Origin of the sequence: Streptomyces capillispiralis, from assembly GCF_007829875.1 — a bacterium.
Taxonomy (GTDB): Bacteria; Actinomycetota; Actinomycetes; order Streptomycetales; family Streptomycetaceae; genus Streptomyces; species Streptomyces capillispiralis.
Map to the genome: position 1 here is coordinate 3,176,564 of NZ_VIWV01000001.1, position 453,862 is coordinate 3,630,425.

Sequence of the window (453,862 nt, forward strand, 5' to 3'; positions counted from 1 at the left end):
GCGGCCGGGTCCGCCGTCCCGCCCTGGAACTCCCGGTGCACGTACTACTCCGGCACCCGGATCACCGTCTACGGCGACAACGGCCAGCGCGTGGTCCAGGTGCAGTGCCTGCTCACCGAGCGGGGCTACAGCGTGGGACGGGCGGGCGTCGACGGCGCGTTCGGCAAGGACACCGCGGCCGCGGTCCGGCGGTTCCAGCGCGACAAGGGACTGGACGCCGACGGCCACGTGGGCCCTCAGACCTGGGCGGCGCTGCGCGGCCGGGCGTGATCACGGCGGCTCCGGCCCGGCAATGACGGGGCGTCAGAGTTGCCGAAAATACGCAGTGATCTTCACCCCGGGAAGTGAAAGGGTGTTCGAGGCGGCAGTCGCCGCCCTCCGTGAAAACCCTTACCCACGAGGCAGGTTCACGTATGAGACTGACCCGCGGTGCACTGCTGGTCGCCACCACGGCGCTGACGCCGGCCCTCCTGCTCACCACCCCCGCCCTCGCGGCGGGCGCGGCCCCGTCGTCCGTGGCCGTGACGGCGGCAGCGGCGAGCACGGACGAGCCGGGCACACCGGTGGAGGAGATGTCGGAGGAGGAGCTGCGTCTCGCCCTCGCCCGCATCCTGGCCGACCCGGACTCCGGCAAGCGCGTCACCCGGGAGGCCAACGAGGCCCTCGACGGCACGGTGGAGGACATGCGCGCCTGGCTCGAAACCGGCTATCGCCTGGCGCAGTTCGAGGACGACCGCGTCGCCATCACCACGATCCTCGCCAAGCCCTACGCCGGCAAGCGCGTCCAGCGGGAGATCAACGCGATCCTCGACGCCCCCACCCCCGAGAACACCCGCGCCTGGCTCGAAACCGGCTACCGCCTCGCGCAGTTCGAGGACGACCGCGTCGCCATCACCACGATCCTCGCCAAGCCCTACGCCGGCAAGCGCGTCCAGCGGGAGATCAACGCGATCCTCGACGCCCCCACCCCCGAGAACACCCGCGCCTGGCTCGAAACCGGCTACCGCCTCGCGCAGGCGGAGGACGACCGCGTCGCCGTCGCCACCCTCCTCGCCGACCCGACCATCAGCGACGCGCTCCGTGCGGCGGCCGAGGAGGTCATGGACGGTACGCCCGAGGAGTTGCGGTACTTCCTGGAGGTCGGCCGGTACGAGGTGGACAAGTAGCGGGTTCCGTCCGCCCGTCCACGAGGACGGGCGGACGGGCCGTCAGTGGAAGAAGTGGCGCGTGCCCGTGAAGTACATCGTCACGCCCGCCTTCTTCGCGGCCTCGACGACCAGCTCGTCGCGGACCGAACCGCCGGGCTGGACCACGGCCTTCACACCGGCGCCGGTGAGGATCTCCAGGCCGTCGGGGAAGGGGAAGAACGCGTCGGAGGCGGCGTAGGAACCGGCCGCGCGCTCGGCGCCCGCCCGCTCCACGGCCAGCTTCGCCGAGTCCACGCGGTTGACCTGGCCCATGCCGACGCCGACGGAGGCGCCGTCCTTGGCGAGCAGGATCGCGTTGGACTTCACCGCGCGGCAGGCCCGCCAGGCGAAGGCCAGCTCCGCCAGCTCCGCCTCGGGAAGGGCCTCGCCGGTGGCGAGGGTCCAGGTGGCCGGGTCGTCGCCGTCGGCCTGGAGGCGGTCGGCGACCTGGAGCAGGGCACCGCCGTCGATCGGCTTGACCTCGACCGGGTGGTCGGGGCGGCCCGGGGCGCGCAGTACGCGGATGTTCTTCTTCTTGGCGAGGGCCTCCAGCGCGCCGTCCTCGTAGTCCGGCGCGACGATGACCTCGGTGAAGATCTCCGCGACCTGCTCGGCCATCTCCTTGGACACCGGGCGGTTCACGGCGATCACGCCGCCGAACGCGGACAGCGGGTCGCAGGCGTGCGCCTTGCGGTGCGCCTCGGCGACGTCCGCGCCGATCGCGATGCCGCAGGGGTTGGCGTGCTTGATGATCGCCACGCACGGCTCGTCGTGGTCGTACGCGGCACGGCGCGCGGCGTCCGTGTCCGTGTAGTTGTTGTACGACATCTCCTTGCCGTGCAGCTGCTCGGCCTCGGCCAGACCGCCCGTGCCCGCGGTGTAGAGGGCGGCGGGCTGGTGCGGGTTCTCGCCGTAGCGCAGGGTGTGGGCGCGCTCCAGGCTGGTGGCGAGGAACTCGGGGAACCGGGCGTCCTCGGCGGGCGCGTAGACGGTGGCGAACCAGGTCGAGACGGCGATGTCGTACTCGGCCGTGTGCCGGAAGGCCTCCGCGGCGAGCCGCTTGCGGGTGGCGAGGTCGAAGCCGCCGTCCCGGACCGCGGTGAGGACGTCCGCGTACCGCGCCGGGCTGGTGACGACGGCGACCGACGGGTGGTTCTTCGCGGCGGCGCGCACCATGGACGGGCCGCCGATGTCGATCTGCTCCACGCACTCGTCGGGCGTCGCGCCGGAGGCGACGGTCTCGCGGAACGGGTAGAGGTTGACGACCACGAGGTCGAACGGCTCCACGCCCAGCTCGGCGAGCTGGTCGCGGTGGGTCTCCAGGCGCAGGTCGGCGAGGATGCCGGCGTGGACCTTGGGGTGCAGGGTCTTGACGCGGCCGTCCAGGCACTCGGGGAAGCCGGTCAGCTCCTCGACCTTGGTGACGGGGACGCCCGCGGCGGCGATCCTCGCGGCGGTGGACCCGGTGGAGACGAGCTCCACGCCGGCCTCGTGCAGGCCGCGCGCGAGGTCCTCGAGGCCGGTCTTGTCGTAGACGCTGACGAGCGCCCGTCGGATGGCCCGCTTGTTGCTCTCGGCGGTCACTGGATAACTACCTTTCGTCCCTCAATGCGATAGCCGTTGCGGGCGAGCCGCCCCACGACCTCGACGAGCAGCCTTCGCTCGACTTCCTTGATGCGCTCGTGCAGAGCGCTCTCGTCGTCCTCGTCCCGGATCTCCACCACGCCCTGCGCGATGATCGGCCCGGTGTCGACGCCGTCGTCGACGAAGTGGACGGTGCAGCCGGTGACCTTGGCGCCGTACGCGAGCGCGTCCCGTACGCCGTGGGCTCCCGGGAAACTGGGCAGCAGCGCGGGGTGGGTGTTGACGAACCGGCCGCCGAAGCGCGCGAGGAACTCCTTCCCCACGATCTTCATGAACCCGGCGGACACCACCAGGTCCGGTGCGTGGGCGGCGACGGCCTCGGCGAGCGCCGCGTCCCACTCCTCCCGGGTCGCGTGGTCCCTGACCTTGCAGACGAAGGTCGGCAGCCCGGCGCGCTCGGCGCGGGCCAGCCCCTCGATGCCCTCGCGGTCGGCGCCGACGGCCACGATCTCGGCCCCGTACGCCTCGGCGCCGGTGGCGGCGATCTCGTCGAGGAGCGCCTGCAGATTGGTGCCGGATCCGGAGACCAGCACGACGAGACGCCTGGCGCGCTCGGCCACGGGCTTGGCGGCCACGGTGGGGCCCTTTCTCGGGGAGCGTCCGTGCGGTCGGCGGCACAGCGCTTTGTACATTCATACGAATGCTTCGCGTCCCTGGATACGGGGAAGCCTACGAAGCGGCCGACCGTCAGCAACGATACCGGCACACCGGGCGGCCCCCACGGGACGGGGGGATGGCTGGAAGGTAGCGTCTGGGAAGAGCCGGTCCGGGAAGGCCGGGTTCCAGGGACGCCGGGGGCGCGCGGGAACGCGAGCCGTGCACCGGGCGTTCACAGGATGACGGACCCGGGCCGGAGGGCCGACAGGAACACGCCGGCTCAGCAGCTCAGTCGTATGTCGAAACGTCGTGCCGGGCGGTCGCGCCGGACCACGCCGTGCTTCATTAAGGGGAAGACGCTCACTTGATGCCGGACCGCAGCCTGCGACTCCTCACATTCCCCCAGCAGTCGGCCCAGGGAGGGGAGCGGGGCGCCGTGCTGCTGCGGGAGCACCCCGCCTCGCCGCCCGACGCCCCCCGCAGCGGGGGCAGCGGCGACGGCGGGGACACCGGCTCCCGGGACGCCGAGGGGGCGCGGGGCCCGGAGGGCTCTCAGGGCTCTCAGGGCTCTCAGGGCTCTCAGGAAGACAACCCGTTCGCTCCGCCGCCGGAGGGGACTCCCGACCGGCCCTGGCAGCCCAGGCACCCGTCCGGCGGGGACGGCGGCGGCCGCACCCCCTGGGGCCGGAACTGGAGCGACCGGCAGCCCGGCCGCTCCCCCGGCGGCTTCGGCGAGCGCCCGCGCGGCCCGGAGGGGCCGGGGGGCGGACCCCAGGGCCCCGGGCCGCGCTGGGACCCGACGGACCCGGCCCAGCGCCGCGCGCGCTTCGCCCTGCTGTCCGGCATGTGGGCCTTCTTCTTCGCCCTCTTCAGCTGGCCCTACGTGGCCCTGCTGCTGGGCGCGCTGGCCCTGTACTGGGGCGTCAGCGCCCTGCGCGCCAAGCCCCGCACACCGGACCCGGACTCCCCGGCGCCGGAGCAGACGGCCCGGCCGCAGACCACCGCCGCGGTGAGCGGCCTGGTCACGGCGTCCCTGGCCCTCGCCCTGGTCGCCGCGACCTTCGCGGCCCAGCTGGTCTACAACGACTACTACACCTGCACCAACGACGCCCTCACGCAGGAGGCCCGCCAGTCCTGCACCGACCTCCTCCCGGAGGAACTGCGCGGCCTGCTGGGCACCGCCGACTGACGCCGGGCCCCGGGGCCCGGCACCCGCCCTCACGGAGCGGGATCGCGCCATGGCGCGTCCGGCCGGGGTCCGGCCGGTGTTCCGGGGGTGCCGGACGGGGGCCTGGTGTCCCCGGGTCCGGCGCTCCAGTACGGGGTGTCGAGGTCGGGGAGCAGGTAGGGCTCGTCCGGGTCGTGGTGCTGGACCGGGGAGACGGGCCGGTCCGATCCGCCGCCGTGGCTCCTGCGGCCTCCGTGGGGCGATTCCTCACTGTCGACCGTTTCCGGGTGGCGGGACGGCCAATGGCGCCCGGGCCGTCCGCTTCCGAGGGCGTCGGCCCGGTCCCGGTACCAGGAGAACCAGTGACGCGCGAGCCGTCGGCTGCCGGGGTCATCGGTGCGCGGATCCCGGTCGGGGCCGCCGAGCCCCGGGGTGCGTCCGCACGGCGCGTCGGCGGGCGGGCGGCGGTGCCAGGCCCGTAGCGCCAGTGCCGTGGCGACCGCGATCGGTGCGAGCCACGCCGGCGTCGCCGCCCCCACCTGCCACCACACCGGGCCGAACCGGGAGAGCGCCGCCACCCCCAGCGGGCCGCCCGCGAGCGCGGCGAGGGCGGCGAGCAGGGCCGCACAGAGCACGGCCGCCAGCGCTGCCGCGGCGACGGTCCGGCCGCGCGTCCAGACGACCGCGGGCGCGCCCGCGGTGGCCCTCCGGCCCACGCACCACCCGACCACCGCCCCGGCCGCCACCGGCACCACCGCGGCCGCCCAGTTCACCGGCGTCCCCGCCCCCGCGTCCGGCACCGCGGCGAGCAGCGGGAACGGCGGCAGCAGCGGGGCCGGCGCGGAGGAGAGCGGGGTCACCGGAGCACCGGCACCGAGCAGGAAGCCGGGGCCCAGCGCGTAGGCCGCCGCCCACACCGCGGCGTTCGGCACCAGCGTGACGCAGAGCAGCAGCACGGCCAGCCATCCCGACCAGCCCTCCGTCAGACGCGGGAACGCCGCCCGGGCCTCCCCGCCGTGCCAGGCCAGTGACACCGCCAGCAGCACCGCGCCGCCCCCGGTCAGCACCGCCGCCCCGGCCGCCGCGGCCCGTGCCGCCGCCCCGGGGCGGCCGTCCGGTCCGAGGACGAGATGGCGCGCGCCCCTGGGCAGCACCGCCGCCAGCACCCGTTCCAGCGGGCCGCTCGGACGGCCGTACGCCGTCCACACCCCCGCGCCCGTGGCCGCCACGGCGACCAGGGGGACGCTCAGGCCGGTCCAGGTCCACGCCGGCCGCAGCACGCCGCCGGCGGCGTACAGCGCGGTGGGGGCGGCGACGGCGAGGTAGCCGAGGACGACGCCCGCCCAGGCCGTGCGGCCGGGAACGAGCGGGGCCTCGTCGTCCGCGTCCCCGTCCGCGGCGTCCCGGGCGGCCCGGCGCAGCAGCCACACCGGCAGTACGAGCAGCAGCAGCGGCGGGACGCCCAGGGGCGCGGGGAGACCGGAGAGGGTGTCGGTGCGGACCAGTTCGGCGCCGTGCGCCAGCAGCCACAGCGCCGCCGCGACGTGCAGCGCGCCGCCGGGTCCGCTGTCGGGGTAGGGGGAGCTGATCCAGAGCAGGGTCACGAGCACGGTGAACGCCGAGAGCCCCAGTCCGGCCGCGAGGGCGCCACCGAGGAGGGCGGAGGCCAGCCCGGGCGAGCGGTCGCGCAGCCGGGTGCGCAGGGCGGCCGTCGTGGTACGGCGAGCGGTCATCTGGGTCACGTCCGCCATGCTCCCAACGACACGCGCTTCACGGGCGTAACGGGCGAAGCACCGCTGTGTCGCTCAATATACGTTTATGTACTTTTTCGTGCGGAGGGGTGTCCGGTGACGCGGAGCCCTGCCACCCCACTCCCCCCGCCCGGGGAACGCCGACGCCTGCGTGAAGCGGGCGCGCTGACGCGGGATCAGCTCGCCGAGCGGGTCGGCGTCCGGCCCGCGACGGTGCGCGCGTGGGAGTCCGGCCGCAGCACGCCACGCGGCCGCAGCGGGGAGGCGTACGCGCGGCTGCTGGCCGGTCTCGCCGGGACGGAGGGAGGGACGGGCGAGGACGGAGCACGGGCTTCCGCGCCGGAACACCCGGAACACCCGGAGCACCCGGAGCACTCGGGGCACCCGGGGCACTCGGGGCACCCGGGACACCATGACCGGCGGGATCGTCAGAAAGCGGGGGCGATGGCGATGGCGATGGTGACGGTGCGTCCGGAACGGCGCGGTGGTGGTACGGCCGGTCCCGAGCCCTCCGCCTTCGTACAGGCGCCGCCGCCGTCGGCCCTGCCCTCCGACGCCCCGGACGCCGCCGCGGACCTGACGCCCGCTCAGGCCTTCGACGCCCTGTACTCCTTCTGCGCCCCCGCACTCGTCCGGCAGGCGTACCTGCTCACCGGCCGCCGCGACCTCGCCCGCGAGTCCGTGGAGCGGGCCTTCCAGCTGGCCTGGGACCGCTGGCCCGAGGTGGCCCGCGACCCCGACCCGGCCGGCTGGGTGCGCGCGGCGGCGTACGAGTGGGCGCTCTCCCCGTGGCACCGCTTCCTCCGCCGCCACCGGCAGCCCGAGCCCCCGCCGCCCGACGAGGACGACCGGGCGCTCCTCGACGTCCTGCTGCACCTGCCCCCGCCATACCGCCGCACGCTCGTGCTGTACGACGGTGTCGGGCTCGGTCTGCCCGAGACGGCGGCGGAGACGGAGGCCACCACCCGGGCGACGGCGGGCCGGCTGCTGCACGCGCGCGAGACCGTCGCCGCCCGGCTGCCGGACCTGTCCGATCCGCGGGAACTGCACCAGCGGCTGGCCGAGCTGGCCTCCACCGGGCGGCTGCGGTCGGCCGCCCCGCCGGCGGTGCGCGGCGGCAGCGAGCGCCGGGCCCGCTTCTGGACCCGCGCCGCCATCGCCTTCACCGTCGCCCTGATCGGCGCCACGACGCTCACCCTGCGCACCGCCCCCACCCGTTACGAGCCGCCGGTGCCGCCGGGCGAGACGGTGCAGGGCGTTCCGCCGCCGGTGGCACCCGGTCCCTTGTCGGAGGAGGAGCGGGAGCTGCGGGCCCGGCTGCGGGAGGAGTTCCCGGGCGGGCCGGAGCGGCTGACGCCACAGGCGCGTTGAACGACGGTGGGCCCGTCCCCCGAGGGGAACGGGCCCAGCCGTGCCGTGCTGTGTTGTGCTGTGTGCCGGTGACTCAGCCGGCGAGGATCGCGCGCGCCAGCTTCGCCGTCTCGGTCGGCGTCTTGCCGACCTTGACGCCGGCGGCCTCGAGGGCCTCCTTCTTGGCGGCGGCCGTGCCGGAGGAACCGGAGACGATGGCGCCGGCGTGGCCCATGGTCTTGCCCTCGGGCGCGGTGAAGCCCGCGACGTAGCCGACGACCGGCTTCTTCACGTTCTCCTTGATGAAGGCCGCGGCCCGCTCCTCGGCGTCGCCGCCGATCTCACCGATCATCACGATCAGGTCGGTGTCGGGGTCGGCCTCGAACGCGGCGAGCGCGTCGATGTGCGTGGTGCCGATGACCGGGTCGCCACCGATGCCGACGGCGGAGGAGAAGCCGATGTCCCGCAGCTCGTACATCATCTGGTACGTCAGCGTGCCGGACTTCGAGACCAGGCCGATGCGGCCGGGCTTGGTGATGTCGCCCGGGATGATGCCGGCGTTCGACTGACCGGGGGTGATCAGACCCGGGCAGTTCGGGCCGATGATCCGGGTCTTGTTGCCCTTCTCCACGGCGTACGCGTAGAACGCGGCGGAGTCGTGCACCGCGATGCCCTCGGTGATGACGACCGCGAGCGGGATCTCGGCGTCGATCGCCTCGACCACGGCGGCCTTGGCGAAGGCCGGCGGGACGAAGAGGACGGACACGTTGGCGCCGGTCTTCTCCATCGCCTCGGCGACCGTGCCGAAGACCGGGATCTCGTTGCCGTCGATGTCGACGGACGTGCCCGCCTTGCGCGGGTTCACGCCACCGACGATGTTCGTGCCGTCGGCCAGCATGAGCTTGGTGTGCTTCATGCCCGTGGCACCGGTCATGCCCTGGACGATGACCTTGCTGTCCTTGTTGAGGAAGATAGCCATGGCTGTGTAGTCCCTCGTCCCTTACTTCGCAGCAGCCGCGAGCTCGGCGGCCTTGTCGGCCGCGCCGTCCATGGTGTCCACGCGCTGGACCAGCGGGTGGTTGGCGTCGGAGAGGATCTTGCGACCCAGCTCGGCGTTGTTGCCGTCGAGACGGACGACCAGCGGCTTGGTGACTTCCTCACCGCGGTCCGCGAGCAGCTGCAGCGCCTGCACGATGCCGTTGGCGACCTCGTCGCAGGCGGTGATGCCGCCGAAGACGTTGACGAAGACGGACTTGACGTCCGGGTCGCCGAGGATGATCTCCAGGCCGTTCGCCATGACGGCGGCGGAGGCGCCGCCACCGATGTCGAGGAAGTTGGCGGGCTTGACGCCGCCGTGGGCCTCACCGGCGTAGGCGACGACGTCCAGGGTGCTCATGACGAGACCCGCGCCGTTGCCGATGATGCCGACCTCGCCGTCGAGCTTGACGTAGTTGAGGTTCTTCTCCTTGGCGGCGGCCTCGAGAGGGTTGGCCGACGCCTTGTCCTGGAGGGCCTCGTGCTCCGGCTGGCGGAACTCGGCATTCTCGTCCAGGGAGACCTTGCCGTCCAGGGCGATGACGTCACCGGAGGCGACCTTGGCCAGCGGGTTGACCTCGACGAGGAGCGCGTCCTCGGCGACGAAGGTCTTCCACAGGGTGACCAGGATGTCGGCGACCTTGTCGGCGACCTCGGCCGGGAAGTTCGCGGCCTCGACGATCTCGCGGGCCTTGGCGGGGGTCACCCCCTCGTTGGCGTCGATCGGGGTCTTGGCGACGGCCTCGGGGCGGGTGGCCGCCACCTCCTCGATCTCCATGCCGCCCTCGACGGAGGCGATGGAGAGGAAGGTGCGGTTGGCACGGTCGAGGAGGAAGGAGACGTAGTACTCCTCCAGGATCTCCGGGGCCGTCTCGGCGATCATCACCTTGTGGACCGTGTGGCCCTTGATGTCCATGCCGAGGATGTCCGTCGCGCGGGCGACGGCCTCGTCCGGGGTCGCGGCGAGCTTGACGCCGCCGGCCTTGCCGCGGCCGCCGACCTTCACCTGGGCCTTGACGACGGACTTGCCACCGAGCCGCTCGGTGGCTGCGCGGGCCGCCTCAGGCGTGTCGATGACTTCACCGGCCAGCACCGGTACATCGTGCTTGGCGAAGAGGTCCCTCGCCTGGTACTCGAACAGGTCCACGCGCTTCCGTCCCTATCAGTGATCTCGCGGTTCGTTGGATGCGTGGGCGTGCCGCGAAGGGCAACGTGACGTCCGCTGTGTCACAAGGGAGGCGCACACGGTGTCCGAGCGCGCGGCATGTCCGTCTCGCAGGTTATCGCCGCATGGGTGACCTCTCTAAATCGCGGGTCACACGTGAGCGGTGATACCTGTCACATGATGCCGCCATCCCTGGCACGGGGTGCCGGACGTGAGGGGCCTCACCGGGCTGGGGTTGACCCGGTGAGGCCCTTTCGTACCACCCGGAGGGGGCTGAACGCCCTGCTCTCCGCGGTGCGGGTGCGGCGGCCCCCTCCCCGATGGGGGCCGCGGTACCCCTCCCCGGGAATGCCGGCCGGACGAGCCGACGGCTTTCGGCCGTCCGTGGCCCGAGGCCCCGGGGAGTCGTTGTTACCCACGAGTGTTACTCGTGAGTCATGTTCGGGGTGTCATCTTCGCTCTTCGGCCGACCCGCCGAGAACGGCCGACCTGCCGAGGACGGCCGACCCGCCGGGGACGGCCGACCCGCCGAGGGCCGCCGGTCGCGGACCGGTCAGACGCTGTACGTGCCGCCCTGGTGGTACTGGCCCTGCGCGTAGCCCGGGGTGACCGACTCGGCGACGCCCTCGGTGCCGGTGACCGCGTGCCCGGCGAGCAGGTCGGCCTCGCCCCGGACGGTGCCCGACAGGTCCTGCGCGAAGGGGGCGGTCTGCCCGCCCACCCCGTACGCGAACGGAGCGGCCTGCGCCGCGACCCCGCCCGCGAAGGGCTGGGCCTCGGCGGCGACGCCGTACGCCAGCGTGGAGGCGCTGCCGCCGATGCCGTCGGCGACGTGACCGGCGGTCCCGGTGGCGGTGTCCACGACGGGCCGGACGGTGCCGGTGACCCCGGCCGCGAACGGCGGCACCTCACCGGCGACGCCCTGCACGAACGGGTCCACCTGCCCGGCGGTGCCGTACGCCGGCGGCGGCACCTCCGCGACGACGCCGCCCGCGAAGCGACGCACCTCGCCGGTGACGCCGTGGGCGAGCCCGTCCGCGTCCTCGGCGGCCTGCCCGGCGACGGGCAGCACACCGTCCACCGCCGTGTGCACCACCGGCGGCAGCACCGCGCCGGTGGCGTCGGCGGCGGCCCACCGGGCCTGGCCGGTGGCGTACGCCGTCAGGTCGGCGGCGGCCGTACCGGCCGTGTACCGGGCGTCGGCGACGGCGCCGTGGGCGAGGGGCGCCGCGTCGGCGACCGCGCCGCCGGCCACGGCCCGCACGTCGGTGACGGCACCGGTGGCCACCGACGGCACGTCCCGCGCCACGTCGTCCGCGACCGGACGGACGTCGCCGACGACGCCGTACGCCAACCCGGTCGCGGCGTCGACCGCGTGCCCGGCCGTCCGTCCGGCGCCGGTGACCGCGTACCCGGCGACCGGGGCCGCCCCGTACGCGGTGTGCGCGGCGGCGGACGCCGCTCCGGCGCCCGCGTCACCGGCGACCGGCACGACACCGGCGGCGGTGTGCCCGACGAGGGGCGCGACTCCGGCCACGGCCTGTCCGGCGGCCGGCACGGCCCACGCGACGGCCGCCCCGGCGACCGGCGGCACGACAGCGCGCGCGGTCTCGTCGGCGACGGCGGAGACGGCGCCGGTGACGTGGCCCGGAACGCCGGACACCGTGCCGTACGCGGCGTCCGCGACGACGCCGGCCTCACCCACGACGGCGGTGGCAGTGCCGGTGACGTGACCCGGGACGCCGGACACCGTGCCGTAGGCGGCGTCGGTGGCGGCCGTGGCCTCGGTCCGGGCTATGCCGGTGACGTGGCCGGCGGCCGTCGTGGCGGTGCCGGGGAGCGTCCAGGCGGTGGCGCGGGTGGCGTCGGCGACGGCTCCCGCCTCGCTCACCACCGTGCCGGTGACGCCGCCCGCGGTGGCCGTGACGGTGCCGGGGACACCGGAGACGGTGGCGTGCGCCGCGTCGGCGACGGCCGTCGCCTCTCCCTCGGCGGTGCCCGTGGCACGGGCCGCGGCGGCGGAGGCGGTGCCGGTGACCCGGGTGGGCACGCCCCGGACGGCGGCACGGACGGCGTCGGTGACGCCGCCGGTCCCGCCCTCCGCGGTGCCGGTGGCGTCGGCCGCGCGGTGCTCCAGGCCGTCGGCGGTGTCCTGGACGGCGGCGAGGGCGTGGCGCTCCAGCTCGGGCGCGAAGGCGGCGAGGGGGCCGAAGAGGTAGTCGACGGTGTCGTGCTCGGTGATGGCGGCGGCCAGGTCGGACACGGCCGCACCGGCGGTCGCGTCGGCCTCACCGGCCGCGTCCCCGGCCTCGCGCTGCGCCTCCTGCGCGGCACGCGCGGCCTTGGCGCCCTGGAAGGCGGCGGCGCCCTTGAGTTCGGAGGCGCGCGGGGCGGTGGCGTCGGACGCCGTCGCCCGGACGGTGGCCCCGGCCTCGGTGACCGTGTCGCCCGCCGTGCCGGTCGTGCCGGCCACCGTCCCGGTGACCGACTCGACGACCGTGCCGAGCATGTCGGTGATGCCGCCGGCGTCGGCGGAGTCCACGGCGTCGGTGGTGTCCGTGGCGTCGACGCCGATGCCGATGTCGGCGCTCGCGTCCGGAGCCGAGACGGACAGCACGGGCAGTTCGTCCGCGCTGGCGGCGGCCGAGCTGAGGGCCCAGGCCCCGGTGACACCGGCGGCGATGACGATGGAACGTCGGATGTTCTTGTTCATCTGTGCGTCAGATCCCTGGATCTTGAGGTTCCGAGAGCCCGGTCGCATGGGCGCGGGGTCGGAAACTGGGGCATGTCCGGCCGCCGGGAGAGGTCCACAGGGGGTGCTCCGGCGGCTTCCGTACGGGACACAGGGGGTGTCCGGACGGGCGGGCGGGCTGTGCCCTCGCGCGACAGGGTCGCGGCGAGGGAGGACATGCCCCTACGCGGGTGAGACCGGGACGTCCCGGTAGCGGTCCCGCGTCCCCGTGGCCTCGACGTGCGCGAGGGCGCCGGGCACGAGCCGCGGCGGGGGCCGGTGGAAGGCGGTGACGGCGCACGGGTCAGCGTGCCGCGACGAACCGTTGTCGGCGGCCGAACGCTGTCCCGCCGTGCCGTCCGGGCGGTCGGCGGGAGCGTGCGGTGCGGGGGCAGGCTGAGCGGGAGCCGCCTCGGCAGCGGCCCGGCGCTCGTGGTCGCCGTGGGGCGCAGCGCCCACGCCGGTGAACTGCGGGCCTTCGGCGACGCGGCCGGCCGGTCGGTCCGGGGCCGGCACATCGGCCGGCGGGGGCGTCGCGGCGCCCGGGTGCGGGCCGGGCGTGTACGGCTCGGGAAGGGGGTGCGCCGGTACGGCCGGCAGCCCCGGGACCTCCGGCAGCGGGGCGGGCTGCTCCAGGCCGGGCAGTACGGGCAGACCAGGAACATCGGGCAGACCGGGCACGCCGGGCACGCCAGGCACACGGGGAAGGTCCCCCGGTGTGCCGGCCAGGCCGCCGCCCGTCACCGCGTCGGCCACTTCCCCGACCGTCGTCCCCGCGACCCGCTCCCCGACGGACCGGACCACGGACCCGCCCAGCGCACCGGCCGAACCGACCGCATCGAACGGACCGCCGGCACCACCCGCACCGCCGGCACCACCCGCACCGCCCGAATGGAACGGCCCGTACGAGGCAGTCGCACCGGCCCCTTCGGCCGCTCCGGCCCCTTCGGCCGCTCCGGCCCCTTCCGCCTCGACGGCGTCGGCCAAGTCGGCCACGGCGTCCGTGCTGCCCGCGTCCGTCCCGCCCGCGTCGGCCGGGTCCGGGGACGACGTCCCACGGGCGTCACCGCCCCGCTCGCGTGCCGTCGGCTCGGTCCGGGTGTCCGGGTCGGCCCGCGACACCCGCCCGTCGGAGGACGGACCGCGGGAGAGGGAGACGGACGACGTCTCCTCCGCCGGGGCGCCGTCCGCCGCCTGCGCGCGCTCCCCGCACAGCACGCCGAGCACGAACACGCCGCCCACCAGCAGGGCGACCTGGAGCGCACGCCGCCCGGCCACCGTGCGCATCGCGCGCACAGCGGCACCGGACAGGACGGCTGACCAGGTCAAGGCGGGCGGTTCCTCCCGGGACGGCGGGACGAGGGGGACGCGGCGTGCGTCGGGCGGGGGCCTGGGACGCCTCATGCGTCGTATTCGAACGGCGCCGATCCTCGCACGCGACTCCCGAGGTCGCGCAAGCCCGCCGCCACCGATGGGCAGTCATGTCCGTGTTTGACGGCCCAAGTCGGACGGTGCCGAGCCGGCACCTCGTCACCGCCCCCGACCGGTCCGACGCGCGCTCACACCACGTCGGGTATCGGCAGTGGCCGCTTCTCGATCGCCGCCGCCATCACCTCCGGGAACAGATCGGGGGTGCAGGCGAACGCCGGTGTCCCCAGCGCGGCGAGCGCCGCCGCGTGCTCCCTGTCGTAAGCGGGCGTGCCCTCGTCGGACAGCGCGAGCAGGGTCACGAACCGCACCCCCGACGCCTTCATCGCCGCCACCCGCTTGAGCATCTCGTCGCGTATCCCGCCTTCGTAGAGGTCGCTGATCAGCACGACGACCGTCTCGGCGGGCCGGGTGATCCTCGACTGGCAGTACGCCAGCGCCCGGTTGATGTCCGTGCCGCCGCCGAGCCGGGCGCCGAAGAGCACGTCGACGGGGTCGTCCAGCCGGTCGGTGAGGTCGGCGACCGCCGTGTCGAACACGACGAGCCGCGTGCTGACCGACCGCATGGACGCGAGCACCGCCCCGAACACCGACGCGTACACGACGGACGCGGCCATCGACCCGGACTGGTCGACGCACAGGACGATCTCCTTCTTCACCGACCGCGCGGCACGCCCGTGGCCGACGAGCCGTTCGGGCACGACCGTCCGGTGCTCCGGGAGGTAGTGCTTGAGGTTGGCCGCGATGGTGCGGTTCCAGTCGATGTCGTGGTGGCGGGGCCTGCTGACGCGGGCGCTGCGGTCGAGGGCGCCGGTGAGGGTGGCGCGGGTGCGGGCGGCGAGCCGCTTCTCCAGGTCCGCCACCACCTTGCGCACCACCGCCCGCGCCGTCTCCTTCGTCGTCTCCGGCATCGCCTGGTGGAGCGACAGGAGCGTGCCGACGAGGTGGACATCGGCCTCGACCGCCTCCAGCATCTCCGGTTCCAGCAGGAGCGTGGCGAGCCCGAGCCGGTCGATCGCGTCGCGCTGCATGACCTGGACGACGGTGGAGGGGAAGTAGGTCCGGATGTCCCCGAGCCAGCGCGCCACCGACGGCGCCGACGCCCCGAGCCCCGCCGCACGGTCCCGGCCCGCCGACGGCTTGTCCCCCGTGCCGTAGAGCGCGGTGAGCGCCCCGTCCATCGCGGCGTCCTGCCCGGTCAGCGCGCTGCCGGTCCCGTCGGCCGCGTCACCGCCGCCGAGCACCAGACGCCATCTGCGCAGCCGCTCCCGCGCCGGGTCCGCCGTCGCCTCCACCCCGCGCGCCTCCCCCTGGTGTCCTGTGTCCCTCATCCCGCCACCCCCGCCGGAACGGCCGCCGCCGCGTCGGCCCCGTCCGTCCCCAGCAGCAACCGCACGACCGGCAGCACGGCGTCCGCGCGCGCGGAGTCGAGGCCGGGCCCGAAGCCGGGGGCACCGGCACCGGCGGTCACCGCGCTCCCGCGGGACCCCGGCCCGCGCCGGACCAGCTCGCCGAGGGTGCGCCGCACCCCTGGCTCGTACGCCGAGAACGTCCGCCGCAGCAGCGGCAGTACGTCCGTGAACGCCTGTGCGGGTACGCCCGTCAGCCAGGCGTCGACCAGCCCGAGCAGCCGCTCGTCGTGGACCAGGAGCAGTCCGCCGCCGGGCCCTCCGCCGACGAAGCCCTCGATCCACGCGGCCGCGTCGGCCGGCGGTGTGCCCGGCGACAGCACGAGCCCCATGAGCCGCGCCGCCTCGTCCCGCGCCAGCTCCCCGTCGTCCAGCAGCAGCCGCACGGACCGCCCCCGTATGACGCCGGGCACGGTGTCCCGCGCGGACAGCGTGCGCAGCACCGACTGCCAGCGGGCGCGCAGTTCCCCGTGGCCCGGTGCGGGGGCGTCGCCGAGGAGGCCCACCGCGCCGTGCACCGCGTCGACGTGCCGGCGCATCTCCTCGGCGGCGTCCGCGTCCAGGCCCGCGCAGGCCGGGGGCAGTCCGACGAAGACCCGCTCGGCGAGGCCGGCGGCGACCTCGGCCAGCGCCGCGGTGCCGGTGCCGCGCACATCGCCGTAGCGCAGCGCGCGGACCAGGGCGGGCAGGGCCCGGGCGAGACGGCCGACGTCCGTGTCGAGGGCGGCGCGGTCGGCGAGGACCCGCATCACCTCGGGCAGGGCGTCGGACAGTCCGGCCAGCAGGCAGTGCTCGGCGAGCCCGGTGACGTCGGCGAGGTCCCGCGCGGCGACGGCGTCGGCCTCGGCCCGGGCCGTCGCGGCGGCCCCCACGGTCGTCCCCCACACCCCGGCCTCGACGACCCGTACGGACAGCTCGGGCTCCCAGCGCAGCCGCCAGGTCTCCCGGAAGGTCCCGGTGCTGCCGCGCGAGGCCGTCGGCTCGCCCCAGCCGATGCCGAGCAGCCGCAGCCGGTGCAGCAGTCTGCCGCGCTCCGCGTCGGTCTCCTTGCGCAGGTCGAGCTCCAGCTCCCGCTCCGCGGCCTCCGGTCTGAGCCGCAGCCGGCGCTGGATCCGCGCGAGGTCCCGCTGCAACGGCACGGCGGGAGCCGCGGCCGGCACCTCCCCCAGCACCTCGCCGACGACCAGCCGGTCGTGCACCAGCGCCAGCGGTATGTCGGAGCCCTCGCACATCACCGCGCGTACCGCGTCGGTGGTCTCGCTCAGCCCGGGCAGCGGGCGTCCGCGCAGCGCGGCGAGCGTCTCCGCCAGCCGAACGGCCTCGATGACGTGCGCGGACGACACGGTCCGGTCCTCGGCCCGCAGCAGCCCCGCCACCTTGGTCAGCCACCGCTCGACCGGCCGGTCCGGGGCGCCGAACAGGTGCCCGTACCAGCCCGGGGAGTCGATGCCCGCGCCGTAGCCGCTCATCCGGGAGAGCCTTCTGTTGGTCCAGGGCACCCAGGTCATGTCCGCCCTCACCTTGGGCAGCCCCTTCAGCAGGGCCCGGTCGGCGGCGACGGGGGCCCCGTGCCGCAGCGCCGGCACGTGCCAGGCCCCGCACACCACGGCCACGCCGTGCTCGGACTCCCGCTGCGCCGCCCGGATCCGCAGCCGCATGTGCGCCTCGCGCACGAGGTCCCACCGGTGTTCCCCGCCCGCGCTCCCCTCGCGCAGCGCGGTCATGGCCTCCTCCAGCGCGGTGAACGGCGCGAGCGCGTCGCCGCTCCCCGCGCCCCGGTGTTCGACGACGTCCTCCCACCACCGCTCGGCGTCGTCGTACCCGGCCGCCGCGGCGAGCGCCCCCAGCGGGTCGCCCCGCACCTCCGCGCCCGTCGCGGGCCCCCTCCCGCCGCCCTCCCCCGCCGCCTTTCCTCCCTCGCTCTCCTCGCTTGCCTCGCTCGCCTCGCGCCCTTCGTCCCTGTCCCGGGCCAGCGTGTGCGCGGCGGGCAGGTCGATGAAGCGGGCCGGGACCTTGTGCTCCAGCGCCCAGCGGAGCGCGACCCACTCCGGGGAGAACCCGGCCAGCGGCCAGAAGGCGGAGCGGCCGGGCTCGTCCACGGCGTGGGCGAGCAGGGCGACCGGCGGCCGCATGTCCTCCTCGGCGGCGAGCGGGATCAGCGCGTCCGCCTCCGGCGGGCCCTCGATCAGCACGACGTCCGGCCGCGTCCGCTCCAGGGCGGCCCGCACCGCCCGCGCCGACCCGGGCCCGTGGTGCCGCACGCCGAGCAGCAGCGGCCCCGCCGCGCCGCTCCCCCGGCCGCTCACGCCGTGACCTCCCTGCACGCCCGGTAGAAGTCCGTCCAGCCGTCGCGCTCGCGGACGACGGTCTCCAGGTACTCCTGCCAGATCACCCGGTCCGCCGCCGGGTCGCGGACGACCGCGCCGAGGAGGCCCGCGGCGACGTCCCCGGCCCGCAGCACGCCGTCGCCGAAGTGGGCGGCCAGCGCCAGCCCGTTGGTGACGACGGAGATCGCCTCGGCCGTCGACAGCGTGCCGCTGGGCGACTTGAGCTTCGTACGGCCGTCGGCCGTGACCCCGTCGCGCAGTTCCCGGAAGACGGTGACGACGCGGCGGATCTCGTCGACGCCGTCGGGCACGGCCGGCAGGTCCAGGGAGCGGCCGATCTGGCCGACCCGGCGCGAGACGATCTCGACCTCCGCCTCCGGTGTCTCCGGCAGCGGCAGCACCACGGTGTTGAAGCGGCGGCGCAGGGCGCTGGACAGCTCGTTGACCCCCCGGTCGCGGTCGTTGGCCGTGGCGATCAGGTTGAAGCCGCGGACCGCCTGCACCTCCTCGCCCAGCTCCGGTATCGGCAGCGTCTTCTCCGACAGGATCGTGATCAGCGAGTCCTGGACATCGGCCGGGATGCGGGTCAGCTCCTCGACGCGGGCGGTCGCGCCCTCGGCCATGGCCCGCATCACCGGGCTGGGGACGAGAGCGTCGCGGCTGGGACCGTGGGCGAGCAGCCGGGCGTAGTTCCACCCGTAGCGGATGGCCTCCTCCGGGGTGCCGGCCGTGCCCTGCACCAGCAGGGTGGAGTCACCGCTGACCGCCGCGGCCAGGTGCTCGGAGACCCAGGTCTTCGCGGTGCCGGGCACGCCGAGGAGGAGCAGGGCGCGGTCGGTGGCGAGGGTGGTCACGGCGACCTCGACGATGCGGCGCGGGCCGACGTACTTCGGCGTGATCACCGTGCCGTCGGGGAGGGTGCCGCCGAGCAGATAGGTGGCGACGGCCCACGGCGACAGCCGCCAGCGGGCGGGACGCGGGCGGTCGTCCCGCGCGGCCAGCGCGGCGAGTTCGGCGGCGAAGGCGTCCTCGGCGTGCGGACGCAGGATCCCGGTGTCCCCCGCCGGCTCGGTGGCGGGCACGGAGCCGTTCCGGCTCGGGTCGACGGATGACGGTTCGACAGGCACGGACATGGCTGAGTCCCCCTCCAGCTCGGCCGGTTCGGATCTGCCACCAACCGTGCACCACGCCACTGACAATCGCTCTGACCTGCACGAACGCCGGGGTCAGGGTGATTGTCAGTGGCGGGATCTAGTTTCGGTGGCATGACTCAGCAGGGGGTGCGCCGGACTGCGGAGCAGGTGCTGGCCCTGGCGCCCGACTCCGCGTCCCGCGCTGCGGGAAGCAGGCTCGGCGCGGCCGGTCCGTGGTCGGGGACGGGCCGTTCCGGCGAGGGGGCGGTGTGGGGGCTGTGCGAGGGCAGCGGGAGCGATCCGTACCGGACGGTCGTCGATGTCGCGGACGCCTCCGGCCCGGCGTACCGGTGCAGTTGCCCGAGCCGTTCGGTCCCGTGCGAGCACGCGATCGGGCTGCTGCTGCTCTGGGCGAGCGGGGACGCGGGGGTGCCGCGGGGACGGGCGCCGGAGTGGGCCGAGGGGTGGGTCGCCGGCCGGCGCGCGCGCCCGGAGCGGCAGCCCGCCGCGGACGCCCCGGGCGCGCCGCCGGGGCCCGCCGATCCGGAGGCGGCGCGGCGCCGGGCGGAGCGCCGGGCCGAGCGGGTCACCGCGGGCGCGGCCGAACTGGAGCAGCGGCTGACGGATCTGCTCCGCGGCGGCCTGGCGTCGGCCGAGCAGTCCGGGCCCGGCCTGTGGGAGGAGACCGCGGCCCGCATGGTCGACGCGCAGGCACAGGGACTGGCCGCCCGGGTGCGGGAGGTGGGGGCGCTGCCTGGCAGCGGTCCGGACTGGCCGGTGCGGCTGCTGGAGGAGTGCGCGCTGCTCCATCTCCTCGGCCGGGGCTGGCTGCGCCGTGAGCGGCTGCCGGAGGGTCTCGCCGCGACGGTCCGCTCCCGTGTCGGGCTGCCCATGCCGGCGGACGGCCCGCCGGTGCGCGACGACTGGCTGGTCCTCGCCCAGTACGACACGGCGGACAGCCGTCTGACGACCCGCCGGATCTGGCTGTACGGCACGGAGTCGGACCGTACGGCGCTGCTCCTCTCCTACGGTGCGGCGGGCCGCGCCCCCGAGCTCGCGCTGCCGGTGGGGCTGGCCCTGGACGCCGAGCTGTCCGCGTATCCGGGTGCGGGCCGGGCGCGCGCGGCCCTGGGCGACCGGTTCGCGCCGGCCGCGCCGACGGCGGTGCGGCCGGCGGGGACGACGACGGCCCGGGCGCTCGCCCGCTACGGCGACGCGCTGCGCGACGACCCCTGGCTGGAGTCGGTCCCGGTGACGCTGGACCGGGTGATACCCGTGCCGGACGGTGACGGCTGGCAGCTGGCCGATGCCGGCGAGGACACCGCCCTGCCGCTCACCCCGGCGGCGCGGGCCCGCCCCGGCCTGTGGCGCCTGGTCGCCCTGTCGGGCGGCGCTCCGGTCCGTGTCTTCGGTGAGTGCGGCCACCGGGGATTCACTCCGTTGGCGGCATGGCCGGAGGGGCCCGGGGAGGTGGTGCCGCTGTGCTGAGCGGGGCGCCCGTTCCCGTTCCCGTCCGCCCCAGGAATCATTCCGGCCTCACTGGACACTCGGCGCACGTGAGGCTTCGACCGCTTCGGGACGCCCGTCGGAAAGGAAGCTCATGAGCAGGACCACCGCGGACGCGGACCCGTCCCTCCCGGACACCTGGGAGGAGCTGGTGACCACGGCCCTGCTGGGCACGGACCGGCGTACACCGGCAGGTGCCGCGCCGGGGCCCCGGGCACCGCTGGCCCTGCTGGACGCGGCGGCCCTGGCGACCGTACGGCGACGGGCCGGGCTGCGGCCGGCCCCGGCCGCGCCGCGTCCGGAACGGGCTCCCGAGGATCCGCGCCCTCCGCTGCCGCCCGCCGCCGCCCGCCGGCTCGCGATGCTCCTCGCCGACCGCCCCGGCACCCCGGGCGGGGGCCGCCGGGGCGCGGCACCGGATCTCATGGAGCTGCTGCCCCAGTGGCTGGCGGCGGCGAACGCCCGCGGTTTCGCGGCGCCCCCCGCCGCGCTCCCCGCCCTCCTCGACGCCGCACGGGGCCGGACGGACCTGCGCCCGGCGGCACTGCGCTTCGCGGGCCCGCGCGCCCTGTGGCTGGCCCGGCTCAACCCGGACTGGCGGTTCGCGCTGCGCTCCACGGGCGGTGGCCCGTCCGCTCCCGGCCCGCACGACAAGGACGGCATACGGCGGCTGTGGCGGGAAGGGCTCTTCGCCGAGCGGGTCGCCCTCCTCGCCGCCCTGCGCTCCCGCGAGCCGGCCGCCGCCCGCGACCTCCTCGCGGCGACCTGGGCGACGGAGCGCGCGGAGGACCGGCTGATGTTCCTGGACTCGCTGCGCACCCGTCTCTCTCCGGACGACGAGCCCTTCCTGGAGCAGGCCCTGGCCGACCGCAGCCGCAACGTACGGGCGACGGCGGCCGAGTTGCTGTCGTCCCTGCCCGGCTCGGCGCTGGCCGAGCGGATGGCGGTCAGAGCCGGCGCCTGTGTGGCCGTGGACCATACGGGGGACGTACCGACGATCGCCGTCGAGGCACCGCACGAGTGCGACGCGGGCATGGAGCGCGACGGCGTGGTGGCCAAGGCCCCCGCGGGCCGGGGCGAACGGTCCTGGTGGCTCGGCCAGTTGGTGGAGGCGGCCCCGCTCGACAGCTGGCCGCGGCGGCTCGGCGGGCGTACGCCCGAGGAGATCGTCGCCCTGCCGGTGGCGGACGACTGGCAGGCCGAACTGCACGCGGCGTGGTGCCGTGCGGCCGTACGGCAGCGGAACGCCGCGTGGTCCCGGGCGCTGCTCGGGGAGCCCTCCGCTCCGGAGGCGGGCGGCCCGGGAGCGGTGTCCCTGGCCGAACGGGCCCAGCTGCTCGGCACGCTGGAGGCCGGCGAACGGGCGCGGTGGGTGGCGGGGTTCATCGAGACGCACGGTCTGTCCGAGGCGTTCCAGCTGCTCGGGGTGTGCGCCGTGCCCTGGGCCGCGCCGGTCGGACGGGCGGTGGTCGACGCGCTCAACATCGCGCGGGACGCAGGGAGTTATCCATGGAGTTTCAGCGGAGTCATGGGCCTGGCGGAACGCTGCCTCGACCCGTCCGAGTCCGGCCGCCTCGACGCGCTGCTGGCGATACCGGACGAACCGGAGAACGCGTCACCGGGAGCAGGCGGCTACTGGTCGGAAGCCTTCCAACGCCTGGTCACCACCCTGCGCCTACGAGCGGCCATGCTCACGGAACTGACCCCGCCCAGCCCCTGACCACCACGCCCCCGACGACCGGGGCCGGAACGGGGCACGCTGCCCCACCGACGACCGGTGCCGGGCACACCGCCCCACCGATCACCGGGACCGGCACCAGCGCCCGCCCCCGGCAGGACGCACCGGCCACCGCCCGCCGGAGCCCTCCGGCCGCGCCAAGGAGCCCACGGGCCGCCGCGCGTCCACGATGCCCCGCGGCCCGCCGCCCGATGATCGGGGACCCCGGCCGGGCAGCACGCCACCCGGCGGGCGGGAAACCGGCGGAGGCACGGCCGCCCGAAGACGTCCGTACCCGCCGCGCCCAGCGCCCGCCCGAGCCCGGAGAGACAGCCTCCCCCGCAGCGCGGAACGGCCCGCTACGCCTGCGCCGGCTGGCGTACGTTCGCCCGGACCCAGTCGACGATCGACGCCGTGGTCGCACCGGGCGTGAAGATCTCCGCGACGCCCTTCTCCTTCAGCGGGGCGATGTCCGCCTCGGGGATGATCCCGCCGCCGAACACCAGGATGTCCGCCGCGTCCCGCTGCTCCAGCAGCTCGATCACCGCCGCGAAGAGCGTGTTGTGCGCACCGGACAGGATGGAGAGCCCGATCGCGTCGGCGTCCTCCTGGATCGCGGTGTCGACGATCTGCTCGGGGGTCTGGTGGAGCCCGGTGTAGATCACCTCCATACCGGCGTCGCGCAGCGCCCGCGCGATCACCTTGGCCCCGCGATCGTGGCCGTCGAGCCCCGGCTTGGCCACCACCACGCGGATCGGACCGGCTGCCACACCCATCACTGCCTCCATGAAGCGACTACATCCATCCGTAGCGACAAGTACCGCACACATCCGCCACGCCGTACACCGCGTACGGGAACCCGGGCCCGAACCGGCCGGGGAAGTGAACGAACGTTATCTCCAGCATCCCGCACGCGGCCGTTTCGCGGTGCGCGGGGAGGGGCAAATCACACGGTGGGACACGTTCATCGCGCAGCGTTCCCGGGCCCCGAGGCCCGTACCCCGTCCGGCCGTGCGGCACTCGGGCTTCGGTGGGACCATGCGCACAAGGGATTCGCACCGAGGCCGCCGTACCACCGCGCCCCCTCCAACCCTCGCTCGCGCGCACCGTCGACCGCCCTCGCAGCGCTTTCCCACGAGGGCACCCGGGGGACGAGGCCGTCCTCCCGCGTGCCGACAGGAGGTCGGCCATGAAGGTCACCCAGGCAGCTCTCCCCTTCCTGCCGCTCTGCCGTCGCCTCGTGCCGCCCCGGCTGGCCGATCTCTCCCTGGCCCTGCTGAAGGCGACCGCTCTGGAGCTGGCGATCCTCGCGGGCCACCTCCTGCTCTATCCGGCCGGCATCATCCAGGAGCGCCGGGGTGCGCCCCCCGCGCTGCCCGCGCCCGACGGCACCGCTCAGCTGCCGGCACGGGCCAAGCCGCCGGTCGTGCTGCTGCACGGCTTCATCGACAACCGCTCGGTCTTCGTCCTGCTGCGCCGCAGCCTGGCCCAGCACGGCCGGCAGCAGATCGAGTCGCTCAACTACTCGCCCCTGACCTGCGACGTCCGCATCGCGGCCGAGCTGCTCGGCCGCCACATAGAGCAGGTGTGCGAGCGGACGGGCAGCCGTCAGGTGGACGTGGTCGGGCACAGCCTCGGGGGGCTGATCGCGCGGTACTACGTGCAGCGGCTGGGCGGTGACACCCGCGTACGGACGCTCGTCACGCTGGGCACGCCGCACTCCGGCACCCGCGTCGCGCCGCTGGCCAACGCGCACCCCATCGTGCGCCAGATGCGCCCCGGCTCACCGGTGCTCGAGGAGCTCGCCCTGCCCGCCCCCGGCTGCCGTACGCACTTCGTGGCCTTCTGGAGCGATCTCGACCACATCATGGACCCGCTGGAGGCGGCGTGCATCGAGCACCCCGACCTGTCGGTGGAGAACGTGCGGGTGAGCGGCGTCGGCCATCTCGCCCTGCCGGTGCACCCGGCCGTGGCGACCGGCATACGCCAGGCCCTGGACGCGGCGCGTCCCGGCGAGCCGTCCACCGGCCACGGCGGGGGCCTGACGGTGGCGTGAGGCGGACGCGGGGGCGGCCCGCGCGACACGCCCGGACCGCCGGCGCCGTGACAGGAGCACTCCCGCGCGTCCGTCCGAACAACAGCGGTCCCTCACAGCCGACTTACGGCCGTCATCCCGCCCGACACCTCGAACACGCTTCGAACAAAGAGCCAAGACCGCGCCCGTCGTCCGCCAAAAGACGACCGAATGCCCGTTTCCTTCGCGCGCGAAACCTGCGGAAGATTGTCGTGCCCGCGTACCGCCGGGTACAGTCGCCGCACTGCTCTGGCAGCCCCTGTTGTCGAGGCGAAAGAGAAGTTGGTGAACGACCGTCACCCGTCGGGGACCATGGCCCCGGCCCCGGCTTCCGATGCCTCTTCGGCGCCCTACGCGTCGTACGGCGCCCAGGAAGCCCAGTACGGCGACCTCACCACGTACGGCGGCTACGACGCCACCGGTTTTGACGCCACCCACTTCGGCACCGGCGGTCACGCCACCGGCACCTTCGCCACCGATCCCCTCTTCGGTGACCTCCCGGGCAGCGGCCAGGACACCGGCGCGTACGACACCGGACACTGGAACGCCGGGGGTCACGACACCGGCCACTACGACACCTACGCGGCCCAGCACCCCACCGCGTACGACACCGGCGGCTACGACACGACCGCCTGGACCACCGGCGACCAGCCGATGACGGTGATCCCGCCGCAGGCCGGCTCGCCGGAGACCAGCGGCCAGTTGGACGCGGGTGCCTGGATCCAGCCCGACCAGGCCGGGAACCCCGCCGACCAGACCCAGCAGTGGGACTGGGGCACGCAGACCTTCGACAGCGGCGTCTACGACGCCACGCAGTGGAACACCGACGGCGGCGACACCGCCGCCCCGGCGCCCGCACCCGACGCGTACGAGCCGCAGGCCGGCTCCTTCGACCGGTCCGCCTACACGGACCCCGCCCAGGGCACCTACGAGGACCCCGCCCAGGGCCCGTTCGAGGACACCCAGGGCACCTACGCCGACGCGGCGGAGCACGCCTACGACGAACCCGCCGCCGACGACGACGAGCCGGCGCACGGCGAGCCCGCCGACACCGGTGAGCTGCCCGCGGTGCACCTGCTCGACGGGCAGGAGGAGACCGTCCCCGCCCCGTCGTCCCGCGCCGCCTCACGTGCCGGGTCCCGGTCCCGCCGCCGTACGCCCCCCAAGCGCTCCGCGCTGCTGACCGTGGCCGTGCCCTCGGCGTGCGTGATGGGCGTCGCCGGTATCGCCGCGGCGTCGGTCGGCGACCTGGGTGACGACGGCGGCCAGGACACGGCGACCACCGCGGCGGACGCCCAGCCGGTGCAGCCGTCCACCGCCAACATCAAGCTGGACACCCAGCTGGAGAGCCTCGCCGCCGGCGCCGACGACTTCGCCGACCGGGCCAGCCGTACCCAGGAGCGCATCGACCTCAAGGCCCAGCAGGAGGCCGAGCGCAGGCGGGCAGCTGAGGAGGCGGCCCGCAAGGAGCGGCTGCGTCCGAAGTTCGCGCTCCCCGTCGCCCAGCACGGCCTCAGCGCCTACTACGGCCAGTCCGGCATCAACTGGATGTCCGTCCACTCCGGCATCGACTTCCCCGTGTCGTACGGCGCCACGGTGATGGCCGCGACCGACGGCACGGTGCGCACGCAGTACAACTCCGCTTACGGCAACATGATGATCGTGACCGCGATGGACGGCACCGAGACGTGGTACTGCCACCTCTCCAGCTACCAGGTGCCCTCCGGTACGACCGTCAAGGCGGGCGACGCGATCGCGTTCTCCGGGAACTCCGGCAACTCCACCGGCCCGCACCTGCACTTCGAGGTCCGCCCGGGTGGCGGCTCGGCGATCGACCCGCTCGCCTGGCTGCGCAGCCACGGCCTCGACCCGTCGTAGAACCCGGCAAGCCGGGGACCGGGCAGGCCCTGCCCCCTATCGCCCCGCCTCGCCGCCTGCCCGTCGGAGAGTCCCGTCGTGGCCCCCGGCCCGCCGGATCGTGCCCCCGACGGGCCTCAGCCGGCCCTCCGGGGCGCCGCTACAGCTTCTCCACCGGCGCGTACCGCAGCAGCAGACGCTTGGGCTTGGTGTCCCCGAAGTCGATCGTCGCCTCCGCGTTGGCACCCGTCCCCTTGACCCCGACGACGGTGCCGAGGCCGAACTGGTCGTGCGTGACCCGGTCGCCGATGGCCAGCGACACCACCGGCTGGTCCCCCGCCGACGTACGGCGGGTGGCGAAGCCGGAGGCACCCGAGGCCGACGAGCGGGAACGGGACGACGACAGCGTCGCCGCCACGCCCGACGCCGGTCCGGAGGGCACGGGCGCGCTCGCCCCCGTCCGCTTCCACTCCAGGTGGGCGGCCGGGATCTCCTCCAGGAAGCGCGAGGGCGGGTTGTAGGACGGCTGGCCCCAGGCGCTGCGCAGCGTGGACCGGGTGAGGTACAGCCGCTCCCGGGCGCGGGTGATGCCGACGTAGGCCAGGCGCCGCTCCTCCTCCAGCTCCTTGGTCTGGCCGAGGGCGCGCATGTGCGGGAAGACGCCGTCCTCCATGCCGGTGAGGAAGACGACCGGGAACTCCAGGCCCTTGGCGGTGTGCAGGGTCATCAGGGTGATGACGCCGGAGCCGTCCTCGTCCTCGTCGGGGATCTGGTCGGAGTCCGCGACCAGGGCGACCTGCTCCAGGAAGTCGGACAGCCCCACGGACTCGCCCTCGCCGCGCTCCTGCTCGAACTCCAGGGCGACGGCCGCGAGTTCTTGGAGGTTCTCGATGCGGGTCTCGTCCTGCGGGTCGGTGGAGGCCTGCAACTCGGCCAGGTAGCCGGTGCGTTCGAAGATCGCCTCCAGGACGGTCGCCGGGCCCGCGCCGGACTCGACGATCGTGCGCAGCTCCTCCATCAGCGTGTTGAACCGCTTCACGGCGTTCGCCGACCGCGCGGCCATGCCGTACGCCTCGTCGACGCGCCTGAGCGCCTGGGGGAAGCTGATCTTCTCGCGCTGCGCGAGGGCGTCGATCATGGCCTCCGCGCGGTCGCCGATGCCCCGCTTGGGCACGTTGAGGATGCGGCGCAGCGGCACCGAGTCCTCGGGGTTGGCGAGCACCCGCAGGTAGGCCAGGACGTCCCGGACCTCCTTGCGCTCGTAGAAGCGGACGCCGCCGACGACCTTGTAGGGCAGGCCGACCCGGATGAAGATCTCCTCGAAGACACGGGACTGGGCGTTGGTGCGGTAGAAGACGGCGACGTCGCCGGCCTTCGTCTCGCCCGCGTCGACCAGGCGGTCTATCTCGTCGGCGACGAACTGCGCCTCGTCGTGCTCGGTGTCCGCGACGTATCCGGTGATCCGCGCGCCGGTGCCGGCGTTGGTCCACAGGTTCTTCGGGCGGCGCGACTCGTTGCGCTCGATGACGGCGTTGGCGGCGCTCAGGATGGTCTGCGTGGAGCGGTAGTTCTGCTCCAGCAGGATCGTCGTCGCGTTCGGGTAGTCCTCCTCGAACTGGAGGATGTTGCGGATCGTCGCGCCGCGGAAGGCGTAGATCGACTGGTCGGCGTCGCCCACCACGCACAGCTCGGCGGGCGGGACCTCGGCCTCCGGCGGTACGTCGACGGGGTGCTCGCCGGTGCCGACCAGCTCCCTGACCAGGGCGTACTGGGCGTGGTTGGTGTCCTGGTACTCGTCGACGAGGACGTGGCGGAAGCGGCGGCGGTAGTGCTCGGCGACGTCCGGGAAGGCGCGGAGCAGGTTGACCGTCGTCATGATCAGGTCGTCGAAGTCCAGTGCGTTGGCCTCGCGCAGCCGCGACTGGTACAGGGCGTAGGCCTGGGCGAGGGTCTTCTCGAAGCCGTCGGCGGCCTGGGCGGCGAAGTCCTCCTCGTCGATCAGCTCGTTCTTCAGGTTGCTGATCTTGGCGCTGAAGGACTTCGGCGGGAAGCGCTTGGGGTCGAGGTCCAGGTCGCGGCAGACCAGGGCCATCAGACGCTTGGAGTCGGCGGCGTCGTAGATCGAGAACGACGACGTGAAGCCGAGCTTCTTGCTCTCGCGGCGCAGGATGCGCACGCACGCGCTGTGGAAGGTCATCACCCACATCGCGTTGGCGCGCGGGCCGACGAGGTGCTCGACGCGCTCCTTCATCTCACCGGCGGCCTTGTTGGTGAAGGTGATCGCGAGGATCTGGCCGGGGTGGACACTCCGCGCGGCGAGCAGGTGGGCGATGCGGTGGGTGAGCACGCGCGTCTTGCCGGAGCCGGCGCCGGCCACGATGAGCAGCGGGGAGCCGGAGTGCACGACGGCGGCGCGCTGGTTGTCGTTCAGCCCCTCCAGCAGCGCGGCGGCGTCGATCACCGGGCGCGGGGCACCGTCGCGGTAGTAGCCTCCCCCGCTCCCGGCTTCGCCCGAGCCGGGGGACCCCCATCGGTCCGGCGGCACGTCGAACTTCCCGCCGAACAGATCGTCCGGCAGGTGCTCCGGCACATGATCGTCCTCGGGCGGTGGCGGGGGCTCGTCCACGGGGCCCCGCTGGGCCTGGAGGTCCGCCAGGAAGCTGTCGTCAAAGAGGCTGCTCATCGCTCTCCGAGTCTAGGGCGCCCCACCGACAACGCGGGCCCGCCCCGGGAACATCCCCGGATTCCGGCCGCCTCCGCACCCGCCCCGACCGCCGCACACCCTCCACTACCGCCGCCTCACCCTGCGTGACCCCATCTCCAAGGTCACGAAAATGTATCGGGCATATCACCCACCAACCTTCACAGGGACCACACCAGTTGGCTACGGTGCGGGCGGGCCGCTCGACCTCCACCGGCGAACCTCGCCGGGCCGCGCGGCCTCCGCCGAGTCCGTCACTGCCCCCGTGGCAGCCGGAGCCGGGGACCCACCGAACCCCTGGGGTGAATCGGCCCACTCCCTCGCGGAGCGGCCGTAGGGCAACCCTTCCGAGCACCCGCCCGAACCCTCCCCCAGTGCCTGAACGGCCGGGGAGGGACCCCACCGCCCACCCGGCAGGCGAAGCAGTGGAAGGAGCCGCCCCCCTTGGCGTCGCACCGCAAGTCGCGCACTCCCGGCCCGCGCGTGGCAGGCATACGGACCCCGGCCCTGGCCACGGCCGCGCTGACCTCCGTGGCCCTGCTGTCCCAGACCGCCAACGCCGCCCCCTCGGACGACGGCAAGCCGAGTCTGGAGGAGGTCGAGAAGAAGGTCGACGACCTCTACCGCCAGGCGGAGTCGGCGACCGAGAAGTACAACGCGGCCAAGGAGAGGACCGCGAAGCAGCGCAAGCGCGTCGACACCCTCCTCGACGACGTGGCCAAGCGCACCCAGCGGCTCAACGAGGCGCGGGAGGAACTGGGTTCCTTCGCCGCCGCCCAGTACCGGACCGGCGCCGGCATCCCCGACACGGCGACCTTCCTGCTCGCGGACTCCCCGCAGGACATCTTCGACCAGAGCCAGCTGATGGACCGGATGACCGGCCGCCAGAAGGAAGCGGTCGACGACTACGTCACCCAGCAGTCCGAGACGATGCGGAAGCGCCAGGAGGCCACCCGGAGCCTCGAGACGCTCACCGAGTCCCAGGGCGACCTGAAGACCGCCAAGGCCACCGTCCAGAAGAAGCTCACCGACGCGCGCGAGCTGATGTCGAGGCTGACCGCCGAGGAGAAGGCGCGGCTCGCGGCGATCGAGAAGGAGAAGCAGCAGGAGGCCGCCCGCAAGGCCGCCGAGCTCGCCCGGCAGCAGGCGGAGCGGCAGCAGGCCCAGGAGGAGGCCGCACGGCAGGAGAGCGGCACCGCTGAGGGCTCCGGCTCCTCCGGGTCCTCCGGGTCCTCCGGGTCGGCGACCACGCCCCCGGCCGACTCCTCGTACGCCACCAAGGCGGAGAAGGCCCTCGCCTTCGCCCGCGCCCAGATCGGCAAGCCGTACGTCTGGGGCGCCACCGGCCCCGACTCCTACGACTGCTCAGGGCTCACCCAGGGCGCCTGGAAGGCCGCCGGCGTCACCATCCCGCGCACCACCTACGACCAGGTCGACGCGGGCACCACGGTCCCCGTCTCCCAGGCCCAGCCCGGTGACCTGGTCTTCTTCTACGACGACATCACCCATGTGGGCATCTACATCGGCAACGGGATGATGATCCACGCCCCGAAGCCCGGCACGTACGTCCGCGAGGAGTCGATCTTCTACGACGGCGAGTCCTCGATCCACAGCGTGGTCCGCCCGGCCTGACCCCGCCCGGCCTCCGGAGACGGAGACCAGGACGGGGACGTATACGGGGACGGGGTCAGGTCCACAGCACCGCGATGAAGACGTTCGCCGTGGTCAGCAGGCCGACCAGGCCGAACAGGCCCTTGTCCGCCTTCTCCTCGTCCCGCTTCACGTAGACCAGGCCGAGGATCACGATCAGCAGGGCCAGCTTCACGCCGATCTTGATGTTGTCGACGGGCTGGTCGTCGGCCTGGTTGAGACCGACCAGGATCACGCCGGTGACCAGCATCGTCAGCGCGCCGTGCAGCATCGCGGGGCTGAAGCGGGCGGTGCCCTCACCCATCGCCTTCATCTGGGTGAGGAAACCGCCGAGCAGCGAGGCGATGCCGATGATGTGCAGACCGACGAAGAGGTGGATGAGTACGTCCATGAGGCCGGAGCCTAGCCACGCCCGTCCCGTAGCACTCCGCCGCCCTCGCCCTTCCCTCCTTCACCACTTCGGTCACCGCACGGCAGGAAGGTGACGGAGCGGGAACGCGATCACGGTCACTTACGGTCACCTGCCGGTCCGCTCGCACCAGTTCCGCACAACCCGTTACCGGGGCCGCGCGGCCGGACCTAGCGTCCTCCACCAGGTGACCGGCTCTCCATGCCGCCCGGGCCAGGGGCGGCGGCCGGACACCACCGCCGGGAAGGGTCCGGCGGCGGACGGCTCCCTGTGCTCCCCCGCCGCCGGACCGCCGGCGGCGGCCCGCTCCCGGGCGGGCGTCGGAAAGGACGGGAGTCCAGGTGGCAGCGCACCGCAGGTCCCGACAGCGCTGGGCGGGCGGCACCAAGGCCCGTACGGCCGCCACCGTCGCCCTCGCCGGCGCGGCCGCCGCGACCGGCCTCGACGGGTCGGGACACGCCGCACCGCAGCCGGCACCGGACCAGGTCAGAGCCGATGTCGCCAGGCTCTACCGGGAGGCGGAGGCCGCCACCGAGAAGTACAACGGCGCCAAGGAGAAGGCCGAGTCGGCGCGGCAGCGGCTGCGCGCCCTCCAGGACGAGCGGGCGCGCCGCGAGGAGCGGCTCAACTCCGCGCGCGCCGAACTGGGTTCGGTCGCGGCCGCGCAGTACCGCGGTGGCGGCCTGGACCCCGCCCTGCAACTCGTCCTGTCCGAGGACCCGGACGGCTACCTGGAGGGCGCCGCCGTCGCCGAACGGGTGGGCAGCCGCCAGCGGGCGGCGGTGGGCCGCGTACGCGCACAGCTCCGGGAGATCGAGCGGTTGCGGGGAGCCGCGCGCATCGAGGTGAACTCCCTGACGTCCCGCCGGGCCGAACTGAAACGGCACGAGGAGACGATCACCGGCAGGCTGAGCACCGCCCGCCGGCTGCTGTCCCGGCTGCCGTCCGGGCACCGCGCGGGGCTCGCCGACAGCACCGACCGCGCCGCACGCTCGTCGACGGGCTCCCGGGACGGCCTGACGGCGCCCGGATCCGTCACCTCCCTCGCCCCCGGCCCCCGCGCGGCGCGGGCCGTCTCCTACGCCTACCAGAAGCTAGGCAGCCCCTACGTCTGGGGCGCGACCGGCCCCGACGCGTTCGACTGCTCGGGCCTCGTCCAGGCCGCGTACCGCTCCGCCGGGGTGTCCCTGCCCCGCACGACCTACGCACAGATCGGCGCCGGCCGCCGCGTCCCGCGCTCCGAACTGCTCCCCGGCGACCTGGTCTTCTTCTACTCCGGCATCAGTCACGTCGGCATCTACGTCGGCGGCGGCCGGATGATCCACGCCCCGAACCCCTCGGCACCGGTGCGCCTGGCACCCCTCGACGAGATGCCGTTCGCGGGCGCCACGCGGGTGGGCTGAGGGACCGACCGCGCGGGCCCCGGCTCACACCAGCCGGCGTGCCGTCGCCCAGCGGGTGAGTTCGTGGCGGTTGGACAGCTGGAGCTTGCGCAGCACCGCCGAGACATGGGACTCGACCGTCTTGACGGAGATGAACAGCTGCTTGGCGATCTCCTTGTACGCGTATCCCCGGGCGATCAGCCGCAGTACCTCCCGCTCGCGCTGGGTGAGGCGGTCCATGTCCTCGTCGACCGGCGGGGCGTCGGTCGAGGCGAAGGCGTCCAAGACGAAGCCGGCCAGGCGGGGCGAGAAGACCGCGTCCCCCTCCTGGACCCGGAAGATCGAGTCGACCAGGTCGGTGCCGGTGATGGTCTTGGTCACATAGCCGCGGGCACCGCCCCGGATCACACCGATCACGTCCTCCGCCGCGTCCGACACGGACAGGGCCAGGAAGCGCACCGGCCGCTCGGCGTCGCCCATCAACGGGGCGCAGCGGCGCAGCACTTCGACGCCACCGCCGCCGGGCAGGTGCACGTCGAGCAGGACCACCTCGGGGCGGGTCGCGGTGATGACCGTGACCGCCTGGTCGACGTCGGCGGCCTCACCGACCACCTCGACCCCCGTCTGCTCGGTCTGCCCGATCTCGGCCTGGACGCCCGTGCGGAACATGCGGTGGTCGTCGACGAGGACGACACGCACACGGCGCCGGCCCTCACCGTCCGGCTCCGCGGACGCGGCTCCCCGTGCCGGTCCCGTCGTTCCGTTCGCCTCGGTCGGCTCGCTCATGACGTCTTCTCCGCCCTCTCCATCTCCAACTCGACCTCCGTGCCGCCGTCGGGCACCGCGCGCAGCCGCGCCGTGCCGCCGTTGCGCTCCATCCGGCCGATGATCGATTCCCTGACGCCCATGCGGTCGGCGGGTATCGCGTCGAGGTCGAAGCCGGGGCCGCGGTCGCGGACGGACACGAAGACCGTCCTCCCCTCGACTTCGGCGTAGACCTGCACCGCGCCTCCCTCGCCACCGTACTTGGCGGCGTTGACCATCGCTTCACGCGCGGCCTGCATCTGTGCGCCGATCCCCTCGTCGAGGGGGCAGTCACCCACGACGACGACCTCGATGGGGACGCCGTGCTTGTCCTCCACCTCGGCGGCGTTGCGCTTCACGGCCTCGGCGAGGGTGGTGGGCTCGTCGTCCTCGTCCTTCCCGTTGCCCTCCGGTTTGTAGAGCCAGGCGCGCAGGTCGCGCTCCTGGGCGCGGGCGAGGCGGCGCACCTCTCCCGCGTTGTCCGCGTTGCGCTGGATCAGGGTGAGGGTGTGCAGCACCGAGTCGTGGACGTGGGCGGCGACCTCCGCGCGCTCCTGGGCGCGGATGCGCATCAGGCGCTCCTCGGAGAGGTCCTGTGTCATGCGCACGAGGTAGGGGCCGGCGAGGAGCGTTATGCCGACGAGGACCGCGAGGGCGGCCTGGAGCACCGAACCGAGGTGGCTGCCCGATCCGCGCAGGACGAAGATGCCGGAGGCGCCCGCCGTCACCAGCAGCACACCGGCCACGGCCCGCAGCAGCGTGACCGTGCGGCGGCGCCGGCCGACCTCCATCCACCGGGCCCGGCGGGCGTTGTCCGCCTGCCGCCAGACCAGGGCGACACCCGCACCGACCAGCACGGTCGGCCAGAGGTAGGCCCTGGCCCCGTTGCTCAGGTTGACATTGCCCACGAAGATCATGGCGACGACGACCATGAGGAGCAGGGCGACGATCTGGCCCTTGTCCGGTCTCCGGGTGACGAGTCTGCGCCGCCCGTCCGGCGAGGACTCGGTCGTCACGAGCGAGGGCGGCTTCTGGGCGTCCACGCCGCCGACGCCCAGCGGTACGAAGAACCAGAACGCGGCGTACAGCAGCGCGCCGAGACCGTCGGCCATGAACAGGCCGACGAAGACCAGACGCACCCAGATCACGGGCAGCCCGAGATGCCCCGCGAGCCCCCGCGCCACGCCACCGAGCCAGCGTCCGTCACTGCTGCGGTAGAGCTTGCGCGGCGGCCGCGGCCCGGCGACTGGCGCTGCTGCGGCTTCCGACATGCCAACGATGGTCACACGACCGGGATGCCGGAGCATCAGGGTCTGTCCCCGAGACTCCCCTGATCTCCCGCCCCCGGGCCCGTCGAACGTTCCCCCCGCCCGGCTCAGGGGCCGATATCAGGGTCCGGCCAGGGTCGTACCGACTGCCGTCGCGGCGGCTCGCCCGTCACCATGGACTCATGACCGATCACCAGCACGCCGCGACGGGTCCGGACCCCGGCTCGGGCCCGCGCGCCTCCGGGGGCACCGGGCCGCGGGATGCCGCGCCCGCCGCGGACTCGGCGCGCGCGCACGGGCAGGCGGGCGCGCGGAAGGAGGGGGGAGCGGCCGCCCCGCCGCCGGAGCCGGCCGGCGAGACCGGTCCGACGGACGCCGACCGCTTCCGGCGCGACCGCCGGCACAAGATGCTTGGCGGGGTGTGCGCCGGGCTGGGCCGGCAGTGCGACATGGACCCGGTGATCTTCCGGATCACGCTCGCGGTGCTGTCCGCCACCGGCGGCATCGGCCTCATCTTCTACGGTTTCGCCTGGCTCTTCGTCCCGTACGACGACGAGGAGGAGAACGAGATCCGCAGGCTGCTCACCGGCCGGGTCGACGGTCACACCCTGACGGCCGTGCTGTTCGCGCTGGTCGGCTGCGGCGTCTTCCTCACCATGCTGAGCAACGACGGCGTGCTGAGCTTCGCCGTCATACTGTCCCTGCTGCTCGCCGGCGCCGGGTACTGGTCGCGGCGGCGCGGCGCCCCCAGCCCCGACCACATCGCCGCCCAGGCCGTGGCCGACGCACCGCCGGAGCCCCAGGCTCCGCCGGTTCCCGCCTCCTTCTCGTCGTGGTGGCGCGAGCCCATCGTGAAGGACGGCACGCACATCGGCGGCACGGGCTATCTGTGGGGCCCCCGGGACTCCGGCGACCCGGACATCGCCGCCGCCGTGAACATCAGCCTCGGCACCCGCGGCCACCCCTACGCGCCACCGCCCCGCCCGCCGAAGCCGCGCGGCCCCCGCCGGATCGGCGGCCGGATCTTCCTGCTGGCCCTGCTCGCGGGCGGTCTCGGCACCGGGCTGACCTGGGAGGAGCACCCTCTCGGCACCAGCCTGCAGACCGGTCTCGCCTGCGCGCTCGCCGTGTTCGGCATCGGCGTGGCCGTCTCCGCGTTCCTCGGCCGCACGGGGGCCGGTTCGATCGTCCTGGCGGTCATCACGGCGGGCCTGCTCGCCGGCTCGGCCGCCGTGCCGAAGGACATCGGCACCGACTGGAAGCGCACGACCTGGGAGCCCGCCTCGGTCGCGCAGATACGCCCGGCCTACGAGCTGGGCACGGGCAACGGCGTGCTGGACCTGTCCGCGATACGCGTCCCCGGGGACGGGACCGTCGCGACGCGGGCCGACGTGGGCCTGGGCCGCATCCATGTGATCGTGCCCAGGGACGTGACCGTGAAGCTGAGCATCGACGTGGGAGTGGGTGACATCCAGTTGCCGGGCGACGGGCAGAAGGACGTGGACGTGGCACCGGGCAAGCACGAGGAGCTGACCCTGGAACCGCCCGCCGGCGCCGAGGAGGCGGGCACGCTCGACCTCGAACTCCAGGTCGGCGCGGGACAGGCGGAGGTGAGCCGTGCCACGTCATGAGTTCCAGCCCGGCAGGCTGGTCGCCGGCGCCTTCCTCACCCTCACCGCGGTGATCTACGCGGGCGACGCGGGCGGCGCCTGGGAGACCCCGTGGTTCGTGGTGATCCCGGTCGTCACGGGCGGCCTCTGCCTGGCCGGCGCGGTGGGCACCCTGACCGGCCTCCTGCGCCGTCGCCGGACGAGACCCCGGGGAACCGGAGCGGACGCCCCGTCCTGACAACGGCTACCGGTACGCGCCCGTCCGCCGCCGCCGCGCCCGGAGGGCGGCGTCCACGGACAACAGCGGAGCCCCGGCCAGCACCAGCGGGATCCAGCCCATGAGGTACGGGAGGTCATTGCCGTAGTAGTACGGATCGGCGGCCCAGCTCACGGTCAGCCACAGGCTGAGCGAGATCAACGCGCCGCCCAGGGCGGCCAGCCGGGTGAGCAGGCCGAGCAGGGTGCCGATCCCGACGGCCAACTCACCGAGGGCGATGGCGTATCCGAACCCGACCGGGCTCTCCAACGCCATGTCGACCAGCGCGGGAAGGGCGGAGGAGTCGCGGACGCCCCGCATCATGTCACCGATCGACCCGGCCCCGGCGTCCTTCATGAACGCGCTGTCCGTGAGCTTGTCGAGACCCGCGTAGACGAAGGTGACCCCGAGGAAGATCCGCAGGGGCACCAGGGCGTAGCGGGTGGCGGTGTCCCGCCAGCCTCTGTCGCCGTCGGGGTGTGGGGAGTACGTGTCCGCGCGCATACCGTGAGTCATCGCTGCCTGCCGCCTCTCACCGCCGTACCGAGCCCTCCTCGACAGACCATACGTACGACGATCGTCCTCGGCTCAACCCTGGACGGGGGCTTTTTCTTCGAGGACTCGCCTCCTCGCGCACGACGGTGCGGGCCGGGGGGTGTCACGCAGCCCGGCGCTCACGGGGAGCCGCCGCGCCCACCCTCCCCACTCTCGGCTCCGCTCAAGCGGAGGACACCCATCACCCCCGGCGCCGCGACGGCCCGCGGTGAACGACGGCGCGACCGCCCGCGGCAGCGCTGATGCGCCGCGTGCGGCGAGGAGGGGACGGGGCGGGGGTGCCCACCCGCAGCGGCCGGCACGTCCGCACCCCGAGCCCTCTCAACCGACCGATTCCGCGCCGGACCGAGGACGGACACCCCCGACCGGCCCCGACCCACCCCCCACCCGTGGGCGCCGCGCTACTCCATCACATCGATGGCATACCGATTCGTCTCCACCCCCGCCGCGGTGACCACCTGCACCTCCACCCGTCCCGGCTCCACCTCCGCCGGCACGGGCACCGTCAGCAGAGCATCCGTCGGGTTGTCGAACCCGCCCGCCACCGGCACCAAGGGCACATGCACATGCACCGCCCCCACCCGCACGACCATCCGCGACAACCGGTCCGCCCCCTGCGCCCCGACCGGCACGAACCCGGCCCCGCGGATCTCGATGTCGTCGCCGGTCCGGATGGGCGCGTCCAGATCACCGGCCTCCCGCGCCCGCACCACCGACAGAATGACCGGACGCCCGCCCTCCGCGTACTTCCCCGCGAGATACGTCGCCGCCGACACCAGCACCACCACCGCCAGCCCCCACGGCAGATCGGGCAACTGGTCCGGCCTCCGGGCCAACCGCACCGCCGCGAACACCAGGGCGACGCCGCTGATCACGACGTACTGGATGTCGGCGAAGCTCCCCCGCCCCGCGTCGTCGGTCAGCAGGTCCGCCGCCCTGGGCCGGTGGGCCCGTACCTTCTGCAGCCGCTGCCCCTGCACCCGCAGCCCGACCACCCGCCGCACCAGCACGGCGATCCCGCACACGACGGCCAGCACCGTCACCACACCGGCGCCGCGGCCCAGTTCGAGCCCCGCGATCAGCGCGTCACGCTCGCGGTGCCCGGAGGCGTCCGCCAGCTGCCCCACCAGCACGAGCACCGCGAACGCCAGGAACAGCACCCAGGAGGCGGCCACCGCGCGGGACGTGGAGAGGCGGTTGTCCTCCCCGATCACCGGCGCCAGCGCACCCCCGCGCGCCCGGTGGAACCACGACGCGGCCGTCAGCGCGCCGGCCACGACCAACGCGGCCAGCAACCCGGCGGAGCGCGCCGCGGTCCACCCCGCGCCGATCGCCGTGAGCGCCTGCCCGAGGAGCAGCAGCACGACACCCGCCCACACCACGACCGCGGTCCGCCGCCACAGCCGCACCAGCCATGCGGCGCCCTCGGCCCGGCCCCGTTCGGCGACGGCCTCCGCGGCCTGCGTCAGTTCCTCGGACACCCACTGCCGGGAGGCGGAGGCCGAGTGGGCCACGGCGGCCGGCACCCCGTGCCCGGCCGCGTACTCGTCCCGCTTCAGCAGGAACGCCGCGACCGCGCGCCGATGCCCCTCACGCACCCCGTGCGGACAGTCCCCGCAGGTACAGCCGCCCTCGTGCGGGCCCGCAACCGCGCCGCCCTGCCTCGCCTCCTGCACCGCCACGCCCGAAGCCCGCCTTCCGAACCATCACAAACCCACGACCACTGCCACCGACCACCACGCAACTCCCGCGTGACGAAAGCGAATTGTGCCCTACCCCACGCCCCCGCCGACCGGCAGGCCCAGCCAGAACGAGTGAATTCCCGGGCACCGAGTTGACCCGCCCCCGTTCCGCTCATCCCGGGTCGGCCCGCACGAGCGACCTGGCGGATCTAGCTCAGCAGATCCGGTTCGCTCCGGCTGATGTCCTGCCACATCGGCTGGTAGTTGATCCACGCCACCAGGTCCCCGCCCAGCTGCTCCCGCGTGGCCACCGCCTGCCGGTGTCCGATGAGGACGGGCCGGCCCGCCGCCCGCGCGGTGAGCTGCACCTGGCAGGACCGCTCCATCGTGACGAACCACCAGGCCGCCGCGTCCACGGAGTCCCCCACGGTCAGCAGCCCGTGGTTGCGCAGCACCAGCGCCTTGTGGGAACCGAGCGCGGCCGCGATGCGCCGCCCCTCCGCGGCGTCGACGGTGACGCCGCTGTAGGCGTCGTAGAGGGCGTGGTCCTCGTAGAACGCGCAGCTCTCCTGGGTGATCGGGTCCAGCAGGTCGCCTAGGGCCGCGAGGGCGCGGCCGTGCACCGAGTGGCAGTGGGCGACGGCGACCACGTCCGGCCGGGCCGCGTGCACCTGGGCGTGCATGGTGAACGCGGCCTGGTTGACGTGGTGGCCGCCCTCGACGACCTGGCCGTCCGCGTTGGCGAGCACGAGGTCGCTCACGGTGACGTGCCGGAAGGGCATCCCGAACGGGTTGACCCAGAAGCAGTCGGAGAACTCCGGGTCGCGTGCGGTGATGTGCCCCGAGACACCGTCCTCGAAGCCGAGCCGCCCGAAGAGCCGCAACGCGCCCGCGAGGCGCTCCTTGCGGTGCCGGCGCTCCTCCTCGACCGAATCGTGCAGGGGCGGCATGGCGAAGCGCAGTCTGTCGGTGGGCAGCGGCAGGGGCGGCGTGGGCCCGTGCATAAGTCCTCCCGCGGGGGGTGTGCATACGGGGCGGAAGTTACCGGCGGGCCGCCCTGGGCGACAGCTCGCTTCCGTAAAGATGAGAACCGCTCTCGTCCACCGCCCGGAGGACATCGCGGATACCCGACACGAGCTGTCCGGTATCGGCGCCACACTCGGCCCATGAACACGAACTGGGAGGCCTTCACCGCGGCCGCACCCGATCTCGCGAAGACCGCCGAGGAGCGCTTCGCGGCGTACACCCACCACGTCCTCGCGACGCTGCGCAAGGACGGCTCACCGCGCACCACCGGCCTGGAGGTGCGGTTCCTGAACGGCGAGCTGTGGCTGGGCATGATGCCGAACTCGCTCAAGGCGCTCGACCTGCGCCGCGACCCGCGCTTCGCGCTCCAGGCGAACCCCGGCGAGGGGACGGGCATGGGCGGCGGCGACATCCGGATCAGCGGCCGGGCGATCGAGGTCGAGGACGCGGGGACCCGGGCGAAGTACGCCGAAGAGGTGGAACCGCCGGAGCCGTTCCACCTCTTCCGCACCGAGCTGACGGAGGTCGTGCGGACCTACGTCGAGGACGACACGTACCTCGTCGTCCAGGTCTGGAAGCCCGGAGAGCCGGTGCGCACCCTCAGACGGACCTGACCCGCCGGGGTCACTCCCACTCGATGGTGCCCGGCGGCTTGGAGGTCACGTCGAGGACGACGCGGTTGACGTCGCGCACCTCGTTGGTGATGCGGGTGGAGATCTTCGCGAGGACGTCGTACGGCAGCCGCGACCAGTCGGCGGTCATGGCGTCCTCGCTGGAGACCGGACGCAGCACGATCGGGTGACCGTAGGTGCGGCCGTCGCCCTGGACGCCGACCGAGCGGACGTCCGCGAGCAGGACCACCGGGCACTGCCAGATGTCCCGGTCGAGACCGGCCGCGGTCAGCTCCTCACGGGCGATGGCGTCCGCCTCGCGGAGCAGGTCGAGCCGCTCCTTGGTCACCTCGCCGACGATGCGGATGCCGAGGCCCGGGCCGGGGAACGGCTGGCGCTGGACGATCTCGTCCGGCAGGCCGAGCTCCTGGCCGACCATCCGGACCTCGTCCTTGAACAGCTTGCGCAGCGGCTCGATCAGCTGGAACTCGAGGTCCTCGGGGAGCCCGCCGACGTTGTGGTGGGACTTGATGTTGGCGGTGCCGGTGCCGCCGCCGGACTCGACGACGTCCGGGTACAGGGTGCCCTGCACCAGGAACTCCACCGCCGGACCCTCGTCGGCGATGATCTCGGCCTGGGCCTGCTCGAAGACCCGGATGAACTCGCGGCCGATGATCTTCCGCTTCTCCTCGGGGTCCGAGACGCCCTTGAGCGCGGTCAGGAACCGCTCCTCCGCGTCCACGACCTTCAGCTGCACGCCGGTCGCGGCCACGAAGTCCTTCTCGACCTGCTCGGTCTCGCCCTTGCGCATCAGGCCGTGGTCGACGTACACGCAGGTCAGCTGGGAGCCGATGGCCTTCTGGACGAGGGCGGCGGCGACGGCGGAGTCCACGCCGCCGGACAGGCCGCAGATGGCGCGCTTGTCGCCGACCAGCTCGCGGATCGCCTCGACCTGCTCCTCGATCACGTTGCCCGTGGTCCAGTCCGGGGTGAGGCCCGCGCCCCGGTACAGGAAGTGCTCCAGCACCTGCTGCCCGTGCGTGGAGTGCATCACCTCGGGGTGGTACTGGACGCCGTAGAGCTTCTTCTCGTCGTTCTCGAACGCGGCGACCGGGACGACATCCGTGGAGGCGGTGACGGTGAAGCCCTCGGGGGCGGCGGAGCAGGCGTCGCCGTGCGACATCCAGACCGCCTGCTCGTCCGGGGTGCCCTCGAAGAGGGTGGAGGACGCGCGGGAGACGTGCAGGTCCGTACGGCCGTACTCACGGGCGCCGGTGTTGTCCACCTGGCCGCCCAGGCTCTGCGCCATGAGCTGGAAGCCGTAGCACATGCCGAAGACGGGGACGCCGGCCTCGAAGAGCTCGCGGTCGAGGCGGGGGGCGCCCTCCTCGTACACGGACGAGGGGCCGCCGGAGAGGATGATCGCCGCGGGGTTCTTGGCGAGGATCTCCGGGACCGGCATGGTGCTGGGCACGATCTCGCTGTAGACCCGCGCCTCGCGGACGCGACGGGCGATGAGCTGGGCGTACTGCGCGCCGAAGTCGACGACCAGGACGGTGTCGGGCGCGTTGGCAGCGGGGGACGCTGATGACACGAGGTGCCTTCCGGCGGTGGGGCGGGGGTCTTGTGCCTCCCGATTCTACCGAGACGGCGACGGCACACGTCCCGGACCGGGACGAGGTCCGCACGAAGGCCCGCGCGGGGGTACGCGCGGGGGGACGCGCGAGGAACGCACGACGGACGTGCGGGGACGTCCTTCCCGGAGCCTCGTCTCACCATGCGATCCGTCTTGGACGGCGGCGGACGGCGGGGCATACTGGGCCCATGCTCACGCACCCGGCCTTCCTCTTTACCTATGGCAACCGGCCCACCGGCTGCCATGGTCGTGCTGCTTGAGCAACTGACGAGCGACTTCCCAGGCGCCCCGGGCCGACAAGGTCCGGGGCGCCTGGCGTTTTCCTCCGGATCCTGCCGCTCCGGGGCACCGCACCCACCACCACGAGGAGCCCCGACATGACCGCCACCACCACGGAGTCGACCGAGCGGACCGGCGCCCGCACCGCCGAGGCCGCCGAGCTGATCACCGGTGCCCGCGAGCGGATCGACGCGCTCGACGACCGGATCATCGGTCTGGTGCAGGAACGGATGGCCGTGTCGGCCGTCATCCAGAAGGAACGGATCGCCTCCGGCGGCCGCCGCGTGAACCTCTCCCGCGAGATGGAGGTCCTCGCCCACTTCAGGGACGCGCTGGGCAAGCCCGGCACCGCGCTCGCCATGACCCTGCTGGAGCTGTGCCGCGGGAAGATCTGAACCCGCGTTCGCGGCACTGACGTACGCATCGCCCTCACCCGTACGGCGCGTGACCGGCGCGGCGGACGCTTCGTTGGTACCGGTGTCCGTGCCAGCCAGGGGCGGCCCGAGAGAACCACGCGTGGCTCGCCGGAGCGATGAGACGTACGGATCACGCCGTACGTCGTGGGACCTCGCTCCGGACCAGTGACCGGACGGCAGGGGACAGCAGCCCGGTCACCGAGAGAACGGCCGGTCCCGGGGACGCCCGGGACCGGCCGCCCAAAGACCCCACAGGACCGGCCGGACCACAGGGACCGGCGGCGCGGCCCCCGGCGCCGCTCCCCCGGCACCGACGCCGCCCTGACGTCGGTGCCGACGAGAGGAAGGGCCCCGCGGCTCCGCCCCGCGGGGCCCTTCGCACACCGTCGTCCACCCGCCGTCCCGCAGCCCTCACGCGCGGGAGGCCTCACCTACGGCGCACGCCTCACCTGCGGCGCACGCCTCACCTGCGGCGCACGCCTTACGTGCGGGTCACGACGCCGCACTCGTCGTCGCCCTCGGCTCCCGTCAGCTCCCTGCTGCGGTCGTAGGGATCGCGCGCCTGGCCGGACGGCTCGGGGCCGGTCCGCCGGTCGGCGAAGAACCGCGGGCGGATCACGCCGTCGCCCTCCCGGCAGTCGTCGTTGGCGATCTCGCTGTCGGTGGCGACGACCCAGATGTGCCCCTCCTCGAAGCGGAACCGGGCCGGACCCATGGCCTCGACCTCGATCGACCGGCGAACGATGGCGCGGGTCACCTCGTCACCGGCGTCACCGCCGCCCGCGCGGGCTACCGGGTACACGAAGGTGTAGTCGGCCTTGATCACGGCCTTCCCGGCGGAGCCGCGCCGGGCCTCGACCGTCATGTGACCGCGCACGCGCACGTCGCCCACGAGTTCGACCTCCTCGGGGTCGAAACGGGTGAAGGTCCACACCGGGTCGTTCTTCTCCGTGGGCTCGCGCAGCCCGGCACGCAGGTCGGCGAGGTAGTCCGCCTGCGCGGGGTCCACGAGGTCCAGCGCCTTCCGCGGCCGGGCGCCCTCCAGCACCCCGCGATCGAGGTTCGAGGCGACCAGGAACTCCTTCGTCCCCTTCAGCGCCGCCTCGATCCGGGCGGCCGGGACACCGTTGACGGCCTTCGCCCCGGGCAGCCGGATGGCGTCCGCTCCCGCTTCCCACCGCGCGGCCGGGGACCCGGCGAACGGCTCCCCGCGGGTGGGGACACCGGCGGGGGCGGCGGGCGGCGCGGCGCTGGGGCGGGCGGTCTCGGGGGCCTGCGGCGCGGCGGACGACGCCTGCGCCCCGTCCGACGGTCCGGACCCCTCGCCGAACCCGCCGGGCAGCCAGGACAGCGCGGCGGACGGGTTGACGGCCACCACGGCCAGCGCCGCCGCCAGCACCACGCCCACCGCGCTCAGGACCCGGCGCCGGCGCGCACCACGGCCGCTGTCGTCCTGCCGGGCCGGACCGGTGCGCCATCCCTCGGGCCGGGCGGGGGGTGCGGGAGCCCGCTTCCCGCCACGACGCCACTTCCCGCCACCGCGCGCCCCGGCCGCCCGCGCCTCGTCCATGGCCCGCAACCGCTCGGTCACCATGCGCGCCCGGGCGGACGGCTCCTTGGGGGCGGAGGCCCGGATGGCGCGCTCGCTGTCGTGGACGAACCTCTCCCACACGTCGTCCGGGAAGGACGACCGCTCCGGGGACGGCTGCTCCGGGGACGACCGCGCCGGGGACGGATCCGGCGCGGACCCCGGTCTCGGCCGAGGTGGGGAATCGGGCTCTTCGGACGGCTGCTCGGCCACGGTGTCGCGGGTTCCCTCTCGCGTCGGGGCGGATGTCGGCGGCTGAGCGTACGTCAGGGATCTTCGTCCCGCGCACGTGATCCAGCTCACATAAGAATTCCGTGAAGGCCGGGACAACCATTCACCGGCCTCGTGGATCAAACCACCAGAACCACGGGCCACACCCGCGCCCCACACGCGGAGGCCTCTCCGCACTCGTGCCGCGACCACGCGGCACACCGGACTACCCGAGGTCTTCATGAAGCTTCGCCGTGCCCTGGCCACCGCGGCCGCGACGGCCGTCATAGCGCCGCTCGCCCTGCTCTCGGCCCCCGCGGCGTTCGCGACCGGCGAGGAGACGCCGGACGCGTCGACGAGCAGCCCGGCGGCCGAGCAGAGCACCCCGGCCGAGAACACGAGCTCCCCCACGGCCGACGCGAGCTCCCCCAGCGACGCCACCAGCGCGCCGGAGGACGAGCAGAGCAGCCCCGCCACCGGCACGAGCGCGCCGGGCGACGACGCCAGCTCCCCCGGCACCGCCCCGAGCACCCCCGCCGGCAACGCGAGCTCGCCGGCCGCCTCCCCGTCGCCGAGCGCCAGTGAGAGCGCCCCGGCGGAGGAGGACCCCGAGCTCTGCGTCGACGAGGAGGGCAACAGCACCGCCGGACTCAGCGCCGAACTGCGCAGCGGTCTGTCGGGTCTGCCCGAGACGATCGTCGCCGGCAGCGGCTGGAAGGCGTTCTCGTTCAACGTGTCCAACCGCGGCGACGAGGAGATCAAGGACATCAAGCCGCTGATCGGCGTCGCGGCCGTCGGCTGGAACGAGAAGGACTACTCCGGCCGGATCACGGTCCAGGTCTTCGACAAGGCCACCGGACAGTGGACCACGCTCGCCGACACCGCGGGTGAGGGCGGCACGTTCGCGGCGTTCTCGCTCGGTGCCGGCCAGTCGGTCTCGTACCAGCTGCGGCTGAGCGTCGACGGCAAGGTGCCCGACGCCCTCGGCATCACCGGCGGTCTCGCCGAGTACGCGGACGCCGAGGGCTGCTGGCTGGCCGACGACCCCAACGGCTGGATCTACTTCTTCGACATCCTCGCGGCCGGCTCCGAGGCGGGCAAGCCGAACGACGCCAAGCCGCAGACCGGTGGCATGGCCGAGCTCGACGACGTGAGCGACGTCAAGGTCACCGGCAGCCTCGCCGAGACGGGTTCCAGCTCCGCGCTCCCGATGATCGGGCTGGTCGGCGGTGCCGCCGTCGTGGCCGGTGCGGGTGCGGTGTTCGTGGTGCGCCGGCGCAAGGCCGGTGTGCAGGCGTAAGCACGCCGGTCCGCGCGGCGCGCGGCACCACCCAGGACAAGGGAAGAGGACCTGAGCTCGGAGGGGGGCACAGGTCCTCTTCCCTTGTCCGGACGGCTCGCGGGGCTACTTCTTCGGCGGCACCGCCGGGATCCCCAGGAACGGCAGCTTCAGCGCGCCGAACGCGTCCGCCGGTACCGCCGGGGACTTCGGCTCGACCGGCTTCAGCCGCCGGTAGGCATCCCCCTGCCGCGGGCGGGGATCGGCCTCGCCCTTGTTGGGCCAGTACGACATCGCCCGCTCCGCCTGTGCCGTGATGGTCAGCGAGGGATTGACGCCCAGGTTCGCCGAGACCGCCGCTCCGTCCACGACCGAGATGCCGGGGTGGCCGTAGAGGCGGTGGTACGGGTCGATCACGCCGGTGTCGCGGGAGCCGCCGATCGGGCAGCCGCCCAGGAAGTGGGCGGTCAGCGGCATCCCCGTCAGCTCACCGACGTTGGAGCCGGCGAAGCCGTTGATCTCGGCCGCCAGCGCCGACGCGCCGTCCGTGGCCGCCTTGATCTGCTTGGGGTTGGGCGCGCCGTGCCCCTGCCGGGCGGTGAGCAGTCCGCGGCCGGCCCCGGACGGCTTGAGGTACGTCGTCAGGGAGTTGTCCAGCGACTGCATCACCAGGCCGATGATGGTCCGCTCCGACCAGCGCCGGTTGGACAGCGACCGCAGCATCAGCCAGGGGTGCCGCGCCGCGTTGCCCAACCAGCCCAGCACCCGGGCCGTGCCCGAGCCGCCGCCCGCGTACGGCACCTGGAGGATGGACAGCCCGCCCATCGAGTTGGATCCCCTGCCGTAGCGGACCGGTTCGATGTGGGTGTTCTCGTCGGGGTGGATCGACGACGTGATGGCCACGCCGCGCGTGAAGTCGGCCTTCGGGGCGCCGGTGGCCCTGCGGTAGCGGCGGTCGTCGGTCTGGGCGCCGACGAGGGCCTCGGAGTTGGTGCGGGTCAGCTCGCCGAGCCTGTCGGAGAGGTGCGGCAACTGGCCGCCGGCCCGCATCCGGTGCAGCAGTGTCTGGGTGCCGTAGGTGCCGGCGGCCAGCACCACCCGGCGGGCGCGCAGGGTACGTCCCTTGCCCTTGCGGCGGTTGTCGGTGGGGAGCGTGGCGACGGCGTACCCGCCCCGCGAGTCCTCCGTCACCGACACCACCGTCGTCATGGGGTGCACGACCGCGCCCGCCTTCTCGGCGAGGTGGAGGTAGTTCTCGTTGAGGGTGTTCTTCGCCCCGTGCCGGCAGCCGGTCATGCACTCGCCGCACTCGGCACAGGCCCGGCGCGCGGGTCCCGCCCCGCCGAAGTACGGGTCGGGGACCTCCTGTCCCGGTGCCGCCCGCACCGCCCCGTCGGCGTCCTCGCCGTCGCCGAAGAAGACGCCGACCGGCGCCAGATGGAAGGTGTCGCCGACGCCCATCCGCTCGGCCACCGCCTTCAGGTGCACGTCCGACGGCGTCATCGTCGGGTTGAGCCGCACCCCGAGCATCCGCCGCGCCTGGTCGTAGTACGGCGCCAGCTCCTCCTGCCAGTCGGTGATGTGCCCCCACTGCGGGTCCTCGAAGAACGGCCGGGGCGGTACGTAGAGGGTGTTGGCGTAGTTGAGGGAGCCGCCGCCGACGCCCGCGCCCGCCAGCACCATGACGTTGCCGAGCAGATGGATGCGCTGGATGCCGTACATGCCGAGCCGGGGCGCCCACAGGTAGTTCTTCAGGTCCCAGGAGTTCTTCGGCAGCGACGCGCGGGTGAAGCGCCGGCCGGCCTCCAGGACGCCGACGCGGTAGCCCTTCTCGGTCAGCCGGAGCGCCGAGACCGAGCCGCCGAAGCCCGAGCCGACGACGATGACGTCGTAGTCGTACGCGGAATCGTCGTACGCGGAGTCGTCGTCGGGCTCGCGCGCCGCGTCCGGCTCCCGTACGGAGTCCGGGTCCTGCGCGGCGTCCGGCTCTGGCGCGGAGTTCTCCTGTGACACGTGCTCTCCTCGTTGAAAGCGGTGGTACCGGTACGGGGCGCCCGCGTCTCAGCGGAAGCGGAACGCCTTCATCAGGCGCAGGCTGCGGCTCATGAACGCCGCGTACTTCTCGTCGTCCATGCCGAGCGAGGGGGCCATCGGCAGCAGCCGCTGGTGGGCGACGGTCTGGGCCTCGGTGTACTTGAGGATGCCCTCGGAGCCGTGCCGGCGGCCGAGCCCGGAGTCCTTCATGCCGCCCATCGGCGACTGGACGCTGCCGTACGCGGGCGCGTACCCCTCGTTGATGTTCACCGTGCCGGTGCGCAGCCGCGCCGCGACCGCGCGGCCGCGCCGGGCGTCCTTCGTCCAGACCGAGGAGTTCAGCCCGTACGGCGTGGAGTTGGCGCGCTCGACCGCCTCGTCGTCGGAGGAGAAGCGGTAGACGGAGACGACCGGGCCGAAGGTCTCCTCCGCGCAGACGCTCATCGGGGCCTCGACCCCGTCGAGGATGGTCGGCTCGTAGAAGTAGGGGCCGATGTCGGGGCGGGCCGTGCCGCCCGCGAGCACCTTGGCGCCCTTGGCGATGGCGTCGTCGACGTGCCGGGTGACGGCGTCCAGCTGGCGCTGCCCGACCAGGGAGCCCATGTCGGCACCGTAGGCGAGGGACGTGCCGAGGCGGAGCGCCCTGGTGCGGGCGGCGAAGCGCTCCAGGAAGGCGTCCGCGACCGACTCGTGGACGTAGAGCCGCTCGATGGAGATGCACAGCTGGCCGGCGGAGGAGAAGCAGGCGCGGACGGCACCGGCGGCGGCCTTGTCGAGGTCGGCGTCCTCCAGCACCAGCATGGCGTTCTTGCCGCCGAGTTCCAGGGAGACGCCGACCAGGCGGGCGGCGGCACCCTGGGCGACCTCGCGGCCGGTGCGCGTGGAGCCGGTGAAGGAGACGTAGTCGGCGTGCCTGACGACCTCGGGGCCGATCACCGGGCCCTCGCCGAGGACGACCTGGAAGACGTCGGCGGGCAGCCCGGCCTCGACGAGGAGGTCGCGGGCCCACAGCGCGGTCAGGCAGGTCTCCGTGTCGGGCTTCATCACGACCGCGTTGCCCGCGACGAACGCCGGGAGCGCGTCGCCGACGGAGAGTTCGAGGGGGTAGTTCCACGGGGCGATCTGGCCGACCACACCGCGCGGGTGGCGCAGTTCGGTGACCTTCGTCAGGGCCGGCACGGCGCCCGCGTGCCGCTTGGGCCGCAGATGGGCGGCGGCCCGGCGGCCGTAGTGGCGGGCGGCGACGGCGACGGCCTGCACCTCCTCGTGGGCGTGCAGCCGGGCCTTGCCGGTCTCCAGCTGGATCAGGTCCAGCACCTCGGCCTGGCGCTCCAGCACCAGGTCGTGGAAGCGGAGCAGGACGGCGGCGCGCCGCCGTACCGGTATCTGCGCCCACACGGCCTGCGCGGCACGGGCCGCCTCGAAGGCCCGCGCCACGTCCTCGGGCGTCGACTCGGGCAGGTCGGCCAGCTTCTCGCCGGTGAACGGCGTGTGGTTGGCGGTCCGGCCGGACCCGGCCACGCCCTTGGTGAGCTGCGCGACCAGCTCCGGCGTGACCACGTCGGCAGCGGTGCGGGCGCCCTCCGGGGCGGGGGCGAGGGGGTTGGTGCCGGTGGTTTCCCGGGTCTGCGCGTCCGTCATGAGGCGCAGAGTATGACGGGGCGGCCACTTTGTGTACCCGTCGGTAACAGATTCACCCACGGCTCACACAACGCCAGTGAACGCTGGCAACAAACCCCCTGATCAGGGCGTTGGCGACGGCATCGGCCCGTTCAACGTTCGTGGACGTCCCACGAGTCGACGACCGTACGGGCGATCTCCCTGCCGTCCTCGGCGAAGTGGCCCTTGCCCGGGTACACGACCCAGAGCCGGTACATGTCGCCGCCCTTGCTCCGGTAGTACACGACCTGCGCCTCGCGCACCGTCACCGGATCGGTGGTCGTCGTGTAGACGATGGTGTTGGTGGCCGCCTCACGGTCCCGGTACGTGGTCTCGCGCGGCTTGCCCCGCGGGGCCGGCGTGTCGGCGATGCCCCAGCTGTACTCGCCGTCCCTGAGCTCCTCCCAGTGGGCGAACGCGCGCTCCGTCGCCGAGGCCTCGATCTCGCCGTCCTCGTCCTCGGACCTGAGGTCGCGGTCGACCTCGACGCGCACCAGCCCGCTCGGATCGGTGAAGGAGGCGATGGTCCCGTCCGAGTCCTCGGCCTGCTCGTCCTTCACGAAGCCCTCCGGCACCGCGAGGGCGGCCCCCACCCGGTCCCCCAGGTCGTGCCGCTTCCAGCCGTCCGGCAGCGGCCCCGCGAACGGGTCCGCGATCACCAGGTAGGCCGCCACCGCGCCCGCGACCACGGCCGCCGCCAGTCCGGTCAGCGTCCCGCGGCCGATCCGGATGCCCTTGCCGCCCCCGCCGCCCGCGGCCGGGGCGGGGAGCGGGCCGGCCTGCGTGGGCTGCGGGGCGGGCGGGTGCGCGGCCGCCTCCAGGGCGGCGCGGACCTGGGCGGCGTTCGGACGGTGCGCCGGGTCCTTCTGCAGCAGACCGGTGATGACCTCGGCCAGCGGTCCCCGCGCGGAGGCGGGCGGGGCCGGCGCGGCGTTGAGGACGGACTGCAGGGTGGCGGGCGTGTTGCTGCGGCGGAACGGCGACACGCCCTCCGTCGCCGCGTACAGCACCACACCGAGCGACCAGAGGTCGGAGGCGGGGCCGGGGCGCTGGCCCAGCACCCGCTCCGGGGCGATGTACTCGGGCGAACCGACGAAGCCGCTGGTGTCGGTCAGGTCGGTGTCGCCCTCGATGCGGGCGATGCCGAAGTCGGTGAGCACGACCCGCTCGTGCCGGCCGAGCAGCACGTTGTCCGGCTTCACGTCCCGGTGCAGGACGCCCGCCGCGTGGGCGGCCTCCAGCGCGCCGAGCACTTCCAGGCCGACCCGGGCCGCCTCGCGCGCGGGGAGCGTGCCCTCCTCCTGCAACACGGCACCGAGCGAACGTCCCTGGACCAGCTCCATCACGATCCACGGCCGGCCGTCCACCACCGCGACGTCATGGACGTTGACCACCGCGGGGTGGTCGAGGCGGGCGGCGGCGCGGGCCTCACGGCGCATGCGCTCGAACACGTTGGACCGTTCGCGTTCGGGAAGGTGGTCCGGGATGCGGGGCTCCTTGACGGCGACCTCGCGGTCCACCGTCTCGTCCTTGGCCCGCCAGACCGTGCCCATGCCGCCGTGCCCGAGCCTGGCGAGCAGCCGGTAACGCCCGGCGATCAGCCGACCGACACCGGGGTCGGTCGCGGCGCCGGCCACGTTCCCGGCCAGGGGCTGGGGTGCGGGTACGGACTCGGGTGCGGGTGCGGGTGCAGGTGCCTGGCTGCGTGCCGCGTTCCGGTCCTGATGCTGCGGCTGCGGCTGCGGCTGCGGTGGGACCGCCCGGGTGGGTGCCGCGTACGGGTTGCCGGGATGCGGGACGGCCGCGGGAGGACGCGGATGCGGCGGTTGCAGTCCAAAACTGGTGGGCTCATCGGCCCCGTGCTGGGCTCCCCCGTTGCTGCTCATGGCTTATCCCTATCGCGCCGGGCCCCCGCGCATCCACCGCGTATCCCCACCGGTCACAGACCCGTGACCCACGCCGGAACCTATCTCCCGGTTAGGGGGTTTTGCGGCGCGGGTGACGGGCCGTCCGCCGGGGAGCCCGTCGTCGTGGAGCCCGTCGTCGCGGGGGTCGTCGTCGCGGGCGGGGTCGACGCGGGAGTGGTGGCCGTGGAGCTCGCCGCCGACGGGAGCGGCCGCCGCGGGGTGGTGGCCGTCGCGGGGGGCACGGGTGCCCCCGGCCCGGCGGGCGGTTCGCTCACGGGGGTCCCGGGCACCGTGCTCGTCGGCGTACCGCCTCCGTCTCCGTCCCGGTCCTGCATGAGCAGGGCCCCCGCGGATACGCCCGCTCCCGCCATCGCGGCGACCGCCAGCGCGGCCACGAGCGCGCCCCGGGTGGGCGGCCGGCGGACCGGACGCTCCCCGGCGGGAACCGACAGGCCCCCGTCCGCTTCCTCACGCCGTGCCGGGGGACGGCGACGGGCCTGGTGGTCCCGGTCCTGCGGTAACAGCTCCAAGGGCGCGGACTCCGGGGTGCGGCCCGTCTCGCGGAACGCGCGCAGCATCCGTTCGGCCCGGTCCGCGTCCAGACGGCGGTCGGGGTCCCGCTCCAGCAGACCGCGCACCACCGGAAGGATCGGCCCGGCCTGCGCGGGCGGGCGGATCTCGTCGACCACGACGGCGTGCAGGACCCCGCCGAGGGAGTCGCGTCGGAACGGCGACTCGCCGCTGAGCGCCGTGCACAGCAACGCGCCCAGCGACCACAGGTCGGACTCCGGTCCGGTCCTCGCGCCGGACATCCGCTCGGGCGCGGTGTACTCGGGTGAGCCGACGAAGGAGCCGGTCTCGGTGAGCGTGGTGGACCCGGCGACCTGGGCGATGCCGAAGTCGGTGAGGACGACCCGGTCGGTGCCGTTCTCCAGCAGGACGTTGGCGGGTTTGAGGTCGCGGTGCAGCACACCGGCCGTGTGGGCGGCGCGCAGCGCGCCGAGCAGGTCGATGCCGATCCGCGCGGCCTCCGCGGCGTCGACCGGGCCCTGCTCGGCGATCCGGTCGGCGAGCGAGGGGCCCTCGATCAGTTCCAGGACGATGTAGGGGCGTTCCTCGTCCTCGACGACGTCGTGGACGACGATGATGTGCGGATGGCTCAACTGCGCCAGGGCGCGGGCCTCGCGCAGGGTGCGGCCCCGCTGGCGCCGGGCCTCGGCGGCGGAGAGCGTCTCGTCGAAGGGGAGTTCCTTGACGGCGACGCCCCGGCCGAGCAGTTGGTCGGTGGCCCGCCAGACCACGCCCATGCCGCCACGCCCGAGCCTCGCCTCCAGCAGGTAACGGCCCGCGATGACGCGGGCGTTGTGACGTGCGGCTCCGTTCTCGGGCTCCCCCTCGGTCACCATGGGCCCATCATGCCCCACCGGATGTGTCCGCTCCGGTACGGCGATTCGGCCAAGCGGCGCACGTCCCGGCACGCCGGGCACGTCAGGGCTCGCGCCACCCCTGCAGAACCGTCTCGAACTGTTCGCGGGTCGTCGCCCAGTCGGCGGCCGGCGCGGACATGTAGATCGCGTACTCGACCCCGTCACGCGAGAGGTACATCTGGTCGATCGCCCGGCGCGGGCCCGGGAAGTCCGTGTCCTTGGCCAGCGCCGTCCAGCTGTACTCCAGCCGGGCGCTCTCGCGGTCGCGGTAGACGCGGCGCTCCAGGCTCAGTTGCCGGTAGTCGACCAGACGCTGCCCTATCTGCTGGTCCAGATCCCTCAGGTGCTCGTACGGGTCGTCGAAGTCGGGCGAGTCGTCGGCGGCGATGCGGATGAAGTGCCTGCCACCGTCGGGCGTGTAGTCGACCTGCCGGGTCGCCTCGTCGAAGACGACCCGCTTCCAGTCCTCGCCGGGGACGACGACCGAGAACCCGTAGGGGTCGGTACGGCGCACCCAGCCCTCGGGCAGACCCCCGGCCGGGTCGGTCCGGCCCGTCTCGGTGGCACCGTACGTGGGCGTCGGGGAGGGGTCGGCGGTGGTGCCGCCCCGGCCCCCCTGCTGGAGCACCACCGCGGTGCCTCCGCCGATGAGCGCGGCCAGGACCACGACCAGGGCGATCATCCGCCCGCGCACCCTCCGGCGTGGCGCGACCGCGGCGGGCCCGTACGGCGTCTGGACGGCCGTGGGGCCGTTGCTGTGCTGCTGGTGGTGGTGCGGGACGGCCGCCGGGACGGGCTGCGGCCGGGTCTCGTGCGGCAGCGGCACGTGCGCGTCGACGGCCCGGGTCGGCACGTACTCCTGCGCCGCGGGCGGACGGCGTCCCTCCGCCGCCTCGGCGAGCATCTGCTCGGCCCGGGCCGCGTCGGGCCGCGTGGCCGGATCCTTGTGCAGGAGTGCGCTGATGACGGGGGCGAGCGGGCCGGCCCGGCGCGGCTCGTCGGCCTGCTCCTCGACGACCGCCTGCATGGTGGTCAGCGGCGAGGTGCGGCGGAACGGGGACCTGCCCTCCACCGCCGTGTACAGCGTCGCCCCGAGCGCCCACAGGTCGGAGGCGGGGCCCGGGTCGTGGCCGCGGACCCGCTCGGGCGCGAGGTAGTCGACCGAGCCGACGACCTCTCCGGTACGGGTGATGGCCGTGTCGCCGTCGATCTGCGCGATGCCGAAGTCGGTGAGCAGCACCCGGCCGTCCCGGCCGAGGAGGACGTTGCCGGGCTTGACGTCCCGGTGCAGCACTCCGGCGGCGTGGGCGGCGCGCAGCGCGCGCAGCACCCACAGGCCGATGCGTGCGGCCTCGCGGGGCTCGACGCGCTCCTCGTCCCTGACCGCGTCGGCCAGCGAACGGCCCTCGACGAGTTCCATCACGATCCAGGGCCGGCCGTCGTGCTCCAGCACGTCGTGCACCGTGACGACCGCGGAGTGGTTGATCCGCGCGGCCGCCCGCGCCTCGGCGCGGGTGCGCGCCAGCAGCATGGTTCGTTCGCTGTCGGAGACGTAGAGCGCCGCGGTCAGTTCCTTGATGGCGACGGCCCGGTGCAGCACCTCATCGTGTGCACGCCACACTCGGCCCATGCCCCCGCTGCCGATGGACTCGCCGAGCCGGTAGCGGCCCGCGACGAGCGAGCCCTGCATCTGATTCACGTTGCCCCGCAATGGTCTTGACAGGGCCAGGGTAAGTATCCCGGCCCTTCCTGGGAACCGACGGAGTGCCATGGAGACCGCACTGTGATGGTTGTCGCTGTGGGGAACGGGAGGCAACCAAAACGCCTGCGTCTGCGTGGCGTCCGCGGTCCGGCCGGTGCCGCGCGCCCCTCCGGCGGGGTGCGCGCCCCGGCCGCCCGGCGGTGGCGCGGGCTCGGTTCAGCCGGTGAACCGGTAGGTGGCCGCCGCCTGTTCGTACAGCCGGGTCACCTCGTCCCGCTCGGCCTCCGGTCCGCGTACCTGCACCACGTGGTAGCGGCCGTCGATCAGCGCCGCCAGGTTGCGCACGTACAGCTCGCCCGCGTCGCCGGTCCAGGTGAACTGGCCCTCGGCCATGGTCCGTCCGCCCACCTCGATGGTCTTCAGTCCGGTGGAGGTGGCCCAGCTGGAGTCGCGGTAGGGCTGGAGTTCGCGCTCGTCGTCCCGCTGGTAGGCCATGGGGTCACTGCCGTACCGCTGCGCGCTGTCCCGGCCCGGGACCACGATCAGCTCGAACCGGCCGCTGCTGTAGACGACCTGGGCGCTGCCGTTCTTCGGGGTGCGCTGCCAGCCCTCGGCGACGGCGATCCGGAAGCCCTCGGGATCCTTGCGCAGGGTGAAGCCCTCGACGACCTCGGGGCCGTCGGTCTGCGTCTCGGTCGACGCGGCCGACCCGTCGGGGCTGTCCTTCGGGTCCGGCGCGTTCTGCCCGGTGTCCGGCTCGTCGCCGGCGTCCGGCGCGTCCGGTGCCTCGCCGACCTCACCGGCGGCTCCGGTCCGGTCGGTCGCACCGCCCGCCCCCGCCGTCTCCTCACCGGCCTTCGGCAGGAACAGCACGGCGTACGCCACGGCCGCCGCCATGGCGAGCAGCACCAGCAGGAGCAGGGTGCGCCCGAGCCGGCGCGGGGAACCGGCCTCTTGGCGGGCCCGCTTGTGCCGTCCGTGGTGGGCGGGGAGCCCGGCCCGCCGCCTGCGCACCAGCTCGCCCCGGCGCCGTACGATCGGCAGCCGACTCGCGTCGACGGGCGGCGCCGCTATCACGTGTACGCCGGCCTCCGGCTCCGGCGCCGACCGCACCAGTGACCGCAGCCACCCCCGCAGCTCCTCGAAGTCCGGGCGCTCGGTGGGGTCCTGACGCAGCAGCGACTCCACGACCGGCCGCAGCGGCCCGCACTCCTCGGCGAACGCGGGCGGCTCGGCGCACACCATCTGCACCAGCTCGGCCGTCGACTCCTCCGGGTACGGCGCGTGTCCCTGGACGGCCCGGAACAGCAGCGCGCCCAGGGCCCAGAGGTCGGTGGCGGGTCCGATCGGCGCGGCCAGCTGCCAGTTCTCGTGCACGGGTCCGGCCTGCTCCGGCGCCCACCGCTCGGTGACGGGGCCGACGACGGCCACCCGTGCCTGCCGCGCCCGCTCGGCGGCCAGGGCCGTGGTCGGGCCCCGGCGCGCGGGGGCGTGCGCCACCAGGTCGTCCCAGCGCGCCGCCGGGGCGGCCCCACCGGGGCCCTCGGACGGATCGGGTGCGCCGGATCCCGCGGGGGCGGTACGTCCACTGCCGCCCGGTGCGCTCCCGGCGCCGTACCGGCCGGTGGCGCCCACGCCGTAGGGGTCGGCTATCTGTCCCGGCGGGACCGCGCCGGCCGCCGCGCCCCCGCCTTCGGGGGCGGGCCGGGCGGCGGGCAGGGCGGCACGGCCGCCCTGCTGGGCCTCCTGCACCCGGGCGGCGGCACGGGCGCCCGCCCGGTACGCGGCGATCGCCCCCGCGCGGGCCGCCCGCACGTCGCCCGCGCTGTCGAGGGCGCGCGGAGCCGCCGCCGGGGACAGGCCGCCGGGCGTGTCACCCCCGCCGCCGGGCAGCCGGCCGGCCCGCGCCTCGATGGCGGCCCGGCGCGCGGCGTCGGGGTCGGAGGCGGAGTCGGGCCTGGGGGCGAGGTCGGGCGTGGGGGCGGGGTCGGCGGCGGTGAACCCCGGCGGCCAGGACGGGCCGGGGCCGGGGCCGGGGCCGGGAGGCAGCGTCCCGGCGGGCCCGGCGGCCCGGCCCGGCAGCTCGGCCGCCCCCGCCGGCCGGCCCGGCTCCTCGTCCGGAACCGGCACCGGGTCGTAACCGCACAGTGCCTCCTCCGCCGCGCCGACCGCGAGGCCGGTGAGCATCACCCGGCCGTCGTCGCAGACGAGCACCGTGCGGGCGGTGATGTTGCGGTGGACCCAGCCGTGGGAGTGCAGCACCCGCAGGGCCGTCAGGACGTCGGCGGCGACCTCCGCCGCCCGGTACGGGGAGAGCGGCTTCTCGGCGAGCAGGGCGGACAGCGGGCGCGCGGGCACGAGTTCACTGACTATCCACAGCGAACCGCCCTCCGCGAACACGTCGAAGACCTGGTCCAGCCGCGCGTGGTCGGGAATGGCGGCCGCGGCCTGCGCGGCCTCGACCGCGCGCCGTACGACCGGGTCGGTGGGGCGCCGGGTGCCGGGGCGTGCGGAGGCGGGCCCGAAGCCGGACCGCCGTGCGCTTGCGTCGCGGGCGGTGAAGCCGTCGGGCAGCCCCTCGGCGTCGAGCACTTCGGCCTCGACGACCTCCGGGAGGGGAACCTGCCTGACCAGGACCTCCTGCCCGCTGTAGGTGTCGAAGGCGCGGGTCTCGGTCAGTTCGTACTCGTCGGAGGGCGGCAGGGGCAGGCGGTAGCGGTCGACGAGAACCCGTCCCGCATAGTCGTCCACGTTGCCTCCCCCGGCTCTACGGTCGGTCCGTTCCGTTCGCCCAGCGGCCCGCCGTGCCTGCTGCGCACGGTCCGCAAGCACTCACGATACGTGCCGGAGGCAACCCGCAGAGCGGGGATGCCACATCTCCCTCCCCATTCCGCGGGCCGCTCATGCTCACGCCTTCGGCTCGAACGTCTCCGTCAGCGTCCGCCAGGTGTTCTCGCGCTGTTCACTGCCCCACTGGGCGGCCTTGGCCGTGTACATCAGCCCGTACCCGAGCCGGTCGTTGACGACGGCACCCCGGTCGACGGAGCGGTACTTGGTCCCGTCCTCCACGTAGGTGAACTCCCAGTCGGCCGTGTTCCACCCCCGGTACTCCACCGCCTCGATGCGGATCCGCTGGTACTGGGCGCGCACCATGGCGCGCTCCTGGTTCTTCCAGTCCGCGACCGGGTCGTCCTTCGGGGTGGTCGTCCAGCCGATGAGCAGCTTCTGCCCGTCGGGCCCGGTGAACCGGTCCCCCGCGGCCCCTGTCGACCGGAACTTCCAGCCCTTGGGCAGTCCGATCGAGTACCCCTGGCTCCCCTTGTACGTCTGCTGTACCGGGGCGCCGTCGTCCTCGGCCGAGCCGTCGGACGCACCGGCCCCGTCGTCCGGGCCGGCCGACGCGGAACTCGCGTCCGAGCCCGCGCCCGCGCCCGCGCCCGAGCCCGCCGATTCGGTGGCCGCACCGTCGGTGCGGGTGCCGTCGGTGCGGGTGCCGTCGCTCTCGTCGTTCTTGGTGTCGGCGCTCGGGTCCGGCCGGCCGGCGGCGGTCCGGTCGCCACCGCTGCCCTTGGCCCCCTTCTCGCCCTCGTCGTCGCCGAGCGTGAAGGCCAGCACGACACCGAGCACGGCGAGCACCACGACCACCGCGATCACGACCAGCGTCCGCCGCGGCACCACGTCGGTGAGCGGCGCCCGCGGCGCGGGACGCGGCGGCAGATCGGGCGGGGTCATCACCGGCCACCCCGAACTGCGCCCGCCGGAGGCCGACGCGGAGGCGGAGGCGGACGCCGTGCCCGGGCGTGCCTCGGTGGCGCCCGACGCCGTCCGCGAGGTCCCGGCCTGCGTCCCGGAGCCCGAAGGAGCGGTGCCGCCCGCCGACTTGGTGCGGGCCGTGGCGGCGGCACCGGCCGAGCCGGCGGCCACCGCCGCCTTCCGCACGGAACGCAGCGCGCCGCGCAGCTTCTCCCCGGCCTCGTCGGCCCGCCCGCCACGCTCCGAGGGCTGCTCGGGAAACGGCACGACCTTGGTCGCGTCCGCCGGTTCGTGGCCCGCGTCCTTGCGCTCGGGCGCCCTGAGGACGGCGTTCAGCATGGCCCGGGCGCCGGCGTCGTCGAGCCGCTGGGCGGGGTCCTTGGTGAGCAGCCCGTAGATGACGTCCCTGAGCGGTCCCGCGTTCTTCGGCTCCTCGAGCGGCTCCGTCATCACGGCGGTGAGCGTCGCGATCGCGGAGCCCTTGTCGTACGGCGGTGTGCCCTCCACCGCCGCGTACAACAGACCGCCGAGCGACCACAGGTCGGCCGCCGGTCCCGGCTTGTGCCCGCGGGCCCGCTCCGGGGAGATGTAGGAGGGGGCGCCGACCAGCATGCCGGTCGAGGTGATGGACGGGTCGCCCTCGACCTGCGCGATGCCGAAGTCGGTGAGCACGACCCGGCCGTCCTCGGCGATCAGCACGTTCGACGGCTTCACGTCACGGTGCAGGATGCCTTCCCGGTGGGCGGAGCGCAGCACGTCGAGGACGGCGAGCCCGACCTCGGCGGCACGCCGCGGCTCCAGCAGACCGTCCTCCCGGATGACCTCGGCGAGCGACTTGCCCTCGACGAGCTCCATGACGATCCAGGGCCGGTCGTCCTCCTGCACCACGTCGAAGACGGTCACGGCGCTGTTGTTGCGGATCCGCGCGATCGCCTTGGCCTCGCGCAGCGTCCGCGTGATCAGCCGCCGCTTCTCCTCCTCGTCGATGCTGGACGGGAAGCGGAGCTCCTTGACGGCGACGGTCCGCCCCAGGGTCTCGTCCTCGGCGCGCCACACCGTCCCCATGCCGCCGCGGCCGAGCACGTCTCCCAGCCGGTAACGCCCGGCGAGGAGACGTGCGCTCATGTTCTGACGGGATGTCCCCGCCCGCTCCGCCTCCGACATGCGTCCCCTCATGCAACCCGCCCTGACAGAGCCTTCATTGTCTCTCACCCGACAAGTGCTCGACGCCCAGGGTGCCTCAGGCCGTGCCCGGGGCCCGGCGCGCGCGGATCCCGGGTCGAGGACACGCCGCCCCGCCCTGCATGATGTGCCTCCTACCGAGGGAGGAGCCGCGATGACGCCACTTCGGACACTCCTGGCAATTCCCGTGTCCCTGGCGCTGCTGGGCCTGGCCCCGACCGCCTCCCCGGTGCCGGCCGCCCCGTCCGCGGACGCCCTCCTCCCGCTGCTGGTCACGCGGGGCGGTGCCCCCGCCGCGGCCCTGCTGGCCCAGGAGGAGACCGGCCGGCGCTATGCCCAGGCCGGGCCGGGCATCGGCCGGGCCGACCACTTCCGGGCGGGCAGCATCACGAAGACGTTCATCGCCACGGTCGTCCTGCAACTGGCCGACGAGGGGCGCCTGTCACTCGCCGACACCGTGGAGGCACACCTGCCCGGTCTGGTGCGGGGAGCCGGACTCGACGGCCGCGCGCTGACCGTGCGGTCCCTGCTCACCCACACCAGCGGCCTGCGCGACTTCTCCGCGGACACGCGAGGCTCCGTCCCGGTCACGCCCCTTCAGGCCGTACGCATCGCACTCACCCACCCCCCGGCCGATCGCGGCCGCTTCTCCTACTCGAACACCAACTACGTCCTGCTCGGCCTGATCGTCGAACAGGTCACCGGTCGCTCGTACGCCGACGAGGCCGAGCGCCGCATCATCACCGCGCTGCGTCTGACGGGTACCTCCTTTCCCGGCTCCCGCACCTCCCTGCCCGGACCGCACGGCCGCGCCTACGCCGCCGACGGAACCGACGTCACCCGACTCGACCCGCGGGTGGCCGGCGCCGCGGGCGAGTTGGTGACCACGCTCGCCGACCTGAACCGCTTCTACGCGGCACTGCTCGGCGGTGAACTGCTGCCCCCGCACCGGCTGCGCGAGATGCTCGACACCCGCACCGCACACGGCTCGTACGGCATGGGCCTGTTTCCTGTGACGCTTCCGTGCGGCACCACGGTGTGGGGGCACAACGGACGCATCTCCGGCAGCTACGTGCGCACCGCGGCCACGGTCGACGGCCGGCGTGTCCTCACCTTCCGGGTGAACACGGACGCGATAGCGGATCCCGGCCTCGAACCCGCGGTGCTCGCGGCCGAGTTCTGCCCTCGCACTACGTAGAACGGCCGGGTTCCGAACGGAGATCCCGTCTTCCGCCACCCGTCGAGTGATTCGGGCGGCGGCGGGACACCGCGGGCAGCCACCGGCAACCACCGGCCCCCGCTGAGCGCCGCTGGTGCCAGTGACCGTCGCCGGCCACTGGCACCAGTCGAAGACCACGACCGCGAAGGCCACCGATCGCGAAGGCCGCCGACCGCGAAGGCCACCAATCGCGAAGGCCGCCGACCGCGAAGGCCGCCGGCCGAGTGAGGTCCGGCTACAACGGCACGATGTCCGGTGCCCCCAGCCGGGCCGCGTCCGCCGTCAGGTCGTCGGGCTGCCGCTGCGACTCCCGTTCGGCCTCCACCCGCTTCTCGTAGTGCTGCACCTCGCGCTCGATCTGGTCCTGGTCCCAGCCCAGCACCGGCGCCATCAGCTCGGCGGCCTCCCGCGCGCTGCGCGTACCCCGGTCGAACGTCTCGATGGAGATGCGGGTGCGCCGGGTCAGCACGTCGTCCAGATGCCGTGCCCCCTCGTGCGAGGCGGCGTAGGTGATCTCGGCGCGCAGGTAGTCGTCGGCCCCCTGCAACGGCTCGCCCAGCGACGGGTCGGCGGCTATGAGGTCCAGGACCTCCTCCGCCATCGTGCCGTACCGGTGCAGCAGGTGCTCCACGCGGACCGTGTGCAGTCCGGTGCGGGCGGCTGTCCGCGCCCGCCCGTTCCACAGGGCCCGGTAGCCCTCGGCGCCCACCAGCGGGGTGTCCTCGGTGACGCAGTCGGCGACGCGCAGGTCGAGTCCGTGCACCGCCGCGTCCACCGCGTCCTTGGCCATCACCCGGTACGTCGTGTACTTGCCGCCCGCCACCACGACGAGCCCGGGCACGGGATGCGCCACGGTGTGCTCGCGGGACAGCTTGCTCGTGGCGTCCGACTCGCCGGCGAGCAGCGGCCGCAGGCCGGCGTACACGCCCTCGACGTCGTCCCGCGTCAGCGGCACCGCGAGCACCGAGTTCACGTGTTCGAGCAGGTAGTCGATGTCCGCGCTGGACGCGGCGGGGTGCGCCTTGTCGAGGTCCCAGTCGGTGTCGGTGGTGCCGACGATCCAGTGCCGCCCCCAGGGGATGACGAACAGCACGGACTTCTCGGTGCGCAGGATCAGTCCGGTCGTGGAGTGGATGCGGTCCTTCGGGACGACGAGGTGGATGCCCTTCGAGGCCCGCACGTGGAACTGGCCCCGCTCGCCGACCATCGCCTGGGTGTCGTCGGTCCACACACCGGTGGCGTTGACGACCTGCTGGGCGCGCACCTCGTACTCGCCGCCGCCCTCGACGTCCTGCACCCGGGCGCCGACCACGCGTTCGCCCTCGCGCAGGAAACCCGTGACGCGCGCGCGGTTGGCGACTTTCGCGCCGTACGCCGCGGCCGTGCGCACGAGGGTGGCGACGAACCGGGCGTCGTCCATCTGGGCGTCGTAGTACTGCAGCGCGCCGACCAGTGCGTCCTTCTTCAGGCAGGGGGCCACGCGCAGGGCGTGACGGCGGCTCAGGTGACGGTGCGCGGGCAGGCCCCGTCCGTGCCCGCGGGCCATCGCCATGGTGTCGTAGAGCGCGACGCCCGCTCCGGCGTACAGCCGCTCCCAGCCCTGGTGCTGCAACGGGTAGAGGAACGGCACCGGGCGCACCAGGTGCGGGGCGAGTTTCTCCAGCAGCAGGCCGCGCTCCTTCAACGCCTCCCGGACGAGCGCGAAGTCGAGCATCTCCAGATAGCGCAGGCCGCCGTGGATCAGCTTGCTGGACCGGCTGGACGTGCCGGACGCCCAGTCACGCGCCTCGACCAGGCCGGTGGACAGGCCGCGTGTCGCGGCGTCGAGCGCCGTGCCCGCGCCGACCACTCCGCCTCCCACCACCAGCACGTCCAGTTCGTGCTCCGCCATGGATGCGAGTGATTCGGCGCGCTGCGCCGGCCCGAGTGTCGCTGTCCTCACCGCTGCCTCCCGCTCATCGGTCGCGTCGGCCGCACCCGTGGGGCGAAGCCCGGTTCCCCACCCTCATGCCCAAATTCTGACCGCCTTGCCCGACATCAGCCACCACTCGCTCCCGCCCTGTGGACAACACCCTCGGGACGACTCACCGAAAATCAGCCGATCAATCCCGCATATCGGTCATATTTACTCCTAGTCTGACATTGCGCTCGCCTGTCCAGTCCACAGCGCTTGCGCACCTGTAGCACTCCGGTTAATGGGAAGGACGGCCCACGCCATGCCCGCAGATCTCGCCGTCATCGGACTCGGCCCGTACGGACTGCCCCTGGCCCAGGCCGCCGTCGCCGCCGGTATCCCCACCATCGGCTACCGGACCGGCCCCGAGGCGGGCTCCCTCAGCGCCGCCGAGCAGCGCCGCATGCTCGCCCAGGGCTTCCGCACGACCGCCAACCCCACCGAACTCGGCCGGGTGCGCACCGCCGTCATCTGCGCCCCGACCCCGCGCGGCGCCGACGGCGGACTGGACCTGGGCCAGGTGGAGGCGGCCGCCCGCACCCTCGCCGCGCGGCTGCGCCCGCACACCACGGTGATCCTCGAGTCCCCGGCACCCCCCGGGACGACGGAGGGGCCCCTGCTGCGCCTGCTGGAGGCGGGATCAGGTCTCCGCGCGGGGCGCGATTTCCACCTCGCCTACTCCCCCAGCCGCGTCGACCCCGGCAACCGTGACTTCACCCCGGCCAACACCCCGAAGGTCATCGGCGGTCTCACGCCCGCCTGCACCGAGTCGGCGGCGGCCTTCTACGGGCGCCTCACCGACAAGGTGGTCCGCGCGCGGGGACCTCGTGAGGCGGAGACCGTGCAGCTCCTGGAGGCCAACTTCCGGCACGTCAACATCGCCCTCGTCAACGAGATGGCGACCCTCTGCCACGACCTGGGCATCGATCTGTGGGACGTCATCCGCTGCGCGGAGACCAAGCCCTTCGGCTTCCAGGCGTTCCGCCCCGGCCCCGGCGTCGGCGGCCACTCCGCCCCCCAGGACCTGACCGCCCACGCGGGCCGCACCCTGCGCATGGCGGAACTCGCCCAACAGGTCAACGGCCGGATGCCGCACTACGTCGTCCAGCGCGCCGCGGCCCTCCTCAACGAGCACGGCAAGTCGGCGCGCGGCGCACGCGTGCTCCTCCTCGGCGTCACCTACAAGGCCGACCTGGCCGACGAGCAGGGCAGCCCCGCGCACGAGGTGGCGGTCCGGCTGATGGAGCTGGGCGCGTCCGTCAGCTACCACGACCCGCACGTCCCGTCCTGGAACGTCCTCGACCGCCCCGTCCCCCGCGCGGACTCCCTCTACGAGGCCGCCGCCGACGCCGACCTGACGATCCTGCTCCAGCAGCACCGCACGTACGACCTCCAGGGCCTCTCGGTCAAGGCCCAGCTCCTGCTGGACACGCGGGGGGCGACTCCTACGGGGGCGGCGCACCGGTTGTGAAAGGGGCGCGCGCAGGACCGTCGTGCCACGGGGGTTGGTGGTGGGAGGGGGACCGCGCCGGTACGGTGGAGGACGAGGAGCCCACCGCAGGGGGTACTGCGGCAGGCTCCAGGATGATGCACGGGCGTCCGCCCCTAGTTCTTCTCGGGGCGGCCGCTCACCACCCGAAAGGGAGGAGCCCACCGCAGGGGCTGCTGCGGCAGGCTCCAGGATGATGCACGGGTGTCCGCCCCTAGTTCTTTTGGGGGCGGCCGCTCACCATCCGAAAATCCGCAAGATCCACCTCCTCCGGCACTGCACCGTCCACAGACGGATGCGATCCCAGCGGGTGGGCCTGCGGTGACGGCCCATGGGCGCCCCCTTCCACGACACCGCCCAGTGACCCGGTGGGTGGTCCGTCGGAATCGGGCCGGGCCCCGAGGGCGGGGTCCGGACCGTGTCCTTGGAAGGGGGCTCCCAGAAGAACTGGGCGCCGTCCAGGACACTAGCGGCCTCACACGGGTGGACCAGCGCGGATCAGGCCCCAGGGCAACCGCGCGCCCCCCGGCTGCCACGCGCGCCCCCGCGGACACGCGGACACGCGGACACGCGGACACGCGGACACGCGGACACGCGGACACGCGGACACGCGGACACGCGGACACGCGGACACGTGGACACGTGGAAGGGGCCGGTCACCAGGTGACCGGCCCCTTCGGTGCCGTATCGGAGTCGGGGGTCCGCCCGGGACCTACCGCCGGTGCTGCGAGTCCGCGACCGTCACCTCGACGCGCTGGAACTCCTTGAGCTCGCTGTAGCCGGTGGTGGCCATCGCGCGGCGCAGGGCGCCGAAGAGGTTCATCGAACCGTCGGGGGTGTGGGACGGGCCGGTGAGGATCTCCTCCAGCGTGCCCACCGTGCCGAGGTCGACCTTCTGGCCGCGCGGCAGCTCCTCGTTGACGGCTTCCATGCCCCAGTGGTTGCCCCGGCCCGGACCGTCGGTCGCGCGGGCCAGCGGGGAGCCCATCATCACGGAGTCCGCGCCGCAGGCGATCGCCTTGGGCAGGTCGCCGGACCAGCCGACCCCGCCGTCCGCGATGACGTGCACGTACCGGCCGCCGGACTCGTCCATGTAGTCGCGGCGGGCGGCGGCCACGTCGGCGACCGCGGTGGCCATCGGGACCTGGATGCCGAGCACGTTGCGCGTGGTGTGCGCGGCGCCGCCGCCGAAGCCGACCAGCACGCCGGCCGCGCCGGTGCGCATGAGGTGCAGGGCGGCGGTGTAGGTGGCGCAGCCGCCGACGATCACCGGGACGTCGAGCTCGTAGATGAACTGCTTCAGGTTCAGCGGCTCGTGCGCGCCGGAGACGTGCTCCGCGGAGACCGTCGTACCGCGGATGACGAAGATGTCCACGCCCGCGTCCACGACGGCCTTGGAGAACTGGGCGGTGCGCTGCGGGGAGAGCGCGGCGGCGGTGACCACGCCCGAGTCGCGCACCTCCTTGATGCGCTGCCCGATCAGCTCCTCCTTGATGGGAGCGGCGTAGATCTCCTGGAGGCGGCGGGTGGCCGCCTCGGCGGGCAGGCCGACGATCTCGTCCAGCAGCGGCTGCGGGTCCTCGTAGCGGGTCCACAGACCCTCGAGGTTCAGCACGCCGAGGCCGCCGAGCTCACCGATGCGGATCGCCGTGGCCGGGGAGACGACCGAGTCCATGGGGGCGGCCAGGAACGGCAGCTCGAAGCGGTAGGCGTCGATCTGCCAGGCGATCGAGACCTCCTTCGGGTCCCGCGTACGGCGGCTGGGGACGACGGCGATGTCGTCGAAGGCGTACGCCCGGCGGCCGCGCTTGCCGCGCCCGATCTCGATCTCAGTCACGTCTGTGGCCTTTCCCTGATGCGTTGCAGCGCCTTCCAGTATCCCCGACGGACACGCCGAGGGCGGTCCCGGAGGTGTCCGGGACCGCCCAGGAAGGCTCTTACGGCTACTTGCGGCTGTAGTTCGGTGCCTCGACCGTCATCTGGATGTCGTGCGGGTGGCTCTCCTTGAGGCCCGCCGAGGTGATCCGTACGAAGCGCCCGTTGTCCTGGAGCTGGGGCACGGTCTGGCCGCCGACGTAGAACATCGACTGGCGCAGGCCGCCGACCAGCTGGTGGACGACCGAGGAGAGCGGGCCCCGGTAGGGCACCTGGCCCTCGATGCCCTCGGGGACGAGCTGCTCGTCGGAGGCGACGCCCTCCTGGAAGTAGCGGTCCTTGGAGAACGACTTGCGGTCGCCGCGGGTCTGCATGGCGCCGAGCGAGCCCATGCCGCGGTACGACTTGAACTGCTTGCCGTTGATGAACATCAGCTCGCCCGGCGACTCCTCGCAGCCCGCGAGCAGCGAGCCCAGCATCACCGTGTCCGCGCCGGCGACGAGGGCCTTGGCGATGTCACCGGAGTACTGCAGTCCGCCGTCGCCGATGACCGGGACACCGGCCGCCTTGGCGGCGAGCGCGGCCTCGTAGATGGCGGTGACCTGCGGGACGCCGACACCGGCGACGACACGCGTGGTGCAGATGGAGCCGGGTCCGACGCCGACCTTGATGCCGTCGCAGCCCGCGTCGACGAGGGCCTGGGCGCCGTCGCGCGTGGCGACGTTGCCGCCGATGACGTCGACGCCGGAGGAGTTCGACTTGATCTTGGCGACCATGTCGCCGACCAGCCGGGAGTGGCCGTGCGCGGTGTCGACGACGATGAAGTCGACGCCCGCCTCGATCAGCGCCTGGGCGCGCTCGAAGGCGTCACCGGCGACACCGACCGCCGCGCCGACCAGCAGCCGTCCCTCGGCGTCCTTGGCGGCGTTCGGGTACTTCTCGGCCTTCACGAAGTCCTTGACCGTGATCAGGCCCTTGAGGACACCGCCGTCGTCGACCAGCGGAAGCTTCTCGATCTTGTGCCGGCGCAGCAGCTCCATGGCCTCGGCGCCGGAGATGCCGACCTTGCCGGTGACCAGCGGCATCGGCGTCATGACCTCGCGCACCTGACGGGTGCGGTCGGTCTCGAAGGCCATGTCGCGGTTGGTGACGATGCCGAGCAGCTTCTTGTTGCCGTCGGTGACCGGGACGCCGCTGATGCGGAACTTGGCGCACAGGGCGTCTGCCTCGGCGAGCGTGGCGTCCGGGTGGATGGTGATGGGGTCCGTGACCATGCCGGACTCGGAGCGCTTCACCAGGTCGACCTGGTTGGCCTGGTCCTCGATGGACAGGTTGCGGTGCAGGACGCCGACGCCGCCCTGGCGGGCCATCGCGATCGCCATGCGCGACTCGGTGACCTTGTCCATGGCGGCGGACAGCAGCGGGATGTTGACCCGCACGTTCTTGGAGACGTACGAGGCGGTGTCGATCTCGTCGGGTGCCATGTCCGACGGGCCCGGCAGCAGCAGCACGTCGTCGTAGGTCAGCCCGAGTGTCGCGAATTTACCGGGCACTCCGTCGACGTTGGCAGTCATGACACCTTCCCCAAATGGCCTTGATCGGTGCGGATGTCCATGCTAACGGGAAGCGCGGGTGTCTCATTCCACGGTTGCGCACGGCTCCGGGCTTCGTATGTTCGTACGGAGACGCCTGGGCGTCCGTTCATCCGCCGAAGGGGCGGCGCGGCGGCGGGCGTTACTGCTCCGCCAGGGCGCGCAGCCGGCTCAGCGCACGGTGCTGCGCCACCCGGACGGCGCCGGGTGACATTCCCAACATCTGTCCAGTCTCCTCCGCGGTGAGCCCCACGGCGATGCGCAGCAGGATCAGCTCGCGCTGGTTCTCGGGCAGGTTGGCGAGGAGTTTCTTGGCCCATTCGGCGTCGCTGCTGAGCAGGGCGCGCTCCTCCGGGCCGAGGGAGTCGTCGGGGCGCTCGGGCATCTCGTCGGAGGGCACGGCGGTGGATCCGGGGTGGCGCATGGCCGCGCGCTGCAGGTCGGCGACCTTGTGGGAGGCGATGGCGAAGATGAACGCCTCGAAGGGCCGGCCGGTGTCCTTGTAGCGGGGCAGGGCGAGGAGCACCGCGACGCAGACTTCCTGGGCGAGGTCCTCGACGAAGTGCCGGGCGTCGCCGGGGAGCCGGGACAGGCGGGTGCGGCAGTAGCGCAGGGCGAGGGGGTGGACGTGGGCGAGCAGATCGTGCGTGGCCTGCTCGTCTCCGTCGACGGCGCGATGGACGAGCGCACCGATCGCCCCTTGGGCAGTGCCCGCCTCGTCGTCGCGCATCGGTCCATGGTGCCTTGCGGACGACGGGTCCGCGGCACCGTGTCCCTGGTTGTGCACTGAAGCGTTATGAGCAGGTGCGCCGGAACTCATCCCCTGCGCCCTCCCCTTCCGCTCGACCGACTCGTCCCCGAGGAACTCCACACCCTCAAGGATGCGGCATCCTCGGCGAAACGAGCAGCGGGTACCTGACAGCGGCCTTCGCTGCCCTGGTGGGCGGGGGTTTCCGGGTCCGTCGCGCGGCGGATTCGGCCGGCCCCGGGGCCTGTCGTGGGGCCCGGTCCGAGGCCGTGCGGTGAGGTGCGTACCCGACGCCGCACGCCTGGCGCCCCTCGCGCGCCCGTCGTGCCGCGGGACGCCCCTCGCGCCCCTCGCGCGCCTGTCGTGCCTGTCGTGCCTGTCGTGCCTGTCGTGCCTGTCGTGCCTGTCGTGCCGTCGGGCGCCGGTGCCCACTCCGGCCGGGCGCATGCCCCACCCGGCCGACGATCCGTTGCGGGTCGAGTGCACGCCCCACCAGCCCGGCGACCCCTCAGCGGCCCGGCGCACGCGCTGCCGAGCCAGGGGTGATGCCGTAACCGGAGACCCGGACGAATCCGGCCCGCGGCGCGGTACGCACGCGGCTGGGCCCCGTGCCGGGACGGCCCCGGTGGGGGCCTTCGCGTGCCGCCGCCCGTGGGCCGACCTCGCCAGGGCGGGCCCCCGCTCGCCGGCCGCCGCTCGATGATGCCGCGCGCCGGGGCGGTCCGGCCGGACGACGGACGGGCGCGGGGCCTCTCGTCCGGATCAGGCCGGATGCGCGGATCCCGGCTCCGTACCCGGCCCCCGCCCCGCCGAGCGTGTCGGCGTCTCGCGGGGTTCGGTGACGGATCCGGGCGCTGCGCCCGATCCGGCGTGATCCACACGCAAGGCCCTAGCGCACGAGGCCCCACCGGAAGCCCAGCGCCACCGCGTGGGCCCGGTCCGACGCGCCGAGCTTCTTGAAGAGCCGCCGGGCGTGCGTCTTGACGGTGTCCTCGGAGAGGAACAGCTCGCGCCCGATCTCGGCGTTGGAACGGCCGTGGCTCATGCCTTCGAGGACCTGGATCTCACGCGCGGTGAGCGTGGGCGCGGCGCCCATCTCCGCCGAGCGCAGCCGGCGCGGGGCGAGCCGCCAGGTCGGGTCGGCGAGCGCCTGTGTGACCGTGGCCCGCAGCTCCGCGCGGGAGGCGTCCTTGTGCAGGTAGCCACGGGCACCGGCGGCCACCGCGAGGGCCACCCCGTCGAGGTCCTCGGCGACGGTGAGCATGATGATGCGCGCACCGGGGTCGGCGGACAGCAGCCGCCGCACCGTCTCGACGCCGCCCAGACCGGGCATGCGTACGTCCATCAGAATCAGGTCCGAGCGGTCGGCACCCCAGCGGCGGAGGACTTCCTCGCCGTTGGCAGCCGTCGTCACGCGCTCGACGCCGGGCACGGTCGCGACCGCGCGGCGGAGCGCCTCTCGGGCAAGCGGGGAGTCGTCGCAGACGAGGACGGAAGTCATGGCCGCCCTCCGCAGCTGATGCGCGTCACCTTGAGCCTCCAGGCTGGTACGAAATCGTCACCTGTGCGGTCGACCGTCTCGGACGCCCGCCCGAGCGCTTGTTCCTTCAACCGCCTCGCACTCTCAACGACGGTCACTCGAAAGAGTTACGGGGCCGTCTGCCATCTTCGGCACTCTACGTGAGGAGACGGACACGGTGCAGACATGCGCGACGGGCCCCCGAACTTTCATCACAACCCGTGCCCCATTCAGCCCCTTTTCTTCCCCTTTGTTGGTGTCCGGGGCTAGATTCGCAATGAGTCATATTTTCATCTCCTTGGATCGTAGTTGTACGGTCGTGGACACCGGATCCGCCCAGAACGGCTACAAGGGGTCACGCAATGGCAGATTTCTCCCGCCTTCCCGGACCGAACGCGGACCTGTGGGACTGGCAGCTCCTGGCTGCCTGCCGCGGGGTGGACAGCTCGCTCTTCTTCCACCCCGAGGGCGAGCGTGGTGCGGCTCGGAGCGCTCGCGAGAACTCGGCCAAAGAGGTCTGCATGAGGTGCCCGGTACGCGCCGAGTGCGCCGCGCACGCGCTGGCGGTACGTGAGCCGTACGGCGTGTGGGGCGGGCTGACCGAGGACGAGCGCGAAGAGCTGATGGGGCGGGCGCGCAACCGGCTGGTGTCGGCATCGGCCGCCGCCGGGCACGCCGCTTCGAACAACTGAAGGAACGTTTCTTCAGGAGGTAAGGACAGAACAAGGGCACGTACGCGTGCCCTTGCCGCCGCCGACCGTCATACGTGCGGTTCAGCGGGCGGTGACCGTCGCCAGCTTCTCCAGCGTCGCGGTGACCGCCGGCACCTGGGCGAGGTCCGGGAGCGTGAGCGCGACGATCTCCCGCCGCACCGCGGGCTCCAGCACCACGGTGCGCACACCCCGGGGGCGTACGGACTCGATGGCCAGCTGGGGCAGGACCGCGACCCCGAGTCCTGCGCCGACCAGCCCGGCCACCGCCGGATAGTCGTCGGTCGCGAAGTCGATGCGCGGGGTGAAACCGGCCGCCTCGCACACCTCGACCAGCTGGCCCCGGCAGCGCGGACAGCCGGCGATCCAGGGTTCGTCGGCGAAATCACCGATGGCGACGGACTCCGCGCGGGCGAGCCGGTGCCGCTCCGGTACGAGCCCCACGAGCCGGTCCGTCAGCAGCGGCCGTACGACGAGGTCGTCCCATTCCTCGGCGCCCGCCGCCCCCTCGTACCGGAAGGCGAGGGCCACGTCGCAGTCGCCCTCGCGCAGCATCTCCACGGAGCGGGGCGGTTCGGCCTCCTCCAGGGAGACCCTGGTGCCCGGGTGGGCGTCGCGCAGGGCGGCGAGGGCGGTCGGGACGAGCGTGGAGCTGCCGCTGGGGAAGGAGACGAGGCGGACCCGGCCCGCGCGCAGCCCGGCGATGGCGGCGACCTCCTCCTCGGCGGCGGTGAGCCCGGCGATGATCCCGGCGGCGTGCCTCACCAGCGCCTCTCCGGCCTGCGTCAGACGCATCTCGCGGCCGCTGCGGATGAGCAGGGGGGTGCCGACGGACGCCTCCAGCGCCTTCATCTGCTGGCTCACCGCGGGCTGGGTGCAGCCCAGCTCCCGGGCCGCAGCGGAGAAGGAACCGGTGGTGGCCACGGCGCGCAGCACGCGGAGATGACGAGCTTCGATCACACCCCAAGGATAAGTCGTCCTTTGGTGCGAAGGCGAATAATGCGTCGACGCTTTGATCTCCATCGCCTACCGTGCGACGCATGAAGCTTCTGTCTGTGAACCTGGGGCGGCCCGAGGTGGTGCCGTACACGGACCACCGTGACGGGGTGACCGGCATCGACAAGCGGCCCGTGGACGGGCCGGTGCGGGTGGCGGCGCCGGGCCCGAAGGGGTTCGGTGCGAGCGGTCTGGACGGGGACGCCGTGTGCGAGACCCGGCACCACGGCGGGAACGACCAGGCGGTGTACGCCGTCGCCCGCGAGGACCTCGACGCGTGGGAGCGCACGCTGGGGCGCACGCTGGCGAACGGCTCGTTCGGCGAGAACCTCACCACGGAGGGGATCGACGTGTCCGGCGCCCTGATCGGTGAGCGCTGGGCCGTCGGGCCCGAGGTGCTGCTGGAGATCACCTCCGGGCGTATCCCCTGCCGCACCTTCCAGGGCCACATGGGTGAGAAGGGCTGGGTGAAGCGGTTCACGGAGCGGGGTGCGCCGGGTGCGTATCTGCGGGTGATCCGGCCCGGTGAGATCCGCGCGGGTGACGCGGTCCGGGTCGTGCACCGGCCGGACCACGAGGTGACGGTCGCCCTGCAGTTCCGCGCGGTGACGACCGAGCGGACGCTGCTGCCCCGGCTGCTGGAGGCGGGCGAGGCGCTGCATCCGGAGGCGGTGGCGACGGCACGGACGTACGTGGAGAAGTACGGTGCGGGCTCGCCGGCCTGACGGCCCTGGACGTGAGCGGATGCTTCGGCTCCGGGTAACTACTCTTGCGCCATGACAACGGCTCTGATTACGGGATCGACGGCTGGGATCGGTGCCGCGTTCGCGCGGCGGCTGGCGGCCGACGGACACGACCTGGTGCTGGTGGCCCGCGACACCGGCCGGCTGCGCGAACAGGCCACCGAGCTGCACGACCGCCACGGCATCGAGGCGGAGGTGCTGACCGCCGACCTGGCGGACGACAAGGGCATCGAGTCGGTGGCCGAACGGCTCGGTGACCGCAGGAACCCCGTCGATCTGCTGGTCAACAACGCCGGTTTCGGCAACAAGGGCCGTTATCTCGCCGTCCCCATGGCCGACGAGCTGAGGATGCTCAAGGTGCACTGCGAGGCGGTGCTCCGGCTGACGTCGGCGGCGGCGGAGGCGATGCGGGAGCGCGGCCGCGGCGGTGTCGTCAACGTCGCCTCGGTGGCGGCGTTCGTGCCGCGCGGTACGTACGGGGCGTCCAAGGCGTGGGTCGTGCAGTTCACGCAGGGCGCGGCCCGGGACCTCGCGGACAGCGGCGTACGGCTGATGGCGCTGTGCCCCGGTTTCGTGCGCACCGAGTTCCACGACCGGGCCGGTATGGGGACGGACAACATCCCGGACTGGATGTGGCTGGACGCGGACAAGGTCGCCGCGGCGGCGCTCGCGGACCTGGCCCGGGGCAAGTCGCTGTCGATCCCCGACCCGCGGTACAAGGCGCTGATGGGGGCGGCGAAGCTGGTCCCGCGCGGGCTGCTGGGCGGCATCTCCTCCCGGACGGGACGCAAGTACGGGCCCCAGTGACGGCCCGGCGCCGGCCCCCTCCACAGCGGGCCGGGGTCCGCGCCCCGGAGCAGAATGGGTGCTGACAGGACCCGGACCAGGAGGGCCGGAGGTGGCGTCATGACCTTCGTACAGCTCATCGACTGCAGGACCAGCCGGTTCGAGGAGATGGATCGGCTCATGGACCGGTGGGTCGAGCAGACCAAGGGGAAGCGGACGGCGACGCACGCGGTGGTCGGCAAGGACCGCTCGGACGCCTCGCACGTCGTCGAGATCGTGGAGTTCCCCTCGTACGAGGAGGCGATGCGCAACTCGCAGCTGCCGGAGACCGACCGGATCTTCCGGGAGATGGTGGCGCTCTGCGACGAGATGCCCACGTTCACCGATCTGGAGGTGACGCGGGACGCCCAGCTGAACACGGACGCCGCGCGGCGGTTCTTCGAGGTGCTGGCCACCGAGGACGACCTGTCACCGATGACGGGCCTGGTCGAGGAGCACTACCACGACCACGACCCGGCCAACGAGCAGGACGTCATCGGCCTGGACCACCTGCGGCGCGAGATGGACGTGTGGCGCGGCGGCTTCGACTTCTCGGTCCGCGTCGAGGACCAGATCGCCCAGGGGGACCGGGTGTGCACGCGGTGGAGCTGGGAGGGGACCCACAAGGGCGACTTCCTCGGCATCCCGCCGACGGGGAAGAAGGTCTCCACCACGGGTACGACCATCTTCCGCTTCGGCTCCAACGGCAAGATCGTCGAGGGCTGGTGGCAGTACGACCGGCTGGGGCTGATGTCCCAACTGGGGGCGCTGGAGCCGACGGAACTGTGAACGGTGCGCGAGAAGGGTGAAGGGCTGCGGGGAGCACGCAGCGCTCCCCGGGGCCCCTCGGTCGCCGTCAGACGCAAGGCGCGAGCGTCCAACGGCTGAGCGTGGAGCTGTCCTCGTCGTACGTCAGCCAGGTCCCGTCGCCGAGCGGGCGCACATAGCTGTCGACGGGACCCTGCGGATAGGCGACCACCCCGCGTATCCGCAGGGTGCGGGCGTCGAGCAGCCAGTGGCGGGCCTGCTCCGGCTCCTCGTCGGAGTCGACCGTCGAGGCGATGACGGTGGCGGCGTCGACGAATCCGCAGCCGTAGTCCCAGTAGGTCTCGTCGTCCTCGTCGTCCTCGTCGGCGGCGGACTCGGGTTCCTGCTCGGCGGTCACCGTGCCGTCCAGGGCGTGCAGTCGCAGGTCCGCCCCGTAGTGCTCGACCGTCAGGAAGCCCGGGTGTCCCGCGTGGACGTCCATCAGAATGCGGTCCAGGCCCTCGTTCAGGTCCCAGCTCGTCAGCTTCTCGCCGTCCCAGCGCGCCCAGTACAGCAGGATGCCGTCCTGGCCCATGCCGATACTCAGGCCCATGTGGACCCCGTCGGGGTGGGAGAGGTGGTTCGAACCGGCCGCCGCGCTGTCCAGCGGCAGGCTCGCCAGCTCCCGTCCGTCCCGGGCGTCCAGGACGACCCAGCGCTCCTCCCAGCCACCCGGCTCCGGCTCGGCCACGACATGCGCCCAGACCAGCCGGCCGTCGTCCGAGACCCGGCAGGAGCCGTGCTCCAGACCACGGCACACCTCCTGCTCGTCCCCCGTGTGCGGGTGACCGAGCTCGGGGCCCCAGCAGCCGTGCCGGTACTCCCACAGCGTCTCCCCGCCCCGGCCCATGGCCCGGACCGCGCGCTGCCCCGAGAACACCGCGAACGTGCCGTCGGGGCTCACCGAGTGGACGCCGTGGTCCCACCGGGGCCAGGGAAGGGGGAAGACGCTCGTCGGTGCGCGCTCCCCCGCGAACAGCTCTCGAAGATCATGAACCTCCAGCTCGTGCCCGTTGCGGAGCAGGGCACGGCACGAGCCGTCCCTACGGCTCTCCAGCGCGAATCCGTTGACCAGTGCGCCTCCACCCGGCAGCCTCACCGAGTCGCGCAGTTGTGCGGTGATCGACATGGCCCGAACGTAACGGACCCCACTGACAGGACGGATCGCCCACGATGTACACGAACTCGTTCACGTGCAGGACGATCGCCAGGACCCTCGGCAAGGCACGATTCCGTCGAACTGATCGGCCGAGCTGGCCGCCAACGCCGTGACCCACGGCCGCGTTCCCGGGCCGGGACGCCGAACTGCGGTTCAGGCGGGAGGACTGCGGGCGCGTCCGCATCGAGGTCAGCGACGCGCGGGGCGAGCGACTGCCCGAGGCGCGGGACGCCGGAAGCGGGGAGGACGGCGGGCGGGGGCTCCTCCTCGTCGCCGCCCTGGCCGAGGAGTGGGGAACGACCCCGCGCCCCGGCGCACCCGGCAAGACGGTGCGGGCCGTGGTGCCCGCCGCGCCGGTCCGCGGGTGAGCCGGGGAAGGACCTGGTCCGTCAGTAGTGGTACCGGGCCTTGCATCCGGCGATGGCACGGCCGTCACCCGCCGGGGCGACAGTGACGTGCGCCGGTGGACCTGGGCCGGGCATCGGGCGAACGCCGCCCTCGCCGCTTCCCTCCCCTCCGTCGTCCCGCGGCACCGGCTCCTCGACGACATCACCCGGCGGTCGTGGCGGGCGGCGGTGGCGGACGCCGGGACGGGGCTGACCCTGCCCGAGGTGGACCCGAACGCCGGGTACCGGCGGCTCCAGCGGTCGGCCGCCCCTGGGACCAGGTGCGGGGCGGCGACGCACCGCCCAGGTCGGCCCCCGTGACTGCCGCCGCCCCGCCGGGTAACGTCCCTGTGCGCCCCTTGAGGCGCCAACTCACTGGCGTGCAGGTTCAGTTCCCGATTCGGAGACGTCATGCCGCTGTCGGAAGGTCAAGCCGTGTACACCGTCGACGTGCCGCTGGGGAGCGGCGGCGAGATCGTGCGAGTGCAGGTGAACGACGCCGGGGAGGACATCGTGCGCGTCGGACGTGGCAGTCGTACCGTCGCCCGGGCCGAGCAGTCCCTGGAACAGATGCTGGACGTCGTACGGCCGGTCGCGGACGCCTTCGTCGGCCGCTGCCGTGGCATGCTCCAGCCGCCGGACGAGGCGACCCTCGCATTCGGCATGTCCCTCTCCGCCGACGCGAAGGTCCTCGTCGCGGGCTCCTCCGCGGAGGCCAACTTCTCCGTCAGCCTCACCTGGCACAGCAGCCCCGCCGGTACGGACGCGGTGCCGGAAGCCGCACCCGGCCCGGAGTCCGCGGGCCGAGGCCCTGAGGTCGGCCCCGCCTCCGAGGGCTGAGTCCCGCGGGGCAGGCCGGGGCCCGCTGTCGCACTGCAGGCACCCTCCAGCTCTCCCCACCGACCGAGGAGGTCCTCGTGCACGACCAGGACGATTCCGGCCGCATTCCGCCCGGAGCCGGGCACGGCGAACCCGAGGACGCCGACACCGTCCTGGCCGCCGGGACGGTCCGGCTCTGGGACGGGGACGGTGGCTCCGCCGGTACCGGATTCCTCCTCGGCGACGGGCTCGTCCTCACCTGCGCCCATGTGGTGTGCGACGCGCTCGGCAGACCCCGCGACACCGAAGTGCTCGCGGGGACCCGTGTCACCGTCGACATGCCGCTCCTAGCCGGTCCGGGAGTTCCGGGGCACGGCCTCGAAGCGGAGGTGGCGCACTGGGTGCCCATCCGGGAGGACCGCAGCGGGGATGTGGCCGTGCTGCGACTGCTCGGTCCGGCACCGGGGGCGCGGCCACTGCCGACCAGCCTGTCCCGGCGTCTGTGGGAGCACGGGTCCCGCCTCGTCGGCTTCACCGGCCGCTCCGACCGGCCCGTGTGGCAGCGGGGCAGTCTCCTCGGCCCAGCCGGGAAGGGCTGGGTGCAGCTGTCCCGGGCCGACGGGCAGACGGTCCGTGTCACCGGCGGTTTCAGCGGCAGCCCGGTCTGGGACAACGCCCTCGGCGCCGTCGTCGGCATGATCGTGGCCGCGGAGCCGGTACGGGACGACCAGCAGGCGTACATGCTGCACCTCGGGGCCCTCGCCGACGAGATCCCCGCCCTTGCCGAGGCGCTCCTGGCCCCGACGCCCTTCCGCGGCCTGGAACCCTTCCGCGAGGAGGACGCGGAGGTCTTCTTCGGCCGCGAGGAGGACACGGAGACCGTGGTCACCGCACTGCGCGGTGACCGTGCGTCGGTGACGTTGTGTGGACCCTCGGGGTGCGGCAAGTCCTCCCTCGCCCTCGCCGGGGTGGCGCCCGTCATGCGCCGTGCCGGCCACGAGGTGGTGGTCGTCCAGTGCGGCCGCACCTCCCGTCCGGTGGAAGCCCTGGCGGTCGAACTCCTCGAACTGGCCCGTCAGGAACGGTTCGGGCCGCCGCGCGTCATCAGCGTGGAGCGGGTCGTCACCTGGCTGACCGGGGCGGGCCTCGCGGACACCGTCCACCGGCTCACCGGCAGCGCCACCACCGACCTCCTCGTCGTACTGGACCAGGCCGAGGCACTCCTCGACCTGCCCGAGGGGGACCTCACGGCCCTCCTGTCGGTGCTCTTCCCCGCCCGGCGCACCCCCGGGATGCGGGTGCTGCTCACCCTGCGGGCCGACTTCGTCGACGCCGCCCTCAGTCACGAGCGCCTCGGGCCGGTGCTGAAGCGGGGAGCCGTCCTGCCGCTGACCCCGATGACCCGGGAGCAGCTCCACGACGTCATCACCCGCCCCGTGGACCGCGTCCCCGGTGTCTCCTATGAACCAGGGCTGGCGCGCCGCATCCTCGAGGACGCCGGCAGTGAGCCCGGCGCCCTCCCCCTCCTCGGCTTCGTCCTCCGGCACCTGTGGGAGGAACAGTCGGGCGGCCGCCTGAGGGTCGAGGCGTACGAGAGGGCCGGCGGCGTTTCCGGCGCACTGCGCAGACACGCGGAGGAGGCCTGGCGGAAGTACGTCCCGTCCGCGGCCGAGACCGGCTCCCCGGACTCCACGGACACTTCGGAGAGCCCTGATCCCGGCGCAACCGACACGGACGCGCGGCGGCTCCTCGCCGGACTGGTACGAGTGGTGCCGGGCAGCGGCGCCCCCGCACTGCGGCGGGTACTGACCCGGGCCGAGGCCGGCGAGCAGCGCTGGCGCCTGGCCGTACTGTTCGCCGGGAAGGACGAGCGCCTGCTGGTCCTCCACGGCGGGGCGGGAGTGCCGGAGAGCGTGGAGCTCGCCCACGAAGCCCTCATCACGGTATGGCCGACGCTGGCCGAAGTGGTGCGCGAGGACCGGGACTTCCTCGCCGCACGCGCGGAGTTGCAGCACGACCGGGAACGCTGGGAGAACGCGGGACGTACCGACGAGCTCCTGCCGCGGGGTGCACAACTCGTCTCCCTCGAGAGCCGACTCGCCGGGCGCACCGACGAACTGACGGCGGCCGAGAACGGCTTTCTCGGCCTCGCCGACGATCAGCGACGCGCAATACAGCACGCGATACAACAGCAGCAGCGTGCCCGGCAGCGGCGCATCCGGCAGGCTTGGACGGCCGGCGGCCTCGCTTTCGCGCTCATCGCCGCCCTGACCGTGTTCTTCGTACAGGAGTCCCGGGTGAGCGAGAGGCGGGCGGCGGAAGGCCGGTCCAGGACGCTGGCCGTGCAGGCGGACGAGCTGGCCGACACCAATCCCGCCCAGGCCGCCCTGGCCGCGATCGCGGGCTACGACATCTCCCCGACCCAGGAAGCCCGCAACGCGTTGCTGCGCCGGTACGCCGCGCTCAAGGAAAAGGCGTGGATCCTGTCGGGCGTCGAGGGAAAGATCGACGGCGTCGCCATGAGCGCGGACGGCGCGGTGACCCTGGCGACCTCCGACACCCGGCGCGCGACCCTGTTCCTGCGTACGAAGCGGGGCGAGGTGCGTCAGGTCAACCTCCGCCTCCGTCCCAATGTCCTGGAACCTACGGTCAGTCTGGACGGGCGGCGCATCGCGTATGTGCGCGACGAGGACCGGGCTGTTGTCTGGCACGATGTCACGCCCACGGCGAAGTACCCGGTGGGGCCCGCACATCTGCTCAAAGGTCCGCCGGTGAAGGCCAAGTCGGATGATTGGGGCAACCTGCGTAAGCTGATCGACTTCTCGCGTACTTCCCGTTACCTCGTCGAGGCAGCGGCCGATTCCGCGACGTTCCCCGTACGTGTCTGGGATCTGGAGACGGGGCGCCGACACGACCTGCCGAAGATCATTCCCGGGATCAAGTCCATCTGGTTCGGCCCTGACGACGTCACGTTGATGGCAATGGGGACCACCTCGTCCTACACCGAGATGATGGACGCGGTCGACATCCGGACCGGTACGCGGCGACGCCTGGTCACGGATGGCAAAGAGAGCGGTGTGTCGAGTGACGGAACCGTGGCCATCACCTGCCATGAAGGGGACAGCGAGTCCTCGACCAACGCCCTGTACCAGACGATACGAGTGGCGGACCGGCGAGTCCTGCGCAGTTACCGAGCCGATTACACCTCGTGCGGACCTACGATCCTTGACGCCAAGGGCGACCGGTTTGCGCTGACTGGCCTCAGAGACACCTGGGAAATCGTCAACGCCAACGGCGACGATCGACCACGAGAATTCGTACCTCCTTCTGGCGTATCCAGCTTCGACATCACTCCGGGACTACCCTTGCTCGGCTCCGAACGGGAGCCTGTCCTGGCCTTCAAGGACGACAGTTCAATCTCCGGACGAACTCTGGTGAGCGCCGAGGGAGAAACCGCATACGGCGTGCCGAGACTGCTCGGTGACGGACGCGCGATGGTGGTCCGCCTCGGAGAGAAAGGCGACTCCCTTCACGTCATGGAGACCGAGGGCGACAACCGCGACCTGGCCAAGGTGTCCGTGAAAGCCGAAACACCGCCGGCCAAGGAGCAGGTCATCGCGATCGACCGCGTCGAGACACTGATGGCGGACGTGTCGGACAAGAATCGGGTGACGGTCCGCCGGCTGCCGTCCCTGAGCCGCGTATCGGAGTTCAGGACAGCCGTCGAGCCGCCCGTCGTCGACCAGGACCCCCACGACCTCTTCACTCCGCCCGGTGACGTAGGCGAACTGGAACCCGTGGACCTCGTATTCCTGCCCGGTGACCGGCTCGTGACGGTCGTCGGGTCCCGCGTCGAACAGTGGGACGCCCGCGAGGGACGTCGTCTGTCCTCGATCGATCTGAAGGACCTCCGGCTCACTTCCCGGAGCCGACCGGACTACTACGTGACTGCCCACCGCGACCCGGACCTCCTGGCCGTCAGCGTGGACGGCGAACCGGACCTGCACGCCGTCGATCTGCGAACAGGCCGGGAGAGGAAAGAGTTCCGCATCCAATTCGCCGACGACTTCCTCACCGCGTACTTCCTCAAGGACACGCGCTACATGGCCGTACTGACCTCGGGACGCATCCTGGAGTTGTGGTCCGTCGAACCGGGCCAACCACCCCGTCGAGTGGCGGCCTTTCCCAAGCCGCTGCGGCCCGGCGAGTGGGCGACGGGCAACCCCAGTGGCGCCCACTACTTCCTGGCCGCCGACAGTTCCGTGACCTTCCTGAAAGCGGACGATCCGTCGTACCGGGAGACCTACGAGTTCGCCGAGAGCCAGCGCGTCGTCTCCGCCACCAGGGACGGCACAGCCGTGTTCGGCTCCCCCGCCCCGGAGTCCTCATTCGACGCGTTCGGGAAGTCTCCCCTCTCGCTGACCCGGCTGGACCCCGTCCTGTGGAAGCGGCACCTGTGCAAGGTGATCGGCCGTGGCCTCACCGACGAGGAACGCCGGGGCCTGCCCGGCTCTCTGCCGGACACTGTCTGCGCCACCTGATCCACGGAGGTCCGGCGGCTGGAGTCCTAGTCGCCTCCGCCGCCTCCGCCGCCTCCCCCGTCACCGCCGCCGTCTCCCCCGCTCCCGCCGCCGTCCCCGCCGTCGCCGCCGTCGCTGCCCCAGCCGTCGCCGCCGCCGGATTCGTTGTCGTCGCGGCCGGTGCCGAGGTTGCTGAACCAGGGGAGGTCCCACACCGCGTCGCCCTCCTCCCGGCGCGAGCGGCGCACGGAGCGGAACCTGGCCAGGCCCGTCGTGTCCCCGAGGCCGAAGGACACGGCGACCGCGTGGGCCATGACCGCGTCCAGGGGGTCGGGGCTCTCGTGGTGGACGTCGCACAGCGGCAGGAGCACGGTGCCGGGTGCGGGGACGGATCCGCGTGCCGGGCGGGCCAGCACCGCGACGCCCCGCCCGTCGCGCAGCAGCCGTGAGCTGACCGAGGTCTCGCGCCGCAGCGTCCAGTGCCGGTCGGGCAGGTGGATCTCGACGCTGCGCTTGGACTTGCGGAACCGCTTGCGCAGGTCGAGGCGGGCCGGGACGTCACCGACGGTCATGACCAGGCCGCCGTCCGGGGCCTCGGTCTCGCCGAGGAAGCCGTTCGGGGCCCTGAGCCGTACGACGGGTGCGTGCGGGCCCCAGACGTCGACGCGTACCAGGCGCCGGTCCACGGCGACGGCCACCGGTCCCGCGGGACCCTGGGCGTGGCGCCGGGCGATCCACAGCGGTACGCCCTCCGCCCGCGCCCGCGCGGCGAGAGCGGCCACCTGCTCGGGTCCGCCGCAGCAACGGACCGCCAGCTCGCCCAGCGCGTGGGCGAACTCGGCGGCCCGGCGCACCTTCAGGGGCGTGGTGGTGCCGGTGACGCGGGTGACCGGGACGGCGCCGGGGCCCTGCGGCAGCGCGTGCAGGGGGCGTTCGCTGCCGCCTCCGCCGAGCCAGCGGCCCCGCAGGAACGCTTCGGCCATGGCGCCGAGGTTCAGCTCGGCCAGCGGTGTCGTCCTGCCGCCTCTGCGCAGCCGGTCCCCGGTGAGTTCCACGGTCCGCGCCAAGGGGTTCCGGGAGTGTTCCCCGTAGAGCACCTGGCTCGTCGTCATCCCCACCTCCGACTGGCTTCGCTCGCTCCGACGTCCTCTGTGGGTAGGTCGCCGTGGCCGGGTCCGCCGGTTCCGTGATCCGGGGCCGTGTTCCGGCACGCCGAAGGCCCGGCACCCCCTTTTGTGCCTTTCGGGGGGCCGGGCCTTCGGGCCGCTGGAAGCGGGTCGCTCAGTGGGCGTGGCCGTGGCCGTGGCCCGCGGCCGCGGCCGGCTCCTCCTCTTCCTTCTTCTCGACGACCAGGGTCTCGGTCGTCAGGAGGAGGGAGGCGATGGAGGCGGCGTTCTCCAGGGCGGAGCGGGTCACCTTGACCGGGTCGATGACGCCGGCCTTGACCAGGTCGCCGTACTCGCCGGTGGCGGCGTTGAAGCCCTGGCCCTTGTCGAGCTCGGCGACCTTGGAGGTGATGACGTAACCCTCCAGGCCGGCGTTCTCGGCGATCCAGCGCAGCGGCTCGACGACCGCGCGGCGGACCACGGCGACACCGGTGGCCTCGTCGCCGGTCTTGCCGAGGCCGCCCTCGAGCACCTTGGCGGCGTGGACCAGCGCGGAGCCACCACCGGAGACGATGCCCTCCTCGACCGCGGCGCGGGTCGCGGAGATGGCGTCCTCCAGACGGTGCTTCTTCTCCTTCAGCTCCACCTCGGTGGCGGCGCCGACCTTGATCACGCACACGCCGCCGGCCAGCTTCGCGAGGCGCTCCTGGAGCTTCTCGCGGTCCCAGTCGGAGTCGGTGGTCTCGATCTCGGCCTTGATCTGGCCGACGCGACCCTCGACGTCCTCCTTCTTGCCGCCGCCGTCGACGATCGTGGTGTCGTCCTTGGTGACGGTGACGCGGCGGGCGGAGCCCAGCACGTCCAGGCCGACCTGGTCGAGCTTGAGGCCGACCTCCTCGGAGACGACCGTGGCGCCGGTGAGGACGGCCATGTCCTGCAGCATCGCCTTGCGGCGGTCGCCGAAGCCGGGGGCCTTCACCGCGACGGCGTTGAAGGTGCCGCGGATCTTGTTGACGACCAGGGTCGACAGGGCCTCGCCCTCGACGTCCTCGGCGATGATCAGCAGCGGCTTGGAGGAGTTGGCCTGGATGACCTTCTCCAGCAGCGGCAGCAGGTCGGCGATCGCGGAGATCTTGCCCTGCGTGATCAGGATGTACGGGTCGTCGAGGACGGCCTCCATGCGCTCCTGGTCCGTCACGAAGTACGGCGACAGGTAGCCCTTGTCGAAGGCCATGCCCTCGGTGAAGTCCAGCTCCAGGCCGAAGGTGTTGGACTCCTCGACGGTGATGACACCGTCCTTGCCGACCTTGTCCATCGCCTCGGCGATGAGCTCGCCGACCTGCTGGTCCTGGGCGGACAGCGCGGCGACGGCGGCGATGTCGGACTTCTCGTCGATCGGGCGGGCCGAGGCGAGCAGGTCCTCGGAGACCGCGGCGACGGCGGCGTCGATGCCCTTCTTCAGGGCGGCCGGGGAGGCACCGGCGGCGACGTTCTTCAGGCCCTCGCGGACCAGCGCCTGGGCCAGGACGGTGGCGGTGGTGGTGCCGTCACCCGCGATGTCGTTGGTCTTGGTCGCCACCTCCTTCACCAGCTGGGCACCGAGGTTCTCGTACGGGTCCTCGATCTCGACCTCGCGGGCGATCGTGACACCGTCGTTGGTGATGGTGGGAGCGCCGAACTTCTTGTCGATGACGACGTTGCGGCCCTTGGGGCCGATCGTCACCTTGACCGTGTCGGCAAGCTTGTTGACGCCGCGCTCGAGGGCGCGACGGGCGTCCTCGTCGAACTTCAGGATCTTCGCCATGGCAGCGGGAGCCCTCTTTCGAGATCTGGGTGAAATCACTGCGCCCCGGGCGCCCGGCTCCTTGTCGGATGCTGGGGCCAGGGGCGCAGTTCGAGCGGAAGCGCGCCGAAGGTTCGGGCGCTTCGTGTGCTTCGCTTCTGGGTGACTTACTTCTCGACGATCGCGAGCACGTCGCGGGCCGAGAGGACGAGGTACTCCTCGCCGTTGTACTTCACCTCGGTGCCGCCGTACTTGCTGTACAGAACGACGTCGCCGACCTTCACGTCGAGTTCGACGCGCTTGCCGTCCTCGAAGCGGCCCGGACCGATGGCCAGGACGACGCCCTCCTGGGGCTTCTCCTTGGCGGTGTCCGGAATGACCAGGCCCGAAGCCGTGGTCTGCTCGGCGTCGAGCGGCTGGACCACGATGCGGTCCTCGAGCGGCTTGATGGCAACCTTGGAGCTGGCGGTCGTCACGATCCGACCTCCCCCTTCGGAGATCTCACGGGGTTAACTGTCTGAGGTGGCGACCAGGTGGATCCGTCGTCGCGGGTGCCGGACCTGCCCGTCGCGTGTGTTGGCACTCTCCAGGGGGGAGTGCCAGACCTGAGACTATGACCGGGATTAGCACTCGGTCAAGCGGAGTGCCAATTGCCTGCGGCGCGTCGTGGGGGTGGGGGGCTTTTCGGCACGGGGTTGTGCGGCCGGCGGTGGTGCGGTGACCGTCACCGGGGGCTGCCGCCCCCGGGCCCCCGATCCGGCCCTGAACGGGCCTCGTCCTCAATCGCCGGACGGGCTGAGAGTGAGCGGTGCTCGCCGGGAACCGTCGGCGGGCTGAGGGGTGAGCGGTGCTCGCCGGGAGTCGTTGGGGGCGGGGTGGTTCGTCCTGTGTAGTCCTCCAGGCGGCCCACCTCCAGACCTCGCTCCTCCAGCTCCCCCAGCACCCGTGTCGTCCGTTCCGCCAACGACAGGGCCGGCGCCTCGCCCGACGGTACGGAGACGATGTCGCCGGGGGTCAGGTGGTGGGGGCCGCGGGTGTAGGTGAGGTGGCCGTCGGGCTCCAGGGTCACCCTCCACAGCACCACCGCCGCGATGCCGCAGTCGGCGGCGGCGCGCAGGGTCGTGGTGTCGTACGCGCCGTAGGGCGGGCGGAAGAGCTGGGGGCGGATGCCGAAGCGGGACTTCAGCTTGCGCTGCTGGCCGCAGATCTCGGCGCGCTGGCCGGCGTAGGGCAGGCCGCGCAGGGCGGGATGGTCGAGGGTGTGGTTCTGCAGCGTGGCGCCGACCGAGCGCAGCCGGGCGAAGTGGGCGTAGCCGGGACCCACCACGCTGTCCGTGAGGAACATGGTGACGGGGAGGCGGCGTTCGCGGACCAGGTCGATGAAGCGGGGGTCGCGTTCGGCGCCGTCGTCGTAGGTGAGGAAGACGACCCTGTCGTCGGTCGGGACGTGGTCGACGACCGGCGGGAGGGCGCCGGTCCGCGGCGCCGGTCCGGCCCCGGGCGGCCGGCTCGCCTCGCTCCCCGCTCCGGCCGGCGCCGTACCGCACCCGGCGAGCGCGGTCAGCGAGGCCAGTGCGGCCAGCGCGGTGGCGGTCGCCAGGACGCGCGCCCTCCCCGGGTTCGCCAGGACGCGCGCCCTCCCCGGGGACGCGGCGCGCCTCACAGGTAGTCCTCCAGCCGCCCCACCGCGTAGCCCTCGGCCGTGACCTTGTTCAGGAAGCGGCGGACCATGTCCGGCATCGTGCCCTTCCAGTCCTCGCGCCCCCGGAAGTGGCTGAGGACGATGTCGCCGGGGTGCAGCGAGCGGTCCCACTCGCGGTACTCCCAGTGGTCGGCGAAGACCTCCGCGTTCCACAGCGGGACGTGCGTGATGCCGCAGGCCTTGGCGGCGCGCAGGGTGGCCTTGTCGTAGTTGCCGTAGGGCGGGCGGAAGAGGGCGGGGCGCTCGCCGTAGCGCTCCTCGATGACCTTCTGCATGCCGCAGATCTCGCGCTTCTGGCGGGCGTGGGAGAGGGCCGGCAGGTAGGGGTGGCGGAGGGTGTGGTTGTGCAGGCCGACGCCCGCGTCCCGCATCCTCTCGAAGTAGCCGTAGTCCTCCTTGGCGAGGTAGTCGCTGAGGAAGACGGTGTACGGGATCCTCAGCTCGTTCGTCATCCGCAGGAACGCCGGGTCCTTCTCGGCGCCGTCGTCGATGGTGAGGAAGACGACCCTGTCCTTCGTGGGGACGGTGGTGAAGACCGGGGGGAGGTCCAGCCGCCGGTGGCCGTCGACCTCGAAGCCGTCGCGGGTGGTGATCGCCGGCTTCTTCGCCGGGGGCGGCGGGGCGGTCAGGGGCACTCGTTGCAGCCCCCAGCGCCGCGCGGCGGCGGTTCGCGCGGCGTGCGCGGCGCGCAGTTTGGTGGCGTAGGCGTCGAGCGCTCGGGCGGGGGGCGCTTCGAGGGGCTGCTGGCCGCCCGCCGGTTCCACCTCGGTGCCGCCCCGGCCGCAGCCCGGCGCGAGGGCGGCGAGAGCGAGTACCACGAGGCCGGTCCTCAGGCCGCCCGGCGACCACCCCTTGCCCCGCGATTTGTCATTTTGTCCTACTGCTCTCATGGGGCCGGATCCTCGCAGTCCGCCGCCGGGATCCCGGCCCGACACTGCGGCCGGAGGCGTACGGTCCACCGACTGGCCCACAATGAGCCGGTGAACGACCTCGCCCCGCTCCTCACCCCCGAAGGCCGCGCCCTCCTCGACGAGGTGCGCGACACCGACCCGGCGCACGAACTCGCCGTCGCGACCCGGCTGCGCCGTGAGCATCCCGCCGCGCTGGTGTCGGCGGCGCTCGGCCAGGCCCGGCTGCGGCAGCGGGCGGTGGCGAAGTTCGGGGCGGAGGACGCCCGGCGGATGTTCTTCACGCCCAACGGGGTGGAGCAGTCGACCCGGGCGAGCGTGGCGGCGTACCGGGCACGGCGGTTCGCGGACCTCGGCGTGACGTCCGTGGCCGACCTGTGCTGCGGGATCGGCGGGGACGCGATCGCGTTGGCCCGCGCCGGGATCCGGGTCCTGGCGGTGGACCGCGACCCGCTCACCGCCGCGGCGGCCCGGGCCAACGCCGAGGCGCTCGGGCTCGCGGAGCTGATCGAGGTGCGGGAGGCGGACGTCACCGAGGTGGACACCGCCGGGTACGACGCCGTCTTCGTCGACCCGGCCCGGCGCGGCGGCCGGGGCCGGATCTTCGACCCCGAGGCGTACTCGCCCCCGCTGTCCTGGGCGGTCGGGGCGGCCCGCGCCGCCTCCCGCGCCGCCGCGCTGAAGGTCGCGCCGGGCATCCCGCACGAGGCCGTCCCCGACGACGCGCGGGCCGAGTGGATCTCGGACGGCGGGGACGTGAAGGAGGCCGTGCTGTGGTTCGGCGCGGACGGCGGGACCGGGGCGGCGGCGGTCCGGGCGACCCTCCTGCCCGGCCCGCGCACCCTCGTCTCCCGCGGCCTGCCCGACCCCGCGGTCCGTCCGCCCGGCCGGTACCTGTACGAACCCGACGGCGCCGTCATCCGGGCGCACCTGGTCGCCGAGGTGGCCGACCAGCTCGACGGCGGGCTCGTCGACGCGACGATCGCCTACGTCACCGCGGACGCCCACCGCCCCACGCCCTACGCCACCGCCTACGAGCTCACCGACCACCTCCCGTTCAACGTCAAGAAGCTGAAGGCGCTGCTGCGCGAGCGCGGGGTCGGCACCCTGACCGTCAAGAAGCGCGGCTCGGCGGTCGAACCCGAGGAACTGCGCCGCAAGGTGCTGCCCAAGCCGCACGGCTCGGCGTCGGTCACGGTGTTCCTGACCCGCGTCGACGGCGCCCCGGCCATGCTGCTGGGGCACCCGGCGCACTGATCAGGCGCCGGCCTCCGCCGCCCGGCGCAGCAGCAGCTCCCGCTCGCGCGCGTTCCGCGCCAGCGACGCCGCCCGGGCGAACTCCGCCCGCGCCTCCCCCGTACGGCCGAGGCGGGCCAGCAGGTCGCCGCGGACGCTCGGCAGCAGGTGGTAGTCCCGCAGCGCCGATACGTCCGTCAGGGCGTCGACGAGGGGCAGCGCGGCGGCGGGGCCCTCGGCCATGGAGACGGCGACCGCGCGGTTGAGTTCGACGACCGGGGAGGGGGCCCGGGCGGCGAGGAGCGCGTACAGGGTGGCGATGCGGGGCCAGTCGGTCTCCTCGTAGCGGTGGGCGTGCGCGTGGCAGGCGGCGATGGCCGCCTGGAGGGCGTACGGGCCCGGGGCGCCGGCGGCGGTGGCCTCGGCGCGGGTGAGGGCTGCGACGCCGCGCGCCATGAGCAGGCGGTTCCAGCGGGCGCGGTGCTGGTCCTTCAGCAGCACCGGCTCGCCGTTCGGACCGGTGCGGGCGGCGGCGCGGGAGGCCTGGAACTCCAGCAGCGCGGTCAGTCCGTGCACCTCGGGCTCCTTGGGCAGCAGCCCGGACAGCACCCGGGCCAGCCGCAGCGCGTCCTCGCACAGCGCCGGGCGCAGCCAGTCGTCGCCGGCCGTGGCGGCGTACCCCTCGTTGAAGATCAGGTAGATCACGTCGAGGACCGAGCCGAGGCGGGCCTCGCGGTCGGGGCCGTACGGCACCTCGAAGGCGACGTTCCGCGTCGCCAGGGTGCGCTTCGCGCGCACGATGCGCTGGGCCACCGTCGGTTCCGGGACGAGGAAGGCGCGGGCGATCTCGGCCGTGGTCAGGCCGCCGAGCAGCCGCAGGGTGAGGGCGGTGCGGGCCTCGGCGGACAGGACCGGGTGGCAGGCGGTGAAGACGAGCCGGAGCAGGTCGTCGTCGATGTCGTCCGGGTCCGCGGGCTCGTCCGGCGCAGCCGTCACGGCCGGCCGCTCCCGCCCGATCTCGGCCAGCTTGCGGGCGTAGTTCTCCCGGCGGCGGACCAGGTCGACGGCACGGTTGCGGGCGGTGGCCATGAGCCAGGCGCCCGGATTGTCGGGCACCCCGTCCCTCGGCCACTGTTCCAGCGCGGCGACCAGCGCGTCCTGCGCGAGCTCCTCGGCGATGCCGACGTCCCGGACGACGCGGGTGACGCCGGCGATCACCCGGGGGGACTCCATGCGGAAGACGGTCTCGACGGTCCGTACCGCTGCGACGGTCTGTGCGGACTCCACGGCTTGCGCGGACTCCACGGTCTGTGCGGACTCCACGGTCTGTGCGGACTCGGCTTCCTGTGCCGGCTCGGCGGGCGGTGTCCCGTCCACGGCCTGCGCCGGCTCGGCGGGCCGTGGGTTTCCGTTTCGGTCCGTGGCGTGGGGGCCGGCGGTGGGCTGCGGTGTCACAGCCCACCATCAGACACCCGTACGGCGGCTGAGCCAAGGAAGGCCCTCGCGGGGGCCCGGTCCGCTCAGGCCTCCTCGACCTGGCGCACCTCGCAGGTCACCGTCCAGTGCGGCTCGTGCACCTTCAGGAACCGCTTGGTCCACTCGATCGCCTCGGCCTTGTCCTTGGCCTGTACGAGCGCGTAACCGCCGATGACCTCCTTGGTCTCGGTGAACGGCCCGTCGGTCACGGACAACCGGCCGCCCTCGTAGTGCACCCGGGTGCCCTGGGCGGTCGGGGTCAGTCCGGCGGTGTCCAGCAGGACCCCGGCCTTCGTCATCTCCTCGATCAGCTCGCCCATGCGCTGCATCAGCTCGGGGCTCGGCCCTTCGGCGGGGGCGTTGTTCTCGTCGATCCGGATCAGGGAGAGAAAGCGCGGCATGGTCACTCCTCGGGTCGTGCGGACCGGGTCCTTCCCGGCCTCTCACCCCTGCGTCGAACGGGAGACACCGGGATCGACACCCGGACCGGAAGTTTTTTCCGCACCGCCTCCCGCCGGGCGCTCCCGCCCGCCGGCCTCACTTCAGGGAGGCCCACAGCTCGCCCGCGTCCGGCTCGTCCGCCACCACCCGGTTGGGGTCCCAGGGAGCGGGCAGCACCGGCATGGTCAGGGTCGTGACGGCTCCGGACGACAGCCCCCGCAGGCTCTGCCCGAGGTCCATCAGCTCACCGAGCGAGTCCAGGCCGGTGTCGGTCGTCAGGCTGTCGGTGACGGCGTCGGCGACCTCGTACAGCTCGGTGGGGCTGGTCAGCAGGTCCTGGTCCGCGATCTGCTCCAGCAGCGCCTTCACCAACTGGTGCTGGAGCTCTATGCGGCCGAGGTCGCTGCCGTCGCCGATGTCGTACCGGGTGCGGGCCAGGGCGAGGGCGTCCGTGCCGTCGAGGTGGTGGGTCCCGGCCTCCAGCGTGAGGTGGCTGCGGTCGTCGTCGATGTCCTCGTCCGTGGTGACGGTGACCCCGCCGAGCGCGTCGACCAGGCGGGCGAAGCCGGCGAAGTCGATCTCGATGTAGTGGTCCATGCGGACGTCCGTGAGCGACTCGACGGTCTTCACCGCGCACACCGGCCCGCCCACCTCGTACGCGCTGTTGAACATCGCCCCGGACACCGGCCGTGTCGAGCCCCCGTCGGGCAGCGGGCAGGCGGGCCGGTCGACAAGGGTGTCGCGCGGGATGCTGACCACCGTCGCGGCGGTCCGGCCGGCGTCGAGACGGACGACCATCGCCGTGTCGGAGCGGGCGCCGCCGCTGTCGCCACCGCCGAGCGCCTGGTTCTCCGCGCCGCTGCGCGAGTCCGAGCCGAGCACCAGGATGTTCAGGGCCCCGGCCGGCAGCGGCGGGGCGGTGGCGGACGCGTCCGGGGACGGGACGGCCGCGGCCCTGGCGGGCCGGTCGTCGCCCAGGGCGCTGTTGATGTCGACGCTCGTGATGTTGTCGTTGAGCTGCCAGTACGCCCAGCCGGCCGCACCGGCGCCCAGCACCAGCAGGCCCGCCAGCGTGAGCCCGGTGAGCTTCAGCGCCCGCGCCCGCCGGCCCGGCCGTATGCCCCCGCCCTCGGCCTCTTCCCCGGCTTCCCCGGCTTCCCCGTCGTCCCCGGCCCCGCCGCTCCCCTGGTGTCCCGTCACGGACAGGAACATAAGTCCGAATTATGACGAGCGGCGACTACCGGACAGTTTTCTTGGGAAATTCTAAGACTTCCGGCCGGCCGAAACTTTCGGACCGGTACGCCGGTTCACGCCCCCGCCGGTGCCGCCGTACTGCTGCGCACCACCAGGCTCGTCGCCAGTTCGACCCGGGTCGCCGCCTGGGAGTCCTCGTCCTTGCCGAGGTCGAGGACGAGTTTGGCCGCCGCCTCCGCCATCTCCGTCAGCGGCTGCCGTACGGTCGTCAGCGGCGGCCCCACCCAGCGGGCCACCGGCAGGTCGTCGAAGCCGACGACGCTCAGGTCCTCCGGGATCCGCAGCCCCAGTTCGCGGGCGGCCTCGTACAGTCCGAGCGCCTGGAGGTCGTTGCCGGCGAAGACGGCGGTGGGGCGGTCCTCGCGGCGCAGCAGGGCGAGGCCCTGCCGGTAGCCGGCCTCGTGGTGGAAGTCGCCGGTCATGATCAGCCCGGGGTCGACCGGCAGGCCCGCGGTCTCCAGGGCGGCCCGGTAGCCGTCGACGCGGGCGCGGCTGCACATCATCCGGGTGGGACCGCTGATCGCTCCGATCCGCGTGTGCCCCAGCTCGACCAGGTGCCGGGTCGCGGCCAGCCCGCCCTGCCAGTTGGTCGCGCCGATGGACGGCACGTCGGTGCCCGGGTCGCCGGCCGGGTCCATCACCACGAACGGGATGGAGCGGCTGGTCAGCAGGGCCCGCCCGGACTCGTCCAGGCCGGACAGGACGAGGATCACGCCGTGCGGCCGGCGTGCGGCGACCTGGTCGGCCCAGGTGCGTCCGGGGGTGAGCCGTCCGGCGCTCTCGGAGAGCACGACGCTCAGTCCTGCGTCCCGCGCGACGTTCTCCACGCCCCGGATGACCTCCATCGCCCAGGCGCTCTCCAGCTCGTGGAAGACCAGGTCGATCAGGGGCGAGCGGGCGGCCTCCGCGCGGCGGCGCCGGTAACCGTGGGAGCGCAGCAGCCCCTCGACCCGGCTGCGGGTGGCGGGAGCGACGTCGGCACGGCCGTTCAGCACCTTCGAAACAGTCGGTGCGGAGACGCCGGCCTCACGGGCGATCTCGGCAAGCGTAGCGGTCTGCGCGGTCCGCCCTGCCGTCGGGGTCTTTGCGGTTTCGGCGGGAGTCATGCCCGCGATCGTATCCCCGCACTCCCGCCGGAGGGACCCCCCTGCCCACCCCGGCATCGTCACAACATTCGACCGACGGACCGAAACCTTCGCCCGTGCGGCTCCTGCCCACCAACCCCCCGGCGTTCACCGACCGTTCAGTCCGGCGGGTTGGCCGGGCCGGAAACGTCGGAACTACCGTGGGCCGGAGGGGGTGGCCCCCTGGGGCGCGGTGACGGGGGACGCGATGGACAGACTGCTGCACCACGAACTGCGGGCCGTGTTCGCGGCGCTCGCCGTGGCCGCCGTCTGCGGTGTGGGGCGGGGCCTGGTCCACGGATTCTCGGTGCCGTCCGACGCGGGGGACCTGACGACGTTGTTCGTCACCCTGTGCATGGCCTCCGCGCTGTGGACCCTCCTCGGCGCGACCCGGCTCAAGTGGGTGAGCGAGGTACGGGACTTCGAGCGTGCGGTTCCCGTCGAGGACATCGGCGTGGTGCCGCCCGCCGGCCGCTCGCTGCGCGGCGACTGGTTCCGCCCCGGGTTCTTCGCCGGGTACCTCGCGTTCACCCTGCCCCTCGCCCTGCTCTGGGAGGCGGCGGTGTTCCTCGCACCGCTGTGGTCGGCCCTGAACTGGCTGGGCAAGGCCGCGCTGATCAGCCACTGGGAGCACCGGCACGGGCTGCTGCTGTGGCGGGGCCACGTCGGGGGCGAGCCGTGGAGGCTCTCGGTCAGCCGCCGGGCACCGGCTCCCGCCGACACCGGCGAACCGCCCGCCTGAACGCTCCCCCCTGAGCGTGGAGTCAGCGCCCCCCGAGCGACTCGAACCGCCACCGGTGCACCGCGCGGCTGACCAACTCGGCGTCCGGCTCCGGCAGTTCCGGCAGGTCGGCGTCGTAGGGGGCGGCCCACCAGGTGATGACCAGGACCCTGTCCTGCGGGGCGCGGAAGGTCTCGCGGCGCAGGGGGCTCACGGGCAGCTCCCGGACCCGTTCCTCGGTCCAGGCCAGCAGTTCGGCGCCCCGGCCGGGGACCGCACGGGCCTCCCACATCAGCGCGACCGTCATGAGTACAGGTTCTCCCCGGCACTCTCGTGCACGTGGTCGTGGGTGTGGGCGGTGCCCGGCACGTGCGGGTCGGTCACCGGGAGCGAGGAGTCCGCCGACAGGTCCCAGTCGGAGGCCGGGCGGTTCCGGGCGACCATCTCCGCGCCGAGCGCGGCCACCATCGCACCGTTGTCCGTGCACAGCTTGGGGCGCGGCACCCGCAGCCGGATGCCGGCCGCCTCGCAGCGCTCCTGGGCCAGCGCCCGCAGCCGGGAGTTGGCGGCCACACCACCGCCGATCATCAGGTGGTCGACGCCCTCGTCCTTGCACGCCCGCACGGCCTTGCGGGTGAGCACGTCGACGACCGCCTCCTGGAAGGAGGCCGCCACGTCCCGCACCGGCACCTCCTCGCCCGCCGCCCGCTTCGCCTCGATCCACCGGGCCACGGCCGTCTTCAGCCCGGAGAAGGAGAAGTCGTACGCCGGGTCGCGCGGGCCGGTCAGCCCGCGCGGGAAGGCGATCGCGCCGGGGTCGCCCTCGCGCGCGTACCGGTCGATCACCGGGCCGCCGGGGAAGCCCAGGTTCAGCACGCGGGCGATCTTGTCGAAGGCCTCGCCCGCCGCGTCGTCGATGGTGGCGCCCATGGGCCGCACGTCGGAGGTGATGTCGCTGGACAGCAGCAGCGAGGAGTGCCCGCCGGACACCAGCAGCGCCATCGTCGGCTCGGGCAGCGCGCCGTGCTCCAGCTGGTCGACGCAGATGTGCGAGGCGAGGTGGTTGACCCCGTAGAGCGGCTTGCCGAGGGCGTAGGCGTACGCCTTCGCCGCCGACACGCCGACCAGCAGCGCGCCGGCGAGTCCGGGACCGGCGGTGACGGCGATGCCGTCCAGGTCCCGGGCGCTCACCCCCGCCTCCTTCAGCGCGCGGTCGATCGTCGGCACCATCGCCTCCAGGTGCGCCCGGGAGGCGACCTCGGGGACGACGCCGCCGAAGCGGGCGTGCTCGTCGACGCTGGAGGCGACGGCGTCCGCCAGCAGGGTGGTGCCGCGGACGATGCCGACGCCGGTCTCGTCGCAGGAGGTCTCGATCCCCAGTACCAGGGGTTCGTCAGCCATGGATCTCGGTTCCTTGTACGCCGTTCCCCTGCCCGGTGACGGGATGCGCGGGGTTCACAGTGGTGGACGGATCGGTCAGTCGCATCACCAGCGCGTCCACGTTGCCCGGCTGGTAGTAGCCGCGCCGGACGCCGATGATCTCGAAGCCGAAGCGCTCGTAGAGCTTCTGGGCGCGGACGTTGTCCACCCGGCACTCCAGCATCACTTCGGCGCATTCGAAGGTGGTCGCCGCCCGCAGCAGCTCGGTCAGCAGCCGGGTGCCGAGGCCGGTGCCCCAGTGGTCCCGGGTGACGGCGATGGTCTGGACGTCGGCGACCGGGCCGCCGTCGCCCTCGGCGTCCACGCCGGCGGCGGCCAGGCCCGCGTAGCCGACGATGCGGTCATCCTCCTCGGCGACGACGTAGCGGCGGGTCGCGCCGGGACCGCGCGAGTGGGCCAGCTCGGACCAGAACATCCCCCGCGACCAGGCGTCCTCGGGGAACAGGTCCCGCTCCAGCTCCAGTACGGAGTCGATGTCCCACCAGCGCATCTCGCGCAGCACGGCAGTGTCGGTTCCCGTCACTTGGGGGTGACCACCTTGTAGTTCTTGGGGACCTGGGCGTCGGGCCGGCGCAGGTACAGCGGCCGGGGCGCGGGCAGTTCCTCGCCGGCCGCCAGCCGCTCCGCGGCCAGCCGGGCCAGGGCGGCGGCGGACACGTGCTCCGGTTCGTGCGCCCGGGGGAAGGTGTCCGGGTACAGCAGCGCGCCGGCGCCGACCGCGGGCAGTCCTTCCACCTGGTCCGTGATGTCGGCGGGCCGGTCCACGGCGGGCTCGGTGAGGCGGGTGCGGGAGTCGGCGTAGCGCGCCCAGTAGACCTCCTTGCGGCGGGCGTCGGTCGCCACCACGAAGGGGCCCCGTAGGTCGGCCCCGTAGGCGAGGCCGTCCAGCGTGCACACACCGTGCACGGGGACGCCGAGCGCGAGCCCGAAGGTGTCCGCGGTCATCAGGCCGACGCGCAGCCCGGTGTAGGGGCCGGGACCGGTGCCGACCACGATGCCGGTGACGGCGTCCAGCTTCCGGCCTGCCTCGGTGAGCACCCGGTCGATCGCCGGGAGCAGCAGCTCGCCGTGCCGGCGGGCGTCCACCTGGCTCGACGAGGCGATGACGTCGTCGCCGTCGTGCAGGGCGACGGTGACGGCGGGGGTGGCGGTATCCAGAGCGAGCAAGAGCACGCAAACAGCCTACGGCTCCCGCGCCCCGGCCACGGCCGCACCGGCCGGGCGGTCACGTACTGCTACGGTCACGACGGCGTACGTACACAACAGGGCATATCCGTCCGGTACGGGACAGAGGTGACGGCGATGGCAGGCACCAGCGCGGCGATGGTGGCGGGGCTGACGACGGCGGCCCTCGTGACGGTCGGCTTCCTCGGCCACCGGGCGGCCGAGCAGGTCCCGGCCGAACTGCGCCGTCCGGAGGCCGGCGCGGCACCGGCCGTCCGCGAGGCGCCCCGCGACGGGAACCGCCCCACCGCCCTGCCCGCCCGGTCGGGCCGGGGCACCCGGGTCGTGTACTCCCTGGACGACGACCGGGTGTGGCTGGTGGAGGCCGACGGCACGGTGCGGCGCACCTTCGGGGTCAGCCCCAGCACGGTGGACCCGGCCCCGGGCACCTACCGGGTCACGTCCCGCTCGGGGTCGGTCACGGGGTCGGACGGTGTCCCGGTCGAGCACGTGGTGCGCTTCGCCTCCGTCGACGGCACGGTGATCGGGTTCAGCGCGGCGGTCGACGGATCGGCGCCGGAACTCGACCCCGGGGAGCGGACGGGCGGCATCCGGGAGACCCGCGCGGACGGCGCGGCGATGTGGAGGTTCGCGACGATCGGCCGGAAGGTCGTCGTCATCCGGTGACCGCCGGCGGGCCCGGGACCCCGCACGCGGCGGGAACGCGAGGCGGGGCCCGTACGTTCCGACAAGACGTCGGCAAAAGGTTGCGTTCGCCCTCGCGGGCGTGGTCACATGGTATCCAGTTCGTAGTTAGGTCTACCTAACTACACCCGCCCCCGCCCTCCAGGAGGCGTCTATGCCGGCCACCCCGAGCGCCCGCCGGACCGCGGCGCAGCAGCCGCAGCCGCTTTCCGGGGTGCCGATGCGCGACCTGCTGGCCTCCTGCGCCGCGGCCGCCGCGGTCTCCACCCCGCCCCGCGCCCCCGAGCCCCGCCCCGCCGGGCCCGCGCAGGACCACCACGAGGCCGTGCGGGACCACGGGACCGCGGAGGACCACCACCGCGAGGCGGCGTAGGCCCGGACCGCACCGACCGCACCGACCGCCCCGACCGGCGAGACCGCTCGAAGCCGCTCGGGCCCGCCCCTGAGACCGGGCGGAGCCGCCCCCGCGCAGCCGCTCAGGCCGACAGCACGGTCAGGTCGGTCCCCGTCCAGCGCTCGCCCAGCCCGGTCACGGTCAGGTGGCGCACCTCGTCCGTGGTGTCGCCGACCGCCCGGTGGATGACGAGGTGGAGGCGGTCGTCGGTCAGCTCCTCGACCTTGCCCTCGCCCCACTCCACGACGATCACCGACTCCGGCAGCGAGACGTCGAGATCGAGGTCCTCCATCTCGTCCAGCCCGCCGGACAGGCGGTACGCGTCGACGTGGACCAGCGGCGGACCGTCCCCCAGGGACGGGTGCACCCGGGCGATCACGAACGTCGGGGAGGTGACCGCGCCCCGGACGCCCAGCCCCTCGCCGAGCCCCCGGGTCAGCGTCGTCTTGCCCGCGCCCAGCTCACCCGAGAGCAGGACCAGGTCCCCCGCACGCAGCAGCTTGGCGAGCCTGCGCCCCAGTTCGCGCATCTGCTCGGGGGACGTGACGGTCAGCTCGACGGTGCTGGCGGACGGTTCAGCCGGGTTGTGCGGTGCTGCTGCTTCCATAGCCATCCACGGTAGCCCCTGCCGGCACCGCGCCCGCGCGGGTGAGCAGGTCGGCGAGGCGGTCGGTGACCACCTCCGGGTGCTCCAGCATCACCAGGTGCCCGGCGTCGGGGACCAGCACCAGCTCCGCCTCCGGCAGCAGGTCGGCGACGGCCTCGCTGTGCTCGCTCGGGGTGACCAGGTCCTGCACCCCGGCCAGCACCAGCACCGGCAGGCCGGCGAAGTGGGCGAGCGCCTCGGTCTTGTCGTGGTCGCTGAACGCCGGGTAGTACTCGGCGACCACGTCGATCGGCGTGCCCTCGATCATCCGCTCGGCGAACCGGGCGACGGCCGGGTCCACGTCCCGCGACGCGAACGAGTACCGCTTGATGACCCCGGCGAACAGGTCAGCGGTGGCCCGGCGCCCCCTCTCCACCAGCTCGGCCCGCTGCCCGAGCGCCTTCAGCACCCCGGGCAGCACCCGCCGCACCGCGTTGACGCCGGCCACCGGCAGTCCGAAGTTGACCTCGCCGAGGCGCCCCGACGACGTCCCGACCAGGGCGACCCCGACGACCCGTTCGCGGATCAGCTCCGGGAACTGGTCGGCGAGGGCCATCACCGTCATCCCGCCCATGGAGTGGCCGACCAGCACGATCGGCCCCTCGGGCGCCGCCGCGTCGACGACGGCCTTCAGGTCGCGGCCCAGCTGCTCGATGGTGACCGGTTCGCCCCGCTCCACCTGCGCCGCGCCCCGCGCCGAACGTCCGTGGCTGCGCTGGTCCCAGTACACGGTCCGCACCACGCCCCGCAGCGCGGCCCGCTGGAAGTGCCAGGAGTCCTGGCTGAGGCAGTAACCGTGGCTGAAGACGACGGTGACGGGGGCGGGGGAACGGCGGCCGAACAGCCTGCGGCGCCGCGCGGGGGTCGCGGCCGGATCGGGGTCGACGTCGTCGACCTCGTAGTACAGCTCGGTGCCGTCATCGGCGTACGCCTTGCCGGGTGTGCCGCGCAGGGCGCCGTACGGGCCCGCGGAGTCGAGGGCGAGCCGGGCCTTCCTGCGCATGCCCCGGCCGACCGTCATCCGCTCTATCGCGACGCCCGCGGCGGCTCCGGTGGCGAGCACGCCTATCGCGAGGCCCGCGACGCCGGTGGCGCGGCGCCAGCCGCCGGGCGCGCCGGGCGCTCCGGCGGCGGAGGCGACGGCCGCCGTGGCGGCGGCCGTGACGGCCTCCGCGCTGCTCTCGCTCACGTACCGCTCCTCTTCACCGGACCGCTCGTCGGGTCCGTGTCCGCTCGGGTCTTCCCCAGGGGGGCTTTCTCCACCGGGTGTTACCCGTCCTGTCCCTCGTTCACGTAGACGCGCGGCACGCGTGTTCCGATCCGGGTCACGATCTCGTACGCGATGGTTCCGGCCGCCTGCGCCCAGTCCTCGGCGGTGGGCTCGCCCCGGTCGCCGGGTCCGAAGAGGACCGCCTCGGCACCCGGCCCCGGCTCGTCGCCGCCCAGGTCGACGACGAACTGGTCCATCGCGATCCGCCCGGCGACCGTGCGCCACTTGCCCTCGACCAGCACCGGGCCGGTGGAGGAGGCGTGGCGCGGGATGCCATCCGCGTACCCGAGCGGGACCAGGCCCAGCGTGGTGGCGCCCGGGGTGACGTAGTGGTGGCCGTAGCTGACGCCGTGGCCGCCCGGGACGTGCTTCACCAGGGCCAGCGCGGCGGACAGGGTCATCACCGGGCGCAGTCCGAGGTCGGCGGGGGTGCCGATCTCGGGACTGGGTGAGACGCCGTACATCGCGATGCCGGGGCGGACGAGGTCGAAGTGGCTCTCGGGGAGCGTGAGGGTGGCGGGCGAGTTGGCGATGTGCCGCACCTCGGGGTCGATCCCCTGCCGCTCCGCGTACGCCGCCATCTCCCGGAAGCGGGTCAGCTGGGCGGCGACGGAAGGGTGGCCTGGCTCGTCGGCGCAGGCGAAGTGGGACCAGAGTCCGGTGACCCGCAGCAGGCCCTCGGCCTCGGCGCGCAGCGCCCCCGCGACCAGCTCCGCCCAGTCGTCGCCGGGCTGGCAGCCGCCGCGCCCGAGCCCGGTGTCGGCCTTGAGCTGCACCCGCGCGGGCCGGCCGGCGAGCCGGGCGGCCTCGGTGACCTCGCGCAACGCCCACATGCCGCTCAGGGACACGTCGAGGTCGGCCTCGACCGCCTCCCGCCAGGGCCCGCCCGGTGTCCACAGCCAGCACATGATCCGTACGCCGGCCGGTACCCCGGCGCCGGGCGCGCGCAGCGCGAGCGCCTCCTGCGGGGTGGCGGTGCCCAGCCAGGTCGCGCCGGCCTCGACGGCGGCCCGGGCACACGCGACGGCGCCGTGCCCGTAGCCGTCGGCCTTGACGACGGCCATGAGGGCGGCGCCGGGTGCCCGCTCGCGCAGGGCCCGCACATTGGCCCGCACGGCGGCCAGGTCGATCTCGGCACGGGCCCGCAGCTCCGCGCCCCCCGGGGCAACTGTCTCGTTCATCCCGCCCAGTGTCTCAGAGCGGCATTCCGCTGCCGCTCGGCCGGGGCGGGGCATGCGGCCCGCCGCTTCCGGGGGCGCCGCCGCGCCCACCCTCCCCATCGCCCCGGCGCCGCGACTGCCCGCGGTGAACGACGGCGCGACCGCCCGCGGCAGCGCTGATGCGCCGCGCACGGCGCGGAGGGGACGGGGCGGGGGTGTCCGCCCGCAGCGGCCGGCGCGTCCGCACCCCGAGCCCTCTCAACCGACCGATTCCGCGCCGGACCGAGGACGGACCCCCCCGCCCGTGGGCGCCGCAGGCACCGGCACCGCACCCGGCCTCACGCCGACCCCCGCACCACACTCCGCCAGGCCCCCGCAACCCCCTCCGCCACATCGTGCGCCCCCATCGGCGCCCCGTCCGCCGCGAACCGCCCCGCCAGCCCGTGCAGATACGCCCCCGCACTCGCCGCGTCCACGGCCGACAGCCCCGCCGCCAGCAACGACCCCGCCAGCCCCGACAGCACATCCCCGCTCCCCGCCGTGGCCAGCCACGACGTCCCCGTGGGGTTCACCCGCACCGCCCCACCGCCCGAGGACGCGACCAGCGTCGTCGACCCCTTCAGCAGCACCGTCGCCCCGTACCTCCCCGCCAGCTCCCGCACCGCGGCCAGCCGCCCGCCCTCGACCTCCTCCCGCGCGACGCCGAGCAGCGCGGCCGCCTCCCCGGCGTGCGGGGTCATCAGGGTCGGCGCACGCCGTCCCCGTACCGCCGACGCCTCCGCCAGCCGCAGCCCGTCCGCGTCGACCAGCACCGGTACGTCCGCCGCCAGCACCTCAGCGACCGTCGCCGCGTCGTCCCCGGCCCCCGGTCCGACCACCCACGCCTGCACCCGCCCCGCGTGCTTCGGCCCCCGGTCCGACACCAGCGTCTCGGGGTAGCGGGCGATGACGGCCTGCCCGGCGGGCCCGACGTACCGCACCGCCCCGGCGCCGCCCCGCAGCGCCCCCGCCACCGCCAGCACCGCCGCCCCGGGATAGCGCGCGGACCCGGCCGCGATGCCGACGACGCCCCGCCGGTACTTGTCGCTCTCCGCGGCCGGCACCGGCAGCAGCCGGGCCACGTCCGCGTGCTGCAGCGCCTCCAGTTCCGGCCCGTCCGGCAGTTCGAGACCGATGTCGACCAGCCGCACCGACCCCGCGTACTCCCGCGCCGGATCGATCAGCAGTCCGGGCTTGTGCGTGCCGAAGGTGACGGTGAGATCGGCCCGGACCGCCGCCCCCCGCACCTCCCCGGTGTCGGCGTCGACCCCGCTCGGCAGATCGACGGCGACCACCGCGGCCCGCGCCCGCGCCGCGGCGTCGGCCAGCGGTACCGCCTCCGGCCGCAGCCCGCCCTTGCCGCCGATCCCGACGATGCCGTCCACGACGAGGTCGGCCCGCCCGATCAGCTCCTCGGCCCCGTCCGTCCCCACGGTCCGCCCGCCCGCCCGGCGCAGCGCCGCGAGCCCTCCGGCGTGGGCGCGCTCCGGCGCGAGCAGCACCGCGCTCACACCGGCGCCCCGCCGGGCCAGCCGCGCGCCGGCGTACAGGGCGTCGCCGCCGTTGTCCCCGCTGCCGACCAGCAGGACGATCCTGCTGCCGTACACCCGCCCCAGCACGTCCGCGCAGGCCGCGGCGAGTCCGGCGGCGGCGCGCTGCATCAGCGTCCCCTCCGGCAGCCGTGCCATCAGTTCCCGTTCCGCCGCCCTGACCGTCTCCACGCTGTACGCAGTACGCATGCGTCCGAGTGTCCCGCACCCGCCGCTCCCACTCCCGCACCGGCGAAGCCCGTCCGCTTGACGCGCTGCCACGCCCTTGCCACACTCTCGGCCCCCCACAGGATGAATCGATTCAGTCGAATCGGTTCGACAACAGGAGCAGAGGACCCATGGGACGCAGAGCCGCACTTCTCGCAGCAGCCGGCGCCACCGCACTCCTCACCGCCGTCGGCACCATGACGGCCCCGGCCACCGCCGCCCCCTCCCCCACGACCACCACCGAGGCTCCCGCCCGGGCCGCCGCCTGCGGCGACGGCTCCTACCAGGCCGAGGCCGTGCTGAACGGCAGCACCTGGACCGCACGGCGCGGCAGCGGCACGGTCTACACGGGCACCGACATGCGCGCGGCCGTACAGGCGGCGATCGGCAGCCTGACGTCCGGCCGCACCAGCAAGGAACGGGTCGTGGTCCGCGGCTCGGGCTCCATCTCCGCCGGTTCCCGCATCTCCCTGCCGAGCTACACGGCCCTCGACGTCTGCGGCACCATCAACGTCACCGGCAGCGGCTCGGGCGACCAGGCCCCGGTCTACTCCCGCGGCACCCGCGACATCGAGGTGCAGCACCTCAACGTCACCGGCGCCCCGCTGTACGGCATCTTCCTGCGCAACGTGCAGAACGTGGTTCTCGGCCAGATCGACATGCGCCTCTCGCGCGGCCTCGGCGTCCGCATCGACAACCGCGGCGACACCAGCCAGTGGACGCGCAACGTGCGCATCGACAACGTGTACGTCTCCGGCGCGTCCAGCCACGCCGTGGAGACCTACGGCGTCGACGGCCTCACCGTCGGCACGGTGACGGCCCGCAACGTCGGCGAGTCGGGCCTGCTGCTGAACCAGACGATCAACGCCACCGTCTCCAGGGTGGACGCGGAGAACGCGGGCACCGGCACCGGGTACGCCGCCTTCCGCATGGCCAACCGCAACGGCCGTATCGGCAGCTCCTACTCCACCAACATCCGGGTCGGCGAGGTCGTCGCGCGCGGCGGCGGACGAGGCGTGTTCTGCGTGTCGGAGAGCGGTGGGGCGACCATCGACAGGATCACGCTGTCGAACACGGGCAACAACGCGATCCTCATCGAGAACTGCTACAACGTGAACCTCGCCGCCCAGAGCGGCACGGTCACCGGCGGCGGCGAGATCCGCCTGGCGGCCCGCTCGGAGTTCCCCAACAACAAGGACATCACCGTCCAGAACCTCACGGTGACGGACTCCTCGATCCGGGAGAGCCCCTGCGGAGAGAACACCACGTTCCGCAACAACCGGCTGGTGAACAGCAGCCAGTCGATCTGCTGACGGAAAGGCGCGGGGTGCGGCGGCCCCCTGGCCACCGCACCCCGTACGTCCGTCGTCCGTCTCAGTTCGTGGTGAGCATCCCCGCCCGCAGCCGCTTCAGGGTGCGGGACAGCAGCCGCGACACGTGCATCTGGGAGCAGCCCAGCCGCTCGCCGATCTCCGCCTGCGTCAGCTCCTCGACGAACCGCCAGTGCACGATCTTGCGCTCGCGCTCGTCGAGGTCGGCGATCATCGGCGCCAACGCGTGGAAGTCCTCGACCAGTTCGAGCGCGGCGTCCTCGGTCCCGATGAAGTCCGCGAGCACGCTCTCGCCGTCCGGCTCGCTGCCGATGGCGGCGTCCAGCGAGGCGGAGTTGTAGCCGTTGGAGGCGATCCGCGCCTCGTTGACCTCCTGCTCGGTCAGGCTCATCAACTGCGCCAGCTCGGCGGTCGTGGGCGTACGGCCCAGCCGGCTGCGCAGTTCCTCGGTGGCGCGGGCGAGCTGCACCCGGGCCTCCTGGAGCCGGCGCGGGACGTGCACGGACCAGGAGGTGTCCCGGAAGAACCGCTTGATCTCGCCGACGATGTAGGGGATCGCGAAGGAGGTGAACTCCACCTCGCGGGACAGCTCGAACCGGTCGATGGCCTTGATCAGACCGATCATGCCGACCTGGACGATGTCCTCCATCTCCTCCGGCCCGCGGCTGCGGAACCGGCCGGCCGCGTAGCGGACCAGGGACATGTTCATCTCGATCAGCGTGTTGCGCGCGTACTGGTACTCGTGCGTGCCCTCCTCCAGCTCCGTCAGGCGCCGGAAGAACTGCTTGGACAACTCGCGGGCGTCCTGCGGCGCGACCTGGCCGGGCTCGGCGACCTCCGGCAGCTCGGTCACACCCTGAGCTCGGTCGGTCCGTGCCATCGTCGACGTCACTGTTCGCCCTCCCTGTTCGATCGGCCCGGCTACGGGCACCGGTTCCACGCGTCTACCCCGGTCCACGCGATACACGCACTCTCTTTTCACACATTCATCGACGGCGGCGCCGCAGCAGCCGCACGAGAGCGAAGACGACGGTGAGCACGGCGGCGACAACGAGGAAGGCGTCACCCCAGAGGGGCAGGTCGACCCCGGCCCCGGGGAAGGCCAGCGACGGCACCGCCCTCACCCCTCCGCGATCACGACCGCCGAGGCCACCCCGGCGTCATGGCTGAGCGACACGTGCCAGGACCGCACGCCCAGCTCCGCCGCCCGGGCCGCCACCGTCCCCTTCACCCGCAGCCGCGGCTGCCCGCTGTCCTCGCACCACACCTCGGCGTCGGTCCAGTACAGCCCCGCCGGCGCCCCGAGCGCCTTGGCCAGCGCCTCCTTGGCGGCGAACCGCGCGGCGAGCGAGGCGACGCCCCTGCGCCCCCCGCTGGGCAGCAGCAGCTCGCTCTCCAGGAACAGCCGCTGTGCCAGCCCGGGCGTCCGCTCCAGGGACGCGGCGAACCGCTCGATCTCGGCGACGTCGATCCCGACTCCGATGATGCTCATGCGGGCACCTTATTGCGGTGGGGCGGGTGGAGTGAGCACCTGCTTCCACGTGGCCGTCGGGCCGCCCGCTTCTTTGTCAGTGCCCGAACGCCACCTACCGGAACTCACTGATCGACTACGCCTGCGCAGGACCCAAGCGGCCTCGAAGACTCATGGCCAAGGTCCACCGCATCCGCGAGAACTGAAAGGTGTGAGCAATCAACGGGCACCTGTCACCAGAAGGCTCAAATGAGCAGAGCAATGGCAGTGGCCCTCAACGTGCTCACACTTCCGCGATGGGTGCGCTGGCCCACCGGCAGCCGGCCGCTGAACCGGCCCGGCGTGCGGGCGGGACGCGACCGCGCCCGTCCTCCCCGGCCCACCCCGCAACCCACCCATGACCGCAAGCGTGCCTGGCCCCCGCCTCTCTCCGGGCCGCTCGCTCGCTTCTCCCCCGTTCTGACGCGGCTCGCGGAAGCACGACACTGACAAAGAAGCGAGTGGCCCAACGGCCACTGACAAACCCCGTCAGGCCGCACCCAGCTCGCACCACACGAACTTCCCCTTGTTGCCGTCCCGGGACAGCGGCTGCCACCCCCACAGATCGGAGCACGCCCGCACCAGCGCCAGTCCGCGCCCGTCCTCCAGCCCCAGGTCCGCGGACCGCTCGAAGGGCAGCGGCACGTCGGGCGGCGCGGGGTCGGTGTCCCACGCCCCGATCCGCAGCACGTCGGCCGCCCAGTGCACCCGCAGGGCCGCCGGCCCCTTGGTGTGCCGTACGGCATTGGCGACCAACTCCGCCGCGAGCAACTCGGCGACGTCGACCAGCCCGATCAGCCCGTGCATCGTGAGGATGAGACGGAGGGTGCGGCGGCTCACCGTGACCGCACGGGGGTCGTTGGGGATGGAGAGGGAGTACTCCCAGGACTCGCTTCCGGACATGCGTGAACTCCGTTGAGATGAGGAAGAGTTTCGGCTCGCGGGCGGTGGCTCTGCCGCAACCGTCATGACAGGACGGAGCGGTGCGCTTCCGCTGCGCTTACTTGATGTCACTGACGGTAGGCCTTGGTTTTAAGACCGAGCAAGTCATTCCCTTAATCTGAACCTGAAAGAGTCGCCGCGACAGGCGCGTTGAACCGAGGGGCAACCGGATGGGAACCAGGCGCGAGCCAACGGCACGGCAAAGGCGACTGGGAGTCGAGCTGCGCAGACTTCGCGAGGCGGCGGGATTCAGCGCACGCGAAGCAGCGGCGCTGCTCGGCGTGAACTCCGTGCAGATCAGCCAGATCGAGTCGGGCATCGCAGGAGTGAGCGAGGAGCGCCTGCGCCGACTCGCCTCCCACTACGCCTGCACGGACCGGGAGTTCATCGACGCGCTGGTGGCGATGGCCACCGACCGAACGCGCGGCTGGTGGGAGGAGTACCGGTGGCAACTGCCCACCTCGTTCCTCGACCTCGCCGAACTCGACCACCACGCCACGTTCCGCCACGAGGTCGCGATCCTGTACGTGCCGGGCCCGCTGCAGACCGAGGACTACGCTCGAGCCGTCTTCTCCGCCAGAGTGCCGGAACTGACCGCTGACGAGCTGGAAATGCGCGTACGACACCGGATGGCACGCAAGCGGACCGACTTCCCGTACACACTGGTGATCCACGAAGCGGCCCTACGCATCAGGGTCGGCGACCGCGCGACGTCCCGCGCTCAGCTCATCGCGCTTCTGAACTCGTCTGAAGCGGACGACATCACCGTGCGCGTCATCCCCTTCGACCTGGATAACTTCGGCCTGGCCGCAGGCACCATGACCTACATGGGCGGTCCCGTTGCCAGACTGGACACCGTCGTACGCGACGCACCGCATGGCTCGGCCTTTGTCGACGCCGAGGCACAGCTCGGCGCCTATCGAATGCGTTTCCGTAAAATTGAAGCCGCGTCACTGGAACCGGAACGCTCGCGTGACTTCATCAACCGTCTGACCAAAGAGCTGTGAGGCACTCGATGAACAACTGGCGCAAGTCGTCCTACTCAGGCCCCGACGACGGCAACGACTGCGTCGAGATCGCGAACACTCCCACCCACGTGGGCGTCCGCGACTCAAAGGCCCCGGCCAAAGCCACCCTCACCTTCCCGGCCGGAGCCTTCGCCATCTTCCTGGACGGCGTGAAGACCTACTCCACCGTCACCGACTTCGCCAGGTTCCGGGGCTGATCCACCTCGTTCCCCCGCGCCGTCGCCAGCTCGCAGGCGAAGACCTGGAGCGGCACCGTCGCCACCAGCGGCTGGAGCAGCGTCGGGGTTGCCGGGATGCGGATCAGGTGGTCGGCGTACTCGGCGACCACCTCGTCCCCCTCCTCCGCGATGACAATCGTCCGCGCACCCCGCGCCCGGATCTCCTGGATGTTGGAGACGATCTTGTCGTGGAGGACGGACCGCCCGCGCGGCGACGGGACGACCACGACCACCGGCAGGTCGTCCTCGACCAGCGCGATCGGCCCGTGCTTCAGCTCGCCCGCCGCGAAGCCCTCCGCGTGCATGTAGGCCAGCTCCTTCAGCTTCAGCGCGCCCTCCAGCGCGACCGGGTAGCCGACGTGCCGCCCCAGGAACAGCACCGTGTTCTTCCCGGCCAGCGACCGCGCCAGCTCCCGTACCGGCTCCATCGTGCCGAGGACCCGCTCCACCGCACCGCCGATCGACGACAGGTCGCGGACCACCGCGCGGATCTCGTCGGCCCACTTGGTGCCCCGCACCTGGCCCAGGTACAGCGCGACCAGGTAGCAGGCGACCAGCTGGGTCAGGAACGCCTTCGTCGAGGCGACGGCGACCTCCGGCCCGGCGTGCGTGTAGAGCACCGCGTCCGACTCGCGCGGGATCGTGGAGCCATTGGTGTTGCAGATCGCCAGGACGTGCGCGCCCTGCTCGCGGGCGTGCCGCAGGGCCATCAGGGTGTCCATGGTCTCGCCGGACTGGGAGATGGCGATGACGAGGGTCTGCTGGTCGAGGATGGGGTCCCGGTAGCGGAACTCGCTGGCCAGTTCCACCTCGCACGGGATGCGCGTCCAGTGCTCGATGGCGTACTTGGCGATCAGCCCGGCGTGGAAGGCCGTACCGCAGGCGACGATGACGACCTTGTCGACCTCGCGCAGCACCCCCGCCGGGATGCGGACCTCGTCCAGGGTGAGGGAGCCCGCCCCGTCGATGCGTCCGAGCAGCGTGTCGGCGACCGCCTTCGGCTGCTCGGCGATCTCCTTGAGCATGAAGGAGGCGTAGCCGCCCTTCTCGGCGGCGGAGGCGTCCCAGTCGACGTGGTACTCGCGGACGTCGGCCGGGCTGCCGTCGAAGTCGGTGACCGTCACCGCGTCCCGGCGCAGTTCGACCACCTGGTCCTGGCCCAGTTCAATGGCGTCGCGGGTGTGCGCGATGAACGCGGCGACGTCCGAGGCGAGGAAGGTCTCGCCGTCCCCGACGCCCACCACCAGCGGGGAGTTGCGGCGCGCGCCGACCACCACGTCCGGCTCGTCCGCGTGCACGGCGACCAGGGTGAACGCGCCCTCCAGGCGCCGGCACACCAGCCGCATCGCCTCGGCGAGGTCCGCGCAGGCGGAGTACTCCTCGGCGAGCAGGTGGGCGACGACCTCGGTGTCGGTCTCGGAGACCAGGTCGTGGCCGCGCTCGGCCAACTCGGCGCGCAGGGCGGCGAAGTTCTCGATGATGCCGTTGTGGACGACGGCGACCCGGCCCGCGTTGTCGATGTGCGGATGGGCGTTGGCGTCGGTCGGACCGCCGTGGGTGGCCCAGCGGGTGTGGCCGATGCCGGTGGTGCCCGCCGGCAGCGGCCGGTCCGCCAGTTCCTTCTCCAGGTTGACCAGCTTCCCGGCCTTCTTCGCCGTGGCCAGTCCGCCGTCGGCCGGCACGGCGACGCCCGCCGAGTCGTAGCCCCGGTACTCCAGTCGCTTCAGTCCGGCCGTCACGACGTCCAGCGCCGACTGCGGCCCCACATATCCCACGATTCCGCACATGACCGGCAGCCTACGATCCGTCAGCGGCCGAAAACGCCCGCCGCGTGCCCGGAATCGGAAATTCCCACCGGTGCGCGACCGTGTCGGGGCACCGGTGGGAACGGAGAACGCGGAGTGCGTCAGGCGAGCTTGCCGACCTGGGCGTCGACGACCTCGGCCGGGACCTCGAAGTCCTCACCGGTGGCCACGGCCGCCAGGTTGACGGCGCTGAAGGAGACCAGGGTGGCGCCCTTGCGGACGACGACGATCTTGCTCGGGGCCTTGACGTTCTCGTCGGCGGCGACGGTCAGGGTGATGGCGGACGCCTCGTCCCCGCCCTCGGGCGCGGCGGTCGTGGCGACCTCGACGACCTCGGCCTTCTCGCCGGACACGGTGGCGGTGAAGCCGCCCGCGCACTTCTCGGCGGCGGCGGTCAGGCCCTTCATCGCCTCTTCGGCGCCCCCGCCCTCGTAGGAGGCGAGGTTGATCAGCATCTTGTCCACGTCGAGGCCGGCCAGGAGCGCCTCTTCGGGGCTGGTGCCCTCGGCGGGCTTCACGGGCTCACCCGTCCAGGACCGCTTCACGGTCGCGGCCGGCTCGGCCTGGGCCACGCCGGCCTGGGCGTGGGCCAGCGGCAGGCAGGCCGCGTCGTCCGTCTTGACCTGGTCCTTGGCGATGTCGTCCGTCGCGGCGACCTTGGTGGCGACCTTGCCGCTCTTGACGTCCGCCTGGGCGAGCGCGACCTTCTCCAGCTCGGCGGCGGTGAGCGCCTTGCCGGCCGGCGCGGCGGAGGCGGAGGCGGTCGAGTCGGCCTTGCCCTTGCTGTCGCCGGCCTTGTCCTCGTCGCCGGAGCCGCCGCAGGCGGTGGCGAGCAGGGCGAGCGCGGCGGCGGAGGCGGCGAGGGCGGTGCGGCGGACGGCGCTGGTTCTCACGTAGGGAACTCTTTCTTCGAAGGTGCGGAGGACTCCGCAACACATAGCGCGCACTTTAAGACACAGCAGACTCACAAACGATCATCGAGCGATCACCCGGTATGCGACCGTGACACCGATGTGATCTGCGCCGGGGACACCGACCGGGGCGGCGCGTGATGCGCGCGGGGCACGGACCGCGGCGGCCGCCGAGCGTGACACAGCCCACCTGCCGCTCCGTTCGAACTCCGTTAACAATGGACTGTGATCTCTCCGGTCTCCTCGATGCCCCGGAGCGCCCACCGGCAGCGGCCGGAGGCGACTCCCTACGTCGACCTCACCCGTGCCGAGTGGAGCGCGCTGCGCGACAAGACGCCGCTGCCGCTCTCGGCGGCGGAGGTCGAGCAGCTGCGCGGTCTCGGCGATGTCATCGACCTCGACGAGGTGCGCGACATCTACCTCCCGCTGTCCCGGCTGCTCAATCTCTACGTCGGCGCCACCGACGGGCTCCGGGGAGCGCTGAACACCTTCCTCGGTGAACAGGGCTCCCAGTCCGGCACGCCGTTCGTCATAGGGGTCGCCGGCTCCGTGGCGGTCGGCAAGTCCACGGTGGCCCGTCTGCTGCGGGCCCTGCTGTCGCGCTGGCCCGAGCACCCGCGCGTGGAGCTGGTGACGACGGACGGCTTCCTGCTGCCGACCCGGGAACTCCAGGCGCGCGGCCTGATGTCGCGGAAAGGTTTCCCCGAGTCGTACGACCGCCGTGCGCTGACCCGTTTCGTCGCCGACATCAAGGCGGGGAAGGGCGAGGTCTCCGCCCCGGTCTACTCCCACCTGATCTACGACATCGTCCCCGGTGAGCAGCTCACCGTGCGCCGCCCGGACATCCTGATCGTCGAGGGGCTCAACGTCCTCCAGCCCGCCCTGCCCGGCAAGGACGGCCGCACCCGCGTCGGCCTCGCCGACTACTTCGACTTCAGCGTGTACGTGGACGCCCGCACCGAGGACATCGAGCACTGGTACCTCAACCGCTTCAAGCGGCTGCGGGAGACCGCGTTCCAGGACCCGTCGTCGTACTTCCGCAAGTACACGCAGGTCTCCGAGGAGGAGGCCCTCGACTACGCCCGCACGATGTGGCGCACCATCAACAAGCCCAATCTGGTGGAGAACATCGCCCCGACCCGGGGCCGGGCCACGCTGGTCGTGCGCAAGGGCCCGGACCACAAGGTCCAGCGGCTCAGCCTCCGCAAACTCTGACCGCTACGCTGCCGCCATGCTGCATCTGCGTCTGATCACGCCGCCCGAGAAGACCGACGACGTGGTCCGGCTGATCGACGGGACGGTCGGCACCACGCACCTGTGCGTGCTGCCGGGCGCCGCCCGCAACCCCGCCGGGGACGTCGTGATGTGCGACGTGGCCCGGGAGGCGGGGGACGAGCTGCTCAGCGGGTTGCAGCGGCTGGGGCTGGACACGAGCGGCTCCATCGCGGTGGAGAACATCGACCTGTCGCTGTCGAAGCGGGCCGAGGAGGCGGAGCACGAGGCGCCGGGCGAGAGCGCGGACGCGGTGCTGTGGGAGCACCTGACCGGGGCCACCCACGAGGAGTCGACCCTCTCGGTCACCTATCTCGCGTTCATCACGCTGGCCACCATGATCGCGGCCTGCGGTGTGGTGCTGGACAACGCGATCCTGATCGTGGGCGCGATGGCGGTGGGCCCGGAGTTCGGCCCGCTGGCCGGTTTCTGCACGGCGGTGGTGCAGCGCCGGCCGCGCCTCGCGCTGCGCTCGGTGACCGCCCTGCTGGTGGGCTTCGCGGTGGCGATGGCGGTGACGGTGGGGTTCAGCCTCTTCATGGACTCGGTCGGGCTGTTCACCAAGGAGCAGTTGGAGGCCGAGCGGCCGCAGACCGGCTTCGTCTACGCCCCCGACTGGTTCTCCTTCGTGGTGGCGGTCCTGGCCGGCGCGGCCGGCACGCTCTCGCTGACGTCCGCCAAGTCCGGCGCCCTGGTCGGTGTCGCCATCTCGGTGACCACGATCCCGGCCGCCGCCAACGCCGCCGTCGCGCTGAGCTACGGCGACACGGTCCAGACCTGGGGCTCCACCGAGCAGCTCCTGCTCAACCTCCTCGGCATCACCCTGGCGGGCACCCTCACCCTGCTGGCGCAGAAGTACTTCTGGGCCGGGCAGCACCGGCGGCTGCGCAGGCGGGCGCAGGCCTGACGAACCCCGAACGGCCGTTGCCCAGTACCAGCCAACTTCGATCGACACCTGACCACTTCGATCACCACGTGAACACCGGACATCCACAAGCGCCCCTTGTGGCGCGGAGAAACGGAGAACGAGAACAGCTACCGGCCGGTAGTGGAGATCTCGCCAACCGTCGTCCGGCAACGGAACGGTCTCCTCTTCCCCGTATCCGGGCTTCTGCCTAGTGTTACGTCCCGCGCAGCCGGACCTGACCAGTCCGTCCCGCGCACATCCATCAGCGACCGGGGGAACAGCGCCGCCACGGGAAGGGGCGCGTCGCATGCCACACCATCTGCCATCCGTGCATCTCGTACTGGACGGACTTCGCCGTTCCTGACGCCGTGGGAGCCGAGGCGTCCTCACCGACTCCTCGCGCTCACCGGCGCCCTCCCGGTCGTCTCCCTCCAGTGCAGAAGGGGATGCACGCTTGCGTTCCAGACCACCGTGGTCCGTCGGGCACGGACCACGTCGACCCGGATTCCTTGCCGGAGTCCTTCCTCTCTCCCTCGGCCTCGCGGTCGTCGCGGGTCTCGCCGCCCATCCACAGGCGACCGACCCGATCTCCGCGGACGACGCCGTTCCCGCGAGCAGCTCTCCCGACTGGAACGCGGTCACGGCCGCCGAGCAGCTGCGGGAGGACCAGTGCCTGATGTCGGACGTGCTGCGGCTGGGCGGGCCGGCCATGACCGCCGTCGCGCGGGACGGCCTCAACCAGCCGCCGGACAAGCTGCGTGAGCTGGCCAACCGCGACTACTGGGAGGACACGCCCCTCGCCACCGCGTACACCAAGGACCGGGACGCCGCTTCCCAGGAGCTGGACGCGCTCAACAGCCGCCGGGACGCCTGGGCAGTGCCCCTCGACGGGCTGGAGACGCCCGGCGGCTTCACCGTCACCGGGTTCCACTGGCCGCCCGGATCGCCCGGTGACGACGAGGAGGACTTCTACTCCCAGACCGGCCTGACCCAGTGGGTCGCCGACCGGTTCTGGAAGAGCGAGGACGACTTCTACGAGGACCCCACCCCCCTGGCCGACGAACAGACCGTCAAGGCCGTCACCGACCTCGGTACTCCGCTTTACAGCGAGAAGCCCTACGACCCGTCCCTGCCCACTGACGAGCGGGAACGGCAGTACTACGAAGAGCGGGCGTTCGCGGACCTGACGGACGGATTCCCTCCCGCGAGCGCGGACGACGCCCGTCTCTTCCTGTCCTACGGTGGTTTTCCCCGTACCGCTCCCCAGCCGGGCACGGCGGAGTACCGCATCGCGGTGGAGGACCTGAAGGCCCGGTTCGCGTCCTGCGCCTGGCGGGACCCGATCGACCCCAGCGAGGTGCTGGGCGGGATCGCCGGCACCGCCGCCACCGAGTGGCAGGAGGAGGTCGCCGCCCAGGCCGGACAGCGCGACCTGATCCTCGACGCCAGCGATGACGCCACCAAGGCGCTCGCCGCCGGCGCGAAGTCGCTCGGGGAGATGCTCGGCAACTCGTGGGTCGCCGACCACCTCGTCCAGTGGCAGGACTACTGGTCCGCCGGCGGGATGGGCTGGATCGGTGACAGCCACGTGACGATCGAGGTGCCCGGCGCGAAGGGCAGCTGCCTGGACGTCGCCGGCGGCAAGACCGCCAACGGCACGCCTGTGCAGATCTACACCTGCAATGACGGCGCGTCCCAGCAGTGGACGCTCGAAGGCAGCGAGAACGACCTCCACCTCCGCAACGTCGGCTCGCAGAAATGCCTGGACGTGGCCGGGAACGCCTCGGCGAACGGCACGAAGATCCAGATCTCGGACTGCTACAAGTCCAAGGGCCAGTCGTGGAAGGGCGACGTCCGTGCCACCGCGCCCCTGAAGAGCGTGACCACCGGCAAGTGCCTGGACCTGAGCGCGTTCACCAAGAGCACGGACGCGCGGCTGTGGGACTGCAAGGACGCCGGTTCGCAGAAGTTCCTGATCAAGCCGTCCGGCCACCAGGGCACCGACAGCCTGTCCTACCCGGACAAGGCGCAGTTCGACAAGGCGAAGAAGGGCGTCGCCGCCGCGCAGGCGAAGGCAGCGAGGGAACTCGCCCTCCTCAAGGCGCGGGCCGCCGCGGTCCAGAAGGCCGTGGCCACCACCGACGCCGCCGAGAAGGCCGCCTACGCCATCGCCGACGAGCGCGGCGCGCCGCGTGGCCGCGGGCTGCTGGTCGGTCAGCAGAAGGCGCAGGTCACCAAGGGCGCCGCGGCGGCGCTGCAGGCGATGGTGAAGGCCGGCGAGACGGCCGAGGCCGCCACCCGCGCGTCCGCCGGCGACAGCGCGACCATCGCCCAGCGGGCGCTGGCGCAGGCCGCCCAGTCCAAGGCGGAGTTCCGCAGGGAGGCCGCCCACGCCGCCGAACTGCAGGCGAAGGCCTCCGCCGACGCGGCCAAGCTGCACCGGGACAACGCCAAGAAGGACAAGGAGACCGCCGAGGCCAAGCTCACCGAGGCCCTGAAGGCCGAGGGCGAGGCCAAGACGGCCGCCGCCGAGGCCCGCGCCGAGCGCCTGGCCGCCGAGGCCGAGGAGAAGACGGCCGAGGCGGAGAAGAAGAAGGCCGCCGCCAAGCAGGCCGAGGCGGCCGAGCACCGGAAGACCGCCGAGACCGAGGCGACGAAGGCCAAGGACGCCAAGGACAAGGCCGAAGCGGCCGAGGGTACGGCGTCCGACAAGCGCGATGCTGCGGTCAAGGCCCGGGACAAGGCCCGCGACCTGCGGGACGACGCCTGGGACGCCGAGCAGAAGGCCGACGCCGCACGCGCCAAGGCCGACGCGAAGGAGGCGTACGCCCAGGCGCACGAGTCCGACAGCAACGCCCAGGAGGCGAGGGCCGCGGCCGACGCGGCCGCCGGGCACGCCGACGACGCCGAGGCCGCCGCGACGAAGGCCCGCACCGCGGCCGACGCCGCGACGCAGGCGGCCGCCGACGCGGACGCCGCCGCGACCCGCGCCGAGGCCGCCGCCAAGAGGGCCCGCGCGCACGCGGACGGCGCCCAGGCAGCGAAGCTGAAGGCCGACGCCGCGGTGAGGACCGCGACCAGTGCCGCGGCGGACGCCATCCAGGCGGCGAAGCACGCCGCGTCCGAGGCGAAGGCCGCCGTCGAACTGGCCGACGAGGCGGAGAAGGAGGCCAAGACCGCCAGGACCCACGCGAACGAGGCGAGCAAGGAGGCCGCCAAGGCCCTCGTCGCGTCGGCGAAGGCGGCGGGTTTCGCCCACGTCACCGCCCAGGCCGCGGCCGACGCCGGCAACGCCGCCGCCCAGGTCGCCAAGCCCGCCAACGACGCGATCCAGCTCGGCTCCCCCTACGTCGACACCGACTCGGCCGCCGGCCTCGTCGTGCTGACCGGGCAGGCGTCGAAGTCGATCGCCGAGCAGCAGAAGGCCGTCGCCGAGGCCCACGCCAAGAACGCGCAGGCCGAGGCCTCCGCCGCGAAGAACCTCGCCGACCAGGCGAAGGGCGACGCGAAGCAGGCCTACGTCCACGCCGCGAACGCCGCAGGTCACGCCGCCGACGCCCGCACCTACGCCAAGGAGGCCCTCGGCTACGCCGCCGACGCCGCCACCGCCGCGTCCAAGGCCGCCGCCTCACTGGCCCGCACGGTCGAGTACGACCGCCAGGCCACCGAGGACGCGGAGGCCGCCGACAAGGCGGCGGGCCGCGCCGAGAGCCACGCCGCCGACGCCCGCGACTCCGCCGACGAGGCCGCCCTCGACGCGGAAGCCGCCCGCACGGCCGCCTCGGAGGCCGAGGAGGCCGCCAGGGACGCCAGGGCGGCGGCCAACCGCGCGGACGTGGCCGCCACCGAGGCGGAGGAGGCCGCGAAGGACGCCCTGAAGTACGCGGAGGAGGCCCAGGAGGCGGCGGAGTCCGCCGAACGCAAGCAGGCCAACCAGCAGGTCTCGTCGGGCGCCGGCACGGGCATCGGCGGCGTCTTCTACGTGGCCGACGAGGACACCGTCAAGGTCACCGACGCCCAGCAGAAGAACGACTGCGTCATCGAGATCGGCTTCGAGGGCTGCACGGTCACGTTCGCGGTGACCTTCGAGGTGAAGGTCGACTTCTACCTCTGCACCAACCCGGACGTGCCCGCCACGGCCACCGGCTGTCCGGCCGGGGACACGCTGTACCTCGGCACCCAGCCGTTCGACGGGCTGAAGAAGGACGTCACCCAGTACTTCAGCAAGCTCGACCTGATCAAGCAGACCGTCGTCTACCAGATCCTGAAGGCCGCCCTGGTCCAGGACTTCGTGGACTGCTGGCACGGCAGCGTCGGCGGCTGCGCCTGGGCGGCGAGCAACTTCATCCCGGGCAAGGCGTTCGCGAAGATCGGCGACGCGCTCCACGCGCTCAACGCCGCAATGCACACGGGCGTCGGCGTCACCGACGCCCTCAAGGCGCTGAAGGCCTTGGACGGCATCGACCCCGCGACCGTCGCCAAGATCGAGGGGGCGGTCAACGCCTACGAGGATGTGATCACCGCCTGCCGGGTCAACAGTTTCCCGGGCGCCACCCGGGTGCTGATGGCGGACGGCTCCCGTAAGGCGATCCGGGACGTACGGGTGGGTGACCTGCTGCTCGCCGGCGACCCGCTGACCGGGCGGTCGGACGTACAGCCGGTGACCGACACCTTCCGGCATCCGACGACGCGTCTGATCGACATCGCCCTCACGGACGGGGCCCTCACCAGCACCGCCGGCCACCGGTTCTGGGTGGAGGGCAAGGGCTGGACCCTGGTCTCCGACCTCCGGACGGGCGACCGGCTCCGCACCCCGGACGACACCCTTCACGCGGTGACGGGCCTCAGGGACCGCAGCGGGCTGGCGTCACGCGAGGTCTTCGACCTGACGGTCGACGCGCTGCACACCTTCTACGTCACCACCGAAGGCACCCGGCCGCAGGACGTCCTCGTCCACAACTGCACCGACATCGTCGGTGACGAGGGCATCGAGGGCGCCCACACCCTGAGGGACCACGTGAACAAGACCGACGCGCAGATGAGGGAGAAGGCGCTGGCCTCGACCCGGGGCATCGCGACGCGGTGGCTCGACGAGGCCACCGCCGCACGCGCCGTCGACAAGGCCATGAGGGAGTGGATCGCACAGCCGCGCAACGCCGCCAAACTGGAGACCTGGAGGAACAAGCAGGCCCAGCGCATCGGGAAGGGAATCGGTTTCGACCCGCGGAAGGATCTGCTCACGTTCACCTGGACGCTCGGTGATGAGGGATCCTTGGGCTTCAAGTGGGTGAGGAGCGGCGACGACGCGGCCAAGTCCGCCGCCGGCAACACGGTGTCGATCAGCCTGAAGTACGTGGGCAAGCAGCACAAACCGTCCAAGTACGTGGTCTACACCGCCTACCTGGAAGGCTGACCCATGACCGACGGAACCGGGAAAGGACCGGGCGCCCTGAGCGAGTACCTGGAAGACGCCTTCGTGGAGGACATCGGACTCAGCTGGGTGACCTCCAAGTGGAACGTCCCCGACGAGCTCTCCCCGGAGGACGCCGAGCGCTTCCTGCCCGACGGCGGGCCGTCGGCGTGGTGGCTCACGCTCCCCGCATCCGCGGTGGAGAACTTCGACCGGTCCAGAGCCGTACGACTGGGGCGGGACATCCGCACTCTGGTCGAGTCGCCGCTGCCGGACGGAACCATCCGCACGGTGTGGCTCGGCGCCACGCACGGCACCTCCGACCCGGAGGCGTACGGCTTCGGCGCCCGCGCCTGGCTGCGAGCGCTGGAGGACGCCTGGCTCATCCGGGTCCGTGAGGAGGATCCCGCCTTCACGCCTCCGCCGGCACAGCCGGTGCTGGAAGAGGGGGCGCGGCAGGCCGTCCTCGGGGTGATCCGCCCGGTCGCGGGGGACCTGGACCGTGCGGCCTCGGACCCCGGCTACGGGCTCCCTGTGCGCGGCCTCGTCCCCGCGCTGCGGCAGGTCGTCACCGAGGCCTGTGCCGACCTGGGCTACCGGCTGTTCCTGCGTGCCCTGAAGGCGTACTTCGTGGAGATCGACACGTCGAGCCACGACGCCTTCGTCGCTCTCGGGCAGCGGTTCGGCTATCCGGAGTACCTGGTGGAGGACAACCTCAACCACCGGCACTGATCCGACACGGCGGACGGCGGGGGCACCTGATGGTGTCCCCGCCGTCCGCCGTTTCGGGAGCGCGCCGGTACTACCCCAGCGCCGACTTCACCGCGTCCGCCAGCCGGCCCGCCACCGAGCGGGCCTGGTCGATGTCGGCGGCCTCGACCATGACGCGGACCAGCGGTTCGGTGCCGGAGGGGCGGAGGAGGACGCGGCCGGTCTCGCCCAGTTCCCGCTCGGCCTCGGTGACGGCCGCCGCGAGTTCCCCGGAGGTCTTCACGCGGGACCTGTCCACGTCGGGGACGTTGATGAGGACCTGCGGGAGGCGCTCCATCACCGACGCCAGCTCCCGCAGCGGACGCCCGGTCCGGGCGACCCGTGCCGCGAGCAGCAGGCCGGTGAGCGTGCCGTCGCCGGTCGTCGCGTGGTCGAGGACGATGACGTGGCCGGACTGCTCGCCGCCGAGGGCGTAGTCCTTCTCCTTCATCTCCTCCAGGACGTACCGGTCGCCGACCGCGGTCTGCACGAGCCGGATGCCCTCGCGCTCCATGGCGAGCTTGAAACCGAGGTTGGACATCACGGTCGCGACGACGGTGTCGGAGCGCAGTGCGGAACGCTCCCGCATCGCCAGCGCGAGCACGGCGAGGATCTGGTCGCCGTCGACCTCCGCACCGGTGTGGTCCACGGCCAGGCAGCGGTCCGCGTCGCCGTCGTGCGCGATGCCCAGGTCGGCCCCGTGCTCGACGACCGCGGCCTTCAGCAGGTCCAGGTGGGTCGAGCCGCAGCCGTCGTTGATGTTGAGCCCGTCCGGCTCGGCGCCGATGGTGACGACCTCGGCCCCGGCCCGGGTGAACGCCTCCGGCGAGACCTTGGCGGCGGCGCCGTGCGCCTCGTCGAGGACGATCCGCAGACCGTCCAGCCGGTTCGGCAGGGCGTCGACGAGATGGGCGACGTAGGTGTCCAGGCCCTCTTCGTGGTCGCGCACGCGGCCGACGCCGGCGCCGGTCGGGCGGTCCCAGGGGGCGCCGGTGCGGTGCTCCTCGTACACGGACTCGATCCGGTCCTCCAGCTCGTCGGCGAGCTTGTGCCCGCCGCGGGCGAAGAACTTGATGCCGTTGTCCGGCATGGCGTTGTGGCTGGCGGAGAGCATGACGCCGAGGTCGGCGCCGAGCGCGCCGGTGAGGTGCGCCACCGCGGGCGTCGGCAGCACGCCGACCCGCAGGACGTCCACGCCCGCGCTGGCGAGCCCGGCCACCACGGCGGCCTCCAGGAACTCCCCGGACGCACGCGGGTCACGTCCGACCACGGCGGTGGGCCGGTGTCCTTCGAACGTGCCCGCCTCGGCCAGTACGTGCGCGGCGGCGACGGACAGGCCGAGCGCCATCTCCGCCGTCAGGTCCGCGTTGGCGACACCGCGCACGCCGTCCGTGCCGAAGAGTCGTCCCACTTGTCCTCCTGAGGAAGCGTCAGTATGGATGCCGTATCGGGGCCTGCCACGGTGGTGCCGGGGCGTCGGCCCCGCCCGCGCGGCCGGCGGTCGCGCCGCCGACGCGACGGGTGAGGTGTCCGGCGGTCGCGATGCGGGTGCGGCTCCGCGTCTCCGGGCCCCTGATGCCCGACCATCCGATCACATTAGCCTTTGAGCGCCTTGTGCCGTTATACGCCCACGGCTGTGAATAAACGAACGCCCCGGCAGCACTGTGGCGTGCCGCCGGGGCGTTCGGAGTACGCGCGAGCGTCCGGTGATTAGCGCTTGCTGTACTGCGGGGCCTTGCGGGCCTTCTTCAGACCGGCCTTCTTGCGCTCGACCGCACGGTCGTCGCGCTTGAGGAAGCCGGCCTTCTTCAGCGGGCCGCGGTTGTTGTCGACGTCCGCCTCGTTCAGCGCACGGGCGACACCGAGACGGAGCGCACCGGCCTGACCGGAGACACCGCCACCCGCGATGCGGGCGATGACGTCGTAACGGCCCTCGAGCTCGAGCACCTTGAAGGGCTCGTTGACTTCCTGCTGGTGCACCTTGTTCGGGAAGTAGTCCTCGAGGGTGCGACCGTTGATCTTCCACTTGCCGGAGCCCGGAACGATCCGGACGCGGGCGATGGCGTTCTTGCGACGGCCCAGGCCGGCGGCCGGCTGGGGCTCGCCGAAGCGGGAGGCCATGGACTCCGAGGTGTACTCACCCTCGACGGGGACCTCGGACTCGGTGGTGTAGCTGTCGATGTCAAGCTCTTCGAGCGGCTGCTCGGCAGTGGTCTCGGCCACGATTCTCCTCAGATTCTGTTCAGTCTTAGGGGTGGCCGGACTTACTGCGCGACCTGGGTGATCTCGAACGGCACCGGCTGCTGGGCAGCGTGCGGGTGCTGGTCGCCCGAGTAGACCTTCAGCTTCGAGAGCATCTGACGGCCCAGGGTGTTCTTGGGGAGCATGCCCTTGACGGCCTTCTCGATGGCCTTCTCGGGGTTCTTCGCCAGCAGCTCGTCGTAGCGGACGGAGCGCAGACCACCCGGGTAACCCGAGTGGCGGTACGCCATCTTCTGGGTCCGCTTGTTGCCGGAGAGGTGCACCTTGTCGGCGTTGATGATGATGACGAAGTCACCGGTGTCGACGTGGGGCGCGTAGATCGGCTTGTGCTTGCCGCGCAGGATGGAGGCCGCAGTGGAGGCCAGACGGCCCAGGACGACGTCCTGAGCGTCGATGACGTGCCACTGGCGCGTCACATCGCCGGGCTTGGGGCTGTACGTACGCACGGTTCGTAGCCTTCGCTTCTTCAGTGAATGGTCCTGACAAGGTCACCGAAGACGATCACGACAGCCCTGACCGCACAGCGGTGACGCAAACCGCGTGCTGGTCGCTGGTCATCGGCCCGGTGGACCGGTGTAAGGGCCCCTCACGTGAGAATGAGTAAGCCACTACACACAACGAACATGCAGGATACCCACGCTCGGCCGGACGGGTCAAAACGAGACCGCCGTCGGTGGGCTACGCCGATTCTACGGCCGCGCGCGCCCTCCCGGGCGTTCCCTCCGGCTCCCCGGCCCCTCGCGTCCCCCGCGTCCCCCGGACGCAGTGGTGCGCGACCGTCACGGCCAGCGCACACAGCGTGAACGCGTCCCGGAAGGCGCGGCGCCGCGCCGGCTCCAGCCACGGCCAGGCCACCCCCGGCAACTGCGGCACCAGGGCGAGCCAGAACCAGGGCCGCCGGGCCACCGCCCCGGCGTGCGGCAGACCGGCGAGCAGCAGCGGCAGGACGACGAGGAGGTAGTGGTTGTAGGAGGGCCGCGAGACCAGGAACGCCGCCAGCATCAGCCCCGCGGCGGTCTCCGCCAGCCGCTGCGGCACCGGCCCGGGTCCGTGCCACCGCCGGTACGCGCACACCACTCCCGCGGCCGCCGCGAGCAGGCCGAGCAGCGCGGCCGGGGCCCCGGGCACGCCCAGCCGGGGCAGCACCGCCGCCGGGGACGCCTCGTAGAGCCGTACGAAGGCGTCGTCGCCGTGCAGCAGGAAGGGCAGGGTGCGGGTGAAGAACCCCGTCGGGTCGGGCAGCAGCAGCGCCGCCCCGGCCGAGGCCGCCGACGGCACCGCGACCAGCACGGCCAGCGCCCGCCAGCGGCGCGCGAAACAGAACAGCAGCGCCATCGGCGCGAGCAGCGGCTTGAGCGCGACGGCCACCCCCACGACCAGGCCCGCCGCCACCCACCGGCCCCGGCTCGCCAGCAGCAGGCACAGCGGCAGCGCCAGCACGGCCGTCACCGTCCAGTTGCCCAGCCGCACCAGCTGCCCGAACGGCGCGAAGCCGGCCGCCAGGCCCAGCAGCCCGAGCGCGGCGAGCCGGCTGCCCAGCGGCACCCGGTGCAGCCGCAGGGCGCAGGCCCAGCCGAGCGCGAGGGCGAGCGTCACCGCGGGCGGCACCAGGATGTCGAGCACGGAGCGCGGCAGCAGCGCCTGCGGTACGGCGGCCACGACCGCGCTCGGGAAATAGAGGAAGTGCGGATCGTCATACGGCGAACCGCCGGCCAGCCAGGTCCGCGCGGCGTCCACGACGATCGCGTTGTCCATGCCTCCGCCCGAGGTCACCAGCACCGTATGGACCGTCAGCGCCCCCAGCAGGGCCGCGAGTCCGGCCCACAGGTGCCCGCCCGCGGGTCGCACCAACCACCCGGAGATGTCGCTTTTGCCCGTCGTCATGCGCGCAACGCTAGGGCCTGCGGGCAGCGTTGGGACGGACCAGCACACCCCTTGCCCCGTCTAAGATGCGCCCCATGAGCTTTGGGCAGGGGGGACCTCAGCAGCAGTGGGATCCCTGGAAACCGAATTCCCAGCAGCCGTGGAACAGCGGTGACGCCGGCCAGTCGCCCGACTGGGCCGCGCTCGCCGACGCGTCCGAGGCGCGCGCCAAGCGGCGCCGGCTGCTGTTCATCGGCGGCGGCGCACTCGCCACCGTCGCGATAGGAGCGGCCGTGGCGGTGGCGGTCGTCTCGGCGAACGGGGGCGACGAGGCCTCGCCGGGCACCTCCTCCCAGCTGCCGGGCACCGCCGACATACCGAGCGCCTCGGGCACGGTCCCGTCGTTCGCCCCGACCAGCGCCCCGCCGCCGCTGGACCCGAAGGACTTCGTCTCCAGCGCGAAGAAGGACAAGGCGCCGCTGAGCCCGGACATCCTCTTCCCGGGCACCCAGCTGACCATGGGCGAGACGGTGTACAAGAAGGGCCCGACGGCCGACACCGGGAACTGCGCCTCGGCCGCGAAGGCCACGCTCCCCAAGGTCCTCACGGACAACGACTGCACCCGGCTGATCCGCGTCACCTACACCAAGGACGACATGGCGGTGACGGTCGGCGTGGCCGTCTTCGACACCGAGGCGCAGGCGGTCAGGGCCAAGCAGCAGGCCGACAAGAAGAGCATCGTCAAGTCGCTCTCGGGCGGCGGGGTCAAGGACTTCTGCGTCGGCGCGGTCTGCCGTTCGACCACCAACTCCTACGGCCGCTACGCCTACTTCACCCTCGCCGGCTTCACCGACGGCAAGGACGTGACCCCCAAGGACACCCCCGTGTTCTCCACCGGTGACGACCTCCAGGAGTTCACGTTCCGTCAGATCCGCCGCCGGGGCGAGGCCCAGGCGTCGGCGGCGGCGGACGAGTAGCGCCGCCGCGGGACCTCGGCGGCGGACGCCCGGCACCGCACACGGCCCGGCACCGCCGCCGGGCCGCGCTCAGCCGGTCACAGGCGCTTGGCGCTGCGCAGCGTCTTGGCGTAGTAGCCGTTGCCGTCCAGGCGGGAGACGCCGCCGATGTCGCCGATGGTGGGTCCGTTGACCTCCTCACGGCTGGACACGAAGATCAGGTGGCCCTCGGTGTCGTAGCCGAGCACCATGCCGACGTGGTCCAGCCGCTCCTTGGTGCGCGTGTCGAGCTTGAAGAAGACGAGGTCGCCGGGCTGGAGCTGGTCGATGGCGGACGGCCGGTCCTCCGGTGACACCCCGGCCAGCGGGAGCACGTCGACGCCCTCGTCGGAGCGGGCCATGCCGTTGGCGGTGCGCGGGAGGCCGTCGCCGGAGCCGGTGTCGGCGGACATCAGCGGGTAGCGGGCGCGGTAGCCGAGCACCATGCGGATGAAGCCGGAGCAGTCCAGCGCCTTGGCGCGCATGGCCTCCGGGGTGCCGACCGCGCCGTCCCGGAACGGGTACTGGACGCCGAGGTAGTCGTAGAAGTCGGACTGCTCCAGGCGCAGGTCGCCGCCCTCGGCGCCGGCGGTGTTCAGCGGCCCGAAGTCGGCGTCACCGGCGTAGACGGTGCCCTGCTCGTCCTTCTTCTGCGGGGCGCCCGCGACGTACTGGAAGGCGAAGGCGAACAGGTCGTCCTCCTTGCTGCCCCGGTACTCGGCGTACCACTCCTCGAACCACTTCTCCTTCTCGGCGCCCTTCTTCCAGGGCTCGGGCATGAGGCGGACCCAGTCGGTGGTGGAGACCTTGGAGGAGGTCGAGGTCGGCTCCTCGAAGGTGCGCGCCGGTCCGGTCAGGGTGGCGGTGCGCGACCCGTCGGTGAGGACGGCCTGGATCCGGCCGTCCCCGTCGCGCAGCACGGACCGGGCGGGGTTCTCCAGCCGGGACCAGCGCTCCTCGCCCCGGGCCTCGGCGGTCGCGCCGCCGGAGCCCTCGGCCCCGTCCAGGACGCCGACGTTCCTGACCTCGGCGATGCCCGGCGCCTCCTGCTTGCGCAGTTCCAGGGTGAGGTAGCCGGAGGTCGCGACGAGCGCCAGCACCACGAGGCCCGAGACGACCGGTCGCGCCTTCTTCTTCGCTTTCCCTGCCACCGTTTACTCCTCGGTTGTCATTCGGTTCTCAGTGGTCCGAGCGGTTCTCGGACGGGTGGTCCGAGCGGTACTCAGACGGTGGGCATGACGCCGAGCAGCAGGCCGGCGGCGACGACGATGTAGGCCATGAGGGAGACGGTGCCCGTGGCCAGCAGGGTGGCGCCCTTGGGCTGGCGCACCATCTGGTAGGCGACCAGGCCGGGCACGATGAAGCCGAGGGTCTGGTTGCCGTACAGCAGCGGGAACTCGATCGAGAGCACGATCATCACCGTGGCCTGGAGCAGCACGCCCAGCAGCACCACCGCGGCGAACAGCCGCTTGCCGTAGAGGATCACCAGCCGCTGCATGATCCTGGTGCCCGCGTAGGTCAGCGCGGTGACGCCCACCATCATGGCCGCGCGCTGGAGGTCCTCGATGAGGGTCAGCGCGATCCAGCCCGGGGTGATCATGCCGCCGGGCGACAGGTTGGTGGTGAGGTAGCACAGCAGCGAGAAGAACAGGCCTATGGCGATGCCCAGGGCGGCCATCTCGGGGGTCAGTGCGGCGGTGGTCAACGGGGTCTCCGGGCAGGTGAACAGGGGTGGGCGAGGCGGGCGTCCCGCGGGGGGTCAGCGGCGCGGGGTCGGTCCGCCGCCCTCGGCGGTCGGATACCGGGTTCCGTCGTTCGGCACGTCGTGCGGTTCGGCGAAGAACGGGTCGTCGTAGTACGGGTACGGCGCGTGGACCGGGACCTGCTCGGGCTGCCCGTACGGCTGCCCGTACCGCTGCTCCTGCTGCCCGTACTGCTGCTGGGGCTGCTGGGGCTGCTGGGGCTGCTGGGGCCGGGTGTACGGCCCGGTCTGCTGGGCCGGGAACCCGATCACCGGGATCTCCTGGGTCTGCGAGGCCTGGTAGCGCTCCTCGTACGCCGTCGGGTAGGACGCGTACGGGTCGAGGCGCTGGCCCAGGACCGGGGCCGCGGCGGACGGGGCCGGCGCGCTCTCGCCGGTGTCGCTGTCGTCCGCCGGGAGTTCGGCCAGGTACTCCAGGAGTTCCTCGCCCTGGCCGTGGATGTTGCCGATGGCGACCAGGGAGGAGCCGTCGGACATGCGGCCGAGCAGGGCCGGCATGAACTCGTCGGCGGCGCGCCGCTCACCGCCCAGGTCGACCGCCCGGTCGCGCCACTCGGCGGGGATGGCGTCGATGGCGCTCTTGGCCGGGTGCCCGATGACGAAGACGTTGTCCGGTTGCAGGTCGGGGATGATCTCGCCCATCTGCCCGTTGCGCTCCACCCGGTCCGGACGGCAGTTGATCACGACGTTGAGCGGCCGGCGGATGGCGCCGAGGTCGAGCAGCTGGTTGATGTTCATCAGCGTCGACTCGGGGTCGTTGGCCGCGAACACGTTGGCGAAGGCCAGCCGCTTGCCCTCGGGGGTGGCGTAGCGCTCCACGGAGAGCACGCCCGGGTCCGGCGGGGCGTCGTACATGCCCTGGAGGGCGACCTTCCGCTCCACTCCGAGCAGCTCCGCGACGACCAGGGCGATGGCCACGTTCTCCTTGAACGTGAACCAGCTGAAGCCGCGCAGCTCCTCGTCGGTGACCATCTCGGGGTCGGCGTAGACCAGTTGGCAGTTCCGGGCGTCCGCCTCCTCCTGGAGGATGTGGAAGCGCTCCTTCTCCGCGGTGACGCAGATGCCGTCCTCGGGCATCGACCGGCACAGCGAGCGGGCCACGTCGTCCAGGGTGGGGCCCATCTCGGCGAGGTGGTCCTCGCGGACGTTGCACAGCACGCCGATCGTGGAGCGGATCAGCTTGCTCTGGTTGACCTCCTGGAGGGCCGGCATGACCGCCATGCACTCGATGACGAGGGCGTCGGGGCGGTAGGTGGCGGCCCGGCGGACGATGCCGATCTGCTCGACGACGTTGGCGATGCCGAACTTGCGGTAGACCGGCTCCTCGGTGGCGTCGGGGTGGATGAAGCGCGCGGCCGTGCCGGTCGTCTTGGCCACGGTGACCAGGTCACCGCCGCGCAGGGCGCCCGCGCAGAGCCGGGTGATGGAGGACTTGCCGCGGATGCCGTTGACGAGCACGCGGGAGGGGATGGAGTGCAGCGAGGCGTAGTGCCTGCGCTGTTCCACGATGCCCGCGACGAGCAGGAACAGGCTTCCGGCCAGCAGGACGAAGTACAGGTAGAGCACGGCGGGTCACCTTCCTCCGGTGCCGAGCCGCGGCTCGGTGGACCGGCGTGCCTGGTTCTGGCGGCGGGCCTGCAACTGCTGGCGGATCAGTTCGAGGCTGCGGACCACGGCCCCGACCTCGTCCTGGTAGCGGGGGAAGTGCACGGTCTTGAGGTCTCCGTCGGCGAGCTTCTCGGCGCCGGCGGCCAGCGCCCGCAGCGGACGCGCGACGACCAGGTACACCCAGCCGAGGCAGACGACGATCGCGGCGAGACCGAGCAGGCCGGCGAGCACGCTGCGGTCCTCGCGTTCGTAGGCGGCGATCTGGAAGTGCTGGGCGTTCTGCCAGCTGACGACGGTCCAGCCGAGGTCGGAGGCGACGCCGCCGCCGGAGAAGGGGGCCGCGGCGGCGACGGTGACGCTGCCGCCGTCGCGGATGAGCAGGCCGTTCTCGACCGGTCCGGCGCCGACCGGCACGTTGCCCGCGCGGACCAGGTCGGGCAGGGCGTCGTTCGGCAGGTCCTCGAAGGCGAGGAAGCCGTCGGCGGCGGCGAGGGTGTCGGCGTCGGCGTTCACCACCCGGACCTCGCCGAGGCCGGGCCGCTTCAGCAGCGAGTTCAGGAACTCCACGCGCACCTCGCCGACGAGCGTGGTGCCCTTGTGCCCGGGCACCGGCGCGCCGGCCTGGATCACGGGCTTGCGCTCGCCCTTGCCCGAGACGCGGACCAGGGGCAGGTCCTTGTCGTCGCTCCAGGCGTGCGGGTCGCCGCCGGCCCGGGCGACGACCTCGCCGCCGCCGTCGACGACGTACAGCGCCTGGTAGCGGGTGTGCTCGCGCAGGGCGTCCGCCAGCAGCTCGCCGGCGGTGCCGGGGTCGTCGGCGTCGATCAGGCGGGAGGTGGAGACGAGGTCGGCCTGGGCCTCGTTCAGGGCCCGGCGGACCCGGTCGGCGACCAGGTCGGTGCGGTCGCGCTGGTCGTTGACCATGGTGGCGGGCACGCTGACCGAGCCGTCGGTGCGGTTGAGCAGCAGACCGACGGGCACGCACCACAGCAGCAGCAGGACGGCGGTCACCGCGAGCGGCACCCGGACGCCGAGGCGGACCCTGCCGCTCGGGGTGCCGGGTCCCTCGCCGGCGCCGTTGAGCTGGGTGCGCAGGCGTTCCAGGGCGGCGCCGATCCGGGCGGCCTCGCCCCAGCGGGGTACCTCGACGGGCCGGGTGAGGTCGCCCCGGGCGAGCCGGCGGGACTCCAGGAAGAGCCGCAGCAGCGGCCGCTGCACGGCAGCCCACAGCACGGCCGCGGCCAGCAGGCCGAGCACGACCAGCGCTCCGGCCGCGACCAGTCCGTACAGTTCCCGGCCGGTCTCGGCGGCGCCCTGCTGCTGGACCACGGGGAGCATGGCCACCACGGTCAGCCCGAGGCCCGCGGCGACGCTGTCCTTCTCCTCGGGGTCGGAGGAGGCGAGCGAGGCGTAGCCGGCGGTGGTGACCCGGCCGTTGAAGTCGTCGCCCAGCAGGGTCCCGCTGACGCCGGGGTAGCCGCGGGAGCCGGGCTCCCTGGCGCTGACGGGGTGCTCCTCGGTCCGGGTGGCGGCCTGGTCGGAGAGGCGGGTCATCTGCTTCTGCAGGAACGCGAGCTCCTCGCGCTGCTTGTCCGAGTTGAGCGCCTCGGACTCCTCGAATCCGGCAGTGGCGAGGACTTCGCCGTCCCGTGCCACCACCGACATCGTGCGGAACGGTCCCATGGTGACGGCGGGCACCGTCAGGCTGTTGGAGGCGACGAGCAGTTGCTGCGGTCCGTCCTTCCCGCCCAGTACCGCCATCGTCATCAAGCGAACGTCGCCCGTCTCCAGCCGCACCATGCGGGGGAAGAGTGCCTGCTCACCGGTGAGGACGTCCTTGTCGAGCCAGGCGAGAGGAATCCTTTCGCCACGCGCGGCGAGCACATCCCCACTCGCCAGGTCCAACACCGTGGTGCCGGTCCACTTCTGGTACGTCTTGCCCAGGTCGGACAGAACGTCCTCCGGCTCGACCCGCTCTCCCTTGTTCAGTGCCGCCGCGGTGCGCTGCAGATCCGTGATCCGCTCGTCGATCGAGGCGCGGAGCGCGATGGCCCCGTCCTCCGCGAAGTGCTGCTGCGAGGACAGCACCGCCTTGGGCACGACGGCATCGCCGCCTGGGCCGAGCACCTTCGCCGTCAGACCGGCCAGCGCCACGATCAGCAGGCACAGCACCGCGATCGGGGGACGGATGCCGCCCAGGAGCGGCATGTCCGCACGCCTGCGGCTGCGTCGCCGCCCCTTCCGCCCGGAGTACGCGGCACGACTCGATGTCACCGGTCTTCTTCCTTGGTCGCTGCGGGGGTATCCAGCGTTCGCTGGACGCGCCGCTAGCGCGGACGTGCGACGCCGTCACTCAAAAGACTGATAAGCGCTGACAAAGTTGCCTTGCGAGCGCTGAGCGTTCTGTGTTGCTCGTCACTTCTCCAGAGGCAGTGACGCGAGACCGTCGCCCCCAGGAGCGCCGCGGTTGTAAAGGAACCCGCTGGTGCGGTCTGCCGCGAGCCGGTATCGGGCGAGCCGCTCCTCGGAGAGATCGCCGGGCTCGCTCAGCACGCTCTGCACGTCACTCACCCGGTGGTCTTCGACCGCCCCGTCCGGCAGCTTCTCTCCCGGCTGGACCTCGGGCGGGATGTCCACCAGCGTGGTGCGGTAGCGGGCGCTGACGTCCCAGCCGTCCGCCGTCTCCCGGAACTCGAACCAGCCGATGGCCCCCTCCTCGGTGATCCCGCTCGGAGAGGAATGCCGGGCCACCTGGTTGCCGAGGCTGTAGGCGACCCAGGTCCCGTTCACCTTCTGGATCGGCTGAACGACGTGGGAGTGGTGACCGATCACGAGGTCGATCCCTGTCTCCTCGCTGATCCACTGCGCCAACTCCAGTTGCGACGTGCTCGGCTCGTTGTAGTACTCGGCGCCCCAGTGAACGGACAGGATGACGGCCTCGGCGCCCTTCTCCCGGGCGCGCTTCTCGGCCTGCCGGATGTCCGACGAGTCGGTCTGGTTGAGTACCCAGCGCTTCTCCTTGGGCGTGGGATGGACGAAGGACTCCCAGGAGTACGACAGATGCGCGACCTTGACGCCGTTGACGTCCAGGATGTTGATCTTCTTCGCTTCCTCGGGCGTCCGCGCCGAGCCGGTGTGTCCGAGGCCCACCTCGTCCATGACCTTCAGCGTGTTCCGCACGCCCTTCATGCCGTGGTCGTAAGTGTGGTTGGAGGCCGTGGAGCAGGTGTCGTACCCGACCTCCTTGACCGCCGTGAGAATCTGCGGGGGCACCAGGAACTCCGGGTACCCCTCGAAGGGCCCTTCGGGCTTGCCGACGGGGGTCTCCATGTGGCAGATCGCCAGGTCGGCCTTGCTGATGACGGGCTTCACGCCGGCCAGCAGCGGTCCGAAGTCCAGCCCCGCCTCGCCCTTGCCGGTCTTCTCGGCGTCCTTGGCCGCCTGCTCGACCAGCTCGGGGTGGATGAGGATGTCACCGGCGGCGGCCACGGTGAACGAGCGGCCGCCCGGCTTCGCCTGCGGCTCCGCGGCCTCCGAGCCGCACCCGGCGGCGAGGGACACGGACGCCGCCAGAATCGCCACGGTACGACCCATACGGAGAGACTTACGGAATGTCACCGAGTTATGTTCACACGCCCCACACGGGTAACTCCCGCATTACCATCACAAGACAGTCACGCTTTGCACGCTTTCTGGGTCTGATGGGTGTAATTCTCGCGCTGACGGGCTGTCAGTCGGTCTCCGAACCCACCGGGCAGGACACCGGGCCCACCGCCCGGGAACTGGTCGACCTGCGCGGCCGCGTCCTGTCGTACACGAAGGACCTGAGCCCCGACGGCCCCTACACACCCCCCGACGAGGACCAGCGCGCCCAGCTGGCCCGGGGCGTCGGACGGCTGCTGGAGGGCGACGCGCGCGAGGCCGAACGGCTGCTCGCCCCCATCGGCCTCGGCGTCACCCGGCTCACCGACACCGAGTCCGGCCGGCGCTACGACGAGGTCGCCGCGACCGGCTCGGGCGAGAGCGCGCGCTGGGGCCGGCTGTACGTCACCGCGGACTCCCGCCCCCGCTGGACCGTCCAGGTGCCGCACCCCGTGGCCGACCGGAGGACCGAGGCGCTCGGCGTGCGCCTGCTGGAGGACACCCCCGGCGGAGCCCTGGTCCTGGCCGGAGCGCACCGCCGGGCCGGACGCGGGGGCGCCGCCGATGTCGCCCACCGCGAGGACAGCGCCTTCCACACCGTCGTCACCACGCTGCAGGGGCGCGGCGTGCCCGGCATCCAGCTGCACGGCTTCGCCGAGTCCACCACGGACCGCTACGACGCCGTGCTGTCGACCGGCGCGGCGCAGAGCGCGCCCGGCGAGGTGTCCGCACTGGCCGACCGCATGGAGGCGGACGGGCTGCGGGTCTGCCGCGGCTGGTCGGCGCGCTGCCCGCTGGAGGGCACGACGAACGTCCAGGGCCGGGCGGCCCTGCGGCAGCACGCGACCTTCGTCCATCTGGAGCTCGCCCGCGACGCCCGGGGCGAGGGACGCGACGCCGACGAGGCCGCGGCCGCCGTGGCCGGCCTGCTCACCGACTGGTCGCGGGACTGAGCGGGCCCGCTTCGGGGCCCGTCCGGTTCAGCAGCAGCCGGACACCGGCAGGGACCGCTTGTTGCGGGCCTCCTTGCTGCGGGCCGCGAGCAGTTCGTCCGCGGGGTAGCCGACCTCCTCCAGCGTCAGCCCGTGCGGACGCACGACGTGCACCGCCGAGTCCCGCACGCCCGCCGCGAGGACCGTGCCGGGCCAGTCCGGCGGGCGGTGGCCGTCGCCGACGAACAGCAGCGCGCCGATCAGCGAGCGCACCATGTTGTGGCAGAAGGCGTCCGCCCGGACGGTCGCCGTGATGATCCCGTCCTCGCCCCGCACCAGGCTCAGCTCCTGCAGCGTGCGGATCGTCGTCGCGCCCTCCCGCCGCTTGCAGTACGCGGCGAAGTCGTGCTCGCCGAGCAGCCGCCGGGCCGCCTCGTTCATGGCGTCGACGTCCAGCGGCCAGTCGTGCCACAGCACGTGCCCGCGCAGCAGCGGGTCCACCCCGCCCGGGTTGTCGGTGACGCGGTAGGCGTACCGCCGCCAGATCGCGGAGAACCGGGCGTTGAAACCGGCGGGCGCCTCCCTGAGCGCCCACACCCGTACGTCCCTCGGCAGCCGTCCGGCGAGCCGCTTGAGCAGCTTGGTGTGGTGCTCGGCCCAGACCTCCCGCGGCAGATCGACGTGCGCGACCTGCCCCCGGGCGTGCACCCCGGCGTCGGTCCGCCCGGCCACGGTCAGCTCGTACGTCGTCGTCCCGGACCGCGTCACGGTCCGCAGCGCGTCCTCGATCTCCCCCTGCACGGTCCGCCGCCCGCCGGCCTGCTTGGCCCAGCCCGAGAAGGCGGTCCCGTCGTACGACAGATCCAGCCGCACCCGCACGAACCCGGGCTGCACTTCGTCACTCACGTACAGATCCTCTCAGCCACACGAAAGCGGGCCCGCTCCTCGAAAGGAACGGGCCCGCAACGCCCTACAGGGGCGCGGGGAACCGCGCGACCAGCCACGACGGCGACGCGGCCGCCCCCGCACAGCCCCCGGCGGAACGCTTACGCGTCCTTCGACTCCTCGGCCGGAGCCTCGACGGCCTCGTCGGACTTGGCCTCGACGGCCTCGTCCTTCTTGAGGGCGTCTTCCTTGACCGCACGCTTGGTGGCGGCCTCGGCCTCGCCGGTCGCCTCCTGCGCCACGGTCAGCGCCTCGACCAGCTCGATGACGGCCATGGGCGCGTTGTCGCCACGGCGGTTACCGATCTTGGTGATGCGGGTGTAGCCACCGGGACGGTTCTCGTACCGCGGGCCGATCTCGGTGAAGAGCGTGTGGACGATGCTCTTGTCCGTGATCACCTGGAGCACCTGACGGCGGTTGTGAAGGTCGCCCTTCTTCGCCTTGGTGACCAGACGCTCGGCGTACGGACGCAGCTTGCGCGCCTTCGCCTCGGTGGTGGTGATGCGGCCGTGCTCGAACAGCGACTTCGCGAGGTTCGCGAGAAGCAGCTTCTCGTGCGCGGCGCTGCCGCCCAGACGGGCACCCTTGGTGGGCCTCGGCATGATGTTTCTCCTAGGTGTCTGCCCCGGCCGTGTCAGGTACCGGGGTCAGTATCCGAGCAGGCGGCCGCCTGTCGGAGATCCAGGCCCCCGAAGGGGCCTGGAAGGGGCGCGGGGAACTGCGCGACCAGCCACGACCGGCCCGCAGACGCAGTACGGCCTCCCCGCGGAGCGCTCAGTACTGCTCGGTCTCCACGAAGCCCGCGTCCGCGTCGTCGTCCGCGCCGAACGCGTCCGCCGCGGCGGTCGGGTCGAACCCGGGAGGCGAGTCCTTCAGCGCGAGGCCCATGCCGGCCAGCTTGGCCTTGACCTCGTCGATGGACTTCGCACCGAAGTTGCGGATGTCCAGCAGGTCCGCCTCGGAGCGGGCGACGAGCTCACCCACCGAGTGGATGCCCTCACGCTTGAGGCAGTTGTACGACCGAACGGTGAGCTCCAGCTCCTCGATCGGCAGCGCCAGGTCGGCGGCGAGGGCGGCGTCCGTGGGGGACGGGCCCATGTCGATGCCCTCGGCGTCGATGTTCAGCTCGCGGGCGAGACCGAACAGCTCGACCAGGGTCTTGCCCGCGGAGGCCATGGCGTCACGCGGACGCATCGCCTGCTTGGTCTCGACGTCGACGATCAGCTTGTCGAAGTCGGTGCGCTGCTCGACACGGGTCGCCTCGACCTTGTAGGTGACCTTGAGAACCGGCGAGTAGATCGAGTCGACCGGGATACGGCCGATCTCCTGGCCCACCTGCTTGTTCTGCACGGCGGAGACGTAACCGCGGCCGCGCTCGACCGTCAGCTCCATCTCCAGCTTGCCCTTGCCGTTGAGCGTGGCGAGGACGAGGTCGGGGTTGTGCACCTCGACACCGGCCGGGGGCGCGATGTCGGCGGCGGTGACCAGACCCGGGCCCTGCTTGCGCAGGTACATCACGACCGGCTCGTCGTGCTCCGAGGAGACGACCAGCTGCTTGATGTTGAGGATCAGGTCGGTGACGTCCTCCTTGACGCCCGGCACGGTGGTGAACTCGTGCAGGACGCCGTCGATGCGGATGCTGGTGACAGCGGCACCGGGGATCGACGACAGGAGGGTGCGGCGGAGGGAGTTGCCGAGGGTGTAGCCGAAGCCCGGCTCCAGCGGCTCGATCACGAACCGGGAGCGGAATTCGTCGACGACCTCTTCGGTCAACGAGGGACGCTGAGCGATCAGCATGTGTGGATCAGATCCTTCTTTCGTGGACGCCCGCTATTTGACGCCCGACGGAAACCGCACCTGGTGAAAAGTGCGGGTACTGCAAGGGTACGGGCGGTACGGCCCTGACGAGCCGTACCGCCCGGAACCTCGCGCCGAACGAAGCGGCCGTGCGTCAGACGCGGCGGCGCTTCGGCGGACGGCAGCCGTTGTGCGGGGTCGGGGTGACGTCCTGGATGGAGCCGACCTCGAGGCCCGTGGCCTGCAGGGAGCGGATCGCGGTCTCACGACCGGAACCCGGGCCCTTCACGAACACGTCGACCTTGCGCATGCCGTGCTCCTGGGCGCGGCGGGCAGCCGACTCGGCGGCCATCTGCGCGGCGAACGGCGTGGACTTCCGGGAGCCCTTGAAGCCGACGTGGCCGGCGGAGGCCCAGGAGATCACGTTGCCGGACGGGTCCGTGATGGAGACGATCGTGTTGTTGAACGTGCTCTTGATGTGCGCGTGGCCGTGAGCGACGTTCTTCTTTTCCTTGCGGCGCACCTTCTTGGCAGCGCCCTGACGACCCTTGGGGGGCATCTATAACTCCTACGGGAGGTGGTCGGTCCTACAGCGAAGACCGCTGGACGGCGAGTCCGCTGCGGACTACTTCTTGCCCGGCTTCTTCTTGCCGGCGATGGCGCGACGCGGGCCCTTGCGGGTACGCGCGTTGGTGCTGGTGCGCTGACCGCGGACGGGCAGGCCGCGGCGGTGACGCAGACCCTGGTAGGTGCCGATCTCGACCTTGCGGCGGATGTCGGCCTGGATCTCGCGACGGAGGTCACCCTCGGTCTTGATGTTGTTGTCGACGTACTCGCGGATCGCGACGAGCTGCTCCTCGGAGAGGTCGCGGACGCGAGTGTTCGGGTCGACGCCGGTGGCGGCCAGCGTCTGCTGCGAAAGAGTCCGGCCGATACCGAACACGTAGGTGAGGGCGATCTCCACGCGCTTTTCGCGCGGGATGTCAACACCGGAAACGCGTGCCATTCAATGGCTCCAGTTTGATCTTCGGAGGTCTTCCACAGAACCGGATCCCAGCCGCCGGCCTCTTCCCGCTGTCACGAGGTGCAGCCGAAGATTTGGTACGACCTGGGTCCCCGGCCTCCGGACCGGGGGTGTCGAGCCGTGCGGCTCGGGTCCTGCGTATGAACGTGTGTTGCTCGCGTCGCGCGAAGTTCTGCGGAAGTCGCAGAGGGTCGATCGTGCTGCGGTCAGCCCTGGCGCTGCTTGTGGCGCGGGTTCTCGCAGATGATCATGACCCGGCCGTGACGGCGGATCACCCTGCACTTGTCGCAGATCTTCTTGACGCTCGGCTTGACCTTCATGGGATGTGAGGTTCTCCGGGTCAGTGCCATCACCCCGGCGGACCGGGGCGCGGGCAAGATCTACTTGTACCGGTAGACGATCCGGCCACGCGTCAGGTCGTACGGAGACAGCTCCACCACGACCCGGTCGTCAGGGAGGATGCGGATGTAGTGCATGCGCATCTTGCCGCTGATGTGTGCCAGAACCTGGTGGCCGTTCTGGAGCTCGACCTTGAACATGGCGTTCGGAAGAGACTCGACGACAGTGCCCTCGATCTCGATGGCACCTTGCTTCTTGGCCACGCTTCGCCCTTCGAATCGACTACCTTGATCGACTCCTGCGTGCACCGTGTGAGTACATGCAGACATGCGGGTGCACAAGAGCCGACGAGTCAGTCTACGTCAGCGCACCCGGAAAGACGAATCGGGGAAGTCTGCCCCGCGGGGCAGATCCCTAACCGAGCGGATCCGGCGCAGCCGTGATCCCCAGCTCCGCCAGCTTCGCCTTCCCGCCGTCGGGCGCCGTCAGGACCAGCGGACCCTGCTCGGTCAGGGCGACGGAGTGCTCCCAGTGGGAGGACCAGGTGCCGTCGGTGGTGATGACCGTCCAGTCGTCGGAGAGCACCTCGGTCCTCGGCGTGCCCAGGGAGACCATCGGCTCGATGGCCAGGCAGAAGCCCGGGACCAGCTTGGGGCCCTTGCCCCGACGGCGGTCGACGTAGTTCAGCAGGTGCGGGTCCATGTGCATCTCGCTGCCGATGCCGTGGCCGCCGTAGTCCTCGATGATCCCGTACTTGCCGCCGCCCGGCTTCGGCTGGCGGCGGATGTACGTCTCGATGGCGCGGGAGACGTCCACGAGCCGGTTGCCCTGCTTCATGGCCGCGATGCCGGCCCACATCGACTCCTCGGTCACCCGGGAGAGCTCGACCAGCTCCGGGGAGTGACCGGACCCCACGAACGCGGTGTAGGCGGCGTCGCCGTGCCAGCCGTCGATGATCGCGCCGCAGTCGATGGAGATGATGTCGCCGTCCTTCAGGACGACGTCGTCGGAGGGGATGCCGTGGACGACGACCTCGTTGACCGAGGTGCAGATCGTCGCGGGGAAACCGCCGTACCCAAGGAAGTTCGGCTTGGCGTTGTGCTCCGCGAGCACCTTGCGGGCGACCTGGTCCAGATCCTTCGTCGAGGCGCCGGGGACGGCGGCCTCACGGGTGGCCGCGTGAATGGCGGCGACGACCAGCCCCGCCTCACGCATCTTGGCGATCTGCTCGGGGCTCTTGATCTGCACCATGGGGACGACGGCCTTCCTGGACCAGAGGGGGTACGAACTCTTCCAACGATACGGGGCAGCGCACCCCGCCCACGCCGCAGCCGCGGCCCCTGGCAGGGAACCGCGGCTGCTACCGGCGTACGGAACTACTGACCGCTCTTCAGCGCCTCCAGCGCGCGACCGGTGACCTCGTCGACCGCTCCCATCGCGGAGATGGTCACGACCAGCCCCTGCGCCCGGTAGTAGCCGATGATCGGCTCGGTCTGCGTGTGGTAGACCTCCAGCCGGGTGCGCACGGTCTCCTCGGAGTCGTCGTCGCGCTGGTACAGCTCGCCACCGCAGACGTCGCAGACGCCGTCCTGCTTCGGCGGGCTGTACGTGGCGTGGAAGACGTGCGCGGAGTCCTTGCGGCAGATGCGCCGGCCGGCGATCCGCTTGACCACCTCGTCCTCGGGGGCCTCCAGGTCGAGGACCGCGTCCAGCTTGATGCCCTCGGTCGTCAGCAGCTCGTCCAGCGCCTCGGCCTGCGACACGTTGCGCGGGAAACCGTCGAGCAGGAAGCCGCCCTCGGCGTCGGGCTGCTCCATGCGGTCCTTGGCCATGGCGATGGTGACCTCGTCCGGTACGAGGTTGCCCGCGTCCATGTAGGACTTGGCGAGCTTCCCGAGCTCGGTCTGCCGGCTGATGTTGGCGCGGAACAGGTCGCCCGTGGAGATGTGCGGGATGCGCAGCTTCTCGGCAAGGCGGGTGGCCTGCGTGCCCTTCCCAGCACCCGGCGGCCCGACGAGGACGATTCGCATCAGCGGAGGAACCCTTCGTAATTGCGCTGCTGGAGCTGGCTCTCGATCTGCTTCACCGTCTCAAGGCCCACACCCACGATGATCAGGATGCTGGTGCCGCCGAAGGGGAAGTTCTGGTTTGCCCCGAAACCAACCAACGCCATCGTCGGCACGAGAGCGATCAGACCCAAGTACAGCGAACCCGGCCAGGTGATCCGGTTGAGCACGTAGCTCAGGTACTCAGCGGTCGGTCGGCCAGCCCGGATGCCCGGGATGAAGCCACCATACTTCTTCATGTTGTCGGCGACTTCCTCGGGGTTGAAGGAGATCGCCACGTAGAAGAACGCGAAGAAAACGATGAGCAAGAAGTACAGGCTGACGTAAATCGGGTGGTCGCCCTTGACCAGGTGCGCCTCGATCCAGGTCTTCCAGCCCGAGGTGCCGCTGGAGAACTGCGCGATCAGGGCCGGGATGTAGAGCAGCGACGAGGCGAAGATGACGGGGATCACACCCGCCTGGTTCACCTTGAGCGGGATGTACGTGGACGTACCGCCGTAGGACCGGCGGCCGATCATGCGCTTCGCGTACTGGACGGGGATCCGGCGCTGGGCCTGCTCGACGAAGACGACGAGGCCGACCATGACCAGACCCACGGCGATGACGGTGCCGAACTCGATCCAGCCGTCCGCGAGGCTGCCCTGCTCCTTGATGGCCCACAGGGCGGAGGGGAAGGTCGCGGCGATCGAGATGAACATCAGGATGGACATGCCGTTGCCGATGCCGCGGTCGGTGATGAGCTCACCGAGCCACATGACGACGGCCGTACCGGCGGTCATGGTGATGACCATGGTGATGGTCACGAAGATCGACTGGTCCGGAACGATCTGGCTGGCGACCGGGCAGCCCTGGAACAGGGCGCCACTGCGGGCGGTGGCCACCAGGCCGGTGCCCTGAAGGATGGCCAGCGCGACCGTCAGGTAACGGGTGTACTGCGTGATCTTCGCCGTACCGGCCTGGCCCTCCTTCTTCAGGGCTTCCAGGCGCGGGATCACCACGGTCAGCAGCTGCAGAATGATGCTCGCCGTGATGTACGGCATGATGCCCAGCGCGAAGACCGTGATCTGGAGCAGCGCGCCGCCACTGAACATGTTCACCAGGCCGAACAGGCCCTGGTTCGCCTGGGCGGCGTCGATACAGGTCTGGACGTTCCGGTAGTCGACACCAGGAATCGGGATGTGCGTACCGACCCGGTACACCACGATGATGCCGAGCGTGAAGAGCAGCTTCTTGCGCAGGTCGGGCGTCTTGAACGCCCGGGCGAACGCGGTGAGCACGGTGCCTCCTGCGACCCCCCGCGCAACTGCGTCAAGGGTGACGGTCTTGAGATTCCGACTAAGGACGATTACGTAACGGTCAACTGCCGCCCTGAGTGCCCCGTATGAGGCGCCCGAGGTCAATGGGCAGCGCAGGCCACCTTACCGGCGACCATGCCGCCCTAGGAACGACCAACCGGGGATACCCCAAATGTGGAGTATCCCCGGTCGGGATCGTTCTACGTCATTGAGACACCTGACGGGGTCAGACGAGCTCGGTGACGGTACCGCCGGCGGCGGTGATCTTCTCCTTGGCGGAGCCGGAGACGGCGTCGACCGTCACCTGCAGCGCCACGGAGATCTCGCCCTGGCCCAGGACCTTGACGAGGCTGTTCTTGCGCACGGCACCCTTGGCGACCAGGTCCTCGACCGTGACCTCTCCACCCTCGGGGTAGAGGGAGGCGAGCTTGTCCAGGTTGACGACCTGGAACTCGGTCTTGAACGGGTTCTTGAAGCCCTTCAGCTTCGGGAGGCGCATGTGGAGCGGCATCTGGCCACCCTCGAAGCGCTCCGGAACCTGGTAACGGGCCTTGGTGCCCTTCGTACCACGACCGGCCGTCTTACCCTTCGACGCCTCACCACGACCGACACGGGTCTTGGCGGTCTTGGCGCCGGGGGCGGGACGGAGGTTGTGGATCTTGAGCGGGTTGTTCTCCGCCATGATCAGTCGACCTCCTCGACCGTCACGAGGTGGCGGACGGTGTGCACCATGCCGCGGAACTCGGGACGATCCTCCTTGACGACCACGTCGTTGACCCTCTTCAGGCCAAGCGAACGCAGGGTGTCGCGGTGGTTCTGCTTGCTGCCGATGTAGGACTTGACCTGCGTAATCTTGAGCTGCGCCATGATTACGCACCCGCCCCGGCACGTGCACGGAGCAGAGCCGCGGGGGCGACGTCCTCGAGCGGCAGACCACGGCGGGCCGCGATCTCCTCGGGACGCTGCAGGCCCTTCAGGGCCGCCACGGTCGCGTGCACGATGTTGATGGCGTTGTCGGAGCCGAGCGACTTCGACAGCACGTCGTGGATACCGGCGCACTCGAGCACGGCGCGCACCGGACCACCGGCGATCACACCGGTACCGGGCGACGCGGGCTTGAGCAGCACGACGCCGGCAGCCTTCTCACCCTGGATGGGGTGCGGGATGGTGCCCTGGATGCGGGGGACCTTGAAGAAGTGCTTCTTGGCCTCCTCAACACCCTTGGCGATGGCGGCCGGCACCTCCTTGGCCTTGCCGTATCCGACACCCACGGTGCCGTCACCGTCGCCCACCACGACCAGCGCGGTGAAGCTGAAGCGACGACCACCCTTCACAACCTTGGCGACGCGGTTGATCGCGACGACGCGCTCAACGTACGCGGTCTTCTCGGCGGCAGCTGCGCCGCCGTCACGGCCCTTCCGGTCCCGCCGCTCGCCGCCACCGGCACCGCCACCGCGGCGCTGGGGTCCAGCCATTGGAATTACCTCTCTCTGTTTCCGCTAGCTACGGAACCGGCTCAGAACTTCAGTCCGGCTTCGCGGGCGGCGTCCGCCAGAGCGGCGATGCGCCCGGCGTACTGGTTGCCACCACGGTCGAACACGACGGCCTCGACACCAGCGGCCTTGGCACGCTCGGCGACCAGGGCGCCGACCTGCTTGGCCTGTGCCGACTTGTCGCCCTCGCCACCGCGGACCGACGCGTCCAGGGTGGACGCAGACGCCAGGGTGTGGCCCTTCAGGTCGTCGATCACCTGCGCCACGATGTGGCGGTTGGAGCGGGTCACGACCAGACGGGGACGCTCCGCCGTACCGTTGATCCGCTTGCGGATCCGGATGTGACGGCGCTTGATCGCGGCGCGCTTGTAGGCGTCGCCCTTGAGGATCTTCTGCCCGTATGCCATGGCTTACTTACCCGCCTTTCCGACCTTGCGGCGGATGACTTCGCCCTCGTACTTGACGCCCTTGGCCTTGTACGGGTCGGGCTTGCGCAGCTTGCGGATGTTGGCCGCAACCTCGCCGACCTTCTGCTTGTCGATGCCCTCGACCGAGAAGCGGGTGGGGGCCTCGACCTTGAAGGTGATGCCCTCGGGCGCCTCGACCAGGATCGGGTGGCTGTAACCGAGGGAGAACTCCAGGTTCGAACCCTTGGCGACAACGCGGTAACCGACACCGCTGATCTCGAGCTTCTTCACGTAACCCTGGGTCACGCCGGTGATCATGTTCGCCACCAGCGTGCGGGACAGGCCGTGCAGGGCCTTGTTCTGACGCTCGTCGTTGGGGCGGGTGACGTTCAGCACGCCGTCCTCACCCTTGGCGATCTCGATCGGCGCCACGACGGTGTGGGTCAGCGTGCCCTTGGGGCCCTTGACCGAAACCGTACGGCCGTCGATGGTGACGTCCACGCCGGCGGGAACCGCGATGGGGAGCTTGCCGATGCGCGACATAGCTGTTTCCTCCGTTCCCTTCCGCTACCAGACGTAGGCGAGGACTTCCCCACCCACGCCCTTCTTGCCGGCCTGCTTGTCGGTGAGGAGCCCGTGCGACGTGGAGATGATCGCCACGCCCAGGCCGCCGAGCACCTTCGGCAGGTTGGTGGACTTCGCGTAAACCCGGAGACCGGGCTTGGAGATCCGCTTGATGCCCGCGATGGAGCGCTCACGGTTGGGGCCGAACTTCAGCTCCAGGACGAGGTTCTTGCCGACCTCGGCGTCCTCGACCTTCCAGCCCGTGATGAAGCCCTCCTGCTGGAGGATCTCCGCGATGTGAGACTTGATCTTGGACGCCGGCATCGTCACGGAGTCGTGGTACGCCGAGTTCGCGTTCCGCAGACGCGTAAGCATGTCTGCGATCGGATCAGTCATGGTCATGAATTGGCCTTCGGCCTCTCTCGCCGGGGTTTCCTGGTGCGCCATCCCTCTCCCCGATCCGAGACGGGACGGGTGCGGCGCGGTGGACCTACGGCGTAGTAAGTCGTACGGGCGGCAGACGCCCAACCCCGCAAGCCTACGGCATGCGGAGGTGGGCCCCTGCCGGACCCAGATGCTTACCGAGAGCCTGGTTGAACCGGAATTACCGGATTACCAGGAGCTCTTGGTCACGCCCGGCAGCTCGCCACGGTGAGCCATCTCACGAAGGCACACGCGGCACAGGCCGAACTTGCGGTACACGGAGTGCGGGCGGCCGCAGCGCTGGCAGCGGGTGTAGCCACGCACACCGAACTTGGGCTTGCGAGCAGCCTTCGCGATGAGAGCCTTCTTCGCCATCTCGCTCACGCCTCCTTGAACGGGAAGCCGAGGTGACGGAGAAGGGCGCGGCCCTCTTCGTCGTTGGTCGCCGTGGTGACCACGGTGATGTCCATACCCCGGACACGGTCGATCTTGTCCTGGTCGATCTCGTGGAACATGACCTGCTCCGTGAGACCGAAGGTGTAGTTGCCACGGCCGTCGAACTGCTTGGGGGACAGGCCGCGGAAGTCGCGGATGCGCGGGAGCGCCAGCGACAGGGTGCGGTCCAGGAACTCCCACATGCGGTCGCCACGGAGCGTGACGTGGGCACCGATCGGCTGTCCCTCACGCAGCTTGAACTGCGCGATGGACTTGCGGGCCTTGGTGACGGCCGGCTTCTGACCGGTGATCGTGGTGAGGTCGCGGATGGCGCCCTCGATCAGCTTGGAGTCGCGGGCGGCGTCGCCCACACCCATGTTGACCACGATCTTGACGAGGCCGGGAACCTGCATGACGTTCTCGTAGGAGAACTGCTCACGCAGCTTGCCCGCGATCTCCTCGCGGTACTTCGTCTTCAGACGCGGAGTGGTGGTGGTCGTCATCAGATGTCCTCACCCGTCCGCTTGGCAACGCGGATCTTGTTGCCCTCGTCGTCGAAGCGGTAACCGACGCGCGTGACGACCTTGTTGCCGTCCTTCTCCACGACCAGCTGGACGTTGGAGACGTGGATCGGGGCCTCGGTGGTCACGATGCCGCCGGCCTGCGAACCGCGAGCGGTCGGACCGGCCTTGGTGTGCTTCTTGACCCGGTTGACACCCTCGACCAGGACACGGTCCTCGCGGGGGAAGGCCGCGATGACCTTGCCCTGCTTGCCCTTGTCCTTACCGGTGATGACCTGGACCAGGTCGCCCTTCTTGATCTTCATGCTCACAGCACCTCCGGCGCGAGGGAGATGATCTTCATGAACTTCTTCTCGCGCAGCTCACGGCCCACGGGGCCGAAGATACGGGTGCCACGAGGGTCGCCGTCGTTCTTCAGAATGACGGCGGCGTTCTCGTCGAAGCGGATGTACGAGCCGTCCGGACGGCGGCGCTCCTTGACGGTGCGAACGATGACCGCCTTGACGACGTCACCCTTCTTCACGTTGCCACCGGGGATCGCGTCCTTGACGGTGGCGACGATGACGTCACCGATGCCCGCGTAGCGGCGACCGGAGCCACCGAGCACACGGATGCAAAGGATTTCCTTCGCACCAGTGTTGTCGGCGACGCGCAGTCGCGACTCCTGCTGGATCACGTCTATCTCCTGTTTGTCTGCCGGTTCCCCGGGGGCCGCTCATGCGCTTGAGCGAACGGCCCCCGGAGCCTGGCGGAACTGCCCTGCGAGGAATGCCTCGCAGGAACGTACTTGCGGAATTCCCTTGCGGGAACTGCCTACTTGGCCTTCTCGAGGATCTCGACGACGCGCCAGTGCTTCGTGGCGGACAGCGGCCGGGTCTCCATCAGGAGGACGCGGTCGCCGATGCCGGCGGCGTTCTGCTCGTCGTGGGCCTTGAGCTTGCTCGTGCTGCGGATGACCTTGCCGTACAGCGCGTGCTTCTTGCGGTCCTCGACGGCGACGACGACGGTCTTGTCCATCTTGTCGCTGACGACGATGCCCTCACGGGTCTTGCGGTCGCCCCGAGCCTCAGTGTTCGTCTCAGTCACGTTGTTCTCGCTCATCAGGCGCTCTCCACCGTCTCGATGCCCAGCTCGCGCTCACGCATCAGGGTGTAGATCCGCGCGATGTCCTTGCGGACGGCCTTGAGCCGACCGTGGTTCTCGAGCTGGCCCGTCGCCGCCTGGAAGCGGAGGTTGAACAGCTCTTCCTTGGCCTCGCGAAGCTTCGCAAGAAGCTCCTCGTCACCCAGTTCGCGCAGCTCGGACGCCTTGGTACCGGCCGACATCACGCTTCACCTGCCTCGCGCTTGACGATCCGGCACTTCATCGGCAGCTTGTGGGCCGCACGGGTCAGCGCCTCACGGGCGATCTTCTCGTTGGGGTACGACAGCTCGAACATGACGCGTCCGGGCTTGACGTTGGCGATCCACCACTCCGGAGAACCCTTACCGGAACCCATGCGGGTCTCGGCGGGCTTCTTGGTGAGCGGACGGTCCGGGTAGATGTTGATCCAGACCTTGCCGCCACGCTTGATGTGGCGGGTCATCGCGATACGAGCCGCCTCGATCTGGCGGTTCGTGACGTAGGCCGGGGTCAGCGCCTGGATGCCGTACTCGCCGAACGCAACCTGCGTGCCACCCTTGGACATGCCGTTGCGCTTGGGGTGGTGCTGCTTGCGGTGCTTGACCCTACGGGGGATCAGCATGTCGGTCAGGCCTCCGTTCCGGTGCTCTCAGCCGGAGCGGCAGCCGGAGCGTCGGCCTTGGGGGCCTCGGCAGCGGGAGCCTGCTGCGGCTTGCGGCCGCGGCCGCCACGCTCGCCACCGCGGCCACCACGGGCCGGACGGTCGGCGCCACCACGGGCCGGGCGGTTGCCGGCACGGGCGGCTGCGTTCTCGGCGCGGACCTCGGCGATGTTCTTGACGTCGCCCTTGTAGATCCAGACCTTCACACCGATGCGGCCGAAGGTCGTCTTGGCCTCGAAGAAGCCGTAGTCCACGTTCGCGCGGAGCGTGTGCAGGGGCACACGGCCCTCGCGGTAGAACTCCGAGCGGGACATCTCGGCGCCACCGAGGCGGCCACCGCACTGGATCTTGATGCCCTTGGCGCCGGCCTTCATGGCGGACTGCATGCTCTTGCGCATGGCCCGACGGAAGGAGACGCGGGAGGAGAGCTGCTCGGCGACGGCCTGGGCGACCAGCTGAGCGTCGGTCTCGGGGTTCTTGACCTCGAGGATGTTCAGCTGGACCTGCTTGCCGGTGAGCTTCTCGAGGTCACCGCGGATGCGGTCGGCCTCGGCGCCGCGGCGGCCGATGACGATGCCCGGACGAGCGGTGTGGATGTCCACACGCACACGGTCACGGGTGCGCTCGATCTCGACCTTGGAGATGCCGGCGCGCTCCATGCCGGACGTCATCATCCGACGGATGGCGACGTCTTCCTTGACGTAGTCCTTGTACAGCTTGTCGGCGTACCAACGCGACTTGAAGTCGGTCGTGACACCGAGCCGGAACCCGTGCGGGTTTACCTTCTGGCCCATTACCGGGTTCCTTCCTTGCTGCTGACGACCACGGTGATGTGGCTGGTCCGCTTGCGGATCCGGTAGGCGCGGCCCTGGGCACGCGGCCGGAACCGCTTCAGGGTCGGGCCCTCGTCGACGTAGGCCTCGGAAATGAAGAGGCTGTCGACATCGGTGTGGTCGTAGTTGTGCGCGGCGTTGGCGATGGCGCTGTCCAGCACCTTGCCGACCGGCACGCTCGCGGCCTGCGGGGCGAAACGCAGGACCGCCTGAGCCTCCGTGGCATCCATGCCACGGATGAGGTCCACCACGCGGCGGGCCTTCATGGGCGTGACGCGGATGTACCGCGCCTGGGCCCTGGCTTCCATGGTTGTCCCTTCAGTGTCTGTCATGGTCGATTGCACCCCGCCGACTAGCGGCGCTTCGACTTCCGGTCGTCCTTGACGTGGCCCCGGAAGGTGCGGGTCGGCGAGAACTCGCCGAGCTTGTGGCCGACCATCGACTCGGTGACAAACACCGGGATGTGGGTCTTGCCGTTGTGCACCGCGATCGTGTGGCCCAGCATGTCCGGGACGATCATCGAGCGACGGGACCAGGTCTTGATGACGTTCTTGGTACCGGCTTCGTTCTGGACGACCACCTTCTTGATCAGGTGGTTGTCGACGAAGGGTCCCTTCTTCAAGCTACGAGGCATCTCAACCCGTCCTTAGCGCTTCTTGTTCGTCTTGCGGCGGCGGACGATGTACTTGTTCGACGCCTTCTTGGGCGAACGAGTACGGCCTTCCTTCTTGCCCCACGGAGACACGGGGTGACGACCACCGGAGGTCCGGCCCTCACCACCACCGTGCGGGTGGTCAACCGGGTTCATGACGACACCACGGACGGTCGGGCGGACGCCCAGCCACCGCTTACGGCCGGCCTTACCCCAGTTGATGTTGCTCTGCTCGGCGTTGCCGACCTCGCCGACGGTGGCGCGGCAGCGGACGTCGACCAGGCGGATCTCGCCGGACGGCATGCGCAGGTGGGCCATGGAGCCCTCCTTCGCGAGCAGCTGCACCGAGGCGCCGGCGGAGCGGGCGAACTTCGCGCCGCCGCCGGGACGCAGCTCGATGGCGTGCAGCGTCGTACCGACCGGGATGTTGCGCAGGGCAAGGTTGTTGCCCGGCTTGATGTCGGCCCCGGGACCGTTCTCGACGCGGTCGCCCTGCTGCAGGTTGCGCGGGGCGAGGATGTAGCGCTTCTCGCCGTCGGCGTAGTGCAGCAGCGCGATGCGCGCGGTGCGGTTGGGGTCGTACTCGATGTGCGCGACCTTCGCCGGCACGCCGTCCTTGTCGTGACGACGGAAGTCGATCACGCGGTAGGCGCGCTTGTGGCCACCACCCTGGTGGCGCACGGTCACACGACCGGAATTGTTACGGCCGCCCTTGCTGTGCAGGGGACGGACCAGCGACTTCTCCGGCGTGGACCGCGTGACCTCGACGAAGTCGGCGACGCTGGAGCCACGACGGCCCGGAGTCGTCGGCTTGTACTTGCGGATACCCATTTCTCAGTCCTCGTCCGATATCGAACGATCCTGACCGCTTACGCGGTCGGACCGCCGAAGATGTCGATACGGTCGCCCTCGGCGAGGGTCACGATCGCGCGCTTGGTCGCCGCACGCTGGCCGAAGCCGGTGCGGGTCCGCTTGCGCTTGCCCTGGCGGTTGATCGTGTTGACCCCGGTGACCTTGACCGAGAAGACCGCCTGGACGGCCTGCTTGATCTGGGTCTTGTTCGCGTTGGGGTCGACGATGAACGTGTACTTGTTCTCGTCGATGAGCGCGTAGCTCTTCTCCGACACGACCGGCTTCAGCAGGACGTCACGGGGGTCCGTGTAGGCCTTGCTCGCCGGGGTGACGACGGTGTTCTTGCCCTCGGTGGCGTGGCGACGCGCCTTCTTGACGCGCGCCTCCTTCGCCTTCTTGGCCGCCTTGGAGGCGATGGAGGGGTGACGGACTGCCATCAGACCTCGCTCCCTTCGTTGTCGTTGGCCGTGTTCGGGCCGGCGACGAAGGACTCGAAAGCGGCCTTGGTGAAGACCACGTCGTCCGAGACGAGAACGTCGTACGTGTTCAGCTGGCCCGGCTCCAGAATGTGGATCTGGGGCAGGTTGCGGGCGGACAGCCACGCGGCCTCGTCGGCGCGGTCGACGACCAGGAGCAGGTTCTTGCGCTCCGAGATCTTGCCGAACAGCGTCCTGGCGGCCTTCGTGGAGGGCGTCTCACCCTCGATCACGCCGGTGACGACGTGAATACGGTTGTGGCGGGCCCGGTCGGTGAGGGCGTGGCGCAGGGCCGCGGCCTTCATCTTCTTCGGGGTCCGCTGCGAGTAGTCGCGCGGCTGCGGGCCGTGGACGACGCCACCGCCGGCGAACTGCGGTGCGCGGGTCGAACCCTGACGGGCGCGACCGGTGCCCTTCTGGCGGTAAGGCTTCTTGCCACCACCACGGACTTCACCGCGGGTCTTGGTCTTGTGGGTGCCCTGGCGGGCAGCGGCCAGCTGTGCGACGACGACCTGGTGGATCAGCGGAATGCTGACCTTCTCGACGTCGAAGATCTCCGCGGGGAGCTCGACGGTACCGGCCTTGTCGCCCGCCGGCGAAAGGATGTCAACAGTGCTCATCGGTTACCTCAGGCCCCCTTGGCCGCGGTGCGGACCAGGACGAGGCCGCCGTTCGGACCGGGAACCGCGCCCTTGATGAGCAGCAGACCCTTCTCCGCGTCAACGGCGTGGACGGTCAGGTTCTGGGTGGTGACCCGCTCGTTGCCCATGCGACCCGCCATGCGGAGGCCCTTGAACACACGACCCGGGGTGGCGCAGCCACCGATGGAACCGGGCGAGCGGTGCTTGCGCTGGGTGCCGTGCCCGGCGCCGAGGCCACGGAAGTTGTGGCGCTTCATGACACCGGCGAAGCCCTTGCCCTTGCTCTTGCCGGTCACGTCGACCTTGACGCCGGCCTCGAACACCTCAGCGGTGATCTCCTGGCCGAGCGCGTACTCGGAGGCGTCCGCGGTGCGGATCTCGACGAGGTGGCGACGGGGGGTGACGTCGGCCTTGGCGAAGTGGCCCTTGAGGGGCTTGTTCACCTTGCGCGGGTCGATCTCGCCGAAGGCGATCTGGACCGACTCGTAGCCGTCGGCGTCGTTCGTACGGACCTGGGTGACGACGTTCGGGCCGGCCTTGACGACGGTGACCGGAACAACACGGTTGTTCTCGTCCCACACCTGCGTCATACCGAGCTTCTCGCCCAGGATGCCCTTGATCTGCTTGGTCATCTTCAGATCACCGGCCTCAGAGCTTGATCTCGATGTCGACACCGGCCGGGAGGTCGAGTCGCATCAGAGAGTCAACGGTCTTGGGGGTCGGGTCGAGGATGTCGATCAGGCGCTTGTGCGTGCGCATCTCGAAGTGCTCGCGCGAGTCCTTGTACTTGTGCGGCGACTTGATGACGCAGTACACGTTCTTCTCAGTGGGCAGCGGCACCGGGCCCGCGACCGACGCACCAGTGCGAGTCACCGTCTCGACGATCTTCTTCGCCGAGCTGTCGATGACCTCGTGGTCGTAGGCCTTGAGCCGGATGCGGATCTTCTGTCCCGCCATGGCTACTTCGTAGTCCTGTCTCTCTTTACGCTCTGGAACCCGGTGTTCCAGGACTCGTCCTCCGACCCACGCGGTCGGGCGTGTCGCACTCTCGCTGACATGAATGTCCCTTGTTCGAACATCCCTGCGGGATTGACACGGCCCTACCAGAACCGTGAACCGGGGGCGAAAGGCCCACCGGGTGCCTGGCCGGTGCCGCGCCCACGCTTCCCGGAAGATTCCCGTACGTCCGTCCCTGAGCAGGGACGACGAGTACTGTGGGACTCGCTTCCGGTCCTCCCGGCGGGAGGCGCGCAGCATCAACACTCGACCGAGCAACTCGGACAGTCTGCCATATGGGGCGGGGCCCTGGCCAATCGAGCCGGAGACAATACCCCGGAGGCGGCGAGGATCAAACCAGGGCTCGCCCGCGCCGCCCCGCAGCGCCCGACGTCACGTCGTGGAGCGGGCGCCGGACAGCTCCTCGCCGAAGTCGACGTCGGCGTAGCGGCGGGTCGCTCCGGCCGAGGTGCCGCCGATCGTGAGCGAGCCACTGGCGACCGGGCCGGTGGCGGAGCCGCGGGCGATCCACACCAGGCCGTCGGAGTTCTCGCCGGGCGTGCCGACGACGGCCTCGGCCCGGCCGTCCCTGTTCAGGTCGACGAGGTGGGTGGAGGCGCCGAACAGGTCTCCCTGCTCGGCGGCGCCCGGCACACCGCTCGTGTTCTGCGTGTACCCCGTGGATCCGGCCGCGGTCAGCCCGCCGGCCGATCCGCGCAGCAGGGTCACCGAGCCTGCCTGGCCGACGGAACCGACGGCCTCGCCGTGGCTGCCGACGAGGACGTCCGCGTACCGGTCGCCGTTGGTGTCCCCGACGCCGAGGGAGAAGCCGAACAGGTCGCCGTCCTCGCCGCCGCCGGGGACCGAGGCGGTGTCCTGGTGGACGACCTGGGGCCGCTGGCCGGCGGTGATGCCCTGGGCGCTGCCGTAGAGGACCTGGATCTCGCCGCCGCGGTGGGCGGGGGTGTCCCCGGACGTCAGGGACGCGTCGTAGGGGACACCGGTGACCAGGTCGCCGTACCCGTCTCCGTTGATGTCGCCGATCTGCCCGGACAGGCCGTCGGCGAGCGGGAGTTCGGTGTACGAGCCGTTGTCGTTCTCGAGGTGGACGGGGCCGCTGACGTCTCCGTCGGTGGGGCCGGGCAGCCAGAACCGCTCGGCCGTTCCGTCGCCGTCGACGTCGCCGGTGACGACTCCTCGGTTGGTGCCGAGCGCGTGCACGAACGCCCTGCGGGCGGGGGTCCCGGTCCGGGTGAAGGGGCCCGTGTAGGTCGTCGCCCCGCAGTGGCCGGTGACGCCGAGGTCGGGGGCCCCGTCGCCGGTGACGTCGCCCGCGGCGATGCCGGCCGCGAAATGGCAGCCCTCGTCCAGGCCGGTGGGCGTCGGGACGGAGGCACCGCCCTTCAGCCCGGCGGAACCGCCCCAGACCACGGTGAGCGACCCGGTCCCGCCCATGGTGCCCGCCGCCTCCCCGGGGGTGCCGACCAGCAGATCGGCGTAGCCGTCGCGGTCGAGGTCGGCGGAGGTGACCGCCGTGCCGAAGCGGTCCCACTCCTCGGGCACACCCGGTACTCCGCTGGTCGCCTGGGTGATCACGGTGCGGCGGGAGGCCGCGACACCGCTCGCGGAGCCGTACAGCACGACGACGGCGCCCGCGGCGTCGACCGAGCCGTTGGACGCGCCGGGCGCGCCCACGGCCAGGTCGCGGTAGCCGTCGCCGTTGAAGTCGTCCTGGACGGCGGCCGTGTTGGCGCCGCGGTAGGGGGATGCGGCCACGGCGGGGTGGGCGGGCAGGACCATGGCGGTGAGGGCGGCCGCGGCACCGACCGCGACGGCGGCGGCGAGGCGGCGGGACCCGGGGGCGGGCTGGGCGGTGGTGGGCATGACGGCTCCGTGGGCGAAGGGCTGCGGGGACGACGGGGACGTTCCGACGGCGAAGGGGGAAGGTGCGGCGGTCACGGGCCGGTCACCACCCCGCCGAGGCGGGCGGCTCCCGCCGACCCGAGCCCCGCGCCGCCGACGCCGAAGCTGACCGCCCCGGTCGCGGTGACGGAGGCGGCCGAGCCGCGCAGGGACCAGACGGAACCCGCGCCGGCGTTCTCGCCCGGAGCGCCGATCAGCAGGTCGGCGTACCCGTCCTTGTTGGTGTCGACGAGCCGTACGGCGCTGCCGAACGCGTCGCCCTTCTCCGACGCGCCGGGGACGCCGGCGCTGTTCTGCGTCCAGTCGCGGGCGTGGGCGGTGTCCAGCAGGCCGCCGGTGCCTCGTACGACCGTGACGGCTCCGGTGCCGCCGTTCTCCCCCGGTGTGCCGATCACCAGGTCGGCCCGCCCGTCCTTGTCGGTGTCGCCGATCGCGACCGAGGCGCCGAAGCGGTCGCCCGCCTCACCGGTCCCGGGGACACCGGCGGTGTCCTGGCCGATGGTCTGGACGCGGCTCGGGGAGCCGCCGTACGCGGCGTCGTAGTAGACGGTGACCCGGCCGCCGAGCGAGGTGCCGGGGCTCTGCGCGGGGTCCTCCGGGTTGCCGACGACGAGGTCGGGTGAGCCGTTGCCGTCCAGGTCACCGACGGCGGAGACCGTGCCGGCGGGGAGGGTGGTGTGCTCGAAGTCGCCGGGGGTGACGAGCCAGGTGCCGGGGTCGTCGCCCTCTCCGTCGTACCCCCACCCGTCGTCGGAGGTGCCGCGGCCGTGGATCATCAGCCGGTCGTTGGCGGTGTCCGGCAGGTCGACCGCGGTCAGGGCGACGATGCCGTGCTCCGGATTGAAGGGGGTGCCGGTGCCGCTGCTGCCGGACTGCTCGGACAGGTCCGCCGGCATGAAGGTCACGTCGGCGTCGTTGGCGCCGATGGCGATCGACAGCTTGCCGCCGTTCACCGGGTTGAGGGAGTCGTGGGTGGCCACGGCCAGCGTCCTGCCGTACGCGTCGTGGGAGTTGGGCCAGGGGTCGGCGACCGTCCTGGCCTTCGTCGGGCCGGAGGAGGTGCCCCACACGACCGTGACCGACCCGCCGCCCACGTCGCCGGAGACCTCCTCGCCCGGGGCGCCCACGACCAGGTCGGCGTACCCGTCGGCGTTCAGGTCGTGCACGACGACGGCGGCGCCGAAGCGGTCGCCCGCCTCGGCGCTGCCCGGGATGCCGGTGGAGTTCTGTGTCACGACGGTGCGTCTGGTGGTGTCGACGCCCCGGGCCGTGCCGTACAGGACGATGACGGCACCGGCCTTGGCCCGGCCCGCGACCGTGGCGTCCGGCGCCGAGACGACGACGTCGCGGTAGCCGTCCCTGTTGATGTCGCCCGGGGTGCCGGTGGCGCCGTGGGCCGCCGTCGCGACCAGCGGCGTAAGCCCTGAGGCGAGCATGACAGCGGATGTCAGCAGAGTGCGTGTGCGCACGAGGCATCTCCAGAGAGCACGGCGGGTCGAGAGCACACAGGAGACCGACGGGACGGCCGAAGAGTTGTACGGGAACCGAACGGACTTCACCGACGGCCGGCCGCGCCGCCCGGCCCTCCTGAAGGGCTGCCTCGTGAGAGGAAGGAGGTGCCCCGCGTCTTCGTCGCCCCCGACGGCCGGATCTTCCGCTGCACCGCTCTCCCGGCGGACCTCGCGTGTCTGCGCGAGCGAAGAGTCGCCTTCGAAACAGGACACGGACGCGTCCTTCACGGTCCGCGACCGGCGGGGCCTGTGCGGCACGTCACCGGCCGTACGTCTCCTCCCGGTCGCCCTCCACACCGCCGTGGCCGCCTGTGCCCTGCCCGCCCTGACCGGCACGTCGACCCGCCTCACGGGCTGTCCGCCCCTCGCGGCAGCCGGGGTGGCCGCGTTCCTGGTGACGCGCACGGCCCGCGGGGACGCCACCCTCCGGTCCGGTAACACCGGACGAGCCGGGACCGGAGGGTGGCGTCCTGAAGACGGGGCGGCGGGCGGAGCCGTACGCGACACCGGTACGGCACCCGCCTCGCGCCCCGCTCGGCGCTGTCCGGACCGGTCAGATGACGCCCTGGGCGAGCATCGCGTCGGCCACCCGCTCGAAGCCGGCGATGTTGGCGCCGGTCACGTAGTCGCCGGGGGCGCCGTAGCGCTCGGCAGTCTCGGCGCAGGTGGTGTGGATGTCGGTCATGATCCGGGCCAGCTCGTTCTCGACCTGCTCTGCCTTCCACGACGTACGCGCCGCGTTCTGCGTCATCTCCAGCGCGCTGACCGCGACACCGCCGGCGTTGGCCGCCTTGCCGGGGCCGAAGGCGACGCCGGCCTGCTGGAGCAGGTCGACGGCCTCGGGCGTCGTCGGCATGTTCGCGCCCTCGGAGACCGCCTTCACGCCGTTGCGGACGAGGGTGGCGGCGTCGGCGGCGTTCAGCTCGTTCTGCGTGGCCGAGGGGAGGGCGACGTCCGCCGGGACCTCCCAGACGCGTCCGCCGGGCACGTACCGCGCGGAGGCGCCGCGGCGCTCGGCGTAGGTGCTCACCCGGCCGCGCTCGACCTCCTTGATCTGGCGCAGCAGCTCCAGGTCGATGCCCTTCTCGTCGACGACGTAGCCGCCGGAGTCGGAGCAGGTCACCGCGTTGGCGCCGAGGGCGGCCAGCTTCTCGATGGTGAAGATCGCGACGTTGCCGGAGCCGGAGACGACGGCCGTCTGCCCCTCCAGGTCCTCGCCGCGCTCGCGCAGCATCGCCTCCGCGAACAGCACGTTGCCGTATCCGGTCGCCTCCGGACGGATCAGCGAGCCGCCCCAGCCGGCGCTCTTGCCGGTGAGTACGCCGCCCTCCCAGCGGTTGGTGATCCGCCGGTACTGGCCGAAGAGGTAGCCGATCTCGCGGGCGCCGACGCCGATGTCACCGGCCGGCACGTCGGTGTACTCGCCGATGTGGCGGTGCAGTTCGGTCATGAAGGACTGGCAGAACCGCATGACCTCGGTGTCGCTGCGCCCCTGCGGGTCGAAGTCGCTGCCGCCCTTGCCGCCGCCGATGCCGAGGCCGGTCAGCGCGTTCTTGAAGATCTGCTCGAAGCCGAGGAACTTGATGATGCCGAGGTTCACGGAGGGGTGGAACCGCAGACCGCCCTTGTACGGGCCGAGCGCGCTGTTGTATTCGATCCGGAAGCCGCGGTTGACGTGGACGCGTCCCTGGTCGTCCTGCCACGGCACCCGGAACATGATCTGCCGCTCGGGCTCGACCAGCCGCTCGACGAGCCCCGGCTCGGCGTACTCGGGACGCGCCGCCAGCACCGGGCCGAGGGTGTCCAGCACCTCGCGTGCGGCCTGGTGGAACTCCGGTTCGGCGGGGTTGCGGCGCTCGATCTCGGCGCGCAGGCGGTCGAGCGAGATCTTCGGATCGGTTCGTGTGGCCACCGGGTCCCTTTCTGGCGCGGCTGACACCGGTACGGGTACCGGTGAGGGGCGCTCGGCGCCGTTGCCGCGCGCAGGAGAGCGGCCGCCCCGGGTCGTGTACGCGGGGTCGGCCGACTCTCCAGTGTTACTCCTGTGTTAACGCGATACCAAGACCGCGGCCGGAATGCCCACCATCCGGACAGGGGGCACTAAGCCCCTCCGGGGCAGCACCGGCTGCCCTCTCAGCCCTCCGGCAGGCCCTCTCAGCCCTCCCGGTCCTCGTGCCGGGCCGCCTCCTTCAGCGTGTCCCGCAGGGCGTGGAAGGCCGGCTTGCGGTGGAAGTCCTCCGTCATGACGTTGGCGAAGCCCTCGCCCTCGAAGAACACCGGCACCCACGAGTACTTGTCGGTGAAGCCCCAGATGGTGAACGAGTCGCAGCCCTCGACGGCCAGGCACGCCTCCAGCGTCCGCCGGTAGTAGTCGGCCTGCTTGCGCTCCTGCTCCGCGGTGGGCACGCCGCTCTCCGGCAGGTCCATGCGCACGTCCAGCTCGGTGACGGCGGTCTCCAGGCCGAGCGCGTGGAACCGGCGCAGGTTGTCCTCCAGGTCGCCCGGGAAGCCGTACCGGGTGCTCAGGTGGGCCTGGACGGAGAAGCCGTCCACGGGCACGCCCTGCGCGAGCAGGTCCTGGACGAGGGCGTGGTAGGCGGTGCTCTTCGCGTTGACGCCCTCGACGTTGTAGTCGTTGAAGAACAGCTTCGCCTCCGGGTCGGCCTCGTGCGCCCACCGGAAGGCGTCGGCGACGATGCCGGGGCCGAGTTCGCGGATCCAGATGTTGTCCTGGGTGCGCAGCCTGCCCTGGTCGTCGAAGATCTCGTTGGCGACGTCCCACTGCTGGATCCGGCCGGCGTAGCGGCCGACGACGGTGGTGATGTGCTCGCGCAGGAGGGCGCGCAGTTCCTCCTGGGAGAAGTCGCCCTGCTCCAGCCACTCCGGGTTCTGGCTGTGCCACAGGAGGGTGTGGCCGCGGACGACCTGACGGTGCCGCTCGGCGAACTCCACGATGGCGTCGGCCTGGGCGAAGTCGTAGCGGTCCCGCTCGGGGTGGATGTGGTCCCACTTCATCTGGTTCTCGGGCGAGACCGAGCTGAACTGGCGCGCCAGGATCTTCCGGTACTCCCTGTCGTACGTGAACGGGTCCGGGTAGTCCTGCGACAGGTGGTGGCCGCCGCCCGCCACGGCGGTGCCGACGACGAAGCCCTCGGGAGCGGCCGCGCGCAGCCGGTCGAAGGCGGCGTTGGAGTGCGGGGCGGCCTCCCGGCCGGGCGACGGGTCGGCGGTGGCCACACCCGTCATGAGCGGCAGGGTCAGGGCCGCGGCGGCCAGGGACGCGGTGGCGAAGCGAAGGGGTCTCATACGGAGGGTCTCATCCCGTCATCGGATTCTCGAATGTTTCGATACTTGATCCGAAACATTTGGCGTCGACGGAACCTAAGGGCCCGCCGAGCGCGAGGTCAATACCCGTGCACCGGATCGCACGCGAAGCGCCCCGCCCCCGGGCTGTGACCGGGGACGGGGTGCACGGGCGCGGCGAGGAGCCGCCGGCCCTCCGGGACGTACGCCAGGGCCGCCGAACCGTGATGAACTGCCTTCGATCACCGGAGGACCGAGAGGTCGAGAGGGCTGAGGAGAGTCATGACTGCCGGCGCGCGGGTCGACGACATACCCAAGGACGTCCAGGAGTTGCTGCGCAGCGCACGGCGGCTGGAGTGGGCGGCCGCCGCGTGGGCAGCGGTGGCGCTCGCCCTGTGGGGCTGGTGGTTCGTGTCGTTCGAGCCCTTGACCGCGCCGCATCCGCTGGACGACGAGCCTCTGTCCAAGGGGCCGATCGGCGTCCTCGCCCTGGCCGTCGTCCCCACGGTCGCCACCGCGGCGACCTTCGTCTACTCCAGGGTGCTGTTCCACCTGGCCCACCTGGAACTCGGGCGGTCCCTGCGGAGCCGATAGCGGCCCGCCCGCTTAAGCACGCCTTAAGGCGCCCATAAGCGCCTCCGGGGCCGGTCCAAACCGTTGGTTGCCGCGTGAACCTTCCGTACGATCCCTCAGGATCGACCATGCTCGACCATCACGCTCGACCCAACCCCCCACAAACAGAGGTGTGTTCAGCCATGGCTGCTCATCGCGCACGCCGGCGGTCGCTCGGCGGGCTCGCGTTCCTGGTCACCGCCGCCGTCACCGGCACGCTCGTCCTCACCGGCACCGGACCGGGCGCCCACCAAGCCGACGCCGCCACTCCCGTCACCGCCACCCCCACGGCCGTGACATGGTCCGACGAGTTCGACGGCGCCGCCGGAACCGCTCCCGACCCGGGCAAGTGGACCCTGGAGACCGGCGGCACGGGCAACGGCAACAACGAGTTGCAGTACTACACCAACAGCACGGACAACGCCGCCCTCGACGGCAACGGCAACCTCGTCATCACCGCCCGCAAGAACACCGACTCCGGTCTCCAGTGCTGGTACGGGCCGTGTCAGTACACCTCGGCCCGCCTCAACACCGCCGGCACCTTCACACAGGCGTACGGTCACTTCGAGGCCCGCATCAAGATCCCGCGCGGGCAGGGCATCTGGCCGGCGTTCTGGATGCTCGGTGACGACCTGGGCAGCGTCGGATGGCCCAACAGCGGTGAGATCGACATCATGGAGAACGTCGGCAACGAGCCGAACACCGTCCACGGCACCCTGCACGGCCCCGGCTACTCCGGCAGCGGCGGCATCGGCGCCCCGTACGGCTCCCCGGACGGACGGGCCTTCGCCGACGACTTCCACGTCTTCGCGGTCGACTGGAGCCCCGACAAGATCACCTGGTCCGTCGACGGCCGGACCTACCAGACCCGCACGCCCGCCGATCTGGGCGGCAACAAGTGGGTGTTCGACCACCCGTTCTTCCTGATCCTCAACCTCGCCGTCGGCGGCAACTGGCCCGGCAGCCCCGACAGCAGCACCCAGTTCCCGCAGACGATGACCATCGACTACGTACGGGTGTCCGCGGCCGACAGCGCCGCCGCGAAGAGCTGAACCCGAGCGCCCCGCGTCACACCGCCCGTCGGCCCGTCCGCTCCCGGACGTCTCCCGGCGCCGGCGCCGCGGGGCGCTCCTCCACAGCCCTCACCCCGGTCGAGCCGAGGCTCTCCTCACCGCGCTGGACCTGTGGCACGGTCCGCGGCGAAGACCTCGGCAGTCGATGCGGCGGTGAGCGCCCGCTCGAACCAGAGCGTCAACACCTCGGGATCCCCGCAACCGACGATGCGCTCCCGGTCCGCCTCGGAGACCTCAATACCCCGATGCCCCAGCAGGATCAGAAGGCCCCGCCCCTGCCCCTGAGCCTGACCTTCCGCCCGGCCCTCCGCCCGGCCCTCCGCCCGAAGCCTCTGAGCAGTCTCCGACTGGAACAGGGACAGGTCCATCACTCCGCGGGTCCTGTCTCCCCGCCCGCCGCGAACACCTCCGCCATCGACGTGGCCGTCAGCGCCCGCTCGAACCAGAGCGTCAACACCTCGGGATCCCCGCAACCGACGATGCGCTCCCGGTCCGCCTCGGAGACCTCAATACCCCGATGCCCCAGCAGGATCAGAAGGCCCCGCCCCTGCCCCTGAGCCTGCCCCTGAGCCTGACCTTCCGCCCGGCCCTCCGCCCGGCCCTCCGCCCGAAGCTTCTGAGCAGTCTCCGACTGGAAGAAAGAGAGGTCGACGGCCATGAGATGCCTCCAGATGTCCGCGGCCGGCGTCTTGCCGAGGCCTTGTTCCATGAGCTCGATGAAGGTGCCTGCGGTGCTCTCGTCGTCGGCCGACAGGCCCTTGAGTGCCTTTGCCAGCGCGTTCAGTATGGCATCGGCGTCCGGGTCACGGCGGTGCAGAGCCGCCGACAGGACGGTGAGCGGGATGTCCCGGGCGGCCTCGGCGGGGCTGTCGATCACCGGTACGTCGTCGGGGCCCAGGACCAGCGGCCTCAGGGTGAGCGCAGGCCACTGCGGCGGCCCGATGTCGACCTGCCGGGCCGCCCACTCGGCCGTCCCCCGATCCGCGCACACGACGAGCAGTACCGGCGGGATGCGGTACTTGGCGTACACGTACGACAGGTAGTACGCCCAGCTGGCGGGCTTGCGCCCGTCCGGCTCCCCCTGCGACTCGACCGCGAGGAGAAAGCTGCCGTCCTCGGTGTCCATCCGCAGCAGGGTGTCCACCCGGCGTTCCAGGGGCTGGGTCTCCGTGAGGTCGGTGGAGAGCTCGGTGCTGGAGATGGGGGGCGGAAAGGCGACGCCGAGGTTCCTGGCGGCGCGGGCGAAGAGGCCCGGGTCCTGCTGGAAGATCCGGTGCAGGGCCTCATGGGATGAGCTGACCATGAGGCCACGTTAGGGACGGAATGGCACGTGCCGCCCGCACTTGCCACCTCACTCACGCGATCGAGTGACACCCCTGCCCCTAAGACGACGCCCCACAGAGCAGAGCAAGCCCCGCAGGCACGGACAGGCACAGCAAAGGGGCCCGTACGACCGAAGTCGTACGGGCCCCTTCAGGTGCCAGGTGCTCGCGCGGAACTGCCGCGAGCTACCAGGTCAGATCAGCAAGCTCACTTGTTGATCTTGGTGACCTGGCCGGCGCCCACGGTCCGGCCACCCTCACGGATGGCGAACTTCAGGCCCTCTTCCATGGCGACGGGCTGGATGAGCTCCACCTTCATCTCGGTGTTGTCACCCGGCATGACCATCTCGGTGCCCTCGGGGAGGGTCACGACGCCGGTCACGTCCGTCGTACGGAAGTAGAACTGCGGGCGGTAGTTGTTGAAGAACGGGGTGTGACGGCCACCCTCGTCCTTCGACAGGATGTAGGCCTGGGCCTCGAACTCGGTGTGCGGGGTGACCGAGCCCGGCTTGATGATGACCTGGCCGCGCTCGACGTCCTCGCGCTTGATGCCGCGGAGGAGCAGACCGACGTTCTCACCGGCCTGGCCCTCGTCGAGCAGCTTGCGGAACATCTCGATGCCGGTGACCGTGGTGGTGGTCTTCTCCTGCTTGATGCCCACGATGTCGACGGTCTCGTTGACCTTGAGGACACCACGCTCGATACGACCGGTGACGACGGTGCCACGACCGGTGATCGTGAAGACGTCCTCGATCGGCATCAGGAACGGCTTGTCGACGTCACGCTCGGGCTGCGGGATGTTCTCGTCCACGGCCTTCATGAGCTCGAGGACGGTGTTGCCCCACTCCTTGTCGCCCTCGAGGGCCTTGAGCGCCGAGACCTTGACGACCGGCAGGTCGTCGCCCGGGAACTCGTACTCGGAGAGCAGCTCGCGGACCTCGAGCTCGACGAGCTCCAGGATCTCCTCGTCGTCCACCATGTCGGCCTTGTTCAGGGCGACGACGATGTACGGGACGCCGACCTGGCGGGCCAGGAGCACGTGCTCCTTGGTCTGCGGCATCGGGCCGTCGGTGGCGGCGACCACGAGGATGGCGCCGTCCATCTGCGCCGCACCCGTGATCATGTTCTTGATGTAGTCCGCGTGACCGGGGCAGTCGACGTGGGCGTAGTGACGCGTCTCGGTCTGGTACTCGACGTGCGCGATGGAGATGGTGATACCGCGCTGGCGCTCCTCGGGAGCCTTGTCGATCTGGTCGAAGGCCGAGGCCTCGTTCAGGTCCGGGTACGCGTCGTGCAGCACCTTGGTAATGGCGGCCGTGAGGGTCGTCTTACCGTGGTCGATGTGACCGATGGTGCCGATGTTGACGTGCGGCTTAGTCCGCTCGAACTTCGCCTTCGCCACGGGGGTCCTCCTGAGAGTGGTTCTGGTACGCCTTACTCATCGGCGCCAGGTGATCTTTGCTGGGAAACCCGGACCCGGGACGTTCCCTCACCATGGTGACGGAACGTCCCTTGCAGGCTCCGGGGTCAAGCCTAAAGCGTGTGAACGGGGTCCGTTGAACGGAGTCCGCTACTCGCCCTTGGCCTTCGCGATGATCTCCTCGGCGACGTTCCGGGGAACCTCGGCGTAGGAGTCGAACTGCATGGAGTAGCTGGCCCGGCCGGACGTCTTGCTGCGCAGGTCGCCGACGTAACCGAACATCTCCGAGAGGGGCACGAGACCCTTCACGACGCGGGCACCCGCCCGCTCCTCCATGGCCTGGATCTGGCCACGGCGGGAGTTGATGTCGCCGATGACCTCACCCATGTAGTCCTCGGGCGTGGTGACCTCGACGGCCATCATCGGCTCCAGGAGCACGGGCGAAGCCTTGCGCGCGGCCTCCTTGAAGGCCTGCGAACCGGCGATCTTGAACGCGAGTTCCGAGGAGTCGACCTCGTGGTAGCCACCGTCGATGAGCGTGACGCGGACGCCCGTCATCTCGTAGCCGGCCAGGATGCCGAACTGCATGGCCTCCTGCGCACCGGCGTCCACCGAAGGGATGTACTCCTTCGGGATGCGGCCACCGGTGACCTTGTTCACGAACTCGTACGAGGCGTCGCCGCCCTCGATGGGCTCGATCGCGATCTGCACCTTGGCGAACTGACCGGTACCACCGGTCTGCTTCTTGTGGGTGTAGTCCACGCGCTCGACGGCCTTGCGGATCGTCTCGCGGTACGCGACCTGCGGCTTGCCGACGTTGGCCTCGACCTTGAACTCACGGCGCATACGGTCGACCAGCACCTCGAGGTGCAGCTCGCCCATACCACCGATGATGGTCTGGCCGGTCTCCTCGTCCGAGTGGACCTGGAAGGACGGGTCCTCCTCGGCCAGGCGCTGGATCGCGACGCCGAGCTTCTCCTGGTCGCCCTTCGACTTGGGCTCGATGGCGACCTGGATGACCGGCGCCGGGAAGTCCATGGACTCCAGGATCACCGGGTTCTTGTCGTCGGACAGCGTCTCACCGGTGGTGGTCTGCTTCAGGCCCATGACGGCGACGATGTCGCCGGCGCCCACCGACTCGATCTCCTCACGCTTGTTCGCGTGCATGCGGTAGATCTTGCCGATGCGCTCCTTCTTGCCCTTCACGGAGTTCAGCACGGCGGTGCCGGACTCCAGGCGGCCCGAGTAGACCCGGACGAAGGTGAGCTTGCCGAGGTGCGGGTCGCTCATGATCTTGAAGGCGAGCGCGGCGAGCGGCTCGTCCTCCGACGGCTTGCGCCGGACGACGACCTCGGGGTCCTTGACGTCGTGGCCCTCGATGGCCTCGACGTCGAGGGGGGTCGGCAGGTAGCGCACGACCGCGTCGAGCAGGGGCTGGACGCCCTTGTTCTTGAACGCGGTACCGCAGAACACCGGGGTGACCGTGGTGTCGCTGGACTTGCCGGAGGCGATGGTGATGCGACGGATCGCGGCGTACAGCTGCTCCTCGGTGGGCTCCTGGCCCTCCAGGAACAGCTCCATGATCTCTTCGTCGTTCTCCGCGACGGCCTCGACCAGCTTGCCGCGCCACTCCTCGGCGGCCTCGGTGTGCGTGGCCGGGATGTCGACGACGTCGTACATCTCGCCCTTGGCGGCCTCGGCGGACCACACGAGCGCCTTCATGCGGACCAGGTCCACGACGCCCTTGAAGTCGGCCTCGGCGCCGATCGGGAGCTGCATGACGAGCGGCTGGGCGCCCAGGCGGTCCGAGATCATCTCCACGCAGCGGTGGAACTCGGCGCCGGTGCGGTCCAGCTTGTTGACGAAGCAGATGCGCGGCACGCCGTAGCGGTCGGCCTGACGCCACACCGTCTCGGACTGCGGCTCGACACCGGCGACACCGTCGAACACCGTCACGGCACCGTCGAGCACACGCAGGGAGCGCTCCACCTCGACGGTGAAGTCGACGTGCCCCGGGGTGTCGATGATGTTGATGGTGTAGTCGTTGTCCTCGAGCGGCCAGTGACAGGTGGTGGCAGCAGAGGTGATCGTGATGCCACGCTCCTGCTCCTGCTCCATCCAGTCCATGGTGGCGGCGCCGTCGTGGACTTCACCGATCTTGTAGGAAACGCCGGTGTAGAACAGGATCCGCTCGGTGGTGGTCGTCTTGCCCGCGTCGATGTGGGCCATGATCCCGATGTTGCGGACCCTGGCCAGGTCAAGCGAAGTGGTAGCCATGAGGCTTCAGTCTTCTCTCGGTCTCGATGGGGTCTGCGACTACCAGCGGTAGTGCGCGAAGGCCTTGTTGGACTCGGCCATCTTGTGCGTGTCCTCGCGCTTCTTCACAGCGGCACCGAGGCCGTTGGAAGCGTCGAGAAGCTCGTTGAGCAGACGCTCGGTCATGGTCTTCTCGCGACGGGCGCGGGAGTAACCGACCAGCCAGCGCAGCGCGAGCGTGTTGGCGCGACCGGGCTTGACCTCGATCGGAACCTGGTACGTCGCACCACCGACACGGCGGGACTTGACCTCGAGGGTCGGCTTGATGTTCTCCAGCGCGCGCTTCAGCGTGATGATCGGGTCGTTGCCCGTCTTCTCACGCAGACCCTCCATGGCACCGTAGACGATGCGCTCGGCGGTGGAGCGCTTGCCGTTCAGCAGCACCTTATTGATGAGGGAGGTCACCAGAGGAGAACCGTAGACCGGGTCGATGATGACCGGGCGCTTCGGGGCGGGGCCCTTACGAGGCATTCTTACTTCTCCTTCTTGGCGCCGTAACGGCTGCGAGCCTGCTTGCGGTTCTTGACACCCTGGGTGTCGAGGGAACCGCGGATGATCTTGTAGCGAACACCCGGCAGGTCCTTCACACGGCCGCCGCGCACGAGCACGATGGAGTGCTCCTGCAGGTTGTGTCCCTCACCCGGAATGTAAGCCGTGACCTCGATCCCACTGGTCAGACGCACACGCGCGACCTTACGCAGGGCCGAGTTCGGCTTCTTCGGGGTGGTCGTGAACACACGCGTGCAGACGCCACGACGCTGGGGCGAACCCTCGAGTGCGGGCGTCTTGTTCTTCTCGACCTTGTCCTGCCGGCCCTTGCGGACCAGCTGCTGGATCGTAGGCACTACTTCTCCGGTTTCTGTGTGCCGAATGGTGAAGCTAACCTGGAACGTCGCCGACCCACGCGGTCGGGTGTGTCGAATCCCGCGGACTTCCACCGCAAGGCGGAAGAAAGCGCGGATTGCGGTGGCCGTTGACCGGCCTCCGGTGCGGTGTGATGGCACGCACGAAGGCCAGGGCACACCCCAGGCACAAGGTCTGAGCGTACCTACCGCATTCGCTGCGGTCAAAACAAATGGGGCCGGACCGCCCACCCGCGCGGGACACGTCACAGGCACGGGCAACCGATGATCTTCGATTGTCAGCCGGCCGCCAGGGCCAGGGCGAAGGAAAGGAACATCAGCACCGCCCACCCCGCGTTCGCCAGCCAGCCGAGGGCCAGCCCGGTCAGCGCCAGCCCGTCGCCCTCCTCACCGGTGCGCGCGATCTCCGCGCGCGCCATGTGGCCCAGGACGACCGCCGGGATGCCGGTGAGCCCGAAGGTGACCAGACAGAGCCCTCCGCAGACGGCGGAGGCGACCGCCTTGCCGTTCACCCGCGCCCGGGGCGCCGGCAGGAACACCGCGGGCACCGCGTACGGGGCCTGCGGCGGGACGGGGCCCTGCGGCAAGTCGGCCACCAGCAGCGCCAGCTCCCCCACCGTACGCGCCGTGTACGCCCGCTCCACGCGCCCGTCGAACTCGGCCTTCTCCAGCCGTCCCTCGCCGTACCCGGCTCTGAGCACGTCGACGGCCCGCTCCCGGTCGGCGTGCGAGGCGCGCATCGACGGCCCGGCCTGCCCACCCCACGGCTGCGGCCCGCCCTGCCCCTGCTGCCCCTGCTGCCATGGCTGCCACGGCTGCCCCTGCGGATACGGCGCGTACGACACCGAGCACCACCTCCCCGTCGCACCGGGTCCCTCCATCATGCGCTGGAGCGGACGTTCCGGCACCGGTAGGGACGAAACCGGTCGGCGAACCGGTTCCCGGTACCCGGGGACACGCCGAGGGGCGGCCACCCCGTACGGAGTGACCGCCCCTCAGTGCGTCAAGCTGCCCGCTTACTGGTTGTACGGACCGTAGTCGTAGTCCTCCAGCGGAACGGCCTGGCCGGAGCCCGTGCCGAACGGCGAGTAGTCGATGTCGTCGTAGCCGACGGCCGAGTACATCGCGGCCTTGGCCTCCTCGGTCGGCTCCACCCGGATGTTGCGGTAGCGGGACAGACCCGTACCGGCCGGGATGAGCTTACCGATGATGACGTTCTCCTTGAGGCCGATGAGGCTGTCGGACTTGGCGTTGATCGCCGCGTCCGTCAGCACTCGGGTCGTCTCCTGGAAGGAGGCGGCCGACAGCCAGGACTCCGTCGCCAGCGAGGCCTTGGTGATACCCATCAGCTGCGGACGACCGGAGGCCGGGTGACCGCCCTCCTGGACCACACGACGGTTCTCGGTCTCGAACTTCGAGCGCTCGACCAGCTCGCCGGGCAGCAGCTCGGCGTCGCCCGACTCGATGATCGTCACACGGCGCAGCATCTGCCGGATGATGATCTCGATGTGCTTGTCGTGGATCGACACACCCTGCGAGTTGTAGACCTTCTGGACCTCGCCGACCAGGTGGACCTGGACGGCACGCTGACCCAGGATGCGCAGCACGTCGTGCGGGTTGGTGGCACCCACGGTGAGCTGCTGGCCCACCTCGACGTGGTCGCCCTCGCGGACCAGGACCTTGGCGCGCTTCGAGATCGGGTACGCCGTCTCGTCGCTGCCGTCGTCCGGGGTGACGACGATCTTCTTGGTCTTCTCGGTCTCCTCGATCCGCACGCGGCCGGAGGCCTCGGAGATCGGGGCGACACCCTTCGGGGTACGGGCCTCGAAGAGCTCGACGACACGCGGCAGACCCTGGGTGATGTCGTCACCGGCCACACCACCGGTGTGGAAGGTACGCATCGTCAGCTGGGTACCGGGCTCACCGATGGACTGGGCGGCGATGATGCCGACCGCCTCACCGATGTCGACCAGCTTGCCGGTGGCCAGCGAACGGCCGTAGCACATCGCGCAGGTGCCGACGGCGGACTCGCAGGTCAGGACCGAGCGGGTCTTGACCTCCTCGACGCCGCGGGAGACGAGCTCCTCGATGAGGACGTCGCCCAGGTCGGTGCCGGCCGGGGCCAGCACCTGGCCGTCGACCACGATGTCCTCGGCGAGGCAGCGCGCGTACACGGAGGTCTCGACGTCCTCCGTCTTGCGCAGCACGCCGTCCGCGTCCCGGTTCGCGATCTTGAGGCGCAGACCGCGGTCGGTGCCGCAGTCCTCCTCGCGGATGATCACGTCCTGGGAGACGTCGACCAGACGACGGGTGAGGTAACCCGAGTCGGCGGTACGCAGAGCGGTGTCCGCCAGACCCTTACGGGCACCGTGCGTGGAGATGAAGTACTCCAGCACGGACAGGCCCTCACGGAACGACGCCTTGATCGGACGCGGGATCGTCTCGTTCTTCGCGTTCGACACCAGACCACGCATACCGGCGATCTGACGCATCTGCATCATGTTGCCTCGTGCACCCGAGTTCACCATCATGAAGATCGGGTTGGTCTTCGGGAAGTTGTCGTTCATCGCCTCGGCGACCTCGTTGGTCGCCTTGGTCCAGATCGCGATGAGCTCCTGCGTGCGCTCGTCCTTGGTGATCAGACCGCGCTCGTACTGCTTCTGGACCTTCTCGTCCTGCGCCTCGTAGCCCTTGACGATCTCCTTCTTCGCCTCGGGAACGACGACGTCGGAGATGGCGACGGTGACGCCGGAGCGGGTGGCCCAGTAGAAGCCGGACGCCTTCAGGTTGTCGAGCGTCGCCGCCACGATGACCTTCGGGTAGCGCTCGGCGAGGTCGTTGACGATCTCCGAGAGCTGCTTCTTGCCGACCTCGTAGTCGACGAACGGGTAGTCCTCGGGCAGCAGCTCGTTGAAGAGCGCGCGGCCCAGGGTGGTGTTCAGCCGGAAGCTGTCACCCTGCTGCCACTCGGGCTCGCCCTCCTCGCGCGCCGGCGGGGTCCAGCCGCGGGGCGGGATGGTGCCGACCGGGAAGCGGATGTCGATCCTCGACTGGAGCGACAGCTCGCCCGCGTCGAAGGCCATGATCGCCTCGGCGACCGAGGCGAAGGAACGGCCCTCGCCCTTGAGGTCGCGCATCTCGCCGTCGGTGGTGAGGAAGAACAGACCGAGGACCATGTCCTGGGTCGGCATCGTCACCGGACGGCCGTCGGCCGGCTTGAGGATGTTGTTCGAGGACAGCATCAGGATGCGGGCCTCGGCCTGCGCCTCCGCGGAGAGCGGCAGGTGCACGGCCATCTGGTCACCGTCGAAGTCCGCGTTGAACGCGGTGCAGACGAGCGGGTGGATCTGGATGGCCTTGCCCTCGACCAGCTGCGGCTCGAAGGCCTGGATGCCGAGGCGGTGCAGCGTGGGCGCACGGTTCAGCAGAACCGGGTGCTCCGCGATGACCTCTTCCAGCACGTCGTACACGACCGTGCGGCCGCGCTCGACCATGCGCTTGGCGCTCTTGATGTTCTGCGCGTGGTTCAGGTCGACTAGGCGCTTCATCACGAACGGCTTGAACAGCTCCAGCGCCATCGCCTTCGGCAGACCGCACTGGTGCAGCTTCAGCTGCGGGCCGACGACGATCACGGAACGCGCCGAGTAGTCCACGCGCTTGCCGAGCAGGTTCTGACGGAAGCGGCCCTGCTTGCCCTTCAGCATGTCGCTGAGGGACTTCAGCGGGCGGTTACCGGGACCGGTGACCGGGCGACCGCGGCGGCCGTTGTCGAACAGCGCGTCGACGGCCTCCTGGAGCATGCGCTTCTCGTTGTTCACGATGATCTCGGGCGCGCCGAGGTCGAGAAGCCGCTTCAGGCGGTTGTTGCGGTTGATGACACGGCGGTACAGGTCGTTCAGGTCGGAGGTCGCGAAGCGGCCACCGTCCAGCTGCACCATCGGACGCAGGTCCGGCGGGATGACCGGCACGCAGTCCAGCACCATGCCCTTGGGGCTGTTGCTGGTCTGCAGGAACGCGGAGACGACCTTCAGGCGCTTGAGCGCACGGGTCTTCTTCTGGCCCTTGCCGGTGCGAATGATCTCGCGGAGACGCTCGGCCTCCTCGTCGAGGTCGAAGGACTCCAGGCGCTTCTGCAGCGCCGCGGCACCCATCGAACCGTCGAAGTACGTGCCGAAGCGGTCACGCAGCTCGCGGTAGAGCAGCTCGTCGCCCTCCAGGTCCTGGACCTTGAGGTTCTTGAACCGGCTCCACACCTCGTCGAGGCGGTCGATCTCGCGCTGCGCGCGGTCGCGCAGCTGCTTCATCTCACGCTCGGCACCCTCGCGCACCTTGCGGCGCACGTCGGCCTTGGCGCCCTCGGCCTCCAGCTCGGCCAGGTCGGTCTCGAGCTTCTTGGCGCGGGCCTCGAGGTCGGCGTCGCGGCGGTTCTCGATCTGCTGGCGCTCGACGGAGACGTGGGCCTCCAGCGAGGGCAGGTCGCGGGTGCGGCGCTCCTCGTCGACGTACGTGATCATGTACGCCGCGAAGTAGATGACCTTCTCCAGGTCCTTCGGGGCGAGGTCGAGCAGGTAGCCCAGCCGCGACGGAACGCCCTTGAAGTACCAGATGTGCGTGACGGGCGCGGCGAGCTCGATGTGGCCCATCCGCTCACGGCGCACCTTGGCACGCGTGACCTCGACGCCACAGCGCTCGCAGATGATGCCCTTGAAGCGGACGCGCTTGTACTTGCCGCAGTAGCACTCCCAGTCCCGGGTCGGACCGAAGATCTTCTCGCAGAAGAGTCCGTCCTTCTCGGGCTTGAGGGTGCGGTAGTTGATGGTCTCGGGCTTCTTGACCTCGCCGTGGCTCCACTGACGGATGTCGTCAGCGGTGGCCAGACCGATCCGGAGCTCGTCGAAGAAGTTGACGTCGAGCACTATGCGTCAATCCCTCTCAGGGTTGTAAGTCATGGGGTCTGATACGGGGGTCCTGGGGCCGGCGGCCTTCACGCGGAAGGCCGCCGGACTCCCGTCAGACCTCTTCGACGCTGCTCGGCTCGCGCCGGGACAGGTCGATGCCAAGCTCCTCCGCAGCGCGGAAGACGTCCTCGTCGGTGTCACGCATCTCGATGGACATACCGTCGCTGGACAGCACCTCCACGTTCAGGCACAGGGACTGCATCTCCTTGATGAGCACCTTGAAGGACTCGGGGATGCCGGGCTCGGGGATGTTCTCGCCCTTGACGATGGCCTCGTAGACCTTCACGCGGCCGGTGACGTCGTCGGACTTGATGGTCAGCAGCTCCTGGAGCGCGTAGGCGGCGCCGTACGCCTCGAGTGCCCACACCTCCATCTCGCCGAACCGCTGGCCACCGAACTGAGCCTTACCACCCAGCGGCTGCTGGGTGATCATGGAGTACGGACCGGTCGACCGCGCGTGCAGCTTGTCGTCGACCAGGTGGTGCAGCTTCAGGATGTACATGTAGCCGACCGAGATCGGCTCCGGGAACGGCTCACCCGAGCGGCCGTCGTACAGCCTGGCCTTGCCGGACGGGAGCACCATGCGCTCGCCGTCGCGGTTCGGGATGGTGTGCTGCAGCAGACCCGCGAGCTCGTCCTCACGCGCACCGTCGAAGACCGGGGTGGCGACGTTGGTGCCGGGCTCGACCTGGTCGGCGCCGATGACCTGGAGGCGCTGCGCCCACTCCTCCGCGAGGCCGGAGACGTCCCAGCCGCGGCTGGCGAGCCAGCCGAGGTGGATCTCCAGGACCTGTCCCGGGTTCATTCGGGACGGCACACCCAGCGGGTTGAGGATGATGTCGACCGGGGTCCCGTCCTCGAGGAACGGCATGTCCTCGATGGGCAGGATCTTGGAGATGACGCCCTTGTTGCCGTGACGGCCGGCGAGCTTGTCACCGTCGGTGATCTTGCGCTTCTGCGCGACGTAGACGCGCACCAGCTGGTTCACACCGGGGGGAAGCTCGTCGCCCTCCTCGCGGTCGAAGACGCGCACGCCGATGACCTTGCCGATCTCGCCGTGCGGCACCTTCAGCGAGGTGTCACGGACCTCACGGGCCTTCTCACCGAAGATCGCGCGGAGCAGGCGCTCCTCGGGCGTCAGCTCGGTCTCGCCCTTGGGCGTGACCTTGCCGACGAGGATGTCACCGGCGACGACCTCGGCACCGATGCGGATGATGCCGCGCTCGTCGAGGTCGGCGAGGACCTCCTCGGAGACGTTCGGGATGTCCCGGGTGATCTCCTCGGGGCCGAGCTTGGTGTCACGGGCGTCGACCTCGTGCTCCTCGATGTGGATCGAGGAGAGGACGTCGTCCTGCACGAGGCGCTGCGACAGGATGATCGCGTCCTCGTAGTTGTGACCCTCCCACGGCATGAACGCGACCAGCAGGTTCTTGCCGAGCGCCATCTCGCCGTTCTGGGTGGCCGGACCGTCGGCGAGGACCTGGCCCTCGATGACGCGGTCGCCCTCGTTGACGATGACCTTCTGGTTGACCGAGGTGCCCTGGTTGGACCGGGCGAACTTGGCCAGGCGGTACGTGATGTACGTGCCGTCGTCGTTGGCGGTGGTGATGTAGTCCGCGGAGACCTCCTGGACCACACCCGCCTTCTCGGCCTTGACCACGTCGCCGGCGTCGACGGCGGAGCGGTACTCCATGCCGGTGCCGACGAGCGGGGACTCGGAGCGGATCAGCGGCACGGCCTGACGCATCATGTTCGCGCCCATGAGGGCACGGTTGGCGTCGTCGTGCTCGAGGAAGGGGATCATGGCGGTCGCGACCGACACCATCTGGCGCGGCGAGACGTCCATGTAGTCGACGTCGTCACCGGGGACGTAGTCGACCTCGCCGCCGCGGCGGCGGACCAGGATGCGGTTCTCGACGAACCGCATGTCGTCGTTGAGCGGCGCGTTGGCCTGCGCGATGACGAAGCGGTCCTCCTCGTCGGCGGTCAGGTAGTCGACCTCGTCGGTGACCTGGCCCTCGACGACCTTGCGGTACGGCGTCTCGATGAAACCGAACGGATTGATCCGGCCGTACGAGGCGAGCGAGCCGATCAGACCGATGTTCGGGCCTTCGGGCGTCTCGATCGGGCACATGCGGCCGTAGTGCGACGGGTGCACGTCGCGGACCTCGAAGCCGGCCCGCTCACGGGAGAGACCACCCGGGCCGAGGGCGTTGAGACGACGCTTGTGCGTCAGGCCCGACAGCGGGTTGTTCTGGTCCATGAACTGGGACAGCTGGCTGGTGCCGAAGAACTCCTTGATGGAGGCGACGACCGGCCGGATGTTGATCAGGGTCTGCGGCGTGATCGCCTCGACGTCCTGGGTGGTCATGCGCTCGCGCACGACGCGCTCCATACGGGCGAGACCCGTACGGACCTGGTTCTGGATCAGCTCGCCGACGTTGCGGATGCGGCGGTTGCCGAAGTGGTCGATGTCGTCGGTCTCGACCATGATCGAGCGACCCGACTCGCCGACCGTCTCGGTCTCACCGGCGTGCAGCTTCACCAGGTACTTGATGGTGGCGATGATGTCGTCGGTGGTGAGCACGCCGGCGTCCAGCGGCTCGTCCCCGCCGAGCTTCTTGTTGACCTTGTAGCGGCCGACCTTGGCCAGGTCGTAGCGCTTGGGGTTGAAGTACAGGTTCTCGAGGAGCGTCTGCGCGGCCTCGCGCGTGGGGGGCTCGCCCGGACGCAGCTTGCGGTAGATGTCGAGCAGCGCGTCGTCCTGGCCCTGGGTGTGGTCCTTCTCCAGGGTGGCGCGCATGGACTCGTACTCGCCGAACTCCTCGAGGATCTGCTCGGTGGTCCAGCCGAGCGCCTTCAGGAGGACGGTGACGGACTGCTTGCGCTTGCGGTCGATGCGGACGCCGACCATGTCGCGCTTGTCGATCTCCATCTCCAGCCAGGCACCCCGGGACGGGATGATCTTGGCGGAGAAGATGTCCTTGTCGGACGTCTTGTCGATGCTGGAGTCGAAGTAGACACCCGGCGAACGGACCAGCTGCGACACCACGACACGCTCGGTGCCGTTGATGACGAAGGTGCCCTTGTTCGTCATGAGCGGGAAGTCGCCCATGAAGACGGTCTGGGACTTGATCTCGCCGGTCTCGTTGTTGGTGAACTCGGCCGTGACGAAGAGCGGGGCGGCGTACGTGAAGTCGCGCTCCTTGCACTCGTCGATGGAGTTCTTCGGCGGCTCGAAGCGGTGGTCGCGGAAGGTCAGCGACATCGACCCGGAGAAGTCCTCGATCGGGGAGATCTCCTCGAAGATCTCCTCCAGACCGGACTTGGTGGGGACGTCCTGCCCGTTCTCGAGAGCCTCCTCGACGCGAGCCTTCCACGCGTCGTTGCCGAGCAGCCAGTCGAAGCTCTCGGTCTGCAGCGCGAGAAGGTTCGGAACCTCGAGGGGCTCCTTGATCTTTGCAAAGGAGATGCGCAGCGGGGCGGTGCTGGCAGCGTTGTTCGTATTCGCGGTCGAGGCGTTGCGCGAGGCGGCCAAGAGGGGGTCCTTCCGAGGGCTCGGACTCACTACGCGCGTACCGGCCCCCCACTGTGCACAGAGACAGAGTCCTCTGAATTGGTCAAAGGGCCAGCTCAGAGATCATCTGGTCGTCGGTGCTCGAGCGAGGGCATGCCCCTGGTGACGGGCAGGGGACAGCTAACAGGCAGCGCAAAGGGTCAGTGTAGCCACTTGGCACACTGATGTCCAGTGCGGTGTACGAGACCGGGTAGTGGCCCTCGTTGTTCTCAACTCCTGCGACAAGGCGCTGCCCTCAACGCACGTTGATACTGCCCTCTTTGCCGTCGATCCATGCCTCGGATTCGGATCCTTGTGACGACGCGTCCTGAGAATTGCGCGCTGCGTGCGGTTCGTCAAGGCCCCCTTGCCGTAACCGCCTGCCACCAGGCGAATCTTCGCGGCCCGTGGAGGCACAACGAAGATCACCCTACCCCCCGCCGTCCCGGGTGCAAGGCAGCCGCCGCCGGAGCCCCCGTACGCCGAAGAGCGACCACCCGGATGGATGATCGCTCTTCGGTGCTTACGCGTTACACGCCCGCTGGGGACGCGTGCCGGGCCCCGGGGGCCCGGAGGGTGTTACTTGACCTCGACGGAGGCGCCGGCGCCCTTGAGGGACTCGGCGGCCTTCTCGGCGGCGTCCTTGGCGACCTTCTCGAGGACGGGCTTCGGGGCGCCGTCCACGAGGTCCTTGGCCTCCTTCAGACCCAGGGAGGTCAGCTCACGCACGACCTTGATGACCTGGATCTTCTTGTCGCCGGCACCGGTGAGGATGACGTCGAACTCGTCCTTCTCCTCGGCGGCCTCGGCCGGGGCGGCCGGACCGGCCGGGCCCGCGACGGCCACGGCGGCGGCGGCGGTGACGTCGAACTTCTCCTCGAAGGCCTTCACGAACTCGGAGAGCTCGATGAGGGTCATCTCCTCGAACTGCGCGAGCAGGTCTTCCTGGCTGAGCTTCGCCATGATGGCGGTCCTTCCACTAAATCGGCAGGTGCCGGATGTACGGGGTGAGGCGGGCGTACGTCGGGCCCGCATCGACCCTCACCTCGTGCGGTTCACGCGGCGAGGATCGGAAAGCGAGCCGAATTACTCGGCACCGCCCTGCTCGTCCTGCTTGGCACGGAGCGCGTCCACGGTGCGGACGAGCTTCGAGGGGAGCGCCTGGAAGAGCTGCGCAGTCTGGGTCTGCTTGCCCTTGAAAGCGCCCGCCAGCTTGGCGAGCAGAACCTCGCGGGACTCGAGGTCCGCAAGCTTCTTGATCTCGTCGGCGGACATCGCCTTGCCGTCAAGGACACCGCCCTTGATGACGAGATTCGGGTTGTCCTTGGCGAAGTCACGAAGACCCTTCGCCGACTCCACCGGGTCACCGGTGACGAAGGCGACTGCCGTCGGACCGTTGAACAGGTCGTCGAGCGTCGAGATCCCGGCCTCGTTGGCCGCAATCTTGGTCAGCGTGTTCTTCACCACGGCGTACTGGGCGTTCTCACCGAGCGAACGGCGCAGCTGCTTGAGCTGGGCCACGGTGAGACCGCGGTACTCGGTCAGCACGGCAGCGCTGGAGTTGCGGAACTGGTCCGTCAACTCGGCAACCGCGGCAGCCTTGTCGGGCCTCGCCATAGAGCCTCGGCCTCCTTCCGGGTGATTCGGACCGCGCGGACCCGAAGGAGGACTGGGAAAAACGAAACGCCCCGAGCGCAGGCGCACGGGGCGAAGCTCAACCGGTTGCTCGCGTGCTCGGGGCAGCGAACTCCGGGAACTCTTCCACTGTCACCTGCGCGGGTCGTCCGCAGTTCAGCGGATCCTTCGGCCACCGCGAACTCTGACGAGCACACGGCAACGACCAGCGGTCTTTGGCTTCTGTGGAAGAGTACGTGAACGGATCGGCGTCAAGCAAATCGGCCGATCGGGAGCATCGGGAGCGGAGGTCCAACGTGTCCTCCGCCGGCGGGGCCACGACCTCGGCCCCGGCCCCGTAATCGGAGGAGGTCGCCGCCCCCTCATCGTGCCCTGGGGCATCTTCACGCCGACGACCTTCGTCGTCTCGCTCCGCGTCTGGGCCCCTGCGCCCCCGCCGAACCGGCTGCCGCCCTCATGTCGCCGTCGCCGCCCAGGGCCCGGGAACGGTGGCCCACCCCCGTGACACCGGCGTACGCAAAAGCCCGTCCCCGCGCCTCGGTGGGCGCGGGGACGGGCGGACACTGCACGGGGCCGGTCATCCGGCCCACCCGGCTCAGACGGCGGCCGGGTCCTCCTCGACGAGGAGGTTGCGGGTGCGGTTGGAGTCGAGCGGAATGCCGGGGCCCATCGTGGTGCTGATGGCGGCCTTCTTGATGTAACGACCCTTGGCGGCCGACGGCTTCAGACGGAGGATCTCCTCCAGCGCCGCGGCGTAGTTCTCCACCAGCTTGGTGTCGTCGAACGACGTCTTGCCGATGATGAAGTGCAGGTTCGAGTGCTTGTCGACGCGGAACTCGATCTTGCCGCCCTTGATGTCGTTGACGGCCTTGGTGACGTCCGGGGTCACGGTGCCGGTCTTCGGGTTCGGCATCAGACCACGGGGACCGAGCACGCGGCCGAGGCGGCCGACCTTGCCCATGAGGTCCGGGGTGGCGACGACGGCGTCGAAGTCCAGACGGCCCTTCGACACCTCGTCGATCAGCTCGTCGGCGCCGACGATGTCGGCGCCCGCGGCACGCGCGGCCTCGGCACGGTCACCGGTCGCGAAGACCAGGACCCGGGCGGTCTTACCGGTGCCGTGCGGGAGGTTCACGGTGCCACGGACCATCTGGTCGGCCTTGCGCGGGTCGACACCCAGACGGAAGGCGACCTCGACGGTGCCGTCGAACTTGGTCGTGGACGTCTCCTTGGCGAGACGGACGGCCTCGAGCGGGGCGTACAGCTTCTCCCGGTCGATCTTGGCGTCCGCAGCGCGGAGAGACTTGCTGCGCTTGCTCACTGAAAGCTCCTGTGGATTCTGAGGAGTCGTGGTCCGGGCCGAGCCGACCCTTCCACTACTGCTTGGCTTACGGGGGTGGAGGTCAGCCCTCGACCGTGACGCCCATGGAACGGGCGGTGCCGGCGATGATCTTCTCGGCGGCGTCCAGGTCGTTGGCGTTGAGGTCGGGCATCTTGGTGGTGGCGATCTCACGGACCTGATCGCGGGTGATCTTCGCGACCTTGGTCTTGTGCGGCTCGCCGGAGCCCTTCTCCACGCCCGCGGCCTTGAGGATCATCTTCGCGGCCGGCGGGGTCTTGGTGATGAAGGTGAAGGAACGGTCCTCGTAGACCGTGATCTCCACCGGGATGACCCAGCCGCGCTGCGACTCGGTCGCGGCGTTGTAGGCCTTGCAGAACTCCATGATGTTCACGCCGTGCTGGCCCAGCGCGGGGCCGACCGGCGGGGCCGGGTTCGCGGCACCGGCCTGGATCTGGAGCTTGATGAGCCCCGTGACCTTCTTCTTCTTGGGAGGCATGGCTCTCCGGGTCCTTTCGATTCGGGTCCTGCCTGCGAACGGGGGACAACCCGGACGCAGGCATACCGCACAACGATAACGGGTATGGATGCGCGGCCAAAAACCGAGCAGGTCAGGCGGACGCTCACGCGCCTGCCTGACCTGCTCGGACGCTGTGTGCCAGAAGAACTAGTTCTTCTGGATCTGGTCGAAGGAGAGCTCGACCGGCGTCTCGCGGCCGAAGATCTCCACCAGGCCCTTGACCTTCTTGGAGTCGGGGTTGATCTCGTTGATGGTCGCCTGCAGCGTGGCGAACGGGCCGTCGGTGACGGTGACCGAGTCACCGACCTCGAAGTCCAGCACCTGGACCTCGACCTTGCGCTGCGGGGCCGGCTTGCCCTCGGCTTCGGCGGCCTCGCGGGCGGCCTTCTCCTCGGCCTCCGGGGCGAGCATCTTGACGATCTCGTCCAGCGTCAGCGGGTACGGGTCGTAGGCGTTGCCCACGAAGCCGGTGACGCCGGGGGTGTTGCGGACGACACCCCAGGACTCGTTCGTCAGGTCCATGCGGACCAGGACGTAGCCCGGGAGCTTGTTCTGCTTGATCGTCTTGCGGTCGCCGTTCTTGATCTGGACGACCTCTTCCTGCGGCACCTCGGCCTGGAAGATGTAGTCCTCGACGTTCAGCGAGACGGCGCGCTGCTCCAGGTTGGTCTTCACCCGGTTCTCGTAGCCCGCGTAGGTGTGGATGACGTACCACTCGCCGGGCAGCGTCCGCAGTTCCTCGCGGAGCTTCTCCACGGGGTCGCGGTCGTCCTGGGGCTCCTCGGCCGCTTCCTCGGTCTCGGCGTCAGCGTCGGCGTCGGCCTCGGCGTCAGCGGCCTCGTCGGGGGCGGTCTCGTCCGCGGCGGTGTCGGCAGCCTCGGCGGGGGCCTCGGTGTCCTCGGTGTCCTCGATGTCCGCGCCCTCGACGGCGTCGAGCGCGTCCTCGGCGGACTCGGCGCCATCGCCGCGAGGCTCAACGGCGTCGTTCACGTTCGGGTCAGACACGGTGGCTGCTTCTTCCTGGATACAGAGGGGTGGAACACGCGAAAGGAGCGCCGAGTCCCTCGGCGCTCTTCGCTTTCGGCTCAGCCGAAGACGTACTTGGCGGCGTTGCTGAGGCCATAGTCGATCAGGGTGACCAGGCCGATCATCAGCACCACGAAGATGATCACTGCGGTCGTGTACGACGTCAGCTGGTTGCGGGTCGGCCAGACGACCTTGCGGAGTTCCGCGACGATCTGGCGGTAGAAGAGCGCGAGGCGCTTCAGCGGACCCTTCTTGGCCCGCTTGCCGCCCTTGCGGGTCTTCTTCTGGGAGTCCGGCGCTTCGTCCTCGGCATCAGGCATGTCGATGGAGCCCACGGCGTCCGTCACTCGTCCTCACCTGATTCCGGGTCGTGGCCGTGCCGCGCCCGGTCTGAGCCGCACGGCGGTGCATTGCTGTACGTACATGCGCACACATCCTGGCGAAGGTGTGTGTAGCAGGGCCGGAGGGACTTGAACCCCCAACCGCTGGTTTTGGAGACCAGTGCTCTACCAATTGAGCTACGACCCTTTGTGTGTCCCCCAACGTACCGCATCCGACCGGATGCTTGGTGTGCACCGGCTGAGCGCGGGCCGCTGAAGGCCAACGAGGTGAGAGTGTACGTGTTCCCGGGCCGGGCGTCGAACAGAAAGTGCCCGTGAGGAGCCGTCCCGGCGCGGGATCGGCGGAACCTTGGCGGAAGATCGACCTGGCCACGCGGTTCCCGCCGGGGCGATCCGGACTGGTGTTCAGCCATTTGCCCGGTCCTGTTCAGTCTGTGAAACCCCCGTGCCGCGTGGGTTTCCGGTCTGAAACGATGGGCCCATGAGCGCTGCAACCCCTCCCACCGAGCGCCGGGTCTCCGCCCGAGTCGGCGCGATCTCCGAGTCCGCCACCCTCGCCGTGGACGCCAAGGCCAAGGCCCTCAAGGCCGCCGGGCGTCCGGTGATCGGCTTCGGCGCCGGTGAACCCGACTTCCCGACGCCGGACTACATCGTCGAGGCCGCGATCGAGGCCTGCAAGAACCCCAAGTTCCACCGCTACACCCCGGCCGGCGGCCTGCCCGAGCTGAAGGCCGCGATCGCCGCCAAGACGCTGCGCGACTCCGGCTACGAGGTCGACCCGTCCCAGATCCTGGTGACCAACGGCGGCAAGCAGGCCATCTACGAGGCCTTCGCCGCCATCCTCGACCCGGGCGACGAGGTCATCGTCCCGGCGCCGTACTGGACGACGTACCCCGAGTCGATCCGGCTGGCCGGCGGTGTCCCGGTCGACGTCGTCGCCGACGAGTCGACCGGCTACCGCGTGAGCGTGGAGCAGCTGGAGGCGGCCCGCACCGAGAAGACGAAGGTCGTCCTGTTCGTCTCCCCGTCCAACCCGACCGGCGCCGTCTACGGCGAGGCCGAGACCGAGGCGATCGGCCGCTGGGCCGCCGAGCACGGCCTGTGGGTGATGACGGACGAGATCTACGAGCACCTGGTCTACGGCGACGCCGTCTCGGTGTCCCTGCCCGCGCTCCTGCCCGAGCTGCGCGACAAGTGCATCGTGGTCAACGGCGTCGCGAAGACGTACGCGATGACCGGCTGGCGGGTCGGCTGGATCATCGGCCCGAAGGACGTGGTGAAGGCCGCGACCAACCTGCAGTCGCACGCCACCTCGAACGTCTCCAACGTGGCCCAGGCGGCGGCGCTCGCCGCCGTCTCCGGCGACCTGGACGCCGTCGCGACCATGCGCGAGGCCTTCGACCGGCGCCGCAGGACCATCGTGCGGATGCTCAACGAGATCGACGGCGTGGTCTGCCCCGAGCCCGAGGGCGCGTTCTACGCCTACCCCTCGGTGAAGGCGCTGATCGGCAAGGAGATCCGCGGACGGCGGCCGCAGGACTCGGTCGAGCTGGCCGCGCTGATCCTGGAGGAGGCCGAGGTCGCGGTGGTGCCCGGTGAGGCGTTCGGCACACCCGGCTACCTGCGGCTGTCGTACGCGCTCGGTGACGAGGACCTCGTCGAGGGCGTGAGCCGGATCCAGAAGCTGCTCGCGGAGGCGCGGGACTGACGTCCTCCCACCGCCGCAGGGGCGCCCGGGTTCCTCCCGGGCGCCCCTGTGCGTGTGTGCGAGCAAGACCACGAAAGGGGAAAGCGCTACCGGGACGGGCGGGACGTGCGGCAGGATCGGCGAATGGAGCGTGTACGTGATGTCTCTGAGCTGCCGAAAGCCCATCTGCACCTGCACTTCACCGGGTCCATGCGGCCCGCCACCCTGCTGGAGCTGGCCGACAAGTACGGGGTGCGCCTGCCCGAGGCGCTGACCGACGCGCTGACCGGCGGGGAGCCGCCGAGACTGCGCGCCACGGACGAGCGGGGCTGGTTTCGCTTCCAGCGGCTGTACGACGCGGCCCGCTCGTGCCTGCGGGAGCCCGAGGACATCCAGCGCCTGGTGCGGGAGGCCGCGGAGGAGGAGCTGCGGGACGGTTCCGGCTGGCTGGAGATCCAGGTCGACCCGACGTCGTACGCACCCCGGCTGGGCGGGCTGATCCCGGCGCTGGAGGTCATCCTGGACGCGGTGGACTCGGCGCGCCGGGACACCGGGCTCGGGATGCGGGTGCTGGTGGCCGCCAACCGGATGAAGCACCCCCTGGACGCGCGCACGCTGGCCCGGCTGGCGGTGCGGTACGCGGACCGGGGCGTCGTCGGGTTCGGGCTCTCCAACGACGAGCGGCGCGGGATGGCCCGCGACTTCGACCGGGCGTTCGCGATCGCCCGGGAGGGCGGGCTGCTGTCCGCGCCGCACGGCGGCGAACTGGCGGGACCGGCGTCGGTGCGGGACTGCCTGGACGACCTGGAGGCGGACCGGATCGGGCACGGGGTGCGGGCGGCGGACGACCCGCGGCTGCTGAAGCGGCTCGCGGACCGGCAGGTGACGTGTGAGGTGTGCCCGGCGTCGAACGTGGCGCTGGGCGTGTACGAGAAGCCGGAGGACGTGCCGCTGCGGACCCTCTTCGAGGCCGGGGTACCACTGGCGCTGGGCGCGGACGACCCGCTGCTCTTCGGCTCCCGGCTGGCCGCGCAGTACGAGATCGCGCGGGTCCACCACGGCTTCACGGACGCGGAGCTGGCGGAGCTGGCCCGGCAGTCGGTACGCGGCTCGGCGGCACCGGACGACGTGAAGGCGAAGCTGCTGTCGGGCGTGGACGACTGGCTGGGCGCCCCGGTCACCTGACGTGGGTGGGAGCGGGTGCGGCTGCGGGTGTGGCTGTGGCTGTGGCTGTGGCTGTGGCTGTCAGAGGCTCACGCCCACCGTGACCGGCTCGTTGACCAGCGTGATGCCGAAGGCCTCGCGCACCCCGGCGACGACCTCGCGGGCGAGCGCGAGCAGGTCCTCGGTGGTCGCCTCGCCGCGGTTGGTGAGGGCGAGGGTGTGCTTGGTGGAGATGCGGGCCGGGCCCCGGCCGTAGCCCTTGGTGAAGCCGGCCTTGTCGATCAGCCAGGCGGCGGAGGTCTTGGTGCGGCCCTCGCCCGCGGGGTACGCCGGGGGCTCCACGCCGTCGCCGAGCCGCTCCCGCACGCGCGCGCGGAACACGGTGAAGTCCTCGTCGGTGAGGATCGGGTTGGTGAAGAAGGAACCGGCCGACCAGGTGTCGTGGTCCTCCGGGTCCAGGACCATGCCCTTGCCGGCGCGGAGCTTCAGCACCGTCTCGCGGGCCGTCGCCAGCGGTACCCGCTCGCCGGGCGCGACCCCGAGGACGCGGGCCGTCTCGGCGTACTTGACCGGGCCGGAGAGGCCGCCCGCGTCCTCCAGCCCGAAGCGCACGCGCAGCACGACGTAGCGCTCGGGGTCGGACTTGAAGCGGCTGTGGCGGTAGGAGAAGGCGCACTCCTCGTTGCCGAGGGTGACGGTCTGGCGGGTGCGGCGGTCGTAGGCGACGACCTCGGTGATGGTGGCGGAGACCTCCTGGCCGTACGCCCCGACGTTCTGGATCGGGGTGGCGCCGGCCGAGCCGGGGATGCCGGCCAGGCACTCGATGCCGGCCAGGCCCGCCTCGACGGTGCGGGCGACGGCGTCGGTCCACACCTCGCCGGCCGCCAGCTCCAGACGCGTGCCGTCCAGGGCGAAGCCCCGGGTGGCGACGACCAGGGCGGTGCCGTCGAAGCCCTTGTCCCCGATGACCAGGTTCGAGCCGCCGCCGATGACCAGCAGCGGCGTACCGCTGTCGTCGGCTTCACGGACGACGGCGATCACCTCGTCGTCGGTGGTGGCGGTGACCAGCCGGGTGGCGGGGCCGCCCAGCCGGAAGGTGGTCAGCGGGGCCAGGGGGGCGTCGTGGAGTTCCTGCACGGGCCCAAGACTACGAGACGGCACCGACGGCGCCGCCCCCGCGCCGTGTGCGGCTCAGGGCAGCCGCACGACCGCCCGTGCCATGCCCAGCACCTTCTGGCCGTCGCTGGTCGCCGTGAGGTCCACGCGGACGGTGTGGTCGTCGAGCTTGGCCGCGACCTTGCCGCTGACCTCGATGAGGGCGCCCTTGTCGTCGTCGGGCACGACGACCGGGCGGGTGAAGCGGACGCCGTACTCGACGACCGCGCCCGGGTCGCCCACCCAGTCGGTCACCACGCGGATCGCCTCGGCCATGGTGAACATGCCGTGCGCGATGACGTCGGGCAGGCCGACCTCCTTGGCGAACCGCTCGTTCCAGTGGATGGGGTTGAAGTCGCCGGAGGCACCCGCGTACCGGACGAGGGTGGCCCGGGTCACGGGGAACGTCTGCGCGGGCAGTTCGGTGCCGGCCTCGACGTCGGCGTAGGAGATCTTCGCCGTCATGGTGTGGTTCACGCCTCCTCGGCCGCGCGGGCCACCAGCTTGGTCCAGGCGGTCACGACGTGCTCGCCGTCCTGGTCGTGCACGTCACCGCGGATGTCCAGCACCTCGTTGCCCGCCATCGACCGGATCTTCTCGATGGTGGAGGTGACGGTGAGCCGGTCACCGGCGCGCACCGGCCGGTTGTAGACGAACTTCTGGTCGCCGTGCACGACCCGGCTGTAGTCGAGGCCGAGCCGGGGGTCGGCGACGACCTGCCCCGCGGCCTGGAACGTGATCGAGAACACGAAGGTCGGCGGGGCGATCACATCGGGGTGGCCGAGCGCCTTGGCGGCCTCCGCGTCCGTGTACGCCGGGTTGGCGTCCCCCACCGCCTCGGCGAACTCACGGATCTTCTCCCGGCCCACCTCGTAGGGGTCGGTGGGCGGGTAGCTCCGCCCCACGAAGGACTGGTCGAGCGCCATGCGCGCGGCACCTCCTGTGTCTGGACTGCGGCCGGCCGGTCCTGACCGTGGCCGGCCGGTGGGGAAACGACACGAGGCCGCCCCCCGAGTGGGGGGACGGCCTCGTGTACGAGCCTGTTTTATCGCGTTTCGCGGTGCGCGGTGTGCGCATTGCAACGCGGGCAGTGCTTCTTCATCTCAAGACGGTCCGGGTTGTTACGCCGGTTCTTCTTGGTGATGTAGTTCCGCTCCTTGCACTCCACGCAGGCCAGCGTGATCTTCGGGCGGACGTCGGTGGCAGCCACGTGAGTGCTCCTTGACGAACGGATTGACTGTATTTACGCAAGAAGAGTAGCCGATCGAAGGACCGACCCCGCAATCGGCTACTGTCTGTAGCGGTGACCGGACTTGAACCGGTGACACAGCGATTATGAGCCGCTTGCTCTACCGACTGAGCTACACCGCTTAGATGCGATCGGGCCCCGCCTCGCGGCGGGAACCTCTCACACCAGAGCCCCAAAACGGAATCGAACCGTTGACCTTCTCCTTACCATGGAGACGCTCTGCCGACTGAGCTATTGGGGCGAGCGATGAAGACATTACACGCTCCGCCGCCGTTCGCCCAAATCCGTTTCGGGCCCCCTGTCACGTCCTGGGACGGACGCCCGCGACCGGACCACGCCGGTACGACTATTGCGCTCATCCCGGCGAGCGGCGGGCCGTCATCCTAGGCTCGACTCACTCTGCGTGATCTTGTCTCAGCGTGACGTGCGTCCTCGTGCGCAGCCCGAGCCCCAGGAGCGCGATGCCCGGCAGCCAGTCGCAGCCACCGTCCCACTCGTGGTCGTCGACCCCGGGTCCGGCCGCCCCGGTCCCGCTCCTGCTGAGCGGGGCGCGCCTCACCGACGGCCGGACCGTGGACGTGCGGCTGGACGGCGGGCGCATCGAGGCGGTCGGTACGGCCGGCAGCCTCGCGACGGACGGCACGCGCGTGTGCGGTACCCGCATCGACCTCAGCGGCTATCTGCTCCTGCCGGCCCCCGCCGAACCCCACGCCCACCCGGACACGGCCCTGTCCGCCGACGGCGGCGGCCCCGTCTCGTACGACCCGCGGGACGTCCAGCGCCGCGCGACCGAGGCGGCGCTGCTCCAGCTCGGGCACGGCGCGACGGCGCTGCGGGCGCATGTGCGCGTGGGCGACATGGCCGGCCTCGGCGCGCTGACCGCCGTGCTGCGGACGGCGCGTGCGCTGTGCGGGCTCGCCGAGCTGACGACGGTGGCCATGCCCCGGGTACTGACCGGTCAGGCCGGGGCGGACGGGCTCGCGGTGCTGCGGGACGCGGTGAAGATGGGCGCGACCGCGGTGGGCGGCTGTCCGGACCTCGACCCCGATCCCACCGGATACGTGGAGGCCGTCCTGGAGGTCGCCGCCGAACACGGCTGCCCCGTCGACCTGCACACGGACGGCACCGACCCCGCCCGCCTGGCCCGGTTCGCGGCCATGGCGGGCGGGCTGCGGCCGGGGGTGACCCTCGGCCCGTGCGGCGGTCTCGCCCGGCTGCCCGCCGAGGTGGCCGGACGGACCGCGGACCGCCTCGCGGCGGCCGGGGTGACGGTGGTGTGCCTGCCGCAGGGCGGCTGCGGCGCCGCGGACGGCCGGGACGCGGCGCCGGTACGGCTGTTGCGCTCGGCGGGTGTGCGGGTGGCCGCCGGGAGCGGCGCCCTGCGGGACGTGTCCAACCCCGTGGGCCGCGGCGATCCGCTGGAGGCGGCCTATCTGCTGGCCTCGTGCCACGGGCTGGCCGCCGGGGAGGCCTACTCGGCGGTGAGCGGGTCGGCGCGGGCGGCCCTGGGGCTCCCCGAGGTGCGCGTGGAGGCGGGTTTCCCGGCCGAACTGCTGGCGGTGCGCGGCGACGGGCTCTCGGAGGCCCTGTCCCCGGCGTACAGCCGTGTCGTGGTGCACGGGGGGCGGGTGGTGGCGCGGACGAGCGCGGTGCGGGAGTACTGCGGTTCGGCGGTGACCACCGCGGAGTTGGGGCTGCCGCGACAGGGGCGCGGCGAGACGCCGTGACGGCGGCCGACGGTCGGCGGGGCGTGGAGCCGTGCGTGCCGCCGTGCGGCCGACGCGGCGGCCGTCCGGCGCATGAGGTCGTGGTCGTCCGGCGAATGGGGTCGTCCGGCGAATGGGGTCGTCCGGCGAATGGGGTCGTCCGGCGAATGGGGTCGTCCGGCGAATGCGGTCGTCCGGCGAATGCGGTCGTCCCGGCGTACGGTCGGAGGCATGCGCATTGTCATCGCTGGTGGTCATGGTCAGATCGCGTTGCGGCTGGAGCGGCTGCTCGCCGCGCGCGGGGACGAGGCGGCGGGCATCATCCGCAGAGCCGAACAGGCCGACGAGCTGCGGCAACTGGGTGCCGAACCGATCGTGCTCGACATGGAGTCGGCGTCGGTCGAGGAGGTCGCGGAGCGGCTGGAGGGCGCGGACGCGGCGGTGTTCGCGGCGGGCGCGGGTCCGGGCAGCGGGGCGGGCCGCAAGGAGACGGTGGACAAGGCGGCGGCCGTGCTCTTCGCCGACGCGGCCGTCCGGGCGGGCGTACGGCGTTTCGTGGTCGTGTCGTCCATGGGCGCGGACCCGGCCCACGAGGGCGACGAGATCTTCGACGTGTACCTGCGCGCCAAGGGCGAGGCGGACGCGTACGTGCGCGGCCTGGACGCCCTGGACTGGACGATCCTGCGGCCCGGTCAGCTCACCAACGACGCCGGCACCGGCCTGGTCCGCCTGGAGGCCCACACGGGCCGCGGCCCGGTCCCGCGCGACGACGTGGCCGCCGTGCTGGCGGAGCTGGTGGACACCCCCGCGACGGCCGGGCTGACCCTGGAACTGATCAGCGGTCCCGCACCGGTGTCGGTGGCCGTGAAGTCGGTGGCGGGCAACTGAGGATTGCGCGCGGGCGGTCGGCCCGGCCGCGCGGCGCTTGCGGCGCCAGCTGTACTGCCCAGCCAGGTTGGGCAGTACAGCTAGAACAGCGGCATCTGCCCGGGGAACTCCGGTACCACGTAGCCGTCCAACGAGGGCTGCTCCGCCCCGGGCAGCGCCTGTCTGCGTGACCCCGGGCACGAGGTGAGTTCCCCGCTCCCCCGGGCGCCGGGCGGATCGTGCCGCGCGTACCGCCCGGCGACGACGGCGATCTCGCGACGGCACTCGGGGCAGGGGCGGCGACGGGACGACATGGAGCCAGTGTGCCCCGGTGCGGTCGGCAGCGAAACGAGACCACCGCCCACACGAAAAGACCCCCTCCGGTCTGCGTTTCCGCAGTTCGGAGGGGGTCTTCCCCAGTGTGGCGGCGCCAGGATTCGAACCTGGGAAGGCTGAGCCGGCAGATTTACAGTCTGCTCCCTTTGGCCGCTCGGGCACACCGCCGGGGTTGCTGCCTCTCGAACCGCCTTTCGGCGGTGCTCCGTGGCAACGACGTAAACAATACCCGATGGACAGGGGTGCTTCGCCACCCGATTGATCGCCACCCGGAGGCCCGGGGGGTGACTAGGCTGGTCCGGATGCGGCCCGGGACCCATGGCGGACCCGGGGGCCGCCTCACGTACGCCGGTACGCGTCCGGCGCGCAGCCCGATACGCACCCCGATACAAGGAGCCACAGGACATGGCCGACTCCAGTTTCGACATCGTCTCGAAGGTCGAGCGGCAGGAGGTCGACAACGCCCTCAACCAGACCGCCAAGGAGATCTCGCAGCGCTACGACTTCAAGGGCGTGGGTGCCTCGATCTCGTGGTCCGGCGAGAAGATCCTCATGGAGGCGAACTCCGAGGACCGGGTGAAGGCCGTCCTCGACGTCTTCCAGTCCAAGCTGATCAAGCGGGGCATCTCGCTGAAGGCCCTGGACGCGGGCGAGCCCCAGCTCTCGGGCAAGGAGTACAAGATCTTCGCGTCGATCGAGGAGGGCATCTCCCAGGACAACGCGAAGAAGGTCGCGAAGATCATCCGTGATGAGGGCCCGAAGGGTGTGAAGGCCCAGGTGCAGGGCGATGAGCTGCGGGTCAGCTCCAAGAGCCGCGACGACCTCCAGACCGTCATCGCGCTGCTCAAGGGCAAGGACTTCGACTTCGCGCTGCAGTTCGTCAACTACCGGTAGGACCGGTCGGCCGGCGGGGCCGGAGCCCTGGTGCTCACCCGTCGCACGGGCGCGGAGGGGTGGTCACCCGTGGGGTGTCCGCCCTTCTCGCCTGCCGGCGCCGGTCGCGGTCCGGTGTGCGCTCAGTCGCGTGAGTGGCCGAAGAGGAGTCGGTAGGCGATCAGGAGGACGAGCGAGCCGCCGATCGCGGCGACCCAGGTGGTGCCGTCGTAGAAGTCCTTGGTGACCGGGTGGTCGAGCCAACGGGCCGATATCCAGCCGCCGATGAAGGCGCCGGCGACGCCGATCAGGGTCGTGCCGATGAGGCCGCCCGGGTCGCGGCCCGGCAGCAGGAACTTCGCTATCGCTCCGGCCAGCAGACCCAGGATCATCCAGCTGATGATCGTCATGCGGTGCACCTGCCCTTTTCCTGTCGCTCTCGCACCATGAAGGACGTCACCCGTGCGCGGGGCGGTTGCGCTGATCCCGTCCGGTCGGGTCCGGTCCGGTCAGTGGGGTGCGGCCTCGTGCCGCCGTGCCGGTTCGCCGGCTGCGTCCGGCGCCGGTGTCTCCCGCCCCGGGGAGCCGGTCCAGGGGGCCAGGTCCGTCGCCTCGTTGTCCTCCTCGTACCAGCCCGTGCCCCGGATCCAGGAGTGCAGCCAGTCCGTGAGCGCGGGGGCGTCGAGGAACCAGGCGAGGTCGGGGTCGCCCGGGTTGGGTTCGAAGAGGAGGACCGGGGCCCGGGGCGAACGGCAGTCCACACAGGCGTACATGCCGCAGCCCCAGTGGGATATCGGCAGCACTCCCTCGGGCCAGGGCCAGTCGGGGTCCTCGCGGCCGCTCTCGCGGTGGGCGAGGTACTGGGCCACGGCCGCCGGCTCGCCGGAGGGCGGGCTGTGCAGGAGGGGCAGCAGACCGTACTCCGGGCCGAAGCCGCCGTCCGCTATCCGCAGGTAGAGGTCGGCGAGCAGTGGGGGCAGGGAGAAGCCCAGGGTGGCCTCGGCGCGCGCCAGGGTGGCCGCGTCGACGGGCTCGGGGAGGGAAGGCCAGCCCCACGGACGGGTGTTGCGCGCCTTGTCCGCCACCTGTGTCAGCAACTGCTCGTGCTCGGTCATGGGTTCATCATGCGGGCCGCCACTGACAATCGTGGCGGACTGTGGACAACCTCGGCGCTGTGGACAACGCCCGCCCCACGGTGCGACGGGCGAAGGCTTCCATCGCTCGTCAGCGCTGCGCGAACGGCCGGTCCGTCCGGACGATCTCGCGGCCCAGCGGGAGCAGGGACACCGGGATCAGCTTGAAGTTGGCGAGGCCGAGGGGGATGCCGATGATCGTCACGCACAGGAGGATGCCGGTGACGATGTGGCCGAGCGCCAGCCACCAGCCCGCGAGGAGCAGCCACAGCACGTTGACGAGGAAGGAGGGGGCGCCCGCGTCCCGCCGCTCGACCGTGGTGTACCCGAAGGGCCACAGGGCGTAGACACCGATGCGGAACGCGGCGACCCCGAAGGGGATGCCGATGATCGTGATGCACAGCAGCACGCCCGCGACCAGGTAGCCGAGGAAGAGCCAGAAGCCGCTGAAGACGAGCCATATGAGGTTGAGGATGGTCTTCACTGCTGGTGACCTGCCATCTTTTCGAGCCGGGCGATGCGTTCCGCCATCGGCGGGTGGGTGGAGAACATCTTCGAGAACCCCTGGCCCGGGCGGAAGGGGTTCGCGATCATCATGTGGCTGGCCGTCTCGATGCGTGGCTCAGGGGGCAGCGGAAGCTGCTTGGTGCCGTGCTCCAGCTTGCGCAGGGCCCGGGCGAGGGCGAGTGGGTCGCCGGTGAGCTGGGCGCCTGAGGCGTCTGCCTCGTACTCCCGGGAGCGGCTGATGGCCAGTTGGATGAGGGACGCGGCGAGCGGGCCGAGGATCATGATCAGCAGCATGCCGAGGAGGCCGGGACCGTCGTCGTCGTCCGAGCGGCCGATCGGGATGAGCCAGGCGAAGTTGACCAGGAACATGATCACGGAGGCGAGGGCGCCGGCGACCGAGGAGATCAGGATGTCGCGGTTGTAGACGTGGCTGAGCTCGTGGCCGATGACACCGCGCAGCTCGCGCTCGTCGAGCAGGCGCAGGATGCCTTCGGTGCAGCACACGGCGGCGTTGCGCGGGTTGCGGCCGGTGGCGAAGGCGTTGGGGGCCTCCGTCGGGGAGATGTAGAGGCGGGGCATGGGCTGGCGGGCCTGGGTGGAGAGCTCGCGGACCATGCGGTACAGCCCCGGGGCCTCGAACTCGCTCACCGGGCGGGCACGCATCGCGCGTAGCGCCAGCTTGTCGCTGTTCCAATACGCGTACGCGTTGGTGCCCAGTGCGATGAGGACGGCGACGACGAGCCCCGTACGGCCGAAGAAGCTGCCGATGACGATGATGAGTGCGGACAGTCCCCCGAGGAGGACTGCGGTCCTGAGCCCGTTGTGCCGGCGGTGCACGGTACGCCCTCCAAGTCGTGCGGCAGGGGAACCCTCGCTTGCTGATCTTCCGTCTGACCTGCGCTGCCTACTGGTGTGGTGGGGTCACGTCCAGTGGACCCTCCCGTATCGGTCAACGCCAGGCGGGGGGCACTAGTTCCCTTGTGCGCGCGGCCGCGCCTGTCAACCGTCCGGGTGACGGCCGCCGCGGGCGGCACGCGCGCGTGGGTGTGGCGTGCCTCCTCGCGCGCGTGCGCGAGGAGGCGGCCGAGGCCGGTGGCGGATCGCCCCGGGCGTGCGGGGCGCGGCCCGGTGTGCTCAGAAGAGTCCGGTGTCGGTGAGGCGCAGGACCAGCTGGGGTGCGCCGGACAGGGCGATGCCGAGGACGCCGGTCAGGGCGATCGCGGCGGTGAGGGGCGCGGGGAGGCGGTGCCGGACGGGTTCGCCCTCGGGGGCGCGGAACAGCAGGGCGGTCCACTGGAGGTAGTAGACGAGGGCGATGACCACGTTGACGGCCATGACGACGGCGAGCCAGCCGAGTCCGGCGTCGACGGCCGCGGCGAACACGGTGACCTTGGCGAAGAGGCCGATGATGCCCGGCGGGAGTCCGGCGAGGCAGAGCAGGAAGAAGCCCAGGAGGAGCGCGGTGAGCGGGCTGGAGGCGTACAGGCCGCGGTAGTCGGCGACGCGGTTGAGGCGGTGCGCGCGGCCGACGAGGGCGGCCACCGCGAAGGCTCCCAGGTTCACGGCGCCGTACATGAGGGCGTAGGCGAGGGTGGAGCCGATCGACTTCTCGGGGTCGCCGGAGTACGCGGCGGCGGCGATCGGCACCAGGAGGTAGCCGGCCTGGCCGACGGACGACCAGGCGAGCAGGCGTACCGCGCTGTACGCGCGCGTGGCCTGCTGCCTCAGGGCGCCGACGTTGCCGACGGTCATGGTCAGGGCGGCCAGTGCGGCGAGGGCGGGGCCCCAGACGCCGGCGTACGAGGGCAGGGCGACGACGGTGACGAGGATCAGACCGGAGAAGCCGACCGCCTTGCCGATGACCGACAGGTAGGCGGCGATCGGCAGGGGGGCGCCGACGTAGGTGTCGGGCACCCAGAAGTGGAAGGGGACGGCGGCGGTCTTGAAGGCGAAGCCGACGAGGGTGAGGACGACGCCGGTCTGGGCGAGGGTGTGGAGCTGTCCGTCGACGTCCTGGACGCGCTCGGCGATCAGGGTGAGGTGGAGGGTGCCGGTGGTCGCGTAGACGAAGCTGACGCCCATCAGGCTGACCGCGGTGGCGGTGACGGAGGACAGGAAGAACTTCAGGGCCGCCTCGGAGGACTTCCGGTCGCCGTGCCGCAGCCCGACCAGGGCGAAGGCGGGCAGGGAGGCGACCTCCAGGGCGACGATCAGGGTGGCGAGGTCGCGGGAGGCGGGCAGGAGGGCGGCGCCGGCCGCGGAGGACAGGAAGAGGAACCAGTACTCGCCCTCGGGGAGCCGCTTGCCGTCGTCCTTGAGGGCGGTGACCGACAGGAGGGCGGCGAGGAGGGCGCCGCCGAGGACCAGGAACTGGATGACGAGGGTGAAGCGGTCCGCGGTGTAGCTGCACGCGCCGGGGTCGCCGACCAGGCAGAAGGTGCTGCGGTCGGCGTCGAGGAGGGGCAGCAGCATCAGGGTGGCGGCGGCGAGCCCGGCCACCGAGAACCAGCCGAGGAGCGGCTTCCTGGCCTCGCCGACGAACAGGTCGGCGACGAGGACGACGAGTCCGACGACGGCCGCGATCGTGGGCGGCGCGATGGCCAGCCAGTCGACGGACTGGACGAGGGAGCTCATCGGGTGCCTCCTGAGAGGAGCTGCTGCACGGCCGGGTCGGTCAGCCCGAGCAGGGCCTTGGGCCACAGCCCGGCGACGACGGTGAGGACGACGAGCGGGGTCCAGGCCGCGAACTCGTACGGGCGGACGTCGGTGAGCCTCGGGGCGTCCTGCGGTACGGCGCCCATGCAGACCCGGCGGACCACGACCAGCAGGTACGCGGCCGTCAGCAGGGTGCCGAAGGCGCCGATCGCCATGAAGGTGAGGAAGGCGGGGCGGCTGAGGCCGTCGGCGGGGTCGAACGCGCCGAACAGGGCGAGCATCTCGCCCCAGAAACCGGCGAGTCCGGGCAGGCCGAGGGAGGCGACGGCGCCGAAGGCGAGCAGTCCGCCCAGGCGGGGGGCCTTGCCGTAGAGGGCGGCGCCGGTCTCCTGGGCGAGGGTGTCGAGGTCGGTGCTGCCGGTGCGGTCCTTGAGGGCCCCGACCAGGAAGAAGAGCAGGCCGGTGATGAGGCCGTGGGCGATGTTGGCGAACAGGGCGCCGTTGACTCCGGTCGGGGTCATGGTCGCGATGCCGAGGAGGACGAAGCCCATGTGGCCGACGGAGGAGTAGGCGATGAGGCGCTTGAGGTCGCCCTTCGCGCCCCGCCTGGCGAGGGCCAGGCAGGCGAGGGATCCGTAGATGATGCCGACGACGGCGAAGGCGGCGAGGTAGGGCGCGAAGGTGCGGAATCCGTCGGGTGCCGCGGGCAGCAGGATGCGGACGAAACCGTACGTGCCCATCTTCAGCAGGACGCCGGCCAGCAGGACCGAGCCGATGGTCGGCGCGGCGGTGTGGGCGTCGGGCAGCCAGCTGTGCAGCGGCCACATCGGGGTCTTCACCGCGAGCCCGACACCGATCGCCAGAACGGCGATGACCTGCACGGATGTGGTCAGCGACCGGCCGTTGTCAGTGGCGAGTGCCACCATGTCGAATGTGCCCGCCGTGATGCCGATCAGGAGCAGGCCGAGCAGCATGACCACGGAGCCGAGCAGCGTGTAGAGGATGAACCGCCAGGCGGCCTCGGCCCGCCCCTCGCCGCCCCAGCGGGCGATGAGGAAGTACATCGGGATGAGGACCATCTCGAAGGCGAGGAAGAACAGGATCAGGTCGAGGACGGCGAAGGTCGCCAGGGTGCCGGACTCGAGGACGAGCAGCAGGGCGACGAAGGCCTTCGGGGAGGGGCCCGCGGGCGGCTTGAAGTACGAGTAGAGGGCGCTGAGGAAGGTCAGCAGCGCGGTCAGGACCAGGAGGGGGAGGGAAATGCCGTCGGTGCCGAGGTGGATCCGCACGTCGAGTGCGGGGATCCAGCTGATGTCGGTCGTGGCCTGCATCTTCGACGGCTGGTCGTGGTCGAAGCCGAGCGCGAGGACGACCGCCGCGACGAGGATCGCGCCGGTGACGGTCACGCCGTGGCGGAGGACGGCCTGCTCGGGTGACTTCCGCTTCAGCCCCGGCGGGGCCGGCAGCAGGGCCGCGGCGGCGCCGAGGAGCGGGCCGACGACGAGGAACGCCAGAAGGAACTGCATCACGGACTCGTTGATATCGATCACGCCTGCTCACGCTCCCGTGGCGACGAGGACGGCGGCGACCGCGAGGACGACGGTGCCGGCGAGCAGCGCGCTCACATAGGTCTGCAGATTGCCGGTCTGGGCCCGGCGTACGGCGGCGCCCAGCCAGCGGGGCAGTGTGCCCGCGCCGCGTACGTAGGTCTCGACGACCTCGCGGTCCAGGAACCGGACGAGAGTGGCGCCGGCCCGGACCGGGCGGACGAAGAGGGCCGTGTAGACGGCGTCCAGGTGGAATCCGGCGGCCGCGTGGCGGTGCAGGGGGCCGAGCAGGAGCCGTCCCGGGTCGGACGGGTCGGGTGCGTACGCGATGTCTCCGTAGGCCGGTTCGTGGCTGGCGATGGCCTCCGCCTCGACCCGTCCGGCGTCGCCCTCGGGATGGGCGGCGACGGCGCCGAGGGGGACACGGGCGGCCGCTTGTGCGGTGGTGTGCCGCCAGGCGCCGTAGGTGACGATGCCGCCGGCCAGGGCCACGCCCGTGCCGAGCACGGAGGTGGTGAGGGTCGGGGTCAGGTCGTGGCCGTCGAACCAGTCGGGCAGCGCGCGGAAGGCGAAACCGCCGAGCGCGAGGGACGGCACGGCGAGCACCCACAGCACCGCGGTCATCGTCAGCGGCTGCCTGCCGTGGTCGGGTGCCTCGGTGCCGTGGCCGCGGAAGGCCAGCAGCCACAGGCGCATCGCGTACGCCGCGGTGAGCAGGGCGGTGACGAGGCCGGCGAGGAGGACGATCCAGCCGGCTGCGGCGGGGGCGTGTTCGGTGTGGCCGGTGACGACGTGCTCGGCGACGCCGAGGACGGCCTCCTTGGAGAAGAAGCCACTGAAGGGCGGGATCGCGGCGAGCGCGAGGAGCGCCACGGTCATCGTCCAGTAGGCGTCGGGGACGCGGTCGCGCAGGTGGCCCATGCGGGACATGGCGGCCAGCGAGTTGGTGCCGGCGGCGTGGATGATCACGCCGGCCGCGAGGAAGAGCAGCGCCTTGAAGGCGCCGTGGGACAGGAGGTGGAAGACGGCGGCACCCCGGTCGGCGACGGCGAGGGCGCCGGTCATGTAGCCGAGCTGGCCGATCGTCGAGTAGGCGAGGACGCGTTTGATGTCGTCCTGGGCGAGCGCGGCGAGCGCAGAGCCCGCCATGGTCACGGCGGCCATGACGGCGAGGACGACCATCGCGGCCTGTGAGGCCTCGAACAGCGGGAGGAGACGGGCGATGAAGTAGACACCGGCGGCGACCATGGTCGCGGCGTGGATCAGCGCGGAGACGGGGGTCGGGCCCGCCATCGCGTCGGGGAGCCAGGTGTGCAGCGGGAACTGCGCCGACTTGCCGGCCACGCCCGCCAGGAGCAGCAGGGCGATCAGCGTGGGGTGTTCGATGCCGCCGTTGGCGACGGCGCCGAGGATCCGGGTGATGCGGAAGGACCCGGCGTCGCCGGCGAGGGCGAACAGGCCGATGAGGAAGGGGACGTCGCCGAGCTTGGTGACCAGGAAGGCCTTGAGGGAGGCGGCGCGGGCCTCCGGGGTCTCCCAGTAGTGGCCGACGAGGAAGTAGGAGCAGATGCCCATGACTTCCCAGCCGACCAGCAGCACCATCAGGTCGCCGGAGTAGACGACCAGGAGCATCGCGGAGGTGAACAGGGAGACGAGGGCGGCGTAGGAGGGGTAGCGCGGGTCGTCGCGCAGGTAGCCCGTCGAGTAGATCTGCACGCAGGTGGCGACGGTGCCGACGAGTACGGCGGTGAGGGCGGCGAAGCCGTCGATGTGCAGGGCGAGTTCGATCGGGACGGAGCCGGTGGGGGTGAGTTCGGTGGCCGCGTCCAGGGCCCCGTCGCCGCCCTGGCGTGCGGCGACCACGGCGGCCAGGGCGAGGGAGGCGAGCGTCGGCAGGACGGCGAGCGGGCGGACGAAGCCGGGGGCCGTCCGGCCCAGGAGCAGTCCGGTGAGCGCGCCGAGGAACGGCAGGAGGGGGACGAGGACGGCGAGGGTGGTCGTGGTCACGCGGTGGCCTCAGCCTTCTCGGCGGCCGCCCGGGTCGCGGAGGCGTCGCTGTCGGATGCGTCTGAGTCGGGTTCGTGGCCCTCGGCGGTGTCGCGGAGCTTGTCGATGTCCGAGGTGCCGCGGTTGCGGTGCACGGCGAGGACGATCGCCAGGCCGATGCCGATCTCGGCGGCGGCGATGGCGATGGTGAACAGGGTCAGGGCCTGCCCGGAGTGCAGCGTCTCCTCGGCAGTCCGGCTGAGCCAGACGTCGAAGGCGACCAGGTTCAGGTTGACGGCGTTGAGCATCAGCTCGACCGACATCAGGACCAGGATCGCGTTGCGGCGGGCGAGGACGCCGTAGAGGCCGGTGCAGAAGAGGAGGGCGGACAGGACGGCGGGATAGGCGAGGTGCATCAGCGGGCCCCTTCCGTGTCGCGCCGGGTGTCCGTGCCGCCGGGGGCGTCCGGGGTGGTGACCGGGGCGGCTGCCGGGGTGGTGGCCTTCGCCTTGCGGGACAGGACGATCGCGCCGACGAGGGCGGCGAGGAGGAGGACGGAGAGGGCCTCGAAGGGGAGGACCCAGTGCTGGAAGAGGACGGCGCCGGTCACCTCGGTGGAGCCGGCGGGGGCGCCGTCCAGGTCGATCCAGGTGGTGCGGAAGGCGTCGACGACCACCCAGACCAGGGCGGCCGCGGCAACGACGGCCACGGCGAGGGCGACCCAGCGGTTGCCGGAGTCGGCGTCCGGGGAACGGCCGATGGGGGCCCTGGTGAGCATGAGCCCGAACAGGAGGAGGACGACGACGGAACCGACGTAGATGAGGACCTGCACCCAGGCGATGAACTCGGCGGTGAGCAGGAGGTATTCGACGGCCAGTCCACCGAGGGCCACCACCAGCCACAGGGCGGCGTGCACCAGCTGCCGGGTGGTGACGGTGATGACGGCGGCGCCGAACGTGACCAGGCCGACCAGGAGGAAGGCGATCTCCACCCCGGTCGGGGAGAGGAAGCCGTGCGCTTCGGCGGCGGTGGTCGTCGTGGCGTGCGCTGCCGTTCCTGCGGCTGCGGCGAGGGTCACGACTCCTCCTCCTGCGGTTGGGCCTCGGCGGCGGCGAGTTTGTCGGCGGTCTTGCGGGCGGCGGCGAGTTCCTTCGGCTCCTCCGCGCCGGGGTCGAGGGCCGGCGGGGCCGGGACGGTCCACATCCACTCGCGGAGCTTGTCGCGCTCGTGGGTGAGGTCGCGGATGTCGGTCTCGGCGTACTCGAACTCCGGGGACCAGAACAGGGCGTCGAAAGGACAGACCTCGATGCAGATACCGCAGTACATGCACAGGGAGAAGTCGATGGCGAAGCGGTCGAGGACGTTGCGGCTGCGCTCACGCCCGCCGGGGGTGGCCGCCGGGACCGTCTCCTTGTGGGAGTCGATGTAGATGCACCAGTCGGGGCACTCGCGGGCGCACAGCATGCAGACCGTGCAGTTCTCCTCGAACAGGCCGATCACGCCGCGGGTGCGGGGCGGGAGGTCGGGCTGGGTGTCGGGGTACTGGTCGGTGACGGACTTCTTCGTCATCGTCCGCAGGGTGACGGCCAGGCCCTTGGCCAGGCCGGAGCCGGGAATGGGGGCCATGGTTACTGGATCACCACCTTGACGATGCCGGTGAGGGCGATCTGGGCGAGGGAGAGGGGGACGAGGAGGGTCCAGGAGAGCTTCTGGAGCTGGTCCTCGCGGAGGCGGGGGTAGGTGACGCGGAGCCAGATGACGACGAAGGCGAGGACCGCGGTCTTCAGCAGGGTCCACACCCAGCCGAGTCCGTCGGCGCCCCACGGACCGTGCCAGCCGCCCAGGAAGAGCACGGTGGTCAGTCCGCACAGGACGACGATTCCGGCGTACTCGGCGAGGAGGAAGAGCGCGAAGCGCAGGCCGGTGTACTCGGTGTACGCGCCGAAGATGATCTCCGAGTCGGCGACCGGCATGTCGAACGGCGGGCGCTGGAGTTCGGCGAGGCCGGCGATGAAGAAGACGAGCGCGCCGGTGATCTGCCAGGGCAGCCACCACCACTCGAAGGCGTCGAGGATGCCGACGAGGGAGACCGTGCCGGCGGCCATCGCCACCGAGGCGGCGGTGAGCAGCATCGGCAGTTCGTAGGCGAGGAGCTGGGCGGCGGTGCGCAGGCCGCCGAGGAGGGAGAACTTGTTGGCGGAGGCCCAGCCGGCCATGAGCGAGCCGAGGACGCCGACGCCCATGACGGCGAGGACGAAGAACACACCCGCGTCGATCACCTGGCCGACCGCCCCCTCGCCCGGGCCGATCGGGATGGCGAGCAGGACGAGGAGGTAGGGCAGGAGCGCGACGGCCGGGGCGAGCTGAAAGATCCGGCGGTCCGCGCCGGCCGGGACCACGTCCTCCTTCTGCGCGAACTTGACGCCGTCGGCGATGAGCTGGGCCCAGCCGTGGAAGCCGCCGGCGTACATCGGGCCGAGGCGGCCCTGCATGTGGGCCATCACCTTGTGCTCGGTCTGGCCCACGATCAGGGGGAAGGTGAGGAAGACGACGAACACGACCAGGAGTCGCAGGGCGACGTCGAGCACGTCGTTCACCGCGGGCCTCCTGAGGGGTCTTCGGGGGTGGTTGGTTCGTCGGGGGTGGGGGTGGGGGTGCGGGTGTCGTCGGGGGCCGGGGGCTTCGGGCCGTCCTGGGGGTCGGTCGTCTCCGGCTGGGAGGTGGGCTCGGCGGCGCGTTCGGGCTCGGCGTCGGTGGCCGGGGCCGTTTCGTCTTCGGCTCGGCGGGGCGCACGGGCGTCGGGCTCGGTGCCCTCCTCCGCCTCGGGCCCGGTGAAGGAGGGGCGGGCGTGGTGCCAGGGGGCGTCCGGGCTGCGCGGTGCGGCGGGGGGCCTGCGTTCCGGTCGGCCCTCGGTGGGCGCGGAGGCCGTGTCCTCACCCGACACCGCCGCGTCGTGCGACGGCGCCGCCGTGTCGGACGCGGCACGCTGGCTCGCGGAACCCCCGGACGCGGTGCGCGCCCGGCGGGGCCCGCCCGCGGCGGGGCCGGCGGAGCGCTGCGACGCCGACCCCTCGCTCGCACCGCGCGCACGCCGTGCGGGAGCCGTGGTCGGCTCAGGAGCCGTGCCCGGCTCGGGACGCGCCTCGGCCGCCTGGCTCGCGGACCCCTCCGCCGCCGTGCGGGAACGGCGCGGCGGGGCCGGGGACTGGGCGGCCGGCCCCTCGGCGGACGGCACCTGGCTCGCGGAACCGTCCGCCGCCGTGCGGGAACGGCGCGGCGGGGCCGCGGGCTGGGCAGGACCCTCCGCCTCCGGCGCCTGGCTCGCGGAACCCTCCGCCGCGCTGCGCGCGCGGCGCGGCGGGCGGTCGGCTCCCGTGCGGTCGGCCGCCGCGCGGGCCGGGCGTTCCCCGGCCCCGGCCGCTCGGCCGGCGCCCGCCCCCGCGGCCGCCCTGCCGGCGCCGCGCGCCGGGCGGGCCGGAGCCGGGGGGAGCTGGCCCTTCAGCGGGCCCCATTCGTTCGGGTCGGGGACCCCAGGCGGCAGCATCTGGCGGCGCTTGGGGCCGCCGTGCTCGGACTCACCGGGTTCCTTGGCGCCGGGCCACGCCTTGGCGACCCGGGCGGCGAGGACGAAGTCCTTGCGCAGCGGGTGGCCCTCGAAGCCGTCCGGCAGGAGCAGGTGGTCCAGGCCGGGGTGACCGGTGAAGTCGACGCCGAACATCTCGTGCGTCTCGCGTTCGTGCCAGGCGGCACCCGCGTAGACGGTGACGGCGGACGGCAGCGTCGGCGCGTCGTGCGCGACCGTGGTGCGCAGCAGCAGGCGTCGTACGGGAGACAGGGCGGCGACGTGGGCGGTGACGCGGAATCCCGTGCCGGGCTCGTCGACGGCGCTCAGCCAGTCGAAGTACGTGCAGCCGACGCGGTCGCGCGCGGTCTCCAGGGCGGAGATCCAGGAGGCGGGCGGTACGTCGACGGTCAGGACGCCGTACGACTCCTCCGCCGTGGCCTGCGGACCGAACAGTTCCTCGGCGTCGGCGGGGAGCCAGCCGACCGCGGTCATCGGCCCTCCCCCTCACCGGACGCCCGGCCACCGGCCGCGGGCGGCTCGACCAGTCCGCTCTGCAGCGCCGCCGCCGAGGGGCGTCCCGCGCCGGGAGCGGTGCCGGGACCGGACGCGTACCGCTCCCCCAGCGACTCCCGGGCGATCTTTTCCTGGAGTTTCAGGATCCCCTGGAGCAGCGCCTCGGGCCGGGGCGGGCAGCCGGGGACGTAGACGTCGACCGGAATGATCTGGTCCACGCCCTTGGTGACGGAGTAGGAGTCCCAGTACGGGCCGCCGCAGTTGCTGCATGCGCCGAAGGAGATGACGTACTTCGGCTCGGGCATCTGCTCGTACAGGCGTTTCACCGCGGGGGCCATCTTGTCCGTGACCGTACCGGAGACGACCATCAGGTCGGCCTGGCGCGGCCCGGGCGCGAAGGGGATGACGCCGAGGCGGATGAAGTCGTGCCGGGCCATCGACGCGGCGATGAACTCGATCGCGCAGCAGGCGAGGCCGAAGTTGAAGACCCAGAGGGAGTAGCGCCGGCCCCAGTTGAGGACGACCTTCATCGGCTCGGGGGCCAGCCGGGCCAGGGCGCCGAGCCGCTTCGGCTCCGGCAGCAGGACCGGTTCGGTGCCCGAGGGGGCGGAGGAGGTCGAGGGGGTCACGTCCATGTCAGGACGCCCTTCTTGTATGCGTACAGCAGGCCCACGGCGAGGAAGCCGAGGAAGATGAACATCTCCACGAGAGTGGTCGCCCCGTAACCGTCGGCGGCGAAGACGGTCGCCCACGGGAAGAGGAAGATCGAGTCGACGGCGAAGATCACGTAGAGGAAGGCGTAGACGTAGTAGCGGACCTGGGTGTGGGCCCAGCCCTCGCCGACGGGGTCGACTCCGCACTCGTACGTCAGCAGTTTCTCGGGGGTGGGGACCACGGGCCGCAGCAGTCGTCCCGCCCCGAAGGCGACGGCGACGAACAGCAGGCCGACGACGGCCAGCAGTCCCACGACCGAGTAGGACTGGAAGTAGTCCGCCGCGACGACGGTCGAATCGACGACGGTCGGTTCCCGCACGTCCGCCCCTCATTCCCTGGCCGATGCTCTGGCCGATGTCCCTGGCCGATGTCCCTGATCGTTGCTGTGATCCGTGCCGGTGAACGTCACTGTCAGACGATCTGTACGCACGGGAGTCTAGGCCCTGATAAAGGCACGGTAAGCAGCCCGTCACCGTACGGCATGCGGGGGTGGGGTTTTCCTCAGTGCGATCTGGCGGTCCACCTCATGGCGCAGACCCCCGGCTCCGGGCACGCTGATGCACATGACCGAACCATTGTCACCCCCGGGCCCGCCGATGACGGCGGTCCCGGACCCCGCCGGGCACGGCGACCGCCCGCCACCGGCCCGTTTCGCGTACGACGCGCACACCTGGAAGGAGATAGCCCACCTCCTGGCGAACCTCCCGGTGTCGCTGATCGGCTTCGTCTATGTGACGGCCATGCTGTTCACGGGGGTCGGACTGACCGTCACGGTGATCGGGTTCCCGCTGCTCGCGGCGGGGCTGACGGGTGCGCGGCTGCTGGGCAGGATGGAGCGGGCGCGGGCCAGGAAGCTGCTCGGGGTGCGGGTGGAGGAGCCGAGCCGGCTGCCGCGTGGTTCCGCCGGGTTCTGGCCGCGGCTGTGGATGGCGGTCAAGGACCCGGTGGGCTGGCGCACGGTCCTGTACGAGCTGATACGCCTGCCGTGGGGCATCCTCACCTTCGTCGTCACCCTGACCGGTCTGTTCGTGCTGTGGCCGGTGCTCCCGTTCGTGGTGCGGGGCCTAACCAACGCGGACCGGGCGATGGTGCGCGGCCTGCTGTCGCCCTCCGACGAACTGGAGCGGCGCATCGCCGAGCTGGAGTCCGACCGGGGCGTCGTGGTGGACACGGCGGCGGCGGACCTGCGGCGCATCGAGCGCGATCTGCACGACGGGGCGCAGGCCCGGCTGGTGGCGCTGGCGATGGGACTGGGGCTGGCCAAGGAGAAGCTCCTGGAGGACCCCGACGCCGCGGCGACGATGGTGGAGGAGGCGCACGGCGAGGTGAAGCTGGCGTTGCAGGAGCTGAGGGATCTGGCGCGGGGCATCCATCCCGCGGTCCTGACCGACCGGGGTCTGGACGCCGCCCTCTCCTCGGTCGCCTCGCGCTGCACGGTGCCGGTGAAGGTGACGGTCGATCTGGACGAGCGGCCGGCCGCCGCCATCGAGGGCATCGCCTACTTCACCGTCTCGGAGCTGCTGCAGAACGTCAGCAAGCACAGCGGGGCCCGGTCCTCGGCGGTGGACGTGTGGCGGTCGGAGGGCCGGCTGCTCATACAGGTGTGGGACGACGGGCGCGGGGGCGCGAGCCTGGACGGCGGGACGGGCATACGGGGACTCGCCGACCGGCTGGGCGCGGTGGACGGGCTGTTCGTCGTCGAGTCGCCGGAGGGCGGTCCGACGACGGTGACGGCGGAGCTGCCGTGGCGGGACCGTTCCGGCGCCCTGGCCGAGGATGCCCGGCCGGCCAAGGGGGCGTCCGTCCGCGGCCGGAGGTAGGGAAAACCCCCCGTTCAAGACTGCGACGGACTCCATGGCCCGCCGACCTGCGGCGGAGCAGTCTGGAGGTACGACAGCACAGCCGCCGGACGAGGAGAAGGACGACGCCGATGGCCACGGACTACGGACAGGGCTACGGACAGGGCTACGGGCTCGACACGAGGCCGGAGCACTCCGGGGGTGCCGAGAAGCGGCGGCACCGGCTGCCGGCCGCGTTGCGGGCGCCGGTCGAGGGGCGCACCTGGCGGGAGCTGGCCTATGTGCTGCTGAGCCTGCCGATCAGCATCCTGCTGTTCGTGTACGCGGTCACGATGGTGTCGCTGGGAGCGGGCCTGCTGGTGACGTTCCTCGGCGTCCCGGTGCTGGCGGCGGCGCTCGCCGGCTGCCGCGGCTTCGGGGCGGTGGAGCGGGCGCGGGCGCGCGGGCTGCTGCGCCTGGAGGTGGCCGAGCCGGAGCCGTTGCGGATGAAGCGGCAGGGGTTCATGGCGTGGATCGGTGCCGTGCTCAAGAGCGGCGCCTCGTGGCGGGCCCTGCTGTACGCGGTGCTGCAGCTGCCGTGGGCGGTGCTCTCCTTCGTCGTCACGGTGAACGTCTGGCTGCTGGGCTGGTCGCTGCTGACGTATCCGCTCTGGTTCTGGGTGTTCCCGGTGTACGCCGGGCAGGAGGGCATACAGCTGTACGGCGACGAGCACCACCGGATCTATCTGGACAACCCGTTCGAGATCACGGTGACCGCGCTGATCGGTCTGCTGTTCACCCTCGCCACGCCGTGGATCGTGCGGGCGCTGACGATGGTGGACCGGTTGATGGTGCACGGGTTGCTGGGACCGTCCCGGCTGGCCACGCGGGTGGTGGAGCTGGAGTCGGACCGGGGGGTCGTGGTGGACACGGCGGCGGCGGACCTGCGGCGCATCGAGCGGGATCTGCACGACGGGGCGCAGGCCCGGCTGGTGGCGCTGGCCATGGATCTAGGGCTGGCGAAGGAGAAGCTGCGGGAGGACCCGCGGGTCGCGGCGCAGATGGTGGACGAGGCGCACGGTGAGGTGAAGACGGCGCTGCAGGAGTTGCGGGACCTGGCCCGCGGCATCCATCCGGCGGTGCTGACCGACCGGGGTCTGGACGCGGCGCTGTCCGCGGTGGCCTCCCGGTGCAGGGTTCCGGTGCAGGTGGAGGTGGACCTGACGGAGCGGCCCGCGCCGGCCATCGAGGGGATCGCCTACTTCACCGTCTCGGAGCTGCTGCAGAACATCAGCAAGCACGCGCGGGCGACCTGGGCGGCCGTGGAGGTGTGGCGGACGGAGAACCGGCTGATGCTCCAGGTCGTGGACAACGGTGTGGGCGGGGCGGATGTGTCCGGGGGTTCCGGCCTGTCGGGTCTGGCGGAGCGGCTGGACGCGGTGGACGGTGTCCTGGTGGTGGACTCGCCGTCCGGCGGCCCGACCCGGGTGACCGCCGAACTGCCGTGGCGCGCGGAGCGGGCCCGCTGACGGCGGGCACGACGGGCCCGATGACGGCGGGCGGAATCCACCCGATGCCGACAGGCTGAGCCGCCACCCGGGAAGCACCAGGCCGGTGGCCCGGCAAACCGGCGGACCCGTAGGACCTTCCGTACCCCCAGAGTCCCCCAGAGCCCCCCGGAGCCCCCGAAACTCCCCAGGCGGCGGGTGCGGAGCCACAAGCCCCGCCCGCCCCGCCGCCCCCGCCGCCCCTGCGCGCCGCTCGCGTACGAGACACCGACCGGGCGGGCCGGACCGGACTGGACCGGACAGGACAGGCCGGGACAGGACCAGCCGGGACAGGACCGGACAGGACGGCAAGGCAGCTCGATGACACCCCCATTCGAGTCGCCCCGCCCCATCCCCCGCCGGATGCTGGAATGCTGGACCCGACGGCCGGGCCCGCCATGGGGGCGGGGCAGGGCGACGGGGCTTGGGGGCCGAAGGACGTGGAGGACAGGGTGCGGGTGGTCATCGCCGAGGATTCGGTGCTGCTGCGGGAGGGGCTGACCCGGCTGCTGACCGACCGGGGGCACGAGGTCGTGGCCGGGGTCGGCGACGGCGACGCGCTGATCAAGACCATCGCCGAGCTCGACGGGCAGGACCAGCTGCCGGACGTCGTGGTGGCGGACGTACGGATGCCGCCGACGCACACCGACGAAGGTGTGCGGGCCGCGGTGCAGCTGCGCAAGGCGCATCCGGGCATCGGGGTGCTGGTGCTGTCGCAGTACGTGGAGGAGCGCTATGCCACGGAGCTGCTCGCCGGTTCCAGCCGTGGCGTCGGTTATCTGCTGAAGGACCGGGTGGCCGAGGTCCGCGAGTTCGTGGACGCGGTGGTGCGGGTGGCGCGGGGCGGCACGGCGCTGGACCCGGAGGTGGTCGCCCAGCTGCTGGGGCGCAGCCGCAAGCAGGACGTCCTCGCGGGGCTCACCCCGCGCGAGCGGGAGGTCCTGGGGCTGATGGCCGAGGGACGGACGAACTCGGCGATCGCCAGACAGCTGGTGGTCAGCGACGGCGCCGTGGAGAAGCACGTCAGCAACATCTTCCTGAAACTGGGGCTGTCTCCGAGCGACGGCGATCACCGGCGGGTGCTGGCCGTTCTCACCTACCTCAACTCCTGACCACCGGTACCTCAACTCCTGACCACCGGTACCTCGGCTCCTGACCACAGGTGTCTCAGCTCCTGACCACCGGCCGCCACCGGTGCCGTCGGGTCGTCTCGAAGTCGTGTCCAAGATGCGAATCACCCGAGGAAGGCACCCTTTACGGACGTAGGGTTGATCCAGGGAAGGCCTGCGGGAGGGCCGTCCCGGACAGCCGCCTCGAGGAGGTCCAGTTCAGTGACCAGCCAGGTCAGCAGCCCAACGGAGCAGACCGACGGAACAGTCCTGGGAGAGCAGCGCAAAGCGGCGGGGGCGAAGGACGTCCGCCGGCTCGACCGGGTGATCATCAGGTTCGCGGGGGACTCGGGTGACGGTATGCAGCTCACCGGCGACCGCTTCACCTCGGAGACCGCGTCGTTCGGGAACGACCTGTCGACGCTGCCGAACTTCCCGGCCGAGATCCGGGCGCCCGCCGGCACCCTGCCCGGCGTGTCGTCCTTCCAGCTCCACTTCGCCGACCACGACATCCTCACCCCCGGCGACGCGCCGAACGTGCTGGTGGCGATGAACCCGGCCGCGCTGAAGGCGAACATCGGCGACCTGCCGCGCGGCGCGGAGATCATCGTCAACACGGACGAGTTCACCAAGCGGGCGATGCAGAAGGTCGGCTACGTCTCCAGTCCGCTCGAGGACGGTTCGCTGGACGGCTACCACCTGCACCCGGTGCCGCTGACCACGCTGACCGTCGAGGCGCTGAAGGACTTCGACCTCAGCCGCAAGGAGGCCGAGCGCAGCAAGAACATGTTCGCGCTGGGCCTGCTGAGCTGGATGTACCACCGGCCCACGGAGGGCACGGAGAAGTTCCTGGCGTCGAAGTTCGCCAAGAAGCCCGACATCGCCGCCGCCAACATCGCGGCGTTCCGGGCGGGCTGGAACTTCGGCGAGACGACCGAGGACTTCGCGGTCTCCTACGAGGTGGCACCGGCGGCGAAGGCGTTCCCGCCCGGTGTCTACCGCAACATCTCGGGGAACCTGGCGCTGTCCTACGGTCTGGTCGCCGCGTCCCGCCAGGCGGACCTTCCGCTGTTCCTCGGCTCGTACCCGATCACCCCGGCCTCGGACATCCTGCACGAGCTGAGCCGGCACAAGAACTTCGGCGTGCGGACGTTCCAGGCCGAGGACGAGATCGCCGGCATCGGCGCGGCGCTCGGGGCCGCGTTCGGCGGTTCCCTCGCGGTCACCACGACCTCGGGTCCCGGGGTGGCGCTGAAGTCCGAGACCATCGGGCTGGCCGTCTCGCTGGAACTGCCGCTGCTGATCGTCGACATCCAGCGCGGCGGCCCGTCCACCGGGCTGCCGACCAAGACCGAGCAGGCGGACCTGCTCCAGGCGATGTACGGGCGCAACGGCGAGGCCCCCGTCCCGGTCGTCGCCCCGCGCACCCCGGCCGACTGCTTCGACGCCGCCCTGGAGGCGGCCCGGATCGCGCTGGCCTACCGCACCCCGGTCTTCCTCCTCTCCGACGGTTACCTCGCCAACGGCAGCGAGCCCTGGCGCATCCCCGAGGTGGAGGAGCTGCCCGACCTGACCGTGCAGTTCGCGCAGGGCCCCAACCACACCCTGGACGACGGCGCCGAGGTGTTCTGGCCCTACCTCCGCGACCCGCACACCCTCGCCCGTCCCTGGGCCGTCCCCGGCACGCCGGGCCTGGAGCACCGCATCGGGGGCATCGAGAAGCAGGACGGCACGGGCAACATCTCCTACGACCCCGCCAACCACGACTTCATGGTCCGCACCCGGCAGGCCAAGGTCGACGGGATCGCCGTCCCCGACGTCGAGGTCGACGACCCGGACGGCGCGCGGACCCTGGTCCTGGGCTGGGGCTCGACCTACGGGCCGATCACGGCCGCGGTGCGCCGTCTGCGCGCGGCCGGGGAGTCGATCGCGCAGGCGCACCTGCGCCACCTCAACCCGTTCCCGAAGAACCTCGGCGCGGTGCTCAAGGGGTACGACAAGGTGGTGGTCCCGGAGATGAACCTGGGGCAGCTCGCCACCCTCGTCCGGGCGAAGTACCTGGTCGACGCCCGTTCGTACAACCAGGTCAACGGCATGCCGTTCAAGGCGGAGCAGCTCGCCGCGGCGCTGAAGGAGGCCATCGATGACTGACCCGAACGCGCTTCTGCAGCTGGTGCCGAAGGCCGAGGGCCGGCAGTCCATGAAGGACTTCAAGTCCGACCAGGAAGTGCGCTGGTGCCCCGGCTGCGGTGACTACGCGGTCCTCGCCGCCGTGCAGGGCTTCATGCCCGAGCTGGGTTTGGCGAGGGAGAACATCGTCTTCGTCTCCGGTATCGGCTGCTCGTCGCGCTTCCCGTACTACATGAACACCTACGGGATGCACTCCATCCACGGCCGCGCCCCCGCCATCGCGACCGGTCTGGCCACGTCCCGACGCGACCTGTCCGTGTGGGTCGTCACGGGTGACGGCGACGCCCTGTCCATCGGCGGCAACCACCTGATCCACGCGCTGCGCCGCAACGTGAACCTCAAGATCCTGCTCTTCAACAACCGGATCTACGGTCTCACCAAGGGGCAGTACTCGCCCACCTCCGAGCTGGGCAAGATCACCAAGTCGACGCCGATGGGCTCCCTCGACGCGCCGTTCAACCCGGTGTCGCTGGCGCTCGGCGCCGAGGCGTCCTTCGTGGCGCGCACCGTCGACTCCGACCGCAAGCACCTCACCGAGGTGCTGCGCCAGGCCGCCGACCACCCCGGCACGGCGCTGGTGGAGATCTACCAGAACTGCAACATCTTCAACGACGGTGCCTTCGAGGTCCTCAAGGACCGGCAGCAGGCGGAGGAGGCCGTCATCCGGCTGGAGCACGGCCGGCCGATCCGCTTCGGTGCCGACGGGGCCAAGGGCGTCGTGCGCGACCGGGCTACCGGCGACCTGCGGATCGTCACCGTCACCCCGGACAACGAGGCGGAGGTCCTGGTGCACGACGCCCGCAGCGCCTCGCCCACCACGGCGTTCGCGCTGTCCCGGCTCGCGGACCCGGACACCCTGCACAACACCCCGATCGGTGTCTTCCGCTCCGTGGACCGGCCGGTCTACGACACGCTGATGGCCGACCAGCTCGACACCGCCGTCGACCGGCAGGGCAAGGGCGACCTGGCCGCCCTGCTGGCCGGCGGCGACACCTGGACGGTCGTCGGCTGAGCGCCGCCGCACGTCGTACGGGGCCCGGGCACGCTACCGCGACGCCCGGGCCTCGTCGTACGCCTGCCGGGCCCCGTCGTACGCCTGCCGGGCGGCGAGTACGTCGGGCAGACGCTGCTCGGTCCACAGGGCCAGGCCGCGGATCCGCTCGGCCGCCTCGCGGCCCAGGACGGTGAGGGAGTAGTCGACGCGGGGCGGGATGACCGGCTTGGCGTCGCGGTGAACCAGACCGTCGCGCTCCAGGGTCTGCAGGGTCTGGGTGAGCATCTTCTCGCTGACCCTGCCGATCGCCCGGCGCAGTTCGCTGAAGCGGTAGGGGCGCTCCAGGAGCTGGATGAGCACGAGCACGCCCCAGCGGCTGGTCACGTGCTCCAGGACCAGCCGGTGCGGGCACATCGCCTCGGCCTCGCTTCTCCTGCTCTCATCACTTACCGCCATGCCAGTACCTTACTTCAAAGTGGGTACTTTCCATAAGTTAGCGCATCTCCTAGGGTTAGTGACTCACGCACCCCACAAGGAGTCATGGATCATGAGCATCGTCGTCACCGGAGCCACCGGACATCTCGGCCGTCACGTCGTGGAGCAGCTGCTGGAGAAGGTGCCGGCCGAGCAGGTCACCGCCGTCGTCCGCAGCGCGGAGAAGGGGGCGGACCTCGCGGAGCGCGGCGTACGGATCGCGGTCGCCGACTACAACGCCCCCGAGACCTTCGACGGCCTGTTCGCGGCAGGCGACAGGGTGCTGCTGATCTCCGGCAACGAGTTCGACAAGGGCCGGGTGGGACAGCACCGGGTCGTCATCGACGCCGCGAAGGCCGCCGGTGTCGCCCTGCTCGCCTACACCAGCGCCCCCGGCCCCCTGGGCGCCGCCCTCGCCGACGACCACCGCGGCACCGAGGAGGCGCTGCTGGACTCGGGCGTGCCGTACGCGCTGCTGCGCAACGGCTGGTACCACGAGAACTACACCGAGAACCTCGCCCCGGTGCTCGCGCACCACGCGGTGGTCGCCGCCGCCGGTGAGGGCCGGGTCTCCTCCGCCTCGCGGGCCGACTACGCGGCCGCCGCCGTCGCCGTGCTGACCGGCGAGGGGCACGAGAACAAGACGTACGAGCTCGGCGGCGACGAGGCGTGGAGCTTCGCCGAGTACGCGGCCGAGCTGAGCCGGCAGACCGGCGAGGAGATCGTCTACACCCCGGTCACCGTCGAGGCGCTGACCGGCATCCTCACCGGCGCCGGCCTGCCCGAGCCGCTGGCGGCGATCCTCGCCGGCGTGGACGCCTCCATCGAGAAGGGCGAACTGGTCGTCGACAGCGGCGACCTGTCCCGGCTGACCGGCCGCCCGACCACCCCGCTCGCCGAGGCCGTCGCCGCCGCGCTCAAGGGCTGACAGGAAGGCCCGCGCACCACCCACCCCCGCCCGTCATGACCGTATAGCGGTACGGACATGACAGGCGGGGGTGTCCGGCGTTACCGTCGTCCGGCGGGCATCGCGCGCGCGTTCGGCACGCGTCGCGGGAGACAGGGCACGCGTCAGGCACGAAGGAGGGCCCGTGACCGGGAAGTCGGCCGCAGAGCGGCGCATAGGACTGCTGAACGGCTTCGCGGCGTACGGGATGTGGGGGCTCGTCCCGCTGTTCTGGCCCCTGCTCAAGCCCGCCGGAGCGGTGGAGATCCTGGCCCACCGCATGGTCTGGTCGCTGTTCTTCGTGGCCGCCGCCCTGCTCGTCATACGCCGCTGGGCCTGGGTCGGTGAGCTGCTGCGGCAGCCGCGCAAGCTGGCGCTGATCACGGTCGCCGCGGCGGTCATCACCGTGAACTGGGGCGTCTACATCTGGTCCGTGAACGCGGGGCACGTCGTCGAGGCCTCCCTCGGCTACTTCATCAACCCGCTGGTCACCATCGCGATGGGCGTGCTGCTGCTGAAGGAGCGCCTGCGGCCCGTGCAGTGGGCGGCGGTCGGGGTGGGCGCCTCGGCGGTGCTCGTGCTCACCATCGGCTACGGCCGCCCGCCGTGGATCTCGCTCTGTCTCGCCTTCTCGTTCGCGACGTACGGGCTGGTGAAGAAGAAGGTCAACCTCGGCGGTGTCGAGTCGCTGGCCGCGGAGACGGCGATCCAGTTCCTGCCCGCGCTCGCCTACCTCCTGTGGCTGAGCACCCAGGGCGGCTCCACCTTCGTCACCGAGGGCGCCGGGCACGCGGCGCTGCTCGCCGCGACCGGCATCGTCACCGCCCTCCCCCTGGTCTGCTTCGGCGCCGCCGCGATCCGCGTGCCCCTGTCCACGCTGGGGCTGCTGCAGTACCTGGCCCCGGTCTTCCAGTTCGCGCTCGGCATCCTGTACTTCAAGGAGGCCATGCCGCCGGAGCGCTGGGCCGGTTTCGCACTGGTGTGGCTGGCGCTCACCCTCCTCACCTGGGACGCCCTGCGCACCGCCCGCCGCGGGGCGCGTGCGCTCGCCGACGGGAGCGGTGCTTCCGGGAAGACCGTCACCCCTGTGGCGGGCGGGAGTGCCGAGGCCGGTGGGGCGGCCACCGTCGCAGAGGGGCCCGTTGAGCCCGCCGTGGTCGCGGTGACCGGCGCGTCCGAGGCGGATCCGCTGGAGACCAGGCCGTAAGTCGCCGGTCACCGCGGAGGCCGGAGCGCCGGACCGGCGCGCTGTCGGAGGCAGGCCCTATAACTGGTCGCATGACGCAGACACCCACGCCATCGACGCCGGTGCACTGGAAGGTCGTCGTCGACACGGCCGACCCGCACGCCCAGGCCGACTTCTGGGCCGCCGCCCTCCATTACGTGGTGGAGGACAACAGCGTGCTCATCGGCAAGCTGCTCGGGGCCGGCGCCGTACCGGCCGAGCTGACCGTCGAGTCCCACGGCCGGCACGCCTGGCGCGACCTCGCGGCGGTACGGCACCCCGACGACCCGTACGAGGAGGAGAGCGGCACCGGTCGCGGGCGGCGACTGCTGTTCCAGCGCGTACCGGAGGCCAAGACGGTCAAGAACCGGCTCCATCTCGACCTGCATCCCGGTGCGGGACGCCGGGAGGAGGAGGCCGCGCGGCTGGAGGCGCTCGGCGCGCGGGTGCTGCGGCGGGTGGAGGAGCCGTCCGGGAGCTGGCTGGTGATGACGGACCCGGAGGGCAACGAGTTCTGTCTGCACTGACGGGCCCCTGCCCTCCGGCCGGGCGGGGCGTCGTCGCGGGACCTCGGCCCGTGACAGGCCCTATTCGGTTCGGGCGCGTCCGGTCAGGCGGCCCATGCGGGCGCGGGCGGACTCCAGTTCCTCGATCTCGTCGGCGGCCGGGCCGTCCTCGGCGGTGAGCGCGGTCCACAGCGCGATCAGTTCGTGCCCCAGCTCCAGTCCGAGCTGCGGGTCGCGCACGGCGCGCCATGCGGTGGCGGCGCTGCGGACGTTGCCGTAGGCGGCCTCCGCGTCCCCGGCGCCGCGGCAGATCGCGGCGAGGTCCATGGAGAGCCGGTAGGCGCGCAGCGGCTCCCCCGCCAGGTAGGCGATGTACGCGGTCAGCTCGCGCAGCCGGAGCACCTCGGGATGTTCCGGTCCCAGGGTGGTGGACGCCTCCGCGACGGTCTCCCCGGCCAGCCGGGCCGCCGTGTCGAGCCGGCCGGCCCGGACGGCGTCGTTGATCCGCGCCATGGGTTCGGCGAGGGGGTTGCCGTCCGAGGAGCCGAGGGGCTCGTCACCGAGCACGGCCTCCGCCACGGCGTCGAACCCGCGCGGCGGGGTCGGCCTGGGGTCGGGGTCGAAGACGGGCTCGGACTCGACGACCGGCTCGGGCGCGACAACCGGCGCGGGGCGCCGGAAGGCCTCGGGGTCGGGCCGGGGCGTCGCGTCCATCCGCGGGGGCGGGCCGAACTCACCCGTCGGCGGCGCGACCGTTCCGGGTGGCGTGACCTGCGCCGACTCGGGTACGGCCCGCAGCCGGAACGTCGGTACGGCGTCCCGGGGTGCCCGTGGTTCGGGAAGCGGACGCAGCGTGAAGGTGGGGGTGCCGTCCGGCACGGGGCCCAGCTCCGCCACCGGCTGCGACGGCACCCGCGGCCCCGTCGGCGGCTGCGGTTCGGGGACGACGGGGCGCAGCAGATGCGTCGGCCGGTCGGACCCGGACACGGACCGGTCGGCCCCGGACCCGGACCCGGACACGGACACGGACCGGTCGGTCCCGGGCGTCGGCCGGTCGGGCGCGGAGGTCCGCGCGGGAGCGGGTTCCTCCCCCCGTCCCGGCTCCCGGTCCTGCGGGGTGGCCGTCGGGACCGGCTGTGCCGTGAAGTGGCTCGAACCGTCCGGGTCGACCCGGAGCGGGAGGACGTATCCGATGCGTTCGTCGTGCACGGTGGCGGCGACGGCGTGACCGGAGGCGATGGCGATGCGGTGGAGGCGGTTCAGCACCGCCTGCTGGATCTCCTCGCCGGGCCCCGCGATCACCCGCACTCCGGCGACCAGCGCCCCGGCCGAACCGCCCTCCCCTCCGGCGAGGACACGGACGTCGATCGGCGCTGCCGCAAGGTTCGCCGCATCCGCGGCCTGCTGCTGTTCCCGCTTCTTCTCGCGGCTGAGTCGAGCCATCGTCCCCTCATTCGGGTCGTACACCTACCGTCGAGTCTGTCCGCTCGCCCGCGCTTCTCACGTCACCGCGATGTCACAGCCTCGTCCCAAGGGCCGTCCGCGGCGATTGCCCGCGCGCCCGGCGGCATGAAGGATCGAGGCGGCGAGAAGGAGAGGGGGCATGCGGACCAGCATGCGACAGGGACCGGAGATCTGGATCCGAGGGCCGGTGGCGGTGCCGGAGGCGGCCCCGCCGGAGCCCGCCCGCCCACGGGCGACGGCCCGGCGTTTCTCCTGGGTCGGACTGCACGGCGGCGCGGGCGTCACCACGCTCGCCACGGTCTACGGCGGTCATGACGGCGGCCGTGCCTGGCCCGGCCCCGCCGATCCGCGGTCGGTGCTGCTCGTGGCGCGGACCCACGCGGCGGGCCTGGACGCCGTGGTCCCGGCCGTGGAGCTGTTCCGGCGCGGCGAGGCGCCCTCGGGGCTCGACCTGGATGCCGTCGTCCTGGTGGCGGACGCGCCGGGACGGCTGCCGCGCCCCCTCGTGCAGCGGGTCCGGCTCATCGAGTCGGTGGTCGACGTGTACCGCGTGCCGTGGGTGTCCGAGTGGCGCCTGGGTGACCTGGGCGGCCGCCCGCCGCGTGAGACGGAGCCGCTGGCCCGGCTGACGGGGGCACCACTCTGAGGGGATCGGTGCGGTGAACAGCCGGGAGGACGGCCGGGGGTACGGCCGGCCCGCGTCCGCCTCGGCCGTGGAGATCGCCTCGGCCGTCCGCGGGCGGGGGCTGCGGGCCGTGGACGTGGTCGCGGAGGCGCTGGAGCGGATCGGACGGGCCGATCCGGTGCTGTGCGCGTTCACCGAGGTGTGGAGCGAGCAGGCGCTGCGGCGGGCCGGTGAGGTGGACGGCCGGGTCGCGGCCGGGGAGGCGCTGCCGCTGGCCGGGGTGCCGATCGCCGTCAAGGGGCGGGGCGGGCTGCGGGCGGCGGGGCCGCTGCTCGCGGCCGGTTGCGTGGCCGTGGGCGCCACATCGGTCCCGGGGCCGGGGACGCCCTGGCAGACCTGGGGGCTCGGGGCGCACGGCCGTACCGTCAACCCCTGGCGGGCGGACCGTACTCCGGGCGGCTCCTCGGCCGGTTCGGCGGTGGCGGTGGCGGCCGGGCTGGTGCCGCTGGCGACCGGCAGCGACGGCGCGGGCTCGGTGCGGATCCCGGCCGCGTGGTGCGGGGCCGTCGGCCTGAAGGTCACGGCCGGCCGCCTCCCCTCGCCCGACCGGACGGGCCTGGCGGTGCCCGGGGTCCTCACCCGCACCGCCGCGGACGCGGCCGCCTGGTGGGGGGTGGTGGCGGGGCGGCCGGACCCCGGTGAGGCCTCCGTGTCCCTGCCCGTCACGGCCGTCTGGTCCCCCGACCTGGGTTTCGCGGCCCCGGACCCGGAACCCGTCGCGCGGGCCCGTGCCGCGGTGCGGCGGCTCGTGGACAGCGGAGTCGTACGCCTCGTTCGCCCCCCGGCGGCGCCCCGGCTCCTCGACCCCGCCCCGGCCTGGCTCGCCCTGCGCACGCCGGGAGCGGACCTCGCCGACGCCCACCGCCTCCGGGCGGAGAACGACCGGCGTCTGGACCTCCTGTTCGCCGGGGCCGGACTGCTGCTCACCCCCACGGCCCCCACCCCACCGCACGGCCACGACGGCCCCGGCGACGTCTACTCGACCGCGCTCACCTGGGCCTTCAACGTCAGCGGGCATCCGGCGCTGAGCCTGCCGGCCGGATTCGGCACGGACGGCTGCCCGGCGGGGCTCCAACTGGTGGCACCGCACGGGCGGGAGGCGCTGCTGCTCGCCGTGGCGAGCGAGGCGGAGCGGCGCGGCGCCACCCCCTCCTGAGCTTGCGTGGCGCGCCACCCCCTTCTGAACCTGCGCCGCGCCACCCCCTTCCCCGCCTGCGCCACGCCACCTCCCGAGCCTGCGCGAAGCCCCCTGCCCCCCTGCCCCCCTGAGCCCCCTGAGCCCCCACCACCTCACCCTCCCCTTGGCGATTTGCTTGCATGCGCATATGATGCAGATGCCTGATATTGGCGTACGCCGATCATTTGGGGGATGACCATGACCCGCCGTTTCCTCTTCGTCCTGGGCAGCGCCCGCTCCGACGGCAACACCGAACTGCTGGCCCGCCGGGCCGCCGAACAGCTGCCCCCGGCCGTGGAGCAGCAGTGGATCGACCTCACCGCCCACCCGCTGCCCGACTTCGAGGACCTGCGCCACGACAGCGACCACGTCCGCCCGACCGAGGGCCCCGTGGCTCGGCTGCTGGACGCGACCCTCGCGGCGACGGACGTCGTCATCGCCTCGCCGCTGTACTGGTACTCGGTGTCCGCGCAGACCAAGCGTTACCTGGACCACTGGTCGGGCTGGCTGCGCATCCCCGGCCTGGACTTCAAGGCGACCATGGCGGGACGCACCCTGTGGGGCGTCACCGCGCTGGCCCACGAGGAGCAGGTGGTCGCCGACCCGCTGGTCGGCACGCTGAACAACTCGGCCGCCTACATGGGCATGCGCTTCGGCGGGGTACTGCTCGGCAACGGCAGCAAGCCCGGTGACGTACTGAAGGACACGGAGGCGCTGGCGCGGGCCAAGACGTTCTTCGCGCAGGACGCGCCCCCGGCCCGCTTCCCCTACGAGGCCGGCTGAGACCGGCTCCCCGGCGGCCTCACCAGCCGAGCTGCGCCTCGCCCAGAACCTCGCTGCCGATGTGGGCGGCGAGCTTCTGAGCACGTTCGAGGTCGCCGTACTTGGTCACGTGGACGAAGACCGTGTGGTCCTCGGCCCACTTGCCGTACTGCGCGTCGTCGCCGTGGAACACGATCTGGACCCCGTCGTGGTTCCAGTGCCCGTGGGAGTCGATCTCCGGGTCGTCCGGCCAGCGGCCGTTCCATTCGATGGCCGCCGTGCCCTCGCCCAGAGCGGCCAGGAACCGCTCCTCGACGTCCTCCCCGCGTTCGACGTCCTCGCTGAAGGACAGCGGCAGATGTGTCCCGAGTTCGGCGTCGTCCAGTGCGGACACGTCGGACTCGAAGAACAGGAAGTCACCCGTCACCGGGTCGGTGCGTGTGTCCTCGTAGTCGAAGCACTCCCCGGGCACGATCAGGGCCATCCGGCGCGCCTCCCCGGGCGTGCGCATCTCGGAGAAGAGCCAGACCCTGTCGTTGACGTGTTCCAGCAGCGCGCAGAGCCTCTTGGCCTGCCGGTACGCCTCGGCCGCGTCGGTGGTCCGGAAGACGGGGTACGCCCGTGAGTTGCCCATGGCCCGAACCGTCACACGCCCCCGCCCGCCACGGCCACCGCGTTTCCTACGCGGTGATGTCCTTCGCCGTGAACCGCGCCCACGCCGCCGAGCCGAACACGGCCGCGTAGAGGGCCTGGAGGCCGAGGTTCTTCGTCAGGTCGTCCCAGTAGACCGGTTCGCGCATCAGGTCGGCGAAGGACAGCCAGTAGTGGGAGAACAGGTAGGGGTGGAGGGCGTGCAGCTGCGGGATCTGGTCGAGGATCTGGACCGTGATGAGCAGTCCCACCGTGGTCGCCATCGCCGCGATGCCGCTGTTGGTCAGGGTGGAGACGAACAGGCCGAGCGCCGCCACGCCGATCAGTGACAGGGCGACGACCAGGGCGATCAGCAGGGCTCTGCCCAGCCCTTCGGCGAAACTGATGCGGGTGCCGGAGATGGTCGTCAGGTCGCCCAGCGGGAACAGCAGCGCGCCGACGGTCAGGGCCGAGAGGGCGACCACCAGCGTGGCGACCAGGCAGAAGGTCATGACGGCCGCGTACTTGGTGAGCAGCAGCCGGCTGCGCCCCGCGGGGGCGACCAGGAGGTAGCGCAGGGTGCCGGCGTTCGCCTCGCCGGCGAGGGCGTCACCGGCGACGACGCCGATCGCCATGGGCAGGAAGAACGGCAGGGTGGCGGCGAGCGCGGTGAAGACCAGGAACAGGCCGTTGTTGGTGATCTGCGAGATGAACGCCGGTCCTCCCCCGCCGCCCCCGCCGCCGGACGAGCCGTCGCCGGTCTCGATGCGTACGGCGACGCCGACCAGGACCGGCACGGCGGCCAGCACCCCGAGCAGGGCGAGGGTGCGCCAGCGCCGGAAGGTGGTGAGCAGCTCGCTGCGGAGCAGGCCGAGCGTCCACAGCGGGCTCGCCTCGCGCACCGCGTCAGCCCGCGACATCGAATCCCTCCCCGGTCAGCGCGACGAACGCGTCCTCCAGCGAGGCCCGTTCGACACCGAAGCCGCGCACCCGCACACCGGCCGTCACCAGGGCCGCGTTCACCTCGGCGAGGTCCCGCTCGGGCACCTCGCCGGTCACCTTCTCGTCGGCCACGACCACATCGGCGACCCCCTGCTCCTTCAGCACCCGCGCCGCGTCCGCGGGGTCCGGGGTGGTCACCACCAGCCGGCCCCGGGCGCCGGCCGACAGCTCGGCGACCGGGCCCTGGGTGATCAGCCGGCCCCGGGCCATCACGGCGGCGTGCGTGCACACCTGCTCGATCTCGTCGAGCAGGTGGGAGGAGAGGAAGACGGTGGTGCCCTCCGAGGCCAGTTCGCGGATCAGCGTGCGGATCTCCCGCATGCCCTGCGGGTCGAGGCCGTTGGTCGGCTCGTCCAGGACGAGCAGCCGGCGCGGCTGGAGCAGGGCGGCCGCCAGGCCCAGGCGCTGCTTCATGCCGAGGGAGTACGCCTTCGCCTTCTTGTCGGCGGCGGCCGTGAGGCCCACCCGGTCCAGGGCGGCGGCGACGCGGGCGCGCCGGGTGCGCGGGTCGGCGGTCGGGTCGGCCGCGTCGTAGCGCAGCAGGTTGTCGCGGCCGGACAGGAAGCCGTACAGGGCCGGGCCCTCGATGAGGGCGCCGACGTGGGGCAGCACGGCGCGCGCGGAGCGCGGCATGGGGCGCCCGAGGACGTGCGCCGTGCCCGAGGTCGGTTCGATCAGGCCCATCAGCATGCGGATGGTGGTGGTCTTGCCGGACCCGTTGGGGCCGAGGAAGCCGAAGACGCTGCCCGCCGGGACGGTCAGCCGCAGACCGTCCACGGCGAGCTGTCCGCCGCGGTAGCGCTTGCTGAGCGCGCGGGTGACGATGACGCCGTCGCCCGCGTCCGCGCCCTGCTCCGTGTCCGCGCCCTCCGGTGGTGTGGCGGACGCCTCGCCCATCGGCTCCCTCGTTCCCTCACTGCGTCACAGGACTCGCCGGGACTACTTCCCCGCGTCGGCCGCCTTCACGAGCGCGTCCTTGGTGACGGCGCCCACGTAGACCGTGCCGTCCTCGGTGATCAGGGCGTTGACCAGGCGGGTGCTGAACACCGTGCCGGTGCCGAACTCGCCCTTCACCTGGTCGCCGAGCGAGCCGAGGAAGCCACCGAGGTCGCCGCCCGCCTCCCCGGTGGGCAGGCCGCCCTCGCTGCCGCTGTCGAAGGTGGCGACGGAGTTCCAGCCCTCGCCGAGCATCTTCAACCCGTCGAGGCCCTTGGCCAGGTCCTCCTCCGACTTCGGGGCGTTCTCCGGCTTGCCGGAGTGCTCCCGGCCGTGGTCCAGCTCGCCGTCCTCGGTCACCTCGGCGCCCTTGGGCGGGGTGAACGCGAAGGTCGACGCGGCCGGCCGGTCGAAGCTCACCTGGGTGAAGCCGACGTCCACGACGGCGGCGCCGCCGCTCGCGGGGGTGAGCGTGAACTTCAGCGGCATACCGGTCCTGTGGTCGACCGCGATGCTGATCGCGCCGACCGTGGAGCCGGACTGCCGGGGCTTGACGACCAGCTTGTACGCGTCCCGGCCGGCCACCTGGGCGGTGCCGTCGACGGTCACGGACGTGGTGTCGTCGACCGCCTTCAGCGCTTCCTCGGCGAAGTCCTTCGGGGTGGCCGGGGGCTGGTGCTCCCGGTCCTTCGCGGACTCCTCGACCGTGCCGTGGTAGACCTGGTTGGACGCGCTGTCGTAGCCCCAGACGTCCTTGCCGTTGTGGATCAGGCTGTACTCGGCGGCGTTCTCCAGGAGCGACAGCTTCTGCCGGTCCGGGCCGTCGGCCGCGACCCGCAGGGTGTGCGTCCCCGAGGCCAGTTCGGTGAGCTTGGCGGACGGGTCGGCCGAGGAGCCGTCCCCGCCCTCGCCCCGCTCGCCCGCGCCGGAGGCGAGACTGCTCTCCAGGCCGCCGAGGTCCGGCAGACCGAGGTCCGTGGTGATCTTCACGGTGCCGGACAGCTGCTCGACGTCCGACTTCGCGATCTTCTCTATCAGTTGTGCGGCGGTGATCTCCGGCAGATCCGGGTCGCCGGAGTCGGCGAGGGCCGGGACGAGCCCGATGGTCGCGGCCGCCACTCCCATCACGGTGACCGGGACGACGTACCGCGCGGCCCTGCGCCGCCTCGCGCGCGGCTCGCCGGCCTCCCCCGCGGTCGTCATGTCGTCGGATTCGTACGGTGCCATGTGTGCCCTACCTCCGTGGTCGGCGGCGGCTTCCGTCTCGTGTCCTCGCACCAGTCTCATTCCCGAGCCGCCATTCTCACCCGAACCGGTGAGAAGTGGTGTTGTCCGTCGTGGTCCATCTGACCAAATCCGGCGGGCGCACGCGTCAGACCCCGGACTCAACTCCGTGTACTGCTGGGGTATGACACGGGGAGTGATTCCCTCCCCCGACCAGTAGGGGTCGGGGCGGAGTTCGGGAGCGGAACGGGGCGGGGCGGGGGCCGGAACCCGTAGGGGTGGGGGCCGGGTCCGGTAGGGGCGAGGCCGGGACCCGTAGAGGCCGGGGCGTGGCCGGGGTCAGCCCGCGCGGTGCACGACCGCGTCGCACAGCTGCACGAGGGCGGCCTTGGCGTCGCACTCCCGCAGCGGGGCCAGCGCCGCGCGCGCCTCCTCGGCGTAGCGCACGGTGTCCCGGCGGGCGTGCTCCAGCGCGGGGTGGGCGCGCAGCAGACGCAGCGCCTCGGCGTGCCGGGCGTCGTCGGTGAGGTCGGAGTCCAGCAGCTCGCACAGGGCGATGTCCTCGGCCAGCCCCAGCCGGGCCGCCCGCTCGCGCAGCCGCAGCACGGGCAGCGTGGCGATGCCCTCGCGCAGGTCGGTGCCGGGGGTCTTGCCGGACTCGTGGGAGTCGGAGGCGATGTCCAGGACGTCGTCGGCGAGCTGGAAGGCGACGCCGAGCCGCTCGCCGTACTGGGTGAGCACGTCCACCACCGTCTCGTCGGCGCCGGACATCATCGCGCCGAAGCGGCAGGAGACGGCGACCAGCGAGCCGGTCTTGCCGCCGAGGACGTCCAGGTAGTGGTCGACCGGGTCCCGGCCGTCCTGGGGTCCCGCCGTCTCCAGGATCTGCCCGGTGACCAGCCGCTCGAACGCCTGGGCCTGCACCCGCACCGCCTCGGGACCGAGGTCGGCCAGGATGTGGGAAGCCCGCGCGAAGAGGAAGTCGCCGGTGAGGACCGCGACGGAGTTGCCCCAGCGGGCGTTCGCGCTGTCCACCCCGCGCCGCACCTCGGCCTCGTCCATCACGTCGTCGTGGTACAGCGTGGCCAGGTGGGTCAGCTCCACGACGACGGCGGAGGGCACGACCCCGGGCGCGTAGGGGTCGCCGAACTGGGCGGAGAGCATCACGAGCAGCGGGCGGAACCGCTTGCCGCCGGCCCGCACCAGGTGCTGGGCGGCCTCCGTGATGAAGGGCACCTCGCTCTTGGTGGCCTCGAGCAGCCCCTCCTCGACAGCCGTCAATCCGGCCTGGACATCGGCTTCCAGAACCTGGTCCCGCACGCTCAGCCCGAACGGCCCGACGACGGTCACGAGGGGTCTCCTGTCTGCTGGTGTCTACTGGCGATTACACGGTTTGTCGATAGGTCGCTGCCATCACTCAAGTCAGCGTATCCGGTCACGTTTCGATCACCGCCAGCACCCAGGGTCACAAGCCGGGCGATACGGGATCAGGGGCGGAGTGATTTTGATCGGTTGATCACAAGGGACATTCTCCGACTTTCCGCCGCGCGTCGATCCACTCCCCGACACGGCCGCCGCCCCCGCCCCTCGACCGCTCCCCGGCCCACTCCCCGGCCCGCTCCTCACCCCGCCCGCCGGCCCGCTCCCCGGCCCGCTCCTCGACCCATTCCTCGGCCCGCTCTTCGGCACGCGCACCATCCTGCCCGCCCCTCCGCCCGATTTGCCGTAAATACCAAGCGGAATCCGCTTGGTGAGCAATGCTCCACCGGCGCGTGATCAGTGAAGTGAGTCACGCGCGCGGCACCGCGTCCACCACACCCCCGCTCCCGCGTCCGCCCGCGCCCCGGCGCCGAGTTGACCCTTGGCGACAGCAAAGGATCAAGCACCCCAAACCCCCCATTGGAAGATCAAACGGCATACCGGGTGATGCCCACACTTGTTCCCGACATGTGCTCTCGCATACGTTCCGGGCCTGCCGGGTGGACGCCCAGTCCTGCCGCCACCCGCACCACACCCAACGACGAACTCACGCACGGCAGGAGCGGGGGACCCAGGTAAGTCGCCGGGCCGGCCATCGCGCCGGAACGGCTAGGGGTGAAGCCGTGCCCTCAGGGGCACGGCCGGGCACTCTCCCGCCCGAACCCGACAGCTCACCTCGCAGGCGTAGGAGAGGAACCCAGACATGCCCGCACACGGTCAGCACCGCCGCTCCGGCGCCCGCCGCCTCGTCCGCTCCCTCGCCGTCGCCGGTACCGGCGTCGCCGTGGTCGCCCTGCCGCTGTTCGGCGCCACCAGCGCCTCCGCGCAGACCACGACGGCCGCCACGGCCACCACGGCCTACCCGGACAACCTCGACGGCTGGATCCGCGAGTCCCTGTCCGTCATGGCGCAGCACGGCATCCCGGGCAGCTACGAGGCCATCCACCGCAACATCATGCGCGAGTCCTCCGGCAACCCGGCCGCCATCAACCTCTGGGACTCGAACGCCGCCGCCGGCACCCCGTCGAAGGGCCTGCTCCAGGTCATCGACCCGACCTTCCAGGCGTACCACGTGCCCGGCACCCCCTTCGACCCGTACGACCCGGTCGCCAACATCACGGCGGCCTGCAACTACGCCGCCGACCGCTACGGCTCGATCGACAACGTCTTCGGCGCGTACTGAGGCGCGGATCCGGACCGCGGCCCGGGGACGTCCCGGGCCGTGTCCCCGGACAGGTCCTGGGCCGCCCGCCGGCGGACGGGCCCGGACGGGCCGCCGAACAGCCGCTCGAGGACGACGGCCACGCCGTCGTCCTCGTTCGACGCGGTGACCTCGTCAGCCACCGCCTTCAGCTCGGGGTGGGCGTTGGCCATGGCGACGCCACGGGCCGCCCAGTCGAACATGGGGATGTCGTTCGGCATGTCGCCGAAGGCGAGGGCGTGCTCCGGGCTCAGCCCCAGGTGCTCGGCGGCCAGCGCCAGCCCCGTCGCCTTGGTGACCCCGCACGGCTGGAGCTCCACCGTGCCCGGCCCCGACATGGTCACCGTGGCCAGCGAACCGACCACCGACCGGGCCGCCGCCGCCAACGCGTCGTCGGACAGCCGGGCGTGACGCAGCAGCACCTTGCTGATCGGCCGGTCCCACAGGTCACCGCGCCGCTCGACCCGTACGGCGGGCAGGGTCGGGTGCGGCATCAGATAGCCGGGCTCGATCAGCGTCAGCCCGTCGACCCCGTCCTGGTCGACCGCGGCGTACACCTCCCCCACTTCGGCCTCGATCTTGCCGAGCGCGGTCTCCGCCAGTTCCCGGTCCAGCGTGACCGACCACAGCAGGCGGTCCGCGCCGGCGTCGTACACCTGCGCGCCCTGTCCGCACACCGCGAGCCCCGTACTGCCGAGGTCGTCCAGGAGCGGCCGCACTCTGGGGGCCGGGCGCCCCGTCACCACGAGGTGCTCGGCACCGGCCCGCGCCACCCGCGCGAGCGCGGCGACGGACCGGTCGGAGAGGGTGTCGTCGCCGCGCAGCAGCGTCCCGTCCAGATCGGTGGCGATGAGTGAATATGCGGTGGGTGCGGCCATGATCAGAGAATACGGACAACACGACGGTCCGCCTCACATCGCCCGGAACCGCTTGCGCGACCGCGTCCGTCACGCTAGAGAAGCGTTCCGCCATCACCGGGTACGGACTGGTTGAGGACGGTGCGGACCTCTTTCCCCGTTTGGCAAGAACATGCTCCGCTATCTACCGTCCACCTGCTCCCGGGCGGTACCTTCCAAGGGTCCAGGGGGGACTTGATCGGGGGGTCAGGTGAGCAGTGGACGCATGCGCGTGCTGAGGCCCGAGGAGCTCGGCGAGGGGGAACGGGAGCGCTGGCGGGAACTGCGCGCCGCGACGGACGCACCACGCAATCCGTTCATGGAACCGGAGTTCACCACCGCCGTCGGCCGGGTCCGGCCGCAGGCCAGGATCGCGGTGCTGTACGAGGGGGCGGAACCGGCGGGCTTCCTGCCGTACGAGCGGGGCGCGCTGGGACAGGGCCGGGCGATAGGGCTCGGGGTGTCCGACTGCCAGGGCGCGGTGCTGGGCCCCGGGCACACCCCGGAGACCGCTGAACTGCTGCGGGCCTGCTCGCTGTCGAGCTTCGCCTTCGACAACCTGGAGGCCGGGCAGGGGCTGTTCGTGCCGTACGCGGCCGAGGAGCACGCCACCTACGTCATCGACGTGGAGAAGGGCTACGAGACCTACGAGTCGGTGCTGCGCACCCAGTCGCCCAAGTTCCTCAAGACCACCCTCGCCAAGGAGCGCAGGCTCGGCCGGCAGGCCGGACCGGTGCGGTTCGTCTTCGACGAACGCGACCCGGCCGCGCTGCGCGCCCTCATGGAATGGAAGTCGGCGCAGTACCGCAGGACGGGGCGCCGGGACCGTTTCGCGCGGGAGTGGATCACCCGGCTCGTGGGGCGGCTCGCCGAGACCCGGGCGCCGCAGTGCACGGGCACGCTGTCGGTGCTCTACGCCGGCGACCGACCCGTCGCCGCGCACTTCGGCCTGCGTTCCGCCACCGTCCTGGCCTGCTGGTTCCCGGCGTACGACCCGGAGTTCGCGAAGTTCTCGCCCGGTCTGGTGCTGCATCTGCGGATGGCCGAGGCGGCGGCGGCCGAGGGCATCGGCCTGCTCGACCTGGGGCGCGGGCCGGCCGAGTACAAGGACTCGCTGAAGACCGGCGAACTCGCCGTCCACGAAGGGGCGGTGACCCGCCCGGGCGTGGGGGCCGCGCTGCACTGGCTGGGCCGCGAGCCCGCGCGCCGGGCGCACGGTTTCGTCCGCGCCCGCCCGCGGCTGGCGTCGCTGGCGTCGCGCACGCTGAAGGGCGCGGCTCGGCTGCGCCGGTCCTGAGGAGGGGGAGGAAGGACGTATGTCCGGCAGAACGGGAGCGGACGCGCGGACGTCGCGTACGCAGGAGGAGATACGGCGGTTCCTGGCCATCGGCGCGGTGCAGGTCGCCGACATCGACCTGGACGGTGACGAGGCCGCGCCCAGACCGGGGCCGGGCAGCCCGCCGGTGACACACGGCGAGGTGTTCCTGCTGGTCAGACGGTCCGGCCGGCCGGTGGCCACCCTACTGACGCGGGTCCCCGAGGGAGCGGACCCCCGGGCCACGCTCCTCCGGGCGGCACGGGAGGCGGCCACGGGGGACGCACGGGGGACGGACCCGGGGGACGTGCCGGGGGCGGGGACGCCCGGGACGACGCCGCTGCCCTTCGCCTCGGTCGTCGTGGCCACCCGGGAGCGGGCCGGGCAACTCGCCAGGGCGCTGGACTCGCTGCTCGCGCAGGAGCACCCGCGCTTCGAGGTGGTCGTCGTCGACAACGCGCCCGTGACCGGCGAGACGCGCGAGCTGGTGGAGCGCAAGTACGGCGAGCGGGTGCGGTACGTGTGCGAGCCGGTGCCCGGACTCGCGGTGGCGCACAACCGGGGCCTGGCCGAGGTCCGCGGCGAGGTGATCGCGTTCACCGACGACGACGTGGTCGCCGACCCCCGCTGGCTGGCCGAACTGACCGCGCCCTTCGCCGCCGACCCCCGGCTCGGCTGCGCCACCGGCCTGATCCTGCCCGCCCGGCTGCGCACCCCGGCCCAGGTCCTGCTGGAGAGCCACGGCGGCTTCGCGAAGGGCTTCACGCCGACGACGTACGACCCCGGCGACCCGCCCCGTGACGAGCCGCTGTTCCCCTTCACCGCGGGCCGCTTCGGCTCCGGCGCGAACATGGCCTTCCGCACGGAGGTGCTGCGCGCCGTCGGCGGCTTCGACCCGGCCACCGGCGCCGGGACGCCCGCCCGGGGCGGCGACGACCTGTACGGCTTCGTCCGCGTCCTCGCCCAGGGACACCGGCTGCACTACACGCCGTACGCCCTGGTGTGGCACCACCACCGGGAGGGCTGGGCCGATCTGGAGACCCAGGCGTACGGCTACGGCGCCGGCCTCACCGCCTACCTCACCGCGATCCTGGTCAACCGGCCGACGCTGCTGCCGGCGTTCCTCGCCCGACTGCCGCGCGGTCTCGCCCGCGCCCGCGCGCTGACCGCGGTGCGCGACACGGACACCGGCGGCGCCGCGCCCGGCGGGCACGACAGCCGCACCCATCCCTGGCCGCGCCGCCTGTCGCGGCTTCAGCGCAGGGGGATGCTGTACGGGCCGGTCGGCTATCTGCGGGCGCGGCGGGCGCCGGCCGGCCGCGCGGGGAAGGAGACGGGATGAGCCCGGCCATACCCGTGTTCCTCTACCACGCCGTGATGGACGATCCACCGGACTGGATCGCGGAGTTCACCGTCACGCCCCGGGAGTTCGCCGCCCATCTCGACGCCGTCGTGGACAGCGGCCGCACGCCCGTCACCATCAGCACCCTCGCCGACCACCTGGCCGGGCGGGCGCCGCTGCCGCCCCGGCCGGTGCTGCTCACCTTCGACGACGGGTTCGCCGACCTGCCCGGCCCCACCGCCGACGCCCTGGCCCGGCGCGGGCTGTCCGCCACCGCGTACCTCACCACCGGCGCCATCGCCCCGGGCGGCCGCAGTCTGCTGCCGCCCGCCCCGATGATGCCCCTGGACCGGGTCACCGCGCTGGAACGTTCCGGCATGGAGGTCGGCAGCCACACGGTCACCCACGCCCAGCTCGACACGCTGACCGCCCGCCAGCTGCGCGCCGAACTGCTCGACTCCAAGGCGGTGCTGGAGGACGTCCTCGGCCACCCCGTCCCCCACCTCGCCTACCCGCACGGCTACAACAGCCCCCGGGTGCGCGCCATGGCCGCCCGGGCCGGCTACGAGACGGCGACCGCCGTGCGGCACGCGCTCAGCTCGGACCGGGACGAGCGCTACCGCATCGCCCGGCTGATCGTCCGCCGCGGCCACACCGTCGCCGACGTGGCCGCCTGGCTGGCGGGCGACGGCGCGCGGATCGCCCCGTACCGGGACGGCCCGAGGACCGTCGCGTGGCGCTGGTACCGGCGCGGCCGGGCGGCGCTGCACGGCCCCGAGTTCGCGGGCTGAGCGGCACCCGGGGAGGTCACTTCGGCGGCGGCTGGTTCAGGTACGGGTCGGCCACCGCCCCGCCCAGGCTCTCCCACGCCGCGTCGCCGGCCAGGGCGAGGTCGCAGTGGGGTCCGGGGTCCCGGTAGTTCCACTGGAGCGCGGCCTTGACCCCCTCCAGGTCCTTCAGCACCCGCGGCACCTGCGCGTACCACTCGGCCTGCCGCTCCGGGCGGGCCGGGTCGGCGGCCGACCCGAACTCCGAGAGCATCAGGGGCTTGTCGTCGGAGATGTGCTCGCGGATCCAGTCGTGACTGGCCGTCTGGGTCTGCTCGAAGGTCAGCCAGTCCGTGGCGTGGCACCGGTAGTAGTTGTACTGGTTGTAGCCGATCCAGTCGACGTACGCGTCGCCCGGGTACATCCGCTCGAACAGGTCGGCGTGGTTCAGGTAGCCGGTGATGATCCAGGTCCACACCACGGTGTCGACGCCCAGTTCGCGGAAGCGGTCGTGGATGTGCCGGTAGGCCGCCACGTACTCGGCGGGGGTGCCGTTGCCCGGGGTGCGGGTGTCCATCTCCAGGTCGAAGGAGAGGAAGACCTTCTTGCCGGTGCGCTCCCCGTACTCCTTGATCCGCCGGGCCTGGACGTCGATGACGGAGGCGTCCAGCTCACCGGCCGCGATCTCCTTCCACGTCGGCTGCTGCCGCTTCGTGCCGCCCCACCACTTGCTCTCCCAGGACAGCAGCAGCATGCGGTCGTCGCCCACCCGCTGTTCCTCCGGGGTGAGCAACTGGCCCTCCCGGCGGGTCCCTTCGGGCAGGGACATGTCGTGGTACGTGTAGACGATGTCGAGCTTGCGGCCCACGCGCTCCTCGTAGGCCTTCACCTTGTCCTCCAGATCGGCGCGCTCGTGCGGCACGAACGCGCCGAACCACGCCCCGCAGGGCGGTTCGAGCAGGGCGGTGGGCCGGCATTCCTCGCCCATCGCGGAGGGTTCCGGTCCGGTGGCGTTCCTGAGGGCGAGTACGGCGACGAGCACCGCGGCGACGACCGTGGCGGAGGTGAGCAGCAGCCGCCGGCGCCGCGGCGGCGGGCCCGGCGCTTCGGGCGTCCGCGGCCTGCGGTGGCGGGCGTCGGTGGTGCGCGGACCGCTGTCGCGGCGAAAGGGACGGTTGACCTTCACAGAGCGGAACCCTTCCGTGTCCTCGGCGTCGGCGGGGAGGCGCGCAGCCGCGGGCAGAACGCGGCGAGTGTGGTCAGGAGGGTCAGCGTCAGCAGCACCCGCTGCGCGCTGAAGGCGTGGGTGGCGATCAGCACCGTGGCGACGACCATCACCGCCGCGACGCTGAGGAGGACGGCCAGCATCAGCCGCTCCAGCTGGTCGGAGCGGCGGGCGAAGCCGGGCCGGCGCGTCTCCACGGGTCCCCGGGCCGGCCGTGCGCGCAGCGCCGGTCCCCACAGGCCGACCAGCGCGGCGCCGGGCCCGGCCGCCAGGAACACGGCGACCGCCGCGCCGCGCAGCGGCGACCCGCCGGGCAGCGCGAGGGCGGCGAGCGCCAGCCAGCCGCCGAACGGCGGGAGCATCCTCATCACGAGGTCCTGCGGTGTCATCGCTCCGCTCCCCCTTCGCGCCGCAGTTCGTAGACGACGCCCGCGCCGTTCTCCGCCACCAGCCGGAAGCGCGGCGAGGCGGCGACGGAGTCCCGGATGCGGTCCAGCTGGTCCCCGGTGAGCTGGCCGTTCATCTCGGAGTTGGCGAACTGCCCCTGGGTGAGCAGGAAGTACGCCCGGGCCGGGCGCTCCACTCCGGTCATGTCGCGGGCGAGGGTGGCGGCCGGGCTCCGCAGGATCTCGTCGACGTGCCGGCGGTCGTCGTCGAGGAACCAGTAGTGGTCGACGGTCCCGTACGACGCGTAGGCGAGCGGATAGTTGCGGTTGGCGGCGACGACCGTCGAGCCTTCGGGGGCCTGGTCGAACAGCCGCTGGACCAGGGCCACCTCCTCCGGCGGGAAGTAGTTGATCCGGTCCTTGCCGGAGTAGCTCGGGACGAAGGCCAGGGTGGCGGCGACGAGCACCAGCAGCGGGCCCGCCACGGCGACGGCGCGCCGCCCGGCGGCCGGTGCGGTGGCGCGCGCCCGCGGCCCGCGGGCATCCGCCTCGGCCTCGGCGGCGAGGGTGCGCACCCGGGGCAGCAGGGCCGCGGCGGCGAAGAAGGCGGCGCCGGGCAGCATGAACATCAGCACCCTGAAGATCATTTCGCTGCCGTAGCTGCTCGCCACGAACATCGGCAGCGGCGCGGCCGCGATCACCAGCAGGGGCGTCGCCCGGTGCCGGAGCACGCGCTGCCGCCACACCCCGGCCACCGCCAGCAGCAGCACGGTGCCCGACAGCAGCCGGGCCGCCCAGGAGGTCGCCACCGCTCCGGTGCCGGTCGGGGTGGCGCCGTACCCGGTGGCGACGTTGCCGCCGACGTCCCCCACGGAGCGGATCATGTCCGGCATCGCGGCGGACAGGAAGGGCAGCGCGGCCGTCCCGCACCAGGCCAGGAAGATCACGGCGGTGGTGACCGGCGGGACCCAGTCCCGGGAGCGGCGGACCAGGCACAGGGCGAGCAGGGAGACGGCCAGCATGGCGGGGGTGAGCTGATGGGAGATGACCATCGCCACCACCAGCGCGCTGAGCACGGCCGTCCAGACGGCCTGCCCCCGCCGTCCGCGCGCCCCGCCGGACCGGCCGTACCGGCGCAGCACGACCGCCAGCACACCGAGGTGCAGCGCGAAGGCCACGGACTGGGGGGAGAAGTAGTCCTGGCCCACCCAGTTGGCGACGTAGAAGAGCCAGACCGCGGTCCAGATCAGCCGCCGGTCCTCGGTGAAGGTGCGGTAGATCAACAGCAGCGGGAGCAGCAGCATCAGGCTGGAGACCAGCGGCCACCAGGCCATGTACATCGCCGTCGACTCCACGCCCAGCAGCCGCACCAGGGCGGCCTGGGCGGCGAAGAAGCCGGGCCACTGGTCGTACACGGCCATGTCGCCGATCTGGTCGGCGGTCTGCAGTCCCCCGGCGGTCAGCAGGTGGTCGACGACACCGTCGTGCTTCCACGCCCAGGCGTACAGCGGGGTGGGGTAGAGCACGGCCTGGGTGGCCCGCTCCATCACCAGCAGCCCGAGCACGTACGCCGCCGGCCAGCCGCCCGGCCGCCGCGGATCGCGGACGGTGTACCAGAAACCGGCGGTCAGGACCACCAGTCCGGCCCAGAAGGCGGGGTGGAGCGCGGTGACCAGTCCGAAGTCGTCCAGCCGCGACACGTCGGTGTGGCGCACCGCGTACCCCCACAGGGCGAGCGCGGCGAGCAGCGGGACGGCGGGCCGGGCGGCGGTGAGGCCACGGCGGCCGGGCCACACGGGCGGCAGGTCGGAAAGGTCCGTCACGGGCTCATGGGCGGGGCTCGACGACTCCGATGAGGAGGGGGCCCGCGGCCCGGGCGCGCGCTCCGGTGCCGTGTCGTCAGGGGTGGCCCGGGCCGGTGTGCCGTCCGGCGCGGGCTCGGGCGCGGATCTCTCGCGTGGAGTGGTTGGCGGACGCACGGTGGTTCCCCCCTGGCGGTTCGGCTCTCTGGCGTGATCAGTCCTCGGGCAGGCCGCTCGGCGGTCTGCGGCGGGGCGGCGCCGGCACGGCGCGGCGGAGCAGCGGGAGCAGGACGCGGACGACGACGGTGTGCAGGACGACGAGCAGGGCGAGCAGGACCGGCGTGGCCGGCGCGAGGGCGTCGCGCGCCACCCAGCCGCCCACGGCGACGAGATACAGGACCCCCCAGCGCCCCGGCCACGACAGCCGTCCGCCCACGTGCGCGAGCAGCGGCCACAGGGCGGCGAGGCACAGCACATGGCAGACCAGCGGCACCCAGCGCAGCAGCGGTCCGGGCACGTCCAGGCCCAACGCCTCCGCGAGGGAACCGGCCGTCTGCGGGGAGAACGCGCCGCCCACGGGCTCCGGTTCCCGGCCGAGGAGGACGGGCGCGGCGTGCAGCGCGACCAGGGCGGACCCCAGTGCCGTACCGGTGAGCCAGGTGTCGGCCCGCGTGGACAGCGTCACCGAGGCGACGAAGACCAGGAGCAGTACGCCCCCAGAGGCGAGCGCCGTGAGCGGCAGCCCTTCCAGCAGCTGACGCCCGGTCAGTGCGGCGGCGTCGGTTCCGTCGAGCCGGGGCAGGTCGCGCACCGAGGCCCAGAAGACGAGGGTGGCGAGTCCGAGGACGGCCCACAGGAGGTGTCTCAGACGCCGGTCGTCCGGGCCGCCGGACGGCCGCGGCGGGTTGGGCCGCGCCGCGCCGGCCTCCGCGGGCCCGCGCCGCTCCCGCGAGGCGGTGGCCGGTGGGGCCGCGGCGGCCCAGGTGGTCCGGCCGGGCTGCCGCGGCGCCCCGCGCCACGGTGACGGCCCCGCGGACCGGTCCCCGTCCGGCCCGTCCTTCCACCCGGACCGGTCCCCCGCCGACCCGCCCCACGCGTCCCGCTCGTCCCGCTCGTCCCGCTGGACCGGCTCGTCCGCCCGGCCCGGCTCCTCCACCCGTGACCAGACGTCCGCCCGGCCCGGCTCCTCCACCCGTGACCAGGCGTCCGTCCGGGCGCGCCCGTCTGCCCGGACCGCCTCCTCCGCCCGCGACCACCCGTCCGCCCCGGCCCGCTCGTCCGCCCGGACCCGCTCCTCCACCCCGTCAGGTCCCGCGTCCGCCGCCGCCGTCCCGGCACCAGCGCCCTCCTCGGCTCCCCCCGCCGGCTCCCCCGCGCCCGCCGCTCCGGCTCCCGGTCCGGGAGCGGGCTGCGGCCGTACGATGAACGCCAGCGTGTCCGCCTGCAAGGCCTCGCGTTCGTACCCGGGGCGGCCGATGAACAACGTGACCGTGTCCTCGCCGGACTCCTCGGACCGCTCGTCCCCGGACGCGGTGCGGCGGGCCCAGCCGGTGCCGTACCCGGCGGTGGCGTTCAGCCGGGCCCAGCGCGTGCCGTAGGCGGTGCCGGTGGGCGGCCGGTCCGCGGGGCCGCCGGTCCGGTCGCGCAGGGCCGCCCGCAGCCCGAACACCGAGACGGCCGCGATCAGCGTCATGCTGATCAGCACCGCCCATCCGGCCCCCGCGATCCCCGCCGGGGTGAACAGCACACCCGCGCTGCCCAGCACCAGGGCGCACATCGCCCCCTGGAGCGCCGCGAGCACTCCCGTGCGCCCCTGCACCCGCAGCACGCCGATGTAGAGCTCCACGACCACCCGGGGCAGCGCCCCCAGGGCGAGTAGCCTCAGTACGGTCGAGCCGTGCTCGGCGTAGTCCGCGCTGAACGGCGTGAGGATCAGCGGTGCGAAGATCACCAGGACCGCCACCACCGGCACCAGCAGCAGCGTCATCCGGCGCAGCGCGCCCCGCACCCCGTCGGCCAGTTGGCGCGGGTCGTGCGAGGCGTGGGCGGTGAGCGACGAGGCCATGTTGATGGCCATGAACTCCATCGTGCCGCCGACGGTGTACGCCACGTAGAAGTAGCCGTTCTCCGCGGCGCTGAAGCGGACGGCGACCATCACGGGCAGCAGGTTGATCATCGCCAGGCTGAACAGCGCGCCGAGCGAGTCACCGGCCAGGAAGCGGCCCATGGTGCGCAGGGCGGGCGGTTCCACGTCGCGGTCGGCGGCGGCCTGGCGCGGGATGAGCCGGCGGAAGATCAGCCAGCCGAGGGGGAGGGTGGAGAACGCGATGGCCACGGCCCAGGACGCGAAGATGCCCAGCACGGGCAGCGCGCTCGCGAAGACGGCCAGCAGGACCAGCTTCCCGACGGAGAACATCGCGTTGCCGGCCGGCACCCACTCGGCCTTGCGCAGCCCGGTGAGCACCCCGTCCTGGAGCGTGAGCAGCGCCCAGGCCACGCACGCCGCGACGAACAGCGCCCCGGCCAGCGGGGTGCCGAGGGGTTCGTAGGAGGCGCCCCACCGGTCGAGGGTGAGCAGGAAGACGCCCGCGGCCAGGGCGACGACCACGGAACTCGCCCCGTACACGCCCCACACCAGGCGTCCGGTCTCGCGGCCGGCCCGCGGGACGAAGCGGACCACGGCGCCGATCATCGTGGTCGCGGTGATGCTGGCGAGCAGGCGCATCGCGGCGATCGCGGCGGACCCCTCGCCGACGGCGTCCTCGGAGTAGTAGCGGGCGGCCACGAGCCAGAACCCCAGGCCGAGGACGGCGGACACGCCCGTGCTGAGCATCAGGAAGTAGGCGTTCTTGAACAGGGAGTCGGAGCCCGGCCCGTCCCCGGCGGGCCGGGGCCCGCCGTCGGCGCGCACCGCCGCCGGTTCCTGCACCTGGGTGTCATTCACGGGACGACCCCAGCCCGCCCGTCGCCGTCCCCGGCCCGGCCGGGCCCGGTGGCGGTTCGGCCGGCCGCGCACCGGACCGCTCCAGCGCCTCGACGGCCTGCCGCGCCCGCAGCGGGTCCACCGGCAGCGCGTGCCGCGCGAACCAGCGGGCCGCATCGGGCGCGGGCGACGGGTCCGTGAACCGGGCCCCCGCGTAGTCGTCCAGGGGCGGGTCGTAGAGGTAGCCGACGACGATCCCGCTCCGCGCCAGCGCCGCGATCGCCGCGTCCCGGTCCGCCACCAGCAGCGGCACCCGGAACAGCGGCTGCACGGCGCCGCCCTCCGGCGGCCGCGCCCAGCGCGTGGACAGCAGCAGCTCGGTGCCGTCCCGGGCCGCCCGTAACACCTCGTCCAGCCGCCCGAGTCTGCGCTGGATCCGCCGCAGCCGCAGCGGGCCGGACTCCTGGCGGTAGGTGTGCATGTCGACGCGGACCCAGGGGTCGTGCGTGGCCAGGTCCGGGGCCGGGCCGGCCGCCCGGGCCAGCGCCTCCGGACGCAGCGGCATCCTGATCCCGTCGCGCTCCGTCAGCCCCAGCAGCCCCATCGCGGCCCACGCGGCCCGCCGCAGCCCCAGCCCCCGCACCGCCGCCTCGGCGTACGGCCGTACGGCGTAGGCGAGTTCGGACGCCGTGCGGCGCGGGGTGAGCAGGGCGTCGCAGGCGGCGCGCACGGTCTCGCGCAGGTCCGGGTCGGCGAGCGACAGGATGCCCCCGGCCTGGGCGTCGGCGTGCTTGGAAAGGCTGAAAACGGAGGCCTCGCCCCAGGCCCCGACCGGCCGCCCGCCGACCTCGCTGCCGATGGCGTGCGCCGCGTCCTCGAACAGCGGGATGCCCAACGCGTCGCAACGCGCCCGCAGTTCGGGGGCCGGATCCGGATTGCCGTACAGGTTGGTCGTCAGGACGGCGGAGAGCGAGCCCCACACCTCGTCGGGCACGGCGTCGATGTCGATGGACGCGTCGAACGGGTTCAACGGCGCCTGTACCGGCCGCAGTCCCGCCGCCAGCACAACGAAGAAGATGACGTCGTCGTTGACCGGCGACATCAGGACCCTGCCGCCCGGCGGGCACCAGTGGCGCAGGGCCACGAACAGCCCGAACCGGCATGACGGCACGTACACGCATTCCCGGCCGAGCCGGCCGCGCATGGTCTCTTCCAGCCGTTTCGACTGCGAGCCGTGGCGCACCGAACCCGGGCCGGCCTCCCCTGTGGCCATTCGCCCCCCTGTGTGCCGTCGGAACGCCCCCTCCCCGAGGCCTTCCGGCACCCGCCCAGACTCGCCCCCTTCGCACCGCTCCGTCAAGATTGCGTAACCGGCCTGTGGACAACTTCCGGTACGCAAGTGGAAGCGGCGCACGGCGCCCTCGCGCCCGGGCGTGCGCGGCCGGCGGCCCCTCCCGCCGCCACACCACCACTGCGGCTCTGCACAAGACCGCCATGTCACCCGTAACGTGTGGCACGGCCACGGACACGTGGAGCACCTGCGCACACGAAAGCGAGGCAGCACCCGATGCCCCCCTTCGATGTCCCCGAGGGCGATCCCTTCGGCCCGCACAACCTGCCGTACGGCGTGTTCTCGCCCCCCGGTTCGTCGGAGCGGACCGTGGGCGTCCGCCTCGGCGACCACGTCCTCGACGCCGGCGCGGCGGCCCACGCCCTCGGCTCCCCCTACGCCTCCCTGCTCGCCCGCCCGACCCTCGGCCCGCTGCTGGCCGCCGGCCGTACGGCCTGGTCGGACGTGCGGCGCGCGCTCACGGCGTGGGTGACGGTCCCGGCCCACCGGGAGACCGTCGAGCCGCTGTTCCACCCGCTGTCCGAGGTGACCCTGCACCTCCCCTTCGAGGTCGCGGACTACGTCGACTTCTACGCCTCGGAGAACCACGCCCGGAACGTAGGCCGGATGTTCCGCCCCGACGCGCCCGACTCCCTGACCCCGAACTGGAAGCACCTGCCGATCGGTTACCACGGCCGCTCCGGCACGGTCGTGGTGTCGGGCACCGACGTCGTACGCCCCTCGGGCCAGCGCAAGGGGCCCGCGGACCCCGCTCCGGTCTTCGGGCCGTCCGCGCGGCTGGACATCGAGGCCGAGGTCGGCTTCGTGGTGGGTGTGCCGTCCGCACTGGGCCGGCCGGTGCCGCTCGGCGACTTCCGCGAGCACGTCTTCGGCCTCTGCCTCCTCAACGACTGGTCCGCGCGCGACGTCCAGGCCTGGGAGTACGTCCCCCTCGGCCCGTTCCTCGGCAAGTCCTTCGCCACCTCGGTGTCGGCCTGGATCACCCCGCTGGACGCCCTGGAGGAGGCGCGCGTGGCACCGCCGGAGCGCACCCACGCGCTGCTGCCCTACCTGGACGACACGGACGAGGAACCCGGCGGGTACGACCTGCGGATTACCGTCGCCCTCAACGGCCACGTCGTCTCCGAACCCCCCTTCTCCACCATGTACTGGACGGCCGCCCAGCAGCTCGCCCACATGACCGTCAACGGCGCCTCGCTGCGCACCGGCGACCTGTACGGCTCGGGCACCGTGAGCGGCCCCGCCGAGCGGGAGCGCGGCTCGCTGCTGGAGCTGACCTGGAACGGCCGCGACCCCCTCGAACTCCCCGACGGCAAGCGGACGTTCCTGGAGGACGGGGACGTGGTGACCCTGACGGCGTGGGCGCCGGGCCCGGACGGGGTCCGCGTGGGCCTCGGCGAGGTCACGGGACGGATCGTCCCCACGGCCTGAACCGTCCGCCGCCCCCTTCCGGTCCCGTCCGGACGCTGACTCGCACCGCCCTTCGCCGTCATACTGGGCGTCGGGCGGTGTGCGCGTTCACTCCGCGCGCCCCCCGCACCTCACGCACGCCCCAGCACGACCCGAAGCCGCCCTCGTCCGAGGAGATCCGGAGCCCGTGGCATGACCGTCTGCCTGCTCCTGCTGAGCGTTGTCGCCGTGACGGCCGCCGTGCCCGTCCCGCGGGCGCTGACCCGCGCGAAGTGGCCGGAGCGGGAGCCCGTGGTGGGGCTGTGGGTGTGGCAGTGCCTGGTCGCCACCGTCCTGCTGTGCTGTCTGACGGCGCTCGCCCTCGGTGCCGCCGCCGTCTTCGGCACCGTCCGCGCCCAGCTCTTCGCCCCGGCCCCGCCCGCCGTGACCGCGGCGTACGACCTGTCCTCCGCACCGCTGTGGGCGAGCGCGCTCACCCTGCTGCTGGCCTGCGGGGCGGCCTGGACGACGGCCATGCTCGGGCGCGAGCTGGTCGAGGCCCGCCGGCGCCGCAGCCGGGCCCGGGCGCAGCTGCGCGAGCGCGCCCCCGAGCTGCCCGCGGGACTCCCGGCGGGCCGCGGCCCGCTGCTGGTGCTGGAGGACGAGTACCCCGACGCCTGGTGGATGCCGGGCAGCCCGCCCCAGCTGATCGTCACCACCGGCGCGCTACAGCGCCTCACCGACCACCAGCTGGACGCCGTCCTCACCCATGAGCGCGGCCACGCCCGCGCCCGCCACGACTGGCTGCTGCACCTGTCCACGGCCCTGGCCACCGGCTTTCCCCGGATCCCGCTGTTCGCCCACTTCTGCGACCAGACCCACCGGCTGGTCGAGCTGGCCGCCGACGACACCGCCTCCCGCCGCTGCGGTCACCTGACCACGGCCCTGGCCCTGATCGAACTCAACCAGCACCGGGGAGTGCTGTCCTGCGCGTCCAGCCACCGCCTGCTCGGCGAACGCGTCGACCGCCTCCTGGAGCCGCCGCCCCGCCTCGACCGCCACCACCGCGCCCTGACGACGACGGTGGCGGCGCTGGTCCCCCTCCTCCCCCTGCTGATCACCTTCGCACCGGGGCTGACGGCCCTGCCGTAGAACGCCCGCCCCCGCCGGCCCTAGCTCCAGTCGGGCTCCGGCTCCTCCGTGGGCCAGTCGTCCTCACCGGGGTGGGCGGCACCGGCGGTGGGCGTCCCGGTCCCGGTGTCCGCCGGCGCCTTCAGCCCGGCCAGCACCCCCACCACGCCCTCCCCGTACGTGGCCAGCTTCTTCTCGCCCACTCCGCTGATCCCGCCGAGCTCGGCCACCGAGGCGGGCCAGACGGTGGCGATCTCCCTGAGCGTGGCGTCGTGGAAGATGACGTACGCCGGGACGCCCTGCTCGCGGGCCTGCTCGGCACGCCAGGCGCGCAGCGCCTCGAACGCCGGGAGCAGCTCCGCCGGCAGTTCGGCGGCGGCCGCCCTGGCCTTGCGGTCGCCCCGGCCGCCCGTGCCCCGGGCGGTCGCCGGCTTCTTCGGCTCCTTGCGCAGCGGCACCTCCCGCTCCCGCCGCAGCACCGCCCCGCTCGCCTCGGTGAGCCCCAGCGTGCCGTACTCGCCCTCCACGGCGAGCAGCCCCTGGGCGAGCAGCTGGCGCACGACGCCCCGCCACTCCGCCTCCGTCAGCTCCTCCCCTATCCCGAACACGGAGAGCTGGTCGTGGTCGAACTGGATCACCTTGGCCGTGCGCCGCCCCAGCAGGATGTCGACGATCTGCGCGGCGCCGAACTTCTGCCCGCGCTCCCGCTGCAACCGCACCACCGTCGACAGCACCTTCTGCGCCGCGACGGTCCCGTCCCAGGTCTCCGGCGGGGTCAGACAGGTGTCGCAGTTGCCGCAGCCGGCCGGGCCGGCCTCCTGGCCGAAGTAGGCCAGGAGCTGGCCGCGCCGGCACCGGACGGTCTCGCACAGCGCGAGCATCGCGTCCAGGTGCTGGTTGGCGCGCCGCCGGAACGCCTCGTCGCCCTCACCGGACTGGATCAGCTTGCGCTGCTGCACGACGTCGTTGAGCCCGTACGCCATCCAGGCCGTGGACGGCAGCCCGTCGCGCCCCGCGCGGCCCGTCTCCTGGTAGTAGCCCTCGACCGACTTGGGCAGGTCGAGGTGGGCGACGAAGCGGACGTCCGGCTTGTCGATGCCCATGCCGAACGCGATGGTCGCCACCACCACCAGGCCGTCCTCCCGCAGGAACCGCGCCTGGTGCCGCGCGCGCGTCCCCGCGTCGAGACCCGCGTGGTACGGCACCGCCTCGATGCCGTTGCGCGAGAGGAACTCGGCGGTCTTGTCCACCGAGTTGCGCGAGAGGCAGTAGACGATGCCCGCGTCCCCGGCGTGCTCCTCGCGCAGGAAATGCAGCAGCTGCTTCTTCGGGTCCGCCTTCGGCACGAGCCGGTACTGGATGTTGGGCCGGTCGAAGCTGGCCACGAAGTGCCGGGCCGACGGCATGTTCAGCCGCTCGGTGATCTCCCGGTGCGTGGCGTGCGTGGCCGTCGCCGTGAGCGCGATCCGGGGCACGTCCGGCCACCGCTCGCCGAGCAGCGACAGGGTGAGGTAGTCCGGCCGGAAGTCGTGTCCCCACTGGGACACGCAGTGCGCCTCGTCGATCGCGAAGACGGAGATCTTGCCCCGGGAGAGCAGATCGAGGCTGCTGTCCAGCCGCAGCCGCTCCGGAGCGAGGTACAGCAGGTCCAGCTCGCCGGCGAGGAACTCGGCCTCGACGAGTCGGCGCTCCTCGAAGTCCTGCGTGGAGTTCATGTACCCGGCGCGCACACCCAGCGCCCGAAGCGCGTCCACCTGGTCCTGCATCAGGGCGATCAGCGGTGAGACGACGACCCCCGTGCCCGGTCTGACCAGGGCCGGGATCTGGTAGCACAGCGATTTTCCGCCGCCGGTCGGCATGAGCACGACCGCGTCACCACCCGCGATCACATGCTCGACGACCGCTTCCTGCTCACCGCGGAAGGCGTCGTAGCCGAACACCCGGTGCAGGGTGGCCAGCGCCTCCCCATCCGTCATCGTCATCCCGGCGGTACCGCCCGTCCCGTGCATCGTCCCGTCCCCCGTGCGTCGTCCCTCGACCACTGCGTCCACGATAGGCGCCCGCACCGACAGCCCCGCGGTTGTCCACAGGCCGGGCGGGAACGGCTGCGGCCCGGCACCCCCGTCACGGGGTCACCGGGCCGCTCCCTCGCCGGGCGGGCGCGGGGTCAGCGCACGAACACTCCCGCGTCCCCGGCCAGCTCAAGGAAGTACTGCGGTGCCACACCGAGCACCACCGTGACCGCCACGCCGACCCCGATCGCCGTCATCGTCAGCGGTGACGGCACCGCGACGGTCGGGCCCTCGGGGCGCGGCTCGCTGAAGAACATCAGGACGATGACGCGGATGTAGAAGAACGCGGCGATGGCCGACGAGATCACACCGACCACGACCAGCGGGGCCGCCCCGCCCTCCGCCGCCGCCTTGAACACGGCGAACTTCCCGGCGAAACCGGAGGTCAGCGGGATGCCCGCGAAGGCCAGCAGGAACACCGCGAACACCGCCGCCACCAGCGGGGAGCGGCGGCCGAGGCCCGCCCACTTGGACAGGTGCGTCGCCTCGCCCCCGGCGTCCCGCACCAGCGTGACCACCGCGAACGCGCCGATGGTCACGAACGAGTACGCCGCCAGGTAGAAGAGGACGGACGAGATGCCCGACGGTGTGGTCGCGATGACACCCGCGAGGATGAAGCCGGCGTGGGCGATCGACGAGTACGCCAGCAGCCGCTTGATGTCGGTCTGCGTGATCGCCACGATCGCGCCGGCCAGCATGGTGACGATGGCGACGGCCCACATGACCGGCCGCCAGTCCCAGCGCAGGCCCGGCAGCACCACGTACAGGATCCGCAGCAGCGCGCCGAACGCCGCGACCTTGGTCGCCGCCGCCATGAAGCCCGTCACCGGCGTCGGGGCGCCCTGGTACACGTCGGGCGTCCACATGTGGAAGGGGACGGCGCCGACCTTGAACAGCAGGCCCATGACCAGCAGCGCGGCGCCGACCAGCAGCAGCGCGTCGTTGCCCATGGTGTCGGCGAGCGCCGGGCTGACGTCCTGGACGGTGCCGTCGACGACCTGCGCGATCGTCGCGTACGACATCGAGCCGGAGTAGCCGTACAGCAGGGCGATGCCGAACAGCGTGAACGCGGAGGCGAACGCGCCGAGCAGGAAGTACTTGACCGCCGCCTCCTGCGACATCAGCCGCTTGCGGCGGGCCAGCGCGCACAGCAGGTACAGCGGGAGCGAGAGGACCTCCAGCGCCACGAACAGCGTCAGCAGGTCGTTGGCGGCCGGGAAGACCAGCATGCCGGCCACCGCGAAGAGCAGCAGCGGGAACACCTCGGTGGTGGTGAACCCGGCCCTGACCGCCTTCCTCTCGCTGTCGCTGCCCGGTACGGAGGCGGCCTGCGCGGCGAAGGAGTCGACCCGGTTGCCGTGCGCCTCCGGGTCGAGGCGGCGCTCGGCGAAGGTGAACAGGCCGACCAGGGCGGTCAGCAGGATGGTGCCCTGGAGGAACAGGGCGGGGCCGTCGACGGCGATGGCGCCCATCGCCGCGATGCCCGCCTTGGTGGTGCCGTAGCCGTCGGCGGCGAGCGCCACGACCGCGGCGAAGGCGGCGACGAGCGCCGCCACGGCGACGAACATCTGCGCGTAGTAGCGCGTCCTGCGCGGCACGAACGCCTCGACCAGGATGCCGAGGACCGCCGCGCCGACGACGATCAGCGTGGGCGCGAGCTGCCCGTACTCGATCTTCGGCGCGTCGATCTTCGAGATCGGGTCGGCCGCGGTGGCCGCCGTTGTCCACAGGCTGTGGACGGCTGCTGTCGCACTCACTTGGCCGCCTCCACCTCGGGCTGGGGGTCCTTCTTCTGTACGTCGGACATGGTGTGCTCCACCGCCGGGTTCACGACGTCGGTGACGGGCTTCGGGTAGACGCCCAGGAAGATCAGCAGCACCACCAGCGGCGCCACCACCGCGATCTCCCGCACCCGCAGGTCGGGCATCGAGGCGACCTCGGGCTTCACCGGGCCCGTCATCGTCCGCTGGTAGAGGACGAGGGTGTAGAGCGCGGCGAGAACGATGCCGAAGGTGGCGATGATGCCGACCACCGGGTAGCGCGTGAACGTGCCGACCAGGACCAGGAACTCACTGACGAAGGGCGCGAGCCCCGGCAGCGAGAGGGTGGCGAGGCCGCCGATCAGGAAGGTGCCGGCGAGCACCGGGGCGACCTTCTGCACACCGCCGTAGTCGGCGATGAGCCGGGAGCCGCGCCGCGAGATCAGGAAACCGGCCACCAGCATCAGCGCGGCGGTCGAGATGCCGTGGTTGACCATGTAGAGCGTCGCGCCGGACTGGCCCTGGCTGGTCATCGCGAAGATGCCCATGATGATGAAGCCGAAGTGCGAGATCGACGCGTAGGCGATCAGCCGCTTGATGTCGCGCTGGCCGACCGCGAGCAGCGCGCCGTAGATGATGCTGACCAGGGCCAGCACCAGGATCGCCGGTGTCGCCCACGCGCTGGCCTCCGGGAACAGCCCGAGGCAGAAGCGGAGCATCGCAAAGGTGCCCACCTTGTCGACGACCGCCGTGATGAGCACGGCCACCGGCGCGGTGGACTCCTGCATGGCGTTGGGCAGCCAGGTGTGCAGCGGCCACAGCGGCGCCTTCACCGCGAAGGCGAAGAAGAAGCCGAGGAACAGCCAGCGTTCGGTGTTCGTCGCCATGTCGAGCGAGCCGTCGGCCCGCGCCGCGGCGATCTCGGTGAGCGAGAAGTTCCCGGCGACCACGTACAGCCCGATCACCGCGGCCAGCATGATCAGACCGCCGGCCAGGTTGTAGAGGAGGAACTTCACGGCCGCGTACGAGCGTTGCGTCGCCGCCTTCTCCTCGCCGTGCTCGTGGGCCCGGTCCCCGAAGCCGCCGATGAGGAAGTACATCGGGATCAGCATGGCTTCGAAGAAGATGTAGAAGAGGAAGACGTCGGTGGCCTCGAAGGAGATGATCACCATCGCCTCGACGGCCAGGATCAGGGCGAAGAAGCCCTGCGTCGGCCGCCACCGCCTGCTGCCGGTCTCCAGCGGGTCGGCGTCGTGCCAGCCCGCGAGGACGATGAACGGGATCAGCAGCGCGGTCAGCGCGATCAGCGCCACCGCGATGCCGTCGACGCCCAGTTCGTAGCGGACGCCGAAGTCGGCGATCCAGGCGTGCGACTCGGTGAGCTGGTAGCGGTCGCCGTCCGGGTCGAACCGCACCAGGACGACGAGCGCCAGCACGAGCGTGGCGAGCGAGAACAGCAGGGCCAGCCACTTGGCGGCCGTGCGCTTCGCGGCCGGTACGGCGGCCGTGGCGATCGCCCCGATGGCCGGGAGCGCCGCCGTCGCTGTCAGCAGAGGAAAGGACATCGGTATCAGACCGCCCTCATCAGCAGGGTCGCGGCGACCAGGACGGCCGCGCCGCCGAACATCGAGACCGCGTAGGACCGGGCGAAGCCGTTCTGCAGCCGGCGCAGGCGCCCGGACAGGCCGCCCATGGAGGCCGCCGTGCCGTTGACGACCCCGTCGACCAGGGTGTGGTCGACGTAGACCAGCGAGCGCGTGAGGTGTTCGCCGCCGCGCACCAGGACCACGTGGTTGAAGTCGTCCTGGAGCAGGTCGCGCCGGGCGGCCCGGGTGAGCAGCGATCCGCGCGGGGCGACGGCCGGGACCGGACGGCGCCCGTACTGGGCCCAGGCGACCGCCACGCCGACGACCATCACCGCGACCGTGGCGGCCGTCACCGTCATGGCGCTGATCGGCGCGTGCCCATGGTCGTGTCCGGTGACGGGCTCCAGCCAGTGCAGGAAGCGGTCGCCGAGGTTGAAGAAGAAGCCGCCGCACACCGATCCGACAGCGAGGACGATCATCGGGATCGTCATGACCTTGGGCGACTCGTGCGGGTGCGGCGGGGTGTACGCGCCGCGCGTCTCGGCGGCGGGCTCCACGTCCGGCGCGGCCGGCGACGGCGTCGGGGCGTCGCGCCAGCGCTCCTCGCCGAAGAACGTCATCAGCATCACGCGGGTCATGTAGTACGCGGTGAGGGCCGCGCCCAGCAGGGCGCAGGCGCCGAGGATCCAGCCCTCGGTGCCGCCCTTGGCGAACGCCGACTCGATGATCTTGTCCTTGGAGTAGAACCCGGACAGGAACGGGAAGCCGATGATGGCGAGGTAGCCGAGGCCGAAGGTGACGAAGGTGACCGGCATGTACTTCCTGAGGCCGCCGTAGCGGCGCATGTCGACCTCGTCGTTCATGCCGTGCATGACGGAGCCGGCGCCGAGGAACAGCCCGGCCTTGAAGAAGCCGTGCGTCACCAGGTGCATGATCGCGAAGACGTAGCCGATCGGGCCGAGGCCCGCGGCGAGCACCATGTAGCCGATCTGCGACATGGTCGACCCGGCCAGCGCCTTCTTGATGTCGTCCTTCGCGCAACCGACGATCGCACCGAAGAGCAGCGTGACCGCGCCGACGATGGTGACGACCAGCTGGGCGTCCGGGGCGCCGTTGAAGATGGCTCCGGAGCGGACGATCAGGTAGACGCCCGCCGTCACCATGGTCGCGGCGTGGATCAGGGCCGAGACCGGGGTCGGGCCCTCCATCGCGTCACCGAGCCAGGACTGCAGCGGCACCTGGGCGGACTTGCCGCACGCGGCGAGCAGCAGCATCAGCGCGATCGCGGTGAGCTTGTCCTCACCGGCGGCCCCGGCGAGTCCGGCCTCCCCGTGCGTGCCGAGCACCGGCTCGAAGGCGAAGGTGCCGAACCACAGGAACATCAGCATGATCGCGAGCGACAGGCCCATGTCGCCGACCCGGTTGACCAGGAAGGCCTTCTTGGCGGCCGTGGCGGCGCTGGGCTTGTGCTGCCAGAAGCCGATCAGCAGGTAGGAGGCGAGACCGACGCCCTCCCAGCCGACGTAGAGCAGCAGGTAGTTGTCGGCGAGGACGAGGATCAGCATCGCCGCGAGGAACAGGTTCAGATAGCCGAAGAAGCGGCGGCGCCGCTCGTCGTGCTCCATGTACCCGACGGAGTACAGGTGGATCAGCGAGCCGACGCCGGTGATCAGCAGGACGAACGTCATCGACAGCTGGTCGAGCCGGAAGGCGACGTCGGCCTGGAAGCCCTCCACCGGGATCCAGCTGAACAGGTGCTGGGTGACGGTGCGTTCCTCGGCGCCCTTGCCGAGCAGGTCGGTGAACAGCACCAGGCCGAGCACGAAGGAGGCGCCCGCGAGGACGGTGCCGATCCAGTGGCCGACGGCGTCCAGCCGGCGTCCGCCGCACAGCAGGACCGCCGCTCCGAGCAGGGGCGCCGCCACCAGCAGCGCAATCAGGTTCTCCACGATTCAGCAGCCCCTCACAGCTTCATCAGGCTGGCGTCGTCGACCGAGGCCGAGTGGCGGGAACGGAACAGGGACACGATGATCGCCAGTCCGACCACGACCTCCGCGGCGGCGACGACCATCGTGAAGAACGCGATGATCTGGCCGTCGAGGTTGCCGTGCATCCGGGAGAAGGCGACGAAGGCGAGGTTGCAGGCGTTGAGCATCAGCTCGACGCACATGAACACGACGATCGCGTTGCGCCTGATCAGCACGCCGGTGGCGCCGATCGTGAACAACAGGGCCGCCAGATAGAGGTAGTTGACCGGGTTCACTTCGACGCCTCCTCGGCCCGCTTGAACGTCGGCGCGTCGATGGCGCGGCGCTCCAGCCGCTCCTCCGCGCGCTGCTCCATCGCCCGCAGGTCGTTGATCGCCTCCCGGGAGACGTCACGGATCTGGCCGCGCTCCCGCAGCGTCTTGCTGACGGTGAGGTCCGACGGGGTGCCGTCGGGCAGCAGGCCCGCGATGTCCACCGCGTTGTGCCGGGCGTACACGCCGGGCGCCGGGAGCGGCGGCAGGTACCTGCCCTCGCGGACACGCCGCTCGGCCAGCTCGCGCTGGGTCATCGCGCGCTCGGTGCGCTCCCGGTGGGTGAGCACCATGGCGCCGACGGCGGCCGTGATGAGCAGGGCGCCGGTGATCTCGAAGGCGAAGACGTACTTGGTGAACAGGAGGGCCGCCAGGCCCTCCACGTTGCCGCCCGCGTTCGCCTCGCCGATGCCGTTGAACTCGCTGAGGGAGGCGTTGCCGATGCCGCCGACCAGCAGGATGCCGAAGCCGAGACCGCACAGCAGGGCCAGCCAGCGCTGCCCCTTGATGGTCTCCTTCAGGGAGTCCGCCGCCGTGACGCCGACCAGCATCACCACGAACAGGAACAGCATCATGATCGCGCCGGTGTAGACGACGATCTGCACGACGCCCAGGAAGTAGGCGCCGTTGGCCAGGTAGAACACCGCCAGGACGATCATGGTGCCGGCGAGGCAGAGCGCGCTGTGCACGGCCCGCTTCATGAAGACGGTGCACAGGGCGCCGATCACCGCGACCGTGCCGAGGATCCAGAACTGGAAGGCCTCTCCGGTGGAGGTGGAGTAGGCGGCGAGCTGTCCGGTCATCGCCCGATCACCTTCTCCGACGCCGGTTCCTGCTCGCCGGAGGTCGACTCGGCCTCCTGCACCGCCTCGCCCTCGGAGTGGGCGGTCTGCTGCTCGGTGCCGGGCGCGGCCTCGGTGACCAGGCCCCGGTAGTAGTCCTGTTCGTCGGTGCCCGGGTACATGGCGTGCGGCGAGTCGACCATGCCCTCCTCCAGACCGGCGAGCAGCTGCTCCTTGGTGTAGATGAGGTTGGCGCGGCTGGAGTCGGCCAGCTCGAACTCGTTGGTCATCGTCAGCGCGCGCGTGGGGCACGCCTCGATGCACAGGCCGCACAGGATGCAGCGGGCGTAGTTGATCTGGTAGACGCGGCCGTACCGCTCGCCGGGCGAGTAGCGCTCCTCGTCCGTGTTGTCCGCGCCCTCAACGTAGATCGCGTCGGCGGGGCAGGCCCAGGCGCACAGCTCGCAGCCGACGCACTTCTCCAGGCCGTCCGGATGGCGGTTGAGCTGGTGCCGTCCGTGGAAGCGGGGAGCGGTGGTCTTCTGCTGCTCCGGATACTGCTCGGTCAGCCGCTTCTTGAACATGGCCTTGAACGTCACGCCGAAGCCGGCCACGGGGTTCAGGAAACCGGGCTTGGTCTCCTTGGGCTCCTCAGCCATCGTGCGCCTCCTTTCCCTCCGTGGACCCACCCAGCGGTCCGTCACTGTGAGTATCGGGCCCGCCACTGACAATCAGCTCGCGCTCGCGGCGCGGGCGGCGTCGCGGCACCGGCGGCAGTTCCTGCCCCGGCAGCGGCGGTACGGGGAACCCGCCCGCCATGGGGTCGAAGCCGGGCGCGGCCTCGGCGGGCTGCTCGGCCTCCCTCGCCTTCGCCCGGAAGATGTCGGCGACGAAGGAGAGCAGCAGCAGGGCGAGGACGGCACCGCCGATGTAGAGGGCGATGTCGGCGAAGTCGTAGTTCTCGTTCCGCAGGGCCCGCACGGTGGCGACGAGCATCAGCCACACCAGGGAGACCGGGATGAGGACCTTCCAGCCGAGCTTCATCAGCTGGTCGTAGCGCACGCGCGGCAGCGTGCCGCGCAGCCAGACGAAGCCGAACAGCAGCGTCAGCAGCTTGCCGGTGAACCAGAGCATCGGCCACCAGCCGTGGTTCGCGCCCTCCCAGAAGGTGCTGATCGGGTACGGGGCCCGCCAGCCGCCCAGGAACAGCGTCACGGCGACGGCCGAGACGGTCACCATGTTGATGTACTCGGCGAGCATGAACATCGCGAACTTGATCGACGAGTACTCGGTGTTGAAGCCGCCGACCAGGTCGCCCTCGGACTCGGGCATGTCGAAGGGGGCGCGGTTGGTCTCGCCCACCATGGTGACGATGTAGATGAGGAAGGAGACCGGCAGCAGCAGGACGTACCAGCGGTCGGTCTGCTGCTCGACGATCGTCGACGTCGACATCGACCCGGAGTAGAGGAACACGGAGGCGAACGCGGCGCCCATGGCGATCTCGTAGGAGATCATCTGCGCGCAGGAGCGCAGACCGCCCAGGAGCGGGTACGTCGATCCGGAGCTCCAGCCCGCGAGGACGATGCCGTAGATGCCGACCGAGGCGACCGCGAGGATGTAGAGCACCGCGATCGGCAGGTCGGTGAGCTGCATGGTGGTGCGGTGGCCGAAGATCGAGATCTCGTTGCCGGCCGGCCCGAAGGGGATCACCGCGATCGCCATGAAGGCCGGGATGGCCGCGACGATCGGCGCGAGGACGTACACCGCCTTGTCCGCGCGCTTGACGACGACGTCTTCCTTGAGCATCAGCTTCACGCCGTCGGCGAGCGACTGGAGCATGCCCCAGGGGCCGTGCCGGTTGGGGCCGATGCGCAGCTGCATCCAGGCGACGACCTTGCGCTCCATGACGATGGAGATCAGCACGGTCACCATCAGGAAGGCGAAGCAGAACACCGCCTTGACGACGACCAGCCACCAGGGGTCGCGGCCGAACATCGAGAGGTCTTCAGCGGCGAGGTACGGGCTCATGCCTCCACCTCCTTGGGGGCCTCGCCGGCGGGCGTCGCCGGTCCGATGCGGACGAGGGAGCCGGGCAGTTCCCCGGTGTCGGAGGCGACGCCGCCGCCGGTGGAGTTCAGCGGGAGCCACACCACGCGGTCGGGCATCTCGGTGACCTCCAGGGGGAGTTCGACCGTTCCGGCGGTCCCGGTCACCGCCAGCGCGTCGCCCTCCTTGACGCCGACCTCGGCGGCGGTGGCGGCGGACACGCGCGCGTGCGCGGCGTGTCGGGTGCCGGCCAGTGCCTCGTCGCCGGCCTGGAGCAGCCCCTGGTCGAGCAGCAGCCGGTGCCCGGCGAGCACCGCCTCCCCGGCGGCCGGCCGGGGCAGGGAGCCCGCGGTCTCCACCGGGTCGGTGGCCAGGGGGCCGGTCCAGGCGCCGAGCCGGTCCAGCTCCGCGCGGACCGTGCGCAGGTCCGGCAGGCCCAGGTGGACGTCCATGGCGTCGGCCAGCATCTGCAGCACGCGCGCGTCGGTGGGTGCGACCCGCCGGGTCATCTGGTCGGGCTTGAGCGCCGCCTCGAACAGGCGGACCCTGCCCTCCCAGTTGAGGAAGGTGCCGGCCTTCTCGGCGACCGCGGCGACCGGCAGGACGACGTCGGCGAGTTCGGTGACCTCGCTGGGCCGCAGTTCGAGCGAGACCACGAACCCGGCCTCGGCGAGTGCCGCCCGCGCGCGGGCCGGGTCGGGCAGGTCGGCGACCTCCACGCCCGCGACCAGCAGCGCCTGGAGTTCGCCGCGGGCCGCCGCCTCCACGATCTGGCCGGTGTCCCGGCCGTAGCGGTGCGGGAGATCGGCGACGCCCCACACGGCGGCGACCTCCTCCCGCGCGCGCGGGTCGGTCGCCGGGCGCCCGCCCGGCAGCAGTGACGGCAGCGCGCCCGCCTCCACGGCGCCGCGCTCCCCGGCCCGGCGCGGGATCCACACCAGCCGGGCACCGGTCGCGGTGGCACTGCGCACGGCCGCGGTCAGGCCGCCGCGTACGGCCGCCAGCCGCTCGCCGACGACGATCACCGCGCCCTCGGTCCGCAGCGCCTCGGCGGCCCTGGCCCCGTCGCCCTCCAGGCCGACGCCGCTGGAGAGCGCGTCCAGCCATTCGGTCTCGGTGCCGGGGGCCGCCGGCAGCAGTGTGCCGCCGGCCTTCGTCAGACCCCGCGTGGCGTGCGTGGCCAGGGCGAAGGTCCGCTGTCCGTGCCCGCGCCAGGCCTTGCGCAGCCGCAGGAAGACGCCGGGCGCCTCCTCCTCGGACTCGAACCCGACGAGCAGGACGGCCGGCGCCTTCTCCAGCGCGGTGTACGTGACGCCCGTACCGTCGAGGTCACGGCCGCGGCCCGCCACCCGGGCGGCGAGGAAGTCGGCCTCCTCGGCGCTGTGCACGCGCGCGCGGAAGTCGACGTCGTTGGTGTCGAGCGCGACCCGCGCGAACTTGCTGTACGCGTAGGCGTCCTCGACGGTGAGCCGGCCGCCGGTCAGGACACCGGTGCGGCCCCGCGAGGCCAGCAGCCCCTGCGCGGCGATCTGCAGCGCGTCCGGCCAGGACGCAGGCTCCAGGTCGCCCTCCGCGTTGCGCACCAGCGGCGTCTGGAGCCGGTCCCGCTGCTGGGCGTACCGGAACGCGAAGCGTCCCTTGTCGCAGATCCACTCCTCGTTGACCTCGGGGTCGTGCGCGGCGAGCCGTCGCATGACCTTGCCGCGCCGGTGGTCGGTGCGGGTGGCGCAGCCGCCCGAGCAGTGCTCGCACACCGACGGCGACGAGATCAGGTCGAAGGGGCGGGAGCGGAAGCGGTAGGCGGCGGAGGTGAGCGCGCCGACCGGGCAGATCTGGATGGTGTTGCCGGAGAAGTACGACTCGAAGGGGTCGCCCTCGCCGGTGCCGACCTGCTGGAGCGCGCCCCGCTCGACCAGCTCGATCATCGGGTCGCCCGCGATCTGCTGGGAGAAGCGGGTGCAGCGGGCGCACAGCACGCACCGCTCGCGGTCGAGCAGCACCTGGGTGGAGATCGGGACGGGCTTCTCGTAGGTGCGCTTCCTGCCCTCGAAGCGGGACTCGGCGTGGCCGTGCGACATCGCCTGGTTCTGCAGCGGGCACTCGCCGCCCTTGTCGCAGACCGGGCAGTCCAGCGGGTGGTTGATGAGCAGCAGCTCCATCACACCCTTCTGGGCCTTCTCCGCGACCGGCGAGGTCAGGTGGGTCTTCACCACCATGCCGTCGGTGCAGGTGATGGTGCAGGACGCCATGGGCTTGCGCTGGCCCTCGACCTCGACGATGCACTGCCGGCAGGCGCCGGCCGGGTCGAGGAGCGGGTGGTCGCAGAACCGGGGGATCTCGATGCCGAGCTGCTCGGCGGCCCGGATGACCAGGGTGCCCTTGGGCACGCTGATCTCGGCGCCGTCGATGGTCAGCGTGACGAGGTCCTCGGGCGGGACCGCCGCCTCTCCTCCGCCGGAGGGAGCGCTCGTGGTCACGGTCATGCGTTCACCTCCGTGCGGTGGTCGGCCCAGGCCGTCGACTTCGCGGGGTCGAAGGGGCAGCCGCGGCCCGTGATGTGCTCCTCGTACTCCTCGCGGAAGTACTTGAGCGAGGAGAAGATCGGCGAGGCGGCGCCGTCGCCGAGGGCACAGAAGGACTTGCCGTTGATGTTGTCGGCGATGTCGTTCAGCTTGTCGAGGTCGGACATCCGGCCCTTGCCGGCCTCGATGTCGCGCAGCAGCTGCACCAGCCAGTACGTGCCCTCACGGCAGGGCGTGCACTTGCCGCAGGACTCGTGGGCGTAGAACTCGGTCCAGCGGGTGACGGCGCGCACCACGCAGGTCGTCTCGTCGAAGCACTGCAGGGCCTTGGTGCCGAGCATGGAACCGGCGGCGCCCACTCCCTCGTAGTCGAGGGGGACGTCGAGGTGCTCGTCGGTGAACATCGGCGTGGAGGAGCCGCCCGGCGTCCAGAACTTCAGCCGGTGCCCGGGCCGCATCCCGCCGCTCATCTCCAGCAGCTGGCGCAGGGTGATGCCGAGGGGCGCCTCGTACTGGCCGGGGCCGGCGACGTGGCCGCTGAGGGAGTAGAGCGTGAAGCCGGGGGACTTCTCGCTGCCCATCGAGCGGAACCACTCCTTGCCCCGGTTCATGATGGCGGGAACCGACGCGATCGACTCGACGTTGTTCACCACGGTCGGGCACGCGTAGAGGCCCGCGACGGCGGGGAAGGGGGGACGGAGCCTCGGCTGGCCCCGGCGGCCTTCGAGCGAGTCGAGCAGTGCGGTCTCCTCACCGCAGATGTACGCGCCCGCGCCCGCGTGCACGGTGAGTTCGAGGTCGAGTCCGCTGCCCAGGATGTTCTCGCCGAGGAACCCGGCCTCGCGCGCCTCGCGCACGGCCTCGTGCAGCCGCCGCAGCACGGGGACGACCTCACCGCGGAGGTAGATGAAGGCATGGGACGACCGGATCGCGTAGCAGGCGATGACGATGCCCTCGATGAGGCTGTGCGGGTTGGCGAAGAGGAGCGGGATGTCCTTGCAGGTGCCCGGCTCCGACTCGTCGGCGTTGACCACGAGGTAGTGGGGCTTGCCGTCGCCCTGCGGGATGAACTGCCACTTCATCCCGGTCGGGAAGCCGGCGCCGCCGCGTCCGCGCAGTCCGGACTCCTTGACGTAGGCGATGACGTCGTCGGGGGACATGGCGAGCGCCTTGCGCAGCCCCTCGTACCCGTCGTGCCCGCGGTAGACGTCCAGCGTCCAGGACGCGTCCTCGTCCCAGAAGGCCGAGAGCACCGGTGCGAGCAGCTTCTCCGGGCCGGTGTCCTTCAGTTCGGGTGCCAAGGTCATCACTCCCCCTCCTCGGCTGCGGGCCCCGCCGGGTGGGAGGGGTCGGAGGCCGATGTGTCCTGCGGCGCGTCGTGCGAGCTGAGGTGCTCCGTGGGCGACGGCTCGTGCGGCGGGGTGTCCCGGGGTGCCTCACCGCGCGGGTGCACCACGCGGGCCGGCGCCTCGCCCTTGGCCAGCTTCAGGCCGGCCAGGGAGGCGGGTCCCGCGCTGCCGGTGGCCTCGACGGCGCCGTCGCGCTCGTCGGGGAACCCGGCCAGGATCCGCGCGGTCTCCTTGAAGGTGCACAGGGGCGCACCGCGGGTCGGGGCCACCGGGCGGCCGGCGCGCAGGTCGTCGACCATGCGCTTGGCGCTCTCGGGGGTCTGGTTGTCGAAGAACTCCCAGTTGACCATCACCACGGGCGCGAAGTCGCAGGCCGCGTTGCACTCGATGTGCTCCAGGGTGACCTTGCCGTCGTCGGTGGTCTCGCCGTTGCCGACGCCCAGGTGTTCCTGGAGCTCCTCGAAGATCGCGTCGCCGCCCATGACGGCGCACAGGGTGTTGGTGCACACCCCGACCTGGTAGTCGCCGCTCGGCCGGCGCCGGTACATGGTGTAGAAGGTGGCGACCGCGGTCACCTCGGCGGTGGTGAGGCCGAGCATGTCCGCGCAGAACCGCATGCCGGTGCGCGTGACGTGTCCCTCCTCCGACTGCACGAGGTGCAGCAGCGGCAGGAGGGCGGACCGGGAGTCCGGGTAGCGGGCGATGACCTCGCGCGCGTCGGTCTCCAGCCGGGCCCGGACGTCGTCCGGGTAGGCGGGTGCGGGCAGTTCGGGCATGCCCAGGCTGACGCCCCGCTCCGAAGAAGAGGTGGTCACCGGTCGACGCCTCCCATCACGGGGTCGATGGACGCGACGGCGACGATGACGTCGGCGACCTGGCCGCCCTCGCACATCGCCGCCATGGCCTGAAGGTTGGTGAAGGACGGGTCGCGGAAGTGGACCCGGTAGGGGCGGGTGCCGCCGTCGGAGACGACGTGCACCCCGAGTTCGCCCTTGGGCGACTCGACCGCCGCGTACGCCTGTCCCGGCGGGACGCGGAAGCCCTCGGTGACCAGCTTGAAGTGGTGGATCAGGGCCTCCATGGAGCTGCCCATGATCTTCTTGATGTGGTCGAGGGAGTTGCCCAGTCCGTCCGGTCCCAGGGCGAGCTGGGCGGGCCAGGCGATCTTCTTGTCGGCGACCATGACCGGTCCGGGCTGGAGCCGGTCCAGGCACTGCTCGACGATGTGCAGCGACTGCCGCATCTCCTCCAGCCGGATCAGGAAGCGGCCGTAGGAGTCGCAGGTGTCGGCGGTCGGGATCTCGAAGTCGTAGGTCTCGTATCCGCAGTACGGCTGTGTCTTGCGCAGGTCGTGCGGCAGGCCGGTGGAGCGCAGGATCGGGCCGGTGGCGCCGAGGGCCATGCAGCCGGCCAGGTCGAGGTAGCCGACGTCCTGCATGCGGGCCTTGAAGATGGGGTTCCCGGTGGCGAGCTTGTCGTACTCCGGGAGGTTCTTCTTCATCTTCTTCACGAACTCGCGGATCTGGTCCACCGCGCCGGGCGGCAGGTCCTGGGCGAGTCCGCCGGGGCGGATGTACGCGTGGTTCATCCTGAGGCCCGTGATCAGCTCGTAGATGTCGAGGATCAGCTCACGGTCGCGGAAGCCGTAGATCATGATCGTGGTGGCGCCGAGCTCCATGCCGCCGGTGGCGATGGCCACCAGGTGGGAGGAGAGCCGGTTCAGCTCCATCAGGAGCACCCGGATGACCGAGGCCCGGTCGGGGATCTGGTCCTCGATGCCGAGGAGCTTCTCGACCGCGAGGCAGTACGCCGTCTCGTTGAAGAACGGCGTCAGGTAGTCCATGCGCGTCACGAACGTGGTGCCCTGGGTCCACGTCCGGTACTCGAGGTTCTTCTCGATGCCGGTGTGGAGGTAGCCGATGCCGCAGCGGGCCTCGGTGACCGTCTCGCCGTCGATCTCCAGGATCAGGCGGAGCACGCCGTGGGTGGACGGGTGCTGGGGGCCCATGTTGACGACGATGCGCTCGTCGTCGGCCCGGGCCGCGGTCTCGACGACCTCGTCCCAGTCGCCGCCGGTGACGGTGTAGACGGTGCCCTCGGTGGTCTCGCGTGCCGACGCGGCCGAGGCGGCGGCGTCGGATGCGGACGCGTGCGACGTGCTCATGAGTACGACCTCCGCTGGTCCGGAGCCGGGATCTGGGCGCCCTTGTACTCGACGGGGATGCCGCCGAGGGGATAGTCCTTGCGCTGCGGGAAGCCCTGCCAGTCGTCCGGCATCATGATCCGCGTCAGGGCCGGGTGACCGTCGAAGACGATGCCGAAGAAGTCGTAGGTCTCGCGCTCGTGCCAGTCGTTCGTGGGATAGACCGGGAACAGCGACGGGATGTGCGGGTCGCTGTCGGGCGCGCTGACCTCCAGGCGGATCAGCCGGTTGTGGGTGATCGAGCGCAGGTGGTAGACGGCGTGCAGCTCGCGGCCCTTGTCGTTCGGGTAGTGCACGCCGCTGACGCCGGTGCAGAGCTCGAAGCGCAGGGCGGGGTCGTCGCGCAGGGTGAGGGCGACCTGGACCAGGTGCTCGCGTTCGATGTGGAAGGTGAGTTCGCCGCGGTCGACGACCGTCTTCTCGATGGCGTTGTCCGGGAGCAGGTCCTGCTCCTCCAGCGCGCCCTCGAGCTCGTCGGCGACCTCGTCGAACCAGCCGCCGTAGGGGCGGCTGGCCGGCCCCGGGAGCCGGACGGAGCGGACCAGCCCGCCGTAGCCGGAGGTGTCGCCGCCGTTGTTCGCGCCGAACATGCCGCGCTGGACGCGGATCTCCTCACCGCCCTGGCCGCGCTGCCCGGGGAGGTTCTCGGCGGAGAGCTCCTTCTCCGGGTTGGCGCCGTCGCCGTTCGCGTCGCTCATCGCAGCAGCCCCTTCATCTCGATCGTGGGCAGGGCCTTGAGCGCCGCCTCCTCCGCCTCACGGGCCGCCTCCTCGGCGTTCACGCCGAGCTTGGAGCCCTGGATCTTCTGGTGGAGCTTGAGGATGGCGTCCATCAGCATCTCGGGGCGGGGCGGACAGCCGGGGAGATAGATGTCGACCGGGACGATGTGGTCGACGCCCTGGACGATCGCGTAGTTGTTGAACATGCCGCCCGAGGAGGCGCAGACCCCCATGGAGATCACCCACTTGGGGTTCGGCATCTGGTCGTAGACCTGCCGCAGCACGGGCGCCATCTTCTGGCTGACCCGTCCGGCGACGATCATGAGGTCCGCCTGCCGCGGCGAACCGCGGAAGACCTCCATCCCGAACCGCGCCAGGTCGTAGCGGCCGGCGCCCGTGGTCATCATCTCGATGGCGCAGCAGGCGAGGCCGAACGTGGCGGGGAAGACGGACGACTTGCGCACCCAGCCCGCGGCCTGCTCGACGGTGGTCAGCAGGAATCCGCTCGGCAGCTTTTCTTCGAGTCCCATGGTCAAATGCCCCTCAGTCCCATTCCAGGCCGCCGCGCCGCCATACGTACGCGTACGCGACGAAGACGGTGAGCACGAAGAGCAGCATCTCCACGAGCCCGAAAAGCCCCAGGGCGTCGAAGGTGACGGCCCAGGGGTAGAGGAAGACGATCTCGATGTCGAAGACGATGAAGAGCATCGCCGTCAGGTAGTACTTGATGGGGAAGCGCCCGCCGCCGGCCGGCGTGGGGGTCGGCTCGATCCCGCACTCGTAGGCCTCGAGCTTGGCGCGGTTGTACCGCTTCGGACCGATCAGCGTGGCCATGACCACGGAGAAGATCGCAAAGCCTGCCCCGAGGGCTCCCAGTACGAGGATGGGCGCATACGCGTTCACCGCTCCTCGCTCCTCTCAGTCGGCACTGACTGGCGGTTTCCGTTGGACTCACATCCGCCCCATCGGTCCCGCGAACCACGCCCGCCCCGGCGAAGATCGAGAACATGTGAAGCAGGTCACAAGCCCAACCGCTCCGCATCTTATGCCCGTGGGTCTGTGATCTGCGACACGGGGTATTGCACAAGCTTTGTGATCTCCACCACCTAACGAACGATCATGAAGTCGGATGAGCGGCGATCTTCACACGCGAAGCGTTCGCCCGATCACCAACCGTGACATTTTACCTCGTCAGTGCAGCTCAGAAGGGCCGTCTCAATATCAAGACAGTTCCCGTGCATGCAAATTGGCGCTGGAACCGATCTCTTGATAGAGGGACGTTCACACATCAGAGGGGGTCCGGGGCGGGATGTGGACGTGTGCACGCGTTCACGAAGTCCCGGCGTCGCGATCCGGCCGTCGACCGCCCGTCGATCGACCGGCCCCCGGAGCGCGACGGGGTCGCCCGACGCGGCGGGGCGGGTAATCGTTCCGTGACCTCCGCCACATTCACGAGGGCCGCCCGAGAGGAGGGATTGGCCAATCACCCCAACCGGTGGTAAGCGCGGGGCAATTCGGACGTAACGATGAAAGTACGTGATCACGGGCCGATCACGGGCGCCCGCTATGTCCGTTACGGCGTCAATAAAGAACGACACGCCCGGGATTCGGGCCCTCGGTTGAACAACTGTGGCGCAGCACACGTTTCTTGAAGATATGAAGCAGCCCCTGGTACCGGTTGTTCCCATGTCCCACACCGCTCACATACGCAGCCACCGGAAACCCCGCCGCACCGCGTCCTCCACGATCGCGATGCGCGCCGGAGTCGCCGGTGGCGTCCTCAGCACCCTGGCCGTGGCCGGGGCGTCGGGTTCGGCGAACGCGGCCGAGCCGGTGACGCAGACTCTCGAACTGCCCACCTTGACGGCAGACCTGGCCGCCCAGGTCGCCCAGTCCGCGGACGCCACCCAGCAGGCGGCCGCGAACTACCAGCTGCGGGCCGAGCGTGACACGGCCGCCGCCGAGGCCGCCAAGGAGGCCAAGGCGGACCTCGCCGAGGCCAAGAAGAAGGCCGAGGCGAAGAAGAAGGCCGCCGAGGAGGCCCGCAAGGCCGCCGCCGAGCGTGCCGCGCGCGACGCCGAGCGCGCCACCCTCTCCGCCTCCGCCACCACCACGACGGCGACCGCGTCCGCGCCGGCCGGCGGCAGCGTCGCGACGGTCATCGCCTTCCTCCAGGCGCAGGTGGGCGACGCCTACGTCATGGGCGCCTCGGGCCCCAACGCCTGGGACTGCTCCAGCCTGGTCCAGGCCGCGTTCCGCCAGGTCGGCGTCGACCTGCCGCGCGTCTCGCAGGACCAGTCGATGGTCGGCACCGACATCCCGCTGTCGCAGATCCAAGTCGGCGACATCCTGTACTGGGGCGGCAAGGGCTCCGCGTACCACGTGGGCGTCTACATCGGTAACGGCCAGTACCTGGACGCCGCCAACTCCGCCAAGGGCGTCGTGATCCAGGACCTCTCCGGCTACCCGGCGTCGGGTGCGGTCCGCGTGCTCTGAGCCGAGCCGCCACGGACTGAAGGGCCGCTGCCTCCCGAGGCGGCGGCCCTCCGTCGTGCACCGCGACGTTCTCAAGGGACTTCGGGGACTCCCCCGGGGGGCAAGATCGCCCGATTGTCCCGATCGTCCCGCATCCGGGGCGTGTTGCCGACGCCGCCCGGCGCCGGCGGAAGGCCGCGCGCCCCCGTGAAGGCCCCGTGACGGCCCTTCACGCCCCCCGCGCAGACGCCGACGGCCGGAGTCCGTCCCCCGGACTCCGGCCGTCCACAGCGCCGCTCACGGCGGCCCGCGTCAGGCGGCGGTGCCGCCGGTGTGCCGCGCGCCGCGCCGCAGGAACAGGAACAGGCCCGCGCCCAGGCCCAGCGCCAGCAGCGCCGCCCCGCCGATCAGCGCCGCCCCGCCGGCGCCGGTGGAGGCGAGCCCGCCCCCGGTGACGTCACCGGACGTACCGCTCGCGCCGGACCCGGAGGAACCGGACGTACCACCGGACCCGGAGGAGCCGGACGTGCCGGAGGAACCGGAGTCGCCGTCCTGGCCGGGGCCGGGCGGGGCCGTGCCGCCGGAGGTGCCTCCGTCGGTCTGGCCCGTGCCGCCGTCGGTCGACCCGTCGGAGCCGTTGAGCACGATCCAGGCGGAGTCGTTGGCGTGGTCGGACTCGAAGGGGTTGCCCCACTCCGGCAGCGCCACCTCGGCCTTGGCGCCCTCGACGACCCGGTCGACGCGCAGCTCGAACGGGAACGTCAGCTCGGCGTCCTCCAGCAGCGGGGTGCTCACCCAGCAGAGGTAGCCCTCCTCGCCCCCTTCGAGGGTGGTGCTCCGGCAGCCCTCCGGGAGCGCGGTGACCGTCGCCCCCTCCGGGACGCCCACCGTGAACCCGATGGGCTCACCGCCGGAGCGCAGGGCGCTGATCCAGGCCGGCCCGTTGTTGCGGAAGCCGATCTCCGCCGTGACGGTGTCACCGGCCTCGGCGTCGACCGCGGCGCCGGTGAGCTCCAGGTCGTAGGTGTTGGTCGTGGGCAGGTCCACGTCGGCGTACCGGGAGTACTCCGCGGGTTCGGCGTCGGGGACCTTCCTCAGCCTCAGGTCCGCCCCGGTGCCCGGCCGGTAGTCCTTGGCCGCGCGCAGACCGGCCGCCTCGCTCGGGCCGACGGCCGTGAACGCGTAGGTGAAGATGTCGTGCAGGGCGAAGTCGGCGGTCCGCACCCTCAGCGGCTCGGTCAGCGCGTACGCCGTCCCGGCGTCGATGGTGTCGGGGAACGTGCAGAGGACGTCGGTGCCCTGGTGCAGCAGGGGGCCGGTGGTCACCTCGGCGTAGGAGCAGTTGCCGTACGAGTCGGGGAAGGACACCCCGCGGGAGCCGTGGAGGCGCAGCACCGCGCCCTCGGCGGACATGCCGCCGGCGTTGCGCAGGCCCACGGGCGCCCGGTAGATGTCGCCCGCCCGGTAGTCCCCGGGCAGCGGGAGTTCGTGGTTCAGGAACTCGGGGCCGCCGACGAGCACGTCGACGGTGAGCGGCGTGAAGTCCAGCCCCTCGCCCTCGCCGGTGACGGTGATGCTGCCGAAGTCCCCGGCCTCGCTGTCCTCGTCGATGTCGAGCCGGATGCCGCCAAGCCGGTTGTACCGCTCGCCCGCGTACAGCTCGCTGCCGGTGCAGACCGCGACGAGGCCGTCGGCGGCGCACGGAAGCTGCACGGAGGCGACGCCCGCCAGCGCGGTGGCGTCGATGCGGACCGTGTAGTCGCCGGTGAAGACGGGCGGGATGACGCCGTCCCCCTCGAACTCCTCACCGGGGGCGTTCAGCCGCAGCATGACCTGCGGCTCGGAGGGGTCCCCGTTGTCGGACTCCAGTGAGAGGCCGACCCGGTCCTCGCCGGTGATCGTCACGGGAAGGGGTGCGTCGTCGGCCTGCGCGGTGCCCGCGGCACCGGCCGCGACCAGGAGCGCGGCGGCGGCCAGCCCCAGGGTTCCGAGCGGGCCTAATCGCCGGCTCGCCTGCTGTGTCATGGAAGGCTCTTTTCGTCGTACGGGACGTACCCGAGTGGCTACGTCCCGTACGACACCGACCAAAGTAGAACAGTTGTCCACGAGTCTGTTACGCGATGGTCACGACGGACCGTCCGGCCGGGCCGGTCACGCCTTCGGTGCCACCTTGGTCAGGCCGTTGATGATGCGGTCCATCGCGTCGCCGCCCGTCGGGTCGGTCAGGTTGGCGAGCAGCTTGAGCGTGAACTTCATCAGCAGCGGGTGCGTCAGTCCGCGCTGGGCGGCGATCTGCATGACCTTCGGGTTGCCGATGAGCTTCACGAAGGCGCGGCCGAGCGTGTAGTAGCCGCCGTAGGTGTCCTTCAGGACGCGCGGATAGCGCTGGAGGGCGATCTCCCGCTGGGCCGGGGTGGCCCGCGCGTGAGCCTGCACGATCACGTCGGCGGCGATCTGCCCGGACTCCATGGCGTAGGCGATGCCCTCGCCGTTGAACGGGTTCACCAGGCCGCCCGCGTCGCCGACGAGCAGCAGCCCGCGGGTGTAGTGCGGCTGGCGGTTGAAGGCCATGGGCAGCGCGGCGCCGCGGATCGGGCCGGTCATGTTGTCCGGGGTGTAGCCCCAGTCCTCCGGCATGGAGGCGCACCAGGCCTTGAGTACCTCGCGCCAGTCCAGCTCCTTGAAGGAGTCGGAGGTGTTGAGCACGCCGAGGCCGACATTGCTCGTGCCGTCGCCCATGCCGAAGATCCAGCCGTAGCCGGGCAGCAGCCGGTCCTGCGGGCCGCGCCGGTCCCACAGCTCCAGCCAGGACTCCAGGTAGTCGTCGTCGTGGCGGGGCGAGGTGAAGTACGTACGGACCGCGACGCCCATCGGGCGGTCCTCGCGGCGGTGCAGCCCCATCGCCAGGGACAGCCGGGTGGAGTTGCCGTCGGCGGCGACCACCAGCGGGGCGTGGAAGGTGACTTCCCGCTTCTCCTCGCCGAGCTTGGCCTTCACCCCGGTGATGCGGCCGGTGCGGTCGTCGATGACCGGCGCGCCCACGTTGCAGCGCTCGTACAGGCGGGCGCCCGCCTTCTGGGCCTGCCGGGCGAGCTGTTCGTCGAAGTCGTCGCGCTTGCGGACCAGGCCGTAGTCGGGGAAGGAGGCGAGATCCGGCCAGTCGAGCTGGAGGCGGACGCCGCCGCCGATGATGCGCAGGCCCTTGTTGCGCAGCCAGCCGGCCTCCTCGGAGATGTCGATGCCCATCGACACCAGCTGCTTCACGGCGCGCGGGGTGAGGCCGTCGCCGCAGACCTTCTCCCGCGGGAACTCGGTCTTCTCCAGCAGGAGCACGTCGAGTCCGGACCGGGCCAGGTGGTAGGCGGTGGTGGAGCCGGCTGGCCCCGCGCCCACGACGATCACATCGGCGGTGTTGTCGGAGAGGGGCTCGGTCACGGCGGGATCTCCCCAAGTTCGAAATCTGCGTGCCGACCGGCACTGGACACGGGCAGTCTATTCAGCAGCATTGATCACCCGGCTGAAGGGCTGCCCCGTGAACCGAGCTCTCCCCGCTGTACGGCTGCGCGTACCCACCCACGAGGACGCGGTCGTCTGGCACCGGATCTTCGACGACCCGGACGTCATGGAGTTCCACGGAGGCGCGTCGGCGGAGCTGTCGGTCTACGAGGAGCTCACCGCACGCCAGCGCCGGCACGACGCCCAGCTCGGCTTCTGCCTGTGGAGCATGCTCGACGAGTCGGGGCGGGTCATCGGCTTCACCGGCGCCCAGCCGTGGGAGAACGACTGGGGTCCCACGGGCGAGATCGAGATCGGCTGGCGGCTGGCGCGCGAGCACTGGGGCAAGGGCTACGTCACCGCCGCGGCCGTCGAGACGCTGGAGCGGGTGCGCGCGACGGGCCTGAAGGGCGTGGTGGCGATGGTGGACGCCGGCAACTCCCGCTCGATAGCGGTCACCCGGCGGCTCGGCATGCGCCTCGCCGAGACGTTCACGGCGCCGGTCTCGCGCCGGGAGGGCCACTGCTACCGGCTGGACCTCTGACACCCATCCACCCCCGTCACACACGGTAACCAATTGTCACGGAAAGCCACTTGGTGCTTCCGGCGGCCCCCGCGCGGGACTACCCTGCCGGTACCGCTGGGGGGTGACATCCGTGCGCAGGACGCCCAAGGGACCCGAGACACCCGACGTGCGCGTGCCGCGCCTGGTCGGCCTGATGGCCGTGGACGCGCGCGAGTCGGCCCGCGCGCGGGGCCTGTTCGTCGACGCGCCGGACCGGCCGGACTTCGCTCTCGTCGTCGTCGACTACGTCGTGCGCCAGTACCCGCAGCCCGGCGCCGAGGTGCCGCGGGACTCCGTCGTCCACGTGTGGTTCGACTTCGGTGAGGGCGAGGGCGGCGGAGGGGTGCGCGAACCGCGCGGACCCGCGCCGCCCGCCGGCGGGCTCCGGCGGGAACTGGAGGAGCCGCCCGCCGCCGCGGTGCTCCTCAGCTCTCCTTGAAGCCCCGGTGCAGCGCCACCACACCGCCGGTCAGGTTCCGCCAGGCCACCCTCGACCAGCCGGCGCCCCGCAGCCGCTCGGCCAGCGCGGGCTGGTCCGGCCAGGCGCGGATCGACTCGGCGAGGTAGACGTACGCGTCCGGGCTGGACGACACCGCGCGGGCGACCGGCGGCAGCGCGCGCATCAGGTACTCGGTGTAGACGGTGCGGAACGGCGCCCACGTCGGATGCGAGAACTCGCAGATGACGATCCGCCCGCCGGGCCGGGTCACCCGGCGCATCTCGCGCAGCGCCGCGTCCGTGTCCTGCACGTTGCGCAGCCCGAAGGAGATGGTGACGGCGTCGAACACGTCGTCCTTGAAGGGCAGCCGCGTCGCGTCGCCGGCCGTGAACGGCAGCCAGGCGTGCCGCTTCTTGCCGACCTGGAGCATGCCCAGCGAGAAGTCGCACGGGACGACGTAGGCGCCGGTGCGGGCGTACGGCAGCGAGGAGGTCGCCGTGCCGGCGGCCAGGTCGAGGACCTTCTGCGCGGGCCGCGCGTCGAGCGCCTTCGCGACCTCCTTGCGCCACAGCCGCGCCTGCCCGAGGGACAGCACGTCGTTGGTCAGGTCGTACCGTTCCGCGACGTCGTCGAACATCGAGGCGACTTCGTGCGGCTGCTTGTCCAGGGATGCGCGGGTCACCCGCCCATTCTTGCAGCCCGCCCGCCCGGCAGCAGCGTCGGCTTCCTGCGCGCGGCGACGTCCTCGACCCAGCCGCACGCGAGGACGAACCCCGCGATCAGCAGCCAGCCGACGGCGAACAGGAACCACTGGCTCTCCAGCGGCAGGTACGCCGCGAACGCGGGCACCTCCCAGAACCGGTCGATCAGCGGCACGGCCAGGATCAGCGCCAGTTCGTGCCAGAGGTAGACCGTCACCGCCCGCGCGTTGAACACGGCCACCAGCCGCGAGCGGGACGGGCGGTCCGGGACCCACTTCCCCGCGTACAGCAGCAGCGTCACGAACCCGGCCGACCAGAAGGCCTGCGCGAGCGGGTTGTCGTCCAGGTCGTAGGTGCCGCCGTACGCGGACCGGTGGGCCAGGGCGTACCAGCCGCCGTGGGCGAGGGCGGCGAGCGACGGCAGGACGACGGCGAGGGGGCGCAGCCGGGCGAGCACCCCGTCGTGGTGGGCGAAGCCGAGGAGCCAGCAGAACAGGAACGTCGCCAGGTCGGTGAGGGCGCTGCCGAGCCGGCCCTCCGGCGGCTGCCACCCGTACGTGAGCAGGACGACCGGGACGAGCGACAGCGCCAGCACCACGAGCGGGGACAGCCGGAACACCCGCAGCAGCAGCGGGGAGAGCAGCACGAACCACAGGTACGTCCGCAGGTACCAGACGATGTCCCAGGCCTGCTCGGCCCAGGCGCTGCCCGGCGGATCGCCGAGCGGCACGATCCAGTACACGATCCGCCACCCCGGCATCCACCCGTGCACCAGCATCGCGGTGACGACGAAGAAGCCCCAGAACCAGAACGGCGGCAGCAGACGGCGGACCCGGCCCCGGACCACTGTGAGCGCGGGGCGCCGCAGCGACCTGGCCATCAGGGTGCCGGCCAGCCCGAACATCACCCCCATCGACGGGAAGACCAGGCTCGCCCAGGCCCAGCCGAAGACGTGGTACGCGACCACCCGGACGAGCGCCACCGCGCGCAGCACGTCGAAGTACCCGTCACGGCCTGCCGGGGCCGCCGGTGCCGCCGGGGCCACCGGGCCCGTCGGGGCCACCGGCTCCGGGTGCACGGCGGTGACGGCCCGTACGGCCCCCTTGCGGTGCGCCCCCATCAGCCGCCCGTCCCCGACGGCATCCCGACCTCGCCCGTCCGCTTCAGCTTCTGCCAGCGCAGCCGGCCGCCGGTCAGGGCGGTGACACAGGAGTGGATGAGGACGAGGTACATCATCTGCCGGTACGCGAGCTGCTGAAGCGGCATCATCAGCAGGTACCGGTACTTCTCCCGGTCCAGCCGGAAGGCGTACGCGGCGCACACCAGCTGCACGCCCAGGACGGCGCACCAGGCCAGCAGGGCGGCCTTGAAGTCGACGAAGAGCATCGAGTACGCGGTGAACACGTCGATGAGCGGCGCGAACACCGGCGTGACCACCTGGAAGAGCACCACCAGCGGCATGCCGACCCGCCCGAACCGCCCCGAGGGCCCCTTGTCCGTGAGGGAGCCGCGGTGCTTCCACAGCGCCTGCATGGTGCCGTACGACCAGCGGTAGCGCTGGGACCACAGCTGCCGCAGGGAGCGCGGGGCCTCGGTCCACGCGCGGGCGTGCTCCTCGTAGACGACCCGCCATCCCGCGCGGTGCAGCGCGATGGTGATGTCGGTGTCCTCGGCGAGGGTGTCCTCGCTCATCCCGCCGGCGTCGAGCACCGCCCCGCGGCGGAACGCGCCGATCGCGCCGGGGATGGTCGGCATGCAGCGCAGCAGGTCGTACATGCGCCGGTCGAGGTTGAAGCCCATCACGTACTCGATGTGCTGCCAGGCGCCGATGAGCGTGCCCCGGTTGCCGACCTTGGCGTTGCCCGCGACGGCGCCCACCGCCGGGTCGGCGAAGGGCTGCACCAGGCGGCCCACGGTGTCCGGTTCGAAGACGGTGTCGCCGTCCATCATCACGACGATGTCGTGCCGGGCGGCGCGGATGCCGTTGTTCAGGGCGGCCGGCTTGCCCGCGTTCTCCTGCCGGATCACCCGGACGTCGGGCAGGCCGAGCGCCTCGGCGAGTTCCGCCGTGCCGTCCGTGGAACCGTCGTCGACGACGACGATCTCGATCGGGTGGGTGCTCGCGGCCAGCGACCGCAGGGTGTTCTCGATGCACTCCTTCTCGTTGTACGCCGGGACGATCACGCTGACCGGCCGGGTGACGGGCGGTCCCCAGCCGAAGCGGCGTCTGTTGCGCTGCCGGTGGTGGCGCCGGGCGAGGACGAGCATCAGCCCGAACCGGCCCATGACGGCCACGCCCACGACCACCAGGCCCACCGAGAGCGCGGGCACCGTCCACTCGGCGACGGCGACGGCCGCGACGAGCGCCTTGCCCACGTAGAGGGTCGTGCCGGTGGCGGGGTGGTGGGAGGCCTGGAGCACGTCGCCGGTGCCGGACGGGGCACCGGCGGCGGGCCCGCCGGTTCCGGATCCGCCGGCGGGCTGCTGCTCCTGCTGCTGCTCGGCCAGGGCGCCGCTGACGGTGGTGAAGGTGTACCCCTTCGCCCGCATCGTCTCGATGTACTTCGGCAGCGCCTCCAGGGTCTGGGTGCGGTCGCCGCCGGAGTCGTGGAAGAGCACCGAGGTGCCCTCCCCGTCCTCCGGGGTGGCCCCTTCGACGATCTTCGCGACGCCCGGTTCCTTCCAGTCCTCGCTGTCGGTGTCGATGAAGACGCTGGTGTACCCGTCCTCGCCGAGCTGCTGGTAGACCTGCCAGCTGTAGTTGTCGACGGCGTCCGTCTTCGAGGAGTACGGCGCCCGGAACAGCGTGCTGGTGATCCCGGCCGCGCCCGCGAGCGCGAGCTGGGTCTGCTCCATCTCGCGGGTGACGCGGGAGGCGCTCTGGTACGACAGGTCGACGTGCGTGAAGGTGTGGACGCCGACCTCGTTGCCCTGTTCCACCAGGTCCCTCACGATGTCGGGGTGGCGCGACACCATCGAGCCGACCACGAAGAACGTGCCGGGTACGTCGTACTCCTCCAGGACCTCCATGACCTTCGGCGTCCAGGTGGGGTCGGGACCGTCGTCGAAGGTGAGCACGATCGTCCTGTCCGGGACGGAGACGGTCTCGGCCTGCCCGCCGGGGAAGGTGAGGATCGGGCCGCCTTCGAGGATCTCGTCGGGCACGTCGGAGGCCGAGGCCCCGGAGCGGACCCGCTGGTCGTCGCCGACCTCGGCCCGCAGATAGCCGTCGAGCAGCATCACGCAGGTCAGGGCGAGCAGGAGCAGCAGCGCGAGGAGCACGCGCGGCCGGTGCAGCGCGGCGGCCCGCCCGGCGGCGCGCTCGATCCGGGTGGGGGCGCGGCGCCGGCCGCGCGCGGGGGGCGCGGCGGTCATGACGTCGCCGAGGGGGCGGGGGCGGCGGTGGCGCCCGGGGTGCCGGCGGGCGGGGACGGCGGGGTGCCGGTCGGGGCCGCCCCGTTCCCCGGACCCGCGCCGCCGGGGCCGGCCTGCCCCCGCGCACCCCCGAACGGCAGCAGCGAGGCCGGTGTCACCGAGGTGCCGACGCCCATGAAGGCCAGCCCCAGCACGACCGCGTACCCGGCGCAGACGGTTCCCAGGAGGAGGCCGATCCGGCGCAGCAGCCTGGCCCGGCGTCCGGAGGAGTCGACGAAGACGGGCCCTTCGCCGGGTCCAGCGGGGCGTTTGCGGCGTCGGCCGCGCACGGCGGCGCGGCGTTCGATGGCGGGATCGGAATGCATGGGCCGGACGGTAGAGGCCGTTGTGTGGGGAGAACCTGGCGCTTCCTGTGCGTCCGGTGTGGGACGGCCCCGAACCTCTGCGTCCGCTGAGAATCACCCGGGAACCGGCCGCACACCCTCAGGGGACGCACAGACCCGTGTGCCACGTTGGCCGTCCACCCGACGTCTCACGAACGGAACGAGCACGATGCGCGGTCCACTGAAGTCCGTTGCCGGGCTCGCCGTCCTCCCGGTCCTGGCCCTGGTCGCGGCCACCGCGGGTTGTTCCGCCGGGGGCACCGCGACGGACGCGGCCCCGGCGGACCCCGCCCCCTCGGCCTCGTCGACGTCCGCGCCGGTCACCGCGTACGCGCCGTACGTCAGTGCCGCCGCGGCCTCCGGCACCGACTCGGCGGGCTCCCCCACGACGTACAACCTGGCGTTCGTGATCTCCTCCGGCAGTGGCTGCACCCCGTACTGGAACGGCACCCAGGACATCGACGACACGACCGTGGCGTCCCGGATCGCGGGGCTCACCGCGTCCGGCGCCGACGTCCGCGTCTCCTTCGGCGGCGCCTCCGGCGATGAGCTGGCGGCCACCTGCGACACCGCGGCGGAGCTGGCCGAGGCGTACGGCACGGCGCTGGACGCGGCCGGCGCCACCCGCGCCGACTTCGACATCGAGGGCGACGACCTCACCGACTCCGCCTCCGTGGACCTGCGGTCGCGGGCGATCGCGCTGCTCCAGGAGGAACGCGCGGACCTGGAGGTCTCGTTCACGCTCCCGGTCATGCCCTCCGGGCTCGACGAGGACGGGCTGGCCCTGCTGGCCTCCGCGAACGACCACGGCGCCGAAGTCTCCACCGTCAACCTGATGACGATGAACTACGGCGAGTCCTACGCCGGTGACATGGGCGCCTACGCCCTCACCGCGGCCGCCGCCGCGAACACCCAGCTCCAGGACGTCTTCGGGCTGTCCGAGGAAGCCGCCTGGCGGGGCATGGCGCTCACCTCGATGCTCGGTGTCAACGACGTGGAGGGGGAGACGTTCACGCTCGCGGACGCGGCCGAGGTGCGCGCCTTCGCGGAGGAGAAGGGCATCGCGTGGGTGTCGATGTGGTCGGCGTTCCGGGACCGGGAGTGCGGCGAGGACGCCTCCGCGGACGACGCGTTGACCGATTGCAGCGGAGTGGAGCAGGAGGACGGGGCGTTCGGGGAGGCGTTCGCGGGGTGAGGGCCGCGCCGCTGCGGGTCAGCGCCGCCGGTACACCAGGCGGCCGCCCACGACGGTGGCCACGCACGTGGACGCGCCGTCCCGCACGAGGGCGTCCCGGTCGGGCACGTCGAACACCGCGAACCGCGCGGGTGTCCCGGCGCCGAGGCCCGGCAGCAGCACGAGGGGAACCGGGGAGAGCGCCGCCGGCCCGGGCAGCGCGGGCGGACGCCCCGCCAGGGCGAGCCCGGCCCTGCGCACCGCGTCCAGGGCCTCGCGGCCGCGCAGCTCACCGGCGACCGCGACCGTTCCGTGCGCCAGCATGCGCTGTACTCCGCGGCGTGCGCTGGCGCCCCGCGCGGACGGTCCGGCGGCCAGGAGCGCCCGCGCGCGCTCCCCGAACACCGGCTCGGTACCGAGCCGGTCCGCCTCGCGCGGGTCGGGGTGGTACGCCTGCTCCAGCAGTTCCGGACCGTAGGGGTTGAGCAGACCGGGCGTCAGGATGCCGGGCCACCGCCGCAGCCGGGCGTCCGGATGAGCGGCGGCCAGCTGTGCGTACGGGCCGACGGCGGCGATGTGCGCGCCGTCGACCACGACGGCGGCCTCGGGCGAGGCGTCGGCGGTGTGAAGGGTCAGCACGGGGACGTCAGTTGGAAGCCAGGAGCTTCAGCTCCGGGTGGGCCGTGCCGCCCTCGATGGCGGTGGAGGAGATGTGGGAGACCACCCGGTCGTCGACCGGGTCGTTCGCCGGGTCGTCGTGCACGACCAGGTGCTCGTACGTCGTCGCCCGCTGGGCCGGGACCCGCCCCGCCTTGCGGATCAGGTCGATGATCTCCAGCCGGTTGGAGCGGTGCTTGGCGCCGGCGGAGGAGACCACGTTCTCCTCCAGCATGATCGAGCCGAGGTCGTCCGCGCCGTAGTGCAGGGAGAGCTGGCCGACCTCCTTGCCGGTGGTGAGCCAGGACCCCTGGATGTGGGCCACGTTGTCCATGAACAGCCGGGCGATGGCGATCATCCGCAGGTACTCGAAGAGGGTGGCCTGGGTGCGGCCCTTCAGGTGGTTGTTCTCGGGCTGGTAGGTGTACGGGATGAACGCGCGGAAGCCGCCCGTGCGGTCCTGCACGTCCCGGATCATCCGCAGGTGCTCGATCCGCTCGGCGTTGGTCTCGCCGGTGCCCATGAGCATGGTGGACGTGGACTCGACGCCGAGGTTGTGCGCGATCTCCATGATCTCCAGCCAGCGCTCGCCGGACTCCTTCAGCGGGGCGATGGCCTTGCGCGGCCGGGCGGGCAGCAACTCGGCGCCCGCGCCGGCGAAGGAGTCGAGCCCGGCCGCGTGGATGCGGGTGATCGCCTCCTCGACGCCCACCTTGCTGATCCGCGCCATGTGCTCGACCTCGCTCGCCCCCAGGCTGTGGATGACGAGCTGCGGGAACTCCTTCTTGATGGCGGCGAAGTGCTTCTCGTAGTACTCGACGCCGTAGTCCGGGTGGTGACCGCCCTGGAACATGATCTGCGTGCCGCCCAGCTCGACGGTCTCCGCGCACCGGCGCAGGATGTCGTCGAGGTCGCGGGTCCAGCCCTTCGCCGTGTCCTTCGGGGCCGCGTAGAAGGCGCAGAACTTGCACGCGGTGACGCACACGTTGGTGTAGTTGATGTTCCGCTCGATGATGTACGTCGCGATGTGCTCCGTACCGGCGTACCGGCGCCTGCGCACGGCGTCGGCGGCGGCGCCCAGCGCGTGCAGCGGGGCGTCGCGGTAGAGGGCGAGGGCCTCTTCGGGGGTGATCCGCCCACCGGCGGCGGCACGGTCGAGGATGGGCTGAAGGTCGGCCTTCTCGGTCACCGGCGTCCCTTTCGTAAGGGTTGTGGACGGACTGATCCAGCGTACGCCAGGGGGTGTCGGCGGTTGTCGTCAGGCCGCGTAGGCGCCGATCAGCAGCCCCGCGAAGGCGCCGCTGATCAGGAACGGCCCGAACGGGATGGCCGTCTTGCGTCCCGCCTTCCGGGCGACGACCAGGGCACCCCCGTACAGCGCCCCGAAGACGAACCCGGCGAGGGTGCCGAGCATCACGGTCGGCCAGCCGTACCAGCCGAGGACGGCGCCCGCGCCGAGGGCCAGCTTCACGTCGCCGAAGCCCATGCCGCCCGGGTTGACGAGGAACAGCACGAAGTAGCCGGCGCCGAGCGCGAGCGCGCCCAGCAGGGCGGTGGTCCACTCCCCCGCGTGCTCGGGTGCGAGGGAGACGGGGCCGAGCAGGACGAGGGCGGCTGCGGCGAACGGCAGGGTGAGCGGGTCGGGCAGCCGCTGCACCCGGAAGTCGACCATCGCCAGCAGCACCCCGACCGGCGCGAGCAGCAGCCAGACGCCCAGCTCGGGCCGGGTGCCGGTGGCGGCGGCGAGGGCGGCGCAGACCAGCGAGGTCACGACGACGGGAACGGCGCCCGGCCCGTACGACGGCCCCGCGCAGGACCCGCACCGGCCCCGGCCGAGCCATCCCCCGACCGGGTGCCGCCCCGCCGGACACGTGGTGCGCCACTCCTCCCCCGGCGGGACGGAGAACCGGTACGCCGCCCGGGGCAGCGCCGCGCCGGCCGCCGCGCCCCACAGGGCGGCGACGACGATCAGCACGGCGTCCAGGTACGCGGTCATCCCGCCGCCGCGACCGCGTCGCGCCACGACGGCAGCAGCTCGTCGAGCAGCGCCTCGGTGCGCGGCGGCAGCCCGCGGGCGCCGCTGCGGCCGATGAGGTCGGCGGCGAGGGCGGTGAGCCGTGGGGGGTCGTCGAGGGAGTGGGTGGCGCGCAGCAGTTCGTTCCACAGCCGCTCGTCGGCCGGGGCGGTGCGCAGCGCGGCGTTCAGCGCCTCGATGGCCTTCTCCGCGCGGTTCTTCTCCAGGTGGAACGCGCAGAGCGCGAGCCCGGTGTCCGCGACGAGCAGCGGGAGCTGGGCGTCGACGATCTCGTGGGTGAGCCAGCGGTAGCGGCCCTCGGGCCGGTCGGCGAGCAGCGGCCCGCGCACCAGCACCAGCGCGTCGGTGAGCAGCCGGCCGCGGACGGCCCGGCTGTCGACGCCCTTGCCCTGGGTGGCCTCGTGGTAAAGCGACCGCAGCACGTCCAGGTCGGAGACGACGGACCGGGCGAGGGTGAGCCGCCCGGTGGCGTCCGTGCCGAGCCGGGGGGTGCCGTCGGGGTCGGTGCCGAGCCAGGCGCGCAGCCGCTCGATCAGCGCCTCGCGCACGTCGTCGGTGACGCCGCGCGGCCACAGCGCGGAGGACAGCACGCGCGGGTGCACGCCCTCGCGGTGCAGGAGCAGCAGCGCGAGCGCCTCGTGCAGCAGGGCGCTGCGCTCGCCGTCCGGGGTGTCGAGCCCGATGATCTCGTACGGTCCGACCAGGCGCGCGTACACGGCGGGCCGCCCCTGCTCGCTGATGTCGACGAGGAACGGCGGGGTGTTGGCGGGTCCGTCGGGGTCGCGGTCGGGGTCGGCGTCGACGAACAGCTCGACGACGGCGCGCTGCTGGGCGGCGGGCAGGAGCTGGGCGTCGAGTTCGAGGCCGAGCAGCGGGGCGAGCAGCTTGCCCTCGCCGGTGATCTCCATCTCCCAGGCGGCGCCGGGCAGATGGCCGCTGTCGGTGCCGACGAGGTAGCCGATGCCCAGGCGGCTCGCGTCGGCGGCGAGTTCGGCGAGGGTGACGGCGTCCTCGGCGGACGGCTGGGCGGCGAGCAGGACGAGGTGCGGGGCCCAACGGGTGTGCTGGGCGGGGCCGGTGCGGCCGGTGAGCACGGAGTCGTGCCCGGCGGCGCCGAGCGCGCCGCGCCGCTGCCGTGTCTCGGCCTCCATCGTCTCGATGAGCGCCTCGATGCCGTCGAGGTGCCGCAGCCGGTTGGGGGCGAGCGGGGCCAGGTCCTCGCCGAAGCCGACGAGGGTGATGGTCATGCGGTCCGACCACCCGTTGGTGGCCAGCTCGGCGGCGACGGAGGCGAACACGGCGGCCCGGTCGGCCTCGGCGCCGCTCAGCGAGACGAGGCCGGGGACCGACTCCAGGTTGAGCAGCAGCCGGGAGTCGTCCATGGTGCCGAGGCTGACGAGGCCCGGGTAGGGGGCGGCGGTGTCGACGTCCTCGTACCGGCCCGCGTCGTCCTTGGCGAGCGTCCAGAACGTCTCGTCCTGCCCGGTCCGCCAGGGCGCCGGCGGCTTCCCGGACGGCTGGGCGAGCTGGAGGTGCAGATCGCCGCCGCTGAGCCAGGCCGCGTAGACGGTGGGCAGCGGACGGGACTCGCGGGCCAGCGACGCGGCGAGCCCGCGCAGCGACCGGTCGAGCAGGCGTACGCCCTCGGGGTCGGCGCCGACCAGCAGCGCGTCCTGCACGTCCTGGGCGTCCCCGGCCGGTGTGGGCGGCTCCATCCCGCGCCGCCCGCCGATGCCGGCGAACGCCGACTGCCACAGCGCCTGCCGGCGGCGGTGCCCGAGCGCGCCGAGGAGGCCGGCGGCGAGCAGCGGCGCGGCGAGGAGGGCCTCGGGAAGACCGAAGGAGGACGAGTCGGAGGAGGAGCCGGCGGCGGGGGTGGCGTGCTGCCGGTCGGGCTGCCGGTGGCCGGCGTCGTCGGTGGCGGGCGCGGGCCGCTGCTCGGGCACGGACACCTGGGCGGCGCCTTCGCCGCCGCCCTGGGCGTGGTCGCCGGTCCTGGCGTAGTCGTCGATCTGCTGCCGCACCTCGGGCGAGACCTCGGGGGCCTCGTCGGGCATCTCCACGAGGTCGCCGCCGCGCGCGTCGCCGGGCATCTCCATGATCCAGCCGGGCCGGATGAGGCTGGCCTCGGAGAGCTTGGAACCGTCGGGCTGGGCGCGGTCCTTGTTGAGCTCGAAGATCTCCTTGTACCGGCGTCCGTCACCGAGGTGCCGCTCGGCGATCTCCCACAGGGAGTCGTGGTGGCGCCCCTCCGGCGGCTGGATCCGGTAGAACTTCGTGTCGCCCTGCTGCCGGGCGCTGCTGCCGCCCGCCGCTTCGGCGTGGGAGGCCTGCTCGGCGAGGGCGGCGGCGGCACCGGCGGCCTGCTCCTGCTGCTGGGCGAAGAGGCCGGGGGTCTGCTGGGCGGCGGCCACGGCGGGCCGCTGGTTCCCCTCCAGGCCCTGCCCGAGCTGGCTCAGTCCCGGGGTGAAGCTCGCCGCGGTGGCGCCGACGAGCAGCAGCGCGGCGACGAGTTGACGGGCGAGCAGCTGACTCGGCCCGGCCCCCGGCACCCGTCCCGGCACGCCCACGCCGGACAGGGCGGCCTTCATCTCCACGAGCACGCAGGCGGTGAACTGGGCCCAGGCGAGCCAGACCACGAAGGTCAGGATGCTCACGAAGGTCGAGACGGAGATGTCCTGCTTGAGCCATTCCATCGGCTCGAACGTGCTGGGAAGCGGCCACCCGGCCCATACCGCCAGCGCGAGCGGCACTCCGACGAGCAGCACGAGCAGCGCCACGAAGGCGAGGAACGCCTTGAGGAAGTCCCCGAACGTCCGCTGCCGCACCCGCACCGGCTGCGGCGTCCGGTTCCTCGGAGCCGTCGAGCTGGACGAGCTGGAACTGCGGCGTCGCGGCATGGCGGGAGTCCTGGGTGTGTGGGAGGGGAGTCACTTGGGCCTGGAGAGATCTTATTGACTCGCACGGACTCCGTCGAAGGCCTGTGCCGGGCCCTGTCGGGCCCGACGGTCGCCGCGGCATGTCCGCCCGCCACCGTCACGCCGGTCGCGGAAACCTGTCCGGCCTCCGGTGACCGCGAGCGTCCAGGAGGTCCGGTCAGCGACCGCTGACGCCGGGGCGGGGTTCGATCGTCCAGTGGTTGCTGCGCAGCAGCCGGCCGGCGAAGGTCACGTCCCGTTGGCCGAGGAGGGTGAAGCCGAGGGTGCGGCAGATGCCGTTGGAGGGCGCGTTGCCGACCGCGGGGAAGGCGTGGACGAGCCCCCAGCGGCCGTCCTCGGCGGCCATCCCGAGCAGCGTGCGCACGGCGCGCTTGCCCAGGCCCTGCCCCTGGTGGGCGGGCAGCACCATCCAGCCGATCTCCGAGACGCGCTGCCCGCCGTCGTCGTGGGACCGCAGTGTCACGGTGCCGGCGACGACGGACGGGGCGGCTCCCTCGGGGACGATCATCTTCGTCCAGGCGGTGTCCTCAGCGGCTCGGCGGACATCGTGCTCGACCTTCGCCCGCATGCCGTCGCGCGGCAGCGGACCGCCGAGGTCCCTCATCATGACGGGGTCGCAGCGCATCCGGACGTAGGCGTCGACGTCGTCGGGTGTGACATCCCTCAGCAGCACCGCGGACCCTTCTGCCGGTCATCGGACTTCCCGTGTGCGCACGCACTCGTTATTCAGTATGTCGGTGTCGGACGCCATCGGTGGTGCATTCGGAAATGCCCCCGAAGGCAAGGGGGAGAAAAGGGGAAAGGGGCGGGAAGCGGCCCGCCCCTCGATGGTGCCGGTGGACCCCGGACGGGGAAAGTCCGGGGCCCACCTCACGCGCTGTCAGTGAATGTCGGCAGCGGTGCTCAGACCGACGTGGTGTGCACGTGGCCGTCGCCCGCGATGCCGCCCGGGGTCACCGAGCCGCCGACACCGGCGCACACGGAGAGCGGGCCCACCTCGGCGTACGCGCCCACACCGGCGGAGCCACCGGCGGTGGTGACGGCCACGGCGGCGTCGAGGCCGGCGGAGACCGACTGACCGCCGGACACGGCGTCCAGGTCGGCGTCGGAGATTTCGGCCGTTTCGACCTGCGAGGCGAAGTTCATGGCTGGCCTTTCCATTCGTAGCAAGGAATGCAGCGGCGGGGAGTTCGCCGGACGCCCGGAACCGGGACTCACTCCGACGAGCCGTGCGCACTGATCAAAGCACGCATGCGAACAGCCGACCAGTGGCGCGCAGTTGACGCGCACTGCCTCAGCGTCACCGAATTCATCAGTGTGGCAATACGGTCACGGAATTCACCGCGGCCTTCACGCTACCCACCGGTTCACGGAGCCGGCGGCGACCGGCGGGCGCCGTTCCCGGCGACTGCTCACCGCACGCCGTGGGTTCCTCCCGGTTCAGGTCCCTTTCCGTACGACCTCGCGGTGAACGGTGTGCAGGTCCGAGGGATTTTTCGGGACGGCGCGCCGGTGACACTTCCGGGGGCGTCAGCCCACCTCGTTCTCCGCGACGGCCTGCCCGTGGACCACCACGTCGCCGCCGTAGAACATGCCCGTGAAGACCGGCGCGTAGGTCAACTGCACCTCTACTTCCACGGCTTGGGCGTTGGCGGCGACGCAGTGGGTGGCCGCGACGTCCGGGCCGGACAGGTCCATCTCCCGGGCGAACGCCTTCACCCGGGCGTCACAGTTCTCGTAGTTGATCGGCGCGGGGCCGCCCTCGTTGTCGTAGAGGGCCTCGCGGTCGATGTCCTGGGCGGCGTAGCGCGCGGCCTGCTCCGCGATGTCGGCCGCCCGCTCCCGCTTGGAGATGGACATGCCGCCGTCGATGACGAAGGCCGACAGGGAGAGGAAGACGAGCGCGAAGACGATGACCGCGCCGGCGCCCGAGCCGCGGTCGTCCAGGCGCCCACGGCGGTCCGACAGCCAGCTGTGGATGCGCGCGCTCACGCCGTCCTCCGGTACGGGTCCAGCGGGGAGCTGAAGCTCGCGGACAGGGTCGTCGGGATGTCCAGGCCCAGCATGGCGAGCCCCCGCACCTCGCAGCTCACCTCGACGGTGAAGAAGGTGTCCGGCTCGAAGCCCGGGCTGGTCTGACGGACGGTCACCGGACCCGCGCAGACGTCGTCCAGGTTCGCCTCCGCCGCCGCACGTGCCTCGGCCATCGCCGTACCGTGGTCCTTCTGGATGGAGCCGGCGCGCGCCGCGTCCCGGGCGGCGCCGTCCAGCGCGCCGCGTCCGTCGACCAGTTGCCCGAAGCCCACCAGCACCAGGATGAAGAGGATCATCACCGGCGCGAGGATGACCACCTCGACGGTGGACAGCCCCCGGTCCCGGTCCCGCTTCCGGTCCTGGTCGTGGCCGTCGGCCGGCGGGGTCCGTCCGCCGAAGACGGAGAGGTCCATCTAGTTCTCCCCCTCCTGCACGAACCGCTCCACCGGCCCCATCGACTCCGCGTGCACCGTCAGGTCCAGCCCGGGGAACACCGTCGGGATGCGTGCCGTGATCTCCACGCCCACCGTGTTCTGCTCCGGCTGGAGCATCCGCACGTCCGCACCCAGCACCAGCTGCGGTCCCAGTTGCCGGATGTAGCTGTCCACCACGTCCCGCGCCTCGCCGCGCCAGCCGCCCGGCTGGTCGTGGGCCGTCGCCCGCGCCTTGCGCGCGCCCGCCTGCGCCGCCGCCTGGGCGACGTGATCGGCGAAGAAGTACAGCGCGAACTGCACCGTGGCGAAGATCATGAAGAACAGGACGGGCGTGAGCAGCACGAACTCGATCGCGCTCATGCCGGAATCGCCGCGGGCGGAGGCGGCCTCCACCCGTCGGCGTACCCAGCGGCGTACGCGCACCGACATCCCCGTAGCAGCGGTGACCGCGGTCAGCAGGTCTTGCCCGCGTCCGCGCCCTTGATGCAGTCGCCGACCTTGTTGGCGCCCTCGCTCAGCGCGGCGTTGATGATGGCGGCCACGACACCGACGATCGCGACGACGACCGCGGAGATGATGACCCACTCGACGGCGGACGCGCCGCGGTCCAGCTCGCCGGAGCGGGCGCGCTCCACGCGGGCCCGCAGGAAGGTGACCAGGAAGTCCACGGCGGGGATGCCGGTGTGCAAGGTACGTCCGTTCATGACGCGTTGTCCTCTCGAATTCGGTTCACGGAAGGTCTGACGTACGGTTCACGGTCCGCGGTTCGCGCACCACCGGTCATGGAGCTCACACCTGGAACACCCGCATCGCCGCGGGGAAGATCAGGAACACCAGGAACCCCGCGCACAGCAGCAGCTGCGCCACGAGCATCGACTGGGACTTCTCACCCGCGCTGCCCTCGATCTCGGCGAGTTCGCGGTGCCGCATGGTCTCGGCGCGCGAGGCGAGGGACTCCCGCACCTTGGCGCCGTCGTCGGCGACCAGCGCCAGCGAGGCGGAGAGGTCCTTCAGCTCCTCCACGCCCAGCTCCTCCCCGAGCTGCCCCAGCGCCTGCCACTGGCTGATGCCGGTGATCCGGGCGTCGGCGAGGGCGTTGCGGATGCGGTGGGTGGCCCAGCCGTCGGACACCTCGGCCGCCGCCATCAGCGCCTCCGGCAGACCCCGGCCGCCGGCCAGGCTCATCGACACCAGGTCCAGGTACGCGCCGATCACCCGGCGCAGGTCGCGCCGCTTCTCGGCGGCGTCCCGGCGCACCTCCAGGTCGGGCAGGAAGAAGAACAGCGCCGCGCACAGCAGGGCGAGCCAGACCGGGATGATCGGGCTCCGGCCGACCCCGAGCGTGAAGACGATCGCGAAGAGGAACGGGCCGAAGAACAGGCCCGCGACCGCCAGCAGCACCTTGGTCGCCAGGAACTTCTCCCAGCTGCGGCCCAGCACCGCCAGGTCCGCCCGCAGCGAGCGCTGCTCCCAGCCCTGCTGCAGGTAGAACTCGGCGACGCGCGCGCCCACTTCGCCCCGCAGCGTGCCGAGGCGGCCGGTGTCCCGCTCCGTGCGCGCCGACTGGTACGCCGTCCCGCGCGCCCGCATCGCGTCGATGCGGGCGACCTGGGCGAGCGCACTGCGCTTGGTGGGCATCAGCGCGCGGACAAGGACGTAGATCCCCAGTCCGATGACCGCGCCGACGGCCACCGGCATCGTCAGGTCGTCACTCACCGGCGTACCCCCTCGTCCTGCGGAAGCGGCGTCTGTTGCGGCACGGCGGCGCCGGGATCGCGCGGCCGGACGAACTGGACCGCAGGCTCGTCGCGCACCAGGAAGCGTTCGGGCGTCTCGATGGTGGACAGCTTGCGCAGCCACCAGAAGCCGAGCGCGAACAGCCCGCAGACACAGGCGAGGACGAGTTGCCCGACCGGTGTGCCGTACGGCTCGACGAAATCGCGGTTGAAGACGGACAGGCCGAGGACGAACGCGATCGACACGGCGACGACGATCTGCACCGACCGCCGGGTGGAGGCGCGCTGCGCCATCACGCGCTGCCGCATGTCCACCTCCTCGCGCGCCGACTTGGCGAGCGCGCCGAGGACCTGCCGCAGACCCGGGCCGCGCAGCCGCGCGTTGAGGATGAGGGCGGCGACGATGATGTCGGCGGAGGCGTCGTCGATCTCGTCGGCGAGCTGCTGGAGCGCGTCGGGCAGCGGGGTGCGCGAGCGCAGCCGGTCGACGAGCGCGTCGAGGTGCGGGCGCAGCACCGGTGCGGCGGCGCGGGCGGACGCCGGGATGGCCTGCTCCAGGCCCACCGCGCCGGCGATGGTGTCGCGCAGTGACTCGGTCCAGGAGGCCAGCGCCTCCACCCGCCGCATCGCGGCCCGTTCCTCGGCGGCGCCGCCGAAGAGGCGGTCCCAGAAGAAGACGAGGACGGCGGCGGCGATGCCGGCGACCATCCAGCGGGTCAGCAGCAGCACGACGAGGCCGACGATCGCGGCGAGGGAGCCGCGCCGCCCGGCGAACCGGATCAGCTCGTTCGCGCGCTCGCCGGCCTTCTGCCGCTCGTGCTCGGGCTTGGCGGGCAGTCCGCGTACGGCGACGGCGAGCAGGGCGAGCCCGCCGCCGACGGCGACGCCGCAGGCGAGCGCGTACAGGACGGTGGTGGAGAACAGTCCGCCCATGGAGCCGAGCGAGCCGAGGTCGGTGGTCGCGGACACCTGGGTCACGGGAGTCGCCTGAGTCACTTCTGTCACTTGGGTCACAGGGTGCACCGGCGGCTCACCCCCACGTTCCGCTGGGCCGGTAGCCGTACGCCATCAGTTCCTCCAGGCAGGCTATGGGGGCGTGGGCGGCGACGCGGCCGTCGGGGGCCTCGGCGAACACCTCGCTGGACAGCACGCGCCCGTCGACGCCGTTGACCTCGCGGACGGAGGTGACCATGCGCTGGAGGCGGCCGCCGCTCTGGTAGTCGTTGCGCCGCTGGATGAAGACGACGAAGTTCACCGCGCCCGCGATGAGCATCTGGCTGGCCTCGATGGGCAGTCGCTCCGTCGCCTGGAGGGCGTAGGTGGAGATGCGGTTGAAGACCTCGCTGGAGCTGTTGGCGTGGATCGTGGACAGCGAGCCGTCGTTGCCCTGGGACATCGCGTTCAGCATGGTCACGATCTCGTCGCCGAGCACCTCGCCCACGATGACCCGGGAGGGGTTCATGCGCAGCGAACGGCGCACCAGCTCCGCCATCGAGATGGCCCCCTGCCCCTCGGAGTTGGGCAGCCGCTCCTCGAACGCCACCACGTTGGGGTGCAGGTCGGGGAAGGTGTCGAGGCCCAGCTCCAGCGCCCGTTCGACGGTGATGAGCCGCTCGTGCGGCGGGATCTCGTTGGCGAGGGCGCGCAGCAGCGTGGTCTTACCGGCGTTGGTCGCGCCCGCGATCATGATGTTCTTGCGGGCCCGGACGGCACAGGCGAGGAAGTGCCCCAGTTCCGGCGTCAGCGTGCCGTTGCCGACCAGGTCGGAGATGAACACCTTGCCCATCCGCGCCCGGCGGATGGACAGCGCGGGCCGCCGCGCCACGTCCATGACGGCCGACAGCCGCGAGCCGTCCGGCAGCCGCAGGTCGAGCTGCGGATTGGCGGAGTCGAAGGGGCGCGACGACAGACCGGAGTAGGCGCCCAGCACCTGGATCAGCTCGATGAGCTCCTCGTCGGTCTCCGCGACGGGCTCGCCGCGCGTCTCCCGGCCGTCCGAGTAGCCGACGAACACCTGGTCGCAGCCGTTGATGTCGATGTTCTCGACCTCGGGGTCGTCGAGCAGCGGCTGGAGCCGGCCCACCCCGAACAGCGCGGCGTGCACGGCGGCCGCGTACTGCTCCTCGGTCTCGGCGTCCAGCGGCGTACGGCCCGCGTTGATCTCGGCGCGGGCGTACTCCTCCAGTATCTGGGCTATGACGGCCCGCGCGTACTGCCGCTCGTCCTCGGTGGACATCGGCGTGACGCCGTTGACCTGGTCGAGGCGCCGCTGTTCGGCGATCCGGTCGCCGGCGTCCTGCCGGAACCGCTTGACCAGCTGGTGGTCGACAGCGGTCATCGCCCGGCCCCGCGCGTCTGGTGCGCCTGCTGGGCGTGCGGCGGGACCTGCTGGGCCTGCGCGGACGCGGCCCAGGCGGCGCCGTACTGCTGGTACACGTCGGCCGTCACCTTGCGGGCGGAGCGGATCAGCAGCGACTTGTCGAGCCGCCCCCGCCGGCGGCCGGCCAACTGCTCGGCGCCGGCCGGGTCGTCGGCGAGCGTGCCGACCACGCGGGCGCCGGTCTGGGCGTGGACGAGCATGTCGTTCACCTGGGAGGCGAGCTTGGGGGCGTTGCCCGTGTCGGCGATCAGGACGACGCCGATCACCGGGTTGCCGAGGCTCGCGGCACCGCGCGGCCCGCCGTGCAGCTTGCCGGCGAGCGCGGCGGCCCGGTCCCGCACGCGCGCGAGCGCCTCCGGTTCGGTGCGCGAGACGAGCAGGACGAGGGAGGCGTGCGCGAACAGCTCGACGGCCGGGGTGTCCCCGCTGATCCGCCCGCAGTCGGCGATGACGTCGGCGGGCGCGTGCGGGGAGTCGCCGAGCGCGGCGAAGGCGTGCCCGAGCGTCGGCCACAGGCCGGCGAGCCCGGCGGCCTGCTCGGCGATGCCGAGCCCGACGAGCACTTCGAGTCCGCCGCTCAACGGCTGGACGTGGTCCCAGAGCTGGTCGGGCACGAGTCCGCGCCGCGCGGTGGCGGCGATGGACAGCATCCCGGTGTTCGGGTTCAGCGGCCCGCCGTGCGCGGCGGCGCTGCGGTAGACGAGGTCACCGCCCGCCGGGTCGGTCTCGGCGAGCAGCACCCGCCGCGGCCAGACCGCCGCGAGGGCGACGGCCGCGGTGGTGACGCCGGGGGAACCCTTGTCGGCGGCGAGGGCGATGAGGGCCATGGGTGGGGTGCCGCCTTCTCAGTTGCCGGGGACGTGCACGATGGCGACCTCACCCGCGGCCGCCGCCGAGGCGAGCGCTGCCGCGTCGGCCTGGTCGACGAGGAGGGTGAGCGTCCTGCTCCCCGTGCTCACGGTGGAGTCGCTGTCGTCCGCGACGACGTTCACCCGTGCGTCGTCGACGAGTGCGCCGGAGGACGAGCCGCCGCCCGCACCGGCGCCGGTGTCGTCGGAGTCGTTCGAGCCGGAGCCGGCACCGCCGACCCGGTAGGCCGCCACGGTGTCGCCGGGCTTGATGTCCGACGGGTACTGGCCCTCCTTGAGGGCGAGGCCCACGGAGGCCTTGCCCTCGGGCAGGCTGCTCTTCACGGCGAACATCTGGCCCTGGACGACCGTGTCCGGGTAGATCGTGGTCTTCGCCTTCATGGTCTTGAGCGTGTCCAGCTGGCTCCAGAGGACGTAGTTGATGCCCTCGTCCTCGGCGACCATCACGGAGGTCACGTCCTTGTCGGTGACGGACTCCCCGGCCTGGATCTCGTTCTCGACCTTGACGACCTCGATGCGGTCCCCGGCCTGGAGCACGAGCATCGTCGCGCCGAGCGCGCCGACGAGGATCAGCAGCACGGCGAGCGCGGCCAGCGCCGGTTTGCGCTCGCGGGGCGGAGTGGGAAGCCGGTCACCGACCGGCGGCTGAGCCGGAACCGCGGAACGACCCGCGCCCGCCCCCGTACGCTCTTGGATCTTCACGCAACCGCTCCCCGTACACCCAAGAAAAAGTCTGCCAATTGCCCTGAAATCGACGACACTTCACCCACGCCCAGTCGCTCACGGACATGCGGGACGCGCCGGACATGCCCGCCCGACCTGGGCGAATAGCCAACGCTGGGGGTGAGTGTCAAGCCATCGCACCGTATCAGCCACACATAAGCCCCTCAAGGCAGAGCCCGCCCCACCCACCTCACCCCGCACACCGTTACTCATCTGCAATTACCGCCGTGAACACCCCAGTTGGCGCCCACCGCGCCACCACCCGCGCCCCTGTGCGCGAGCGAACCCCCGCACCGACCCGGCAACCACGCAGCACATGCGCTTCATCACGCACCGCTCATGAGGCCTGCACGATTCACTCACGAGGTGGCCGATCGGCCATGCCATGATCGTCGACCGGGCCAGTGACGGAACGTAAGTACGGGGACACGGGGGACGGATGAGTCCGCAGGCGCGCCGTGACGCGCTCGTTCCCGCTCGCCTCAGGACTCGACCGACCACCAGGGAGCCATCCATGAAGCGTGCCGCCCTGCTCGCCGCCTCCGCCTTCTCCGCACTCTCCCTCGCCGCGCTCACCGCGTGCGGCGCGGGCGCGGAGCCGGACGGCACGACCGGCGAGCCCCGCCCCTCCGCGTCCGTGACGAAGCCGCCGACGCCGGCCGAGCGGCTCGCCGCGCTCATGGTCACACCGGCCGACGTCGACGGACTGCCGGTGGAACCGCCCTCGGACGACTTCCGCTTCGCCGAGTCCCCCGAGGACGTGACACTCGACCGGCAGGTCTGCGCACCCCTGGCCCACACCGCCAACCAGCTTCCGCTCGGCGACCCGCGGGCCGACCTCACCCGGGTGCTGTCGAAGAACCCCACCGCCACGCACACCTACGTCACCCTCACCGCCTACGCCGCCGACGGGGCCCGGGCCGCCATGAACGAGGCGAGGAAGGCCGTGGACTCCTGCGGCGACGGCTTCACGGCCACGGCGAGCGGCGGCACCAGCTCGTACGACTCCGTCACCGCGGAGGAGGTCGCACCGGCCGGCGACGAGTCCCTCGGCTTCAAGGCCACGATGACCTTCCGCGGCGTCACCCACACCCACCACACGGAGGTCGTCCGCCACGGCGACGTCATCGGCGTCTACTTCGCCGCCGACGGCATGGCCATCGCGCAGGGCAGGCCGAGCGACGCGAAGCCGGCGGAGACGGTGGTGCGGGCACAGAACGGGCGGTTGAGGTGAACCCCGTGCTCCTGCCCGTCCGTCGCCGGGCGGCCCGCCCGATCCTGCCCCGCCGTCGCCGGGCGACCGCCCCGCCCCTGCCCGTGCGTCGCCGTGCGGCCCTCCTGCTCCTGGCCCTCTGTGCCGTCGTCACGGCGCTGGCGACCGCCCCCGCCGCCCAGGCCCAGCCGGGGCCGGGGACCCGGCCCCCCTCCCAGGCCGCCCATCTCGCCGACCGCCTCCGCGACCACCCGGTCCACGTCACCGACCAGCTGCCGCGCGCGGTCCCGCGCTCCCTCGCCCCGGACTTCGCCCGCCTGGCCAAGCGCACCGGCGTGCCGACGTACGTCCTGGTCCTGCCCACCCCGTACTCCTACGGCGACGACCTGCTCGGCGCCGTACACGAACGGCTGGCACGCGACGGGCTGTACGTGCTCGTGGACGAGTCGGAGGTCACGGCGGCCAGGTCGTTCGGGGTGCGGGCCCCCGCCGAGGACGCCCTGTGGGCGGCACGTCACGAACTCCCCCACGACGCGGGCGCGCTGCGCAGCTTCGAGCGCTTCGTGGACATCGTCGCCGAGGGCGCGAAGGAGGCCGGGGCCCGGGTGGACGCGGCGGCCGCCGCCCACGGGGACGGTGCACCCGAGGAGATGTACATCGGCCCGGCCGACCGCCGGAACCAGTCGTTCCTCACGGGCATCGCGCTCACCGGCGTACCCCTGTCCCTCCTGCTGCTGGTCCCGTACGCACGCCGCCGCCTGCGCTCCGGCCACCCCCCGGCCGGCAGGAGGAAGGGGAAGAAGAACAAGCCCTCCACCCCAGCGCCCGCGCGCCCACTCCTCCACCGGATCGCCCTGCCCGCCGCCGCACTGGCCGCGGCCGCCGCGATCGGCGTCTGCGCTCCGCTGCTCTTCGACCAGACCCGCAGCAGCGCGTCCCCCACCCCCACCCCGGCGGACCTCTCCGCCCGCGTCGACCGCGTCACGGCCGGCCTCACCCGCGACCCGGTCTACCAGGACCCTGAGAGCCCGGGACGCCTGGACGCCGCGCAGCTCTCCCGCCTCCACGACCGCATCGCGCGCTTCGAGCGGTCCGAGGGCGGCGGCCCCGTCTTCGTCACGCTCGTCCCCCACACCCCGGAGGACGAGTCGGCGGGCGACGAGGAACTGTTCTCCGCGGCGGTCCACGCCGCCCTGGACATGGACGGCGTGTACGTCGCCGCCGACCCGCTGACCGGTTCCATCGACGTCTTCAACCACGGCCTGCGGCTGGACAGCTACGACCTCCTCCTCGACCTCCCCGACGCCATCGCGTACGGCACCGAGGAGGCGGACGAGGCGGACGACCACCTCCTGGCCGAACGCCTCGACGCCCTCATGACGTACCTCGACGAGGCGCCGCGCACCGAGGAACCGAGCAGCGTCGGCAGCCCGGCCCATGCCCCCAGCCCCTCCAAGGAGCACACCCTTCCGCCCCTGTTCGCCACCGACTTCTGGCCGGGCCTGTTCGTCGGCGCGTTGGCGGCACTGCTGGTGTGGGGCGTGGTGGCCGGTGCGTGGACGGCCGTCACCCGGGTGAGGCGCCGGCTCGGCTGGGCCCTGCTCCCGGCCTCACCCGGCACGGCGCCGGCGTTCCCGTCGGCGGCGTTCCTGCGCCGCACGGCCCGGGCGGAACTGCGCGCCGCGAGGTCCGCCGTGGAGGCGGCCCAGCCGTCCCCGCCCCGGGCCGCCCGGGACCGCTACGAGGCTGCCCTCCTCCTCACCGGAACCGCCGGCCTCGGCGACCCGCGCACACCCCCGGCCCACCTGCTTGCGGTCACCGTGCTGGCCCGCGCTGCCCGGGCGGCCGTCGAGGGTGACGACAGCGCCCGCTGCTGCGCGGTGAACCCCCTCCACGGCACGGCCGTCACCCGCCGCCATGTACGCGTCACCGCCGACCCCCACCGCCGCCGCTTCCTCCCCCTCTGCACCTTCTGCCGCGACACGGCGACAGCGGCCCCCGGCGACCTCCACCAGCAGTTCCTCACCCTCCCCCGCCCCTCAGGCACCCCCGTCCGCTACGACGAGCCCGCGGACGGCCTGCTGTCGCCCCTGTCGGACGGGTACGCGGGGCTGGTGACGAGGGTGCGGGAGAGCGTGAACGCCGGCTGAACGGGACGGACACCGACCGACATGAACCACCGCACCCACCACCCCTGCCCCAACGGCTTCGCTGTGGCGAAACCAGGAATCACACCGATACCGTCAATGTCCTCGACCGCCCATCCGTCTCACGGGGAGTCACTGTGAAGCGCCGCTCTTTGCCCGTTGCCGTCGCACTCACCACGACGGCGGCCCTGCTCCTGACCGCATGCGGAGGTGAAGACGCGAACTCCAAGGGCGACGACGCGATCGCGGGGGCCGACACCAGCGGTTCCGAGACCACCGCGTCCCCCACCGCCGACACGTCCGGGACCGCGCAGCGCCCGAAGATCACGCTTCCCGGCGACGTCAAGAACGTGTTCGAACAGTGGAAGACCGGAGACCCGGCCAAGGACGCGCTCCTCGAGGACGTCACCCAGCGCATCAACGCAACGGACGCGGCCATCGTCGCGGCCGATCCCGAGTCCGAAGCCCTGCCGTTCTACTACAAGGACGAAGCGCTGGCCGAAGCCGCGCAGTGGGTGCAGCGGTACGTGGACGACGGCAAGTCCATCACCGGGACGGTGCGCTTCTACAACCCCGACCTGGTGATGGTCGACAAGGACACCGCCGCCCTCGCCTACTGCGCCGACGAGACCAAGGCCGCGGACAAGGACCGCAAGACCGGCAAGGCCGACGAGATCGCTGTGAACAACGACTCGTACGTCGCTTACAACACCCGCGTCCAGAAGGATCAGAACGGGATTTGGCAGACCACGAGCCTCCTCTCGGAGAGGGGGAACGCCAAGTGCGTCGCGTGAGCCTGCGGTTGGGGCGTGCCGGGGCAGCGCTGACGGCTGTGGCGTTGGCCCTGGTTCCCGGTACCGCGTTCGCACAGCGTGGAGGCGGCAGCTCCCAGGGGAGCACGACGGACACCGGCGGTGGGCGCGAGGGCACCAGCCTCGTCTCCAGGGTCGTCTACAGCGGAGCCACCGCCGGCACCCAGGGCGGTGGTGGCGGTGACGGAGGCGGCCTGCAGCCCGTGGGGGACTGGACACCCCCCGCCTGCTGGTACGAGCCCCGTTCGGCAGCGGAGTTCCGCGACTACGTGGAGACGATGTACGACGACACCGTCAACACCCCGGGTCAGCACAGCTACGCCAAGAGCGCGGTCGGCATGTTCCGGAACGAGTACAAGGACGGCACGTACGAGAACTACAACCTCGACAAGAAGGACGAAGGCAACTGGTGGGTCGCCGTCCGTGACGAGGACCGCAGCATGGAACCCGAGGCCCAGGCCTGCGACAGGAAGCCCTTCTGGGTGGAGAACGGCGACCCCGTCCCGGTCGAGAACGCGATCACTCCCGAGGTCCTCGCGGAACTCGCGTACAGCCGCGTAGAACTCCCCGCCACCGAAGTGACCCTCCGCCCCGAGGGCAACACCAAGGTGAATCTTCCCACCTGGGCCTGGCTCGACAAGGCCCGGTTCAAGGAGACCTCGGTGACCGCCGCGATCGCTGTGGGCGGCCTGAACATCCAGGCGACCACGACCGCACAGCCCGTCTCCCTGAAGCTGGAGCCCGGTACTCCGGACGCCGAGACCTACCCGGCCTCCGGGGAGTGCGCCATCGACGACGACGGCTCCATCGGCGAGCCGTACGCCAGGGGCAAGGCCGACCGGACCCCGCCCTGCGGACTGAAGTACCTGCGCTCTTCGGGCGACGGGACCTTCGAGCTGCGGGCCACGGTCACCTGGGACATCACGTGGACCGGCACGGGCGGCACGGGCGGTGACCTGCCCGACGGGACGTTCGGCAACGAGCAGGCCGTGACGGTTCAGGAGATCCAGGCCATCAACCGCTAAACGTCACTACAATGCCCCGAGCGAGTCCAGGAATCTGCCGGGCGTGGAGACCACCGCTCCCCGGAGAGACAGATTCCGCGTATAGACCCCCTCGAAGAGGATGGCCAGGCTCAGGTCCACGGAATCAACGGATCCATGCATGTCTCCGGAGATCGTCTCCGGATCCTTCCAGCTGGACCGGGTCATCAGCACTTGGACGCCGGGCCGCTCAAGCGCGTGATGTCGCTTGTTCACTGTCTCCCGGTATCTGTATTCGCGCCCCACGGCCCAGATCCGCAGGGCCCGCCCACCCCTGCTCCACCGCCAGGCGCTCCGAGACACCACCGCATGCTGCCCCGCGACATTCAGCGCGCCTTCCGCGATACGGGGCTTCCCACCGTAAGGAGGCGCCTTGTAGGAAGAGACCGGGACACTGTCGCCGGTCACCATCACGCCCATGTAAGAACTCCTGTCGGTCACCGGTACCACTTCAAGTGCCGGCAGCAGCAATTCCACGGAGCCGAGACGCCCGACTTCACCATTCCAGTACGCTACGCGCCCACGACCACGCTCATCACCAGGAGATTCGAACCGGCGAAGCTCGAAGGATTCAGCACTCATCACCGCACCTCACCTTTCGCCCCACAGTGGATCAATCGAACGGATTGAGAGCTTTGCCGAGCTTCTTCGCCCCGTCCGCGAGCTTTCCGGCACCTTCGCCGATCTTCTTTCCTGCCCAGCGACCCGCGTCGGCGACCTTCCCGGGGAATTCCTTGAACTTCTCCTTGTTGGCGATGATCGTCGACACACCGTAAACCGCACCGGTGACCACGGCTGCGCCGATCGTGATCGGGGTGGGCGCGACCATGGCGACCGTCAGAGAGGCGTTGAACGCCACGCCGGACACCTTCGAGACGTAGCCGGCCTTGTCCCGTTTGAACGCCTCGACGGGGTTGCCCTCCTGCATGACGTCGAACGCGCCCACACCCGTGGCGACGACGCTTCCGCCGATACCGGCCGCCCGCCACCAGCCGGCGGTGCGCACGGCGGCGCTCGCACCGGATCGCAAGGCTCCCAGCCGGCTCGCGCCGGCCGCCCGGGAGGCCGTACCGACGTTGTTGCCGACCTTGAGGAGATTGGCCTCCCAGGCGTACAGCCTTCCGCCGTGAAGTTGGGCGAGCCGGTCCGAACCGGTCAGGACGTCGAGGACGACAGTGGGTGTACTTCTGCCGATCTGAGCGCCCAATGCGGCTATACGGGCCGGGACCAGTGACGGAGCCCGGCCTTTGAGGATCTGCGCGATCGTGGTGCCCGGGGCCTTCATGAAGGTGCCGTGCTTGAAGCGCTTGATCAGACTGAGCGTTCCGAGGACCGCGGTCGTGAAGGCTGTCGGGACAGTGGAGGCAAGCGCGGTGAACTCTATGTAGTCGGCGACCACCTCACCGAGGTTCTCGTCACCGCTGACCTTGGCGGTGGCGTCTCCCGGAATGCGCTGCAGCCAGTCCTGGTAGGTCTCGCCTGGTTTGCGCTTGAGCCACGCGGCGTCGAACTTGTCGCCGTTGGCGACGGAGGCGTTCGCGATCAGCAGGGCGTCCGGGGGCAGCTGGAGGCCTTTGAGTTCCTCCGGCTTGAATCCCGCGTACAGCGCCGCGGCCTTGGGGTCGCCCTTTTCGGCCCTCAGGATGGCCGCACGGCGCCGCAGGTCGGTGGCCGTCTCCCCGGTCCAGGACTGCATGGGTTTCAGAGCAGCCAGTCTGTCGCGGACCCCGAGCCGGGATGCCCGGCTGAACGCTTCGTCCAGCTTGTCCCCGAGGTTGCCTCTGCCGTCGAACAGCTTGGCCAGGTGTTCGAGGTCCGACGGGTTGGCCATGCGCTGGGAACTGTCGCTCATATCTCCCCGTAGATATCTGCTGCGCTCCGCTCGTGAGCTGCGGGTGCACACCCCGAAGGAACGCCGAACGGTGTCAGGATTCGCCTCGTGACGGGCTCAGGACGTCGTCTGCGGCTGCTCGGCAGCCAGCTGCGCCCCGTCAGGGAGCAAGTCCGTGATCAGGCCCCAGAGTTCCTTGGCAGAGGTGCGTCGTACCCGCAGGACGCTGCCCGCGTCCACCTCACCGTCACCGACCGGCTCGGCGGGCAGCTCACGCAGCCAGTAGCCCTCGATGCCGCAGTCCCAGGCCGACAGCGCCCTCACGGACAGCCCGCCGGGGCTGTCCGTCTGCGCCACGCCCTTCCAAACCATCGTGATCCGCCACATGCAGTTCAGCTGGGCAAGGATCTCGGCGAGCCGTACGGGAGCCCCGGTCGCCTCTGCGACAGCCTGCGGCTCCTCGAATTCTCCGGCCTCCATGCGGGCGACCACCTGGTCGAACAGGCCCATCGTCGAGGTGATCACCTCGTTGCCGTCGACCTCGTCCGCGAAGTCGCGGTGCAGATCCACCATCCTGGCGAGCGACCACACCAGGGACTCGGGTTCGGTGGGCACGTACTCCGACTCCGTCGAGCCGGGCCACATCTCGTGACTGAAGATGAAGTCGTCGCCGATGACGGCGCCGTTACTGCTGACGCCCTGCGGACCGGTGACCTCGACACGGGCGATGACACGCGGCGCCATCAACGTGGAGACGAGCGGATAGAGATCCGCGACGATCTTGTCCTCGACGTCGATCAGCCCGGCCTCCCGCAGCTCGGTCAGCCGCGGAGACAGTTCGGCCGGAATCCGTTCCTCTTCGACGAGAAGCCCCAGCACGCTGATATGGGCATCGGACAGCCGCAGCCGACGTCGGGCCGCATCCAAAGAAGGCATTTCGCCGTGTCCCCCAGAAATCAGAGAAAATTGCACCGGTTGAGAAAACGGCCCGGTACCGATACCAGGGCCCCGGCCGTCGTGAGATTCCGCGTGTACACGGCCTCCATCACGACGGCGAGTGCGATGTCGAGCGCGTCGGCCTCGCTTGAGCAGGTCCCGGACAGCGTCTGCGGGCTGTTCCAACTGGAACGCCTCATGAGAACGCCCGCGCCGGGGCGGGCCAGTTCATGGCCGCGCTTGCCGCCGACCTGGGCATAGGTGTACGAGCGTCCCTTGACCTGGAGCCGAAGCGCTCGCCCCTCCCGTCCGAGCCGGTAGACGTTCCGGGAGAGGTCCGCCGGGTCCCAGTCCACCCTCAGTTCCCCCCGGGCCAGCAGGGGGCGCCGCAGGTACCGCAGTCCGAGATAGGTGACGAGTGGGAAGCTGTCACCGCTCACCGCCACCTCGCAGTACTCGGACGGGTAGTCACTGTGCTCGGTGGGAAAGGCCAGCTCGATGCGGCCGAGGCCATCCACCTCACCGTGCCACGAGAAGATCTCGCCACGGCGCCCCCGGGTGGAAGTCGCGCGCCGAAGCTCGAAGGAAACCCCGCTCATTCACTTACCCCCTTCCTCGTCTTCGGCCGGTCCGACCGCACTCGCACTCCTGGGCCGCGAACGGCATGCCCTTATGCCGCAAAAGCCGACATCAGGGAAAACAGCGAACGGTCACCGTGTGCGGTGCACTCCCCATGCGGTCGGCGTGTGCCATGAAACAGTAAAGCAAAGCCGATTCAAGCGCTGCGGACCACCCCAAAAGGCCGATGTGGTGGGCCTGCGTCCGTCTTGTGCGAAGGGGGGAGATTTCGTTCCGCAACTGTGTGGTGGAACCGGCTCTCGTATGCTGCATCAGCACTGCCATGGCGCCGCCGCGCGCAGTGGCGGTCACCGACGACCGACGGGGGAAAGGTGCCAGACGTGCGGCACGCGAGCAGCGAGGACGCTGCCGAGTTGAAAAGACGCGCGGAGCGGCTGCGTGAATGTGCGCGCGACGCGCGGGCGCTGGCGCGCAGGCTGGGTCCGTATCTCGACGACGCGGCGAAGAAGGCCACCCCGCGCGCCACCGACTTCCGTACGGGGAACGACGCGAACGCGATCTGGCAGGGCCCCTTCGCCGACGAGTGCACCGCGAGGCTGCAGCAGCGGCAGCGCACCCTCAACGGCATGGGCGGCGCCCTGCTGGCCGATGCCACGCGGTGGGAGAACCAGGCCGACGAACTGGACCGGCAGGCCAAGGAGAAGGACAAGGCGAAGACCGGAACGGGCGGCAGCTGATGTCCTTCAGGGGATTCGACGCCGACAGGCTCACCGCGCTCGCCAACGACCTGGACACCCTCGCCGGCAACGCGGGGAAACTGCACAGCGAGCTGGCCGCGCTCCTGACCTCCGCCCAGCAGAACCTGCCTCCGGGACAGAGCGCCTCTCGCGACCCCGACCTGCAAGCCCTGGTCGGCGATCTGGTCCCCGTGCCGTCGTTCTTCGGCGGGCGTCGCCGGCCGCCCGGCTCCCTCACCGGCGAACTGGGCGACATACAGGCGTCGATGAAGCGCCGGATCAGGCAGCTGGAGGGCGTGCGGGACCTGGCACGCAAGGGTTACCCCGTCGCCGACGGCAGCGTGTTCCTCGACGAGAAGGCACCCGACGCCCAGAAGATCGACGAGGCCCTGCGCAACCTCCAGGCGCTGCGGGGCAAGGACTTCGGCGCCAACGGCAACCGGGACGACCTGGAGAAGATCGCGGGGGAGCTCGACGGGCTCACGGCGGCCGAGATCGACGCCCTCATGTCCAAGGCGTCCCCGAAGGACCTCGCCTTCTACAACGAACTGCTCACCGACACGGGCGACTCGGGCTGGAACCCGTTCGACAAGAACGGTCTGCCGGAGGACAGGCGCCGGGACACGCTCGGCCTGATGCTGTCGAAGATCAGCCCGGACAACGTGCCCAGGTTCCAGGCGGCCTTCCCCGGCATGCAGCCGACGTTCACCAACACCGGCGCGCACGAGGAGGGCGGCAACAACCAGAACGGCCAGACCAACAGCGGCATCCACTGGGCGCCGCCCGGCGACCCGCTGTTCCAGAACGGGGTGTCGGCCGACGACGTCAACCAGAACCAGTTCGGCGACTGCTGGTACGTCGCCTCGCTGGCCGGTCTGGCACAGAAGAACCCCCGGTTCCTCCAGGAAGGCATCAGGGAGAACCCGAACGGCACGGTCAGCGTGCGGGTCTGGGACAAGGAGGGCAACCACCACTGGGTCACCATGACCGCCGACCTGCCCACCGACCAGAACGGCAACCCGATCAGCACGTACGGCAACGGCGAGTCCTGGCCCGCGTACTACGAGAAGGCCTTCGCGATGGTCTACTCGGAGGACCGTGACAACGAGCGCGGCTACGGCGGCATCGAGGGGGACGACCCGAAGAAGTCCGCCCCCTACCTCACCGGGCAGGAGGGCGAGGACCTGACGACGGGTGGCTTCCTCGGCATCGGCGAGGACGAGGACAAGAACCTCGACTCGCTGAGGCGGGCGTTCGAGTCCGGCAAGGTCGTCACCGTCTCGACCCCGGCCGACGAGAGCCTGGACAAGAACCACCCCAAGGAGTGGGGCAGCACCTACCACAGCAATCACGCCTACTACGTCCGCGGCTTCACCGACGACGGCAAGGTCATCCTCGGCAACCCCTGGGGAACCTCCGGTTATCCGCCGATCACCGTGACGCAGGAGCAGTTCGACACGTACTTCCAGGCGCCGGAGGCATTCGATGTCCCGTGACGGCGCCCGTGACACCCGGCAGGTGAGTGGAGTGACGACCGACCGACCGCAGGTGAAGTACCCGTTCGAGTTCGACGGCCGCTGGGTGCTTCGCTACCACGTCCCGTACACCGTCGAGCACGACGGCCGTACCCACCGCGTCGTGGCGACGATCTTCGCCGAGCCGTCGGTGCACGGCCGGATCCAGGTCAACTGCGAGGGCCTGCTCATCGCCGAGTACGACGAGCTGGTTCCCGGCAGCCGGGTGGAGATCACCGGTGACGTGTGGCGGGTGACGGAGGTCGAGTACCGGACCCGCGTCGTCCTGGAGCGCGGCGCCGACGACATGAAGGAGGAGACCGGTGCACAGGCCGGTGAGTAGGTACCGCGTAGCGGGCTCCGTCCTGGCGCTGCTCGCGCTGGCCGGCTGCGGATCGTCGTCCGGCGGGGGCGGCGGGGAACCGACGGCCGCGCCCGCGACCACACAGGCGGCCCGGGACAAGGGGCCGGTGTGCGTGGGCGAGGCATCGGCGGACGGGCCGCACGTCCTGCGCGGCGGCGGCTTCCGGCTGCCGGGGGGCGGGGGCGTGCAGTACGCCGCTGCCGGCGCCGACGGCACGACCCGTACGGCGACCCTGCGCGAGGGGGAGCGGTACGAGTCCGGCCAACAGGAGTGGACCGTCGCCCCCGGGACGGACGTCACCGTCTCCGGCCACGTCTACACGGTCCGGCAGATCTGCTCCTACCGCCTCGTCCTCGAACCGAAGACGGCCGAGGACAAGGCCGCGCTCGCCGCAGCGCCCGAGTCCATGAAGTCGGCGGGCGGGCCGGCGGACGCGCCCCTGTGCTTCACCACCAACGAGGACGTCCTGGCCGCCGCGGCAGCCGGCTTCCCGCCCAAGGGCGAGGAACTGTCCCTCGTCGGCAACGGCGGCGTCCAGCGCTTCCCCACCGGCCTGTCCCTCACCGTCTCGTACCTCGACACCGGCACGGGCACAGCCGGCATCGCCGCGAACTGCGCGGCGGTCCCGGTCGCGGCGTACAAGGACGTGCGGGTCGGCGATCCGGTGGAGTTCGCAGGGGTGCTGTTCGAGGTGTCGCAGATCACCGAACAGGCCGTGCGGCTCACGCGGACGAGCACGTAACCCCCACCCAGAAGCGGCCAGGGGAGAAGCGCGTCGCCCACACGAGGTGTCCCCCTGGCCCGCCGGCTCGCGCGGAACCACTGCGCGTCTCATCCAGGGCCCGCTCCTCTGCGGTGCCGGGAACGGCGGTGGCCCCCTCGCTGTGACGAACGTGACGTCCTCCGACGTCAACTGGACGCCGCAGCCCCACTGGTACGCCCCGTGCCTTGGCGCCAAGGACTTCACGAAGAAGATGTCCAAGGACATCGAGCGCCAGATGAGCGCACCCCGCACGGGCGGCCACGCGGGCGCGGCAATCGGCGAGACCGTCCGCCACTACGAGGACGGGTACGGTCGGACCGACACCCCCCGGCTACAAGGACTACAGCGTCGAGAAGGACGGCGAGGGGATGTTCTGGGCCGCCGTCGAAAACCCCGACGAACCCGACCTCCTCAAGCGGAGTTCCTCGACCGGCACCGGCGCCCACGTTCGGCAACGACCAAGCCGTCACCGTCCAGGAGATCCAGTCCTTCAATTGCTGATGAGACACGAAAAGGCGCGACGGCCCCGCCCACTGCTTATCCGCCGACCAAAACAGGAATGAGGGAACGTCAGACGTATGAGTGGAATCACATTTGAACTGCAGCGTGCGCCGTCCTTCAGGGGAAGGCGGGGCGAAATCCTCTCATGGATCGGCGATATCGACCAACTCGGCCGCATTGAGCTCACCTTTCCTGCAGATCACAGCGACTATCCAACAACGTATACCGAGGTGGCGGTGAGCGGGAACAGCTTCCCCCTCGTCACCTATCTTGGCCTTGGCTACTTGCAACGACCTCTACTGGCCAGAGGGGAGTTGAACGTCGACTGGGAGCCCGCAGCGCTCTCCAGGAACACGTGGCTGCCCACCCGGAACGCACGCGCCCTACGGATTCAGGTCAAAGGACGCTCATATATTTATACCCAGCAAGGCGGTAAACGCGGTCACAAGCTTGTTCGCACCGGAGCGACCGTACAGATGCGACGTTCGAGTTGGGTCAAGCCACGCACCATCACGGGTACTTGTTCCGGTGATGCGGACTCCCTGGACATCGCCATCGCCCTGGTGATGGAAGGCGTCTACACGCGCAATCTCACACTCTACGGCGCACTTGTGTCACTACCAGGCCGTGTCCTCAATCGGTTCAACGATCTCTGACCCACGGCCAGGTGCCGCCACTCCGGTTCCATCATATCCGAATCTAATACTCAAAGGCCGCCCACCATCGTGGATCCCCGCTCGGATTCACGGGGGGCGATTGTATGCCTTCGAGGCCGACCTTCTCCGGGTCGGAAAGAACATGGGTGCCGCCTCGCGGGCGGCCGGCGCGAGCCGGTTGAGCGCTTTCGCTTCCGGGACAGGTAGCGCGCTGCGCACCGCCGGCTGCGATGGTCGCGCCGAACCCGATCACCGTGGGCGCCGTCGTGGTCACGGGCCTCGTCTACGGCGTTTCATCGATCATGGCCAACAAGAAATCCTTGAGGGAAATCCCAGGAAAGATTGCTGACGCCGGCCACTGGGCGGGCGAAAAGCTCGAAGAGGGAGCCGGGAAACTGGTGGACGGGGCGAAGAGCGTTCATTAGCCTCGTTCATCCATGAGCGTCCGTCAGCCTGTTGATGGACCCCTTCAGATTGTTCGGGGCGGCTGTCCTGCCGGATCCACGTCGTCCGGGGACGCGTCCTCGAGAATGCGAAGAAGCGCGCTGGCCCTGTTCACGCTGACTGGTTGCGGATCCTCGTCCGGCGGTACCGGCGACCACACATCACCCGCACAGGCGCGTGACCCCCACCCCTCCAACCCGGCGGGAAGGAGGTGCCCGCAGAACCGGACGAGGCCGACCAGGACGTGCGGGTCGGTGACCCGTGGAGTTCGCGGGGGTGCGGTTCGAGGTCTCGGAGACCAGTGAGCAGACCGACGAATCTGCTCCTTCCTACTTCTTCTTGTCCTGGAGGTCCTTGGCGTCCTGCGCGCACTGCTGGGCCTCGTCGCGCAGGGCCTTGGCCACCGTGCCGCACTTCGTCTGCCAGCCCTTCAGCTTGCCCCGGACGTCGTCCGCGTTGGGGCCCGACCAGGTCTTCATTCCGGTCGTGCTGTGGTTCTTGGCGCTGTCGACGAGTGACTCGATGTGGTCGGCCAGCGAACGCAACTGACTGGCGCGCTGGTTGAGTTCCTGAATTTCCGGATGTGCCATAGCAGCCTCCCCCGCTGTCTCGACGGCCAGGATACGGTCGCATCCTCCGGGACGTCGCCCGCACCCCCTGCCGCCAGTCGCGTCCGTATGCGCACGAGTTGTTCACCGGACGCCCTCAACCTCCCGGTGCCGGACAGGAACTGGGCGTGGTGCGATAGCGTCCACTGTTGCAAACGGATAGTCCGCTTGTTCCTGATGACACGGGGAGGATCGCCATGGATCGCGGTGCAGATCTCACACGGCTCCGGGAGTTGTCGAAGCTCTACGCCCGCAAGGCGCACGACCTTCAGGTCCTGATCAAGGACCTGCAGTCGGCGACGGCAGACAGCTCCGGCTACTGGAAGGGCCCGAAGGCCGACCGGTTCCGGGACGACTGGCGCGATGTGAAGCCGACCTTCGAGAAGTGGGTCGACACGCTGAACGAGGCCAGCAAGTCCGCGAACACGAGCGCCGACAACATCGAGCGCGCCACCTGATCCCAGGGCGAACCGCGCGACGGACGACCTTCCGGGGCGCCGGACCACACCCCCTCGGGGCTGGTTCCGGCGCCCCGGCGGTACGCGCACCGGGCCCCGGTGTCAGCTGCCGTCGCGGTACGAGCGTGCCTCCGCCGCGGTCACCCTCTCGGGCTCGCCGCGCAGCGCCGCGTCGACGAGCGGCAGCAGCCTGCCGACCTGCTCGCCCAGTCTCCGGTGACGTCCGTCCAACTCGCGGTGCCAGGCACGGGCGTTCCTCCCCACCCAGACCTTGTCGCCGCCGATGTCCGCGGCGGGACCCCTGAGAATCCCGCCGAGATGCTCCACTTCCTTGGCGAGGTCGTCCCGCAGCTTCTGCAGCTCCGCCTTTCTGGGATTGGGCACGGTCGATTCAGCTTCCGCCATATTAATATTACCTTCTGAAGTTCATGTCGCGCACTTGACATTGCCCCCGATTCTCGGCACCTCATAACCTAATTCAATGTCAATGGTTGCCGGCGGTACGCCCGGGAGCGATCCCGAATACCTCGTTCTCCCCACCACCACCATGAACGGATTCCCGCTCACCGACGACACCGTCGAGGTGACCCTCCTCCCCCTCACCGGGGCGGGCGGACAGGAGCGACTGGTCGCACTCGCGTTCACCTCGGTCGCCCTGCTGGTCGAGGCGATGGGAGAGGAACAGCCCTGGGTGGTCCTCCCCGCCGGCGAAGTCGGCGAGGCGCTGACGGGGTCCCGTGCGGAAGCGGTACTGGTCGATCCCCGTCCTGCCGTCGGCGCGGATCAGGGAGGGGCATCATAGTCGACCCGAATTTCTCCGGCATCAATCCGCACAACCTGATGAGGACCATCAAGGACCTGGAATCCGGCAGCAAGGCGCTGCACAGCGCGAAAGCCGTGTATCTCTCCAGGTTCCGTGGGCTCGGCCTGGACACGGCACAGCTGACGGAGATCGGGAGGATCGCCCGCTGGGTGGACGACGAACTCCCCATGCTGCGCCGGAGACAGGCCCTGGCGGCGGCCATGGAAACGGACCGGAAGGGGTTCGGGAGCCGGACCGGGACCGGGACCGGGACCGGGACCGGGACCGGGGCCATGGTCCAGGTACGTGAGCCCGTTGCCGGGATCGGCGAGGCGAGAGCGGAGGGCGAGGCGCTGGCCGAGGAGATCCACGAGGCGGCGGAACTCGCCCCGGGCGCGGCGGGCACGGAGTTCCACCGGATCGCGGAGGTGCTGGCCGAGCACAGGGGGGACCCGGACTTCACCTCGGCGTTCTACGCGAAGCTCGACCCGGCGTTGCTGAAGGTGCTGCCGGTGACCGTCGCCGCCGCGAAGGCGCCGACGGCGGAGGCGGACGCGAAGCTCTTCGGGCACGCCTTCACCACCGCGGCCGGCGCGCACCCGCCCGCTCCCGGTTTCGCCAAGGCGGCCGCTCTCCTCCACGGTGACTTCGGCGAGGACGAGCCGACGGCCGTGCTCACCAGGGCACTCCTTCAGGGCGACGACATCGACCTGTGGGCCCTCGCCTGGAAGCACACGCAGATCGCCGCGAAGAAGCTCGGCGACCCGGCGGACACGTGGTCGGACACCGCGGGGCTGCTGGCGTCCGTCCTCGGCATGCAGGCGAAGTACGCCGGTCACTTCTGGGAACGGTCGCAGAAGTTCTCCGACGAGGCGAGCCGGCTGTACCAGCGGCGCGTCAACAGCATGAGCCCGGAAGCCCGGCGGCGGTTCAAGAAGGACACCAGGCGAGCGGCCCGAGCGGCCAGGCAGTCCGCTCGTGAGGCGGAACGCCTCCTCTCCAAGTACGGGATGGGCTCGTTCTCCCGCTTGATGGAGGCATCCGTCGCGGAGGGCGGCGGCTGGCTGATCGGCAAGGTCCCCGGCCTCCGGCCGCCCAGCCCGACCACACTCTTCGGCCGCACCCTGCACGCCGGCGGCAAACTGCCGCTGGTCGGCACGGTGTTGACCGTCGGGGCGATCGGGTGGGACATCGGACACGGCGAGGAGAAGGACGTCGCTGTCGCGGCCAACGTGGGTGGGATGGCCGCGGGGACGGCTGCCACCTGGGGCACTATGGCCACGGTCGCGTGGTGCGGTGGCCCTGTCGGGTGGGGAATCGCATCCGGCGTCGTGCTCGGCTTCGGAGCCGGTTACGCGATCTCGTACGCCGCCAAGACCGGAACCGGGCGTAGAGCGATCAATGCTGTCACCGGCGCGGCGAAAGACACTGGCGAGGCGATCAGCGATGCCGCGTCCGACGTCAAAGGAACGTTAAGCGAGTGGATCTCATGAAGTGGATCAAAGATGGCTAGGAAGAAGAACCCTGCCGGCCATTACCAGGTGCCGCCCCACATCGTCAGAGCGCAGCAGCTCGCCGCCGAACGTCGGCCTTGGAAACCTCGTCCGTTGATCCCTCGGCGCCGCCAACTTCTCGGCGTCCTGGGGGCCTCCCTCGCCTGCGCTGGATTGGCCCTCGTCTTCTGGCTTCCCTCCCGCTCCCTGGTTCAAGAACTGCGCGGCAGCGGAGTCACCGTCGCTGCAGAAGTCACCGCTGTCGACAACAAGCCCAAGTACGTGAAGGTCGAGTTTCTCCAAGGCGAGGAGTCCGGAACCGAGGAGAAGCTGTGGGATTACGCCGGAATGCTCCCCGATGTGCATCCCGGCGACACACTGCTCGTCACCTACGACCCCGACGATCCGCACCGCGGTCTCCCCCACGCCTGGGTCGTGGACCCTCCCGCCAATCTGCCCGCATACGGGACCTCAGCGATCGCCGTGTTCTTCTTCGCCGGGGCGGTTGTCGGAACGCTCCGCCGCCGTCGGCTGCTGCGCACCGATCTCAGCCGTTCATGACCGCCTGGATCGGCATGAACGAGCCGCCCGTCACGAACAGGCCGCTGCCCGTCGGGCCGCCGCCGCTGTTGGACGGGAGGCGGATGCCGAACAGTTCGCCCTCGGAGGGGCTCTGGGGCGTCAGCAGCATGCCGTTGCGGGACTTGCGGGCCTCGACGGCGAAGCCGCGGTACTGGCCCGAGAGGCTGTCGGTGGAGCCGGCCGCGATGAGGCCGATGCCGCCGTCGGCGCCCTTGCGGACGACGCTTTCCAGGGCCTCGTCGAGGCGCGTGTCGTAGAGGAGCTCGGCGTCGTCGACGATCACGACGTACGAGTCGTCGGGAGCCTTGTTCACCAGCTCCTCCAGGTCGTCCTCCCTGCTGTCGGCGTTCAGCAGACCCAGCACGCCGTCACGCCCCTCCAGGTCGCGCAGGGGTGAGCGGCGCGGGGCGACCAGGACCACCGGTGTGCCGGAGCGCAGCAGCGTCTCCGTGGCGGCGACCAGGAGGGTGGAGCGGCCCGACTTGGGCGGGCCGGCGATGACGAAGCCGGGGCCGTTCTCCTCCAGGTCGATGCCGACCGGCTGGAGTTCGTCGCCGCCGACGCCGACGAGCGCCCACAGCGGCGACGGCGGTGCGAAGTCGGGGTCGAGGGCGAGGGCCTCGGAGGCCGTGATGCGCGACGGCAGCGCGTCGACCCGCATGGGACGCCGTCCGGCCGGCACCCGGCCGTGGCGGGCCGCGGCCCCCTCGGCGATCTCGCGCAGCGCCCTCACCTGTGCCTGGCCCGCGGGGTCGGCCGTGAGCAGGCCGATCTGGGTCTCGTCGACGCCGGTGTCCGTGATGCGCAGGGCTCGTCCCGGCGGCATGTTCTTCGGGACCTCGCGGGGCTGGAGCCCGGCCGTGGAGTAGTCGTTCGGGTCGGCGAAGCGCAGCACCAGGCGGTCGGCGAACGCGGACGAGACGTGGCCGCTCAGGCCGCTGCGGTCGGCGGTCATGACGACCTTGAGGCCCACCGCGGACCCCTCACGGAAGATGCGCTGGGCGGACTCGAGCAACTGGCCGTAGTTGTAGCTCTCGAAGGTGGAGGCGAAGCCCTCCCAGCTGTCCAGCAGGAGCACCATCCAGGGCAGGCGGTCGTCCGGGGCGGCGCCCGCGCGCTGTTCGGCGGCGCTGGACGCGCCCTCCATGGCGAGCAGTTGCTGCCGCCGCGCGATCTCCGCCAGCAGGCGCTCGATGAGGCGCCGGACCCGGTCCGGTTCGTCGCGCGTCACCACGGCGCCGACGTGCGGCAGCCGCATCAGCGGCAGCAGCGCGTTGGAGCCGCAGTCGATGGCGTACACGTGGACGTCGTGGGGGGAGGTGCGGTGGGCCAGTGAGCCCGCCAGTGTCCGCAGGGCGGTCGAGCGGCCGGAGCGGGCGCCGCCGAGCAGCATGGTGTGCTCGCCGTGCACCAGGTCCAGGGCGAGCGGCGTACGGGACTGCTTCGCGGGCAGGTCGATCAGGCCGTACGGGATGGGGGCCACGTCGGTGGCCCCGGCGGCCGGGGCGGGGCCGTACGCGGCGAGTTCGTCCAGGGTGACCTGTTCGGTCAGCGGCGGCAGCCAGGGGCTGCGCTGTTCGCCGAAGCCCATGCGCCGGGCGCCGTCCCGCACCGCGTCGACGAGGACGGCGAGGTCGGTGACCATCGTGCCGTCGTCCTCGGCCTCGGCCCGCTTGGGCAGCGGGCGGCCGTAGGCGGTCCAGGGCAGGGGCAGCAGGGTCGCCTTCGGGCCGGTGCCGCCGGTGGCGGGGCGGCGGCCACCGATGCGGGCCGACTGCACGCCGACCAGGGACTGCGCGCCGGAACGGACGTACATGCGGCCCGGCGTGGACTTGGCGATGGCGCCCGAGTCCGGGGCCTCGATGACGTCGATGGACTCGGAGGCGTCCGTCACGCGCAGCGCGATCCGCAGGTTGGTGTTGGCGCGGATGTCCGCGCTGACCACACCGGCGGGCCGCTGGGTGGCCAGGATCAGGTGCACGCCGAGGGAGCGTCCCCGGCGGGCGATGTCGACCAGGCCCGCGATGAAGTCCGGGAGTTCGGCGACCAGCGAGGCGAACTCGTCGATGACCAGGACGAGCCGGGGCATCGGCTCCAGCTCGGGGCGGAGCTTGCGGGTGTCGTTGTAGTCCTCGATGTCCTTGGCGGCGGCGTCGAAGAGGATCTTCTCCCGGCGGTGCAGTTCGGCCGCGAGGGAGGCGAGGGCGCGCTCGGTGAGGTGGGCGTCGAGGTCGCTGACCATGCCGACGGTGTGCGGCAGACGGGCGCAGTCCATGAAGGCGCTGCCGCCCTTGTAGTCGATCAGGACGTAGTTCAGGGCGTCCGGGCGGTTGGCCACGGCCAGCGAGGCGATGATCGTCTGCAGGAGTTCGGACTTGCCCGCGCCCGTGGTGCCCGCGACCAGCGCGTGCGGGCCGTCCCGCCGGATGTCCAGCGCGAAGGTGCCGTCGGCGGCGACGCCGACGGGCGCCGCGGTCGTGGAGCCCCCGGCCTGCCAGATCCGCTCCACGTCGGCCCCGGTCGGGTCGGGCATGCCGAGCAGGGTCAGCAGCCGGGCGGAGGTGGGCAGGGCGCTGCCCGCGTCGTCCCGGCTGACGTCCCGGACGGGGGCGAGGGAGCGGGCGAGCAGTTCGCACCACTCCGGTGTGACCTGGTCGGCGAGGACGTCGCCCGCGGCCTCCAGTCCGTAGCCGCGGATGCGGACGTGGTGGGCGGCGTCCGGGGACCAGGCGACGACGGCCCGGCACTCCTCCGGCAGCAGCCGCTCGTCCTCGTCGATGCACAGGGCGAGGATCCCGTACTGCGGTCCTTCCGCGAGGAGTTGCGGCACTCCGGGTACGCGGCGCAGCAGGCGGGCCCCGTCGAGGACCAGCAGGACGTTGGGGTCCGGGTACAGCCGGCCCGTCATGGTGTTCTGCTCGCGGGACGCCTTGCGGCGGGCCAGTTCGTTGAGGAGTTCGTTGACCCGCCGGGTGACGCCCTCGGAGTCGAAGCCGACCAGCGCGACGCAGTCCTGCCCCTGGTCGGGGCCGGAGTGGGGCAGCCAGTGCACCCACTGCCAGTCGGCACCGGCGTCCGGCGTGGAGGCGAGCGACACCAGCGACAGGTCCCGCGGGCTGTGCAGCACCGCCGCCTGCACGCCGAGCCACCGTGCGGTGGCCAGGGCGCGGGCCCGGTCACCGGCGACACCGACCACACCGAGTTCGGTGAAGGGCAGGGTGACGGGCACGTCCGGCAGGACGGGCGGCTCCGGGCGCTCCTCCTCGTACAGGGAGCCGCCGCGGCCCGCGACCAGTTCGACGTCGGACGGCAGGTTGCCGGAGCCGACCCGCAGGTGCAGGGCGTCCGGGTCGGTGAGGCGGCGCTCCCACAGGCGGCGGCGCGGTCCCGTGGCGAACAGCAGGATCTCGGCCGGGTCGGGGCTGTCGGCGCGGCGGGCGCGCTGCTCCTCCTTGGCGAGGGCGGCGAGTTCGGCCTCGTGCGCGGCGAGGTCCTTCTTGTACTGCTTGACGGACGTCTTGTGCTTCCTCTTGCCCTCGCGGTTCTCGCTGATCCACTGGGCGGCCATCATCAGCGGGCTCATCAGGCAGAAGAGCAGCATGTAGATCTGCTGGGTGAGGAAGTACATGCCGATGCCGAAGAGCATGGGCATGAACGCCATGATGAACTGGAACCGGGCCCGGTCCCCCTTGGTGGGCGGTACCGGCACCACGAGCCGCCGCCTGGGCCGCAGCGGGGACAGGCGGGGCGGGCGGTTGTAGGCGAGGCCGCCCTCGCTCATCGCCGACAGGTGGGCGTCCGGTTCGGTCACCCGGTCGAGGACGAGCAGCGAGTCGCCGGCCCGGACGACGCCGCCGAGCGGCCAGGGCGTCGCGGACGTGACCGTCTCGTCGTCGAGCAGGATCCCGGTGCCGCCCTCGGGGACGAGGGTGACGGTGCCCTTCATGTCGATGGTGATCCGCAGGGCGACGGGCGGCAGCGAGGCGTCCGTCAGCGGGAAGGAGCAGGTGGGCGCGGAGCCGACGGTGGCCGCGCCGATGCCCAGCCGGGTCACCCGGCCGGAGGCGGGACCGCCCGCCGCTCTCAGCTCGTACGCTCCGACCGGTTCGCCCTTGCGCAGCAGCGGGCCGATCGAGTCGTCCACCGACAGCCGCATGCCGTCCTGGAGGACGGCCGTGGCCGGTGCGGACGGGTCGCAGAGCATGCCGTCGGCCCACAGGGAGGGCGCTCCGGTGGACGGCGCCGGGTGGCCGTACGGCAGGACCGGCGACGTGCCGGGCATGGCGACCACGTTCGCGGGCAGGCCCGCGGAGCGCCCGGCCTGCCGCAGCGCGGTCGTCAGCGCCTCCGCGACATCCCCGGCTGTGGCCGTGTCCTCGGTGGTGATGACGACGTCATGCGGCTCACCGCCTTCCAGTACGACCGTGACCCGCGTCTGCATGGCGGTTCGTCCTCCCCGTCGGCCCCTGTGGCCGCGTTCGTCGCTTCGGCTGACGGAGACTACTGACAGTCCCCGGTGCGGTCGATGCCCTGTGCCGGCGCCGGGCCGTCACACGGCCGGCAGCGCGTAGATCTCCGGTCCGTGGGTGACCAGGAGGCGGTTGCCGGAGAGGGTCACCTGCCACGGTTCGCCGTTGCCCTTGTTGTCGTCGTAGACCCAGCGGAGCTTGCCGGTGCGGGCCTCCAGCGCGACGATGCCGCCGTCCAGGCTGCCGGTCGCCCCGTAGAGCGAGGAACCGGCCCGCAGGAACGTCTCCGGTCCCTCGACGTCCAGGTCGTCGCAGAGCCAGGTCCGCCTGCCGGTCTTGACGTTCACCGCCCAGACGCCGTCGTCGTCGTCGCTGACGTACAGCACGCCGTCGATCACCGTCGGGTTGCGGAAGCCGCCGCGGCCGTTGGGGGACAGGGTCCAGCGGGTGGCGCCGGTGTCGGCGTCGACGGCCGTCAGCTCGTCGCCCGGGAGGAAGACCAGGCCGCCCGCCACCGTGGGCTGCCAACTCCAGTCGTCCCCCAGCTTCTTGGTCCACAGCTGGGTGCCGGTGGCGGTGTCGCGCACCGTCAGGTTCTCGTTGCTGTCGGCGTAGACCAGGTACGTGCCGGAGACGTTGCCCTGGACGTCGTAGTCCCTGGTGCCCCAGTCCCGCTGGTGCAGCCATACCTTTTTGCCGGTGGTGTGGCTGATGGCGGCGACGGCCGTGCGGTACTCGGTGGCGCTCCTGGAGTCGCCGTAGTCGTTCGCCGTGACGTAGACGTGCCGGTCGTCGATGGCGATGGCGGACTCGACCGTGACGGACTTGCCCAGCCGGCTGCGCCAGACCTCCTCGCCGCTCGTCACGTCGAGGGCGACCAGGACGCCGTCGTAGTCGCCGTCGGCCAGGAACACCTTGCCGCCGTGGAAGAGCAGGGGCTCTCCGGGGCGGCAGGCGTCCTTCTTCGACCAGCGTGCCTTGCCCGTCCGCACGTCGCGGGCGACGAGCGGATCGCCGCTGATCAGCAGGAGGCCGTCGTGCGTGAGCAGGGGCACGGCGGTACTGGTGCTGTCCTCCACCGCCGACTCGTGCCACAGGGGCTGGGGCGCGACGCCGGGGGGCGGCGTGGTGAACCGCTCCCCGGCCGGTTCGGCCGAGCCGCCGCCGCCCGCCGCGCCCGTGGCGGAGTCGGACTCTCCGGTGTCCCGTCCGAGCCACCAGGCCGCCCCGCCGCCGATCGCGGCGACTCCCGCGGCGGCGCCGGCCGCCAGGCCGAGGACGCGGCGGCGGGACCGGCCGGCGCCGCCGGTGTCCGGTCCGCCGAGCTGCACCGTGCCGGGCAGGGGTGTGCCGGGGACGCCGTGAGCGGGGCCGCCGGGTTGGTGGCCGTACCCCGGCGTCGGCGCGCTTCCGGGGTGACTGCCGTACGCCTGGGCCGGGTGGGCCGGGGCGGCGGGCCCCGACGTCATGGTCGGTGCCGGCCCGAAGGACGCTCCGGCCGCCGGGGCCGCGTCGGGGGCCTCCAGGTCGAGAATGCCGGCGGCGTGGGTCGCGATCGTCGAGGCCACCGCCGACGGCAGCCAGTCGGTCAGGACCTGCTCGACGCCGCCCGGGGCCAGGGCGCCGACGATCTGCGCCGGCGCGGGGCGCTGGGCGGGGTCCTTCAGCAGACAGGCGCGGACCAGGCCCAGCAGCGACTGCGGTACGCCCGTGAGGTCGGGCTCGCCGTGCACGATCTGGTAGAGCAGCGCGGCGTGCGAGGAGGCGCCGTCACCGAAGGCGCCCCGGCCGGTCGCCGCGAACGCGAGCACGGCACCCAGGGAGAAGACGTCGCCCGCCGTGCCGACGTCCTTGCCCTGCGCCTGCTCCGGCGACATGTAGCCGGGCGAACCGACGACGACTCCGGTCTGCGTCATACGGCTTCCGTCGACCGCCCGCGCGATCCCGAAGTCGATGACGCGGGGGCCGTCGGCGGCCAGCAGGACGTTGGACGGCTTGAGGTCGCGGTGCACCAGCCCGGCCGCGTGGACCTCCTGGAGTGCCGCGGCGAGACCGGCGGCCAGGGCGTGGACGGTGCGCTCCGGCAGCGCGCCGTGCACGGCGACGACGTCCGTCAGGTCGGGACCGAGCACGTACGAGGTCGCCAGCCACGGCAGGGACGCCTCCGGGTCGGCGTCCACGACCGGTGCGGTGAAACGGCCGGACACCGCCTTGGCTATCTCCGCCTCGTGCCGGAAACGGGCCCGGAAGTCGGCGTCCGCCGCGAGGTCGGGTCGCACCACCTTCACCGCGACGGTGCGGCCACCCGGCGAACGGGCCAGGTAGACGCGGCCCATGCCGCCGGCTCCCAGTCGTCGCAGCAGGCGGTAACTCCCCAGCTCGCGTGGGTCGTCCGGCTGCAGTGTCTCCATGGTCGCCTTCCCCGTCGTGACGCCGGTGCGGCATCTGCTGCGCCTGGTGGTGTTCGCCAACGCAGACACATTAGTGAGTGCCGGGAGACGGACGGCGACCGGGAGGAGGGCGGGGGCAGTTACTCGATTCTCGCCCAACGCGCCTTCGGCCGCCCTGGTGGCGACCCACGGCGCCCGGGTGTCGGGGTCGGCGTCAGGACGGGGCCGTCCAGGCGGCGCGCGGCGTCGACCTCGCGCCGATGGGGCCCCGCGGCCGTGGGCTCGTCCGCTACGAGCGGCCGCATGACGTCCGCCCCTCCCCCGTCGAGCCCGTACGCCGGAACCTTCCAGCGGCGTGGTGTGCGGCGGCCCGCGGCCTCAGGGGTGCAGCAGATCCACCCGGACGTCCGCCGGGAACCCGGTCGTCGGTCCCACCCGGCGGGCGAACTCCGCGACCGCCTCCAGCTGCGCGGGGCCGAAGCTGAAGTCGAGGGTGGTGAAGTACTGGGCCAGGGTCCGCTCGTCGAAGGCCTCCCAGCGGGCCGCCTGCTCGGCGACCTTGCCGACCTCCTCCAGGGAGAGGTTGCGGGAGGCGAGGAAGGCCTCGTGGACCTTCCGCGTGATGACCGGCTCGCGCTCCAGGTAGTCGCGCCGGGCCGCCCACACCGCGAAGACGAACGGCAGGCCCGTCCACTCCTTCCACAGCGCGCCCAGGTCGTACACGTCCAGGCCGAAGCGGGGCCCGTCGAGCATGTTCGCGCGCAGGGCCGCGTCGCCGATGAGGACGGCCGCGTCGGCCTCCTGCATCATCAGGCTCAGGTCGGGCGGGCAGGTGTAGTAGTCGGGCTGTACGCCGTACTTCTCGGCGAGGAGGAGCTGGGCGAGGCGTACGGAGGTGCGCGAGGTCGACCCGAGGGCGACCCTGGCCCCGTCCAGCCGGTCCAGCGGGACCTGCGAGACGATCACGCAGGACATCACCGGGCCGTCGCAGCCGACGGCGATGTCGGGGAAGGCGACCAGGCGGTCGGCGTGCCTGAGGAACTCGACGAGGGTGATCGGCCCGATGTCGAGGTCGCCCCGCACCAGCTGCTCACTGAGCTTCTCGGGGGTGTCCTTCGTCAGCTCGAAGTCGAGGAGCGTGCCCGTTCTCGCGAGCCCCCAGTACAGGGGCAGGCAGTTCAGGAACTGGATGTGGCCGACACGCGGCCGGGTGCGAGGATTGTCCACATCGTGAGGCTAGCCCTCGTCCCGGGCGGCACGGTTCCCGCCCCCGGGTGCGCCTCGGCCGGCGTTACGGGAGGGGCGTTCAAACATTCGGGTGAAGTGATCTTGACCTCTATTGCATTCGGGCGCCCGCGTGCTAGGCTCTTCGCAAGTTGCAGTTTGGTTTCCCTTGCAGTACAGAGCCTGCGGAGCATGTGACCGCGGGCTCTCGTCGTTCTCAGACGGATGCACTTGTGCGGAATTTAGTCTTCACACTTGCTGGTTCTGGAGCAGGGCAACCCTTTGGGCCCAAGGAGGGCTTATGGCTACCGGAACCGTGAAGTGGTTCAACGCCGAAAAGGGCTTTGGTTTCATCGCCCAGGAAGGCGGCGGCCCCGACGTCTTCGTCCACTACTCCGCGATCAACGCGAGCGGTTTCCGCTCCCTCGAGGAGAACCAGCAGGTGTCCTTCGACGTCACGCAGGGTCCGAAGGGCCCGCAGGCGGAGAACGTCACCCCGGTCTGATCCTCCGATCCGGGAACGACTAGCAGTACCCAAGGAGCCCCGCGCCGTCAGGCGACGGGGCTCCTGCCTTTCCCTGTGCCGGGCGATTGTTTGAATTCCCGGCGAATTCCTCTCATACGTGCTGCATGATCAGCACGAATTTCGTGCCGGACTCCAGCGCCTCGTACAAGTGCGGCACATCCCCGCGATACGCCATGTAGTCCCCCGGACCGAGTTCGGCGCACTCCCCGCGGGGTCCCGCCTTCACGCGTCCGGCGCTCACCACGATGTGCTCCACCGTTCCCGGAATGTGCGGGTCCGAGGCGCGTACGGTCCCCGGCTCCAGCCCCACGGCATAGATGTCGCGCCGCGCGCCCGGCGGGCTCGCCGACAGCAGCGTGGCGACGTAACTGGACTGTTCGGAGTGCACGGCCGGCCCCTGTCCCGCCCTGATCACCTGGACGGCGGGCGCCGGGGGCTCCACCAGCGCGCTGAACGGCACCCCGAGCGCCACCGCCAGCGCCCAGATCGTCTCCATGCTCGGGTTCCCGCTCGCCGCCTCCAGCTGGGACAGCGTGGACTTGGCGATTCCGGCGCGTTTGGCCAGCTCGGAGAGGGAGAGGCCGACGCGGCCGCGTTCCCGGCGCAGGGCGGCGGCGATCCAGTCGAGGGGGAGGCGGGGCGGGGGGCCGTCGGTCATGTCGTTCGCTCCAGTGGTCCGATCGTTCGCCTTGACGAACGCGAGCTCTTCTGTCCATGGTAGGAAACATGCGTTCGGTACAGCGAACACCTCCTGCCGCCGGCCCTCTGGCCTCCCTCGACCCCGACCTGCTCCGGGACGTGTCCCTGGTCTGTCTGGCCGGGGGCGTCGTCGGCGTGTCGTTCGGGGCGATCGCCGTGGCCGGCGGGCTGCCGGTGTGGGTGCCGGTGGTGATGTCGCTGGTGGTGTACGCGGGCTCCGCCCAGTTCAGCGCGGTCGGAGTGCTGCTGGCCGGGGGCGGGCCGGTCGCGGCGGCGGCCACGGGACTGCTGCTGAACACCCGGACGGCCGCGTTCAGCCTCGCCGTCGCCGAGCACATCGGCCGGGGGCGGCTCGCCCGCCTGGTCGGGGCGCACCTGGTGACCGACGAGACGGTGGCCTTCACCCTGGCCCAGCAGGACCCGGCACGGCGACGGGCGGCGTTCTGGATCTCGGGGCTCGGGATGTTCGCGGTGTGGAACGCGGGAGTGCTGGTGGGCGCGCTGGCCGGCAGCGCACTGGGCGACACGGCCCGCTACGGGCTGGACGCGGCCTTCCCCGCCGTACTGGCGGCACTGGTGCTGCCCTCGCTGCGCGAGGACGCGGACGTCCGCCGGGCGGCGCTGCCCGGCGCGGCACTGGCCCTCGCGGTGACACCGGCGGTACCGGCGGGAGTGCCGGTGCTGGTGGCACTGGCGGGGCTGGTGCTGCACGGACGGGGGCGCGGGCGGGGTGGCGAGTCCCGGAACAAGCGTGGGGGCGAGTCCCGGAGCGGGCGCGGTGGCGGGCCCCGGATCGGGCGTGGGGGCGAGTCCCGGATCGGGCGTGAGGGGAGGCGGTCGGGGTGAGCGCGACGGTCGCGGTGATCCTGGTGCTGGCGGCCGGGACGTACGCCTTCCGGCTGGTGGGGCCCGCGCTGCACGGGCGGGTGGAGCTGCCGGACCGGCTGCGGGAGCTGCTGGCCGCCGGTGCGGTGGTCCTGCTGGTGGCGCTGCTGGCCACGGGGGCGCTCACCGAGGGCGGGGGGTTCGCCGGGTGGGCGCGTCCGGCCGGGGTGCTGGCGGGCGGGGTGCTGGCGTGGCAGCGGGCGCCGTTCGCGGTGGTCGTCGTCGGCGCGGCGGCCACGACGGCGGCGCTGCGGGCGGCCGGGGTGGCCTGAGCCCCGGCCACCCGCTCCCGGCCCCCGCTCCCGGCAGCCGCCCCCGACCGTCGCTCCCGGCCCCCGCACCCGGCAGCCGCTCCCGGCGGCCGCCCCGCCCGGGGTGTCGGTGGACGCGGGTAGGGTCCCCGCCCATGACCACCACCCACTCCGCCGCCCCCGGGCCCGACCACGACACCCACCTCAACCGGAACCCGCACCCCGCCCCCGCCCCCGCCCACGTACAGGCCACCCGCGCCTTCTACGACGCCGTCGCCGAGGACTACGCCGACCATTTCCGTGACGTTCTCGCCGCCCTGCCGCTGGACCGCGCGCTGCTGGCCGGGTACGCCGAACTGGTCGGGCCGGGCGGACGGGTGGCCGATGTGGGGTGCGGGCCGGGGCGGGTGACCGCGCACCTCGCCTCGCTCGGCCTCTCCGTCCTCGGCGTCGACCTGTCCGAGGGGATGCTCGCGATCGCCCGCCGCGAGCATCCCGGACTGCGCTTCGAGCAGGGTTCGATGCTGGACCTCGACCTCCCGGACGGCTCGCTCGCCGGCGTCGTCTCGTACTACTCGACGATCCACCTGCCGGAGGACGAACTGCCGGCCGCCTTCGCCGAGTTCCGCCGGGTGCTGGCGCCCGGCGGGCATCTCGTGGTGGCCTTCCAGGTGGGTGACGTGCCCCGCCGCCACGAGGAGCCCTTCGGCCACCCGGTCACCCTCGACTTCCAGCGCCGCCGGCCGGAGCTGGTGGCCGGGCTGCTGGAGGCGGCCGGTTTCACGCCGGTCCTGCACAGTGTGCGCGCGGCCGACAGCGAGCTGGGCGAGCCGATCCCGCAGGCCTTCCTGATCGTCCGCGCACCGCGCGACACCGCCGACGCACCCCGCGACACCTGAGCCCTGTCCGGACCTACCCTCGCCCGGACCCTCCCGCCCCCGCCTGGTACCCGGCCGACCACCCCCGGCCGGCGTACAGGCCCTCCACCTCCTGCGCGAAGTCCCGCAGGATCTGCTCGCGGCGCAGCTTCATCGACGGGGTCAGATGGCCCGCCTCCTCCGTGAAGTCCACGGGGAGGACGGTGAAGCGGCGGATGGACTCCGGGCGGGAGAGCATCCGGTTGGCCTCGTCGACCGCCCGTTGCAGGACGGCGAGCAGTTCCTCGTCGTCGGCGACGAGGCCCGGGGGCACCGGGTGCTTGGCGTTCATGCGGCGCCAGTGGGTGAGGCCGGCCGGGTCGAGGGTGATCAGGGCGGAGACGAAGGGGCGGTTGTCGCCGACCACCATGACCTGCGAGATCAGCGGGTGGGCGCGGAGCCAGTTCTCCAGCGGGGCCGGGGCGACGCTCTTGCCGCCCGCGGTGATGATCAGCTCCTTCTTGCGGCCCGTGATGGTCAGGTACCCCTCGTCGTCGAGTTCGCCGAGGTCGCCGGTGGCGAGCCAGCCGTCGGGGGCGGCGGGGGCGACCCCGCCCGCCTGGGCGTCCCAGTAGCCGCGCAGTACGTGGTCGCCCCCGACCAGGATCTCGCCGTCCGCCGCGATGCGGATCCGGGTGCCGGGCAACGGCCAGCCCACCGTGCCCAGACGGGGTTTGAGCGGGGGCGTCACCGTCGAGGCCCCGGTGGTCTCGGTCAGGCCGTACCCCTCGAAGATCTCGATGCCGGCACCGGCGTAGAAGGAGGCGAGGCGGCGGCCCAGCGGGGAGCCGCCGCAGATGGCGTAGCGGACCCTGCCGCCCATGGCGTTGCGGATCCGGCGGTAGACCAGGGGGTCGTAGAAGACGCGGGCCGTCTTCAGGGCGCGGGACGGGCCGGGGCCGGTGCCGGTCTGCTGGGCCTCGACGGCCTCGCCGTAGCGGCGGGCCACCGACGCCGCGCGGTCGAAGGTCGTCAGCCGCCCGCCCGCCTCCGCCCTGGCGCGGGCGGTGTTGAAGACCTTCTCCAGCATGTACGGGATGGCCAGCAGGCAGGTGGGCCGGAAGCTCGCCAGGTCCGGCAGCAGCTCCTCGGAGTTCAGGCTCGGCGCGTGGCCCAGGCGCACCCGGGCGCGTACGCAGGCGATGGCGACCATCCGGCCGAAGACGTGGGACATGGGCAGGAAGAGCAGGACCGAGGCCTCTTCGCTGGTGCGGGCCTTGAACACCGGGTAGAGCAGCTCGATGGCGTTGTCGACCTCGGCGAAGAAGTTGCCGTGGGTGAGGGCGCAGCCCTTGGGACGGCCGGTGGTGCCCGAGGTGTAGACCAGGGTGGCGAGGGTGTCGGGGACCAGCATCCCGCGGCGCACCTCCACCTCGGGGTCCGGGAGGTGGGTGCCGGCCTGGGCGAGTTCTTCGACGTGGCCCTTCTCGATGGTCCACACGTGCCGCAGGTCGGGCAGGTGCGGGCGTTCGGGGCCGAGGGCGGCGGCCTGGCCGGCGGTCTCGGTGACCAGGGCGACCGCGCCGGAGTCGTGCAGGATCCAGCGGGCCTGGTAGACGGAGGAGGTGGGGTAGACGGGGACCGTGACCAGTCCGGCCGCCCAGGCGGCGAAGTCGAGGAGCGTCCACTCGTAGCGGGTGCGGGCCATGACGGCGATCCGGTCGCCCGGCATCAGCCCCTCGGCGATCAGCCCCTTGGCCACGGCCATCACCTCGGCGGCGAACCGGCCCGCCGTGACGTCGTGCCACCGGCCGTCCGCCGTCTTGCGGCTGAGCACCACCGCGTCCGGCGCCGCACTCGCGTTCTCGAACGGCAGGTCGGCGAGCGACCCGTGCCGCACCGGCTTCGCGAGCGGCGGCACGGACGCTTCCCTGACGACTCCGTCCAGACGCCTGGTCTCGGGCTCGACCAGGACGGGTGCTCCGTAGACGGCGTCGTCGAGGGCGGAGGAATACGCGGTGGACACGGGCGGCTCCTGAGGCGTGCAGTGGAACTGCGGGGTGCCACGACGTACGTGCCTCGCACGCCGAGGCGCTCACCGGCGGCTCCGGGTACGGGAGTTGCCACCGGTCGTGCCGGGATCGTACGGCCTCCGGGTGAGGGGTCTGTGCGGGTACGGGGATGTTCCGGGGCCGGGCGTGTGCAATGTCGGAGGTTACGTGAGGGTCACTCAGGTACGTTCCAGGATCGCCGTCACGCCCTGTCCGCCGGCCGCGCAGATGGAGATCAACCCCCGTCCCGGGGCGTCGCGTTCGGCGAGCAGCTTCGCGAGGGTCGCCACGATGCGGGCGCCGGTGGCGGCGAAGGGGTGGCCGGTGGCCAGGGAGGAGCCCGCCATGTTCAGCCGGGCGCGGTCCACCGGTGCCAGGCCCCGTTCCTCCCAGGCGGCCAGGGTGGCCAGCACCTGGGAGGCGAACGCCTCGTGGACCTCGATCAGGTCGAAGTCCGCCATGCCGAGGCCCGCCCGCTCCAGCATCCGCGGGACCGCGTACGCGGGTGCCATCAGCAGGCCGTCCTCGCCGCCGGCGACGTCGCCGTGCACGAAGTCCACGGCGGCCGTCTCGTGGGCGGTCAGGTACGCCAGCGGTTCCAGGCCCCGCTGCTCGGCCCACTCCTCGCTCGCCAGCAGCACCAGCGCCGCGCCGTCGGTGAGCGGGGTCGAGTTGCCGGCCGTCATGGTCGGTTCGGGATGGTCGAGGCCGAACACCGGCCTCAGCCTGGCGAGTTGCTCGACCGTCGAGCCGGGGCGCAGGTTCTGGTCGCGGTCCAGACCGCGGAAGGGCACCACCAGGTCCTCGAAGAAGCCGCGTTCGTACGCCGCCGCCAGCCGCTGGTGACTGGCGGCCGCGAGCTCGTCCTGGGCCTCGCGGGTGATGCCCCGGGCGCGGGCGGTGACCGCGGCGTGCTCGCCCATGGAGAGGCGGGTGCGCGGCTCGGCGTTGCGCGGGATGTCGGGGACGAGGTGGCCGGGGCGGACCTTCGCCAGCGCCTTGAGGCGGGCGCCCGGGGACTTGGCGCGCCGGGCCTCCAGCAGCACCTTGCGCAGGGCGTCGTTGACGCCGAGGGGCGCGTCGCTCGCGGTGTCGGCGCCGCCCGCGACGGCGGACTCGGTCTGCCCGAGGGCGATCTTGTTGGCGGCGGCGATCACCGCCTGGAGTCCGGTGCCGCAGGCCTGCTGGATGTCGTAGGCGGGGGTGCGGGCGTCGAGCGTCGAGCCGAGGACGGTCTCGCGGGCGAGGTTGAAGTCACGGCTGTGCTTGAGGACCGCGCCGGCCACGAACTCGCCCACGGCGCCCGGCTCGCGGAGCCCGTATCGCCCGGCCAGGCCGTCCAGGGCGGCGGTGAGCATCTCCTGGTTGGAGGCGGTGGCGTAGGGGCCGTCGGAGCGGGCGAAGGGGACGCGGCTGCCGCCGATGACCGCGACGCGCCGGACGGCCGCCGGCTTCAGGGTGCTCATCTCGACCTGCTCCTCACCGTGACATAGTCTTACTTCCGGTAACCTTACTCCAGAGTCAGTACCGGGGTGAGGACCGCGCGCGAGAACACCGTGAGCCCTTCTCACCCGCTGGGAGTCCCCCATGGCCGACCGCTATCTCAGCTTCACCGGCACCGCGCCCGGCCGCTTCCTGACGCGCCGCCTGGGTCTCCCCCAGCCCGCGGCACTGCGCCGCTGGTCGCCCGAGCGGCCGGACCTGGACGGCGGCCTGCTCCACCTCACCGCGGGCAAGACCGACCTGGACCTCCCGCCCGTCCTCGCCCGTGCCGGACTGGGCGAGGACACCGACGGCCGGCCCGCCGCCGTCGTCCTCGACGCCGGCGGCATCCGGGACACCGAAGGCCTCGCCGACGTCCACGCGGCCCTCCACCCCGTCGTACGGTCCGTCGCCGCGAGCGGCCGGATCGTGGTGCTCGGCGCCCCCCTCGACCCCGCCGACCACCACCAGGCCGCCGCCCAGCAGGCGCTGGAGGGCTTCACCCGCTCCCTCGGCAAGGAGATCGGCCGGGGCAGGACCGTGAACCTGGTCCGCCTCACCGACGCCGCAGCCGCCGAGTCCACCCTGTCCTTCCTGCTCTCCCCCAAGTCCGCCTACGTCAGCGGCCAGGTGATCGAGGTGGGCGAGCACCGGCCCGTCACCCCGCACGACCCCCTGCGCCCCCTGGCCGGCCGCACCGCCCTGGTCACCGGCGCCGCGCGCGGCATCGGCGAGGCGGTCGCCGAAACACTGGCCCGGGACGGCGCCCAGGTGGTCGTCCTCGACGTGCCCGGGGCCGAGCAGGACGCACGGCGCGTCGCCGAACGGATCGGCGGCACCGCGCTCCCCCTCGACATCACCGCCCCCGACGCGGGCACCCGGATCGCCGAGGCCCTCCCCGGCGGCCTCGACGTCCTCGTCCACAACGCCGGCATCACCCGCGACCGCCGCCTGGCCAACATGTCCGCCGAACGCTGGATCCAGGTGCTGGAGGTGAACCTGGCGAGCGTCCTGCGCACCACCGACACCCTGCTCGCCCGCGGCACCCTCAAGCGGGGCGGACGCGTCGTGGCCACCGCCTCCATCGCGGGCATCGCCGGCAACACCGGCCAGACCAACTACGCGGCCGCCAAGGCCGGTGTCACCGGACTGGTCCGCTCCCTCGCGCCGCGCACCCTCACCGAGCACGGGGTGACGGTGAACGCGGTCGCGCCCGGATTCATCGAGACGAAGATGACGGCCGCCGTCCCCCTGTTCATCCGCGAGGCGGGACGGCGCATGAACTCCCTGGGCCAGGGCGGCCTGCCGGCCGACGTCGCCGAGACCATCGCCTGGCTCGCCCACCCGGCCTCCGGCGCGGTGAACGGGCAGGTCGTCCGGGTCTGCGGCCAGAGCCTCCTGGGGGCGTGAGCACCATGACCTCGGCACCACCGCGCACCGAACTCACCCGCTCCCCCGCCCTCGCCCCGCTCCTCGCCCGCGGCGCCCTCCTCTCCCCCCTCAAACGGCCCCGCCCCGACGCCGCGTTCCCCCGCACCCGGCTGGTGCTGCCCGGTCTGCGGATCGACCCCGGCCGGCTCGCCCGGTACGAGCGGGTGTGCGGCTTCCCCACCGGCGAGGAGGCACTGCCGGTGACGTACCCGCACGTCCTCGGCTTCCCGGCGGCGATGCGGCTGATGAGCGCGCGGAGCTTCCCGCTGCCCCTGCTGGGCCTGGTGCACACGTCGATCCGGATCACCCGGCACCGCGCGATGACGTCCACCGGCACCTACGACCTCACGGTGCACGTCGACGGCCTCACCCCGCACCGGCGCGGCACGCAGGCCGCCGTGGTCACCGAGCTGCGGTCCGGCGGGGCGGTGGTGTGGACGTCACGCAGCACGTACCTGGCCCGGCACCGCACCCCGGGGCAGCAGCCCGCCGAACCCCCGGCGCCCGGTGAGCCGGAGCCCCTGCCCGTCGTCGAGGACTGGCGGCTCGCCGGGGACGTGGGACGGCGCTACGGTGCCGCGTCCGGCGACCGCAACCCCATCCACCTGCACCCGCTCACCGCCCGCCTCTTCGGCTTCCCCCGCGCCATCGCGCACGGCATGTGGACCGTGGCCCGCTGCCTCGCCGCCCACGGCACCCCCGGCGCGGCTCGGATCCGGGCCGACTTCAGGGCACCGGTGCTGCTGCCGGGAACGGTGACGTACGCGGCGAAGGGCGGGCGCTTCGAACTGCGCGGCACCGGGGACCGGATTCACCTGACCGGGGAGGTCCGCCCGGCCTGAGCCGCCGTGACACCGGCCCCGTGCGGGCCGCCGCCGTCGGTCCCGGCGGGTTCGTCGCTCTCGTCCGGCGGGGTCCAGTGGCGGCCGGCCATCAGGTCGCCCAGCCCCATCCAGGCGAAGTTCATCAGCGTGGCCGCCGACTGCCGGGCCGTGACGCCCGGGGTGGTGTTGGCCCAGTCGGCGAGCGACTCGGCCGCCCCGACCAGGGCCTCCGCGAGCCCGGCCACCTCGCGTTCGCGCAGGTCGGGATCGCGGTGCGCCTCGCGGGCCGCGGCCAGTATCAGCTGGGTGACGAAGGCCACGATCTCCGTGCGCACCTCGGCGACCTCGGCGGCGAACACCTCACCGTGCGTACGGGCCTGGAGGTGCAGCACCGCCCAGCCGTCCGGGTTCCGCGCGGTGTGGGTGAAGAACGCCGTCAGGCCCGACCAGAGCTGGCGGTCCGCGGGCAGGTCCGGGCGGGCGCCCGCGCGCACCGCCTCGGTGAGCGCCTTCGCCTCACGCCGGATGCACGCGGTGAACAGGTCCTCCTTGGAGTTCAGGTACAGGTACACCAACGGCTTCGACACGCCCGCCAGTTCGGCGATCTCGTCCATCGACGCGGCCATGTACCCCCGCTGCCCGAAGGTCCGCACGGCGGCGTCCAGCATCTGCTGCTCACGGACCGCACGCGGCATCCGCTTCGTCTTCACGGCACCCATATGACGTAGCGTACGGGCCCGCTCCCGCCGGACCGCCCGCCCGCGGACGCGCCACCGCCCGCGGCGGTCCGGGAACGGGACCGGCGCGGGCGGCGGGCGGTGACTCGGGCGGCCACGGACACTCCAGCGGCCAGGGGCACTCAGGCGGCCACGGGCACCCGGTCGGCCTCGTCGACCGGCGAGGCGTGGACCGCGTCGTAGGCGTCGCGGTCGAGCAGGTTCTCACGGGCGGAAACGATCACCGGGACCAGCGCCTGCCCGGCGACGTTCGTCGCCGTGCGGATCATGTCCAGGATCGGGTCGATGGCCAGGAGCAGGCCCACGCCCTCCATCGGCAGGCCGAGGGTGGACAGGGTGAGGGTCAGCATGACCGTCGCGCCGGTGAGGCCGGCCGTGGCGGCGGAGCCCACCACCGAGACGAACGCGATCAGCAGGTAGTCGCCGACGCCGAGCTGGATGTCGAAGATCTGGGCGACGAAGATCGCGGCGATGGCCGGGTAGATCGCGGCGCAGCCGTCCATCTTCGTGGTGGCCCCGAACGGCACGGCGAAGCTCGCGTACTCCTTGGGCACGCCCAGGCGCTCGGTGACCTTCTGGGTGAGCGGCATGGTGCCGACCGAGGAGCGGGAGACGAAGGCGAGCTGGATGGCGGGCCAGGCGCCCTTGAAGAACTGCACCGGGCTGACCTTGGCGACGGTCGCGAGCAGCGCCGGGTAGACGCCGAAGAGGACGATCGCGCAGCCGATGTAGATGTCGGCGGTGAAGGTGGCGTACTTGCCGATGAGGTCCCAGCCGTAGGTGGCGATGGCGTTGCCGATGAGGCCGACGGTGCCGAGCGGGGCCAGGCGGATGACCCACCACAGGGCCTTCTGGAGGAGTTCGAGGACGGACTCGCTCAGGGTGAGGATCGGCTGGGCCTTCTCGCCGAGCTGGAGGGCGGCGATGCCGGCGACGGCGGCCATGAAGACGATCTGCAGCACGTTCAGCTCGGTGAACGGGGTGATCACGTCGGTCGGCACGATGCCGGTGAGGAAGTCGATCCAGGAGCCGGTCTTCTCGGGCCGGGCGCCGTCGGCGGGGGTGAGGCCGGTGCCCGCGCCCGGGTTGGTGACCAGGCCGATGACGAGGCCGATCGCCACCGCGATCAGCGAGGTGATCATGAACCAGAGGAGGGTCCGCGAGGCCAGCCGGGCCGCGTTGTTGACCTTCCGCAGGTTGGTGATGGAGACGAGGATCGCGAAGAAGACGAGCGGGGCGACGGCGAGCTTCAGCAGGCCGATGAAGGTGCCGCCGACCTTCTCCAGGGTGGTGACCAGCCAGCCGACGTCCTGGCTGCGGGCGAGCCAGCCGAGGAGGACGCCCAGGACGAGGCCGGCGAGTATCTGGGCCCAGAAGGGCGCGCGCAGGCGCGGTGAAGGGGACTTCGTGTTCGTGGACACGGACATGCTCCGTTGGATCCGTAAAGGGGACGCGTGAGGGAAGGTGACGTGGGACTCGGGTGGCGGAACGTCAGGGACGACAGTTCGCGGAGGTGACCCGGCAGAGGTCCACGTGCAGGCGCGCCACGAGCGGAACACTCCGGGGCGTGGGGAACACGGCTGCTGACTTCACCCGCAGACCGTAACACCTGAACTTTGAGATCCTCAAAGCCTTGCTTTGAGAGGTGGTCGGGCAAACGCGTCCGTACAACGCAAAGCGCCCCGGTTTCCTGGTGAGTTCGGAGACCGGGGCGCCCGACGCGGTGCGCGGGTGTGACGGAGGTTACGAGGTCTGGCCCTGCGCCTGCCCCTGCGTGCGGGCGGTGTCGTCGGCCTCGTCCTCCTGGTTGCGGTTGGCCTCCAGGTTGGACTTCATCCGGTCCACCCGCCGCACGATCCGCTCGGAGGCGCGGTCCCGCTCCTTGCGGAGCACGACGAAGCTGATCGGGGCCGAGATCAGCAGCGCGAGCAGGACGACCCACAGGCCGTTGGAGTCGCCGAGGCCGCGCGGGGCGAGGCCGGAGTGGACGAGGCCCCAGACGACCACGAGGCAGCCCACGAAGATCCCGAGGCGCATCAGCGTGTAGCGGAGCATCTCATCCACTCTTCCTACGTACGGCCAGAACATCCCACCAGAACATCCCAAAGGGACATCGTCCAGTGAAGCACGCCCCGGCCCGTGGTCCCGCAGGGGGGTGCGGGGCTCAGGTCAGGGGCAGCAGCATGGTGATGTCGTCGCGCTCGTCGCCGGGTGCCACGCGGATCGCGCCGGGGACCCGGCCGACCTCCTTGTAGCCGCAGGAGGCGTAGAAGTGCTCCAGGCCGAGACCGCCGCGGCAGGTGAGCCGTATCGCTTCGATGCCGTCGAAGCCGCGGGCGGCGCGCTCGGCGGCGGCCAGCAGGTCGCGGCCGTAGCCCTTGCCCTGGTGGTCGGGGTGGACCATCACCGTGTAGAGCCAGATCCAGTGGGTCATCAGGCGGTGGGTGTTGGAGGTGAGGAACACCGTGGCGGCCACCCGGCCCCGCTCGTCGTGCCCGACGAGGAGCCGGGAACGCTTCTCCTCCATGGCGACCAGCTGCCGCGTCAGCTCCGGGCGGATCTGCTCGGGTGTCACGGGCGGGACGAAGCCGACCGCTCCGCCGGCGTTGGTGACGTCGGCCCACAGGCCGATGACGCCGTCGCGCAGCTCGGGGGTGACGGCGGGGTCGAGCGTGAAGGTAAGGGGCATACAGCCATCGTAGCCATTACCCGAACGGGCGTGCCGCGACCTCCGGATCGGCGACGAGACCCCGGTACACCGCCTCCCGGTCGTCCGCCCGCGGCACCGCCGAGGGGTGCACCGTGGGCACCAGCCGGTCGGGGCGCCTCAGACCCGCATCGGCTGCGGCGACTCCCGGCGCGCCGGGTCGGGGCCGTCGTACTCGCGGATGATCTCGTAGCGCGTGTTGCGCTCCACCGGGCGGAAGCCCGCGTCGCGGATCAGGTCCAGCAGGTCCTCGCGGGTCAGCTTGTTCGGCGTGCCGAAGTTGTCCGCGTCGTGCGTGATCTTGTACTCGACGACCGAGCCGTCCATGTCGTCGGCGCCGTGCTGGAGCGCGAGCTGCGCCGTCTGCACACCGTGCATCACCCAGAAGACCTTGACGTGCGGCACGTTGTCGAAGAGCAGCCGCGACACGGCGAACGTCTTCAGCGCCTCCGCGCCGGTCGCCATCTGCGTGCGGGCCTGGAGCCGGTTGCGGACCTTGCCGTCCTTCATGTCCACGAAGTCGTGCTGGTAGCGCAGCGGGATGAAGACCTGGAAGCCGCCGGTCTCGTCCTGCAGCTCACGCAGCCGCAGCACGTGGTCCACGCGGTGGCGGGGCTCCTCGATGTGGCCGTACAGCATGGTGCACGGGGTCTTCAGACCCTTCTCGTGCGCCAGGCGGTGGATGCGCGACCAGTCCTCCCAGTGGGTGCGGTGGTCGACGATGTGCTGCCGCACCTCCCAGTCGAAGATCTCCGCGCCGCCGCCGGTCAGCGACTCCAGACCGGCGTCGATCAGCTCGTCGAGGATCTCGCTCGCGCCGAGCCCGGAGATGGTCTCGAAGTGGTGGATCTCGGTGGCGGTGAACGCCTTCAGCGAGACGTCCGGCAGCGCCGCCTTCAACTCCCGCAGCGAGCGCGGGTAGTAACGCCACGGCAGGTTGGGGTGGAGCCCGTTGACGATGTGCAGCTCGGTCAGGTTCTCCGACTCCATCGACCTGGCGAGCTTCACCGCCTCCTCGATGCGCATCGTGTACGCGTCCTTCTCCCCCGGCTTGCGCTGGAAGGAGCAGTAGGCGCAGGAGGCGGTGCACACGTTCGTCATGTTGAGGTGGCGGTTGACGTTGAAGTGCACGACGTCGCCGTTCAGCCGCGTGCGCACCTCGTGCGCCAGCCCGCCCAGCCAGGCCAGGTCGTCCGACTCGTACAGCGCGATGCCGTCCTCACGGGTCAGGCGCACACCCGCCCGGACCTTCTCCTCCAGCTCGCGCTTGAGCCCGACGTCCATGCCGTCCCTCTTTCCCTCGGCTCTCGATCTCTTCAGGCAGTCCGCGTCAACCGTACTCCCCCACCCTTCGGGCGGGGGGACCCCCACAAGGCGCTCCGCGCCTGGTCACTGCACCTCTTCGGGCAGCTCACCGACCCGGTTCTCCCACTTGGTGGAGAGCACGATCGTCGTACGGGTGCGGGAGACGCCCTTGGTGCCGGACAGCCGGCGGATGATCTTCTCCAGGCCGTCCACGTCGGTGGCCCGCACCTTGAGCATGAAGGAGTCGTCGCCGGCGATGAACCAGCAGTCCTCGATCTCCTTCAGGTCCCGCAGCCGCTGTGCCACGTCCTCGTGGTCGGCGGCGTCGGACAGCGAGATGCCGATCAGGGCGATGACACCGAGACCGAGCGAGGCGGCGTCCACGGTGGCCCGGTAGCCGGTGATGACCCCGGCCGCCTCCAGCCGGTTGATGCGGTCGGTGACGCTGGGTCCCGACAGTCCGACGAGGCGTCCCAGCTCCGCGTAGGAGGCCCGGCCGTTCTCCCTCAGGGCCTGGATGAGCTGCCTGTCCACCGCGTCCATCGAATCGAAGCCTTCCACTGAAGAGGTACGAGAGTTCCTGAAAAGGGTGGTGCGTTGCCGCGGCGCGGCGGGCGCTCACTCGGTGCGGGATCCACCGCCGAGTCCGCCCGCCCAGCGGCGGTAGAGGCCGTGCTCGACGCCCGCCGCGTCGAGCACGCGTCCCGCGACGAAGTCCACCAGGTCCTGGATGTGCGTCGCGCCCGCGTAGAAGGCCGGTGAGGCGGGCACCACGGTCGCGCCCGCGTCGTCCAGCGTCACCAGGTGCCGCAGCGTCTGGCCGTTCAGCGGGGTCTCCCGCACGGCCACGACCAGCGTGCGCCCCTCCTTCAGGGTCACGCTCGCCGCCCGCTGCAGCAGGTCCTTGGAGAGCCCGAGCGCCACCCCGGCCACGCAGGCCGTGGAGGCGGGCACGATCAGCATGCCCTTGCTCGGGTACGACCCCGAGGACGGCCCGGCCGCGAGGTCACCGGCGGCCCAGTGCCGTACGCCGTCGAGGTCGACCGTGAAGGTGTCCGGCTTGCCGTCCGCGCCACGGGACAGCCATTCCCGCAGGTCGTCGCGCCAGTGGGCGTCACGGAAGGCGATGCCGGTCTCGTCCAGCAGGGTGAGCCGCGAGGCCCGGCTGACGACGAGGTCGACACTCTCGCCGGCGGCGAGCAGCGCCCGCAGCACCGAGGCGGCATACGGGGTGCCGGAGGCGCCGGAGACCCCTACGATCCAAGGCGTACGCCGCGTCTCTCCTGGCTTGACTGGGTTCACGACACCGAGCCTATCCGGAGTCACAGGGTGGGAACCGGCCGAGGGGGCCGGGCGTTCCACTGGGAGAACGAGCCGGTGCCGGGGGTGAGCGATGTCGGGTGCGTCTGCCGCGTGGTCGCGGCGCGACCGCGTCAGGTTCGCGGCCGGGCTGATGGCGGGCTGGGTGGCGCTGCTGTGGCTGCTCGAAGTGGCCGACGTGGTCAGCGGCCACGCCCTGGACGGCTTCGGCATCGTGCCGCGCACCCCGTCCGAGCTGGTCGATGTCCTCCCGTCCGCCTTCGTGCACTTCGGCTTCGCCCATGTGGCCGCCAACAGCGTGCCGTTGCTGGTGCTCGGCTTCCTCGCGGCGCTCGGCGGCATACGCCGGTTCGCCGCCGTGTGCGCGCTGATCGTCGTGGCCGACGGTCTGGGTGTGTGGCTCGTGGCCCCGGCGCACAGCAACACGGCGGGCGCCTCCGGCCTGGTCTTCGGCCTCTTCGGCTTCCTGCTGGTCAGCGGCTTCGTCGAGCGCCGCCCGCTCGGTGTCCTGGCCGGTGTGCTGGTGACCGCCGTCTGGGGCGGCTCGATCCTCGCCGGGCTCGCCCCGACCCAGTCCGGGGTGAGCTGGCAGGGCCATCTGATCGGTATGGCGGCGGGGGTGGCGGCGGCGTTCGTCTTCCGCCGCCGGCCCGCTCGCCGGGAGCTGCGGGCGTAGGCCGCCTCAGACCGTCAGCCCGCGCACCAGGAGGTCCAGCAGGGCACACACGAACAGGGCGATGCCGATGAAGCCGTTGACGCTGAAGAAGGCCCGGTTCAGGCGGGTCAGGTCGTGGGGGCGGACGATGGTGTGCTCGTAGACGAAGGCGCCGGCGACGACGAGCAGGCCCAGCCAGAAGAAGGCCCCGGCGTCGGTGAGGACGGCGTACCAGGCGAACAGGGCCGTGGTGACGGCGTGGCAGACGCGGGCGCCCCGGATGGCGGCCGGGATGCCGAAGCGGGCCGGGACGGACTTCACACCGATCTCCCGGTCGGTGTCGACGTCCTGGCAGGCGTAGATCAGGTCGAAGCCGCCGATCCACACGCCGACCGCGAGACCGAGGACGACCGCCTCCCAGGACCAGGTGCCGGTGACGGCCAGCCAGCCGCCGACCGGGCCCATCGCCTGGGCGAGACCGAGGATGGCCTGCGGGAAGTTGGTGAACCGCTTGCCGTAGGGATACACCACCATCGGGACGACGGCGACGGGCGCGAGGGCCAGGCAGAGCGGGTTGAGCAGGGCCGCCGCGCCGAGGAAGACGGCCAGGGCGATGAGCGCGCCGGTCCAGGCGTGCTTCACCGACATCGCGCCGGTGACCAGCTCGCGGTGCGCGGTGCGCGGGTTGCGGGCGTCGATCTCGCGGTCGATGATCCGGTTGGCGGCCATGGCGAAGGTGCGCAGGCCCACCATGGCGAGGGTGACCAGCAGCAGCCGGCCCCAGTGGATGTTCGCGTCCCACTCGTACATCGAGGTGAGGGCGGCGATGTAGGCGAAGGGCAGCGCGAACACCGAGTGCTCGATCATGACCAGGCGGAGGAAGGCCTTGACCTTCCCCGTCGGCCGCGATGCCGGGCCCGGGCCCACGATCCCGTCGGCGGTGGTCATCATGCGAGGCTCCCGAGGAACGCGTCGAGGTCGGCCAGGAGTCCGGCGACGGGCACCGGGCCCGTCCGCACGGTCAGGGGTGTCTCCGCGTCGTCGGGCGGGGTGATGTGCGCCGTGAAGGTGTACGCGTCCGCGCCGGAGGGGTGGGCGTCCAGCCGGAGCACCGCGCCGCCGTCGACGGTGAACGGTCCGCTCGCCGCAGCGAGCTGGTCGCGCAGCTGCCGGGCGAAGGCGGCGGGTTCCGCGTCGCGCACACCGGGCAGTTCGAAGCCGTCACCCTCGCCGTCCTGCTCGAAGAGCACCGCCCAGGTGTCGCCGGGGCCCGCGAGTTCCTCGGGCGTCACGCCCGCCTCGTCGGCGGCCCGGCGGACCCCCGGGTCGGCCGGGTCCAGCTCGGGGCGCACCAGGGCCACGTAGTCGGTGCCGGTGCCGATGAACAGCTCCGGGCCGCCGACGGCGAGGGGGCTCACAGTCCGTACTCCTTCCAGCGGCGGTCGACCAGGGCGGCCGTGTCCGGGTCGGACTCGACCATGTCGGGCCAGCCGCCGTCGCGCGTGTACCCCTCCTCGGGCCACTTCTTCGTGGCGTCGATGCCCGCCTTGCCGCCCCAGAACTGCTGGTAGGAGGCGTGGTCGAGGTGGTCGACGGGGCCTTCGACGACGGTGAGGTCACGGGCGTAGTCGGTGTTGCCGAGGGCCCGCCAGGAGACCTCGTGCAGGTCGTGCACGTCGCAGTCGGAGTCGACGACCACGATCAGCTTGGTCAGCGACATCATGTGGGCGCCCCAGATGGCGTGCATGACCTTCTGCGCGTGCTTGGGGTACTTCTTGTCGATCGAGACGATCGCGCAGTTGTGGAAGCCGCCGGACTCGGGGAGGTGGTAGTCCACGATGTCCGGGACGATGATCTTGAGGAGCGGCAGGAAGAAGCGTTCCGTCGCGCGGCCCAGCGGCCCGTCCTCCGTCGGGGGCCGGCCGACCACGATCGACTGGAGCAGCGGGCGCTTGCGCATGGTCACGCAGTCGATGGTCAGCGCCGGGAAGGGCTCCTGCGGGGTGTAGAAGCCGGTGTGGTCGCCGAAGGGGCCCTCGGGCAGCATCTCGCCCGGCTCCAGCCAGCCCTCGAGCACGACCTCCGCCTGCGCCGGGACCTGGAGCGGGACGGTCTTGCAGTCGACCATCTCGATCCGCTTGCCCTGCACGAACCCGGCGAACAGGTACTCGTCGATGTCGCCGGGCAGCGGGGCGGTGGACGCGTACGTGACCGCGGGCGGGCAGCCGAAGGCGATGGCCACGGGCAGCCGCTCACCGCGCCGGGCGGCGACCTGGTAGTGGTTGCGGCTGTCCTTGTGGATCTGCCAGTGCATGCCGATGGTGCGCCGGTCGTGGCGCTGGAGCCGGTACAGGCCCAGGTTGCGGATGCCGGACTCCGGGTCCTTGGTGTGGGTGAGCCCCAGGTTGAAGAAGGAGCCGCCGTCCTTGGGCCAGGTGAACAGCGCGGGAAGCCGTTCGAGGTCGACGTCGTCGCCGCGCAGCACGACCTCGTGCACGGGCGCGTCCTTCACCTTCTTCGGCGGTACGTGCGTCATCGCGCCGAGCTTGCCGAACGCCTCGCGCACCCCGACGAACCCGTGCGGCAGCTCGGGCTTCAGCAGCCCGCCGATCTTCTCGCTGATCTCCGCGTAGGACGTCAGCCCGAGCGCCTTCAGCAGGCGCCGGTCCGTGCCGTACACGTTCATCGCGAGGGGCATGTCCGAGCCGCGCACGTTCTCGAAGAGCAGTGCGGGACCGCCGGCCTTCTGCACCCGGTCGACGATCTCACCGACCTCCAGATACGGGTCGACCTCGGCCTTGATGCGCTTGAGGTCGCCCTCGCGCTCCAGCGCCCTGAGCAGGGAGCGAAGATCGTCGTAAGCCATGCGGTCAAGTATCCCCGAGCGGTTACCCTGGCCCTGTACCGCCCACCGCTTTCGCTGGAGAGGCCCATGCTGCGGGTGCTGATGTTCCTGGTGCCACTGGCCCTGAGCGTGTACGCGTTCATCGACTGCATCAGCACGAAGGACGACGACATCCGGCACATGCCCAAGCCGCTGTGGGCGATCCTCGTGCTGCTGTTCCCGCTGGTCGGGTCGATCTCGTGGATCATCGCGGGCAAGAAGCGGCACCCGGCGGGCGCCGGCGGCAGCATCGGTTCCGCCTGGAGCCGGGGCGGTGGCCGTCGGCAGTGGGTGGCCCCCGACGACAACCCCGAGTTCCTCAAGTCCCTGGACGACGAGAAGGGCAAGGACGACCGCCCGGGGGACGGGGAGCGCGGCGGGTCCGCCTGACCGGTCCGCACGTCAGCGCCTGGTCCGGCGCCGGCGCGTCGAACCCGTCGCACGTCCGCGTCATCGGCGTGCCGCTGGGCCGGGCGTGGTCCGGACCCTGCCGTGTCCTCGGCGACGACTGAGGAGAGCAGTCGCTCGGGGGTCGTCTTCCCCGCGTGCCCGACCGGCGGCGTGCCCGCCCGCTCCCCCTGCGCCGGGCGGACACGCACGTCGGCTCAGCCAGTCTGGACCAGTGCCGTCTAGAATTGGAAGAGCATTCTAGAAATTCACTCCAGAAACACATCCGGAAGGTACGTCGGCCCTGCGATGAGCCCCAAGCAGCACCGCGGCGAGGTCACCGCCGAACAGCTTCTGGACGCGGCGCTGCGCGTCTTCGCGGAGTCGGGCGAGCAGGGCCTCACGGTCCAGGCGGTCACCCGGGCCAGCGGGGTCAGCATGGGCAGCCTCTACCACCACTTCGGCAGCCTGGACGGCCTGGTGACCGCGCTGCTGACGCGCTGGCTGGAGCGGCTGCTGGGCGAGATGGTCACGGCCCTGGAGCAAGCGGAGTCCGCCCGGGACGGCGTCGGCGCGCTGGTGCGGATGTATCTCGCCTTCATCCGGGACCACCGGGACGTGGGCATGCTGCTGCACTCCTCGCGCGCCGACCAGTTGGGGATGCGGCAGGCGCGGCTGCTGCGGGACGCCCAGGAGGCCCGGCTGACACCGCTGACCGCCTGGGTGAGCGGGCACGTGGAGTCGGGCGAGATCGCGCCCCTGCCCCTGTCCGTGCTCGAATCCCTCGTCCTGGGCCCGGTCGTCGGCGTCAGCCGCCGCTGGCTGACCCTCGGCGACGTGGATCTCGACGAGGCGGCCCGCGTCCTGCCCGACCGGATCTGGCGGTCGGTCCGCGCGGACCTGGGGTGAACGCGGGCGGGACGGCGGGGCGGGTCAGCCGAGTTTCTTGATCCGGGCGGGGGCGAGGGCCCGGTCGAAGATCCGTACGTCCCGGACGGCGCCGGGGAAGAAGTCGACGGCCCGGCCGCCGTACGACGCCCGGCCGATGATGAAGGGGCCGGTGCCGGACTGCGGGTTGGTGTCCTCGACGGCCACTTCGAGCGCGCCGTTGACGTACAGCCGCAGTCTGCGGGCCGGGCCGTCGCAGACGCCGGTCAGGTGGGTCCAGACGTTCACGGCGGGCTCGCTGCGGCCGGTGGCGCGCAGGCCGGGGCGGGAGAAGGCCCAGCGGTTCTCCGTGACGGCGTACTGGAGGTAGAAGCTGCTGGCGTCCCCGGCGTCCTGGCTGACGGCGGTGGCCCAGTTCCCCGGTGCGGCGGAGAGCCGGACCCAGGCGGCGACCGTGAAGCTGCGGCCCTCCCCGGTCCGCAGCACGGGGCCCGCGGTCATGATCTGGCTGCTCCGCCCGTCGAAGACGGCGCCTCCGCCGCCGGGCAGCCAGGTCACGCCGGTCGCGGTGCCGTCGTGGCCGCCCGACGTGTCCCGCGCGAGCGTGCCCGAGGTCTCGGTGAGCGGCCAGTGCCCGACGGGCGGAACGGGCTGCGGGGCGGCGGAGGGTGTGGAGGAGGGGCGGGCCGAGGAGGGCGGTGTGGCACGGTCCCGGTCCGCGGCGGACGACCGGTTGAGCCAGAACCCCGCGCCGACACCGGCCGCGGCGACCGTGCCCGCGCCGGCGCCGAGGAGCAGGAACGCCCGTCGGCTGCCGCCCCGTTCACGGGCCGCGTCCCGGGCCGCCCGGCGGCCACCGGGTCCGCCCGTTCCGGCGGGTTCCGTCGTGCCGGGGGCGGGCTCCGGGGCGGCGCCCACCCGGGTGGCCTGGTCGTGGAACCTGGGCGCCACCATGGTCGCCTGGTGAGGGAAGGCGCCGGGCCCGCCGTCGCGCGGGAGGACGCCGGTGGCGGCCGCCGGGTCGGTGGGACGGCCGGCCGGGAGGGGCGTCGCGGACGCGGCCGGGGTCGCGGGTCCGTTGCCCGGGGGCCAGGGGCCGGGGTGCCGCAGGGCCATCGTCGACTCGTTGCCGAGTGCGCCGACCCGGGCGAGGATCTCGTGCGGGGTGGGACGGCCGGCCGGGTCCTTGGCGAGGCAGTCGCCGATGAGGGCGCGCAGGGCCGGGTCGGTGACGGCCTGCACGTCCGGAGGGTTGTGCACGACGCGGTAGAGCAGGGCGGGGGTCGGTCCGCCGCCGAAGGGGTTGGCGCCGGTCGCCGCGAACGCGAGCACCGCGCCCAGGCAGAAGACGTCGCTCGCCGGGGTGACGTCTTCCCCGTTGACCTGCTCGGGGGACATGAACCCCGGGGAGCCCGCCACCTGCCCCGTCCTGGTGACCGAGTCGGAGTCCACGCTGCGGACGATGCCGAAGTCGATGACCCGGGGCCCGTCCTCGGCGAGCAGCACGTTGGAGGGTTTGAGGTCGCGGTGGACGAGGTGCGCGGCGTGGATCGACACCAGCGCTTCCGCCAGCCCGGCCGCCAGCGCCAGCACCGCCCCCGCCTCGAACGGCCCCCGCTCGGCGACCGCCTGTTCCAGCGACGGCCCGGCGATGTAGCTGGTCACCAGCCAGGGCAGGGGCGCGTCCGGGTCCGCGTCGACGACCGGGGCGGTGAAGGCGCCGCTGACCTTGCGGGCCGCCTCGACCTCGCGGCGGAACCGGTCACGGAACTCGGGCCTGCGCACCAGCTCGCTGTGCACCACCTTGACCGCGACGAGCCGCCCGCCCGGGGAGCGGCCGAGGTAGACCCGGCCCATGCCGCCCGCGCCCAGTCGGCTCAGCAACCGGTACGTCCCTACGGAGTGCGGGTCGTCCGGCTCCAGCGCTGACACAAATGCCTCCACGGCGTGCGATCTCGGCCCTTGGGGGCAGGCCAAGCATAAAGCCAATCGCACCCGTGTTCGCCGAAGTGCCGGACGGCGTACGGCACTTCGACCGACGGTCCGCCCGGTCACTCGCCCTCGAAGATCTCCTCGGCCTTCGGGACGGTGACGGCGCGGGCGAGCCAGCGGCGGAGGACGTCGGAATCGGTACAGCCCGTGATACGGCCGCGGACGTCGTCCGAGACGTCGAGACCGCGCTGCTCCCGAACGAGCGGGATGTCCTCGACACGGCTCTCGGCCCGTGCTTGGGCGCGGGCTTCGGTGCGGGCTTCGGCGCGGATCTCCTCGACGAGGTAGGACTTTCAGAAGGAGAGGTCCACGGCCACCAGGTTCCTCCAGACGTGCTTGGCCGGGTGCTTGCCCAGGCCTTGTGACAGGGCTGCGTGAGCGATTCGGGTGGTCGTGTTGGGGGTGCGCTCAGATGTGCGGGGTGTGGACACGGCCGCGGTTGGTGCTCACAGGATTCAGGCGGGGTGGCTCCGCGGGCGGGGGGCGGGGCAATCCTTCGCGGGCGCGGTCCGGTCGGCGGGTCAGCGCAGGCGGGAGGAGGACAGGATGGACAGGAGGTGGGCCGGGACCATCACCCAGGTGATGACGGCGAGCGCGCCCAGCGCCCAGCGGGTCGGGTCGATGCCACCGGTCAGCTCGTCGGCGATCGCCGCGACGAGGAGGACGAGGGAGGCCTCGATGCCGTTGGTGACCCGGTGGATCTTGAACGCGGCGGCGATGCGGCGCACGGTGGCGACGCCCTGCGAGCGCGGGCGGGTCGACTCGTCGTCGGCGACGGCCAGTCCGCGCCGGGCGCGGGCCACGTCCACCAGGTCGGTGGAGGCCTTGAGGAGGACGACACCGAGGGCCGTCGCGATGCCGACCGACAGCCAGCCGCCCACGCCCGACTCGGCGGCGCGGTAGCCGGCGCCCGCCATCAGCGCCGCGTCCGCGAGATACGCGCCGAGCCGGTCGACGTAGATACCGGCCGCGCTGTTCTGCCCCTTCCAGCGGGCGACCTCGCCGTCCACGCAGTCGAAGAGCAGGAACAGCTGCATGAGGATCACGGCGAGGATCGCGCCGGTCAGGCCCGGGATCATCAGCGCGGCGCCGGAGGCCACTCCGCACACCACCATGGTCCAGGTGAGCTGGTCGGGGGTGACCGGGGTGCGGACCAGGTGGCGGGTGGCGCGCAGGGAGATCCTGCGCATGTAGAGCCGGCCGGCCCAGTGCTCGCCGTTGCGGCTCGCCATCTTGGCCTGCGGCTGGCAGACCTCCCGCAGCTCCTCCAGTGCCGGAGCACCCATGCCGTTCCTCCCACCAGGGCCCAACTGCCGCCCGTGCGGCGGTGATCGGGCCAGGGTACAGAGGCGGTGCGGCGCACCCCGCGCGGGCCACCGGCGCGGGAGACTGGGCGCATGGAGTCGATCGATGCGAGGACCGCGCGTGCCTGGCTCGCCACCGCCGTCGCCGAGGCCCGCGCGGGGCTCGAGGAGGGCGGCATCCCCGTCGGCGCCGCGCTGTACGGCCCCGACGGGACACTGCTCGGCCGGGGCCGCAACCGCCGCGTGCAGGACGGCGACCCGTCGGTGCACGCGGAGACCGCCGCCTTCCGCGCGGCGGGACGGCAGCGGTCGTACCGGGGCACGACGATGGTGACGACGCTGTCGCCGTGCTGGTACTGCTCCGGACTGGTCCGGCAGTTCGGCATCTCCCGGGTGGTGATCGGCGAGGCGGTCACCTTCCACGGCGGGCACGACTGGCTGGCCGGACACGGCGTGGAGATCGTGCTGCTGGACGATCCGGGGTGCGTGGCGATGATGCGGGAGTTCGTGGCCCGCCGGCCCGACCTGTGGAACGAGGACATCGGGAACTGAGGGGCGGACGGGGCGGATGAGGCCGCACGGACGGCGAAGGCCGGTTCCCGTGACGGGAAGTCGTGGGAACCGGCCTTCGAGGGTGTGCGGGTTCAGAACCCCACGGACCGCAGCGCGCCCAGGCCGACGTCGGCGTAGGAGTGCTTGCCGGAGACGAAGATGTTGACGCCGTAGTAGTTGAACAGCCAGCAGCCGAAGGCGATCAGGGCCAGGTAGGCGGCCCTGCGGCCCTTCCAGCCGGCGGTCGCGCGGGCGTGCAGGTAGCCGGCGTAGGCGACCCAGGTGATGAAGGACCAGGTCTCCTTGGGGTCCCAGCCCCAGTAGCGGCCCCAGGCGTCACCGGCCCAGATGGCACCCGCGATGATCGTGAACGTCCACAGCGGGAAGACGGCCGCGTTGACCCGGTAGGCGAACTTGTCCAGCGAGGCGGAGGCGGGCAGCCGCTCCAGCACGGACGTGGCGAAGCTGCCGGGCTTGCCGCCGCTCGCCAGCTTGTTCTCGTAGGAGTCCTTGAACAGGTACAGGATCGCGCCGACCGCGCCGACGTAGAACACCGCGCCGCACAGGATGGCCGTGGAGACGTGGATGTAGAGCCAGTACGAGTGCAGGGCGGGGACCAGCTGGTCGCTCTCGGTGTAGAGGACGGTGACGGCCAGACCGAGGTCGAGGAGGACCGAGGTGGTCAGGAACAGGCCGAGCCAGCGCACGTTCTTCTTCAGCGCCAGCAGCAGGAGGTACACGCCGACCGCGGTGGTGGAGAAGGTGATGTTGAACTCGTACATGTTGCCCCACGGCGCCCGCTCCACGGACAGCGCGCGGGTGAGCACACCGCCGAAGGAGAGGCAGAACGCGAGCACGGTGAGGGAGATGGCGATCCGCCCGTAGAGGTCGCCCTGCGCGTCCCCGCCGTGCGCTCCGGGCCCGTCGGGCACGTCGCGCGAGCCGGTCGCGGCCCGTACGACGACCTTCGGCCGCTCCAGTACGGCGGTGCCGCCGGCCTGGTTGACGGTGACGGCCGGCGCCTTCTTCGCCTGGGCCTCCGCCTTCGGGGTGAGGGCGGCGGCGGTACGGGCGACCTTGCTGCGGCTGCCGAAGAGCCACTCCGCGATGTACGCGAAGAAGGCGAGGGTGTAGACCGCCATCGCGGAGTAGATCAGTACGTTGCTGATCTCCGCGAGGTTCTCGTTGGTCGCGGCGGCGAGAGTCACTGCTGCTCAGCCCCTTCGGCAGGTCCGGCTTCGGTGTCGGTGTCGGTGGGATCGGGGGTTTCCGGGGCGGCGGCCCCGTCGGGTTCGGGCGCGCCCGGGGCCTGGTCGTAGAGGATCCCGGCGAGGTCGCCGAGTTCCTCGGGCACCTTCGCGGACTCGCTGCGGCCGAGCCCGGCCATCTCGACGACGGTGACGCCGTCGGCGCCGCGCACCGCGCGCACCCACACGCGGCGGCGCTGGATGAACAGGGAGCCGGCGAGGCCGGCGATCGCGGCGACGGCGCCGCCGAGCGCCCAGCCGCCGCCCGGCTCCTGGACGACCTGGAAGCCGGCCCACTCCCTGATGTCCTTCTCGAAGGTGACCGAGCCGGCGCCGTTCGGAAGGGTCATGGTCTCGCCGGGCGTGAGCAGCTTCTTGAACAGCTCGCCGTCGGCGTCCTTGAACTCCTTCATCTTGGTCTTGTCCATCTGGTACACGCTCTGCGGAATGCCGGAGTCGGCCTTCAGGTCGCCGTGGTAGGCGGACAGCGCGAGCACCGGGTAGTCCAGCGCCGGGAACTGGGAGAGCATCGTGCCGCTGGCCGAGCCGCCGAAGGTGGGCACGAAGAAGGCGTTGAAGCCGAGCTGCTCCTTCTTGCCCTCGGCGTTGCGGTAGCCGTCGAGGACCTTGACCACGCCGGAGGAGGTCACATTGGCGTCGAGCGGCAGCAGCGGCACGGCGTCCTGGAAGACGATCTTCCCCTTGCCGTCGCGGACGGTGACGACGGGCGCGTAGCCGTGGCTGACGAGATAGACCTTGGAGTCGCCGATCTCCAGCGGCTTGTTCACCTTGACGAGGGCCCTCTTCTCCTCGCCGTCGGCGCCCTCGGTGTAGGTGAGCTCGGTCTCGTAGGTGCGCGGGGTGCCCTTGTTGGGGCCGGTGCGCTCGTAGGTGCCGGTGAACTCCTCGACGTCGAAGCTGAACGGCACCAGGTCGTCGTTGGTGAAGAGGTTGCCGGACTTGAAGTCGTCGTACTGGGTGAGCGTGTTGGAGAAGCCGTCCCCCTCGACGATCAGCTTGTTGCCCTCGGACTTGAACAGCTGGCCCCAGGCGAAGGCGATCAGCATCACGATCAGCGCGATGTGGAAGAGCAGGTTGCCGACCTCGCGCAGATAGCCCTTCTCGGCGGCGACGGCGTCACCGGTGACATGCGCGCGGAAGCGGCGCTTCTTCAGCAGGGCGAGCGCGGCCTCGCGGACCTGCTCGGGCTCGGCCCCGGTGCGCCAGGTGGTGTGGGCGGGCAGCCGGGTCAGCCGCCGGGGCGCGCCCGGCGGACGGCCTCGCAGCTGGCCCACGAACTGCCAGGTGCGGGGGACGATGCAGCCGATGAGGGAGATGAACAGCAGGATGTAGATCGCCGAGAACCACACCGAGCTGTAGACGTTGAAGAGGCCGAGCTTGTCGTAGAGGGGGGCGAGCGTCTCGTGCTGCTCGCGGAAGTCGGCGACCTTGGTCTCGTCGATCCCGGTCTGCGGGATGAGCGAGCCGGGGATCGCGGCCAGCGACAGCAGCAGGAGCAGCAGCAGCGCGACCCGCATGGAGGTGAGCTGCCGCCAGAACCAGCGGGCCCAGCCGATGACGCCGAGGGCGGGCAGGTGGGGCGGCTCTTCCCGGGGGGCGGTGGACAGCTGGGATCCGGCGGCGCCGAGGTCCTGGTCGTCACCGCTCTTCGGGGTCGTGTCGGTCGTGGTGTTGCTCATCGGGTCAGATCCCCACAGTGAAGCCGTTGGACCAGGTCTGCATCTCCGCCACGAGGCTGTTCCACGCGCCGGTCAGCAGCAGCACACCGGTCAGGATCATCATCGTGCCGCCGATGCGCATGACCCAGACGTAGTGCCGCTTGACCCAGCCGAAGGCACCGAGCGCCTTGCGGAAGGCCACGGCGGCGAGCACGAAGGGCAGGCCCAGTCCCAGACAGTACGCGACGGTCAGTACGGCCCCGCGTCCGGCGCTCTCCTGCTGGGCGGAGAGGGTCAGTACGGAGGCGAGGGTGGGACCGATGCAGGGGGTCCAGCCGATGCCGAACAGGGCGCCGAGGACGGGGGCGCCGACCAGCCCGGTCGCCGGGCGCTTGTGGAAGCGGAACTCGCGCTGGGTGAGCCAGGGCATCAGGCCCATGAAGAAGACGCCCATGAGGATCATCAGGACGCCGAGCACCTTGGACAGCACGCCCGACTGTTCCTGGAGCGTCTGCCCGAAGTAGCCGAAGAAGGCGCCGCCGGAGACGAACACGGCGGTGAAGCCGAGCACGAACAGGGAGGCGCCGGCGACCATCCGGCCGCGCCGGGCCTCGGCCAGGTCGGTGCCCGAGACGCCGGTGACGTAGGAGAGGTAGCCGGGGACCAGCGGCAGCACACAGGGCGAGAAGAAGGAGACGAGTCCGCCGAGCAGGGCGATGGGCAGGGCGACGAGGAGGGCGCCGTTGAGCACCGTGCCGTTGTAGCCCGCATCTGCGGCGAGCGTGTGCAGGGCGGTCACGTCACTTCTCCGCGACGACCGGCTCGAGCATCTTCAGCAGGCGTTCCTCGCTGAGCGGGGAGAGCGTACGGGCGGCGATCTTCCCGTCGCGGTCCAGGATCAGGGTGGAGGGGATCGCCTGCGGGTTGAGGGTGCCCTTCTTGAAGCGGAGCATCAGCTTGCCCGTGGGGTCGTACAGGCTCGGGTAGGTGATGCCGAAGTCCTTCTCGAAGGCGAGGGCGGCGCCGGTGCTGGTGTCCCGGGTGTTGATGCCGACGAACTGCACGCCCTGGTCGGCGTACTCCTCGGACACCTTGGCGAAGTACTTGGCCTCCGCGCGGCACGGGTTGCACCAGGAGCCCCAGACGTTGAGGACGACGACCTTCCCCCGGTAGTCGGCCACGTCGAGCTGCTCGCCCTCGAGGCTCTTCCCGGACAGGTCGGGCGCGGTGTCGCGCTCGCCCCTGGCGACCGTGGCAATGCCGTCGGTGCCGGTCACGAAGTTGGTGTCGCCGCCCCCGCCGGACGTCCCGCCGGAACTGCACGCCGAGACGAGCAGCGCGGCCGCGACGGCACCTGCGGCCAGGGCTGCACGACGGCGGGCGCGGGGCGCGGGGGTGGCGCGGGTGGCGCTGGTCGAGCGCTGGAGGGCTCGGTTCGAGCGCTGGGGGGCGCGGCTGGCGGCACTCATGTGAAAAGTTTCGCATGCCCGTTCTGGGGATCTTGCGCACCCCCCGTGCGGGCGGAAACCCGCATATCAGGCGGCGTTGCCGGGGCCCGTTCCGGTGGTGGAGTCCGTGTTCTTCAGGAAGGCGTTCCAGCCGCCGGTGGGTTCCTGCCCGACGTCCAGGGTGCGCAGCCGGTCCAGCACCTCGGGTTTCTGCACGTCCAGCCAGTCGGTGAACTGCCGGAAGGAGACGAGCCTCACGTCGCCGCCCTTCTCCTTCTCCCGCGCGATGTGCTTGAGCGCCTCCTCCACGGCGTCCATGTAGATGCCGCCGTTCCACTGCTCGAAGTGGTTGCCGACGAAGAAGGGCGCCCGGTTCGTCTCGTATGCACGCCGGAAGCCGGATATGTACGCCTGTGCCGCCTGCCGTCGCCAGCCAGGGTGGCGGTGGGCGGGCGCGTTGGTCGAGTTGAGGGACTGGTTGGCGAGCATGTTGTAGTCCATCGACAGGACCTCGAAGGAACGCCCGGGGAACGGTATCTGCTGGAGGGGGAGGTCCCATATGCCCTGCTTCTTCGACGGCCAGACCTGGCGTCCGCCCGGTGAGGAGGCGTCGTAGCGCCAGCCGAGCTCACGGGCGACGGGCAGCAGGTTGTCCTGGCCGAGCAGACAGGGCGTACGGCCGCCGACCAGTTCCTTGTCGTAGTCGAAGGGCAGGGACTCCAGGTCGGTCCAGCCGGAGTTGGTCCGCCACTCCTTCACGAACGACGTGGCCTGCGCTATCTCGCTGCGCCACTGCCGCGGCGTCCAGTGGCCGACGCTGCCGGAGCCGGCGCAGAAGTGACCGTTGAAGTGGGTGCCGATCTCGTGGCCCTCCAGCCACGCCCGGCGGAGGTTCTTCAGCGTGTCCCTGATGTGGTCGTCGGTGAGGTAGCCGATGTCGGAGGCGCCGCGCGGGTTGTTCGGCGGGTCGTAGAGCCGCTTCTTCGACTCGGGGAGCAGGTACAGGCCCGAGAGGAAGAAGGTCATGTGGGCGCCGTGCTCCCTGGCGAGGTCCAGGAAGCGCGGGAAGAGCCCGTTGCCGACCTCGCCGGCGCCGTCCCAGGAGAAGACGACGAACTGCGGCGGGGTCCGCCCCGGCTCCAGCGGCACCGGCCGTTCCGGCTGGTGGGGCTGTGGGCCGGTGAAGGAGGTGGAGCCGTCACCGATCGGACGCGCCGTCTTCGACGGCTCCGCCCGCCCGGGACGGTCGCCACCGGGACGATCACCGCCGGGGCGGGACCCGCCGGTGCCGCCCGCGCCGTCCGGGTCCGTACGGCCGCCGCAGCCGGCCAGCGGGACGGCGGCGGCGGCCCCCGCGCCGAGCCCGATCATTCCTCTACGAGTGAGCGCGCGCATGACATCCCCGATCGTCGCGTCCTCCGGTGGTCACTCACTCAGAGGACGCGACGAACACGGGGGTTCCCGTCCCGTGCGAAGGTTCGGCAACGAAAGCCCGCCGGCGTCACGCGCCGAAGGCCTTGCCCTTCCCCTTCACCGGCTTGGCGCCGGCCAGCAGATGCGCGGGGACGAGATCGCGGGCCGGCTCGCTGTAGCCGACGGAGACGATCCGGTCGCCCTGGTAGGTGAACGTGGTCAGGGAGGCGAGCGTGCACTGCCGCTTGCGCGGGTCGTGCCACAGCCGCCGCCGCTCGACGTAGGACCGCACGATCCAGATCGGCAGCTGGTGGCTGACCAGCACCGCCTCGTGGCCGCGCGCCGCGTCCCGGGCCGCGTCCAGCGCGCCCATCATGCGGACGACCTGGTCGACGTACGGCTCGCCCCAGGACGGCTTGAACGGGTTGACGACGTGCCTCCAGTTGCCCGGGCGGCGCAGCGCGCCGTCGCCGATGCCGAAGGTCTTGCCCTGGAAGACGTTGTCGGCCTCGATCAGCCGCTCGTCGGTGGCGATGTCCAGGCCGCGCGCCTTGGCGATCGGCTCGGCCGTCTCCTGCGCCCGCTCCAGCGGGGAGGCGCCGACGTGCACGATGTCGCGGGGGGCGAGGTGCTCGGCGACCCGGTCGGCCATGCGCCGGCCCAGCTCGGAGAGGTGGTAGCCGGCCAGACGGCCGTAGAGGATGCCGTCCGGGTTGGCGACCTCGCCGTGCCGCATCAGGTGGACGACGGTCAGCTCGTCGTTCTTCTTCACGGCGCTCACGCGGTCGCCTCCGCCGCCGCTCGGGCCGCCGCCGGGAGGGCGTCGGCGATCCGCTGGAGGGCCCGCTCGTCGTGCGCGGTGGAGACGAACCAGGACTCGAACGACGACGGCGGCAGGTAGACGCCGTTCGCCAGGAGCGAGTGGAAGAAGGCGGTGAAGCGGAACGACTCCTGCGCCTTGGCGTCCTCGTAGTCGCGCACCGGGGAGTCGGTGAAGAAGACCGAGAACATGTTGGAGGCGTTCTGCAGCGTGTGCGCGACCCCCTCCTTGGTCAGCGCCTCCGACACGAGCGCCTGGATCCGCGCCGACACGGCGTCGACCTTCTCGTAGGCGGCGTCGTCGAGCAGCCGCAGCTGGGCGAGCCCGGCGGCGGTGGCGACGGGGTTCCCGGAGAGCGTTCCGGCCTGGTAGACGGGCCCGGCCGGGGCGAGGTGCGCCATGACGTCGGCGCGCCCGCCGAAGGCCGCGGCCGGGAAGCCGCCGCCCATCACCTTGCCGAAGGTCATCAGGTCGGGCCGGACGCCGTCGACGCCGTACCACCCGGCGCGGCTGGTACGGAACCCGGTCATGACCTCGTCGGAGATGTACAGCGCGCCGTTCGCGGCGCACGCGTCCTTGAGCCCCTGGTTGAAGCCGGGCAGCGGCGGTACGACGCCCATGTTGCCCGGCGACGCCTCGGTGATCAGGCAGGCGATCTCACCGGGGTGCGCGGCGAACGCGGCGTGCACGGCGTCGAGGTCGTTGTACGGCAGCACGATGGTGTCGCCGGCCTGGGCACCCGTGACGCCGGGGGTGTCCGGCAGCGCGAAGGTGGCGACACCCGAACCGGCCGAGGCGAGCAGGGAGTCGACGTGCCCGTGGTAGCACCCGGCGAACTTGATCACCTTGGTGCGCCGGGTGAACCCGCGGGCGAGGCGGATCGCCGACATGGTGGCTTCCGTCCCGCTGGAGACGAGCCGCACCTGCTCCAGCGGCTCGATCCGGGCGACCATCTCCTCGGCGAGGGCGACCTCGCCCTCGCCGGGCGTGCCGAAGGACGTACCGCGCGCGACGGCCTCCTGTACGGCGGCGATCACCTCGGGGTGCGCGTGGCCGAGGATCATCGGCCCCCAGGAGCAGACGAGATCGACGTACTCCCGGCCGTCGGCGTCGGTCAGGTAGGGACCGCTGCCGGACACCATGAACCGGGGCGTGCCGCCGACGGCGCGGAAGGCGCGCACCGGTGAGTTCACGCCACCGGGAGTGACGGCCGCGGCACGATCGAACAGCGCCTGCGAGGCTTGGGCTTCGTACGAATATGGCAGTTCGCTCATGACCTGCGACTTCTCCGACCTTCTCCGACGTCCCGGGTCCTCCGGGCTGCGGGTGCGTGTGACTTGTTCAGGGTAGGCCAGGGGCGGCCTCCGGCATCGGGCCCCCGATCCGCCGCGATCTGCGAAACTGACGTCTGATACACACAGCTCACACGGCCGGGGCGGCCGGAGGCTGCGAAGATCCCGCGGGCAGATGTTTCACCGCACGTTTCGGCGGGCGGCCGTGGGGGAGGTCACTGACACGATGATCGGGTTGCGCGGCGGGGGCCACGCGTCCTAGAAAAGCAGTCGGGTGGAGATATGCATCGCGGTGGCGGACTGGGCGAGGGGACCGATGACCTGGGTCCTCGACGCGCCCGGCGGGGAAGGCACCGGCGAGAGGCGGAGAACGCGGACAACGCGGACGAGACACGCCGGGTACGCGGTGTACCGGGCGAGTCCGAGCGGATCGACCGGCACAACGGCCCCCTGCGCGGGGCGGGGAGCGGGAATGGTGGTCGGGTGGGGGTGACGTACAAGTACTTCGGCGCGCCGGACGGCGCCACCGCGGCCCGCGTCCCGATCTCGATGCGCCCCGAGGAACTCGGCGGCGACGAACTCGGCATGAACGGCATGTTCACCAAGATCAAGCCGGAAACCATGGCCGCGATGGTCCTCACGGGCATCGAGGGCGTCCCCCTGCACAAGGTCCCGCCGCTGGAACTGGTCGTCCTGCACCCGGACTACGCGGTCGTGAAGCTCCCCATGACGGTCGTCGACCCCCTGCGCGGCATAGGCGAGGAGGCGGTCGGCGCGGCGGCGTTCATCTGGTCGACGGTCCCGGACCGCGGCGGCCCGCGGGACGCGTTCAACGTGTACCAACTGCTCCACGAGTGGCAGGACTTCAGCCACCGGCTGCATGAGGCGGGGCATCAGGCGTACTGCCTGGTCTGGCCCTGATCCGGGTTCTTGCGGGTGGCGGGCGGGTTTTCGGGCTCGGCCACGCCGGCCGGTCACCGCGGCCATGGACCGGGCCGCCGTCCCGCAGACGCCCCACCGACGCCCCACCGACGCCCCGAGAAGGTCGGGAAGCCCCCGCGTGTCACGTCCTCGCGGGGGCTTCCCTCATTCCGCCTGCCGTCGTGAAGGGTGAGAAGACGATCACGAGGCAGGACGTCTCAGGTGGCTTCAGGTGACTCAGGCAGCTCAGGTGGCTCGGGGAGCCAGGAGCAGTACGTCCGTACGGGCCTTGGCTGCCTCGTAACGCCGGGCCACGTCCTGCCAGTTGACGACGGCCCACATGGCGTCGATGAAGTCGACCTTCTGGTTCTTGTACTGCAGGTAGAAGGCGTGCTCCCAGGCGTCGAAGACCAGGATCGGGACGGAGCCCTGGCCCACGTTGCCCTGGTGGTCGTAGACCTGCTCGACGATCAGGCGCCCGCTCAGCGGCTCGTACGCCAGCACGCCCCAGCCGGAGCCCTGCGTGGTCGCGGCGGCCTTGGTGAGCTGCGCCTTGAAGCCCGCGAACGAGCCGAAGGACTCGGCGATCGCGTCCGCCAGCTCGCCCACGCCGTCCTTCTCCAGCGGCTCGCCGCCGCCGTCGCCGGTCATGTTGTGCCAGTAGATCGAGTGCAGGATGTGGCCGGAGAGGTGGAAGGCCAGGTTCTTCTCCAGGCCGTTGACCGAACCCCACTGCTCCTTGTCCCGCGCCTCGGCGAGCTGCTCCAGCGTGTCGTTGGCGCCCTTGACGTACGCCGCGTGGTGCTTGTCGTGGTGCAGCTCGATGATCTGCGGACTGATGACCGGCTCGAGCTCCGAGTAGTCGTAGGGGAGCTCCGGGAGCGTGTACACCGCCATGTCCAGCATCCTCCGATGTTATTGCAACCAATGTGCAACTGCATGCTAGCGGCATAAGCGGGGATTGCCGATCGAATGCCGGCCATCATGGAGTGAGGATATGGACGTCACGTTCATTTCCATGCTTATATGTACGCGACGTTCATTTGGGGGCCTTGAAGGGAGAACACCATGAGCACCTCCACCACCGACCGCGTCGCACTGGTCACCGGCGGATCGGGCGGCATCGGCCGTGCCGTGGCCGAGCGGCTCGCCCAGGACGGGCTCGCGGTCGCCGTGCACTACGCGGGGAACCGGGCCAGGGCCGAGGAGACCGTGGCCGCGATCACCGCCGCCGGCGGCCGGGCCGTCGCGGTGGGAGGGGATGTCGCCGACGAGAACGCGATGAGCGCGGCGTTCGACGCGGTCGAGTCGGCCTTCGGCGGCGTCGACGTGGTCGTGAACACCGCCGGGATCATGATCCTGGCGCCGATCGCTACGTTCGACCTCGCCGACCTGGACCGGATGCACCGCACGAACATCCGCGGCACCTTCGTGGTGGCCCAGCAGGCGGCGCTGAAGGTCCGGCCGGGCGGCGCGATCGTCAACTTCTCGACCTCGGTGGTCCGCACCCAGCTGCCGTCCTACGGCGCCTACGTCGCCAGCAAGGCCGCGGTCGAGGGCCTGACCCTCACGCTGGCCCGTGAGCTGCGCGGCCGGGACATCACCGTCAACGCCGTCGCGCCAGGCCCCACCGCCACCCCGCTGTTCCTGGACGGCAAGGACGACGCCACCGTCGCGAACTTCGCCGAGGCGACCCCGCTGGAGCGGCTGGGCCGGCCCGGGGACATCGCCGAGGCCGTCTCGTTCCTCGCCGGTCCCGCGCGCTGGGTCAACGGCCAGGTCCTCTACGCCAACGGCGGCCTCGCCTGACCTCCCTGCCCCCGCCCTCCCGCCGGCCCACCCCTGGCTCCCACCCCGGCTCACACTCCGGCTCGCCCTCCTTGGTCCGAGGAGGTCTCGGTGACCGCCGACCGCGTCCGCCGTGCATTCCTCACCCGCATCGGCCTCGCCGACCTGCTCACCCTCCACCGCCGGCAGCCGGGACCGGGACGGGGACGCGGAGTGCCCTCGGCCCTCCCCCTCCCGGCTCCCCTCACCACCGAGGCCACCCCTCACGATGACCACCACCGCACGGACAACATCGGCGACGGGTTGATCGCGAGCCGGCGCATCGCCCCGTGACACCGGTGACACCGGGCGCCCGCCGCCAGATCCCGCAGCTCGTGGACGAGCCATTCCACCTCGACACCGAGGCGGCGCGGCGGAGCCGCCGCTCCACACCGGCTCGACCGCGGGCGGCGCCCTCGGGGAGACTGGCATGATCCCGGAAACCGAGCAGGAGCACACGTGGTGAACAAGGCGAACGGTCCCGCCGCCAGGGAAGGCACCGGCCGCGGACGGGGGCGCCGGCCCGCGGACGAGGTCCGGGCGGACGTCCTGCGCACCGTCGGCGAGCTGCTGCTCACCGAAGGCATCGCCGACCTCACCTTCGAACGCGTCGCCAGGACGTCGGGCGTCAGCAAGACCACCCTGTACAAATGGTGGCCCTCCAAGGGGGCCCTCGCCCTGGACGGCTACGTGCACGCCGTCCAGGAAACGCTCGCCTTCCCCGACACCGCGGACATCCGCGCCGACCTGCTCACCCAGCTGCGCGCCTTCGCCCACGTCATGACGGAGACCCCGGGCGGGCGCGTACTGACCGAGCTGATCGGCGAGTCACAGACGGACCAGGACCTGGCCACCGCCTACCGCGAGGTGTACTCGTCGCACCGGCGCCGGCTCGCGGTGGAACGCCTCCACCGCGCCCAGGAACAAGGTCAGATCCGCGCCGACATCGACGTACAGGTCCTCGTCGACCAGCTCTGGGGCGCCGTCTACCACCGGCTGCTCATCCCCGACGAACCGGTCACCGACGCCTTCGTCACCGCGCTCGTCGGCAACCTCCTGGACGGTGTCCGCCCGGCCTAGGCGGCCATCGGGTGCTCAACGGCGGTACGCGGCCGTCGCGCTCCCGACGAAGGAGTGGACCAGCGGGTTGGTGTCGCCCTCGTTCCACACCGCCACCACACGGCTCGGCGCCATGTCGGTCAGCGGCACCACGGCCAGCTCCGCGGGCAGGTCGTGTCCGAGCGGGGCCACCCCGACCGTGCCATTCCACAGCACCGCCTGCAGACATTCCTGGACGACGCGCACCACCGGGCCCTCGCGCGGCTCGCCGCCGTGCCAGTACGACTGCCAGACCGGGTCGGTCCCCCGCGGGAACCGGAACCAGTGGCGGCCGCCGAGGTCGGCCAGCCGCAGCCGGTCGCGGCGGGCCAGCGGATCGTCGGCGCGCAGCACCGCACCCACCGGATCGGAACGCAGCTCACGCACGGTCAGCACGGTCTCGTCGAACGGCGCCCGGGTCAGGGCGACATCGACCAGTCCGGCGCGCAGCCCGCACGTCGGATCGGTCAGGTCGGTGTCACGGACGCGGATGTCGACACCGGGGTGGCTCCGGCGGTAGGCGGCGGCCAGCCTGGTCGCTCCCGGGTCGGTGCCGTCGCCCAGGATGCCGACGGTGAGGGTCGCGCCACCGGCCGCCGCGGTCACGCGTCCGCGGAGGCGGTCGGCCCGGTCGAGCAGGGCCCGCGCCTCGTCGAGCAGCAGCGCGCCCACCGGGGTGAGCGTGACACCGGCGGGCGAGCGGACGAACAGCGGGCCACCGACCTCGGCCTCCAGCCGCTTGATCGCCCGGCTCAGCGGCGGCTGGCTCATGTGCAGCCGGGTGGCGGCCCGGCCGAAGTGGAGCTCCTCGGCGACGGTCACGAAGTAGCGCAGGGTACGTAGCTCCACGCTGCCACGATATCCACGGGGTATCGGCGGCGCGGAACAGGTCTTGGACAGGCGCGGGGCCCCGGCGGTGCACTCGGGGCATGACCGACGCAGCGCAGACCGGCGAACCGCCGACCCCCACCGCCGTACGGGCGGCCGGACCCGCCCGCCCTCCGGTGGTGACCGCCCCGGGAACCGACGGATCGCCCGCAGCCGGTGGCCGGGGAGGGCACTCGTGAACATCGCCTACTGGACCGTCGCCGGGCTGCTCGCCCTCTTCTACTCCTACTCGGGCGCGATGAAAGTGCTCCGCAGCCGCGATCGGCTCCGCCCGATGATGGCCTGGGTCGACCGCATGCCCCTGCCCGCCGTCAGAGCGCTGGGTACGGTCGAACTCCTGGGCGCGGCGGGCCTGATCCTGCCGCCGCTGACCGGCATCGCCCCCTGGCTGGCACTGACCGCGGCCATCGGCTTCGTACTCCTGCAGACCGGCGCGATCGCCGTCCACCTGACCGGCGAGGACCGCCGGATCACCCTCAACGTCGTCCTCATCACCACCGCGGCCCTGCTCACCTGGCCGGCCACCACCTGGCTCTGAACGGCCTCCGGCGCGAGACGGCGCGGGGCCCGGCGCCCGCCGCGACCCCGCAGCCGCACACGTCCCTCTCCGCGCTCACCCCTCACCCGACCGGCCGCCCACCCCCCTTCCTCGCTCCCGCCGTGTCGGCGGCCGGACCGTACGATGGCCGGGTGAGCAGGAGCACCCGATCAAGCAGCCGCCCGGCCGGGCGGCTGTTCGTGGTGCTGGTGATGGCGGTGCTGGCCGGTGTGCTCGGCATGCACGGCCTCGCGCCCGACGGGGTCCCGGCGGCGCACTCGGGTGCCGGTCATGCGGGGATGACGGCGGACCGTGCCGTGCACGCGGACGCGGACTGCGCGCACACGGAGGGCGGACCGGGGCATCTCGATCACGCCGACGGGGCGTGCGCGGCGGCCGGGACGAGTTCGACGTACACGCCCCCGGCGCCGGCGAGCGCATCCCTGGACGCTCCCGCCGCCCCCGCGCGCACCACGGCGGATGCGAGGGCGCCCCGCGACGGGCGGGCCCCGCCCGACCTCTCCGAGCTGCAACTCCTGCGGATATAGAGCGGCCCGCACGGCACCCCGCACCCGGCGGCGCCGGTGACGGGTGCCGTGCTCGCGCACGCCCGCACACCCGCACATCCGCTCGCACCGCGCGCCCCGAACGGCGCGCGGGAAGGAGTTGCACCACCATGATCCGCAATCGTTCGATCGTCCGCCGCGCTGTCGCCGTGGTCGCCGCCGGTACGGCCGCCCTCGTCCTGGCCGCCTGCGGCGGTGGCGGAGACGGCTCCGGCGCGGCCGGTCACGGCGGCCACGACGCCACCGGCTCGCCGTCCGCTACCGCGCCCTCCGCGACCGCGTCGGCCTCGCAGGGGCGGCACAACGCCGCCGACGTGGCCTTCGCCCAGGGGATGATCCCCCATCACCGCCAGGCCGTGGAGATGGCCGGCCTCGCGCCCGACCGGGCCCGGTCGGCCGAGGTGAAGAAGCTCGCCGAGGACATCAAGAAGGCCCAGGCCCCGGAGATCAGGACGCTGTCCGGCTGGCTGACCTCGTGGGGCGAGGAGGTGCCGGCCGAGGGCGCCCCGGACCACTCCGCACACGAAGCACATGGCACACACGGCACGCACGGCATGGACAGCATGGACGGCATGATGACGGAGAAGGAGATGAGCGACCTCGGGAACGCCTCGGGCGAGGCGTTCGACACCGCCTTCCTGGAGATGATGATCAGGCACCACGAAGGCGCGGTCGAGATGGCGAAGGCCGAGCGGGCCGACGGTGCCCACGGTCCGGCCATGACGATGGCCGGCCGGATCATCACCTCGCAGAGCGCCGAGATCGAGCAGATGGAGCAGCTGCTCGGCCGGGGCTGATCCCTTTCCCCACTCCGGGTGCGGGGCGGGCGCCGGTGGTGCCCGCCCCGTGCCGTTCCGGCCGTTCGTCGACTTTCGGAATACCCCCGGGGGGTATATTGTTGGAGTCGTGGGGCCGCTGATGGTCCCCGTGGGACGCCGAATGGGGATGAAGGTCATGGACCACGACTCACACCACTCCGCTACCGCACACGACCACTCCGCCCGGGCAGGCGACCACGGCCACGGCGGGCACGACGGCGGCCACGACGGCCAGGGCGCGCGCGGTGCCTCCTGGTCGACGGCCGTGAAGGCGACGCTGCACTGCCTCACCGGGTGCGTCATCGGCGAGATCCTCGGCATGGTCATCGGCACCGCCCTGCTCTGGGGCAACGTGCCGACGATGATCCTCGCCATCACCCTGGCCTTCGTCTTCGGCTACTCCTTCACCCTCTTCGCGGTGGTGCGCGCCGGGCTCTCCCTGAAGGCCGCGGTCAAGGTGGCGCTGGCCGCCGACACCGTCTCCATCGCGGTGATGGAGCTGGTCGACAACGCCATCATCGCGCTGACGCCGGGCGCGATGGACGCGCACCTGTCGGACGGGCTGTTCTGGTCGGCACTGCTCGGCGGCTTCGTCGTGGCGTTCGTGATCACCACGCCGGTCAACAAGTGGATGATCGGGCGGGGCAAGGGCCACGCCGTGGTCCACGCCTATCACTGAGCCCCTCCCCCACCTTCGTCCGTTCGCAGGTCACAGCGGGGCGGCCCCTCGATCGCCGGGGGCCGCCCCGCTGTGTGCGTGCCCCCTCGGCACTCCGTCCGGTGACCGCTTCCCGCACTTGATACCGATACCCCCAGGGGGTATACATGGACGCCAGGTACCCCCCAGGGGTAGGGCGAGCCACATGCGCCGCCCCGCCCGTCACGCCGATCAGCCCGAGGAGCAGTGATGACCACCACGGTCCCCGACACAGCCGAGGTCGAACTCGCCATCGGCGGCATGACCTGCGCCTCGTGCGCCGCCCGGATCGAGAAGAAGCTCAACCGGATGGACGGGGTCACCGCCACCGTCAACTACGCGACGGAGAAGGCCAAGGTCAGCTACGCCGGCGGCGTGTCCGTCCCCGATCTGATCGCCACCGTGGAGGCGACCGGGTACACGGCGCGCGAGCCCGAGCCGGTCCGGTCCCGGCCCGCGGCCGGTACGGAGGCCGCCGTACCGGACGACGAGCTGCTGCCGCTGCGGCAGCGGCTGGTCACCGCCACGCTGCTGGCCGTGCCGGTCATCGCGATGGCGATGGTGCCGGCGTTGCAGTTCACGTACTGGCAGTGGCTGTCCCTCACCCTCGCGGCCCCCGTCGTCACCTACGCGGCGTGGCCCTTCCACAAGGCGGCCCTCACCAACGCCCGGCACGGCGCCGCCACCATGGACACGCTGATCTCGGTCGGCACCTCGGCGGCGTTCCTGTGGTCGCTGTGGGCGCTGTTCTTCGGCACCGCGGGCACGCCCGGCATGACCCACCCCTTCGAGCTGACCATCGCCCGCGGTGACGGCGCCGGGAACATCTACCTGGAGGCCGCCGCGGGGGTCACCGCCTTCATCCTCGCCGGGCGCTACTTCGAGGCCCGTTCCAAGCGCCGGGCCGGTGCCGCGCTGAGGGCGCTGCTGGAGCTGGGCGCCAAGGACGTCACCGTGCTGCGGGACGGGCGTGAGGAGCGGATCCCGGCGGGGGAGCTGAAGACCGGTGACCGTTTCCTCGTCCGTCCCGGCGAGAAGATCGCCACCGACGGCACCGTCGTCGAGGGCAGCTCGGCCGTCGACGCGTCGATGCTCACCGGCGAGTCCGTCCCCGCCGAGGTCGGCGTCGGGGACGCGGTCACCGGTGCGACGGTGAACGCGGGCGGCCGTCTGGTGGTGGAGGCCACCCGGGTCGGCGCCGACACACAGCTGGCCCGGATGGCGAAGCTGGTTTCGAGGACGCGCAGAACGGAAAGGCGCGGGCGCAACGGCTCGCCGACCGGATCTCGGCGGTCTTCGTCCCGGTCGTCATCGCGCTCGCCCTGGGAACCCTCGGCTTCTGGCTGGGCAACGGCGCGGGACTGTCCGCCGCGTTCACCGCCGCCGTGGCCGTCCTGATCATCGCCTGCCCCTGCGCCCTGGGCCTGGCCACCCCGACCGCGCTGATGGTCGGCACCGGACGCGGCGCCCAGCTCGGCATCCTGATCAAGGGACCCGAGGTGCTGGAGTCCACCCGCGCGGTCGACACCGTCGTCCTGGACAAGACCGGCACCGTCACCACCGGCCGTATGACCCTGCTGGCCGTGCACACCGCCGAGGGGACCGACGAGGCGGAGGTGCTGCGGCTCGCCGGTGCCCTGGAGCACGCCTCCGAGCACCCGGTCGCCCGGGCCGTGGCGGCGGGCGCCGCCGAGCGGGTCGGCGCCCTGCCCGTGCCGGAGGACTTCGCCGGCGTCCCGGGCCTGGGCGTGCAGGGGGTTGTCTACGGTCATGCCGTCCTCGTCGGCCGCGAGCAGCTGCTGCGGGAGTGGGCGATGGACCTGCCCGCGGACCTGGCCCGCGCCAAGGCCGCTGCCGAGGCCGCGGGCCGCACCGCGATCGCGGTCGCCTGGGACGGAGAGGCCAGGGCGGTCCTGGAGGTCGCCGACGCGGTCAAGGACACCAGTGCCGAGGCCGTCGCCCGGCTGCGGGCGCTGGGACTCACTCCGATCCTGCTCACCGGGGACAACAGGGCCGTCGCCGAGGCGGTCGCGGCGGAGGTCGGCATCGACGAGGTCATCGCCGAGGTGATGCCGCAGGACAAGGTCGACGTCGTGGAGCGGCTCCAGGGCGAGGGCCGTACGGTGGCGATGGTCGGCGACGGGGTCAACGACGCCGCCGCGCTCGCCCGGGCCGACCTCGGGCTGGCCATGGGCACCGGCACCGACGCGGCCATCGAGGCCGGCGACCTCACCCTGGTCCGCGGTGACCTGCGCGCCGCCGCCGACGCCATCCGGCTGGCCCGCCGGACCCTGGGCACCATCAAGTCCAACCTGTTCTGGGCCTTCGCCTACAACGTGGCCGCGCTGCCGCTCGCCGCGGCCGGACTGCTCAACCCGATGATCGCGGGAGCCGCGATGGCGTTCTCCTCGGTCTTCGTCGTCGGCAACAGCTTGCGGCTGCGGGGCTTCAAGGCCCTGAGCTGAGTCACCCCGGCGGGCCCCGGGACCCGGACCCCCAGACCTCCGGACCCCGGACCCCGGGGCCCCCGGGGCCCCCGGGCCCGCCCTCCCGCCCGCCCCTCCTCCCCTAACCGGTCAGTTCTCGAGAAGCGGGGGCGGGCCGGGCGCCCCTACCGTCGAAGGCATGGCATCCATCGACTTCGTCACCCTGGAGGTGGCCGACCCCGAGGCCGCCGCCCGCTTCTACGCCGACGCCTTCGGGCTCGACCCGTCACAGGTGCGGCTGCGTGCGTCCGACGCGCCGACGACCGGCTTCCGCGGCTTCACCCTGTCCCTCGTGGTGTCCCAGCCGGGCAACGTCGACGCGCTCTTCCGCGCCGCCCTCGACGCCGGCGCCACCCCGCTGAAGCCGGCGGCGAAGTCGCTGTGGGGCTACGGCGGCGTCGTCCGGGCGCCGGACGGCACGATCTGGCAGATCGCGACATCGGCGAAGAAGGACACCGGCCTGGCCGGCCGGGAGGTCGACGAGATCGTCCTGCTGCTGGGCGTCGAGGACGTGAAGGCGTCCCGGCAGTTCTACGTCGAACGGGGCCTCACCGTGGGCAAGAGCTTCGGCGGCAAGTACGTCGAGTTCGCCACCGGTCCGGGCACCGTCAAGCTCTCCCTCTACAAGCGCCGCGCGCTCGCCAAGGTCGCCGGTGTCCCCGCCGACGGCACCGGATCGCACCGCCTCGTGATCTCCGGCACCACCGGCCCGTTCAGCGACCCCGACGGGTTCGTGTGGGAGGCCGCCGCCGCGACGGGCTGACCCCACGGGCCGTACGACGACGGGGCCGGTCAGTCCAGTACGTGCCGCAGATAGGCCGCCGGGTCGGCGAGGTAGCGGCGCCAGTGGTCGACCAGCGCGAGGTCCTGCCAGGAGGTGCGGCGGATGCCGTGGTCGCCGACCTCGACGATGTCCGCGCCGGGCAGCGCGGTCAGCAGCGGGGAGTGGGTGGCGCAGATGACCTGCGCGCCGGCGGCGGTCAACTGGTCGAGGTGGCCGATCAGTTCGAGGCAGGAGGAGAAGGACAGGGCCGCTTCCGGCTCGTCCAGCACATACAGGCCCGGGCGCAGGAACTTGTCCCGGAACGCCGCCAGGAATCCCTCCCCGTGGCTGCGCCCGTCGGGGTCGAGCCCTTCCCGGCCGAGGGCGTCCAGGGCCGTTTCGGCACGCAGGAAGAAGCCCTGGCGGGCGGACCAGGACGTGAGCATCCGGCGGCCGCGCGGGGCGGCGTCGAACCGGATGCGTTCACCCAGTGCGGACTTCGTGCGGTGGCTCGCGTAACGCCATTCGTGCGAGCCGCCCCAGGGGTCCAGGCCGAAGCCCTCGGCGAGGGCCTCGACCAGGGTGGACTTGCCCGAGCCGTTCTCACCGACGACGAAGGTCACCGGGGCGGTGAAACGCAGCCCGCCGTCCAGGAGTTCGCGCACGCAGGGGACAGACCAGGGCCACTCCCCGGCGTCGTACGAGCCCGCGTGTGCGTACGCACGTTCGATGATCACGGGTCGAGTCTGCCACGAGGCGGACCGCGCCGTCGGCCCGCCGCGCCCGCTGCGCCCACCCGTCCTGCCGATCCCGCCGCGCCCACCCGTCCCGCCGGTCCCGCCCGTCCCGCCGGTCCCGCCGGTCCCGCCGTCACTTGGTGCCCACGGTCCGCAGCACCGTCAGCACCAGCGTCCGCGCGGCCTGTGCCGCCTCCCGCAGCGACACGTGCTCGCGCTCGCTGTGCGCCACCGCGATGTCCCCGGGGCCGTACTGCAGCGTCGGGATGCCGGCGCCGGCGTAGTGCCGCAGGTCGCTGCCGTACGTCGCCCCGCGCTGCCGGGGCCGCGGGCCGCCCGTCGCGTCGGCGTGCGCGGCGCCGACCACGTCCGCCAGGGGGTGCCCCTCGGGCAGCCGGCCGCTCGCGAACTGCCCGCCCGGCCAGCTCACCGCGGCCGGATGGTCCCGCAGCCACGGGTCGGCGGCGCACGCCCGCGCCACGCACCGCTCGAACGCGGCGCGCGCGTCGGCCGGGTCCTCGCCGAGCCGTACGCCGAAACGGCCCTCGGCGACCAGCAGATCGGGCACGCTGCTCGCCCAGTCCCCGGCACGCAGCGTGCCCACCGACAGGCCGTACGGGATCGGGTACTCGGCGAGCAGCGGGGCCGGGTCCCGGTTCCGCTCGGTCTCCAGCGCGGCCAGCGCCCGGTGCAGCGGCAGGTACGCGTCGACGGCGCTGACCCCCTGTTCGCGCGAACTGCCGTGCGCCGCCCGGCCGGGCACGGCGAGGCGGAACGTCAGCGCGCCCGCGTTGGCGGTGATCAGGGTGCCGGCGGTGGGCTCGGCGATGACGCAGGCGTCGCCGCGGTGGCCGCGCCGCAGCGTGCCGAACGCGCCGATGCCGCCGTCCTCCTCGCCGACGACGAAGTGCGCGGCGACCTGCCCGCGCAGCCGTATCCCGGCGGACCGTATCGCCGCGAGGGCGGCGAGGTGCGCGGCGAGCCCGGCCTTCATGTCGCAGGCCCCGCGCCCGTGCACCAGGTCCCCCGTCACCCGCGGCACGAACGGGTCACCGTCCCACGCGGCGGGGTCGCCCGGCGGTACGACGTCGACATGACCCTGGAGGATCAGGGTGGGCCCGTCACCGCCGTCGGGGGTGGTACCGACCAGCCCCCACGCCTCCTCCCGGGGCGCCTCCGTGCCCGGGAAGTCCGGGTCGGCGCGGAGCGCGGGCACATCCATCGACCACAGGTCGACGTCCATGCCGAGCCACTCCAGCCGCCCGGCCAGCTGATGCTGGAGCTCCGACTCGGCGGCGCTCCCGGTCACACTCGGCACCGCGATCAGCTCCAGCAGCGTCCGCCCCAGCGCCTCCTCGTCGACCGCCGCCAGCGCGGCGGCCTCCTCGTCCGTCAGCACGAGCCCTCCCTCAGCCGGTGGGCGGCGCCCTGCCGCCCCGCACGCATACCTGCGCACGCGGACCCTCCCCTACGCCTGGGGCCGGGCACCGGTTCCCGTGCCCATCCCGCCGCCCACCGTGAACCCCGTCACGGTCCCGCCGCCCTCGCGGCGGAAGGCGTACGGGGCACCGCCGTGGGCGAGGGCCACCTCCCGGACGATGGACAGGCCGAGGCCCGAGCCGGGCAGGGAGCGGGCGTCGGCGGCGCGGTAGAAGCGGTCGAAGACGCGGGTCAGGTCGTCGTCGGCGATGCCCGGCCCCCGGTCGCGCACCTCCACCCGCACCGTGCCCGGCCGGGCCGGGCCCGCGACGAGGATCTCGACGGGCGAGCGGCCGTCCCGGTCGAACTTGACGGCGTTCTCGACCAGGTTGGACAGCGCGCGGGTGAGCATGCCGGGCCGCCCGTGGGTGGTGGTGTCGCCGCTCGCGCTCACCAGGATCCGCCGCCCGGTGCGGCGCCGGGCCAGTCCGGCCACCTCCTCGGCGATGTCCGCGAGGTCGACCCGCCGCGGCGGCTCGGTGTCGGACTGTCCGGCCGCGAGGTCGACGAGCTCGTTGACGAGGTCGGTGAGTTCGCGGGCCTCCTGGGTGAGGTCGGCGACGAGCTCCTCACGGGTGCCGGGCGGGAGTTCGTCGATGCGGCGCAGCAGGGAGATGTTGGTGCGCAGGGAGGTGAGGGGGGTGCGCAGTTCGTGCCCGGCGTCCTGGACCAGCCGGCGCTGGTCCTCCTCGGACTGGGCGAGCCGGCCCAGCATCCGGTCGAAGGCGCGGCCGAGCCGGCCCACCTCGTCGTAGCCGGCGACGGGCACCTGGATGCCGAGCCGGCGGGTGCGGGCGACGTCCTCGGCGGCGTTGGTGAGGACGACCAGCCGGCGGGTGATGCGGCGGGCCAGCCACCAGCCGAACAGCCCGGCCCCGACCACCACCGCCGTCATCGTGATCAGGGTGCGCCGCTGGAGGGCCCGCAGCAGGTCCTCGGTGTTGCTGAACTCCTGCGCGATCTGCACCGCGCCCCGGCCGCCGCCCAGCGCGACGGTCGCCACGCGGTAGACGTCGTCGCCGACGTCGACGTCCGCGTGCTCGACGACCCGCCCGGCCGTGGCGGCGCCCGCGATGCGGCGGTCGGCGTCGACCACCGGCAGCCCGGGGTCGCCGGGGTCGAAGACACGGCCGTCCGGCCCGAGGACCTGCACGTCGGTGCGCGCGGGCCGCACCAAGTCGTGGCCGGGCGCGGCGGAGGAGAAGTCGACCGGCGCCATCCGGTTCTCCCGCACCTCGTCCCGTACGTCCCGCACCACCTCGTGGAACACGGACAGCTGGTCCACCCGCACCAGCCGGGCGGCCGCGCTGTACGACAGGATGCCGACCAGGACGGTGACGGTGGCGGTCACGGCGGCGAACGCGACGGCGAAGGTGGTGCCCAGGGACAGCAGCCGCAGCCGCCGGCGCGAGGCCGGCCGCCCGGGCGGGGGGCGCGTGCCGCCCGGGACGGCGCCGCCGGTCACTCAGCCCTCCCGGAGCACGTAACCCACGCCGCGCACCGTGTGGATCAGCTGCGGCGCGCCGGGCTCGTCCAGTTTGCGGCGCAGATAGCCGACGTAGACGGCGAGGTTCTTGGAGCCGGGGCCGAAGTCGTAGCCCCAGATGCGGTCGTAGACGGTGGCGTGCTCCAGGACGACACCGGCGTTGCGGATCAGCAGTTCGAGGAGTTCGAACTCGGTGCGGGTGAGCTCCAGCTCGCGCCCGCCCCGCCAGGCGCGGCGGGCCTGCGGGTCCATGCGCAGCCCGGCCGCCTCCAGGAACCGGCCGGAGGGATCCGGCCCGGGCTCCGGCGCGGGCGCGGGTGCGGGCGCGGGCGGGGGTTCGGGCGGGGCCGCCCGGCGCAGCAGGGCCCGGAGCCGGGCGAAGACCTCCTCGACGTCGAACGGCTTGACAACGTAGTCGTCGGCGCCCGCGTCCAGCCCGGCGATCCGGTCGGCGGTCTCCACCAGCGCCGTCAGCATCAGCACGGGGGTGCGGTCGCCCTCGGCGCGCAGCACCCGGCACACCTGGAGGCCGTCGATGCCGGGCATCATCACGTCCAGCACCAGCACGTCGGGCCGGCTGCGGTGAACCTGCGCGAGGGCCTCGACGCCGTCGGCGACGGCCGTGACCCGGTAGCCCTCCAGGGTCAGGGCACGCTCCAGGGCGTTGCGGATGGCGCGGTCGTCTTCGGCGAGCAGAACGGTGTGCGGCACGCCCCCAGTCTGCCAACCGCACCCCCACCCCGGCCCCGGCGTCCGACACCGGGGCCGGCTTCTTACTCCGCTCTCACCCGGAGGCCGCGGCTCGGGCGACGGGCCGCGGCTCTCAGCCGGTCGGCCGCAGCGCGGCCAATCGTTCCTCGAACGGCACGACCTCCTCGAAGGAGTCCCGCCGGGGCTGCGGGCGGCCGGTGGACAGCCCCGCCATCAGCGCCGCCAGTTCCCCGGCCGCGCGCTCGATCCGCCCGTCCAGCCCCTCGGCGCCCCAGTCCTCGGAGGCGGCGTAGACGCCGGTGGGGACGACGACGGCCTTGAGGTAGGAGAAGAGGGGACGCAGCGCGTGGTCCAGCACGAGGGAGTGCCGGGCGGTGCCGCCGGTCGCGGCGATCAGCACCGGCTTGCCCGCGAGGGCGTCCGGGTCGCTGACGCTCAGCGCGTCGAAGAACGACTTGAACAGCCCGCTGTACGACGCCGAGAACACCGGCGTGACCACGATCAGCCCGTCGGCGCCGGCCACCGCGTCGAACGCGTCGGCCAGCGCTCCCGCCGGGAAACCGCTGGTGAAGGTGTGGGCGATCTCCACGGCGAGGTCGCGCAGCTCGATCACCCGGACGTCGGCCGGGCCGGGTTCCGGGGCGGTCGCGGCCGGGGCGGCAACCGCGGCCAGCCGGTCGCCGAGCAGCCGGGTGGAGGACGGCACGCTCAGTCCGGCGGACACGAGGACGAGCTTCATGCCCGCACCCCTTCCTTCTCCTTGGCGGTGGCCAGCAGCGAGCTGTGGGTGGGCGCGTCCGGCACGGTCGCGGGGCGGTTCCTGGCGAACTCCTCGCGCAGCACCGGCACGACCTCCTCGCCGAGCAGGTCCAGCTGCTCCAGCACGGTCTTCAGGGGCAGCCCGGCGTGGTCCATCAGGAACAGCTGGCGCTGGTAGTCACCGGCGTACTCGCGGAACGACAGCGTCTTCTCGATGACCTGCTGCGGGGAACCCACGGTCAGCGGGGTCTGCTCGGTGAACTCCTCCAGCGAGGGCCCGTGCCCGTAGACCGGCGCGACGTCGAAGTACGGGCGGAACTCGCGCACCGCGTCCTGCGAGTTCTTCCGCATGAACACCTGCCCGCCGAGTCCGACGACCGCCTGCTCGGGGGTGCCGTGGCCGTAGTGGGCGTAGCGGGCCCGGTACAGCTCGATCATGCGCTTGGTGTGGTCGGCCGGCCAGAAGATGTTGTTGTGGAAGAAGCCGTCGCCGTAGTACGCGGCCTGCTCGGCGATCTCCGGGGAGCGGATCGAGCCGTGCCAGACGAACGGCGGTACGCCGTCCAGCGGACGGGGCGTGGAGGTGAAGCCCTGCAACGGCGTGCGGAACTTGCCCTCCCAGTCGACGACGTCCTCGCGCCACAGCCGGTGCAGCAGGGCGTAGTTCTCGACGGCGAGGTTGATGCCCTGGCGGATGTCCTGGCCGAACCAGGGGTAGACCGGTCCGGTGTTGCCGCGGCCCATCATCAGGTCCACCCGGCCGTCGGCCAGGTGCTGGAGCATCGCGAAGTCCTCGGCGATCTTCACCGGGTCGTTGGTGGTGATCAGGGTGGTGGAGGTGGAGAGGATCAGCCGCTCGGTGCGGGCGGCGATGTAGCCGAGCATGGTGGTCGGCGAGGACGGCACGAACGGCGGGTTGTGGTGCTCGCCGGTGGCGAAGACGTCCAGGCCCACCTCCTCGGCCTTCAGCGCGATGGCGACCATGGCCTTGATCCGCTCGCGCTCGGTCGGCGTACGCCCCGTGGTCGGGTCGGGCGTGACATCCCCGACGCTGAAGATCCCGAACTGCATGGCCGCTCACCCTCCAGGTTGTTGACGGTTCAACTATACCCCTGGAACGGCTCCCCGCCCCCACCTATTCCCCACCCCCGGGCCCGCCCGCCGCACGGCCGGAGCGCGTGGCGCCCGCGCGTTACGGCGCCCCGGCCGCACCCGACCGCAGCCGGGCGGCCTCCCGCGCACCGAACTCCGTCGTACGCCTCATGTGATCGATGAACAGCGCCAGTTCCGACTCGTCCAGGTCGTCGAAGAGCGCCGCCCAGCCACCGCCGACCCGGTCCCACACCCGCCCGAACTCGGCGGCCCTCTCCGGCACCGTCGCCACCAGCACCAGCCGCCGGTCGTCCGCGTCCCGCTCCCGCACCACGTACCCCGCCCGCTCCAGCCGGTCCACCAGCCGCGTCGCCGACCCGGTCGTCAGCCCCGTCAGCTCCGCGACCCGCCCCGTCGTCACCGGGCCGCCCTCCAGCGTCAGCAGGTTCAGACACTGCAGATCGGTCGGGTGCAGCCCCAGATGATCGGCGAGGGCCTGGTTGAACAGGGCGTACGAGGCCATGTACCGCCGGGACACCACGGCCAGCTCCGCCATCAGCCGCTCCCGCCCGCTCACCGGCATCCCGCGCCTCCTCGTCCGTCGGCCACGGCTCGATGTATCCCCGACCCGGCCCGCCCCAGGCGCCGTCCATCAGGTGACGTGCGGCGGCCCGGGTGACGTGTAGCAGCCCAGGCGACGTGCGGCGCCCCGGCGGGCCCGTGCCAAGCTGCGCACATGCTGATCCTCCGCTCCGCCGCCCTGTTCGTCCTCGCCGCCCTGCTGGAGATCGGCGGCGCCTGGCTGGTCTGGCAGGGCGTGCGCGAACAGCGCGGCTGGATGTGGGCGGCGGGCGGCGTCCTCGCCCTCGGCGCCTACGGCTTCGTCGCCACCTTCCAGCCCGACGCCCACTTCGGCCGCGTCCTCGCCGCGTACGGCGGCATCTTCGTCGCCGGGTCGATCCTGTGGGGCGTCGTCGCCGACGGCTACCGCCCGGACCGGTGGGACATCACCGGCGCGCTGGTCTGCCTCGCCGGCATGGCCGTGATCATGTGGGCCCCGCGCAACGGCTGAACGGCCGGCGGCCTCACGCCACCGTCTCCGGCAGCAGCCCCAGCTGTTCGAGGAAGGCCAGCTGGTCGAAGTAGAGCCGGTAGCTGACGATCCTGCCGTCCTCCACCGTGGCCAGATCCACCCCGCGGATCCGGACCTCCTTCCCCGTCGCCGGCACGGACTCCCCGTCCGGCGACACCAGCGGCCCGGTGTTCCTGCCGCTGAAGTACCCCTCGTCGATCGCGGTGCTGCCGACCTCGAACGAGTGCAGCGACTCGTAGCGGGCGTCCGGCACGGCCGTCGTGATCTGCCGCCAGTACTCGACGATCTCGTCCCGCCCGTGCAGCTCACCGGCCTCGGGCGTGTGGGCGACGGCGTCCGGCGCGAACAGGTCCGCCACCACCGCCAGATCCTTCCGCACGGTGACCGCCTCGGTGAGCCGGTCCATGACCTCGCGCGCCTGTCCCATGATCCACCTCCTGCCCCGGAGGACCACCCGTCCCATTCTCGCACCGGGCCACCGCCCCCGCCGCCGCCCGCCCGGCCCGCCTATGCTGGCGCGACGGAGCCCCACCGCACCGACCGCCCGTACCCGCCGCCCCAGGAGCAGCCCATGGCCACCGCCGCACCGTCCGCCGCGTCCCGTATCGCCGTCGTCACGGGTGCGAGCAGCGGGATCGGTGCCGCCACGGCCCGCCGGCTCGCCGAGGCCGGGTACCGCGTCGTCCTCACCGCCCGCCGCAAGGACCGCATCGAGGCGCTCGCCGAGGAGCTCACCGCGGCCGGCCACTCGGCCGCCGCGTACCCGCTCGACGTCACCGACCGCGCGGCCGTCGACGAGTTCGCCACCGCGTTCAAGACCGTCGGCGTCCTCGTCAACAACGCCGGTGGCGCACTCGGCGCCGACCCGGTCGCCACCGGCGACCCGGAGCAGTGGCGCACCATGTACGAGACGAACGTCCTCGGCACCCTCCACATCACCCAGGCCCTGCTGCCCAAGCTCGACGCGAGCGGCGACGGCACGGTCGTGGTCGTCTCCTCCACCGCCGGCCACGCCACCTACGAGGGCGGCGCGGGCTACGTCGCCGCCAAGCACGCCGAGCACGTCCTCGCCGAGACCCTGCGCCTGGAGATCGTCGGCCGCCCGGTGCGCGTCATCGAGATCGCGCCCGGCATGGTCAGGACCGACGAGTTCGCCCTCACCCGCTTCGGCGGCGACACGGAGAAGGCCGCCAAGGTCTACCAGGGCGTCGCCGAACCCCTCACCGCCGACGACGTCGCCGACACCATCACCTGGGCGGTGACCCGCCCGCCCCACGTCAACATCGACCTGCTGGTCGTCCGCCCCCGCGCCCAGGCGTCCAACACCAAGGTCCACAGGGAGCAGTGATGCACTCCCCCGACCCCGAGGCCGACCCCGAGGCCGACCGACGCCGCCTGGCCCTGGAGAAGAAGCGCGAACGCTACGTCTGGTACTACCTCGCCTACTTCCTCTTCGGCATCCACATCGTCGCGTTCGTGATGATCTACGCGGTGACACACGCGAAGTAGGGGGTCAGGCCCTACAGTGCGAAGGTCGCGCTCTCGGGAGGGGAACAGTGGCCAAGGTCAATATCAGTCTCGACGCCGAACTCGTGGTGGAAGTGATGGTCCTGGCCGGGGTGGGCTCGCCCCAGGACGCGATCGAGGCGGTCGTGCGGGACTACATCGCCCGGGGCCACCGCACGGAGGCCCGCACCGAACTCAAGGACCAGAACCTGCGCGAGATCGACGTCAAGCCGCAGGAGCCCCAGGCCTGACCACACGGCTGCGGGGCCCCGGGATCCCGGGGCCCCGTCGGCTCAGCCCTTCACGCAGACGACCTGCTTCAGCTTCGCGACGACCTCCACGAGGTCCCGCTGCTGGTCGATCACCTGCTCGATCGGCTTGTACGCGCCGGGGATCTCGTCCACGACGCCGGAGTCCTTGCGGCACTCCACGCCCCGCGTCTGCTCCTCCAGGTCCTTCGTCGAGAAGCGCCGCTTCGCCGCGTTGCGGCTCATCCGCCGACCCGCGCCGTGCGACGCGGAGTTGAAGGACGCGGCGTTCCCGAGGCCCTTGACGATGTACGACCCCGTGCCCATGGAACCCGGGATGATCCCGTACTCGCCGGAACCCGCCCGGATGGCGCCCTTGCGGGTCACCAGCAGGTCCATCCCGTCGTACCGCTCCTCGGCCACGTAGTTGTGGTGTGCGCTGATCTCCTGCTCGAAGGCCGGCTTCGCCTTCTTGAACTCCTTGCGGATCACGTCCTTCAGGAGCGCCATCATGATCGAGCGGTTGTACTTGGCGTACTCCTGCGCCCAGAACAGGTCGTTGCGGTACGCCGCCATCTGCGGGGTGTCCGCCACGAAGACCGCCAGGTCGCGGTCGACCAGACCCTGGTTGTGCGGGAGCTTCTGGGCCACGCCGATGTGGTGCTCGGCGAGTTCCTTGCCGATGTTGCGGGATCCGGAGTGCAGCATCAGCCAGACGGAACCGTCCGTGTCCGTACACACTTCAACGAAGTGGTTGCCGCCTCCCAGCGTCCCCATCTGCTTCGCCGCCCGCTCCTCGCGGAACTTCACCGCGTCCGCCACCCCGCCGAAGCGGGACCAGAAGTCGTCCCAGCCGCCGGTCGGGAAGGCGTGCAGCCGGCCCGGGTCGACCGGGCTGTCGTGCATGCCCCGCCCCACCGGGATCACCTGCTCGATCCTCGACCGCAGCCGCGACAGATCGCCGGGCAGGTCGTTCGCCGTCAGGGACGTCTTCACCGCCGACATCCCGCAGCCGATGTCGACCCCCACCGCCGCCGGGCACACCGCGCCCCGCATCGCGATGACCGACCCGACCGTCGCGCCCTTCCCGTAGTGCACGTCCGGCATCACGGCCAGGCCCTTGATCCACGGCAGGGTGGCGACGTTCCGCAGTTGCTGGAGGGCGCCCTCCTCCACGGTCGCCGGGTCCGTCCACAGACGGATCGGCACCTTCGCACCCGGAAGTTCCACGTACGACATAACGTCCCCATTCCCCCGAAAACCAACAGAAGTCATGAATCGCAAAACCGGCGCCAAGGTCGACGAAAAGGGATGACGGACCGGCGTTCACGGCAGTGCGTGCGATACACATTGTCTGCGGGGGGCGCCCCCCTGCGGCAAGCGATTAACCAGCGGGGACACTGGGGAGACCCGGCGGGCACCGGCCCGCTCCCACCGGCGAGAGGAATCCGACCGTGCAGCGGAAGGCGTACGTATCCGGCGTCGCCGCGCTCCTGGCGGCCGTGCTGACCGGCTGCACCGGCAGCTCGGACGACGGCGGCCCGTCGGACAACTCCAACCCGGGGAGCGCCGGTACGGCGACCCAGGCGGCCCAGCCCGGCAAGTACGCCACGCTGCCCGAGCCCTGCGGCGCGGTCGGCGACCGGACGCTCGGCGAACTCCTCCCCGGCATCGACGAGTTGACCGACCCGGCGCTGCGCGAGAAGGCGTACGCGGGTGAGGCGACGCTCACCTACGACACCGACCGCAAGGTGGGCTGCCGCTGGAAGGTGGAGTCGGCGGAGGCGACCGACCACCTGCTGGTCGACTTCGAACGGGTCGTCTCCTACGACAACGCCGTCAGCGACGACGCCCAGGCCGAGCAGCTCTTCGCGACGAGGCGGGAGGCGGCGCAGCTCCCCGAGCCGACGGTGACGGAGTCCGGCCCTCCGGCCACCGGCCCGTCCGCCGGGCCGAGTTCGTCGCCGTCGGCGTCCTCCTCGTCCTCCGCCCCGGCCTCGTCGTCGGGCTCCCCCTCGTCGGGGACGTCCGCGCCCTCCGCCAGCCCGTCGGACCTCCAGCCCCGTCTGCTGGAGGACCTCGGCGACGAGGCGTTCCTCGACGACGAGCTGAACAGCTCCGGTTCGACCGCGAAGCAGCGCACGGTGACTGTGGCGTTCCGCACGTCCAACGTGATCGTGACGATCGAGTACGCGGAGCAGCCGATGACCGTCGGCGTCGTCCCGGACAGCAAGGAATTGCAGGACAGGGCCCGGAAACTGGCCGCCGAGCTGGCCGATTCGCTGGGCGGCTGAGCGTCGTTCACGCCCCCTTCACAGCCCTGCGCGAAGCGTGCGAAGGAAGACCACGCGGGCGGCTCACCGCGTACCGTGACCCCTCGGACCCCGTCCCGACCACAGGGAACACGAGCGTCATGAGTGAAGGAACCATGCAGCGACGAGCACAGCGAGACCCGAGCGACCCGCGCGACCGGCGAGCGAAGCGCCTCCACCGCGTCCTTGTCTGCGCGGCCGCCGTCCCCGCGATGCTGATCGCCTCCGGGTGCTCCTCGGACTCCGGCTCCGACGAGGGCGCGGACAAGGGTGCCGGCGCCTCCGCGTCGCAGTCCGCGAGCCCGTCCCCGACCGTGCGGGCGGCGGCGTACAAGGAGCTTCCGCAGCCGTGCGCGGTGCTGTCGAAGAAGACCCTCGAGGACCTGGCGCCGAAGGCGAAGGCGGGCAAGGAGGGCAACTCGGACGACATCTCCACCCGCGCCAGCTGCTCCTGGAGCAGCCTGGACAACAACGGTGTGGACGGCTCGCAGTTCCGCTGGCTGAACGTGTCGCTGCTGCGCTTCGACTCGGACACCACCCGTGGCGCGGGTGACGAGCTGGCCGAGGAGTACTACGCCAAGCAGGTGCGGGACGCGCAGTCGGCCGAGGGCGCCAAGGGCACGAAGACGGAGCCGCTGACCGGCACCGGCGACGAGGCGACGGTGGTGCGGTACGACCTGAAGAAGAAGGAAGGCACCTTCCGGCAGCAGACGGTCGTCGCGCGCGTGGAGAACGTGGTCGTCACCCTCGACTACAACGGCGCCGGTCTCGCCGGGGACAAGACGCCGGACGCCGACGACCTGGTGAAGGACGCGCAGAAGGCGGCCGCGGAGGCCGTGGCCGCGGTGACGAAGGCCAACGGCTCGGCCGCGGAGAGCGGTTCGCCGTCCGCGTCGCCGTCCGGTTCGTCGACCGGTTCGGCCTCGAAGTCGGCCTCCCCGTCGGGCTCCTCCTCGGGCTCCGACAAGGGCTGACGCCGCAGAAGCAGAACCGGCCACCCGTCCTCCGCACACATGTGCCACTCTGTGGTGCGCAACAACACGCACTGGGAGGGGAGTACGGGTGGCCGGGCCACTGCAGCTGACACGGATGCACCGGGTTCTCATCGGCGTGGTCGTCACCGGTGCCGTCATCATCGCCGGTATCGGCTTCGCCGGTTCGTACGCGGCCGTCCGTGAACTCGCCCTGAAGAAGGGCTTCGGAGACTTCAGTTACGTCTTCCCCATCGGCATCGACGCGGGCATCTGCGTCCTGCTGGCCCTGGACCTGCTGCTGACCTGGATCCGTATCCCGTTCCCGCTGCTGCGGCAGACGGCGTGGCTGCTGACGGCGGCGACGATCGCCTTCAACGGCGCGGCGGCGTGGCCCGACCCGCTCGGGGTGGGCATGCACGGCGTGATCCCGGTGCTGTTCGTGGTCTCGGTGGAGGCGGCCCGGCACGCGATCGGGCGGATCGCCGACATCACCGCCGACAAGCACATGGAGGGGGTCCGCCTCACCCGCTGGATGCTGTCGCCGGTCCCGACCTTCCTGCTGTGGCGCCGGATGAAGCTGTGGGAGCTGCGCTCCTACGAGCAGGTGATCAAGCTGGAGCAGGAGCGCCTGGTCTACCAGGCGCGTCTGCGTTCGCGTTTCGGGCGTTCCTGGCGGCGCAAGGCCCCGGTGGAGGCCCTGATGCCGCTGCGCCTGGCCAAGTACGGCGTCCCCCTCGCCGACACGGCCCCGGCGGGCCTCGCGGCGGCGGGCATAGAACCGGCGCTGCTGCCTCCGGCTGCCGAGGCCGTGTCCGGGGACGGCCGGGCCGCCCCACGGGACGTCCAGGTTCTGGGGGAGGCGCCCCAGGGGGAGCAGCGCCTGGAGCTGGAGGGCAACCCCGGCCCCGGGAACCCGGAGCGCCGGGAACACCTGGAGCACCCGGAGCACCCGGAGCGTCCCGTGGACGGCGCCGGCAATCCGTGGCTCCAGGCCCGCGATCCGCAGACGGTCGAGTACCACGGCGGCTACGACCCCACGTACGACCCGGACGAGGAGTACGCCCGCTGGTACGCGGAACAGCAGCAGGCCGAGCAGTACCAGGACCAGTACCAGGAAGAACCCCCCGTGCAGGAGCCCTCCCCGGAGGAGACCGGCAGCTTCCCCATCCCGGTGGTCCCGGGCGGCCGCACCCGTGAGCTGGGCGAGGGCGGCGGCACCGCCTCCGCCCCGGACGAGGAGGCGTTCTACCAGGTGTTCCGTCAGTCGATAGACGGCAGCTACCCCACGCCCCGGGTCCTGGGCGACAACATCCAGGCGACCTACGGCACGACGATGAGCTCGGGCGCCCTGAAGGACCTCGTCGAACGCTTCCAGAAGCGCCACACGGCGGAACTGGAAGACGACCACATCGCCTGAGGCCGCGCGGCCGGTACGCGGAGAGGGGCGCCCGGTGACGGCACCGGGCGCCCCTCCTCGCGGGCGGCGGCCTACTCGCCGAGCAGGCCCCGCACCCGCTCCTGTCCCACCGCGAGCAGCAGCGTGGGCAGGCGCGGGCCCGTGTCCCGTCCGACCAGCAGGTGGTAGAGCAGGGCGAAGAAGGACCGCTGGGCGGTCTTGATCTCCGCCGGCAGTTCCTTGGGCGTGGCGTCGGCGGAGAAGCCGGCCTGCACCTTGGGCACGCCGTAGACGAGGTGGGTGAGCCCGTCCAGCGACCAGTTGTCGGCGAGGCCGTCGAGCAGCAGCCGCAGGGACTGCTGTGCCCGCTCGTCGAGCGACTTCAGCAGTTCGGCGTCGGGCTCCGCGCGGACGATGGTGCGCTGGTCGGCGGGGACGTGGGTGTTGATCCACGCCTCGGCCTTGTCGTAGCGGGGCCGGGCCTCGTCCAGGGTGGCCGGGGGGTTCGCCGGGTCGAGGTCGCTGAGGATGCGCAGTGCCTGGTCCTCGTGGCCGGCGGTGATGTCGGCGACCGAGGCGAGCGTGCGGTACGGCAGCGGCCTGGGCGTCCTCGGCAGCTCACCGCTCGCGGTGCGCACCGCGCGGGAGTGCGCGGCGGCGTCGGCGGGCAGGGCGGAGCCGTCGGCGACCTTGGCGTCGAGGCGGTCCCACTCGTCGTAGAGGCGCTGGATCTCCTGGTCGAAGGCGATCTTGAAGGACTGGTTGGGGCGGCGGCGGGCGTAGAGCCAGCGCAGCAGCTGCGGCTCCATGATCTGCAGGGCGTCGGCCGGGGTCGGGACGCCGCCCTTGGACGACGACATCTTCGCCATGCCGGAGATGCCGACGAAGGCGTACATGGGGCCGATGGGCTGCTTGCCGCCGAAGATGCCGACGATCTGCCCGCCGACCTGGAACGACGATCCGGGCGAGGAGTGGTCGACGCCGCTCGGCTCGAAGATCACGCCCTCGTAGGCCCAGCGCATGGGCCAGTCGACCTTCCAGACCAGCTTGCCGCGGTTGAACTCGTTGAGCCGGACGGTCTCGGAGAAGCCGCAGACGGAGCAGGCGTAGGTCAGCTCGGTGGAGTCGTCGTCGTAGGACGTGACGGTGGTGAAGTCCTTCTCGCAGTTGCCGCAGTAGGGCTTGTACGGGAAGTAGCCGGCGGCGCCGGAGCTGCCGTCGTCCTCGGCGGCGGCGCCGGAGCCCTCGGCGGCCTCCAGCTCGGCCTCGTCGACCGGCTTCTGCTGCTGCTTCTTCGCCGGGGCCTTCTTGGTGCGGTACTGGGCGAGGACGGCGTCGATGTCGCCGCGGTGCCGCATGGCGTGCAGGATCTGCTCGCGGTAGACGCCGGAGGTGTACTGCTCGGTCTGGCTGATCCCGTCGAACTCCACGCCGAGTTCGGCCAGCGACTCGGTCATCGCGGCCTTGAAGTGCTCGGCCCAGTTCGGGTGCGCGGAGCCCTTCGGTGCCGGGACGGAGGTCAGCGGCTTGCCGATGTGCTCCTTCCAGGCCTCCTCCTCGACGCCGGGGATGCCCTGGGGCACCTTGCGGTACCGGTCGTAGTCGTCCCAGGAGATCAGGTGCCGCACCTGGTGGCCGCGGCGGCGGATCTCGTCGGCGACGAGGTGCGGGGTCATGACCTCGCGCAGGTTGCCCAGGTGGATCGGGCCGGACGGGGAGAGTCCGGACGCGACGACGACGGGTTTGCCCGGGGCCCGACGCTCCGACTCCTCGATGACCTCATCCGCGAAACGGGAGACCCAGTCGGTGGTCTCGGTGCTCTGAGCCACGATCGGCACGTCCTTCTCTCTGCTCGAACAGCCGGTACGGTCACACGGCTGACCGCTCCATTCTCCCAGCAAGCGCGGGAACGGCGAAAACGCCTTTTCACCGGGGTCCCGGCGGGCGCGGACCGGCCGCCGGACGCGCGACCGGGGAAGCGGCGTGGGAAGCGGCGGGGCAACGGCGGGGCAGCGGCGGGGCGTGCGGTCAGGAAAACCGCTTCACCACCCGTGAGAGACTGACGGTGTCTATCTGAACCCACGAGGAGAACGGCACCCACTCCTATGGCCTCGGTCACGTCGCTCACCGATCTCGTCAACCAGCAGCTCGCGTCCGCCCTCTCGGCCACCCTGCCGGAGGCGTCCGCGGACCCGCTGCTGCGACGAAGCGACCGGGCCGACTTCCAGGCCAACGGCATCCTCGCGCTGGCCAAGAAGGCGAAGGCGAACCCTCGGGAGCTGGCGGCCGAGGTCGTCGGGCGGATCACCACGGGTGAGCTGATCAAGGACGTCGAGGTCTCCGGGCCGGGCTTCCTCAACCTCACGATCGCCGACGGCGCGATCACCTCGAACCTGGCCTCGCGGTACGCGGACGACACGGGCCGCCTCGGCGTGCCGTCGGCCGAGCACCCCGGCACCACGGTGATCGACTACGCCCAGCCGAACGTGGCGAAGGAGATGCACGTCGGGCACCTGCGGTCCGCCGTGATCGGTGACTCGGTGGTGCAGCTGCTGGAGTTCACCGGGGAGAACGTGGTGCGCCGGCACCACATCGGCGACTGGGGCACCCAGTTCGGCATGCTCATCCAGTACCTGGACGAGCACCCGCACGAGCTGGACCACAAGGCGGGCGAGAACCTCCAGGCGTCCGGCGAGGAGGCGATGTCGAACCTCGACCGCCTCTACAAGACCGCGCGCAAGCTGTTCGACTCCGACGAGGAGTTCAAGACGCGCGCCCGGCGCCGGGTGGTCGACCTCCAGGCGGGCGACCCGGCGACGCTGGCCATGTGGCAGAAGTTCGTGGACGAGTCGAAGATCTACTTCTTCTCCGTCTTCGAGAAGCTGGACATGGAGATCCGCGACGCGGACATCGTCGGCGAGTCCGGTTACAACGACATGCTCGCGGAGACCTGCCGGCTGCTGGAGGAGTCGGGCGTCGCGGTCCGCTCCGAGGGCGCGCTGTGCGTGTTCTTCGACGACGTCAAGGGCCCGGACGGCAACCCGGTCCCGCTGATCGTGCAGAAGTCGGACGGCGGCTACGGCTACGCGGCGACTGACCTCTCCGCGATCCGGGACCGCGTGTTCCGTCTGAAGGCGAACACCCTGCTGTACGTGGTGGACGCCCGGCAGGCGCTGCACTTCAAGATGGTGTTCGAGACCGCGCGCCGGGCCGGCTGGCTCAACGACGACGTGCACGCCGTGCAGTTGGCGTTCGGCACGGTCCTCGGCAAGGACGGCAAGCCGTTCAAGACCCGTGAGGGCGAGACGGTCCGGCTGGTCGACCTCCTCGACGAGGCGATCGACCGCGCGTCGGCCGTCGTGCGGGAGAAGGCGCAGGACCTGTCCGAGGAGGAGATCGCCGAGCGGGGCACCCAGGTGGGCATCGGCGCGGTGAAGTACGCGGACCTGTCGACGTCGGCGAACCGGGACTACAAGTTCGACCTGGACCAGATGGTCTCGCTGAACGGCGACACCTCGGTCTACCTGCAGTACGCCTACGCCCGTATCCGCTCCATCCTGCGCAAGGCCCCCGAGGGGGTCGGCCCGTCGGCGCACCCGGAGCTGGAACTGGCCCCGGCGGAGCGCGCGTTGGGCCTGCACCTGGACGCGTTCGCGGAGACGGTGGCGGAGGCGGCCCGCGAGTACGCCCCGCACAAGCTGGCGGCGTACCTGTACCAGCTGGCGTCCCACTACACGTCGTTCTACGACAAGTGCCCGGTGCTGAAGGCCGAGTCGCCGGAGCAGGTGGAGAACCGCCTGTTCCTGTGCGACATCACGGCCGCCACCCTGCACCGGGGCATGGCGCTGCTGGGCATCCGGACGCCCGAGCGGCTCTGACGCCCGCGGCAGCGGCAGGCACGTACGGGCGCGGCCCGTCCTCTCCCCCGACGGGAGGACGGGCCGCGCCCGTGTGTGCGCCCGGCCGGGCGCTCAGCCCCGGAGCGGCGCTCGGCCCAGGAGCGGCACTCCGTCCGGCACGTCGATCTCGAACCGCTCCTCGACCAGGTGCCGTGCCTCCGTCTCGTCGGTCAGTTCCCGTGCGGTGACCGTTCCGTCGTCGTGGGTCTCGGTGAAACGGTGACCGTCGAGGAGGAGGTGCCGGTCCGGTGCGAGCCTCTGCAGGTAGGGGCGGCGGCTGAACGGGGAGCGGGGGTGGGCGCCGACGTACCAGTTGGCGACCTCGAAGTCCGGTTGCGCGAAGGGGTCCAGGGTGAAGGCGTACTGCGCCTCCCAGCCGGCCGTCGCGTCCGTCCCGGCCGGGCCGTGCGCCTGGAGCACCCACGTCTCCAGCGGCCCGGTGTTCGGCGCGTGCACCAGCCGGTGCCGGCGGCCCCCGGCGTGGAACTCCGCGCCGGTGACCAGCGGCACCGGTTCCAGCAGGGAGCGGGCCGTGCCGTAGCCCACGTCCGCGAGCCGGGGCCGCGGGTCGCCGGGGGCCTCGACGAGCAGCGCCATGTGGGTGCGCGGGCGGCTGTCGAAGCGTTCGGCGCCGACGACGACCCGCGCGGCCAGCCGCGTCACCCGGAGGCCCAGCGCCTCGAGGACGCCCGCGAACAGCGTGTTGTGTTCGTAGCAGTAGCCCCCGCGACGGCTGTGGACCAGCTTGGCGGCGATGTCGTCCGGCCGGAGGGAGGGGACCACGCCCCGCACGGGGTCCAGGTTCTCGAACGGGATGCTGCGGGCGTGGGCGGTGTGCAGGCCCCGCAGCGTCGCCAGGTCGGCCCGCGGCTCACCGTCCCATCCGATCCGCTTCAGATAGGCGTCGAGGTCGAGGATCGTCGTCCGTTCCGTCTGAGACATGCCATCACCGTACGAACGCTCCCTCGCGCCCCGCCCGCCCCCGCAGCCGGAACCACCGTCGTCCTTTGGGCCTAGGCCCGCAGGCCCGCGGCCAGCCTCCGCAGCCCCTCCGCGATCTCGTCCGGTGTCTGGGTGACGAAGCACAGCCGCAGCGTGGCCCGGTCCGGTTCACCGGCGTGGAAGGGGGCGCCGGGGACGTACGCCACGTCGTGCCGGACCACCTCGGGGAGCAGGGCCGTGGTGTCGTACCCGGCCGGCAGGCGTGCCCACAGGAACATGCCGCCCTCGGGGCGGGTCCAGACGGATCCGGCCGGGAGCGCGTCGGGCAGGCCCGCGAGCATCGCGTCCCGGCGTGCGCCGTAGGCCCCGGCGACGCGGGCGACGTGCGCGTCCAGGTCGCGGTCGGCCAGGTAGCGGGCGGCGGCGAGCTGGGTGAGGGTCGGGGTGTGCAGGTCGGCGGCCTGCTTGGCGACGACGCAGGCGCGGCGCAGTTCCCCGGGCGCCCGCAGCCAGCCGAGGCGCAGTCCGGGTGCCATGACCTTGGAGAAGCTGCCGAGGAGCACGGTCCGGTCCTCGGCGCCGGGCTGGGCGGCGATCCACGGCACCCGCTCGCCCTCGAAGCGCAGCTCCCCGTACGGGTCGTCCTCGACGATCCACAGCCCGCACCGGGCGGCGACCTCGGCCACGGCGGCGCGGCGGGCGGCGGGCAGGGTGCGGCCGGTGGGGTTCTGGAAGGTGGGGACGGTGTAGAGCAGCTTGGGGCGCTCGCGCAGCACGAGGTCCTCCAGCGCCCGCGGGTCGAGACCGTCCTCGTCACCGGGGACGGCCACCACCCGGGCCCCGGCCAGCCCGAAGGCCTGGAGCGCGGCCAGGTAGCAGGGGCTTTCGACCAGCACCGTGTCACCGGGTTCGAGCAGGGCGGTGGCCAGCAGGGACAGCGCCTGCTGGGAGCCGGTGGTGACCAGGAGGTCGTCCGGTGCGGTGGCCAGTCCGCGCGCCGTGGTGCGGGCGGCGAGCGCGGCCCGCAGGGCGGGTTCGCCCTCGGTGGTGGAGTACTGCAACGCCTGCGCGGGCGTCTCGGCGAGGACGGCCCGGAACGCGGCGGCGATGCCGTCGGCGTCGAACAGCTCCGGGGCCGGCAGCCCGCCCGCGAAGTTGATCACCTCGGGGCGGGCGGTGACGGCGAGGATGTCCCGCACGGGCGAGCCCTCGGCCGACCGGGCCCGCGCGGCGAGCGGTGGCGGGGAGGCCGGGGCGGACGCGGGGGCGGGGACGGGGACGGGCTCGGTCACGGTCATGCCCGCAGCCTAGAGAAGTACATGCCGCCTACAAGCACCTTTCCGTGATGCGGACACCGCCGGACCTGGCCGCCGGTGTCCGCATCACGGCACCGGTCCTAGCCCAACTCGGTCGTGCCCTCCGGCACCCACTCCTCGCCGCCCAGCGGGAACTCGTAGGCCGCGCGCCCGTTGTTGCCGCTGATGCGGAAGGGGCGCCCCTTGTCGTCCACGGTGAGGGTGCCGCTGCGGGAGCCGCTGGACCACTTCAGCTCCAGGTACCACTTCACCTCGTACGCCGAGGCGTCGGCGGAGATGTGGAAGACCTCCGGGTCGGACTGGCTCACCTTGAACGGGAAGTTCCGGTGCCCGGACTCCGGCACCACGACCGGCCGCGCGGCGTCCAGGGCGACCGTGAAGGAGCGGGTCGGCACGTCACCGCCGCAGCCGACGCCGGGATAGCCCATGGCGAAGTCGTTCCAGGCGAGCGGCGACCGCTTGCCCGCCACCCGCACGGTGAGTTCGTCGACCACCACCGTCTCCGCGCCGGTGCCCTGCACGGTGAGCCGCACGTACTGCTCCCCCGACGGCACGGCCCCGAACGCGGCGACCCACGCCGGCGCGTCCTGCTCCATCGGCGGCGGGGACACCTCGCTCGACGGCCGGTCGATCAGGTACCGCTGCGAGCACGGGTCCTGCCAGGCGTACGGATCGGTGCGCACGGTGAGCGGCACACCGCTCCCCCCGGGCGGGGCACCCGCCGAGGACGCCCCGGAGGTGGGGGCGGCGCCCGGGCCCTTGCCCTTGCCCCCGGACGACGCGGAAGGGGAGGCGGACGCGGACACGGACGCCGACGCGGACGCGGACGGCGTGGCGGAGGGCGACGGCGACGAGGTGACCTCCTTGCCGTCGACGCTCGTGGCACCGGCGGACCCCCGCCGCCCACCCCCGTCCGCCCCGCCGTCCGACAGGCTCACGGCGAGCGCGGCCCCACCGAGCACGGCGGCCACGGCGATCCCCGCGAGGACGGCGGTACGGGTACGCGTACGGGTGCGGGGGCGCGGACGGGGCGCACCGTTCGGCCCGTCGATCTCCGCGACACCGGCCGGGCCGGCCCCGTCTCCGGCGCCCTCTCCGTCCCTGCCCCCGCCCCCGTCCCCGTCTCCGTCCCCGTCCGCATGGACCTCGGCCGCACGGCCCTCCACCGGCTCGCCCCCGGGCTTCTCGCCCCCGGACGTCTCACCCCCGGCCGGCGCGACGGAACCGTCGGGCACCACCGCCTCCACCGTCCCGCCGGACACCACCGCCCCGGCGGAACCGGAGGCCCCCGCGGGCCTGCGTCCCCGAGCGGCGTCCGCGAGCACCCACCGCCGGTGCAGCTCGACCAGCTCCTCGGGGCGCGCCCTGCACAGCCGGGCCAGCCGTTCCACCGGCGCGTAATCCGTCGGCACCGCGTCCCCGTTGCAGTACCGGTGCAGGGTCGACGTACTCATGTGGAGCCGCTTGGCGAGCACCCCGTAGCTGAGCCCGGACCGCTCCTTCAACTCCCCCAGCAGCGCGGCGAACCGCGCCGCGGCCGTGTCTCCCGACACTGTTCCTGCCACCCCCCGCGTTCCATTCCACCGTTCCAGGGAACGGTCGTTTCCCCAGGTCACAGTGGTGTGAGCGTTCCAGCGTCCCGGATCCTCCGCGCAGGGTGGCGGCCGGGACGGATCACACCACAAGCTCTGGTCATCCAAGCACGCCGCTCCCGGCACCCGGTCGAGCGGTCACGCCGAAACCCTGCTCCACGGTATGGAATTCGCCATGCGCACCTCCCGCATCCGTCTGTTCGCCGCCACCGGCACCGCCCTCGCCGCCCTCGCCCTCACCGCGTGCCAGGACGGCACCGGCACCCAGGACGAGGGCGCCCCCGAGCCGGCCGCGACGGCGGCCACGGACACGTCCGCCGGCACCCCGAAGGACGACACCGCCTCGAACGAGCACACCCGGACCGGCGGGGACGACACCACCGGCACCACCGGCGGCAACGGGGGCACGGGCACCGGGGGCAAGGGGAGCAGTGGCGGCACCGGCAAGGGCGGTGCCACCACGGACGGCACCGCCACCGGCTCGGGCTCCGCCGACGGCGCCGACACCCGCGTCGCCTGCAACGGCTCCAACACCACCGTCACCGCGCGGCCGGTGCCCCGCCCCCTCAACCACATGCTGATCACCGTCAAGAACACCGGTTCACAGCCCTGCGACCTCACCTACTACCCGGTGCTCCGCTTCGACGAGATGCAGTGGGTGCCGCAGCCGGTCGAGGCGTCCAAGCCGCAGTCGGTGGTCGGCATCGACCCGGGCGAGTCCGCCTACGCGGGCGTGCTGCTGGCGTCCGCCGACGGCAGCGGCGACGGCGGCACCACGGGCCACAAGCTGACCGTCGGCTTCCAGGGCCGCACCCCGAACAGCGACGGCGGCCCCGCCGCGATCCCGGCCCTGCCGGCCAAGGGCGTGTACTACGACAGCACGCTGGCGGTGACGTACTGGCAGCAGTCGATGGACGACGCCCTCACCTACTGAACGGCACTCAGTTTCTGGGCCACTTCGGTGGCCCAGTAGGTGAGGATGTTGCGCGCGCCGGCCCGCTTGATGCCGGTCAGCGCCTCGAGGATCGCCCGGTCGCGGTCGATCCAGCCCTTCTCGGCGGCGGCCTCGATCATCGAGTACTCACCGGAGATCTGGTACGCCGCCACCGGCACGTCCGCCACGTCCGCGACCCGGGCCAGAATGTCCAGATACGGACCCGCCGGCTTCACCATCACCATGTCGGCGCCCTCCTCCAGGTCGAGCGCCAGCTCCCGCATCGCGTCGCGGGCGTTCGCCGGGTCCTGCTGGTAGGTCCTGCGGTCGCCCCGCAGCGAGGAGGCGACGGCCTCCCGGAAGGGCCCGTAGAAGGCGGAGGCGTACTTGACGGTGTAGGCGAGGATCGCGACGTCCTCCCGGCCGATCTGGTCGAGGGCGTCGCGGACGACGCCGATCTGCCCGTCCATCATCCCGCTGGGGCCGACGACGTGGGCGCCCGCGTCGGCCTGCACCTGGGCCATCTCGGCGTACCGTTCGAGCGTGGCGTCGTTGTCGACCCGGCCCTGCTCGTCCAGCACCCCGCAGTGCCCGTGGTCGGTCGTCTCGTCGAGGCACAGGTCGGACATGACGAGCAGGTCGTCCCCGACCTCGGCCCGCACGTCGCGCAGGGCGACCTGGAGGATCCCGTCCGGGTCGGTCCCCGGCGTCCCCAGGGCGTCCTTCTTCGACTCCTCGGGCACGCCGAACAGCATGATCCCGGAGACCCCGGCGGCCACGGCCTCCGCGGCCGCCTTCTTCAGGGAGTCGCGCGTGTGCTGCACGACGCCGGGCATCGACCCGATCGGCACCGGTTCGCTGACGCCCTCGCGCACGAAGGCCGGGAGGATGAAGTCGGCGGGGTGCAGCCTGGTCTCGGCGACCATGCGCCGCATGGCGGGGGTGGTCCGCAGACGCCGCGGCCGCGTGCCGGGGAAGGATCCGTACGTCGTCATACCACCTACGCTACGCCCGCCCCACCCGTGCCTTTGCCGACGCCGAGTCGGTGTTCCGGGCCCGCGTGCGCGCTCCCGGCCGCGGGGTCATGCTGGTCCAAAAGGGACCCCCGACGCCTGACCAGCGGTCCGCCGCCGCCGTCCCTCCGTAAGCGCGCCACGGAGGAAGCGATGACCACCACGCACCACATCCCCGATCTCTTCGCCCTCTCCGAAGTCCGCGGCCCGGTGCTGCGCCCCGGCGAGGAGGGCTACGCCGAGGCCGTCACCGGGTTCAACCTGGCCGCCCTGCGCACCCCGGACGTGGTCGTGGTCGCGTCCGGTGCCGACGACGTGGTGACCGCGGTGCGCTGGGCGTCGGCCACCGGCACCCCGGTCGCCGTCCAGGCCACCGGCCACGGCGCCAACTTCCCCGTCGAGCGGGGCCTGCTGATCAGCACCGCCCGGATGACCGACGTACGGGTCGACCCGGAGGAGCGCACGGCGACGATCGCCGCGGGCGCGAAGTGGCGGGACGTGCTGGCCGCCTCCGCACCGCACGGACTCGTGCCGCTCACCGGCACCTCCACGGACGCGGGCGCGGTCGGCTACACGGTGGGTGGCGGGCTGCCGGTGCTCGGCCGGACCTACGGCTACGCCTGCGACCTGGTCCGCTCCTTCCAGGTCGTCACCCCGGAGGGACTGCTCCGCGAGACGGACGCCACCCACGAACCGGAACTGTTCTGGGCGCTGCGCGGCGGCAAGGGCAACGTGGGCGTGGTGACCTCCCTGGTCACCGGACTGGTGCCGCTGCGCACGGTGCTCGGCGGCGGGCTGTACTACCCCGCCGAGCACGCCGAGGCCGTCCTGACCGCCTGGGCGGACTGGACGCGGACGGTTCCGGAGGAGATGTGCAGCGCGTTCTCGATGCTGCGGCTGCCGCCGATCCCTCAGCTCCCGGAACCGATCCGCGGTGGCTTCTGGGCCCGTGTCGCGGTCACGTGGACCGGTGACCCGGCCGAGGGCGAGAAGCTGCTGGAGCCGGTCCGGTCGGCCGCGCCGGTGGCGGTCGACTGGGTGCGGGAGATGCCGTACACGGAGGTGGACAGCATCTTCATGGAGCCGCAGGACCCGCTGCCCGCCCGGGAGTCGTGCTCCCTGCTGCGCGAGCTGACGCCGGACGCGATCCGCGCCTTCCTGGGCCAGGTGGGCCCCGCCGTCCCCGACTGTCCGCTGCTGGCCGCCCAGCTCCGTCACATGGGCGGCGCGCTGTCCCGTCCCGCGCGGACGGAGGACGCGGTCTGCGCCCGCGACGCGGCCCACTTCCTGGAGGCCGTCGCCGTCCTGGGCGCCCCGCCGGACGCCGAGCTCGTCGAACGCGCCACGGCCTCGCTGCACACGGCGATGGCCCCGTACGCCACGGGCCGCACCATGGTCAACATCCACGGCACCCCGGGCGACGCGGCCGACCGCGCCCGTGCCTGGACCCCGGAGGTCCACGACCGTCTGCGCCGCGCCAAGCGGACCTACGACCCGTCCGACCTCCTGCGCTTCGGCCACACCGTGTGATGACCGGTGCCGGTGCGGCGTGCTTGACTGCCAGTCCGCGTCCGCGGCACGAAGACGAGGGGGGTACGGGGCAGTGCGACCGAACAACGACGGGGCGTCCGGTGCGGACGGCGACTGGGCCCACGAGCACCGGTATCGAACGCTCGTCGCCACGCCCGCCGTCCGTGCCGCGCTCCACCGGAACGCCGCGCGGGCCCGTCTGCCCCTGAGCGCCGAGGAGTTCCTGTCCCGTGCCGCCTCGGTGACACCGCTCGTGGGCCGGCCGATGCTCGACGGGGCCGCGCGGGGCCGCCGGCTGGGACTGGCGCTGCGCCTGCGCACGGGCCGCACCCGGGAGGCGGAGCCGGCGGCGCCGGTGGGCCGGGTCATCGCCGCCGTGCTGTGCTCCCTGGCGCTGCGCGCCCAGGTGATCCGCGCCGTGGCCCAGCACGAGGACGGCTGCACGCTGACCGCGGACATCCCCTCCGACGCCAGGGCCTTCGGCGGTGTGCTGGAGGTGACCGTCACCGGCGGCCCCGCCGGTCCGACGTCCGTGCGCGCGAAGGCGGAGATCCCCGGGCAGCTCGTCGACTGGGGCAGGAGCAGGCAGACCCTCGACACCCTGGTCGCCGACCTCCACGCCCCGGACCTCGTCTAGCCCCGGCCCGTCCCTCCGCCCCTTCCCCCGAGAGGAATGACATGCGGCTCCGCTGTGCCGTGCTCGACGACTTCCAGGACGTCGCCACCACGATCGCCGACTGGAGTCCCGTCCTGGACCGGGTGGAGGTCACCTCCTTCACCGAGCACTTCGCCACCGAGGACGAACTGGCGTCGGCGCTCGCGGACTTCGACATCGCGGTGACGCTGCGCGAACGCGTCCCCTTCCCCGCCTCCCTCCTCGACCGGCTCCCCCGGCTGAAGCTGCTGATCGCGTCCGGCCTGCGCAACTCGGTCATCGACTACGCGGCGGCCGAACGGAGCGGCGTCACGGTCTGCGGCACGCAGAGCTCCGGCGTCCCGCCGGTGGAGCTGACCTGGGCGCTGCTGCTGGGGCTGGCCCGGGACATCGTCGCGGAGAGCGACGCCCTGCGTTCGGGCGGACCTTGGCAGTCGACGGTCGGCGCGGACCTGCACGGCAGCCGTCTCGGTCTGATCGGCCTGGGCAGGATCGGCAGCCGGGTGGCGGCGGTGGGGCGGGCCTTCGGCATGGAGGTCACGGCCTGGAGCCCGCACCTTACCAGGGAGCGCACGGACGAGGTGGGCGTCGAACTGGCCGCCTCCAAGGAGGAGTTGCTGCGCACCAGCGACTTCGTTTCGCTCCACATGGTGCTGGCGGAGAGCACACGGGGCCTGCTGGGCGCCGCCGACCTCGCCCTGCTGAAACCGACCGCGTACCTGGTCAACACCTCCCGCGCGGCACTGGTCGACCAGGACGCGCTGCTCGCCGCACTGCACGGGGGCCGGATCGCGGGCGCCGGCGTCGACGTCTTCGACACCGAGCCGCTCCCCGCGGACCACCCCCTGCGCACCGCGCCCCGCCTGCTGGCCACCCCGCACCTCGGCTACGTCACCCGGGCCAACTACCGCACGTACTACACCCAGGCGGTCGAGGACATCGAGGCCTACCTGGCGGGCACCCCGATCCGCCGCCTCGGCTGAACACCACCGGAGCAAGCGACGCACCCGGACGCCCGCCCCACAGCCGGGTCAGGCCCAGCAGTTCGCACCCCGGACACAGCGGCGCACCCCGCGCACACCCCGGCACACGCCGCCCCGCCGCACGCCTCACACCCCGCCGTCCCCCCCGAGCACCCGCCGCACGAACTCACGTAGCTGCGCCCGCAGTTCCTCCCGTCCCGTTCCCTGCGTACCCGCGACGTACTCGACCAGGTCGGCCCGTACGGCGGCCAGCAGGGCGTGGGCGGTGAAGCCGCCGTCGTCCGGGCCGGGGAGGTCCGCCAGCGCGGAGCGCAGCAGGGCGTGCCACCGCTCGTAGTGCTCCGCCCGGTAGGGGCTGTCACCGCCCGTGCCCTCCAGCGCCAGCGCGAGGTGACGGTGGTCGAACTTGAAGCACAGGACGGCGTCGAGCAGCGCGGGCACCCGCTCCAGCGGCGGCGTGCCGGGTCCCAGCGGCGGCGGGCCCTCGGCCACCGCGCGCTCCAGTGGTTCGAGCCGCGCCGCGTACAGCGCGCGGATCAGTGCCGTGCGGTCGCCGAACGCGCGGAACAGCGTCCCCTTGCCGACGCCGGCCGCCGCCGCGACATCGGCCATGGTGACGTCGTCGGGGCTCGCGCAACGGGCGAAGAGGTCGTCCGCGGCGGCGAGCAGTGCCGCCCGGTTGCGCGCCGCGTCCTTGCGCGGCTTCCGCCCCGCCGCGCCGCCGTCCGCTTCGGTCTCCACAGCCACCCTCCACCACCCCGCATTGCAAACCGGACCGCCGGTCCGTATCGTCGTGCCCACCGAAGCGGACCACCGGTCCGCATCCTACGGGACGGAGACCCGCCCATGCCCGAGCACACCCCCACCCCGCTCCCCACCTCACCGGAAGCGGTCTACCGCCACGGCCTGCGCCTGCTGCTGGACAAGGACATCCCCGCCTGGGTCGGCCTGTGGGCCGAGGACGGCGTCATGGAGTTCCCCTTCGCCCCCGAAGGATGGCCCCGGCGGCTGGAGGGCAGGGAGGCGGTCGCCGCGTACATGCGCGACTACCCCGACCACATCGACCTCCAGGACATCCCCGACCTGCGCGTCCACCGCACCACCGACCCCGACACCCTCGTCGTCGAGATGCGCGCCGTGGGCCGCGTCGTGGACACCGACCGCCCCTACGACATGACCTACATCGCCGTCGTGACCTTCCAGGACGGCCTCATCACCGGCTACCGCGACTACTGGAACCCCCTCGTCGTGCGGGAACCCGGCGTCGACTTCACCGGGGCGACCCGATGACCGCCGCCGGCACCGTCCTCGTCACCGGCGCCACCGGCACCACCGGCAGCCGCACCGTCGCGCGCCTGGTCGCCGCCGGCCACCGCGTGCGTGCGGCCGGCCGCCGGGGCGCCGCGCTCCCGGGCGCGCAGCCGGCCCGTTTCGACTGGTACGACCCCACCACCCACGACGACGCCCTCACCGGCACCGACCGCGTCCACCTCGTCCCGCCCATCGGCGACCCGGACCCGGCGGCGGTCATGCTGCCGTTTCTCGAACGCGCCCGGGCGCTGGGCGTACGCCGTGCGGTCCTCCTCAGCTCCTCGGCCGTCCCCGAGGGCGGCCCGGCGGTGGGCCTGGTGCACCAGGCCCTGCCGTCCCTCTTCGACGAGTGGGCGGTCCTGCGCCCCTCCTGGTTCATGCAGAACTTCACCGGGACGCACCTCCACGCCACCACGATCCGCGAGACCGGCACCTTCGCGACCGCCACCGGCGACGGCCGCGTCGCCTACGTCGACGCCGACGACATCGCCGCGGTCGCCCTGCACGCCCTGACCGACACCGACGCCCCGAACACCGACCTCGTCCTGACCGGCCCCGACGCCCTCACCCACGACGACGTCGCCACGATCCTCACCGAGACCACCGGCCGCCCCGTCACCCACCACCGCCTGACCGTGGCGGAGGTCCGCCACCGCCTCACCGAGTCGGCGGGCATCCCGCCGCAGTTCGCCGCGCTGCTGGCCGACATGGACCGCGCCATCGCGGACGGCGCCGAGGACCGCACCACCGACACCGTCCACCGCCTCACGGGCCGCCCGGCGAACGACTTCCGCACGGCCGTGACCCGCGAGACGAGCCGGGGCCTCTAGAGGAGGCCGGTCGCTTCGTCGGCCAGGCGGGCGAGGCTTACGCGGCAGGTGAGGCCGGTGGGGCCGGGGCGGGGGTCGGGCCGGTCGGGCGCGTCCGAAGCGGCCGCCGCCTCGTGCGCCCCGGCACGGACCGCACCGACCGGTAGCCCGTGCCACCCGGCTCCGGTTCGGGGCCCGCCGGCGGGGACCGTACCAGCCGGCTCGCGAACACCGCCGAGACGGGAATGGGAGCGATGCGGCCCTTGACGACGACCCCCGGGTGCCGACGAAAGGGGCCGGGAGACGCATGGCGCCGGCCGCGGTCAAGTCCCGCCGGGTCACAAGTCTGTCCCACCGCACCGGTGGCCGCGAACAGGTGCGCAACGGTGCGGGAACCGTCTCCCGGCCGGGCCGGCGGCGTGTCCCGGCGCGATGCGGCGCACCGTGCTCGGACCCTTGCCTCCCTTGCCGGACGGCGTCAGGGGGCACCGGAGGGCCCGTGCGGTGCGGACGGGGCACGCCCGGTGGCGATGTACGCCGAGCCCGTCTCCGCCTGTAACAGGGCTGTAGCAGCGGGCGGTTGGGCGAAACGAAGGACCGGGCCGGGCGCTCTTGGTACCCGGAAGCGCTCGCTCGTACCGACGGGCCGGCACCCCGACCGATACCGAGGAAGACACCATGCGCGTCAACAAAATGACCATCGCAGCCCTGGCCGTTGTGGCGGGCCTCTCGCTCACCGCCTGCCAGAACGACGACGCCGCCACGGACCAGAGCAACTCGTCCGCCGCGTCCGACCCGTCTGCCCCGAACGAGGGTTCGGGTTCGAACGGCTCGGGCCAGGGTGCCGCGAAGACCTCCGCCGGGAAGAACTCGGACAAGGAGCAGCAGGGCACGGTCGCCGGAACCGGCTCCGCCAAGAACAGCAAGGTCGGCAAGTGCCGCACCGACGAGCTGGAGGTCACGGCGACGGACAACACCATCGACGGCGACCCGGGCGGCACCGTCGCGGTGACGTTCACGAACGGCGGCGGCCGGGACTGCTCGATCTCGGGTTACGCGGGTGTCGACCTGAAGACCAGCGCGGGGTCGCTGTCCGCGACGCGCACCGGCGAGCAGGCGACCTCAACGGTCCTCAAGGACGGCGAGTCGGCGGCCTTCGGCATCACGTACCCGATCAACGACTCGGGCGGCTCCGGCGTCCGCATCACGGGCCTGCTGGTGACCCCGCCGAACGAGACGAAGTCGGTCTCCCTCGACTGGCCGGGCGCCGCCACGCTGCCCGTCACGGACGGCTCCGGCACCCCGGTGAAGGTCGGCCCGATCGGCAGCGCCGGCCAGGGCGGCTGACCCGCACCGTCATCACCGGGGCCCGCACCGGATTCCCACCTCCGCCCACACCGTCTTGCACGGCTCCGGGCCCCGCACCACACCCCAACGGTCGGCCAACTCCTCGACGAGCAGCAGCCCGTAGCCCGACTCACTGGGCTCCGGCGCCGCACTCCCGGCCACGGGCACGCTCTCACCCCTGGCATCGGTCACCTCGATCCGCAGCACACCGGGCGCGGTGACCACGAGGGTCAGCCGGAAGTCCCGCCCCGGGACACGGCCGTGCAGCACGGCGTTCGCGGCGAGTTCGGCGACGATCAGCCGCGCCGGGTCCAACGGCAGCCCCCAGGCGCGCAGTTGCTCGGCGGCGAGCAGCCGGGCCAGCCGGGCACCCCGGCGGGTCGCGGACAGCGGCACGGTGAACTGGTGGAGCGGGGTGCGCGGCACAGCGATTTCCTGATTCACGTCACCCAGCGTGTTGGGTCGCGTTCCCGCTGTGAAGACGGGTGAGTCGTGCGACCGCCGGGTGTCCGTGGCGTGTCCGGTCCCGTCCGGGTTGCCCGGGTGCGGCAGGCGACACAGGGTCTCGTCCCCTCAGGGCGACGGCAGCGGCAGGCAGGGCACCTGCGGTTGCCGCAGATGCTGTCCACCGTCGTGGACGCACAGGGTGAAGGTCTCCGGTCCTGGCCGTCCGGCCGCGTCGTAGACGTCGATGAGGCGCTCGACGCTCTCCCACAGCCGCACCTGCCCGCCCTCGCGTACCCGCCAGCCGCCGTCGCCGTCCGGGGCCAGCATGGCGGCCGACCCGCTGACCACGTCGACCAGGTGCACGATGCCGCCGACGGCGGTCAGTTGCGCGTCGGGCACGGCGCTCTGCACGAGGAAGCGCAGGTGGAAGGCTTCCTCGGTCGCGGCGGTGATCCGCTCGGGAGCGTGCCGGGCGGCCCGCGGCCTTCCCGGCAGCCCGGCCGCCCAGTGGGCGGGGTTGCCGAAGGCCGGCGCCGCGTGCGTACGCGCCGACATGAAGGAGACCGTGCCGCCCAGCAGCCGCCCCTCGGCGGTGCCGTCCCCGGCGACGGTGAGCAGGACGCGGGCGTACCCGTAGAGCCAACCGGAGAGCGTCAGCAGGATCTTGCCGCCCGGCCGGGTCTGGGCTACCAGGGCCGGGGGCACGGCGCGGAAGGAGCAGGCGGCGACGATCCGGTCGAACGGGGCCTCGGGCCAGTACCCGTACAGCCCGTCCGCAACCGCGAGGGTGGGTGCGTAACCGCAGCCGTGCAGCGCGCTCGCCGCCCGCTCCAGCCGGTGCGGGTCCACCTCGATGCTCGTCACACCGGCCGATCCGAGGCGTTCGCAGGCGAGCGCGGTCGAGTACCCCGTCCCCGTACCGATCTCCAGCACCGTGTGCCCCTCCCGCACGTCGGCGTCGGCCCACATCCGCACCACGAGCGACGGCAGCGTGGAGGACGAGGTCGGGGCCCCTCCGTGGCGTCCGGCCGGGTGCTCCCAGTCGGGTTCGTCGCCGTCGAACTGTGTGATGAGCGTGGTGTCGGAGTACGCGGCGGCCAGCCAGCGCCCGTGGTCGAGCGCGGCGGTGACCGGCTGCCACAGGGTAAGCCCCTGCCCGTCGCACTCCTCGCCGGGCAGGTAGAAGCCGGGCACGAACCGGTGCCGGGGCACCGCCTCCACCGCCGCCCGCCAGGCCGGATCGTCCAGCACCCCGCGTACGGCAAGGTCCTCCGCCATGATGGCGCGCAGCCGCGCGGCATCGGTTTCGAGGTCGACGGGCAGCGTCATGAACGGCCCTTCCTTTCCACGGTGAGAAGGTCGGCGAACGCCTCGGTGATGTCGTAGGCGTCGGGAAGCCAGCCCCACTGGCCGTTCGGGTTGCACTCGATCGCCGTCCAGTGTTGCGGGTCGTCCCCGTCCCCGGTGAGCGCGAAGTCGAAGCAGCCGAAGACCAGACCGAACGAGGCCAGGTAGGCGTGCAACGCCGCCGCGACGGGCGGCGGCACGATGATGGGCGCGTGGAGCAGGGCGCCCCAGTCGCCCCGGCGCCAGTCCAGCGCGCCGTCCGGTGCGGCGATCTGCTGGGCGAAGACACGACGGCCGACCACGGTGACACGTACGTCACCGGTCTTGGGGATCTCGGCCTGGAACAGGTGGGCGGTCACGGTGAGCGTGTCGTCGAAGGTCTCCGGGTCGACCCGCTGGGTCCAGATCGCTCCGGCCTGTCCGTCGTCGGCGGCGGGCAGGCCGCGGAACGTCTTGCAGACGACGGGACCGTGGACGGCGGCGAACTCCCGCGCCGACTTACGGTCGTTGGTGATCAGCGTCGGAGGAATCCTCAGCCCGAGCCGGGCGAGCCTGCGGAGCTGGGCGGGCTTGGACTCCGCGCGGGCCACCGCGGCCGGATGGTTGACGTACCGGGCGCCGGACAGGGCGTTCAGGACGCCACCGAACCCGTGCCGCGCCTCGGAGGCGGCGAAATCCGCCTGCTGCCGGGGCAGATGCGCGAACCGGGTGCCGTACGGAGTGGGGCGGCGGTAGTACACCGCCGCCACCTCCCCCGGCTCCACCTCCCGGCTCGCCGTACGCAGTCGCCCGCGCCATGCCGGACGGTCCGCGTCGATACGGAAGCCGAACGTCAGGGCGGGCCCGATGTCGGCGGGGTCGACTCGGACGACGGGCACCTCTCGCGCGTTCAGCGCGGCGACGACCAGGTCCGCGGTGACATCCTCCAGCGCGGTGACGACCAGGACGGTGGAGGCCATCGGTCAGTCCGATTCGTAGTCGGTGGTGCTGTCGTCCTGCGTCTGGGGCTGCGGGCCGTTCCCGTCTCCGCCCCCGGACACGGAGGCGGTACCGGTCGTCCTCGATGTCCCGTGCTTGCCCATCTCGACCGGCCGCCCAGTGGCATCGACGTAGCGGGCGATCTGCGTGACGGGGTCGAGCGTCACGGTCGCGTACGGCGGCGGCCCGACCGGCAGCCGGTCGGTGACCAGGCGCAGCGCCCAGGGGGCCTCGGGGGCGAGTGTCGTCATGGGGGTCCCTTCTCTGTCCGCGATGCGGAGTTCCAGATTCTCGCCACTCAGTGTGCTCGCGCGTGTGCACACTGTGCATATGGGCAGCTCGTACGGCCGACGGCTGTACGCCGGCTGCCCGGTTTCTGTCCGCCCTGCCCGGGGTGACCGGGCGCGGGCGGCCGGAGTTGGTCCGGGGAAGGGCGCGCGACGGGAGGCGGCGAACATGGGTGAGTGGGAAGCGGGGCTGGACGACGAAGAGGCCGGGGCCGTGATGCGGACGGTCACGCGGCAGTTGAAGCTGTGGCGGGAGGCGGCCGGCCTGACGCAGGCGGAGTTCGGGGCAGCCATCGGGTACGGGGAGGAGTTGGTCTCCTGCGTGGAGCGGGGGCGGCGAATTCCCCGGCCGGAGTACCTGGACGCGGCGGACGAGGTGCTGGGGGCGGGCGGGAAGATCGCCGCGATGAAGGGGGACGTGGCGGAAGCCCGGTACCCGAAGAAGGTGCGGGACGTGAAGCGCCTGGAAGCGGAAGCCGTCGAGATCTGCTCCTACAACAACTGCGTCATCGATGGACTCTTGCAGACCGAGGCTTATGCACGAGCCGTGTTCAGCTCTCGACGACCGCAGTTCGCGGAAGAGGAGCTGGAGCAGCGGGTAGCCGCTCGGCTGGATCGCCAGGAGATCTTCTGCGCTCCAAAAGCCCGTCCCCTCTTCAGTTTCGTGCTGTGTGAAGCGACACTGCGCCGCCTGATCGGGGGCAAGATGGTGATGCGCAACCAGCTCGAACGGCTGTCGGAAGTGGCCAGGCTGCGGAACGTCGACCTACAGGTGCTGCCCCTGAGCCGGGAGGAGAACTCCGGCCTCGGCGGCCCCTTCCGACTGCTCAAGCTCAAGGACGGAGCGGCCGTGGGTCTGAGCGAAATCCAGCTCACCAACCGCGTGATCACCGACCCGAAAGAGACCACGGTCCTCGACATGCGCTATGGGATCATCCGGGCGCAGGCTCTCACACCACGAGAGTCGCTGGCCTTCATCGAGAAAGTGCTGGGAGAGTCATGACCCTCAAGCCCTCTGACGGAGCCGATGGCAAGCTGGAGTGGATAAAGAGCAGCTATAGCTCGGACGACGGTCCGTCTTGCGTCGAGGTCGCCGCCACCCCGGCGATCATCCATGTGCGCGACTCCAAGATTCCGGACGGCCACCGCCTTGTCCTCACCCCCACTACCTGGGCCGCCTTCCTGCCGTACGTGTCCGAGCACTGACGTAGCAAACACACGTGGCCCGCACCCGGATGCACAGGTGCGGGCCACGTCTGCGTGTCAGTCGGCGACCGGAGCCGCCTCCGTCGCCGGTCCTTCTCCCCGAGCAGCGGCGAGGCGCCTTCACGGCACGCCCCGCCACCTCACGCGTAAGGGCTCAGGTCGTCGACCGACGCCTCCGCGCCCCCGGACGCCGCTCGCTCGGCCGTGTCACCGGGTCGCCGGCCTCCAGCGCCGCCATCCGCCGGCGCATGCCGAAGTCGGCCAGCGCCTCCGCCAGCTTGTGCACCGACGGCTCGGGGGCCATGACGTCGACGCGCAGGCCGTGCTCCTCGGCCGTCTTCGCCGTGGCCGGGCCGATACAGGCGATCACCGTCACGTTGTGCGGCTTGCCCGCGATGCCCACCAGGTTCCGGACCGTCGAGGACGACGTGAACAGCACCGCGTCGAAGCCACCGCCCTTGATCGCCTCACGAGTGTCCGCGGGCGGCGGCGACGCGCGCACCGTCCGGTAGGCGGTGACGTCGTCGACCTCCCAGCCCAGCTCGATCAGCCCGGCGACCAGGGTCTCCGTGGCGATGTCGGCGCGGGGGAGGAAGACACGGTCGATCGGGTCGAAGACCGGGTCGTACGGAGGCCAGTCCTCCAGCAGCCCCGCCGCCGACTGCTCGCCGCTCGGCACCAGGTCCGGCTTCACGCCGAAGGCGATCAGCGCGTTCGCGGTCTGCTCGCCCACCGCGGCGACCTTGATCCCGGCGAAGGCGCGGGCGTCGAGCCCGTACTCCTCGAACTTCTCGCGGACCGCCTTGACCGCGTTGACCGACGTGAAGGCGATCCACTCGTAGCGGCCCGTGACCAAGCCCTTGACCGCCCGCTCCATCTGCTGGGGCGTGCGCGGCGGCTCGACGGCGATCGTCGGGACCTCGTGCGGCACGGCCCCGTACGACCGCAGCTGGTCGGAGAGCGACGCCGCCTGCTCCTTCGTACGCGGGACGAGAACCTTCCAGCCGAACAGCGGCTTGGACTCGAACCACGCCAGCCGGTCGCGCTGGGCGGCGGCGGAACGCTCACCGACCACGGCTATCACCGGCCGGCCGCCCTCCGGGGACGGCAGCACCTTCGCCTGCTTCAGCGTCTGCGCGATCGTGCCGAGCGTCGCCGTCCAGGTGCGCTGCCGGGTCGTCGTACCGGCGACGGTCACCGTCAACGGGGTGTCGGGCTTGCGTCCGGCGGACACCAGTTCGCCCGCGGCGGCGGCCACGGAGTCGAGCGTGGTGGAGACGACCACCGTGCCGTCCGACGCCCCGACCTCCGTCCAGCACCGGTCGGACGCCGTACGCGCGTCGACGAACCGCACATCCGCGCCCTCGGCGTCACGCAGCGGCACACCGGCGTACGCGGGCACACCGACGGCGGTGGCGATACCGGGCACGACCTCGAACGGCACCCCGGCCGAGGCGCACGCCAGCATCTCCTCGGCGGCGTACGTGTCGAGCCCGGGATCACCGGACACCGCACGCACGACCCGCCTGCCGCCCCGTGCGGCCTCCATGACAAGATGTGCGGCATCCCTCACCACGGGGACACCGGCGGTTGTTGACGCGCCGTCAACAACCGTCAGCTGGGGCGTGCCTGGGCCCGGAACCGACGGATCGGCGTCCGTGTGCACTTCGGCGACGCCCTGCCTGGCGTGCGTCCGCACGACGTCGAGCACCTCGTGCTCGGCGACGAGGACGTCCGCGTTCGCCAGCGCCTCCACGGCGCGCAGGGTCAGCAGTCCCGGATCCCCGGGTCCGGCACCGAGGAAGGTGACGTGCCCGTGTTCCGGAGGGGCGGGAAGGGTGGTGGGGCTCACTGTGCTCGCTCCCCCATCAGACCGGCCGCGCCCTGCGCGAGCATCTCGGTGGCGAGTTCGCGACCGAGTGCCATCGCCGCCTCGTGCGTCTCGGGCACGGGACCGGTGGTGGACAGCTGCACCAGCGTCGAGCCGTCGGTCGTGCCGACGACGCCGCGCAGGCGCATTTCCTTGACAGTCTGCCTGTCGGCCTGGGAGACCCCCCGCTCGAACGGTGCCGAGAGCGGGGGGAGGTCGGCCAGCGCGCCCACAGGGGCGGAGCAGCCGGCCTCCAGGGCGGCGAGCAGGGACCGCTCGGCCGTCACGGCGACCCGGGTGAGGGGGTCGTCGAGCTCGGCGAGCGCGGCGATGAGATCCGCGTCGTCCGCGGCGCACTCGATCGCCAGTGCCCCCTGGCCGGGGGCGGGCAGAACCGTGTCGACCGACAGGAAGTCGGTCACCTCGTCACCGCGTCCGATCCGGTTCAGTCCGGCGGCCGCCAGCACCACCGCGTCCAGTTCGCCCTTCATGACGTACCCGATGCGGGTGTCGACGTTGCCCCGGATCGGGACCGTCTCGATGTCCAGGCCGTGGCCGCGCGCGTACGCGTTCAGCTGCGCCATGCGGCGCGGCGAACCCGTACCGATGCGCGCGCCGCGCGGCAGGTCGGCCAGCTTCAGCGCGTCCCTCGCCACGATCACGTCCCGCGGGTCCTCGCGGACCGGGACCGCGGCCAGGACCAGCCCGTCGGGCTGCGCCGTCGGCAGGTCCTTCAGCGAGTGCACCGCGAAGTCCACCTCGCCCCGCGCCAGCGCCTCGCGCAGCGCGGCGACGAACACGCCCGTGCCGCCGATCTGCGCGAGGTGCTCGCGCGAGACGTCACCGTACGTGGTGATCTCGACGAGCTCGACGGGCCGTCCGGTCACCTGGCTCACGGCATCCGCCACCTGCCCGGACTGGGCCATGGCGAGCTTGCTGCGCCTGGTCCCCAGCCTCAGTGCCTTCTCAGTCATGCCGGCCCTCGGTTCTGTGCGTTCATCTCGGTGCTTTCCTCGGCGCGGGAGACGGAGGCCACCGTCTCGGGGTCGAGGTCGAACAGGGTGCGCAGCGCGTCCGCGTACCCGGCGCCGCCGGGCTCGGCCGCGAGCTGCTTGACCCGTACCGTCGGCGCGTGCAACAGCTTGTCGACCACCCGCCGCACGGTCTGGGTGATCTCCGCGCGGTGCTTGTCGTCCAGGCCGGGAAGCCGCCCTTCGAGGCGGGCGATCTCACCGGCCACCACATCGGCCGCCATCGTGCGCAGGGCGACCACGGTCGGCGTGATGCGCGCCGCCCGCTGGGCCGCCCCGAACGCGGCGACCTCGTCGGAGACGATACGCCGCACCTGGTCCACATCGGCAGCCATCGGGGCGTCCGCGGAGGCCTCGGCGAGCGATTCGATGTCGACCAGGCGCACACCGGCGAGGCGGTGCGCGGCCGCGTCGATGTCGCGCGGCATGGCGAGGTCCAGCAGGAAGAGCACGGGCTCGGGGCGCGGCGGCTCGGCCACCGGCTCCGGGCGGCGCCGCTCGGGGATCCGGCCGACCGCGGACGCGGTCGCGGCCAGCGCGCCGATCAGCTCGGCGTCGGCCTCCGGGCCGGTGGCCCGGGCGGCCTCGCGGCGGTCGACGGTGCCGCCCGCGGCCCACGCGGCGTGCTGCTCCAGCGTGGCGGCGTCCATGCCGGCGACCGCGGCCTCCCCCATGACGGAGAAGCCGGGCTGTACGGCGGACAGGTCCAGCGGGCAGTTCTCGTCGGCAGCGGCGGCGGCGGCCCCCGCGGCGGGAGCGGCCGGGGCGGCAGGTGCGGGCCCGGTGACGGGCGGCTGCTCCCCGATCCGGTTCTCGACGCCCCCGGCGATCGCGTCGGCCGTCAGGACCAGTCCGGTCGCGCCGGTGCAGGAGACGACCACATCTGCACGTGTCAGCTCGAACGGCACCGATCCCATCGGTACCGCGCGGGCCAGCACGTCCGTGTCGTCGCCCTCGCCCAGTATCCGCGCGAGCCGCTCGGCGCGCTCCTGCGTGCGGTTGGCGATCACGACCTCGGCTACACCGGCCCGGGCGAGCGTGGCCGCGGCCAGCGACGACATCGAGCCGGCGCCGATGACCAGGGCCTTCTTGTCCCGGGCCCACGCCTCGACGGGCGTGCCGAGGGCCAGCTGCTCCAGGCCGAAGGTGACCAGGGACTGCCCGGCGCGGTCGATGCCGGTCTCGGAGTGGGCGCGCTTGCCGACCCTGAGCGCCTGCTGGAACAGGTCGTTCAGCAGCCGTCCGGCGGTGTGCAGCTCCTGGGCGCGGGCGAGCGAGTCCTTGATCTGGCCGAGGATCTGCCCCTCGCCCACGACCATCGAGTCCAGCCCGCAGGCCACCGAGAACAGGTGGTGGACGGCCCGGTCCTCGTAGTGCACGTAGAGATAGGGAGTGAGTTCCTCCAGGCCGACCCCGCTGTGCAGGGCGAGCAGCGTGGACAGCTCGGCGACACCCGCGTGGAACTTGTCCACGTCGGCGTACAGCTCGATGCGGTTGCAGGTGGCCAGGACCGCGCCCTCGGCGGCCGGCTCGGCGGCGACCGTGTCCTGCAACAGCTTGACCTGCGCGTCCGCGCTCAGCGAGGCCCGCTCCAGCACGCTGACCGGGGCGCTGCGGTGGCTCAGTCCGACGACGAGGAGACTCATGCCGGCATCACGGCGGGTACGTCCCCGTCGGGCCCCTGGTCGGTGGCGGAGTCGGTGCGGGGGGCGGCCGGGACGGCGGCGGAGTCGGCCGCGGCGGTGGCGCCGGCCTCCTCGCCGGCCTTGCGCTGCTCGTGGAAGGCGAGGATCTGCAGCTCGATGGAGAGGTCGACCTTGCGCACGTCGACGCCGTCCGGCACGGACAGCACGGTCGGCGCGAAGTTCAGGATGGAGGTGACACCGGCGGCCACGAGCCGGTCGCAGACCTGCTGGGCGGCACCGGCGGGGGTGGCGATCACGCCGATCGACACGCCGTTGTCCGTGATGATCGACTCCAGCTCGTCGGTGTGCTGGACCGGGATCCCGGCGACGGGCTTTCCGGCCATCGCGGGGTCGGCGTCGATCAGCGCGGCGACCCGGAAGCCGCGGGAGGCGAACCCGCCGTAGTTGGCGAGGGCGGCGCCGAGGTTGCCGATACCGACGATCACGACCGGCCAGTCCTGGGTCAGGCCCAGCTCGCGGGAGATCTGGTAGACGAGATACTCGACGTCGTAGCCGACGCCCCTGGTCCCGTAGGAGCCCAGGTAGGAGAAGTCCTTGCGCAGCTTCGCGGAGTTGACCCCCGCGGCGGCCGCCAGCTCCTCCGAGGAGACCGTGGGCACCGAGCGCTCCGAGAGCGCGGTGAGGGCGCGGAGGTACAGCGGAAGACGGGCGACGGTGGCCTCGGGAATCCCTCGGCTACGGGTCGCCGGTCGGTGAGTTCGGCCAGTTGCCACGGTGCTCCTGCGGGTAGAGCGGGGCTTCAGGCGGTCATACGTCCCCGGACCGCCCCGTCGAATGCAGGCTATGTCTTTGTGAACGCGTGCACAAAGATTGTGTCCGATTTGCCCGGCCAACGTGACCGGGGTCACGCGCCCCCGGCGCACTTGTGGGGAACCGGCGCACACGCGCCACCGTTCCTTGTCTTCTGGGGGCAAAACCGCACACTCTCCTCCGTGAATCCCGCCCCCGAGACCTGGCCACCATCGATCCTAAGCGACTCCCGCGCCCCATTGGACTGACCGGTCAGTCGCCGAGGGCCTTGCGGAGACGGTCCTCGTTCACGCGCCAGAAGGTGTGCTGCGCCCCGTCGACCAGGACCACGGGGATCTGCTCCCAGTACCGCTCGTACAGCTCGCGGTCCTCGGTGATGTCCTTCGACTCCCACGGCACGCCGAGCTCCGCGCACACCTTCTCCACCACCACCTGCGCGTCGTCGCACAGATGGCAGCCGGGCTTGCGCACGAGGGTGACGAGCCGGTCCCGCGGGGCGGCCGGGGTGTTGCGGCGGAAGAGAGGGCTCATGTCCGCCATTGTCGCGCGCGTCGTAACGGCACGGACCCGCGGAGTTCACGACGTTCGAACCTCGCGGCTCCGGAACGGCCGAACGGACTGGCTATGCTCACGCCATGGCCGCTCTAGGATGGCTCACTCCCCGTAGGCGCTCAGCCACGGCCCGGAGTGTGTTGGCAGGCGAGGCCTCGGCGGAGGCAGCACGCAAGTCCACCCAGGAAGTTCACGAACGCGAACCGGAATTCCCGGTGCCCGGCGACGAACGGGCCGCCGCGTTCTTCGACCTGGACAACACGGTGATGCAGGGCGCCGCCCTGTTCCACTTCGGCAGGGGCCTGTACAAGCGGAAGTTCTTCGACACCCGCGACCTCGCCCGGTTCGCCTGGCAGCAGGCGTGGTTCCGGCTGGCCGGGGTCGAGGACCCCGAGCACATGCAGGACGCCCGCGACTCGGCGCTCTCCATCGTCCAGGGCCACCGCGTCTCCGAGCTCCAGTCCATCGGCGAGGAGATCTACGACGAGTACATGGCCGAGCGGATCTGGCCCGGGACCAGGGCGCTGGCCCAGGCGCACCTGGACGCGGGCCAGCGGGTGTGGCTGGTCACGGCGGCACCCGTGGAGATCGCCACGGTGATCGCCCGCCGGCTGGGGCTGACCGGGGCGCTGGGGACGGTCGCGGAGTCGGTCGACGGCGTGTACACGGGCAAACTCGTGGGCGAGCCGCTGCACGGCCCGGCGAAGGCGGAGGCGGTACGCGCCCTGGCGCTGGCGGAGGAACTGGACCTGGGCCGCTGCGCGGCCTACAGCGACTCGCACAACGACATCCCGATGCTGTCGCTGGTGGGCCACCCCTACGCGATCAACCCCGACGCCAAGCTCCGCAAGCACGCGCGCCGCATGGACTGGCGCCTGCGCGACTACCGCACCGGCCGCAAGGCGGCCAAGGTCGGCATCCCGGCGGCGGCGGGCGTGGGCGCGGTGGCCGGCGGCACGGCGGCGGCCATCGCCCTCCACCGCAAGCGCCGCTGACCCCACCCGCTCCCGCTTCCGCACCCGGGGGCACCGGGTCGCGCACCATCCCCCGCACCGGTCAACACCAGCACCGCACACCCCCGCGCCCCCACCCCTGATCACCCCGGACCGAAACCCCCGCCCCGCCCGCGAACACGGCCAATCCAACTGCCGTACCCCGCAACCCCCCTGTCCAGTCCTGTTGGCTGCACACGGCCACAACTCGCCCCAGAGGCACCCCGAACACGAAACATTCCGATCAACATCCGGTCACCATCCGGCACTTGATCGCACGTCAACCGGTTACGGAAGCGACGTAACCGGTGATTTGAGCAACTGGGTGTAGCAGAGCCTGTACGAAGCGTTATTCTCCTCAGACGCAATTCGGTACCCGCCCGTCGCTACGACGGGTGAATGGTCCCGCACTGCACGTGATGAAAGCTCTGCCTCTGGGAGTCCCGTGTACCCACACGTCGGGGTTGACGCCTCGGGCCTGGCTACGCTGCGCGCGACAGTCGCGACAGCCCGAGACATGTTGCGCGGCATCGTCCCCACCGCGCACACCGTCCCCGCATTCGCCACCGCCCCCGCCGGCCCGTGCTACGCCCTCGCCGACGGCACCGCCGCGGTCGGCAGACGAGGGCGACCCTCCGGTGCCGCCACCACGGTCCGCCGGCCCGCCGCCGACAGCGACAGCGCCCGGATGATGGACCTCGTGGAGCGCGCCCAGGCCGGCGAGGCCGAGGCCTTCGGACGGCTCTACGACCAGTACAGCGACACCGTGTACCGGTACATCTACTACCGCGTCGGCGGGAAGGCGACCGCCGAGGACCTCACCAGCGAGACCTTCCTGCGGGCACTGCGCCGCATCGGCACCTTCACCTGGCAGGGCCGTGACTTCGGCGCCTGGCTGGTGACCATCGCCCGCAACCTGGTCGCCGACCACTTCAAGTCCAGCCGCTTCCGCCTCGAGGTCACCACCGGGGAGATGCTCGACGCCAACGAGGTCGAACGCTCCCCCGAGGATTCCGTTCTCGAGTCCCTGTCCAATGCCGCCCTCCTCGATGCCGTACGACGACTCAACCCCCAACAGCAGGAGTGCGTCACGCTCCGATTTCTCCAGGGCCTGTCCGTCGCCGAGACCGCCCGCGTGATGGGCAAGAACGAAGGCGCCATCAAGACCCTCCAGTACCGGGCCGTCCGCACCCTCGCCCGACTGCTCCCCGAAGACGCCCGCTGACCCGCCGACCCGAACCACCCCCGTCGGCGGCACACGTTCCGCGACACCCAACTCACCGTACGTGAAACTCCGTTGGCTTACGCATTCGCCCATCCGGCGTGCGTAACCCAAGTGCCGCGCCACTCGTTGTGCGGGATACAGGCTCCCTGTGGTCACCCCCTGACCGACTTCGATCACTCGATCGTGTGGCCTTGGTCAGGGCGGGAACCCTCAGGACCCCCTGGGGAGTCGACCGTCATGACGAGAGGAGGTGCCGCCAGTGATCGCGAACGTATCGGCGCACCGGCGGGCGAACGCCTTCGCCCAGGCCCTGGAGGAGCAGTCCGACCGGGGCACGGCGGCCGAACAGTCCGAAGGGCCGGCACCGGCACCGGCCGCCGCCGAGAGCGAGCGGGCGCGGTTGCTCGCGCTGGCCTCCGGCCTCGGCGCGCTGCCCAAACCGGAGCTGGACCCCGAGGTCAAGGTCGTCCAGCGGGCCCAACTGGTGGCCGCGTTCGAGGCCATGCTCCAGGAGGGCACCGCTGCGGGCGAGGCGACGGATCAAGCCGTACCCGAACAACGCTCGCGCCGGGCCCGCGGCGCACACCGGGCGACCCCCCTGGGCAAGCTGCGACCGCGCTCGCGGCTGGCCAAAGGACTCACCGCGGGCGGACTCACCGTCGGGGTCGCCGCAGGCGCCCTCGGCGGAGTCGCCGCCGCCAGCTCCCAAGCCCTGCCCGGCGACTCCCTCTACGGCCTCAAGCGGAGCATCGAGGACGTCAGACTCGGCCTCGCCGACGGCAACGACGAGCGGGGCCGCATCCACCTCGACCACGCCTCCACCCGCCTCGGCGAAGCCCGCCGGCTGATGGAGCGCGGACGCAGCGGCCCCCTGGACCACGAGTCCCTCGGCGAGGTCCGCCGCGCCCTGTCCGGGATGCGGCACGACGCCTCCGAGGGCCACCGGCTGCTGCGCAGGGCCTACGAGCGCGACCCCGCCTCCCTGAGCCCCATGCAGGCGCTCTCCTCCTTCGCCGACACCCACCGCGAGACCTGGGGCGCCCTGCGGGACCGGCTGCCCGCGCAGTTGGGGGACGTCAGTGAGCAGGTCTCGTCGGTCTTCGACGCCATAGACCAGGACGTCGCCCCGCTGCAGTCCCTGCTCCCCCCGTCCCCGGCCCAGGACGACGACGGCGGGGCGACCCTGCCCGGCTCCGCGTCGACACCCGGCGCCCCGTCCGGCTCCGGACCCTCGCAGTCCCCCGGCACCGGCACCTCCGACGCGAGCGGCAGCAGCAGCGCCGACCCGTCCGGTTCCGCCGACACCGGCGGCGAGAGCGACGGCCTGCTCGGCGGCAACACCGGCGGCCTGCTCGACCCGCCCCAGGAGAGCGGCACCAGCACCTCACCGCCGCCGACGGGCGGCCCGACCGCACCCCCCGCCCCCGACGTCACCCTCCCGCCCCTCCTCCCCGGCCTGCTCCCGGGTCTGGGCATCGACGGCGAGGGCGGGAACTAGCACGCGGCCAGGGACCAGGGCCGGCGCTGGGGGCGCCTCTCACGCCGAGGGGCGCCCCCAGCGCCGTGCCGGGCTCAGAAGAAGACCGACCGCCGCTGCACCAGCAGCTTGTACAGCGTGTGCTGGATCTGCTCCCTGACCTGGTCGGTCAGGTTGAACATCAGCATCGGGTCCTCCGCCGCCTCCAGCGGATAGCCGTCCGTCGGAATCGGCTCACCGAACTGGATCGTCCACTTCGTCGGCAGCGGAATCGCCCCCAGCGGCCCCAGCCACGGGAACGTCGGCGTCAACGGGAAGTACGGGAAACCCAGCAGCCGGGCCAGCGTCTTCGCGTTCCCGATCATCGGGTAGATCTCCTCCGCCCCGACGATCGAGCACGGAATGATCGGCGCCCCCTGCCGCAGCGCGGTCGACACGAACCCGCCCCGCCCGAACCGCTGCAGCTTGTACCGCTCACCGAAGGGCTTCCCGATGCCCTTGAACCCCTCCGGCATCACCCCCACCAGCTCCCCCTGCCCGAGCAGGCGTTCGGCGTCCTCCGCGCAGGCCAGGGTGTGCCCGAGCTTGCGGGCCAGCTCGTTGACCACCGGCAGCATGAACACCAGGTCCGCCGCGAGCAGCCGCAGATGACGCCCGGCCGGATGGTGGTCGTGGACGGCGACCTGCATCATCAGGCCGTCCACCGGCACCGTCCCGGAATGGTTGGCGACGATCAGGGCGCCGCCCTCCGACGGGATGTTCTCGATGCCCTTCACCTCGACCCGGAAGTACTTCTCGTACACCGGGCGCAGCAGGGACATCAGGACCTGGTCGGTGAGTTCCTCGTCGTAGCCGAAGTCGTCGACCTCGTAGTCCCCGGTGAGCCGGCGGCGCAGGAAGGCCAGACCGCTCGCGACCCGCCGCTCCAGACCGCCCGTGCCGTCGCCGGGACCGACGCCGGTGTGCTCGCCGGCCGGCTCCGGGCCCTGCCGGGGCGCCTCCTCCGCACGCGTCACGTCCTCGTCGCCCTGCCCGGACACGACGCCCGGCAGCGGCTGGACGTCCCCCGCCGCCGGCTGCGCGGTGCCCTGGCGCCGGCCGCCCGCACCTCGGCGGCGCGACGGGCGCTGCGCGGCGCCCCCACGGGAGCGGTGGTCGTCGTCGAACGGAATGACCTTGGCGTCCGCCATCGTTGCTGCGCTCCTCAGTTGGCGCTCTGCGTCGGGAGGTGACCGCTGCCCGGCAGGGGCAGCGCGGCGATCCGGTCGACGGCCCTCTCCAGGGCCTCCGGCGGAAGCAGCCCGGGACCACGACTGCGTACGAACTCCGCAAACGTTTCGGCAGTCGTGTACTTCGGGGTGAAGCCCAGCGTCTCCCGCATCTGGTCCGTCGCCACCACCCGCCCGTGCGTCAGCAGCCGGATCTGCTCGGGCGAGAAGTCCGTCATCCCCAGCGTACGCACCAGCGATCCGGCCCAGGTGACCGCGGGAAGCAGCAGCGGCACGGTGGGCCGGCCGAGCCGCCGCGCACACTGCGACAGCAGCAGCACGCCGTCACCGGCGATGTTGAACGTGCCGCTGTTGAGCGTGGAGCGCCGCGGTTCGTGCGAGCCGATCCGCAGCACCTCGACCACGTCGTCCTCGTGCACGAACTGCAGCCGGGGGTCGTAGCCGAACACGGTCGGCAGCACCGGCAGCGAGAAGTACGAGGCGAGCGGACTGTCCGCGGCCGGCCCCAGGATGTTCGCGAACCTGAGCACGCACACCGCGACGTCGGGGCGGCGCCGCGCGAAGCCGCGCACATACCCCTCGACCTCGACCGTGTCCTTCGCGAAGCCGCCGCTGGGCAGCGACTTGGGCGGCGTCGTCTCGGTGAAGACCGCCGGGTCGCGCGGCGCGGAACCGTAGACGTTCGTACTGGACTTCACGACCAGCCGTCTGATGTTCGGGGACTTCTGGCAGGCACCGAGCAGCTGCATGGTGCCGATGACGTTGGTCTCCTTCAGCGCGGCCCGGCTGCCGCTGCCGAGCGGCGTGCCCGTGACGTCGAGGTGGACGACGGTGTCGGCGCCCGACTCGGCGAGCACCCGCGCGATGGTGGGCTGCCGGATGTCCGCCTGGACGAAGTCGGCGCCGCCCAGGTGGTGCTCGGGCGGCACGGCGTCCACGGCCACGACCCGGTCCACCTCGGGGTCCCGCTGGATCCGCCGGACGAAACGGCCGCCGAGCTGACGGGCCACTCCGGTCACGAGCACGACCTTTCCCAAGATCAGCGCCTTCCTTCTCGCCCTCGTCCCCGACGGCCAACCTATCGGTTCGCCGTCGCTGGGTGACGTGCACTCGCTGCGGGACGTGACGACCGCCCGGAACGGCCGCCTCCCCCCGCTGCGCGAGTCACCCCGCCCGCGGCCCGTACACACCCGGCGACACGGCAGTGGCCCCCCACCGGAGTGCGGTGGGGGGCCACTGGACACGCTCTCGCGCTGTCGCCTACTTCTTGTTGCGACGCTGGACGCGCGTGCGCTTGAGCAGCTTGCGGTGCTTCTTCTTGGCCATCCGCTTGCGCCGCTTCTTGATAACAGAGCCCACGACTACCCTCGCTCACTTCTCATCACTCGGTGTTTGGGCGCCATGGGCCCACACGACCTACGAGGGGCTAGCCTACCCGTCCGAGCGCTGAGGTCGTAATCGAGGTGACCGGGGAGGCCCATGAGTGCCCGGTACGGGCCTCCCCGGGTCGCCGTCAGGCGGTTTCCACCCCCACGTAGCTCTCGCGGAGGTACTCGTGAACCGCTTGCTCGGGGACGCGGAAGGACCGCCCCACCCGGATCGCGGGCAGATGACCGCTGTGCACCAACCGGTACACGGTCATCTTCGACACTCGCATCACCGAGGCGACTTCCGCCACGGTAAGGAACTGAACCTCGTTCAGAGGCCTCTCGCCAGCTGCAGCCATGACACACCTGAACCTTCCGCACTCGACGGCCACCGGCTTCCCCTTCCGGTGACTCTTCGTCGCTGCGTGCTCACTCCCCAATGTAGGGGCGGGTGATGCGAGTGGGGAAGAGGTGCACCCATCGGCGGCCTACTGTGACAGACACGCTCGATTGAGTACGTAGCGGGCCAGCGGCAGGTAGTAATCGGACCGCACACCGTCATCAAGTGGAACGACGACGGACACGAGCCCCTCGGCCTGACCCACGAACGGGGCGGGGTCGTTCACATCGGCCGGCCCGACCGCCTCGAACCCCAGCTGACCTGCACCGCAGACCCAGCCGTGGTCCCCGATCACCAGCTCGGGAAGCGGCCCGCCGGCGTCGGCCGCCGCCGCGAGCGCGGTCCGAACCGGCAGCGGGGAGTGCGTGTGCGCGCCCGGCTCACAACCGGTGCGTTCCGCGTCCGCGCCCCGGACGAACCCGACTCCTCGTACGTAGTCGAGGTTGTACGTGCGTAGACCGAACCGGGTCGTTATGTCGACACGGCGACCCTGCGCCGGGGTGAGGACCGTACATCCCGCCGCCGACAAGCCGTCTGCCAGAGCGGCGTAGAAGCCGATCAGCCGCTGCGGATGGCCGGTGCCGAGGAGCACCGGCACACGGCGGTCGGCGGCGGACGCCAGCCGCCGGGCGAAGGCGTCCAGGGCGGCCAGGGTCAGCTCGGGGTCGATCACGTCTTGGCCGGAGATGTGCCCAGGATCGGCCGAAACCCCACACCTGTCCGCCATCAAGGCGATCACATCCCGCTCGTCCCATACCCATTCGGGGTCCAACCCGATCAGGACGCGCGGGTCCCGCGCCGCGAACAGCCGGTAACTGCGCAGGCTCACCTCCCGCGTGGTGCCCACCACCCCGGCGAGCCGGGCAGCCAGCAGATGCGCGCGAAGGTCGACCGTGGTCAGCACGGAAGCGATGCTGCGGGACACCGGGACGGGATGCCCCCGGAACGGCGGAACACCGCACGGTCGGCGTAACGGCCACCCCGGGCGGGGCTCAGGGCAGCAGCCCCCGCAGCGGGAACACCGCCCGCCGCACCGCGAGGACCGCCTGGTCCAGGCGGTCCGCCGGATCGTATCCCTCGTCCCACGCGGCCCAGGAGACCGGCCACCGTCCGTCGGTCATCCGCCGCGGCGCCGACTGCCGGGTCCGGGCGTACACCTCCTGCCTCCAGCCCTCCGGGATCACCGTCGTGGGCTCCACGGGCCGCCCGGCCGCGATCCCCACCAGATGGGTCCAGGACCGCGGGACGACCTCCACCACCGCGTAACCGCCACCCCCCAGCGCCACCCACCGCCCGTCGGCGTACTCGTGCGCCAGCTCGTGGCACGCCACCTGCACCGCCCGCTGCGCGTCCAGCGACACCGCCAGGTGCGCCAGCGGGTCCTCGAAGTGCGTGTCGGCCCCGTGCTGCGTCACCAGCACCTGCGGCCGGAAGTCCGCGATCAGCTCCGGTACTACGGAGTGGAACGCCCGCAGCCACCCGGCGTCCCCGGTCCCGGCCGGCAGGGCGACATTGACCGCGCCGCCCTCCGCGCCGGGCGCCCCCGTCTCCTCCGGCCACCCGGTCTGCGGGAACAGCGTCCGCGGATGCTCGTGCAGGGAGATCGTCAGCACCCGCGGGTCCTCCCAGAACGCCGCCTGGACCCCGTCCCCGTGATGCACGTCGACGTCGACGTACGCGACGCGCTCCGCGCCCAGTTCCAGCAGCCGGGCGATCGCCAGCGAGGCGTCGTTGTACACGCAGAACCCCGAGGCGGCACCGGGCATCGCATGGTGCAGCCCGCCCGCGAAGTTCACCGCGTGCTGCGCCTCCCCGCGCCACACGGCCTCCGCCGCGCCCACCGACTGGCCGGCGATCAGCGCCGACACCTCGTGCATTCCGGCGAACGCGGGATCGTCGACCGTCCCCAGCCCGTACGACGGGTCGGCCGACGCCGGGTCCGCCGACGCGGCCCGCACCGCCTCGATGTAGTCCTCCCGGTGGACGAGCCGCAGCGTCGACTCCCCGGCCGCCTTCGCGGCGACCACCTCCACCTGGCGGTCGAGCCCGAGGGCACCGACCAGACTCCGGGTCAGCGCGAGCCGGACCGGGTCCATCGGATGGTCCCGGCCGAAGTCGTAGCCCGTTACTGCCTCGTCCCACATCAGCTGCGCGCGCCCGGTCATGCCCGCCACCGTATCGGTCCGGTCCGACGCCGCGTTCAGCCTCCCTGGAGCAGGGGGACCAGCGCGCGCATGTCGTCGAAGAGCTGGGTGGCCCCGCCGAGCCTCCCGGCAGGGGTCATCGCCGTGAACCCGTACACGTCCATCCCGGCCGCGACCGCCGCCTGCACGCCGAGCGGGCTGTCCTCCACCACCACGCACCGCTCCGGCGTCACCCCCATGCGCGCGGCCGCGTACAGGAACAGGTCGGGTGCCGGCTTCCCGCGGCCCACGTCCTGCGAACTGAAGATCCGCCCGTCGTCGAACCACCGGTCGAGCCCCGTCGTACGGTGCCCCACCCGGATCCGCTCATGACTCCCCGACGAGGCCACGCAGTACGGCACCCCGTCCGCGCTCAGCTTCTCTAGTACGTCCATGGCGCCGGTGACCGGCTTCAACTCCCTCTCGAACGCGGCGAAGACCCGGGCGTGGAACACGTCGTCGAAGTCGGCCGGCAACCGCTGCCCGGTCCGCTCCGCCACGAGATCGTGCACCCGATGCATGGCGGAACCCATGTAGTCCCGGATGGAGTCCTCGTACGAGGTCGGATGGCCGAGTTCGGTGAGGTAGCCGGCCAGGAGGCGATTGGAGATCGGCTCGCTGTCGACGAGCACACCGTCGTTGTCGAAGATGACGAGGTCATAACCCATGCCCCGACCCTAAACGCAGAAATCCCCCGTGCTGAAGAGCACGGGGGATTCCCCAAAAATTGTTCGGCGGCGTCCTACTCTCCCACAGGGTCCCCCCTGCAGTACCATCGGCGCTGTAAGGCTTAGCTTCCGGGTTCGGAATGTAACCGGGCGTTTCCCCTACGCTATGACCACCGAAACACTATGAAACAATCAACCGCACCACGCTGTGGACGTGGGGTTGTTCGTGGTTTCAGAACCAACACAGTGGACGCGAGCAACTGAGGACAAGCCCTCGGCCTATTAGTACCGGTCAACTCCACACGTTACCGTGCTTCCATATCCGGCCTATCAACCCAGTCGTCTACTGGGAGCCTTACCCTCTCTAGGAGGTGGGAGCCCTCATCTCGAAGCAGGCTTCCCGCTTAGATGCTTTCAGCGGTTATCCCTCCCGAACGTAGCCAACCAGCCATGCCCTTGGCAGAACAACTGGCACACCAGAGGTTCGTCCGTCCCGGTCCTCTCGTACTAGGGACAGCCCTTCTCAAGACTCCTACGCGCACAGCGGATAGGGACCGAACTGTCTCACGACGTTCTAAACCCAGCTCGCGTACCGCTTTAATGGGCGAACAGCCCAACCCTTGGGACCGACTCCAGCCCCAGGATGCGACGAGCCGACATCGAGGTGCCAAACCATCCCGTCGATATGGACTCTTGGGGAAGATCAGCCTGTTATCCCCGGGGTACCTTTTATCCGTTGAGCGACGGCGCTTCCACAAGCCACCGCCGGATCACTAGTCCCGACTTTCGTCCCTGCTCGACCCGTCGGTCTCACAGTCAAGCTCCCTTGTGCACTTACACTCAACACCTGATTGCCAACCAGGCTGAGGGAACCTTTGGGCGCCTCCGTTACCCTTTAGGAGGCAACCGCCCCAGTTAAACTACCCATCAGACACTGTCCCTGATCCGGATCACGGACCCAGGTTAGACATCCAGCACGACCAGACTGGTATTTCAACGACGACTCCACAACCACTGGCGTGGCCGCTTCAAAGTCTCCCAGCTATCCTACACAAGCCGAACCGAACACCAATATCAAACTGTAGTAAAGGTCCCGGGGTCTTTCCGTCCTGCTGCGCGAAACGAGCATCTTTACTCGTAGTGCAATTTCACCGGGCCTATGGTTGAGACAGTCGAGAAGTCGTTACGCCATTCGTGCAGGTCGGAACTTACCCGACAAGGAATTTCGCTACCTTAGGATGGTTATAGTTACCACCGCCGTTTACTGGCGCTTAAGTTCTCAGCTTCGCCCGGACGAATCCAAGCTAACCGGTCCCCTTAACGTTCCAGCACCGGGCAGGCGTCAGTCCGTATACATCGCCTTACGGCTTCGCACGGACCTGTGTTTTTAGTAAACAGTCGCTTCTCGCTGGTCTCTGCGGCCACCCCCAGCTCAAGCAGCAAGTGCTCTCACCGGACGTGGCCCCCCTTCTCCCGAAGTTACGGGGGCATTTTGCCGAGTTCCTTAACCATAGTTCACCCGAACGCCTCGGTATTCTCTACCTGACCACCTGAGTCGGTTTAGGGTACGGGCCGCCATGAAACTCGCTAGAGGCTTTTCTCGACAGCATAGGATCATCCACTTCACCACAATCGGCTCGGCATCAGGTCTCAGCCACAAGTGCGACGGATTTACCTATCGCACGGCCTACACCCTTACCCCGGGACAACCACCGCCCGGGATGGACTACCTTCCTGCGTCACCCCGTCACTCACCTACTAACCGCTTGGGCCGGCGGCTCCACCACTTTCCTTTCCCCGAAGGGTCCGGAACGGCTTCACGGCCTTAGCATCACGATGCTCGATGTTTGACGCTTCACAGCGGGTACCGGAATATCAACCGGTTATCCATCGACTACGCCTGTCGGCCTCGCCTTAGGTCCCGACTTACCCTGGGCAGATCAGCTTGACCCAGGAACCCTTAGTCAATCGGCGCAAACGTTTCTCACGTTTGTATCGCTACTCATGCCTGCATTCTCACTCGTGAACCGTCCACAACTCGCTTCCGCGGCTGCTTCACCCGGCACACGACGCTCCCCTACCCATCCACACAGGCGTTGGCCCTCATATGTGAATGACACGACTTCGGCGGTACGCTTGAGCCCCGCTACATTGTCGGCGCGGAATCACTAGACCAGTGAGCTATTACGCACTCTTTCAAGGGTGGCTGCTTCTAAGCCAACCTCCTGGTTGTCTCTGCGACTCCACATCCTTTCCCACTTAGCGTACGCTTAGGGGCCTTAGTCGATGCTCTGGGCTGTTTCCCTCTCGACCATGGAGCTTATCCCCCACAGTCTCACTGCCGCGCTCTCACTTACCGGCATTCGGAGTTTGGCTAAGGTCAGTAACCCGGTAGGGCCCATCGCCTATCCAGTGCTCTACCTCCGGCAAGAAACACGCGACGCTGCACCTAAATGCATTTCGGGGAGAACCAGCTATCACGGAGTTTGATTGGCCTTTCACCCCTAACCACAGGTCATCCCCCAGGTTTTCAACCCTGGTGGGTTCGGTCCTCCACGAAGTCTTACCTCCGCTTCAACCTGCCCATGGCTAGATCACTCCGCTTCGGGTCTTGAGCGTGCTACTGAAACGCCCTATTCGGACTCGCTTTCGCTACGGCTACCCCACCCGGGTTAACCTCGCAACACACCGCAAACTCGCAGGCTCATTCTTCAAAAGGCACGCAGTCACGAGGATGGAGCAAGCTCCATCCCGACGCTCCCACGGCTTGTAGGCACACGGTTTCAGGTACTATTTCACTCCGCTCCCGCGGTACTTTTCACCATTCCCTCACGGTACTATCCGCTATCGGTCACCAGGGAATATTTAGGCTTAGCGGGTGGTCCCGCCAGATTCACACGGGATTTCTCGGGCCCCGTGCTACTTGGGTGTCTCTCAAACGAGCCGCTGACGTTTCGACTACGGGGGTCTTACCCTCTACGCCGGACCTTTCGCATGTCCTTCGCCTACATCAACGGTTTCTGACTCGTCTCATGGCCGGCAGACCATAAAAGAGAGATCCCACAACCCCGTATACGCAACCCCTGCCGGGTCTCACACGCATACGGTTTGGCCTCATCCGGTTTCGCTCGCCACTACTCCCGGAATCACGGTTGTTTTCTCTTCCTGCGGGTACTGAGATGTTTCACTTCCCCGCGTTCCCTCCACTTGCCCTATGTGTTCAGGCAAGGGTGACAGCCCATGACGACTGCCGGGTTTCCCCATTCGGACACCCCCGGATCAAAGCCTGGTTGACGACTCCCCGGGGCCTATCGTGGCCTCCCACGTCCTTCATCGGTTCCTGGTGCCAAGGCATCCACCGTGCGCCCTTAAAAACTTGGCCACAGATGCTCGCGTCCACTGTGCAGTTCTCAAACAACGACCAACCACCCGTCACAACCCACCGAAGCAGATTTTTACCGGGGCCGGCACTGAAGGCAGCCATACGGCCATACCCTCAGACACCCAACAGCGTGCCCGACACCCTCACCACTCGTCATTCCGTTCCACGCCGAAGCAGTACTAGGAAGACCAGCTGGTCAAGTGTGCCGAGTAGTCAACGTTCCACCCATGAGCAACCAGCATCAGACATTCGCTGATGTACTGGCCTCTGAACCGGGCAAGCCCGGCTTAGAAGTGCTCCTTAGAAAGGAGGTGATCCAGCCGCACCTTCCGGTACGGCTACCTTGTTACGACTTCGTCCCAATCGCCAGTCCCACCTTCGACAGCTCCCTCCCACAAGGGGTTGGGCCACCGGCTTCGGGTGTTACCGACTTTCGTGACGTGACGGGCGGTGTGTACAAGGCCCGGGAACGTATTCACCGCAGCAATGCTGATCTGCGATTACTAGCGACTCCGACTTCATGGGGTCGAGTTGCAGACCCCAATCCGAACTGAGACCGGCTTTTTGAGATTCGCTCCACCTCGCGGTATCGCAGCTCATTGTACCGGCCATTGTAGCACGTGTGCAGCCCAAGACATAAGGGGCATGATGACTTGACGTCGTCCCCACCTTCCTCCGAGTTGACCCCGGCGGTCTCCCGTGAGTCCCCAGCACCACAAGGGCCTGCTGGCAACACGGGACAAGGGTTGCGCTCGTTGCGGGACTTAACCCAACATCTCACGACACGAGCTGACGACAGCCATGCACCACCTGTACACCGACCACAAGGGGGACCCTGTCTCCAGGGTTTTCCGGTGTATGTCAAGCCTTGGTAAGGTTCTTCGCGTTGCGTCGAATTAAGCCACATGCTCCGCCGCTTGTGCGGGCCCCCGTCAATTCCTTTGAGTTTTAGCCTTGCGGCCGTACTCCCCAGGCGGGGCACTTAATGCGTTAGCTGCGGCACGGACGACGTGGAATGTCGCCCACACCTAGTGCCCACCGTTTACGGCGTGGACTACCAGGGTATCTAATCCTGTTCGCTCCCCACGCTTTCGCTCCTCAGCGTCAGTATCGGCCCAGAGATCCGCCTTCGCCACCGGTGTTCCTCCTGATATCTGCGCATTTCACCGCTACACCAGGAATTCCGATCTCCCCTACCGAACTCTAGCCTGCCCGTATCGACTGCAGACCCGGGGTTAAGCCCCGGGCTTTCACAACCGACGTGACAAGCCGCCTACGAGCTCTTTACGCCCAATAATTCCGGACAACGCTCGCGCCCTACGTATTACCGCGGCTGCTGGCACGTAGTTAGCCGGCGCTTCTTCTGCAGGTACCGTCACTTTCGCTTCTTCCCTGCTGAAAGAGGTTTACAACCCGAAGGCCGTCATCCCTCACGCGGCGTCGCTGCATCAGGCTTTCGCCCATTGTGCAATATTCCCCACTGCTGCCTCCCGTAGGAGTCTGGGCCGTGTCTCAGTCCCAGTGTGGCCGGTCGCCCTCTCAGGCCGGCTACCCGTCGTCGCCTTGGTGAGCCATTACCTCACCAACAAGCTGATAGGCCGCGGGCTCATCCTGCACCGCCGGAGCTTTCGATCACCAAGGATGCCCAAGATGATCAGTATCCGGTATTAGACCCCGTTTCCAGGGCTTGTCCCAGAGTGCAGGGCAGATTGCCCACGTGTTACTCACCCGTTCGCCACTAATCCCCACCGAAGTGGTTCATCGTTCGACTTGCATGTGTTAAGCACGCCGCCAGCGTTCGTCCTGAGCCAGGATCAAACTCTCCGTGAATGTTTACCGGTAATCCGGTTTCCACCACGAGAGCGGAACCGGAGGAGGAATGATCCTCCGGTTCACAGCGTCCTCGCTGTGTTTTTTCAAAGGAACCTCGACCATCGGAAGTCCGATGGACGGGGTATCAACATATCTGGCGTTGACTTTTGGCACGCTGTTGAGTTCTCAAGGAACGGACGCTTCCTTTGTACTCACCCTCTCGGGCTTTCCTCCGGGCGCTTCCCTTCGGTCTTGCGTTTCCGACTCTATCAGATCCTTTTCTCGGCCTGACCCCCAGTCAGCGGGGTTTGTCTTTCCGGCCGCTGGGCCGTTCCGACGAGTGAGACTTTAGCGGATTCCCGGCTCCCGAGCTAATCGGGGGCCCTGCGCCCTTTCGGGCACGGATTCCTCATTTCGCAATACGCATGCCAATGACATGACGGCGGACAGACGACTGCCGTCGATCAGTGGTGGTGGTGCGGAATGGCTGTCCGGGGACCGACCGGAGTCGGCGCTCACGTCGGACAACTCGGAGAACAGTACGGATCCGGTCCGGGTGTGTCAACTCGCTGCCGCGAAGCCCGCCGGCGGCTAGCCTGGTCCGTATGACGACGCGTACGCACAGCCAGTTCTGGTGGGCCGCCTGACGGCGGCCGTCCTTGCGTATGCGCTCAACGGCCGCCGCCTCGGCGGCCGTTTTCGTTTCCCTCCAGGACTCCGGGGGCGGCCGGCCGGGGACGGCGGCCTCGACCGGGAGACGGAGGAGAGATGACGAGGGTCTTCAGTGGGGTCAAGCCGACCGGGCATCTGACGCTGGGGAACTACCTGGGAGCCATGCGGCAGTGGGCCGCGGTCGACCAGCACAGGGCGGAGTCGCTGTTCTGCATCGTCGACCTGCACGCCCTGACCGTGGACCACGATCCGGCACGGGTGCGCAGGCTGAGCCGGCAGGCGGCGACCCTGCTGCTGGCGGCCGGGCTCGATCCGCGGCTGTGCACGGTGTTCGTGCAGAGCCATGTGGACGAGCACGCGCGGCTGTCGTACCTGCTCGAGTGCGTGGCCACGGACGGCGAGATGCGCCGGATGATCCAGTACAAGGAGAAGGCCGCGCGGGAGCAGCGGCGGGGCGGGAGTGTGCGGCTGTCGTTGCTGACGTATCCGGTGCTGATGGCGGCGGACATCCTGGCGTACGGGACCGACGAGGTGCCGGTCGGGGACGACCAGGCGCAGCACGTGGAGCTGTCGCGGGATCTGGCGGTGCGCTTCAACCAGCGGTACGGGCACACGTTCACGGTGCCGCGGGCCACGCTGCCGACGGTGGCGGCGCGGGTGATGAACCTGCAGGACCCGACGTCGAAGATGGGCAAGAGCGACGACACGGGGCCGGGGATCGTCTATCTGCTGGACGAGCCGGACGTGGCGCGGAAGAAGGTCATGCGGGCGGTGAGCGACAGCGGGCGGGAGGTCGTGTACGACAGGGAGTCCCGGCCCGGGGTGGCGAACCTGCTGGAGATCCTCGCTGCGTGCACGGGAGTGGATCCTCAGGAGGCGGCCGGTGCGTACGAGTCGTACGGCGCCTTGAAGAGGGACGCGGCGGAGGCCGTGGTCGAGGTGCTGAGGCCGGTGCAGGAGAGGCACAAGGAGTTGTGCGCTGATCCCGGTCATGTGGAGGAGGTGCTGCGGGACGGTGCGGAGCGGGCACGGGCCATGGCACGGCCGACCGTGGACGCCGCCTACCGGGCGATCGGGCTGCTGCCGGCGGGTGCGGAGGCCGGGGCGCCGGTGCTGAACGCGGCCCGGTAGGCGCGGGGGCTGGTGGCGAGGCGCGATGCGAAGTGCTGGCGCATCGTGACCTCGCTGCCGAACCCGGCCCTGCGGGCGACTTCGGGCATGGGCAGGTCGGTGCGTTCCAGGAGCCGTTGTGCCGCGGCGACGCGCTGGTCGAGGAGCCAGCGCAGCGGGGTGGTGCCCGTGGCCGCGGTGAAGTGGCGGGCGAAGGTGCGCGGGGACATGCCGGCGCGGGCGGCCAGGTCGGCGACGGTCAGGGGTTCGTGGAGGTGTCGCAGGGCGTGCTCGCGTACGGCGGCGAGGGCGTCGGCGTCGCGGTCGGCCCGGGGTGTGGGGTGCTCGATGAACTGTGCCTGGGTTCCGGTGCGGAAGGGGGCCGTGACCATGGAGCGGGCGATGGTGGCGGCGGCTTCGGCGCCGTGGGCGAGGCGGACCAGGTGCAGGCAGAGGTCGATGCCGGCGGCGGTGCCGGCCGCGGTCCAGATGGTGTCGTCCTCGATGAACAGGGCGTCGGGGACGACGGTGACATGGGGGTGGTGTGCGCGGAAGAGGTCGATCAGGTGCCAGTGGGTGATGGCGCGGCGGCCGTCGAGGAGGCCGGCCTGGGCGAGGGTGAAGGCGCCGCCGCAGAGGGCGGCGAGGGGGGTGCCGCGGGCATGGGCGTGACGGAGGGCGTCGAGGACGGCGGGCGGTGCGGGGCTCAGGTGGTCGTCGAGTCCGGGGACGACGACGAGGTCGGCGTCGGTGAGCCAGTCGAGCGGGCGGTCCGGGTGGAGTGAGAGGCCGCCGCGCATGGGGACGGGGGTGCCGGGGTCGGCGGCCACGCGGCGGAGGTCGAAGGCGGGGGCGCCTCGGTCGGTGCGGTCGGTGCCCCAGACCTCGGTGATGACGGAGACGTCGAAGGCGCGGATGCCGGGGAAGGCGACGAGGGCGACGCGGTACGGGCGGCCCGGGTCGGGTGCGCTCACCATGGGTGGCAGTAAACCATCGATCGCTGACTTCTGTACCTCTGGGGCGGGGGGCGGCGGGGCGTCACGATCGGCGGCATGGACATCGCGGGAAACGCAGCACTGGTGGTCGTGGACGTGCAGCGGGGGTTCGAGGACCTCGGCTTCTGGGGGTCGCGGAACAACCCCGGGGCGGACGGCAACATCGCCTCGCTCATCGACGTGTGGCAGGCGTCGGGCCGGCCGGTCGTGTTCGTACGGCACGACTCGCGCCTGCCCGGGTCGCCGTTGCGGCCGGGGCAGGAGGGCAATGGGTTCAAGGAGTACGTGGAGGCGCGGCGCGGGAAGGGGGGCGCGGGGGCGGAGCTGCTGGTGACGAAGGGCGTGAACTCGGCGTTCTACGGCTCGCCCGATCTGGACGCCTGGCTGAAGGGTGCGGGGATCTCGCAGCTGGTGCTGGCCGGGATCCAGACCAACATGTGTGTGGAGACGACGGCGCGGATGGGAGGGAACCTCGGATACGACGTGGTGGTGGCGTTCGACGCGACGTACACGTTCGATCTGGAGGGGCCGTTCGGCTGGCGGCGCGGTGCCGAGGAGGTGGCGCGGGCGTCGGCGGTGTCCCTGCACGGGGGCGGTTTCGCCCGGGTGGTGACCACCGAGGAGGTGGTGGACGCCGCCGGGTGACCGCCCCCGGGTGGGCCGGTGCCGTCAGTCCTTGGTGCCGGAGGCGAGTTCGCGGCTGCGGTCGCGGGCGGCTTCGAGGGCGGCGATGAGGGCGGCCCGTACGCCGTGGTTCTCCAGTTCGCGGATGGCGCTGATGGTGGTGCCGGCCGGTGAGGTGACGTTCTCGCGGAGCTTGACCGGGTGTTCGCCGCTGTCGCGGAGCATCGTCGCGGCGCCGATCGCGGACTGGACGATCAGGTCGTGGGCCTTGTCGCGGGGCAGGCCGAGCAGGATGCCGGCGTCGGTCATGGCCTCGACCAGGTAGAAGAAGTACGCCGGGCCGGAGCCGGAGAGGGCGGTGCAGGCGTCCTGCTGGGACTCGGGGACGCGGAGCGTCTTGCCGACGGCGCCGAAGATCTCCTCGGCGTGGGCGAGGTGGTCGGCGGTGGCGTGGCTGCCGGCGGAGATGACCGACATGGCCTCGTCGACGAGGGCGGGGGTGTTGGTCATGACACGGACCACGGGGGTGCCGTCGGCGAGGCGGTCCTCGAAGTAGGAGGTCGGGATGCCGGCGGCGCCGCTGACGACCAGGCGGTCGGCGGGGACGTGCGGGGCGAGTTCGTCGAGGAGGGTGCCCATGTCCTGCGGCTTGACCGTGAGGATCAGGGTGTCGGCGGTCTTGGCGGCCTCCTGGTTGGAGACCGGGGTGACGCCGTAGCGGGTGCGGAGCTCCTCGGCCCGTTCCGGGCGGCGGGCGGTGACCAGGAGGTCTGCGGGGGCCCAGCCGGCGCGGATCATTCCGCTGAGCAGGGCTTCGCCGATCTTGCCGGTGCCGAGGACTGCGACTTTCTGGGTCATGGCTGGGGGTGCCCTCCGGGGTGTGCGTCGTCCTGGTTCATCCTCGCACCCGTGGATGCCCGGGGGTGGGTGGTGTCCGGTGGGCGGGACGCGCGGGCCGGCGGGGTCACGCGGTCCGGCGGCGGGGTCATGCGGCCCGCGGCGGGGTCATGCGGTCCGGCGGCGGAGGGTCGCCGCGCCGAGGCCCAGCACCAGCAGGGCGCAGTCGGCGACGACCAGGACGTCGCGGACGAAGGCGGCGGTCATGTCGGTGTGCCGGAGGACCTCGTTCATGCCGTCGACGGCGTAGGACATGGGCAGGACGTCGGAGACGGCCTCCAGGGCGGGGTGCATGGTGTCGCGCGGGGTGAAGAGGCCGCAGAGGAGCAGCTGGGGGAAGATCACCGCCGGCATGAACTGCACCGCCTGGAACTCGGAGGCCGCGAAGGCCGAGACGAAGAGGCCGAGGGCCGTGCCGAGGAGCGCGTCGAGCAGGGCCACCAGGAGGAGCAGCCAGGGACTGCCGGTGACGTCGAGGTCGAGGAACCAGACGGCGAGGCCGGTGGCGAGCGCCGACTGGACGACCGCGAGGGCGCCGAAGGCGAGGGCGTAACCGGCGATCAGGTCGCCCTTGCCGAGGGGCAGGGCGAGGAGGCGTTCGAGGGTGCCGGAGGTGCGTTCGCGCAGGGTGGCGATCGAGGTGACCAGGAACATCGTGATGAGCGGGAAGATCCCGAGGAGGGACGCGCCGATGGTGTCGAAGGTGCGCGGGCTGCCGTCGAAGACGTAGCGGAGCAGGAACAGCATCACGCAGGGGACGAGGAGCATCAGCGCGATGGTGCGCGGGTCGTGGCGGAGCTGGCGCAGGACCCGGGCGGCGGTGGCGGTGGTGCGGGAGAGGTTCAGTGCGCGGGCCGGGGCGGGGGCGGGCGGCGCCGGGTGGGTGGTGCTCATCGGGTGCTCTCCTTCGTACGGCCTGCCGCTGCCGCCTCGTCCACCAGGTGCAGGAAGGCCGCCTCGACGGTGTCGGAGCCGGTGCGGGTGCGGAGGGCTTCGGGGGTGTCGTCTGCGAGGATCCGGCCCGCGCGCATCAGCAGGAGGCGGTGGCAGCGCTCGGCCTCGTCCATGACGTGGGAGGAGACCAGCAGGGTCGTGCCGCGTTCGGCGGCGAGGGCGTGGAAGAGGTTCCACAGGTCGCGCCGGAGGACGGGGTCGAGGCCGACCGTGGGTTCGTCGAGGACGAGGAGGTCGGGGGTGCCGAGGAGGGCCACGGCGAGAGAGACGCGGCTGCGCTGGCCTCCGGAGAGGGTGCCGGCGAGGGCGTCGGCGTGGGGGGTGAGGTCGACGTCGGCGATGGCCCGGGTGACGTTCTCGTGGCGGCGGTCGGCGGACGCGCGGCCGGGGTCGAGGATCGCGGCGAAGTGGTCGAGGTTCTGGCGGACGGTCAGGTCGTTGTAGACGGAGGGGGCCTGGGTGACGTAGCCGACGCGGGTGCGCAGGGCGGGGTGGCCGGCGGGCCGGCCGAGGACGTCGAGGGTGCCGGTGACCTTGGCCTGGGTGCCGACGACGGCCCGCATCAGGGTCGACTTCCCGCAGCCGGAGGGGCCGAGGAGGCCGGTGATCCGGCCGCGCGGGACGGTGAAGCCGAGGCCCCGCAGGACGGTGCGGGGGCCTCGGACGACGGTGAGGTCTCGAGCGTGGACGGCCGGTTCCTCCGGTGGGCGGGAGGAGTAATTCATCATGTGATGAATAGTGCTCCCGGGGTCGGAGGGCGTCAAGCGGTCGAGGTCGAGGGCTCGGGCTCGGGCTCGGGCTCGGGCTCGGGCTCGGGCTCGGGCTCGGGCTCGGGCTCGGGCTCGAACGCGGGGGTGGTCGCTGGCGTGGTCGAGGTCTCGGTCGCGGGCGTGGTCGCGAGGAGGAGGACGAGGACGTAGGTCTCCTCGACGATGCCGTCCGGGAAGACGGCCAGGAGGTGCCCCCGCTCCTCGGCGAGGTGGGCCGCGGTGCGCTCCTCTCCCTGGGTCAGGAAGACGGAGTGGCTGCCGAGGTTGGCGAGGTGCGTGTCGAGCGGTACGCGACGGCTCCAGCGGATCTCGCGGCGGACGAGGCCGAGGCGGCCCTCGGGGTCGGCGACACGGGCGCTGATGTCGCGTTTCTCGGCGGAGAGGTTCATCCCGAAGTGGCGGTCGGTGCGTTCCGCCGCCTCCGCGATCCAGGGCACGTCGAGCGCGTCGGTGTTCCACCACAGCGCCAGTGCCCCGCCCGGGCGCAGCACCCGGACCGCCTCCGGGACGGCCCGCGCGGGGTCGGTCCAGTGCCAGGCCTGGGCGTAGGTGAGGAGGTCGGCGCAGTGGCCGGCGAGCGGGAGGGCGTTGCCGTCACCCCGGACGACCGGCACGCCGGGCAGGGTGCGGCGGAACTCGGCCGCCATGCCGTCACCGGGTTCGACGGCGATCACGTCGGCGCCGCGCGCGTGCAGCCGGGCGGTCGCCATGCCCGTACCGGCGCCGACGTCCACGACCCGGGAGCCGGCGAGGGGGCGGCCGGTCAGCTCCTCGATGGTGTCGAAGAGGGCGGGCGGGTAGGAGGGGCGGTTGGCGGCGTACTGGGCGGCGGCGGAGTTGAAGGAGAGCGCGCGGGCGGCGCGCGTGAGCCGGTCGGCCGGTGGGGTGGTCCTCGGCGTGGTCATACGGCCATGGTGGCCGGACGGCGGTGGGGGCAGGGGGCTTTCCCGCGCGGCGCCGCGGGGTCCGGACAGCGCCCCTCAGGAGCGGCGGCGCTTCTTCGACGGGTTGCCGGAGCGGCGTGTGGTGCGCTTCTCGTACTGCTCGCGGGCGGTCGCGTACTCCGCGCGGTGCAGCTTCTCACCGGGTGCCTCGGTGAGGGAGCGGAAGAAGTAGGCCACGAGGGAGCCGACGAAACCGACGGCCAGGAGACCGCGCAGGGACGCCTGGCGGGCGGGGTCGGGGCGGGTGGTGAAGGCCGACCAGGTGTGCCGGAAGGCTAGGGCGCTGCAGACCGCGAACATCACGACCATGAGGAGGGTGACGAAACCGCCGACCTCGGCGATCCGCAGCCCCTGGTAGGCGATGCGCAGGACGAAGCAGGCGGCGGCCGCGGCGGCGAGGGAGCCGACGGCGACGCCGGCGCGGCGGGCGATGTAACCGCCGGAGTGGTCGACCCACGTGGTGCCGAAGAAGCGGATGGGCTCGGGCTGGGGGCCCACGGGAGTCCCGGAGGGCCCGGAGGTCCCAGGGGTCCCAGGGGTTCCGGAGGTCCCGGGGGAGCTCGCGGTGTTGTCCGAAGTGCCGTTCTCTGCGCTCACGCGTCGATTATGGCTCCGGACGGACCGAGGGCTCCGGGTGGGACCGGGCTCGGCGACGGGCGCCGGACCGTGACCGGACGGCGACGGGCCGCGGGCCCGTCGCCGTGGTGGAGACGGTCAGAGGCAGCGGGAGGCCACGTAACCGTCGTGGCCGGTGTAGACGTACGCGTCCGCGACGTACTCGCCGTTGCTCACGTTGTCCCAGATGTTCGACGTGCCGTACGGGCCGGTCACCGTGGTGCCCGGGGTCTGGCAGTAGATCGGGACGCGGGCGCCCTCGGCCAGGATGCGCACGACGTTGTACTGCGTACCCGGGCCACTGCGCACGTTCAGACGGACACCCGGCGCGACCGGGTAGTAGCGGACGGCCGTCGCCGCCGTGGTCGTGACGGCCTCCTCCGAGCCGGGCGCGACCTCTTCGGCCCGCTCGGCCGGTCCGGTTGCTTCGATGCGGTCAACAGACATGCAGAACCTCCCCCGTTGGACCCCATGACGCGCATGGGGTCACGTTGATTCCCCCGCGTCACGAGATGAAACACGAGTTCACAACTCGCACGCGGAGGCTAGCAAGTCGCCTCGGTCCCGTACGAGTCATCGACTAGGCTCCGTGCGTCGCGCGCGCGGACGAACAGCACGGGGGTGGTTCCATGGCGCCACAGCAGGACGCCGGAGCGGGCGCGGAAGCGGAACTTCCACAATATGCCGGTCACTACCGGCTGGACTCACGGCTCGGCTCCGGTGGGATGGGCGTGGTCCATCTGGCCCGCAGCACCTCGGGGCTGAAGCTCGCGGTGAAGGTCGTGCACGCGGAGTTCGCGGGGGATGCCGAGTTCAGGGGCCGGTTCCGGCAGGAGGTGGCAGCGGCGCGCAGGGTGAGCGGTGCCTTCACCGCACCCGTCGTGGACGCCGACCCGGAGGCGGAACGGCCCTGGATGGCCACCCTGTTCATTCCCGGCCCGACCCTCGCCGACCAGGTGAAGCGGAACGGTCCGATGCCGACGGCGCAACTGCGCCGGCTGATGGCCGGGCTGGCGGAGGCGCTGCGGGACATCCACCGGGTCGGGGTGGTGCACCGGGATCTGAAGCCGAGCAACGTCCTGCTCGCCGACGACGGCCCCAAGGTCATCGACTTCGGCATCTCCCGGCCGAAGGACAGCGAACTGCGGACCGAGACCGGCAAGTTGATCGGCACGCCGCCCTTCATGGCGCCGGAGCAGTTCCGGCGCCCGCGCGAGGTGGGTCCGGCCGCGGACATCTTCGCGCTGGGATCCGTGCTGGTGCACGCGGCGACCGGGCGCGGACCGTTCGACTCCGACAGCCCGTACGTCGTCGCCTACCAGGTGGTGCACGACGAACCCGATCTGACCGGCGTCCCCGGGGAACTCGCGGAGCTGGTGCGGCGCTGCCTCGCCAAGGAGCCCGAGGACCGGCCGACGCCGGACGAGTTGATGAGCGGCCTGCGGTCGGTGGCGGCCTCGTACGACACCCAGGCGTTCATCCCGAGACAGCGGACGGCCGCGGACGGGGCCTCGGACGCGGCGTCGGACGCCGTGTCTGACGCGGCGTCGGATGCGGCGTCCGACGCGGTGGCGTCCCGTGGACGCCGTGAGTCCGGACGGCCGTCACCGTCGCCTTCGCCGTCCCCCGCGCCCGGACGCCGGGGCCGGCAGGGCAGGCGCGCCGTGCTGGTGGGCGCGGCGGTGCTCACGGCCGTACTCGCCGGGGTCGCCGTCGCGCTCCAGCCGGCCGGGACGGACCCGGACCGGCCCGGCCGTCCGGCCACCCGCACCGCCCCGGCGTTCGGCGGCTGGGCGGCGGAGCCCGTGTCCGTGAGCGGCGGCGTACCGCAGTGCGCGTACGGCGACGGAGCGTTGGTGTGTACGCAGCGCGGGGTGGTCTTCGCCCTCGACCCGTCCGACGGTGACCTGCTCTGGCGGCGCCCGGCGTCGGATCCGGCGGCCGACCGGCCCCCGGCCGTCTCCGGCGGGCGGGTCCAGCCGTACCCGAGCGGCGGTACGCGGCTGAAGGCGCTGGATCCGCGCTCGGGCCGGGACGCCTGGCAGCGGACGGTGCCTGCGGGCGGTACGGTCCTGGCCGCGGGTGGCACGCTGCTGGTCACCGGTGCGGACGGCACGGTCACCGGTGTGGACGGCGCCTCGGGCCGGCGGGAGTGGAGCCGCGGGTTCCAGGGGCACGGCGGCGCGTCCTTCGACGCGTTCGGCGAGGCCCGGCTGGTCTGCGCGACGACCCGTGCGGCCGACGGGAAGCGCACCCGGGTCACCGCGGTCGACCCGGCGACGGGCGCGGTGCGGTGGGACGTGCGGCTGGACGGGGCGCTGAAGCCCATCGGCGTCCACGCGGGGGCCGTGTACTTCCTCGCCAACGACCCGTTGAGCGAGGAAACGGTCGCCCTGGTCCGCTACACCCCCGGTTCCGGCGTGTCGACGCGGGTCCCGCTGTCCGTCCCGCGCCAGGACGTCCGGGCCACCGTGCGCGGTGACGTCGTCCACCTGCTGGCGCAGGGCGGCTCGCTGGAGGCCGTCGACATGACGGAGCGCGAGCGGGTGTGGCACCTGGAGACCGGCATCGTGCGGGGTTCCGCCCCGGTCTCCGACGGCCGTCATGTGTACGTCACCGCGCCCGACGGGCGGCTGCTCGCCGTGGACGCCGCGACGGGCCGGCTGCTCGGGCAGACGCCGCCCCGGCTCGGGAAGGCCGGCCGGGTCGCAGCCGCGCTGCCCCAGCCGGTGCTCGCGGACGGGCACGTCCACGCCTCCGCGCCCGACGGGACCGTGTTCGCCGTGGACGGGCGGGACCCGCCGGGCTGGTAGCGGCCGGCAGCGGCAAGGGCCGCCCCCGCGCGACGCGGGAGCGGCCCTTCGTCCGATCGGGCGGGGCTCAGCCCAGCTTCGTCACGTCGCGCACCGCGCCCTTGTCCGCGCTGGTGGCCATCGCGGCGTACGCCTTGAGGGCGGCCGACACCTTGCGGTCGCGGTTCTTCGGGGCGTACGTGCCGTTCAGCGCCTGCTCGCGGCGGGTGAGCTCGGCGTCGTCCACGAGCAGCTCGATGGAGCGGCTGGGGATGTCGATCCGGATGCGGTCGCCGTCCTCGACCAGGGCGATGGTGCCGCCCGAGGCCGCCTCCGGGGAGGCGTGGCCGATGGACAGGCCGGACGTGCCGCCGGAGAAGCGGCCGTCGGTGATCAGCGCGCAGGCCTTCCCGAGGCCGCGGCTCTTCAGGTACGAGGTCGGGTAGAGCATCTCCTGCATACCGGGGCCGCCCTTGGGGCCCTCGTAGCGGATGACGACGACGTCGCCCTCCTTGACCTGCTGGGTGAGGATCTTCTGGACGGCCTCCTCCTGCGACTCGCAGACGACCGCCGGGCCCTCGAAGGTCCAGATGGACTCGTCGACGCCGGCCGTCTTGACGACGCAGCCGTCGACGGCGAGGTTGCCGCGCAGCACCGCCAGGCCGCCGTCCTTGGAGTAGGCGTGCTCGGCGGAGCGGATGCAGCCGCCCTCGGCGTCCTCGTCGAGGGAGTCCCAGCGCTCGGACTGGGAGAAGGCCTCGGCGGAGCGGACGCAGCCGGGGGCCGCGTGCCACAGCTCGACCGCCTCCTGGGAGGGGGAGCCGCCGCGGATGTCCCAGGTCTTCAGCCAGTCGGCCAGGGACGGGCTGTGGACCGAGTGGACGTCCTCGTTGAGCAGTCCCGCGCGGTGCAGCTCGCCGAGCAGGGCGGGGATGCCGCCCGCGCGGTGCACGTCCTCCATGTAGTACGTGCGGTCCTTGGCGACGTTGGGAGCGACCTTGGCCAGGCAGGGCACCCGGCGCGAGAGGGCGTCCATCTCGGCGAGGCCGAAGGGGACCTCCGCCTCCTGGGCGGCGGCCAGCAGATGCAGGATCGTGTTGGTCGAGCCGCCCATGGCGATGTCGAGGGCCATGGCGTTCTCGAAGGCCGCGGCGGTGGCGATGTTGCGGGGCAGGACCGAGTCGTCGTCCTGCTCGTAGTAGCGGCGGGTGAGGTCCATGACCGTGTGCGCGGCGTTCTCGTAGAGCGCCTTGCGGGCGGTGTGGGTGGCCAGCACCGAGCCGTTGCCGGGCAGGGAGAGGCCGATGGCCTCGGTGAGGCAGTTCATCGAGTTGGCGGTGAACATGCCGGAACAGGAGCCGCAGGTCGGACAGGCGTTCTCCTCGATGCGGAGGACGTCCGCGTCCGAGATCTTGTCGTTGGCCGCCTCGACCATGGCGTCGACCAGGTCCAGGGTGCGCACGGTGCCGTCGACCAGGGTGGCGCGGCCGGACTCCATGGGGCCGCCGGAGACGAAGACCGTGGGGATGTTCAGCCGCAGGGCGGCGTTGAGCATGCCCGGGGTGATCTTGTCGCAGTTGGAGATGCAGATCAGGGCGTCCGCGCGGTGCGCCTCGACCATGTACTCCACGCTGTCCGCGATCAGGTCGCGGGAGGGCAGGCTGTAGAGCATGCCGCCGTGGCCCATGGCGATGCCGTCGTCGACGGCGATGGTGTTGAACTCGCGCGGGATGCCGCCGGCCGCGGTCACCGCCTCGCTGACGATCCGGCCGACCGGGGCGAGGTGGGTGTGCCCGGGGACGAACTCCGTGAAGCTGTTGGCGACCGCGATGATCGGCTTGCGGCCGATGTCCGCACCCGGTACACCGGAGGCGCGCATAAGGGCGCGGGCGCCCGCCATGTTGCGGCCGTGGGTGACTGTGCGGGACCTCAGCTCGGGCATCGTCGCTCGCTCCTTCAGACCTTCGGGGAGTGTCGGTCGGACATCGGAGACGTCCGACTGGATCGAGCGTACGCCCGTCATCCAGAGGGCGGGACGACGCGTCCGGAATTCGGGACGGGTGTCTCAGCGGAGGACCGCACCCGGTAGGCCGGGAGTCCGTGGACGAGGCCGCGCCCGGAAGGCCGGGAGTCCGCGGACGAGGCCGCACCCGGTAGGCCGGGAGTCCGTGGACGAGGCCGCACCCGGTAGGCCGGGAAACCACGACAGCAGCCTCCAGAAGACCGGGCGACCACGGCCGCGACCCGCCCCGGCGTCTCAGGCCCCCGTCAGATGTCCCTGCACCACCGGGGCCACCCGTCCGATGATCTGCTCGGGGTCCGCCGAGGCCAGGGGCTCCACCTTGATCACGTACCGGATCATCGCGATACCGACGAGCTGGGCGGCGGCGAGCTCGGCGCGCAGCTCCGCGTCCGGCGTGCCGATCTGCCCGGCGATCCGGCGCAGCAGCTGGCTGGAGACCAGCCGGCGGAAGACGCCGGCCGCCGTCTCGTTGTTCACGGCGGACCGGACGATCGCGAGCAGCGGGGCCCGGGTGACCGGGTTCTCCCACAGCCCGATGATCATCCGCGTCATCCGCTCGCCCACCTCGTCGAGCGGAGCGTCGAGAACGGTGTCCCGCGCGGCGAGCACGGGAGCGAAGGCGCCCTCGACGGCAGCCTCGAACACCTGCTCCTTGGTGCCGAAGTAGTGGTGCACCAGCGCGGAGTCCACCCCGGCCGCCTTGGCGATCCCCCGCACGGAGGTCTTCTCGTAGCCCCGCGCGGAGAACTCCTCGCGGGCCGCGCCGAGGATGCGGTCACGGGTGCCGGCGGACTCCGTACGCGGGGGGCGGCCGCGGCGCCGGGCCGTGCCGTTGCCGGGCGCGGGGGCGTCCGGGCCGTCGCTCGCGGTGCGGCCCGTCATCGCCGCGGCACCCGCGCGGCGGCGGAGGCCAGGTGCAGGCGGGTGAAGGCCAGGGCCTCGGCCAGATCGGCCTCGCGCTCCGCGCTCGACATGGCGCGGCGGGTGTTGACCTCGATCACGACATGGCCGTCGAAGCCGCTCACCGCCAGGCGCTCCAGCACCTGGGCGCAGGGCTGGTCGCCGCGGCCCGGCACCAGGTGCTCGTCCTTGGCCGAGCCCCGGCCGTCGGCGAGGTGGACGTGGCCGAGGCGGTCGCCCATGCGGTCGATCATCTGCAGGGCGTCGGTGCGGGCGGTCGAGGCGTGGCTGAGGTCGATCGTGAAGTGGCGGTAGTCCTCTTTGGTGACGTCCCAGTCGGGGGCGTACGCGAGCATCTCGCGGTCGCGGTAGCGCCAGGGGTACATGTTCTCCACCGCGAAGCGCACGTCCGTCTCGTTCGCCATCCGCCAGATGCCGTCCACGAAGTCGCGGGCGTACTGCCGCTGCCAGCGGAAGGGGGGATGGACGACCACCGTGCCGGCGCCGAGCTTCTCCGCGGCGGCCTGCGCCCGCCGGAGCTTGGTCCAGGGGTCGGTGGACCACACGCGCTGGGTGATGAGCAGGCACGGGGCGTGCACGGCCAGAATGGGGATGCGGTGGTAGTCGCTGAGTCTGCGCAGCGCCTCGATGTCCTGGCTGACCGGGTCGGTCCACACCATGACCTCGACGCCGTCGTACCCGAGACGCGCGGCGATCTCGAAGGCCGTCGCCGTCGACTCCGGATAGACGGAGGCCGTTGACAGCGCGACCTTCGCATCCGGGACGCGCACCGCTGGTTCTGCCACGAGGGACAGCGTACGGCGTGCCTCCGACGGGCGGCCCGCGGACGATCGGCTTCGGCCAGGGCCCCCGGTCGCCCCTCGCGGCCGCATGTGCGCAGCACAGCGCCCGCACGGCCGCGCCCCGGGCCGGACCGTCAAGACGGCCGCCGTGTGATCGAGCTAACCGGGGAAGGGCGGCAGCGGTACGTCACCGGCGGACGCCGGGCCCATGTGGTCCAGGCGGCGGAGGATCACGCCCTCCCGGAGGGCCCAGGGGCAGATGTCCAGGCATTCGACGCCGAAGAGGTCCATCGCGCCCTCGGCGACCAGGGCTCCGGCGAGCAGCTGGCTCGCGCGGGCCTCGGAGACGCCGGGCAGTTCGGCGCGCTCGGCGGCGCTCATGGCGGCGAGCCTCGGCACCCAGCCCTCCAGGGACTCCCGTTTCAGCTCGCGCTGGACGTACAGGCCGTCGGCGGAGCGGGCGGCGCCGGCGATCCGGGCGAGCTGCTTGAAGGTCTTGGAGGTGGCCACCACGTGGTCCGGCGCGCCGAGGCGGCTGAACTCCCCGACCGTACGGGCTATCTCGGTGCGCACGTGCCGGCGCAGCGCCCGCACGTCACCCGGCTCCGGCGGGTCGCCGGGCAGCCAGCCGGCGGTGAGCCGGCCGGCGCCCAGCGGCAGGGACACCGCGGCGTCGGGCTCCTCGTCCATGCCGTAGGCGATCTCCAGGGAGCCGCCGCCGATGTCGACGACCAGCAGCTTCCCGGCCGACCAGCCGAACCAGCGGCGGGCGGCGAGGAAGGTCAGCCGGGCCTCCTCCGCACCGCTGAGCACCTGGAGCTCGACGCCGGTCTCCTCGCGCACGCGCGCGAGGACGTCGTCGGCGTTGTCCGCCTCGCGCACGGCGGAGGTCGCGAACGGCAGCAGTTCCTCGACGCCCTTGTCCTCGGCGGCCCGGAGCGCCTCGTGGACGACCGAGACCAGTCGGTCCACCCCGCCGGAGCCGATGGCGCCGTTGCCGTCGAGGAGCTGGGCGAGGCGCAGGTCGGCCTTGTGCGAGTGCGCGGGCAGCGGGCGGGCGCCGGGGTGCGCGTCCACCACCAGCAGATGCACCGTGTTCGAACCCACGTCGAGGACACCGAGTCTCATGTACGGAACGCTACTGCCCGCCGCGCGGTGTGTTGCCCCCTTCGGGGCGGACGAGGCGGTCCCGGGCAGCGGCGCGGGCGACTTACCCTGGACGCGTGCCAAAGACGAAAAAGGCGAAGGACGCAAAGCCGGACAAGAAGGCCGTGAAGGACAAGAAGGCCGGGTCGGCCGGGGGTTCTTCGCGGGTGACAGCACCGCAGCAGCCGGGGGCGGCGCCGGCGGACGACGAGAAGGGCCTCGACTTCGCCCGCGCGTGGGTGGAGTTCCCGGATCCGGCGGACGACGAGCAGGTCTTCCGCTGTGACCTGACCTGGCTGACCTCCCGCTGGAACTGCATCTTCGGCAGCGGCTGCCAGGGCATCCAGGCGGGCCGCGCGGACGACGGCTGCTGCACCCTGGGCGCGCACTTCTCGGACGAGGACGACGAGAAGCGGGTGGCCGGGCACGTGGCGAGGCTCACGCCGGACATCTGGCAGCACCACGCGGAGGGCACCCGTAACGGCTGGATCTCCGAGGACGAGGACGGCGACCGTCAGACCCGCCCGTTCCAGGGCTCGTGCATCTTCCAGAACCGGCCGGGTTTCGCGGGCGGCATGGGCTGCTCGCTGCACATCCTCGCCCTCAGGGAGGGCCGCGAGCCGCTGGAGACCAAGCCGGACGTGTGCTGGCAGCTGCCCGTCCGGCGGACCTACGACTGGATCGACCGGCCCGACGACACGCGCGTACTGCAGGTGTCGATCGGCGAGTACGACCGGCGCGGCTGGGGACCGGGCGGCCACGACCTGCACTGGTGGTGCACCTCGGCGACCTCCGCGCACGGCGCCGGGGAGCCGGTGTACGTCTCCTACCGCGCGGAGCTGACCGAGATGATGGGCAAGGCCGGCTACGACCGGCTGGCCGAGCTGTGCGAGGAGCGGCTGGCCGCGCAGCTGCCGCTGCTGGCGCCGCATCCGGCGGACCCCGCCTGACCCGGCCTCAATCCGCCTGACCCCGCCTGACCCCGTCCGGGCGCGCCCTACGGCGTGGCTTGGGCCGGCTCGCCGCTGCCCTCGGCCGGCACCGGCTCGGAGGGCGTCGGGCCGGTGGGCGTCGGGCCCCCGGTGGTGGGCTCCGGGGCGGGCGAGGACGGCGGATCGCTCGGCGCGGGCTCCGCGGGCTCCGAGGGCTGCGGTGCCGTGGGGGTGGGCTCCGGGTCGGACGGTGACGGCGGGGGCTCGCTCGGGGCGCCCGGGTGCGGGGTGCCGGGACCGCCCGGGTGGCCGGAGGACGGTGCGGAGGGGGCGGGGCCGTAGCCGTCGATGGTCACGGCGGAGCCGGCGGGCGAGACCGCCACGGTGGCGCTCCAAGGCCCCGACGGCTCGCGCAGCTGGTCGACGTACACGCTGATCGTCACCGACTCGCCCGGGGCGAGCGTGCCCGACGACCGGCTGAGGTAGAGCCAGGACGCTCCCGTCGACGCGGACCAGCGGACCGGTCCGTGACCGGTCGCCCTCAGCGTGATCAGTGTGGTGTCGCCCCTGTGGTCGGCCGTGACGTCCATCGCGGCGGCGCCCGCGCGGCCCGCTCCGGCGACACCGACGACCTCCACGGACACGTCCGCGCCGCCGTCCTCGTCGAAGCGGGGGCCGGGGCGGGTGCGGGCGTTGCCGGTGTTCTCGTAGCCGCCGCCCGCCCCCTCGCCGTCGAGGTCGACGGTGGCGCCGTCCTCCCGCGCGGAGGCCGACCGGCCGTCCTGGGCCTCGCCCACGGGGGTGCCGCGGTAGGCGGCCCACAGCGCCAGCACCGGTGCGGCGACGACGGTGGCGACCACCGTCGTCGTGACGGCACGCGCGCGCAGGCGGTCCCGCCGCGCGGCACGGTCCTTGGGGTCCATCGGGAAACCGCGCCGGTCGAAGCGGGGCGCGGCGCCGCGCGCGCGGGAATGGTGCGCCACGGCGGCGCGCAGGGCCGCGCCGGGCGCCGGGAGGACGGGCAGCGCGTCCGGGGTGACGCTGGTGCCGGGCCAGCGGCCAGGGATGGCCCGCTCGGCGCCCCGGCGGCAGCGCGGGCAGTCGTCGACGTGCCGGACGAGTTCGCGGCGCAGGGTCGCGCTGAGCACCAGGCGGCGGTCGCCGGTGAGATGCGCCACGCCCGGGCAGGCGCCGGTCTCGACGACGGCGAGCGCCGCGCGGGTGCGTTCCACCTCGCAGGCCGCGGCGGCGAGCAGCTCCCGCGCGGCGGCCGGTTCCATGCCGAGCACGGCGGCGACCTCCGGGGCGGCGAGCCGGTGGCGCACAGCGAGTTCCAGTGCCTCGCGCTGCTCCGGGGTGGTGCCGGCGGCCTCCGGCCAGGCCAGCAGCGCCAGTTCGCGCCGGCGCCGCTCCTGGACCTCCTCGGAGACGGCCGGGGCGGCGGCGGTCCGTGCCGTGCGCCGCCGGTCGGCGCGCCCCACGGCGTGGGTGGCCTGACGCCTCTGCCGGGCCTCCGCCAGCTTGCGCAGACACGCCCAGCGGGCCAGCGCGTACAGCCAGGCCCGGCGGTCGCCGGGCTCCTCGGGGACGTGCCGGCCGCGGCGTTCCGCCAGGGTGAGGACGTCGGCCAGGGCGGCGGTCGCCGCGTCGTGGTCGCAGAGCACGGACAGGCAGTAGGTGAACAGGCCGTCCAGATGGGGTTCGTAGCGGCCGGCCGGCCGCTGCGCCAGCGTGCGCGCGGCCCCGCGGTCACGCACCTCCCGGTGCGCCCGGCGTGCTCCGGTCGTGCGGGTCGAGGTCTCCGGGCCACTGCTCATCATTCGGCGACCGTAGGCGGCCGGGGACGGCGCCTTCGGGAGCCCTGCGGACTTTTAATCCGTACGGGTGAAACGATCCCTCAATCGGGGACAGGAACCTTTCGCTGCCGGTGAGCGGGCCCGCGGCGCGGCCCGGCCGCGGGGGGCCGGCGAGGGTGTGGCGGGTCGTTGTCAGTGCGTGCCGCTACCTTTTCCGCATGGCTGCCCGTACCAAGACCACCAAGGACCGACCGTCCTACCGCTGCACCGAGTGCGGCTGGCAGACGGCCAAGTGGCTCGGGCGCTGCCCCGAGTGCCAGGCCTGGGGGACGGTCGAGGAGTACGGCACGCCCGCGGTCCGTACGACGGCGCCCGGCCGGGTCACCACCTCCGCCGTGCCCATCGGCCAGGTCGACGGCCGCCAGGCCACCGCCCGCTCCACCGGAGTGCCCGAGCTGGACCGGGTGCTCGGCGGCGGCCTCGTGCCCGGCGCGGTGGTGCTGGTCGCGGGTGAGCCGGGTGTGGGCAAGTCCACGCTGCTGCTGGACGTGGCCGCCAAGTCGGCGAGCGCGGAGCACCGCACGCTCTACGTCACCGGGGAGGAGTCGGCGAGCCAGGTCCGGCTGCGCGCCGACCGCATCCACGCCATCGACGACCACCTGTACCTCGCCGCCGAGACGGACCTGTCCGCCGTGCTCGGCCACTTGGACGCGGTGAAGCCGTCCCTGCTGATCATGGACTCGGTGCAGACGGTCGCGTCCCCGGAGATCGACGGCGCCCCGGGCGGCATGGCGCAGGTGCGGGAGGTGGCCGGGGCGCTGATCCGGGCCTCCAAGGAGCGCGGGATGTCGACCCTCCTGGTGGGCCACGTCACCAAGGACGGGGCGATCGCCGGCCCCCGCCTGCTGGAACACCTGGTGGACGTCGTCCTGCACTTCGAGGGCGACCGGCACGCGCGCCTGCGCCTGGTGCGCGGCGTCAAGAACCGCTACGGCACCACGGACGAGGTCGGCTGCTTCGAGCTGCACGACGAGGGCATCACGGGCCTGGCCGACCCCAGCGGGCTCTTCCTGACCCGCCGTGACGAGCCGGTGCCGGGCACCTGCCTGACGGTGACCCTGGAGGGCCGCCGCCCCCTGGTCGCCGAAGTGCAGGCGCTCACGGTCGACTCGCAGATCCCCTCCCCCCGGCGCACCACCTCCGGTCTGGAGACCTCCCGCGTCTCCATGATGCTGGCGGTGCTGGAACAGCGCGGCCGCATCAGCGCCTTGGGCAAACGGGACATTTACTCCGCGACGGTGGGCGGGGTGAAGCTCTCCGAACCGGCCGCGGACCTGGCCGTCGCGCTGGCGCTGGCCTCCGCGGCGAGCGACACCCCGCTGCCGAAGAACCTGGTCGCGATCGGCGAGGTCGGCCTGGCCGGCGAGGTGAGACGGGTCACGGGCGTCCAGCGCAGGCTCGCCGAGGCGCACCGCCTGGGCTTCACCCACGCCCTGGTACCGGCCGATCCGGGGAAGGTCCCGCAGGGCATGAAGGTCCTGGAAGTGGCGGACATGGGCGACGCGCTGCGGGTCCTTCCGCGCTCCCGTCGCCGAGACGCCCCACGGGAGGAGGAGGACCGCCGGTAGACTTTGCCCAGGTCTCGCCCGTCCGTACGAACCGCGGGGGCCTCCAGAACCTGCGACCGGAGGAGTGCAGTGGCAGCCAACGACCGGGCAGCAGCTCCCGGAAAGTCCGGTGGGAGTGCCGGTTCCGATGGCCTGATGCGCGCCTCGCTGAGCGCCGTGGCACCCGGTACCGCCCTGCGTGACGGCCTGGAGCGGGTGCTCCGCGGCAACACCGGCGGTCTCATCGTGCTCGGCAGCGACAAGACCGTCGAGGCGCTGTGCAGCGGCGGCTTCGTGCTGGACGTCGAGTTCACCGCGACCCGGCTGCGCGAGCTGTGCAAGCTGGACGGCGGCATCGTCCTGTCCTCGGACCTGTCCAAGATCCTGCGCGCGGGCGTCCAGCTGGTGCCCGACCCGACCATCCCCACCGAGGAGACCGGCACCCGGCACCGCACCGCCGACCGGGTCTCCAAGCAGGTCGGCTTCCCGGTCGTCTCGGTCTCCCAGTCGATGCGCCTGATCGCGCTGTACGTCGACGGCCACCGCCGGGTCCTGGAGGACTCGGCGGCGATCCTCTCCCGCGCCAACCAGGCGCTCGCCACGCTGGAGCGCTACAAGCTCCGCCTCGACGAGGTCGCGGGCACCCTGTCGGCGCTGGAGATCGAGGACCTGGTGACCGTCCGGGACGTCTCGGCGGTCGCGCAGCGGCTGGAGATGGTCCGCCGCATCGCCACCGAAATCGCCGAGTACGTGGTCGAACTGGGCACCGACGGTCGCCTCCTCGCCCTCCAGCTGGACGAGTTGATCGCGGGGGTGGAGCCGGAGCGCGAGCTGGTCGTCCGGGACTACGTCCCCGAGCCCACCGCCAAGCGCTCCCGCACGGTCGACGAGGCCCTGTACGAGCTGGACGCGCTCACCCACGCGGAGCTGCTGGAGATGCCGACGGTGGCCCGCGCCCTCGGGTACACGGGCTCCCCGGAGACCCTGGACTCGGCGGTGTCCCCGCGCGGCTTCCGGCTGCTGGCGAAGGTGCCGAGGCTGCCGGGCGCGATCATCGACCGGCTGGTGGAGCACTTCGGCGGACTGCAGAAGCTGCTCGCCGCCAGCGTGGACGACCTGCAGACGGTGGACGGCGTCGGTGAGGCACGGGCCCGCAGCGTCCGCGAGGGCCTGTCACGACTGGCGGAGAGCTCGATCCTCGAACGCTACGTCTGATCCGGGGCTGGGCGGCCCCGGCGGATACACCGGACGGGACCGGTCCGGTCCGGTCCGGCTCAGGCACGACGCCGGAATCACGCCGGACCGAACCGGGCACGGCGCCGGGATCACACCGGACCGGTCCGGCTCAGGCACGGCGCCGGGATCACGCCGGACCGAACCGGGCACGGTGACGGAATCACGCCGGACCGGTCCGGCTCAGGCACGGCGCCGGGATCACGCCGGACCGAACCGGGCACGGCGCCGGGATCACACCGGACCGGAAACGGGGGCCAAACCACGCCGGACGGCGGCGGCCGTCGAGGTGCGGGACGCCAACCGGGCCGGACCGGGAACGAGGACCGGACCAGGCCGTGTCAGGCACGGAGGCCGAGACCGGCCGCATCGGACCCGGTGACCGGACCGGTCACACCGACCCGCGCGGCACAGGAGCCGGCTCCTGTCCCGGCCCGCGCCCTGCCCCGGCTGTCCCGGCTGCCCCGGCCCGCGTAGGGGCCGGCGTCCGGCTCCGGGTCAGTCGCGCTCCAGCACGAACGACGTCTGCACCTTCGCGAACCCCGGTGCCTTCGCCTCCACCAGATAGGTGCCCGCACCGGCCGACCCCGCCTTGGGCGTCTCGCACTGCGGCGCGCTGGGCTTGCGGTCCCACTTCACGGTGTAGGTGATGCTGTCCTCGGCAGGCACCCGGAACACCAGGCTCCGCGCACCCTTCGGGCAGTCGTCCGACGCCCAGTACGCGTCGTCGCTGTCCGCCTGCGTGATCGTCAACACCGCGCTGTCCGGCCCGAGATCGACCTTGCAGTCGCTGCCGGAGATGTTCCGCGCGGTGAGCAGGAACGTGGGCGTCTGCCCGGGCTCATAGGTGTTGTGGGCGCTGCGCAGGCTGAACTTGACCGCGCTCGCGGTGCAGTTGGGCAGTGCGGACCCGGATCCGGCCGGCAGCGCGTCACCCGCGCCGACCCCGGCGGACGTACCGCCCTCGGAGCCGCCGCCTGCGCTGCCCCCGGCACCGTCGGACCCGCCGGACCCGCCCGAGCCGCCCGACCCACCCGAGCCGTCGGCGCCGCCGCTGTCCGCCGGGTCGCCGTTGGCCCCGTCGTCGCCCGTCCCGGACGACGATCCTCCGGAACCGTCCGATCCGCCGTCCTCCGACTCGTCACGGCCGCCCGGCGCCTGACTGATCGCCGGTCCCGAACTCGACGGCCCCGGTGTGATGGACGGCGCGGGATTCTTGCCGTTGGCCCCGTTCCCGCGGTCGCCGCCGCCCCCGCCGCCCGCGACCACCACCCAGGTGATCAACAACGCCAACAGGGCCAGCACGGACAGCAGTACGGCCCTCCGTCGCCAGTAGATGGTGGAGGGAAGCGGCCCGACCGGATTGCGCAGAGATCCCACGGCGCAAACTGTACGAGAGATCGGCGCGTTCGCTTGTCCCACCCGCCGCTCCGAGCCACAACTTTTCCGGATCATCATCCCGGAAACCGCCCGCCACCCCTGTCCTTCGTCGGGTACGGGACGCGACGATCGCGGGGTGTGACCGTTCCGGCACCTCGCCTACGGTCCGTGACCATGGACTTCGTCGACAACGGGCTCTACCGCGACATCACCGAGTACGCCCGGGACACCCCCACGTGGATACAGCACACGGCCGAGATCGGGACGGAGGCCGGACTGCTGGTCTTCGTCGCCCTGTTCGTGGCCGGCTGGTGGCGGGCCCGGCACGCCGGCACCCGCGCGTTCGCGATCGCGGCCCTTGCACCCGTGGCCACGGCTGTGGCGTACGTGTGCAGTGAGGTGCTCAAGTCCGGTGTGACGCAGGAGCGTCCGTGCCGTGCGGTCGCCGGCGCCGCCGCTCCCCTCGCCGAGTGCCCGCCGCACGGCGACTGGTCGTTCCCGAGCAACCACGCCACGATCGCGGGCGCCTCGGCCCTCACCCTGGTCCTGGTCCGGCGCGCGCTCGTCTGGCTGACCGTCCCGCTGGCCCTGCTGATGGCCTTCTCCCGGGTGTTCGTCGGCGTGCACTACCCGCACGACGTGGCCGCGGGGCTGCTGCTCGGCGCCGTCCTCGCCCTCACGGTCGTACGGCTGGGCACGCGTCCGGCCACGCGGCTCGCCACGGCGCTGCGCGGCTCCCCGGCGCCCGCCGCGCGGTGGCTCGCCGGGCCGGGCCCGGCCCCCGTCACCGAGCGGCCCGCACCGCCGTACACCACCCACCGCCGCCGCTGACCGCCGTACGGGAGACACCCGCCCCGAAGGGCGGGCTCATGGGGTCGCCAGGCCCGCCTCGTGGGCGACGATCGCCGCCTGTACGCGATTGCGCACGCCGAGCCGGTCGAGAACCGCGCTGACGTACGCCTTCACCGTGCCCTCGACGAGGTGCAGCCGGGCGGCGATCTCCGGGTTGGACAGTCCCGCCCCGACCAGGCCGAGCACCTCGCGCTCGCGTGGGCTCAGCACCGCCACGCGCGCCCGCGCCCGGGCCTCCCGGGCCAGCCGTCCGCCGCCGTCGGCCCCGCCCAGCCCCTCGATGACGTACCGGGCCACCTTGGGCGACAGGAAGGCCGCGCCGTCCGCCACCGCCCGCACGCCCGCGATGAGTTCGTACGGGTCGCCGGACTTGAGCAGGAATCCGGTGGCACCGCCGCCGAGGGCGCGGGCCACGTAGGCGCGTTCGGAGAAGGTGGTGAGCATCGCCACGGCCGTGCCGGGGACCGTGCGGACGATCTCCTCGGCCGCCGCGAGGCCGTCCAGACGGGGCATGCGGATGTCGAGCAGCGCCACGTCGGGGCGGTGCGCCCGGGCCAGTTCGACGGCCTCGCGGCCGTCGCCCGCCTCGGCGACGACCTCCGTCTCCCCGCCGCTCGCCAGGATGGCGGACACCCCGGCGCGCACCATCGCCTCGTCGTCGGCCAGCAAGACCCTGATCACGGTGTCAACTCCTCGTTTCCCTCCCGCCGTTCGCCGGACAGGCCGACGCGCGGGATCACGTCCTTGGCGGCCAGGCGGTCCTCGTCGTCGAAGCAGAGCCGGAAGTGGTCGACGGAGACGAAGAGCTCGCCGCTCGCCCGGTAGTAGCGGCAGTCGGTGCCCGCGGGCGGCGCGGGCGCGCGCTCCGACGGCGGGTCCCGCACCTCCCGGTCCGGCAGCACCCGCGCGACCTCGCCGGCCGGCGCTCCCGGACGCAGGCCCGCGTACGCGGCGGGCTCCAGTACCGAGTGGGTCTCGGTGTACGCGTACCAGGCGAGGCCGGAACCGACCAGGACGACGCCCGCGCAGGCGGCGGCGCCGAGTCCGGCGGCCACCCGGCGGCGGGCGCGGGTGAAGGGCGCGGACGCCGGGCGCGGCGGCCGGGCGGCCGTGGCCGCCGACGCCGGGACGTACGCCCGGACCCGGTACCCGCCGTCGTGCGGGCCCGCCTCGAAGGTGCCGCCGACGGCGGTGACGGCGGCCCGCAGCCCGACCAGGCCGGAACCTCCTCCAGCGGGCGGGGAACTGCGCTCGGCCGGCCGTCCGTTGGTGACGGTGACGGCCGCTCCCCCGCTGCCGTCCCCCGTCACCGCCACGACGACGGGGGCGCCCGGCGCGTGCCGCGCCGCGTTGGTCAGCGCCTCCCTGGCCACCCGGTGCAGCAGCCGCTCGGCGACCCCGCCGGGTGCGGGCGCCGTGTGCGCTCCGCCGGACTCCCAGCGCACCGGCAGCCCGGACTCGGCGGCCCGGGCGACGAGTTGCTCGACGTTCTCCCCGGCCGGGGCGAGCGGCAGGGGCTCGTCGTCGTCCTCCCGCAGCACGCCGATGATGCGGTGCAGCCGGTCCGTGGCGTCGGCGGCCGCCGCGCGCAGGTCGGCCGCGGCGGCCCGGTGGTGGCCGGCGAGGCCGGGGGCGACCTGGAGGGCGCCCGCGCGCAGGGCGATCAGGCTCAGCTCGTGCCCCAGGGAGTCGTGCATGTCCTGGGCGATCCTGGCCCGCTCGCGCAGCCGGGCGCGTTCCTCGGTGAGCCGCTGCTCCTCCTCCAGGCGGGCCGCCCGCAGCCAGCCCGCCGCGGTGAGCTCGCGGCTCTGCCGCCAGTAGCGCCCGCCGAGCCAGGGGAGCACACAGCCGAAGAGGAGGGTGCCGGCCAGGACCAGGCCCTCGGGTGCCGGGTCGACCCCGGCGACCGCGATCCGCGCCGTGCCCGCGCAGCCGACGGCGGCGCAGCACAGCGCCGCGGGGACGGTGCGGTCCGCCCGCAGTCCGAGCAGCAGCGCGAACACGCCGAGCGCCGGGCCGTAGGAGACGCTGAACAGTGCCGGGGCGGCGGCGAGGCTCAGCGCGGCCGTCAGCCCGAAGGCCGCCAGGGGCCGGCGCCGGGACAGGGCGGTGGCGGCGGCGAGCAGCGCGACTCCGGCCGCCTGCTGCCAGAGGGCGCGCGGCTCGTTCATCCCGAGCCGGTCCGCGGTGAGCGCCGGCCCGGCGAGGGCCGCCCAGAGCAGGCAGTCCCTGCCGAGCGCGGTGAGGCGGGCGGGTTCCATGCCGTCGACGCTACAAGCGGGCGCCGGGGTGGCACTGCTGCCGATCGTCAGGTTCCCGTCACCCTCGTCACCCTCCGGGATGCTTCGGGTTCCCCCCGCCTCCGCCGTGGCGGTCCCCCCGCAGGCGGGCCCCGGCGTGGCAGCATCGACGGGTCATGACTGCTCCCACGAAGCCCCCGCAGGGTGGCACCGCCGATTCCGCGCCCGAGCGTGCTCCCGGTGAGCCGCTGCACTCCCCCGTCATCGACTGGTTCGACGAGCACGCCCGGGATCTTCCGTGGCGGCGCCCGGAGGCCGGTGCCTGGGGGGTGATGGTCAGTGAGTTCATGTTGCAGCAGACCCCGGTGAACCGGGTGCTGCCCGTCTACGAGCAGTGGCTGGCCCGCTGGCCGCGCCCCGCCGACCTCGCCGCGGAGGCGCCGGGCGAGGCCGTCCGCGCCTGGGGCCGGCTCGGCTACCCGCGCCGCGCGCTCCGTCTGCACGGCGCCGCCGTCGCCATAACGGAGCGGCACGGCGGCGACGTACCGGCCGACCACGCCCAGCTGCTGGCGCTGCCCGGCATCGGCGAGTACACGGCGGCGGCCGTGGCGTCGTTCGCGTACGGGCAGCGGCACGCGGTGCTGGACACCAACGTCCGCCGGGTGTTCGCCCGCGCGGTCACCGGTGTGCAGTACCCGCCGAACGCCACCACCGCGGCCGAACGGCGGCTCGCCCGCGCGCTGCTGCCGGAGGACACGCCGACCGCCGCGCGGTGGGCGGCGGCCTCCATGGAGCTGGGGGCGCTGGTCTGCACGGCGAAGAACGAGTCGTGCCACCGCTGTCCGATCGCCGCGCAGTGCGCCTGGCGGCTGGCGGGCAAACCGGCCCACGAGGGTCCGCCGCGCCGCGGCCAGACGTACGCGGGCACCGACCGTCAGGTGCGCGGACGGCTGCTGGCCGTGCTGCGGGAGGCGCACGGGCCGGTGCCGCAGACCGCGCTGGACCGGGTGTGGCACGAGCCGGTACAGCGCGCCCGCGCCCTGGACGGTCTGGTCGCCGACGGTCTGGTGGAGCCGTTGCCGGGCGGTCTGTACCGGCTGCCGCTGACCTGACGCACAGCCGTCCCCGGGCTCCCGGGCCCCCCGCCCTCGGCCACGACCGGTCACATCACCCGATAACCATCCCAACCCGTCTCCTGCTGCTCCGCGTCCCGTCGTCCGTTACACAACCGACGGACAGCCGAGGGCTGGCCGCAGGCTGCCTCGGACAGTGCCGTGACAACGCCTCCGTACCTTCGAACGCGTGCCCACCGAGGACACGACGACCACGGAACACGGGCAGGGCCATCCGGCGCGCACGGGCGCGCCGGTACGGGGAGCGGGAGGCGGTTCACCATGACGCAGAGCGAGGTGCTCGACTTCGAGGAGTACGTCCGCACCCGGCAGGACGCACTGCTGCGCAGTGCCCGCCGCCTGGTCCCGGACCCCGTGGACGCGCAGGACCTGCTGCAGACCGCGCTGGTGCGCACGTACGGCCGCTGGGAGACCATCGAGGACAAGCGGCTGGCCGACGCCTACCTGCGCCGCGTCATGATCAACACCCGGACGGAGTGGTGGCGCGCCCGCAAGCTGGAGGAGGTGCCCACCGAGCAGCTCCCGGAGGCCTGTGTGGACGACTCCACCGAGCAGCACGCCGACCGCGCCCTGCTGATGGACGTACTGAAGGTGCTCGCCCCGAAGCAGCGCAGTGTCGTGGTGCTGCGACACTGGGAGCAGATGTCCACGGACGAGACGGCCGCCGCCCTCGGCATGTCGGCCGGAACGGTCAAGAGCACGCTGCACCGGGCGCTCGCCCGGCTCCGCGAGGAGCTTCAGGCGCGGGAGACGGACGCACGCGCGCTGGAGCGTGAGGAGCGGGAGCGTTGCGCGGCCTGACCGGCACGGGAACCACCCGGGCGGCGATGACGGTGACGGCCGTGCTCGCCGCCGCCGTGCTGTTCGTCGCCGGCTGCGGCACGGGCGGCACCGGGACGCGGGACGAGGGGCCCGCGCACGCGGACCCGGTGGCGAGCCCGGCCACGCCGACGTCCTCGCCGTCGCGGCCCCCGGACCGGGTGGACGCGGTCCGGCTGATCAAGGCGGACCCGGAGGTCTCGACGGAGGTCAAGCGGGAGCTGGAGCCGTGCGTCGCCGACGAGTACCCGGTCGACGTGAGCTACGGCAGCCTCACCGGGGGGTCCGTGGACGACGTCGTCGTCAACGTGCTGACCTGCGGGGACGCCGTGGGTGTCGGCTCGTACGTGTACCGCGACCAGGGCGGCGCCTACGTGAACGTGTTCGCGGCCGAGGAGCCCCCGGTGTACGCGGAGATCGATCGGGGGGACCTGGTGGTGACCAAGCAGGTGTACGACCGGGGCGACCCCGTGTCGAGTCCGTCCGGCGAGAACGTGATCACCTACCGCTGGGCCGCCGGCCGGTTCGCCGAGAAGTACCGCACGCACAACGACTACGGGCAGGTGACCGGTGCGCAGCCGGCACCGGCGCCCGCCGGCTGAGACATGGCGCACGGCGTGCACCGGCGGGAGCGCTCCGGCCGGTGCACGGCCGTGCCCCCACCGCGCGGTCCACGCGACCGCCGGACGGACCGAGAGAACACGAGGACTGAGAGCACCGGGATGGCAGACCAGACCCACGTCCTGTTCGTCGAGGACGACGACGTCATCCGCGAGGCCACCCAGCTCGCCCTGGAGCGGGACGGCTTCGTGGTCACCGCGATGCCCGACGGGCTGTCGGGCCTGGAGGCGTTCCGCTCCGACCGGCCGGACATCGCGCTCCTCGACGTCATGGTGCCCGGCCTCGACGGGGTGAGCCTGTGCCGGCGCATCCGGGACGAGTCGATGGTGCCGGTGATCATGCTGTCGGCGCGTGCCGACGCGATCGACGTGGTGCTGGGGCTGGAGGCGGGCGCCGACGACTACGTGACCAAGCCGTTCGACGGCGCGGTCCTGGTGGCCCGCATCCGCGCCGTGCTGCGCCGCTTCGGGCGGGCGGCCGGCGGCCGCGAGGAGCGGGAGGCTCCGGACAACGGGGGCATGCTCGCCTTCGGCGAACTGGAGATCGACACCGAGGGCATGGAGGTGCGCAGGGCCGGGGAGCCGGTGGCGCTGACACCGACCGAGATGCGCCTGCTGCTGGAGTTCTCCGCGGCACCGGGCACCGTGCTCTCCCGCGACCGGCTGCTCGAACGGGTGTGGGACTACGGCTGGGGCGGTGACACCCGGGTCGTCGACGTCCATGTGCAGCGGCTGCGGACGAAGATCGGCCAGGACCGCATAGAGACGGTCCGCGGCTTCGGTTACAAGCTGAAGGCCTGAGCGGGCGGATGCGGGGGTACTTCCGGGGCCTGGTGGCGGCGTGCGTCGACCGGGTGGGCATCGGTACGGGTCTGCGGTGGAAGCTCAGTGCGGCCATCGCGCTGGTCGGGGCGCTGGTGGCGCTGGCGCTGAGCCTGGTCGTGCACAACGCGGCGCGGGTGTCGATGCTGGACAACGCGCGGGACCTCGCCGACGAGCGCATCATGATCGCCCAGCGCAACTACGAACTGTCCGGGCGGCTGAACTTCCCCAACACCAAGATCGACGACCCGGAGCTGCCGAAGGAGCTGCGGGAGAGGGTCGAGGCGGGCCGGCGGGCCACCTATGTGGCCGACCGGGGCGGGGCGCCGGACATCTGGGCGGCCGTGCCGCTGAAGAACGGGCATGTGATGTCCCTGCACTCCGGGTTCACCGACCGCAGCTCGGACATCCTCAAGGATCTCGACCAGGCGTTGGTGATCGGTTCCATCGCGGTCGTGCTGGGCGGCAGCGCGCTCGGCGTGCTCATCGGCGGGCACCTGTCACGCCGGCTGCGCAAGGCGGCCAGCGCCGCCAACCGGGTCGCCAAGGGCGAGACCGACGTCCGGGTGCGCGAGGCCATCGGCGGGGTGGTGCGGGACGAGACGGACGACCTGGCCAGCGCGGTGGACGCGATGGCGGACGCGCTGCGGCAGCGGCTGGAGGCCGAGCGCCGGGTCACCGCGGACATCGCGCACGAGCTGCGCACTCCGGTGACCGGTCTGCTGACCGCCGCCGAGCTGCTGCCGCCGGGCCGGCCGACCGAGCTGGTGCTGGACCGGGCCAAGGCGATGCGCACCCTCGTCGAGGACGTCCTGGAGGTGGCCCGGCTGGACAGCGCCTCCGAGCGGGCCGAACTGCAGGACATCCTGCTGGGCGAGTTCGTCGCCCGGCGGGTGGCCGCCAAGGACCCGGGCGTCACCGTGCGGGTGGTGCACGAGTCGGAGGTCACCACCGATCCGCGGCGGCTGGAGCGCGTGCTGTTCAACCTGCTCGCCAACGCGGCCCGGCACGGCGCGCCGCCCATCGAGGTCACCGTCGAGGGCCGGGTCATCCGGGTCCGCGACCACGGGCCCGGGTTCCCCGAGGGGCTGCTCGCCGACGGGCCGAGCCGGTTCCGCACCGGCAGCGCGGACCGGGCCGGACGGGGGCACGGGCTGGGTCTGACCATCGCGGCGGGACAGGCCCGGGTCCTGGGCGCCCGGCTGACCTTCCGCAACGTACGGCCGGCGGGAGCGCCGGAGGGTGCGCCGGCCGAGGGCGCGGTCGCCGTGCTGTGGCTGCCGGAGCACGCGCCGACGAACACCGGCAGCTACCCGATGCTGCCGCAGTAGGCGAACGGGCCGGGGGCGCCGGCGCCGCGCGTAGCCGACGTACGCGCGCAGGAGGCGAACGGACCGGGACGCCGCGAGCGCCAGCAGCCGACGTACGCGCGCAGGAGACGAACCGACCGGGGCGCCGCGGGCGCGAACAGCCGGCGTGCGCGGCGACGGCGGTCGCGTCGAGGTCCGGGTCGGCCCGGTCCCGGTCCATCGCGTCCTTGGCCGGCCTGGACTGACGCGCCCTGTCCCTGCGACCGGCGGTGGCACGGGGGGCTGGCTGCCAACGGGCCGGGGCCGGCGGGACGCGGAAGGCCCCCGGGGACGCGTCCTCGGGGGCCCTCGTGGCGCCGGTGGGGGTCAGACCGGTTCGGTCACCGCCATCGCCGACGCGCCGTCGTCCTTGCCCTTCTTCTCGGGGCCCGCGCCCTTCAGCGGGACCTCCTTCACGAACACGGCCGCCACCAGTGAGATCACCGCGATCGCCGCGCCCAGGAGGAACGCCGCGTGCGTGCCCGAGGAGACCGCGTGCTGGTAGGCCTCGCGTGCCGCCTCCGGCAGCTGCGCCAGGCTCGCCGCGTCCAGCTGGGCGGACTGCTCGGTCACCTTGGAGCCCAGCGCACCGGCCCGCTCGGCCATGACGTCCTGGACCCGGCCGTTGAACAGCGCGCCCATGATCGCGACGCCGAAGGACGCGCCGAGGGTGCGGAAGAGGGTGGTGGACGAGGACGCCACGCCCATGTCCCTCATCTCCACGCTGTTCTGCGCGACCAGCATGGTGATCTGCATCAGACAGCCCATGCCGAGGCCGACCACGGCCATGAACACGCCGGAGGTGAAGCGGGAGGTGCCGGTGTCCATCGTGGAGAGCAGGTACAGGCCGACGATCATCAGCGCGCTGCCGAGGACCGGGAAGATCTTGTACCGGCCGCTGCTGGTCGTCACCCGGCCCGCGACCATCGAGGTGACCAGCATCGCGCCGAGCATGGGCAGCAGCAGCAGTCCGGAGTTGGTGGCCGAGGCGCCCTGCACGGACTGCTGGTACAGCGGCAGGAAGAGCGTGGCGCCGAACATCACGAAGCCGGTGATGAAGCCGATGACGGACATCAGCGTGAAGTTGCGGCTGCGGAAGATGTGCAGCGGCACCACCGGCTCGGCCGCCCTGGTCTGCCAGAACACGAAGCCGACGAGGGACGCCACACCGAGGCCGATCAGTTCCATGATCCGCGCGGAGGTCCAGGCGTACTCCGTGCCGCCCCAGGTGGTGACCAGCACGACGGCGGTGATCCCGACGGTCAGCAGCGCGACGCCGAGGTAGTCGATGCCCGCCTCGGAGCGCTTCTTCGGCAGGTGCAGTACGGCACCCACGGCGGCCAGCGCGATCGCGCCGAGCGGCAGGTTGATGTAGAAGGCCCAGCGCCAGCCCCAGTTGTCGGTGATGGTGCCGCCGACGAGGGGCCCGCCGATCATCGCCAGCGCCATCACGGCGGCCATCATGCCCTGGTACCTGCCGCGCTCCCGGGGCGGGACGAGGTCGCCGATGATCGCCATGACACCGACCATCAGACCGCCGGCGCCCAGGCCCTGCACCGCGCGGAAGCCGATCAGCTGGCCCATGTCCTGGGCCATGCCGCTGAGCGCGGAGCCGATCAGGAAGAGCACGATGGACGCGAGGAAGGAGCCCTTGCGCCCGTACATGTCACCGAGCTTGCCCCAGACCGGGGTGGAAGCCGCGGTCGCGAGGGTGTAGGCGGTGACCACCCAGGACAGGTGCTCCAGGCCGCCCAGCTCGCCCACGATCGTCGGCATCGCGGTGCCGATGATCATGTTGTCGAGCATGGCGAGCATCATCGCGATCATGAGTGCGAGCAGGACCACCCGCACGCTGCGCGGCTGCTTGCCGCCGTCCGTCTGCGCGGCCCCCGCCGCCGGTGTCTCCGCCATGCCTCTCACTCCCCCGGCCACTCCCACGTGGCCACCGCTACTTACTTGCCGACCGGCTAGTTCACTTCACTGGGAAGTTAGTCGCGGAACTAGCCGGGCGTCAAGTAAGTTTTTGTCAAGGGCGGGTCGAGTAGGAGGATGGGCGGCACCATGGACGGCACGAAACAGCGGCGCCGCGGGAACACCCGCCAGCGCATCCAGGACGTGGCGCTCGAACTCTTCGCCGAGCAGGGCTACGAGAAGACCTCTCTGCGCGAGATCGCCGAGCGCCTGGAGGTCACCAAGGCGGCGCTGTACTACCACTTCAAGACGAAGGAGGAGATCCTCGTCGGCATCTTCGAGGATCTCTCCCGTCCGATGGAGGAGCTGATCGCCTGGGGGAGCGAGCAGCCGCACACCCTGGAGACCAAGCAGGAGATCATCCGCCGCTACAGCGACGCCCTCATGGGCGCGGCCCCGCTCTTCCGCTTCATGCAGGAGAACCAGGCCACGATCCGGGAGCTGCGCATCGGCGAGATGTTCAAGACCCGCATGCTCGGGCTGCGGGACATCCTCATGGACCCGGACGCCGAGCTGGTCGACCAGGTGCGCTGCGTCAGCGCCCTGTTCACCCTGCACGCCGGGATGCACGTCCTCCAGGACGTCGAAAGCGACCCCGAGGAGAAGCGCAGGGCCGTCCTCGAGGTCGCCATCGATCTGGTCACCCAGGCCCACCGGGGGGCCGGGCGCGCCTAGGCGCGGTGGGGTGCCGGGGTCAGACCTGGACGCCCTTGGCGCGCAGGAACTTCATCGGGTCCACGGCCGAGCCGTAGTTCGGGGTCGTACGGATCTCGAAGTGCAGGTGCGGACCGCTGGAGTTGCCGGTGTTGCCGGACAGCGCGATCTTCTGGCCGGTCTTGACGATCTGGCCGACCTTCACGTTCACCGACGACAGGTGGGCGTACTGGGAGTACGTCTTGTTGCCGTGCTTGATCACGACGGCGTTGCCGTACGCGGGGCCGTCACCGGCGCCGTTGCCGCCGGCCTTGACGACGGTGCCGCCGTGGGTGGCCACGACCGGGGTGCCGGTGGGGACGGCGTAGTCCTGGCCGCTGTGCTTGCTGGCCCACATGCCGCCGTTCTGGGCGAAGCTCGCGGACAGCTTGTAGTTCTTCACCGGGTCGACCCAGGACGCCGTCTTCTTGGCGGCGACCGTGGCGGCCTTCTTCGCCTTCGCGGCCTTCAGGGACTGCGCGGCCTTCTTGGCCTCGGCGGCCTTCTCGGCCTCCGCGGCCTGAGCCTTCGCGGCCTTGGCCTGGGCGGCGGCCTGGGCCTTCGCGGCCTTGGCCTGGGCGGCGGCCTGCGCCTCGACGGCACTGGCGACACCGGAGGCGCCCGTGGTGTCGGCGGCGGCCGCGACCCCGGCCCCCATCACGACCGAGGCCCCCAGACCGGCGGCCAGCACGGCCGCACGGGTGCGGATCAGGGACGTACGGGAGGAACGGGACGTGACGCGCTGGGACATCGAAACCTCGTAAGGGAGGGGACAGAGGAAAGCCACCGGCGAAACAGGTCCTTCGCCGTGGTGGCCATTCATTGGTAACCCCTCCACCCAGAAAGCCCCAAAGCGGTCTTCTACGAGACAACTTCGTACTTCCTGGGTGAGATGTACGTCTCTTGACAGAGCGCTCGAACGGGGCGAAAGCCCCATTTGAGGCCGATCGATCAGAGCTTCGCGCCAAATGTCCGTTTTGGTTTCAACGGGTTCACCACTATTCCGGCTAGTACCGGACGAAACGCCTGTGCGCCATGTCACCGGGGGGCCGATTCGGACATTCCATAAATGTGGCGCAGGCCTCTAGGCGCCTACCGCCCGGTAACCCTACGGTTCACCTCACGTCACCCTCGCAGACGAGCATGCACACGACACGTTGGCAGCGTTACGGACGTGAGAGGACCCCCCACGACATGACGAACAGACGCGCCTGGCTGCGCCGCGCCTCGGTCACCGCCGTCTCCGCGAGCGCCCTGGTGGCCCTGGCCGCCCCGGCCGAGGCGTCGACCGCCACCGCCGCGCCCACCGTCCGCACGGCGGCCTCCGCCGCCGCGGCGGACGTCGACTACGACACCTGGCAGCGGGACTGCCGGGCGGTCATGGACCAGGCCCTGCCGTATCTGAAGCAGCGGATCGCGGACGCCGGGCCGGGCGAGAAGCAGGCGCTCGTCCTCGACATCGACAACACCGCCCTGGAGACCGACTTCGGCTTCAGCTACCCGCAGCCCGCGAACAAGCCGGTCCTGGAGGCCGCCGCCTACGCCCAGGACCACGGGGTCGCCGTGTTCTTCGTGACCGCCCGCCCCGGCATCATCCACGCGCCCACCGCGTACAACCTCGACCAGGCCGGCTACGAGTCCGCCGGCCTGTACGTGCGGGGCTTCTTCGACCTCTTCCGGAACGTGGCCGAGTACAAGACGGCCCAGCGCGTGGACATCGAGTCCAAGGGCTACACGATCATCGCCAACATCGGGAACAGCGCCACCGACCTGTCGGGCGGGCACGCCGAGAAGACGTACAAGCTGCCGGACTACGACGGTCAGCTCTCCTGAACCGGCCGCACCGGCGCGAGCACGGAGAAAGGGGTCTGCCCCGGGACGTGTGTCCCGGGGCAGACCCCTTTTCCGTTCGCGCCGAGCCGGGCGGCTACGCGTCCTTGCTCAGGTTCGGGCCGGCGCCGCCGGCCGCCTGCTCGATCGGCGGGACGTCGGGCAGCGCCGACTTCTCCTCGCCGCGGAAGGTGAAGGTCTGGGACTCGCCCTCGCCCTCGGTGTCCACGACCACGATGTGACCGGGACGCAGCTCGCCGAAGAGGATCTTCTCCGACAGCGAGTCCTCGATCTCCCGCTGGATCGTCCGGCGCAGCGGCCGGGCACCCAGGACGGGGTCGTAGCCCTTCCTGGACAGCAGCTCCTTGGCGGACTGGGAGAGCTCGATGCCCATGTCCCGGTCCTTCAGGCGCTCGTCCACCTTGCCGATCATCAGGTCGACGATCCGCAGGATGTCGTTCTGCGTGAGCTGCGGGAAGACCACCACGTCGTCGACGCGGTTGAGGAACTCGGGACGGAAGTGCTGCTTGAGCTCGTCCGAGACCTTGTTCTTCATGCGCTCGTAGTTGGTCTTCGTGTCACCCGCGGCCGCGAAGCCCAGGTTGAAGCCCTTGGAGATGTCCCGGGTGCCGAGGTTGGTCGTCATGATGATGACCGTGTTCTTGAAGTCCACGACCCGGCCCTGGGAGTCGGTCAGGCGACCGTCCTCCAGGATCTGCAGCAGCGAGTTGAAGATGTCCGGGTGGGCCTTCTCGACCTCGTCGAAGAGGACGACCGAGAACGGCTTGCGGCGCACCTTCTCCGTCAGCTGGCCGCCCTCCTCGTAGCCCACGTAGCCGGGGGGCGAACCGAAGAGACGCGAGACCGTGTGCTTCTCGCTGAACTCCGACATGTCGAGGGAGATCAGCGCGTCCTCGTCACCGAAGAGGAACTCCGCGAGCGCCTTGGACAGCTCGGTCTTACCGACGCCGGACGGGCCGGCGAAGATGAACGAGCCACCCGGACGCTTCGGGTCCTTCAGACCGGCGCGGGTACGGCGGATCGCCTTGGACAGCGCCTTGACGGCGTCGTTCTGCCCGATGACCCGCTTGTGGAGCTCGTCCTCCATGCGCAGCAGGCGCGAGGACTCCTCCTCGGTCAGCTTGAAGACCGGGATGCCGGTGGCCGTGGCGAGGACCTCGGCGATCAGCTCGCCGTCGACCTCGGCGACGACGTCCATGTCGCCGGCCTTCCACTCCTTCTCCCGCTTGGCCTTGGCGGCCAGGAGCTGCTTCTCCTTGTCGCGGAGGGAGGCGGCCTTCTCGAAGTCCTGCGAGTCGATCGCGGACTCCTTGTCGCGGCGGACGCCGGCGATCTTCTCGTCGAACTCGCGCAGGTCCGGCGGCGCGGTCATCCGGCGGATGCGCATCCGGGAGCCGGCCTCGTCGATCAGGTCGATCGCCTTGTCCGGCAGGAAGCGGTCCGAGATGTAGCGGTCGGCCAGGGTGGCGGCCTGGACCAGCGCCTCGTCCGTGATGGAGACGCGGTGGTGCGCCTCGTAACGGTCGCGCAGACCCTTGAGGATCTCGATGGTGTGCGGGAGCGAGGGCTCGGCGACCTGGATGGGCTGGAAGCGGCGCTCGAGGGCCGCGTCCTTCTCCAGGTGCTTGCGGTACTCGTCCAGCGTGGTGGCACCGATGGTCTGGAGCTCACCGCGGGCCAGCATCGGCTTCAGGATCGAAGCGGCGTCGATGGCGCCCTCGGCGGCACCCGCACCGACCAGCGTGTGCAGCTCGTCGATGAACAGGATGATGTCGCCGCGGGTGCGGATCTCCTTGAGGACCTTCTTCAGGCGCTCCTCGAAGTCACCGCGGTAGCGGGAGCCGGCGACCAGGGCGCCGAGGTCCAGGGTGTAGAGGTGCTTGTCCTTGAGGGTCTCGGGCACCTCGCCCTTGACGATGGCCTGGGCGAGGCCCTCGACGACGGCGGTCTTGCCGACGCCGGGCTCACCGATCAGCACCGGGTTGTTCTTGGTACGGCGGGACAGCACCTGCATGACCCGCTCGATCTCCTTCTCGCGCCCGATGACCGGGTCGAGCTTGGACTCACGAGCGGCCTGGGTGAGGTTCCGGCCAAACTGGTCGAGGACCAGGGACGTGGAGGGGGTGCCCTCGGCAGGACCGCCGGCGGTGGCGGTCTCCTTGCCCTGGTAACCGGAGAGCAGCTGGATGACCTGCTGCCGCACCCGGTTGAGATCGGCGCCCAGCTTGACCAGGACCTGGGCGGCGACGCCCTCGCCCTCACGGATCAGGCCGAGCAGGATGTGCTCCGTGCCGATGTAGTTGTGGCCCAGCTGAAGGGCCTCGCGGAGCGACAGCTCCAGGACCTTCTTGGCACGGGGGGTGAAGGGGATGTGACCCGACGGGGCCTGCTGGCCCTGCCCGATGATCTCCTCCACCTGCTGGCGGACCGCCTCGAGCGAAATCCCGAGGCTCTCAAGGGCCTTGGCGGCGACACCCTCACCCTCGTGGATCAGGCCCAGGAGGATGTGCTCGGTGCCGATGTAGTTGTGGTTGAGCATCCGGGCTTCTTCCTGAGCCAGGACGACAACCCGCCGCGCGCGGTCGGTGAACCTCTCGAACATCGTTAATCGCTCCTCAGAGCGGTCAGGCAGTGGGGGGAACTTCCCCTCCCTGTCCTTCCGCAGCTTAGTCCCGCAAGCGGGGACCGCTCATTCCAACTGCCGACACCGTCGATGGCCTCCTGACCCCGCTCACGCCGACATCTGCTCCAACCCGATGGTGCGAGACGATGTTCCCGCAGGCCAGGCAGTTACCCCCATCGCCAGTACGCCCATGGCGAACGGGAGACGTCCCGCCCTGCGTGTCGCCCCCTCCCACTAGGGATGTCTTACCCGCTGCTACGGACAGTCCATGCCGAGTGCACGGGTTCCCTCCGCTACGGGCGAACAACCTTGCGCCTCCCCGCACTCCCGCACGCCCCCCTGTTCGACACCCTGTGCACAGGCAGGGACACCCACCGTAACCTGTCGGGCCTCCCGGCTGTTGCGCGGGGCATGGTTGGCACCGTTCCCGCCCGGGTCCCACCGGTCCCGCTCCGCCGTCATCCGCTCCCGCCGGACGAGGACGGGGTCCGGGACGAGGACGGGGTCCGGCACGGGGACGAGGTCCGGCACGGGGACGAGGTCCGGCACTGGTACGAGAACGTGCTGGGCTGGCCGACGGTGCCCGGGGAGCCGGTGCGGCTGGTGGTGGGGGTGCGCTTCGACGTGCTGGACGTGCCGGTGGCGGCGGGGTGGGCGTCGCTGGCCCGCCTGGGGGCGGGGAGCGGCTGGGGGGCGGATCCGGGGCCGGGTGCGAGGGCGGACCCGGGGGCGCGGTGTTCCGGGTGGGGGTTCCCGGTGGCGGTGCGGGGCGGCCGGATGCGGTTCCTGGTGGCCGCGGGCAGCGCGGAGGAGGTGCCGGGGCTGCTGGAGTGGCTGGAGTGGGGAGCCCTGGAGCTGGATCTCGCGGTCATCGGCGCCGGCGGCTCCATGGAGGCTCCCCGTCGGGTCGTCCCGGAAGGGGCCGCAGCCGGCGGTGGGGCCGTGGGCGGCACCTCTTCCGTCGGCTCCCGCGCCCGGCGGCATCCCCCGGGCCGGGACGCTTCGCAGGGGGCCGCCGTGTGGCTGCGGCCCCCCGAGCCGGGACGCGAGGTCGAGGCCTCGCTGCCGGCACTGTCGGCGATGGGAACGAGGAGTGCGCCGGGAGACCGCGGGGGTCCCCCCGATCTCGTGCGGCTGGTGAACACGGTGGCGACGCAGGTCCACCGCGTCCGGTTGCGGCGCGGGTGCTCCGCCACGAGGACCGAGGGTCAGCCGTTGGCCTTCTCGTAGGCCTCGCGGATGGACGCGGGAACGCGGCCGCGGTCGTTGACCTCGTAACCGTTCTCCTTCGCCCAGGCGCGGATGGCCGCGGTGTCCTGGCTGCCGCCGGAAGAGGGACGCGCCTTTCCGCGCCCGCCCGAAGCACGGCCTCCGGTACGACGACCGCCCTTCACGTAAGGCTCGAGAAGGCCGCGGAGCTTGTCCGCATTGGAGGTGGTGAGATCGATCTCGTACGTCTTGCCGTCCAACGCGAACGTCACGGTCTCGTCCGCCTCGCCACCGTCGAGGTCGTCGACAAGAAGGACCTGAACCTTCTGTGCCACCGGATTTCCTTTCATCGATAACTTGAGGGCCGGGGTGTCCGGCGTCCGCCGTATCGCCGCCCCTTGTTATATGCAGTACTGCAGTACGTCGGAAAGCAAACCGCTTTTGCCGTAAAAACACAAACCCCTGGAGGAGTCCGCTGCCCGCACCCGGCCGGGAAACATGCGCGTTTCGGACATAGGGCACCCGGGCAACCCGGCAAGGCAAGGGTCAAGGCGCGCGGGGCGGAATCGCCCGGCGATCACAGATGCAGAAGCATCCGGCTGTTGCCCAAGGTGTTCGGTTTCACTCGTTCGAGACCGAGGAACTCCGCGACGCCCTCGTCATAGGAACGCAGCAGCTCGGCGTACACATCGGTGTCGACGGGGGTCTCACCGATCTCCACGAAGCCGTGCTTGCCGAAGAAGTCCACTTCGAAGGTCAGACAGAAAACGCGGCGAACACCGAGCCAGCGGGCGGTCTCCAGCAACTTCTCCAGCAACCGGTGTCCGACGCCGGCGCCCTTCAGACCGGGCTTGACGGCGAGAGTGCGGACTTCCGCCAGGTCTTCCCACATCACGTGCAGGGCGCCGCAGCCGACGACCTCGGCGTTGTCGTCCCGTTCCGCGACCCAGAACTCCTGGATGTCCTCGTAAAGCGTCACCGTTGCTTTGTCGAGCAGGATGCCCCCGCGGACGTAGGCGTCAAGGAGGCGGCGTACCGCCGGGACATCGCTGGTGCGGGCCCGTCGGACGGTGAGGGCTTTTGCGGTGACTTCGGGGCTGTCTGCTGACATGAGCGGACGCTATCGTCCACTCCGGTCCTGCGCGGAGCCGGGGTTCTCGTCCGGGGTTTCCGGGAGCTGGACGACGCGCATCGCGTCCGTGAGGGCCTGGCGCTGTTCCTCGCTCATCATCCCGAAGAAGGCCACGAGAGCGGCAGCGGCGTTGTCGCTCTGCGACCACGCTTCGTTCATCAGGGCGGCGGCGTAGGCGGCGCGAGTGGAGACCGCCTCATATCGATAGGCCCGGCCTTCGGCCTCTCGGCGCACCCAGCCCTTCTGATGGAGATTGTCCAAAACGGTCATCACCGTGGTGTAGGCGATGGACCGCTCCTTCTGGAGATCTTCCAGGACTTCCCGAACGGTCACCGGGCGGTTCCACTTCCACACCCGCGTCATGACCGCGTCTTCGAGTTCTCCCAATGGGCGAGGCACAACTCAGAACAATAGTGGGAGATCCCGTCCATGGCGTGCCGGACGGGCACCGTCGCTGACGAACGGGCACAAAAAGGGCGTACGACTGCGCGTCGTACGCCCTGGTGCGAGCCCTCGGGTGGGTCAGGCGTCGGCCTTGGTGGCGGGCTGCGCGCCCGGCTGGGCGCCCTCCGCCCGCGCGAGGGCCGCGTCGACGAAGGCGTCCTCCTTGGTCTTGTTGGCGCCGCCCTGGGTCTTCACGATCACCCGGATCACGCCGATGAAGAGGACGGCCATGACGGCCGGGGGGAGGAGCGCGGAGACGTAGTCCATGCGTCCAGGGTAGCCAGGGGGAGCCGTCAGCCCGCGGCCAGGTGCTGGTCGGGTGGGGGCGGGGCGGGCTTGCGGCGGGGGAAGACCTCGCCGGGGGTGGGGATGGGGCGGGTGGGCTTGGGGGCGCCCGGGGCCGGGGCGGGGGTCGGGTGGGGGGCGGGAGTGGGGGCCGGTGCGGGGCGGGGGGTGGCCGGCTTCTTCTTGTCCTGGTCCCCGGAGGCGGCCGCGCGCCCTCCGGGGAGGGCCTGGAGGAGGCCGCGGCGGCAGTCGTGCAGCAGGGCGGCGGCGGCGGGGTTGCCCCGCAGGGCGCCGAGGGCGGCCAGATCGTCGGGGTGGGGGCGGTATCCGGCGCCCAGGGCCTCCTCCAGGAGCGTGAGATAGCCGGCGGCGGTGCCGGGGAGGGCGGCGCGGTAGCGGCCGAGGTCGGCCACGAGGAAGGCGCGCAGCCGGGCACTTTCCCGCGTGGCCTCGTCGACGGAGTCGGCGAGGCGGAGGCAGTCCTGGATGTCGTCGGCCGAGGCGGGGGTGGGGTGCAGGGCGAGGGCGAGAGCGCGGCGGAGCACGCGCAGTTCCTCTGCGCCGAACGCCATGCCGCCGCGGGGTCCGTAGGGCGTGGGCATGCTGTGACGATACGCGCTAATCAGACAAACAACGCGTATGGGGCGGGTGTGGCGTGGGGTGCCACTCGGGTGGGCGGGGTGCCTGCGGCGCGGGGTCGGTGGGGGGTGCCTGCGGCAGCGCCTGCGGGTGGAGGGGTGGGTCGGCGCGGGGCGGGGGTGTCCGTCCTCGGTCCGGCGCGGAATCGGCCCACTGGTGAGGTGCGGGGCGCGGACGCGCCGGCCGCTGCGGGCGGGCACCCCCGCCCCGTCCCCTCCTCGCCGTACGCGGCCGTCGTCGCCCTGCCCGCGATGGGCAGGCGGGCGGCAGGGCGATGGGGGTCCCCGCCCGAGCGGAGCCGGGAGCGGGGAGGGTGGGGGCGGGGTGCCCCGTAGGCGCCGGGATGCGCCCCCGGGCCCGTACCGGCGCACCGTGTCGCTACGGCCGGGACACGTTCCGCTCGTACACCAGGCGCAGGCCGATCAGGGTCAGCCAGGGCTCGTGTTCGTCGATGACCGAGCTCTCGCCCAGGACCGTCGGCGCCAGCCCACCCGTCGCGATGACGGTCACGTCGTCGGGGTCGTCCGCGAGTTCGCGGGCCATGCGGTTGACGACGCCGTCCACCTGGCCGGCGAAGCCGTACACGATGCCCGACTGCATGGCCGCGACGGTGTTCTTGCCGATCACGTTCCGGGGCCGGGCCACCTCGATCTTCCGCAGCTGGGCGGCCTTGACCCCGAGGGCCTCCACCGAGATCTCGATGCCGGGCGCGATGACCCCGCCGACGTACTCGCCCCGCGCGGAGACCGCGTCGAAGGTGGTCGCCGTGCCGAAGTCGACGACGATCGCCGGGCCGCCGTACAGCTCGTTCGCCGCGACCGCGTTGATGATCCGGTCGGCGCCGACCTCCTTGGGGTTGTCGAACTGGATTGGGACGCCCGTCTTGACGCCCGGCTCGACGAGGACCGCGGGGACGTCGCCGTAGTAGCGGCGGGTGACCTCGCGCAGTTCGTGCAGCACCGAGGGGACGGTCGCGCAGATGGCGATGCCGTCGATGCCGTCGCCCAGCTCGTCGCCGAGGAGCGGGTGCATGCCCATGAGGCCCTGGAGGAGGACCGCGAGCTCGTCGGCCGTGCGGCGCGCGTCCGTGGAGATGCGCCAGTGCTCGACGATCTCCTCGCCGTCGAACAGGCCGAGGACCGTGTGCGTGTTTCCTACGTCGATGGTCAGCAGCATGGCCGGTCCCTACTCCGCCGCTCGCAGGTCGAGGCCGATGTCGAGGATCGGCGAGGAGTGGGTGAGCGCCCCCACCGCCAGGTAGTCGACGCCCGTGTCCGCGTACGCCTTGGCGTTGGCGAGGGTGAGGCGGCCGGAGGCCTCCAGGGCGGCGCGGCCGTCGACGAGGGCCACCGCCTCCTCGCACTCGCCCGGCGTGAAGTTGTCCAGCAGGATCAGGTCCGCGCCCGCGTCCAGGACCTCGCGGAGCTGGTGCAGGGTGTCGACCTCGACCTCGATCGGGACGTCGGGGAAGCGTTCGCGGACGGCGTTGAAGGCCGCGGCGACGCCGCCGGCGGCCACCACGTGGTTGTCCTTGACCAGGGCCGCGTCCGACAGGGACATGCGGTGGTTGACGCCGCCGCCGCAGCGCACCGCGAACTTCTCCAGGCTGCGCAGGCCGGGGGTGGTCTTGCGGGTGTCGCGGACCCGCGCCCCGGTGCCTTCGAGGACGTCCGCCCACGCGCGCGTGGCCGTCGCGATGCCCGACAGGCGGCACAGGAGGTTCAGCGCGCTGCGCTCGGCGGTGAGGATGTCGCGGGTGCGGGTGGTGACGGAGAGCAGGGTCTGGCCCGCCTCCACGCGGTCGCCGTCCTCCGCGTGGCGCTCGACCTCCAGTTCCTCCGCGCAGACGACCGACAGGACCGCCTCGGCGATCCTCAGGCCCGCCACGGTGCCCGCCTCCCGCGCGGTGAAGTCGGCGGTGGCCACGGCGTCCTCCGGGATGGTCGCGACCGTCGTCACGTCCACTCCGTGGGCCAGGTCCTCCTGGAGGGCGACGTTGGCGATGTCCTCGACCTCCACGGGGTCGAGGCCCGCGTCGGCCAGGAGCTGCGCGAGTGCGGGGTCGAGGCCGCACTCCAGATAGGTCTCCTCGTCGGCGCCGCAGGCGCAGCCGTCGCCGCAGCCACCGGAGGGGGCGAGGGGAAGGTCGGGGGTGGTCACTGCTGTCACTGCTCCTGGGCCTGGGGGAGGGTAGGGGGGAAGTCTGTGGTGTCGGTGGTGTGCGCCGCCAGCGTGCGGTCCGGATTCAGCCGTACGACGATGTGGCGGCGCCACGCGCTGTCGTCCCGCTCGGGGCGGTCCTCGCGCCAGTGGCAGCCGCGGGTCTCCTCGCGCCGCCGCGCGGCGTCGACCAGGACCCTGGCCACACACAGGAGGTTGGTGGCCTCCCAGGTGTCGACGCCGGGCTCGGCGGTCTTGCCGTTCTCGTCGAGGGCCTCGCGGGCGTCGGCGTGCAGTCGGTGGAGCCGGTCGGCCGCCTGGGAGAGGGAGGCCTCGGAGCGCAGCACTCCCGCGCCGCGGGTCATGATCCGCTGGATGGTGAGGCGGGCCTCCGGGGGCAGCAGGGGGTGCGCGGGGCGGTCGGACTGCGGCAGGGGCTGGGGCACGCGCGTGTGGCGGGCGGGTCCGCCGCGCGCGATGTCGGCGGCGATGCGCTCGGCGTAGACCAGGCCTTCGAGGAGCGAGTTGGAGGCCAGGCGGTTCGCGCCGTGCACGCCGGTGCAGGCGACCTCCCCGCACGCGTACAGGCCGGGCACGGTGGTGCGGCCGTGGGAGTCGGTGCGCACGCCGCCGGAGGCGTAGTGGGCGGCCGGGGCGACCGGGACGGGCTCGGTGACCGGGTCGATGCCGTGCGCGCGGCAGGCGGCCAGGATCGTGGGGAAGCGGTGCTCCCACATCTCGGCGCCGAAGTGGCGGGCGTCCAGGTACATGTGCTCGGCGTCCTGCCGGCGCATGCGGCGCATGATGCCCTTGGCGACGATGTCGCGCGGGGCGAGTTCCGCGAGTTCGTGCTGCCCCTGCATGAAGCGCACGCCGTCGGCGTCCACCAGGTGGGCGCCCTCGCCGCGGACCGCCTCGGAGACCAGGGGCTGCTGGCCCTCCGCGTCCGGGCCGAGGAAGAGGACCGTGGGGTGGAACTGGACGAACTCCAGGTCGCTCACCTCGGCGCCCGCGCGCAGGGCGAGGGCCACGCCGTCGCCCGTGGAGACGGACGGGTTCGTGGTCGCCGAGAAGACCTGGCCCATGCCGCCGGTCGCCAGGACCACGGCGGGCGCGTGGACGGCCCCCACGCCGTCGTGCTGGCCCTCTCCCATCACGTGCAGGGTGACGCCGGCGGTACGCCCGTCGGCGTCCGTGAGGAGGTCCAGGACGAGCGCGTTCTCGATGGTGCGCGTCCCGCGCGCGCGGACCGCCTCGACCAGGGCGCGGGAGATCTCCGCGCCGGTGGCGTCGCCGCCCGCGTGGGCGATGCGGCGGCGGTGGTGGCCGCCCTCGCGGGTCAGTTCCAGGCCGCCGTCGGTCGACTCGTCGAAGTGCGCGCCGGTCTCGATCAGGCGGCGTACGGCGTCGGGGCCCTCCGTGACCAGGATGCGGACCGCTTCCTCGTCGCACAGGCCGGCGCCGGCGACCAGGGTGTCGTCCAGGTGCTGTTCGGGGGTGTCGCCCTCGCCGAGGGCCGCGGCGATGCCGCCCTGGGCCCAGCGGGTCGAGCCGTCGTCGAGGCGGGCCTTGGTGACGACGACCGTCGTCAGGCCGGCGGCCTCACAGCGCAGGGCCGCGGTGAGGCCGGCGACCCCGGAGCCGACGACCACGACGTCCGCGGCGATGGACCACCCGGGCGCGGGCGCGTGCAGTCGTATGCCAGTGCTGGTCACGCGGCGGCTCCGAAGGTTCCGAAGGTCAGCGGGATGTTGTCGATCAGGCGGGTGGTGCCCACCCGGGCGGCCACGGCGAGGACGGCCTCGCCGGTGAAGTCGTCGCCGATCTCGGTGAAGTCGGACGGGTCGACCAGCGCCAGGTAGTCCAGGGCGAGCGGCGGGTCGAGGCGGGCGGCCTCGTCCAGGACCAGCCGGGCGGCGGCCCGGATGGCGGCCGGGCCGCCGGCGGTCGTGGCGACCGCGTGCGCGTCGGCCGCCGCGCGGGACTCGCCCATGGCGCTGAGCGCCTCGGCCCGCGCGCGCGTGGCGGGCACCTCCTGGGCCCGCGCGCGCAGCGCCTGCTGGGCCGCGTGCCGGTCGCGGCCCGCGAACAGGGCCTGGGACAGGGCGAGGGCGGTGCGCCGCTCCCCGGCCGAGAGGTAGCGGTTGCGGCTGGACAGGGCGAGCCCGTCCTCCTCGCGGACGGTGGGGACGCCGACGATCTCCACGCCGAAGTTCAGGTCCCGCACCATGCGGCGGATCAGGGCGAGCTGCTGGGCGTCCTTCTGGCCGTAGAAGGCGACGTCGGGGCGGGTGAGGTGCAGCAGCTTGGCGACGACGGTGAGCACGCCGTCGAAGTGGCCGGGCCGTGCGGCGCCCTCCAGGCGTGCGCCCATGGGCCCGGCGCTGATGCGGACCTGGGGCTCGCCGCCCGGGTAGACCTCGTCCACGGAGGGGGCGAAGACGGCGTCGGCGCCCGAGAGCCCGGCGAGCGCGATGTCGGCGTCCAGGGTGCGCGGGTAGCGGTCCAGGTCCTCGCCCGCGCCGAACTGCAACGGGTTGACGAAGACGGTGACCACGACCTCGCCGTCGGGGCCCGCGGTGTCCCGCGCGGTGCGGATCAGCGTGGCGTGGCCCTCGTGCAGCGCGCCCATGGTCATCACAACGGCCCGGCGTCCCGTGCGCGCGCGTGCGTGCAGTTCGGCGGCGGTGCGCAGCAGGGTGGCGGTCATCGGGCGGCTCCGTTCCGGGACGCACGCGTCGTACGGCCGTGGGGTGCGGGGTGTCGGTGGGTGCCGCTCATCGGCTCTCCCCCGGGGCGCTTCCGGTTCCGTCGGCTCCGTCGGCTGGGCCGGTTCCGTCGGCGAGCACTCCCAGGAGGTCCTCGGCGAGTTCCGGCTTCAGCAGGCCGTGGGCGAGGGCGCGGTCGGCGGTGGCGCGGGCCATCGCCAGGTAGCCGGCGACGGTCGCCGGGGCGTGCCGGCGCAGCTCGCTCACGTGCGCGGCGACCGTGCCCGCGTCGCCGCGCGCGACCGGGCCGGTGAGGGCGGCGTCGCCGGAGCGCAGCGCGTTGTCCAGGGCGGCGCCGAGCAGCGGTCCGAGCATTCGGTCGGGGGCCTCGACTCCGGCGGTGCGCAGCAGTTCCAGGGACTGGGCGACCAGGGTGACCAGGTGGTTGGCGCCGAGGGCGAGGGCCGCGTGGTACAGCGGGCGGTTCTCCTCGGCGATCCACTCCGGCTCGCCGCCCATCTCGATGACGAGGGCCTCGGCGGCCAGCCGCAGTTCCTCGGGGGCCGTGACGCCGAAGGAGCACCCGGCGAGGCGCTGGACGTCGACGGGGGTGCCGGTGAACGTCATCGCGGGGTGCAGGGCCAGCGGCAGGGCTCCGGCCCGCAGGGCGGGGTCGAGGACCTTCGCGCCGTACCGCCCCGAGGTGTGCACGAGCAGCTGGCCGGGCCGTACGGCGCCGGTGTCGGCGAGTCCGGCGACCAGCTCGGGCAGGGCGTCGTCCGGGACGGTCAGCAGGACCAGCTCGGAGCGCCGCAGGACGTCGGCGGGCGGCATCACCGGCACGTCCGGCAGCATCTGCTCGGCGCGCCTGCGGGAGGCGTCGGAGACGGCGGAGACGGCCACCGGGCGGTGCCCGGCGAGCTGGAGGGACGCGGCCAGGGCGGGGCCCACGCGTCCGGCGCCGACGACGCCGACGGTGAGCCGCGCGGGGCGGTCCCTGGGATCTGGCTGTGGGGTTGTGTTCACGCGACGGGGGCCTTCCCGTTCCAGTCCGCTCGGGGTACCGGACGATTTCTCGTCATGTTAACGCGATCGGTTCCGGGGGCGGTCGGTTGTCCACAGGCTGTGGGTTTCCGTGCGGGCGCGTGGCACACGCGCGTGCGGAAATGAGGGTGCCCGCGCGGACGGGCGCGCGGGATGATCGCGGGCATGAGCGATACGGCGGACGGCGTCACGGACACGGTGCGGGGCGAGGGGCAGGGGGCGGGCGAAGGGCCGGGGGCGGACGAGGAGCCGCGTCCGACGCTGCGGGAGCGGAGGATCGCCGCCTGGCGCGGTGCCCCGCGGGTGCTGGCGCGGCTCGGCTTCGTCGCCCCGCTCAGGGAGCGGCTGGCCCTGCTGGAGGCGGCGGGCGACGCGTACGACCTCGACGAGATGTCCGACATCTACGGCAACGGCGTGGTCGAGGCGCTGGAGCGGCGGGTCGCCGGACTGCTCGGCACCGAGGCCGCCGCGTTCTTCCCGACCGGCACGATGGCCCAGCAGGTGGCGCTCCGGTGCTGGGCGGGCCGCACCGGCGCCCCCACGGTCGCCCTGCACGCGCTGAGCCACCCGGAGGTGCACGAGCGGAACGCGTTCAGCCAGGTCAGCGGCTTGCGTCCGGTACGGGTGACGGGCGAGCCACGGCAGCCGACCGCCGCCGAGGTGCGCGACTTCGAGGAGCCGTTCGGGTCGCTGATGCTGGAGCTGCCGCTCAGGGACGCCGGTTTCGTGCTGCCCACCTGGGAGGAGCTGACCGAGGTGGTGGACGCCGCGCGGGAGCGCGACGCGGTCGTGCACTTCGACGGCGCCCGGCTGTGGGAGTGCGCGGAACACTTCGGCCGCCCGCTGGAGGAGATCGCGGCCCTCGCGGACAGCGTCTACGTGTCGTTCTACAAGTCCCTGGACGCCTATGGCGGCGCGGCCCTCGCCGGTCCGGCGACGCTGATCGAGGAGGCGAGGGCCTGGCGGCACCGGTACGGCGGCAACGTCTTCCAGCAGTTCCCCACCGCCCTGTCCGCCCTCGTCGGCCTGGACCGGGAGCTGCCCCGGCTGCCGGAGTACGTCCGGCACGCGCGCGTGGTGGCCGCCGCGCTGCGCGAGGGCCTGGAGGCAGGGGGGCTGCCCTGGTTCCGCGTCCATCCCGAGGTACCGCACACCCACGACTTCCAGGTGTGGCTCCCGTACGACGCCGATGCCGCCGCGGAGACGGCGATCCGGGTGGCCGAGGAGACGGGGACCGTCCTGTTCGCCAACCACTGGGACCCGAAGGGGCCCGGCCTGTCCTTCACGGAGGTGTACGTACGGGCCGCTGGCCTGGAGTGGACCGCCGACGACGTGCGGGCGGCGGCGGTGGAGTTCGCCCGGCGGCTGACCGGCGGCGACACGAAGTAGCCGGCACCGGCGAAGTGGCGGGGGGACGGGGTCGGCGGGGTGAAGGGGCCGCCGGGTCGCCTCGGGCCCCCGCGCCCGGCGTCGGTCAGCGGGCCGCTCGGGAGCGGCCGTGCAGCAGGCGGCCGAGGGCGCGGCGGAGGCGTCCGCGGGCCGGACGGCCGGCCGTCACCGCGCGGAGGCGTCCGGGCGCCGGGCGGTGATCCGTCACCGCGCGGGAGCGCCGGAGGTCGCGCAGTTCGCGGACGACCTGCCAGTCGTTCAGCCCCGGGGCGGGCGGCGGCGGCTCGCCGTGCTGCCGGGCCCGGTGGGTGTCGAGGACGTACTGCTGGGTGAGGCTCATGCCGCCCAGGTTGCGCCGTCCCCGCCGTGACGTCCCGTCGATTGACCGCGGCCGTCAATCGGGGGCCGCGTTGTCGGTGGCGGGGTGCACCATGTGGGCATGAGCGTGAGCATCGACATCGCGGGGCTGCGACCGGAGCGGACCGCCGTCGTGCCCTCGCCCCTGGCCGAGCTGGGCATGGCGCTGCACGCGCTGTCCGAGCCGGGACACCACCCGGCGCTCCAGGACTGGGTGACGGGCGTGACCGCGCGCCTGGACCCGCACCTGGCCGACCGGATGTGCGAGGCGGACTTCCTGTGGCGGACGACGTTCTCGGACCTGTTCCTGCCGAGCGCCGGCATCCCGGACCGCCGGACGCTCCCGGGCGCCACGCTCGCCGAGGAGCTCGACCTGCTGGACAAGCTGTCGGAAGAGCAGTTCGTGGACGCCGCGCTGGAGTTCACCTGCGCCCTCCCCTACGGCCTGCCGGGCCCCGGCCCGCTCACCGACGAGGGGCTGCGGCGCCGCTCGCTGGAGCTGGCCGCCGCGCGGGGACCGCGGCAGATGCTGTTCACCGAGCGGCTGCTGGCCGAGCCGCCCCGGATCAGGGCCTGGCTGCGGCAGTTCCTCCAGGACTGCGACGAGGCGTTCTTCGCCGAGACGTGGTCCCGCCTACGGCACCAGCTCGCCGCCGACACCCGCCACAAGACCGAGCTGCTGCGGCGCAAGGGGCTGGCCGGGGCGCTGGCCGCGGTCTCCCCCGCGGTCACGCTCGACGAGAGCGGGACCCGGATCGGCGTCGACAAGCTGGGCGACGGCCGGACCGCCACGGGTGACGGCGGACTGCTGCTGGTCCCCACCAGCCTCGGCTGGCCGCACCTGATGGTGCTGCACCGGTACGGCTGGCAGCCGGTGCTGCACTACCCGGTCGGCTCCCCCGAGCCGGCCGCCCCGCCGAGCGTGGAGCAGCTGGCCCTGCGGATGACCGCGCTGTCCCACCCGGTCCGCATGCGCATGTCCCGCCATCTGGCCCGCAGCGCCCACACCACCAGCGAGCTGGCCCAAGTGCACGGCATGACGGCGCCCGAGATATCCCGGCACCTGAGCGTGCTGAAGAAGGCCGGCCTGATCACCACGCGGCGCCGCGGGCGGTACGTCCTGCACCAGCTGGACGTGGCGGTCGTGGCCCGGCTCGGCCGCGACTTCCTGGAGGGGATCCTGCGCTGAGCGCCGCGCCCGTAGCCGCCGCGCCCGTACGCCCCGGCGCCCGTACGCCCTGGAGGCCGTGCCGCCCGTCTCAGTCGAAGCGGATGTGCCGCAGGCCCACGCCCACCTGCCGCATCCGGGTCCGCAGCCGCCCCTCGTTGTTGGGCCGCAGGGTCAGCCCGGCCAGTACGGCGATGCGGTCCGCCGTCTTCGGCACCGTGGTGTGGTCGGTCCACAGGTGCTCGGCGAACTCCGGTTCGGCCAGCCGCTCCAGGCAGTGGTCGAGCTGCCGCACCGCCCAGCTCTCCCCGCGCGGGGCGGGTCTGCTCGTGACGGCCCCGAGGAGACGGCCGACGCCGCGTTCACGCAGCCGCCGCAGCACCGTCGCCCGTTCGGCGAGGAGGGTGAAGTGGCGTACGTCGTGGCCCAGTTCGCGCAGCCGGCCGACGGTCTCGGCGAAGTGGCCGGAGTCGGTGACGGTCATGGGGGCGATCACCACGCCGTCGTGCCGGGTGAGGGCGAGGTCGAGGACCTCGACGACGCCGTGCCGCCAGGACGCCAGATCCTGGAAGTCCCCGCGCAGTCCGGGCGGCAGCGTGCGGTGCAGGCCGAACCCGACGTGCTCCGGGTCGCAGACGACGCTGCCCGGCAGGCGGCGCCGTATCTCGTGTGCGGTCTGTGTCTTGCCGCCCCCGAAGGGGCCGTTGATCCACAGGAGCATGCGCAGACCCTACCGGCGCCGAAGCCTCGGTTCAGCCGTGTCCGCCGGCCCGCACCAGACCCGTCTCGTAGGCGAGGACCACCACCTGCACCCGGTCCCGCAGCCCCAGCTTGGTCAGGATGCGGCCCACGTGCGTCTTCACGGTCGCCTCGGAGAGCACCAGCCGGGCGGCGATCTCACCGTTGGACAGGCCCTGCGCGACCAGCACCATGACCTCCCGCTCGCGCTCGGTGAGCCGCTCCAGCTCCTTGTGCTGGGGCTGCTTGCCCGCGCTGGGCAGCATCGGCGCGAAGCGGTCCAGGAGCCGTCGGGTGGTGGACGGGGCCACCACGGCGTCGCCGCTGTGCACCGCGCGGATCGCGGCGAGCAGTTCGCCGGGCGGCACGTCCTTGAGCATGAAGCCGGACGCGCCCGCCTTCAGCCCGGAGAAGGCGTACTCGTCGAGGTCGAAGGTGGTCAGGATGAGCACCTTCGGCGGGTCGGTGTCCGCGCAGATCCTGCGGGTCGTCTCCACGCCGTCGAGCTTGGGCATGCGGACGTCCATCAGGACCACGTCGACGGCGGTGGACCGCAGGACCTCCAGGGCCTCGACGCCGTTGCCCGCCTCCGCCACGACGTCCATGTCCGGCTGGGCGGCGAGCACCATCCGGAACCCGGTGCGCAGCAGCACCTGGTCGTCGACGAGCATCACGCGGATCGTCATGGGGCCTCTTCCGTTCGGCGAGTGGTCTCACATGTCGTTACAGGTGTCAACAAAGGGCACGCGCAGACGTCTAATGCGCGGGTTTGAGCGGCAGCAGCACGCTGATGCGGAATCCTCCGCCGGGGCGCGGGCCCGCGTCCAGGGTGCCGCCGACCATGCCGACCCGCTCCCGCATGCCGATCAGGCCGTGGCCCTGGCCGTCGAAACCGCCCTCCTCGTACAGCTCGTGCGGGGCGCCCTTGCCGTCGTCCTCCACGAGGAGGCCCAGCCCGTCGTCGAAGTACACCAGGCGCACACTGGCCCCCGCGTTGGGGCCCCCGTGCTTGCGGGTGTTGGTGAGCGCCTCCTGCACGATGCGGTACGCGGTCAGCTCGACCCCGCTGGGCAGTGCGCGCGGGGTGCCCTCGACCCTGAAGTCCACGGGCAGTCCGGACTCCCGGCACTGCTCGACGAGGTCCTCGATCTGCTGCACGTCCGGCTGCGGCACGTACTCCCCGGCCTCCTGGTGCTCGCCTGTGCGCAGCACGCCGAGCAGGCGGCGCATCTCGGCGAGGGCCTGCCGGCCGGTGGAGGAGATGGTCTCCAGGGCCTTCTTCGCCTGGTCGGGGGCGGCGTCGAGGACGTAGGCGGCGCCGTCGGCCTGCACCACCATCACCGACACGTTGTGCGCGACGACGTCGTGCAGTTCCCGGGCTATCCGGGCGCGTTCGGCGGCGACCGCGACCTTGGCCTGCGCCTCGCGCTCCTTCTCCAGCCGGGCGGCGCGCTCCTCCAGCTGGGCGAAGTACGCGCGGCGGGTGCGGATGGAGTCGCCGAGCACCCAGGCAAGGGCGAAGGGCACCGTCTGGAAGATCATGATGGCGATGTTGCCCGCCGCACTCGTGCCCTCGTCGGGCCAGCGCACCTGCGCGAGCGGGGCCGCGCACAGACCGGCGGTCAGCGCGAGCCGGGAGGCCCAGCGGGCGCCGACCGCCGCGACGGTGTAGACGATCACCAGCAGGGCGAAGTCGGCGGGCAGCGGCGCCACGTCCGTGACCAGCTGGCCCGCGCCGACCGCGACGCCGAGGACCAGCATCCGCTCGGGCATCCGCCGGCGCAGCGCGACGACCACGGACAGCAGCAGCATGACCGGCACGACGAGGGCCGGCAGCTCCGTGCCCCGGGCCTCCTCCATGCTCGCCCCGCCGATCACCGAAATCCCGAACAGGACCACGGCCCAGAAGCCGTCGACCCATGCCGGGTGCCTGCGGAGGAAGTCATAGAGGCGCTGCACGTAACCCAGCGTAGGGAAGCGAAATGCGTGCAGGGGTCAACCGGAGGGCCGATCCCCGGTCGTTACGTGTACTCCGCAAGGTGGAGGACCCGTCCCTCGGCGCGCTTAGCCTGGGCCGATGACGACGAGGACGGCGGGCGCGTGGAACCGGTGACGGCGGCGGACGCGGGAGGCGGGTGGCGCGGCTGGCGCGAGGCGGCCGAGGCCGCCCTGTACGGGCCGGGCGGCTTCTACCGCCGCCCCGAGGGACCGGCCGGGCACTTCCGCACCTCGGTGCACGCCTCCCCGCTGTTCGCGGCCGCCGTGGCGCGGCTGCTGTGCCGGGTCGACGAGGCGCTGGGACGGCCCGCGGTGCTCGACTTCGTGGACATGGCGGCCGGGCGCGGCGAGCTGGTCACGGGCGTCCTCGCCGCGCTGCCCGCCGACGTGGCGGCACGCGCGCGTGCCCACGCCGTCGAGGTCGCCGCCCGGCCCGCCGGGCTCGATCCCCGCGTCGAGTGGCGCGGCGAGCCCCCGGAGGGGATCACGGGGCTGCTCTTCGCCAACGAGTGGCTGGACAACGTGCCCGTCGAGATCGCCGAGGTGGACGGGGCGGGCGTACCGCGGCGGGTGCTGGTGCGGGCGGACGGGACGGAGCGGCTCGGCGAGCCGGTTTCCGGCGCGGAGGCCGAGTGGCTGGCCCGGTGGTGGCCGCCGGCGGCGGAGGAAGGCCTCCGCGCGGAGATCGGGCTGCCGCGCGACCGGGCCTGGGCGGCGGCCACCGGGACGCTCGCACGGGGGCTCGCCGTCGCCGTGGACTACGCGCACACCGCCGGTGCGCGGCCGCCGTTCGGCACCCTCACGGCGTTCCGGGAGGGGCGGGAGACGACGCCCGTGCCGGACGGGTCGTGCGACCTCACCGCGCACGTCGCCCTGGACGCCTGCGCGGCGGCCACCGCGCTCCCCGGCGCGCGCCTGCTGTCGCAGCGCGAGGCCCTGCACGCACTGGGCCTCAGCGGCGCACGCCCCCCGCTCTCGCTGGCCTCCACCGACCCCGCAGGGTACGTACGCGCCCTCGCGGCCGCCGGGGAGGCCGCCGAACTCACCGCGCCGGGCGGACTCGGCGACTTCGGGTGGCTGGTGCAGCCGGTGGGCATCGCGGACGTGCGGGACCTATTTGTCGATGTCGCCGACGACGAAGAACATTGACCCGAGGATCGCCACCATGTCCGCGACCAGCGTCCCCGGCAGCAGCTCGGTGAGCGCCTGGATGTTGTTGTACGACGCCGAGCGCAGCTTCAGCCGGTACGGGGTCTTCTCGCCCTTGCTGACCAGGTAGTAGCCGTTGATGCCGAGCGGGTTCTCGGTCCAGGCGTACGTGTGCCCCTCGGGCGCCTTGAGGACCTTCGGGAGCCGCTGGTTGACCGGGCCGGGGGGCAGCTCGGCCAGCCGGTCGAGACAGGCCTCGGCGAGGTCCAGGGCGTTGTGCGTCTGCTCCAGGAGGCATTCGAAGCGGGCGAGGCAGTCGCCCTCCTCGCGGGTCACCACCTTCAGGACGTCACCCAGTTCGCCGTAGGCGAGGTACGGCTCGTCACGGCGCAGGTCGAAGTCGACGCCGGAGCCGCGCGCGATCGGTCCGCTCACGCCGTAGGCGTGCACGGCCTCGGGGGACAGCACGCCGACGCCGCGCGTGCGGCCGCGGAAGATCTCGTTGCCGAGCACCAGGTCGTCGAAGCGGTCCATGCGCGAGCGCACGTCGGTGACGGCGGCACGCGCGCGTGCCGTCCAGCCCGCCGGCAGGTCCTCCTTGAGGCCGCCCACGCGGTTGAACATGTAGTGCATGCGCCCGCCGGAGACCTCCTCCATGACGTGCTGGAGCTCCTCGCGTTCCCGGAAGGCGTAGAAGATCGGGGTGATGCCGCCGAGTTCCAGCGGATAGGAGCCGAGGAACATCAGGTGGTTGAGCACCCGGTTCAGCTCCGCGAGCAGGGTGCGCAGCCACACCGCGCGCTCGGGGACCTCCATGCCGAGCATCCGCTCCACGGCGAGGACCACGCCCAGCTCGTTGGAGAAGGCCGACAGCCAGTCGTGGCGGTTGGCCAGCATGATGATCTGCCGGTAGTCGCGGGCCTCGAACAGCTTCTCCGCGCCCCGGTGCATGTAGCCGATCACGGGCTCCGCGC

The 453,862-nt window shown here is 72.0% G+C and carries 415 protein-coding genes, 4 tRNA genes, 3 rRNA genes, 6 pseudogenes and 1 riboswitch (2 of these 429 cut by a window edge); of the genes and pseudogenes, 138 read left to right on the top strand and 290 right to left on the bottom strand.

Annotation, left to right across the window (positions count from 1 at the left end; genetic code table 11):
- A protein-coding gene (locus FHX78_RS13190; protein ID WP_145867650.1) for a protein kinase domain-containing protein crosses the window boundary here: on the top strand, positions 1-270 show its 3' portion. The gene continues 1,434 nt to the left of window position 1, outside the view; only the last 270 of its 1,704 coding nucleotides appear in the window; its start codon lies beyond the left edge, outside the window; its stop codon occupies positions 268-270.
- Positions 271-413: 143 nt separating this feature from the next.
- Positions 414-1,166, top strand: a complete 753-nt coding sequence (locus FHX78_RS13195) for an ALF repeat-containing protein (protein ID WP_145867651.1) — start codon at positions 414-416, stop codon at positions 1,164-1,166.
- A 42-nt stretch (positions 1,167-1,208) separates the two neighbouring features.
- Here FHX78_RS13195 and purH read toward each other — a convergent pair whose 3' ends face one another.
- Complete coding sequence (gene purH, locus FHX78_RS13200) at positions 1,209-2,771, bottom strand: bifunctional phosphoribosylaminoimidazolecarboxamide formyltransferase/IMP cyclohydrolase (protein WP_145867652.1); 1,563 nt, start codon at positions 2,769-2,771, stop codon at positions 1,209-1,211.
- A complete protein-coding gene (purN, locus tag FHX78_RS13205; RefSeq protein WP_145867653.1) occupies positions 2,768-3,406 on the bottom strand; it encodes a phosphoribosylglycinamide formyltransferase in 639 nt (212 codons plus the stop codon). Before purN ends, purH begins: the two co-directional genes overlap by 4 nt.
- Before the next feature lie 389 nt (positions 3,407-3,795).
- Here purN and FHX78_RS13215 point away from each other — a divergent pair, with 389 nt between their 5' ends.
- A complete protein-coding gene (locus tag FHX78_RS13215) occupies positions 3,796-4,617 on the top strand; it encodes a hypothetical protein (protein WP_145867655.1) in 822 nt (273 codons plus the stop codon).
- 29 nt (positions 4,618-4,646) lie between these two features.
- On the opposite strand, the gene FHX78_RS13220 is transcribed toward FHX78_RS13215, so the two are convergent.
- Complete coding sequence (locus FHX78_RS13220) at positions 4,647-6,347, bottom strand: cell division protein PerM (RefSeq protein WP_229923837.1); 1,701 nt, start codon at positions 6,345-6,347, stop codon at positions 4,647-4,649.
- Between the two features lie 96 nt (positions 6,348-6,443).
- Between FHX78_RS13220 and FHX78_RS13225 the strand changes: the two genes are divergently transcribed.
- The gene (locus tag FHX78_RS13225; protein WP_145867656.1) at positions 6,444-7,718 is read left to right on the top strand and encodes a helix-turn-helix domain-containing protein; all 1,275 of its coding nucleotides are present in this window, start codon (positions 6,444-6,446) and stop codon (positions 7,716-7,718) included.
- A 73-nt stretch (positions 7,719-7,791) separates the two neighbouring features.
- Here the strand turns inward: FHX78_RS13225 and sucD are convergent, their stop codons facing one another.
- The 7 genes from sucD to FHX78_RS13260 all read right to left on the bottom strand — a co-directional run bounded on the left by sucD (position 7,792) and on the right by FHX78_RS13260 (position 18,925).
- Positions 7,792-8,676 (bottom strand): succinate--CoA ligase subunit alpha, encoded by an 885-nt coding sequence (gene sucD, locus FHX78_RS13230; RefSeq protein WP_030871259.1) that lies wholly within the window; start codon positions 8,674-8,676, stop codon positions 7,792-7,794.
- A gap of 21 nt (positions 8,677-8,697) precedes the next feature.
- Positions 8,698-9,879 (bottom strand): ADP-forming succinate--CoA ligase subunit beta, encoded by a 1,182-nt coding sequence (sucC, locus tag FHX78_RS13235; protein ID WP_145867657.1) that lies wholly within the window; start codon positions 9,877-9,879, stop codon positions 8,698-8,700.
- A 571-nt stretch (positions 9,880-10,450) separates the two neighbouring features.
- Positions 10,451-12,610: a hypothetical protein gene (locus FHX78_RS37150; RefSeq protein WP_189908513.1), complete on the bottom strand. Its 2,160-nt coding sequence runs from the start codon at positions 12,608-12,610 to the stop codon at positions 10,451-10,453.
- A gap of 201 nt (positions 12,611-12,811) precedes the next feature.
- Entirely contained in the window at positions 12,812-13,957 is a 1,146-nt protein-coding gene (locus tag FHX78_RS13245; protein WP_145867658.1) for a hypothetical protein, read from the bottom strand.
- Between the two features lie 230 nt (positions 13,958-14,187).
- Positions 14,188-15,387: a vWA domain-containing protein gene (locus tag FHX78_RS13250; protein ID WP_145867659.1), complete on the bottom strand. Its 1,200-nt coding sequence runs from the start codon at positions 15,385-15,387 to the stop codon at positions 14,188-14,190.
- The gene (locus tag FHX78_RS13255) at positions 15,384-17,771 is read right to left on the bottom strand and encodes a DUF5682 family protein (protein ID WP_145867660.1); all 2,388 of its coding nucleotides are present in this window, start codon (positions 17,769-17,771) and stop codon (positions 15,384-15,386) included. The genes FHX78_RS13250 and FHX78_RS13255 overlap by 4 nt, the downstream gene beginning before the upstream one ends.
- On the bottom strand, positions 17,768-18,925 hold the full coding sequence (locus tag FHX78_RS13260; protein WP_145867661.1) for an ATP-binding protein: 1,158 nt from the start codon (positions 18,923-18,925) through the stop codon (positions 17,768-17,770). The genes FHX78_RS13255 and FHX78_RS13260 overlap by 4 nt, the downstream gene beginning before the upstream one ends.
- 132 nt (positions 18,926-19,057) lie before the next feature.
- On the opposite strand from FHX78_RS13260, the gene FHX78_RS13265 reads away from it, so the two are divergent.
- Both FHX78_RS13265 and FHX78_RS13270 read left to right on the top strand, forming a co-directional pair.
- On the top strand, positions 19,058-20,413 hold the full coding sequence (locus tag FHX78_RS13265; protein ID WP_145867662.1) for an SWIM zinc finger family protein: 1,356 nt from the start codon (positions 19,058-19,060) through the stop codon (positions 20,411-20,413).
- 112 nt (positions 20,414-20,525) lie between these two features.
- Positions 20,526-22,151, top strand: a complete 1,626-nt coding sequence (locus FHX78_RS13270) for a DUF5691 domain-containing protein (protein ID WP_145867663.1) — start codon at positions 20,526-20,528, stop codon at positions 22,149-22,151.
- Positions 22,152-22,507: 356 nt separating this feature from the next.
- On the opposite strand, the gene icmB is transcribed toward FHX78_RS13270, so the two are convergent.
- Positions 22,508-22,924 (bottom strand): coenzyme B12-dependent isobutyryl CoA mutase small subunit, encoded by a 417-nt coding sequence (gene icmB, locus FHX78_RS13275; RefSeq protein ID WP_145867664.1) that lies wholly within the window; start codon positions 22,922-22,924, stop codon positions 22,508-22,510.
- A gap of 413 nt (positions 22,925-23,337) precedes the next feature.
- On the opposite strand from icmB, the gene FHX78_RS13280 reads away from it, so the two are divergent.
- Together FHX78_RS13280 and FHX78_RS13285 are read left to right on the top strand one after the other, a co-directional pair.
- Positions 23,338-24,204 carry an esterase/lipase family protein gene (locus tag FHX78_RS13280; protein ID WP_145867665.1) on the top strand — a complete coding sequence of 289 codons (867 nt, stop codon included), beginning with the start codon at positions 23,338-23,340 and terminating at the stop codon, positions 24,202-24,204.
- 189 nt (positions 24,205-24,393) lie between these two features.
- Entirely contained in the window at positions 24,394-26,100 is a 1,707-nt protein-coding gene (locus tag FHX78_RS13285) for a M23 family metallopeptidase (RefSeq protein WP_145867666.1), read from the top strand.
- Positions 26,101-26,239: 139 nt separating this feature from the next.
- Here FHX78_RS13285 and pcrA read toward each other — a convergent pair whose 3' ends face one another.
- A complete protein-coding gene (gene pcrA / locus FHX78_RS13290; RefSeq protein ID WP_145867667.1) occupies positions 26,240-28,762 on the bottom strand; it encodes a DNA helicase PcrA in 2,523 nt (840 codons plus the stop codon).
- Positions 28,763-29,224: 462 nt separating this feature from the next.
- Here pcrA and FHX78_RS13295 point away from each other — a divergent pair, with 462 nt between their 5' ends.
- Positions 29,225-30,412 (top strand): C40 family peptidase, encoded by a 1,188-nt coding sequence (locus FHX78_RS13295; RefSeq protein WP_145867668.1) that lies wholly within the window; start codon positions 29,225-29,227, stop codon positions 30,410-30,412.
- Between the two features lie 55 nt (positions 30,413-30,467).
- Here FHX78_RS13295 and FHX78_RS13300 read toward each other — a convergent pair whose 3' ends face one another.
- On the bottom strand, positions 30,468-30,821 hold the full coding sequence (locus tag FHX78_RS13300) for a hypothetical protein (protein WP_145867669.1): 354 nt from the start codon (positions 30,819-30,821) through the stop codon (positions 30,468-30,470).
- Between the two features lie 359 nt (positions 30,822-31,180).
- Here FHX78_RS13300 and FHX78_RS13305 point away from each other — a divergent pair, with 359 nt between their 5' ends.
- Complete coding sequence (locus FHX78_RS13305; protein ID WP_145867670.1) at positions 31,181-32,242, top strand: C40 family peptidase; 1,062 nt, start codon at positions 31,181-31,183, stop codon at positions 32,240-32,242.
- 24 nt (positions 32,243-32,266) lie between these two features.
- Here the strand turns inward: FHX78_RS13305 and FHX78_RS13310 are convergent, their stop codons facing one another.
- On the bottom strand, positions 32,267-33,007 hold the full coding sequence (locus tag FHX78_RS13310) for a LuxR C-terminal-related transcriptional regulator (RefSeq protein WP_145867671.1): 741 nt from the start codon (positions 33,005-33,007) through the stop codon (positions 32,267-32,269).
- Positions 33,004-34,296, bottom strand: coding sequence for an ATP-binding protein (locus tag FHX78_RS13315; RefSeq protein WP_145867672.1), 1,293 nt, complete (start codon positions 34,294-34,296; stop codon positions 33,004-33,006). The genes FHX78_RS13310 and FHX78_RS13315 overlap by 4 nt, the downstream gene beginning before the upstream one ends.
- 179 nt (positions 34,297-34,475) lie before the next feature.
- Here FHX78_RS13315 and FHX78_RS13320 point away from each other — a divergent pair, with 179 nt between their 5' ends.
- Positions 34,476-35,924: a PspC domain-containing protein gene (locus tag FHX78_RS13320; RefSeq protein WP_145867673.1), complete on the top strand. Its 1,449-nt coding sequence runs from the start codon at positions 34,476-34,478 to the stop codon at positions 35,922-35,924.
- On the top strand, positions 35,911-36,141 hold the full coding sequence (locus tag FHX78_RS13325; protein WP_145867674.1) for a hypothetical protein: 231 nt from the start codon (positions 35,911-35,913) through the stop codon (positions 36,139-36,141). The genes FHX78_RS13320 and FHX78_RS13325 overlap by 14 nt, the downstream gene beginning before the upstream one ends.
- Before the next feature lie 6 nt (positions 36,142-36,147).
- On the opposite strand, the gene FHX78_RS13330 is transcribed toward FHX78_RS13325, so the two are convergent.
- The 3 genes from FHX78_RS13330 to FHX78_RS13340 form a co-directional block, all read right to left on the bottom strand.
- On the bottom strand, positions 36,148-36,675 hold the full coding sequence (locus FHX78_RS13330; RefSeq protein WP_145867675.1) for a DoxX family membrane protein: 528 nt from the start codon (positions 36,673-36,675) through the stop codon (positions 36,148-36,150).
- A gap of 440 nt (positions 36,676-37,115) precedes the next feature.
- The gene (locus FHX78_RS13335) at positions 37,116-38,396 is read right to left on the bottom strand and encodes a hypothetical protein (protein ID WP_145867676.1); all 1,281 of its coding nucleotides are present in this window, start codon (positions 38,394-38,396) and stop codon (positions 37,116-37,118) included.
- Between the two features lie 209 nt (positions 38,397-38,605).
- Positions 38,606-39,400: a class II aldolase/adducin family protein gene (locus FHX78_RS13340; protein ID WP_145867677.1), complete on the bottom strand. Its 795-nt coding sequence runs from the start codon at positions 39,398-39,400 to the stop codon at positions 38,606-38,608.
- A 162-nt stretch (positions 39,401-39,562) separates the two neighbouring features.
- Here FHX78_RS13340 and FHX78_RS13345 point away from each other — a divergent pair, with 162 nt between their 5' ends.
- Entirely contained in the window at positions 39,563-40,036 is a 474-nt protein-coding gene (locus FHX78_RS13345; RefSeq protein ID WP_145867678.1) for a pyridoxamine 5'-phosphate oxidase family protein, read from the top strand.
- Positions 40,037-40,046: 10 nt separating this feature from the next.
- Here the strand turns inward: FHX78_RS13345 and guaA are convergent, their stop codons facing one another.
- Complete coding sequence (gene guaA / locus FHX78_RS13350; protein ID WP_145867679.1) at positions 40,047-41,627, bottom strand: glutamine-hydrolyzing GMP synthase; 1,581 nt, start codon at positions 41,625-41,627, stop codon at positions 40,047-40,049.
- Between the two features lie 419 nt (positions 41,628-42,046).
- On the opposite strand from guaA, the gene FHX78_RS13355 reads away from it, so the two are divergent.
- Positions 42,047-42,343, top strand: coding sequence for a chorismate mutase (locus FHX78_RS13355; RefSeq protein ID WP_145867680.1), 297 nt, complete (start codon positions 42,047-42,049; stop codon positions 42,341-42,343).
- A 502-nt stretch (positions 42,344-42,845) separates the two neighbouring features.
- Here the strand turns inward: FHX78_RS13355 and FHX78_RS13360 are convergent.
- The gene (locus FHX78_RS13360) at positions 42,846-44,036 is read right to left on the bottom strand and encodes a hypothetical protein (RefSeq protein WP_145867681.1); all 1,191 of its coding nucleotides are present in this window, start codon (positions 44,034-44,036) and stop codon (positions 42,846-42,848) included.
- A gap of 367 nt (positions 44,037-44,403) precedes the next feature.
- On the opposite strand from FHX78_RS13360, the gene FHX78_RS13365 reads away from it, so the two are divergent.
- Positions 44,404-45,462, top strand: a complete 1,059-nt coding sequence (locus tag FHX78_RS13365; RefSeq protein ID WP_145867682.1) for an LAETG motif-containing sortase-dependent surface protein — start codon at positions 44,404-44,406, stop codon at positions 45,460-45,462.
- Between the two features lie 105 nt (positions 45,463-45,567).
- Here FHX78_RS13365 and FHX78_RS13370 read toward each other — a convergent pair whose 3' ends face one another.
- The 7 genes from FHX78_RS13370 to FHX78_RS13400 form a co-directional block, all read right to left on the bottom strand.
- Positions 45,568-47,454, bottom strand: a complete 1,887-nt coding sequence (locus FHX78_RS13370; RefSeq protein ID WP_373312969.1) for a GMC family oxidoreductase — start codon at positions 47,452-47,454, stop codon at positions 45,568-45,570.
- 48 nt (positions 47,455-47,502) lie between these two features.
- Positions 47,503-49,116, bottom strand: coding sequence for a succinic semialdehyde dehydrogenase (locus FHX78_RS13375; RefSeq protein ID WP_145867683.1), 1,614 nt, complete (start codon positions 49,114-49,116; stop codon positions 47,503-47,505).
- A gap of 131 nt (positions 49,117-49,247) precedes the next feature.
- Complete coding sequence (locus tag FHX78_RS13380) at positions 49,248-51,020, bottom strand: serine/threonine-protein kinase (protein WP_145867684.1); 1,773 nt, start codon at positions 51,018-51,020, stop codon at positions 49,248-49,250.
- Between the two features lie 80 nt (positions 51,021-51,100).
- Positions 51,101-52,447: a serine/threonine-protein kinase gene (locus FHX78_RS13385; RefSeq protein ID WP_145867685.1), complete on the bottom strand. Its 1,347-nt coding sequence runs from the start codon at positions 52,445-52,447 to the stop codon at positions 51,101-51,103.
- An 82-nt stretch (positions 52,448-52,529) separates the two neighbouring features.
- Positions 52,530-54,158, bottom strand: a complete 1,629-nt coding sequence (locus FHX78_RS13390; RefSeq protein ID WP_145867686.1) for a serine/threonine-protein kinase — start codon at positions 54,156-54,158, stop codon at positions 52,530-52,532.
- A gap of 228 nt (positions 54,159-54,386) precedes the next feature.
- A complete protein-coding gene (locus FHX78_RS13395) occupies positions 54,387-56,921 on the bottom strand; it encodes a protein kinase (protein ID WP_145867687.1) in 2,535 nt (844 codons plus the stop codon).
- Between the two features lie 156 nt (positions 56,922-57,077).
- Positions 57,078-59,087, bottom strand: coding sequence for a serine/threonine-protein kinase (locus FHX78_RS13400; protein ID WP_145867688.1), 2,010 nt, complete (start codon positions 59,085-59,087; stop codon positions 57,078-57,080).
- A gap of 172 nt (positions 59,088-59,259) precedes the next feature.
- Between FHX78_RS13400 and FHX78_RS13405 the strand changes: the two genes are divergently transcribed.
- Positions 59,260-60,303, top strand: a complete 1,044-nt coding sequence (locus FHX78_RS13405; RefSeq protein ID WP_145867689.1) for a serine hydrolase domain-containing protein — start codon at positions 59,260-59,262, stop codon at positions 60,301-60,303.
- Positions 60,304-60,559: 256 nt separating this feature from the next.
- On the opposite strand, the gene FHX78_RS13410 is transcribed toward FHX78_RS13405, so the two are convergent.
- Positions 60,560-62,266 carry a glycerol-3-phosphate dehydrogenase/oxidase gene (locus tag FHX78_RS13410; protein ID WP_145867690.1) on the bottom strand — a complete coding sequence of 569 codons (1,707 nt, stop codon included), beginning with the start codon at positions 62,264-62,266 and terminating at the stop codon, positions 60,560-60,562.
- Between the two features lie 274 nt (positions 62,267-62,540).
- On the opposite strand from FHX78_RS13410, the gene FHX78_RS13415 reads away from it, so the two are divergent.
- Entirely contained in the window at positions 62,541-63,749 is a 1,209-nt protein-coding gene (locus tag FHX78_RS13415) for a nucleotide sugar dehydrogenase (protein ID WP_145867691.1), read from the top strand.
- A 730-nt stretch (positions 63,750-64,479) separates the two neighbouring features.
- Here FHX78_RS13415 and FHX78_RS13425 read toward each other — a convergent pair.
- From FHX78_RS13425 to FHX78_RS13440, 4 genes are all read right to left on the bottom strand, one after another.
- Positions 64,480-65,604 carry a GuaB3 family IMP dehydrogenase-related protein gene (locus tag FHX78_RS13425; RefSeq protein WP_145867692.1) on the bottom strand — a complete coding sequence of 375 codons (1,125 nt, stop codon included), beginning with the start codon at positions 65,602-65,604 and terminating at the stop codon, positions 64,480-64,482.
- Between the two features lie 106 nt (positions 65,605-65,710).
- Complete coding sequence (guaB, locus tag FHX78_RS13430; RefSeq protein ID WP_145867693.1) at positions 65,711-67,216, bottom strand: IMP dehydrogenase; 1,506 nt, start codon at positions 67,214-67,216, stop codon at positions 65,711-65,713.
- 160 nt (positions 67,217-67,376) lie between these two features.
- Entirely contained in the window at positions 67,377-67,964 is a 588-nt protein-coding gene (locus FHX78_RS13435) for a sigma-70 family RNA polymerase sigma factor (protein WP_145867694.1), read from the bottom strand.
- A 907-nt stretch (positions 67,965-68,871) separates the two neighbouring features.
- The gene (locus tag FHX78_RS13440; RefSeq protein ID WP_003948568.1) at positions 68,872-69,483 is read right to left on the bottom strand and encodes a response regulator transcription factor; all 612 of its coding nucleotides are present in this window, start codon (positions 69,481-69,483) and stop codon (positions 68,872-68,874) included.
- A 380-nt stretch (positions 69,484-69,863) separates the two neighbouring features.
- Here FHX78_RS13440 and FHX78_RS13445 point away from each other — a divergent pair, with 380 nt between their 5' ends.
- Complete coding sequence (locus FHX78_RS13445) at positions 69,864-70,193, top strand: WhiB family transcriptional regulator (protein WP_145867695.1); 330 nt, start codon at positions 69,864-69,866, stop codon at positions 70,191-70,193.
- A gap of 81 nt (positions 70,194-70,274) precedes the next feature.
- Here the strand turns inward: FHX78_RS13445 and FHX78_RS13450 are convergent, their stop codons facing one another.
- On the bottom strand, positions 70,275-71,171 hold the full coding sequence (locus tag FHX78_RS13450; RefSeq protein WP_145867696.1) for a LysR family transcriptional regulator: 897 nt from the start codon (positions 71,169-71,171) through the stop codon (positions 70,275-70,277).
- An 80-nt stretch (positions 71,172-71,251) separates the two neighbouring features.
- On the opposite strand from FHX78_RS13450, the gene FHX78_RS13455 reads away from it, so the two are divergent.
- From FHX78_RS13455 to FHX78_RS13465, 3 genes are all read left to right on the top strand, one after another.
- On the top strand, positions 71,252-71,932 hold the full coding sequence (locus FHX78_RS13455) for an MOSC domain-containing protein (protein ID WP_145867697.1): 681 nt from the start codon (positions 71,252-71,254) through the stop codon (positions 71,930-71,932).
- Between the two features lie 51 nt (positions 71,933-71,983).
- A complete protein-coding gene (locus FHX78_RS13460) occupies positions 71,984-72,757 on the top strand; it encodes an SDR family NAD(P)-dependent oxidoreductase (RefSeq protein WP_145867698.1) in 774 nt (257 codons plus the stop codon).
- A 99-nt stretch (positions 72,758-72,856) separates the two neighbouring features.
- Positions 72,857-73,564: an ester cyclase gene (locus FHX78_RS13465; protein ID WP_145867699.1), complete on the top strand. Its 708-nt coding sequence runs from the start codon at positions 72,857-72,859 to the stop codon at positions 73,562-73,564.
- Positions 73,565-73,631: 67 nt separating this feature from the next.
- Here the strand turns inward: FHX78_RS13465 and FHX78_RS13470 are convergent, their stop codons facing one another.
- Positions 73,632-74,711, bottom strand: coding sequence for a hypothetical protein (locus FHX78_RS13470; protein WP_145867700.1), 1,080 nt, complete (start codon positions 74,709-74,711; stop codon positions 73,632-73,634).
- Positions 74,712-75,562: 851 nt separating this feature from the next.
- Between FHX78_RS13470 and FHX78_RS13475 the strand changes: the two genes are divergently transcribed.
- Both FHX78_RS13475 and FHX78_RS13480 read left to right on the top strand, forming a co-directional pair.
- Entirely contained in the window at positions 75,563-75,967 is a 405-nt protein-coding gene (locus FHX78_RS13475) for a CU044_2847 family protein (RefSeq protein WP_229923836.1), read from the top strand.
- A gap of 77 nt (positions 75,968-76,044) precedes the next feature.
- Positions 76,045-80,487, top strand: coding sequence for an nSTAND1 domain-containing NTPase (locus FHX78_RS13480; protein ID WP_229923835.1), 4,443 nt, complete (start codon positions 76,045-76,047; stop codon positions 80,485-80,487).
- 26 nt (positions 80,488-80,513) lie between these two features.
- Here the strand turns inward: FHX78_RS13480 and FHX78_RS13485 are convergent, their stop codons facing one another.
- The 5 genes and pseudogenes from FHX78_RS13485 to FHX78_RS13505 all read right to left on the bottom strand — a co-directional run bounded on the left by FHX78_RS13485 (position 80,514) and on the right by FHX78_RS13505 (position 85,947).
- Positions 80,514-81,578, bottom strand: coding sequence for a hypothetical protein (locus FHX78_RS13485; protein WP_145867701.1), 1,065 nt, complete (start codon positions 81,576-81,578; stop codon positions 80,514-80,516).
- Positions 81,579-81,747: 169 nt separating this feature from the next.
- Entirely contained in the window at positions 81,748-83,376 is a 1,629-nt protein-coding gene (gene groL / locus FHX78_RS13490) for a chaperonin GroEL (protein ID WP_145867702.1), read from the bottom strand.
- 146 nt (positions 83,377-83,522) lie between these two features.
- The gene (gene groES / locus FHX78_RS13495) at positions 83,523-83,831 is read right to left on the bottom strand and encodes a co-chaperone GroES (RefSeq protein ID WP_006130737.1); all 309 of its coding nucleotides are present in this window, start codon (positions 83,829-83,831) and stop codon (positions 83,523-83,525) included.
- A 413-nt stretch (positions 83,832-84,244) separates the two neighbouring features.
- Positions 84,245-84,982: pseudogene (locus FHX78_RS13500) on the bottom strand (polysaccharide deacetylase family protein); the annotation flags it as partial.
- A gap of 32 nt (positions 84,983-85,014) precedes the next feature.
- Positions 85,015-85,947 carry a polysaccharide deacetylase family protein gene (locus tag FHX78_RS13505; RefSeq protein ID WP_145867704.1) on the bottom strand — a complete coding sequence of 311 codons (933 nt, stop codon included), beginning with the start codon at positions 85,945-85,947 and terminating at the stop codon, positions 85,015-85,017.
- 90 nt (positions 85,948-86,037) lie between these two features.
- Between FHX78_RS13505 and FHX78_RS13510 the strand changes: the two genes are divergently transcribed.
- A complete protein-coding gene (locus tag FHX78_RS13510) occupies positions 86,038-87,222 on the top strand; it encodes a THUMP-like domain-containing protein (protein WP_167531757.1) in 1,185 nt (394 codons plus the stop codon).
- Here FHX78_RS13510 and FHX78_RS13515 read toward each other — a convergent pair whose 3' ends face one another.
- From FHX78_RS13515 to FHX78_RS13530, 4 genes are all read right to left on the bottom strand, one after another.
- The gene (locus FHX78_RS13515; protein ID WP_145871928.1) at positions 87,223-88,434 is read right to left on the bottom strand and encodes an RNA polymerase sigma factor; all 1,212 of its coding nucleotides are present in this window, start codon (positions 88,432-88,434) and stop codon (positions 87,223-87,225) included. It abuts the gene before it with no gap.
- A 287-nt stretch (positions 88,435-88,721) separates the two neighbouring features.
- The gene (locus FHX78_RS13520) at positions 88,722-89,078 is read right to left on the bottom strand and encodes a YciI family protein (RefSeq protein ID WP_145867706.1); all 357 of its coding nucleotides are present in this window, start codon (positions 89,076-89,078) and stop codon (positions 88,722-88,724) included.
- Between the two features lie 136 nt (positions 89,079-89,214).
- Entirely contained in the window at positions 89,215-90,330 is a 1,116-nt protein-coding gene (locus FHX78_RS13525) for an LCP family protein (protein ID WP_145867707.1), read from the bottom strand.
- A 95-nt stretch (positions 90,331-90,425) separates the two neighbouring features.
- Complete coding sequence (locus FHX78_RS13530) at positions 90,426-91,478, bottom strand: LacI family DNA-binding transcriptional regulator (RefSeq protein ID WP_145867708.1); 1,053 nt, start codon at positions 91,476-91,478, stop codon at positions 90,426-90,428.
- A gap of 226 nt (positions 91,479-91,704) precedes the next feature.
- On the opposite strand from FHX78_RS13530, the gene FHX78_RS13535 reads away from it, so the two are divergent.
- Entirely contained in the window at positions 91,705-92,238 is a 534-nt protein-coding gene (locus FHX78_RS13535) for a hypothetical protein (RefSeq protein ID WP_145867709.1), read from the top strand.
- 22 nt (positions 92,239-92,260) lie between these two features.
- Here the strand turns inward: FHX78_RS13535 and FHX78_RS13540 are convergent, their stop codons facing one another.
- From FHX78_RS13540 to tsaB, 4 genes are read right to left on the bottom strand one after another with little or no spacing between them, the layout of a single operon-like run.
- Positions 92,261-92,524 (bottom strand): hypothetical protein, encoded by a 264-nt coding sequence (locus tag FHX78_RS13540; RefSeq protein ID WP_145867710.1) that lies wholly within the window; start codon positions 92,522-92,524, stop codon positions 92,261-92,263.
- Positions 92,521-93,618, bottom strand: a complete 1,098-nt coding sequence (tsaD, locus tag FHX78_RS13545; protein WP_145867711.1) for a tRNA (adenosine(37)-N6)-threonylcarbamoyltransferase complex transferase subunit TsaD — start codon at positions 93,616-93,618, stop codon at positions 92,521-92,523. The genes FHX78_RS13540 and tsaD overlap by 4 nt, the downstream gene beginning before the upstream one ends.
- Positions 93,611-94,180, bottom strand: a complete 570-nt coding sequence (gene rimI / locus FHX78_RS13550) for a ribosomal protein S18-alanine N-acetyltransferase (RefSeq protein WP_229923834.1) — start codon at positions 94,178-94,180, stop codon at positions 93,611-93,613. Before rimI ends, tsaD begins: the two co-directional genes overlap by 8 nt.
- Entirely contained in the window at positions 94,177-94,830 is a 654-nt protein-coding gene (gene tsaB, locus FHX78_RS13555) for a tRNA (adenosine(37)-N6)-threonylcarbamoyltransferase complex dimerization subunit type 1 TsaB (protein ID WP_145867712.1), read from the bottom strand. The genes rimI and tsaB overlap by 4 nt, the downstream gene beginning before the upstream one ends.
- Before the next feature lie 129 nt (positions 94,831-94,959).
- On the opposite strand from tsaB, the gene FHX78_RS13560 reads away from it, so the two are divergent.
- The gene (locus FHX78_RS13560) at positions 94,960-95,508 is read left to right on the top strand and encodes a hypothetical protein (RefSeq protein WP_145867713.1); all 549 of its coding nucleotides are present in this window, start codon (positions 94,960-94,962) and stop codon (positions 95,506-95,508) included.
- A gap of 172 nt (positions 95,509-95,680) precedes the next feature.
- On the top strand, positions 95,681-95,899 hold the full coding sequence (locus tag FHX78_RS13565; protein WP_145867714.1) for a hypothetical protein: 219 nt from the start codon (positions 95,681-95,683) through the stop codon (positions 95,897-95,899).
- 103 nt (positions 95,900-96,002) lie between these two features.
- Here FHX78_RS13565 and tsaE read toward each other — a convergent pair whose 3' ends face one another.
- The 4 genes from tsaE to FHX78_RS13585 all read right to left on the bottom strand — a co-directional run bounded on the left by tsaE (position 96,003) and on the right by FHX78_RS13585 (position 100,774).
- Complete coding sequence (gene tsaE, locus FHX78_RS13570) at positions 96,003-96,527, bottom strand: tRNA (adenosine(37)-N6)-threonylcarbamoyltransferase complex ATPase subunit type 1 TsaE (protein ID WP_145867715.1); 525 nt, start codon at positions 96,525-96,527, stop codon at positions 96,003-96,005.
- Positions 96,496-97,755 carry an alpha/beta fold hydrolase gene (locus FHX78_RS13575; protein ID WP_145867716.1) on the bottom strand — a complete coding sequence of 420 codons (1,260 nt, stop codon included), beginning with the start codon at positions 97,753-97,755 and terminating at the stop codon, positions 96,496-96,498. The genes tsaE and FHX78_RS13575 overlap by 32 nt, the downstream gene beginning before the upstream one ends.
- Before the next feature lie 80 nt (positions 97,756-97,835).
- Positions 97,836-99,017: an alanine racemase gene (alr, locus tag FHX78_RS13580; protein ID WP_145867717.1), complete on the bottom strand. Its 1,182-nt coding sequence runs from the start codon at positions 99,015-99,017 to the stop codon at positions 97,836-97,838.
- A gap of 317 nt (positions 99,018-99,334) precedes the next feature.
- Entirely contained in the window at positions 99,335-100,774 is a 1,440-nt protein-coding gene (locus tag FHX78_RS13585; protein WP_145867718.1) for an NAD(P)H-hydrate dehydratase, read from the bottom strand.
- Positions 100,775-100,923: 149 nt separating this feature from the next.
- On the opposite strand from FHX78_RS13585, the gene FHX78_RS13590 reads away from it, so the two are divergent.
- The gene (locus FHX78_RS13590) at positions 100,924-102,105 is read left to right on the top strand and encodes a hypothetical protein (protein ID WP_145867719.1); all 1,182 of its coding nucleotides are present in this window, start codon (positions 100,924-100,926) and stop codon (positions 102,103-102,105) included.
- 61 nt (positions 102,106-102,166) lie between these two features.
- On the opposite strand, the gene FHX78_RS13595 is transcribed toward FHX78_RS13590, so the two are convergent.
- The 4 genes from FHX78_RS13595 to FHX78_RS13605 all read right to left on the bottom strand — a co-directional run bounded on the left by FHX78_RS13595 (position 102,167) and on the right by FHX78_RS13605 (position 104,536).
- Entirely contained in the window at positions 102,167-103,003 is an 837-nt protein-coding gene (locus tag FHX78_RS13595) for an RNA polymerase sigma factor SigF (protein WP_167531969.1), read from the bottom strand.
- Between the two features lie 106 nt (positions 103,004-103,109).
- Positions 103,110-103,238: a hypothetical protein gene (locus FHX78_RS37940; protein ID WP_268257176.1), complete on the bottom strand. Its 129-nt coding sequence runs from the start codon at positions 103,236-103,238 to the stop codon at positions 103,110-103,112.
- A gap of 5 nt (positions 103,239-103,243) precedes the next feature.
- Entirely contained in the window at positions 103,244-103,615 is a 372-nt protein-coding gene (locus tag FHX78_RS13600; protein ID WP_145867721.1) for a holo-ACP synthase, read from the bottom strand.
- A 507-nt stretch (positions 103,616-104,122) separates the two neighbouring features.
- Positions 104,123-104,536 (bottom strand): ATP-binding protein, encoded by a 414-nt coding sequence (locus tag FHX78_RS13605; protein ID WP_145867722.1) that lies wholly within the window; start codon positions 104,534-104,536, stop codon positions 104,123-104,125.
- 209 nt (positions 104,537-104,745) lie between these two features.
- Here FHX78_RS13605 and FHX78_RS13610 point away from each other — a divergent pair, with 209 nt between their 5' ends.
- Together FHX78_RS13610 and FHX78_RS13615 are read left to right on the top strand one after the other, a co-directional pair.
- Positions 104,746-105,582, top strand: a complete 837-nt coding sequence (locus tag FHX78_RS13610) for a helix-turn-helix domain-containing protein (protein ID WP_145867723.1) — start codon at positions 104,746-104,748, stop codon at positions 105,580-105,582.
- Between the two features lie 8 nt (positions 105,583-105,590).
- The gene (locus FHX78_RS13615; protein ID WP_145871932.1) at positions 105,591-105,800 is read left to right on the top strand and encodes a DUF397 domain-containing protein; all 210 of its coding nucleotides are present in this window, start codon (positions 105,591-105,593) and stop codon (positions 105,798-105,800) included.
- On the opposite strand, the gene glmS is transcribed toward FHX78_RS13615, so the two are convergent.
- The gene (gene glmS, locus FHX78_RS13620; RefSeq protein ID WP_145867724.1) at positions 105,761-107,608 is read right to left on the bottom strand and encodes a glutamine--fructose-6-phosphate transaminase (isomerizing); all 1,848 of its coding nucleotides are present in this window, start codon (positions 107,606-107,608) and stop codon (positions 105,761-105,763) included. The two genes, FHX78_RS13615 and glmS, sit on opposite strands and share 40 nt — an antisense overlap.
- Before the next feature lie 119 nt (positions 107,609-107,727).
- Positions 107,728-108,519, bottom strand: coding sequence for a hypothetical protein (locus tag FHX78_RS13625; RefSeq protein WP_145867725.1), 792 nt, complete (start codon positions 108,517-108,519; stop codon positions 107,728-107,730).
- Between the two features lie 264 nt (positions 108,520-108,783).
- On the opposite strand from FHX78_RS13625, the gene coaA reads away from it, so the two are divergent.
- From coaA to FHX78_RS13645, 4 genes are all read left to right on the top strand, one after another.
- On the top strand, positions 108,784-109,752 hold the full coding sequence (gene coaA, locus FHX78_RS13630; RefSeq protein WP_167531970.1) for a type I pantothenate kinase: 969 nt from the start codon (positions 108,784-108,786) through the stop codon (positions 109,750-109,752).
- Between the two features lie 16 nt (positions 109,753-109,768).
- Complete coding sequence (locus FHX78_RS13635; protein ID WP_145867727.1) at positions 109,769-110,716, top strand: DUF389 domain-containing protein; 948 nt, start codon at positions 109,769-109,771, stop codon at positions 110,714-110,716.
- Positions 110,717-111,392: 676 nt separating this feature from the next.
- Entirely contained in the window at positions 111,393-116,129 is a 4,737-nt protein-coding gene (locus tag FHX78_RS13640; protein WP_167531971.1) for a ricin-type beta-trefoil lectin domain protein, read from the top strand.
- Between the two features lie 3 nt (positions 116,130-116,132).
- Positions 116,133-116,858 (top strand): hypothetical protein, encoded by a 726-nt coding sequence (locus tag FHX78_RS13645; RefSeq protein WP_145867729.1) that lies wholly within the window; start codon positions 116,133-116,135, stop codon positions 116,856-116,858.
- A 70-nt stretch (positions 116,859-116,928) separates the two neighbouring features.
- Here the strand turns inward: FHX78_RS13645 and glmM are convergent, their stop codons facing one another.
- The 4 genes from glmM to FHX78_RS13670 all read right to left on the bottom strand — a co-directional run bounded on the left by glmM (position 116,929) and on the right by FHX78_RS13670 (position 121,022).
- On the bottom strand, positions 116,929-118,287 hold the full coding sequence (gene glmM / locus FHX78_RS13650; RefSeq protein WP_145867730.1) for a phosphoglucosamine mutase: 1,359 nt from the start codon (positions 118,285-118,287) through the stop codon (positions 116,929-116,931).
- 299 nt (positions 118,288-118,586) lie between these two features.
- Positions 118,587-119,099, bottom strand: coding sequence for a 30S ribosomal protein S9 (gene rpsI, locus FHX78_RS13660; protein WP_030831638.1), 513 nt, complete (start codon positions 119,097-119,099; stop codon positions 118,587-118,589).
- A 41-nt stretch (positions 119,100-119,140) separates the two neighbouring features.
- The gene (gene rplM / locus FHX78_RS13665) at positions 119,141-119,584 is read right to left on the bottom strand and encodes a 50S ribosomal protein L13 (RefSeq protein ID WP_019526965.1); all 444 of its coding nucleotides are present in this window, start codon (positions 119,582-119,584) and stop codon (positions 119,141-119,143) included.
- A gap of 232 nt (positions 119,585-119,816) precedes the next feature.
- Entirely contained in the window at positions 119,817-121,022 is a 1,206-nt protein-coding gene (locus tag FHX78_RS13670) for a glycosyltransferase family 87 protein (protein ID WP_145867732.1), read from the bottom strand.
- A gap of 74 nt (positions 121,023-121,096) precedes the next feature.
- On the opposite strand from FHX78_RS13670, the gene FHX78_RS13675 reads away from it, so the two are divergent.
- A complete protein-coding gene (locus FHX78_RS13675) occupies positions 121,097-121,978 on the top strand; it encodes a hypothetical protein (protein ID WP_145867733.1) in 882 nt (293 codons plus the stop codon).
- Between the two features lie 77 nt (positions 121,979-122,055).
- On the opposite strand, the gene FHX78_RS13680 is transcribed toward FHX78_RS13675, so the two are convergent.
- The 5 genes from FHX78_RS13680 to FHX78_RS13700 form a co-directional block, all read right to left on the bottom strand.
- Positions 122,056-123,147: a C40 family peptidase gene (locus tag FHX78_RS13680; RefSeq protein ID WP_145867734.1), complete on the bottom strand. Its 1,092-nt coding sequence runs from the start codon at positions 123,145-123,147 to the stop codon at positions 122,056-122,058.
- 71 nt (positions 123,148-123,218) lie between these two features.
- A complete protein-coding gene (locus FHX78_RS13685) occupies positions 123,219-123,701 on the bottom strand; it encodes a poly-gamma-glutamate biosynthesis protein PgsC/CapC (protein WP_145867735.1) in 483 nt (160 codons plus the stop codon).
- 54 nt (positions 123,702-123,755) lie between these two features.
- Positions 123,756-125,324, bottom strand: a complete 1,569-nt coding sequence (pgsB, locus tag FHX78_RS13690) for a poly-gamma-glutamate synthase PgsB (RefSeq protein ID WP_145867736.1) — start codon at positions 125,322-125,324, stop codon at positions 123,756-123,758.
- A gap of 6 nt (positions 125,325-125,330) precedes the next feature.
- A complete protein-coding gene (locus FHX78_RS13695) occupies positions 125,331-127,574 on the bottom strand; it encodes a HAMP domain-containing protein (RefSeq protein ID WP_145871934.1) in 2,244 nt (747 codons plus the stop codon).
- Between the two features lie 207 nt (positions 127,575-127,781).
- Positions 127,782-128,960: a CapA family protein gene (locus tag FHX78_RS13700; RefSeq protein WP_145867737.1), complete on the bottom strand. Its 1,179-nt coding sequence runs from the start codon at positions 128,958-128,960 to the stop codon at positions 127,782-127,784.
- Between the two features lie 107 nt (positions 128,961-129,067).
- Between FHX78_RS13700 and FHX78_RS13705 the strand changes: the two genes are divergently transcribed.
- A complete protein-coding gene (locus FHX78_RS13705) occupies positions 129,068-129,961 on the top strand; it encodes a hypothetical protein (protein ID WP_229923833.1) in 894 nt (297 codons plus the stop codon).
- A gap of 27 nt (positions 129,962-129,988) precedes the next feature.
- Here the strand turns inward: FHX78_RS13705 and truA are convergent, their stop codons facing one another.
- The 35 genes from truA to FHX78_RS13885 all read right to left on the bottom strand — a co-directional run bounded on the left by truA (position 129,989) and on the right by FHX78_RS13885 (position 154,222).
- Positions 129,989-130,846, bottom strand: coding sequence for a tRNA pseudouridine(38-40) synthase TruA (gene truA / locus FHX78_RS13710; RefSeq protein ID WP_145867738.1), 858 nt, complete (start codon positions 130,844-130,846; stop codon positions 129,989-129,991).
- 140 nt (positions 130,847-130,986) lie between these two features.
- Positions 130,987-131,487 (bottom strand): 50S ribosomal protein L17, encoded by a 501-nt coding sequence (rplQ, locus tag FHX78_RS13715; RefSeq protein ID WP_145867739.1) that lies wholly within the window; start codon positions 131,485-131,487, stop codon positions 130,987-130,989.
- A gap of 172 nt (positions 131,488-131,659) precedes the next feature.
- Entirely contained in the window at positions 131,660-132,682 is a 1,023-nt protein-coding gene (locus tag FHX78_RS13720) for a DNA-directed RNA polymerase subunit alpha (protein WP_003966937.1), read from the bottom strand.
- A gap of 154 nt (positions 132,683-132,836) precedes the next feature.
- Positions 132,837-133,241 (bottom strand): 30S ribosomal protein S11, encoded by a 405-nt coding sequence (gene rpsK / locus FHX78_RS13725; protein ID WP_003956432.1) that lies wholly within the window; start codon positions 133,239-133,241, stop codon positions 132,837-132,839.
- A gap of 66 nt (positions 133,242-133,307) precedes the next feature.
- The gene (gene rpsM / locus FHX78_RS13730; protein ID WP_004984507.1) at positions 133,308-133,688 is read right to left on the bottom strand and encodes a 30S ribosomal protein S13; all 381 of its coding nucleotides are present in this window, start codon (positions 133,686-133,688) and stop codon (positions 133,308-133,310) included.
- A 224-nt stretch (positions 133,689-133,912) separates the two neighbouring features.
- On the bottom strand, positions 133,913-134,026 hold the full coding sequence (gene rpmJ, locus FHX78_RS13735) for a 50S ribosomal protein L36 (protein WP_004984509.1): 114 nt from the start codon (positions 134,024-134,026) through the stop codon (positions 133,913-133,915).
- Between the two features lie 60 nt (positions 134,027-134,086).
- Entirely contained in the window at positions 134,087-134,308 is a 222-nt protein-coding gene (gene infA, locus FHX78_RS13740; protein WP_003948620.1) for a translation initiation factor IF-1, read from the bottom strand.
- 151 nt (positions 134,309-134,459) lie between these two features.
- Complete coding sequence (gene map / locus FHX78_RS13745; RefSeq protein ID WP_145867740.1) at positions 134,460-135,296, bottom strand: type I methionyl aminopeptidase; 837 nt, start codon at positions 135,294-135,296, stop codon at positions 134,460-134,462.
- A gap of 125 nt (positions 135,297-135,421) precedes the next feature.
- Positions 135,422-136,075, bottom strand: coding sequence for an adenylate kinase (locus FHX78_RS13750; protein ID WP_145867741.1), 654 nt, complete (start codon positions 136,073-136,075; stop codon positions 135,422-135,424).
- The gene (gene secY, locus FHX78_RS13755) at positions 136,075-137,388 is read right to left on the bottom strand and encodes a preprotein translocase subunit SecY (protein ID WP_142193684.1); all 1,314 of its coding nucleotides are present in this window, start codon (positions 137,386-137,388) and stop codon (positions 136,075-136,077) included. The genes FHX78_RS13750 and secY overlap by 1 nt, the downstream gene beginning before the upstream one ends.
- 244 nt (positions 137,389-137,632) lie before the next feature.
- Positions 137,633-138,088 (bottom strand): 50S ribosomal protein L15, encoded by a 456-nt coding sequence (gene rplO / locus FHX78_RS13760; protein ID WP_024883206.1) that lies wholly within the window; start codon positions 138,086-138,088, stop codon positions 137,633-137,635.
- A 2-nt stretch (positions 138,089-138,090) separates the two neighbouring features.
- Entirely contained in the window at positions 138,091-138,273 is a 183-nt protein-coding gene (gene rpmD, locus FHX78_RS13765) for a 50S ribosomal protein L30 (RefSeq protein ID WP_037929587.1), read from the bottom strand.
- A 2-nt stretch (positions 138,274-138,275) separates the two neighbouring features.
- Entirely contained in the window at positions 138,276-138,881 is a 606-nt protein-coding gene (gene rpsE, locus FHX78_RS13770; RefSeq protein WP_003992370.1) for a 30S ribosomal protein S5, read from the bottom strand.
- A gap of 41 nt (positions 138,882-138,922) precedes the next feature.
- Positions 138,923-139,306 (bottom strand): 50S ribosomal protein L18, encoded by a 384-nt coding sequence (rplR, locus tag FHX78_RS13775; RefSeq protein WP_134040835.1) that lies wholly within the window; start codon positions 139,304-139,306, stop codon positions 138,923-138,925.
- A 3-nt stretch (positions 139,307-139,309) separates the two neighbouring features.
- Positions 139,310-139,849: a 50S ribosomal protein L6 gene (gene rplF / locus FHX78_RS13780; protein ID WP_145867742.1), complete on the bottom strand. Its 540-nt coding sequence runs from the start codon at positions 139,847-139,849 to the stop codon at positions 139,310-139,312.
- A gap of 24 nt (positions 139,850-139,873) precedes the next feature.
- Positions 139,874-140,272 carry a 30S ribosomal protein S8 gene (gene rpsH, locus FHX78_RS13785; protein ID WP_007384075.1) on the bottom strand — a complete coding sequence of 133 codons (399 nt, stop codon included), beginning with the start codon at positions 140,270-140,272 and terminating at the stop codon, positions 139,874-139,876.
- A gap of 210 nt (positions 140,273-140,482) precedes the next feature.
- Positions 140,483-140,668, bottom strand: a complete 186-nt coding sequence (locus FHX78_RS13795; protein WP_003948630.1) for a type Z 30S ribosomal protein S14 — start codon at positions 140,666-140,668, stop codon at positions 140,483-140,485.
- Between the two features lie 5 nt (positions 140,669-140,673).
- Positions 140,674-141,231: a 50S ribosomal protein L5 gene (gene rplE / locus FHX78_RS13800; protein ID WP_006130773.1), complete on the bottom strand. Its 558-nt coding sequence runs from the start codon at positions 141,229-141,231 to the stop codon at positions 140,674-140,676.
- Positions 141,231-141,554 (bottom strand): 50S ribosomal protein L24, encoded by a 324-nt coding sequence (gene rplX, locus FHX78_RS13805; protein WP_003992365.1) that lies wholly within the window; start codon positions 141,552-141,554, stop codon positions 141,231-141,233. Before rplX ends, rplE begins: the two co-directional genes overlap by 1 nt.
- A 2-nt stretch (positions 141,555-141,556) precedes the next feature.
- Positions 141,557-141,925 carry a 50S ribosomal protein L14 gene (gene rplN / locus FHX78_RS13810; RefSeq protein WP_003998823.1) on the bottom strand — a complete coding sequence of 123 codons (369 nt, stop codon included), beginning with the start codon at positions 141,923-141,925 and terminating at the stop codon, positions 141,557-141,559.
- Positions 141,926-142,062: 137 nt separating this feature from the next.
- The gene (gene rpsQ, locus FHX78_RS13815; protein ID WP_145867743.1) at positions 142,063-142,350 is read right to left on the bottom strand and encodes a 30S ribosomal protein S17; all 288 of its coding nucleotides are present in this window, start codon (positions 142,348-142,350) and stop codon (positions 142,063-142,065) included.
- Positions 142,350-142,574 (bottom strand): 50S ribosomal protein L29, encoded by a 225-nt coding sequence (rpmC, locus tag FHX78_RS13820; RefSeq protein WP_003998824.1) that lies wholly within the window; start codon positions 142,572-142,574, stop codon positions 142,350-142,352. The genes rpsQ and rpmC overlap by 1 nt, the downstream gene beginning before the upstream one ends.
- Positions 142,574-142,993, bottom strand: a complete 420-nt coding sequence (gene rplP, locus FHX78_RS13825) for a 50S ribosomal protein L16 (protein WP_009190136.1) — start codon at positions 142,991-142,993, stop codon at positions 142,574-142,576. Before rplP ends, rpmC begins: the two co-directional genes overlap by 1 nt.
- Before the next feature lie 5 nt (positions 142,994-142,998).
- A complete protein-coding gene (gene rpsC, locus FHX78_RS13830) occupies positions 142,999-143,826 on the bottom strand; it encodes a 30S ribosomal protein S3 (protein WP_055570325.1) in 828 nt (275 codons plus the stop codon).
- Positions 143,826-144,173 carry a 50S ribosomal protein L22 gene (gene rplV / locus FHX78_RS13835; RefSeq protein ID WP_006130776.1) on the bottom strand — a complete coding sequence of 116 codons (348 nt, stop codon included), beginning with the start codon at positions 144,171-144,173 and terminating at the stop codon, positions 143,826-143,828. The genes rpsC and rplV overlap by 1 nt, the downstream gene beginning before the upstream one ends.
- Positions 144,174-144,217: 44 nt before the next feature.
- Positions 144,218-144,499 (bottom strand): 30S ribosomal protein S19, encoded by a 282-nt coding sequence (gene rpsS, locus FHX78_RS13840; protein WP_145867744.1) that lies wholly within the window; start codon positions 144,497-144,499, stop codon positions 144,218-144,220.
- Positions 144,500-144,511: 12 nt separating this feature from the next.
- Positions 144,512-145,348 (bottom strand): 50S ribosomal protein L2, encoded by an 837-nt coding sequence (rplB, locus tag FHX78_RS13845; RefSeq protein WP_145867745.1) that lies wholly within the window; start codon positions 145,346-145,348, stop codon positions 144,512-144,514.
- A gap of 38 nt (positions 145,349-145,386) precedes the next feature.
- Positions 145,387-145,806, bottom strand: a complete 420-nt coding sequence (gene rplW / locus FHX78_RS13850; protein WP_145867746.1) for a 50S ribosomal protein L23 — start codon at positions 145,804-145,806, stop codon at positions 145,387-145,389.
- The gene (gene rplD / locus FHX78_RS13855; protein WP_145867747.1) at positions 145,806-146,465 is read right to left on the bottom strand and encodes a 50S ribosomal protein L4; all 660 of its coding nucleotides are present in this window, start codon (positions 146,463-146,465) and stop codon (positions 145,806-145,808) included. Before rplD ends, rplW begins: the two co-directional genes overlap by 1 nt.
- An 8-nt stretch (positions 146,466-146,473) precedes the next feature.
- Positions 146,474-147,118 carry a 50S ribosomal protein L3 gene (rplC, locus tag FHX78_RS13860; protein ID WP_145867748.1) on the bottom strand — a complete coding sequence of 215 codons (645 nt, stop codon included), beginning with the start codon at positions 147,116-147,118 and terminating at the stop codon, positions 146,474-146,476.
- 16 nt (positions 147,119-147,134) lie between these two features.
- Complete coding sequence (gene rpsJ, locus FHX78_RS13865; RefSeq protein WP_003948644.1) at positions 147,135-147,443, bottom strand: 30S ribosomal protein S10; 309 nt, start codon at positions 147,441-147,443, stop codon at positions 147,135-147,137.
- Positions 147,444-147,875: 432 nt separating this feature from the next.
- On the bottom strand, positions 147,876-149,366 hold the full coding sequence (locus FHX78_RS13870; RefSeq protein WP_189908512.1) for an FG-GAP-like repeat-containing protein: 1,491 nt from the start codon (positions 149,364-149,366) through the stop codon (positions 147,876-147,878).
- Between the two features lie 71 nt (positions 149,367-149,437).
- Positions 149,438-150,874 carry an integrin alpha gene (locus FHX78_RS13875; RefSeq protein WP_145867749.1) on the bottom strand — a complete coding sequence of 479 codons (1,437 nt, stop codon included), beginning with the start codon at positions 150,872-150,874 and terminating at the stop codon, positions 149,438-149,440.
- Between the two features lie 595 nt (positions 150,875-151,469).
- Positions 151,470-152,828, bottom strand: a complete 1,359-nt coding sequence (gene gdhA / locus FHX78_RS13880; protein WP_167531759.1) for an NADP-specific glutamate dehydrogenase — start codon at positions 152,826-152,828, stop codon at positions 151,470-151,472.
- Between the two features lie 242 nt (positions 152,829-153,070).
- A complete protein-coding gene (locus FHX78_RS13885; protein ID WP_145867751.1) occupies positions 153,071-154,222 on the bottom strand; it encodes an endo-1,4-beta-xylanase in 1,152 nt (383 codons plus the stop codon).
- Positions 154,223-154,501: 279 nt separating this feature from the next.
- Here FHX78_RS13885 and FHX78_RS13890 point away from each other — a divergent pair, with 279 nt between their 5' ends.
- A complete protein-coding gene (locus FHX78_RS13890; protein ID WP_145867752.1) occupies positions 154,502-154,813 on the top strand; it encodes a hypothetical protein in 312 nt (103 codons plus the stop codon).
- A 161-nt stretch (positions 154,814-154,974) separates the two neighbouring features.
- Positions 154,975-155,868, top strand: a pseudogene (locus tag FHX78_RS13895) (glycoside hydrolase family 16 protein); the annotation flags it as partial.
- Between the two features lie 131 nt (positions 155,869-155,999).
- Here the strand turns inward: FHX78_RS13895 and FHX78_RS13900 are convergent.
- The 16 genes from FHX78_RS13900 to FHX78_RS13980 all read right to left on the bottom strand — a co-directional run bounded on the left by FHX78_RS13900 (position 156,000) and on the right by FHX78_RS13980 (position 175,387).
- A complete protein-coding gene (locus FHX78_RS13900; RefSeq protein ID WP_145867754.1) occupies positions 156,000-156,272 on the bottom strand; it encodes a hypothetical protein in 273 nt (90 codons plus the stop codon).
- Positions 156,272-157,207, bottom strand: a complete 936-nt coding sequence (locus FHX78_RS13905; protein ID WP_145867755.1) for an RpnC/YadD family protein — start codon at positions 157,205-157,207, stop codon at positions 156,272-156,274. Before FHX78_RS13905 ends, FHX78_RS13900 begins: the two co-directional genes overlap by 1 nt.
- Positions 157,208-157,434: 227 nt before the next feature.
- The gene (tuf, locus tag FHX78_RS13910; protein WP_030046358.1) at positions 157,435-158,628 is read right to left on the bottom strand and encodes an elongation factor Tu; all 1,194 of its coding nucleotides are present in this window, start codon (positions 158,626-158,628) and stop codon (positions 157,435-157,437) included.
- A 168-nt stretch (positions 158,629-158,796) separates the two neighbouring features.
- The gene (gene fusA / locus FHX78_RS13915; RefSeq protein WP_145867756.1) at positions 158,797-160,923 is read right to left on the bottom strand and encodes an elongation factor G; all 2,127 of its coding nucleotides are present in this window, start codon (positions 160,921-160,923) and stop codon (positions 158,797-158,799) included.
- Between the two features lie 39 nt (positions 160,924-160,962).
- Positions 160,963-161,433 (bottom strand): 30S ribosomal protein S7, encoded by a 471-nt coding sequence (gene rpsG, locus FHX78_RS13920; RefSeq protein ID WP_003992340.1) that lies wholly within the window; start codon positions 161,431-161,433, stop codon positions 160,963-160,965.
- A 2-nt stretch (positions 161,434-161,435) separates the two neighbouring features.
- Complete coding sequence (gene rpsL / locus FHX78_RS13925) at positions 161,436-161,807, bottom strand: 30S ribosomal protein S12 (RefSeq protein WP_003948652.1); 372 nt, start codon at positions 161,805-161,807, stop codon at positions 161,436-161,438.
- A 296-nt stretch (positions 161,808-162,103) separates the two neighbouring features.
- On the bottom strand, positions 162,104-162,670 hold the full coding sequence (locus tag FHX78_RS13930; RefSeq protein ID WP_229923832.1) for a DUF1707 and DUF4190 domain-containing protein: 567 nt from the start codon (positions 162,668-162,670) through the stop codon (positions 162,104-162,106).
- Positions 162,671-162,841: 171 nt separating this feature from the next.
- Entirely contained in the window at positions 162,842-166,741 is a 3,900-nt protein-coding gene (locus FHX78_RS13935) for a DNA-directed RNA polymerase subunit beta' (RefSeq protein WP_145867757.1), read from the bottom strand.
- A 94-nt stretch (positions 166,742-166,835) separates the two neighbouring features.
- Positions 166,836-170,321, bottom strand: a complete 3,486-nt coding sequence (gene rpoB / locus FHX78_RS13940; RefSeq protein ID WP_145867758.1) for a DNA-directed RNA polymerase subunit beta — start codon at positions 170,319-170,321, stop codon at positions 166,836-166,838.
- A gap of 597 nt (positions 170,322-170,918) precedes the next feature.
- On the bottom strand, positions 170,919-171,302 hold the full coding sequence (gene rplL, locus FHX78_RS13950; RefSeq protein WP_030823471.1) for a 50S ribosomal protein L7/L12: 384 nt from the start codon (positions 171,300-171,302) through the stop codon (positions 170,919-170,921).
- A 123-nt stretch (positions 171,303-171,425) separates the two neighbouring features.
- Complete coding sequence (gene rplJ / locus FHX78_RS13955) at positions 171,426-171,956, bottom strand: 50S ribosomal protein L10 (protein ID WP_145867759.1); 531 nt, start codon at positions 171,954-171,956, stop codon at positions 171,426-171,428.
- Between the two features lie 613 nt (positions 171,957-172,569).
- Positions 172,570-173,295, bottom strand: a complete 726-nt coding sequence (gene rplA, locus FHX78_RS13960) for a 50S ribosomal protein L1 (RefSeq protein WP_145867760.1) — start codon at positions 173,293-173,295, stop codon at positions 172,570-172,572.
- Positions 173,296-173,377: 82 nt separating this feature from the next.
- A complete protein-coding gene (gene rplK, locus FHX78_RS13965) occupies positions 173,378-173,812 on the bottom strand; it encodes a 50S ribosomal protein L11 (protein ID WP_006130605.1) in 435 nt (144 codons plus the stop codon).
- Between the two features lie 168 nt (positions 173,813-173,980).
- Positions 173,981-174,838: a transcription termination/antitermination protein NusG gene (gene nusG, locus FHX78_RS13970; RefSeq protein WP_145867761.1), complete on the bottom strand. Its 858-nt coding sequence runs from the start codon at positions 174,836-174,838 to the stop codon at positions 173,981-173,983.
- An 80-nt stretch (positions 174,839-174,918) separates the two neighbouring features.
- Positions 174,919-175,206, bottom strand: a complete 288-nt coding sequence (secE, locus tag FHX78_RS13975) for a preprotein translocase subunit SecE (protein ID WP_145867762.1) — start codon at positions 175,204-175,206, stop codon at positions 174,919-174,921.
- Positions 175,207-175,314: 108 nt separating this feature from the next.
- Positions 175,315-175,387, bottom strand: a tRNA-Trp gene (locus FHX78_RS13980).
- Positions 175,388-175,681: 294 nt separating this feature from the next.
- Between FHX78_RS13980 and FHX78_RS13985 the strand changes: the two genes are divergently transcribed.
- Both FHX78_RS13985 and FHX78_RS13990 read left to right on the top strand, forming a co-directional pair.
- On the top strand, positions 175,682-176,908 hold the full coding sequence (locus FHX78_RS13985) for a pyridoxal phosphate-dependent aminotransferase (protein ID WP_145867763.1): 1,227 nt from the start codon (positions 175,682-175,684) through the stop codon (positions 176,906-176,908).
- A gap of 123 nt (positions 176,909-177,031) precedes the next feature.
- Positions 177,032-178,072 (top strand): adenosine deaminase, encoded by a 1,041-nt coding sequence (locus tag FHX78_RS13990; RefSeq protein WP_145867764.1) that lies wholly within the window; start codon positions 177,032-177,034, stop codon positions 178,070-178,072.
- 60 nt (positions 178,073-178,132) lie between these two features.
- Here FHX78_RS13990 and FHX78_RS13995 read toward each other — a convergent pair whose 3' ends face one another.
- The 6 genes from FHX78_RS13995 to FHX78_RS14020 form a co-directional block, all read right to left on the bottom strand.
- Positions 178,133-179,188, bottom strand: coding sequence for a UDP-N-acetylmuramate dehydrogenase (locus FHX78_RS13995; protein ID WP_145867765.1), 1,056 nt, complete (start codon positions 179,186-179,188; stop codon positions 178,133-178,135).
- Positions 179,189-179,242: 54 nt separating this feature from the next.
- Positions 179,243-179,671 carry a MaoC family dehydratase gene (locus FHX78_RS14000; RefSeq protein ID WP_145871943.1) on the bottom strand — a complete coding sequence of 143 codons (429 nt, stop codon included), beginning with the start codon at positions 179,669-179,671 and terminating at the stop codon, positions 179,243-179,245.
- A gap of 8 nt (positions 179,672-179,679) precedes the next feature.
- Positions 179,680-180,132 (bottom strand): MaoC family dehydratase N-terminal domain-containing protein, encoded by a 453-nt coding sequence (locus FHX78_RS14005; RefSeq protein WP_145867766.1) that lies wholly within the window; start codon positions 180,130-180,132, stop codon positions 179,680-179,682.
- Between the two features lie 119 nt (positions 180,133-180,251).
- Positions 180,252-180,416 carry a 50S ribosomal protein L33 gene (rpmG, locus tag FHX78_RS14010; RefSeq protein ID WP_003948671.1) on the bottom strand — a complete coding sequence of 55 codons (165 nt, stop codon included), beginning with the start codon at positions 180,414-180,416 and terminating at the stop codon, positions 180,252-180,254.
- A gap of 88 nt (positions 180,417-180,504) precedes the next feature.
- A tRNA-Met gene (locus FHX78_RS14015) sits at positions 180,505-180,577 on the bottom strand.
- 46 nt (positions 180,578-180,623) lie between these two features.
- A tRNA-Thr gene (locus tag FHX78_RS14020) sits at positions 180,624-180,696 on the bottom strand.
- Between the two features lie 220 nt (positions 180,697-180,916).
- Between FHX78_RS14020 and FHX78_RS14025 the strand changes: the two genes are divergently transcribed.
- Together FHX78_RS14025 and FHX78_RS14030 are read left to right on the top strand one after the other, a co-directional pair.
- Positions 180,917-182,182, top strand: a complete 1,266-nt coding sequence (locus FHX78_RS14025; RefSeq protein ID WP_145867767.1) for an amidohydrolase family protein — start codon at positions 180,917-180,919, stop codon at positions 182,180-182,182.
- 210 nt (positions 182,183-182,392) lie between these two features.
- Positions 182,393-183,049 (top strand): NAD(P)H-binding protein, encoded by a 657-nt coding sequence (locus FHX78_RS14030; protein WP_145867768.1) that lies wholly within the window; start codon positions 182,393-182,395, stop codon positions 183,047-183,049.
- 80 nt (positions 183,050-183,129) lie between these two features.
- On the opposite strand, the gene FHX78_RS14035 is transcribed toward FHX78_RS14030, so the two are convergent.
- A complete protein-coding gene (locus FHX78_RS14035) occupies positions 183,130-183,342 on the bottom strand; it encodes a hypothetical protein (RefSeq protein WP_145867769.1) in 213 nt (70 codons plus the stop codon).
- A gap of 108 nt (positions 183,343-183,450) precedes the next feature.
- Positions 183,451-183,532 (bottom strand) — tRNA-Tyr (locus tag FHX78_RS14040).
- A 237-nt stretch (positions 183,533-183,769) separates the two neighbouring features.
- Between FHX78_RS14040 and FHX78_RS14045 the strand changes: the two genes are divergently transcribed.
- Positions 183,770-184,258 carry a YajQ family cyclic di-GMP-binding protein gene (locus tag FHX78_RS14045; protein WP_030823445.1) on the top strand — a complete coding sequence of 163 codons (489 nt, stop codon included), beginning with the start codon at positions 183,770-183,772 and terminating at the stop codon, positions 184,256-184,258.
- Between the two features lie 122 nt (positions 184,259-184,380).
- On the opposite strand, the gene FHX78_RS14050 is transcribed toward FHX78_RS14045, so the two are convergent.
- The 14 genes from FHX78_RS14050 to FHX78_RS14115 form a co-directional block, all read right to left on the bottom strand.
- Positions 184,381-184,647 carry a GlsB/YeaQ/YmgE family stress response membrane protein gene (locus FHX78_RS14050; RefSeq protein WP_145867770.1) on the bottom strand — a complete coding sequence of 89 codons (267 nt, stop codon included), beginning with the start codon at positions 184,645-184,647 and terminating at the stop codon, positions 184,381-184,383.
- 99 nt (positions 184,648-184,746) lie between these two features.
- The gene (locus FHX78_RS14055; protein ID WP_145867771.1) at positions 184,747-185,352 is read right to left on the bottom strand and encodes an SMI1/KNR4 family protein; all 606 of its coding nucleotides are present in this window, start codon (positions 185,350-185,352) and stop codon (positions 184,747-184,749) included.
- A gap of 109 nt (positions 185,353-185,461) precedes the next feature.
- Positions 185,462-185,854 carry a YccF domain-containing protein gene (locus tag FHX78_RS14060; RefSeq protein ID WP_145867772.1) on the bottom strand — a complete coding sequence of 131 codons (393 nt, stop codon included), beginning with the start codon at positions 185,852-185,854 and terminating at the stop codon, positions 185,462-185,464.
- Positions 185,851-186,714: a zinc metalloprotease HtpX gene (gene htpX, locus FHX78_RS14065; RefSeq protein ID WP_145867773.1), complete on the bottom strand. Its 864-nt coding sequence runs from the start codon at positions 186,712-186,714 to the stop codon at positions 185,851-185,853. Before htpX ends, FHX78_RS14060 begins: the two co-directional genes overlap by 4 nt.
- 297 nt (positions 186,715-187,011) lie before the next feature.
- On the bottom strand, positions 187,012-188,511 hold the full coding sequence (locus tag FHX78_RS14070; protein WP_145867774.1) for an NADH-quinone oxidoreductase subunit N: 1,500 nt from the start codon (positions 188,509-188,511) through the stop codon (positions 187,012-187,014).
- The gene (locus FHX78_RS14075; RefSeq protein WP_145867775.1) at positions 188,508-190,082 is read right to left on the bottom strand and encodes a complex I subunit 4 family protein; all 1,575 of its coding nucleotides are present in this window, start codon (positions 190,080-190,082) and stop codon (positions 188,508-188,510) included. The genes FHX78_RS14070 and FHX78_RS14075 overlap by 4 nt, the downstream gene beginning before the upstream one ends.
- A gap of 6 nt (positions 190,083-190,088) precedes the next feature.
- The gene (locus FHX78_RS14080) at positions 190,089-192,086 is read right to left on the bottom strand and encodes an NADH-quinone oxidoreductase subunit 5 family protein (protein ID WP_145867776.1); all 1,998 of its coding nucleotides are present in this window, start codon (positions 192,084-192,086) and stop codon (positions 190,089-190,091) included.
- The gene (nuoK, locus tag FHX78_RS14085) at positions 192,083-192,481 is read right to left on the bottom strand and encodes an NADH-quinone oxidoreductase subunit NuoK (RefSeq protein WP_145867777.1); all 399 of its coding nucleotides are present in this window, start codon (positions 192,479-192,481) and stop codon (positions 192,083-192,085) included. Before nuoK (FHX78_RS14085) ends, FHX78_RS14080 begins: the two co-directional genes overlap by 4 nt.
- Complete coding sequence (locus tag FHX78_RS14090) at positions 192,481-193,143, bottom strand: NADH-quinone oxidoreductase subunit J family protein (protein ID WP_145867778.1); 663 nt, start codon at positions 193,141-193,143, stop codon at positions 192,481-192,483. The genes nuoK (FHX78_RS14085) and FHX78_RS14090 overlap by 1 nt, the downstream gene beginning before the upstream one ends.
- Positions 193,140-193,691, bottom strand: a complete 552-nt coding sequence (locus FHX78_RS14095) for a NuoI/complex I 23 kDa subunit family protein (protein WP_145867779.1) — start codon at positions 193,689-193,691, stop codon at positions 193,140-193,142. Before FHX78_RS14095 ends, FHX78_RS14090 begins: the two co-directional genes overlap by 4 nt.
- A gap of 2 nt (positions 193,692-193,693) precedes the next feature.
- Positions 193,694-194,662 (bottom strand): complex I subunit 1/NuoH family protein, encoded by a 969-nt coding sequence (locus FHX78_RS14100; protein WP_145867780.1) that lies wholly within the window; start codon positions 194,660-194,662, stop codon positions 193,694-193,696.
- Entirely contained in the window at positions 194,659-196,122 is a 1,464-nt protein-coding gene (locus FHX78_RS14105) for an NADH-quinone oxidoreductase subunit C (protein WP_145867781.1), read from the bottom strand. The genes FHX78_RS14100 and FHX78_RS14105 overlap by 4 nt, the downstream gene beginning before the upstream one ends.
- Positions 196,119-196,778: an NADH-quinone oxidoreductase subunit B gene (locus FHX78_RS14110; protein ID WP_145867782.1), complete on the bottom strand. Its 660-nt coding sequence runs from the start codon at positions 196,776-196,778 to the stop codon at positions 196,119-196,121. Before FHX78_RS14110 ends, FHX78_RS14105 begins: the two co-directional genes overlap by 4 nt.
- Entirely contained in the window at positions 196,769-197,176 is a 408-nt protein-coding gene (locus FHX78_RS14115; protein WP_145867783.1) for an NADH-quinone oxidoreductase subunit A, read from the bottom strand. The genes FHX78_RS14110 and FHX78_RS14115 overlap by 10 nt, the downstream gene beginning before the upstream one ends.
- A gap of 244 nt (positions 197,177-197,420) precedes the next feature.
- Between FHX78_RS14115 and FHX78_RS14120 the strand changes: the two genes are divergently transcribed.
- The 5 genes from FHX78_RS14120 (at position 197,421) to FHX78_RS14140 (ending at position 204,493) form a co-directional block, all read left to right on the top strand.
- The gene (locus tag FHX78_RS14120) at positions 197,421-198,677 is read left to right on the top strand and encodes a sensor histidine kinase (protein ID WP_229923831.1); all 1,257 of its coding nucleotides are present in this window, start codon (positions 197,421-197,423) and stop codon (positions 198,675-198,677) included.
- A 110-nt stretch (positions 198,678-198,787) separates the two neighbouring features.
- Entirely contained in the window at positions 198,788-200,164 is a 1,377-nt protein-coding gene (locus FHX78_RS14125) for a sensor histidine kinase (protein WP_145867784.1), read from the top strand.
- Positions 200,165-200,580: 416 nt separating this feature from the next.
- Positions 200,581-201,294 (top strand): LuxR C-terminal-related transcriptional regulator, encoded by a 714-nt coding sequence (locus tag FHX78_RS14130; RefSeq protein ID WP_280117376.1) that lies wholly within the window; start codon positions 200,581-200,583, stop codon positions 201,292-201,294.
- Positions 201,295-201,513: 219 nt separating this feature from the next.
- A complete protein-coding gene (locus tag FHX78_RS14135) occupies positions 201,514-203,442 on the top strand; it encodes a 2-oxoacid:acceptor oxidoreductase subunit alpha (protein WP_145867785.1) in 1,929 nt (642 codons plus the stop codon).
- The gene (locus FHX78_RS14140; RefSeq protein WP_145867786.1) at positions 203,435-204,493 is read left to right on the top strand and encodes a 2-oxoacid:ferredoxin oxidoreductase subunit beta; all 1,059 of its coding nucleotides are present in this window, start codon (positions 203,435-203,437) and stop codon (positions 204,491-204,493) included. Before FHX78_RS14135 ends, FHX78_RS14140 begins: the two co-directional genes overlap by 8 nt.
- 33 nt (positions 204,494-204,526) lie before the next feature.
- Here FHX78_RS14140 and FHX78_RS14145 read toward each other — a convergent pair whose 3' ends face one another.
- A complete protein-coding gene (locus tag FHX78_RS14145) occupies positions 204,527-204,931 on the bottom strand; it encodes a winged helix-turn-helix transcriptional regulator (RefSeq protein WP_145867787.1) in 405 nt (134 codons plus the stop codon).
- Between the two features lie 91 nt (positions 204,932-205,022).
- Here FHX78_RS14145 and FHX78_RS14150 point away from each other — a divergent pair, with 91 nt between their 5' ends.
- The 3 genes from FHX78_RS14150 (at position 205,023) to FHX78_RS14160 (ending at position 207,647) form a co-directional block, all read left to right on the top strand.
- The gene (locus FHX78_RS14150) at positions 205,023-205,877 is read left to right on the top strand and encodes an SDR family oxidoreductase (RefSeq protein ID WP_145867788.1); all 855 of its coding nucleotides are present in this window, start codon (positions 205,023-205,025) and stop codon (positions 205,875-205,877) included.
- A gap of 163 nt (positions 205,878-206,040) precedes the next feature.
- Positions 206,041-207,102 carry an EamA family transporter RarD gene (rarD, locus tag FHX78_RS14155; protein ID WP_145867789.1) on the top strand — a complete coding sequence of 354 codons (1,062 nt, stop codon included), beginning with the start codon at positions 206,041-206,043 and terminating at the stop codon, positions 207,100-207,102.
- 71 nt (positions 207,103-207,173) lie between these two features.
- Positions 207,174-207,647 carry a VOC family protein gene (locus FHX78_RS14160; protein ID WP_145867790.1) on the top strand — a complete coding sequence of 158 codons (474 nt, stop codon included), beginning with the start codon at positions 207,174-207,176 and terminating at the stop codon, positions 207,645-207,647.
- A 60-nt stretch (positions 207,648-207,707) separates the two neighbouring features.
- Here the strand turns inward: FHX78_RS14160 and FHX78_RS14165 are convergent, their stop codons facing one another.
- A complete protein-coding gene (locus tag FHX78_RS14165; RefSeq protein WP_145867791.1) occupies positions 207,708-209,069 on the bottom strand; it encodes a tetratricopeptide repeat protein in 1,362 nt (453 codons plus the stop codon).
- A 160-nt stretch (positions 209,070-209,229) separates the two neighbouring features.
- On the opposite strand from FHX78_RS14165, the gene FHX78_RS14170 reads away from it, so the two are divergent.
- The 3 genes from FHX78_RS14170 to FHX78_RS14180 all read left to right on the top strand — a co-directional run bounded on the left by FHX78_RS14170 (position 209,230) and on the right by FHX78_RS14180 (position 211,735).
- On the top strand, positions 209,230-209,736 hold the full coding sequence (locus tag FHX78_RS14170; RefSeq protein WP_145867792.1) for a DUF6668 family protein: 507 nt from the start codon (positions 209,230-209,232) through the stop codon (positions 209,734-209,736).
- Positions 209,737-209,749: 13 nt separating this feature from the next.
- Positions 209,750-210,931: an amidase gene (locus tag FHX78_RS14175; protein ID WP_229923830.1), complete on the top strand. Its 1,182-nt coding sequence runs from the start codon at positions 209,750-209,752 to the stop codon at positions 210,929-210,931.
- Positions 210,932-211,150: 219 nt separating this feature from the next.
- A complete protein-coding gene (locus FHX78_RS14180; protein ID WP_145871951.1) occupies positions 211,151-211,735 on the top strand; it encodes a flavodoxin family protein in 585 nt (194 codons plus the stop codon).
- A 19-nt stretch (positions 211,736-211,754) separates the two neighbouring features.
- Here FHX78_RS14180 and FHX78_RS14185 read toward each other — a convergent pair whose 3' ends face one another.
- The 5 genes from FHX78_RS14185 to FHX78_RS14205 all read right to left on the bottom strand — a co-directional run bounded on the left by FHX78_RS14185 (position 211,755) and on the right by FHX78_RS14205 (position 216,856).
- Positions 211,755-212,348: a hypothetical protein gene (locus FHX78_RS14185; RefSeq protein WP_167531760.1), complete on the bottom strand. Its 594-nt coding sequence runs from the start codon at positions 212,346-212,348 to the stop codon at positions 211,755-211,757.
- Positions 212,349-212,394: 46 nt separating this feature from the next.
- On the bottom strand, positions 212,395-213,264 hold the full coding sequence (locus FHX78_RS14190; RefSeq protein ID WP_145867794.1) for an ABC transporter permease: 870 nt from the start codon (positions 213,262-213,264) through the stop codon (positions 212,395-212,397).
- Entirely contained in the window at positions 213,251-214,243 is a 993-nt protein-coding gene (locus FHX78_RS14195; RefSeq protein ID WP_145867795.1) for an ABC transporter ATP-binding protein, read from the bottom strand. The genes FHX78_RS14190 and FHX78_RS14195 overlap by 14 nt, the downstream gene beginning before the upstream one ends.
- 42 nt (positions 214,244-214,285) lie before the next feature.
- Positions 214,286-215,509 carry a LolA family protein gene (locus tag FHX78_RS14200; RefSeq protein WP_145867796.1) on the bottom strand — a complete coding sequence of 408 codons (1,224 nt, stop codon included), beginning with the start codon at positions 215,507-215,509 and terminating at the stop codon, positions 214,286-214,288.
- A gap of 336 nt (positions 215,510-215,845) precedes the next feature.
- On the bottom strand, positions 215,846-216,856 hold the full coding sequence (locus FHX78_RS14205; protein WP_145867797.1) for a polyprenyl synthetase family protein: 1,011 nt from the start codon (positions 216,854-216,856) through the stop codon (positions 215,846-215,848).
- A gap of 658 nt (positions 216,857-217,514) precedes the next feature.
- Positions 217,515-217,685, top strand: a riboswitch (cyclic di-AMP (ydaO/yuaA leader).
- Positions 217,686-217,688: 3 nt separating this feature from the next.
- Between FHX78_RS14205 and FHX78_RS14215 the strand changes: the two genes are divergently transcribed.
- Positions 217,689-218,168 (top strand): transglycosylase SLT domain-containing protein, encoded by a 480-nt coding sequence (locus tag FHX78_RS14215; protein WP_145867798.1) that lies wholly within the window; start codon positions 217,689-217,691, stop codon positions 218,166-218,168.
- On the opposite strand, the gene FHX78_RS14220 is transcribed toward FHX78_RS14215, so the two are convergent.
- Positions 218,132-219,064 carry an HAD family hydrolase gene (locus FHX78_RS14220; RefSeq protein ID WP_229923829.1) on the bottom strand — a complete coding sequence of 311 codons (933 nt, stop codon included), beginning with the start codon at positions 219,062-219,064 and terminating at the stop codon, positions 218,132-218,134. The two genes, FHX78_RS14215 and FHX78_RS14220, sit on opposite strands and share 37 nt — an antisense overlap.
- A 244-nt stretch (positions 219,065-219,308) precedes the next feature.
- Here FHX78_RS14220 and FHX78_RS14225 point away from each other — a divergent pair, with 244 nt between their 5' ends.
- The 3 genes from FHX78_RS14225 (at position 219,309) to FHX78_RS14235 (ending at position 222,530) form a co-directional block, all read left to right on the top strand.
- Positions 219,309-220,379 carry a GNAT family N-acetyltransferase gene (locus FHX78_RS14225; protein WP_145867799.1) on the top strand — a complete coding sequence of 357 codons (1,071 nt, stop codon included), beginning with the start codon at positions 219,309-219,311 and terminating at the stop codon, positions 220,377-220,379.
- Between the two features lie 97 nt (positions 220,380-220,476).
- The gene (locus FHX78_RS14230) at positions 220,477-221,739 is read left to right on the top strand and encodes a glycosyltransferase family 2 protein (RefSeq protein WP_373312992.1); all 1,263 of its coding nucleotides are present in this window, start codon (positions 220,477-220,479) and stop codon (positions 221,737-221,739) included.
- Complete coding sequence (locus FHX78_RS14235; RefSeq protein WP_229923828.1) at positions 221,736-222,530, top strand: polysaccharide deacetylase family protein; 795 nt, start codon at positions 221,736-221,738, stop codon at positions 222,528-222,530. Before FHX78_RS14230 ends, FHX78_RS14235 begins: the two co-directional genes overlap by 4 nt.
- A 16-nt stretch (positions 222,531-222,546) precedes the next feature.
- Here FHX78_RS14235 and FHX78_RS14240 read toward each other — a convergent pair whose 3' ends face one another.
- From FHX78_RS14240 to FHX78_RS14260, 5 genes are all read right to left on the bottom strand, one after another.
- Positions 222,547-223,692 carry a glycosyl hydrolase gene (locus tag FHX78_RS14240; RefSeq protein WP_145867801.1) on the bottom strand — a complete coding sequence of 382 codons (1,146 nt, stop codon included), beginning with the start codon at positions 223,690-223,692 and terminating at the stop codon, positions 222,547-222,549.
- Complete coding sequence (locus FHX78_RS14245; RefSeq protein ID WP_145867802.1) at positions 223,689-224,120, bottom strand: hypothetical protein; 432 nt, start codon at positions 224,118-224,120, stop codon at positions 223,689-223,691. Before FHX78_RS14245 ends, FHX78_RS14240 begins: the two co-directional genes overlap by 4 nt.
- A complete protein-coding gene (locus FHX78_RS14250) occupies positions 224,117-225,940 on the bottom strand; it encodes a glycosyltransferase (protein ID WP_145867803.1) in 1,824 nt (607 codons plus the stop codon). The genes FHX78_RS14245 and FHX78_RS14250 overlap by 4 nt, the downstream gene beginning before the upstream one ends.
- Positions 225,941-226,133: 193 nt before the next feature.
- Entirely contained in the window at positions 226,134-228,863 is a 2,730-nt protein-coding gene (locus FHX78_RS14255; RefSeq protein WP_229923827.1) for a lipopolysaccharide biosynthesis protein, read from the bottom strand.
- The gene (locus FHX78_RS14260; protein ID WP_145867805.1) at positions 228,856-230,115 is read right to left on the bottom strand and encodes a DegT/DnrJ/EryC1/StrS family aminotransferase; all 1,260 of its coding nucleotides are present in this window, start codon (positions 230,113-230,115) and stop codon (positions 228,856-228,858) included. Before FHX78_RS14260 ends, FHX78_RS14255 begins: the two co-directional genes overlap by 8 nt.
- A 294-nt stretch (positions 230,116-230,409) precedes the next feature.
- Here FHX78_RS14260 and fahA point away from each other — a divergent pair, with 294 nt between their 5' ends.
- On the top strand, positions 230,410-231,624 hold the full coding sequence (gene fahA, locus FHX78_RS14265; RefSeq protein ID WP_145867806.1) for a fumarylacetoacetase: 1,215 nt from the start codon (positions 230,410-230,412) through the stop codon (positions 231,622-231,624).
- Positions 231,625-231,795: 171 nt separating this feature from the next.
- The gene (locus FHX78_RS14270; protein WP_145867807.1) at positions 231,796-232,734 is read left to right on the top strand and encodes a M56 family metallopeptidase; all 939 of its coding nucleotides are present in this window, start codon (positions 231,796-231,798) and stop codon (positions 232,732-232,734) included.
- 20 nt (positions 232,735-232,754) lie between these two features.
- On the opposite strand, the gene recQ is transcribed toward FHX78_RS14270, so the two are convergent.
- The 15 genes from recQ to FHX78_RS14345 form a co-directional block, all read right to left on the bottom strand.
- Positions 232,755-234,722, bottom strand: a complete 1,968-nt coding sequence (recQ, locus tag FHX78_RS14275; RefSeq protein WP_145871955.1) for a DNA helicase RecQ — start codon at positions 234,720-234,722, stop codon at positions 232,755-232,757.
- Between the two features lie 158 nt (positions 234,723-234,880).
- Positions 234,881-236,542: an NADH-quinone oxidoreductase subunit NuoN gene (gene nuoN / locus FHX78_RS14280; RefSeq protein WP_145867808.1), complete on the bottom strand. Its 1,662-nt coding sequence runs from the start codon at positions 236,540-236,542 to the stop codon at positions 234,881-234,883.
- On the bottom strand, positions 236,539-238,110 hold the full coding sequence (locus FHX78_RS14285) for an NADH-quinone oxidoreductase subunit M (protein ID WP_145867809.1): 1,572 nt from the start codon (positions 238,108-238,110) through the stop codon (positions 236,539-236,541). Before FHX78_RS14285 ends, nuoN begins: the two co-directional genes overlap by 4 nt.
- Positions 238,111-238,115: 5 nt before the next feature.
- On the bottom strand, positions 238,116-240,080 hold the full coding sequence (gene nuoL, locus FHX78_RS14290; protein WP_145867810.1) for an NADH-quinone oxidoreductase subunit L: 1,965 nt from the start codon (positions 240,078-240,080) through the stop codon (positions 238,116-238,118).
- A 14-nt stretch (positions 240,081-240,094) separates the two neighbouring features.
- Complete coding sequence (nuoK, locus tag FHX78_RS14295; RefSeq protein ID WP_004927567.1) at positions 240,095-240,394, bottom strand: NADH-quinone oxidoreductase subunit NuoK; 300 nt, start codon at positions 240,392-240,394, stop codon at positions 240,095-240,097.
- Positions 240,391-241,233 carry an NADH-quinone oxidoreductase subunit J gene (locus FHX78_RS14300; RefSeq protein WP_145867811.1) on the bottom strand — a complete coding sequence of 281 codons (843 nt, stop codon included), beginning with the start codon at positions 241,231-241,233 and terminating at the stop codon, positions 240,391-240,393. Before FHX78_RS14300 ends, nuoK (FHX78_RS14295) begins: the two co-directional genes overlap by 4 nt.
- On the bottom strand, positions 241,230-241,871 hold the full coding sequence (gene nuoI / locus FHX78_RS14305) for an NADH-quinone oxidoreductase subunit NuoI (RefSeq protein WP_145867813.1): 642 nt from the start codon (positions 241,869-241,871) through the stop codon (positions 241,230-241,232). The genes FHX78_RS14300 and nuoI overlap by 4 nt, the downstream gene beginning before the upstream one ends.
- Positions 241,864-243,240 carry an NADH-quinone oxidoreductase subunit NuoH gene (gene nuoH / locus FHX78_RS14310; RefSeq protein WP_145867814.1) on the bottom strand — a complete coding sequence of 459 codons (1,377 nt, stop codon included), beginning with the start codon at positions 243,238-243,240 and terminating at the stop codon, positions 241,864-241,866. Before nuoH ends, nuoI begins: the two co-directional genes overlap by 8 nt.
- Positions 243,237-245,741 carry an NADH-quinone oxidoreductase subunit G gene (locus FHX78_RS14315; protein ID WP_145867815.1) on the bottom strand — a complete coding sequence of 835 codons (2,505 nt, stop codon included), beginning with the start codon at positions 245,739-245,741 and terminating at the stop codon, positions 243,237-243,239. Before FHX78_RS14315 ends, nuoH begins: the two co-directional genes overlap by 4 nt.
- Positions 245,738-247,087 carry an NADH-quinone oxidoreductase subunit NuoF gene (gene nuoF / locus FHX78_RS14320; RefSeq protein WP_145867817.1) on the bottom strand — a complete coding sequence of 450 codons (1,350 nt, stop codon included), beginning with the start codon at positions 247,085-247,087 and terminating at the stop codon, positions 245,738-245,740. Before nuoF ends, FHX78_RS14315 begins: the two co-directional genes overlap by 4 nt.
- Positions 247,087-247,944 (bottom strand): NADH-quinone oxidoreductase subunit NuoE, encoded by an 858-nt coding sequence (nuoE, locus tag FHX78_RS14325; RefSeq protein ID WP_145867819.1) that lies wholly within the window; start codon positions 247,942-247,944, stop codon positions 247,087-247,089. The genes nuoF and nuoE overlap by 1 nt, the downstream gene beginning before the upstream one ends.
- Positions 247,941-249,293 (bottom strand): NADH-quinone oxidoreductase subunit D, encoded by a 1,353-nt coding sequence (locus FHX78_RS14330; RefSeq protein WP_145867820.1) that lies wholly within the window; start codon positions 249,291-249,293, stop codon positions 247,941-247,943. Before FHX78_RS14330 ends, nuoE begins: the two co-directional genes overlap by 4 nt.
- Entirely contained in the window at positions 249,290-250,030 is a 741-nt protein-coding gene (locus tag FHX78_RS14335) for an NADH-quinone oxidoreductase subunit C (protein WP_145867823.1), read from the bottom strand. The genes FHX78_RS14330 and FHX78_RS14335 overlap by 4 nt, the downstream gene beginning before the upstream one ends.
- Positions 250,027-250,581, bottom strand: coding sequence for a NuoB/complex I 20 kDa subunit family protein (locus tag FHX78_RS14340; RefSeq protein ID WP_005313804.1), 555 nt, complete (start codon positions 250,579-250,581; stop codon positions 250,027-250,029). Before FHX78_RS14340 ends, FHX78_RS14335 begins: the two co-directional genes overlap by 4 nt.
- 13 nt (positions 250,582-250,594) lie before the next feature.
- Positions 250,595-250,954 carry an NADH-quinone oxidoreductase subunit A gene (locus FHX78_RS14345; protein WP_030494815.1) on the bottom strand — a complete coding sequence of 120 codons (360 nt, stop codon included), beginning with the start codon at positions 250,952-250,954 and terminating at the stop codon, positions 250,595-250,597.
- A gap of 753 nt (positions 250,955-251,707) precedes the next feature.
- Here FHX78_RS14345 and FHX78_RS14350 point away from each other — a divergent pair.
- A complete protein-coding gene (locus FHX78_RS14350) occupies positions 251,708-252,547 on the top strand; it encodes a C40 family peptidase (protein WP_145867824.1) in 840 nt (279 codons plus the stop codon).
- Positions 252,548-252,838: 291 nt separating this feature from the next.
- On the opposite strand, the gene FHX78_RS14355 is transcribed toward FHX78_RS14350, so the two are convergent.
- Both FHX78_RS14355 and FHX78_RS14360 read right to left on the bottom strand, forming a co-directional pair.
- Positions 252,839-254,551: a hypothetical protein gene (locus tag FHX78_RS14355; protein WP_145867826.1), complete on the bottom strand. Its 1,713-nt coding sequence runs from the start codon at positions 254,549-254,551 to the stop codon at positions 252,839-252,841.
- Positions 254,552-254,677: 126 nt separating this feature from the next.
- Positions 254,678-255,961 (bottom strand): geranylgeranyl reductase family protein, encoded by a 1,284-nt coding sequence (locus tag FHX78_RS14360; RefSeq protein WP_145867828.1) that lies wholly within the window; start codon positions 255,959-255,961, stop codon positions 254,678-254,680.
- 97 nt (positions 255,962-256,058) lie between these two features.
- Here FHX78_RS14360 and FHX78_RS14365 point away from each other — a divergent pair, with 97 nt between their 5' ends.
- Positions 256,059-256,565 carry a GNAT family N-acetyltransferase gene (locus tag FHX78_RS14365; protein ID WP_145867829.1) on the top strand — a complete coding sequence of 169 codons (507 nt, stop codon included), beginning with the start codon at positions 256,059-256,061 and terminating at the stop codon, positions 256,563-256,565.
- Positions 256,566-256,677: 112 nt separating this feature from the next.
- A complete protein-coding gene (locus FHX78_RS14370; protein ID WP_268257174.1) occupies positions 256,678-257,025 on the top strand; it encodes a PASTA domain-containing protein in 348 nt (115 codons plus the stop codon).
- Here the strand turns inward: FHX78_RS14370 and FHX78_RS14375 are convergent.
- The 4 genes from FHX78_RS14375 to FHX78_RS14390 are packed head-to-tail and all read right to left on the bottom strand — an operon-like array spanning position 257,012 to position 261,466.
- Positions 257,012-257,707 carry a demethylmenaquinone methyltransferase gene (locus tag FHX78_RS14375; protein ID WP_145867831.1) on the bottom strand — a complete coding sequence of 232 codons (696 nt, stop codon included), beginning with the start codon at positions 257,705-257,707 and terminating at the stop codon, positions 257,012-257,014. The two genes, FHX78_RS14370 and FHX78_RS14375, sit on opposite strands and share 14 nt — an antisense overlap.
- Positions 257,704-258,846 carry an acyltransferase family protein gene (locus FHX78_RS14380; protein ID WP_145867833.1) on the bottom strand — a complete coding sequence of 381 codons (1,143 nt, stop codon included), beginning with the start codon at positions 258,844-258,846 and terminating at the stop codon, positions 257,704-257,706. Before FHX78_RS14380 ends, FHX78_RS14375 begins: the two co-directional genes overlap by 4 nt.
- The gene (locus FHX78_RS14385) at positions 258,846-261,101 is read right to left on the bottom strand and encodes a bifunctional polysaccharide deacetylase/glycosyltransferase family 2 protein (RefSeq protein ID WP_145867835.1); all 2,256 of its coding nucleotides are present in this window, start codon (positions 261,099-261,101) and stop codon (positions 258,846-258,848) included. The genes FHX78_RS14380 and FHX78_RS14385 overlap by 1 nt, the downstream gene beginning before the upstream one ends.
- Complete coding sequence (locus tag FHX78_RS14390) at positions 261,098-261,466, bottom strand: hypothetical protein (protein WP_145867836.1); 369 nt, start codon at positions 261,464-261,466, stop codon at positions 261,098-261,100. Before FHX78_RS14390 ends, FHX78_RS14385 begins: the two co-directional genes overlap by 4 nt.
- 187 nt (positions 261,467-261,653) lie before the next feature.
- On the opposite strand from FHX78_RS14390, the gene FHX78_RS14395 reads away from it, so the two are divergent.
- On the top strand, positions 261,654-262,679 hold the full coding sequence (locus FHX78_RS14395; protein ID WP_145867838.1) for a chitinase: 1,026 nt from the start codon (positions 261,654-261,656) through the stop codon (positions 262,677-262,679).
- 18 nt (positions 262,680-262,697) lie between these two features.
- On the opposite strand, the gene FHX78_RS14400 is transcribed toward FHX78_RS14395, so the two are convergent.
- The 15 genes from FHX78_RS14400 to FHX78_RS14470 all read right to left on the bottom strand — a co-directional run bounded on the left by FHX78_RS14400 (position 262,698) and on the right by FHX78_RS14470 (position 276,444).
- Positions 262,698-263,297 carry an imidazolonepropionase-like domain-containing protein gene (locus tag FHX78_RS14400; protein ID WP_145867839.1) on the bottom strand — a complete coding sequence of 200 codons (600 nt, stop codon included), beginning with the start codon at positions 263,295-263,297 and terminating at the stop codon, positions 262,698-262,700.
- A 7-nt stretch (positions 263,298-263,304) separates the two neighbouring features.
- Positions 263,305-264,504, bottom strand: a complete 1,200-nt coding sequence (gene mqnC, locus FHX78_RS14405) for a cyclic dehypoxanthinyl futalosine synthase (RefSeq protein ID WP_145867840.1) — start codon at positions 264,502-264,504, stop codon at positions 263,305-263,307.
- A 69-nt stretch (positions 264,505-264,573) separates the two neighbouring features.
- The gene (locus FHX78_RS14410; RefSeq protein ID WP_145867842.1) at positions 264,574-265,311 is read right to left on the bottom strand and encodes a prepilin peptidase; all 738 of its coding nucleotides are present in this window, start codon (positions 265,309-265,311) and stop codon (positions 264,574-264,576) included.
- The gene (locus tag FHX78_RS14415; RefSeq protein WP_145867843.1) at positions 265,308-268,250 is read right to left on the bottom strand and encodes a BTAD domain-containing putative transcriptional regulator; all 2,943 of its coding nucleotides are present in this window, start codon (positions 268,248-268,250) and stop codon (positions 265,308-265,310) included. The genes FHX78_RS14410 and FHX78_RS14415 overlap by 4 nt, the downstream gene beginning before the upstream one ends.
- A gap of 196 nt (positions 268,251-268,446) precedes the next feature.
- Positions 268,447-268,962 (bottom strand): GNAT family N-acetyltransferase, encoded by a 516-nt coding sequence (locus FHX78_RS14420; protein ID WP_145867845.1) that lies wholly within the window; start codon positions 268,960-268,962, stop codon positions 268,447-268,449.
- Positions 268,963-269,192: 230 nt separating this feature from the next.
- Entirely contained in the window at positions 269,193-269,435 is a 243-nt protein-coding gene (locus FHX78_RS14425; protein ID WP_145867846.1) for a hypothetical protein, read from the bottom strand.
- Positions 269,436-269,819: 384 nt separating this feature from the next.
- Entirely contained in the window at positions 269,820-270,281 is a 462-nt protein-coding gene (locus tag FHX78_RS14430; protein WP_145867848.1) for a pilus assembly protein TadG-related protein, read from the bottom strand.
- Entirely contained in the window at positions 270,278-270,736 is a 459-nt protein-coding gene (locus tag FHX78_RS14435) for a TadE/TadG family type IV pilus assembly protein (RefSeq protein WP_229923826.1), read from the bottom strand. The genes FHX78_RS14430 and FHX78_RS14435 overlap by 4 nt, the downstream gene beginning before the upstream one ends.
- A complete protein-coding gene (locus FHX78_RS14440; RefSeq protein ID WP_145867849.1) occupies positions 270,737-271,186 on the bottom strand; it encodes a TadE family protein in 450 nt (149 codons plus the stop codon).
- 23 nt (positions 271,187-271,209) lie between these two features.
- Positions 271,210-271,461 carry a hypothetical protein gene (locus tag FHX78_RS14445; protein ID WP_145867851.1) on the bottom strand — a complete coding sequence of 84 codons (252 nt, stop codon included), beginning with the start codon at positions 271,459-271,461 and terminating at the stop codon, positions 271,210-271,212.
- Between the two features lie 85 nt (positions 271,462-271,546).
- The gene (locus tag FHX78_RS14450; protein ID WP_145871961.1) at positions 271,547-272,455 is read right to left on the bottom strand and encodes a type II secretion system F family protein; all 909 of its coding nucleotides are present in this window, start codon (positions 272,453-272,455) and stop codon (positions 271,547-271,549) included.
- Between the two features lie 14 nt (positions 272,456-272,469).
- Complete coding sequence (locus FHX78_RS14455; protein WP_145871963.1) at positions 272,470-273,426, bottom strand: type II secretion system F family protein; 957 nt, start codon at positions 273,424-273,426, stop codon at positions 272,470-272,472.
- A 97-nt stretch (positions 273,427-273,523) separates the two neighbouring features.
- The gene (locus tag FHX78_RS14460; protein ID WP_145867853.1) at positions 273,524-274,831 is read right to left on the bottom strand and encodes a TadA family conjugal transfer-associated ATPase; all 1,308 of its coding nucleotides are present in this window, start codon (positions 274,829-274,831) and stop codon (positions 273,524-273,526) included.
- Positions 274,828-275,700, bottom strand: a complete 873-nt coding sequence (locus FHX78_RS14465; protein ID WP_145867855.1) for a hypothetical protein — start codon at positions 275,698-275,700, stop codon at positions 274,828-274,830. Before FHX78_RS14465 ends, FHX78_RS14460 begins: the two co-directional genes overlap by 4 nt.
- Before the next feature lie 18 nt (positions 275,701-275,718).
- Positions 275,719-276,444 (bottom strand): hypothetical protein, encoded by a 726-nt coding sequence (locus tag FHX78_RS14470; RefSeq protein ID WP_145867856.1) that lies wholly within the window; start codon positions 276,442-276,444, stop codon positions 275,719-275,721.
- 535 nt (positions 276,445-276,979) lie between these two features.
- Here FHX78_RS14470 and FHX78_RS14475 point away from each other — a divergent pair.
- From FHX78_RS14475 to FHX78_RS14490, 4 genes are all read left to right on the top strand, one after another.
- Positions 276,980-277,699: a hypothetical protein gene (locus tag FHX78_RS14475; protein WP_145867857.1), complete on the top strand. Its 720-nt coding sequence runs from the start codon at positions 276,980-276,982 to the stop codon at positions 277,697-277,699.
- Positions 277,700-277,704: 5 nt separating this feature from the next.
- A complete protein-coding gene (locus FHX78_RS14480; protein WP_145867859.1) occupies positions 277,705-279,828 on the top strand; it encodes a hypothetical protein in 2,124 nt (707 codons plus the stop codon).
- Positions 279,829-279,977: 149 nt separating this feature from the next.
- A complete protein-coding gene (locus tag FHX78_RS14485) occupies positions 279,978-280,619 on the top strand; it encodes a hypothetical protein (RefSeq protein WP_244403708.1) in 642 nt (213 codons plus the stop codon).
- 38 nt (positions 280,620-280,657) lie between these two features.
- Positions 280,658-281,662: a hypothetical protein gene (locus tag FHX78_RS14490; protein ID WP_373312963.1), complete on the top strand. Its 1,005-nt coding sequence runs from the start codon at positions 280,658-280,660 to the stop codon at positions 281,660-281,662.
- A 6-nt stretch (positions 281,663-281,668) separates the two neighbouring features.
- On the opposite strand, the gene FHX78_RS14495 is transcribed toward FHX78_RS14490, so the two are convergent.
- From FHX78_RS14495 to FHX78_RS14510, 4 genes are all read right to left on the bottom strand, one after another.
- Positions 281,669-282,262 carry a hypothetical protein gene (locus FHX78_RS14495; protein WP_145867863.1) on the bottom strand — a complete coding sequence of 198 codons (594 nt, stop codon included), beginning with the start codon at positions 282,260-282,262 and terminating at the stop codon, positions 281,669-281,671.
- Positions 282,263-282,293: 31 nt separating this feature from the next.
- Positions 282,294-283,532 (bottom strand): mucin-2, encoded by a 1,239-nt coding sequence (locus FHX78_RS14500; RefSeq protein WP_145867864.1) that lies wholly within the window; start codon positions 283,530-283,532, stop codon positions 282,294-282,296.
- Between the two features lie 96 nt (positions 283,533-283,628).
- Positions 283,629-284,447: a hypothetical protein gene (locus tag FHX78_RS14505; protein ID WP_145867866.1), complete on the bottom strand. Its 819-nt coding sequence runs from the start codon at positions 284,445-284,447 to the stop codon at positions 283,629-283,631.
- Positions 284,448-284,467: 20 nt separating this feature from the next.
- Positions 284,468-285,046 (bottom strand): hypothetical protein, encoded by a 579-nt coding sequence (locus FHX78_RS14510; RefSeq protein WP_145867868.1) that lies wholly within the window; start codon positions 285,044-285,046, stop codon positions 284,468-284,470.
- Positions 285,047-285,406: 360 nt separating this feature from the next.
- Here FHX78_RS14510 and FHX78_RS14515 point away from each other — a divergent pair, with 360 nt between their 5' ends.
- From FHX78_RS14515 to FHX78_RS14545, 7 genes and pseudogenes are all read left to right on the top strand, one after another.
- Positions 285,407-285,763 carry a hypothetical protein gene (locus FHX78_RS14515; protein ID WP_145867870.1) on the top strand — a complete coding sequence of 119 codons (357 nt, stop codon included), beginning with the start codon at positions 285,407-285,409 and terminating at the stop codon, positions 285,761-285,763.
- Positions 285,763-287,259, top strand: coding sequence for a C2 family cysteine protease (locus tag FHX78_RS14520; RefSeq protein ID WP_145867871.1), 1,497 nt, complete (start codon positions 285,763-285,765; stop codon positions 287,257-287,259). The genes FHX78_RS14515 and FHX78_RS14520 overlap by 1 nt, the downstream gene beginning before the upstream one ends.
- A gap of 31 nt (positions 287,260-287,290) precedes the next feature.
- A complete protein-coding gene (locus FHX78_RS14525) occupies positions 287,291-287,620 on the top strand; it encodes a hypothetical protein (RefSeq protein ID WP_229923824.1) in 330 nt (109 codons plus the stop codon).
- Positions 287,613-288,383, top strand: coding sequence for a hypothetical protein (locus tag FHX78_RS14530; RefSeq protein ID WP_229923823.1), 771 nt, complete (start codon positions 287,613-287,615; stop codon positions 288,381-288,383). The genes FHX78_RS14525 and FHX78_RS14530 overlap by 8 nt, the downstream gene beginning before the upstream one ends.
- A 91-nt stretch (positions 288,384-288,474) precedes the next feature.
- A pseudogene (locus FHX78_RS37445) lies at positions 288,475-288,829 on the top strand (hypothetical protein); the annotation flags it as partial.
- Positions 288,830-288,982: 153 nt separating this feature from the next.
- Positions 288,983-289,561, top strand: coding sequence for a hypothetical protein (locus FHX78_RS14540; RefSeq protein WP_145867876.1), 579 nt, complete (start codon positions 288,983-288,985; stop codon positions 289,559-289,561).
- Positions 289,562-289,791: 230 nt separating this feature from the next.
- The gene (locus tag FHX78_RS14545; protein WP_145867878.1) at positions 289,792-289,986 is read left to right on the top strand and encodes a hypothetical protein; all 195 of its coding nucleotides are present in this window, start codon (positions 289,792-289,794) and stop codon (positions 289,984-289,986) included.
- A gap of 348 nt (positions 289,987-290,334) precedes the next feature.
- Here FHX78_RS14545 and FHX78_RS14550 read toward each other — a convergent pair whose 3' ends face one another.
- Entirely contained in the window at positions 290,335-290,595 is a 261-nt protein-coding gene (locus FHX78_RS14550) for a WXG100 family type VII secretion target (RefSeq protein WP_145867880.1), read from the bottom strand.
- A gap of 215 nt (positions 290,596-290,810) precedes the next feature.
- Here FHX78_RS14550 and FHX78_RS14555 point away from each other — a divergent pair, with 215 nt between their 5' ends.
- Entirely contained in the window at positions 290,811-291,071 is a 261-nt protein-coding gene (locus FHX78_RS14555) for a WXG100 family type VII secretion target (RefSeq protein WP_142193806.1), read from the top strand.
- 102 nt (positions 291,072-291,173) lie between these two features.
- On the opposite strand, the gene FHX78_RS14560 is transcribed toward FHX78_RS14555, so the two are convergent.
- Complete coding sequence (locus tag FHX78_RS14560; protein WP_145867881.1) at positions 291,174-291,476, bottom strand: hypothetical protein; 303 nt, start codon at positions 291,474-291,476, stop codon at positions 291,174-291,176.
- Positions 291,477-291,552: 76 nt separating this feature from the next.
- Between FHX78_RS14560 and FHX78_RS14565 the strand changes: the two genes are divergently transcribed.
- From FHX78_RS14565 to FHX78_RS14575, 3 genes are read left to right on the top strand one after another with little or no spacing between them, the layout of a single operon-like run.
- Positions 291,553-291,873, top strand: coding sequence for an SAV_915 family protein (locus FHX78_RS14565; protein ID WP_229923821.1), 321 nt, complete (start codon positions 291,553-291,555; stop codon positions 291,871-291,873).
- Between the two features lie 38 nt (positions 291,874-291,911).
- A complete protein-coding gene (locus tag FHX78_RS14570; RefSeq protein ID WP_189908509.1) occupies positions 291,912-293,366 on the top strand; it encodes a hypothetical protein in 1,455 nt (484 codons plus the stop codon).
- A gap of 12 nt (positions 293,367-293,378) precedes the next feature.
- Entirely contained in the window at positions 293,379-293,927 is a 549-nt protein-coding gene (locus FHX78_RS14575; RefSeq protein ID WP_145867885.1) for a hypothetical protein, read from the top strand.
- Here FHX78_RS14575 and FHX78_RS14580 read toward each other — a convergent pair.
- The 3 genes from FHX78_RS14580 to FHX78_RS14590 all read right to left on the bottom strand — a co-directional run bounded on the left by FHX78_RS14580 (position 293,914) and on the right by FHX78_RS14590 (position 302,034).
- Entirely contained in the window at positions 293,914-298,389 is a 4,476-nt protein-coding gene (locus FHX78_RS14580) for an FtsK/SpoIIIE domain-containing protein (RefSeq protein ID WP_145867887.1), read from the bottom strand. The genes FHX78_RS14575 and FHX78_RS14580 overlap by 14 nt on opposite strands.
- A gap of 108 nt (positions 298,390-298,497) precedes the next feature.
- Positions 298,498-300,828: a protein kinase domain-containing protein gene (locus FHX78_RS14585; protein ID WP_145867888.1), complete on the bottom strand. Its 2,331-nt coding sequence runs from the start codon at positions 300,826-300,828 to the stop codon at positions 298,498-298,500.
- A gap of 357 nt (positions 300,829-301,185) precedes the next feature.
- The gene (locus tag FHX78_RS14590) at positions 301,186-302,034 is read right to left on the bottom strand and encodes a menaquinone biosynthetic enzyme MqnA/MqnD family protein (protein WP_145867890.1); all 849 of its coding nucleotides are present in this window, start codon (positions 302,032-302,034) and stop codon (positions 301,186-301,188) included.
- A 298-nt stretch (positions 302,035-302,332) separates the two neighbouring features.
- Here FHX78_RS14590 and FHX78_RS14595 point away from each other — a divergent pair, with 298 nt between their 5' ends.
- The gene (locus FHX78_RS14595) at positions 302,333-302,536 is read left to right on the top strand and encodes a cold-shock protein (RefSeq protein ID WP_003992177.1); all 204 of its coding nucleotides are present in this window, start codon (positions 302,333-302,335) and stop codon (positions 302,534-302,536) included.
- 112 nt (positions 302,537-302,648) lie between these two features.
- Here FHX78_RS14595 and FHX78_RS14600 read toward each other — a convergent pair whose 3' ends face one another.
- Positions 302,649-303,215, bottom strand: coding sequence for a helix-turn-helix domain-containing protein (locus FHX78_RS14600; protein WP_145867892.1), 567 nt, complete (start codon positions 303,213-303,215; stop codon positions 302,649-302,651).
- A 68-nt stretch (positions 303,216-303,283) separates the two neighbouring features.
- Between FHX78_RS14600 and FHX78_RS14605 the strand changes: the two are divergent.
- From FHX78_RS14605 to FHX78_RS14615, 3 genes and pseudogenes are all read left to right on the top strand, one after another.
- A pseudogene (locus tag FHX78_RS14605) lies at positions 303,284-303,985 on the top strand (AzlC family ABC transporter permease); the annotation flags it as partial.
- A gap of 113 nt (positions 303,986-304,098) precedes the next feature.
- On the top strand, positions 304,099-304,413 hold the full coding sequence (locus FHX78_RS14610) for an AzlD domain-containing protein (RefSeq protein WP_145867893.1): 315 nt from the start codon (positions 304,099-304,101) through the stop codon (positions 304,411-304,413).
- A 134-nt stretch (positions 304,414-304,547) separates the two neighbouring features.
- On the top strand, positions 304,548-305,291 hold the full coding sequence (locus tag FHX78_RS14615) for a class I SAM-dependent methyltransferase (protein ID WP_145867895.1): 744 nt from the start codon (positions 304,548-304,550) through the stop codon (positions 305,289-305,291).
- Between the two features lie 13 nt (positions 305,292-305,304).
- On the opposite strand, the gene FHX78_RS14620 is transcribed toward FHX78_RS14615, so the two are convergent.
- Entirely contained in the window at positions 305,305-307,275 is a 1,971-nt protein-coding gene (locus FHX78_RS14620; RefSeq protein ID WP_145867897.1) for an AMP-dependent synthetase/ligase, read from the bottom strand.
- Positions 307,276-307,479: 204 nt separating this feature from the next.
- Positions 307,480-308,766 (bottom strand): acetyl-CoA C-acetyltransferase, encoded by a 1,287-nt coding sequence (locus tag FHX78_RS14625; RefSeq protein WP_145867899.1) that lies wholly within the window; start codon positions 308,764-308,766, stop codon positions 307,480-307,482.
- A gap of 121 nt (positions 308,767-308,887) precedes the next feature.
- On the opposite strand from FHX78_RS14625, the gene FHX78_RS14630 reads away from it, so the two are divergent.
- Positions 308,888-310,192 carry a 3-oxoacyl-ACP reductase gene (locus tag FHX78_RS14630; RefSeq protein ID WP_145867901.1) on the top strand — a complete coding sequence of 435 codons (1,305 nt, stop codon included), beginning with the start codon at positions 308,888-308,890 and terminating at the stop codon, positions 310,190-310,192.
- Positions 310,193-310,197: 5 nt separating this feature from the next.
- Positions 310,198-311,055: a MaoC family dehydratase gene (locus FHX78_RS14635; protein ID WP_145871967.1), complete on the top strand. Its 858-nt coding sequence runs from the start codon at positions 310,198-310,200 to the stop codon at positions 311,053-311,055.
- On the opposite strand, the gene FHX78_RS14640 is transcribed toward FHX78_RS14635, so the two are convergent.
- The 9 genes and pseudogenes from FHX78_RS14640 to FHX78_RS14675 all read right to left on the bottom strand — a co-directional run bounded on the left by FHX78_RS14640 (position 311,025) and on the right by FHX78_RS14675 (position 317,088).
- Positions 311,025-311,756: a TetR/AcrR family transcriptional regulator gene (locus tag FHX78_RS14640; RefSeq protein ID WP_145867903.1), complete on the bottom strand. Its 732-nt coding sequence runs from the start codon at positions 311,754-311,756 to the stop codon at positions 311,025-311,027. The genes FHX78_RS14635 and FHX78_RS14640 overlap by 31 nt on opposite strands.
- Before the next feature lie 140 nt (positions 311,757-311,896).
- A complete protein-coding gene (locus tag FHX78_RS14645; RefSeq protein ID WP_145867904.1) occupies positions 311,897-313,201 on the bottom strand; it encodes a dicarboxylate/amino acid:cation symporter in 1,305 nt (434 codons plus the stop codon).
- Positions 313,202-313,265: 64 nt separating this feature from the next.
- Positions 313,266-313,367: a putative leader peptide gene (locus FHX78_RS38060; RefSeq protein ID WP_341874749.1), complete on the bottom strand. Its 102-nt coding sequence runs from the start codon at positions 313,365-313,367 to the stop codon at positions 313,266-313,268.
- Between the two features lie 150 nt (positions 313,368-313,517).
- Positions 313,518-313,829 carry a DUF4229 domain-containing protein gene (locus FHX78_RS14650; RefSeq protein ID WP_145871969.1) on the bottom strand — a complete coding sequence of 104 codons (312 nt, stop codon included), beginning with the start codon at positions 313,827-313,829 and terminating at the stop codon, positions 313,518-313,520.
- Between the two features lie 109 nt (positions 313,830-313,938).
- Positions 313,939-314,463: a GNAT family N-acetyltransferase gene (locus FHX78_RS14655; protein ID WP_145867906.1), complete on the bottom strand. Its 525-nt coding sequence runs from the start codon at positions 314,461-314,463 to the stop codon at positions 313,939-313,941.
- Between the two features lie 16 nt (positions 314,464-314,479).
- Positions 314,480-314,599, bottom strand: a pseudogene (locus tag FHX78_RS37450) (UdgX family uracil-DNA binding protein); the annotation flags it as partial.
- Between the two features lie 2 nt (positions 314,600-314,601).
- Positions 314,602-315,765 (bottom strand): aminofutalosine synthase MqnE, encoded by a 1,164-nt coding sequence (gene mqnE / locus FHX78_RS14665; protein WP_145867907.1) that lies wholly within the window; start codon positions 315,763-315,765, stop codon positions 314,602-314,604.
- Between the two features lie 105 nt (positions 315,766-315,870).
- A complete protein-coding gene (locus FHX78_RS14670; protein WP_145867908.1) occupies positions 315,871-316,329 on the bottom strand; it encodes an Lrp/AsnC family transcriptional regulator in 459 nt (152 codons plus the stop codon).
- Between the two features lie 75 nt (positions 316,330-316,404).
- Positions 316,405-317,088 carry a UbiX family flavin prenyltransferase gene (locus FHX78_RS14675; RefSeq protein WP_145867909.1) on the bottom strand — a complete coding sequence of 228 codons (684 nt, stop codon included), beginning with the start codon at positions 317,086-317,088 and terminating at the stop codon, positions 316,405-316,407.
- Between the two features lie 91 nt (positions 317,089-317,179).
- Between FHX78_RS14675 and FHX78_RS14680 the strand changes: the two genes are divergently transcribed.
- Complete coding sequence (locus tag FHX78_RS14680; protein WP_145867910.1) at positions 317,180-317,782, top strand: rhomboid family intramembrane serine protease; 603 nt, start codon at positions 317,180-317,182, stop codon at positions 317,780-317,782.
- 6 nt (positions 317,783-317,788) lie between these two features.
- On the opposite strand, the gene mqnP is transcribed toward FHX78_RS14680, so the two are convergent.
- Genes mqnP through FHX78_RS14695 form a run of 3 tightly spaced genes read right to left on the bottom strand, consistent with a single transcriptional unit; the run spans position 317,789 to position 320,627 of the window.
- Positions 317,789-318,712 (bottom strand): menaquinone biosynthesis prenyltransferase MqnP, encoded by a 924-nt coding sequence (gene mqnP, locus FHX78_RS14685; RefSeq protein WP_373312961.1) that lies wholly within the window; start codon positions 318,710-318,712, stop codon positions 317,789-317,791.
- Positions 318,709-319,179, bottom strand: coding sequence for a hypothetical protein (locus tag FHX78_RS14690; protein ID WP_145867911.1), 471 nt, complete (start codon positions 319,177-319,179; stop codon positions 318,709-318,711). The genes mqnP and FHX78_RS14690 overlap by 4 nt, the downstream gene beginning before the upstream one ends.
- The gene (locus FHX78_RS14695; RefSeq protein WP_145867912.1) at positions 319,176-320,627 is read right to left on the bottom strand and encodes a menaquinone biosynthesis decarboxylase; all 1,452 of its coding nucleotides are present in this window, start codon (positions 320,625-320,627) and stop codon (positions 319,176-319,178) included. The genes FHX78_RS14690 and FHX78_RS14695 overlap by 4 nt, the downstream gene beginning before the upstream one ends.
- A 66-nt stretch (positions 320,628-320,693) precedes the next feature.
- Here FHX78_RS14695 and FHX78_RS14700 point away from each other — a divergent pair, with 66 nt between their 5' ends.
- Together FHX78_RS14700 and FHX78_RS14705 are read left to right on the top strand one after the other, a co-directional pair.
- Complete coding sequence (locus tag FHX78_RS14700) at positions 320,694-321,035, top strand: PLD nuclease N-terminal domain-containing protein (protein ID WP_145867913.1); 342 nt, start codon at positions 320,694-320,696, stop codon at positions 321,033-321,035.
- 306 nt (positions 321,036-321,341) lie between these two features.
- Positions 321,342-321,941, top strand: a complete 600-nt coding sequence (locus FHX78_RS14705) for a TetR/AcrR family transcriptional regulator (protein WP_145867914.1) — start codon at positions 321,342-321,344, stop codon at positions 321,939-321,941.
- A 24-nt stretch (positions 321,942-321,965) separates the two neighbouring features.
- Here FHX78_RS14705 and FHX78_RS14710 read toward each other — a convergent pair whose 3' ends face one another.
- On the bottom strand, positions 321,966-323,852 hold the full coding sequence (locus tag FHX78_RS14710) for a protein kinase domain-containing protein (protein WP_145867915.1): 1,887 nt from the start codon (positions 323,850-323,852) through the stop codon (positions 321,966-321,968).
- 65 nt (positions 323,853-323,917) lie between these two features.
- Between FHX78_RS14710 and FHX78_RS38155 the strand changes: the two genes are divergently transcribed.
- Positions 323,918-324,277 (top strand): hypothetical protein, encoded by a 360-nt coding sequence (locus FHX78_RS38155; protein WP_167531761.1) that lies wholly within the window; start codon positions 323,918-323,920, stop codon positions 324,275-324,277.
- Between the two features lie 156 nt (positions 324,278-324,433).
- Here the strand turns inward: FHX78_RS38155 and FHX78_RS14720 are convergent, their stop codons facing one another.
- Positions 324,434-325,198 carry a CDP-alcohol phosphatidyltransferase family protein gene (locus tag FHX78_RS14720; protein WP_145867916.1) on the bottom strand — a complete coding sequence of 255 codons (765 nt, stop codon included), beginning with the start codon at positions 325,196-325,198 and terminating at the stop codon, positions 324,434-324,436.
- A gap of 111 nt (positions 325,199-325,309) precedes the next feature.
- Between FHX78_RS14720 and FHX78_RS14725 the strand changes: the two genes are divergently transcribed.
- On the top strand, positions 325,310-325,768 hold the full coding sequence (locus FHX78_RS14725; RefSeq protein WP_145867917.1) for a nucleoside deaminase: 459 nt from the start codon (positions 325,310-325,312) through the stop codon (positions 325,766-325,768).
- A gap of 92 nt (positions 325,769-325,860) precedes the next feature.
- Here FHX78_RS14725 and ccsB read toward each other — a convergent pair whose 3' ends face one another.
- From ccsB to hemL, 7 genes are all read right to left on the bottom strand, one after another.
- Entirely contained in the window at positions 325,861-326,976 is a 1,116-nt protein-coding gene (gene ccsB, locus FHX78_RS14730) for a c-type cytochrome biogenesis protein CcsB (RefSeq protein ID WP_145867918.1), read from the bottom strand.
- Positions 326,973-328,715, bottom strand: coding sequence for a cytochrome c biogenesis protein ResB (gene resB, locus FHX78_RS14735; RefSeq protein ID WP_145867919.1), 1,743 nt, complete (start codon positions 328,713-328,715; stop codon positions 326,973-326,975). The genes ccsB and resB overlap by 4 nt, the downstream gene beginning before the upstream one ends.
- Positions 328,716-328,719: 4 nt before the next feature.
- The gene (locus tag FHX78_RS14740; RefSeq protein ID WP_145867920.1) at positions 328,720-329,493 is read right to left on the bottom strand and encodes a cytochrome c biogenesis CcdA family protein; all 774 of its coding nucleotides are present in this window, start codon (positions 329,491-329,493) and stop codon (positions 328,720-328,722) included.
- A gap of 1 nt (position 329,494) precedes the next feature.
- Complete coding sequence (locus FHX78_RS14745) at positions 329,495-330,163, bottom strand: TlpA family protein disulfide reductase (protein WP_145867921.1); 669 nt, start codon at positions 330,161-330,163, stop codon at positions 329,495-329,497.
- Positions 330,164-330,229: 66 nt separating this feature from the next.
- Entirely contained in the window at positions 330,230-331,513 is a 1,284-nt protein-coding gene (locus FHX78_RS14750; RefSeq protein WP_189908534.1) for a polysaccharide deacetylase family protein, read from the bottom strand.
- Between the two features lie 130 nt (positions 331,514-331,643).
- The gene (locus tag FHX78_RS14755) at positions 331,644-332,291 is read right to left on the bottom strand and encodes a histidine phosphatase family protein (RefSeq protein WP_145871973.1); all 648 of its coding nucleotides are present in this window, start codon (positions 332,289-332,291) and stop codon (positions 331,644-331,646) included.
- A gap of 41 nt (positions 332,292-332,332) precedes the next feature.
- A complete protein-coding gene (gene hemL / locus FHX78_RS14760) occupies positions 332,333-333,649 on the bottom strand; it encodes a glutamate-1-semialdehyde 2,1-aminomutase (protein ID WP_145867923.1) in 1,317 nt (438 codons plus the stop codon).
- A gap of 501 nt (positions 333,650-334,150) precedes the next feature.
- On the opposite strand from hemL, the gene FHX78_RS14770 reads away from it, so the two are divergent.
- Positions 334,151-334,588: a hypothetical protein gene (locus tag FHX78_RS14770; RefSeq protein ID WP_003992141.1), complete on the top strand. Its 438-nt coding sequence runs from the start codon at positions 334,151-334,153 to the stop codon at positions 334,586-334,588.
- Positions 334,589-334,834: 246 nt separating this feature from the next.
- Here the strand turns inward: FHX78_RS14770 and FHX78_RS14775 are convergent, their stop codons facing one another.
- Positions 334,835-335,485 carry a superoxide dismutase gene (locus tag FHX78_RS14775; RefSeq protein WP_145871976.1) on the bottom strand — a complete coding sequence of 217 codons (651 nt, stop codon included), beginning with the start codon at positions 335,483-335,485 and terminating at the stop codon, positions 334,835-334,837.
- A 171-nt stretch (positions 335,486-335,656) separates the two neighbouring features.
- Here FHX78_RS14775 and FHX78_RS14780 point away from each other — a divergent pair, with 171 nt between their 5' ends.
- The 3 genes from FHX78_RS14780 (at position 335,657) to FHX78_RS14790 (ending at position 337,495) form a co-directional block, all read left to right on the top strand.
- A complete protein-coding gene (locus tag FHX78_RS14780; RefSeq protein ID WP_145867925.1) occupies positions 335,657-336,397 on the top strand; it encodes an SDR family oxidoreductase in 741 nt (246 codons plus the stop codon).
- Between the two features lie 90 nt (positions 336,398-336,487).
- Complete coding sequence (locus FHX78_RS14785) at positions 336,488-336,709, top strand: hypothetical protein (protein ID WP_145867926.1); 222 nt, start codon at positions 336,488-336,490, stop codon at positions 336,707-336,709.
- A gap of 168 nt (positions 336,710-336,877) precedes the next feature.
- Complete coding sequence (locus FHX78_RS14790; RefSeq protein WP_145867927.1) at positions 336,878-337,495, top strand: TetR/AcrR family transcriptional regulator; 618 nt, start codon at positions 336,878-336,880, stop codon at positions 337,493-337,495.
- A 15-nt stretch (positions 337,496-337,510) separates the two neighbouring features.
- On the opposite strand, the gene FHX78_RS14795 is transcribed toward FHX78_RS14790, so the two are convergent.
- Entirely contained in the window at positions 337,511-338,362 is an 852-nt protein-coding gene (locus tag FHX78_RS14795; RefSeq protein WP_229923819.1) for a LysR family transcriptional regulator, read from the bottom strand.
- Between the two features lie 214 nt (positions 338,363-338,576).
- Here FHX78_RS14795 and FHX78_RS14800 point away from each other — a divergent pair, with 214 nt between their 5' ends.
- The 6 genes and pseudogenes from FHX78_RS14800 (at position 338,577) to FHX78_RS14825 (ending at position 344,269) form a co-directional block, all read left to right on the top strand.
- Entirely contained in the window at positions 338,577-338,939 is a 363-nt protein-coding gene (locus tag FHX78_RS14800) for a DoxX family protein (protein WP_145867928.1), read from the top strand.
- A 152-nt stretch (positions 338,940-339,091) separates the two neighbouring features.
- On the top strand, positions 339,092-339,487 hold the full coding sequence (locus FHX78_RS14805; protein ID WP_145867929.1) for a DUF6153 family protein: 396 nt from the start codon (positions 339,092-339,094) through the stop codon (positions 339,485-339,487).
- A 128-nt stretch (positions 339,488-339,615) separates the two neighbouring features.
- Entirely contained in the window at positions 339,616-340,302 is a 687-nt protein-coding gene (locus FHX78_RS14810; RefSeq protein WP_145867930.1) for a DUF305 domain-containing protein, read from the top strand.
- 157 nt (positions 340,303-340,459) lie between these two features.
- Positions 340,460-341,002 carry a DUF4396 domain-containing protein gene (locus FHX78_RS14815; protein ID WP_145867932.1) on the top strand — a complete coding sequence of 181 codons (543 nt, stop codon included), beginning with the start codon at positions 340,460-340,462 and terminating at the stop codon, positions 341,000-341,002.
- Between the two features lie 228 nt (positions 341,003-341,230).
- A pseudogene (locus FHX78_RS14820) lies at positions 341,231-343,485 on the top strand (heavy metal translocating P-type ATPase).
- A 160-nt stretch (positions 343,486-343,645) separates the two neighbouring features.
- Entirely contained in the window at positions 343,646-344,269 is a 624-nt protein-coding gene (locus tag FHX78_RS14825; RefSeq protein ID WP_145867933.1) for a VOC family protein, read from the top strand.
- Positions 344,270-344,298: 29 nt separating this feature from the next.
- On the opposite strand, the gene FHX78_RS14830 is transcribed toward FHX78_RS14825, so the two are convergent.
- The 7 genes from FHX78_RS14830 to FHX78_RS14860 form a co-directional block, all read right to left on the bottom strand.
- On the bottom strand, positions 344,299-345,006 hold the full coding sequence (locus FHX78_RS14830) for an AAA family ATPase (protein WP_145867934.1): 708 nt from the start codon (positions 345,004-345,006) through the stop codon (positions 344,299-344,301).
- 133 nt (positions 345,007-345,139) lie between these two features.
- Positions 345,140-346,405: an ArgE/DapE family deacylase gene (locus FHX78_RS14835; RefSeq protein WP_145867935.1), complete on the bottom strand. Its 1,266-nt coding sequence runs from the start codon at positions 346,403-346,405 to the stop codon at positions 345,140-345,142.
- A gap of 69 nt (positions 346,406-346,474) precedes the next feature.
- Entirely contained in the window at positions 346,475-347,950 is a 1,476-nt protein-coding gene (locus FHX78_RS14840) for a HAMP domain-containing sensor histidine kinase (RefSeq protein WP_145867936.1), read from the bottom strand.
- A complete protein-coding gene (locus FHX78_RS14845; protein WP_145867937.1) occupies positions 347,951-348,682 on the bottom strand; it encodes a response regulator transcription factor in 732 nt (243 codons plus the stop codon). It abuts the gene before it with no gap.
- A gap of 112 nt (positions 348,683-348,794) precedes the next feature.
- Positions 348,795-349,421 carry an FMN reductase gene (locus FHX78_RS14850; RefSeq protein WP_145867938.1) on the bottom strand — a complete coding sequence of 209 codons (627 nt, stop codon included), beginning with the start codon at positions 349,419-349,421 and terminating at the stop codon, positions 348,795-348,797.
- Positions 349,418-350,512: an LLM class flavin-dependent oxidoreductase gene (locus tag FHX78_RS14855; protein ID WP_145867939.1), complete on the bottom strand. Its 1,095-nt coding sequence runs from the start codon at positions 350,510-350,512 to the stop codon at positions 349,418-349,420. Before FHX78_RS14855 ends, FHX78_RS14850 begins: the two co-directional genes overlap by 4 nt.
- A 121-nt stretch (positions 350,513-350,633) precedes the next feature.
- Positions 350,634-351,116 carry a MarR family winged helix-turn-helix transcriptional regulator gene (locus FHX78_RS14860; RefSeq protein WP_145867940.1) on the bottom strand — a complete coding sequence of 161 codons (483 nt, stop codon included), beginning with the start codon at positions 351,114-351,116 and terminating at the stop codon, positions 350,634-350,636.
- Positions 351,117-351,269: 153 nt separating this feature from the next.
- Between FHX78_RS14860 and FHX78_RS14865 the strand changes: the two genes are divergently transcribed.
- Positions 351,270-351,605, top strand: coding sequence for a YnfA family protein (locus tag FHX78_RS14865; RefSeq protein WP_145867941.1), 336 nt, complete (start codon positions 351,270-351,272; stop codon positions 351,603-351,605).
- A gap of 13 nt (positions 351,606-351,618) precedes the next feature.
- On the opposite strand, the gene FHX78_RS14870 is transcribed toward FHX78_RS14865, so the two are convergent.
- Positions 351,619-352,053 (bottom strand): ester cyclase, encoded by a 435-nt coding sequence (locus tag FHX78_RS14870; RefSeq protein ID WP_145867942.1) that lies wholly within the window; start codon positions 352,051-352,053, stop codon positions 351,619-351,621.
- A gap of 144 nt (positions 352,054-352,197) precedes the next feature.
- Here FHX78_RS14870 and FHX78_RS14875 point away from each other — a divergent pair, with 144 nt between their 5' ends.
- The 3 genes from FHX78_RS14875 to FHX78_RS14885 are packed head-to-tail and all read left to right on the top strand — an operon-like array spanning position 352,198 to position 353,383.
- Positions 352,198-352,974, top strand: coding sequence for an SDR family NAD(P)-dependent oxidoreductase (locus tag FHX78_RS14875; protein ID WP_145867943.1), 777 nt, complete (start codon positions 352,198-352,200; stop codon positions 352,972-352,974).
- Positions 352,974-353,135, top strand: a complete 162-nt coding sequence (locus tag FHX78_RS37155; RefSeq protein WP_189908508.1) for a hypothetical protein — start codon at positions 352,974-352,976, stop codon at positions 353,133-353,135. The genes FHX78_RS14875 and FHX78_RS37155 overlap by 1 nt, the downstream gene beginning before the upstream one ends.
- A 47-nt stretch (positions 353,136-353,182) precedes the next feature.
- The gene (locus FHX78_RS14885; RefSeq protein ID WP_145867944.1) at positions 353,183-353,383 is read left to right on the top strand and encodes a type II toxin-antitoxin system VapB family antitoxin; all 201 of its coding nucleotides are present in this window, start codon (positions 353,183-353,185) and stop codon (positions 353,381-353,383) included.
- A 42-nt stretch (positions 353,384-353,425) separates the two neighbouring features.
- Here the strand turns inward: FHX78_RS14885 and FHX78_RS14890 are convergent, their stop codons facing one another.
- On the bottom strand, positions 353,426-354,619 hold the full coding sequence (locus tag FHX78_RS14890) for an RtcB family protein (protein WP_145867945.1): 1,194 nt from the start codon (positions 354,617-354,619) through the stop codon (positions 353,426-353,428).
- Positions 354,620-354,834: 215 nt separating this feature from the next.
- On the opposite strand from FHX78_RS14890, the gene FHX78_RS14895 reads away from it, so the two are divergent.
- The 3 genes from FHX78_RS14895 (at position 354,835) to FHX78_RS14905 (ending at position 358,083) form a co-directional block, all read left to right on the top strand.
- Positions 354,835-355,674: a DUF3558 domain-containing protein gene (locus FHX78_RS14895; RefSeq protein ID WP_145867946.1), complete on the top strand. Its 840-nt coding sequence runs from the start codon at positions 354,835-354,837 to the stop codon at positions 355,672-355,674.
- A gap of 119 nt (positions 355,675-355,793) precedes the next feature.
- Entirely contained in the window at positions 355,794-356,666 is an 873-nt protein-coding gene (locus FHX78_RS14900) for a DUF3558 family protein (protein ID WP_145867947.1), read from the top strand.
- 88 nt (positions 356,667-356,754) lie between these two features.
- Positions 356,755-358,083 carry a DUF2637 domain-containing protein gene (locus FHX78_RS14905; protein ID WP_229923818.1) on the top strand — a complete coding sequence of 443 codons (1,329 nt, stop codon included), beginning with the start codon at positions 356,755-356,757 and terminating at the stop codon, positions 358,081-358,083.
- Positions 358,084-358,154: 71 nt separating this feature from the next.
- Here the strand turns inward: FHX78_RS14905 and lysS are convergent, their stop codons facing one another.
- A complete protein-coding gene (gene lysS, locus FHX78_RS14910) occupies positions 358,155-359,900 on the bottom strand; it encodes a lysine--tRNA ligase (RefSeq protein WP_145867949.1) in 1,746 nt (581 codons plus the stop codon).
- A 267-nt stretch (positions 359,901-360,167) separates the two neighbouring features.
- Between lysS and argS the strand changes: the two genes are divergently transcribed.
- Positions 360,168-361,940, top strand: a complete 1,773-nt coding sequence (gene argS, locus FHX78_RS14915; RefSeq protein ID WP_145867950.1) for an arginine--tRNA ligase — start codon at positions 360,168-360,170, stop codon at positions 361,938-361,940.
- A 93-nt stretch (positions 361,941-362,033) separates the two neighbouring features.
- Here the strand turns inward: argS and FHX78_RS14920 are convergent, their stop codons facing one another.
- The 3 genes from FHX78_RS14920 to FHX78_RS14930 all read right to left on the bottom strand — a co-directional run bounded on the left by FHX78_RS14920 (position 362,034) and on the right by FHX78_RS14930 (position 365,772).
- Complete coding sequence (locus tag FHX78_RS14920) at positions 362,034-362,903, bottom strand: arylamine N-acetyltransferase family protein (protein WP_145867951.1); 870 nt, start codon at positions 362,901-362,903, stop codon at positions 362,034-362,036.
- A gap of 71 nt (positions 362,904-362,974) precedes the next feature.
- Entirely contained in the window at positions 362,975-364,201 is a 1,227-nt protein-coding gene (locus FHX78_RS14925; protein WP_145867952.1) for an aminotransferase-like domain-containing protein, read from the bottom strand.
- A 98-nt stretch (positions 364,202-364,299) separates the two neighbouring features.
- Positions 364,300-365,772, bottom strand: a complete 1,473-nt coding sequence (locus FHX78_RS14930; protein WP_167531974.1) for a helix-turn-helix domain-containing protein — start codon at positions 365,770-365,772, stop codon at positions 364,300-364,302.
- A 214-nt stretch (positions 365,773-365,986) separates the two neighbouring features.
- Between FHX78_RS14930 and FHX78_RS14935 the strand changes: the two genes are divergently transcribed.
- A complete protein-coding gene (locus FHX78_RS14935) occupies positions 365,987-366,745 on the top strand; it encodes a DUF4232 domain-containing protein (protein WP_145867954.1) in 759 nt (252 codons plus the stop codon).
- On the opposite strand, the gene hemB is transcribed toward FHX78_RS14935, so the two are convergent.
- Complete coding sequence (gene hemB, locus FHX78_RS14940) at positions 366,739-367,740, bottom strand: porphobilinogen synthase (RefSeq protein ID WP_145867955.1); 1,002 nt, start codon at positions 367,738-367,740, stop codon at positions 366,739-366,741. The two genes, FHX78_RS14935 and hemB, sit on opposite strands and share 7 nt — an antisense overlap.
- A 171-nt stretch (positions 367,741-367,911) precedes the next feature.
- Here hemB and FHX78_RS14945 point away from each other — a divergent pair, with 171 nt between their 5' ends.
- From FHX78_RS14945 to FHX78_RS14955, 3 genes are all read left to right on the top strand, one after another.
- On the top strand, positions 367,912-369,288 hold the full coding sequence (locus FHX78_RS14945; protein ID WP_145867956.1) for an FAD-binding oxidoreductase: 1,377 nt from the start codon (positions 367,912-367,914) through the stop codon (positions 369,286-369,288).
- Positions 369,289-369,361: 73 nt separating this feature from the next.
- Entirely contained in the window at positions 369,362-369,925 is a 564-nt protein-coding gene (locus tag FHX78_RS14950; RefSeq protein WP_145867957.1) for a hypothetical protein, read from the top strand.
- Between the two features lie 41 nt (positions 369,926-369,966).
- Positions 369,967-370,926 carry a D-2-hydroxyacid dehydrogenase family protein gene (locus FHX78_RS14955; protein ID WP_145867958.1) on the top strand — a complete coding sequence of 320 codons (960 nt, stop codon included), beginning with the start codon at positions 369,967-369,969 and terminating at the stop codon, positions 370,924-370,926.
- A gap of 126 nt (positions 370,927-371,052) precedes the next feature.
- Here the strand turns inward: FHX78_RS14955 and FHX78_RS14960 are convergent, their stop codons facing one another.
- Complete coding sequence (locus FHX78_RS14960; protein WP_145867959.1) at positions 371,053-371,667, bottom strand: TetR family transcriptional regulator; 615 nt, start codon at positions 371,665-371,667, stop codon at positions 371,053-371,055.
- A 105-nt stretch (positions 371,668-371,772) separates the two neighbouring features.
- Between FHX78_RS14960 and FHX78_RS14965 the strand changes: the two genes are divergently transcribed.
- The 3 genes from FHX78_RS14965 to FHX78_RS14975 all read left to right on the top strand — a co-directional run bounded on the left by FHX78_RS14965 (position 371,773) and on the right by FHX78_RS14975 (position 374,393).
- Positions 371,773-372,216 carry a nuclear transport factor 2 family protein gene (locus FHX78_RS14965; protein ID WP_145867960.1) on the top strand — a complete coding sequence of 148 codons (444 nt, stop codon included), beginning with the start codon at positions 371,773-371,775 and terminating at the stop codon, positions 372,214-372,216.
- Positions 372,213-373,067, top strand: a complete 855-nt coding sequence (locus FHX78_RS14970) for an NmrA family NAD(P)-binding protein (RefSeq protein WP_145867961.1) — start codon at positions 372,213-372,215, stop codon at positions 373,065-373,067. The genes FHX78_RS14965 and FHX78_RS14970 overlap by 4 nt, the downstream gene beginning before the upstream one ends.
- A 657-nt stretch (positions 373,068-373,724) precedes the next feature.
- On the top strand, positions 373,725-374,393 hold the full coding sequence (locus FHX78_RS14975) for a DUF4232 domain-containing protein (RefSeq protein ID WP_145867962.1): 669 nt from the start codon (positions 373,725-373,727) through the stop codon (positions 374,391-374,393).
- 12 nt (positions 374,394-374,405) lie between these two features.
- Here the strand turns inward: FHX78_RS14975 and FHX78_RS14980 are convergent, their stop codons facing one another.
- The 4 genes from FHX78_RS14980 to FHX78_RS14995 form a co-directional block, all read right to left on the bottom strand.
- Positions 374,406-374,837 carry an ATP-binding protein gene (locus tag FHX78_RS14980; RefSeq protein ID WP_167531762.1) on the bottom strand — a complete coding sequence of 144 codons (432 nt, stop codon included), beginning with the start codon at positions 374,835-374,837 and terminating at the stop codon, positions 374,406-374,408.
- A 129-nt stretch (positions 374,838-374,966) separates the two neighbouring features.
- Positions 374,967-376,169 carry an ATP-grasp peptide maturase system methyltransferase gene (gene tgmC, locus FHX78_RS14985; RefSeq protein ID WP_145867964.1) on the bottom strand — a complete coding sequence of 401 codons (1,203 nt, stop codon included), beginning with the start codon at positions 376,167-376,169 and terminating at the stop codon, positions 374,967-374,969.
- Positions 376,166-377,146 (bottom strand): ATP-grasp ribosomal peptide maturase, encoded by a 981-nt coding sequence (tgmB, locus tag FHX78_RS14990; protein WP_145867965.1) that lies wholly within the window; start codon positions 377,144-377,146, stop codon positions 376,166-376,168. The genes tgmC and tgmB overlap by 4 nt, the downstream gene beginning before the upstream one ends.
- 3 nt (positions 377,147-377,149) lie before the next feature.
- Positions 377,150-377,416 carry a putative ATP-grasp-modified RiPP gene (locus tag FHX78_RS14995; RefSeq protein ID WP_145867966.1) on the bottom strand — a complete coding sequence of 89 codons (267 nt, stop codon included), beginning with the start codon at positions 377,414-377,416 and terminating at the stop codon, positions 377,150-377,152.
- Positions 377,417-377,621: 205 nt separating this feature from the next.
- On the opposite strand from FHX78_RS14995, the gene FHX78_RS15000 reads away from it, so the two are divergent.
- Both FHX78_RS15000 and FHX78_RS15005 read left to right on the top strand, forming a co-directional pair.
- On the top strand, positions 377,622-378,455 hold the full coding sequence (locus tag FHX78_RS15000) for a helix-turn-helix domain-containing protein (protein WP_145867967.1): 834 nt from the start codon (positions 377,622-377,624) through the stop codon (positions 378,453-378,455).
- The gene (locus FHX78_RS15005) at positions 378,452-378,658 is read left to right on the top strand and encodes a DUF397 domain-containing protein (protein WP_145867968.1); all 207 of its coding nucleotides are present in this window, start codon (positions 378,452-378,454) and stop codon (positions 378,656-378,658) included. The genes FHX78_RS15000 and FHX78_RS15005 overlap by 4 nt, the downstream gene beginning before the upstream one ends.
- A gap of 154 nt (positions 378,659-378,812) precedes the next feature.
- Here the strand turns inward: FHX78_RS15005 and FHX78_RS15010 are convergent, their stop codons facing one another.
- The 5 genes from FHX78_RS15010 to FHX78_RS15030 form a co-directional block, all read right to left on the bottom strand.
- The gene (locus FHX78_RS15010; RefSeq protein WP_145867969.1) at positions 378,813-380,510 is read right to left on the bottom strand and encodes a bifunctional uroporphyrinogen-III C-methyltransferase/uroporphyrinogen-III synthase; all 1,698 of its coding nucleotides are present in this window, start codon (positions 380,508-380,510) and stop codon (positions 378,813-378,815) included.
- The gene (hemC, locus tag FHX78_RS15015) at positions 380,507-381,502 is read right to left on the bottom strand and encodes a hydroxymethylbilane synthase (protein ID WP_145867970.1); all 996 of its coding nucleotides are present in this window, start codon (positions 381,500-381,502) and stop codon (positions 380,507-380,509) included. Before hemC ends, FHX78_RS15010 begins: the two co-directional genes overlap by 4 nt.
- Complete coding sequence (locus FHX78_RS15020) at positions 381,499-383,205, bottom strand: glutamyl-tRNA reductase (protein WP_145867971.1); 1,707 nt, start codon at positions 383,203-383,205, stop codon at positions 381,499-381,501. The genes hemC and FHX78_RS15020 overlap by 4 nt, the downstream gene beginning before the upstream one ends.
- Positions 383,202-383,978, bottom strand: coding sequence for a redox-sensing transcriptional repressor Rex (locus FHX78_RS15025; RefSeq protein ID WP_145867972.1), 777 nt, complete (start codon positions 383,976-383,978; stop codon positions 383,202-383,204). Before FHX78_RS15025 ends, FHX78_RS15020 begins: the two co-directional genes overlap by 4 nt.
- Positions 383,979-384,267: 289 nt before the next feature.
- A complete protein-coding gene (locus FHX78_RS15030; protein WP_145867973.1) occupies positions 384,268-384,555 on the bottom strand; it encodes a glutaredoxin family protein in 288 nt (95 codons plus the stop codon).
- Positions 384,556-384,650: 95 nt separating this feature from the next.
- Here FHX78_RS15030 and FHX78_RS15035 point away from each other — a divergent pair, with 95 nt between their 5' ends.
- The 3 genes from FHX78_RS15035 (at position 384,651) to FHX78_RS15045 (ending at position 388,282) form a co-directional block, all read left to right on the top strand.
- Positions 384,651-385,562, top strand: coding sequence for an HAD family hydrolase (locus tag FHX78_RS15035; protein WP_145867974.1), 912 nt, complete (start codon positions 384,651-384,653; stop codon positions 385,560-385,562).
- Between the two features lie 442 nt (positions 385,563-386,004).
- Positions 386,005-386,784 carry an ECF subfamily RNA polymerase sigma factor, BldN family gene (locus tag FHX78_RS15040; protein ID WP_145867975.1) on the top strand — a complete coding sequence of 260 codons (780 nt, stop codon included), beginning with the start codon at positions 386,005-386,007 and terminating at the stop codon, positions 386,782-386,784.
- Positions 386,785-387,043: 259 nt separating this feature from the next.
- Positions 387,044-388,282: a DUF5667 domain-containing protein gene (locus FHX78_RS15045; RefSeq protein WP_167531763.1), complete on the top strand. Its 1,239-nt coding sequence runs from the start codon at positions 387,044-387,046 to the stop codon at positions 388,280-388,282.
- Between the two features lie 74 nt (positions 388,283-388,356).
- Here FHX78_RS15045 and FHX78_RS15050 read toward each other — a convergent pair whose 3' ends face one another.
- The 10 genes from FHX78_RS15050 to FHX78_RS15095 all read right to left on the bottom strand — a co-directional run bounded on the left by FHX78_RS15050 (position 388,357) and on the right by FHX78_RS15095 (position 399,320).
- Complete coding sequence (locus FHX78_RS15050; RefSeq protein ID WP_145867977.1) at positions 388,357-389,451, bottom strand: lysophospholipid acyltransferase family protein; 1,095 nt, start codon at positions 389,449-389,451, stop codon at positions 388,357-388,359.
- A 14-nt stretch (positions 389,452-389,465) separates the two neighbouring features.
- Positions 389,466-390,527: an NAD-dependent epimerase/dehydratase family protein gene (locus FHX78_RS15055; RefSeq protein WP_145867978.1), complete on the bottom strand. Its 1,062-nt coding sequence runs from the start codon at positions 390,525-390,527 to the stop codon at positions 389,466-389,468.
- Positions 390,528-390,750: 223 nt separating this feature from the next.
- Complete coding sequence (locus FHX78_RS15060) at positions 390,751-390,849, bottom strand: 30S ribosomal protein bS22 (protein ID WP_003948845.1); 99 nt, start codon at positions 390,847-390,849, stop codon at positions 390,751-390,753.
- Between the two features lie 154 nt (positions 390,850-391,003).
- The gene (locus FHX78_RS15065) at positions 391,004-391,216 is read right to left on the bottom strand and encodes a helix-turn-helix domain-containing protein (protein WP_004984898.1); all 213 of its coding nucleotides are present in this window, start codon (positions 391,214-391,216) and stop codon (positions 391,004-391,006) included.
- Between the two features lie 129 nt (positions 391,217-391,345).
- Positions 391,346-392,161: a phosphatase gene (locus tag FHX78_RS15070; RefSeq protein WP_145867979.1), complete on the bottom strand. Its 816-nt coding sequence runs from the start codon at positions 392,159-392,161 to the stop codon at positions 391,346-391,348.
- An 88-nt stretch (positions 392,162-392,249) separates the two neighbouring features.
- Positions 392,250-393,422 (bottom strand): acetoin utilization protein AcuC, encoded by a 1,173-nt coding sequence (locus FHX78_RS15075; protein ID WP_145867980.1) that lies wholly within the window; start codon positions 393,420-393,422, stop codon positions 392,250-392,252.
- Positions 393,423-393,457: 35 nt separating this feature from the next.
- Positions 393,458-394,108, bottom strand: coding sequence for an HAD family hydrolase (locus FHX78_RS15080; RefSeq protein WP_145867981.1), 651 nt, complete (start codon positions 394,106-394,108; stop codon positions 393,458-393,460).
- A 61-nt stretch (positions 394,109-394,169) separates the two neighbouring features.
- Positions 394,170-394,286: ribosomal RNA gene (gene rrf, locus FHX78_RS15085) — 5S ribosomal RNA — on the bottom strand.
- An 84-nt stretch (positions 394,287-394,370) separates the two neighbouring features.
- A 23S ribosomal RNA gene (locus FHX78_RS15090) occupies positions 394,371-397,490 on the bottom strand.
- 304 nt (positions 397,491-397,794) lie between these two features.
- A 16S ribosomal RNA gene (locus FHX78_RS15095) occupies positions 397,795-399,320 on the bottom strand.
- The 16S, 23S and 5S rRNA genes sit together here, the layout of an rRNA operon.
- 750 nt (positions 399,321-400,070) lie before the next feature.
- Between FHX78_RS15095 and trpS the strand changes: the two genes are divergently transcribed.
- The gene (trpS, locus tag FHX78_RS15105) at positions 400,071-401,105 is read left to right on the top strand and encodes a tryptophan--tRNA ligase (RefSeq protein ID WP_145867983.1); all 1,035 of its coding nucleotides are present in this window, start codon (positions 400,071-400,073) and stop codon (positions 401,103-401,105) included.
- On the opposite strand, the gene FHX78_RS15110 is transcribed toward trpS, so the two are convergent.
- A complete protein-coding gene (locus FHX78_RS15110) occupies positions 401,036-402,061 on the bottom strand; it encodes a GlxA family transcriptional regulator (protein ID WP_145867984.1) in 1,026 nt (341 codons plus the stop codon). The two genes, trpS and FHX78_RS15110, sit on opposite strands and share 70 nt — an antisense overlap.
- 75 nt (positions 402,062-402,136) lie before the next feature.
- Here FHX78_RS15110 and FHX78_RS15115 point away from each other — a divergent pair, with 75 nt between their 5' ends.
- Positions 402,137-402,724 (top strand): cysteine hydrolase family protein, encoded by a 588-nt coding sequence (locus FHX78_RS15115; RefSeq protein WP_145867985.1) that lies wholly within the window; start codon positions 402,137-402,139, stop codon positions 402,722-402,724.
- A 24-nt stretch (positions 402,725-402,748) separates the two neighbouring features.
- Here the strand turns inward: FHX78_RS15115 and proC are convergent, their stop codons facing one another.
- The 6 genes from proC to FHX78_RS15145 form a co-directional block, all read right to left on the bottom strand.
- Positions 402,749-403,561, bottom strand: coding sequence for a pyrroline-5-carboxylate reductase (gene proC / locus FHX78_RS15120; protein ID WP_145867986.1), 813 nt, complete (start codon positions 403,559-403,561; stop codon positions 402,749-402,751).
- Between the two features lie 147 nt (positions 403,562-403,708).
- Entirely contained in the window at positions 403,709-404,494 is a 786-nt protein-coding gene (locus FHX78_RS15125; protein ID WP_145867987.1) for an ABC transporter permease, read from the bottom strand.
- Positions 404,491-405,282 (bottom strand): ABC transporter ATP-binding protein, encoded by a 792-nt coding sequence (locus FHX78_RS15130; RefSeq protein WP_145867988.1) that lies wholly within the window; start codon positions 405,280-405,282, stop codon positions 404,491-404,493. Before FHX78_RS15130 ends, FHX78_RS15125 begins: the two co-directional genes overlap by 4 nt.
- Before the next feature lie 32 nt (positions 405,283-405,314).
- On the bottom strand, positions 405,315-406,229 hold the full coding sequence (locus tag FHX78_RS15135) for a class I SAM-dependent methyltransferase (RefSeq protein WP_145867989.1): 915 nt from the start codon (positions 406,227-406,229) through the stop codon (positions 405,315-405,317).
- 75 nt (positions 406,230-406,304) lie between these two features.
- Positions 406,305-406,865 (bottom strand): EamA/RhaT family transporter, encoded by a 561-nt coding sequence (locus FHX78_RS15140; protein ID WP_167531764.1) that lies wholly within the window; start codon positions 406,863-406,865, stop codon positions 406,305-406,307.
- Between the two features lie 117 nt (positions 406,866-406,982).
- The gene (locus tag FHX78_RS15145) at positions 406,983-407,330 is read right to left on the bottom strand and encodes an SH3 domain-containing protein (protein ID WP_145867991.1); all 348 of its coding nucleotides are present in this window, start codon (positions 407,328-407,330) and stop codon (positions 406,983-406,985) included.
- A gap of 182 nt (positions 407,331-407,512) precedes the next feature.
- On the opposite strand from FHX78_RS15145, the gene FHX78_RS15150 reads away from it, so the two are divergent.
- A complete protein-coding gene (locus tag FHX78_RS15150; protein ID WP_145867992.1) occupies positions 407,513-409,696 on the top strand; it encodes a serine/threonine-protein kinase in 2,184 nt (727 codons plus the stop codon).
- 67 nt (positions 409,697-409,763) lie between these two features.
- Here FHX78_RS15150 and ilvD read toward each other — a convergent pair whose 3' ends face one another.
- From ilvD to FHX78_RS15170, 4 genes are all read right to left on the bottom strand, one after another.
- Complete coding sequence (ilvD, locus tag FHX78_RS15155) at positions 409,764-411,617, bottom strand: dihydroxy-acid dehydratase (RefSeq protein ID WP_145867993.1); 1,854 nt, start codon at positions 411,615-411,617, stop codon at positions 409,764-409,766.
- Between the two features lie 315 nt (positions 411,618-411,932).
- Positions 411,933-412,580 (bottom strand): TetR/AcrR family transcriptional regulator, encoded by a 648-nt coding sequence (locus FHX78_RS15160; protein WP_145867994.1) that lies wholly within the window; start codon positions 412,578-412,580, stop codon positions 411,933-411,935.
- Positions 412,577-413,404 (bottom strand): sugar phosphate isomerase/epimerase family protein, encoded by an 828-nt coding sequence (locus FHX78_RS15165; protein WP_145867995.1) that lies wholly within the window; start codon positions 413,402-413,404, stop codon positions 412,577-412,579. Before FHX78_RS15165 ends, FHX78_RS15160 begins: the two co-directional genes overlap by 4 nt.
- 156 nt (positions 413,405-413,560) lie before the next feature.
- Positions 413,561-414,529, bottom strand: coding sequence for a Ppx/GppA family phosphatase (locus tag FHX78_RS15170; RefSeq protein WP_145867996.1), 969 nt, complete (start codon positions 414,527-414,529; stop codon positions 413,561-413,563).
- Positions 414,530-414,624: 95 nt separating this feature from the next.
- On the opposite strand from FHX78_RS15170, the gene FHX78_RS15175 reads away from it, so the two are divergent.
- A complete protein-coding gene (locus FHX78_RS15175) occupies positions 414,625-415,497 on the top strand; it encodes a DUF3109 family protein (RefSeq protein WP_145867997.1) in 873 nt (290 codons plus the stop codon).
- A gap of 47 nt (positions 415,498-415,544) precedes the next feature.
- On the opposite strand, the gene FHX78_RS15180 is transcribed toward FHX78_RS15175, so the two are convergent.
- Positions 415,545-417,299, bottom strand: a complete 1,755-nt coding sequence (locus FHX78_RS15180; protein ID WP_145867998.1) for a BACON domain-containing protein — start codon at positions 417,297-417,299, stop codon at positions 415,545-415,547.
- 194 nt (positions 417,300-417,493) lie between these two features.
- Between FHX78_RS15180 and radA the strand changes: the two genes are divergently transcribed.
- The gene (gene radA, locus FHX78_RS15185; RefSeq protein ID WP_145867999.1) at positions 417,494-418,903 is read left to right on the top strand and encodes a DNA repair protein RadA; all 1,410 of its coding nucleotides are present in this window, start codon (positions 417,494-417,496) and stop codon (positions 418,901-418,903) included.
- A 69-nt stretch (positions 418,904-418,972) separates the two neighbouring features.
- Positions 418,973-420,097 carry a DNA integrity scanning diadenylate cyclase DisA gene (disA, locus tag FHX78_RS15190; RefSeq protein ID WP_145868000.1) on the top strand — a complete coding sequence of 375 codons (1,125 nt, stop codon included), beginning with the start codon at positions 418,973-418,975 and terminating at the stop codon, positions 420,095-420,097.
- Positions 420,098-420,613: 516 nt separating this feature from the next.
- Here the strand turns inward: disA and FHX78_RS15195 are convergent.
- Positions 420,614-421,495, bottom strand: a complete 882-nt coding sequence (locus FHX78_RS15195) for a hypothetical protein (protein WP_145868001.1) — start codon at positions 421,493-421,495, stop codon at positions 420,614-420,616.
- A 174-nt stretch (positions 421,496-421,669) separates the two neighbouring features.
- On the opposite strand from FHX78_RS15195, the gene FHX78_RS15200 reads away from it, so the two are divergent.
- Positions 421,670-422,326, top strand: a complete 657-nt coding sequence (locus FHX78_RS15200) for a phosphatase PAP2 family protein (protein WP_189908557.1) — start codon at positions 421,670-421,672, stop codon at positions 422,324-422,326.
- A gap of 36 nt (positions 422,327-422,362) precedes the next feature.
- Here the strand turns inward: FHX78_RS15200 and FHX78_RS15205 are convergent, their stop codons facing one another.
- Positions 422,363-423,028 (bottom strand): response regulator transcription factor, encoded by a 666-nt coding sequence (locus FHX78_RS15205; protein ID WP_145868003.1) that lies wholly within the window; start codon positions 423,026-423,028, stop codon positions 422,363-422,365.
- The gene (locus tag FHX78_RS15210; protein WP_145868004.1) at positions 423,025-424,608 is read right to left on the bottom strand and encodes a sensor histidine kinase; all 1,584 of its coding nucleotides are present in this window, start codon (positions 424,606-424,608) and stop codon (positions 423,025-423,027) included. The genes FHX78_RS15205 and FHX78_RS15210 overlap by 4 nt, the downstream gene beginning before the upstream one ends.
- A 155-nt stretch (positions 424,609-424,763) precedes the next feature.
- Here FHX78_RS15210 and FHX78_RS15215 point away from each other — a divergent pair, with 155 nt between their 5' ends.
- From FHX78_RS15215 to cseC, 5 genes are all read left to right on the top strand, one after another.
- Positions 424,764-425,699 carry an HhH-GPD family protein gene (locus FHX78_RS15215; protein ID WP_145868005.1) on the top strand — a complete coding sequence of 312 codons (936 nt, stop codon included), beginning with the start codon at positions 424,764-424,766 and terminating at the stop codon, positions 425,697-425,699.
- A 282-nt stretch (positions 425,700-425,981) separates the two neighbouring features.
- The gene (locus tag FHX78_RS15220) at positions 425,982-426,521 is read left to right on the top strand and encodes a SigE family RNA polymerase sigma factor (protein WP_145868006.1); all 540 of its coding nucleotides are present in this window, start codon (positions 425,982-425,984) and stop codon (positions 426,519-426,521) included.
- Positions 426,509-427,141: a hypothetical protein gene (locus tag FHX78_RS15225; protein ID WP_373313008.1), complete on the top strand. Its 633-nt coding sequence runs from the start codon at positions 426,509-426,511 to the stop codon at positions 427,139-427,141. Before FHX78_RS15220 ends, FHX78_RS15225 begins: the two co-directional genes overlap by 13 nt.
- Before the next feature lie 120 nt (positions 427,142-427,261).
- The gene (cseB, locus tag FHX78_RS15230) at positions 427,262-427,960 is read left to right on the top strand and encodes a two-component system response regulator CseB (RefSeq protein WP_145868007.1); all 699 of its coding nucleotides are present in this window, start codon (positions 427,262-427,264) and stop codon (positions 427,958-427,960) included.
- A gap of 8 nt (positions 427,961-427,968) precedes the next feature.
- Entirely contained in the window at positions 427,969-429,312 is a 1,344-nt protein-coding gene (gene cseC / locus FHX78_RS15235) for a two-component system sensor histidine kinase CseC (protein WP_145868008.1), read from the top strand.
- A 345-nt stretch (positions 429,313-429,657) separates the two neighbouring features.
- On the opposite strand, the gene FHX78_RS15240 is transcribed toward cseC, so the two are convergent.
- Positions 429,658-431,241 (bottom strand): MDR family MFS transporter, encoded by a 1,584-nt coding sequence (locus FHX78_RS15240; protein WP_145868009.1) that lies wholly within the window; start codon positions 431,239-431,241, stop codon positions 429,658-429,660.
- 138 nt (positions 431,242-431,379) lie between these two features.
- On the opposite strand from FHX78_RS15240, the gene FHX78_RS15245 reads away from it, so the two are divergent.
- Positions 431,380-431,976: a TetR/AcrR family transcriptional regulator gene (locus FHX78_RS15245; RefSeq protein ID WP_189908558.1), complete on the top strand. Its 597-nt coding sequence runs from the start codon at positions 431,380-431,382 to the stop codon at positions 431,974-431,976.
- Between the two features lie 19 nt (positions 431,977-431,995).
- Here the strand turns inward: FHX78_RS15245 and FHX78_RS15250 are convergent, their stop codons facing one another.
- The gene (locus FHX78_RS15250) at positions 431,996-432,745 is read right to left on the bottom strand and encodes a M23 family metallopeptidase (protein WP_145868011.1); all 750 of its coding nucleotides are present in this window, start codon (positions 432,743-432,745) and stop codon (positions 431,996-431,998) included.
- A gap of 443 nt (positions 432,746-433,188) precedes the next feature.
- Between FHX78_RS15250 and FHX78_RS15255 the strand changes: the two genes are divergently transcribed.
- On the top strand, positions 433,189-433,827 hold the full coding sequence (locus FHX78_RS15255; protein WP_167531765.1) for an HAD family acid phosphatase: 639 nt from the start codon (positions 433,189-433,191) through the stop codon (positions 433,825-433,827).
- Positions 433,828-433,921: 94 nt separating this feature from the next.
- Here FHX78_RS15255 and FHX78_RS15260 read toward each other — a convergent pair whose 3' ends face one another.
- Complete coding sequence (locus tag FHX78_RS15260; protein ID WP_145868013.1) at positions 433,922-436,447, bottom strand: ATP-dependent Clp protease ATP-binding subunit; 2,526 nt, start codon at positions 436,445-436,447, stop codon at positions 433,922-433,924.
- Between the two features lie 432 nt (positions 436,448-436,879).
- Between FHX78_RS15260 and FHX78_RS15270 the strand changes: the two genes are divergently transcribed.
- Positions 436,880-437,698: an SCO3374 family protein gene (locus FHX78_RS15270; RefSeq protein WP_145868014.1), complete on the top strand. Its 819-nt coding sequence runs from the start codon at positions 436,880-436,882 to the stop codon at positions 437,696-437,698.
- Here FHX78_RS15270 and FHX78_RS15275 read toward each other — a convergent pair.
- From FHX78_RS15275 to FHX78_RS15320, 10 genes are all read right to left on the bottom strand, one after another.
- On the bottom strand, positions 437,677-438,012 hold the full coding sequence (locus FHX78_RS15275; RefSeq protein WP_145868015.1) for a histone-like nucleoid-structuring protein Lsr2: 336 nt from the start codon (positions 438,010-438,012) through the stop codon (positions 437,677-437,679). The two genes, FHX78_RS15270 and FHX78_RS15275, sit on opposite strands and share 22 nt — an antisense overlap.
- Positions 438,013-438,254: 242 nt before the next feature.
- Positions 438,255-438,788 carry an amino-acid N-acetyltransferase gene (locus tag FHX78_RS15280; RefSeq protein ID WP_145868016.1) on the bottom strand — a complete coding sequence of 178 codons (534 nt, stop codon included), beginning with the start codon at positions 438,786-438,788 and terminating at the stop codon, positions 438,255-438,257.
- 9 nt (positions 438,789-438,797) lie between these two features.
- Entirely contained in the window at positions 438,798-439,196 is a 399-nt protein-coding gene (locus FHX78_RS15285) for a BlaI/MecI/CopY family transcriptional regulator (RefSeq protein WP_341874750.1), read from the bottom strand.
- A gap of 135 nt (positions 439,197-439,331) precedes the next feature.
- Positions 439,332-439,520 carry a hypothetical protein gene (locus FHX78_RS15290; protein ID WP_145868018.1) on the bottom strand — a complete coding sequence of 63 codons (189 nt, stop codon included), beginning with the start codon at positions 439,518-439,520 and terminating at the stop codon, positions 439,332-439,334.
- 26 nt (positions 439,521-439,546) lie between these two features.
- A complete protein-coding gene (locus tag FHX78_RS15295; RefSeq protein WP_145868019.1) occupies positions 439,547-440,140 on the bottom strand; it encodes a hypothetical protein in 594 nt (197 codons plus the stop codon).
- Positions 440,141-440,555: 415 nt separating this feature from the next.
- Positions 440,556-441,353, bottom strand: a complete 798-nt coding sequence (locus FHX78_RS15300; protein ID WP_145868020.1) for a type III pantothenate kinase — start codon at positions 441,351-441,353, stop codon at positions 440,556-440,558.
- Positions 441,354-441,362: 9 nt separating this feature from the next.
- Positions 441,363-442,337, bottom strand: a complete 975-nt coding sequence (nadC, locus tag FHX78_RS15305; protein ID WP_145871984.1) for a carboxylating nicotinate-nucleotide diphosphorylase — start codon at positions 442,335-442,337, stop codon at positions 441,363-441,365.
- 5 nt (positions 442,338-442,342) lie between these two features.
- A complete protein-coding gene (locus FHX78_RS15310; RefSeq protein ID WP_145868021.1) occupies positions 442,343-444,052 on the bottom strand; it encodes an L-aspartate oxidase in 1,710 nt (569 codons plus the stop codon).
- On the bottom strand, positions 444,049-445,047 hold the full coding sequence (gene panC, locus FHX78_RS15315; RefSeq protein WP_145868022.1) for a pantoate--beta-alanine ligase: 999 nt from the start codon (positions 445,045-445,047) through the stop codon (positions 444,049-444,051). The genes FHX78_RS15310 and panC overlap by 4 nt, the downstream gene beginning before the upstream one ends.
- Positions 445,048-445,114: 67 nt before the next feature.
- Positions 445,115-446,071, bottom strand: a complete 957-nt coding sequence (locus FHX78_RS15320) for a Rossmann-like and DUF2520 domain-containing protein (RefSeq protein ID WP_145868023.1) — start codon at positions 446,069-446,071, stop codon at positions 445,115-445,117.
- Between the two features lie 171 nt (positions 446,072-446,242).
- Here FHX78_RS15320 and FHX78_RS15325 point away from each other — a divergent pair, with 171 nt between their 5' ends.
- Positions 446,243-447,478, top strand: coding sequence for a threonine aldolase family protein (locus FHX78_RS15325; RefSeq protein ID WP_145868024.1), 1,236 nt, complete (start codon positions 446,243-446,245; stop codon positions 447,476-447,478).
- An 85-nt stretch (positions 447,479-447,563) separates the two neighbouring features.
- On the opposite strand, the gene FHX78_RS15330 is transcribed toward FHX78_RS15325, so the two are convergent.
- Positions 447,564-447,818, bottom strand: coding sequence for a hypothetical protein (locus FHX78_RS15330; protein WP_145868025.1), 255 nt, complete (start codon positions 447,816-447,818; stop codon positions 447,564-447,566).
- Positions 447,819-447,917: 99 nt separating this feature from the next.
- On the opposite strand from FHX78_RS15330, the gene FHX78_RS15335 reads away from it, so the two are divergent.
- Positions 447,918-449,024, top strand: coding sequence for a DUF5937 family protein (locus FHX78_RS15335; protein WP_145868026.1), 1,107 nt, complete (start codon positions 447,918-447,920; stop codon positions 449,022-449,024).
- 70 nt (positions 449,025-449,094) lie between these two features.
- On the opposite strand, the gene FHX78_RS15340 is transcribed toward FHX78_RS15335, so the two are convergent.
- The 3 genes from FHX78_RS15340 to FHX78_RS15350 form a co-directional block, all read right to left on the bottom strand.
- Entirely contained in the window at positions 449,095-449,724 is a 630-nt protein-coding gene (locus FHX78_RS15340; protein WP_145868027.1) for an NYN domain-containing protein, read from the bottom strand.
- Between the two features lie 31 nt (positions 449,725-449,755).
- Positions 449,756-450,427 carry a response regulator gene (locus FHX78_RS15345; protein ID WP_145868028.1) on the bottom strand — a complete coding sequence of 224 codons (672 nt, stop codon included), beginning with the start codon at positions 450,425-450,427 and terminating at the stop codon, positions 449,756-449,758.
- Positions 450,428-450,497: 70 nt separating this feature from the next.
- The gene (locus FHX78_RS15350; protein WP_145868029.1) at positions 450,498-451,700 is read right to left on the bottom strand and encodes a sensor histidine kinase; all 1,203 of its coding nucleotides are present in this window, start codon (positions 451,698-451,700) and stop codon (positions 450,498-450,500) included.
- Between the two features lie 141 nt (positions 451,701-451,841).
- Between FHX78_RS15350 and FHX78_RS15355 the strand changes: the two genes are divergently transcribed.
- Complete coding sequence (locus FHX78_RS15355; RefSeq protein WP_145868030.1) at positions 451,842-452,888, top strand: SAM-dependent methyltransferase; 1,047 nt, start codon at positions 451,842-451,844, stop codon at positions 452,886-452,888.
- On the opposite strand, the gene FHX78_RS15360 is transcribed toward FHX78_RS15355, so the two are convergent.
- Positions 452,853-453,862 carry the 3' portion of an NADH-quinone oxidoreductase subunit D gene (locus tag FHX78_RS15360; RefSeq protein ID WP_145868031.1) on the bottom strand. The gene runs 142 nt beyond the window's last position, so 1,010 of the gene's 1,152 nt are visible here — the last part of the coding sequence; the start codon falls outside the window, past its right edge; it ends in the stop codon at positions 452,853-452,855. The two genes, FHX78_RS15355 and FHX78_RS15360, sit on opposite strands and share 36 nt — an antisense overlap.

What these genes read in the sequence shown, in the direction of transcription:
- FHX78_RS13540 (WP_145867710.1), bottom strand. Translation starts at nt 92,524, where the DNA reads ATGACGGTCGCGCTGATGTGGGAGGCCCGTGCGGTCCCCGGCCGGGGC.
- FHX78_RS15080 (WP_145867981.1), bottom strand. Translation starts at nt 394,108, where the DNA reads ATGGGTTATGACCTCGTCATCTTCGACAACGACGGTGTGCTCGTCGAC.
- FHX78_RS13870 (WP_189908512.1), bottom strand. Translation starts at nt 149,366, where the DNA reads ATGCCCACCACCGCCCAGCCCGCCCCCGGGTCCCGCCGCCTCGCCGCC.
- FHX78_RS14355 (WP_145867826.1), bottom strand. Translation starts at nt 254,551, where the DNA reads ATGACACAGCAGGCGAGCCGGCGATTAGGCCCGCTCGGAACCCTGGGG.
- FHX78_RS14035 (WP_145867769.1), bottom strand. Translation starts at nt 183,342, where the DNA reads ATGTCGTCCCGTCGCCGCCCCTGCCCCGAGTGCCGTCGCGAGATCGCC.
- map (WP_145867740.1), bottom strand. Translation starts at nt 135,296, where the DNA reads ATGGTGCAGATCAAGAGCCCCGAGCAGATCGCCAAGATGCGTGAGGCG.
- FHX78_RS13215 (WP_145867655.1), top strand. Translation starts at nt 3,796, where the DNA reads ATGCCGGACCGCAGCCTGCGACTCCTCACATTCCCCCAGCAGTCGGCC.
- FHX78_RS14440 (WP_145867849.1), bottom strand. Translation starts at nt 271,186, where the DNA reads ATGTCGGTGCGCGTACGCCGCTGGGTACGCCGACGGGTGGAGGCCGCC.
- FHX78_RS14410 (WP_145867842.1), bottom strand. Translation starts at nt 265,311, where the DNA reads ATGACCGCGTACCTGGACGCCGTGCTGATCGTCGTCGCCGCCCTGTGG.
- rplO (WP_024883206.1), bottom strand. Translation starts at nt 138,088, where the DNA reads ATGGCGGAGAACAACCCGCTCAAGATCCACAACCTCCGTCCCGCCCCC.
- FHX78_RS13600 (WP_145867721.1), bottom strand. Translation starts at nt 103,615, where the DNA reads ATGAGCATCATCGGAGTCGGGATCGACGTCGCCGAGATCGAGCGGTTC.
- FHX78_RS13340 (WP_145867677.1), bottom strand. Translation starts at nt 39,400, where the DNA reads ATGCACGGGCCCACGCCGCCCCTGCCGCTGCCCACCGACAGACTGCGC.
- FHX78_RS14055 (WP_145867771.1), bottom strand. Translation starts at nt 185,352, where the DNA reads ATGACCGAGCACGAGCAGTTGCTGACACAGGTGGCGGACAAGGCGCGC.
- FHX78_RS15240 (WP_145868009.1), bottom strand. Translation starts at nt 431,241, where the DNA reads ATGGCGGAGACACCGGCGGCGGGGGCCGCGCAGACGGACGGCGGCAAG.
- FHX78_RS14965 (WP_145867960.1), top strand. Translation starts at nt 371,773, where the DNA reads ATGCCCGAGCACACCCCCACCCCGCTCCCCACCTCACCGGAAGCGGTC.
- argS (WP_145867950.1), top strand. Translation starts at nt 360,168, where the DNA reads ATGGCCTCGGTCACGTCGCTCACCGATCTCGTCAACCAGCAGCTCGCG.
- FHX78_RS15260 (WP_145868013.1), bottom strand. Translation starts at nt 436,447, where the DNA reads ATGTTCGAGAGGTTCACCGACCGCGCGCGGCGGGTTGTCGTCCTGGCT.
- FHX78_RS13640 (WP_167531971.1), top strand. Translation starts at nt 111,393, where the DNA reads ATGTCGGACGTGCTGCGGCTGGGCGGGCCGGCCATGACCGCCGTCGCG.
- FHX78_RS13385 (WP_145867685.1), bottom strand. Translation starts at nt 52,447, where the DNA reads ATGGTGACCGAGGGGGAGCCCGAGAACGGAGCCGCACGTCACAACGCC.
- FHX78_RS15180 (WP_145867998.1), bottom strand. Translation starts at nt 417,299, where the DNA reads ATGATGAGCAGTGGCCCGGAGACCTCGACCCGCACGACCGGAGCACGC.
- FHX78_RS14645 (WP_145867904.1), bottom strand. Translation starts at nt 313,201, where the DNA reads ATGTCCGTGTCCACGAACACGAAGTCCCCTTCACCGCGCCTGCGCGCG.
- FHX78_RS13565 (WP_145867714.1), top strand. Translation starts at nt 95,681, where the DNA reads ATGCCGGCCACCCCGAGCGCCCGCCGGACCGCGGCGCAGCAGCCGCAG.
- alr (WP_145867717.1), bottom strand. Translation starts at nt 99,017, where the DNA reads ATGAACGAGACAGTTGCCCCGGGGGGCGCGGAGCTGCGGGCCCGTGCC.
- FHX78_RS14695 (WP_145867912.1), bottom strand. Translation starts at nt 320,627, where the DNA reads ATGGCTTACGACGATCTTCGCTCCCTGCTCAGGGCGCTGGAGCGCGAG.
- FHX78_RS13705 (WP_229923833.1), top strand. Translation starts at nt 129,068, where the DNA reads ATGGGTGTAATTCTCGCGCTGACGGGCTGTCAGTCGGTCTCCGAACCC.
- tgmC (WP_145867964.1), bottom strand. Translation starts at nt 376,169, where the DNA reads ATGACGCTGCCCGTCGACCTCGAAACCGATGCCGCGCGGCTGCGCGCC.
- FHX78_RS14585 (WP_145867888.1), bottom strand. Translation starts at nt 300,828, where the DNA reads ATGGAGACACTGCAGCCGGACGACCCACGCGAGCTGGGGAGTTACCGC.
- FHX78_RS13465 (WP_145867699.1), top strand. Translation starts at nt 72,857, where the DNA reads ATGACCTTCGTACAGCTCATCGACTGCAGGACCAGCCGGTTCGAGGAG.
- FHX78_RS14270 (WP_145867807.1), top strand. Translation starts at nt 231,796, where the DNA reads ATGACCGTCTGCCTGCTCCTGCTGAGCGTTGTCGCCGTGACGGCCGCC.
- pcrA (WP_145867667.1), bottom strand. Translation starts at nt 28,762, where the DNA reads ATGAGCAGCCTCTTTGACGACAGCTTCCTGGCGGACCTCCAGGCCCAG.
- FHX78_RS14110 (WP_145867782.1), bottom strand. Translation starts at nt 196,778, where the DNA reads ATGGACGTGACCCCCTCGACCTCCTCCGCCCCCTCGGGCACCGAACCG.
- FHX78_RS14850 (WP_145867938.1), bottom strand. Translation starts at nt 349,421, where the DNA reads ATGAAGCTCGTCCTCGTGTCCGCCGGACTGAGCGTGCCGTCCTCCACC.
- FHX78_RS15340 (WP_145868027.1), bottom strand. Translation starts at nt 449,724, where the DNA reads ATGCTCCTGTGGATCAACGGCCCCTTCGGGGGCGGCAAGACACAGACC.
- FHX78_RS14200 (WP_145867796.1), bottom strand. Translation starts at nt 215,509, where the DNA reads ATGGCACCGTACGAATCCGACGACATGACGACCGCGGGGGAGGCCGGC.
- rpsS (WP_145867744.1), bottom strand. Translation starts at nt 144,499, where the DNA reads ATGCCTCGTAGCTTGAAGAAGGGACCCTTCGTCGACAACCACCTGATC.
- FHX78_RS13300 (WP_145867669.1), bottom strand. Translation starts at nt 30,821, where the DNA reads ATGGACGTACTCATCCACCTCTTCGTCGGTCTGCACATCATCGGCATC.
- rpsH (WP_007384075.1), bottom strand. Translation starts at nt 140,272, where the DNA reads ATGACCATGACTGATCCGATCGCAGACATGCTTACGCGTCTGCGGAAC.
- rpsQ (WP_145867743.1), bottom strand. Translation starts at nt 142,350, where the DNA reads ATGAGCGAGAACAACGTGACTGAGACGAACACTGAGGCTCGGGGCGAC.
- FHX78_RS13445 (WP_145867695.1), top strand. Translation starts at nt 69,864, where the DNA reads ATGGCAGATTTCTCCCGCCTTCCCGGACCGAACGCGGACCTGTGGGAC.
- FHX78_RS15135 (WP_145867989.1), bottom strand. Translation starts at nt 406,229, where the DNA reads ATGACCACGCCGAGGACCACCCCACCGGCCGACCGGCTCACGCGCGCC.
- rplB (WP_145867745.1), bottom strand. Translation starts at nt 145,348, where the DNA reads ATGGGTATCCGCAAGTACAAGCCGACGACTCCGGGCCGTCGTGGCTCC.
- rplE (WP_006130773.1), bottom strand. Translation starts at nt 141,231, where the DNA reads ATGACGACCACCACCACTCCGCGTCTGAAGACGAAGTACCGCGAGGAG.
- FHX78_RS14105 (WP_145867781.1), bottom strand. Translation starts at nt 196,122, where the DNA reads ATGACCGCGGTCGGCTGGCTCCCCGCCGACGCCGAGGAACTGTTCGGT.
- FHX78_RS14705 (WP_145867914.1), top strand. Translation starts at nt 321,342, where the DNA reads ATGAGCCCCAAGCAGCACCGCGGCGAGGTCACCGCCGAACAGCTTCTG.
- FHX78_RS14870 (WP_145867942.1), bottom strand. Translation starts at nt 352,053, where the DNA reads ATGGGACAGGCGCGCGAGGTCATGGACCGGCTCACCGAGGCGGTCACC.
- FHX78_RS14860 (WP_145867940.1), bottom strand. Translation starts at nt 351,116, where the DNA reads ATGCCGGTGAGCGGGCGGGAGCGGCTGATGGCGGAGCTGGCCGTGGTG.
- FHX78_RS15110 (WP_145867984.1), bottom strand. Translation starts at nt 402,061, where the DNA reads ATGGTGAGCGCACCCGACCCGGGCCGCCCGTACCGCGTCGCCCTCGTC.
- FHX78_RS14925 (WP_145867952.1), bottom strand. Translation starts at nt 364,201, where the DNA reads ATGACCGTGACCGAGCCCGTCCCCGTCCCCGCCCCCGCGTCCGCCCCG.
- FHX78_RS14755 (WP_145871973.1), bottom strand. Translation starts at nt 332,291, where the DNA reads ATGCGGCACGGCGAGGTCGCCAACCCGGACGGCATCCTCTACGGCCGT.
- FHX78_RS13720 (WP_003966937.1), bottom strand. Translation starts at nt 132,682, where the DNA reads ATGCTGATCGCTCAGCGTCCCTCGTTGACCGAAGAGGTCGTCGACGAA.
- FHX78_RS14000 (WP_145871943.1), bottom strand. Translation starts at nt 179,671, where the DNA reads ATGACGGCGAAGATCTCCTACGCCGACGTCGAGGCCGGCACCGAACTG.
- FHX78_RS14810 (WP_145867930.1), top strand. Translation starts at nt 339,616, where the DNA reads ATGATCCGCAATCGTTCGATCGTCCGCCGCGCTGTCGCCGTGGTCGCC.
- FHX78_RS13400 (WP_145867688.1), bottom strand. Translation starts at nt 59,087, where the DNA reads ATGTCGGAGGCGGAGCGGGCGGGGACATCCCGTCAGAACATGAGCGCA.
- trpS (WP_145867983.1), top strand. Translation starts at nt 400,071, where the DNA reads ATGACGAGGGTCTTCAGTGGGGTCAAGCCGACCGGGCATCTGACGCTG.
- FHX78_RS14245 (WP_145867802.1), bottom strand. Translation starts at nt 224,120, where the DNA reads ATGACACCGCAGGACCTCGTGATGAGGATGCTCCCGCCGTTCGGCGGC.
- FHX78_RS14920 (WP_145867951.1), bottom strand. Translation starts at nt 362,903, where the DNA reads ATGTCTCAGACGGAACGGACGACGATCCTCGACCTCGACGCCTATCTG.
- glmS (WP_145867724.1), bottom strand. Translation starts at nt 107,608, where the DNA reads ATGTGCGGAATCGTGGGATATGTGGGGCCGCAGTCGGCGCTGGACGTC.
- guaB (WP_145867693.1), bottom strand. Translation starts at nt 67,216, where the DNA reads ATGACTGCCAACGTCGACGGAGTGCCCGGTAAATTCGCGACACTCGGG.
- FHX78_RS14315 (WP_145867815.1), bottom strand. Translation starts at nt 245,741, where the DNA reads ATGACCGTGACCACGAGCGCTCCCTCCGGCGGAGGAGAGGCGGCGGTC.
- FHX78_RS15065 (WP_004984898.1), bottom strand. Translation starts at nt 391,216, where the DNA reads ATGGCTGCAGCTGGCGAGAGGCCTCTGAACGAGGTTCAGTTCCTTACC.
- FHX78_RS14970 (WP_145867961.1), top strand. Translation starts at nt 372,213, where the DNA reads ATGACCGCCGCCGGCACCGTCCTCGTCACCGGCGCCACCGGCACCACC.
- FHX78_RS13585 (WP_145867718.1), bottom strand. Translation starts at nt 100,774, where the DNA reads ATGCGTACTGCGTACAGCGTGGAGACGGTCAGGGCGGCGGAACGGGAA.
- FHX78_RS14145 (WP_145867787.1), bottom strand. Translation starts at nt 204,931, where the DNA reads ATGGCGGTAAGTGATGAGAGCAGGAGAAGCGAGGCCGAGGCGATGTGC.
- tgmB (WP_145867965.1), bottom strand. Translation starts at nt 377,146, where the DNA reads ATGGCCTCCACCGTCCTGGTCGTCACCGCGCTGGAGGATGTCACCGCG.
- rplC (WP_145867748.1), bottom strand. Translation starts at nt 147,118, where the DNA reads ATGACCAAGCAGATCAAGGGCATCCTGGGCGAGAAGCTCGGTATGACG.
- FHX78_RS14160 (WP_145867790.1), top strand. Translation starts at nt 207,174, where the DNA reads ATGACGCAGACACCCACGCCATCGACGCCGGTGCACTGGAAGGTCGTC.
- FHX78_RS13615 (WP_145871932.1), top strand. Translation starts at nt 105,591, where the DNA reads ATGAACAACTGGCGCAAGTCGTCCTACTCAGGCCCCGACGACGGCAAC.
- FHX78_RS14260 (WP_145867805.1), bottom strand. Translation starts at nt 230,115, where the DNA reads ATGGCCACAGGGGAGGCCGGCCCGGGTTCGGTGCGCCACGGCTCGCAG.
- rplD (WP_145867747.1), bottom strand. Translation starts at nt 146,465, where the DNA reads ATGAGCACTGTTGACATCCTTTCGCCGGCGGGCGACAAGGCCGGTACC.
- FHX78_RS15220 (WP_145868006.1), top strand. Translation starts at nt 425,982, where the DNA reads ATGACGCAGAGCGAGGTGCTCGACTTCGAGGAGTACGTCCGCACCCGG.
- FHX78_RS13310 (WP_145867671.1), bottom strand. Translation starts at nt 33,007, where the DNA reads ATGAGCGAGCCGACCGAGGCGAACGGAACGACGGGACCGGCACGGGGA.
- rplQ (WP_145867739.1), bottom strand. Translation starts at nt 131,487, where the DNA reads ATGCCGAGGCCCACCAAGGGTGCCCGTCTGGGCGGCAGCGCCGCGCAC.
- FHX78_RS14995 (WP_145867966.1), bottom strand. Translation starts at nt 377,416, where the DNA reads ATGACGACACTCGCCCCCGAGGCCCCCTGGGCGCTGCGCCTGGTCACC.
- FHX78_RS14565 (WP_229923821.1), top strand. Translation starts at nt 291,553, where the DNA reads ATGTCAATGGTTGCCGGCGGTACGCCCGGGAGCGATCCCGAATACCTC.
- FHX78_RS14600 (WP_145867892.1), bottom strand. Translation starts at nt 303,215, where the DNA reads ATGACCGACGGCCCCCCGCCCCGCCTCCCCCTCGACTGGATCGCCGCC.
- FHX78_RS15335 (WP_145868026.1), top strand. Translation starts at nt 447,918, where the DNA reads ATGAGCGTGAGCATCGACATCGCGGGGCTGCGACCGGAGCGGACCGCC.
- FHX78_RS13380 (WP_145867684.1), bottom strand. Translation starts at nt 51,020, where the DNA reads ATGAGCAGCAACGGGGGAGCCCAGCACGGGGCCGATGAGCCCACCAGT.
- FHX78_RS15215 (WP_145868005.1), top strand. Translation starts at nt 424,764, where the DNA reads ATGACTGCTCCCACGAAGCCCCCGCAGGGTGGCACCGCCGATTCCGCG.
- FHX78_RS13470 (WP_145867700.1), bottom strand. Translation starts at nt 74,711, where the DNA reads ATGTCGATCACCGCACAACTGCGCGACTCGGTGAGGCTGCCGGGTGGA.
- FHX78_RS13330 (WP_145867675.1), bottom strand. Translation starts at nt 36,675, where the DNA reads ATGACTCACGGTATGCGCGCGGACACGTACTCCCCACACCCCGACGGC.
- FHX78_RS14615 (WP_145867895.1), top strand. Translation starts at nt 304,548, where the DNA reads ATGACCACCACCCACTCCGCCGCCCCCGGGCCCGACCACGACACCCAC.
- hemB (WP_145867955.1), bottom strand. Translation starts at nt 367,740, where the DNA reads ATGACGACGTACGGATCCTTCCCCGGCACGCGGCCGCGGCGTCTGCGG.
- FHX78_RS14385 (WP_145867835.1), bottom strand. Translation starts at nt 261,101, where the DNA reads ATGACCGCCGCGCCCCCCGCGCGCGGCCGGCGCCGCGCCCCCACCCGG.
- FHX78_RS13750 (WP_145867741.1), bottom strand. Translation starts at nt 136,075, where the DNA reads ATGCGAATCGTCCTCGTCGGGCCGCCGGGTGCTGGGAAGGGCACGCAG.
- rpsE (WP_003992370.1), bottom strand. Translation starts at nt 138,881, where the DNA reads ATGGCTGGACCCCAGCGCCGCGGTGGCGGTGCCGGTGGCGGCGAGCGG.
- FHX78_RS14180 (WP_145871951.1), top strand. Translation starts at nt 211,151, where the DNA reads ATGACCCGCCGTTTCCTCTTCGTCCTGGGCAGCGCCCGCTCCGACGGC.
- FHX78_RS15250 (WP_145868011.1), bottom strand. Translation starts at nt 432,745, where the DNA reads ATGTCCCAGCGCGTCACGTCCCGTTCCTCCCGTACGTCCCTGATCCGC.
- FHX78_RS13700 (WP_145867737.1), bottom strand. Translation starts at nt 128,960, where the DNA reads ATGGGTCGTACCGTGGCGATTCTGGCGGCGTCCGTGTCCCTCGCCGCC.
- rplL (WP_030823471.1), bottom strand. Translation starts at nt 171,302, where the DNA reads ATGGCGAAGCTCAGCCAGGAAGACCTGCTCGCGCAGTTCGAGGAGATG.
- FHX78_RS14005 (WP_145867766.1), bottom strand. Translation starts at nt 180,132, where the DNA reads ATGGCGCTCGACCAGTCCTTCGTGGGGCGGAGCTACCCGCCCACCGAC.
- recQ (WP_145871955.1), bottom strand. Translation starts at nt 234,722, where the DNA reads ATGCACGGGACGGGCGGTACCGCCGGGATGACGATGACGGATGGGGAG.
- FHX78_RS13520 (WP_145867706.1), bottom strand. Translation starts at nt 89,078, where the DNA reads ATGCCGCGCTTTCTCTCCCTGATCCGGATCGACGAGAACAACGCCCCC.
- FHX78_RS14555 (WP_142193806.1), top strand. Translation starts at nt 290,811, where the DNA reads ATGGATCGCGGTGCAGATCTCACACGGCTCCGGGAGTTGTCGAAGCTC.
- FHX78_RS14635 (WP_145871967.1), top strand. Translation starts at nt 310,198, where the DNA reads ATGACCTCGGCACCACCGCGCACCGAACTCACCCGCTCCCCCGCCCTC.
- FHX78_RS14215 (WP_145867798.1), top strand. Translation starts at nt 217,689, where the DNA reads ATGCCCGCACACGGTCAGCACCGCCGCTCCGGCGCCCGCCGCCTCGTC.
- FHX78_RS13485 (WP_145867701.1), bottom strand. Translation starts at nt 81,578, where the DNA reads ATGACGACGAGCCAGGTGCTCTACGGGGAACACTCCCGGAACCCCTTG.
- FHX78_RS14495 (WP_145867863.1), bottom strand. Translation starts at nt 282,262, where the DNA reads ATGAGTGCTGAATCCTTCGAGCTTCGCCGGTTCGAATCTCCTGGTGAT.
- FHX78_RS15325 (WP_145868024.1), top strand. Translation starts at nt 446,243, where the DNA reads ATGATCGCGGGCATGAGCGATACGGCGGACGGCGTCACGGACACGGTG.
- FHX78_RS14045 (WP_030823445.1), top strand. Translation starts at nt 183,770, where the DNA reads ATGGCCGACTCCAGTTTCGACATCGTCTCGAAGGTCGAGCGGCAGGAG.
- FHX78_RS13250 (WP_145867659.1), bottom strand. Translation starts at nt 15,387, where the DNA reads ATGAGGGACACAGGACACCAGGGGGAGGCGCGCGGGGTGGAGGCGACG.
- rpmJ (WP_004984509.1), bottom strand. Translation starts at nt 134,026, where the DNA reads ATGAAGGTCAAGCCGAGCGTCAAGAAGATCTGCGACAAGTGCAGGGTG.
- FHX78_RS14855 (WP_145867939.1), bottom strand. Translation starts at nt 350,512, where the DNA reads ATGCAGTTCGGGATCTTCAGCGTCGGGGATGTCACGCCCGACCCGACC.
- fusA (WP_145867756.1), bottom strand. Translation starts at nt 160,923, where the DNA reads ATGGCTACCACTTCGCTTGACCTGGCCAGGGTCCGCAACATCGGGATC.
- FHX78_RS14225 (WP_145867799.1), top strand. Translation starts at nt 219,309, where the DNA reads ATGCGCGTGCTGAGGCCCGAGGAGCTCGGCGAGGGGGAACGGGAGCGC.
- FHX78_RS14575 (WP_145867885.1), top strand. Translation starts at nt 293,379, where the DNA reads ATGGCTAGGAAGAAGAACCCTGCCGGCCATTACCAGGTGCCGCCCCAC.
- FHX78_RS15290 (WP_145868018.1), bottom strand. Translation starts at nt 439,520, where the DNA reads ATGGACTACGTCTCCGCGCTCCTCCCCCCGGCCGTCATGGCCGTCCTC.
- FHX78_RS14780 (WP_145867925.1), top strand. Translation starts at nt 335,657, where the DNA reads ATGAGCACCTCCACCACCGACCGCGTCGCACTGGTCACCGGCGGATCG.
- FHX78_RS13525 (WP_145867707.1), bottom strand. Translation starts at nt 90,330, where the DNA reads ATGTTCCTGTCCGTGACGGGACACCAGGGGAGCGGCGGGGCCGGGGAC.
- FHX78_RS14570 (WP_189908509.1), top strand. Translation starts at nt 291,912, where the DNA reads ATGAGGACCATCAAGGACCTGGAATCCGGCAGCAAGGCGCTGCACAGC.
- FHX78_RS15270 (WP_145868014.1), top strand. Translation starts at nt 436,880, where the DNA reads ATGGTTGGCACCGTTCCCGCCCGGGTCCCACCGGTCCCGCTCCGCCGT.
- FHX78_RS37150 (WP_189908513.1), bottom strand. Translation starts at nt 12,610, where the DNA reads ATGAACAAGAACATCCGACGTTCCATCGTCATCGCCGCCGGTGTCACC.
- FHX78_RS14745 (WP_145867921.1), bottom strand. Translation starts at nt 330,163, where the DNA reads ATGAGTGCCGCCAGCCGCGCCCCCCAGCGCTCGAACCGAGCCCTCCAG.
- FHX78_RS15030 (WP_145867973.1), bottom strand. Translation starts at nt 384,555, where the DNA reads ATGGCGGACATGAGCCCTCTCTTCCGCCGCAACACCCCGGCCGCCCCG.
- FHX78_RS14195 (WP_145867795.1), bottom strand. Translation starts at nt 214,243, where the DNA reads ATGGGCGAGGCGTCCGCCACACCACCGGAGGGCGCGGACACGGAGCAG.
- rplF (WP_145867742.1), bottom strand. Translation starts at nt 139,849, where the DNA reads ATGTCGCGCATCGGCAAGCTCCCCATCGCGGTTCCCGCCGGCGTGGAC.
- FHX78_RS13695 (WP_145871934.1), bottom strand. Translation starts at nt 127,574, where the DNA reads ATGCCGCTCCTGGGCGGCATCCGTCCCCCGATCGCGGTGCTGTGCCTG.
- FHX78_RS14875 (WP_145867943.1), top strand. Translation starts at nt 352,198, where the DNA reads ATGGCCACCGCCGCACCGTCCGCCGCGTCCCGTATCGCCGTCGTCACG.
- FHX78_RS14350 (WP_145867824.1), top strand. Translation starts at nt 251,708, where the DNA reads ATGAAGCAGCCCCTGGTACCGGTTGTTCCCATGTCCCACACCGCTCAC.
- FHX78_RS15130 (WP_145867988.1), bottom strand. Translation starts at nt 405,282, where the DNA reads ATGATGAATTACTCCTCCCGCCCACCGGAGGAACCGGCCGTCCACGCT.
- FHX78_RS13320 (WP_145867673.1), top strand. Translation starts at nt 34,476, where the DNA reads ATGACCGATCACCAGCACGCCGCGACGGGTCCGGACCCCGGCTCGGGC.
- FHX78_RS14170 (WP_145867792.1), top strand. Translation starts at nt 209,230, where the DNA reads ATGCGGACCAGCATGCGACAGGGACCGGAGATCTGGATCCGAGGGCCG.
- FHX78_RS37155 (WP_189908508.1), top strand. Translation starts at nt 352,974, where the DNA reads ATGCACTCCCCCGACCCCGAGGCCGACCCCGAGGCCGACCGACGCCGC.
- FHX78_RS14050 (WP_145867770.1), bottom strand. Translation starts at nt 184,647, where the DNA reads ATGACGATCATCAGCTGGATGATCCTGGGTCTGCTGGCCGGAGCGATA.
- cseB (WP_145868007.1), top strand. Translation starts at nt 427,262, where the DNA reads ATGGCAGACCAGACCCACGTCCTGTTCGTCGAGGACGACGACGTCATC.
- FHX78_RS13645 (WP_145867729.1), top strand. Translation starts at nt 116,133, where the DNA reads ATGACCGACGGAACCGGGAAAGGACCGGGCGCCCTGAGCGAGTACCTG.
- FHX78_RS14140 (WP_145867786.1), top strand. Translation starts at nt 203,435, where the DNA reads ATGACTGACCCGAACGCGCTTCTGCAGCTGGTGCCGAAGGCCGAGGGC.
- FHX78_RS14460 (WP_145867853.1), bottom strand. Translation starts at nt 274,831, where the DNA reads ATGACCGCTGTCGACCACCAGCTGGTCAAGCGGTTCCGGCAGGACGCC.
- FHX78_RS13390 (WP_145867686.1), bottom strand. Translation starts at nt 54,158, where the DNA reads ATGCAGGGCTCGCTCGTCGCGGGCCGCTACCGGCTCGGCGAGTCCATC.
- FHX78_RS14955 (WP_145867958.1), top strand. Translation starts at nt 369,967, where the DNA reads ATGCGGCTCCGCTGTGCCGTGCTCGACGACTTCCAGGACGTCGCCACC.
- FHX78_RS15245 (WP_189908558.1), top strand. Translation starts at nt 431,380, where the DNA reads ATGGGCGGCACCATGGACGGCACGAAACAGCGGCGCCGCGGGAACACC.
- FHX78_RS14560 (WP_145867881.1), bottom strand. Translation starts at nt 291,476, where the DNA reads ATGGCGGAAGCTGAATCGACCGTGCCCAATCCCAGAAAGGCGGAGCTG.
- hemL (WP_145867923.1), bottom strand. Translation starts at nt 333,649, where the DNA reads ATGAGCGAACTGCCATATTCGTACGAAGCCCAAGCCTCGCAGGCGCTG.
- FHX78_RS14655 (WP_145867906.1), bottom strand. Translation starts at nt 314,463, where the DNA reads ATGCCCCTTACCTTCACGCTCGACCCCGCCGTCACCCCCGAGCTGCGC.
- FHX78_RS13795 (WP_003948630.1), bottom strand. Translation starts at nt 140,668, where the DNA reads ATGGCGAAGAAGGCTCTCATCGCGAAGGCTGCTCGCAAGCCCAAGTTC.
- FHX78_RS14510 (WP_145867868.1), bottom strand. Translation starts at nt 285,046, where the DNA reads ATGAGCGGGGTTTCCTTCGAGCTTCGGCGCGCGACTTCCACCCGGGGG.
- FHX78_RS14120 (WP_229923831.1), top strand. Translation starts at nt 197,421, where the DNA reads ATGACCGAACCATTGTCACCCCCGGGCCCGCCGATGACGGCGGTCCCG.
- FHX78_RS14640 (WP_145867903.1), bottom strand. Translation starts at nt 311,756, where the DNA reads ATGGGTGCCGTGAAGACGAAGCGGATGCCGCGTGCGGTCCGTGAGCAG.
- FHX78_RS13435 (WP_145867694.1), bottom strand. Translation starts at nt 67,964, where the DNA reads ATGCGCGACGACGAGGCGGGCACTGCCCAAGGGGCGATCGGTGCGCTC.
- tsaD (WP_145867711.1), bottom strand. Translation starts at nt 93,618, where the DNA reads ATGGCTGACGAACCCCTGGTACTGGGGATCGAGACCTCCTGCGACGAG.
- FHX78_RS14395 (WP_145867838.1), top strand. Translation starts at nt 261,654, where the DNA reads ATGCGCGGTCCACTGAAGTCCGTTGCCGGGCTCGCCGTCCTCCCGGTC.
- cseC (WP_145868008.1), top strand. Translation starts at nt 427,969, where the DNA reads ATGCGGGGGTACTTCCGGGGCCTGGTGGCGGCGTGCGTCGACCGGGTG.
- rplR (WP_134040835.1), bottom strand. Translation starts at nt 139,306, where the DNA reads ATGGCATACGGGCAGAAGATCCTCAAGGGCGACGCCTACAAGCGCGCC.
- FHX78_RS15295 (WP_145868019.1), bottom strand. Translation starts at nt 440,140, where the DNA reads ATGCCCACGCCCTACGGACCCCGCGGCGGCATGGCGTTCGGCGCAGAG.
- FHX78_RS15200 (WP_189908557.1), top strand. Translation starts at nt 421,670, where the DNA reads ATGGACTTCGTCGACAACGGGCTCTACCGCGACATCACCGAGTACGCC.
- FHX78_RS14865 (WP_145867941.1), top strand. Translation starts at nt 351,270, where the DNA reads ATGCTGATCCTCCGCTCCGCCGCCCTGTTCGTCCTCGCCGCCCTGCTG.
- FHX78_RS14330 (WP_145867820.1), bottom strand. Translation starts at nt 249,293, where the DNA reads ATGAGCACGTCGCACGCGTCCGCATCCGACGCCGCCGCCTCGGCCGCG.
- FHX78_RS13455 (WP_145867697.1), top strand. Translation starts at nt 71,252, where the DNA reads ATGAAGCTTCTGTCTGTGAACCTGGGGCGGCCCGAGGTGGTGCCGTAC.
- FHX78_RS13605 (WP_145867722.1), bottom strand. Translation starts at nt 104,536, where the DNA reads ATGTCCGGAAGCGAGTCCTGGGAGTACTCCCTCTCCATCCCCAACGAC.
- rplX (WP_003992365.1), bottom strand. Translation starts at nt 141,554, where the DNA reads ATGAAGATCAAGAAGGGCGACCTGGTCCAGGTCATCACCGGTAAGGAC.
- FHX78_RS14025 (WP_145867767.1), top strand. Translation starts at nt 180,917, where the DNA reads ATGCCCGGCAGCCAGTCGCAGCCACCGTCCCACTCGTGGTCGTCGACC.
- FHX78_RS13590 (WP_145867719.1), top strand. Translation starts at nt 100,924, where the DNA reads ATGGGACGCAGAGCCGCACTTCTCGCAGCAGCCGGCGCCACCGCACTC.
- FHX78_RS14935 (WP_145867954.1), top strand. Translation starts at nt 365,987, where the DNA reads ATGCGCACCTCCCGCATCCGTCTGTTCGCCGCCACCGGCACCGCCCTC.
- FHX78_RS15145 (WP_145867991.1), bottom strand. Translation starts at nt 407,330, where the DNA reads ATGTCTGTTGACCGCATCGAAGCAACCGGACCGGCCGAGCGGGCCGAA.
- FHX78_RS13415 (WP_145867691.1), top strand. Translation starts at nt 62,541, where the DNA reads ATGCCCGCAGATCTCGCCGTCATCGGACTCGGCCCGTACGGACTGCCC.
- FHX78_RS13890 (WP_145867752.1), top strand. Translation starts at nt 154,502, where the DNA reads ATGACTGCCGGCGCGCGGGTCGACGACATACCCAAGGACGTCCAGGAG.
- FHX78_RS14625 (WP_145867899.1), bottom strand. Translation starts at nt 308,766, where the DNA reads ATGAGCACCCTGAAGCCGGCGGCCGTCCGGCGCGTCGCGGTCATCGGC.
- FHX78_RS13635 (WP_145867727.1), top strand. Translation starts at nt 109,769, where the DNA reads ATGCTGCATCTGCGTCTGATCACGCCGCCCGAGAAGACCGACGACGTG.
- ilvD (WP_145867993.1), bottom strand. Translation starts at nt 411,617, where the DNA reads ATGCCCGAGCTGAGGTCCCGCACAGTCACCCACGGCCGCAACATGGCG.
- FHX78_RS14130 (WP_280117376.1), top strand. Translation starts at nt 200,581, where the DNA reads ATGGGGGCGGGGCAGGGCGACGGGGCTTGGGGGCCGAAGGACGTGGAG.
- icmB (WP_145867664.1), bottom strand. Translation starts at nt 22,924, where the DNA reads ATGGGTGTGGCAGCCGGTCCGATCCGCGTGGTGGTGGCCAAGCCGGGG.
- FHX78_RS14750 (WP_189908534.1), bottom strand. Translation starts at nt 331,513, where the DNA reads ATGATCGGGCTCGGCGCGGGGGCCGCCGCCGCCGTCCCGCTGGCCGGC.
- FHX78_RS15125 (WP_145867987.1), bottom strand. Translation starts at nt 404,494, where the DNA reads ATGAGCACCACCCACCCGGCGCCGCCCGCCCCCGCCCCGGCCCGCGCA.
- rpmD (WP_037929587.1), bottom strand. Translation starts at nt 138,273, where the DNA reads ATGGCGCAGCTCAAGATTACGCAGGTCAAGTCCTACATCGGCAGCAAG.
- FHX78_RS14775 (WP_145871976.1), bottom strand. Translation starts at nt 335,485, where the DNA reads ATGGCGGTGTACACGCTCCCGGAGCTCCCCTACGACTACTCGGAGCTC.
- FHX78_RS13460 (WP_145867698.1), top strand. Translation starts at nt 71,984, where the DNA reads ATGACAACGGCTCTGATTACGGGATCGACGGCTGGGATCGGTGCCGCG.
- FHX78_RS15170 (WP_145867996.1), bottom strand. Translation starts at nt 414,529, where the DNA reads ATGAGACTCGGTGTCCTCGACGTGGGTTCGAACACGGTGCATCTGCTG.
- FHX78_RS13905 (WP_145867755.1), bottom strand. Translation starts at nt 157,207, where the DNA reads ATGGTCAGCTCATCCCATGAGGCCCTGCACCGGATCTTCCAGCAGGAC.
- FHX78_RS15160 (WP_145867994.1), bottom strand. Translation starts at nt 412,580, where the DNA reads ATGACGGGCCGCACCGCGAGCGACGGCCCGGACGCCCCCGCGCCCGGC.
- FHX78_RS13990 (WP_145867764.1), top strand. Translation starts at nt 177,032, where the DNA reads ATGGAGCGTGTACGTGATGTCTCTGAGCTGCCGAAAGCCCATCTGCAC.
- FHX78_RS15050 (WP_145867977.1), bottom strand. Translation starts at nt 389,451, where the DNA reads ATGGCGGACGCCAAGGTCATTCCGTTCGACGACGACCACCGCTCCCGT.
- FHX78_RS13535 (WP_145867709.1), top strand. Translation starts at nt 91,705, where the DNA reads ATGGACAGACTGCTGCACCACGAACTGCGGGCCGTGTTCGCGGCGCTC.
- FHX78_RS14285 (WP_145867809.1), bottom strand. Translation starts at nt 238,110, where the DNA reads ATGTCCTTTCCTCTGCTGACAGCGACGGCGGCGCTCCCGGCCATCGGG.
- FHX78_RS14435 (WP_229923826.1), bottom strand. Translation starts at nt 270,736, where the DNA reads ATGGACCTCTCCGTCTTCGGCGGACGGACCCCGCCGGCCGACGGCCAC.
- FHX78_RS14335 (WP_145867823.1), bottom strand. Translation starts at nt 250,030, where the DNA reads ATGAGCGACGCGAACGGCGACGGCGCCAACCCGGAGAAGGAGCTCTCC.
- FHX78_RS13610 (WP_145867723.1), top strand. Translation starts at nt 104,746, where the DNA reads ATGGGAACCAGGCGCGAGCCAACGGCACGGCAAAGGCGACTGGGAGTC.
- FHX78_RS14580 (WP_145867887.1), bottom strand. Translation starts at nt 298,389, where the DNA reads ATGCAGACGCGGGTCACGGTCGTACTGGAAGGCGGTGAGCCGCATGAC.
- FHX78_RS14505 (WP_145867866.1), bottom strand. Translation starts at nt 284,447, where the DNA reads ATGCCTTCTTTGGATGCGGCCCGACGTCGGCTGCGGCTGTCCGATGCC.
- FHX78_RS14125 (WP_145867784.1), top strand. Translation starts at nt 198,788, where the DNA reads ATGGCCACGGACTACGGACAGGGCTACGGACAGGGCTACGGGCTCGAC.
- FHX78_RS13670 (WP_145867732.1), bottom strand. Translation starts at nt 121,022, where the DNA reads ATGACGACGGGCAAAAGCGACATCTCCGGGTGGTTGGTGCGACCCGCG.
- FHX78_RS14815 (WP_145867932.1), top strand. Translation starts at nt 340,460, where the DNA reads ATGGACCACGACTCACACCACTCCGCTACCGCACACGACCACTCCGCC.
- nuoH (WP_145867814.1), bottom strand. Translation starts at nt 243,240, where the DNA reads ATGAGCCCGTACCTCGCCGCTGAAGACCTCTCGATGTTCGGCCGCGAC.
- FHX78_RS14680 (WP_145867910.1), top strand. Translation starts at nt 317,180, where the DNA reads ATGTCGGGTGCGTCTGCCGCGTGGTCGCGGCGCGACCGCGTCAGGTTC.
- FHX78_RS15255 (WP_167531765.1), top strand. Translation starts at nt 433,189, where the DNA reads ATGACGAACAGACGCGCCTGGCTGCGCCGCGCCTCGGTCACCGCCGTC.
- FHX78_RS14150 (WP_145867788.1), top strand. Translation starts at nt 205,023, where the DNA reads ATGAGCATCGTCGTCACCGGAGCCACCGGACATCTCGGCCGTCACGTC.
- mqnE (WP_145867907.1), bottom strand. Translation starts at nt 315,765, where the DNA reads ATGGACGTCGGGCTCAAGCGCGAGCTGGAGGAGAAGGTCCGGGCGGGT.
- rplP (WP_009190136.1), bottom strand. Translation starts at nt 142,993, where the DNA reads ATGCTGATCCCCCGTAGGGTCAAGCACCGCAAGCAGCACCACCCCAAG.
- panC (WP_145868022.1), bottom strand. Translation starts at nt 445,047, where the DNA reads ATGACCGCCACCCTGCTGCGCACCGCCGCCGAACTGCACGCACGCGCG.
- rplJ (WP_145867759.1), bottom strand. Translation starts at nt 171,956, where the DNA reads ATGGCGAGGCCCGACAAGGCTGCCGCGGTTGCCGAGTTGACGGACCAG.
- FHX78_RS13315 (WP_145867672.1), bottom strand. Translation starts at nt 34,296, where the DNA reads ATGTCGGAAGCCGCAGCAGCGCCAGTCGCCGGGCCGCGGCCGCCGCGC.
- FHX78_RS15330 (WP_145868025.1), bottom strand. Translation starts at nt 447,818, where the DNA reads ATGAGCCTCACCCAGCAGTACGTCCTCGACACCCACCGGGCCCGGCAG.
- FHX78_RS14340 (WP_005313804.1), bottom strand. Translation starts at nt 250,581, where the DNA reads ATGGGACTCGAAGAAAAGCTGCCGAGCGGATTCCTGCTGACCACCGTC.
- rpsM (WP_004984507.1), bottom strand. Translation starts at nt 133,688, where the DNA reads ATGGCACGCGTTTCCGGTGTTGACATCCCGCGCGAAAAGCGCGTGGAG.
- radA (WP_145867999.1), top strand. Translation starts at nt 417,494, where the DNA reads ATGGCTGCCCGTACCAAGACCACCAAGGACCGACCGTCCTACCGCTGC.
- FHX78_RS13365 (WP_145867682.1), top strand. Translation starts at nt 44,404, where the DNA reads ATGAAGCTTCGCCGTGCCCTGGCCACCGCGGCCGCGACGGCCGTCATA.
- FHX78_RS13530 (WP_145867708.1), bottom strand. Translation starts at nt 91,478, where the DNA reads ATGACTCCCGCCGAAACCGCAAAGACCCCGACGGCAGGGCGGACCGCG.
- FHX78_RS14700 (WP_145867913.1), top strand. Translation starts at nt 320,694, where the DNA reads ATGCTGCGGGTGCTGATGTTCCTGGTGCCACTGGCCCTGAGCGTGTAC.
- FHX78_RS14465 (WP_145867855.1), bottom strand. Translation starts at nt 275,700, where the DNA reads ATGGCCCTCATCGCCCTCGCCGCCGACAAGGGTTCCCCCGGCGTCACC.
- FHX78_RS14520 (WP_145867871.1), top strand. Translation starts at nt 285,763, where the DNA reads ATGTCCTTCAGGGGATTCGACGCCGACAGGCTCACCGCGCTCGCCAAC.
- FHX78_RS14595 (WP_003992177.1), top strand. Translation starts at nt 302,333, where the DNA reads ATGGCTACCGGAACCGTGAAGTGGTTCAACGCCGAAAAGGGCTTTGGT.
- FHX78_RS15020 (WP_145867971.1), bottom strand. Translation starts at nt 383,205, where the DNA reads ATGAGTCTCCTCGTCGTCGGACTGAGCCACCGCAGCGCCCCGGTCAGC.
- FHX78_RS14550 (WP_145867880.1), bottom strand. Translation starts at nt 290,595, where the DNA reads ATGGCACATCCGGAAATTCAGGAACTCAACCAGCGCGCCAGTCAGTTG.
- FHX78_RS15005 (WP_145867968.1), top strand. Translation starts at nt 378,452, where the DNA reads ATGACCCTCAAGCCCTCTGACGGAGCCGATGGCAAGCTGGAGTGGATA.
- rpsG (WP_003992340.1), bottom strand. Translation starts at nt 161,433, where the DNA reads ATGCCTCGTAAGGGCCCCGCCCCGAAGCGCCCGGTCATCATCGACCCG.
- FHX78_RS13260 (WP_145867661.1), bottom strand. Translation starts at nt 18,925, where the DNA reads ATGTCCGTGCCTGTCGAACCGTCATCCGTCGACCCGAGCCGGAACGGC.
- FHX78_RS14455 (WP_145871963.1), bottom strand. Translation starts at nt 273,426, where the DNA reads ATGGGCGGACTGTTCTCCACCACCGTCCTGTACGCGCTCGCCTGCGGC.
- nuoI (WP_145867813.1), bottom strand. Translation starts at nt 241,871, where the DNA reads ATGGCTGAGGAGCCCAAGGAGACCAAGCCCGGTTTCCTGAACCCCGTG.
- FHX78_RS14190 (WP_145867794.1), bottom strand. Translation starts at nt 213,264, where the DNA reads ATGTCGCGGGCTGACGCGGTGCGCGAGGCGAGCCCGCTGTGGACGCTC.
- FHX78_RS13440 (WP_003948568.1), bottom strand. Translation starts at nt 69,483, where the DNA reads ATGACTTCCGTCCTCGTCTGCGACGACTCCCCGCTTGCCCGAGAGGCG.
- FHX78_RS15000 (WP_145867967.1), top strand. Translation starts at nt 377,622, where the DNA reads ATGGGTGAGTGGGAAGCGGGGCTGGACGACGAAGAGGCCGGGGCCGTG.
- FHX78_RS14030 (WP_145867768.1), top strand. Translation starts at nt 182,393, where the DNA reads ATGCGCATTGTCATCGCTGGTGGTCATGGTCAGATCGCGTTGCGGCTG.
- FHX78_RS13900 (WP_145867754.1), bottom strand. Translation starts at nt 156,272, where the DNA reads ATGGACCTGTCCCTGTTCCAGTCGGAGACTGCTCAGAGGCTTCGGGCG.
- FHX78_RS14825 (WP_145867933.1), top strand. Translation starts at nt 343,646, where the DNA reads ATGGCATCCATCGACTTCGTCACCCTGGAGGTGGCCGACCCCGAGGCC.
- FHX78_RS14380 (WP_145867833.1), bottom strand. Translation starts at nt 258,846, where the DNA reads ATGGGGGCGCACCGCAAGGGGGCCGTACGGGCCGTCACCGCCGTGCAC.
- rpsC (WP_055570325.1), bottom strand. Translation starts at nt 143,826, where the DNA reads ATGGGCCAGAAGGTAAACCCGCACGGGTTCCGGCTCGGTGTCACGACC.
- FHX78_RS14415 (WP_145867843.1), bottom strand. Translation starts at nt 268,250, where the DNA reads ATGCCGCGACGCCGCAGTTCCAGCTCGTCCAGCTCGACGGCTCCGAGG.
- rpsJ (WP_003948644.1), bottom strand. Translation starts at nt 147,443, where the DNA reads ATGGCGGGACAGAAGATCCGCATCCGGCTCAAGGCCTACGACCACGAG.
- FHX78_RS13195 (WP_145867651.1), top strand. Translation starts at nt 414, where the DNA reads ATGAGACTGACCCGCGGTGCACTGCTGGTCGCCACCACGGCGCTGACG.
- FHX78_RS13280 (WP_145867665.1), top strand. Translation starts at nt 23,338, where the DNA reads ATGAAGGTCACCCAGGCAGCTCTCCCCTTCCTGCCGCTCTGCCGTCGC.
- FHX78_RS14445 (WP_145867851.1), bottom strand. Translation starts at nt 271,461, where the DNA reads ATGAACGGACGTACCTTGCACACCGGCATCCCCGCCGTGGACTTCCTG.
- FHX78_RS14545 (WP_145867878.1), top strand. Translation starts at nt 289,792, where the DNA reads ATGGTCGCGCCGAACCCGATCACCGTGGGCGCCGTCGTGGTCACGGGC.
- FHX78_RS13285 (WP_145867666.1), top strand. Translation starts at nt 24,394, where the DNA reads ATGCCCGTTTCCTTCGCGCGCGAAACCTGCGGAAGATTGTCGTGCCCG.
- rpsK (WP_003956432.1), bottom strand. Translation starts at nt 133,241, where the DNA reads ATGCCCCCCAAGGGTCGTCAGGGCGCTGCCAAGAAGGTGCGCCGCAAG.
- fahA (WP_145867806.1), top strand. Translation starts at nt 230,410, where the DNA reads ATGCCCCCCTTCGATGTCCCCGAGGGCGATCCCTTCGGCCCGCACAAC.
- groL (WP_145867702.1), bottom strand. Translation starts at nt 83,376, where the DNA reads ATGGCGAAGATCCTGAAGTTCGACGAGGACGCCCGTCGCGCCCTCGAG.
- proC (WP_145867986.1), bottom strand. Translation starts at nt 403,561, where the DNA reads ATGACCCAGAAAGTCGCAGTCCTCGGCACCGGCAAGATCGGCGAAGCC.
- rplV (WP_006130776.1), bottom strand. Translation starts at nt 144,173, where the DNA reads ATGGAAGCCAGGGCCCAGGCGCGGTACATCCGCGTCACGCCCATGAAG.
- FHX78_RS13375 (WP_145867683.1), bottom strand. Translation starts at nt 49,116, where the DNA reads ATGACGGACGCGCAGACCCGGGAAACCACCGGCACCAACCCCCTCGCC.
- FHX78_RS15300 (WP_145868020.1), bottom strand. Translation starts at nt 441,353, where the DNA reads ATGCTGCTGACCATCGACGTAGGAAACACGCACACGGTCCTCGGCCTG.
- FHX78_RS14165 (WP_145867791.1), bottom strand. Translation starts at nt 209,069, where the DNA reads ATGGCTCGACTCAGCCGCGAGAAGAAGCGGGAACAGCAGCAGGCCGCG.
- FHX78_RS15115 (WP_145867985.1), top strand. Translation starts at nt 402,137, where the DNA reads ATGGACATCGCGGGAAACGCAGCACTGGTGGTCGTGGACGTGCAGCGG.
- FHX78_RS14425 (WP_145867846.1), bottom strand. Translation starts at nt 269,435, where the DNA reads ATGAACTTCGCCTCGCAGGTCGAAACGGCCGAAATCTCCGACGCCGAC.
- FHX78_RS13345 (WP_145867678.1), top strand. Translation starts at nt 39,563, where the DNA reads ATGAACACGAACTGGGAGGCCTTCACCGCGGCCGCACCCGATCTCGCG.
- coaA (WP_167531970.1), top strand. Translation starts at nt 108,784, where the DNA reads ATGCCCCGGAGCGCCCACCGGCAGCGGCCGGAGGCGACTCCCTACGTC.
- FHX78_RS15210 (WP_145868004.1), bottom strand. Translation starts at nt 424,608, where the DNA reads ATGGAACCCGCCCGCCTCACCGCGCTCGGCAGGGACTGCCTGCTCTGG.
- FHX78_RS13675 (WP_145867733.1), top strand. Translation starts at nt 121,097, where the DNA reads ATGAGCTTTGGGCAGGGGGGACCTCAGCAGCAGTGGGATCCCTGGAAA.
- FHX78_RS15345 (WP_145868028.1), bottom strand. Translation starts at nt 450,427, where the DNA reads ATGACGATCCGCGTGATGCTCGTCGACGACCAGGTGCTGCTGCGCACC.
- FHX78_RS14235 (WP_229923828.1), top strand. Translation starts at nt 221,736, where the DNA reads ATGAGCCCGGCCATACCCGTGTTCCTCTACCACGCCGTGATGGACGAT.
- FHX78_RS13220 (WP_229923837.1), bottom strand. Translation starts at nt 6,347, where the DNA reads ATGGCGGACGTGACCCAGATGACCGCTCGCCGTACCACGACGGCCGCC.
- FHX78_RS15150 (WP_145867992.1), top strand. Translation starts at nt 407,513, where the DNA reads ATGGCGCCACAGCAGGACGCCGGAGCGGGCGCGGAAGCGGAACTTCCA.
- FHX78_RS14725 (WP_145867917.1), top strand. Translation starts at nt 325,310, where the DNA reads ATGGAGTCGATCGATGCGAGGACCGCGCGTGCCTGGCTCGCCACCGCC.
- FHX78_RS14945 (WP_145867956.1), top strand. Translation starts at nt 367,912, where the DNA reads ATGACCACCACGCACCACATCCCCGATCTCTTCGCCCTCTCCGAAGTC.
- tsaE (WP_145867715.1), bottom strand. Translation starts at nt 96,527, where the DNA reads ATGGAAGCAGCAGCACCGCACAACCCGGCTGAACCGTCCGCCAGCACC.
- FHX78_RS14900 (WP_145867947.1), top strand. Translation starts at nt 355,794, where the DNA reads ATGAGTGAAGGAACCATGCAGCGACGAGCACAGCGAGACCCGAGCGAC.
- FHX78_RS13405 (WP_145867689.1), top strand. Translation starts at nt 59,260, where the DNA reads ATGACGCCACTTCGGACACTCCTGGCAATTCCCGTGTCCCTGGCGCTG.
- hemC (WP_145867970.1), bottom strand. Translation starts at nt 381,502, where the DNA reads ATGACTGAGAAGGCACTGAGGCTGGGGACCAGGCGCAGCAAGCTCGCC.
- FHX78_RS13505 (WP_145867704.1), bottom strand. Translation starts at nt 85,947, where the DNA reads ATGAGAGCAGTAGGACAAAATGACAAATCGCGGGGCAAGGGGTGGTCG.
- FHX78_RS14300 (WP_145867811.1), bottom strand. Translation starts at nt 241,233, where the DNA reads ATGACCGGACAGCTCGCCGCCTACTCCACCTCCACCGGAGAGGCCTTC.
- FHX78_RS15075 (WP_145867980.1), bottom strand. Translation starts at nt 393,422, where the DNA reads ATGACCGGGCGCGCGCAGCTGATGTGGGACGAGGCAGTAACGGGCTAC.
- FHX78_RS14890 (WP_145867945.1), bottom strand. Translation starts at nt 354,619, where the DNA reads ATGTCGTACGTGGAACTTCCGGGTGCGAAGGTGCCGATCCGTCTGTGG.
- resB (WP_145867919.1), bottom strand. Translation starts at nt 328,715, where the DNA reads ATGAGCAACACCACGACCGACACGACCCCGAAGAGCGGTGACGACCAG.
- FHX78_RS13265 (WP_145867662.1), top strand. Translation starts at nt 19,058, where the DNA reads ATGACTCAGCAGGGGGTGCGCCGGACTGCGGAGCAGGTGCTGGCCCTG.
- FHX78_RS14500 (WP_145867864.1), bottom strand. Translation starts at nt 283,532, where the DNA reads ATGAGCGACAGTTCCCAGCGCATGGCCAACCCGTCGGACCTCGAACAC.
- FHX78_RS14670 (WP_145867908.1), bottom strand. Translation starts at nt 316,329, where the DNA reads ATGGACGCGGTGGACAGGCAGCTCATCCAGGCCCTGAGGGAGAACGGC.
- nuoF (WP_145867817.1), bottom strand. Translation starts at nt 247,087, where the DNA reads ATGACCTTGGCACCCGAACTGAAGGACACCGGCCCGGAGAAGCTGCTC.
- nuoK (WP_145867777.1), bottom strand. Translation starts at nt 192,481, where the DNA reads ATGCACCTCGCCTATCCCGCCGTCCTGTCCGCCCTCCTCTTCTGCACC.
- FHX78_RS14220 (WP_229923829.1), bottom strand. Translation starts at nt 219,064, where the DNA reads ATGGCCGCACCCACCGCATATTCACTCATCGCCACCGATCTGGACGGG.
- FHX78_RS15035 (WP_145867974.1), top strand. Translation starts at nt 384,651, where the DNA reads ATGGCCGCTCTAGGATGGCTCACTCCCCGTAGGCGCTCAGCCACGGCC.
- FHX78_RS14975 (WP_145867962.1), top strand. Translation starts at nt 373,725, where the DNA reads ATGCGCGTCAACAAAATGACCATCGCAGCCCTGGCCGTTGTGGCGGGC.
- rplK (WP_006130605.1), bottom strand. Translation starts at nt 173,812, where the DNA reads ATGCCTCCCAAGAAGAAGAAGGTCACGGGGCTCATCAAGCTCCAGATC.
- mqnP (WP_373312961.1), bottom strand. Translation starts at nt 318,712, where the DNA reads ATGATGACCACCGCCGACGGGATCGTGGGCCCGGGCCCGGCATCGCGG.
- rplW (WP_145867746.1), bottom strand. Translation starts at nt 145,806, where the DNA reads ATGGCAGTCCGTCACCCCTCCATCGCCTCCAAGGCGGCCAAGAAGGCG.
- FHX78_RS13985 (WP_145867763.1), top strand. Translation starts at nt 175,682, where the DNA reads ATGAGCGCTGCAACCCCTCCCACCGAGCGCCGGGTCTCCGCCCGAGTC.
- FHX78_RS14390 (WP_145867836.1), bottom strand. Translation starts at nt 261,466, where the DNA reads ATGCATTCCGATCCCGCCATCGAACGCCGCGCCGCCGTGCGCGGCCGA.
- rpmC (WP_003998824.1), bottom strand. Translation starts at nt 142,574, where the DNA reads ATGTCGGCCGGTACCAAGGCGTCCGAGCTGCGCGAACTGGGTGACGAG.
- sucD (WP_030871259.1), bottom strand. Translation starts at nt 8,676, where the DNA reads ATGGCTATCTTCCTCAACAAGGACAGCAAGGTCATCGTCCAGGGCATG.
- FHX78_RS14650 (WP_145871969.1), bottom strand. Translation starts at nt 313,829, where the DNA reads ATGCTCCGCTACACGCTGATGCGCCTCGGGATCTTCGTGGGCTGCCTC.
- FHX78_RS13270 (WP_145867663.1), top strand. Translation starts at nt 20,526, where the DNA reads ATGAGCAGGACCACCGCGGACGCGGACCCGTCCCTCCCGGACACCTGG.
- FHX78_RS14095 (WP_145867779.1), bottom strand. Translation starts at nt 193,691, where the DNA reads ATGGCCCCCATTCCCGGCTCCGGCCTGGCCAAGGGCCTGGCCGTCACC.
- FHX78_RS14720 (WP_145867916.1), bottom strand. Translation starts at nt 325,198, where the DNA reads ATGGGTGCTCCGGCACTGGAGGAGCTGCGGGAGGTCTGCCAGCCGCAG.
- FHX78_RS14070 (WP_145867774.1), bottom strand. Translation starts at nt 188,511, where the DNA reads ATGAGCTCCCTCGTCCAGTCCGTCGACTGGCTGGCCATCGCGCCGCCC.
- FHX78_RS14630 (WP_145867901.1), top strand. Translation starts at nt 308,888, where the DNA reads ATGGCCGACCGCTATCTCAGCTTCACCGGCACCGCGCCCGGCCGCTTC.
- FHX78_RS14475 (WP_145867857.1), top strand. Translation starts at nt 276,980, where the DNA reads ATGAAGCGTGCCGCCCTGCTCGCCGCCTCCGCCTTCTCCGCACTCTCC.
- FHX78_RS13355 (WP_145867680.1), top strand. Translation starts at nt 42,047, where the DNA reads ATGACCGCCACCACCACGGAGTCGACCGAGCGGACCGGCGCCCGCACC.
- FHX78_RS15280 (WP_145868016.1), bottom strand. Translation starts at nt 438,788, where the DNA reads ATGTCAGCAGACAGCCCCGAAGTCACCGCAAAAGCCCTCACCGTCCGA.
- FHX78_RS14450 (WP_145871961.1), bottom strand. Translation starts at nt 272,455, where the DNA reads ATGCCGGTGGCCGTCGGCGCGGTCATCGGACTGGGGATCTACGTCCTT.
- FHX78_RS13515 (WP_145871928.1), bottom strand. Translation starts at nt 88,434, where the DNA reads ATGGAGTCCCCCCGGGTGATCGCCGGCGTCACCCGCGTCGTCCGGGAC.
- FHX78_RS14185 (WP_167531760.1), bottom strand. Translation starts at nt 212,348, where the DNA reads ATGGGCAACTCACGGGCGTACCCCGTCTTCCGGACCACCGACGCGGCC.
- FHX78_RS13885 (WP_145867751.1), bottom strand. Translation starts at nt 154,222, where the DNA reads ATGAGACCCCTTCGCTTCGCCACCGCGTCCCTGGCCGCCGCGGCCCTG.
- FHX78_RS13560 (WP_145867713.1), top strand. Translation starts at nt 94,960, where the DNA reads ATGGCAGGCACCAGCGCGGCGATGGTGGCGGGGCTGACGACGGCGGCC.
- FHX78_RS14540 (WP_145867876.1), top strand. Translation starts at nt 288,983, where the DNA reads ATGAGTGGAATCACATTTGAACTGCAGCGTGCGCCGTCCTTCAGGGGA.
- FHX78_RS13595 (WP_167531969.1), bottom strand. Translation starts at nt 103,003, where the DNA reads ATGGCACGGACCGACCGAGCTCAGGGTGTGACCGAGCTGCCGGAGGTC.